Origin of the sequence: Actinomadura barringtoniae (assembly GCF_017573505.1) — a bacterium.
GTDB lineage: Bacteria > Actinomycetota > Actinomycetes > Streptosporangiales > Streptosporangiaceae > Spirillospora > Spirillospora barringtoniae.
In genome coordinates, this window is record NZ_JAGEOJ010000013.1 from 1 (window position 1) to 360,626 (window position 360,626).

Annotated in this window: 349 protein-coding genes, 6 tRNA genes and 1 riboswitch; of the genes, 116 read left to right on the top strand and 239 right to left on the bottom strand. The window is 69.8% G+C overall.

The genetic code is table 11. From position 1 onward, the window contains the following. The 22 genes from J4573_RS29805 to J4573_RS29910 form a co-directional block, all read right to left on the bottom strand. Positions 1–192, bottom strand: a 192-nt coding sequence (locus J4573_RS29805) for a hypothetical protein (RefSeq protein ID WP_208259238.1), incomplete at its 3' end; no start/stop codon positions are given. A gap of 426 nt (positions 193–618) precedes the next feature. Next, positions 619–1,644: an Rv1363c family protein gene (locus J4573_RS29810; protein WP_504740199.1), complete on the bottom strand. Its 1,026-nt coding sequence runs from the start codon at positions 1,642–1,644 to the stop codon at positions 619–621. Positions 1,645–1,646: 2 nt separating this feature from the next. Next, positions 1,647–2,159, bottom strand: a complete 513-nt coding sequence (locus J4573_RS29815; RefSeq protein WP_307796999.1) for an Rv1363c family protein — start codon at positions 2,157–2,159, stop codon at positions 1,647–1,649. A 13-nt stretch (positions 2,160–2,172) separates the two neighbouring features. Next, a complete protein-coding gene (locus J4573_RS29820) occupies positions 2,173–3,660 on the bottom strand; it encodes an MCE family protein (protein WP_208259240.1) in 1,488 nt (495 codons plus the stop codon). Continuing rightward, the gene (locus J4573_RS29825) at positions 3,657–5,006 is read right to left on the bottom strand and encodes an MCE family protein (protein ID WP_307797000.1); all 1,350 of its coding nucleotides are present in this window, start codon (positions 5,004–5,006) and stop codon (positions 3,657–3,659) included. The genes J4573_RS29820 and J4573_RS29825 overlap by 4 nt, the downstream gene beginning before the upstream one ends. Beyond that, positions 5,003–6,265: an MCE family protein gene (locus J4573_RS29830; RefSeq protein WP_307797001.1), complete on the bottom strand. Its 1,263-nt coding sequence runs from the start codon at positions 6,263–6,265 to the stop codon at positions 5,003–5,005. The genes J4573_RS29825 and J4573_RS29830 overlap by 4 nt, the downstream gene beginning before the upstream one ends. Before the next feature lie 18 nt (positions 6,266–6,283). After that, entirely contained in the window at positions 6,284–7,360 is a 1,077-nt protein-coding gene (locus J4573_RS29835) for an MCE family protein (protein WP_208259241.1), read from the bottom strand. Next, positions 7,361–8,392, bottom strand: coding sequence for an MCE family protein (locus J4573_RS29840; protein WP_208259242.1), 1,032 nt, complete (start codon positions 8,390–8,392; stop codon positions 7,361–7,363). Further along, positions 8,389–9,753, bottom strand: coding sequence for an MCE family protein (locus J4573_RS29845; RefSeq protein ID WP_208259243.1), 1,365 nt, complete (start codon positions 9,751–9,753; stop codon positions 8,389–8,391). Before J4573_RS29845 ends, J4573_RS29840 begins: the two co-directional genes overlap by 4 nt. Positions 9,754–9,760: 7 nt before the next feature. Beyond that, on the bottom strand, positions 9,761–10,609 hold the full coding sequence (locus J4573_RS29850; RefSeq protein ID WP_208259244.1) for an MlaE family ABC transporter permease: 849 nt from the start codon (positions 10,607–10,609) through the stop codon (positions 9,761–9,763). After that, positions 10,609–11,463 carry an MlaE family ABC transporter permease gene (locus J4573_RS29855; RefSeq protein WP_243773810.1) on the bottom strand — a complete coding sequence of 285 codons (855 nt, stop codon included), beginning with the start codon at positions 11,461–11,463 and terminating at the stop codon, positions 10,609–10,611. The genes J4573_RS29850 and J4573_RS29855 overlap by 1 nt, the downstream gene beginning before the upstream one ends. Next, on the bottom strand, positions 11,463–12,575 hold the full coding sequence (locus J4573_RS29860; RefSeq protein WP_208259245.1) for an ABC transporter ATP-binding protein: 1,113 nt from the start codon (positions 12,573–12,575) through the stop codon (positions 11,463–11,465). The genes J4573_RS29855 and J4573_RS29860 overlap by 1 nt, the downstream gene beginning before the upstream one ends. Before the next feature lie 675 nt (positions 12,576–13,250). After that, positions 13,251–13,640, bottom strand: a complete 390-nt coding sequence (rplL, locus tag J4573_RS29865) for a 50S ribosomal protein L7/L12 (RefSeq protein WP_208259246.1) — start codon at positions 13,638–13,640, stop codon at positions 13,251–13,253. Positions 13,641–13,713: 73 nt separating this feature from the next. Continuing rightward, the gene (gene rplJ, locus J4573_RS29870) at positions 13,714–14,337 is read right to left on the bottom strand and encodes a 50S ribosomal protein L10 (protein WP_208259247.1); all 624 of its coding nucleotides are present in this window, start codon (positions 14,335–14,337) and stop codon (positions 13,714–13,716) included. Between the two features lie 349 nt (positions 14,338–14,686). After that, the gene (locus J4573_RS29875) at positions 14,687–15,610 is read right to left on the bottom strand and encodes an SCO4651 family lipoprotein (RefSeq protein WP_208259248.1); all 924 of its coding nucleotides are present in this window, start codon (positions 15,608–15,610) and stop codon (positions 14,687–14,689) included. Between the two features lie 306 nt (positions 15,611–15,916). Continuing rightward, a complete protein-coding gene (locus J4573_RS29880; protein ID WP_208259249.1) occupies positions 15,917–16,786 on the bottom strand; it encodes an SCO4651 family lipoprotein in 870 nt (289 codons plus the stop codon). 197 nt (positions 16,787–16,983) lie between these two features. After that, positions 16,984–17,835 carry a hypothetical protein gene (locus J4573_RS29885; RefSeq protein ID WP_208259250.1) on the bottom strand — a complete coding sequence of 284 codons (852 nt, stop codon included), beginning with the start codon at positions 17,833–17,835 and terminating at the stop codon, positions 16,984–16,986. A 238-nt stretch (positions 17,836–18,073) separates the two neighbouring features. After that, entirely contained in the window at positions 18,074–18,790 is a 717-nt protein-coding gene (gene rplA, locus J4573_RS29890; RefSeq protein WP_208259251.1) for a 50S ribosomal protein L1, read from the bottom strand. Between the two features lie 92 nt (positions 18,791–18,882). Then, the gene (rplK, locus tag J4573_RS29895) at positions 18,883–19,314 is read right to left on the bottom strand and encodes a 50S ribosomal protein L11 (RefSeq protein WP_208259252.1); all 432 of its coding nucleotides are present in this window, start codon (positions 19,312–19,314) and stop codon (positions 18,883–18,885) included. Positions 19,315–19,514: 200 nt separating this feature from the next. Then, positions 19,515–20,375: a transcription termination/antitermination protein NusG gene (gene nusG / locus J4573_RS29900; protein ID WP_208259253.1), complete on the bottom strand. Its 861-nt coding sequence runs from the start codon at positions 20,373–20,375 to the stop codon at positions 19,515–19,517. Positions 20,376–20,476: 101 nt separating this feature from the next. Further along, positions 20,477–20,728, bottom strand: a complete 252-nt coding sequence (secE, locus tag J4573_RS29905; protein ID WP_208259254.1) for a preprotein translocase subunit SecE — start codon at positions 20,726–20,728, stop codon at positions 20,477–20,479. Positions 20,729–20,853: 125 nt separating this feature from the next. Next, a tRNA-Trp gene (locus tag J4573_RS29910) sits at positions 20,854–20,926 on the bottom strand. A 241-nt stretch (positions 20,927–21,167) separates the two neighbouring features. Here J4573_RS29910 and J4573_RS29915 point away from each other — a divergent pair. After that, on the top strand, positions 21,168–22,379 hold the full coding sequence (locus tag J4573_RS29915) for a pyridoxal phosphate-dependent aminotransferase (protein WP_208259255.1): 1,212 nt from the start codon (positions 21,168–21,170) through the stop codon (positions 22,377–22,379). Between the two features lie 145 nt (positions 22,380–22,524). Here the strand turns inward: J4573_RS29915 and J4573_RS29920 are convergent, their stop codons facing one another. The 3 genes from J4573_RS29920 to J4573_RS29930 all read right to left on the bottom strand — a co-directional run bounded on the left by J4573_RS29920 (position 22,525) and on the right by J4573_RS29930 (position 24,839). Then, positions 22,525–23,265 carry a hypothetical protein gene (locus J4573_RS29920; RefSeq protein WP_208259256.1) on the bottom strand — a complete coding sequence of 247 codons (741 nt, stop codon included), beginning with the start codon at positions 23,263–23,265 and terminating at the stop codon, positions 22,525–22,527. Between the two features lie 3 nt (positions 23,266–23,268). Then, on the bottom strand, positions 23,269–23,778 hold the full coding sequence (locus tag J4573_RS29925; RefSeq protein WP_208259257.1) for a SigE family RNA polymerase sigma factor: 510 nt from the start codon (positions 23,776–23,778) through the stop codon (positions 23,269–23,271). A gap of 83 nt (positions 23,779–23,861) precedes the next feature. Continuing rightward, the gene (locus J4573_RS29930) at positions 23,862–24,839 is read right to left on the bottom strand and encodes a hypothetical protein (protein ID WP_208259258.1); all 978 of its coding nucleotides are present in this window, start codon (positions 24,837–24,839) and stop codon (positions 23,862–23,864) included. A gap of 213 nt (positions 24,840–25,052) precedes the next feature. Here J4573_RS29930 and J4573_RS29935 point away from each other — a divergent pair, with 213 nt between their 5' ends. Next, entirely contained in the window at positions 25,053–26,090 is a 1,038-nt protein-coding gene (locus tag J4573_RS29935; protein WP_208259259.1) for an adenosine deaminase, read from the top strand. A gap of 82 nt (positions 26,091–26,172) precedes the next feature. Here J4573_RS29935 and J4573_RS29940 read toward each other — a convergent pair whose 3' ends face one another. The 10 genes from J4573_RS29940 to J4573_RS29985 all read right to left on the bottom strand — a co-directional run bounded on the left by J4573_RS29940 (position 26,173) and on the right by J4573_RS29985 (position 33,215). After that, entirely contained in the window at positions 26,173–27,606 is a 1,434-nt protein-coding gene (locus tag J4573_RS29940; RefSeq protein WP_208259260.1) for a DHA2 family efflux MFS transporter permease subunit, read from the bottom strand. A 70-nt stretch (positions 27,607–27,676) separates the two neighbouring features. Then, a complete protein-coding gene (locus J4573_RS29945; protein WP_208259261.1) occupies positions 27,677–28,222 on the bottom strand; it encodes a TetR/AcrR family transcriptional regulator in 546 nt (181 codons plus the stop codon). A gap of 32 nt (positions 28,223–28,254) precedes the next feature. Beyond that, on the bottom strand, positions 28,255–28,926 hold the full coding sequence (locus J4573_RS29950) for a GntR family transcriptional regulator (RefSeq protein WP_208259262.1): 672 nt from the start codon (positions 28,924–28,926) through the stop codon (positions 28,255–28,257). A gap of 251 nt (positions 28,927–29,177) precedes the next feature. Next, on the bottom strand, positions 29,178–29,759 hold the full coding sequence (locus J4573_RS29955) for a TMEM165/GDT1 family protein (RefSeq protein ID WP_208259542.1): 582 nt from the start codon (positions 29,757–29,759) through the stop codon (positions 29,178–29,180). A 238-nt stretch (positions 29,760–29,997) separates the two neighbouring features. Then, positions 29,998–31,065 carry a UDP-N-acetylmuramate dehydrogenase gene (locus J4573_RS29960; RefSeq protein WP_208259263.1) on the bottom strand — a complete coding sequence of 356 codons (1,068 nt, stop codon included), beginning with the start codon at positions 31,063–31,065 and terminating at the stop codon, positions 29,998–30,000. 196 nt (positions 31,066–31,261) lie between these two features. After that, positions 31,262–31,687, bottom strand: coding sequence for a MaoC family dehydratase (locus J4573_RS29965; RefSeq protein ID WP_208259264.1), 426 nt, complete (start codon positions 31,685–31,687; stop codon positions 31,262–31,264). After that, on the bottom strand, positions 31,687–32,127 hold the full coding sequence (locus J4573_RS29970) for a MaoC family dehydratase N-terminal domain-containing protein (RefSeq protein ID WP_208259265.1): 441 nt from the start codon (positions 32,125–32,127) through the stop codon (positions 31,687–31,689). Before J4573_RS29970 ends, J4573_RS29965 begins: the two co-directional genes overlap by 1 nt. A gap of 546 nt (positions 32,128–32,673) precedes the next feature. Next, positions 32,674–32,838: a 50S ribosomal protein L33 gene (gene rpmG, locus J4573_RS29975; protein ID WP_026404241.1), complete on the bottom strand. Its 165-nt coding sequence runs from the start codon at positions 32,836–32,838 to the stop codon at positions 32,674–32,676. A 122-nt stretch (positions 32,839–32,960) separates the two neighbouring features. Next, positions 32,961–33,034: transfer RNA gene (locus tag J4573_RS29980), tRNA-Met, on the bottom strand. A gap of 108 nt (positions 33,035–33,142) precedes the next feature. Then, a tRNA-Thr gene (locus J4573_RS29985) sits at positions 33,143–33,215 on the bottom strand. Positions 33,216–33,372: 157 nt separating this feature from the next. Between J4573_RS29985 and J4573_RS29990 the strand changes: the two genes are divergently transcribed. Next, positions 33,373–34,416 (top strand): hypothetical protein, encoded by a 1,044-nt coding sequence (locus J4573_RS29990; protein ID WP_208259266.1) that lies wholly within the window; start codon positions 33,373–33,375, stop codon positions 34,414–34,416. 77 nt (positions 34,417–34,493) lie between these two features. Here the strand turns inward: J4573_RS29990 and J4573_RS29995 are convergent, their stop codons facing one another. The 4 genes from J4573_RS29995 to J4573_RS30010 all read right to left on the bottom strand — a co-directional run bounded on the left by J4573_RS29995 (position 34,494) and on the right by J4573_RS30010 (position 37,134). Further along, a complete protein-coding gene (locus J4573_RS29995) occupies positions 34,494–35,243 on the bottom strand; it encodes a protein phosphatase 2C domain-containing protein (protein ID WP_208259267.1) in 750 nt (249 codons plus the stop codon). Between the two features lie 174 nt (positions 35,244–35,417). Next, entirely contained in the window at positions 35,418–36,230 is an 813-nt protein-coding gene (locus tag J4573_RS30000; protein ID WP_208259268.1) for an alpha/beta fold hydrolase, read from the bottom strand. Positions 36,231–36,347: 117 nt separating this feature from the next. Continuing rightward, a complete protein-coding gene (locus J4573_RS30005) occupies positions 36,348–36,695 on the bottom strand; it encodes a DUF1330 domain-containing protein (protein ID WP_208259269.1) in 348 nt (115 codons plus the stop codon). 70 nt (positions 36,696–36,765) lie between these two features. Beyond that, on the bottom strand, positions 36,766–37,134 hold the full coding sequence (locus J4573_RS30010) for a nuclear transport factor 2 family protein (protein WP_208259270.1): 369 nt from the start codon (positions 37,132–37,134) through the stop codon (positions 36,766–36,768). A gap of 127 nt (positions 37,135–37,261) precedes the next feature. On the opposite strand from J4573_RS30010, the gene J4573_RS30015 reads away from it, so the two are divergent. Next, positions 37,262–38,083, top strand: coding sequence for a TIGR02452 family protein (locus J4573_RS30015; RefSeq protein WP_307797003.1), 822 nt, complete (start codon positions 37,262–37,264; stop codon positions 38,081–38,083). A gap of 45 nt (positions 38,084–38,128) precedes the next feature. Here J4573_RS30015 and J4573_RS30020 read toward each other — a convergent pair whose 3' ends face one another. Together J4573_RS30020 and J4573_RS30025 are read right to left on the bottom strand one after the other, a co-directional pair. Next, the gene (locus tag J4573_RS30020) at positions 38,129–38,584 is read right to left on the bottom strand and encodes a nitroreductase/quinone reductase family protein (RefSeq protein ID WP_208259271.1); all 456 of its coding nucleotides are present in this window, start codon (positions 38,582–38,584) and stop codon (positions 38,129–38,131) included. Positions 38,585–38,780: 196 nt separating this feature from the next. Continuing rightward, positions 38,781–39,752: a hypothetical protein gene (locus J4573_RS30025; protein ID WP_208259272.1), complete on the bottom strand. Its 972-nt coding sequence runs from the start codon at positions 39,750–39,752 to the stop codon at positions 38,781–38,783. Positions 39,753–39,930: 178 nt separating this feature from the next. On the opposite strand from J4573_RS30025, the gene J4573_RS30030 reads away from it, so the two are divergent. Beyond that, positions 39,931–40,263, top strand: coding sequence for a hypothetical protein (locus tag J4573_RS30030; RefSeq protein ID WP_208259579.1), 333 nt, complete (start codon positions 39,931–39,933; stop codon positions 40,261–40,263). Beyond that, positions 40,263–40,724, top strand: coding sequence for a DnaJ family domain-containing protein (locus tag J4573_RS30035; protein ID WP_208259273.1), 462 nt, complete (start codon positions 40,263–40,265; stop codon positions 40,722–40,724). Before J4573_RS30030 ends, J4573_RS30035 begins: the two co-directional genes overlap by 1 nt. Here J4573_RS30035 and J4573_RS30040 read toward each other — a convergent pair. Beyond that, positions 40,721–41,482: an SGNH/GDSL hydrolase family protein gene (locus J4573_RS30040; protein WP_208259274.1), complete on the bottom strand. Its 762-nt coding sequence runs from the start codon at positions 41,480–41,482 to the stop codon at positions 40,721–40,723. The genes J4573_RS30035 and J4573_RS30040 overlap by 4 nt on opposite strands. A gap of 40 nt (positions 41,483–41,522) precedes the next feature. On the opposite strand from J4573_RS30040, the gene J4573_RS30045 reads away from it, so the two are divergent. Then, positions 41,523–42,089, top strand: a complete 567-nt coding sequence (locus J4573_RS30045) for a GNAT family N-acetyltransferase (RefSeq protein WP_208259275.1) — start codon at positions 41,523–41,525, stop codon at positions 42,087–42,089. Positions 42,090–42,445: 356 nt separating this feature from the next. Here J4573_RS30045 and J4573_RS30050 read toward each other — a convergent pair. Next, positions 42,446–42,527: transfer RNA gene (locus J4573_RS30050), tRNA-Tyr, on the bottom strand. Between the two features lie 118 nt (positions 42,528–42,645). Between J4573_RS30050 and J4573_RS30055 the strand changes: the two genes are divergently transcribed. After that, entirely contained in the window at positions 42,646–43,134 is a 489-nt protein-coding gene (locus J4573_RS30055; protein WP_208259276.1) for a YajQ family cyclic di-GMP-binding protein, read from the top strand. A gap of 212 nt (positions 43,135–43,346) precedes the next feature. On the opposite strand, the gene htpX is transcribed toward J4573_RS30055, so the two are convergent. From htpX to J4573_RS30090, 7 genes are all read right to left on the bottom strand, one after another. After that, on the bottom strand, positions 43,347–44,201 hold the full coding sequence (gene htpX / locus J4573_RS30060) for a zinc metalloprotease HtpX (RefSeq protein WP_208259277.1): 855 nt from the start codon (positions 44,199–44,201) through the stop codon (positions 43,347–43,349). A 68-nt stretch (positions 44,202–44,269) separates the two neighbouring features. After that, positions 44,270–45,859, bottom strand: coding sequence for an NADH-quinone oxidoreductase subunit N (locus tag J4573_RS30065; protein WP_243773813.1), 1,590 nt, complete (start codon positions 45,857–45,859; stop codon positions 44,270–44,272). A gap of 4 nt (positions 45,860–45,863) precedes the next feature. Next, entirely contained in the window at positions 45,864–47,402 is a 1,539-nt protein-coding gene (locus tag J4573_RS30070) for a complex I subunit 4 family protein (protein WP_208259278.1), read from the bottom strand. Then, positions 47,399–49,414, bottom strand: coding sequence for an NADH-quinone oxidoreductase subunit 5 family protein (locus tag J4573_RS30075; protein ID WP_208259279.1), 2,016 nt, complete (start codon positions 49,412–49,414; stop codon positions 47,399–47,401). Before J4573_RS30075 ends, J4573_RS30070 begins: the two co-directional genes overlap by 4 nt. Further along, on the bottom strand, positions 49,411–49,818 hold the full coding sequence (nuoK, locus tag J4573_RS30080) for an NADH-quinone oxidoreductase subunit NuoK (protein WP_208259280.1): 408 nt from the start codon (positions 49,816–49,818) through the stop codon (positions 49,411–49,413). Before nuoK (J4573_RS30080) ends, J4573_RS30075 begins: the two co-directional genes overlap by 4 nt. Continuing rightward, a complete protein-coding gene (locus J4573_RS30085) occupies positions 49,818–50,402 on the bottom strand; it encodes an NADH-quinone oxidoreductase subunit J family protein (protein WP_208259281.1) in 585 nt (194 codons plus the stop codon). Before J4573_RS30085 ends, nuoK (J4573_RS30080) begins: the two co-directional genes overlap by 1 nt. Beyond that, positions 50,399–51,097 carry a 4Fe-4S binding protein gene (locus J4573_RS30090; RefSeq protein WP_307797004.1) on the bottom strand — a complete coding sequence of 233 codons (699 nt, stop codon included), beginning with the start codon at positions 51,095–51,097 and terminating at the stop codon, positions 50,399–50,401. Before J4573_RS30090 ends, J4573_RS30085 begins: the two co-directional genes overlap by 4 nt. A 269-nt stretch (positions 51,098–51,366) precedes the next feature. On the opposite strand from J4573_RS30090, the gene J4573_RS56265 reads away from it, so the two are divergent. Further along, positions 51,367–51,999: a helix-hairpin-helix domain-containing protein gene (locus J4573_RS56265; RefSeq protein ID WP_307797006.1), complete on the top strand. Its 633-nt coding sequence runs from the start codon at positions 51,367–51,369 to the stop codon at positions 51,997–51,999. Between the two features lie 23 nt (positions 52,000–52,022). Here J4573_RS56265 and nuoH (J4573_RS30100) read toward each other — a convergent pair whose 3' ends face one another. The 5 genes from nuoH (J4573_RS30100) to J4573_RS30120 all read right to left on the bottom strand — a co-directional run bounded on the left by nuoH (J4573_RS30100) (position 52,023) and on the right by J4573_RS30120 (position 55,567). Further along, positions 52,023–52,979, bottom strand: coding sequence for an NADH-quinone oxidoreductase subunit NuoH (nuoH, locus tag J4573_RS30100; protein ID WP_208259282.1), 957 nt, complete (start codon positions 52,977–52,979; stop codon positions 52,023–52,025). Beyond that, positions 52,972–53,526 (bottom strand): NADH-quinone oxidoreductase subunit C, encoded by a 555-nt coding sequence (locus tag J4573_RS30105; RefSeq protein WP_307797007.1) that lies wholly within the window; start codon positions 53,524–53,526, stop codon positions 52,972–52,974. Before J4573_RS30105 ends, nuoH (J4573_RS30100) begins: the two co-directional genes overlap by 8 nt. Beyond that, entirely contained in the window at positions 53,523–54,638 is a 1,116-nt protein-coding gene (locus J4573_RS56915) for an NADH-quinone oxidoreductase subunit B (protein ID WP_208259283.1), read from the bottom strand. Before J4573_RS56915 ends, J4573_RS30105 begins: the two co-directional genes overlap by 4 nt. A 10-nt stretch (positions 54,639–54,648) precedes the next feature. Continuing rightward, the gene (locus J4573_RS30115; RefSeq protein ID WP_208259284.1) at positions 54,649–55,140 is read right to left on the bottom strand and encodes a hypothetical protein; all 492 of its coding nucleotides are present in this window, start codon (positions 55,138–55,140) and stop codon (positions 54,649–54,651) included. Between the two features lie 67 nt (positions 55,141–55,207). After that, on the bottom strand, positions 55,208–55,567 hold the full coding sequence (locus tag J4573_RS30120) for an NADH-quinone oxidoreductase subunit A (RefSeq protein WP_208259285.1): 360 nt from the start codon (positions 55,565–55,567) through the stop codon (positions 55,208–55,210). A gap of 672 nt (positions 55,568–56,239) precedes the next feature. Between J4573_RS30120 and J4573_RS30125 the strand changes: the two genes are divergently transcribed. The 6 genes from J4573_RS30125 (at position 56,240) to J4573_RS30145 (ending at position 63,525) form a co-directional block, all read left to right on the top strand. Next, positions 56,240–57,286 (top strand): hypothetical protein, encoded by a 1,047-nt coding sequence (locus J4573_RS30125; RefSeq protein WP_208259286.1) that lies wholly within the window; start codon positions 56,240–56,242, stop codon positions 57,284–57,286. 128 nt (positions 57,287–57,414) lie between these two features. After that, complete coding sequence (locus tag J4573_RS30130; RefSeq protein ID WP_208259287.1) at positions 57,415–58,770, top strand: hypothetical protein; 1,356 nt, start codon at positions 57,415–57,417, stop codon at positions 58,768–58,770. Positions 58,771–58,963: 193 nt separating this feature from the next. Next, positions 58,964–59,068 (top strand): putative leader peptide, encoded by a 105-nt coding sequence (locus J4573_RS56750; RefSeq protein ID WP_372442917.1) that lies wholly within the window; start codon positions 58,964–58,966, stop codon positions 59,066–59,068. A gap of 362 nt (positions 59,069–59,430) precedes the next feature. Next, positions 59,431–61,272, top strand: a complete 1,842-nt coding sequence (locus J4573_RS30135) for a 2-oxoacid:acceptor oxidoreductase subunit alpha (protein ID WP_208259288.1) — start codon at positions 59,431–59,433, stop codon at positions 61,270–61,272. Beyond that, on the top strand, positions 61,265–62,389 hold the full coding sequence (locus J4573_RS30140; protein WP_307797009.1) for a 2-oxoacid:ferredoxin oxidoreductase subunit beta: 1,125 nt from the start codon (positions 61,265–61,267) through the stop codon (positions 62,387–62,389). Before J4573_RS30135 ends, J4573_RS30140 begins: the two co-directional genes overlap by 8 nt. A 179-nt stretch (positions 62,390–62,568) precedes the next feature. After that, positions 62,569–63,525, top strand: a complete 957-nt coding sequence (locus tag J4573_RS30145; RefSeq protein WP_208259289.1) for a SecDF P1 head subdomain-containing protein — start codon at positions 62,569–62,571, stop codon at positions 63,523–63,525. Here the strand turns inward: J4573_RS30145 and J4573_RS30150 are convergent. Then, positions 63,512–64,441 (bottom strand): zinc-binding dehydrogenase, encoded by a 930-nt coding sequence (locus J4573_RS30150; RefSeq protein ID WP_208259290.1) that lies wholly within the window; start codon positions 64,439–64,441, stop codon positions 63,512–63,514. The genes J4573_RS30145 and J4573_RS30150 overlap by 14 nt on opposite strands. A 112-nt stretch (positions 64,442–64,553) precedes the next feature. On the opposite strand from J4573_RS30150, the gene J4573_RS30155 reads away from it, so the two are divergent. Further along, positions 64,554–65,525: a LysR family transcriptional regulator gene (locus J4573_RS30155; RefSeq protein ID WP_208259291.1), complete on the top strand. Its 972-nt coding sequence runs from the start codon at positions 64,554–64,556 to the stop codon at positions 65,523–65,525. A gap of 13 nt (positions 65,526–65,538) precedes the next feature. Here the strand turns inward: J4573_RS30155 and J4573_RS30160 are convergent, their stop codons facing one another. The 3 genes from J4573_RS30160 to J4573_RS56275 all read right to left on the bottom strand — a co-directional run bounded on the left by J4573_RS30160 (position 65,539) and on the right by J4573_RS56275 (position 69,717). After that, positions 65,539–66,057: a DUF937 domain-containing protein gene (locus J4573_RS30160; RefSeq protein ID WP_208259292.1), complete on the bottom strand. Its 519-nt coding sequence runs from the start codon at positions 66,055–66,057 to the stop codon at positions 65,539–65,541. A 96-nt stretch (positions 66,058–66,153) separates the two neighbouring features. Next, a complete protein-coding gene (locus J4573_RS30165) occupies positions 66,154–66,981 on the bottom strand; it encodes a YceI family protein (RefSeq protein WP_208259293.1) in 828 nt (275 codons plus the stop codon). Between the two features lie 153 nt (positions 66,982–67,134). Further along, positions 67,135–69,717 (bottom strand): MFS transporter, encoded by a 2,583-nt coding sequence (locus J4573_RS56275; RefSeq protein WP_307797011.1) that lies wholly within the window; start codon positions 69,715–69,717, stop codon positions 67,135–67,137. Positions 69,718–69,826: 109 nt separating this feature from the next. On the opposite strand from J4573_RS56275, the gene J4573_RS30175 reads away from it, so the two are divergent. The 3 genes from J4573_RS30175 (at position 69,827) to J4573_RS30185 (ending at position 74,007) form a co-directional block, all read left to right on the top strand. Then, a complete protein-coding gene (locus J4573_RS30175) occupies positions 69,827–70,429 on the top strand; it encodes a TetR/AcrR family transcriptional regulator (protein ID WP_307797012.1) in 603 nt (200 codons plus the stop codon). Positions 70,430–70,540: 111 nt separating this feature from the next. Then, positions 70,541–73,108, top strand: a complete 2,568-nt coding sequence (locus tag J4573_RS30180; protein ID WP_208259296.1) for an alpha/beta fold hydrolase — start codon at positions 70,541–70,543, stop codon at positions 73,106–73,108. Next, on the top strand, positions 73,105–74,007 hold the full coding sequence (locus J4573_RS30185) for an ABC transporter permease (RefSeq protein ID WP_307797013.1): 903 nt from the start codon (positions 73,105–73,107) through the stop codon (positions 74,005–74,007). The genes J4573_RS30180 and J4573_RS30185 overlap by 4 nt, the downstream gene beginning before the upstream one ends. Before the next feature lie 12 nt (positions 74,008–74,019). Here the strand turns inward: J4573_RS30185 and J4573_RS30190 are convergent, their stop codons facing one another. Then, positions 74,020–74,556, bottom strand: a complete 537-nt coding sequence (locus J4573_RS30190; RefSeq protein ID WP_208259297.1) for an isochorismatase family protein — start codon at positions 74,554–74,556, stop codon at positions 74,020–74,022. Between the two features lie 437 nt (positions 74,557–74,993). Here J4573_RS30190 and J4573_RS30195 point away from each other — a divergent pair, with 437 nt between their 5' ends. From J4573_RS30195 to J4573_RS30210, 4 genes are all read left to right on the top strand, one after another. Beyond that, positions 74,994–75,896: a LysR family transcriptional regulator gene (locus J4573_RS30195; RefSeq protein WP_208259298.1), complete on the top strand. Its 903-nt coding sequence runs from the start codon at positions 74,994–74,996 to the stop codon at positions 75,894–75,896. 44 nt (positions 75,897–75,940) lie between these two features. Beyond that, complete coding sequence (locus J4573_RS30200) at positions 75,941–76,657, top strand: SDR family oxidoreductase (RefSeq protein WP_208259299.1); 717 nt, start codon at positions 75,941–75,943, stop codon at positions 76,655–76,657. Positions 76,658–76,784: 127 nt separating this feature from the next. Continuing rightward, positions 76,785–78,104 (top strand): MFS transporter, encoded by a 1,320-nt coding sequence (locus J4573_RS30205; protein WP_208259300.1) that lies wholly within the window; start codon positions 76,785–76,787, stop codon positions 78,102–78,104. A gap of 67 nt (positions 78,105–78,171) precedes the next feature. Further along, complete coding sequence (locus J4573_RS30210) at positions 78,172–78,678, top strand: GNAT family N-acetyltransferase (protein WP_208259301.1); 507 nt, start codon at positions 78,172–78,174, stop codon at positions 78,676–78,678. Between the two features lie 42 nt (positions 78,679–78,720). Here the strand turns inward: J4573_RS30210 and J4573_RS30215 are convergent, their stop codons facing one another. Together J4573_RS30215 and J4573_RS30220 are read right to left on the bottom strand one after the other, a co-directional pair. Next, positions 78,721–79,110, bottom strand: coding sequence for a thioesterase family protein (locus J4573_RS30215; protein WP_243773814.1), 390 nt, complete (start codon positions 79,108–79,110; stop codon positions 78,721–78,723). Next, complete coding sequence (locus J4573_RS30220; RefSeq protein ID WP_208259302.1) at positions 79,110–79,502, bottom strand: NUDIX hydrolase; 393 nt, start codon at positions 79,500–79,502, stop codon at positions 79,110–79,112. Before J4573_RS30220 ends, J4573_RS30215 begins: the two co-directional genes overlap by 1 nt. A 107-nt stretch (positions 79,503–79,609) precedes the next feature. Here J4573_RS30220 and J4573_RS30225 point away from each other — a divergent pair, with 107 nt between their 5' ends. Genes J4573_RS30225 through J4573_RS30235 form a run of 3 tightly spaced genes read left to right on the top strand, consistent with a single transcriptional unit; the run spans position 79,610 to position 80,963 of the window. Beyond that, entirely contained in the window at positions 79,610–80,083 is a 474-nt protein-coding gene (locus tag J4573_RS30225; RefSeq protein ID WP_208259303.1) for a protein-tyrosine phosphatase family protein, read from the top strand. A 53-nt stretch (positions 80,084–80,136) separates the two neighbouring features. Further along, positions 80,137–80,382, top strand: a complete 246-nt coding sequence (locus J4573_RS30230) for a hypothetical protein (protein WP_208259304.1) — start codon at positions 80,137–80,139, stop codon at positions 80,380–80,382. Continuing rightward, the gene (locus J4573_RS30235; RefSeq protein ID WP_208259305.1) at positions 80,379–80,963 is read left to right on the top strand and encodes a hypothetical protein; all 585 of its coding nucleotides are present in this window, start codon (positions 80,379–80,381) and stop codon (positions 80,961–80,963) included. The genes J4573_RS30230 and J4573_RS30235 overlap by 4 nt, the downstream gene beginning before the upstream one ends. Positions 80,964–80,981: 18 nt before the next feature. Here J4573_RS30235 and J4573_RS30240 read toward each other — a convergent pair whose 3' ends face one another. Beyond that, the gene (locus tag J4573_RS30240) at positions 80,982–82,118 is read right to left on the bottom strand and encodes a serine hydrolase domain-containing protein (RefSeq protein WP_208259306.1); all 1,137 of its coding nucleotides are present in this window, start codon (positions 82,116–82,118) and stop codon (positions 80,982–80,984) included. Between the two features lie 98 nt (positions 82,119–82,216). Beyond that, complete coding sequence (locus J4573_RS30245; RefSeq protein ID WP_208259307.1) at positions 82,217–82,936, bottom strand: hypothetical protein; 720 nt, start codon at positions 82,934–82,936, stop codon at positions 82,217–82,219. Positions 82,937–83,010: 74 nt separating this feature from the next. Here J4573_RS30245 and J4573_RS30250 point away from each other — a divergent pair, with 74 nt between their 5' ends. The 4 genes from J4573_RS30250 (at position 83,011) to J4573_RS30265 (ending at position 86,104) form a co-directional block, all read left to right on the top strand. Then, on the top strand, positions 83,011–83,796 hold the full coding sequence (locus J4573_RS30250) for a TetR/AcrR family transcriptional regulator (RefSeq protein WP_208259308.1): 786 nt from the start codon (positions 83,011–83,013) through the stop codon (positions 83,794–83,796). A 34-nt stretch (positions 83,797–83,830) separates the two neighbouring features. Further along, complete coding sequence (locus J4573_RS30255; protein ID WP_208259309.1) at positions 83,831–84,676, top strand: SDR family oxidoreductase; 846 nt, start codon at positions 83,831–83,833, stop codon at positions 84,674–84,676. Continuing rightward, complete coding sequence (locus J4573_RS30260; RefSeq protein ID WP_208259310.1) at positions 84,669–85,220, top strand: carboxymuconolactone decarboxylase family protein; 552 nt, start codon at positions 84,669–84,671, stop codon at positions 85,218–85,220. Before J4573_RS30255 ends, J4573_RS30260 begins: the two co-directional genes overlap by 8 nt. Positions 85,221–85,285: 65 nt before the next feature. Next, complete coding sequence (locus tag J4573_RS30265) at positions 85,286–86,104, top strand: alpha/beta fold hydrolase (protein ID WP_208259311.1); 819 nt, start codon at positions 85,286–85,288, stop codon at positions 86,102–86,104. Here the strand turns inward: J4573_RS30265 and J4573_RS30270 are convergent. The 7 genes from J4573_RS30270 to J4573_RS30300 form a co-directional block, all read right to left on the bottom strand. Continuing rightward, positions 86,079–86,507 (bottom strand): flavoprotein, encoded by a 429-nt coding sequence (locus tag J4573_RS30270; RefSeq protein ID WP_243773815.1) that lies wholly within the window; start codon positions 86,505–86,507, stop codon positions 86,079–86,081. The genes J4573_RS30265 and J4573_RS30270 overlap by 26 nt on opposite strands. 67 nt (positions 86,508–86,574) lie before the next feature. Then, positions 86,575–86,862: a hypothetical protein gene (locus J4573_RS30275; RefSeq protein ID WP_208259313.1), complete on the bottom strand. Its 288-nt coding sequence runs from the start codon at positions 86,860–86,862 to the stop codon at positions 86,575–86,577. Positions 86,863–86,982: 120 nt separating this feature from the next. Beyond that, positions 86,983–88,002, bottom strand: a complete 1,020-nt coding sequence (locus tag J4573_RS30280) for a sigma-70 family RNA polymerase sigma factor (RefSeq protein WP_208259314.1) — start codon at positions 88,000–88,002, stop codon at positions 86,983–86,985. Between the two features lie 13 nt (positions 88,003–88,015). Next, complete coding sequence (locus J4573_RS30285) at positions 88,016–88,597, bottom strand: TIGR03086 family metal-binding protein (protein ID WP_208259315.1); 582 nt, start codon at positions 88,595–88,597, stop codon at positions 88,016–88,018. Between the two features lie 117 nt (positions 88,598–88,714). Beyond that, positions 88,715–89,032 (bottom strand): DUF6980 family protein, encoded by a 318-nt coding sequence (locus tag J4573_RS30290; protein ID WP_372442918.1) that lies wholly within the window; start codon positions 89,030–89,032, stop codon positions 88,715–88,717. A gap of 50 nt (positions 89,033–89,082) precedes the next feature. Further along, a complete protein-coding gene (locus J4573_RS30295; protein WP_208259316.1) occupies positions 89,083–89,433 on the bottom strand; it encodes a hypothetical protein in 351 nt (116 codons plus the stop codon). A gap of 78 nt (positions 89,434–89,511) precedes the next feature. Then, the gene (locus tag J4573_RS30300) at positions 89,512–90,216 is read right to left on the bottom strand and encodes a hypothetical protein (RefSeq protein ID WP_208259317.1); all 705 of its coding nucleotides are present in this window, start codon (positions 90,214–90,216) and stop codon (positions 89,512–89,514) included. Between the two features lie 516 nt (positions 90,217–90,732). Here J4573_RS30300 and J4573_RS30305 point away from each other — a divergent pair. Then, the gene (locus J4573_RS30305) at positions 90,733–91,614 is read left to right on the top strand and encodes a helix-turn-helix domain-containing protein (RefSeq protein WP_208259318.1); all 882 of its coding nucleotides are present in this window, start codon (positions 90,733–90,735) and stop codon (positions 91,612–91,614) included. Positions 91,615–91,707: 93 nt separating this feature from the next. Here the strand turns inward: J4573_RS30305 and J4573_RS30310 are convergent, their stop codons facing one another. Then, positions 91,708–91,977, bottom strand: coding sequence for a DUF397 domain-containing protein (locus J4573_RS30310; RefSeq protein ID WP_208259319.1), 270 nt, complete (start codon positions 91,975–91,977; stop codon positions 91,708–91,710). A gap of 425 nt (positions 91,978–92,402) precedes the next feature. Between J4573_RS30310 and J4573_RS30315 the strand changes: the two genes are divergently transcribed. Continuing rightward, positions 92,403–92,945: a transcriptional regulator gene (locus J4573_RS30315; RefSeq protein ID WP_208259320.1), complete on the top strand. Its 543-nt coding sequence runs from the start codon at positions 92,403–92,405 to the stop codon at positions 92,943–92,945. A gap of 465 nt (positions 92,946–93,410) precedes the next feature. Here the strand turns inward: J4573_RS30315 and J4573_RS30320 are convergent, their stop codons facing one another. From J4573_RS30320 to J4573_RS30330, 3 genes are all read right to left on the bottom strand, one after another. Next, positions 93,411–93,746, bottom strand: a complete 336-nt coding sequence (locus J4573_RS30320) for a hypothetical protein (RefSeq protein ID WP_208259321.1) — start codon at positions 93,744–93,746, stop codon at positions 93,411–93,413. 115 nt (positions 93,747–93,861) lie between these two features. Further along, positions 93,862–94,221, bottom strand: coding sequence for a hypothetical protein (locus J4573_RS30325; RefSeq protein WP_208259322.1), 360 nt, complete (start codon positions 94,219–94,221; stop codon positions 93,862–93,864). Further along, on the bottom strand, positions 94,218–94,367 hold the full coding sequence (locus tag J4573_RS30330; protein ID WP_208259323.1) for a hypothetical protein: 150 nt from the start codon (positions 94,365–94,367) through the stop codon (positions 94,218–94,220). Before J4573_RS30330 ends, J4573_RS30325 begins: the two co-directional genes overlap by 4 nt. A 107-nt stretch (positions 94,368–94,474) precedes the next feature. On the opposite strand from J4573_RS30330, the gene J4573_RS30335 reads away from it, so the two are divergent. Both J4573_RS30335 and J4573_RS30340 read left to right on the top strand, forming a co-directional pair. Further along, positions 94,475–95,281 carry a helix-turn-helix domain-containing protein gene (locus tag J4573_RS30335; protein WP_208259324.1) on the top strand — a complete coding sequence of 269 codons (807 nt, stop codon included), beginning with the start codon at positions 94,475–94,477 and terminating at the stop codon, positions 95,279–95,281. Then, entirely contained in the window at positions 95,278–95,466 is a 189-nt protein-coding gene (locus tag J4573_RS30340) for a DUF397 domain-containing protein (RefSeq protein ID WP_208259325.1), read from the top strand. Before J4573_RS30335 ends, J4573_RS30340 begins: the two co-directional genes overlap by 4 nt. 58 nt (positions 95,467–95,524) lie before the next feature. On the opposite strand, the gene msrA is transcribed toward J4573_RS30340, so the two are convergent. Both msrA and J4573_RS30350 read right to left on the bottom strand, forming a co-directional pair. After that, a complete protein-coding gene (gene msrA / locus J4573_RS30345) occupies positions 95,525–96,184 on the bottom strand; it encodes a peptide-methionine (S)-S-oxide reductase MsrA (RefSeq protein ID WP_208259326.1) in 660 nt (219 codons plus the stop codon). 13 nt (positions 96,185–96,197) lie between these two features. Continuing rightward, the gene (locus J4573_RS30350) at positions 96,198–96,809 is read right to left on the bottom strand and encodes a class I SAM-dependent DNA methyltransferase (RefSeq protein WP_208259327.1); all 612 of its coding nucleotides are present in this window, start codon (positions 96,807–96,809) and stop codon (positions 96,198–96,200) included. A 78-nt stretch (positions 96,810–96,887) separates the two neighbouring features. Here J4573_RS30350 and rarD point away from each other — a divergent pair, with 78 nt between their 5' ends. Further along, positions 96,888–97,769: an EamA family transporter RarD gene (gene rarD, locus J4573_RS30355; protein WP_208259328.1), complete on the top strand. Its 882-nt coding sequence runs from the start codon at positions 96,888–96,890 to the stop codon at positions 97,767–97,769. Between the two features lie 114 nt (positions 97,770–97,883). Then, on the top strand, positions 97,884–98,294 hold the full coding sequence (locus tag J4573_RS30360; RefSeq protein ID WP_208259329.1) for a hypothetical protein: 411 nt from the start codon (positions 97,884–97,886) through the stop codon (positions 98,292–98,294). Positions 98,295–98,382: 88 nt separating this feature from the next. Here the strand turns inward: J4573_RS30360 and J4573_RS30365 are convergent, their stop codons facing one another. Next, positions 98,383–99,570: a cytochrome P450 gene (locus J4573_RS30365; RefSeq protein ID WP_208259330.1), complete on the bottom strand. Its 1,188-nt coding sequence runs from the start codon at positions 99,568–99,570 to the stop codon at positions 98,383–98,385. A gap of 366 nt (positions 99,571–99,936) precedes the next feature. Here J4573_RS30365 and J4573_RS30370 point away from each other — a divergent pair, with 366 nt between their 5' ends. The 7 genes from J4573_RS30370 (at position 99,937) to J4573_RS30400 (ending at position 108,006) form a co-directional block, all read left to right on the top strand. Continuing rightward, a complete protein-coding gene (locus J4573_RS30370) occupies positions 99,937–101,307 on the top strand; it encodes a cytochrome P450 (protein WP_208259331.1) in 1,371 nt (456 codons plus the stop codon). Beyond that, complete coding sequence (locus tag J4573_RS30375) at positions 101,304–102,281, top strand: terpene synthase family protein (RefSeq protein WP_208259332.1); 978 nt, start codon at positions 101,304–101,306, stop codon at positions 102,279–102,281. Before J4573_RS30370 ends, J4573_RS30375 begins: the two co-directional genes overlap by 4 nt. Beyond that, complete coding sequence (locus J4573_RS30380; RefSeq protein ID WP_307797017.1) at positions 102,278–103,948, top strand: prenyltransferase/squalene oxidase repeat-containing protein; 1,671 nt, start codon at positions 102,278–102,280, stop codon at positions 103,946–103,948. Before J4573_RS30375 ends, J4573_RS30380 begins: the two co-directional genes overlap by 4 nt. Positions 103,949–104,161: 213 nt before the next feature. Then, positions 104,162–106,627 carry a sensor histidine kinase gene (locus J4573_RS30385; RefSeq protein WP_208259333.1) on the top strand — a complete coding sequence of 822 codons (2,466 nt, stop codon included), beginning with the start codon at positions 104,162–104,164 and terminating at the stop codon, positions 106,625–106,627. After that, entirely contained in the window at positions 106,624–107,031 is a 408-nt protein-coding gene (locus J4573_RS30390) for a roadblock/LC7 domain-containing protein (RefSeq protein WP_208259334.1), read from the top strand. The genes J4573_RS30385 and J4573_RS30390 overlap by 4 nt, the downstream gene beginning before the upstream one ends. After that, complete coding sequence (locus J4573_RS30395; protein WP_208259335.1) at positions 107,028–107,414, top strand: DUF742 domain-containing protein; 387 nt, start codon at positions 107,028–107,030, stop codon at positions 107,412–107,414. Before J4573_RS30390 ends, J4573_RS30395 begins: the two co-directional genes overlap by 4 nt. After that, positions 107,395–108,006 carry a GTP-binding protein gene (locus J4573_RS30400; RefSeq protein ID WP_208259336.1) on the top strand — a complete coding sequence of 204 codons (612 nt, stop codon included), beginning with the start codon at positions 107,395–107,397 and terminating at the stop codon, positions 108,004–108,006. Before J4573_RS30395 ends, J4573_RS30400 begins: the two co-directional genes overlap by 20 nt. Before the next feature lie 106 nt (positions 108,007–108,112). Here the strand turns inward: J4573_RS30400 and J4573_RS30405 are convergent, their stop codons facing one another. From J4573_RS30405 to J4573_RS30485, 17 genes are all read right to left on the bottom strand, one after another. Next, positions 108,113–109,090 carry a polyprenyl synthetase family protein gene (locus tag J4573_RS30405; protein ID WP_208259553.1) on the bottom strand — a complete coding sequence of 326 codons (978 nt, stop codon included), beginning with the start codon at positions 109,088–109,090 and terminating at the stop codon, positions 108,113–108,115. Positions 109,091–109,137: 47 nt separating this feature from the next. After that, a complete protein-coding gene (gene nuoN / locus J4573_RS30410) occupies positions 109,138–110,706 on the bottom strand; it encodes an NADH-quinone oxidoreductase subunit NuoN (RefSeq protein ID WP_208259337.1) in 1,569 nt (522 codons plus the stop codon). Continuing rightward, positions 110,703–112,283: an NADH-quinone oxidoreductase subunit M gene (locus J4573_RS30415; protein WP_208259338.1), complete on the bottom strand. Its 1,581-nt coding sequence runs from the start codon at positions 112,281–112,283 to the stop codon at positions 110,703–110,705. The genes nuoN and J4573_RS30415 overlap by 4 nt, the downstream gene beginning before the upstream one ends. Further along, positions 112,283–114,190, bottom strand: a complete 1,908-nt coding sequence (nuoL, locus tag J4573_RS30420; RefSeq protein WP_208259339.1) for an NADH-quinone oxidoreductase subunit L — start codon at positions 114,188–114,190, stop codon at positions 112,283–112,285. Before nuoL ends, J4573_RS30415 begins: the two co-directional genes overlap by 1 nt. A 9-nt stretch (positions 114,191–114,199) precedes the next feature. Beyond that, positions 114,200–114,499 (bottom strand): NADH-quinone oxidoreductase subunit NuoK, encoded by a 300-nt coding sequence (nuoK, locus tag J4573_RS30425; protein WP_208259340.1) that lies wholly within the window; start codon positions 114,497–114,499, stop codon positions 114,200–114,202. After that, on the bottom strand, positions 114,496–115,404 hold the full coding sequence (locus J4573_RS30430) for an NADH-quinone oxidoreductase subunit J (RefSeq protein WP_372442914.1): 909 nt from the start codon (positions 115,402–115,404) through the stop codon (positions 114,496–114,498). Before J4573_RS30430 ends, nuoK (J4573_RS30425) begins: the two co-directional genes overlap by 4 nt. Then, positions 115,401–115,931, bottom strand: coding sequence for an NADH-quinone oxidoreductase subunit NuoI (gene nuoI, locus J4573_RS30435; RefSeq protein ID WP_208259341.1), 531 nt, complete (start codon positions 115,929–115,931; stop codon positions 115,401–115,403). The genes J4573_RS30430 and nuoI overlap by 4 nt, the downstream gene beginning before the upstream one ends. Beyond that, complete coding sequence (gene nuoH, locus J4573_RS30440; protein WP_208259555.1) at positions 115,918–117,255, bottom strand: NADH-quinone oxidoreductase subunit NuoH; 1,338 nt, start codon at positions 117,253–117,255, stop codon at positions 115,918–115,920. The genes nuoI and nuoH (J4573_RS30440) overlap by 14 nt, the downstream gene beginning before the upstream one ends. Beyond that, positions 117,255–119,711 (bottom strand): NADH-quinone oxidoreductase subunit G, encoded by a 2,457-nt coding sequence (locus J4573_RS30445; protein ID WP_208259342.1) that lies wholly within the window; start codon positions 119,709–119,711, stop codon positions 117,255–117,257. The genes nuoH (J4573_RS30440) and J4573_RS30445 overlap by 1 nt, the downstream gene beginning before the upstream one ends. After that, the gene (gene nuoF / locus J4573_RS30450; protein WP_208259343.1) at positions 119,708–121,009 is read right to left on the bottom strand and encodes an NADH-quinone oxidoreductase subunit NuoF; all 1,302 of its coding nucleotides are present in this window, start codon (positions 121,007–121,009) and stop codon (positions 119,708–119,710) included. The genes J4573_RS30445 and nuoF overlap by 4 nt, the downstream gene beginning before the upstream one ends. Beyond that, entirely contained in the window at positions 121,006–121,788 is a 783-nt protein-coding gene (gene nuoE, locus J4573_RS30455; RefSeq protein ID WP_208259344.1) for an NADH-quinone oxidoreductase subunit NuoE, read from the bottom strand. The genes nuoF and nuoE overlap by 4 nt, the downstream gene beginning before the upstream one ends. Positions 121,789–121,790: 2 nt before the next feature. Next, positions 121,791–123,137 carry an NADH-quinone oxidoreductase subunit D gene (locus tag J4573_RS30460; RefSeq protein WP_208259345.1) on the bottom strand — a complete coding sequence of 449 codons (1,347 nt, stop codon included), beginning with the start codon at positions 123,135–123,137 and terminating at the stop codon, positions 121,791–121,793. A 97-nt stretch (positions 123,138–123,234) separates the two neighbouring features. Then, positions 123,235–123,981 (bottom strand): NADH-quinone oxidoreductase subunit C, encoded by a 747-nt coding sequence (locus J4573_RS30465; RefSeq protein WP_208259346.1) that lies wholly within the window; start codon positions 123,979–123,981, stop codon positions 123,235–123,237. Between the two features lie 4 nt (positions 123,982–123,985). Further along, a complete protein-coding gene (locus J4573_RS30470) occupies positions 123,986–124,531 on the bottom strand; it encodes a NuoB/complex I 20 kDa subunit family protein (RefSeq protein ID WP_208259347.1) in 546 nt (181 codons plus the stop codon). Further along, entirely contained in the window at positions 124,532–124,891 is a 360-nt protein-coding gene (locus J4573_RS30475; RefSeq protein WP_208259348.1) for an NADH-quinone oxidoreductase subunit A, read from the bottom strand. Positions 124,892–125,068: 177 nt separating this feature from the next. Next, entirely contained in the window at positions 125,069–126,325 is a 1,257-nt protein-coding gene (locus J4573_RS30480; RefSeq protein ID WP_208259349.1) for a geranylgeranyl reductase family protein, read from the bottom strand. Between the two features lie 148 nt (positions 126,326–126,473). Then, a complete protein-coding gene (locus J4573_RS30485) occupies positions 126,474–127,175 on the bottom strand; it encodes a demethylmenaquinone methyltransferase (RefSeq protein ID WP_208259350.1) in 702 nt (233 codons plus the stop codon). Positions 127,176–127,310: 135 nt separating this feature from the next. Between J4573_RS30485 and J4573_RS30490 the strand changes: the two genes are divergently transcribed. Continuing rightward, positions 127,311–128,165: a helix-turn-helix domain-containing protein gene (locus J4573_RS30490; protein WP_208259351.1), complete on the top strand. Its 855-nt coding sequence runs from the start codon at positions 127,311–127,313 to the stop codon at positions 128,163–128,165. Then, a complete protein-coding gene (locus tag J4573_RS30495) occupies positions 128,162–128,419 on the top strand; it encodes a DUF397 domain-containing protein (RefSeq protein WP_208259352.1) in 258 nt (85 codons plus the stop codon). The genes J4573_RS30490 and J4573_RS30495 overlap by 4 nt, the downstream gene beginning before the upstream one ends. 26 nt (positions 128,420–128,445) lie before the next feature. On the opposite strand, the gene J4573_RS30500 is transcribed toward J4573_RS30495, so the two are convergent. Together J4573_RS30500 and J4573_RS30505 are read right to left on the bottom strand one after the other, a co-directional pair. Next, positions 128,446–129,672 carry a COG1361 family protein gene (locus J4573_RS30500; protein WP_208259353.1) on the bottom strand — a complete coding sequence of 409 codons (1,227 nt, stop codon included), beginning with the start codon at positions 129,670–129,672 and terminating at the stop codon, positions 128,446–128,448. Between the two features lie 152 nt (positions 129,673–129,824). Further along, positions 129,825–130,064 (bottom strand): DUF4229 domain-containing protein, encoded by a 240-nt coding sequence (locus J4573_RS30505; protein ID WP_208259354.1) that lies wholly within the window; start codon positions 130,062–130,064, stop codon positions 129,825–129,827. A 117-nt stretch (positions 130,065–130,181) separates the two neighbouring features. On the opposite strand from J4573_RS30505, the gene J4573_RS30510 reads away from it, so the two are divergent. Continuing rightward, on the top strand, positions 130,182–131,540 hold the full coding sequence (locus J4573_RS30510; RefSeq protein WP_208259355.1) for a serine/threonine protein kinase: 1,359 nt from the start codon (positions 130,182–130,184) through the stop codon (positions 131,538–131,540). On the opposite strand, the gene J4573_RS30515 is transcribed toward J4573_RS30510, so the two are convergent. Continuing rightward, positions 131,537–132,496 (bottom strand): threonine ammonia-lyase, encoded by a 960-nt coding sequence (locus J4573_RS30515; RefSeq protein WP_208259356.1) that lies wholly within the window; start codon positions 132,494–132,496, stop codon positions 131,537–131,539. The two genes, J4573_RS30510 and J4573_RS30515, sit on opposite strands and share 4 nt — an antisense overlap. Positions 132,497–132,738: 242 nt before the next feature. On the opposite strand from J4573_RS30515, the gene J4573_RS30520 reads away from it, so the two are divergent. Next, the gene (locus J4573_RS30520) at positions 132,739–132,939 is read left to right on the top strand and encodes a BldC family transcriptional regulator (RefSeq protein ID WP_151559136.1); all 201 of its coding nucleotides are present in this window, start codon (positions 132,739–132,741) and stop codon (positions 132,937–132,939) included. 125 nt (positions 132,940–133,064) lie between these two features. Here the strand turns inward: J4573_RS30520 and J4573_RS30525 are convergent, their stop codons facing one another. The 10 genes from J4573_RS30525 to J4573_RS30570 form a co-directional block, all read right to left on the bottom strand. Next, complete coding sequence (locus J4573_RS30525; RefSeq protein WP_208259357.1) at positions 133,065–133,325, bottom strand: hypothetical protein; 261 nt, start codon at positions 133,323–133,325, stop codon at positions 133,065–133,067. A 20-nt stretch (positions 133,326–133,345) separates the two neighbouring features. Then, complete coding sequence (locus tag J4573_RS30530; RefSeq protein ID WP_208259358.1) at positions 133,346–134,293, bottom strand: hypothetical protein; 948 nt, start codon at positions 134,291–134,293, stop codon at positions 133,346–133,348. A 132-nt stretch (positions 134,294–134,425) separates the two neighbouring features. Then, positions 134,426–135,457, bottom strand: a complete 1,032-nt coding sequence (gene ccsB / locus J4573_RS30535) for a c-type cytochrome biogenesis protein CcsB (protein WP_307797020.1) — start codon at positions 135,455–135,457, stop codon at positions 134,426–134,428. Positions 135,458–135,462: 5 nt separating this feature from the next. Then, on the bottom strand, positions 135,463–137,205 hold the full coding sequence (resB, locus tag J4573_RS30540) for a cytochrome c biogenesis protein ResB (protein ID WP_208259359.1): 1,743 nt from the start codon (positions 137,203–137,205) through the stop codon (positions 135,463–135,465). A 1-nt stretch (position 137,206) separates the two neighbouring features. Then, on the bottom strand, positions 137,207–137,908 hold the full coding sequence (locus J4573_RS30545) for a cytochrome c biogenesis CcdA family protein (protein WP_208259557.1): 702 nt from the start codon (positions 137,906–137,908) through the stop codon (positions 137,207–137,209). 61 nt (positions 137,909–137,969) lie between these two features. Continuing rightward, positions 137,970–138,569 carry a TlpA family protein disulfide reductase gene (locus tag J4573_RS30550; RefSeq protein ID WP_243773818.1) on the bottom strand — a complete coding sequence of 200 codons (600 nt, stop codon included), beginning with the start codon at positions 138,567–138,569 and terminating at the stop codon, positions 137,970–137,972. Positions 138,570–138,617: 48 nt separating this feature from the next. Next, on the bottom strand, positions 138,618–139,259 hold the full coding sequence (locus tag J4573_RS30555; RefSeq protein ID WP_208259360.1) for a histidine phosphatase family protein: 642 nt from the start codon (positions 139,257–139,259) through the stop codon (positions 138,618–138,620). Positions 139,260–139,337: 78 nt separating this feature from the next. Further along, positions 139,338–139,928: a hypothetical protein gene (locus J4573_RS30560; protein ID WP_208259361.1), complete on the bottom strand. Its 591-nt coding sequence runs from the start codon at positions 139,926–139,928 to the stop codon at positions 139,338–139,340. 63 nt (positions 139,929–139,991) lie between these two features. After that, positions 139,992–141,704, bottom strand: coding sequence for a serine/threonine-protein kinase (locus tag J4573_RS30565; protein WP_208259362.1), 1,713 nt, complete (start codon positions 141,702–141,704; stop codon positions 139,992–139,994). Between the two features lie 119 nt (positions 141,705–141,823). Beyond that, the gene (locus J4573_RS30570) at positions 141,824–142,807 is read right to left on the bottom strand and encodes a LysR family transcriptional regulator (RefSeq protein WP_208259363.1); all 984 of its coding nucleotides are present in this window, start codon (positions 142,805–142,807) and stop codon (positions 141,824–141,826) included. Between the two features lie 72 nt (positions 142,808–142,879). On the opposite strand from J4573_RS30570, the gene J4573_RS30575 reads away from it, so the two are divergent. Further along, entirely contained in the window at positions 142,880–143,803 is a 924-nt protein-coding gene (locus tag J4573_RS30575; protein WP_208259364.1) for an EamA family transporter, read from the top strand. A gap of 14 nt (positions 143,804–143,817) precedes the next feature. Further along, positions 143,818–144,681 (top strand): 4-hydroxy-tetrahydrodipicolinate synthase, encoded by an 864-nt coding sequence (gene dapA, locus J4573_RS30580; protein ID WP_208259365.1) that lies wholly within the window; start codon positions 143,818–143,820, stop codon positions 144,679–144,681. On the opposite strand, the gene hemL is transcribed toward dapA, so the two are convergent. Next, the gene (hemL, locus tag J4573_RS30585) at positions 144,678–145,970 is read right to left on the bottom strand and encodes a glutamate-1-semialdehyde 2,1-aminomutase (RefSeq protein ID WP_208259366.1); all 1,293 of its coding nucleotides are present in this window, start codon (positions 145,968–145,970) and stop codon (positions 144,678–144,680) included. The genes dapA and hemL overlap by 4 nt on opposite strands. Before the next feature lie 146 nt (positions 145,971–146,116). Here hemL and J4573_RS30590 point away from each other — a divergent pair, with 146 nt between their 5' ends. Continuing rightward, on the top strand, positions 146,117–147,796 hold the full coding sequence (locus J4573_RS30590) for a serine/threonine-protein kinase (protein ID WP_208259367.1): 1,680 nt from the start codon (positions 146,117–146,119) through the stop codon (positions 147,794–147,796). Between the two features lie 298 nt (positions 147,797–148,094). Here J4573_RS30590 and J4573_RS30595 read toward each other — a convergent pair whose 3' ends face one another. The 12 genes from J4573_RS30595 to J4573_RS30650 form a co-directional block, all read right to left on the bottom strand. Then, the gene (locus J4573_RS30595; RefSeq protein WP_208259559.1) at positions 148,095–148,751 is read right to left on the bottom strand and encodes a bifunctional DNA primase/polymerase; all 657 of its coding nucleotides are present in this window, start codon (positions 148,749–148,751) and stop codon (positions 148,095–148,097) included. A gap of 132 nt (positions 148,752–148,883) precedes the next feature. After that, complete coding sequence (locus tag J4573_RS30600) at positions 148,884–149,909, bottom strand: TAXI family TRAP transporter solute-binding subunit (protein ID WP_208259368.1); 1,026 nt, start codon at positions 149,907–149,909, stop codon at positions 148,884–148,886. 23 nt (positions 149,910–149,932) lie between these two features. Further along, entirely contained in the window at positions 149,933–151,855 is a 1,923-nt protein-coding gene (locus J4573_RS30605) for a sensor histidine kinase (protein ID WP_208259369.1), read from the bottom strand. Continuing rightward, a complete protein-coding gene (locus J4573_RS30610; protein ID WP_208259560.1) occupies positions 151,855–152,826 on the bottom strand; it encodes a response regulator transcription factor in 972 nt (323 codons plus the stop codon). Before J4573_RS30610 ends, J4573_RS30605 begins: the two co-directional genes overlap by 1 nt. 195 nt (positions 152,827–153,021) lie before the next feature. Next, the gene (locus J4573_RS30615; RefSeq protein WP_208259370.1) at positions 153,022–153,513 is read right to left on the bottom strand and encodes a hypothetical protein; all 492 of its coding nucleotides are present in this window, start codon (positions 153,511–153,513) and stop codon (positions 153,022–153,024) included. Between the two features lie 242 nt (positions 153,514–153,755). Next, positions 153,756–154,742, bottom strand: a complete 987-nt coding sequence (hemB, locus tag J4573_RS30620; RefSeq protein WP_208259371.1) for a porphobilinogen synthase — start codon at positions 154,740–154,742, stop codon at positions 153,756–153,758. Between the two features lie 157 nt (positions 154,743–154,899). Further along, on the bottom strand, positions 154,900–156,582 hold the full coding sequence (locus J4573_RS30625; protein ID WP_208259372.1) for a bifunctional uroporphyrinogen-III C-methyltransferase/uroporphyrinogen-III synthase: 1,683 nt from the start codon (positions 156,580–156,582) through the stop codon (positions 154,900–154,902). Beyond that, positions 156,579–157,448, bottom strand: coding sequence for a hydroxymethylbilane synthase (gene hemC, locus J4573_RS30630; protein ID WP_243773862.1), 870 nt, complete (start codon positions 157,446–157,448; stop codon positions 156,579–156,581). Before hemC ends, J4573_RS30625 begins: the two co-directional genes overlap by 4 nt. A gap of 32 nt (positions 157,449–157,480) precedes the next feature. Beyond that, a complete protein-coding gene (locus J4573_RS30635) occupies positions 157,481–158,797 on the bottom strand; it encodes a glutamyl-tRNA reductase (RefSeq protein WP_208259374.1) in 1,317 nt (438 codons plus the stop codon). Beyond that, on the bottom strand, positions 158,794–159,537 hold the full coding sequence (locus J4573_RS30640; RefSeq protein WP_208259375.1) for a redox-sensing transcriptional repressor Rex: 744 nt from the start codon (positions 159,535–159,537) through the stop codon (positions 158,794–158,796). Before J4573_RS30640 ends, J4573_RS30635 begins: the two co-directional genes overlap by 4 nt. A 391-nt stretch (positions 159,538–159,928) precedes the next feature. After that, a complete protein-coding gene (locus J4573_RS30645; RefSeq protein ID WP_208259376.1) occupies positions 159,929–160,186 on the bottom strand; it encodes a glutaredoxin family protein in 258 nt (85 codons plus the stop codon). 7 nt (positions 160,187–160,193) lie between these two features. Next, entirely contained in the window at positions 160,194–161,612 is a 1,419-nt protein-coding gene (locus J4573_RS30650) for an antibiotic biosynthesis monooxygenase (protein WP_208259377.1), read from the bottom strand. 170 nt (positions 161,613–161,782) lie between these two features. Here J4573_RS30650 and J4573_RS30655 point away from each other — a divergent pair, with 170 nt between their 5' ends. Together J4573_RS30655 and J4573_RS30660 are read left to right on the top strand one after the other, a co-directional pair. Beyond that, positions 161,783–162,448: a sigma-70 family RNA polymerase sigma factor gene (locus tag J4573_RS30655; protein WP_208259378.1), complete on the top strand. Its 666-nt coding sequence runs from the start codon at positions 161,783–161,785 to the stop codon at positions 162,446–162,448. Positions 162,449–162,749: 301 nt separating this feature from the next. After that, complete coding sequence (locus J4573_RS30660) at positions 162,750–163,622, top strand: HAD family hydrolase (protein ID WP_208259379.1); 873 nt, start codon at positions 162,750–162,752, stop codon at positions 163,620–163,622. Positions 163,623–163,789: 167 nt separating this feature from the next. Here J4573_RS30660 and J4573_RS30665 read toward each other — a convergent pair whose 3' ends face one another. The 6 genes from J4573_RS30665 to J4573_RS30690 form a co-directional block, all read right to left on the bottom strand. Next, positions 163,790–164,728 carry a lysophospholipid acyltransferase family protein gene (locus J4573_RS30665; RefSeq protein ID WP_208259380.1) on the bottom strand — a complete coding sequence of 313 codons (939 nt, stop codon included), beginning with the start codon at positions 164,726–164,728 and terminating at the stop codon, positions 163,790–163,792. 24 nt (positions 164,729–164,752) lie between these two features. Next, the gene (locus J4573_RS30670) at positions 164,753–165,769 is read right to left on the bottom strand and encodes an NAD-dependent epimerase/dehydratase family protein (RefSeq protein ID WP_208259381.1); all 1,017 of its coding nucleotides are present in this window, start codon (positions 165,767–165,769) and stop codon (positions 164,753–164,755) included. 47 nt (positions 165,770–165,816) lie between these two features. Continuing rightward, positions 165,817–165,915 (bottom strand): 30S ribosomal protein bS22, encoded by a 99-nt coding sequence (locus J4573_RS30675; protein ID WP_018654693.1) that lies wholly within the window; start codon positions 165,913–165,915, stop codon positions 165,817–165,819. A gap of 431 nt (positions 165,916–166,346) precedes the next feature. Then, on the bottom strand, positions 166,347–166,550 hold the full coding sequence (locus J4573_RS30680) for a helix-turn-helix domain-containing protein (RefSeq protein ID WP_208259382.1): 204 nt from the start codon (positions 166,548–166,550) through the stop codon (positions 166,347–166,349). Positions 166,551–166,890: 340 nt separating this feature from the next. Further along, entirely contained in the window at positions 166,891–167,691 is an 801-nt protein-coding gene (locus tag J4573_RS30685) for a phosphatase (protein ID WP_208259383.1), read from the bottom strand. A 162-nt stretch (positions 167,692–167,853) separates the two neighbouring features. Further along, entirely contained in the window at positions 167,854–169,071 is a 1,218-nt protein-coding gene (locus J4573_RS30690) for an acetoin utilization protein AcuC (protein WP_208259384.1), read from the bottom strand. A 195-nt stretch (positions 169,072–169,266) separates the two neighbouring features. Here J4573_RS30690 and J4573_RS30695 point away from each other — a divergent pair, with 195 nt between their 5' ends. Beyond that, a complete protein-coding gene (locus tag J4573_RS30695; RefSeq protein ID WP_208259385.1) occupies positions 169,267–170,391 on the top strand; it encodes an alpha/beta hydrolase in 1,125 nt (374 codons plus the stop codon). Positions 170,392–170,760: 369 nt separating this feature from the next. Here J4573_RS30695 and J4573_RS30700 read toward each other — a convergent pair whose 3' ends face one another. From J4573_RS30700 to J4573_RS30750, 11 genes are all read right to left on the bottom strand, one after another. Next, positions 170,761–171,948, bottom strand: a complete 1,188-nt coding sequence (locus J4573_RS30700; RefSeq protein ID WP_208259386.1) for an ABC transporter permease — start codon at positions 171,946–171,948, stop codon at positions 170,761–170,763. Further along, entirely contained in the window at positions 171,945–172,610 is a 666-nt protein-coding gene (locus J4573_RS30705; RefSeq protein ID WP_208259561.1) for an ABC transporter ATP-binding protein, read from the bottom strand. The genes J4573_RS30700 and J4573_RS30705 overlap by 4 nt, the downstream gene beginning before the upstream one ends. 86 nt (positions 172,611–172,696) lie before the next feature. Further along, positions 172,697–174,070 carry an efflux RND transporter periplasmic adaptor subunit gene (locus J4573_RS30710; protein WP_208259387.1) on the bottom strand — a complete coding sequence of 458 codons (1,374 nt, stop codon included), beginning with the start codon at positions 174,068–174,070 and terminating at the stop codon, positions 172,697–172,699. A gap of 143 nt (positions 174,071–174,213) precedes the next feature. Next, complete coding sequence (locus tag J4573_RS30715; RefSeq protein ID WP_208259388.1) at positions 174,214–174,633, bottom strand: hypothetical protein; 420 nt, start codon at positions 174,631–174,633, stop codon at positions 174,214–174,216. A gap of 120 nt (positions 174,634–174,753) precedes the next feature. Further along, positions 174,754–175,548 (bottom strand): pyrroline-5-carboxylate reductase, encoded by a 795-nt coding sequence (gene proC / locus J4573_RS30720; protein ID WP_208259389.1) that lies wholly within the window; start codon positions 175,546–175,548, stop codon positions 174,754–174,756. 54 nt (positions 175,549–175,602) lie between these two features. Next, entirely contained in the window at positions 175,603–176,523 is a 921-nt protein-coding gene (locus tag J4573_RS30725) for a proline dehydrogenase family protein (RefSeq protein ID WP_208259390.1), read from the bottom strand. Positions 176,524–176,640: 117 nt separating this feature from the next. After that, on the bottom strand, positions 176,641–177,927 hold the full coding sequence (locus J4573_RS30730) for an LCP family protein (protein ID WP_208259391.1): 1,287 nt from the start codon (positions 177,925–177,927) through the stop codon (positions 176,641–176,643). 94 nt (positions 177,928–178,021) lie between these two features. After that, positions 178,022–178,756 carry an ABC transporter permease gene (locus J4573_RS30735; RefSeq protein ID WP_208259392.1) on the bottom strand — a complete coding sequence of 245 codons (735 nt, stop codon included), beginning with the start codon at positions 178,754–178,756 and terminating at the stop codon, positions 178,022–178,024. Then, a complete protein-coding gene (locus J4573_RS30740) occupies positions 178,753–179,457 on the bottom strand; it encodes an ABC transporter ATP-binding protein (protein WP_307797027.1) in 705 nt (234 codons plus the stop codon). Before J4573_RS30740 ends, J4573_RS30735 begins: the two co-directional genes overlap by 4 nt. A gap of 78 nt (positions 179,458–179,535) precedes the next feature. Further along, complete coding sequence (locus J4573_RS55505) at positions 179,536–180,324, bottom strand: TetR/AcrR family transcriptional regulator (protein ID WP_307797028.1); 789 nt, start codon at positions 180,322–180,324, stop codon at positions 179,536–179,538. Beyond that, entirely contained in the window at positions 180,321–181,205 is an 885-nt protein-coding gene (locus J4573_RS30750) for a sugar phosphate isomerase/epimerase family protein (RefSeq protein WP_208259394.1), read from the bottom strand. The genes J4573_RS55505 and J4573_RS30750 overlap by 4 nt, the downstream gene beginning before the upstream one ends. 141 nt (positions 181,206–181,346) lie before the next feature. Here J4573_RS30750 and J4573_RS30755 point away from each other — a divergent pair, with 141 nt between their 5' ends. From J4573_RS30755 to disA, 4 genes are all read left to right on the top strand, one after another. Further along, positions 181,347–182,045 (top strand): class I SAM-dependent methyltransferase, encoded by a 699-nt coding sequence (locus tag J4573_RS30755; protein WP_208259395.1) that lies wholly within the window; start codon positions 181,347–181,349, stop codon positions 182,043–182,045. A gap of 92 nt (positions 182,046–182,137) precedes the next feature. Continuing rightward, positions 182,138–183,199, top strand: a complete 1,062-nt coding sequence (locus J4573_RS30760; protein WP_208259396.1) for an alpha/beta fold hydrolase — start codon at positions 182,138–182,140, stop codon at positions 183,197–183,199. A 316-nt stretch (positions 183,200–183,515) separates the two neighbouring features. Beyond that, entirely contained in the window at positions 183,516–185,033 is a 1,518-nt protein-coding gene (gene radA, locus J4573_RS30765; RefSeq protein WP_208259397.1) for a DNA repair protein RadA, read from the top strand. Between the two features lie 114 nt (positions 185,034–185,147). Continuing rightward, a complete protein-coding gene (gene disA / locus J4573_RS30770) occupies positions 185,148–186,230 on the top strand; it encodes a DNA integrity scanning diadenylate cyclase DisA (RefSeq protein WP_208259398.1) in 1,083 nt (360 codons plus the stop codon). Positions 186,231–186,528: 298 nt separating this feature from the next. Here disA and J4573_RS30775 read toward each other — a convergent pair whose 3' ends face one another. Then, entirely contained in the window at positions 186,529–187,200 is a 672-nt protein-coding gene (locus J4573_RS30775; RefSeq protein ID WP_208259399.1) for a hypothetical protein, read from the bottom strand. A 67-nt stretch (positions 187,201–187,267) separates the two neighbouring features. Here J4573_RS30775 and J4573_RS30780 point away from each other — a divergent pair, with 67 nt between their 5' ends. Next, on the top strand, positions 187,268–188,140 hold the full coding sequence (locus J4573_RS30780; protein ID WP_208259400.1) for an HhH-GPD family protein: 873 nt from the start codon (positions 187,268–187,270) through the stop codon (positions 188,138–188,140). A 71-nt stretch (positions 188,141–188,211) separates the two neighbouring features. Here the strand turns inward: J4573_RS30780 and J4573_RS30785 are convergent, their stop codons facing one another. After that, a complete protein-coding gene (locus J4573_RS30785; protein WP_208259401.1) occupies positions 188,212–188,622 on the bottom strand; it encodes an ATP-binding protein in 411 nt (136 codons plus the stop codon). 107 nt (positions 188,623–188,729) lie between these two features. Between J4573_RS30785 and J4573_RS30790 the strand changes: the two genes are divergently transcribed. Genes J4573_RS30790 through add form a run of 3 tightly spaced genes read left to right on the top strand, consistent with a single transcriptional unit; the run spans position 188,730 to position 190,760 of the window. Beyond that, positions 188,730–189,563, top strand: coding sequence for a helix-turn-helix domain-containing protein (locus J4573_RS30790; RefSeq protein ID WP_208259402.1), 834 nt, complete (start codon positions 188,730–188,732; stop codon positions 189,561–189,563). Beyond that, on the top strand, positions 189,542–189,736 hold the full coding sequence (locus tag J4573_RS30795) for a DUF397 domain-containing protein (RefSeq protein ID WP_208259403.1): 195 nt from the start codon (positions 189,542–189,544) through the stop codon (positions 189,734–189,736). The genes J4573_RS30790 and J4573_RS30795 overlap by 22 nt, the downstream gene beginning before the upstream one ends. Positions 189,737–189,776: 40 nt before the next feature. Further along, positions 189,777–190,760, top strand: a complete 984-nt coding sequence (add, locus tag J4573_RS30800; protein ID WP_208259404.1) for an adenosine deaminase — start codon at positions 189,777–189,779, stop codon at positions 190,758–190,760. A gap of 45 nt (positions 190,761–190,805) precedes the next feature. On the opposite strand, the gene J4573_RS30805 is transcribed toward add, so the two are convergent. From J4573_RS30805 to J4573_RS30840, 8 genes are all read right to left on the bottom strand, one after another. Next, positions 190,806–191,201, bottom strand: coding sequence for a DUF3224 domain-containing protein (locus tag J4573_RS30805; RefSeq protein ID WP_208259405.1), 396 nt, complete (start codon positions 191,199–191,201; stop codon positions 190,806–190,808). A gap of 99 nt (positions 191,202–191,300) precedes the next feature. Next, positions 191,301–191,966 carry a hypothetical protein gene (locus J4573_RS30810; protein WP_208259406.1) on the bottom strand — a complete coding sequence of 222 codons (666 nt, stop codon included), beginning with the start codon at positions 191,964–191,966 and terminating at the stop codon, positions 191,301–191,303. A gap of 50 nt (positions 191,967–192,016) precedes the next feature. Continuing rightward, entirely contained in the window at positions 192,017–192,808 is a 792-nt protein-coding gene (locus J4573_RS30815; RefSeq protein WP_208259407.1) for an N-acetylmuramoyl-L-alanine amidase, read from the bottom strand. Positions 192,809–193,022: 214 nt separating this feature from the next. Beyond that, positions 193,023–195,536 (bottom strand): ATP-dependent Clp protease ATP-binding subunit, encoded by a 2,514-nt coding sequence (locus J4573_RS30820; protein ID WP_208259408.1) that lies wholly within the window; start codon positions 195,534–195,536, stop codon positions 193,023–193,025. 358 nt (positions 195,537–195,894) lie between these two features. Next, complete coding sequence (locus tag J4573_RS30825) at positions 195,895–196,215, bottom strand: histone-like nucleoid-structuring protein Lsr2 (protein ID WP_208259409.1); 321 nt, start codon at positions 196,213–196,215, stop codon at positions 195,895–195,897. A 662-nt stretch (positions 196,216–196,877) separates the two neighbouring features. Continuing rightward, a complete protein-coding gene (locus tag J4573_RS30830; protein ID WP_208259410.1) occupies positions 196,878–197,468 on the bottom strand; it encodes an RDD family protein in 591 nt (196 codons plus the stop codon). A gap of 7 nt (positions 197,469–197,475) precedes the next feature. Then, complete coding sequence (locus J4573_RS30835) at positions 197,476–198,339, bottom strand: RDD family protein (protein WP_208259411.1); 864 nt, start codon at positions 198,337–198,339, stop codon at positions 197,476–197,478. 3 nt (positions 198,340–198,342) lie between these two features. Continuing rightward, positions 198,343–198,912: an amino-acid N-acetyltransferase gene (locus J4573_RS30840; RefSeq protein ID WP_208259412.1), complete on the bottom strand. Its 570-nt coding sequence runs from the start codon at positions 198,910–198,912 to the stop codon at positions 198,343–198,345. Between the two features lie 246 nt (positions 198,913–199,158). Continuing rightward, positions 199,159–199,347: riboswitch (cyclic di-AMP (ydaO/yuaA leader) on the top strand. 87 nt (positions 199,348–199,434) lie between these two features. Here J4573_RS30840 and J4573_RS30845 point away from each other — a divergent pair. After that, on the top strand, positions 199,435–200,364 hold the full coding sequence (locus tag J4573_RS30845; RefSeq protein ID WP_307797029.1) for a C40 family peptidase: 930 nt from the start codon (positions 199,435–199,437) through the stop codon (positions 200,362–200,364). Between the two features lie 565 nt (positions 200,365–200,929). On the opposite strand, the gene J4573_RS30850 is transcribed toward J4573_RS30845, so the two are convergent. Further along, a complete protein-coding gene (locus J4573_RS30850; RefSeq protein ID WP_208259413.1) occupies positions 200,930–201,160 on the bottom strand; it encodes a LuxR family transcriptional regulator in 231 nt (76 codons plus the stop codon). Between the two features lie 568 nt (positions 201,161–201,728). Here J4573_RS30850 and J4573_RS30855 point away from each other — a divergent pair. After that, positions 201,729–202,751, top strand: a complete 1,023-nt coding sequence (locus tag J4573_RS30855; RefSeq protein ID WP_208259414.1) for a LacI family DNA-binding transcriptional regulator — start codon at positions 201,729–201,731, stop codon at positions 202,749–202,751. Here J4573_RS30855 and J4573_RS30860 read toward each other — a convergent pair. Further along, positions 202,748–202,972, bottom strand: coding sequence for a hypothetical protein (locus J4573_RS30860; protein WP_208259415.1), 225 nt, complete (start codon positions 202,970–202,972; stop codon positions 202,748–202,750). The two genes, J4573_RS30855 and J4573_RS30860, sit on opposite strands and share 4 nt — an antisense overlap. On the opposite strand from J4573_RS30860, the gene J4573_RS30865 reads away from it, so the two are divergent. Further along, on the top strand, positions 202,964–204,244 hold the full coding sequence (locus J4573_RS30865; protein ID WP_208259416.1) for a cytochrome P450: 1,281 nt from the start codon (positions 202,964–202,966) through the stop codon (positions 204,242–204,244). The two genes, J4573_RS30860 and J4573_RS30865, sit on opposite strands and share 9 nt — an antisense overlap. Here J4573_RS30865 and lysX read toward each other — a convergent pair. Then, entirely contained in the window at positions 204,231–205,685 is a 1,455-nt protein-coding gene (gene lysX / locus J4573_RS30870) for a bifunctional lysylphosphatidylglycerol synthetase/lysine--tRNA ligase LysX (protein WP_243773870.1), read from the bottom strand. The genes J4573_RS30865 and lysX overlap by 14 nt on opposite strands. A 198-nt stretch (positions 205,686–205,883) precedes the next feature. Next, positions 205,884–206,804: a LysR family transcriptional regulator gene (locus tag J4573_RS30875; RefSeq protein ID WP_208259418.1), complete on the bottom strand. Its 921-nt coding sequence runs from the start codon at positions 206,802–206,804 to the stop codon at positions 205,884–205,886. A 100-nt stretch (positions 206,805–206,904) separates the two neighbouring features. Between J4573_RS30875 and J4573_RS30880 the strand changes: the two genes are divergently transcribed. Then, positions 206,905–208,083, top strand: coding sequence for an MFS transporter (locus J4573_RS30880; RefSeq protein WP_208259419.1), 1,179 nt, complete (start codon positions 206,905–206,907; stop codon positions 208,081–208,083). Positions 208,084–208,156: 73 nt separating this feature from the next. Continuing rightward, complete coding sequence (locus tag J4573_RS30885; protein ID WP_208259420.1) at positions 208,157–208,894, top strand: hypothetical protein; 738 nt, start codon at positions 208,157–208,159, stop codon at positions 208,892–208,894. Positions 208,895–209,006: 112 nt separating this feature from the next. On the opposite strand, the gene J4573_RS30890 is transcribed toward J4573_RS30885, so the two are convergent. The 6 genes from J4573_RS30890 to J4573_RS30915 form a co-directional block, all read right to left on the bottom strand. Next, positions 209,007–209,789 carry a type III pantothenate kinase gene (locus J4573_RS30890; RefSeq protein WP_208259421.1) on the bottom strand — a complete coding sequence of 261 codons (783 nt, stop codon included), beginning with the start codon at positions 209,787–209,789 and terminating at the stop codon, positions 209,007–209,009. 14 nt (positions 209,790–209,803) lie between these two features. After that, positions 209,804–210,661, bottom strand: a complete 858-nt coding sequence (gene nadC / locus J4573_RS56755; protein ID WP_208259422.1) for a carboxylating nicotinate-nucleotide diphosphorylase — start codon at positions 210,659–210,661, stop codon at positions 209,804–209,806. Next, entirely contained in the window at positions 210,658–212,283 is a 1,626-nt protein-coding gene (locus J4573_RS30900; protein WP_208259423.1) for an L-aspartate oxidase, read from the bottom strand. Before J4573_RS30900 ends, nadC begins: the two co-directional genes overlap by 4 nt. A gap of 144 nt (positions 212,284–212,427) precedes the next feature. Next, on the bottom strand, positions 212,428–212,850 hold the full coding sequence (panD, locus tag J4573_RS30905; protein WP_208259424.1) for an aspartate 1-decarboxylase: 423 nt from the start codon (positions 212,848–212,850) through the stop codon (positions 212,428–212,430). Further along, positions 212,850–213,719, bottom strand: a complete 870-nt coding sequence (panC, locus tag J4573_RS30910; RefSeq protein WP_208259425.1) for a pantoate--beta-alanine ligase — start codon at positions 213,717–213,719, stop codon at positions 212,850–212,852. The genes panD and panC overlap by 1 nt, the downstream gene beginning before the upstream one ends. 11 nt (positions 213,720–213,730) lie before the next feature. Beyond that, positions 213,731–214,639, bottom strand: a complete 909-nt coding sequence (locus J4573_RS30915) for a Rossmann-like and DUF2520 domain-containing protein (protein WP_208259426.1) — start codon at positions 214,637–214,639, stop codon at positions 213,731–213,733. A 273-nt stretch (positions 214,640–214,912) separates the two neighbouring features. Here J4573_RS30915 and J4573_RS30920 point away from each other — a divergent pair, with 273 nt between their 5' ends. Continuing rightward, on the top strand, positions 214,913–215,173 hold the full coding sequence (locus J4573_RS30920; protein ID WP_208259427.1) for a hypothetical protein: 261 nt from the start codon (positions 214,913–214,915) through the stop codon (positions 215,171–215,173). A gap of 260 nt (positions 215,174–215,433) precedes the next feature. On the opposite strand, the gene J4573_RS30925 is transcribed toward J4573_RS30920, so the two are convergent. The 5 genes from J4573_RS30925 to J4573_RS30945 all read right to left on the bottom strand — a co-directional run bounded on the left by J4573_RS30925 (position 215,434) and on the right by J4573_RS30945 (position 221,473). Then, positions 215,434–217,926 (bottom strand): ABC transporter permease, encoded by a 2,493-nt coding sequence (locus J4573_RS30925; protein WP_208259428.1) that lies wholly within the window; start codon positions 217,924–217,926, stop codon positions 215,434–215,436. 1 nt (position 217,927) lies between these two features. Then, positions 217,928–218,695, bottom strand: coding sequence for an ABC transporter ATP-binding protein (locus tag J4573_RS30930; RefSeq protein ID WP_208259429.1), 768 nt, complete (start codon positions 218,693–218,695; stop codon positions 217,928–217,930). Between the two features lie 418 nt (positions 218,696–219,113). Beyond that, complete coding sequence (locus J4573_RS30935) at positions 219,114–219,359, bottom strand: chaplin family protein (protein WP_208259430.1); 246 nt, start codon at positions 219,357–219,359, stop codon at positions 219,114–219,116. A gap of 181 nt (positions 219,360–219,540) precedes the next feature. Further along, entirely contained in the window at positions 219,541–220,194 is a 654-nt protein-coding gene (locus J4573_RS30940; RefSeq protein WP_208259564.1) for a response regulator transcription factor, read from the bottom strand. 100 nt (positions 220,195–220,294) lie between these two features. Next, a complete protein-coding gene (locus J4573_RS30945; protein ID WP_208259431.1) occupies positions 220,295–221,473 on the bottom strand; it encodes a sensor histidine kinase in 1,179 nt (392 codons plus the stop codon). 99 nt (positions 221,474–221,572) lie between these two features. On the opposite strand from J4573_RS30945, the gene J4573_RS30950 reads away from it, so the two are divergent. Then, positions 221,573–222,571, top strand: coding sequence for an SAM-dependent methyltransferase (locus J4573_RS30950; protein ID WP_307797030.1), 999 nt, complete (start codon positions 221,573–221,575; stop codon positions 222,569–222,571). Positions 222,572–222,578: 7 nt separating this feature from the next. Here J4573_RS30950 and J4573_RS30955 read toward each other — a convergent pair whose 3' ends face one another. From J4573_RS30955 to J4573_RS30965, 3 genes are all read right to left on the bottom strand, one after another. After that, on the bottom strand, positions 222,579–223,778 hold the full coding sequence (locus tag J4573_RS30955; RefSeq protein ID WP_307797032.1) for a cytochrome P450: 1,200 nt from the start codon (positions 223,776–223,778) through the stop codon (positions 222,579–222,581). Between the two features lie 165 nt (positions 223,779–223,943). Further along, positions 223,944–225,242 (bottom strand): PH domain-containing protein, encoded by a 1,299-nt coding sequence (locus J4573_RS30960; protein WP_243773821.1) that lies wholly within the window; start codon positions 225,240–225,242, stop codon positions 223,944–223,946. A gap of 365 nt (positions 225,243–225,607) precedes the next feature. After that, positions 225,608–226,264 (bottom strand): PH domain-containing protein, encoded by a 657-nt coding sequence (locus J4573_RS30965; protein WP_243773822.1) that lies wholly within the window; start codon positions 226,262–226,264, stop codon positions 225,608–225,610. 54 nt (positions 226,265–226,318) lie between these two features. Here J4573_RS30965 and J4573_RS30970 point away from each other — a divergent pair, with 54 nt between their 5' ends. Continuing rightward, positions 226,319–227,476 (top strand): NADH-quinone oxidoreductase subunit D, encoded by a 1,158-nt coding sequence (locus tag J4573_RS30970; RefSeq protein WP_208259433.1) that lies wholly within the window; start codon positions 226,319–226,321, stop codon positions 227,474–227,476. A 225-nt stretch (positions 227,477–227,701) separates the two neighbouring features. Continuing rightward, positions 227,702–228,766: a hypothetical protein gene (locus J4573_RS30975; protein WP_208259434.1), complete on the top strand. Its 1,065-nt coding sequence runs from the start codon at positions 227,702–227,704 to the stop codon at positions 228,764–228,766. A gap of 107 nt (positions 228,767–228,873) precedes the next feature. Here the strand turns inward: J4573_RS30975 and J4573_RS30980 are convergent, their stop codons facing one another. The 11 genes from J4573_RS30980 to dacB all read right to left on the bottom strand — a co-directional run bounded on the left by J4573_RS30980 (position 228,874) and on the right by dacB (position 239,084). Then, positions 228,874–229,350 (bottom strand): DUF3180 domain-containing protein, encoded by a 477-nt coding sequence (locus J4573_RS30980; protein WP_208259435.1) that lies wholly within the window; start codon positions 229,348–229,350, stop codon positions 228,874–228,876. Next, positions 229,347–229,940 (bottom strand): 2-amino-4-hydroxy-6-hydroxymethyldihydropteridine diphosphokinase, encoded by a 594-nt coding sequence (gene folK / locus J4573_RS30985; RefSeq protein WP_208259436.1) that lies wholly within the window; start codon positions 229,938–229,940, stop codon positions 229,347–229,349. The genes J4573_RS30980 and folK overlap by 4 nt, the downstream gene beginning before the upstream one ends. Next, the gene (folB, locus tag J4573_RS30990; protein ID WP_208259437.1) at positions 229,937–230,311 is read right to left on the bottom strand and encodes a dihydroneopterin aldolase; all 375 of its coding nucleotides are present in this window, start codon (positions 230,309–230,311) and stop codon (positions 229,937–229,939) included. The genes folK and folB overlap by 4 nt, the downstream gene beginning before the upstream one ends. Next, positions 230,308–230,736 (bottom strand): nuclear transport factor 2 family protein, encoded by a 429-nt coding sequence (locus tag J4573_RS30995; protein ID WP_307797033.1) that lies wholly within the window; start codon positions 230,734–230,736, stop codon positions 230,308–230,310. Before J4573_RS30995 ends, folB begins: the two co-directional genes overlap by 4 nt. Continuing rightward, complete coding sequence (folP, locus tag J4573_RS31000) at positions 230,733–231,689, bottom strand: dihydropteroate synthase (RefSeq protein WP_243773823.1); 957 nt, start codon at positions 231,687–231,689, stop codon at positions 230,733–230,735. The genes J4573_RS30995 and folP overlap by 4 nt, the downstream gene beginning before the upstream one ends. A gap of 149 nt (positions 231,690–231,838) precedes the next feature. Next, positions 231,839–232,450 carry a GTP cyclohydrolase I FolE gene (folE, locus tag J4573_RS31005; protein ID WP_208259438.1) on the bottom strand — a complete coding sequence of 204 codons (612 nt, stop codon included), beginning with the start codon at positions 232,448–232,450 and terminating at the stop codon, positions 231,839–231,841. A 6-nt stretch (positions 232,451–232,456) separates the two neighbouring features. Then, the gene (gene ftsH / locus J4573_RS31010; protein WP_208259439.1) at positions 232,457–234,466 is read right to left on the bottom strand and encodes an ATP-dependent zinc metalloprotease FtsH; all 2,010 of its coding nucleotides are present in this window, start codon (positions 234,464–234,466) and stop codon (positions 232,457–232,459) included. Between the two features lie 274 nt (positions 234,467–234,740). Beyond that, the gene (gene hpt, locus J4573_RS31015) at positions 234,741–235,304 is read right to left on the bottom strand and encodes a hypoxanthine phosphoribosyltransferase (protein ID WP_307797034.1); all 564 of its coding nucleotides are present in this window, start codon (positions 235,302–235,304) and stop codon (positions 234,741–234,743) included. Positions 235,305–235,339: 35 nt separating this feature from the next. Further along, positions 235,340–236,449, bottom strand: coding sequence for a tRNA lysidine(34) synthetase TilS (gene tilS, locus J4573_RS31020; RefSeq protein WP_208259440.1), 1,110 nt, complete (start codon positions 236,447–236,449; stop codon positions 235,340–235,342). 29 nt (positions 236,450–236,478) lie between these two features. Continuing rightward, a complete protein-coding gene (locus J4573_RS31025) occupies positions 236,479–237,588 on the bottom strand; it encodes an Rv3626c family coenzyme F420 biosynthesis-associated protein (RefSeq protein ID WP_208259571.1) in 1,110 nt (369 codons plus the stop codon). 173 nt (positions 237,589–237,761) lie between these two features. Then, positions 237,762–239,084, bottom strand: coding sequence for a D-alanyl-D-alanine carboxypeptidase/D-alanyl-D-alanine endopeptidase (dacB, locus tag J4573_RS31030; protein ID WP_208259441.1), 1,323 nt, complete (start codon positions 239,082–239,084; stop codon positions 237,762–237,764). Between the two features lie 219 nt (positions 239,085–239,303). Here dacB and J4573_RS31035 point away from each other — a divergent pair, with 219 nt between their 5' ends. Then, entirely contained in the window at positions 239,304–239,807 is a 504-nt protein-coding gene (locus tag J4573_RS31035) for an inorganic diphosphatase (protein ID WP_208259442.1), read from the top strand. Positions 239,808–239,947: 140 nt separating this feature from the next. Here J4573_RS31035 and J4573_RS31040 read toward each other — a convergent pair whose 3' ends face one another. The 4 genes from J4573_RS31040 to J4573_RS31055 form a co-directional block, all read right to left on the bottom strand. After that, a complete protein-coding gene (locus J4573_RS31040) occupies positions 239,948–241,219 on the bottom strand; it encodes an NlpC/P60 family protein (RefSeq protein ID WP_307797035.1) in 1,272 nt (423 codons plus the stop codon). A gap of 102 nt (positions 241,220–241,321) precedes the next feature. After that, positions 241,322–242,008: a hypothetical protein gene (locus J4573_RS31045; RefSeq protein ID WP_208259443.1), complete on the bottom strand. Its 687-nt coding sequence runs from the start codon at positions 242,006–242,008 to the stop codon at positions 241,322–241,324. 15 nt (positions 242,009–242,023) lie between these two features. Beyond that, the gene (locus J4573_RS31050; RefSeq protein ID WP_208259444.1) at positions 242,024–244,111 is read right to left on the bottom strand and encodes an RNA polymerase sigma factor; all 2,088 of its coding nucleotides are present in this window, start codon (positions 244,109–244,111) and stop codon (positions 242,024–242,026) included. A gap of 246 nt (positions 244,112–244,357) precedes the next feature. Next, positions 244,358–245,107, bottom strand: coding sequence for a nuclease-related domain-containing protein (locus tag J4573_RS31055; RefSeq protein WP_208259445.1), 750 nt, complete (start codon positions 245,105–245,107; stop codon positions 244,358–244,360). Positions 245,108–245,262: 155 nt separating this feature from the next. On the opposite strand from J4573_RS31055, the gene J4573_RS54385 reads away from it, so the two are divergent. After that, positions 245,263–246,075 carry a MerR family transcriptional regulator gene (locus J4573_RS54385; RefSeq protein WP_243773825.1) on the top strand — a complete coding sequence of 271 codons (813 nt, stop codon included), beginning with the start codon at positions 245,263–245,265 and terminating at the stop codon, positions 246,073–246,075. After that, a complete protein-coding gene (locus J4573_RS31065) occupies positions 246,072–248,729 on the top strand; it encodes a VIT domain-containing protein (protein ID WP_208259446.1) in 2,658 nt (885 codons plus the stop codon). The genes J4573_RS54385 and J4573_RS31065 overlap by 4 nt, the downstream gene beginning before the upstream one ends. A 69-nt stretch (positions 248,730–248,798) precedes the next feature. Here the strand turns inward: J4573_RS31065 and J4573_RS31070 are convergent, their stop codons facing one another. Then, complete coding sequence (locus tag J4573_RS31070; protein ID WP_208259447.1) at positions 248,799–250,100, bottom strand: MFS transporter; 1,302 nt, start codon at positions 250,098–250,100, stop codon at positions 248,799–248,801. Positions 250,101–250,180: 80 nt separating this feature from the next. Here J4573_RS31070 and J4573_RS31075 point away from each other — a divergent pair, with 80 nt between their 5' ends. Next, positions 250,181–251,065, top strand: a complete 885-nt coding sequence (locus tag J4573_RS31075; RefSeq protein WP_208259448.1) for a LysR family transcriptional regulator — start codon at positions 250,181–250,183, stop codon at positions 251,063–251,065. A gap of 69 nt (positions 251,066–251,134) precedes the next feature. Here J4573_RS31075 and J4573_RS31080 read toward each other — a convergent pair whose 3' ends face one another. Then, the gene (locus J4573_RS31080; protein ID WP_307797037.1) at positions 251,135–252,592 is read right to left on the bottom strand and encodes an MFS transporter; all 1,458 of its coding nucleotides are present in this window, start codon (positions 252,590–252,592) and stop codon (positions 251,135–251,137) included. Positions 252,593–252,693: 101 nt separating this feature from the next. Here J4573_RS31080 and J4573_RS31085 point away from each other — a divergent pair, with 101 nt between their 5' ends. The 5 genes from J4573_RS31085 to J4573_RS31105 all read left to right on the top strand — a co-directional run bounded on the left by J4573_RS31085 (position 252,694) and on the right by J4573_RS31105 (position 256,044). Then, positions 252,694–253,098 carry a MarR family winged helix-turn-helix transcriptional regulator gene (locus J4573_RS31085; protein ID WP_208259449.1) on the top strand — a complete coding sequence of 135 codons (405 nt, stop codon included), beginning with the start codon at positions 252,694–252,696 and terminating at the stop codon, positions 253,096–253,098. Between the two features lie 293 nt (positions 253,099–253,391). Further along, positions 253,392–253,802 (top strand): nuclear transport factor 2 family protein, encoded by a 411-nt coding sequence (locus tag J4573_RS31090; RefSeq protein WP_208259450.1) that lies wholly within the window; start codon positions 253,392–253,394, stop codon positions 253,800–253,802. Positions 253,803–253,998: 196 nt separating this feature from the next. Next, a complete protein-coding gene (locus J4573_RS31095; protein ID WP_208259451.1) occupies positions 253,999–254,382 on the top strand; it encodes a VOC family protein in 384 nt (127 codons plus the stop codon). A gap of 67 nt (positions 254,383–254,449) precedes the next feature. Then, on the top strand, positions 254,450–254,845 hold the full coding sequence (locus J4573_RS31100; RefSeq protein ID WP_208259452.1) for a YciI family protein: 396 nt from the start codon (positions 254,450–254,452) through the stop codon (positions 254,843–254,845). Beyond that, positions 254,842–256,044, top strand: coding sequence for an RNA polymerase sigma factor (locus tag J4573_RS31105; protein ID WP_208259453.1), 1,203 nt, complete (start codon positions 254,842–254,844; stop codon positions 256,042–256,044). Before J4573_RS31100 ends, J4573_RS31105 begins: the two co-directional genes overlap by 4 nt. Here J4573_RS31105 and J4573_RS31110 read toward each other — a convergent pair. Next, entirely contained in the window at positions 256,039–257,226 is a 1,188-nt protein-coding gene (locus J4573_RS31110; RefSeq protein WP_208259454.1) for a hypothetical protein, read from the bottom strand. The genes J4573_RS31105 and J4573_RS31110 overlap by 6 nt on opposite strands. Beyond that, positions 257,223–257,399, bottom strand: a complete 177-nt coding sequence (locus tag J4573_RS31115; protein WP_208259455.1) for a DUF1737 domain-containing protein — start codon at positions 257,397–257,399, stop codon at positions 257,223–257,225. The genes J4573_RS31110 and J4573_RS31115 overlap by 4 nt, the downstream gene beginning before the upstream one ends. Before the next feature lie 38 nt (positions 257,400–257,437). On the opposite strand from J4573_RS31115, the gene J4573_RS31120 reads away from it, so the two are divergent. Then, positions 257,438–258,346, top strand: a complete 909-nt coding sequence (locus J4573_RS31120; RefSeq protein WP_208259456.1) for an endonuclease/exonuclease/phosphatase family protein — start codon at positions 257,438–257,440, stop codon at positions 258,344–258,346. On the opposite strand, the gene J4573_RS31125 is transcribed toward J4573_RS31120, so the two are convergent. The 8 genes from J4573_RS31125 to J4573_RS31160 form a co-directional block, all read right to left on the bottom strand. Next, complete coding sequence (locus tag J4573_RS31125; RefSeq protein WP_208259457.1) at positions 258,343–258,630, bottom strand: VOC family protein; 288 nt, start codon at positions 258,628–258,630, stop codon at positions 258,343–258,345. The two genes, J4573_RS31120 and J4573_RS31125, sit on opposite strands and share 4 nt — an antisense overlap. Beyond that, positions 258,630–259,220: a dihydrofolate reductase family protein gene (locus J4573_RS31130; RefSeq protein WP_243773880.1), complete on the bottom strand. Its 591-nt coding sequence runs from the start codon at positions 259,218–259,220 to the stop codon at positions 258,630–258,632. Before J4573_RS31130 ends, J4573_RS31125 begins: the two co-directional genes overlap by 1 nt. Positions 259,221–259,456: 236 nt before the next feature. Beyond that, complete coding sequence (locus J4573_RS31135; protein ID WP_208259459.1) at positions 259,457–260,200, bottom strand: zf-HC2 domain-containing protein; 744 nt, start codon at positions 260,198–260,200, stop codon at positions 259,457–259,459. Beyond that, positions 260,193–260,768 (bottom strand): RNA polymerase sigma factor, encoded by a 576-nt coding sequence (locus J4573_RS31140; protein WP_208259460.1) that lies wholly within the window; start codon positions 260,766–260,768, stop codon positions 260,193–260,195. The genes J4573_RS31135 and J4573_RS31140 overlap by 8 nt, the downstream gene beginning before the upstream one ends. Further along, the gene (locus J4573_RS31145; RefSeq protein ID WP_208259461.1) at positions 260,765–262,240 is read right to left on the bottom strand and encodes a beta-propeller fold lactonase family protein; all 1,476 of its coding nucleotides are present in this window, start codon (positions 262,238–262,240) and stop codon (positions 260,765–260,767) included. Before J4573_RS31145 ends, J4573_RS31140 begins: the two co-directional genes overlap by 4 nt. A 139-nt stretch (positions 262,241–262,379) precedes the next feature. After that, positions 262,380–262,455, bottom strand: a tRNA-Thr gene (locus tag J4573_RS31150). 57 nt (positions 262,456–262,512) lie between these two features. Further along, complete coding sequence (locus J4573_RS31155) at positions 262,513–264,021, bottom strand: alpha/beta hydrolase (protein WP_208259462.1); 1,509 nt, start codon at positions 264,019–264,021, stop codon at positions 262,513–262,515. Positions 264,022–264,032: 11 nt separating this feature from the next. Continuing rightward, entirely contained in the window at positions 264,033–264,704 is a 672-nt protein-coding gene (locus J4573_RS31160; RefSeq protein WP_208259463.1) for a TetR/AcrR family transcriptional regulator, read from the bottom strand. Positions 264,705–264,816: 112 nt separating this feature from the next. Between J4573_RS31160 and J4573_RS31165 the strand changes: the two genes are divergently transcribed. Both J4573_RS31165 and J4573_RS31170 read left to right on the top strand, forming a co-directional pair. After that, positions 264,817–266,298 carry a DHA2 family efflux MFS transporter permease subunit gene (locus J4573_RS31165; RefSeq protein WP_208259464.1) on the top strand — a complete coding sequence of 494 codons (1,482 nt, stop codon included), beginning with the start codon at positions 264,817–264,819 and terminating at the stop codon, positions 266,296–266,298. Positions 266,299–266,409: 111 nt separating this feature from the next. Next, the gene (locus tag J4573_RS31170; RefSeq protein ID WP_208259465.1) at positions 266,410–267,441 is read left to right on the top strand and encodes a glycoside hydrolase family 6 protein; all 1,032 of its coding nucleotides are present in this window, start codon (positions 266,410–266,412) and stop codon (positions 267,439–267,441) included. Between the two features lie 135 nt (positions 267,442–267,576). Here the strand turns inward: J4573_RS31170 and J4573_RS31175 are convergent, their stop codons facing one another. The 5 genes from J4573_RS31175 to J4573_RS31195 are packed head-to-tail and all read right to left on the bottom strand — an operon-like array spanning position 267,577 to position 272,334. Beyond that, positions 267,577–268,029 carry a hypothetical protein gene (locus J4573_RS31175; protein WP_208259466.1) on the bottom strand — a complete coding sequence of 151 codons (453 nt, stop codon included), beginning with the start codon at positions 268,027–268,029 and terminating at the stop codon, positions 267,577–267,579. Beyond that, entirely contained in the window at positions 268,026–268,928 is a 903-nt protein-coding gene (locus J4573_RS31180; protein WP_208259467.1) for a hypothetical protein, read from the bottom strand. The genes J4573_RS31175 and J4573_RS31180 overlap by 4 nt, the downstream gene beginning before the upstream one ends. Positions 268,929–268,973: 45 nt before the next feature. Next, positions 268,974–270,299 carry an ABC transporter permease gene (locus J4573_RS31185; protein WP_208259468.1) on the bottom strand — a complete coding sequence of 442 codons (1,326 nt, stop codon included), beginning with the start codon at positions 270,297–270,299 and terminating at the stop codon, positions 268,974–268,976. Beyond that, positions 270,296–271,084, bottom strand: coding sequence for an ABC transporter ATP-binding protein (locus J4573_RS31190; protein WP_208259469.1), 789 nt, complete (start codon positions 271,082–271,084; stop codon positions 270,296–270,298). Before J4573_RS31190 ends, J4573_RS31185 begins: the two co-directional genes overlap by 4 nt. Next, complete coding sequence (locus tag J4573_RS31195) at positions 271,081–272,334, bottom strand: permuted SH3 domain-containing protein (protein ID WP_208259470.1); 1,254 nt, start codon at positions 272,332–272,334, stop codon at positions 271,081–271,083. The genes J4573_RS31190 and J4573_RS31195 overlap by 4 nt, the downstream gene beginning before the upstream one ends. A gap of 136 nt (positions 272,335–272,470) precedes the next feature. Between J4573_RS31195 and J4573_RS31200 the strand changes: the two genes are divergently transcribed. The 3 genes from J4573_RS31200 (at position 272,471) to J4573_RS31210 (ending at position 275,798) form a co-directional block, all read left to right on the top strand. Beyond that, positions 272,471–273,238 (top strand): DUF427 domain-containing protein, encoded by a 768-nt coding sequence (locus J4573_RS31200; protein WP_208259471.1) that lies wholly within the window; start codon positions 272,471–272,473, stop codon positions 273,236–273,238. 203 nt (positions 273,239–273,441) lie between these two features. Then, complete coding sequence (locus tag J4573_RS31205) at positions 273,442–274,581, top strand: ferredoxin reductase (protein ID WP_208259472.1); 1,140 nt, start codon at positions 273,442–273,444, stop codon at positions 274,579–274,581. A gap of 89 nt (positions 274,582–274,670) precedes the next feature. Beyond that, positions 274,671–275,798 carry a fatty acid desaturase family protein gene (locus J4573_RS31210; protein ID WP_208259473.1) on the top strand — a complete coding sequence of 376 codons (1,128 nt, stop codon included), beginning with the start codon at positions 274,671–274,673 and terminating at the stop codon, positions 275,796–275,798. Positions 275,799–275,845: 47 nt separating this feature from the next. Here J4573_RS31210 and J4573_RS31215 read toward each other — a convergent pair whose 3' ends face one another. Together J4573_RS31215 and J4573_RS31220 are read right to left on the bottom strand one after the other, a co-directional pair. Continuing rightward, a complete protein-coding gene (locus J4573_RS31215) occupies positions 275,846–277,657 on the bottom strand; it encodes an AMP-dependent synthetase/ligase (protein WP_208259474.1) in 1,812 nt (603 codons plus the stop codon). 41 nt (positions 277,658–277,698) lie between these two features. After that, positions 277,699–279,003 (bottom strand): PucR family transcriptional regulator, encoded by a 1,305-nt coding sequence (locus J4573_RS31220; RefSeq protein ID WP_208259475.1) that lies wholly within the window; start codon positions 279,001–279,003, stop codon positions 277,699–277,701. Positions 279,004–279,129: 126 nt separating this feature from the next. Here J4573_RS31220 and J4573_RS31225 point away from each other — a divergent pair, with 126 nt between their 5' ends. The 3 genes from J4573_RS31225 to J4573_RS31235 all read left to right on the top strand — a co-directional run bounded on the left by J4573_RS31225 (position 279,130) and on the right by J4573_RS31235 (position 282,187). Continuing rightward, a complete protein-coding gene (locus tag J4573_RS31225) occupies positions 279,130–280,041 on the top strand; it encodes an alpha/beta fold hydrolase (protein WP_208259476.1) in 912 nt (303 codons plus the stop codon). 49 nt (positions 280,042–280,090) lie between these two features. Then, entirely contained in the window at positions 280,091–281,119 is a 1,029-nt protein-coding gene (locus J4573_RS31230) for a hypothetical protein (protein ID WP_208259477.1), read from the top strand. A gap of 225 nt (positions 281,120–281,344) precedes the next feature. Continuing rightward, complete coding sequence (locus tag J4573_RS31235) at positions 281,345–282,187, top strand: AfsR/SARP family transcriptional regulator (protein ID WP_208259478.1); 843 nt, start codon at positions 281,345–281,347, stop codon at positions 282,185–282,187. A gap of 45 nt (positions 282,188–282,232) precedes the next feature. Here the strand turns inward: J4573_RS31235 and J4573_RS31240 are convergent, their stop codons facing one another. Beyond that, the gene (locus J4573_RS31240; protein WP_208259479.1) at positions 282,233–283,153 is read right to left on the bottom strand and encodes a M23 family metallopeptidase; all 921 of its coding nucleotides are present in this window, start codon (positions 283,151–283,153) and stop codon (positions 282,233–282,235) included. A 135-nt stretch (positions 283,154–283,288) separates the two neighbouring features. On the opposite strand from J4573_RS31240, the gene J4573_RS31245 reads away from it, so the two are divergent. Continuing rightward, entirely contained in the window at positions 283,289–284,221 is a 933-nt protein-coding gene (locus tag J4573_RS31245; RefSeq protein ID WP_208259480.1) for a hypothetical protein, read from the top strand. Positions 284,222–284,405: 184 nt separating this feature from the next. After that, on the top strand, positions 284,406–285,284 hold the full coding sequence (locus tag J4573_RS31250) for an AfsR/SARP family transcriptional regulator (RefSeq protein WP_208259481.1): 879 nt from the start codon (positions 284,406–284,408) through the stop codon (positions 285,282–285,284). Here the strand turns inward: J4573_RS31250 and J4573_RS31255 are convergent. The 10 genes from J4573_RS31255 to topA form a co-directional block, all read right to left on the bottom strand. After that, positions 285,281–286,150 carry a PSP1 domain-containing protein gene (locus J4573_RS31255; protein WP_208259574.1) on the bottom strand — a complete coding sequence of 290 codons (870 nt, stop codon included), beginning with the start codon at positions 286,148–286,150 and terminating at the stop codon, positions 285,281–285,283. The genes J4573_RS31250 and J4573_RS31255 overlap by 4 nt on opposite strands. A 76-nt stretch (positions 286,151–286,226) precedes the next feature. After that, a complete protein-coding gene (locus tag J4573_RS31260) occupies positions 286,227–287,324 on the bottom strand; it encodes a TolB-like translocation protein (protein WP_208259482.1) in 1,098 nt (365 codons plus the stop codon). A 144-nt stretch (positions 287,325–287,468) separates the two neighbouring features. After that, positions 287,469–288,365, bottom strand: coding sequence for a fructosamine kinase family protein (locus J4573_RS31265; RefSeq protein WP_208259483.1), 897 nt, complete (start codon positions 288,363–288,365; stop codon positions 287,469–287,471). Between the two features lie 4 nt (positions 288,366–288,369). Continuing rightward, complete coding sequence (locus tag J4573_RS31270) at positions 288,370–288,849, bottom strand: low molecular weight protein-tyrosine-phosphatase (protein ID WP_208259484.1); 480 nt, start codon at positions 288,847–288,849, stop codon at positions 288,370–288,372. Between the two features lie 35 nt (positions 288,850–288,884). Then, positions 288,885–289,466 (bottom strand): permease-like cell division protein FtsX, encoded by a 582-nt coding sequence (locus tag J4573_RS56280; RefSeq protein WP_208259485.1) that lies wholly within the window; start codon positions 289,464–289,466, stop codon positions 288,885–288,887. Then, the gene (locus tag J4573_RS31280; protein ID WP_243773826.1) at positions 289,463–289,969 is read right to left on the bottom strand and encodes a SigE family RNA polymerase sigma factor; all 507 of its coding nucleotides are present in this window, start codon (positions 289,967–289,969) and stop codon (positions 289,463–289,465) included. The genes J4573_RS56280 and J4573_RS31280 overlap by 4 nt, the downstream gene beginning before the upstream one ends. Positions 289,970–290,034: 65 nt before the next feature. Beyond that, the gene (locus J4573_RS31285) at positions 290,035–291,777 is read right to left on the bottom strand and encodes a S8 family peptidase (RefSeq protein WP_243773827.1); all 1,743 of its coding nucleotides are present in this window, start codon (positions 291,775–291,777) and stop codon (positions 290,035–290,037) included. Between the two features lie 40 nt (positions 291,778–291,817). Further along, complete coding sequence (locus J4573_RS31290) at positions 291,818–292,978, bottom strand: DNA polymerase III subunit delta' (protein ID WP_208259487.1); 1,161 nt, start codon at positions 292,976–292,978, stop codon at positions 291,818–291,820. Between the two features lie 28 nt (positions 292,979–293,006). Beyond that, positions 293,007–295,142 carry a dTMP kinase gene (gene tmk / locus J4573_RS31295; protein ID WP_208259488.1) on the bottom strand — a complete coding sequence of 712 codons (2,136 nt, stop codon included), beginning with the start codon at positions 295,140–295,142 and terminating at the stop codon, positions 293,007–293,009. Between the two features lie 274 nt (positions 295,143–295,416). Further along, positions 295,417–298,116, bottom strand: a complete 2,700-nt coding sequence (gene topA / locus J4573_RS31300; protein WP_307797040.1) for a type I DNA topoisomerase — start codon at positions 298,114–298,116, stop codon at positions 295,417–295,419. Positions 298,117–298,317: 201 nt separating this feature from the next. On the opposite strand from topA, the gene J4573_RS31305 reads away from it, so the two are divergent. After that, a complete protein-coding gene (locus tag J4573_RS31305) occupies positions 298,318–298,503 on the top strand; it encodes a DUF5703 family protein (protein ID WP_026341458.1) in 186 nt (61 codons plus the stop codon). Positions 298,504–298,892: 389 nt separating this feature from the next. Here J4573_RS31305 and J4573_RS31310 read toward each other — a convergent pair whose 3' ends face one another. The 3 genes from J4573_RS31310 to J4573_RS31320 form a co-directional block, all read right to left on the bottom strand. Then, complete coding sequence (locus J4573_RS31310) at positions 298,893–301,028, bottom strand: chaplin family protein (protein ID WP_208259490.1); 2,136 nt, start codon at positions 301,026–301,028, stop codon at positions 298,893–298,895. Positions 301,029–301,307: 279 nt separating this feature from the next. Then, entirely contained in the window at positions 301,308–302,048 is a 741-nt protein-coding gene (locus J4573_RS31315; RefSeq protein WP_208259491.1) for a hypothetical protein, read from the bottom strand. A gap of 108 nt (positions 302,049–302,156) precedes the next feature. Then, the gene (locus J4573_RS31320) at positions 302,157–303,458 is read right to left on the bottom strand and encodes a M20/M25/M40 family metallo-hydrolase (protein WP_208259492.1); all 1,302 of its coding nucleotides are present in this window, start codon (positions 303,456–303,458) and stop codon (positions 302,157–302,159) included. Between the two features lie 126 nt (positions 303,459–303,584). Between J4573_RS31320 and J4573_RS31325 the strand changes: the two genes are divergently transcribed. Next, positions 303,585–303,670: transfer RNA gene (locus tag J4573_RS31325), tRNA-Leu, on the top strand. Here J4573_RS31325 and J4573_RS31330 read toward each other — a convergent pair. From J4573_RS31330 to J4573_RS31345, 4 genes are all read right to left on the bottom strand, one after another. Further along, positions 303,652–305,364 carry a recombinase family protein gene (locus J4573_RS31330; protein ID WP_208259493.1) on the bottom strand — a complete coding sequence of 571 codons (1,713 nt, stop codon included), beginning with the start codon at positions 305,362–305,364 and terminating at the stop codon, positions 303,652–303,654. The two genes, J4573_RS31325 and J4573_RS31330, sit on opposite strands and share 19 nt — an antisense overlap. Then, positions 305,361–306,032, bottom strand: a complete 672-nt coding sequence (locus tag J4573_RS31335) for a recombinase family protein (protein WP_208259494.1) — start codon at positions 306,030–306,032, stop codon at positions 305,361–305,363. The genes J4573_RS31330 and J4573_RS31335 overlap by 4 nt, the downstream gene beginning before the upstream one ends. Positions 306,033–306,631: 599 nt before the next feature. Continuing rightward, a complete protein-coding gene (locus tag J4573_RS31340) occupies positions 306,632–307,516 on the bottom strand; it encodes a TRM11 family SAM-dependent methyltransferase (RefSeq protein WP_208259495.1) in 885 nt (294 codons plus the stop codon). After that, entirely contained in the window at positions 307,513–308,469 is a 957-nt protein-coding gene (locus J4573_RS31345) for a DNA methyltransferase (RefSeq protein WP_208259496.1), read from the bottom strand. The genes J4573_RS31340 and J4573_RS31345 overlap by 4 nt, the downstream gene beginning before the upstream one ends. A 592-nt stretch (positions 308,470–309,061) precedes the next feature. Here J4573_RS31345 and J4573_RS31350 point away from each other — a divergent pair. The 8 genes from J4573_RS31350 (at position 309,062) to J4573_RS31385 (ending at position 319,744) form a co-directional block, all read left to right on the top strand. After that, entirely contained in the window at positions 309,062–309,868 is an 807-nt protein-coding gene (locus J4573_RS31350) for a hypothetical protein (RefSeq protein ID WP_208259497.1), read from the top strand. 195 nt (positions 309,869–310,063) lie between these two features. Continuing rightward, positions 310,064–310,471, top strand: a complete 408-nt coding sequence (locus J4573_RS31355) for a pilin (protein ID WP_208259498.1) — start codon at positions 310,064–310,066, stop codon at positions 310,469–310,471. Next, complete coding sequence (locus tag J4573_RS31360; RefSeq protein ID WP_208259499.1) at positions 310,468–312,474, top strand: TrbL/VirB6 family protein; 2,007 nt, start codon at positions 310,468–310,470, stop codon at positions 312,472–312,474. Before J4573_RS31355 ends, J4573_RS31360 begins: the two co-directional genes overlap by 4 nt. Continuing rightward, a complete protein-coding gene (locus J4573_RS31365) occupies positions 312,471–313,466 on the top strand; it encodes a PrgI family mobile element protein (protein ID WP_208259500.1) in 996 nt (331 codons plus the stop codon). The genes J4573_RS31360 and J4573_RS31365 overlap by 4 nt, the downstream gene beginning before the upstream one ends. Continuing rightward, the gene (locus J4573_RS31370) at positions 313,463–315,298 is read left to right on the top strand and encodes a VirB4 family type IV secretion system protein (protein WP_208259501.1); all 1,836 of its coding nucleotides are present in this window, start codon (positions 313,463–313,465) and stop codon (positions 315,296–315,298) included. Before J4573_RS31365 ends, J4573_RS31370 begins: the two co-directional genes overlap by 4 nt. Further along, on the top strand, positions 315,295–317,805 hold the full coding sequence (locus J4573_RS56285; RefSeq protein WP_208259502.1) for a type IV secretory system conjugative DNA transfer family protein: 2,511 nt from the start codon (positions 315,295–315,297) through the stop codon (positions 317,803–317,805). The genes J4573_RS31370 and J4573_RS56285 overlap by 4 nt, the downstream gene beginning before the upstream one ends. Before the next feature lie 59 nt (positions 317,806–317,864). Next, complete coding sequence (locus J4573_RS31380; protein ID WP_208259503.1) at positions 317,865–318,749, top strand: replication-relaxation family protein; 885 nt, start codon at positions 317,865–317,867, stop codon at positions 318,747–318,749. After that, complete coding sequence (locus J4573_RS31385) at positions 318,749–319,744, top strand: NlpC/P60 family protein (protein WP_208259504.1); 996 nt, start codon at positions 318,749–318,751, stop codon at positions 319,742–319,744. Before J4573_RS31380 ends, J4573_RS31385 begins: the two co-directional genes overlap by 1 nt. Positions 319,745–319,836: 92 nt before the next feature. Here J4573_RS31385 and J4573_RS31390 read toward each other — a convergent pair whose 3' ends face one another. Next, entirely contained in the window at positions 319,837–320,658 is an 822-nt protein-coding gene (locus J4573_RS31390; protein WP_208259505.1) for a hypothetical protein, read from the bottom strand. A 416-nt stretch (positions 320,659–321,074) separates the two neighbouring features. Here J4573_RS31390 and J4573_RS31395 point away from each other — a divergent pair, with 416 nt between their 5' ends. After that, a complete protein-coding gene (locus J4573_RS31395) occupies positions 321,075–321,617 on the top strand; it encodes a hypothetical protein (RefSeq protein WP_208259506.1) in 543 nt (180 codons plus the stop codon). A gap of 304 nt (positions 321,618–321,921) precedes the next feature. Here J4573_RS31395 and J4573_RS31400 read toward each other — a convergent pair whose 3' ends face one another. Beyond that, positions 321,922–322,635, bottom strand: coding sequence for a TRADD-N-associated membrane domain-containing protein (locus tag J4573_RS31400; protein ID WP_208259507.1), 714 nt, complete (start codon positions 322,633–322,635; stop codon positions 321,922–321,924). A gap of 230 nt (positions 322,636–322,865) precedes the next feature. Here J4573_RS31400 and J4573_RS31405 point away from each other — a divergent pair, with 230 nt between their 5' ends. The 4 genes from J4573_RS31405 to J4573_RS31420 all read left to right on the top strand — a co-directional run bounded on the left by J4573_RS31405 (position 322,866) and on the right by J4573_RS31420 (position 326,470). Continuing rightward, positions 322,866–323,234, top strand: coding sequence for a hypothetical protein (locus J4573_RS31405; RefSeq protein ID WP_208259508.1), 369 nt, complete (start codon positions 322,866–322,868; stop codon positions 323,232–323,234). 584 nt (positions 323,235–323,818) lie between these two features. Further along, positions 323,819–324,559: a hypothetical protein gene (locus J4573_RS31410; RefSeq protein ID WP_208259509.1), complete on the top strand. Its 741-nt coding sequence runs from the start codon at positions 323,819–323,821 to the stop codon at positions 324,557–324,559. A 102-nt stretch (positions 324,560–324,661) separates the two neighbouring features. After that, complete coding sequence (locus J4573_RS55510) at positions 324,662–325,150, top strand: L,D-transpeptidase (RefSeq protein WP_208259510.1); 489 nt, start codon at positions 324,662–324,664, stop codon at positions 325,148–325,150. 246 nt (positions 325,151–325,396) lie between these two features. Beyond that, entirely contained in the window at positions 325,397–326,470 is a 1,074-nt protein-coding gene (locus tag J4573_RS31420; RefSeq protein WP_208259511.1) for a collagen-like domain-containing protein, read from the top strand. A 127-nt stretch (positions 326,471–326,597) separates the two neighbouring features. Here J4573_RS31420 and J4573_RS31425 read toward each other — a convergent pair whose 3' ends face one another. After that, positions 326,598–328,286 carry a M43 family zinc metalloprotease gene (locus tag J4573_RS31425; protein ID WP_208259512.1) on the bottom strand — a complete coding sequence of 563 codons (1,689 nt, stop codon included), beginning with the start codon at positions 328,284–328,286 and terminating at the stop codon, positions 326,598–326,600. An 807-nt stretch (positions 328,287–329,093) separates the two neighbouring features. On the opposite strand from J4573_RS31425, the gene J4573_RS31430 reads away from it, so the two are divergent. Continuing rightward, positions 329,094–330,158 (top strand): PLAT/LH2 domain-containing protein, encoded by a 1,065-nt coding sequence (locus J4573_RS31430; protein ID WP_208259513.1) that lies wholly within the window; start codon positions 329,094–329,096, stop codon positions 330,156–330,158. 73 nt (positions 330,159–330,231) lie between these two features. Here J4573_RS31430 and J4573_RS31435 read toward each other — a convergent pair whose 3' ends face one another. From J4573_RS31435 to J4573_RS31490, 12 genes are all read right to left on the bottom strand, one after another. Further along, positions 330,232–330,918, bottom strand: coding sequence for a hypothetical protein (locus tag J4573_RS31435; protein ID WP_208259514.1), 687 nt, complete (start codon positions 330,916–330,918; stop codon positions 330,232–330,234). 282 nt (positions 330,919–331,200) lie between these two features. Further along, positions 331,201–331,560, bottom strand: coding sequence for a hypothetical protein (locus tag J4573_RS31440; protein ID WP_208259515.1), 360 nt, complete (start codon positions 331,558–331,560; stop codon positions 331,201–331,203). Beyond that, the gene (locus J4573_RS31445) at positions 331,557–332,060 is read right to left on the bottom strand and encodes a hypothetical protein (protein ID WP_208259516.1); all 504 of its coding nucleotides are present in this window, start codon (positions 332,058–332,060) and stop codon (positions 331,557–331,559) included. The genes J4573_RS31440 and J4573_RS31445 overlap by 4 nt, the downstream gene beginning before the upstream one ends. 120 nt (positions 332,061–332,180) lie before the next feature. After that, entirely contained in the window at positions 332,181–333,410 is a 1,230-nt protein-coding gene (locus J4573_RS31450) for a hypothetical protein (protein ID WP_208259517.1), read from the bottom strand. Between the two features lie 325 nt (positions 333,411–333,735). Beyond that, the gene (locus tag J4573_RS31455) at positions 333,736–334,182 is read right to left on the bottom strand and encodes a hypothetical protein (protein WP_208259518.1); all 447 of its coding nucleotides are present in this window, start codon (positions 334,180–334,182) and stop codon (positions 333,736–333,738) included. A gap of 682 nt (positions 334,183–334,864) precedes the next feature. Beyond that, complete coding sequence (locus J4573_RS31460; RefSeq protein WP_208259519.1) at positions 334,865–335,365, bottom strand: ATP-binding protein; 501 nt, start codon at positions 335,363–335,365, stop codon at positions 334,865–334,867. Between the two features lie 466 nt (positions 335,366–335,831). Beyond that, on the bottom strand, positions 335,832–336,284 hold the full coding sequence (locus J4573_RS31465) for a hypothetical protein (protein ID WP_208259520.1): 453 nt from the start codon (positions 336,282–336,284) through the stop codon (positions 335,832–335,834). After that, positions 336,281–337,096 carry a phosphotransferase gene (locus tag J4573_RS31470; RefSeq protein ID WP_208259521.1) on the bottom strand — a complete coding sequence of 272 codons (816 nt, stop codon included), beginning with the start codon at positions 337,094–337,096 and terminating at the stop codon, positions 336,281–336,283. Before J4573_RS31470 ends, J4573_RS31465 begins: the two co-directional genes overlap by 4 nt. A gap of 13 nt (positions 337,097–337,109) precedes the next feature. Continuing rightward, positions 337,110–337,607: a glycine-rich domain-containing protein gene (locus tag J4573_RS31475; protein ID WP_208259522.1), complete on the bottom strand. Its 498-nt coding sequence runs from the start codon at positions 337,605–337,607 to the stop codon at positions 337,110–337,112. Positions 337,608–337,638: 31 nt separating this feature from the next. Further along, positions 337,639–338,061, bottom strand: coding sequence for a hypothetical protein (locus J4573_RS31480; RefSeq protein WP_208259523.1), 423 nt, complete (start codon positions 338,059–338,061; stop codon positions 337,639–337,641). A 204-nt stretch (positions 338,062–338,265) separates the two neighbouring features. After that, positions 338,266–338,529, bottom strand: a complete 264-nt coding sequence (locus tag J4573_RS31485; protein ID WP_208259524.1) for a hypothetical protein — start codon at positions 338,527–338,529, stop codon at positions 338,266–338,268. A 338-nt stretch (positions 338,530–338,867) separates the two neighbouring features. Next, the gene (locus tag J4573_RS31490) at positions 338,868–339,035 is read right to left on the bottom strand and encodes a hypothetical protein (RefSeq protein WP_208259525.1); all 168 of its coding nucleotides are present in this window, start codon (positions 339,033–339,035) and stop codon (positions 338,868–338,870) included. Between the two features lie 152 nt (positions 339,036–339,187). Between J4573_RS31490 and J4573_RS31495 the strand changes: the two genes are divergently transcribed. Together J4573_RS31495 and J4573_RS31500 are read left to right on the top strand one after the other, a co-directional pair. Continuing rightward, positions 339,188–340,669 (top strand): helix-turn-helix domain-containing protein, encoded by a 1,482-nt coding sequence (locus J4573_RS31495; RefSeq protein ID WP_208259526.1) that lies wholly within the window; start codon positions 339,188–339,190, stop codon positions 340,667–340,669. Continuing rightward, positions 340,666–341,220, top strand: a complete 555-nt coding sequence (locus J4573_RS31500) for a GNAT family N-acetyltransferase (protein ID WP_208259527.1) — start codon at positions 340,666–340,668, stop codon at positions 341,218–341,220. Before J4573_RS31495 ends, J4573_RS31500 begins: the two co-directional genes overlap by 4 nt. A 99-nt stretch (positions 341,221–341,319) precedes the next feature. Here the strand turns inward: J4573_RS31500 and J4573_RS31505 are convergent, their stop codons facing one another. From J4573_RS31505 to J4573_RS31525, 6 genes are all read right to left on the bottom strand, one after another. Beyond that, positions 341,320–342,738 carry an AfsR/SARP family transcriptional regulator gene (locus J4573_RS31505; protein WP_208259528.1) on the bottom strand — a complete coding sequence of 473 codons (1,419 nt, stop codon included), beginning with the start codon at positions 342,736–342,738 and terminating at the stop codon, positions 341,320–341,322. 1,012 nt (positions 342,739–343,750) lie between these two features. Beyond that, positions 343,751–345,469, bottom strand: a complete 1,719-nt coding sequence (locus J4573_RS31510) for a recombinase family protein (RefSeq protein WP_208259529.1) — start codon at positions 345,467–345,469, stop codon at positions 343,751–343,753. Then, positions 345,466–346,134: a recombinase family protein gene (locus J4573_RS31515; RefSeq protein ID WP_208259530.1), complete on the bottom strand. Its 669-nt coding sequence runs from the start codon at positions 346,132–346,134 to the stop codon at positions 345,466–345,468. The genes J4573_RS31510 and J4573_RS31515 overlap by 4 nt, the downstream gene beginning before the upstream one ends. Further along, entirely contained in the window at positions 346,131–346,262 is a 132-nt protein-coding gene (locus tag J4573_RS55515; protein ID WP_279575624.1) for a hypothetical protein, read from the bottom strand. Before J4573_RS55515 ends, J4573_RS31515 begins: the two co-directional genes overlap by 4 nt. 463 nt (positions 346,263–346,725) lie before the next feature. Further along, entirely contained in the window at positions 346,726–347,610 is an 885-nt protein-coding gene (locus tag J4573_RS31520; RefSeq protein WP_208259531.1) for a TRM11 family SAM-dependent methyltransferase, read from the bottom strand. After that, the gene (locus J4573_RS31525; RefSeq protein ID WP_208259532.1) at positions 347,607–348,572 is read right to left on the bottom strand and encodes a class I SAM-dependent methyltransferase; all 966 of its coding nucleotides are present in this window, start codon (positions 348,570–348,572) and stop codon (positions 347,607–347,609) included. The genes J4573_RS31520 and J4573_RS31525 overlap by 4 nt, the downstream gene beginning before the upstream one ends. A gap of 607 nt (positions 348,573–349,179) precedes the next feature. Between J4573_RS31525 and J4573_RS31530 the strand changes: the two genes are divergently transcribed. From J4573_RS31530 to J4573_RS31565, 8 genes are all read left to right on the top strand, one after another. Next, positions 349,180–350,034 carry a hypothetical protein gene (locus J4573_RS31530; RefSeq protein WP_208259533.1) on the top strand — a complete coding sequence of 285 codons (855 nt, stop codon included), beginning with the start codon at positions 349,180–349,182 and terminating at the stop codon, positions 350,032–350,034. A gap of 183 nt (positions 350,035–350,217) precedes the next feature. Further along, entirely contained in the window at positions 350,218–350,625 is a 408-nt protein-coding gene (locus J4573_RS31535) for a pilin (protein WP_243773829.1), read from the top strand. A gap of 56 nt (positions 350,626–350,681) precedes the next feature. Continuing rightward, positions 350,682–352,619 (top strand): TrbL/VirB6 family protein, encoded by a 1,938-nt coding sequence (locus J4573_RS31540; protein ID WP_208259534.1) that lies wholly within the window; start codon positions 350,682–350,684, stop codon positions 352,617–352,619. After that, positions 352,616–353,608, top strand: coding sequence for a PrgI family protein (locus J4573_RS31545; RefSeq protein ID WP_208259535.1), 993 nt, complete (start codon positions 352,616–352,618; stop codon positions 353,606–353,608). Before J4573_RS31540 ends, J4573_RS31545 begins: the two co-directional genes overlap by 4 nt. A 224-nt stretch (positions 353,609–353,832) precedes the next feature. After that, entirely contained in the window at positions 353,833–355,434 is a 1,602-nt protein-coding gene (locus tag J4573_RS31550) for a VirB4 family type IV secretion system protein (RefSeq protein WP_307797042.1), read from the top strand. Further along, positions 355,431–357,944: a DUF8128 domain-containing protein gene (locus tag J4573_RS31555; protein ID WP_307797043.1), complete on the top strand. Its 2,514-nt coding sequence runs from the start codon at positions 355,431–355,433 to the stop codon at positions 357,942–357,944. Before J4573_RS31550 ends, J4573_RS31555 begins: the two co-directional genes overlap by 4 nt. Next, entirely contained in the window at positions 357,941–358,876 is a 936-nt protein-coding gene (locus tag J4573_RS31560) for a replication-relaxation family protein (protein ID WP_208259536.1), read from the top strand. The genes J4573_RS31555 and J4573_RS31560 overlap by 4 nt, the downstream gene beginning before the upstream one ends. Further along, positions 358,876–359,868: an NlpC/P60 family protein gene (locus tag J4573_RS31565; RefSeq protein WP_208259537.1), complete on the top strand. Its 993-nt coding sequence runs from the start codon at positions 358,876–358,878 to the stop codon at positions 359,866–359,868. The genes J4573_RS31560 and J4573_RS31565 overlap by 1 nt, the downstream gene beginning before the upstream one ends. The last annotated feature ends 758 nt before the right edge of the window (positions 359,869–360,626 follow it).

Below are 360,626 nucleotides of genomic sequence, written 5' to 3' on the forward strand. Positions count from 1 at the left end.
GGTCGGGGCCTTGTCTCCGGCCTTCTGGGCCGCCTCGACCCGGGCCTTCCACCTCTCGTTGCCGAGCAGCCAGTCAAAGGAGTTGGTCTGCAGAGCAAGGAGGTCCGGGACTTCGAGCGGCTCCTTGATGCGCGCGAAGGAGACGCGGTTCGGACCGGTTGCGGTATTCGAGGCGTTGCGCGAGGCTGCCAAGAGTGGTCCTTCCGAGGGCTCGCGGCGTAACTGACGACACGCACGCCAGACGATCCACGTCCAAGACCGGCCGAAATCCCCTGAAAAAGGGGTCAGGCAGGAGTGCTCTCACACGTGGATAGTCAGAGGGCAGCGCAAAGGGGCAGTGTAGCCGACTGCCACACCGCTCGCAACTCTAGCGCCGCAGTATGCATCACAGTTGCCTTGGAGCATCGCCCCTAGAGGGCCCAGAGTCAAGAGCGGACTTGGACTTTTCGGGCTCTGACCTGCAGTGAGGAAGGCCATAGTTTAAGGTCAGGGCCCCTACTGGCCGGTAAGCCTCGCAAACCGGTCGAGCGATCACCCCGGGAAGGGTGATCGCTCGACGTGGGAACGAAGCGGGAACGATGTGCAGGAAGATCGCCTGCTCGAGGGTCGTGGCCAGGCCTAGGCGGAGATCACCTGGAGGTCGGAGGCGAGCCACTTGCCGTCGACCTTCACCATGGTCATCCGCATCCGGAGCGGCTCGGGGAGAGCCTTCTCCTTGTCGGTGTTCTTGGCGGTCGAACGGTTGGCGTAGACGAACACCACGACCTTCTTCGGCGAGGCGCTGACCGCGCCCACCTTGATCACCGTGGTGGTCGCGACGGCCTGCTGGGTCGTGGCCGTCGAACGCACCTGCGCGGCGAGCTTGTCGTAGTCGTTGCGGAGCTTGCCCGTCGTCTGGCCCGATGCGGTCTTGAAGTCGTCGTCCAGCGTCCGGTAGTCGAACGAGGACAGGTCCTGAGCCGCCCGCGAGGCCGCGAAGACCGCCTGCGAGGTGGCCTTTTCGGTCGCCTTCTGATCCCTCACCTTGAGTGCCAGGGTCACTACGCCGGCACCCAGCGCGATCACCAGGACCAGCAGCCCGGCCGTGAGGGGCGTGAGCACCCGCCGGACCCCGCCCAGCCGCCGCTTCGGGGCGTCCTGGACCGTGGCGGCGCCGAGTTCGGCCTCGTCGTCGGCCTGCTCCTCGTCCTCGTCGTCATCGGCCTTGGTGAGCGAGATCTTGCCGTCGCCGGTGCCGTCGGCGTCCGCGGAATCTTTTTCCTCGATCCCGGACTCGGGCGCGTCCGCCTCAAGATCGTCGATTTCGGCCTTTTCGGCCGTGCCGTCGGCGTCCTCGACCTCGACGGTCTCGTCCGTCGTGTCGGCCTCGCCGGCCTCCTCGGCTTCGGCGAGCTTGGCGTCCGCGTCCGCCTGGGCCTGAGCGGCCTCGGCCTCCGCTTCGGCGGCCTCGGCGTCCGCGGCGGCCGTCGCGGCCGCCTGAGCGAGCCGTGCGGCCTCTCGTGCGCGCTCTGCCGCCTCCTCGGCCAGCTTGGCGGCCCTCTCGGCCTCCAGGGCCTTCTCAGCCTGTGTCGCGGCCTTCGAGCCGTTGCCGTTGGCCGGCTTGCCCCCCTTGGCGGGGGTGTCGGCCTTCTCGGCGCCCTTCATCGTCACGACGGAACCATCTCCAACTTCGACACCAGCCAGCGGTCACCGCTCCGGGTGAGGTCCATGAGGTACCGGTACGGTCTCTTCACCCCTCCGGGCACCTTCGGATTGCTCACCATGCCGTTCAGCGACACCATCACCTCGGCCGAGTCGCCGTCGATCGAGACGACGGCCGCGTCCACCTGGTCGACGGTGGACTTGGTCTGGGCCTTGGTCACCGAGTCGACGAAGATCTTGGCCTGGGTGCCGAGCTGGTTCTTCAGATCGCCGGTCGCCCCGGAGAGGATCCGGTCGAGATCCTTCTGCGCGGAGTTGTAGTCGACCGTCATCAGGTTGACGCCCATCTGCTTGGCGGCCTGCATGGCCTTGGCCCGCTGATCGGCGTCGTCCTTCTTCTGGTAGAACACCACGCCGAGCCAGACGACGGCCACCGCGAGCCCGATCACCAGGACGCCGAGAACCAGCGCCGTGACCGTGGCCGCGCCAGTGCGGGGCTCCTCGTCCGAAACCTTCACAGAGTCGTCATCCTCACTGGGCAAGAGGCCCGAGAAGCAGCCATTTCCACGAGGATTCTTCTCCCAACTGGCGGTTTCCCGCTGTCGTGGGCAGGGCGTAACGCTTGCCGTCCGGGCCGTAGACCTGGCCGGTCGCTGGATCGTACCCGGCGAGTTCAACTGCCTTTGACGGAAGCGGGATGTACACCTTGCTCGCCATTTGCGTGGCGTTCGAGGCCGAGTCCTGCCCGTCGGACCCGGCGCCGGAGGCGGTCGTCTTGTCCTTGCCGCCCTTTCCCTTGTCCTTGCTCTTGCCGCCGGTCGCCTCGCCGGAGGCGGTGGAGCCGCCCTCGGGGAAGCCGGCGCCGTCGGTAGCGCCCGGCGGCAGCTTGGGAGCGGGCAGGAGCTCGTCGGTGGGGAAGTTGCGGGAGCCGCGGACGTCGGTCTGGGAGTTGTGCGGCAGCTTGCAGCCGCCGTCCAGGCGCGGCGTCTTGTGGCTGGTGTCCTGCGGCCAGCGGCGCTTGGTCTTCTCGTAGCCGCGGGTGCACGGGGGCGGGGCGTTGATGTTGAGCGCCAGGCCGAGGTGCTGGGTGCCGTCGCCGGGCGTCACGGTGAACGAGCCGGCGACCGCGACCGGATAGAGGATCATCAGCGAGCGCAGCCCCGCGTGGTGCGTGGTCATGATCTGGCCCGTGGTGGTCAGGTTGGCCAGCAGCACCGGCAGCGTCGGCGACAGGTCGTCGATGGTCTTGTCGATCTGGCCGACCGCGCCCGGGGTCGCGTCGATGTCGTTGCGCAGGGCCGGATCGTCGTCGCGCAGCGAGGTGGTCAGCTCGTTCAGGTTCCGCGCGAAGCCCTTGATGTTGGCGCCCTGCGACCGCTGCGTGTCCAGGACGATCTTGCTGTTGTCCAGCAGCTGCTTGGTGTCGGGGTAGGCCTGGTCGGCGGTCTTCAGGAGCCGGTCGGTGTCGTCGAGGATCTTCTGCAGGTCGGTGCCCGAGCCGGCGAACGCCTTGTCGAGCTCGTCCACGATCGTGCCGAGGTCCTGCGGGTTCACCGACGACACGAGCTTGTCCACGTTGCGCAGCAGCTCGGCGGTCGAGACCGGGAGCTTGGTCAGCGCGCGCGGGATCGTGTACGGCTTGCCCTCGTCCAGGTACGGGCCGGTGTTCCTGCTCGGCTGCAGGTCGATGTACTGCTCGCCGACCGCCGAACGGTTGGCCACGATGGCCGCGGTGCCCTCGCGCGGGATCCGCTTGCCCTTCTCCAGCTGGAGCTTGACCTTGATGCCGTCGCTCGTGAGCTGGATCGGCCCGACGCGGCCGACCGGCACGCCCCGGTAGGTCACCTCGGCGTTGGTGAACACGCCGCCGGAGTCGGTGAGGTCGACGTAGGCGGTGTACTGCCGCCCGAGCGGCCCGGCGCCGACCTTGAGGTACTTGACCAGCACGATCGCGATGCCCAGCACCGTGATGATGCCGAACACGATCAGCTGGAAGATGACGCCTCGCTTGAGGATCACGAGAGGCCCCCCGTCATGAGCTCCGGAAGGTCGGTCTGGCCGACCGCCCGTGGCTTGCCGTTGCCCGACCCGCCGGTGTCGCCTCCGCCGGTGTTGCCGTTCGACCCGCCACCGTTACCGCCGCCGTTCAGGCCCGGAAGCCCGCCGCCGGAGCCGGAGCCAGAGCCCGGCATCTGCGGCAGCACGCCGAGCGGCGACTGCTGGATCGTCATGTTCGGGACCTTCAGCATGCTGCGCATGCCCTTGCCGTCGCCCAGCAGGCCCTCGAGGTCGGTGCCGCCGAGCAGGTTGTGCAGGAGGCTCTGCATGTCCAGGTCGAGGGTGATGTTCACGTTGCCGTAGTCGCCGCGGATCACGTTGTCGAACGTGGCGGGGAACGGGTAGGTGACCAGGGCCTCGAGGTTCTTCGGCAGCGCGTCCCCGGCCTTGTTGAGGTTCTGAACGATCTTGTCGAGATCCTTCAGGTTGGCCAGCAGGTCGTCGCGCGACTGGTTGATCACGCCGGTCGTCGTCCGGCTCAGCTTGTCCAGCGCGACCAGCATCTTGGTGAGGTCGGCGCGGTTGCGGTTCAGCACGCCGATCGCCGGGCCGGTCTTGTCGATCGTGTCGGTGATCGTCTTACGTTCGGCCGACAGCTTGCCGGTCAGCCGGTCGATGCTGTCCAGCGCCCGGGTGATCGAGCCCCGGTTGCGGTCCAGCGTGCCGGCGAACGTGTCGACCTGGTGCAGCACCGACTTGATCGTCGACTCGCGGCCGCCCATCGCGGCCTCCAGCTCGTGCGTGATCGTGGAGACCTGCTCCAGGCCGCCGCCGTTCAGCAGCAGGGAGAACGCCGACAGCACCTCTTCGATCTCGGTGCTGCGGGTGGTCCGCGCCAGCGGGATGAGGTCGCCGGAGGACAGCGTGCCCTGGGGCGCCTCGTTCGCCGGCGGGGACAGCTCCACGAACTTCTCGCCGAGGAGGCTGGTCTGGCCGATCGTCGCGATCGCGTTGTCGGGCAGCTTGGTGTCGCGGCGCACCTTCATGGTGACCACGGCGTGCCAGCCGCTCTGCCCGCCGGCCAGATCGATCTTGTCGACCTTGCCGACCGACACGTCGTTGACCTTGACCACCGACTGCGGCACCAGGTCCAGCACGTTGGCGAACTCGACCTTGACCGTCAGCGGGTTGCTGCCGACGTCCGGCCCGCCCGGCAGCGGGACCGAGTCCACGCCGCGGAACGAGCAGCCCGACAGGGCCGCCACCCCGGCGAGCGCGGCCACCCCGAAGCGGGCCGCCGACCGCCGCATCGAACGCGGGGCGAGAGAGCGCTGGGCGAGCGAACGCCTCAGATACCGCCGGCTCACTGGCCACCTCCAGGCAGGAGCGCCTCGACGCCGCGGACGGGCTTACGGGCGTTGTTCTGGGTCTGCGCCTTGTTGCCCTTGGCCGTCTTGCCGTTCGGCGGGGTCTCCCCCGGCCCGTAGGCGTCCGGCGGGATCGGCACGACGTCGTAGTGCGTGGTCAGCGCGGTGATCCACGACAGGTCCAGGCTCAGCCCCGACAGCACCTTGCCGATGCCGTTGTAGGGCTTGACGAAGTCCAGGCACTGCTTGGCGGGCGTGCCCACCGAGTAGGCCAGCGAGCAGATCCAGTCCGCCAGGTCGTTGAACTGGCGCAGGTCCGCGCGGTTGTGGATGGTGCCGCTGATCGGGTCGTAGGCGCGGCCCAGGTTGTTGATGGCCAGCGGACCGGCCTCCAGCACCTGCTTGAACGACGCCTGCTCCTTCACCAGCACGCCGGTGATCTGCGCGAGCTGGCGGACGTTCTTGGACAGCGCGCCGCGGTTGTCCTTGATGAAGCGCTGGACGTTGCGCAGTGTCGGCCCGAGGGTCTCCAGGGCGGCGGAGAGCTCTTCCTTCTCCCCCGCCAGCTGGCCCGACACCCCGTTCAGGTGGCCGGTGAACTGCTTGATCTGCGCGTCGTTGTCCTTCATCGCCCCGGTGATGATCCGGAGGTTCTCGATGGTCTTGGCGACGTCCTCGCGGTCGGCGCTGAGCGTGCTGAGCGCCTGGGAGCTGTCGTGGATGGTCTGCCGGATGTCGGTGCCCTGGCCCTGGAGAACGTTCGCGCCGACGTCCAGCAGCTTGGACAGCGAGCCGTCCTTGTTGGCGCCCTCGGGCCCGAGGGCCTTGTTGAGGTCGTTCAGGCTGGAGCCGATCTCGTCGACCTCGACCGGCACCGCGGTGCGGTTCACCGGCAGCGTCGCGTCGTCCTTCAGGACCGGCTGGCCCTTCTTGTAGACCGGCGTCAGCTGCACGTAGCGGTCGGCGACCAGCGTCTGGTTGACGATCATGGCCTGGACGTTGTCGGGCACCTTGTACTTGGCGTCCCACCTCAGCTCGACCTTCACCGAGTCGCCGACCGGCTGGACGCTGGTCACGTTCCCGACCTTGATGCCGAGGATGCGCACCTCGGCGCCCTTGTAGAGGCCGACGGTCTTGGTGAAGTACGCCGTCATGTGCTGCTGCTTGGGCTCCCGCAGGGCGAGCACGAGCGCGGCGGCCAGGACCGCGACGGCGAGGATCGCGCCGCCGAGCCTGAGGATGGTTCCTGAGTTACGCACGGATACCTGCCTGCTCGCTTACGGGAGGAAGGGCAACGGGTTGCCCTTGTTGTTGCCGTTGCCGGACTGGCCGTTCTGACCGCCGTTCTGGTTCGGTCCGCGGGTGCCGTTGCCGCCGCCCTGGCTGGGCGGGTTCTTGATCGACGCCGGGATCGGGATGAGGTTCTGGATCCAGCTGTCGAACCAGCGGCCGGTGCCCGCCACGTCGTTGAACTGCGACACGAACGGGCCGAAGAGCTTCAGGGTCCGGTCGAGGTTGTCCTGGTTCTTCAGCAGGATCGAGCTCACCCCGCTGAGGCTGTCCAGCATCGGCTTCAGCTGCGCCTCGTTGTCCTTGATCAGCCCGTTCACCTGCTGGGAGAGCGTGACCGTGTTGACCAGCAGCTGGTGGATCACCGCGCGGCGGGCCTGCACGGCCTGCAGGACCTTGTCGCCGTCCTGGATCAGCTTGGCGAAGTCCTGGTTGCGGTCGGCCAGCAGCTGCGACACGTCCTTGGCCTTGCCGGCCAGCTCGTGCAGCTGGTCGTCGCGCGAGGCGATCGTGCCCGACAGCCGGCGCAGGCCCTGCAGCGAGGCCCGGATCTCCTCGGGCGAGTTCTTGAAGGTGTCCGACAGGGTGTCGAACGACTTGGCCACCTGCTGGTAGTCGATCTTCTCGATCCGCTGGCTCAGCTCGCTGATCGCCGGGACCACCTCGAACGGGGTGGCGGTCCGGTCGACCGGGATCTGGCCGTGCAGCTTGCCGCTGCCGTGCGGGTCGAGCGACAGGTAGTGCGAACCCAGCACCGTCTTGATCTTGATCTCGGCGCGGGTCATGTCGCCCAGCTTCACGCCGTCGTTCACCTGGAAGGTGACCTTGACGTGGTCGTCGTCGAGGCCCAGCGCGGTCACCTTGCCGACCTTGACGCCGGCGATCCGCACCTCCTCGCCCGACTTCAGCCCGGCGGCCTCCTTGAAGGCCGCGGTGTGCTTGGTCTGGCCGTTGATGAACGGGATGCCGCCGAGGTTCATCGCCACGACCAGCACCACGATGATGATCGCGAAGCCGACGAGGGCGATGGGGACGGGATTGCGCTCCCGGAAGGGGATCCTCATCTACTTGCACCTCGCGTTCTCGTTCACGATCGCGGGCGTCTGGTAGACGGGGCCACCGGGGAGCCGCACCTTGGCGTCCAGGCCGCAGATGTACATGTTGAACCAGCCGCCGTAGGAGGAGATGTTGATCAGCCCCTCCATCCGCTTCGGGGTCCGCTTCAGGCCCTTGTCGATCACGTCGCCGTTGCGGTTCAGCGTGTCGGACAGGGCCTTCAGGCCGGCCACGTCGTCCTTGATGCTCGGCCGGGCGTCATGCAGCAGGTCGGCGGTGGTGCCGGTCAGCCCGTTGATCGCGTCGACCGAGTCGAAGATCGCCTTGCGGTCGTCGGCGACCCCGCTGACGAAGCCGCGCAGGTCGGTGACCAGCCGGTCGACCTCCTGGTGGCGCTCGTCGATGGTGCCGAGAACGCTGTTCAGGTTGTCGATGACCTCGCCGATGACCTTGTCACGGTCGGCGAGCGTGTTGGTCAGCGAGGCGACGTGCGAGAGCAGGCTGTTGATCGTGCCGCCCTCGCCCTGGAGGGTCTGCACGATCTGGAACGCCAGCTTGTTGACGTCGTCGGGCTCCAGCGCCTTGAACAGCGGGCGGAACCCGTTGAACAGCACGGTGAGGTCGAGCGCGGGCTTGGTCTGCGCGACCGGGATGGTCCCGTTCGGCCGCAGGTAGTCGTTCGCCGCGCCCGGCCCCTCGGTCAGCGCCAGGTAGCGCTGGCCCATCAGGTTGCGGTAGCGGACCGAGACGTTGGTCGAGGCGGGCAGTCCGGCCTCGAAGACCCCGGACTTCTGGACGCTGAAGGTCACCTCGGCCTGGTTGCCGTTGTGGAGCTTGATGCTCTCCACCTGGCCGACCTGGACGCCGGCGACGCGCACGTCGTCCTTGTCCAGCAGCCCGGCGACGTCGGTGAAGATCGCCTTGTACTTGCGGGTCTCGCCGAACCGCAGGTTGGAGATCGTCATCGCCAGCACGCCGGTCGCCAGCGAGGTGAGCACGACGAAGATCAGCAGCTTGACCGCGGCGCTGGTCGTCTTCACTTGACCGTCACCACCGATCCCTGCAGGAGCGGACCGAACAGCAGCTGCCCGAGGTCGGGGACCTCATCGGCCGGGGTACGGGTCATCGGGCCGATCACGCTGTTGATGTTGTCCTTCTGGCTCATCGAACCCGGGTCCAGGAACACGCCCGAGGCGGCGCGGCCACGGTTCTGGCCGTTGGCGGGCGTCTTGCCGTTGGCGTTCGCGGGCGCGTTCGCCGGGTCGGGGTTCTTCCACCACAGGTCGTCCTCCAGGCCGTCGCGCGCGAGCGGCTCGGGGAAGGGGACCTTCGGGTTCGGCAGGCCCCAGCACCGCGGACCGCGCTGGTCCTTGGCCTCGGGCAGGTCCAGCGGGTACTTGTACGCCGGCCGCGGCTTGACGATCTCGATCGTCAGGTTGAACGTCGGGCCCTTGCCGCCGCCCGCCGCCTCGGCCGCGGCACGCCCCTTCTCCATGCCCTTGAACAGGCACGGGAACGAGGGCGCGTAGCGGGCGAACAGGTCCAGGCCGTCGCGGTTGGCGATGTTCACGCCGACGATCTTCGGACCGTTCTCCAGCATGAACCGCTCGCCCTTCTGGGCGGTGCCGGTGACCTGCGGGATGATGTCCTCGATCGTGGCCTGCTTGTCGGTGATCGTCTTGCTGGTGACGTTCAGGTTGCGCAGCGTCTGCAGCAGGTCGGGCGCCGCGTCGCTGTAGATGTCGGAGGTGTCCGACAGCGCGTTCAGGTCGTACACCAGCGTGCCGAGCTGCGGGTTGATCTTCTTCAGCAGCGCGTCGGCCTGCTCGATGTCGGACCCGATCTGGTCGCCGCGGCCCTGCAGTGCCGTCGCCAGCGCGTTCAGCGTGGCGTTCAGCTTCTCCGGCTTCACCGCCTGCAGCAGCGGCAGCAGGTTGTTCAGCACCTTGTCGATCTCGACCGCGGGCTGCGACTTGTCCTGCTGGATCACCTGGCCCTTGTGCAGCCCGACCGGGCCAGGCTGGGTCGGGATCTCCAGGTCGACGTACTTCTCACCGAAGAGCGTCTTCGGGATCAGCCGCGCCTGCACGTTGTTCGGGATCAGCTTGGCCTTGTCCGGGTCCAGCGCCAGGTTGATCGTGGCGCCGCTCTCGGTGGCCTTGGTGCTGCGGACCTCGCCCACGATCAGGCCGCGGACCTTCACGTCCGACCGCGGCAGCAGCTGCAGGCCGGCGCGCTCGGTCTGCACCTGAACCTTGGTGACCGGTGTGAGCGCCTTGTTGAACAGGGCGACCGTCAGCGCGAGCAGCAACGCGATCACGACCAGCATGGACAGGCCGAGCAGCCGGTAGCGCACGCGCTGCGACAGGCCGCTGGAGCCAGGGACGGCGGTTTGGGTCATCGCGCGGTCACCCTGCGATCCGGACGGTCGTGGTGGCTCCCCAGATCGCCATGCCGAGCATGAGGTCGGCGACGTTGATCACCACGATGCTGGTGCGGACCGCGCGGCCGACCGCGACGCCGACGCCCGCCGGGCCCCCGCTCGCGTGGTAGCCGTAATAGCAGTGGATCAGCATCACGAGCATCGCGAACACGATGACCTTGAGGAACGACCAGAGGATGTCTTCTGGCGGTAGGAACAGGTTGAAGTAGTGGTCGTAGGTGCCGGTCGACTGCCCGTAGAAGAGCGTCACGACCAGCCGCGTCGCGCCGTAAGAGGCCAGCAGGCCGACGATGTACAGCGGGATCACCGCGATCATTCCGGCGATCAGGCGGGTCGTCACCAGGAACGGCATCGACGGGACCGCCATGACCTCCAGCGCGTCGATCTCGTCGGAGATCCGCATCGCGCCGAGCTGGGCGGTGAACCCGCAGCCGACCGTCGCCGACAGCGCCAGCGCCGACACCAGTGGAGCGATCTCACGGGTGTTGAAGTAGGACGCCACGAAGCCGGTGAACGCCGCGGTGCCGATCTGGTTCAGGGAGTTGTAGCCCTGCAGGCCGACCTGGCTGCCGGTGAAGAACGTCATGAAGCCGACGATGACCACCGAGCCGCCGATCACCGCGAGGCCGCCGGTGCCGAGGCTGACCTCGGCGAGCAGCCGCAGCACCTCGGTGCGGTAGCGGCGCAGCACCCGGAAGAACCAGGCGAACGTGCGCGCGTAGAAGGACAGCTGGTGCCCGAAGTCGTCGAGCCGGTCCAGCGGTGCGTTGATCGCCTTGCGGGCGGCCTGGCCCGTCTTACCTGGGGCCGCCATCACATGCCCTTCGAAGGAACGAACTGGAAGTACAGGGTGGAGATGATGAAGTTCTCCAGGAAGAGCAGCATGAAGGTGATGACCACGGTCTGGTTGACCGCGTCGCCCACGCCCTTCGGGCCGCCCTTGGCGTTCAGGCCCTTGTAGGCCGCGACCAGGCCGGCGGTGATGCCGAACACGAACGCCTTGAACTCGGCTTGCAGCAGGTCGGGCAGCTGCGCGATCGCGTTGAACGAGGCCAGGTAGGCGCCCGGCGTACCGTCCTGCAGCACCACGTTGAAGAAGTAGCCGCCGAGCAGGCCGACCACCGAGACCAGGCCGTTCAGGAACAGCGCGACGAACGCGCACGCGAGCATGCGCGGCACGACCAGGCGGTGCAGGGGATTGATCCCCAGCACCTCCATCGCGTCGATCTCCTCGCGGATCTTGCGGGAGCCGATGTCGGCGCACATCGCCGAGCCCGCGGCGCCCGCGACCAGCAGCGAGGTGACCAGCGGGCTGGCCTCGCGGACGATCGCGACCACCGCGGTCGCGCCGGTGTAGGACTGCGCGCCGAGCTGCCGGATGAGCCCGCCGACCTGCAGCGACAGCACGCCGCCGAACGGGATGGCGACCAGCATGGTCGGGACGACGGTCACGCTGACGATGAACCAGGCCTGCTGGATGAACTCGCGCCATTGGAACGGCCAGACGAACATCGCCCGGAACGTGTCCAGGCAGAGCGCGAAGAAGCGACCAGGCTCCTTCACGAAGACGTTCGTCGCACCGTCCCCGACCTTGCGGAACGAGGCTCCGGACGAGCCGCCGTTCCTCCTGCCCCCTCGCTGGTCCGCGCCGATACCAGGAGTTGACATCAGTACCTTGCTCCCGGGGGTTGCGGCCGGCCGCCCTGCGGGCCGCCCATCGGCGGACCCGCCTGGGGACCTGGGCCCTGCGGGCCCGGGCCGGGAGGCGGACCGGCGTGCTGACCGGCGACCGCGCTCATGGACGCCACGTACCGCGGCCACTCCTCGACCCAGTTGCGGCCGAGCTCGTCGATGAACGAGCCGGGCGGCGGGGTCACGCCGTGCGCGGCGCACCAGGCGCCGGGGGCGTGCTGGGTCGGGCGGATCAGGCCGTTGCTCGGCATCTGCTGCGGCGGGATCGGCGGCAGCTTGCCCGCCTCGAGGCCCATGTTGGCCTCGGCCTCCAGCTCGGAGATGTCCTTCTCCTCGGACATGCCGATCGGGCCGATCTTGCTGGCGTTCAGGAACTGCCGGACGACCGGCTCCTCGCTGGACAGCAGCATCTCGCGCGGGCCGAACATCACCAGCTCGCGGCGGAACAGCAGGCCGATGTTGTCCGGCAGGGTCCGCGCGGTGTTGATGTCGTGGGTGACGATGAGGAACGTCGCGTTGATCTGCGCGTTCAGGTCGACGAAGACCTGGTTCAGGAACGAGGTGCGGACCGGGTCCAGGCCCGAGTCGGGCTCGTCGATCAGCAGGATCTCGGGGTCGAGCACGAGGGCGCGGGCGAGGCCGGCGCGCTTCTTCATGCCGCCGGAGATCTCACCGGGGAGCTTGCCCTCGGCGCCCACCAGGCCGACCAGGTCCATCTTCTCCATGACGATGCGCTTGATCTCGGACTCGGACTTCTTCGTGTGCTCGCGCAGTGGGAACGCGATGTTGTCGAAGAGGTTCATCGAGCCGAACAGCGCGCCATCCTGGAAGAGGACGCCGAACAGCTTGCGGGTCTCGTACAGCTGCCCTTCGGACAGGTACGGCAGGTCCCGGTCGCCGATCCAGATGTGACCCCGGTTGGGCTTCAGCAAGCCGACGAGGGACTTCAGGAACACCGACTTGCCCGTGCCGGACGGACCCAGGAGAACGGAGATCTCTCCTGAGGGGATCGTTAGGGATACGTCCTGCCAAATGGTCTGGCTGCCGAAGGCTTTGGTGAGTCCCTCGACTCGAATCTCGACGCCCACTCGTCACCTTTCGTCCAGGCCGGGGAATCCGGAACCAATGAGCGAGTAGCACGCAGGCTTGCTTGGGGGGCTTGCTCTGATCGTGCTTGCTCTGGCTGGGGGCTAGCTCAGGCTTGAAGTTGTCGTCACACCTCGTGTCCGTCCCGTTGCTACCGCTCGGTAGCCGTGACGGGTGCCACTACCGTAGCGGCCCGTTCTGGAAATGGAAGACGTTCGGGCCCAGATCAGCGGCGAAATGCGACGTCGTAAGACAATCGTTACTTACTCGGCTGTGAGACTACTCGTCCAAGAAGATGCACCTCAAGCCGGGGGTGGGGGTTACGGCCGAGACCGGCCGAGGCCTCAGTGCTTCAGGGGGTGCGAGTGACGCTACGCGCCGCGTCGGTGCGGGCACAACTAGCTCTCCAAAGTAGGTTCACGCCCGACTTTGTCACTCTCGGACAAATCACCCCACCCGCCTCCACCCCCTCATCACCCCCGCCCGCGCACCACGCCGATCTTGCTCTCAGCGCCCTCCCGAGGGCCGGATAGGGGCGCTGAGAGCAAGATCGGCGTATTGGTGGGTTGGTGGGTTGGTGGTGGGGACGCGAAGAGGCGGCCACCCCGATGGGGTGACCGCCTCTTGGAGAGCGGTGGGGCGTTCGCGGCCCCGGAGCTCAGGAGTGCTGGAGCGCCTTACTTGACGGTGACCGTCGCGCCGGCCTTCTCCAGGGCCTCCTTGGCCTTGTCGGCCGCTTCCTTGTTGACCTTCTCGAGCAGCGGCTTCGGAGCGCCGTCGACCAGGTCCTTGGCCTCCTTGAGGCCCAGGCTCGTGAGGCCGCGGACCTCCTTGATGACCTGGATCTTCTTGTCGCCGGCGGCCTCGAGGATGACGTCGAACTCGTCCTGCGCGGCGGCCTCTTCGGCCGGAGCGGCACCGGCGCCCGGGGCGGCGGCGACGGCGGCGACCGGAGCGGCGGCCTTGACGTCGAAGACTTCCTCGAACTGCTTCACGAACTCCGACAGCTCAAGGAGGGTCATCTCCTTGAAGGCGTCGAGCAGGTCGTCCTGGCTGAGCTTCGCCATGATGTGTTCCTCCGCAAATGCTTAGAGCTTGGGGTCTTACGTGGACCGCGGGGTCCTGGTCCTGACGGACCGATTACTCGGCGGGCGCCTCGTCCGCGGCGGCCTCGGCGGCAGGAGCCGCGTCGACAGCCGGGGCGTCGTCGGCGGGGGCCGCGGCCGGAGCCTCGGCGGTCTCGCCGGCGGCCTCGCGCTTGGCGCGAAGCGCCTCGGCGAGCTGAGCCGTCTGCGTGGGCAGCGCGGCGAAGACGGCAGCGGCCTTGGCCATGTTGCCCTTCATCGCACCCGCGAGCTTGGCGAGGAGCACCTCGCGCGACTCGAGGTCTGCCAGCTTGGCGATCTCGGCCGAGTCCATCGACTTGCCGTCGATGAAGCCACCCTTGATCACCAGGTGCTCGTTGGCCTTGGCGAAGTCACGCAGGCCCTTGGCGGCCTCGACCACGTCACCGTTCACGAACGCGATCGCCGAGGGACCCTCGAGCAGCGACTTGAACTGCTCGTCGACCCCGGCGCCGTCCGCGGCGATCTTGGTCAGCGTGTTCTTCACCACGGCGAACTTCGCGTTCTCGCCGAGGTTGGTGCGCAGCTCCTTGAGCTGCGCCACCGTGAGCCCGCGGTACTCGGTCAGCACGGCGCCGTTGGAGCTCTCGAACGCGGTCTTGAGCTCGGCGATCGCCGCAGCCTTTTCGGCCTTTGCCATGGGCCTCCTTCCGATTACCTGGGTGGAAGCCGCCGGGGCGAAAAGCACCAGAAAAACAGTGAACGCCCCGGCGCAGGTGCACGGGGCGTCAAGCACGACGCGGAGTCATGCGGAAGCTCTCGTCTCACCTACGCGGGCCGCCCGATGTCGAATCGGGTCCTTCGGCCACCCGTGAGGGTGGCGACCGGCGGTCTTCGGCAGACAACAGAGTACGTGGTCGTCGCGCGGGACGCCAAATCGGTTTCGGAAGCTTCCTTGGGAACGGCCGCGGGACCAGAGGCGGCGTGCGCCTCTGGTCCCGCTGATCACGTTCCTACGGCTCGTTCCTACGGCTCGTGGGCCCGTTCGGTCAGGCGCCCGGGATGCCGGAACCGGCGCCCGCGCCCGCACCGGGCATGTTCTTCAGAAGCTCGGACATGTCCGTGACCTGGTCGGCCGGCGGCGCGGTGATGTCCACCGGCTTGCCGTAGTCCTTGTAGGTCATGGTCATGTTCATCTTCTCGGTGGCCGTCATGGCCATGCTCATGGTCATCTTCTTGGGGAGCTGCTGCCCGTCGACCCAGAGGTCGAACGGCATCGCCTGGGAGCCCGCGCCGCCGGCCTTGGCCATCAGCTTCTCGTAGGCCTGGCGCTGCTCGGGAGAGAGCTTGGAGATCGCGTCGGCCATCCGGTAGGTGCCCCGGTAGTGCGTGGTCGAGACGCCGTCGATCGTCTCCTTGCCGACCTCCTTCACGTCCTTGGACGAGGTCAGCAGCTTGGTGTTCTGCGCCGGGTCGGCCTGCCGCGCCTGCTCCATGAGCTGGTCGAAGTTGAGGCCGGCCTTCTGGCCGAGCTGGGCGAGGGAGATCTTCAGCCACGGCTTCATCTGGGCCTTGTTGCCGCCCATCTGCGAGAGCTGCTGCAGCATCGGCATCTTCATGTACATGGTCTTGTCGACCAGGATCTCCTGCATCCCGCCCATGCTCTTGCCGCCCATGGACATGGTGCTGAAGTTCATGCTCATGGCCAGGTCGGGCTTGGTGCGGTACTGCATGGTGCCGGACATGTTCATGGAGCCCTGAGCGGTGGTCCCCTGCATGGACATGTCGGCCTTGACCGAGTCGGTCGAGCTGGTCTTCTGCGCGGCCTTGTCGAGGACCTGGGCGGCGGTCAGCTGGATGGCGTCGCCGCCACCGCCGCCGCCGGCCTTGTCGCCACCCGAGCCAAGGCAGCCCGTGAGCGACATGGCGAGGCCGGTGGCCACCGCCGTGCCCGCTGCGAAACGACGAATCATCTGATCTCCTCTTTGGCGCTGGGATGCGTCCGGGCTGCGCTGTCCGGACAGTTATTCAGACGCACAGGAGGTTAGACGGGTTCATACCTGTTTACGCACCCGACGCCGGAAAGGGCGCCGGGTGCGACAGGTCGGCGCAGGTCAGCGAGCACGCCGGTCACGACGCACCGGTCGGCCGGGGGCCCGACGGTTCAGGCGCCGGTCGGTCGTGCCGGTCGGTCGTGCCGGTCGGCCGCGCCGGTCGGTCCTCCCGGTCGGCCGCGCCGGTCGGTCCTCCCGGTCGGCCGCGCCGGTCGGTCGTGCCGGTCAGTTGTGCTGGCCGCCGTTCAGGAGGCCGTTCAGCGACAGCTCGCCGGTCTGGTCGGACGGCGGCGGGTTCACGCTGAAGCTCTTGCCGTAGTCGCTGTAGAGCACGGTCACCGAGCCGGTCTTGCCGCCCTGCCCGCCCTTGGACTCCAGCTTGCGCGGCAGCCCGGCCTTGTCGGTCCAGAGATCGAAGTTGATCTTCTGGCTCGCGGCGTCGTTCTGCGGGAACCAGGCCTGCACCCGCTGGCGCACCGACGGGTCGAGCCGGTTCAGCGCGTCCTGAACGGTGACCGTTCCGGCGTAGTGCGTGGTCGAGGTGCCGTCCACGCTCTCCTGGCCGACCCGGTGGACGTCCTTGGAGCCGGTGAACATCTTGGTCTGCTCGGCGGGGTTCACCTTCTGGACCTGGTCGATGAGGCCCTTGACGTCGAAGCCCGTGGTCTGGCTCATCTTGTTGACGTCGATCTTCACCCAGGGCTTGCCGTTCGCCACGAACCTGGCCAGCTGCGGGACCTTGGCGTACAGCACGTCACCGGTGAAGATGGCCTGCCCCTTGGCGCCCGGCACCGACTGGCCGCCGGTGGCGAAGTCGTCGAGCTGCGCGCTGAAGGTGAGGGTCGGACGGAGCCGGAACTGCCCGGTCGCGTGGACCTTGCCGCCGCCGTTCCCCGTGCCGCTCACGGTCAGGTCGGCCTTGAACGAGTCGGCCTCTCCGGTCTTCTGCGACGTCTGAGTCAGCGCCTGCGCGGCGGTGAGCTTCATGTTGTCTGTCGTGGCGCCCTTGTCGTCCCCGGAGCCCGTGCATCCGGAGACGAGCAGCGCGGCACCCACGGCGGTGCCGCCGGCCACCACGGCGTATCGGCGCTTCATGAGGTATGTGCCTCCTTCGTTGCCCTGCCCGATGGACTTCAGTCTCGTCGGGCGTTCACCGGGCCACATCCCCCGTGGGTACCAATGGACCCTGAGTCGCTACGACCCGGGGCGTACCCCATGAGGTCGCTCTGGAACGTACGCCATAGGGCCTGTGGACCGGTTCGGGCGGATCCGCGGGGAGCGGCGGAGGAGGGTCAGCGGTAGGAACGGAAGGTCATCGAGCCGCCGAACTGCGTGCCCGGGGCCTGCGCGTTCAGCCCGATCCAGCTCGGCCGGTCGATCTTGTCCGACCACAGCTCGATGCCCACGCCGGTGCTGTCGGGCAGCACCTTGCGGCCCTCGGCGGCGATGTTCTCGGGCAGCATCCCGTAGACGTCACCGAGGACAAGCTTCGCCGTGAAATGCGTCGAACCGAACTTGTCCGGGCCGGTCTTGCCGATGCCCGGCACGGTGCGGATCAACCAGGTGAACTGGCGCGGGTCGGAGTCGGTGCGCAGCTTGGACAGCTGGCTGGACGTCAGCTTGGAGCTGGTCCAGCGCTTGCCGTCGTACGACCGCATCGTGCGGCCGCTGATGATCACCTTCTGGGTGAGCGTGGTGAGCTTGCCCTCGACCATGTTCTGCCGGACGCCGGTGGCGCTCAGCGCGAAGTTCGGGATGAGCGTCAGGTGCGCCGTCTCGGTGAGGTGCTGGTAGTCGCCGTTCGGGTTGCCCGACAGCTTCACGTCGGTGACGCGGACGAACGACTTGAGCTTCGGTGCGCCGGGCGGCGGCTTGCGCGGGCCGCGCTTGCCGGGTGGCGGCGTCGGGTGGCCCGGGCCGCCGTTCGGCTTGGTGCCCGCGCCCGAGGCGGTCGGGGTCGGTGTCGGCGACTTGCCCACCGGCTTCAGCGCGTCGCCCTGCGCCGCCGCTGCGGCCGAGGGGACCTCACCGGCGGGCTTCGGGGACGCCGCCCCCGTCTTCACCGCTACCAGGATCGCGGTGGGCACGACGACCACGGCGGTGATGGCGGAAATCGCGATGGCCCGGTCCGTTCGACGGTCCACGGTCCTCCGTCCTGATGCGGGGAGAGTCAGAGGGCGACAAAGTCACTCGATAGACGTCGATCTAACACCAAATTCCCCACCGGTAACAAAGCCAACAGAGTCACGATCTGACCTCTTTTGGACGCCGCCGGGCCAGGAGGAACGGAGAGGAACACGAAAGGGACGCCCCGTCGCCGGAGCGTCCCTTTCCGTGTCGATCAAGCCCGGCCGGCAGGCGACCGGACCCTCAGGCCGTGGGTCAGGCCTCGTCGAGCTCGGCGGTCAGGTTGCGGACCGCGTTGGGGTCGACCGGGATGCTCGGCCCCATGGAGGTCGCGATGACGGCCTTCTTCACGTACCGGCCCTTGGCGGCCGACGGCTTCAGACGCTGGATCTCGTCCACCGCGGCGGCGTAGTTCTCCACCAGCTGACGCTGGCTGAAGGAGGCCTTGCCGATGATGAAGTGCAGGTTCGCGTGCCGGTCGACACGGAACTCGATCTTGCCGCCCTTGATGTCGGACACGGCCTTGGCCACGTCCATGGTGACCGTGCCGGTCTTCGGGTTCGGCATGAGGCCGCGCGGGCCGAGCACGCGGCCCAGGCGGCCGACCTTGCCCATCTGGTCGGGGGTCGCGACGACCGCGTCGAAGTCCAGGAAGCCGCCCTGGATCTTCTCGATCATGTCGTCGGAGCCGACCAGGTCGGCGCCGGCCTCGCGGGCCTCGTCGGCCTTGGCACCACCGGCGAAGACCAGCACGCGGGCGGTCTTACCGGTGCCGTGCGGCAGGTTGACGGTGCCGCGGACCATCTGGTCGGCCTTGCGCGGGTCGACGCCCAGCCGCAGGGCGACCTCGACGGTCGCGTCGAACTTGGTGACCGTGGTCTCCTTGGCCAGCTGAACGGCCTCTGCCGGGGTGTAGAGCCGGTCCCGGTCGATCTTCTCGGCCGAGCTGCGGTAGCCCTTGCTGCGCTGCATCTCTGCTCCTTGATTGTGCGGAGTTCGTGGTGTGGGCCGCGCAGGCCCTCCCACATGGGGTGGTGCTTGAGGTCGCAGGTGACCTCGGGGTGCTACTTGACCTCGATGCCCATCGACCGCGCGGTGCCGGCGACGATCTTCTCGGCGGCGTCGAGGTCGTTGGCGTTCAGGTCGGGCATCTTGGTGGTGGCGATCTCGCGAACCTGGTCGCGGGTGACCGAGCCGACCTTGGTCTTGTGCGGCTCGCCGCTGCCCTTCTCCACGCCCGCGGCCTTCAGGATGAGCTGCGCGGCCGGCGGGGTCTTGGTGATGAAGGTGAACGAGCGGTCCTCGTAGATGGTGATCTCTACGGGGATGACGTTGCCGCGCTGGGACTCGGTGGCAGCGTTGTACTGCTTGCAGAAGTCCATGATGTTGACGCCGTGCGGACCGAGCGCGGTACCGACGGGCGGCGCGGGCGTGGCCTGGCCAGCCTGCAGCTGCACCTTGACGAGCGCGGCGATCTTCTTCTTCTTGGGAGGCATGCCTCACCCCTAGCGTTCCGTTTCATGGTGATCCCGACTCCCGCATGAACGGGCAACACCCACGGCCGGAACGTGAGCCCGGGTGTTGGGATCCTTGGTGCCCCCGCGCGAGGCGGGGAAGAAGGTGGGCCGTGACACCGCGGTCACGGCTGTCGGCCGCCCGAAGGACGGCCGACAGACAAGAATACCCGAAGGTGAGACTAGATCTTGGAGACCTGGTTGAAGCTCAGCTCGACCGGGGTCTCGCGGCCGAAGATCGACACCAGCACCTTGAGCTTCTGCTGCTCGGCGTTGATCTCGTTGACCGTGGCTGGCAGGGTCGCGAACGGGCCGTCCATGACGGTGACCGACTCGCCGACCTCGAAGTCGACGGTGGCGGCGACCTTGGCCTGCTCCTTGGCCTTGGCCGGGCTGCCCTCCTCCGGCTCGGGCGCCAGCAGGTTGGCGACCTCGTCCAGGCTGAGCGGCGACGGCTTGTTGGACAGGCCCACGAAGCCCGTCACGCCCGGGGTGTTGCGGACCGCGGCCCAGGACTCGTCGGTCAGCTCCATGCGGACCAGGATGTAGCCCGGCAGGACCTTCTCGTTGACCTTCTGCCGCTTGCCGCCCTTGATCTCGGTGACCTCGTGCTGAGGCACCTCGATCTGGAAGATGAAGTCCTCCATGTTCAGGGTCTGGGTCCGGGTCTCGATGTTGGTCTTGACCCGGTTCTCGTACCCCGCGTAGGAGTGCACGACGTACCAGTCGCCCGGCTGCAGCCGCAGCTGCATCTTGAAGTCGGCGTACGGGTCGGACGGCGGCTCGGCCGGCGCGTCCTCGTCGTCCGCGGCCTCGTCCCCGGCGACCTCGGCGGCCTCGGCGGCCTCGGCGTCGTCCGCCACCTCCGCGTCGTCCACGTCGGCGGACCCGGCGGGCGCGGCGTCGGCGTCGGCGGCCTCATCGGCGGACGCGGCGAGCGTGTCCACCGGGCCGGCGAGCTCGTCCGCCGGATCGGCCGCAGCAGCCGCAGCAGACTGGGCCTCTTCGATGGCCTCGTCGTGGGGCTGTGAGGACTCGGACACGGTGACTCTTTCTCTCGAACGGTTTTCCGGTGATGGACTTGCTGGTGATGCGCTGATGCTGGTGAGAACGGAACTACTGAGAGTGGGCTACCCGGAAGGGATCAGCCGAACACCCAGAAGACGCCCTTGTGCAGGGCCCAGTCCAGGCCCGCGACCAGGGCGACCATGACCAGCACGAACACCAGCGAGACACTGGTGTAGGTGATCAGCTCGCGCCGCGTGGGCCAGATGACCTTGCGCAGCTCGGCGATCACCTGGCGCACGAAGAGAGCGGGAGAGGTCCGCTTGCGCGTGCCCTTTCCCTTGCCTTCGTCCTTGGCAGCGGCCTCGCCGCCGCGCGTCTCAGTCGCCATTTGCCGCCGTTCACCTCATAGGTCGTTTTCAACCACCATGTGGTTGTGGCGCCTGCCCGCCTCCTGCTCACGCCATGACGGCGTGCCATGGCGTGGCCGGGCACGGGTGCGCGCACCGCACCTCGCAGGGCAGGAGGGACTCGAACCCCCAACCGCCGGTTTTGGAGACCGGAGCTCTACCAATTGAGCCACTGCCCTATTCCCCCCGAAGGGGAAAACACTGCTCCCCGGGTGATCCCGGTTAGCACCGCATAGCTTACGGCCTCGTGGAGACATGCGCGTATGCCATTAGCGCGACGCTAGGTAGGTGAGTCTACGGTGCGGACGGCCCGCTCGTCGAACCAGACGACGAGATGATCGCCTCGGGGCCGGTCAGACGATCTGGCCACGAGGGGGAATAGGGACGTGAGCACGGCCGGTCCTCTGTAACGATAGGGACATGAGCACTGAGCGTCCTCGCATCTCCAAGCGCATCGCCGCGATCTCCGAATCCGCCACGCTGGCCGTCGACGCCAAGGCCAAGGCGCTGAAGGCGGCGGGCCGCCCGGTCATCGGGTTCGGCGCGGGCGAGCCCGACTTCCCGACGCCCGACTACATCGTCGAGGCGGCGGTCACCGCGGCCCGGGTGCCGCGCTTCCACAAGTACACGCCGGCCGGCGGGCTGCCGGAGCTGAAGACGGCCATCGCGGAGAAGACCGAGCGCGACTCGGGCTTCAGGGTCGAGCCGTCGCAGGTCCTGGTGACCAACGGCGGCAAGCAGGCGGTGTACGAGGCGTTCGCGGCGCTGCTGGACCCGGGCGACGAGGTGCTCGTGCCGACGCCGTACTGGACCACCTACCCCGAGTCGATCAAGCTCGCGGGCGGCGTGGCGGTCGACGTGGTCGCCGACGAGACCACCGGCTACCGGGTGAGCGTCGAGCAGCTGGAGGCGGCCCGCACGGGCCGCACCAAGGTGCTGCTGTTCGTCTCCCCCTCGAACCCGACCGGCGCGATCTACTCGCGGGACGAGATCGAGGCGATCGGCCGCTGGGCCGACGAGCACGGCCTCTGGGTCATCACCGACGAGATCTACGAGCACCTGGTCTACGGCGACGCCGAGTTCCACTCGATGCCGGTCGTCGTGCCCGAGCTGGCCGACCGGACCCTGGTGCTGAACGGCGTCGCCAAGACGTACGCGATGACCGGCTGGCGGGTGGGCTGGCTGATCGGCCCGCAGGACGTGGTGAAGGCCGCGACCAACATGCAGTCGCACGCCACCTCCAACGTCGCCAACGTGTCGCAGGCGGCCGCGCTCGCCGCGGTGACCGGCGACCTGTCGGCCGTGGCCGAGATGCGCAAGGCCTTCGACCGGCGGCGCCAGACCATGCTGCGGATGCTGAACGACATCCCCGGCGTGTTCTGCCCCGAGCCGCAGGGCGCCTTCTACTGCTACCCCACGGTCAAGGACCTGCTCGGCAAGGAGCTGCGCGGCAAGCGCCCGCAGACCTCGGTCGAGCTGGCCTCGCTGATCCTGGAGGAGGCCGAGGTCGCGCTGGTCCCGGGCGAGGCGTTCGGTACCCCCGGCTACTTCCGTCTCTCGTACGCGCTGGGCGACGACGACCTCATCGAGGGCGTCTCCCGCGTGGCCAAGCTGCTCTCCGAGGCGAGCTGAGCTTTAGGCCTGAAAGGCAAGCCTGAGTCCTGGAAAACAAAGGGGCGTCCCGGCGGATCCGCGCGAACCGCCGGGACGCCCCTTTTCCATGGGTGCCACCCCGGGCTTTTCATGGCCCGGTCGGGGCCCGTCCCAGTCCCCCTCTCTATGGGCGTACGCCCTCGGCTATGCGCAGCAGGTCGTCGCGTACGGAACCGGCGGCCGTGACGATGACGCCCACGCCCGGCCGGTCGATCCAGGCGATCTGCCTGGCCGCGCCGGGCCGGTCCGAGACGAACGCCTTGTGCCCCCGCACTGATGCGGGCTTCGGCATCGCGGGCAGCACGCCCAGTCCCTCGGGCGCGGTCAGCCCGGCGTTCCGTACGACCCGGATCTCCACCGTTCCCGCCGCTCCGGTCCACCGGCAGGTGGTCGTGGTGCCCTGGTCCGCGCACGGCTGGGCGGCGCCCAGGCCCGACGGCAGGTAGGTCACCCAGCCCGGCAGCGGGTTCGACCCCGTTCCGGGTGCGGCCGAGCCGTGCCCGCCGCCGGGGCCGAGCCGCGGCGACGGGTGCTGGGAGGCTCCCGCCCCGGGGTTCTCCGAGGTGCGGGGCGACCGAGATTCGCCCGGGGCGGGAGGCTGCGCCGGTCCGTTCGAACCGGGAGCCGGGGGCGCGGCGGCGGTGGGCGTCTTGCTCGCGCTCACCGGGTCGGCGCGGAACGAGTGGTACGTCGTCGGCACCAGGGCCGTCAGCACGGCCAGGGCGGTGGCCGCCCCGACGGTCGTGCGGATGCGGGTCACGCGGCGGCGGTACCGGTGCCGCACGTCCTCGGCGAGCGAGGACGGAGCGGACGCGTCGGCGGTGTGCTCCGCCATCGCCCGTCTCAGTTCACTCTCCAGGTCCATCGCTCATCTCTCCATCGGTGCCAGATTGGTGCCGAGCCGCTCCCGGAGCCTGGCGAGGCCCCGGGACGCCTGGCTCTTGACCGTGCCGACCGAGCAGCCGAGCGCCTGGGCGGTCTCGGCCTCCGACAGGTCCTCCCAGAAGCGCAGCACGAGGACCGCGCGCTGGCGGGAACCGAGCCGGCGAAGCTCGTCCATCAGCGTTCCGCGCAGCTCGACGGCGTGGTGCCCGGAGTCGGCGGCCACCTCGGGCGGGCTCGCCATGTGGATCTCCCGCAGCACCTTCCACCGCCGGGACCGGCTGATCGCCAGGTTGACCAGGATCCGGCGGACGTACGGCTCGGGGTCGGACTCGGGATCGAGCCTCCCCCAGTGCCGGTACGCCTTCTCCAGCGCGGCCTGGAGGAGATCCTCCGCGTCCTGGCGGGCACCGCACAGCAGCGCGGCGGTCCGGGTCAGGGCGGTGCCACGCGCCGCAACGAACTCGGTGAACGACTCGTCGTCTCGACGACCCATGCTCTCCGTCCGGAGGGGGGTGTGAATTTGTGACCGGTGACAGGTGGCCTCTCACGCGCCAAGAGGCCACCCGTCCCGGGTTCTTACCTGGCCTGCTGGACGGCGGAGGCCAGTTCCGGCAGATCGCTCGTCAAAAGAGAGCTGGCGTTCGTTAGCAGCGAAGACCCGTTCGGGTCGAACATCAGGACGCCGCCGCCGGGCAGCGGTCCGGTGGCGGGCAGCGCGAGCGCCTGCCGGAGCTGACGTTCGGTGGTCCCGGCGGGGGCCATCAGGCGTTCGATCGTGATGTAGCGGCCCGCGGCGCCGACCCACTTCTGCGTGATCGCGCAGATCTTACGGACCTTGACGTCCTTGGTCGCGCCCGGGAGAACGGACGGGCCCTGGACGCCGGTGAAGTTCAGGCCCTTGGTGAGGATGAGCGCCTTCTCGACCGTTCCGCCGACCTGGACGGGCGCGGGGAGCTTGGAGCAGTCGACGTTCTTCGGGAGCTTCGGCGCGCCGGGAACGCCGGGGACACCGGGCTTGGGCAGCTTGTCGGCGGGGTTGCCGGGGAGCTTGTCGGCGGGGGGCTTGGGCAGCCGCGAGGCGTCCGGCAGGCAGGTGGGCTGCGGCATGGGAGCCGGAGCGCCGGGGGCGGGAATGCCGGGGGCGGGGGTGCCGGGCGTGCCGGGGTTACCGGGCTGCGTGGGGTTCGGGAGCTTGTCGGTGGGGAGCTTCGGCAGCTTGTCGGCCGGCGGCTTGGGGAGCTTGTCGGCCGGGACCTTCGGGAGTTTGTCCGTCGGCACCTTCGGCAGCTTGTCGGTGGGGACCTTCGGGAGCCGGTCCTTCGGCAGCTTGTCAGTCGGGACCTTCGGGAGCTTGTCGGTCGGGAGGCAGGTCGGGAGCGTGGCGGGGGCCGGCGGTACGGCGTCCTTGACCTGCTGCACGGCGGCCGGCGCCTTGTCGTGCGCACCGGTCAGCCCGGCGACCGGCGACCCGGTGGCCGCCCAGGTGACGCCGCTGATGGCACCGACCGCGCCAATCGCCGCCGCCGCGATCGTGGCCGCCTTCATCGTGATCATCTGTGTCCCTCTCCTGGCTTCCTTGCCTCAACTCTCTTGCGCCCCTCGTATACGCACGACCACGCAGCGAGGTTGCACGGCTTCCCAAAGTTTTTTCCGGGCCATGTCCCGGCTGGTCGTTCCGTGCCATGAGCACTGACCGTCACGGGTGGTCTACGGGCTCCAACAGGGCGTATGCGCGCATCACCGGGAAAGATCGGGCAGCATTGGTTCATGGAGGCCCGTTCCACGTCAGCGCCCCGAGATCTCGCCGCGCTCCCCAAGGCACATCTGCACCTGCACTTCACCGGCTCGATGCGGCATTCCACGCTCGTGGAGCTCGCCGCCGAGCACGGCGTGCACCTGCCGGACGCCCTGGTCGAAGACTGGCCCCCGCGATTGCAGGCCACCGACGAACGCGGCTGGTTCCGCTTCCAGCGCCTGTACGACATCGCCAGGTCCGTTCTGAAGACGCCCGACGACATGCGGCGCCTGATCCGGGAGACCGCAGAGGACGAGGCGGCCGAGGGGTCGGGCTGGCTGGAGATCCAGGTCGACCCGAGCGGGTACGCGGCGCGCTTCGGCGGGCTGACCCCGACCGTCGAGCTGGTCCTGGACGCCGTGCGGCAGGCCGAGGACGCGACGGGCGTCGGGATCGGCGTCGTGATCGCGGCCAACCGGACCCGGCATCCGCTCGACGCCAAGACGCTGGCCCGGCTGGCGCTGCGCTACACCGACCGCGGCGTGGTCGGGTTCGGGCTGTCCAACGACGAGCGGCGCGGGCGCGCGTACGACTTCGAGGGCGCGTTCCGCATCGCGCGGCGGGGCGGGCTGCTGTCGGCCCCGCACGGCGGCGAGCTGCTCGGCCCGCAGAGCATCCGCGAGTGCCTGGAGACGCTCGGCGCGGACCGGATCGGGCACGGGGTGCGCGCCGTGGAGGACCCGCGGCTGCTGGAGAAGATCGTGGAACGCGAGGTGACGCTGGAGGTCTGCCCGGCGTCCAACGTCGGGCTCGGCGTGGCCCGTTCGGCCGCCGACGTGCCCGTACGGCAGCTGTTCGAGGCGGGGGCGCGGATGGCGCTCGGCGCCGACGACCCGCTGCTGTTCGGGTCGCGGCTGGTGCGGCAGTACGAGCTGGCGCGCTCCGACCACGGGTTCACCGACGGCGAGCTCGCCGAGCTGGCCCGGCAGTCGATCCACGGCTCGGCCGCCCCCGAGACGGTCCGCAAGCGCCTGCTGGGCGACATCGACAACTGGCTCAAGCGCCACTGAACGGCGCTGAACGGCGCTGACCGCCACTGAACGCGCTTGAGCGGTGGCGGTCCTGCCGCCACCGCTCAAGAAGGTCGTTCCGTCAGGCCGCTTCGACGGGGACCGGGGTGGTCTCGTCGGTGGGCTCACCGGCCTCGACCGGGGCGGTCGCGGGGGCCGGCAGGCGGGACGGGATCACCAGGGCGATGACGACCGCCACGCCCAGGACCACGGCGCCCGTCCAGACCGAGGCGGTGAGGCCGTCGGTGAAGCGCTGCGGGCTGGTGAAGTCGCCGTTCGCCGAGAACACCGCGCCCAGGACCGCGATGCCGAGGACCGTGCCGAGCTGGCGCAGCGCGTTGCTCACGCCGGACGCCAGGCCGGTGAACTCGTGCGGCGCGAACGCCAGCACCAGGCGGGCCTGCGGCGAGAAGAACAGGCCCATGCCGATCCCGGCGAGAACGAAGGCGGGCAGCAGCGTTCCGTAGGAGACGTCGGCCGCGGTCACGGCGCCGAGCCAGGCGATGCCGGCGGTCTGGAAGACCAGGGCGAGCGCCAGCACGTTGCGCGGGCCGACGCGGGCCATCAGCGGCGCGGTCAGCGGGGCGACGACCACCGGCATCGCGGTCCACGGCAGGGTGCGGACGCCGGCCTCCAGCGGGGACATGCCCTGGACGCCCTGCAGGAACTGCGCGAGCAGGAAGACCGCGCCGAACATCCCGAACGACATGACCAGCGCGACGGCGTTCACGGCGCTGAAGCCGCGGCTCTTGAAGATCGCCATGGGCAGCATCGGGTTTACGGCGCGCAGCTCGTACGCCAGGAAGCCGGTCAGCACGGCCGCGCCGGCGATCAGAGCGGTCAGGACGAGCGGGCTGGTCCAGCCGCGGCCGTTGCCCTCGACCAGGCCGAGCACGATGCCGAGCAGACCGGCGCTGACCAGGAACGTGCCGACCAGGTCCAGCGGCTTGCGCGGGCCGTGGCTCTCGGTCAGGAAGGCGCGGGCGAGGCCCAGCAGGACGATGCCGATCGGGACGTTGATCCAGAAGATCCACTGCCAGGTGGCGTACTCGGTGAGCGCGCCGCCGACCACCGGGCCGAGCGCGACGCCGAGCCCGCTCATCGCACCCCAGGCGGCCAGCGCCTGGCCGCGCCGGTTGGCGGGGGTCGCGGCGGCGAGCATGGTCAGCGTGAGCGGCGTGACGATCGCGGCGCCGGCGCCCTGGACGGCGCGGGCGGCGATGAGGGCGCCGATCCCGGGGGCCAGCGCCGCGGCGGCGGAGGACGCGGTGAAGAGGGTCAGGCCGATGAGGAAGAGCCTGCGGCGGCCGAACCGGTCGGCGACGGCGGCGCCGGTCAGCAGCAGGACGGCGAACGTGAGCGTGTAGGCGTTGACCGTCCACTCGAGCGCTTCGAGGCCGGTGCCGAGGTCCTTGCGGATCGAGGGCAGGGCGTTGGTGACGATGAGGTTGTCCAGGGAGACCATGAACAACGCGATTCCGGTGACGATGAAGGTTTTGAGTGCGTGGTGCCTCATGGCCCGCTCCTCGGGATCTCGTTCAGGGGGATTAGTTATCAGTCACTAACTTTGATGTCGAAAAAAAAGATCATGCGTCGGCGGACCAGTCGCGCAGCGACTGGGCGAGCTTCTCTCCGGGGGTGTAGGGGATGCCGAACGCGACCAGGACGTTCAGCAGCATGCCGGTCGAGACGAACCGCAGGACCTCCTGGGGCGGCTCACCGGAGAGCTCGGCCACGGTGCGCCAGAGCCGCGCCCACCGGGCGTTGCCCATGATCTGGATCTCCTCGTCGTCGACCGCGGCCGCGAAGATCTGGAGCTGGAACTGCAGGACGGTCGAGTTGGCCAGCAGTTCCCGGTAGCGGGCGCCCATCGCGGAGATCGCCTCGCTGCCGTACAGGCCGCCGGCGGCGTCGCGCATGGCGTCCTCGATCGTGTCGAAGCAGCGCTCGACGGCGGCGAGGAACAGGGCCCGCTTGGACGGGAACAGGCGGAACAGATAGGGCTGCGAGACCCCGACCTGCTGGGCGATCTGGGCGGTCGAGGTGCCCTCGTAACCACCCTTGGCGAACGCGCAGACCGCGGCGCGGAGGGTCTCCTCGCGCCTGTCCTCGGCGCTCATCCGTGGGCTCATGGGAGAAAGTTAGTACTCAATCACTAACTTCGTCAAGGGGTGGGCGCGGCCGGGGCGGCAGGAGCCGTCGGGCCCCACATCTCCTGCCGCTCAAGGTGCGCGATCAGCAGCTCGCCCGCTCGCATGATGTGCAGCCGCATCGCGCCGCTCGCCGCGTGCGGGTCACCGCTCCGCAGGGCCTCGAGGATGCGCAGATGGTCGCGTTCGACGGCGGCGGGCCAGTCCGGCAGCCGCCCGTACAGCCCGCGCGGCACGTACCGCGACACCGAGCCGAGCGACCAGGCGAGCTTCTCCGAATCCGCCGCCAGGTTGATCGCCCGGTGGAACGCGTGGTTGTGGTCCTCCACCAGATCGGCCCGGCCGGCGGCGACCGCCTGCTCCAGCGACCGCTGGATGCCGGTGAGGTCGCGCATCGTCTCCGGCTCCATGCGCCGGGCCGCCCGTACGGTCAGCTCGGCCGCGATGGTCGCCTGCACCCAGAACAGGTCGTTCACGTCCTGCTTGGACAGCGGCGCCACCACGAACCCGCGGCGCGGTTCGAGCTGTACGAAGCCCTCACTGCGCAATGACTGCAGCGCCTCTCGTACGGGAGTCACGCTGATGCCGAAATCCAGCGCCAGCCGCTCCAGCCGGAGGAACTCGCCGGGTCTCACCTGCCCGTCCATGATGAGCTCACGGATGCGCGCGGCGACCTCGTCGCACAATTGAGGCCGCGGTCCTAGACCCCGCCGGGGTCGCGGAATGGCCACGTCGTACTCCGCCCCACTGAAGGCCCTCCCACGGGAACCCGCGGGGGTGAAGGGCCTTGCCTCAATGATGCTCGCCGGGCGGCACATGTGAACGCACCCGACCCCGGAAAACAATTCCTGACGTAATAGCGGAAATGCAGATAAAAACATTCGCCGCCATTCGGTACGGCCGGGTGGGCGGCCGGCATGCGGGGCCAGGCGCGGGGTCAGGCGAAGGCGGCTTCGAGGAGCAGGATGACGCCGAAGATCGCGAAGCCGGCCGCGGCGCCGTAGCGGATCACCTTCTCGGGGAGGCGGCGGCCGAGGATCCGGCCGACGACGATGGCGAGCGCGTCGGCGGCGACCATGCCGACCGTGCTGCCCAGCCAGATCCCGGCCAGGCCCCAGAAGCCACCGTGGTCGGCGGCCAGGGTGACGGTCGCGAGCATGGTCTTGTCGCCCAGCTCGGCCAGGAAGAACGCGCCGCCGACCGCCAGGATGGCCGAGCCGGTGGCCTTGTCGGCCTTGGCCTGTTCGTCGTCGGTGAGCTCGTCGCCGCGCAGCGTCCAGGCGGCGAAGCCGAGGAACGCCAGCCCGGCGAGGATCGAGATGGGCCTGGTGGGGATCGCCGCCCCGAGCGCCGCGCCCAGCACCACGCTCGCCAGGTGGACCAGGGCGGTCGCGGCGGTGATGCCGATGAGGACGGGGAGCGCGCGGAACCGCGTCGCGAAGGTCATGGCCATCAGCTGGCTCTTGTCGCCCAGCTCGGCGACGAAGATGACGACCAGGCTGATGATGAATGCGGAGATCAAACCGCTGTGCCTCTCGCTCGGTGCCGAGCTGAGGGCGGGGGATTTCGCGCACGACCTCGGCCCGGCATGACTGCCAGGCCGAAGGTCTCGTCCGCCTGCGGGCCGACCGGCCCGAGGCCCGCGCGACCGGGCGCTCTCGGGAACGCCAGTGTGTCGATCACGCGATTGGGACTACTCCCCCTCGACGAAGATCAGGCTATCAGGACCGGGCGAACAGCCTTGGCGCCGGACCGCGTCAGAGAGTCACGCCGATGAAGACGGGCTCGTTGACCAGCACGACCCCGAACGCCTCCCGTACACCGTCGCGCACGTGGCGGGCGAGGGCCAGCAGGTCCTCGGTGCTGCCGCCGCCGGGGTTGGTGAGGGCGAGCGTGTGCTTGCCGGAGATGCGGACCGGGCCGAGCGCCTCCCCCTTGGCGAAACCGGCCCTGTCGATCAGCCAGGCCGCCGAGGTCTTCGTTCGGCCGCCGCTCTCGGGGTAGCGCGGGAACGTCGCGTCCGGGCCGAGGCGTTCGGCCACCCGGCGCTCAAGATCCGCGAGCTGCGCGGCGTCCAGGATCGGATTGGTGAAGAACGACCCGGCGCTGCGGGTGTCGGGGTCGTCCGGGTCCAGGACCATGCCCTTGCCGCGGCGCAGCTCCAGGACGGCGTCGCGCGCCTCCTTGAGGGGCACGCGCGCGCCGGGCTCCACGCCGAGCCTGCGGGCCAGTTCGGCGTACGCGATCGGCTGCGACTCCTCCGACTGGCCCAGCTCGTAGGTCACGTCCAGGATCACGAAGCGGTCCGAGCCCTTGAAGACGCTGTGCCGGTAGGTGAAGCGGCAGTCCTCGCGGCCGAGCGTGACGCACTTGCGCTCCTGCCGGTCGTACGCCTGGACCTCGACGATCGTCTCGCTGACGTCCTGGCCGTACGCGCCGACGTTCTGGATCGGGGTGGCGCCGACCCGGCCGGGGATGCCCGCCAGGCACTCGACGCCCGCCAGCCCGTCCGCCACGCAGCGCGCCACGAACGGGTCCCACTCCTCGCCGGCCTGGACGCGCACCCGCACGCGGCCCTGCTCGTCGGTGGCGCTCTCGGTGCCGCGCGTACCGATGTGGATCACCGTTCCGGGGAAGCCCGCGTCGGCGACCACCAGGTTGCTGCCGCCGCCGAGGATCAGCACCGGCTCGCCGGCCTCGTCCGCCCGGCGCACGGCCGCGACCAGCTCGTCCTCGGTCGTCGCCTCCACGAAGCGGCGAGCCGGGCCGCCGAGGCGGAGCGTGGTGTAGCCGGCCAGCCTCACGTCCTCAGCGAACACTGCCACGCGGTCTTCCTCTCCCGTACGTTCCCCGGTCGTGCGGGCCGCAGCGCGCTCGGCGTTCCGGCCCGCACACCAGGATGGCGCACCCGTGCACGGCGCGTGCACGCAGGCACGCGCCAGGGCACGTTCACACGCGAGGCGCACGCATGAGGCCCGCGCACGAGGCGCGCGGGCACGCACGGCGCGTGCGTGCGCGGTCTCAGGCGAGCCGGACGACGGCCTTGGCGCGCGTGAGGACCTTCTGCTCGTTGGACCGGGCGGTGAGCGCGACGACGACCTTGTTGTCGTCCAGCTTCTCCTCCACCTTGCCGCTGATCTCCAGGGTCGCGCCGCCCTCGTCGGGCACCACGACCGGCGCGGAGAAGCGCACGCCGTAGTCGACCACGGCGCCCGGGTCGCCGGCCCAGTCGGTCACGTACCGGCCGCCCTGGGCCATCGTGAACATGCCGTGCGCGATCACGTCCGGCAGGCCGACCTTCTTGGTGAACGACTCGCGCCAGTGGATCGGGTTGAAGTCGCCGGACGCGCCCGCGTACATCACCAGGTTGAGGCGGTCCACCGGGTAGGACTGCGCGGGGATCTCGGTGCCGACCTCGACCTCGTCGTACTTCACCTGTGCGGCCATCAGGCACCCCGCTCCACGATCGTGTTGAAGGCCTTGCAGAGCAGTTCGCCCTCGGTGGTCTTGATCTCGGTCTCCAGGACCAGCTTCTCGTTGTTGCCGATCGACTTGATCTCGGTGACCGTCGACTCGCAGACCACGGTGTCGCCGGCCCGCAGCGGGCGGGTGTACTCGAAGCGCTGCTCGCCGTGCACGACCATCGCGAAGTTCAGGCCGAGCTCGGGGTCGGCCAGCGAGCCGCCACCGCCCATCGAGACCACGATGGGGAAGGTCGGCGGGGCGATCACGTCGGCGTGCCCGGCGGCCTTGGCCGCCTCCTGGTCGCGGTAGATCGGGTTCTTGTCGCCGATCGCGTCCGCGAACTCCCGGATCTTCAGCCGGGTGACCTCGTAAGGCGCGCTGGGCGGGAACGCCCGCCCGATGAAATCACGGTTGAGTGCCATGCAATCGTCCCTCCAAGGTCGTACGGGGGCAGGCGGTCGCCACCGGCCCCGCGTGCCCGCGCCCGGCACGTGTCTGCGCTCTCGGACGGACCGTAACAGAACGACGTTCAGCCCGCCCTCGCGGGTGTCCGCGGGGACGGGCTGCACACGTCAGAGCAAGCCAGGCAAGCCTGCCGCCGAGCGAAACCGCTGGTCGAGCCGCCGCCGCGCCGGGGCGCGGTGAATGCGGAATGGTGCGCCGTTCGCGGACGCCGAGGCATCGGACGCCGAGGCATCGGGCGCCGAGGCATCGAACGCCGAGGTGTCGAGCGTCGAAGCGCCGGCTGGAGCGCACGCCGCGCGTCCGATCGGAGCGCGGCCGGCCCGTGGGCCGCCGAACGATCCGGGACCGGGAACGGCCCGAGGCCGACGAACGGCCCGAGCCCGTGAACGGCTCGAGCCCGTGAACGGCTCGTGGGCCGGAACGGTCCGGGGGACGCCGACCGGCTCGTGGGCCGGGAACGGTCCGGGACCAGAACGGTCCGGGGCCGGTCGGCCCGGGGAGTCCTAGCGGGTCTCGCGGTGCGGACGGTGGGTCCGGCAGTTGGGGCAGTACTTCTTGATCTCCAGGCGGTCCGGGTCGTTGCGCCGGTTCTTCCTGGTGATGTAGTTGCGGTGCTTGCACTCCTGGCAGGCCAGCGTGATCTTCGGCCTAACGTCGGTGGCAGCCACGATGGAGTGCCTTTCTGACTAGGGACTTAGGACATGCGACGCAGTCATCGGCCGCCCCGGGAGGGCGGCCGGTGATACGAGCACCCGCCTCCGGTCCCAGAGGGGAACGGGAGGACGGGTAGTAGCGAGGGCCGGACTTGAACCGGCGACACAGCGATTATGAGCCGCTTGCTCTGCCTGACTGAGCTACCCCGCCGTGATGGTCGGTGTGGACCGATAGGTCAGAATACCCGACGACCTCAACACCTCGGAAACCGAAGAACCCCGGCCCGCTCCGAGCGAACCGGGGGTGCGGACTTCCTTGAGCCCCTTTACGGAATCGAACCGTAGACCTTCTCCTTACCATGGAGACGCTCTGCCGACTGAGCTAAAGGGGCCTTGTCGCCTGCGCGACGGGTGTAACCATACACGCCCCGAGCACCGGATACGAAATCAAATCCGGGCGGCGACCACCGGCACCCGAGGCGCCGGTCACGGAGGTCTCACAGGGCTCCCATCGGCCCTGATTTCACCCCGTATGCCAGGGTGATCTTCATGAGTCAGGCCCTCCAGCACGTCTGCGACGAGATCGTCCGGGCGGCGGTCGCCGAGGACCAGGTCTTCGGCGAGCTCCTCCCCCGGCTGATGCAGGAATCGCAGAACGAGCCCCCCGCAGAACTGAACGCCGCGCTCCCGCGCCTCGCCGAGGGCATCGCCGAGGCGCCGCCCAACCTGGGCGGATGGCTCGCCGTCGTCGCGGGCTCCTGGGTCGAGAACGGCGCCGACGCCGGCCGGGCAGGGACGGCCGTGGTGGAGCGGCTCGTCGAGGTGACCGCGGCCGCCCTGGCGTTCGGCGACGCCTGGGAGAAGGCCGGCGCGGGCGACCCGCCCGACATGGAGCAGGACCAGCCCTCCCAGCAGGCGCTGGACGTCGTGCTGCCCGAGCTCGGTGAGGGCGGCGTCACCGCGATGATGTCGTGGTTCTCGCTGCACCAGTTCGCGATGGCCGCCTGCACGATGCTGTCCCGGTCGCCGATGGTGCGGGCGTCGGTGGAGGAACGCGAGTTCCGCGTGTTCGCCGCCGGCCAGGCCGCCAAGTACCTCGGGCAGATGGCGTACGTGCGCGACCTGCTGCAGGTCCTGGACGGCGAGCGCCTGCTCGTCCTGGACCGGGCGAGCCGCCAGGGCTGGACCGTCACGATCAGCGGGATCGGCGACAACTTCCAGCTGCACACCCTCCTCGCCGGGGCCCTGCAGGGCCGTCCCGGCGGGATGCCCGGGGAGCCGCCCGCGCCCGAGATCGTGGCGAGCTTCCTGGACACCGACCTGCCGAGTAAGCAGATTGTCACCAGCCCGTGGAACCTGGTCGACGCCAAGGGCGAGTGGATCTACAACGAGGGCGTGCCCGCCGACATCCCGGCCCTGAACGGCACCCGCGTCGTCGTCCTGGACCCGCCCTCGTACTCGCGTTCCTTCCCCGCCGGGCGGCGCTTCCCGCTGATGCCCGCGACCCTCACGATCGAGGGCATGCACCTGGCGGAGGACCTGACCGAGTGGTGGCCGCACATCGCCCCTGCCAACAACCCCAACACCGGCTGAGGGCCGCTGGCGCGCGGGCCAGGGCTAGCTGGACGCGCGGGCCAGGGCTAGCTGGACGCCCGGGCCAGGGCCGCGGGCTAGGCGGGGTGGACGAGGACGGCGGTCGCGTCGTCGTACTGCTTGCCCCGCCGTGCGGCCGCCTCCGGTTCGGCCTCCGCCTCGCGCGTACGCCTGATGACCTCCCTCGGCCCGGCCTGGTCGAGCAGCTCGAGGAGTTCGGCCCAGTCGATCCGCCCGAACCGTTCGACCAGCCGGGCCGCACCGTCGCTGAACAGTGCGGCGCGGCGGACGCTCGCCACCGGGGCCTCGCCGGTCAGCGCCTCGTAGGCCGCCTCGGGCCGGGTGCTGGCGACCCAGAACCCGCCCGGGCTGTTGCGCGCGGCCCGTACCGCCTCCCGGGTGTAGCTCGGCAGCCGGTCCACGCGGTCGTCCCGTACGACGCGCACCTCGCCGTCCACGTCGAGCAGCACCGGCGAGTCGGCCAGCACCAGCCAGTCCAGCACCTCGTCCCGCCGCCGCATGATCGCGACCGTCGCCGAGGGGCTGTCGGGGTTGCCCAGGTCACAGGTGTCGCAGTGGGCCTCACCCACGTCCTTGATCGCGCCCGCGAGCACGTCGGGCAGCGGCGTCCCGTCCTCCACCGCGAGCCGCGCCGCCAGGCCCCCCGCCAGCTGCCGCACCAGCCAGCCCGGATCGTGAACGCAGCCGCTCCGTACCCCCGGAGGCTCGGTCGCACCGTCGAGCAGCGCCACCCATCCCGGCCCCGCCACGACGTAGTCCTCGTTCTCCAGCCCCGGCGTCGCCTGAGTCTCATACGAAATGTGCACGTCAGGGAGTCTCCCCGACCCGGCACCGGAACCGCGATCGAAAGGTCCCGACTGGCATCACCGCCGGCCAGAAGTTGGCGGACCCCGGGTAAGTCCGCGGCCCCTCGCCCAGGGATACCTGGTGAGGGGCTTGGCGGTGGTTTTGGGGCTGAGTCGGGCCTTGATGAGGCCGGGTCAGGCCTTGATGAACTCGAGGAGGTCGGCGTTGAACTCGGCCGCGTGGCTTGTGTAGATGCCGTGCCCGCCGGTCGGGTACTCCTTGTAGGCGGCCCCCGGCAGCAGTTCGGCCGTGCGCCGGCCGGTGATGTCGACCGGGGCGGAGAAGTCCAGGGCACCGTGCACGACCAGCGCCGGAACGGCGATCCGTCGCACCGCGTCGCGGTTGTCGGCGTGGTAGACCGACTGCTGGATCTTGAGCGTCGCCCACGGCGCGGTCGACATGCACTGGCGGTATGTGGTGTCGACCTGCTCGGGCGAGACGTCGTTCAGATGGGTGTTGAAGTAGACCTGCGCCTGCCGGCTCATCCACTTGCCGCGGTCGGTACGGATCTGGCGGAACAGCTCCTCCGCCATCGCCTCGGGAATCCCCACCGGGTTGTCGTCGGTCTGCTTGAGGAACGGAAGGATCGCCGCCACGAGCGCCACCTTCGCCACGCGGTCATCGCCGTGGCGAAGCAGGTAACGGGCTATCTCCGCCCCACCGGTGGAGTGGCCGACCAGGATGGCGCCCCGCAAATCCAGGTGCTCGATCAGGGCGGCCAGGTCGTCGGCTGTGGTGTCGATGTCGTAGCCGCTCGCGGGGCGGTCGGAACGCCCGTGCCCCCGCCGGTCTATGAGAACGCAGCGGTAGCCCTGCTCGACGAAGTAAGGGACCTGGTGCTCCCACATGTCCGTGGGAAGCATGGCGCCCGCGATGAAGACGATCGGCCGGCCCGTTCCGTAGTCCTCGTAGGCGAGGCGGGTTCCGTCGTGGCTGTCGAAGAACATGGTCGCTCCTTGGCGTTGAAGGCCTGTCTGTCGTTCGTTAGGCGTGCGGGATCAGTCGGCGGCGCGGCGGCGCGCGGCGCGGCGGAGGCCGGAGGCGGATCAGCCGGCGGAGGCGGATCAGCAGGCAGTGGCGCGGCGGAGGCCTGCGGCCATCTCGGCCGAGTCGTGATCGGGCTCGACGCCCTCGACGATGACCAGCTCACCCATGAGGTGGTTGGCGCGCAGCGGCTGGATCTCCTGGTACGCGGCCGAGTTGTAGAAGTTCCGCGCGTGGTCCATGGACGGGAACTCCAGCATCACGATGTCGCCCGGCCACTCCCCTTCGAAGACCTCGATGGGGCCACCGTGCACGAGGAACCGGCCGCCGAAGGGATCCATCGTGGACTGAATCCTTTCCAAGTACTCCAGTACCTCGGGGTGGAGCTCTTCGGCCTTGCGGAGGTGGGCGAGCATGTAGGCAGGCATGACTTTTCCTTCCGGGAGGGCGATGGGGGCGGGGCCGGGGGCTTGGGGGGCGGGGGCCGGGCGGGAGCGGTCAGGCTCCGGAGGGGACCTCGTCGAGGAAGCCGAGAACCTGGCTGATCCGGCCGTCGTCACCGATCACGGCTACGTCGAAGCCGACCGCCACCGGCTTGGCTCCTGGGCGGCCCAGGTGCCAGGTGAAGCGGGCCAGGCTGTGGTGGGCGTCGATCGGACCCGCCAGGCTGAACTGCAGGCCCTCGAACTGCCCCTGAACGGCGGCCATCGCGGCGTCCAGCCCGTCCCGGCCCTCCACTGAGACCAGCGGGTCGGTGTACTCGACGTCCTCGGTCATGACCTCGGCGATCCGGGCCTGCCGTACGGCGGGGTCGGTCTCGTTCCAGGCTGCGAGGTAGGTCGTGACCAGTTCGGTGATGTCGCTCATCGCTTTCTCCTTCTTGATCGCTCCGTTGACGACAACGCTATGGAGCAGGCGAAAGCGAGGAATCCGTCGTGCTTAGGTACTTTTTTCGTTGGCCCGGCGAACCGGTCGCGTTCTACTATCCGGGCTCGTGAGCAGACTCCGGGGGATCGCGGCCGACAACGCGCGGATCATCGCCGACGGCGAGTACACGACCGACGATGGGGGCAAGGCGGTCGTGGGCCCTGCCCTGCGGGCGGCGATCTCCGGCACGGTGAGCCACCCGCCGGAGGGTCCTGCCTTCACGCCGAACGCGGCGGCAGCGGACCGGCGGACGTCGTACGAGGTGACCGCCGAAGGCAGCCTCGACGCCGCGCGGAGGCTGCACCTTGCGGGGGCCGAACGGATCGCCGTTCTGAACTTCGCCTCGGCCCGCAACCCGGGAGGCGGTTACCTGGGCGGCGCCAAGGCCCAGGAAGAGGACCTGTGCCGCCAGGCCCTGCTCTACCCGTGTCTGCTTGAGGCCCCTGACTACTACGAGGCTCACCGGGTCTCGCCCGACCTGCTCTACAGCGACCGGGTGATCTGGTCCCCCGACGTTCCCGTGCATCGCGGCCAAGACGGCCGGTTGCTCGCCGAGCCGTATCTCATCTCGTTCCTCACCTCCCCGGCGCCCAACGCCGGGGAGGTACTGCGGCGGGACCCGGAAGCGCGCCCTCGGATCAGGCAGGCGCTCCAGCAGAGGTCGGAACGCGTCCTGACCGTGGCGGCCCACCACGGCGCACGCAATCTGGTCCTGGGCGCGTGGGGCTGCGGGGTCTTCCGCAACGACCCGCGTGAGGTCGCCGAGGCGTTCCACACCCACCTCACCGGCGCCTTCGCGGGAGAGTTCGAAAGGGTGGTCTTCGCCGTCTGGGACCGTTCGGCCAACTCTGCCAACCGGGCCGCGTTCGCAGACCGCTTCCCCGCGTAGGTGGCCGACCGCTTCCCCGCGTAGGTGAGGGCTACCGGCTAGCCGCTACCGGGGGGTGAGGCGGACCACCGGGTACTTGCGGTCGGACTTGCTCTGATACTTGGCGATGCGGGGCTGGGCGGTGGCGATGAGGTGCCAGCCCTCCTCACGTTCATCCCCCTGAAGCGCGACCGGCTTCACCGGCTGGGTCTCCCCGTTGGGGAGTTCGATGGACGCCTCGTCGGGATGCGCCATCAGGTTCATGTACCAGTCCGGGTTCTGGGTGCCGCCCCCCGAGGCGACGATGAGCCGGGAGTCCTCACCATCGGCGAACCACGCGAGGGGCGTCTCCCGCTGCTGCCCGCTCTGGCGCCCCTTCGTGCTGAGGATGAGCACGTCCATGCCCATGAACTCGCCGCGGCCCTTACGGACCTTGCGGGCCATGCGCGCGTTCATCCTGTGCTGCATCCACCGCGAGAACGCGCCGGGCGTACCGGGCTTGCGCTTGGTGTCCTTAGTCATCGCTACCTCCAGGTCCGTTGGCCCGCACTGTGCGGAAGAGCCAGGTGAACGGCTATGTCGGCAACGCTAGGCGCGGCCCATGGGCCGGCGCTTCTCCATTCCTGATCGGTCGCCTTCAGGCCCCGGGCAACGCCCGTACAGGTGCTGAAAAGTGGGCCGACCGGAGGCCGACCGGCTGTGGCTGACCCGCCCGGGACTAGTCGACCGGAGGCGGGTCGTTCGACGGCTGATCAACCGGCGGCTCATCGGTCGACGGCTGATCGACCGGCAACTGGTCGGCCGAGGGATGATCAACCGAGGCCTGGCCGACGTGCGGCTGAGGCCGTCCCGTCTGAGGTTGCTCGCCGTCCTCGCTCTGGACCGCCGCGAGGTCCTCTTCGGCGGCCTGCGCCCGGGTCCGGCTCAGCAGCTGCTCGGATTCGAGGATGACCTGATGGGAACGCGCGATCGTCTCGCGGGTCTGGGTGCGCACCGTCTGCCCGTGCGAGATCACCTGGTTGACGCGGGCGAGGGCCTCGTCCCGGTCGATCCGTGCGGCCTCCCGGTCGGACCTCGCGTACGCCCGGTCGGCCTGCGCCGCCGCCCGGTCCTCGCGGGCGACGCGCCGGTCCTCACGGAAGGCGAGCCGCTCGTGCCGCGCCCTCGCCCGATCCCGCGTCAGCACGATCATGAACTCCCGCAGCACCCTGCGGTCGGCGGCGTTGTGAACGCGGTCCTCCGCCGCCAGCTGTTCCAGCCATCCCTCGGCGTGCGAGTCGCGGTGATCGGAACGTTCGGCCGCCGCCTGGTCGCGCTCCTCGGCGGCCTTCAGCAAACCCTCGATCTGGTCGGCGATCCGCGCGGCGGCCACGGCCGCCTCCGTCGCCACCACGGACCGCTGGGCCCCGAGGTCGTCGCGTTCGGCGGCGTCATCGTCGCGTTGCCCGGCCTCGTCGTCGCGGACCTCGGCCTGCTCGTCGCGGTCATCACCGAGATCACGCCGCGAGACCGCGGCGGCGGCGGCGGCGGCGAAAGCATCGTGCTCGTCCTGCCGGCTCGGGGCCTCCAGGCGTTCGCGCAACGCCTCCGCCAGCGGCACCGCGGCCGTGCGCAAAGGCTCGCTGGGTTGCTGCGCGATGAGCACGTCCAGCAGTGTCACCACCGCGTTGAGCTCGTCTCGATCCAGCATCGCCCATCCAGCCGCCGGAGGCCTATGACAACGGTAAACCCACTCGCGCGGGCCCGACTAGTCAACGACGAGTTCGGTTGGAGAGGACGCCGCCGGCCGATCGTTCCCACCGAAGCAGGCGTACCCGCCGACTGCGAACATTGCAGCTTCACAGCAGAACTGAACGACAAGGAACGGAATGAGCGTCTCCATCTACTACACGGCCATCCGCGCGCAGTCCCTCACCGAGGCAGAGCAAGCGACCATCGCGGCCCTGATCGCCAACCACGATCCCGACCGCTTCGCGGATTCAGGCGAATCGTTCTGCGTCTACGACAACCCCCAGCCCGGCGAGGTCTTCGCAGGCTCCACCGCACTCCCCCTCAGCGAAGAAGCCGCCGAAGCCCTCTTCCACTGGACCGACCTCCTCAGCGCGATCCGCCGTGCTCTCCCCGACGCCGAGTGGAACGTTCACGTAGAAGACCAGGACCTCCCTTGGGACGAAGGCCAACAGGCCTACACAATGGAGTGATGACTGAGCGAAAGCCCCCAGGGCTCAGCTTCGAGTCCTGGATCGACGGCCAGATCCGCGAGGCGGAAGGCCGAGGCGAGTTCGCCGACCTCCCCGGCGCCGGCAAGCCCCTGCCCGACGCGGGCAAGCCGCTGGAAGAGAACTGGTGGATCAAGCAGAAGCTGGCCAGCGAAGGCCTTGCCGCGATCCCCCACCCCACCCTCGCCCTCCGCAAGGAGATCGAGGACGCCCTGGCCGCCGCGCCCGACGCCCCCACCGAACACCACGTACGCCGCCTGCTGGAGCCCATCAACGAGAAGATCGCCGTCTACCAGCGCATGCCCCCGCCAGGCCCGCTGCTCGGCCGCCGCCAGATAGACATCGACCAGGTCCTAGAAGACTGGCGCCAGTCCCACCGGCAGCCCCCGCCCAAGCCCGAGCCCCGCCCCAAACGAAGGTTCCGCCTCTTCCGCCGCCGCTAACCACCCAGGTGAAGGGTCTTGTCGATCACGTCGACGGTCGCGGCGGAGATCTGCTCGTGCCCGGCGGCGTTGGGATGATCGCCGTCATCGGACAGATAGCGCGTCTCGTCGTAGGCGTAGTCCGGCCCCTTGAAGGCCGCGCGCAGATCCACGTACGCCGAACCGGTGTCGTTCGCGGTCTTCTTGATGATCCCGTTCACCTGATCGGTCATCTCGTCCGCCGCACCGACGTACGCCGCCCCCTGCTCCTTGGCGTACTGACCGCCCAGCCACACGCTCCAGTAATCCAGCAGAACCACCAAAACCTGGTGCCCCGCCGTCAGCTCATGCACCCGCCGAACGATCTCGGCGAGGTTCTGCTCCAGCTTGGGGATCTGCCCCTCATAACAAGCAGTCGAATTGCCGCACGACTTGTCGTACGACACATCGTTGGCGCCCACCTCGACATCCACGGCATCGGCCCCCGCCACGTTCGCGGCCACCTTGGACTTGGAGCGCAACTGCGCGAGCACGTCAGCGCTGGTATATCCCCCAACGGCATCATTGGTCGCCGTCACCTGCCGGGTCCCAGGCACGCTCAGGGCCGTGGCGCTCAACTGCGGATAGGGCTCGCAGTTGCAGTTGGCCCCCTCCGGCACCGAATCCCCCAGGGCCACAACAGTTCGAGCCGCCTCGTGGCCGGTCCCACCGGACCCGGTCGAGCAGCCGGCAACCAAGATCGCGCACGCGACCACCCAGGCACGCGCACTAGCGCCCATGCCCGAATTCTAAGCACAACGCCAGAACTACCATCAGCCGATGCCCGCACCCACCTTGTCCACCGAACGCCTAACACTCCGCCGCTGGCAACCAAGCGACCGCACCCCGTTCGCCGCCCTCAACGCCGACCCCGAGGTCACACAGCATTTCCCGAACGTACTGACCCGCACAGAAAGCGACGCGTTGATCGACCGCGTCGATGCGGCCATCGAAGACCGCGGTTTCGGTTTCTGGGCGCTAGAGGTCACCGCGACCGGCGAGTTCATCGGCTTCACCGGCCTGAACGTCCCGACCTTCCAAGCCCACTTCACCCCCTGCGTCGAGATCGGCTGGCGCCTCGCCCGCTCCACCTGGGGCCACGGCTACGCCACCGAAGCCGCCCACCGCGCCCTCGACTTCGGCTTCCACGACCTGGACCTCCCCGAGATCGTGGCGTTCACCACCACGACCAACCTCCGCTCCCAGGCCGTCATGAACCGCATAGGCATGACCCACAACCCAGCCGACGACTTCGACAACCCCGCACTAGAGGAAGGCCACCCCCTCAAACCCCACGTCCTCTACCGCCGCAAACACCCCGAGATCAGTCGGGTGTACGAGACGTGATCAAGGCCGCTGCCGATGACCGGCGCGTCATGATCCCTCCGAACGTCCCGCGAACCGGCACGTTCTCCGACGCGGTGTGCGAGCAGGACGGCCTGCACTGAAGCGCCGACACCAGATCGAGTCCCCGTTCCCCGGCCCTGGTGCGGATACCGCTAAGCCACAGGTGGATAGATGACGCGCTGGGCGACTGGCGTGATGAGGGCTCCGGTTTTGGCCGGGGCCTTCGCCTTTTGCTGGGGCGACCTGCGGAATGCTCTCAGTCTCATCCCGCGAATATCCGCGACCCGTGGGGACGATCTTCCGAACGAGGACGGCCCCTGACCGTTTGCACAGGTCAGGGGCCGTTCTGCGTGGTGTGGCGGGTGCAGGGTTCGAACCTGCGTAGGCTAAGCCGACGGATTTACAGTCCGCTCCCATTGGCCACTCGGGCAACCCGCCGTGGCGTCGCTCTCGCGACGGCACTGGAAAGAATAGCGGACGGCGGTAGTGGTTGTGACATCGGCTTGGGGGCGTCTGGTCGCTACGCTGATCCGACACCGTGGCAAGAAGGACTGTGATGGCTGACTCATCGTTCGACATCGTGAGCAAGCTCGACCGGCAGGAGGTCGACAACGCGCTCAACCAGGCGACCAAGGAGGTCGCCAACCGGTTCGACTTCCGGAACGTGGACGCGGGGATCAAGTGGTCCGGGGAGACCATCGAGATCCAGGCGAACACCGAGGAGCGGGCCAACGCCGTTCTGGACGTACTGAGGGACAAGCTCGTCAAGCGGAGCATCTCGCTGAAGGCCATCGACGCCGGAGAGCCCAGGCTGTCGGGGAAGGTCTACAAGATCGGCGTCTCGCTGAAGGAGGGCATCTCCCAGGAGGACGCCAAGAAGATCGGGAAGATGATCCGGGACGAGGGGCCGAAGGGGATCAAGGCCCAGATCCAGGGTGACGAGCTGCGGGTGAGCTCGAAGAAGAAGGACGACCTTCAGGACGTCATCGCGCTGCTCAAGGGCAAGGACCTGGACGTCGCGCTGCAGTTCGTGAACTACCGGTGACGAGTAGGCCGGCGCGCCAGGGGGGTTTGGCGCGCCGGCCCGGTCTCAGCAAAGGGCGCGCCGGCCATCTTCCCCCGCAGAAGGCGCCCGGCGCGCCCGCACTTTGTATGACGGGGCAAGTGCCCAAGAGGTTCGGAAAGTTTTCAGTCGGCTCGGCGAGCGTGTTCGGCGCCCTATCTCGCCCCTGGTGCCCGGGGCGTGGGCTTGCCTGCTCAGCGGTGGCCGGCCATGCGCTCGAGGCGGGCGATGCGCTCGGCGGTGGGCGGGTGGGTGGAGAAGAGCTTGCCCATGCCGGCGCCGCGGAACGGGTTGGCGATCATGAGGGAGCTCGTCGTGGCGAGCTCGGGGTCCTGGGGCAGGGGCATGGCCTGGGTGCCGGCCTCGATCTTGCGGAGGGCGCTGGCGAGGGCGAGCGGGTCGCCGGTCAGCTGGGCGCCGGACGCGTCGGCCTGGAACTCGCGGGTGCGGCTGATGGCCATCTGGACGACCGCGGCGGCGATGGGGCCGAGGACCAGCATGAGGAGCGCGCCGATGATGCCGGGGCCGTCGTCGTCCTCGGAACGGCCGATCGGCAGGAAGATCGCCAGGTGGGACAGGTAGGTGATCACCGTCGCGATCGCGGCCGCGACGGAGGAGATGAGGATGTCGCGGTTATAGACGTGCGACAGCTCGTGGCCGAGGACGGCGCGCAGCTCGCGTTCGTCCAGCATGCGCAGGATGCCGCGCGTGCAGCAGACCGCGGCGTTGCGCGGGTTGCGGCCGGTGGCGAACGCGTTGGGCTGCATCGTCTCGGAGATGTAGAGCCGCGGCATCGGCTGGCGTGAGGAGGTCGCGAGCTCGCGGACCAGCCGGTAGAGCACGGGGGCCTCGACCTCGCCGACCGGGTGGGCGCGCATCGACCGCAGTGCGATCTTGTCGCTGAAGAAGTAGGCGACACCGTTGGTGCCGAGCGCGATGACCAGGGCGATGAACAGCCCGGCGCTACCGCCGAGCACCCAGCCCACCGCGAGCATCAATGCCGACAGCGCCGCTATCAGAGCCGCCGTCTTGACGCCGTTGAACTGCACTTGCGCCTGCCTCCCGTCGCCCCTATTGACACACTGCACAACGGGTTGACCTGGCGATATGTTCCCTCTTAGGTGACCGACGAGACGGCCTGCAGTACGAGCTGGGGCGCGACCGACAGCACCACCGCACCGGCGGCCGTGGCGGCGATGGCCGAACGTACCGCGAGACCTGGCGGGAGTTCGGCCGCCCTTCCGGCGGACCGCAGACCGGTTGCTCCGGCGGGAGCGGTGAAGAGGCGGGCGGCCCAGGCCAGGTAGTAGTAGAGGCCGATGACGGTGTTGACGGCCATGATGACGGCCAGCCAGGTGACGTCGCCGGCGACGGTCGCGCGGAACACCACGACCTTGGCGAACAGGCCCATCACGCCGGGCGGCAGCCCGGCGAGGCAGATGAGGAAGAACGCGAGGGCGGCGGCGGTGAGCGGGCTCGTACGGGCGAGGCCGCGAAAGTCGTCGAGGGTGTCCCAGCGCCGCCCCGACTCGTACTCCGCGAAGCCGCGCGCCATCCGCTGGCTGACGGCGATGACCACGGCGAACGCGCCCAGGTTCATCACCGCGTACAGCGCGACGTACGCCGTGGTGGCGGCGACCGCCTCGGGGAGGCGCTTCTCGCCGACCGCCAGCGGCGCGAGCATGTAGCCCGACTGCGCGATCGACGACCAGGCCAGCAGCCTGATCGCGGTGCGCTGGCGGAGTGCCATCAGGTTGCCGAGCGTCATCGTGACGGCGGCGAGGATACCGATCAGCGGGCCCCAGACGTCGCCGTACGCGGGGAACCCGAGCGCCAGGACGATCGCCAGGCCCGCGAACCCGGCCGCCTTCGACACGACCGACAGGAACGCGGCGACCGGCAGCGGCGCGCCCTGGTAGACGTCCGGCGCCCAGAAGTGGAACGGCACCGCGGCCACCTTGAACCCGAACCCGACCAGGACGAGGACGATCCCGGCGGCGGCGACCGGCTTCAGGTCCGACGGCAGCCGCCCGTCCTGAAGCGCGAGCGCGATCCTGTCCAGGTGCATCGCGCCGGTCGCGCCGTACACCAGGCTGATCCCGAACAGCATGATGGCGGCCGACACGACCGAGACCAGGAAGAGCTTCAGCGACGCCTCGGACGCGACCCCGTCGTACCGCCGCAGCGCGACCAGCGCGAAGACCGGCAGCGACAGCGTCTCCAGCGCCACGACCAGCAGGATCAGGTCGCGCGCGGCCACGAGCGTCAGCGCGCCGATGATCGCCGACAGCAGGAGGAAGTGGTACTCCCCGACCGGCATCGAGGAGTCGGCGATCTCCTTGACCGACAGCAGCACGACGACCACGGCCGCCGCGAGCACGATCCCCTGGAAGAGCAGCGTGAAGTCGTCGGCGACGTAGGAGCAGGAGCGCGGGCCGTTGCCGCGCAGCTGTCCGGGCAGGCAGAACGTGGCGCGCCGGTCGCCGGTCGCGAGCAGCACGACGCTGAGCAGCGCGATCGCGAGCGAGCCGCCGCTGAGCAGGCCGATGATCCGGCGCGGGACGTCGAACGCGTCGGCCAGCAGCACGCCGAGCGCGGCCACGGCCAGGATCAGCGGCGGCGCGATCGCCGCGTAGTCGATGCCTTGGATCATCGCGGTCGTCGCAGCGGTGGCGGTCGCGGTCATCATGGTCGCGGCGGTCATCATGGCGTCAGCCACCTCCCAGGAGCGCTCGCACGGGGGCGGTGGTCACTTCGAGGAGGGTCTTGGGCCATAGGCCGACCAGCAGCGTCAGCGCGATGAGCGGCACCCACGCCATGTACTCGTACACCGAGATCCCCGCCACCCGGCCGGGGGCGCTCAGCTCGACGCCGCTCACCGGCCCGTGCGTGAGCTTGGCCAGCATGCGCAGGAAGTACGCCGCCGTGAGCACCGCGCCGAGGCCGCCTACGACCATGAACGTGACGAACGTCTCGCGGGGCAGGTCGGCATGCGGCTTGTACGCGCCGAGGAGGGCGAGCATCTCGCCCCAGAAACCGGCGAGCCCGGGAAGGCCGAGGCTGGCGATGGCGGCGAACGTGAGGATGGAGGCAAGGTGCGGCGCCTTGGTGAGCATGCCGCCGCCCAGCTTCTCCATGTCTCCCGTTCCGTAGCGTTCCTTGACCCCGCCCGCGAGGAAGAAGAGAAGCCCTGTAATTAGGCCGTGGGCGATGTTGCCGAAGAGCGCGGCGTTGATGCCTACCGGGGTGAGGGTCGCTATGCCGAGCAGGACGAAGCCCATGTGGCCCACGGACGAGTACGCGATCATCCGCTTGAGGTCGGTCTGGGCAAGGCAAGCCAGCGCCCCGTAGACGATTCCCACGACCGCGAGGAACCCGAGGTACGGCGCCCAGAACTGCGCGCCCTCAGGGGCGGCGGGGACCGCGACGCGCACGAAACCGTACGTGCCCATCTTCAGCAGTACGCCGGCCAGCAGGACAGACCCGACCGTAGGCGCCTCGGTGTGGGCGTCCGGCAGCCAGGTGTGCAACGGCCACATCGGAGCCTTGACCGCGAAGCCGAGGCCCATCAGAACGAACGCCGTGATCTGGAGATTGCGGCCGATGCCTTCGCCGTGCCGGCGGGCGAGCAGGGTCATGTCGAGCGTGTCGGCGTTCACCGCTATCAGCAGCATGCCGACCAGGAGCAGGCCTGAGCCGAGCAGGGTGTAGAGGATGAACTTGTAGGCGGCCGCGCGCCGTCCGGGGCCTCCCCAGAGCGCGATGACCACGTACATCGGGATGAGGACGACCTCGAAGAAGACGAAGAACAGGATGAGGTCGAGGGAGACGAACGTTCCGAGGAGCCCTACCTCCAGGACCAGCAGCAACCCGGTGAGCAGGCGTGCGGAGCCTCCTGTCGGCGCGGAGCCTCCTGCCGGAGCGGTCGGCGGGTGCTTGATCGTGTAGAGGAAGCACAGGAATGTCAGCAGCGCCGTCAGCACAACCAGCGGCAGCGAGATGCCGTCCAGCCCGAGGTGGAAGCGCAGGCCGATCGAGGACGCCCACGGCTTGTTGAGGCCGAGCTGCATCCGCGACGGCTCGTCGAAGTCGAAGCGGGCGAGCGCGAAGAGGGCGACGGCGAACGTCAGCCCCGAGACCACCGCCCCGTACGCGCGCACCGCCGCGTCGCCCGGCATCAGGCGTTCGGCGGGAACGAGCAGCAGCAACGCGCCCAGCAGCGGCAGTCCGACCAGCACCAGCAGCGTCACAGGAAGATCACCACCCCGGCGACGATGACGACCACGCCCGCGATGAGCCCGGTGAGATAGCCCTGCGCGTTGCCGTTCTGCGGAACGCGCAGCACCCCGCCGAGCCGCCGCGCGGCGCGGGCCGTGCCGACGACCGCCGCGTCGATGCCCTTGTCGTCGAACGCGACGACGTAGCGGGCGAGCGCCTGAACGGGCCGCACGATCCCCGCCGCGTAGACCTCGTCCACGTAGAAGGCGCGGAGGAAGAGCGGACGGGCGGGGCCGAGCGCGCGTGCCGGGTCGAGCGCGGGATCGCGGTTCCAGACGAGGAACGCGGCGCCGCCGCCGACGACCAGGAAGATCACGCCGATGACGGCGGAGGTGAAGTGCGGGCGAAGCTCCTCGGCTCCCCCGCCGAAGAACCCGAGCAGCGCGGACGGTACGGCCAGCACCGCCACCGTTCCGGTCATCAGCCAAGGCGCGTCGTGGGTGTCGTACGATCCGCGCGGCTCACCGAAGAACGTCATCAGCCACAGCCGCATCGCATAGGCGGCCGTAAGAGCGACGGTGACCAGCAGGCCGATGTAGATCAGCCAGGCCACACCCGTGGGGATGTGCGCGATACCGCTGCCTGGGCTGCCGATTGTGTTGAACGTGAGGTTCTGGCCCTCTTGCAGAGGCGCATACGAGAACCATCCGTGCTCACCGGCTGCCTGTGCGGAGATCTCGCCGCTGTGGGTGGCGCTGTGCTGGGCGGCCTCGATGATGGAGTCCTTGCTGAACCAGCCGCTTACGGGAGGCACGCCTGCCAGGGCGGCCAGGCCGATCGTCATCGACCAGAAGGCGATCGGCATGCCCTGCCGGAGTCCGCCGTAGTTGCGCAGGAGGTTCGAGCCGCTGACGACGATGACGCATCCCGCGCCAAGGAACAGCAGCGCCTTGAAGGCGCCGTGCGTCAGCAGGTGGAAGATGGCCGCGCTCTTCCCGCCCACCGCCAGCCCGGCCGCCATGACCGCGAGCTGGCTGATGGTGGAGTACGCGAGGACGCGTTTGATGTCGTCCTGTGCGAGGGCGGCGAGTGCCGAGCCCAGCATGGAGATGACCGCCAGGATCCCCAGCACGGTGAGCGAGGCGGGAGCGGAGACGAACACGCCGTAGACGCGCGCCACCACGTAGATCCCGGCCGCGACCATCGTCGCGGCGTGGATGAGGGCGCTGATCGGCGTCGGGCCCGCCATCGCGTCCGGCAGCCAGGTGTGCAGCGGGAACTGCGCGCTCTTGCCCGCGACCCCGGCGAGCAGCAGCAGCGCCGCCGCCGTGACGGTCGAGTGCGGCATCGCCGGCACCGCACGCAGGACGCCCTCGATGGCGAACGTCTTGGCGCCCGTACCGAGGACGAGGATGCCGAGCAGGAAGCCGACGTCGCCCAGCCTGGTCACCAGGAAGGCCTTCACGGCGGCGCGCGAGTTGCCGCGGTCCTCCCAGTGGTGGCCGATCAGGAAGTAGGAGCAGACGCCCATGACTTCCCAGCCCACGTACAGGACCATCAGGTCGCCCGCGTAGACGACCAGCAGCATCGCGGCGGTGAAGAGCGAGATGAAGGCGGCGTAGGACGAGTAGCGCGGGTCCTTGGCCATGTAGGTGACCGAGTAGATCTGCACCGCCAGCGCCACGCAGCAGACCATCAGGCCGACCACGGCGGCCAGGCCGTCCACCTGGAGCGCGACCAGGATCTCCACGCCGCCGGTCGGGATGCGGGTGAACACCCTGATGCGTTCGCCGGGGTCGCGCCAGACCTGGAACGCGACGATCGCCGCGAGCACCAGCGAGGCGGCCATGGGCACGCACGCGATGAGCGCCGGGCCGTTCCGCAGCAGCGGGAGCGGAGCCCCTTCGCCGCCTTCGCCGCCCTCGCCTCGCCCACCGCGACCGCCGCGACCGCCGAGCAGCTTGGTGAGGCGCGGGCCGAGCAGCATGCCCGCGAACGCCGCGACGAACGGCAGCAGGACGATGGCGGCGGCGAGTCCGGTCACGAGGCGCCTCCCTCAACGCGCTCGGGGGTCTCGGTCTCGCGTTCTTCTGTACGGGCTTCGGTACGGGTGACCTCGCCGTTCGGGCCGGGAGATGTGCCCTCCTCGGCGAGCGCGCGGAGCCGGTCGACGTCGACGTTCTGCCGGTTGCGGTAGACCAGCAGCACGATCGCCAGGCCGAGCCCGACCTCGGCGGCGGCGATGACGATGGTGAACAGCGTCAGGACCTGGCCGCCGTGCAGGCGGTCGCGCCACCAGACGTCGAACGTGACGAGGTTGAGGTTGACCGCGTTCAGCATCAGCTCGACCGACATCAGCACGAGGATGGCGTTGCGCCGGGCCAGCACCCCATAGACGCCCACCGAGAACAGCAGTGCGGCCACCACCAGCGGATAGGCGAGGTGCATCAGCCGTCACCCTCCTCGGAACCAGCGCCAGGACCGGGGCCGGGAGCGGGGCGTGAGCCGTTGCCGGAACGGGCCGGGCGGCGTTCGCCGATGTCGGAACGGGACAGCACGATCGCGCCGACCAGCGAGGCGAGCAGCAGCACCGACAGCACCTCGAACGGCAGCACCCACGTGCGGAAGACGCTGGCGCCCAGCTCGTCCGCCGAGCCGCCGCCCGCCTTGAGCGGCGTGTGCGCGTCCCGGAAGCCCATCAGCAGCACGGTGATCAGCAGCGCGGCGGTGGCGACCGCGACCGCCGCCGCGATCCAGCGGTTGCCCGAGTCCAGGTCGGCGGACTCGCCGATCGGCGCCCGCGTCAGCATGATCCCGAACAGCAGCAGCACGACGACCGCGCCGACGTAGATGAGCACCTGCACCCACGCGACGAACTCCGCGGTGAGCACCAGGTAGCCGCCCGCCAGCGCGCCGAACGACACGACCAGCCACAGCGCGGCGTGCACGAGCTGCCGCGTCGTCACGACCATCAGCGCCGACCCGACCGCGACGATCCCGAGCAGGGTGAAGAGGACCTCTTGGCCGCTCATGAGCTCGGCCCTCCCTGCTCCGGAGGCGTCTCGCGGGCCGTCCGTGGGGTGGGCCCGTCCGCACGGGCGGCAGGCCCGGCCGCGTCGGCGTCGGACGTGGCCGTACGGGCGGCAGGCCCGGCCGTGCGGGCGGCAGGCCCTGTCGCACGAGCGGCGGATCCGGCGCGGGCGGCGGATCCGGCGGCGCGGGCGGCGGCCTTCTCGGCGGTGGCGACTTCCTTGGGCGGCTCGGCCAGCGCGTCGTTGGCCTGGGGCGGCGGGACCGTCCACATCCACTCGCGCAGCCGGTCCTTCTCGTGGGTCAGCTCGTTGATGTCGTACTCGGCGTACTCGAACTCCGGTGTCCAGAAGAGCGCGTCGAACGGGCAGACCTCGATGCAGATGCCGCAGTACATGCACAGCGCGAAGTCGATGGCGAAGCGGTCGAGGACGTTGCGCGTACGGGCCCTGCCGCCGGTGGTCTCCGCGGCAAGGGTCTCCTTGTGGGAGTCGATGTAGATGCACCAGTCGGGGCACTCGCGGGCGCACAGCATGCAGACCGTGCAGTTCTCTTCCAGGAGCGCGATGACCCCCCGGCTGCGCGGGGGCAGGTCCGGCTGCACCTCGGGGTATTGGCGCGTGATGGTGCGCCGCGTCATCGTCCTCAACGTGACGGCCAGCCCCTTGGCCAGCCCGCCTCCCGGTAGCCGTCCCACAGGCCACCATGATTCCTTACTCAGAGCCGCTGGGGAACGCAACGCGGGCCGCGTTCGTCGAACCAGACGTGAGAGACGGCGTCGACGACCCGTTCGAGCCCGGCGAGAACGACCCGCGGGGACCGCGTCCACGGCCCTACGGCGGGCGTCCGCACGGGGGCCGTCCGCACGCGGGAAGGCCATATCCTCCGCCTCCGCCGGGTTGGTACCCGCATCAACCGCCCCCGCTGCCCGTTCCGCCGATCCAGCCCGTTCCGCCGCCTCCGGGCGTGCCGCCCGAGCCGCAGGGCATCCTCTGGGCTTTTGTTCCGTTCCTCACGTTCGGTTTCGGAACGCCCTTTTCCTTCCTCTACGCGGCGCTGCGGCGCGGTTCGTGGAACTACGGAGCGACCGCGGCCGGTTACGCGATCGCCTCGACGGCCGTGCTGGCGCTGATGAACGCCGGCGAGGCGGCGGTCGGCGCGCTCGCCGGGCTGATGATGGTGATGCTGTGGGTCGCCGGTACGGTCCACGCGTTCGCGGTACGGAGCGCCGTGTTCCCGCGCACCGGCCCGCGCAGCCAGTACAACCAGCACGCCGTCCAGGTCGCCAAGTACCGCCGCATGCTCCGCGAGGACGCGCGCGGGCTCATCGCGGAGGACCCGGCGCTCGCTCATGAGCTGCGCATCGGCCGCCCCGACCTGCCCCGCGCGTACGACGACGGCGGCCTGGTGGACGTCAACCACGCGTCCCCCGCGGCCCTGGCCGCCTTGCCCGGCCTTACGCCCGAGCTCATCGACCGCATCGTCCGCCGCCGCGACGACCAGGGCGGCTTCATCTCTCCCGAGGAGATGGCCGTGGACACCGACCTGCCGCCGGGCATCCTGCCCAAGCTCTCCGAATACGCGATCTTCCTGCCCTAGGGCGACTCAGCCAGAACGCGGGCCTAGGAGAACGCGACCTTCAGTACGCCGGTCAGCGCCAGCTGGCCCAGCGACAGCGGCACCAGGTAGGCCCAGGCGAGCTTCTGCAGCTGGTCCTCGCGCATCCGCGGGTAGCTGACGCGCAGCCAGATCACCAGGAACGCCAGCACGGACACCTTGATCATGGTCCACAGCCAGCCGAGCTGCTCGTTCAGGAACGGACCCTTCCAGCCGCCCAGGAACAGCACCGTCGTCAGCGCGCACAGCACGACGATCCCCGCGTACTCGGCGAGAATGAACAGCGCGAACCGCAGCCCGCCGTACTCGGTGTACGGGCCGAAGATGATCTCCGAGTCGGCGACCGGCATGTCGAACGGCGGCCGCCGCAGCTCCGCCAGCCCCGCCACGAAGAAGACCACGGCGCCGATCGCCTGCCAGGGCAGCCAGAACCAGCGCCACTCCTCGACGATCCCGGTCAGCGACAGCGTGCCCGCCGCCATCGCGACCGACGAGGCCGCGAACACCATCGGCAGCTCGTACGACATCAGCTGCGCCGCGACCCGCATGCCGCCCAGCAGCGAGTACTTGTTGGCGCTGGCCCAGCCCGCCATGATCGCGCCGATGACGCCGACGCCCATCACGGCCAGGGCGAAGAAGAGCCCCAGGTCCAGGTCCAGCGCGACCTGGTCGCCCGGCCCCACCGGGATGACGATCAGCACCAGCAGGTACGGCACCAGCGCGACGCCCGGCGCGAGCTTGAACACCCAGCGGTCCGCGTCGCGCGGGACGACGTCCTCCTTCTGGGCGAACTTCACGCCGTCGGCGACCAGCTGAGCCCAGCCGTGGAAGCCGCCCGCGTACATCGGGCCCAGCCGGCCCTGCATGTGCGCCATCACCTTGTGCTCGGCCTGCCCGACCAGCAGCGGCAGCACGGCGAAGGCCGCCGCGACCAGTACGAGCTTGACGATGACCTCAAGCATTGGGCCCCCAGCCGTCCGGCACACCCGGCGGCCTGACCCGCCGCCGGCTGGGCGCCCCATGTCCCGACTCGCCGGGTTCCTTGGCTCCCGGCCAAGGCTTGGCGACCCGCGCGGCGAGCACGAATTCCTTCCTCAACGGGTGGCCTTCGAACCCGTCGGGCAGCAGCAGCGGGATCAGGTTCGGATGCCCTTCGAAGACCACGCCGAACATCTCGTGCGTCTCACGCTCGTGCCAATTGGCCCCGCGAAAGACCCCGACGGCGCTCGGCAGGACCGGCGCCTCCCTGGGCACCCGCGTCCGGATCAGCAGGTGATGGCGGCGTTCCAGCGAGTAGACGTGTGCCACGATCGCGAAGCCCTCGTCGACCTCGTCCACGCCGGTCAGCCAGTCGAAGAAGTCGCAGCCGAGCTCGTCCCGGGCGAACTCCAGCGCCTCGACCCACATCTCGACCGGCACCCCGACCGAGATGCCGCCGAAGCTCTCCTCGGTGGTGACCTCCTCGCCGAAGCGCCCCGTCCAGGCCTCGGCCAGATCCGCTGCGTTCACTCCTCGTCCTCATCCGTCAGCCCCGGAATGATCGACGGGTCGTGCTCCGCCGGCTTCCGCCGCCGCAACCGCCCGACCGCGTCCCCGGAGTGCTCACCGTGCTCACCGCCGCGCGCCTCGTCTGATTCCAACGGCCGCGTCGCGTCGGGCGTGTCGTCGGGAAGCGCCTCGACGGGCCGGGTGACGTCCTCGGCACCCGCGCTCGGAGAATCCGGCGGCGGCGCTGGTTCAGGGGCGGGCGTTTCCTCAGGGATCGCAGAAACCGGCAAGGTCACGTCCTGCGGACCGCCCTTCGGCTCGGCGGGCTCGGCGGCGGGGGCAGGCGCCGCTTCTTCGGGGAGCGCGGTGACCGGCATGGTGACGTCCTGCGGTCCGCCCGTCGGCTCCGCGACCTCCGCGACCTCCGGGGCCTCGGGGGCGGGCTCGGCCGGTGGAGCAGCGGGCTCGGCCTCGTCCGCGGCGACGTTCTCCTCGGGCAGGGCCTCAACGGGACGGGTCTCGTCCTCGGGTCCTGCGGGCGGTACGTCGGGCGGCGGCTGGATGGGGCGCCGGAGAACGGTGGCCGAAAGCGGCCTCGGGGGCGGAGGCGGCGCCACGGGCTCGCCGCCGTTGCCGTAGCGGTCCCCCAGCGACTCGGCGGCGATCTTCTCCTGGAGGCGGATGATGCCGTGCAGGAGGGCCTCGGGCCGGGGCGGGCAGCCGGGGACGTAGACGTCGACGGGAATGATCTGGTCGACGCCCTTGGTGACGCAGTAGGAGTCCCAGTACGGGCCGCCGCAGTTGGAGCAGGCGCCGAACGAGATGACGTACTTGGGCTCGGGCATCTGCTCGTACAGCCGCTTGACGGCGGGGGCCATCTTGTCGCTGACCGTGCCCGAGACGACCATGAGGTCGGCCTGGCGCGGGCCGGGGGCGAACGGGATGACGCCCAGCCGGATGAAGTCGTGCCGGCTCATCGAGGTCGCGATGAACTCGATCGCGCAGCAGGCCAGGCCGAAGTTGAAGACCCAGAGGGAGTAGCGGCGGCCCCAGTTGAGCACGAACTTGACCGGCTTGGGCGCCAGCCGCGACAGCGGGCCGATGGCGGGCGGAGGCAGATCGACTGTGCTCACAGAAGCATTCTTACGCCTCTGGGGCCTGTCGATCGAGATCCGGCGGGATGAGCCGCTTGCCTTCTATCTTGAATCCCTGGCCCAGCAGGTGCGGGCGGGCCTGCTCGAAGATGCCCTCGACCAGGAACGCGATGCGCAGGCAGAAGAGCGCGGCGGGGATCTCGGCGAACGCGGCGAGGCAGATCGCGACGATCCGTTCGGTGCCCGATGCGGCGGTCATCACGTCGAACCACGCGTCCACGATCAGCAGCGTGCCGGTGACGGTCGAGACGATGATCAGCTTGGGCGAGCGCATCAGGATGCGGATGGCGGTGCCGACGGCCGTCCAGGCGAGCAGGAGGTCGAAGCCGACCCACGCCCAGCGCCAGTGTGCGGCGGTGGTCTCGTCCGGCAGGCTGCGCATCAGGTAGTACGTCCACGGCAGCAGGCAGAGTGCCGCTCCGATGAAGACGATGGCCAGTTTCGGCGATACGGGGGGCTTGATGACCGTGCCCTCGGGCATTCGAGGGATGCGGCCGAAGCCGGGGATGCTTCGCGGCGGGTTGTTCAATCTGGGTCTCCTGGAGGGGTTATACCCAGGAAAGCACGCCCTTCTTACCTGCATAGGCGAGACCCACGGCCAGGAATCCCAGGAAGACGAACATCTCGCCCAGCGTCGTCATCCCGTAGCCCGGGGCGGAGAAGACGGTCGCCCAGGGAAACAGGAAGACCGCGTCCACGGCGAAGACGACGTAGAGGAACGCGAAGACGTAGTAGCGGACGTACGACTGGGCCCAGCCGTCGCCGACCGGATCGACGCCGCACTCGTAGGTGGTGAGTTTCTCCTGCGTGGGGCGGTTCGGACGCAGCAACCGGTTGGCGGCCAGGCCGCCGCCGACGATGCCGCCGCCGACCAGGATCAGTGCCACCACGAGCAGATAGTCACGCACCGCAGACCTCCTTCTACGCGCTCCGTCAAGTATCCCCGACCGAGGTCTTTTGCACAGAACCGGCCTGGCGTAAATCGCGCGCTCGAAATGTCCTAGATTTCATACACACTGGAGGTGACGTTGGGGTCGCCTGACCTGGAGGGACGTGACCGGATGAGCAATCCCCCTTCGGAGCCGAACTGGTCTCCACCGGGCGGTTCGGACTGGCCGCCGCCGTCCGACGACGGCGGACCGGGTTCGGGCGGCTCCGATGGACCGCCTCCGGGGCCGCCCGGAGGTTATGGGCCTCCTCCGGGACAGGGCGGCGGACCAGGCGTTCCGCCGCCACCGCCGCCTGGGGCCGGCCCGCCGCTGCCGCCGCCCGGCGGCGCACCTGGCGGGCCCGGCGGACCTGGCGGGCCCGGCGGACCTGGCGGGCCCGGCGCACCTGGCGGATCGCCGGGGCCTGGTTCCGGCGGCTACCCGATCTATCAGCCCGGGCAGCAGGGCCCGCCCGGCGGACCTCCCGGAGGTCCGCCCGGAGGGTACGGCGGGCCGGGGACTCCGCCGCCGTTCTATCCGCCGCCCGGCGGGTTCCAGCAGGGACCGCCGCCGCCCGGCGGCTTCCCGCAGGGGCCGCCGCCACCCGGCGGGTTTCCGCCGCCGCAGCAGAAGCGCTCCGGCAAGGGACTGATGATCGCGCTCATCGCGGGCGGCGGTCTGGTCGTGCTGGTCGTGGTCGCGGTCGTGCTGGCGACGACGGTCTTCAAGCCCGACAAGGTGACGCCGTCCGAACGGCTCGCGGCCACCGCCACCTCGGTCTCGGGCGCCCGCACGCTCGCGCTCAAGGGAACGTTCACCAGCGGCTCGGACGTCCTGCAGGGCGAGCTGAAGGTGACCAGGGGCGGGCGCGCCGGCGGCCAGGTGACCTGGGGCAGCGACAACGTGACCATCCTGTCGGCGGACGAGAAGCTCTACGTCAAGGCGCCCAAGTCGTACTGGACCGACAAGATCACCTCGGCCAACGCGCTGGTGAAGGACGGGGACCAGTGGGGGAAGGTCGACCCGACCGACCTCAGCCTGGACTTCCAGAAGGACCTGTCGCCGAGCGCCCTGGCCGGCGCGCTGCGGCAGGCCGCCACGTACAAGAACGCGCTCCGCGAGACCAAGACGACCGCCCAGGGGCGCAAGGCGCTGCGGATCAGCACGCCCTCGGCCGTGTTCTACGTCACCGACGCCAAGAGCCCTGAGCTGCTGCGCTACGAGAGCAACATCCTGCGCACCCAGGTGGACGTCACCGCGCAGAACGCGAGCGGCGGCGCGGCCGCCATCAGCCAGCTGCGCGGCTACGCGGGCGAGCTGAAGGACTCCTTCGACGCCGTCGGCAGGGTCGATCTCGTCGAGTTCGACAAGAAGCAGCTCTGCTACGAGAACAGCGGCAGCTGCCGGGTGCGGGCCAAGTTCCAGCCGCCGACCGGCACGAACAGCCCCACCAAGATCGAGATCAAGTTCTGGCTCACGGCGGGCTCGGCCACCGGGTCCAACCTCGGCGACTGCTCCACCTCGTTCACCGCCAAGTCGACGTCGGCGACCTGGGTCGAGTGCTCGGTGAAGAGCAGCGCCTGGTCGAAGTTCTCGCACGGCAGCCAGAGCCGCTACTCCCAGCACCACCAGTACTGGGTCTCGGGCGCCGCGGACTCCGACGTCCAGGCGTTGCAGAGCGGCTTCGACAAGGAGTGACGCCGGGGCTCCACCCGCCCTGCCGAACGGTGCGGAGTGCCGGACGATGCACGGTCCTGCTGCGCGGGCCCGGAACGTCCGGCACTCTATGACTCGGATCGGCAGTCGTGAGCGGAGTGGTCGCCCAAGTGAACGTTGAGCAGGAGGGGTCGTCGGTGACGGACCCCGCCACCCCCTCCAAGGACGGTGGCGTCGAACGCCATGCCCCCGAAGAGGCCACCGAACGGCCCGGAGATGCCGCCCGGCCGGGTGGGGACGACGTCCCACCGCCCCGCGATGGCGAGCCCGCCGACGGCGGGCCCACCAACGGCGGGCCCACCAACGGCGGGCCCACCAACGGCAGCGAGCCGCCCAGCGGTGGCGGGCCGCGGCCTGAGGTGGAGCCGTTGCCGCGGCCGCGGCGGCGGGTGCCGCGGAGTGTGATCGCTGCCGGTGCGGCGGTGGCGCTGGTGGCGGCCGGAGCGGCGGCGTACGCGGCGTTCGGCGGCGATGACGGCGGCGACGGGGCGAGCGCCAAGAAGGGTTCGTCCGCCTGGGTCGACCAGGCCGCGCAGCGGCTGCGGGCGACGCCGGGCTTCCAGTTCAGCGGGACGCTGTCGCAGGACGGGCAGCCGGTCAAGGTCGCGCTCAAGGTCGGCCGTACGGGCCTGGCCTCCGGGTCCATGACCGTCTCCGGCCGGCGGGTCGACGTGATCGCGATCGACGACGGCACGTTCATCAAGGCCGGGACGGCGTTCTGGCGCGCGTCCGGTGGCGAGAGCGCGCATCCGGAGAACTACGCGGGCCGCTGGACCAAGGCGCCCGCCTCCATGCCACTGCTGGACATCGACGACGTGCTCGCGCCGCAGGCCATCGCCAAGCAGCTGGTCAAGGCGCGGGCCAAGGCGGCGCAGGCCAAGCCCGACACCTACGGCGGCGCGCCCGCCTACCGGGTGCGGACCCCGCAGGCGGACTACTACCTGTCCACGGCCGCGCCCTACAAGCTGCTGAGCGTGCACGCGGCCGGGCAGGGCGATCCGGAGTTCGCCGCGGCGGAGCTGACCGACCCGGCCCCGCTGTTCGCCGAGCTCAGGCCGCGGGTGGCGCGGCTGGCCGGGGCGCCCGATCCGCGGCTGCGCTTCCAGCCGGGCAAGCTGACGTTCATCAACTGCGACGAGAACACCAACGGCTGCACGGTCAGCGTCCCGGCGACGCTCACCTCGCCCGACGGCGCCGTCCCGTCCGGCGCGCGGGCCGCGCTGCGGGCGACGGTCACCTCGGGGAACCGGTCGCTCGGGACCTGCAAGGGCTCGGGGCCGGTGCCCGACAACCGCTCGCTGGTGCTGCGCTGCACGGTCACCGGGCGTGCCTGGCGTACGTGGATGAAGGCGGCGCTGGACAACCCCGGCTCGCATCCGTACGGGGCGACGGCGCGGATCGTGGGTGAGGCCGTCGCGGCCGACGAGGTGTCCGGCCTGCTCGCGGAGATCGACCGCCAGCGCTGACCAGCGGGCGGGCCGACCGCGACGCTGACGCGGACCGGCGCGAGCGGACCTCGAGCGGGCCTCGGGCGGGCCTCGAGCGGGCCGGTGTGACGCTGACCAGCGATCTTGCTTGCCGGAGGGCCGGGGCCGCGTGGGCGGGGGCCGGTGATACCGAACAAAATTCGGCCTGTCTATAGTGCGGGGCGTGAAACCCGTGCCCGCGGGGAGCAGCCTCCGCTCCCCGTCGACCCCTCCGCGGCTCTTTCGGCGCCTGCACGTCGACCTGTGCCGCCTGTCAAGCTGCCTGTGTCGACGATGAACCCCTAGCCGCCCTGGGTCGTACCACCTGATAGGACCTGCCCGAATCTCGCGGAGTCAAGTGAACTCCTGGCCGAAGTGATACGTCTTGTGTTACGGGGCTAGGACTCCCTGGAAGAGGGATGTCACATGACGGGCGGAACAGCACTTCGGCTCGACCTGGCCATCAGCGTCGCTTTATAGGGACCTGAGTGGCCGATGTCACAGTGGCGGCCACAAACGGCCCGATTCGTTCTCCCCGGTCTCACGACCCTCGAAACAAGCAGTTCACCTCGGACATACCATGAAGGTAAGCCTAAGTAGCATCACGGTCCCGGGAGCCTCCCCCGGGCCCAGTGCTGCGCGTCGAGGAGGTCTTCCTCTGTGACCAAACAGGTCCAGCAACTCGACCGCGTCATCATCCGCTTCGCCGGGGACTCCGGTGACGGCATGCAGTTGACCGGCGATCGCTTCACCCAGGAGACGGCGGCGTTCGGCAACGACTTGTCGACGCTGCCGAACTTTCCCGCCGAAATCCGCGCCCCGGCAGGGACCCTCCCCGGCGTGTCCAGCTTCCAGCTGCACTTCGCCGACCACGACATCCTGACCCCGGGCGACGCCCCGAACGTCCTGGTCGCGATGAACCCTGCGGCCCTCAAGGCCAACATCGGCGACCTGCCCAGGGGCGCCGACCTCATCGTCAACACCGACGAGTTCACCAAGCGCGCCCTGGCCAAGGTCGGCTACGCCGCCGACCCGGTGCAGGACGGCTCGCTCGACGAGTACCACGTGCACGCGCTGCCGCTCACCTCGATGACGGTGACCGCGCTGGCCGACTTCGACCTGTCGAAGAAGGACGCCGAGCGCGCCAAGAACATGTTCGCCCTCGGCCTGCTGTCGTGGCTCTACCACCGGCCCACCGAGGGAACGATCTCGTTCCTGGAGAAGAAGTTCGGCAAGAAGCCCGACATCATGAAGGCCAACATCGCGGCCTTCCAGGCGGGCTGGAGCTTCGGCGAGACCACCGAGGCGTTCTCGGTCTCCTACGAGATCAAGCCGGCCGAGCAGCAGCCCGGGCTCTACCGCAACATCACCGGCAACGTCGCGCTGTCGTACGGGCTGGTCGCGGCGGGCGTGCAGAGCGGGCTGCCGATCTACCTCGGCTCCTACCCGATCACGCCGGCGTCCGACATCCTGCACGAGCTGTCCAAGCACAAGCGGTTCGGCGTGCGGACGTTCCAGGCCGAGGACGAGATCGCCGCGGTCGGCGCCGCGCTGGGCGCCTCGTTCGGCGGTTCGCTGGGCGTCACCACCACCTCCGGGCCCGGCCTGGCGCTGAAGAGCGAGACGATCGGTCTCGGCGTGGCGACCGAGCTGCCGCTGCTGGTGATCGACGTGCAGCGGGCGGGCCCGTCCACCGGGCTGCCGACCAAGACCGAGCAGGCCGACCTGCTGCAGGCGATGCACGGCCGCAACGGCGAGGCGCCGGTGCCGGTGATCGCGCCGCAGTCCCCCTCGGACTGCTTCGACGCCGCGCTGGAGGCCGCCCGCATCGCGGTCACCTACCGCACCCCGGTGATCCTGCTCTCGGACGGCTACCTGGCCAACGGCTCCGAGCCGTGGCAGCTCCCCGACGTGGACGCGCTCCCGAAGATCGACCCGAACTTCGCGGCCGCCGACGACGAGGACTTCCAGCCGTTCAGGCGCGACCCGGAGACCCTGGCGCGGCCGTGGGCCGTCCCCGGCACCCCCGGGCTCGAGCACCGCATCGGCGGCCTGGAGAAGGCCGACGGGTCGGGCAACATCTCCTACGATCCGGCCAACCACGACAAGATGGTCCGGCTCCGCCAGGCCAAGATCGACGGCATCGCGAACGACATCGCGCCGCTGGCGGTCGACGACCCGTCCGGCGAGGCGAAGGTCCTCATCCTGGGCTGGGGCGGCACGTACGGCGCGATCTCCGCGGCCGTACGGCGCGTCCGCAAGGCCGGGCACACCGTGGCGCAGGCCCACCTGCGGCACCTGAACCCGTTCCCGGCCAACATCGCCGAGGTGCTGCGCTCGTACGACAAGGTGATCGTGCCCGAGATCAACCTGGGTCAGCTGGCGCTGCTGCTGCGCGGCCGCTACCTCGTCGACGTGATCAGCTACAACCAGGTCCGCGGCCTGCCCTTCAAGGCCGAGGAGCTCGCGGGCGTCATCCAGGATGTGATCGACAGTGAGTGAGAACGGCCTGAACGGCACCAACGGCAACGGTCATGGCAACGGCAACGGCAACGGCAACGGTCTGGTGAACGGCGTCGGCCGTACGGCGCTGTCGCTGGTGCCCAAGACCGACCAGAAGCAGACCATGAAGGACTTCAAGACCGACCAGGAGGTGCGCTGGTGCCCGGGCTGCGGGGACTACGCGATCCTGGCGGCCGTCCAGTCCTTCCTGCCCGAGCTCGGCCTGCGCCGCGAGAACATCACGTTCGTCTCCGGCATCGGCTGCTCGTCGCGGTTCCCGTACTACATGAACACCTACGGGTTCCACTCGATCCACGGCCGCGCGCCGGCGATCGCGACGGGCCTGGCCACCTCGCGCCCCGACCTGTCGGTCTGGGTCGTGACCGGTGACGGCGACGCCCTGTCGATCGGCGGCAACCACCTGATCCACGCGCTGCGCCGCAACGTCAACCTGAAGATCCTCCTTTTCAATAACCGGATCTACGGGCTGACCAAGGGGCAGTACTCGCCCACCTCGGAGATCGGGAAGATCACCAAGTCGACGCCGATGGGGTCGCTGGACAGCCCGTTCAACCCGATCTCGCTGGCGATCGGCGCGGAGGGCACGTTCGTCGCCCGGACGATCGACTCCGACCGCAAGCACCTGCAGTCGGTGCTGCGCGCGGCGGCCGAGCACGAGGGCACGGCGCTGGTGGAGATCTACCAGAACTGCAACATCTTCAACGACAACGCGTTCGAGCCGCTGAAGGACGCCGACGTCCGCGACGACATCACCGTCCGGCTTGAGCACGGCGAGCCGATCATCTTCGGCGCCGACCGGCAGAAGGCGCTGCGCCGCGCGGCGAACGGCTCGTTCGAGGTCGTGAACGTGGCCGACGTCGACCCGTCGGAGATCGTGGTGCACGACGCGGCCAACCCGGACCCGTCGCAGGCGTTCGCGCTCTCGCGGCTGGACTCGCCGGCGTTCGAGCACACGCCGATCGGCATCTTCCGCAACGTCGACCGGCCGTCCTACGACCGGGAGATGCGCGAGCAGGTCGCCGAGGCCGTCGATAAGCAGGGCAAGGGCGATCTCGCCGCCCTTCTGGGCAGCGGGGACACCTGGCGCATCGACTGATCGTTCTTACGCCGGAGTACTCACGAGTTGACAATCCGGCGGACTGAACGCGCTGGACAGCCGCATGATCACATATGGTCGTGCGGTTGTTCGCGTTCCGGGCTGGTGGCACGGCCGGGAGCGGGCTAAGTTGCGGTGAGTTAGCACCATCGCGGATCACGCAGACGGGGAGATGAAGGATGCGGGTCGTTCCGCGCCGGGACAAGGAACGCCGGCGCCCGCGGGCGGCCGAGGCCGCAGCGGAGCCACCGGCCACCGACGGCCGCACTCTCGTCGACCCGGGCGACGCCCCGCCGCAACCGGATCCCGAACCCGAAGAGGCCTCTGAGCCCGAGGTCGAGGCCGCATCCGAGCCTGAGCCGGAGCCCGTTCCCCCCGCGCCCGAGCCACCGAAGCGCAAGCCGACGCGTGCCGAACGTAAGGCCGCCAAGAAGGCCGACAAGGCGGCGAAGAAGGCTGCCAAGAAGGGCGGGCCGCCTCCGGAGAGCGCGGCGGCCCCCGTCGAGCCCGCGCCTCCTGTGGACCCCGACACCAAGCGGCGCGCCCGGGTGTCGGAACGGCAGCGCCGCGCGGCCGAGGTCAAGCGCGCCCGCGCCTCGCAGAACCGCGTCCAGGAGACCGCCTTCCGCGAGCACCGCTCGGCGCTGGTGGCGATGATCCTGACGCTCGGCCTCCTCATCGCGGCGGTCGCGGTCACCGGCGGACTGATCGCCGGCTCCATGCGCACCCGCCCCGTGACGCTCGCGGCGCCGCTGAACGTCTACCCGATCTCGTCCACGCTCCCCGGCCAGTGCCAGGCGGGCACGCAGGGCATCTCCAGCTCGTCCTCGACGGGCCCGACGTGCTACCAGCTGACCCCCGGGATCGCGATCCGCAAGGTCGCCGAGCTGAAGATCCAGAAGGCCCGTACGAAGGGCGCCTACGACGTCGCCGTCACGCTGCGCAAGAACGACCGCAAGGCGTTCGCCGACCTGACCCGCGCGATGCAGGGCCGCGACCTGGCGCTGGTGGTCAAGAACAACCTGGTGACCGTGTCCCGGGTCGAGATGGCCATCACCGACGGCAAGATCGCCATCACCGGGCCGCCCAACCGCGCCGAGGCCGACAAACTCCTGCACGAGCTCAGGGGGAAGTGAGCGTCAGCACGGCGTTGCCGGTGATGCGGCGCTCGCGCAGGTCGTTGAGGACGGTCGCGGTGTCGGCCCAGTCGGTGATGCGGCCGATCTCGGGGTGCAGGCGGCCGTCGCCGGTGAGCTGGACGAGGGTGGCCAGGTCCGGGCCGAACGGGCGGGCCTCGAACGCATCGTCGTAGTGGAAGTGCCGCAGCGTGGCGCCCTCCGGACCGGCGAAGAAGTCGAAGAAGTCGAGCGTGACCGGCTCGCGGCTGGCCTGCCCGAACCACAGGAGCGTCCCGTGCGGCGCGAGCTTGGCCAGCGCGGCGGGCAGCGAACGCCCGCCGACCGACTCCAGCACGACGTCGAACGGTCCCGAGGCCGCGCCCGGGTCGGACACCACGGCCTCGGCGCCGAGCTCCATCAGGCGGTGGCCGCGTTCCGGCGTGGCGGAGACCGCGGTGATCTCGGCGCCCGCGGCGGCCGCGAGCTCGACGAAGTAGTGGCCGACGCCGCCCGAGGCGCCGGTGATCAGCACCCGGCGGCCCGCGATGGATCCGGCCGCCCGCAGCAGCCTCAGCGCGGTGATCCCGGCCAGCGGAAGCGCGGCGGCCGTGACGGCGTCGACGTGAGCGGGGAGGGCGGCGATCGAGCCGGTGCCGGCGACCGCGTACTCGGCCCAGCCGGCGGCCGGCACGTGCGCGACGACGCGCTGCCCCTCGCGCGGCCCGGAACCGTCGGCGGCGGCCCGGACGACCGTTCCGGCGATGTCCTTGCCCGGCAGCCAGCCCGTGCCGCCCGCCAGCTTGAAGATCTCGCCCCGGTTGATCGAGAACGCCTCGACCTTGATCAGCGCTTGGCCGCCCGCCGGCTCGGGCACCTCCGCCGTGCCGAACGCGACCAGCTCGCCCGCCTGTCCCGTGGGAATGAGCGCCTTCATGACCCCTCCTCGCTTCGTCGTCTGAGAACAAGGAAAGCCGCAGGTCAGAGGGCACGTCCAACAGCCTTTCGCCGGGTTTGACAACCGCCGGTTGTCGGGCAAGGTGGAGGGCGTGGATCTGGACCTGGCGCAGGTGAGGGCGTTCGTCGTCACCGCCGAGCACCTGCACTTCGGGCAGGCCGCGGGCGAGCTGTTCCTCACCCAGCAGGCGCTGTCCAAGCGGATCGCGCGGCTCGAGGAGACGATCGGCGTGCGGCTGTTCGACCGCACGGGCCACTCGGTGCGGCTCACCCCCGCCGGGGAGCGGTTCCTGGAGCCCGCGCGGCGCACGCTCACGGCCGCCGAGACGGCCGTGGCGGCGGCACGGCACGACGACCGGCCGCTGCGGCTGGACGTCTGGGGCCACATGTTCGCGCCGATGCAGACGATCCGCGAAGTCGTCGACCGCAGGCCCGACCTCGACATCGAGCTGAGCCTGCGCCGCGGGCTGGCCGCCGCGACCTCCGCGCTGCTGCGCGAGGAGACCGATGTCGGCTTCGGCCGCGTTCACGCGCAGGGCGAGGGCCTGCCGGAGGCGTTGACGCACCGGCTCGTGCGGCTGCAGCCGATGGCCGCCGTGCTGAACGCCCAGCACCCGCTGGCGGGCGAGGCGGAGCTGCGCCCGGCCGACCTGCGCGAGGTCACGGTGTGGTTCCCGGTCCAGCTCGAGAAGCTGGACTTCCTGCAGCGGCTCTGCGACGACTTCGGTCTCACCGGCGAGTTCGGCGGGGTCAACCTGGGCCTGGACTACTTCCTCGACCACCTGCGTTCGACGCCCGAGCACGTGTCGCTTCTGCCGCTCGGCCTGCCGCTGCCCGAGGACGCGGGCGTACGGGCGATCCCGCTGGTCGACCCGGTGCCGCTCTACTCGTGGTCGCTGATCTGGCGGGCGAACGACCAGCACCCGCTGCTCCAGCCGCTCCTCGGCGAGTTCGCCAGGGCGGGCCGGGAGCAGGGCTGGACGCGGTACGACCCCGAACGGCACTGGCTCCCCGCCTCCGAAGTCGGACAGGCAGGAAAGGCAGTGCCGCCGGGGTCGTCCTGAACAGACCGGCCGGTCAGCCTCCGAGGACCTTGCCGAGCAGGTCACCGAAACCGCCGAGGCCGCCCTGCTTCTCGTTCTGCAACTCCTGGGCCACTCCGCCCGCGTCGGCCTTCTGGCCGCCGCCGCTGATGAACCGCTTGGCGAGATAGGCCATCACGATCGGCGCGACGATCGCGAGGACCTTCTTGACCTGGTCGGCGGGCAACCCGGTCTTCTCGCTGACGGCCCCCGACACCGAGTCCATCTTTCCGCCGAGCACATGGCCGAGGATCGCCCCGCCCATGCCGCCGCTGGACAGCGCGGCGATGTCGGTGGCCGGGCTCTCCTGCGTGTGGTCGCCGAGCGCCTTCGCCAGGTCGTCGGCGCCCTGCGGATCTTCGGTGTTCTTCGCCATCCCGCCGACGATGCTCGCCAGGGCCCCGTCCACGGCCTGCCTGGCGGTCGTGGTGTCGGTGCCGAGCTGGTTCGCGATCTCCTGAACGCCGGAGTCGCCCAGCTCGTTCAGCACGCCTTGCTGCAAGGTTTCAGTCATGCGTTTACCCCCCGTTCGAGCCATATCTGCCCGTAATCGGGGAACGCCACACCGTAACGGTCGATAAACGCCCAGGTCAGCTCGGGTCGGCTCGGGTCAGATCTGGGGAAGGGCGTCGCCCTGGACGGCCTGGATCTCCAGCTCGACCCGCAGGGTCTCGCCCACGGCGACGATCCCGGCCTCCAGGATCTGGTTGAACTTGATCGCGAAGTCGGAGCGGCGCAGCTCGGTGGTCGCGCGGAAGGCGGCCCGGCTGCCGCCCCACGGGTCGGGGCCGGTGCCCAGGTAGGACATGTCCAGGTCGACCGGCTGGGTCTGCCCGTTCAGGGTCAGCTTGCCGTGCACGGTCCAGCGGTCGGGCCCGGCGGCGGTGAGGCCGGTGCTCTGGAACTCGATCACCGGGTGCTGGTCGGCGCTCAGGAAGTCGGCGGAACGCAGGTGGTCGTCGCGCATCCGGTTGCCGGTGTCGATCGAGGCCGCCTCGATGCGGGCGGTCACGCTCGACTCCTCGACCCGTTCGGCCACGTCGATCCGGCCCTCGAACGCGGCGAAGCGGCCGCGCACGCTGGACAGCCCGAGGTGCCGGGCGACCGCGCCGACCGTCGAGTGCGCCGGGTCGATCGTCCAGGGGCCGGGCGGCGGCAGTTCGGTGCCGCCAGCGCGGGCCAGCACGACCGTGCCGAGGGCCGCCGTGCCGGACGCGGGAACGATCATCGTCGAGGCGGCGGGCGCGTAGCCGACGGCCGTCACGATCAGCGTGTAGGTCCCGGCGGGCAGCGGGCCGGCCGCCAGCACGCCGTCCTCGTCCGCCTGGACGCGGGCGACCTGGGCGCCCGTCAGGTCGGTCACCGTGGCGATCGCGTGCCGGACCGCCCAGCCGTCCTTGGTCCGCACCGAGCCGCGCAGGCCCTGGCTCTCATCCATGAAGCGCCGACACTCCAGACATCATCGTTCAGGTGTTCAGTCGCGGCCGTTCAGCCGTCCAGCCGTTCATCGGTCACAGGTCATCGTTCACAGGTCTGAACCCGAGGGCGGGGCCCGCCGAACACCACCACGAGAAGGCGGGCCCCGGGTCTCTCATTCCTCGGGGAATCCGAGCTGCAGGTCGTGGCCGTCCAGGCCACCGCCGCCCAGGGAAAGGGCCGTGGCCACCGGCGGGTAGCCGGAGGCGATCACGGTGTACTGGCCGCCGGTCAGGTCGGCGAAGGCGTACTCGCCGTCCGGCGCGGTGATCACCATCGCGACCACGTTGCCCGCGCCGTCGACCAGCGTGACGCGCGCGTCTCCGAGCGGCTCGCCGGCCGCGTTGCGGACCGTGCCGCGCACGCTGGCGCCGGGCAGCAGCTCGACGTCGTGCCGGGTCTGGCCGGTGCCCGCGATCTGCACGGGCGCGGCCGCCGGCCGGTGCCCGGCGGCGCTCACCGCGATGGTGTAAGCGCCGGAGACCACGTCCTTGAGGGAGTAGCTCCCGTCGGCGCCGGTACGGACCGTGCCCACGACCTCGCCGCGCACGTCGGTGACGACGACCATCGCGCCCTCGATCGGGGCGCCCTCCTTGCCGCGGACCCGGCCAGCCAGCCCGCCGTTCCCGGCGAGCAGCAGGTCGAACTCCAGCGGCTTGTCGCCGACGACGAGCGTGGCGGCCTGCGGCTCGTGGTCACCGGCGGCGGCGATCAGCACGTACGTGCCGGAGCCGGGCGCGGGCATCGCGTACGAGCCGTCGTCGCCGGTGAACGCGCGGCCGAGCTGGTGCCCGGTCACGTCGATCAGGGTGAGCGCGGCCGCCTGGACCGGCGACCCGTCGCCGCCGCGCACGAAGCCGCGGATCCGGCCGCCGCCGGGGGCGGGTTCCGGCGGCGGCTGGTCGAAGAGCTGCGTGTGGATCGGCGCGGCCAGGCCGTTCGGGGCGGGAGCCGTCGTCGCCACCCTGATCGGCACCGCCTGGTCGGCCGTCGGCAGCGGCTCCATGTGGTTGGCCGCGGCGACACCGACGAGCTCCTGCTCGACGGGGTGCCCGTTCGTGCGGGCCGCGTGCCGTCCCGCCACGGGCGCGTCGGGGACCGTCGCCGTCTCCGCCGCGGCAGCCGGGGTGGGCGTAGCGGGCTCGTCGGCGTCCTTCTTGGTCTTGCCGGAACCGCGCAGCGGCAGCTCCTTGAGGGCCAGAACGGCGATGAAGCCGAGCACGGCCACGGGGATGCCGACCAGGAAGACCGACTCCAGCGCCTTGGTGAACGACTCCAGCACGAGGTGCTTGAACGGCTCGGGCAGGTGATGGACCTGCTCGGGCGAGCCGAGGCTCGCCCCTCCGGCCGGCGGCCGTACGTGCGCCGAGGCCAGGGAGTCCTTCAGCTCCGCGGTGAGGCGGTTGCTGAGGATCGCCCCGAACGCGGCGACGCCCATCGCGCCGCCGAGGTTACGGAAGAACGAGACGCCGGCGGTGGTCGCGGCGAGGTCTTCGATCCGGGCGGCGTTCTGCGCGGCCAGGATGAGGATCTGGAGCGTCAGGCCGAGCCCGACGCCGAGCACGGCGCCGTCCGCGCCGATGATCACCTTGCTGGTGTCGCTGTGCATCTGCGACAGCAGGAACATCGCCGCGGCGACGAACACCAGGCCGAGCACCGGGAAGATCTTGTAGCGGCCGGTCCGGGTGACGAACTGGCCCGACCCGGTCGAGGTGACGAACATCCCGATGACCAGCGGCAGCGTCATCAGCCCCGAGGCCGTCGGGCTCATCCCCTTGACGATCTGCAGGTACTGCGGCAGGTAGATCATCGCGCCGAACATCGCGACGCCGACGCAGAGCGAGGCGATCGCGGCCAGCACGAAGGTCCGGTTGCGGAACAGCCGCGGCGGCAGGATCGGGTCGCGCGCGACCCGTTCGGCGACGATCGACAGCAGGACCAGGAGGACGCTGACCCCGGCGAGCGCGTAGGTCCAGGGCGAGTTCCAGTCGAACTCCTTGCCGCCGAGCGACAGCAGCAGCATCAGCGCGGTCGCCGAGCCGGTGATGGTGAACGCGCCGAACACGTCGATCCTGGTGTCGCGCTTCACCTTGGGGAGCTTCAGCACCCGCTGGATGACCAGGAAGGCGATCACGGCGAGCGGGATGCAGACGTAGAAGCACCAGCGCCAGCCGAGGCCGTCGGTGTCCACGATGAACCCGCCGAGCAGCGGGCCCGCGACGGTCGCGACGCCGAACACCGCGCCCATGAAGCCGGCGTACCGGCCGCGCTGGCGGGGGTCGACCACGTCGCCCAGGATCACCTGGGCGAGCGCGGACAGGCCGCCGACGCCGAGGCCCTGGAACGCGCGGGCCGCGATCAGCTGGCCGATGCTCTGCGAGAGGCCCGCGCCGACCGACGCGAGCACGAAGAGCGTGAGCGCGCCCTGGAACATGAGCTTGCGCCCGAAGATGTCCGACAGCTTGCCCCAGAGCGGGGTCGAGGCGGTCATGGTCAGCAGCGACGCACTGGCCACCCAGGAGAGCTGGTCCTGGCCGCCGAGATCCCCCACGATCGTCGGCAGGGCCGTGCTGACGACCGACGTCGAGATCATCGCCGTCAGCATCGCCATCATCAGCCCGGCCATGATCTCCAGGATCTGGCGGTGCGTGTAATGCGGACGGGATTGGTCGAGGGCGACCGGACTCTGGGTCGTCACAGCGGCTTGAGCCACTCCCTGCCCTCCCAACAAGACGAGTCTGTTACCTGTGTTTTGCATATATCTTATGTATGCACTTGTTTACATGCAACCGGGAGATACTGGGGAGGTGCTGGAGCAAGTGGAGAGCCCCGAGAGTCACGAGAGCGGCGAACGGCGCAAGCGGAACCGCGAGGCGACCCGGCAGCGCCTGCTGGAGGCCGCCCGCGCACTGTTCGGCGAACACGGATACGACCACGTCAGCGTGCGGATGATCGCCGCGACGGCGGACGCCAACGTCGCGCTCGTCAACCGTTACTTCGGCTCCAAGGCCGAGCTCTTCGGCGAGGTCCTCGCGGGCGAGTCGTCACTTGAGACGGTCATCACAGGCGAGCCCGAGGGCCTCGCCCGGCGCCTGGCCGAGCACTACGTCCGCCAGGTGCACCGCGGCCCGTCCAGCCCGATCTTCCGCATGCTCGACCGTTCCGTGGGCAACCCCGAGATCCGGCCGATCCTCACCCAGCACCTGGAGAGCGTGGTCGTGAAGGCCCTGGTCGACCGGCTGGAGGGCCCCAACCCACGCGCCCGCGCCCTGCTCGCCGCCACCGTGATCATGGGCACCAACCCCGTCCGGCGCCTGCTCGGCCTCCAGGACCTCAAGGAGATCGACTCGGACGCGCTCACCGAGCGGCTGACCACGATCTTCGAGACCGCCCTCGCCCCGATCGACTGAATCCCCTGCCCTACGCGTAATCCCCCGGCCCACGTGTACTCCAGCGGGCGCAGACGGGATCCTCACAGGGGCGGAGAAGGTCGTTCATCAGCGCCGCATAGGCTTCTGCACATGAGGCTGGGGGGAGCGCGCGGGCTCCGCGAGCGCTGGAGTGCGGCCCGCAGGCGAACGCGCTGGGCGGCGGCGACGGGGGCGGTGGTCCTGGTCGCGGCGGGCGGCGCGGCATGGGGCGTGGCCGCGGACAGCGAGCCCGCCGTACGGACGCAGGCGCAGCGCGTCCCGGTCGTCGACGGGCCCGCCAACGACCAGCATGTGACGTTGGACACCACCTTCTACGAGCCCGTCGGGCGGTCGAAGGCGCCGGTGGTCATGATCGGTCACGGCTTCGGCGGGTCCAAGGACGAGGTCAAGGATGACGCCGAGAAGCTGGCGCGCGCCGGCTACGGCGTCATGGCGTGGTCGGCTCGGGGCTTCGGGAAGTCCACCGGGCAGATCGCGCTCAACTCCCCCGACTACGAGGTCAAGGACGTTCGGCAGCTGATCGACTGGCTGGCCGAGCGGCCCGACGTGCAGCTGGACGGGCCCGGCGACCCGCGGCTCGGCATGACCGGCGAGTCGTACGGCGGCGCCATCGCCCTGATGACCGCCGCGTACGACAAGCGCGTGGACGCGATCGCCCCGCGCATCACCTGGAACGACCTGGCCGTCTCGCTCTTCCCCAACGGCACCGAGGGCGGGACCGCGAACGCCGGGGTCTTCAAGAAGCTCTGGGCCGGGCTCTTCTTCACCAGCGGCTCGGACGGCTCGTCGTGCGGGCGCTTCATGCCGTCGGTCTGCTCGATGTACCAGAAGGTCGCCGAGACGGGCGCGCCGACGAAGGAGGCCGTGGACACCCTCCACCGGTCCAGCCCGGCGTCGGTCGCCGACCAGATCAAGGTGCCGTCGCTGCTGATCCAGGGGCAGACCGACTCGCTCTTCCCGCTCGACCAGGCCGATGCCAACGCCAAGGCGATCGAAAAGAACGGCGCCCCGGTGTCGGTCGTCTGGTTCCAGGGCGGCCACGACGGCGGCGACCCCGAGACCGGGCGGCTACAGGGCCTGGTGGGCGGCTGGTTCGACCGCTACCTGAAGAAGAAGAGCGGTGCGGGCGATTCGAGCGGCAAGGACGGCTTCACGGTCACGCGGGCGGGCGGCATCGACTCCTCCACCCAGCGCGTGGTCGTCGAGGCGGCGAGCGCCCGTTCGTACCCCGGGCTGAACGCCGGGACCCACCAGCTCGCCCTCACCGGCCGCGAGCAGACGATCAACAACCCGGCGGGCGGCTCCCCCGCCTCGATCTCCGCGCTCCCGGGCCTCGGCGCGCTCGGCAGCCTCGGTGATCTCGGCGGCGCGGGCGCGCTGACCGGCCGGCTGCCGGTCGACATGCCCGGTCAATCCGCCACGTTCGACACCGCGCCGCTCGACTCCGCGCTGCGCCTCACCGGCGCCGCGAGCGTGCGGATCAAGGTGACGGGCAAGGGCGACGTTCCATTGTTCGCCAAGCTGTACGACGTCGCGCCCGGCAAGGGCGGCGATGGCGCCAACGCCTCACCGGCTCGGCGGCTGGCCGCTCCCCTGCGCGTGGAGAAGGCCGACGACGGGCGCGAGGCCACGGTGACACTGCCCGCCATGGACTACCGCTTCGACCGAGGCCACCGGCTGCGGGTCGTCATCGCCACGACCGACATGGGCTTCGCCACGCCGCCGCAGCCCGCCACCTACAAGGTCGCGATCGCGTCCGGGCTGACCGTGCCGACCGTTCCCGCGCTGACCGCACCCGCCGCGCCGCTGCCCGCCTGGGTCTGGGTGCTGCCCGCGGTCGCGCTGGCGATCGCCGCCGGGATCCTGGTCACCGGGCGCAAGGGCCGGCGCGAACGCGGCGCCGAGGCCTACGACGCCTCGCTCGCGGACGTTCCACTGCAGATCAAGGGCCTGACCAAGGCGTACAAGAACGGCCACCTCGCCGTCGACGACCTGACGTTCACCGTCGAGAAGGGCCAGGTGCTCGGCCTGCTCGGCCCGAACGGCGCCGGCAAGACCACGACGCTGCGCATGCTGATGGGGCTGATCCACCCCGACTCCGGCGAGATCCGGATCTTCGGGCGGCACGTCACGCCGGGCGCGCCCGTGCTGTCGCGGCTCGGCTCGTTCGTCGAGGGCCCGGGGTTCCTGCCGCACCTGTCCGGGCGCGACAACCTCGACCTCTACTGGCGCGCGACCGGGCGGCCCGCCGCCGACGCGCACCTGGAGGAGGCGCTGGAGATCGCCGACCTCGGCTCGGCGCTGGACCGCGCGGTCCGCACGTACTCCCAGGGCATGCGGCAGCGGCTCGCGATCGCCCAGGCCATGCTCGGCCTGCCCGATCTGCTCGTCCTCGACGAGCCCACCAACGGCCTGGACCCGCCGCAGATCCGCGAGATGCGCGACGTGCTGATCCGGTACGCGGAGGCGGGACGGACCGTGATCGTGTCCAGCCACCTGCTGTCGGAGGTCGAGATGACCTGCACGCACGCGGTGGTCATGGCGCAGGGCCGCCGGGTCGCCGCGGGCCCGGTCGCCGAGATCGTCGGTTCCGGGCGGCGGCTCGAGGACGCCTTCCTAGAGATCATCGGCACGGGGAACGGGGAGGCTTCACCGTGAGCGCGACCGCATCGCTGAACGGGCGGACCGACGGCGGCGGCGACGGGGACGCCGCCGGGACCGAGACGAGCCACGGCTACGACGTGCGGCACACCCTGCCGCTGCGGGTCGAGGTCGTACGGCAGTTCCGGCGGCGCCGGACGCTGTTCGCGTTCGGGATCCTGCTGGTCCTGCCGTGGATCCTGGTCGCCGCGTTCAAGATCGGCGGCGATCCCGGGCAGGACGGCGTGCCGGGCCTGGTGGACGTCGCGACCTCCAGCGCCCTCAACTTCGCGCTCTTCGCCTTGTTCGTATCGGTCGGGTTCCTGCTGGTGGTCGCGGTGGCGCTGTTCTGCGGCGACACCGTGGCGAGCGAGGCCGGCTGGTCGTCGCTGCGCTACCTGCTCGCGGCGCCCGTGCCACGCGCCCGGCTGCTGCGGCAGAAGCTGATCGTCGCACTCGGGTACGCGGCGGTCGCCGTCGTGAGCCTGCCCGCGATGGCGCTGGTCGCGGGCACGGTCGGGTTCGGCTGGGGCTCGGTCGAGCTGCCGACCGGCGGCCAGGTCCCGGTCGGCACCGCGCTCGGCCGGATGGGCATCATCGTCGCGTACGCGCTGATCGGGCAGCTGGTGGTGGCGGCCCTGGCGTTCCTGCTCTCGGTCACCACCGACTCGCCGCTCGGCGCCGTCGGCGGCGCGGTCGGGCTGGTGATCGTGAGCAACATCCTGGACGCGGTGACGGCTCTCGGCAGCTGGCGCGACTTCCTGCCCACGCACTGGATGTACTCGTGGATGGACGCCCTCCAGCCGCAGATCCAATGGACCGGCATGGCCAAGGGCGCCTCGATCTCCATCGCGTACGCCGCCGTGCTGTTCGCCCTCGCGTTCCGCCGCTTCCGGACCCGCGACGTCGTTTCCTGAGCTCGGCCCGGCTCAGTCACCGGCGCGCGTCGCGGCGATCACCTCGTCGGTGGTGCAGACCGTGCCGAGCAGCGGGAAGATCTTCGCGACCGCGAACTCGTGCATCTCGGTGGTGAACGAGGACATCGCGTCGTGCGGCAGCAGCAGCTCATAGCCGTGGTCGCTCGCGACGCGCGCGGTCGACTCGACGCCGGCGCTGGTCGCGATGCCGGTCAGCACCATCGCGCCGATGCCCTGGCCGCGCAGCTTGTCGTGCAGGCCGGTCTCGTGGAAGGCGTTCCACGCCTGCTTGGTGATCAGCAGGTCGCCGGGGCGCGGCGCCATCTCCTCGACGAGCTCGCTGCCGGGCGGCTGCTCGGGCACGCCGGGCCGTTCCGCCTGAACGATCACGACGAGCCCGCCGGTCTCCCGGAAGGCGTCCGCGAGCCGCATCGACCGGCGGACGACGTCGGCGCCGGTGTGCGGCCCGATCTCCATGCCGACGATGCGTACCTGCAGGTCGATGATGACGAGCGCCGTACGGGGCGCGTCGAGGGTGAGTGCGGTCATGAGGCCGCATTCTAGAGAGCGTTCCGCCCGACTCCACCCCATCCAGGAGACACGGTGCGTACCCGTAACGACACGCATTGCGATATCGGCTTCCCCAAAATCGGTCGAAGAGGTCGAGGTTGTCGCATAAGCTCAGCGAACCTCACCGATCTCGGGTCCGTCCAAGTGAAGTGAGAGCGACATCGGCTCGATCTGCGGATTAACCACAGCCGCAACGGGGGAGATGATCACCATGGCACGGCAGCAGCTCATCAAGCGCCCGAGACCTCCACGTCAACCGAGCCCGTTCGATCTCCGGACGCCGTCCGGCCGACTCCTGCCGTACTGACACAAGCTTCCTCCGCCTCCCGCGGAGTCGATACAAGGACGCGGGGCCTCCACGTGACGCAGATCACGTGGAGGCCCCGCGGCGTTTCCGGTGCTCATACCCTGGGCGAATGGAACTCCGGCAGCTTCGCTACTTCGTGGCGGTCGCCGAGGCCCTGCACTTCGGGCGCGCGGCCGAGCGGCTGCACATCTCCACGCCCACGCTCAGCCAGCAGATCAAGGCGGTCGAACGCGAGATCGGCGCGCCGCTGCTGATCAGGCACAGCCGCGGCGTGCGGCTGACCCCCGCGGGCGAGGTTCTGCTCCGTACCGCCAAGGAGGCACTGCGGGCCGCCGACGACGCGCTGCGCGAGACGCGGCGGGCGGCCGGGGTCGCGGACCCGGTGCTGCGCTTCGGGCTGCTGAACGGGGTGCCGCCGTGGCTGCCGGGGCGCGTCGAGGACCTGCTGGCCGAGCACGTGCCCGGCTGCCGGATGACCATGCTCGGTGGCTCGACCGCGCAGCAGCTGGCGATGCTGGAGAGCGGCGAGGTCGATCTCGCGCTGCTGCGCATGCCGTCGGCGACGCCCGCCGGCCTGCGGCAGGTGCGGCTGGCCGACGAGGAGTTCGGTGTGCTGATGGCGGCGGCCCACCCGCTGGCCGCACGGGAGATCGTCGAACCGGCCGAGCTGTCGGGCCGCGAGCTGATCCTTTTCGCGCGGGAGTTCGCGCCGGACGTGCACGACTCGATGGTGGAACGGCTGCGCGCGCTCGGCGCCGACGTCGTGCTGAGCGAGAGCGCGATGCCGCACGCGCAGCTGCGCGCCGTACTGCCGCTGCGGCCGGACGCGTTCAGCCTGAGCTCCGCACGCGCCGCCGCGCCGCCCGACCTGGTCTGGCGGCCGTTCCGGGACGCACCGCTGTCGATCTCGTACGCGGCGGCCTGGCGGACCGACGCGCGCAACCCCGCGCTCCAGGCCATCGTCCCCGCGCTGACCAGGAACGTTAGCCCGCGCCGAACGAGCCTTCGCTAACGCGACGTGGACGCGCGATCACGCTCGATGATCTCGTGGTCGGCATGACCACAGAACATGTAGTGATCGTTGGCGGCAGCTCGGGCATGGGCCTGGCCTTGGCCGGAGCCGTGCTCGCCGAGGGCGCCGACGTCACCGTCGCGTCCCGTTCCGCCGAACGCCTGGAGGAGGCCGCGCGCTCGCTCGGCTCCTCGCCTCGGCTTCGGACCGTACAGGCCGACATCACACGGGAGGACGACGTCGCGCGGCTCTTCAAGGAGCCCGTCGATCACGTCGTGACGACCGCCGTCGACGCCACCGGCGCGTACGGTCCCGTCGCCGAGCTCGACCTTTCGACAGCGCGGGGCGTGGTCGAGGCGAAGCTGATCGGCGCGCTCGCGGTGGCCAAGTACGCCGCTCCTGTCATCCGTGCCGGGGGGTCGATCACGTTCACCTCGGGCGTGGCCTCGGAACGGCCCGCTCGGGGCGGCACCGTCATCGCGGCGGCGAACGGTGGACTCGACGCTTTGGTGCGCGGCCTCGCCATGGACCTGGCGCCGATCCGGGTGAACGCGATCTCGCCGGGTTGGGTGGACACCCCCATGTGGGAGGCGATCGCCGGTGACGGCAAGGCCGCCGCGCTCGCCGCCAAGGCTGAGGCGCTCCCGGTGGGACGGGTCGGCCGGGTCGAGGACATCGCGCAGGCCACGCTGGCGTTGATGCGCAACGGCTACGTCACCGGGACCGTCCTGCACGCCGACGGCGGCCACCGATTGGTGTGACGGCATGTGTGTTTCCGGGGTCCCGATCTGACGGTATCCGTCAGGTGGGACGCTGTGGCTGGTGGCGAGTTGTCGGGTGGGGCGACCTTCTGGGGGTCAGATCCTTCTCACGACAAGGACCACCCTCATGCGCAAGTGGTTGCCGCTGGCGGCGGCCTGCCTCGGCTCGTTCATGTTCCTGGTGGACACGACCGTGGTGACGGTCGCGCTGCCCGGCATGGCGCGCGACCTGCCCGCCTCGCTCGAGAGCCTCCAGTGGGTCGCCAACGTCTACACGCTCGTGCTGGCCGTGCTGATGCTCACGGCGGGCTCGATCGCCGACATCTACGGGCACCGCGACACCTATGTCGGCGGGCTGATCGCCTTCGGCGCCGCGTCGCTGCTGTGCGGGCTCGCCCCGGACGCCGCGACGCTGATCGCCGCCCGCGCGCTGCAGGGCATCGGCGGCGCGGCGCTCGCGGTGACGACGTTCGCGCTCGTGGCGGGCTCGTACGACGGCAAGGACCGGGGCACCGCGATGGGCGTCTTCTTCGCGGTCACCGGCCTGGCCGCCGCCGTCGGGCCGATGCTCGGCGGCGTCCTCACGGCGGGCTTCGGCTGGCGTGCGATCTTCTTCGTGAACCTGCCGATCGTCGCGTTCACCGTCGTGCTCGCCCTCCGCTCGCTCACCAACGTCCGGCGGGGGCAGAGCGGGGCGCGGCTGGGGAAGGACGGGGCGCGGCTCGATCCGTTCGGCATGATCACGTTCGCGGTGGCGGCGGGGGCGCTGACGTACGCGCTGACGGCCGGCGAACGCGGCTGGTACTTCGTCGCGGCGGCCGGGCTCGTGGCGTTCGTCGCGGTCGAACGGCGTCGCGGCGGCGGGGGCGGTCCGTTGCTGGATCTGCGGCTGTTCGCGCGGCCGGCGTTCTCGACCGTGATGCTGTGCGCGATGGCGGGATCGGTGTCGTTCGCGTGCCTCGTCTACACCTCGATCCACCTGCAGTCGGGCGAGGGTTTGGGGCCCGTACGCGCCGGCCTCGCGATGACGCCGCTCGCCCTCGCCTCGTTCCTCACCTCGACGGTCGCCGGGCGCTTTCTGCACGGCGCCTCACCGCGGTTCACGGTCGGCATCGGCCTGCTGGCGGGCGGGCTCGGCTGCGCGCTGCAGGCGTGGTCGCTCACGCCCGGCCTGGTGGTGACCGGCATCGGCGTCGGGATCGCCGGGCCTTCGATGGGCGCGGCGGTGATGGCGTCCGCGCCGAAGGAACGCGGCGGGATGGCGGCGGGCGCGATGACCACGTTCCGGCAACTCGGCCAGACCCTCGGCGTGGCCGTGCTCGGCGTCGTCTACCAGTCGGAGTCCGGGCTGGACGGCGTCTACCTGACCGCCGGGGCCATCGGCCTGGTCACGGGCGGGCTCGCCGTCGCGGTGATCCGCCGGGCACCCGCGCCCGGCGTCGCCTGACGCAACCCCGGATCGCGGCGCCGGCACGCCTGGATCGCGCCGCCGCCATGATCACATACTGGGGATCATGACCACCCTCGAGACGGAACGACTGATCCTGCGGCCCCTCACCGGTGACGACTTCGAGGACTACGCCGCGATGATGTCCGACCCCGAGGTGGCGAACGGCCTCGCCGAGCCGTCCGTCACCTCGCGCGAGGACGCCTGGCGCAGCCTCGCCAAGTTCATCGGGCACCGCGAGATCCGCGGCTTCTCGCACTGGGCCCTGGTGGAGAAGGACACCGGCCGCTTCGCCGGCCGCGCCGGGCCGTGGCAGCCGTACGGCTTCCCGGGCCTCGGCGTCGGCTGGTGCCTGGCCCGGCCGATGTGGGGCAAGGGCTACGCCACCGAGGCCGCCCGCGCCGCCCTCGCGTACTGCTTCGACGAGCTGGACGCCGAGGAGGTCGTCTCGCTGATCCTGCCGGGCAACGAGCGTTCGGTCTCGGTCGCCGAACGCATCGGCCACCGCTACCTGCGGGACGTGGAGTACCTGGGGCGCACCGCCCGGATGTACGGCCAGCAACGCCCACGCTAGGGGTGGTGGTCGGCTTCGGGTCGGCTTCGGGCCGGCTTCAGGTCAGCTCGGGAGGCGGGAGAGGAAGCGCTCGCGGTCGACCACCACGCGTTCGACGCGCCCCTCGCCCACGACCGTTCCGCGCGCGTCGGTCGCCGAGACCGCGAACGCCAGGCGCCGGCCGTCCACCTCGACGAGCTCGGCCACGATCGTGACCCGCATGCCCACGGGACTGGCCGCGCGATGGTCGAGCTCGACCCTGGTGCCCACCGAGGTCTCGGTGTCCGCCAGCGCGGCCACGATCGCCTGAACGGTCGCGGCCTCGGCGAGCTCGACCAGCCGGGGCGTGCCGAGCACGGGCACGTCCCCGCTCTCCATCCGTTCGGCGGTGTCGTCGGCCTCGACGACGATGACCCTCTCCGCCCGCAGGCCCGGCTTCATCGCGATCGCCATCAGCGCAACAGTCCCTTGGTCGTGAGGTCGTCGAAGATGATCTGGTCGACCGGCGAGACCCTGTCGCGGTCGGCGTACGAGAGCCAGACGACCTCCTCGATCTCGCTGCTGGGCGCGAGCGTTCCCTCGTAGTCGGCGGTGTAGCAGGTCATGCGCACGACGACCCCGGCTCCGTGCCCGTGCGCCTGCGCCTCGTACACCCCGAGCGGCTCGACCGTCGCGGGCAGGACCGCCACGGTCAGCTCCTCGCGGATCTCCCTGACCAGCGTCTCCTGATCGCTCTCCCCCGCCTCGCGCTTCCCGCCGGGCAGGTAGTAGGTGTCCTTGCCCTTCGACCGGGTGCTGAGGATCTTGCCGTCCTCCACCCGGACCCAGGCCACCTTGTCGATCACTTGGACACCTCCCTGAACTCCACCGTTCCAGCCACCGTAACGGCCGCGATCAACGGAAATGTCACCGAGCCGCTACCGTTGGTCCTTCCCAGCGGCCGGAGCATGCCATGCAGCAGACCCGAGGCCAGGGCGCCCCAGGCGCCGACTCCCCCTGGAACGAGATCGTGCCCAACTTGTGGATGGGCGGGCACTTCTACCAGGACGCCGCCGGTCGCCTCCCCGCCATCGTCGACGGCGAGTTCGACGTCGTCGTCAGCCTCCACCACCAGGACGGGTACGGCCCGGCGCCGCACGTGGAGCACCACTACGCCCGGATCCCGGACGGCCCGCTGGCCCCGGACGAGATCGCCGAGGTCAGCCGCCTGGCGGCCGTGACCGCCGCCGCGGTGACCGCCGAACGCCGCGTCCTGGTCCGCTGCCATTTCGGCTACAACCGTTCAGGCCTGGTCGTCGCGCAGGCCCTGATCACGATGGGGCACGACACGGACGACGCGATCTCGCTGATCCGGCGCCGGCGGTCCGAGTGGGCCCTGCACAACCATCTCTTCGTCGCCTACCTCGGGAACGGCCTCACCAGGTGACGATGTCAACGATTCCTTGACATCTGGGCGAACGTCAAGGAATCGTTGACACCATGAGCCGCCGCGCCCCCGGTCTGCTGATCATCTCCGTACTGCTGCCGCTGATGGGCATGCTCCTGGTACTCCAGGCCGCGTATGACAGCCTGATCTTGTGGATCCTCTTCATCGTCGTCGCGCTCGCCGTGTTCGTCGTCGGAGTGACGTCGGCCGCCACGGCCTCCCGCCGGCCCTCTCCTTCCGATGAGGCCCGGCTCGACGAACTCGAACCGCTCCGCCCCGAAGAGGGGAACGAGCGTTGAAGCTCACCGAGGACCAGGCGAACGCCATCCGCGAAGCCGTCGCCGAAGCCGTACTGACCGTGTCAGCCGAGCAGAGCCCGGCCGACCAGGGCCCTGGCGACGACGCGGACTCCCAGCTGCTCGTGGTCGCCGCGTCGGCCGTGGCCGCCGAAGAGTCCAGCAGGCTGCTGCGCCAGTCCATCACCGGCGCCCGCGCGGCCGGCAACAGCTGGGAGGCGCTCGGACGCCTGCTGGGCATCAGCCGCCAGGCCGCACAGCAGCGCTTCGGCACACCCAGCCCGTCTGCTTCTGTTCCCGCGGAGTCCCCGACCCGGCGCGTCCTGAAGCCTCTCCACGCGTTCAACGAAATGGACGCGCTGGCAAAGGAAGGCCTTCGCGGGTGGCACGCGGTCGACTACGGCTACCTCTTCCACCTGGTCGAGTCCTCGTCCCAGCAGTGGGAGCACCGTCGCCTCTGGTGGCCGTCGCGCCGCCGTCGCCGTGCGATGGAGGAGCAGGGCTGGCAGCTCATCGAGCCGTCCGACTTCGACTCTCCGTGGGCCTACTACAAGCGCCCCCTGGACAGCCCTGCCGCTCCATAGACATCGGCCATTCAGCGCTCAGGCGGCGCAGATGGCCTTCTGAGTCGCGTCGTACAGGTGCTTCTGCGCGTTAGTCGGGCCGTAGCCGCTGTAGACGTTGACGGCGTAGGAGACCTGCTTCTCGCCGTTCTCCCGGTTGAGGACCCCGGTGATGAAGCCGTTGATGTCGCCGCCCTTGGCCCAGATGCGCCCGCAGGGCAGGTCGAACCATTCGAGGCCCGCGCTGAAGCCGTTGGTCGCGCCACTGGCCGGGACCGGGGTCGTGACCTCGCGCTGCTGCGCCGGCTGCAGCAGCTTCCCGCCCAGCAGCGCGCGCTGGAACTTCGCGAGGTCCTGCAGGGTGGACACCATGCCGCCCGCCGCCCCGTACGACTGAACGTTCAGCGTGGTGACGTCGTTGTACGGCGGCGTACCGATCCAGATCGACGGGATCGAGTAGCCGTGCAGGAAGTTCCCGTGCATCTGCGGGTCGGACGTCGGGTAGGTGGTGCCCTTGAGGTCGAGCGGCCCGATGATCCGCGTCTGCACCTCGTCCCCCGGCTCCTTGCCCGTGACCGCCTTGATGATCATCCCGGCGAGGATGTAGTTGGTGTTGCAGTACGTGGGCCCGCTGCCCGGCGCGCCGGTCGGCTTCTTCGTCATCGCCCGCTTCACCAGCTGCTCGGGTGTCCACTGCGTGTTCGGGTGCACCGGGGCGTCGTCGAACATCGCCTTGTCGAGATAGTCCGGCAGGCCCGAGGTGTGGTTCAGCAGCTGCCGGATGGAGATCTTCGTTCCGTCGTTCCCATTGCCCGTGACCAGGCCGGGCAGCCAGTGGTCCACGGTGTCGTCGAGCGACAGCTTGCCCTCGCCCGCCAGCTGCAGGATCACGGTCGCGATGAACGGCTTGGTGTTGCTCCCGGTCCGGACCTGCGCGTCCGCGGTCGCGGGCACCTTGGTCGCCCGGTCGGCGACGCCGCCCGCCAGGTCCGTCACCCCACTGGCGTCCCTGACCTCCGCGAGGACCGCCGGGTAGCCGTCGGTCACCCCCTGCTCGAGCTCGGCCCGCATGATGTCGGCCGCCGTCTCCGCATGCGCCGGAACGGCCGACGCCGTCAGGGCAACCACCACGGCCGCCGCCGCTCCGGCGACCGACCTCGCACGCATGAAGTCCATGGCTTCTCCTCAGGACACTGTTGATCAGGCGGCGATCATACAAACATCAATGTATGTATGAACGCCACTCCGTCCCCGGAGAGGCCCACCCATAAGCGCTATAAGGCCCCGACCGCATACGCGAGCAGATCCGCGAACCGCACCCAGGGATACACCGGCACGTTCACAGGGCGATGGCCGTTGCGCACAAGCTCGCGAAGGTCACCCCTGACCGCCCCGACCCGTTCAGCCAGCGAGTCCGAGGCGCCGACCCGCGCGAGGTACTCCACCGCAAGCGCATCCAGCACCCCGCGCAACGTCACACACCGCTCAAGCCACTCACCAGGCACCACCCCTGCGTCGGGCAGTGGCAGCCCTGCTGCGAGCGGAGGCATGTGCAACGCCGGCGGCGACGAGGCCGCATCAGACCGTCCCGGTCCCGCCAACCCCGCGTTGGGCGGGGGCAGGGTTCGGAAGTAGCGATGGCGGTCAGCTACGGCCGCCACCAGTCCCAGCCTCGAGGGGGCATCGCGGCCGGGCCACCTGGGAACGGCGAAGAAGTCCAGGTCCGCCGCACGTGGAGAACGGCGACCCGCCGCCTTCTCCGTTCGCCGTATGGCCGCGAAGACGTCCACCTCGTCCAGCCAGACCGAACGGCTCTCCTCCAGCACGTTCAGCGCCCGGGCCATGGCGGGGGCATCCCGCCGAAGGTCGTGCAGCGGGCGCGCAAGCGTCGTCGCGTACGCCCAGGTCGCGTGGAAGCCGAGCGGGCAGTAGCGCTCGACCGCACAACGCAGCGCCCCGTACCGCAGCCTGTCGTTCAGGTCCTCATCCCGCACACGCCGTGCGTACGTACCGAAACTCAACCCTCAACACCCACCTCAGCCGTCACTTCGACTTTAGGATCGGTGCGGTGAACGAGCGATCCCCCGCCGAACCTCCCTCCGAGCCCCCCGCCGAGCTTCCTGCCGAGCTTCCTGCCGAGCCTCCTGCCGAGCCTCCTGCCGAGCCTCCTGCCCAGCGGCTCTCCCCAGGACGCCACGGACTGTCGCGCGAGGAGGTGCTGGCCTCGCAGCGGGGCCGGATGCTGGCGGCGATGATCGATGTAACCGCCGAGAAGGGGTACGGGGCGACCTCGGTCGCCGACGTCCTCAAGCGGGCGGGCGTCTCCCGGCTGACCTTCTACCAGAACTTCTCGTGCAAGGAGGAGTGCTTCGCCGCCGCCTACGACCTGGTGGCCGAGGCGGTCCTGAGCAAGTTGCTCCCCGGCATAGCCGCCTCCGGAACGGCCGCCTCCGGAACGGCCGCCTCCGGAACGGCCGGCGCCGGAACAGACAGCCCCGGACCAGCCGGCTCTGGAACGTCCCAGACTGCCATGGACTCGGTCGTGGCGGCCGTGGGCGCCTATCTCGAAGCGCTGGCCGACGAGCCCGCCGTGGCCAAGGTCTTCCTGGTCGAGGCGTACGCCGCCGGTCCCCAACTCCTGGCGCGCCGCAGCGCCGTACAGAAGTCCGTGGTCCAGGTGGTCGCCGACCTCCTGTCCGCCAAGACCCCCGCCCAGCAACTGGCCTGCGAGGCGATGGTCGGCGCGATCGTCTCCCTGGCCACCAACCGGGTCGCCGACGGCGACTTCGACGCGCTCCGCTCCCTGCACGCCCCGCTGTCCGAGCTGATCCGTGGCCTGGCCGTTCATATATAGCCATCGATGTCTATAAGTGATACCGTCCCGGCACATGACGAGGCTGGGAAATAAGACGTGCCTGATAACGGGCGCCGCCAGCGGGCTGGGCCGCAGCCTGGCCCTGGCGGCGGCGGCCCGTGGCTCAGCGCTCGTGCTCACCGATATCGCCGCCGAGGGGCTCGAACGCACGGCGCAGGAGATCCGCGAGCTCGGCGGCGAGGTCCGCCTCGCCCAGCCCGTGGACGTGACCGACTACGAGGCCGTTCAGGCCCTGGCGGGCGCCGTCCACACCGAGCTGGGCAGCGTCGACCTCCTGATGAACGTCGCCGGAGTGTCCGCCTGGGGCCCGGTGGACCGCCTCACCCACGAGCACTGGCGGCGCATGGTCGACGTCAACCTCATGGGCCCGATCCACATGATCGAGGCGTTCGTTCCCCCCATGATCAAGGCGGGCCGCGGCGGCCACCTGGTCAACGTGTCCTCGGCCGCCGGCCTCTTCGGCCTCCCCTGGCACGCCGCGTACAGCGCGAGCAAGTTCGGCCTCCGCGGCGTCTCCGAAGTCCTGCGCTTCGACCTGCGACAGCACCGCATCGGCGTCAGCCTCGTCTGCCCGGGCGCGATCGACACGCCCCTGGTCGGTACGGTCGACATCGTGGGCATCGATCGTTCAAGCCCCCGCGCGCAACGGGTCGTCGAGGCGTTCACCCGCCATGCGGTCTCCCCCGACCGCGCCGCGCGACTGATCCTCCACGGCGTCGAACGGAACCGCTACATGATCTACACGTCCCGCGACATCCAGGTCGGCCACTGGGTCCAACGCGTCTTCCCGCCCCCGTACGACTTCACCATGCGCGCCCTCAACTGGACCTGGACGCGTTTCGCGGACCGTCATGCCTGAGCCGCGCATCCGCCCCGGAAGCCTCCGCGAGGTAGGCCTGCTCACCTGGAGCATCAGCCAGGTCTCGGGCCGCGCCACCGGCACGACGCCGCCCAACCTCTTCCTCACCCTGGGCCTGAACCGCGGTCTTTTCCGCGGCTGGCTGCGCTTCGCGTCCAAGCTCATGCCCCGCGGAACGCTTCCCCGCCGCGAGACCGAACTCGTCATCCTCCGCGTGGCCCACCTGTGCGACTGCGCCTACGAGTTCGAGCACCACGTTCGCCTGGGCCGCCGCGCAGGCGTCTCCGCCACCGACGTGGACCGAGTCACCGCCGGCCCCTCCGCCGAAGGCTGGAACACCCGCGAGCACGCCATCCTCCTGGCCGTGGACCAGCTCCACACCACCCGCGACCTGGACGACACCACCTGGTCCCGCCTGCGCAGCCAGCTGACCGAGCCCGAGTGCATCGAGCTCATGCTCCTGGCCGGCCACTACGAGATGCTCGCGACCACCATCATCGCCCTCCGCATCCAGCCCGACAGAAAGCGAGAGCACCGCTCTTGACAAAGACCACCGTTCTCTAGACACTGCTCTCAAGAGAGAGCAGTGCTCACCATTGGAGGACGGTCATGAAGCTTCACGTTCCCGGCGGCCACATCGCCTACGACCTCACCGGTCCCGAGGACGGCCCGCTCGTCGTGTGCGTGCACGGCATGGGCGACAACCGTTCCACCTACCGCCTGCTGGCCCCCGAACTGGCCGCGGCCGGCTACCGCGTCGCGACCATGGACACCCGTGGCTACGGCGAGTCGAGCACCGGCTGGCCCACCCACTCCCACGAAGCCGTGGCAGGCGACCTGCTGGCCCTGATCAACGCCCTGGGTCGCCCCGCCACAGTCATCGGTCACTCGATCGGCTGCGCCGCCGCGGTCTCGGCCGCCGCGACGGACCCCGACTCGATCTCGGCACTGGTCCTCATCGGCACGTTCGCCGGCGGCAACAAGCCCAAGGCCTGGATGCGGGCGGCGTCCTGGCTGGTGACCCGCACCCCCGCCCTCTGGACCACGTTCTACAAGACGCTCTTCCCGGCGGCCAAGCCCGCGGACTTCCCCGAAGCGGCCGCCGCCCTGAAGTCCAACCTCGCCGAGCCGGGCCGCATGTCCGCGCTGCGCGCCCAGACCGCCGCCATCCTCGCGGGCCTCGACCTCCGCTACAGCGAGGTCCGCTGCCCCACCCTCCTCATCACCGGCACGAAGGACCCCGACATGGCCGACCCGGCCGCCGAGGCCACCCGAGCCGCCGAGCAGCTCTCAGCCACCGACGCCACCATCGCCATGATCGAGGAGTCCGGCCACTACCCCCACCTCGACCAGCCGCAGCGAACCCGGCAGGCGATCCTCAAAGCCCTCCCCGCCATGGCCCTCACCGCAGAGACCCCAGCTCCTTGAGGACGTCCTCCCACCGCGGCATCGGCGCACCGACCTCGAACATCACGCGCACCCCCATGGACCGCAGCACCTCAAGGTTCGGCTGGAACGCCGCATGCCGGGCCAATTCCTCTTTGACCTGCGGAACCGCAACGGTCGGGACCCCCATCCCGACGTGCTCGCACAGCATCCCCACGGCCACGGTGTCGGTGATCCCCAGCGCCCACTTGTTGACCGAGTTGAACGTCACCGGCACCGCCACGACCGCATCCGCGGGCGGCAGCCCGTTCGAGGTCTCATGCGGCTCCCGAAACGAAGTCCGCACAGGCGCCCCCGTCAACGTCTCCAACCGTTCAACATCCAGGAACTTGGCCCCCATAGGCGTAGCGATCACCCGAACAACCCACCCCGCCCCCTGAGCCATCTCCACAAACGTCCCCAGTTCACCAGCCGTCGGAGCCCCACAAGCAACCACATACACAACCCTCAACTCACCCACCCTCCCCCTGCCGCTCAGCACCCGTATCAAAGAAGCGGCTCAAATAGGCGTCCGCCCCAAGCTCGCTGTCACGCACCAACGAGAAGACCTCCGCGCCCTCGCCGAGCGCTTCCTCGCCACCAATCCAATACGCCTGAGCGAACGCCAGATACTCGACCCCCACAGCCGCCGCATACTCGGCCGCTTCCCCTTCCGCGCGGGCTATGGCCTCATCAAGGGAACCCGCACGCCACACGGTGACGCGCTCCTCATAGGACTGCTCACCGACCCCACGAAACAAGCAGCGAACCCCGTACCACCCAGCCCGCGAAGGCTGTTGAGCCGAGGTGTTCGGCCCACAGATGGGCCGCGTGGAGAGTGGAAATGGGTCGCGGGCTCGGGTAGGCGAAAGTAATGGTCGTCAACGGGCGCCGATCGGAGGGACGGCTGTCGGCGGGAAGCCGAAGACGACGACCAGGCCGGGCTGGTGGAACGAGAAGATCTGACTGATGCCTCCACTGGTGACGCTGAGGACCACTATCCCGTACGCCTCGTAGGCGCCGTGTCGATCCTTGGTGTAGGCCACCGCGGCGGGCTGCCCGTTGGCCCTCGTCGGCAGCATGAGCCAATCGCCGGGCGATCCCAGCACGCGGGTACGGAGATAAGCCACGCAGGTCTCGTAGCCGGTGAACCAGGTCGTGAAGGGGGTCGCCTCCAGGGTGGCATCCCGGCACAGCAGCCGTTCCAGGGCCGACGCGTCGGCGTTCTGGAAAGCCGCGATGTACTGCTCGAGGAACTCATGAGCTTCCGGCTCCGTGGGCTGAATGATCTCGTCAGCCGCAGGGGCCAGCTCCCGGAGCCTGGCGCGGGCACGTTGCAGCGTGCTCTTGACCGCCGTTGTGGTGGTGCCGAGCATGACGGCGACTTCGGTGGCCGGGAAGGACAACACCTCCCGCAATATGAGCACGGCCCGTTGTACGCCGGACAGGTACTGCAGGCTGGCGACAAGCGCCACCCGCAGGTCCTCGCGCGCAAGGATGATGGAGGCGGGATCGGCCGCGCCCTCGGCGAAGAGCACGTCAGGCGCCGGCTGAAGCCAACGTACAGCCGGTTCTGCCGCCACCGGGACGGCCTCCGGGTCTGGTTCCGGACCGCCGAGGCCCGAGGGCAGCACACGCCGGCTGTGATGCGCCAGCGCGGTCAGGCAGGCGTTGGTGGCGATCTGGTAGAGCCAGGTGCGCACCGATGACCGGCCCTCGAACGTGCCGTAGGAACGCCAGGCACGCAGATAGGTCTCCTGCACCACATCCGTGGCGTCGTCCACCGAACCGAGCATGCGATAGCAGTGCGCCAGCAGCTCCCGCCGGAACGGCTCGGTGTCCCTGACGAACGCCTCGCTGTCGGGAACGACGGTCTCCTCGTCAGATCCGCCCAAGGTCAAAACTGCTCTCCGGTCATAGGGAGCGGCCGAGGAAGGCGGCCAGCCGATCGGCCAGGCAAGCGCTGTCAGGAGCCTCGACGATGGGCCCGAAGATGGCCTCTCCTTCAGGTCCACGGTAGGCGTCGAGGATCTCGACCCGGGCTTGGGCGAGGAGCTCTTCGGCGAGTTCGGGATCCAGGTCGGTGTGGTGCCCGATGGCGCGGGCGAGGTCCCACCCATGGGTGAACTGGTCTCTGGCGAGCATGCCCATCAGGTCCGCACCGGAGAACTCACCGAACGCCAGCTCGATCGTCTTCTCCAGAACGCCGGCAGCCCCGAAGGCCTCCATCGCGACCTTGATGCTGTCGTCGTAACTGGCGAGGAAGTCGCCAGACCCATGGTCCTCGCCGGTGTCCGCATAACCCGCGCCCATGACGGCTGAGGCCCCCCACCGGGCCGAGCCGACGAAATGGTTGATCAGGGCCCGCACGTCCCACGACGCGCACGGCGTCGCAGCGTCCAACTGGCCGGGTTCGACCTTCGCCAGCACGACCCGGGTACTGGCGAAGGCCCGGCTCAGCTGCCGGATGCCCATGGAGTCTTGCTTGCTCTCCATCGTTGACGATCCTCTCGTAGCCGATGCGGCCTCACCCCCGCAGTCGCGGCGGGTCCTCGGCCCACAACAGGTAGACCTTCCGGCATCAGAAAAGGAATCGCGGCATCGGCCGCCGGGCTAACCCCCGGCTGAGAGGCGCCAAGCACTGGTCGTGAACTCGGGCGGGACTTCACCGTCCCAGGGATCTATCCCGCGACGTTCCATCTCATCGAACCAGGCGTCCCGCTGCGAGGGCGGCAGTCGCGTTCCGCACCAAGGGCAGAACTCGATGCAAAGCGTCGAACTCCCGCCGTCGTGAATGATGAGCCCGTACTCGTCGAACTTGGCGCTGTAGAAGACCACCGCGTCGCCGCAGTCGAACGGGTCCTCATGGAGATCGCAGTCGTACTCGAGGTTGCGAGTCATCGTCTCGCAACAGTGCCGCACATCGGCCATCCGCAGGACGGTGCGCCGATCGGGCGGCTGAGCATCGCGCCCGATCTGGCTCATTCGATGACCTGGTGAGCCTCGACGATGAACTCGCCATACCCCTCGTCATTGACCGAGCGATGATCGATGGCGACGCGGATACGGTCTCCGGGGAGATCACGCTCAAGGACCACCGCGTACAGGTACAGCGGGACCGGGAACTCGGCATCCGCCTCCGGCACGTCCTCGTCATCCCAGAACAGAGGCGTCTTGTCGATGATCGAGTGTCGTACACCTCCCGCATCAGTGAAGACGACCTCGGCGACCCATGGGTAGTGATCGCGATCGACCCACCGAGTGGCCTCGGCGACCAGCTGGGCAGTAGGCCAGGAATCGTCTTCGGCGGCATCTGCCGAGTGTGAGTCCATCGGTGTCGTCTCCTACGCGCGTCCTTCTTCGGATCAAGAATGAGACGAGCATGGCATCCAGCACCGGGTCAACGGTGGTCACATGCCGGTGTTCACGGCTCGGTTCGCCTCGCGCCCTTTGTCCTCGGCCCGGCGGCAGTGTGCGGCTGAGGACAACCACACCCACGCCATCGCCTCGGTCTCTTTGGCCGTGACCTCGACCGGAGTGAAGCGGGCGGGATCCATGATCGCGCGATAGGAGGCGACGTCGTCGAACATCCGGTGAGAGACGATCACTCCGAGCTCGGTTCCCGACTCCGCCACCGCGTTCCTCAGGCAGGCCGAATCCAGCAGCCGGTACAGATGGGTGACCGCCCTGCCGACGACCCCGTACTCGTCGTACTGCACGTGTCCGGCGTGCACGGCCATCCGCAGCCGCATCCGCGCCGCGCTGCCGTACAGCCTGTTTCCTCGCCTCAGCACGGCGTCCACGTGGTAGAGCAGCGGCTCCACGACGAGGTAGTCGGGGGTGTCCGGAGGCAGAACGATCAGAACGCCGTCCCCTCGGTCCTCCGCATGGCAGACCTCCCAGGGCAGGCAGGTCATGGCGAACGCTTCACACAGGTAGGCGTACAGCCGGCGGCGCAGCTCCCGCTGGACGACCTCGTCCCGGCCCGGCGCGTTGAAGGAGACGATGTCGAGCCCGACGAGCGACGTATATCTCCGCGGTTGGATGGCTCGGTGAATGCGCGCGGAAAATCCATTCAGCGTCGTCTGGGGCAGGAGCTCTGCCGGTTCTCTCACTGTCACCCGCTGAACCGGCCGTCTTACTCTCATGACACCTACGGGCCTTTCTACGCATCGGGCCCGGGCTTCCTGGCCCCGGCGCCGCGGGAGCGGCACCTCGGGCTTCATGCAGGTGACCTGCATCTCTCACCCGTTCCCGCCATTATTAACCATCCGGCGAGAGGCTCCTGATTTTAGCTAACTGCATGCTGTAGGTATGCCGCGAGCAGATGCATGCCTGCCTTACAAGAACCTTCCTACCGGAAACCTCGCGCCTCGAAGGAATCCTTCTCGCCATCCGGCGCTCCGTGACGTTGCAATGCGCAATCACGCAGGTATTACGGATCAGCAGCCTCTGCCACCACACCATGCACAGCCGTCGATCTCACGATCTAGCAGCACCTGCATACTGCACTTGGTAAACCGCCACCTCGCTGATTTAATCTGTGCATCCCGACGGACCGCCAACAGCAATGTGGCGGTCCGACCGTGGACGCCACAACTCGATCTTTGCTCCCCCAGTAAGGACTCGGTATGGGCATGCCGTCCGGTCCCGGCCCTGTCGTCCAGCGGGCCATCCTGAGCAGTGAGCTGCAGCGCCTCCGCCGCGAGGGAGGGCAGACACAAGATCAGGTCGCCGCCGTCCTGGATTGGTCGGTGTCCAAACTGATCCGCATCGAGGGCGGCACCGTCGGAGTCACGACCACCGACCTCCAGGCCCTGCTACGCCTCTACGGCATGGATGACGGCGATCCCCACGTGAACAGGCTGACCGGCATCGCCCGGGACACGCGGCAGCGGGGCTGGTGGGCGCTGTATCGAAAGGATGTCAACCCCGACTATCTCGAATACATCGGGTACGAGGCGGGGGCGACGACAATTCGCAATTGCGCACCGCTACAGATTCCAGGCCTCCTCCAAACTGAGGATTACGCGAACGCCCTCACCGTGGAGTTCGTCACGGAGCCTGGCCAGCGGGATGTCGTAGTGGAAGTTCGCATGCAGCGCCAAGAGACGATCCTGGAGAAGTCCAACCCACCCGAGATCTACATCATCCTGGACGAGGGAGCGCTGCGGCGCCGGGTCGGAGGGCAGCGCGATCCAGACATCATGCCGGAACAACTTCGGCACATCCTGGACATGGCCGCTCGACCCAACATCACCATCGAGGTCATTCCCTTCTCACAGGGCGCCCACTTCGGCGTTATGGGCGAGTTCACATTGCTCGAGTTCAAGGATTCCAGACTCGAGGATGTGCTGTTCCTGGAGAACGCACGCGCATCAGACCTGACGATCACCGACCGCGACTCCCGCATCACCGACTACAAGGTCGCTTTCGAGAATCTCCGCCAGCTGGTCCTGCCGCCAGAGGAAACCGACGCCCTTATAGAAGGCATCATCAGATCGATGCTCTAGCGCGGTCGAGTGCATCCACGGCTGGAAAAGCCGCTCATCAACCCCCGTGACGAACGGCTCTTCTCAGCTCAAGAGTGATCCGCGTCGCGCTGATCACTCTCCTTCACGTACTACCGGCAAGTCCAGCCGTCCAGTCCGCACCAGGTCGACCAAGCAGGACCAGGCCGTCGTCGGCAGCGCGATGACCGCGCCACCGTCGGCAACCTTCGAGTCTTGGACGAATATGGCGGAGCCGGCCGAGGCCACTTCGACACAGCCACCGGACCCGCTGGCCGAAGCTTTGTGCCAGACAACCTGGTGAGACGTCCCTTCGATGCTCAGCGTGCCTGCACGGCTGATCGCGCGACGTTGCGACTGGCTCATCGACCCATATCCTTCCAGGCAGGCTGATATGCCCGCACGAGCGCTGATGCTGTCTGGACCGCAACCTCCGCATGCGCGGATGATCACAGAGCGCAATCTACCTCTCTGCAGCGGGAGCACCATCTTGGCCCTGCCAGAGGCCGCGCGGGCCGCGTTTTCCCCATAGGTGTAGACCACCCGCGACTACTGACCGCTGCAGCACCGCGGCTAGTGCCACCGCCCACCCAGGGCAGCGAATCACCATCAGAAGACCATGGCTGCGGTCAGGGTGGTTCAGGCAGAGGGATGTGCCACCACCGACGTGGGATACGACCGGACGACGGCCTACAAGGCCGCCCGAGCATTGCGCGAGGACATGGCTTACCTGTGGCCATCCCTGGAGCAGGGCCCGACGCAAGCGGGGACTTCACCCAGAGCTGATCGCATTGCATGACACCCGTTCAGACGCCCCGTTCGAGCTCCGGCGGACGCTCTTCACCCAGGCGCGCGAGCGGATCGAGATCCTGGTGTACGCAGCCGTCTTCCTGCACGAGCAGTGGCCCGACTTCAACGACCTCTTGGAAGCGAAGGCCGCCGCTGGTTGCCGCGTGCGCATCCTCCTGGGCGACGCCGACGCGGCAGCCGTCAGCCAGCGAGGCGAAGAGGAGAGGTACGGCCACGGGATCGAGAGCCGGTGCCGGGTTGCGCTCCTGCACTACGCGCCGCTGATCGAGACGCCCGGCATCGAGGTGCATGTTCACGCGACGACGCTCTACAACTCGATCTATCGCGGCGACGATCAGATGCTCGTCAACGCCCACGTGTTCGGGATGAACGCCTACGGCGCCCCACTTTGGCACCTCAGGCGAGAGACCGAGGGCGGTGTGTTCGATGGCTACGCCGAGAGCTTCGAGGGTGGCCCGCCGAGCGGGACCAATGACCCTAGTAGCGCTATGACATACCGGCGAGGTTGGCAGCATGGCGTCTGAACCGATAGCGGCTGGTCGCGGCAGCGCCACGCGTTGGGTGGGCAAGGATGTTGAACGTGTGCGGACGCGCGTGATGCAGGCCAAGCGGGATGCAGTGGCAGCGCAGCTGCGCCAAGCACGGATAGCGGCCGATGCGAAGGAGTGCCAGCGACGGCTAGCTGAGTTGACAGACATGGTTGCGTGGCGAACGGCCCCCCGCCAGGGACGGCGTTCCGCTGAAAGGACCGGGCAGCGGCTTCTAGCTGGGATGACGCTTGAGACGGAATTGCCGACACGGCGCCGGCCGGACTCGCCTTAACGGCTGCCCCTACGGGGTGGCCTACGGCCATACCGGCAGGCCCCGACCCTGTCAGCGCGAAGGGAAGCCGCGGCCCTCAGGTTGAGTACCGCCCCGCTCATAGAAGCAGCCCCTACCCGAAGCCGGGGAGGGGCTGTCCTGCTATCTACGGACCGTTCTGGGCAGCGCTAGGGGATCTGTTCCGACACAGCGCAGAGCACGTCATGGATCTGATCGGCTACCCGATCCACATCGTCCAGCGGCCCGAGCGGGAGCCCTGCCTTGGGGCACGTCGAGCTATTGGGGTCCCAGCCGAACGTGGCCGCGTCCGCGTCCCACACCACTCGCCATGGACCCGCCTTGCAGCACGAAACCCGGACGTACCGATCCGGTTCGTCTTCATTCACCCGTAGCCACTCGGTAGTGCGGACGACGGCCGAGTCCACCCCCGGATGCCGACTCTCCAGCATCGCGAGCAGGGCATACAGCGGACTCGGGGCGGACCGTTCGGCGGTATCGGGCATGACGAACTCCTCTCTTCCATCACCGGACATGGAGCGGGCCCCGGGGAGGCACGATGGCGATCTCCCGGAGCCCGCGCACCCGCGTGTCAGGGACCGGACCGACACGCGAGCGGGTCTACTGCTTAGGTGGCTTGCCCGCGATGCGGTTCACGTTCGCTTCCGCGTCGGCAAGCACGTCCGCGATCGATCCCGGCAGGAACCCGTGCGCGGTCAGCAGCCGCTCATAGATCAAGCGCAGCCTCGCCCACGCAGTGCAGAGCGCCTCAGGGGCCGCCCGATCGCCCAGGTCCTTCAGGAACGTCCTCGCTTCCTCGGCCGCGAACTTGTTCAACACCTTGAGCAGAGTCGGGGAGTGGTTCCTCGCGGTCCACGCCTCCCCGAACGCGCCGACCCCGAGGGGCACGAGTTCGGCCGGAGGCGCGAACAGTTGTTCCGCTCGTGCCGCTTCGTCGTAGATCTTCGGCCAGTCACTCACGCCGCCATCGCCTCCCGCAGGACGCGGGCCGCGCGTGCAGGGTCCGACACATGCGCGAGCATCGCGCCCGACTGCGACACGATCCAGCAGTTCCCCTGTGCGTATGCCAGCCCCAGGACCGCCTTGCGCTGCTTGTCTCGCCGCACCACAGCGAGCCACGAGACCCCGTTCGCCCGGATGAACTCGGTCCCCCCGCAGAGCTACGTTCGGAAGATTCCGGCAGCAATGGCAACAAGCCCGGAGGGCGATCACCGTGAGCAACTCCCTTGACCCGGATCGTTCGCTCTGGCACGTCATCGCTATTGAGGTGCGGAGACAACGCGAACTGCATGGGCTCTCCGAGACGGCCCTTGCGAGGGCACTCGACTGCAACCGCTCCACTGTTTCCAGGATCGAAAACGGGCTCCGGAGGCTGTCGGCCAAGTACGCGGCAACGCTGGACGAGCTGTGGCAGACGCGGCTCCTGTTCACGCGACTGGTCGCGTTCGCGAACGCGACAGATGACGGCGACTGGTTCACCGGGCTCAAGGACTATGAGGCGCGGGCAACACGCATCAAGATGTGGGAACTCTCCGTCGTGCCCGGACTCCTCCAGACGCCCGACTATGCACGGGCAGTTCTGTCCGCAGGACTCGTCAGCGACGTTGACCGCGAGCTTGAGAAACGGCTCTCGCGCCAGGCCGCCGTGTTCGAGAAGCCCAAGCCCCCGCACATCTCGGTGATCCTCAACTGGGTGGTCCTGGAGCAGCCGTTCGGCGGTCCTGACGTCATGCGCGGCCAACTCGCCAGGTTGCTCGAAGTAGCCGATCTATCCAACGTGAGCGTCCGTGTGCTGGAGAAAGGCGCAGGCGATCACATGGGAGTCGAGGGACCTTTCAAGCTGTTGACGGTGGATGATAGGGATATCGCCTACACCGATGCCCCCACCCGAGGCCGCCTGATCCTGGAACCTCCGGACGTCCAGTACCTCTCTGTGGGGTTCGATCGCATAGGCGACATCGCCGCCACAGTGCGCCCCTCACGGGCGCTGATCGAAGGAACGATGGAGACCTATCAATGACGGAGTGGCGCAAGTCCAGCCGCAGCACAAGCGCTGAGAACTCGGACTGTGTGGAGGTTGCCAACCTCGCCGGAACCATCGGCGTGCGTGACTCCAAGGACCCGGACGGCCCCAAGCTCACTCTCTCCCCCAGCGCGTGGCGCTCCCTCGTGCACCGCGTCAAGGCGGACGACGAGACCGCCTGACCAAACGCCAAAGCCCCGACCGAAGCGTGCGGTCGGGGCTTCGTGCTGAACGACTAGGTCACCCGTCAGCAGGGGCTACGCCGATCGGACAACTGAGTCCTGTGCCGCCTAGGCCGCAGTAGCCTCCGGGGTTTTTATTGTCCGAGAGGTACTGCTGGTGGTAGTCCTCGGCGAAGTAGAACTCGGGGGCCTGGGTGATCTCGGTGGTGATCTTGCCGTAGCCGGCCTTTTCGAGGACCTTTTGGTAGGCGTCTCGGGAGGCTTCGGCCTGGGCCTTCTGGGCTTCGGTGCGGTAGAAGATCGCGGAACGGTACTGGCTGCCCACGTCGTTGCCCTGGCGCATGCCCTGAGTGGGGTCGTGGGCCTCCCAGAAGACGCGGAGGAGGTCTTCGTAGGTGACCTTGGCGGGGTCGTAGACGACGCGGACCGCTTCGGTGTGGCCGGTACGGCCGCTGCAGACCTCTTCGTAGGTGGGGTTGGGCGTGTAGCCGCCCTGGTAGCCGACGGAGGTGGAGACGACGCCCGGGGTCTGCCAGAACTTGCGTTCGGCACCCCAGAAGCAGCCGAGGGCGAACTCGGCGATCTCGGTGCCCTCTGGATAGGGCGGTGCGAGGGGAGCGTCCAGCACCTCGTGGCGCGGTGGGACGGGCAGGGGCTCCTCACGGCCGGGGAGCGCCTTGTCCGGCGTGATCATCTCGGTCTTCGCGAATCCGAACACACTTAGAGGCTACTCAACGATGGGCCATGAGATAGGCACGGGTGGTCTCGGCCTCGTGGGCGTAAGGCTTTCGTTCGATGTATGCGTCGACGGTGAAGCCGGCGTCGGTGAGAGCGGTCTCGATCTCGGGGCGCAGATAGAACTGGAAGTCGAGCGAGACCTGGTGGCCCCACCACTCGTCCATGTGGCGGACCTCGTCGCCCAGGTGGAACGCGAGCAGCAGGACGCCGGAGGGCTTGAGGACGCGGTAGAACTCGGCGAACGCCCGGGGCAGGTCCGCCGGCGGGATGTGGATGATCGAGTAGAGCGCGACGATGCCGCTCCAGGCCTGGTCCGGTACGTGCAGCTCACGCATGTCGCCGGTGTGGAAGCCGATGCCGGGGTGGCTCGCCGAGGCGATCTCGATCATCCGGGGTGACAGGTCGATGCCGAGCACGGGCGTACCGAGGCCGTGCAGGTGGGCGGCCACGTGGCCGGGACCGCAGCCGATGTCGGCGATCGGGCCGCTGACCGAGTCGGCGAGCAGCTTGAGCAGCGCGCGGTCGAGCGGCTTGGCGGCGAGCTCGTCCTGGAGCCGCTCGGCGTACTCGCCGGCCACCTCGTCATAACTGTCGCGCGTGCTCATCCGTCTCCCGTCATCACTGTGACCCTTTTGGCTCATTACCGACTGATATTGTGCACGTTTGTGGTGAACCGTCGCGGAATGGTATTCGGGGTTGCGGCCTACGTGCTCTGGGGCCTGTTCCCCCTGTACTGGCCCCTGCTGAAGCCCGCGGGCGCGCTGGAGATCCTCGCCCACCGGATCATGTGGTCGCTCGTGGCGGTCGGAGTGATCCTCGGCGCGACCCGCAACTGGGCCTGGATCAGGACGCTCGGCCTCCGCAAGCTCGGCCTGCTGGCCCTCGCCGCGGTGGTCATCACGATCAACTGGGGCACGTACATCTACGCGGTCAACTCCGGCCACACGATCGAGGCGGCGCTCGGCTACTTCATCAACCCCCTCATCAGCGTGATCTTCGGCGTGCTGATCTTCCGTGAACGGCTGCGGATCTGGCAGTGGCTCGCGGTCGCGCTCGGCACGTCGGCCGTCGTCCTGCTGACCGCCGACTACGGGCGACTGCCCTGGATCGCGCTCACGCTCGCCTTCTCGTTCGGTACGTACGGGCTGCTCAAGAAGTTCGCCGACATGCCCTCGGCCGAGAGCCTCGCCGTCGAGACCGCCGTGCTCTTCCTGCCCGCTCTGGGCTTCGCGACGGCCCTGGAGTTTCAGGGGAACGCCGCGTTCGCCCACCACGGCACCGGCCACGCGGTGCTCCTCGCAGGCGCCGGAATCGTGACCGCCCTCCCCCTCATGCTCTTCAACGCGGCGGCGGTCCGGCTCCCGATGAGCGCGATCGGCATGCTCCAGTACCTCGCGCCCGTACTGCAGTTCCTCATCGGCCTCCTCGTGCAGCACGAGGACATGCCGCCGAGCCGCTGGGCCGGGTTCCTGCTGGTCTGGGCCGCGCTGATCGTTCTGACGACCGACGGCCTGAGGTCCGGCCGCCGCCTCCGTCTCCAGGCCCGCGCGGCCGAAACCGCCTGACGACCCCAAAAGCCCAACTTTTCCGGCTTTCTAGGCGTCTCTTGAGTCAACGCGCCTGAAAGGCACTAGAGTGCCGGACGTCACACGCACGGCACATTGACCCGAGGAGTACGGTTGCGCCTGCTCAGCATCAGCGCTCTCGGAGCGGCGCTCGTCGCGGGCGCCCTGGTCGCGCCTGCCACCGGCGAGGCCACCTCCTCCGGCTCGAACGGCATCAAGGTCTCCCCCAAGACCGCCCACCCCGGGCAGCACGTCGAGATCACCGTGCGCGCGTGCTCGGTCGGCCCCGACCGCCACTGGGCCCAGTCCACCGCCTTCGCCAAGGACGTGACGCTGGCGGGCAAGGGCTACAACGGTCAGGGCAAGGCGACCATCAAGGGAAACATCGGCTCCGGCACCTACGACATCGTCGCCCACTGCGGCACCAAGCAGGTCACCGGCCGAGTCAAGATCTCCTCCCGCCGCTCGCTGCCGTTCCCGCTCCCGAACGCCCTGAACCCCCAAGCCGCCCGCTTCACCAAGTAGCTCCCAGCCCAACGGCCGGCCCCGAAGCGAGGCCCGGCTGTGTCACCGAGCCTCGCCACGGAGCTTCAGAGCCGGAACGCCAGGCCGCTCAGCCGCGTTCACCGGGCCGGGGGAAGACGACGGGCACGCTCGCGATACCGATCACACCGGTCGGCCACACCACCTGAGGACGCGCGCCGGGCGCCAGTTCGTACTCCGGGATGCGCCGGTGCCACTCCTCCAGCACGACCCTCAGCTCCGTCCGCGCGAGATGGACGCCCAGGCATCGATGAGGCCCGCCGCCCCAGGTGAGGTGGTTGTAGTCGCGCCCGGGATCGAAGGTGTCGGGATCGTCGAGCTCGGCGAAGTCCCGGTTGGCGGCGCCGACCGCGACGCCCACGGCGGCTCCGGCCGGGATGTGCACGCCCGCGAGCTCAACGTCCTGAGTGGCGACCCGCGGGACCACCGCGTTGGCCGGATCGACCCTCAGCATCTCCTCGACCGCCGACGGGATCAGTGACGGATCGGCGGCGAGGGCGCGCCTGAGCTCCGGGCGGCTCGCCAGCTTGGCGAACATCAGGCTCAGCGCGTTGGTCACCGAGTCCACCCCGGCGAGCACGAACAGGAAGCACAGCCCGACGGCGTCCTGGTCGGTGAACGAGGGGTCGCCCTCGACCAGGTCCCGGAGAAGTCCCTCCGCGCGCCCCGCACGGCACTCGGCGACGTGTGCGCTCACATAGCCGAACAGCTCGGCCGCCGATGCCATCGCCTCGGCCGAGGGCTCGCCGCCACCGGAAAGGTCGGCCATTTGAATGATCACGTCTCGCCAGCTCAGCAGCCGTTCCAGGTCGGCCGAGGGCAGCCCGAACAGTGCGAGGAAAACCTGCGCAGGAACGGGTCGGGAAAGATCCGCCACGGCGTCACAGGAACCGCGCTCGATGATCACGTCGATGAGCGCCGAGGTGTTCTCGCGGACGGAACTCTCGAGCGCCGCGGCGGCCCTCGGTGTGAAGAACGGCTGCAGTAGCCGCCGGTAACGAGTGTGGTCAGGCGGGTCGAACGCGATGGGCACGAGCGGCACCGGACTGCCCAAAGTATCGAACGCGCGTTTGGACGAGAAGAGCTCCGGATTCTTGAAGACGTGATCGGCGAGCTCGCGGGTCGTCACGAGGTACCCCGCGTCAGAACGCACCACAGGCCCGGCCTCACGGAGGATCGCGTATCCCTCGCCGCGGTCGTCGGCCATGGGCAGTTCGGCCATCGAAAGGGTGGCCTGGCCTTGGGTTTCAGCCGTCATGACCATCCCCCTGAAGCGCCCGTTCCCCAAAGATCTCGACAATTGGTAAAGGCCGCGAGAAAGGATTCGTTCACCTGTTTAGAACCCATTACACCCCTTGTTGGCAAGAGCCTGCGAAGGGTGATCTCTCTCACCTTCGCGCGCCTAACGATCTGACCGACCTCACCTTGAAGGAAGAATGAGCAGCATGCAATACTCTGGGGTCAATTGACCCTACTTCTCCCCCGTTGGCCCAATCCGTCCCAAATACTGAAACGTTCGCGGAATGGCCCTCAGCGAACGTCGGACACCCGGCCGCACGGTGTGCGGCGCGGTGGCTGAAGCGCGCCAAAATTCCACATGGGGTACAGCAAGGGGCAGTGAGCGATGTCCATCGACGCCGAGACGACCGGCGCCCGCAAACCCAGAACCTTTCCGCTCTACAAAACCCTCCCCGGCTTCCTCCGCAATCCTCTGAAGGAGATCGAACGCATAGGCCGCGAGGCCGACGGCGAACTCCTTCGACTGGATCTGGGCGCCTCGAAGCCCCTGGTAGTGACACATCCGGACCATGTCCAGTCCGTGTTGCGCCATTCCGACACCTACGTTCGCGACGGCGTCTTCTGGCGCCCGCTGCACGGCCTGATGGGCGACGGGATCCTCGGCGAAGGAGACCTCTGGGCGTTCAGCCGCAAGATCCTGCAGCCCGTCTTCACGACCCGGAACGTCAACGCGCTCACCGGCCGGATGGCCGAGACCATCAACGAGGCCGTCGACGACCTGGCCGGGCGCGCCGGCGGCGGGCAGGCGCTCTCGGCCGGCGCCGAGATGGTCCAGATCGTCAACCGCACGGTCATCCGGATCTTCTTCGGCGAGAAGATCCTCCCGGCCGAGATCGACCGGCTGCTCCCGGCCTTCGAGGCGGTCGCCACCAAGCTCGTCTTCCGGTTCCTGCTGCCGTTCGTCCCCGAGGCGATCCCGATGCCCGGCGACCGCGCGTACCGCGAGGGCGTGCGGATCATGGACGAGGTGATGTACGGCCTGGTCGAGCGCTACCGCGACGATCCCGGCGAGGGCGACGACATCTTCACCGCCCTGTGCCGGGCCCGTACGGCGGACGGCGGCGAGCCCTCCGACACATGGGTGCGCGACAACCTCGTCGCGATGTTCGCGACCAGCACCGAGACGACCTCGACCGCGCTGACCTGGCTCTGGCCCACGATCTGCAACAACCCTGAGGTGGCGCTGCGGCTGTACGACGAGGTCGAACGGGTGGTGGGCGCCGACCCCGTCGGCCCGGAGCACCTCCCGGATCTGACCTATACCAAGCAGGTGGTGCAGGAGCTGCTGCGCCTCTACCCCGTCGGCTGGTTGTTCCCCCGCATGGCGACGCAGCCGGGCGAGATCGGCGGGACGCCCATCAAGCCAGGGCAGACGATTCTCATCAGCCCCTATCTGACCCATCGGCTCACCGCGTTCTGGGAGAGGCCGCTCGCCTTCGATCCAGACCGCTTCAGCCCGGAGCGGAGTGCGGACAGGCATCGGTACGCGTACTTCCCCTTCGGGGGCGGGCCGCACCAGTGCATCGGCATGCACGTCTTCAACGTCGAGGCACAGCTCATCATCGCGAGCATGCTCAGCCGCTTCCGGCCCGAACTACTGGAGACGAGCGCCGCCATCGAGCCCCGCATCGGCGCCACGATCAGGCCGGACCAGGACCTCCAGCTGATCCTGCACCCGTTGGACCGTTCCTCATGACGTCCTCGGCCCTCGAATCGGGGGCGACCTGTGCCGTCGCGGGCCAGGGCCAGCGCCAGATGCGCGAGTGGGCGGCGGCGTACCCCGGCCTGTACGGCGCGAAGGCGTTCGATCCGGCCCTCTTCAGCACGCTCGCGCTGGCGGCCGCCTTCAGCGGCCCCGGTCTCAGCGCCCGGCGGCTGCGCATGGCCAACCGGGTCTGCCTGTGGTGCTTCGGGCTCGACTGGCTGATCGACTACGCGGCGACGCGGGCGGACGAGGTCAGCGACCTCGTCCGCCGCTGCAAGGACGTCGCCGCCTCGCCGCGCCCGGCGGCCATGCCCGCCCCGCCGCGCCCGGCGGCCATGCCCGCCCCGCCGCGCCCGGCTGCCATCCCCGCCCCGCCGGGCCTGGACGGGTCGGCGTCGACCCCGGCGGTCGCGGATCTCATGGCGTTCCTCGCCGACATCACGACCGAACTGGCGGCGGCTCCCGCGTTCGCTCGCCTGGGTGAGGTCTGGTTCAGCGAGCTGTCCCTGATGCTGGACGCGATGGCGCGCGAGTGGACCTGGAAGGCCGACCGCAAGATCGGCACCACGGACGGCACCACGGACGCCCCTACCTTCGACGCCTATCTGGCCAACGCCGACAACCTCGGTTTCTCGTTCGTCCTCACCTCGCACTGGATCGCCGAGGGCGGGCACGGTGAGGCCGAGGCCGTACGGGCGGCGTCCCAGGCCGTACAGCGGGTCATCCGGCTGCTCAACGACCTCGGCACCTACGAGCGCGATCTGCAGTGGGGCGATCTCAACGCACTCCTCCTCGACCTCACCCGCGGCGAGGTCGAGGCGCGGATCGCCGATCTCACCGCCGAGGCGCGTACCGCGATCCACGACATGCGAGACGGACATCGGGGACTGGCCACGTACATGGAGCGGCAGATGGACTTCTGCGCCGGTTTCTACGGTGTCACCGACTTCTGGGGTGCGTTGTGAGCAGCCTCGACTGCAGGGATCCCTCGGACATCACCGTCGGCGTCGCCGACATCGAGGCCGCGGCCCGCGATCTGGTGGAAGGCCTCCAGCGGCGTCCGTGGGGCCAGACGTCCACCTCGGTCTACGAGACCGGCCGCCTGGTGACCCTGTCTCCATGGCTGACCGGCCATGCCGAACGTGTGACCTACCTCCTGACGGGCCAGCGCCCCGACGGAGGGTGGGGTGCACCGAACAACGGTTATGCGCTGGTGCCCACCCTCAGCGCGGCCGAGGCGCTCCTTTCGGAGCTCTCCCGCCCGGCACCCCGGGACCCGCAGACGACGGCGACGGCGGTGGACCGCGCCCTGTGTTTCCTGACCGAACGGCTCTTCCCCGCGCTGACCACGCTGGACGCGCTGCCCGACATGCCGGCGATCGAGTTGATCGCGCCGGCGCTCATCGAGCGGATCAACGAACACCTCGCCGCGCTCCCCAGCGCTCCGGCTCCGCCCGCCGCCCTCGCACGCTGGGCGGGCGTTCGGCTGACTCCGCCCGCGGGCATGGACGGCGCACGCCTCCCCCTCGTTCGAGAGCTGCTGAATTCGGGGGCGGAGCCGCCGCAGAAGCTCCTTCACGCGCTGGAGATCGCCGGGGACGCCGCCGTCGGGCTCCCGCAGATCCGGCACGAGCCGACCGGCACGATCGGCGCCTCTCCCGCGGCCACCGCGGCCTGGCTCGGCGACAGCCATCCGGCCGAGCCCAGCAATCCGGCCCGCTGGTACCTGGAGACCGTGACGTCCCTTCACGACGGCCCGGTCCCCTGCGGGTTCCCGCTCACCGTGTTCGAACGCGGCTGGGTGCTGGCGTGGCTGACCCGCGCGGGCGTCCCGCTGAGCGTCCCCCCTGCGCTGGTACTGAGCCTGACCGCACCGCTCGGGCCGAACGGGACGTCGGCCGCGGCGGGCCTGCCGGCGGACGCCGACACAACGGCCGGGGCACTGTACGCCCTGGCACTGCTCGACGTGCCCCACCCGCCCGACTCGTTGTGGGCGTACGAGACGGAATCGCATTTCTGCACCTGGCAAGGCGAGGACGGATACTCCACCACGACCAACGCCCATGTTTTGGAAGCCTTTGGGCAATTTCTGGTAAAGGTGCCCGCTCATCGCATCGAGGGAACTCTCGCGAAGCGCTATTCGGAAACCGTTGCCAAGATCACCAACTGGCTCCGTGACCGGCAGCGCACCGACGGCTGTTGGACCGACCGCTGGCACGCCTCCCCCTATTACGCGACCGCCTGCTGCTCCATCGCACTGGCGAGGTTCGGCGACGACGCGGCGGCCGCGCCGGTCGAGGCGGCGCGACGCTGGATCCTGGCGAACCAGCGTGCGGACGGCTCATGGGGCCGGTGGCAGGGAACGGCCGAGGAGACGGCCTACGCCGTCCAGACGCTCTTGCTGACCGAGTCCGAACCGTCGCATGCATCGCTACGAGCGGTCGCCCGCGCGGAAGCGAAACTCCTCGGCCACCTCGCCTCGCCGGTGAGCGGCTCCACGGGCCCGGACATCGAGGACGAGCCCGCCCTTTGGCACGACAAGGACCTCTATCACCCGGGAGCCATCGTTCGGGCCGCCGTACTGTCAGCTCTCCTGCTCATCCGCAAGTCCGCGAATGCACGGGAGAGGTGAAATGGAACACACCCGGCCATAGCGCAACCAGAACTTCATGCGGGTTGTTAGTGATTCACTTGAGACGGAATGTCGCTGTTGCTAGTGTTCTTCCGCGTACGGAGCGGTGACTCCCCCGTTTCTCACTACCACCGACCCGCATCGATGTTTCGCGCCGTTCATTGAGTTCACAGCGGTTTGCGGACGAATCTACAAATTGTTGAGGCGATATTAATGCGCTTCCGCAACTCACGTCTGCGGACCAAGGTCACGGCTCTCCTGCTCTCCCTCATCGCACTCTGGGGGTTCGCCGCCTGGGTGACGCTGCGCGAGGGGATCAACCTCCTCGGGGTGCAGACGCTCGACAGCAACGTGGCCCAGCCCTCCGACCCCCTCCTGGTGGAGCTGCAGCGAGAGCGCAGGCTCTCCATGGTCGAGATGGCGACGCCGGGCCAGCAGCAGCGCTCCGCGCTCCAGGCTCAGCGGGCCCGTACCGACCAGACCGCGAGCGAACTGGTCAGCAAGGCGCGCAGCGGCGCGGTGAAGCGCACCGCCGGCGACGACCTCGAGCACCGCATCAACCTGATGATCTCCCGGTTGCGCACGGTGAACGCCGCCCGTCACACCGTCGACTCCGGGGGCACCGACCGCGCCCAGGTCAGCGATGCCTACACGGGCATCATCGACGCGGTGTTCCGCACCTACGACGCCCTGGCGACCCTGGACGACAAGGACTTCGCCCGCGACACGCGTTCCCTGGTCGCGATCAACCGCACCTGGGAGCTCCTGTCCCAGGAGGACGCCCTGGCCGCCGGCGCCCTCGCGACCGGCCGCGTCTCGGCCACCGAGCAGGCGCAGTTCACCGAGCTGGTCGGCGCCCGCCGGATCACCCTCGCCCGCGCCCTGGCGGATGTGGAGAACTCCGACCCGACACTCCACGACAACCTGCAGTCGAGCCCCAAGCTCGCCCGCGTGCGCGCCTTCGAAGACCAGATCATCCAGGCGCGGCGCGCCGTGACGTCGCCGCAGAGCGCCAAGCAGCAGCGTCCCGTCGTGTCCGCCGAGCAGTGGAGCTCGGCGGCGGCGCCCGCGCTGGCGGACGTACGCGATCAGGTGCAGGGCGCCGGTGACCGCCTGGTCGACCGTGCCAAGCCCATCGCCATCGGTGTTGTTGTGCGGTTGTTGCTGGCCGGTGGTCTGGGGCTGCTGGCGGTCATCGCCTCGATCGTTGTGTCGATCACCACGGCGCGGGCGTTGGTGCGGCAGTTGGAACGGCTGCGGGGGGCGGCTTGGGAGCTGGCCGAGCAGCGGCTGCCCGGGGTGGTCGAACGGCTGGGGCACGGGGAGAGCGTGGACGTGGCCACCGAGGCTCCGCCGCTGGAGTTCGGGGCGGACGAGATCGGGCAGGTCGGTAAGGCGTTCAACGCCGTTCAGGAGACCGCGATCCGGACCGCCGTCGAGCAGGCGGAGCTGCGGCGCGGGATCCGGGACGTGCTGCTCAGCCTGGCGCGGCGCACGCAGACGCTCGTGCACCGGCAGCTGAGCATGCTGGACACGATGGAGCGGCGGCAGGACATCGATCCGAAGGAACTGCAGGACCTGTTCCGGATCGACCACCTGGCGACTCGTATGCGGCGGAACGCGGAGAACCTCATCGTGCTCTCCGGCGCCATCCCGGCTCGTGGGTGGCGGCGGTCGGTGCCGATGGTGGACGTCGTACGCGCGGCCGTCGGTGAGGTCGAGGACTACACGCGGGTCCAGGTCATGCCGATCGGGGCCGTGGAACTCACCGGGCGGGCCGTCGGTGACGTGACCCACCTGCTGGCCGAGCTGATCGAGAACGCGGTGTCGTTCTCCCCGCCGGACACGGTGGTGCAGATCGGCGGGCAGAAGGTGGCGAGCGGGTTCGCGATCGACATCGAGGACCGCGGGCTCGGGATGAGCGACGAGCGGCTGAACGAGATCAACGAGCGGATCGCCGACCCGCCCGAGTTCAACCTGCAGAGCTCGGTGCAGCTGGGCCTGTTCGTGGTCGGCCGCCTGGCCGAACGGTACGGGCTCCAGGTGTCCCTCAAGCGTTCGGCGTACGGGGGGACGACGGCGGTCGTGGTCATCCCGACCGAGCTGGTGACCGACGAGGGCGACCGGCCGCCGGGGCTCCCGGCCACCACGGAGAACGGGCTGGCCGTACGGCAGCCGGCGACGGCCGGGGCGCGGGCCCTGGCGGCGGTGCCGAGCACCTCGCGGGACTCCAGCGGCAGCGGCGGGCTCAAGACCGTTCCGCAGCCGCGGCCGGAGACCGAGGACGAGGAGCCCGAGGTTCTCGCCGGCACCGTCCTGCCCGCCGAGTCGACGCCAACGCTGACGCCGACGCCGGTCGAGTCGGCCCTGGCCGAGTCGGCGCCGGTCGAGTCGGCCCTGGCCGAGCCGGCCCCGGTCGAGCCGGTCGAACAGCCCGACACAACCGTGGAGGAGCCGGAAGTGAGCAGTACGCCCTCGGGCCTGCCGGTCCGGGTGCCGCAGGCCAGCCTCGCGCCGCCGTTGCGGACCGAGGAACCGGTCGTGGCGGAGGAGCCGGACGAGGAGGAGGCCGTGAGGTCTCCCGAGGAGATCCAGCGGATCATGGGCTCCTACCAGGCCGGAACGCGGCGCGGACGGGATGAGGCCCAGGCTCGGGCAGAAGGCGAGGACGAGCAGTGACGCAGAAGCCGGTGGACCTGAGCTGGCTGCTGGACGATCTGGTGGGGCGCCTGCCGCATGCCAGGCATGCGGTGGTGCTGTCGGCGGACGGGCTGCTCATGGCCTCCTCGAAGGCCATGAGCCTGGACGACGGCGAACACCTGTCGGCGGTGGCGGCCGGGATCCAGAGCCTGGCCAAGGGCGCGGGCACCCGGTTCGGCGGCGGCCCCGTCCGGCAGACGATCGTCGAGATGCAGTCGGCGTTCATGCTGGTGACCGTGGCGGGCAAGGGCGCCTGCCTGGCGGTGCTGAGCGACGAGGAGGCCGACGTCGGGCTCATCGCGTACGAGATGGCGATGCTGGCGACCAGCATGGCCGACCACCTCACCTCGCCGTCGCGGACCGAGGAGCAACCGGCCCAATGAACCCGCCCGAGGAAGAACCCGACGAGCGGTGGCTCGACGAGCATGCCGGGCCGATGGTCCGGCCGTACGTCATGACGAGCGGGCGGATCGAGCCCAGCCGGGGGAAGTTCGACCTCATCACGCTGGTGGTCGCGATCGGGCCGGAGCCCGAGAGCGAGATCGGGCTGGGGCCCGAGCACATGGCGATCATGCGGATCTGCCAGTCGGTGCTGTCGGTGGCCGAGCTCACCGCGCATCTGGACCTGCCCGTCGCGACCGTGCGGGTGCTGCTGGGCGACCTGCTCGACAAGGGCTTCATCACCCTCCAGGAACCCGAACCGGAGGCGGACATGCACGACATCAGGCTCTACAAGGCGGTGATCGATGGTCTCCGGGCTCTCTAGACGCGAGGTGAACGGCCGCCTGCTGCCCACCGCGGTCAAGATCGTGATCGCGGGCGGTTTCGGGGTCGGCAAGACCACCATGGTGGGCACGGTCTCCGAGACCCAGCCGCTGCGGACCGAGGAGATCCTCACCGACCAGGGCGTCGGCGTGGACGACGTCTCGGGCGTGGAGCGCAAGACCACCACGACCGTCGCCATGGACTTCGGCCGGATCACGATGGGCGAGGACTATGTCCTCTACCTGTTCGGGACGCCCGGCCAGGAGCGCTTCTGGTTCATGTGGGACGAGGTGGCGCTCGGCGCACTCGGTGCGGTGGTGCTGGCCGACACCCGGCGCCTGTCGGACTGCTTCCCGTCGGTGGACTACTTCGAGCGCCGCGGCACGCCGTTCCTGGTCGCGGTCAACTGCTTCGAGGGCTCCCGCCGGTACGACCTGGAAGAGATCCAGATGGCGCTCAACCTGGGCCCGAACGTCCCGGTCATGCTCTGCGACGCCCGCAAGCTCGACTCCTGCAAGAAGGTCCTCATCGACCTCGTCCTGCACGCCATGAAGGTCCGCGGCGTCGGCGACGAAGAGCCCGTCAACGCCTGATGCCGATCGGACGCACGTGCCCGACGGCCGGTCGGGGCTTGGAGCCTGCGGTCGTACGGGCTGGTCAGCCCGTACGGGAGACGACTCGGCCCGTGCGAGAGACGCCTCAGCCCGTGCGGGAGACCACGTAGTCGCAGAGGCCGGTGAAGGCGGCGCGGGCCGGGATGTCGGGGAGGGTCTCCAGCTCGGCGCGGGCGTCTTCGGCCCAACGGCGCAGGTCGGCGCGGGAGCGGTCCATGGCCGGGTGGGCGCGGAGCAGGGTGAGGGCCTCGGCGTGCAGGGCGTCGTCGGTGAGGTCCTGCTTGAGGAGCTCGCGCAGGCGGGCGTCGTCGGGGCCGGAGCCCGCGCCCGCCATGACCAGGTGCATGGGGAGGGTGAAGATGCCCTCGCGCAGGTCGGTGCCGGGGGTCTTGCCGGACTGCTCGGCCTCGGAGGAGATGTCCAGGATGTCGTCGGACAGCTGGAACGCGACGCCGATCTTCTCGCAGGCGGAGGTGATGGTGTCGACCACGTGCGAGGGGGCACCCGAGAGCAGGGCGCCGAACTGGCCGGAGACGGCGATCAGCGAGCCGGTCTTGTCGGCCACGACCTGCAGGTAGTGCTTCAGCGGGTCGGCGTCGGGGGCGACGCCGACGGTCTCCTGGATCTGGCCGCGGACCAGGCGGGCGAACGCGCGGGCCTGGATGCGGACGGCCTCGGGGCCGAGGTCGGCGAGGAGGTCGGAGGCGCGGGCGAACAGGTAGTCGCCGGTGAGGATGGCGACGGTGTTGGTCCAGCGGGCGTTCGCCGAAGGGGTACCGCGCCGAACGGTCGCCTCGTCCATCACGTCGTCGTGGTAGAGCGTCGCCAGGTGGGTCAGCTCGACCACCACCGCGGCCGGCACAACGCCGGCCGCGGCGGGGTCGCCGAAGTGTGCGGCGAGGAGCACCAGCATCGGGCGGAAGCGCTTGCCTCCGGCCTCGACCAGGTGCTTGGAGGCCTGGGCGAGCAGCGGATCCTCGCTGTGCACCGACTCGAGCAGCAGCGACTCGACCGCCGCGAGCCGCTCCTGGACGTCGGCGGCGAGCCCGTCGTCCACAGGCAGGCCAAATGGAACGGCGCTGCTACTCACCCAAACCCCCTACAGGAGCACTACCTGACGAACATCTGTGTCGCGGCGTGCCCGGCAAGATCCAGCATGGGCTGGGGGAGCACGCCGAGTACCACAGTAGCCGTCAGCCCGAGCGCCACCGCAGCCGCGGTGGCCGGTGCGGCCACCACGGTCGGGCCGTCGGCCTCCGGCTCGCTGAAGAACATCACCACGATGACCCGGACGTAGAAGAACGCGGCGATCGCCGAGGAGATCACGCCGACCACCACCAGGGGGGTCGCGCCGCCCTCGATGGCGGCCTTGAACACCGCGAACTTGCCGGTGAAGCCGCTGGTCAGCGGGATGCCGGCGAACGCCAGGAGGAAGAAGGCGAACACGCCGGCGACCACCGGGGAACGCTTGCCGAGGCCCGCCCAGCGCGACAGGTGCGCCGCCTCGCCCGCTCCGTCCTGCACCATCGTGATCACCGCGAACGCGCCGATCGTGGTGAAGCCGTAGGCCGCCAGGTAGAACAGCGTGCCCGACAGGCCGTCGCGCGAGGTGGCGACGACGCCGGTCAGCAGGAAGCCCGCGTGCGCGATGGAGGAGTAGGCCAGCATCCGCTTGATGTCGGTCTGCGTGATCGCCACGATCGCGCCGACGACCATTGTGAGAATGGCCACACCCCACATGAAGGGGCGCCAGTCCCACTTCATGGTCTCCAGGCCCACGTAGTAGACCCGCAGCACCGCGCCGAACGCGGCGACCAGCGTGCAGGAGGCCATCAGCGCGGTGATCGGGGTCGGGGCGCCCTGGTAGACGTCCGGCTTCCACATCTGGAACGGCACCGCGCCGACCTTGAACAGCAGGCCGACCGACAGCATCGCGACGCCGACCAGCAGCAGCGTCTCGTTGCCGGCGTCCCGGCTGAGCTGGTCGGCGATCACCGACAGCCGCACCGAGCCGGAGTAGCCGTACAGCAGCGCCGCCCCGTACAGGAAGAACGCCGAGGAGAACGCGCCCAGCAGGAAGTACTTGACCGCGGCCTCCTGCGAGAGCAGGCGGCGGCGCCGCGCCAGCCCGCACAGCAGGTAGAGCGGCAGCGACATGACCTCAAGGGCCACGAACATCGTCAGCAGGTCGTTCGACGCGGGGAACATCAGCATGCCGCCGACCGCGAACAGCATCAGCGGGAAGACCTCGGTCTGGGCGATGCCCGCCGCCGTGGTCTCCTGCTCGGCCTCGCTGCCCGGCAGCGCGGACGCCTGCGCGGCGAAGTGCTGCGGGGCGCGGCCGCCGCGCTCGGAGATCAGCAGCAGCGACACCAGTGCCAGCACCAGGATCGTGCCCTGCAGGAACAGCGTCGGTCCGTCCACGCCGAGCGCGCCTTCGGCGGCGACGTGGTGCGGCTTGTCCTTGGCCGCCAGGACGCAGGTCCAGACGAGGCCGATGATCAGGCCGACGGCCGTGACGGTGACCTGCGCCGGGTAGCGCTGCTTGCGTCCGAGGAACGCCTCGACCAGCACGCCCACGATGGCGGCGCCGAACACCACCAGCATGGGCGCGAGCTGCCCGTATTCGATGTGCGGCGCGGGGATGTCCCCCTGCGCCAGGACAGCGCCCGTGGTCATGGACGTGCTCCGTTCTCAGCGACGTTGCCGGAGATCTTCGGGGCCGGATCGTGCTTGTCGACCCTGACCAGCGTCTGCTTCACCGACGGGTTGATCACGTCGAGCACCGGCTGGGGGAAGAAGCCCATCACCAGGATGATCGCGATGATCGGCCCGACCGCCCACTTCTCTCGAAGCGACAGGTCCTTCATCCCGGTGACCTGCTCCTTGGGCTGCCCGCCCATCGTCCGCTGGTACATCCACAGGATGTAGATCGCGGCGAGGACGATGCCGGTGAGCGCGAACAGCGCGGGCACCTTGTAGCGGGTGAACGTGCCGGTGAGCACCAGGAACTCCGACACGAACGTGGACATCCCCGGCAGCGACAGCCCGGACAGGCCGGAGATGAGGAACAGCCCGGCCAGCATCGGCGCGACCTTCTGGACGCCGCCGAACGCGTCGATCCGCGCGGACTTGCGCCGGGCGATCATGAAGCCGACCAGCAGGAACAGCGCGCCGGTCGAGAAGCCGTGGTTCACCATGTAGAGCGCGGCGCCCGACTGGCCCTGCGAGGTCATCGCGAAGATGCCGAGCACGATGAACCCGAAGTGCGACACCGAGGTGTAGGCGACCAGGCGCTTCAGGTCGACCTGCCCGATCGCCAGCACCGCGCCATAGATGACGCTGATGACGGCGAGCGTGAGCACCACCGGCGTGGCCCACTTGGACGCGCCGGGGAACAGCTCCAGGCAGAAGCGCATCATCCCGTACGTGCCGACCTTGTCCAGCACGCCGACGATCAGCACCAGCGCGCCCGCCGGTGACTGCGCCGCCGCGTCCGGCAGCCAGGTGTGCACCGGCACCATCGGCGCCTTGATGGCGAACGCGATGAAGAAGCCGACGAACAGCCACTTGGCGGTGGTCGGGTCGACGTTCATCTTGTTCAGCTCTTGGAACATGAACGTGCCGTGGCCGAGGCCGCCGTCACTGACCGACTTGGCCGACAGCGGGTACAGCCAGATCACCGCGACGAGCATGACCAGCCCGCCGAACAGCGAGTACAGCAGGAACTTGACCGCCGCGTACGACCGCTGCGCGCCGCCGTAGGACCCGATGATGAAGTACACCGGGATCAGCATCGCCTCGAAGAAGACGTAGAAGAGGAAGACGTCGGTCGCCGCGAAGACGCCGATCATCATCGCTTCCAGGCCCAGGATCAGCGCGAAGTAGGTCTTCACAGAGCGCTTCGGCGGAGTGTCGACTCCGCCAGAGCGGCCCGACTCGTCCCAGGAGGCCAGGATGACCAGCGGGACCAGGATGACCGACAGCAGGATCAGCACCAGCGCGACGCCGTCGACGCCGACCGCCCAGTGCACTCCGAACGCCTTGATCCACCAGTACTTCTCGGTGAACTGGAACCGGTCGCCACTGGTGTCGAAACCCGTCGCCATCACCGCGGCCACGACGGCCACGACGAGCGAGACGCCGAACGCGACCTGCTTGACCAGCGCGTCGCGTCCGCGCGGCAGCAGGCCCACCACCAGCGCGCCCACGAGGGGCAGCGCGATGAGGACGCTCAGCCAGGGAAAGTCTTCCATCAGACGTTCACCACCAGCAGCGCCGCCACAACGAGTGCCGCGCCAAAGAACATTGATAGGGCATAAGAACGGACGAAGCCGGTCTGGATCCGGCGCAGCCGGCCGGACGTACCGCCGACGCCGGCCGCCAGGCCGTTCACCGCGCCGTCGACGCCGCGGTTGTCGAACCAGACCGCGAGCCGGGTCAGCCACTGGCCGGGCCGCATGAGCAGCGACTCGTTCAGCGCGTCGCCGTAGAGGTCCTTGCGGGCCGCGACGGTGACGAACGAACCCTTGGGAGCCTCACGCGGCACCTGCCGCGCCGCGTACTGCCGCCACGCGATCGCGACACCGACGACCATCAGGGCGAGGGTGGCGAGACCCGGAGTGGTGATCCACTTGAAGTGGTGCTTCTCCCCTCCCACGACGGGGTCGAGGAAGTCGGAGAATCCGCCGAGGATCAGGAAGCCTCCGGCGAAGACGGATCCGACCGCCAGCAGCATCAGCGGAACGACCATGACCATGGGCGACTCGTGCGGGTGGACGTCCTCGTCCCAGCGCTTCTCGCCGAAGAACGTCATGAACATCACGCGCGACATGTAGTACGCCGTGATGCCCGCGCCGACCAGGGCACACGTGCCGAGGATCGCGCCGGAGGTGCCGCCCTTGTCGAACGCCGCCTCGATGATGGCGTCCTTGGTGAACCACCCGGACAGGAACGGGAATCCGATGATCGCCAGGTAGCCGAGCCCGAACGTGACGAACGTGAAGACCATGACCGCCCGCAGCGCCCCGTAGAAGCGCATGTTGACGTTGTCCTTCATGCCGTGCATGACCGAACCGGCGCCGAGGAAGAGGCCCGCCTTGAAGAAGCCGTGCGCGATGAGGTGCGCGATGGCGAACACGTAGCCCGGCTTGCCGAGACCGGCGGCCAGGTGCATGTAGCCGATCTGCGACATGGTCGAGCCGGCCAGCGCCTTCTTGATGTCGTCCTTGCCGCAACCGATGATCGCACCGGCGAGCAGCGTGGCCGCGCCGACGATCGTGACGACCAGCTGCGCGGTGTCGGACATCTCGAAGATCGGCGCGGAGCGCACGATCAGGTAGACGCCCGCGGTCACCATCGTCGCCGCGTGGATCAGGGCCGAGACCGGGGTCGGGCCCTCCATCGCGTCCAGGAGCCAGGACTGCAGCGGGAGCTGTGCCGACTTTCCGCAGGCGCCGAGCAGGAGCAGCAGGCCGATCGCGGTCGCGGTGCCCGTGCCGAGCTTGGAGGCCAGGCCCACGTGCTCGGCGCCGGTGCCCAGGATCTGGGTGAAGCCGACGCTGCCGAACGTGCCGAACATCAGGAAGATCGCGGCGAGGAGCCCGAAGTCACCGACCCGGTTCACCACGAACGCCTTCTTGGCTGCCGTCGCCGCGGTCGGCTTGTACTGCCAGAAGCCGATCAGCAGGTACGAGGCGAGACCGACGCCCTCCCAGCCGAGGAACATCGTCACGTAGTTGTCGCCGAGGACCAGCAGGAGCATCGCCGCGACGAACAGGTTCAGGTAGGCGAAGAACCGGCGCCGCTCGGGGTCCTCGGCCATGTAGCCGATGGAGTAGATGTGGATCAGCGAGCCCACGCCGGTGATCAGGAGCACGAAGCTGATGGACAGCGGGTCCACCAGCAGCCCCATGTCGACCTTGAACGAGCCGACGCTGATGAAGTCCCACAGGTGCAGGGTCCGGCGCCGCTCCTCGGCGTCGTACCCGAGCATCTGGATGAACATGGCCGCGCCGACGACGAACGCGCCGAGCGACATGGTCACGCCGAGCAGATGACCGAACTTGTCGGTGCGCTTCCCGCCGAGCAGCAGGATCGCCGCACCCGCCAGTGGCAGGGCGATGAGTAGCCAGGCGACCGCCTGGATGCCTTCAGCCTTCACCAGCGCACCTCAGTACTTCAGCAGGTTCGCGTCGTCCACGGACGACGACCTGCGGGTTCGGAAGATCGTCATGATGATCGCGAGGCCCACGACGACCTCCGCGGCGGCGACCACCATCACGAAGAACGCGATGATCTGGCCGTCGAGGTTGCCGTGCATGCGGGAGAACGAGACGAACGCCAGGTTGGTCGCGTTCAGCATGAGCTCGACGCACATGAACACCACGATCGCGTTGCGGCGCACGAGCACGCCGACGGCGCCGATGGTGAACAGGATCGCCGAGAGCGCCAGGTAGTGCCCTGGACTCATTTGCCTGCCTCCTTGACCTCACGCCGCCCGGCGCTCGCGTCCTTGGCCTCTTCTGCCACGGCCTTCACGGCCTCGACATCCGCTTCGAGCGCCTCGGTCTCGGTGCCGCCGTACAGGTCGGCGTGCCGGGAGGCGGTGTCGGTACGGGCCGCGATGACCGGGTTGACCGACAGCTCGGAGGGGGTGCCGTCCGGCAGCAGCGCGGGCATGTCGACCGCGTTGTGCCGGGCATAGGTGCCGGGACCGGGGAGCGGGCCGGGGTGCACGCCCGCGGCGCCCGCGAGGAACCGCCGTGTGGACAGGTCCTTCTGGGTCGGCTTCGGGGTGGTGCGCTCGCGATGCGCCAGCACCATCGCGCCCAGCGCCGCGGTGATCAGCAGCGCGCTGGTCGCCTCGAACGCGAACACGTACTTGCTGAACAGCAGCCGGGCGAGGCCCATGACGTTGCCCTCGGAGTTGGCCTGCTTCAGGCCCGCCGAGTTGCCGATCGTGGCGTTGCCGAGCCCGACGGCCAGGAGCACCAGGAAGCCGATGCCGGCGATCGCGGCCCAGAACCGCTGCCCGCGGATCGTCTCCACCAGGGAGTCGGTCGAGCTCACGCCGACGAGCATCAGCACGAACAGGAAGAGCATCAGCACCGCGCCGGTGTAGACGATCACCTGGACGAACGCCAGGAACGGCGCGCCCTCGATCGCGTACAGCGCGGCGAGGCAGAGCATCACGACCGCCAGCAGCAGCGCCGAGTGCACCGCCTTGCGCATGAAGATCATGCCGAGCCCGGCGAACGTCGACACGATCGCCAGCAGCCAGAAGAAGAACGGCTCCCCCGACTGCTTGTCGGCGACCTGCGCGAGCACGTGCGCGTGGTCGGCGGTCAGGCCGGCGGCCATATGTGCGGCGGTCACTTCTTCTCACCCTCTTCGGGCTGCAGACCGAGGCGGTAGTAGTCCTCCTCGGTCTCGCCGAGCCGCATCGCGTGCGGTGGCTGCTCCATGCCCTCGCGGAGCGGGGCGAGCAGCATCTCCTTGGTGTAGATCAGGCTTTCCCGGCTGTCGTCGGCGAGCTCGTACTCGTTGGTCATCGTGAGCGCCCGGGTGGGGCACGCCTCGATGCAGAGCCCGCAGAGGATGCAGCGCAGGTAGTTGATCTGGTACGTCCGGCCGTAGCGCTCGCCCGGGGAGTACCGCTCGTCCTCGTGGTTGTCGGCGCCCTCGACGAAGATGGCGTCGGCGGGACAGGCCCAGGCGCACAGCTCGCAGCCGACGCACTTCTCCAGCCCGTCCGGCCACCGGTTGAGCTGGTGCCGGCCGTGGAAGCGTGGCGCGGTCGGCTTCTTCACCTCGGGGTACTGGACGGTCTCGCTCTTCATGACCATCTGATGGAACGAGACCCCGAACCCCTTGACCGGGTTGAGCCAGTCACTGAATCCCACTGCCGACCTCCTTTCGGGTGGTCGTCTGCCGACCGTGGTAGTGGGGCGCGTCCATCGGCGGCACCGGGAACCCGCCCGCCGCGGCGTCCGGCGCGGCCTCGCCCGCACCCAGGTCCGGAACGATCTGCTTCTCCTTGTCGCCGCCGCGCATCAGCTCCCAGACCAGCGTGATCGCGAACAGCACGGCGATCACGATGATGGAGTAGACGGTCAGCTGCGTGGTGTCGTAGCCCTCGTTCCGCATGGCGCGGATCGCGGCGACCAGGATGATCCAGCCGAGCGAGAAGGGCATGAGCACCTTCCAGCCGAGCTTCATGAGCTGGTCGTAGCGGACCCGCGGCAGCGTGCCGCGCAGCCAGATGAAGAAGAAGATGAACAGCACGAGCTTGATGACGAACCAGAGGATCGGCCACCAGCCCTCGTTCGCGCCCGCCCACACCGTGGAGATCGGTGCCGGTGCGCGCCAGCCGCCCAGGAAGAGCGTGGTGCACAGCGCCGACAGCGTCGCCAGGTTGATGTACTCGGCGAGGAAGAACATCGCGAACTTCAGCGAGGAGTACTCGGTGTGGAAGCCGCCGACCAGCTCGCCCTCGCCCTCGGGGAGGTCGAACGGGATGCGGTTGGACTCGCCCATCATCGTGATCACGTAGACCACGAACGACGGGAAGAGCAGCACCACGTACCAGATGTGGCTCTGCTGCTCCACGATCCGGCTGGTCGACATCGAGCCGGAGAACAGGAAGACCGCCACGAACGACAGGCCCATCGCGATCTCGTACGAGATGACCTGCGCCGAGGAGCGCAGCCCGCCGAGCAGCGAGTAGGGCGACATCGACGACCAGCCCGCCAGCACGATCCCGTAGACGCCCATCGAGGACATCGCCAGCACCAGCAGGACCGCGACCGGGAGGTCGGTGCCCTGCAGCGCCGTCTGGTGGCCGAAGATCGAGACCGTCGGGCCGAACGGGATGATGATGAACGAGATGAACGCCGGCACCGCCGACAGCACCGGCGCCAGGATGAAGACGAACTTGTCGACCTGGCGGGGGACGATGTCCTCCTTCAGCGCCAGCTTGACGCCGTCCGCCAGGCCCTGCAGCAGCCCGAACGGGCCGCAGCGGTTAGGGCCGACGCGCAGCTGCATCCGCCCGATGATCCGGCGCTCGAACCACATGGACATCAGCACGGTCACGACGAGGAAGACGAAGATCGCCAGCACCTTGCCGCCGATCAGCCACCACGGGTCGTCGCCGAAGCCCTTCATCGTGGGGTCGCTCGTCGCCGCGTCGGCGAGGACCGCCCCGGCGGGGACGCTCTGCAGCATCATCGGGAACCTCCAGTGGCTCCGGCTCCGGTTCCGCCGCGGGCCACGGTGCCGACCCCGGTGGAGATCTTGACGACGCCGCCGGCCCCGACGCCGAGGTCACGGTAGAGCGCGCAGCCGGCCGAGTTGGTCGGCAGCCACACGACCCGGTCCGGCAGGTCCGGGGTGATCTCGAGCGGCAGCGTCACCTCGCCGCGTCCCGCGGTCACCGTGACCACGCCGTCCGCGCCGATCTCGGTGGCGGTCGCCGGGGACAGCCGCGCCACCGCGGGCTTGGCCGTTCCGGCGAGGTAGGGCTCGCCGTCCTGCATGCGGCCCCGGTCCAGCAGCATCCGCCAGGTCGCCAGCAGCGCCTCGCCGTGCCCCGGCTCGGGCCGCACGCCCTGCGAGACGTTCGGCGCGTCGGGCCGCTCGCCCCGGTGGCCGCCGAGCTCGGTCAGCTCGCGGCGGGCCGCCTCCGGCCCCGGCAGTCCGAGGTGGACGTCCATCTCACCGGCGAGCATGTCCAGCACCCGCAGGTCCGACATACGGCCCGAGCTCTTCAGCACCACTTCGAAGGGACGGCCGCGGCCCTCCCAGTCGACGAACGTGCCGGCCTTCTCGGCGACCGCGGCGACCGGCAGCACCACGTCGGCGCGATCGGTGACCGCGCTGACCCGCTGCTCCAGGCTGACCACGAACCGGGTCGACTCGATGGCCTTCAGCGCGGCCTGCGGGTCGGGCAGGTCGTAGGGGTCGAAGCCGCCGATCAGCAGCGCGTCCCGTTCGCCCGCCGCGGCCGCGGCCAGGATCCCGTCGGTGTCGCGGCCCGGCGTCGAGGGCAGCTCGGCCACCGACCAGGTGCGGGCCACCTCGGCGCGCGCCTCGGGGTCGGTCACCGGGCGGCCGATCGGCAGCAGCCCGGGCAGCGCCCCGGCCTCGATCGCGCCGCGTTCACCGGCCCGGCGCGGCACCCAGGCGAGCCGGGCGCCGGTGATCTGGGCGAGCCGCACGACGCTGGACAGCGCGCCGGGGCTGGTCGCCAGCCGCTCGCCGACCAGGATGACCGACGCGGCCGGCAGCCGGGTGTCGCTCGCCAGGTCGCCGAGGACCTCGGCCTCCGAGCCCGGCAGCGCCGGGATCAGCTCGCCGCCGACCTTGGCCAGGCCGCGGGTGGCGAACGGCGCCACCGCGAAGACCTTGAGGCCCTTCTTGCGGAACGCCTTGCGGAGCCGCAGGAAGACGATCGGTGACTCCTCCTCCGGCTCGAAGCCGGCCAGCAGGACCGCCGGGGCGTTCTCCAGCTCGTCGTAGGTGACGTCGATGTGCCTGCCCGCGACCGCGGAGGCCAGGAAGTCGGCCTCCTCGGCGGTGTGCGGCCGGGCACGGAAGTCGACGTCGTTGGTGCCGAGCGCGACCCGTGCGAACTTGGCGTAGGCGTAGGCGTCCTCGAGCGTGACGCGCCCGCCGGTCAGCACGCCCGCCTTGCCGCGGGCGGCGGCCAGGCCGCGGGCCGCGACGGTGAGCGCCTCGGGCCAGGACGCCGGCTCCAGCACGCCGTCCTCGTTGCGGATCAGCGGGTGGGTGAGGCGGTCGGGCTGGGTGGCGTAGGTGAACGCCCACCGGCCCTTGTCGCAGTTCCACTCCTCGTTCACCTGCGGGTCGTCACCGGCGAGCCGCCGGGTGACCTTGCCGCGCCGGAAGTCGGTGCGCATCGCGCAGCCGGAGGCGCAGTGCTCGCAGGTGCTCGGCGCCGACACCAGGTCGAACGGCCGGGACCTGAACCGGTAGGCCGCGCCGGTGAGCGCGCCGACCGGGCAGATCTGCACCGTGTTGCCGGAGAAGTAGGACTGGAACGGCTTGCCGTCGGCGGCGCCGACCTGTTCCTTGGCGCCGCGCTCGAACAGGTCGATGAACGCGTCGCCCGCGATCTGGTCGGAGAAGCGCGTGCACCGGGCGCACTGGATGCAGCGCTCCCGGTCCAGCAGCACCTCGGTCGACAGCGGGATCGGCTTCGGGAAGGTCCGCTTGGCCTCGACGAACCGCGTCTCGCCACGCCCGTTCGACATCGCCTGGTTCTGCAGGGGGCACTCGCCGCCCTTGTCGCAGATCGGGCAGTCGAGCGGGTGGTTGATGAGCAGCATCTCCATCACGCCGTGCTGCGCCTTGTCGGCCACCGGCGAGGTGAGCTGGGTCTTGATGACCATGCCCGGCATCACGGTGGTGGTGCAGGACGCCTGCGGCTTCGGCATCCCGCGCCCGTTGCCCGCGTCGGGGATCTCCACCAGGCACTGGCGGCAGGCCCCGACCGGGTCGAGCAGCGGGTGGTCGCAGAAGCGCGGGATCTGGATGCCGAGCAGTTCGGCGGCCCGGATGATCAGGGTGCCCTTGGGCACCTCGATCTCGAAGCCGTCGATGGTGACGGCCACCATCTCCTCGGCCTTCTGGACCGCGGCGTCGCCCTTGGTCACGGTCACTTGCTCACACCTCCCCAGAGGGTGGACTTGGCCGGGTCGAACGGGCAGCCGCCCTGCTCGAAGTGCTTCAGGTACTCGTCGCGGAAGAGCTTGATGGAGGAGACCACCGGGCTCGTCGCGCCGTCGCCGAGCGCGCAGAACGAGCGGCCGAGGATGTTGTCGGAGAGGTCCAGGAGCGTCTCCAGGTCCTCTTCCTTGCCATCGCCGGCCTCGAGGCGCTTCAGCATCTGCTTGTACCAGTAGGTGCCTTCGCGGCAGGGGGTGCACTTGCCGCAGGACTCGTGCGCGTAGAACTCCGACCAGCGCAGCACGGCCCGCACGACGCAGGTCGTCTCGTCGAAGATCTGCAGCGCCCTGGTGCCGAGCATGGACCCGGCCGCCCCCACGGACTCGAAGTCCAACGGAACGTCCAGGTGCTGATCGGTGAAGATCGGGGTCGAGGACCCGCCGGGCGTCCAGAACTTCAGCTGATGACCCTCACGGACCCCGCCGGCCATGTCGAGGAGCTCGCGCAGCGTGATGCCGAGCGGCGCCTCGTACTGCCCCGGCCGGGTCACGTGGCCCGACAGCGAGAAGATCCCGAAGCCCTGCGACTTCTCGGTCCCCATCGAGGCGAACCAGTCCGCGCCGTTCTCCACGATCGAGGGAACGGACGCGATGGACTCGACGTTGTTGATGACAGTGGGGCCGCCGTAGAGTCCCGCGACCGCCGGGAAGGGGGGCTTCAGCCTGGGCTGACCGCGGAATCCCTCCAGGGAGTCGAGCAGGGCCGTCTCCTCGCCGCAGATGTACGCCCCGGCGCCGGTGTGCACCACCACGTCCAGGTCGTAGCCGGAGCCGAGGATGTCCTTGCCGATGTAGCCCTTCTCGTACGCCTCCGCGACCGCGGCCTGCAGGCGGCGGATGACGTGGAGCACTTCACCGCGCACGTAGATGAACGCCTGGCTGGAGCGGATCGCGTAGGAGCTGATGATCACGCCCTCCACGAGGACGTGCGGGTTGGCCATCATCAGCGGGATGTCCTTGCACGTGCCCGGCTCGGACTCGTCCGCGTTGACGACCAGGTAACGCGGGTTGGGGCTGGTCGGCGGCAGGAAGCCCCACTTCATGCCGGTGGGGAAGCCCGCGCCGCCGCGGCCGCGCAGACCCGAGTCCTTGACGGCCTGCACGATCGCGTCCGGCTCCATGCCGAACGCGGTGCGCAGTGCCTTGTACCCGCCTTCGCGCTCGTACCCCTCAAGGGTGAACGAGTCGGCCTGGTCCCAGTTCTTGGTGAGAACGGGAGTCAGCGTTGTCACTTGTTCTCACCCTCCTGGCTGCCTGGCTTCACCGTTCCGCCGATGGGCTTGCCCGGCTCGTTCGGCGGCGGATCGGAGATCTCGCTCGGCTTCACCGGCTCGTCCGGCTGGGGACGGTCCACGTCGGTGCGCGGCGCGGTCCAGCCGCGCTCCTTGGCCAGCGCCAGGCCGACCAGCGACTCGGCGCCGGCCTGCAGGCCCTCGCCCGCCTTGCCGTCGGGGAATCCGGCCAGCACGCGGGAGGCCTCCTTCCAGGTGCACAGGCTCTTCGGCCCGCGAGAAGGAAGCACTTCCTTACCCGTGCGCAGGTCGTCGACCAGGTCCTTGGCCTTCTCGGGAGTCATGTTGTCGAAGAACTCCCAGTTGACCGTCATCACCGGCGCGAAGTCGCAGGCGGCGTTGCACTCGATCCGTTCGATCGACACCCTGCCGTCCGGGGTGGCCTCGTCGTGGCCGACTCCCAGATGATCGCTGACCTCTGACCAGATCTGGTCGCCGCCCATCACCGCGCACAGCGTGTTGATGCAGACGCCCACGTGGTAGTCGCCGACCGGGTTCCGCTTGTACTGCGTGTAGAACGTGCTGACGCCCGTCACCTGGGCAGGAGTGATGTCGAGCTGCTCGGCGCAGAACTCGATGCCGTCCTGCGTGATGTGCCCGTCCACCGACTGCACCAGGTGGAGCAGGGGCAGCAGCGCGGAGCGGGTCTTCGGGTAGCGCGCGATGATCTCCTTCGCGTCCCGCTCCAGCTGCGCACGCGTTTCGGGTTCGTATGCCATGTCTAGCGGTCCACTCCCCCCATGACGGGGTCGATCGATGCGACGGCCGCGATGACGTCGGCGACCATTCCGCCCTCGGCCATCGCCGGCGCGGCCTGCAGGTTGGTGAACGACGGGTCGCGGAAGTGCACGCGGTAGGGGCGGGTGCCGCCGTCGCTCACCACGTGCGCGCCGAGCTCGCCGCGCGGCGACTCGATCGCCGCGTACGCCTGGCCCGCCGGAACGCGGAAGCCCTCGGTCACCAGCTTGAAGTGGTGGATGAGGGCCTCCATCGAGGTGCCCATGATGTGCGCGATGTGGCGGGGCGAGTTGCCCATCCCGTCGGCGCCGATGGCCAGCTGCGCCGGCCAGCCGATCTTCTTGTCCTCGACCATCACCGGGCCCTTGACCGTCTGCAGCCGCTCCACGCACTGCTCGACGATCTTCAGGGACTCCTCCATCTCGGCCATCCGGACGAGGTAACGGCCGTAGACGTCGCAGGTGTCCTGCGTGTGCACGTCGAAGTCGTAGGTCTCGTAACCGCAGTAGGGCTGCGACTTGCGCAGGTCCCACGGGATGCCGGTGGCGCGCAGGACCGGGCCGGTGATGCCCAGGGCCATGCAGCCGGTGAGGTCCAGGTGCGCGATCTCCTGCGTGCGCAGCTTGTAGACCTTGTTGTCGTCCATCAGCTTGCGGAGCGCCTGGAAGCGCTTCGGCATCCGGTCGAGGTAGTCGCGCAGCTTGCTCATCGCGCCGCTCGGCAGGTCCTGCGCGACGCCGCCCGGACGGACGTAGGCCATGTTCATCCGCAGGCCGGCGATCTCCTCGAACAGGTCGAGGGTGTACTCGCGCTCGATGAAGCCGTTCAGCATGACCGTGGTCGCGCCGAGCTCCAGGCCGAACGTGGCGATCGCCACCAGATGCGAGGAGATCCGGTTGAGCTCCATCATCATCACGCGGATGATCTCGGCCCGCTCGGGGATCTGGTCGGTGATGCCGAGCAGCTTCTCCACGCCGAGGCAGTACGCCGTCTCGTTGAAGATCGGCGCCAGGTAGTCCATCCGGGTGCAGAACGTGGTGCCCTGCGTCCAGGTGCGGAACTCCATGTTCTTCTCGATGCCGGTGTGCAGGTAGCCGATGCCGACCCGGCACTCGGTGACCGTCTCGCCGTCCAGCGTCAGGATGAGGCGGAGCACGCCGTGCGTGGACGGGTGCTGCGGCCCCATGTTGACGACCAGGCGCTCGTCGCCGTTGTCGCGCGCCTCGGCGACGACCCGGTCCCAGTCCTGCCCGCCGACGTCGAAGACCTTGCCCTCGGCCGCCTCTTCGGCGGCGTACGCGTCGTACTCGGTGTACTTGGCACTGCTCATTGGCTCGCTCCGCTCGCCGGCTCGCCGCCGTCTTCTCGCGACGGCTTCCCTCGTCGCAGGCTCCTCAGTCCAGCCGCCGCGCGGCGGCTCGCGGGGCTCACGTGTACGACCTCCGCTCGTCCGGCGGCGGAACCTCTGCGCCGCGGTACTCGACGGGGATGCCGCCGAGGGGGTAGTCCTTGCGCTGCGGATGGCCGACCCAGTCGTCGGGCATCTCGATCCGGGTGAGGGCCGGGTGGCCGTCGAACACGATCCCGAAGAAGTCGAAGGTCTCGCGCTCGTGCCAGTCGTTGGTCGGGTAGACCGAGACCACCGACGGGATGTGCGGGTCGGCGTCCGGCGCCGTCACCTCGAGCCGGACGCGCCGGTTGTGGGTGATCGACAGCAGGTGGTAGACGGCGTGCAGCTCGGCGCCCTCGTCCTGGAGGTAGTGCACGCCGGACACGCCGGTGCACATCTCGAAGCGCAGCGTCGGCTCGTCGCGCATCTTGGTGGCGACCTCGACCAGCCGCTCGCGCTTGACGTAGAACGTCAGCTCGCCGCGGTGCACGACCACGCGCTCGATGGCGTCGTCGAAGCCCGGCAGCGTGCGCTCGAGCTCGTCGGCGATCTCGTCGTAGGCGCCGGCCTCGGCCGCGCCGTCGGGACCGCCGTACGGGCGCGGCGCCGACACCTTGGGCGACTGCCGGACGATCAGCCCGCCGTAGCCGGAGGTGTCGCCGGTGGTCTTGGCGCCGAACATGCCCATGCGGGCGACCGGCTGCTCCTGGCGCTCCTCTTCCGAGTGCGCCGGCAGCTGATCCGCGGCCTGTTCGGCCTTCTGCTCAGGGTGCTGGGACGACATGCGTTCAGGCCCCCTGTCCGAGCAGCGGGAGCTGGCGGCGCTTGGCCTCTTCGAGCTCGGCGATCTGCTTCTTGCGCTGCGGGCCGAGCTTGGTGTTCTGGATCTTGTCGTGCAGCTTCAGGATCGCGTCCAGCAGCATCTCCGGCCGCGGCGGGCAGCCGGGCAGGTAGATGTCCACCGGAACGATGTGGTCCACGCCCTGCACGATCGCGTAGTTGTTGAACATGCCGCCCGACGAGGCGCACACGCCCATCGCGATGACCCACTTGGGCTCGGTCATCTGGTCGTAGATCTGGCGCAGCACCGGGGCCATCTTCTGGCTCACCCGGCCCGCGACGATCATCAGGTCGGCCTGGCGCGGCGTCGCCGAGGCACGCTCCATCCCCCACCGGGAGAAGTCGTGCCGCGGGTCGCCCGCGGCCATCATCTCGATGGCGCAGCACGCGAGGCCGAACGTCGCCGGCCACACCGAACTCTTACGCGCCCACCCCGCGACCTGCTCGACCGTCGTCAGCAGGAAGCCGCTGGGGAGTTTCTCTTCAAGTCCCATTTAGTCCCACTCCAGACCACCGCGACGCCAGATGTAGGCGTACGCAACGAGCACGGTCAGGATGAAGATGACCATCTCCACCAAACCGAAAATCCCCAGGTGGTCGAAGGCGACCGCCCAGGGGTACAGAAAGATGATCTCAATGTCGAAGACGATGAACAGCATCGCCGTCAGGTAGTACTTCACAGGGAAGCGGCCACCGCCCACGGGCTGCGGCGTCGGCTCGATGCCGCACTCGTAGGCGTCCAGCCGCGCACGGTTCCACCGCTTCGGGCCCGTCATCGAGGCCATCGCCACCGAGCCCGCCGCGAACGCGAAGGCGAGCACCCCTAGCACGATGATCGGAATATAGAGATCCATCGTCTCTAAAGCCTCTCCTCGGTTCGTACGACGTTGTACGGGGCGCGCCCCGGCCCCCGTCCGGGGGCCGTCACGGAACGCGCCTCGGTGGCTTGACCACTCTCGTGACGTCCATCACGAATACGGGTCGCCACCTTAGCCAAGGTGATCAATAGCACTCCCCTCGGGGGGTCGGATCTAAGCGGCGGGAGCCACCTTCTGCATGGCGTTGATAACGCGGTCCATCGCGTCACCGCCCTTGGGATCGGTGAGATTCGCCAAAAGCTTGAGCGTGAAACGCATCAACGTGGGGTGCGGCAGGCCGTGCGTGGTGAGGAACTTCATCACCCGTGGGTCGCCGATGGCCTGAACGAAGACGCGCGCGAGGGTGAAGTAGCCCCCGTGCTCGTCCTTCAGGATGCGCGGGTACTCGTACAGGGTCCGCTCGCGCTGGGCGGGGGTCCGCCGCGCGAGGGCCTGAACGATGATGTCGGCGGCCAGGTGGCCCGACTCGAGGGCGTAGTCGATGCCCTCGCCGTTGAACGGGTTGACCATGCCGCCGGCGTCGCCGACCAGGAGCATGCCGCGGGTGTAGTGGGGCTGCCGGTTGAAGCCCATGGGCAGCGCCGCGCCGCGGATCGGGCTGGTCGCGTGCTCCTCGTCGAACTGCCAGTCCTCGGGCATGTTGGCGCACCAGCGCTTCAGCATGCCGCGGTAGTCGACGTCCTTGAACGCCTTGCTGGTGTTGAGCAGCCCCAGCCCGACGTTGCAGGTGCCGTCGGCCACGGGGAAGACCCACCCGTAACCGGGCAGAAGCCGTTCGCCGTCCCACAGCTCCAGCCAGGCTTCCATGTAGTCGTCGGTGTAGCGCGGCGACTCGAAGTAGCGCCGGACGGCCACGCCCATCGGCCGGTCCTCGCGCCGCCGTACGTCCATCGCCGTGGAGAGCCGGGAGGAGACTCCGTCGCAGGCCACCGTCAGCGGCGCACGGAACTCCACCTCCTCGCCCTCGAACTTGGCGGTGACCCCAGTGATGCGATCCGTCCGCTCATCAAGGATCGGCCCCTGCACGTTGCAGCCCTGCAAAAGCTTGGCGCCCGCCTTCACGGCGTGCTCCGCAAGGAGCCCATCGAAGTCCATGCGCGTGCGCACGAGCCCGAAGTCGGGGAAGCTCGCCAGCTCGGGCCAGGGCAGCTCGATCTTCACGCCGCCGCCGTAGATGCGCAGGCCCTTGTTGCGGGCCCACCCCTCGCCGTCGATGTCGACGCCCATGCTGACCAGCGCCCGGACGGCCCGAGGCGTGAGTCCGTCGCCGCAGATCTTATCCCGCGGGAACGTCGCCTTCTCCAAAAGCAGCACGTCCAGGCCGGCCTGGGCCAGCCAGTAGGCGGTCGCCGACCCGGCAGGGCCGGCCCCGACGACGATCACGTCCGCGTGTCGGGTGGAGTCGGTCACAGCGTTCCTCGCTAGTTCGTTCGCTTGTGAAGTACTTCACAAGGATCCGGGTGGAGTCTATTCCTTCTGGGCGGCCTGTGGGTACCTCTCCGACACCCCTGATTTGGACCGGTCCCAATCGAACCGACCGGCAGGCCCGCTTCTTGATTTATCCGGGATTGACCGCATGGTGCATCGCGACCACCCCGAAGGTCAGGTTGCGCCAGCGCACCTTGCCCCAGCCGGCGCGCTGAATCCGCCCCGCCAATTCCTCCTGCCCAGGCCAAGCCAGCGTCGACTCGGCCAGGTAGCGATAAGAATCAGGGTTGGAACTGACCCGCGCCAGCATCGGCAGCCCGTACCGCAGATGGGCCTTGTGCCCCATCGCGAGCAGGCCGTTCGGCGGATGGCTGACCTCGCACACCAGAAGCCGCCCGCCCGGAGCCGTGACCCGCCGCAGCTCCCGCAGCGCCAGATCCGTATCCGCAACGTTACGAAGCCCGAACGAAATGGTCACCGCATCAAACGAACCGTCCCCAAACGGCAGCTTCAACGCATCCCCGGCAACGAACCGCAAGCCCGCCACACCGGCCTGCCGCTTCACCCCGACACGCAACATCCCCAAGGAGAAGTCGCACGCCACGGTCTCCGCGCCCGCCTCCGCGAACGGCACCGACGACGTCCCCGTACCCGCCGCCAGATCCAGCACCCGCTCACCCGGCTTGGCGTCCACGGCCTTCACGACCTCGTGCCGCCACCGCCGGTCCTGCGCGCCGGTCATCAGCGTGTTGAGCAGGTCATAACGCTCGGCGGTGCGGTCGAACATCGCAGCGACGTCCGCGGGCTGCTTGTCCAGTGAGGCGCGAGTCATGCCCCCAGCCTAAAAGCACCCGCCAAGGCCGCTAACCACCGCCCACACCAAAGGCGGACGGCGTTACAGCGACTGAACGTTCAGCCCGCAGGCGCAGCGCTCACAATTGCCTACGGACAGTGAGATCGTGGGCGGATGGGTTCAGCGATCCCCTCCGTCCGCTGGCGCCGGATCGGCTCGGCGCTTCGTTCCCTCCGAGAGGCCCGCGGGCTGACCATCAGCACGGTCGCCCGCCGGTACGGCCGGTCCACCGGCTGGTTCAGCACGTTGGAGAACGGCCTGCACACCATCGACACGTGGGAGCTCACCGACCTGCTCGATTTCTACGAAGTCCCCACCGACGACCCACTTCACGAAAGCCTGGTCTACCTCTCAGCCCGCGGCCGAGGTGGTCGATGGCAACGCCCCTGGGAAGGTCGCGTCTCAGCCGCCGCGCTCGACCTACTGAGCCTGGAGCAAGACACCAATCTCATTCGTGACTTCCACGCGAGCATCATCCCTGGCCTCCTTCAGGACGAGCCGTATGTCAAGGCGCTCATGGAAGGCGGATTGGACAGTCCAGGGCGCGACAATGATGCCCTGGTGAGCTTTCGCCTGGAGAGACAGAAGATCCTCGCCAAAGCTGAGGCGCCTCGATACGAGGCGGTCATTGGCGAATCCGCACTCCGTCAGCACATCGGAGGAGTCAGCGTGCTGCGCGCACAGCTCCGCAGCCTGTCTGACAAGATTCAGGCCCCTCACACAAGTATTCGCGTTCTCCCGCACACGGCCAGCATCGACTTGGGGCTGTCAGCCCCCTTCCACATGCTCCAACTTCGGCCGCCGGGACGACTGACGGTTGTTTTGGCTGACGCTTACACCCAGGGCACGTTCATAGAGAGCGAATCTGACGTAGCCAGGTTCAACAGAATCTTCGACCACCTCCGTCGTGCGACGCTGGATGAATCAGCCTCGCTGGAGTTCGTCGAAGGGATACTGTCGGGCGCATGAGCACACCCGACCTGACCGGTGCAAAGTGGCGCAAGAGCAGCCACAGCGGCTCCAATGAAGGCGACTGCGTAGAGGTCACATCCTGGCGTAAGAGCAGCCACAGCGGTCCCTACGAGGACGAGTGCGTCGAGGTGGCCAGCACGGATCAGCTGATCCTGTTCCGTGACTCCAAGGACCCCGACGGGCCCGTGCTGTCCGTGGGGTCGGACTCGTGGCGTCGGCTTCTTAACAGCATCAAGCGGGCCGACCGCTAGGGCCGACCCGCCTGAGGTGCTTGGTTCTACTTGGTGATGCTGCGCTTGATGCGCGCCACGTTGTTGCTGGTGACCGGGTCCTTGGTCGCCGACCGGGCGATCACGACGAAGGTCCGGGAGCCGCTCTTGGCGCCCTTCACCACGGTCACGTTCATCGTGATGGTGACCTTGCCGCCCGCCTTGAGGTTCGGGATCGTGCACTTGATCCCGTTCTTGAAGCGCTTGCAGCCACGGACCGACTTGAACGTCATGCCCTTGGGCAGCGCGCCCGTCACGACCACGTTCTTAGCGGCGTTCGGGCCCTTGTTGGTGACGACCAGCGCATAGGTGCCGGTCCGGCCCTTCCGCAGCGCACTCGCCTTCCCCGTGATCGCCACATTCGCCTTCGGCGGAGCGGGCGGCGGGGTGGGCTGGGCGACGGTCGCGCTCGAGACGACGGTGTTGTCGGCCGGAACCGCGTCGTAAAGGTCGGACTTGGCGTGAGCCTGGGCGTCCAAGCGCCGCCCGAACGGGACGTCGGCGTCGACCCTGGCGTCGACCTTGAACGACTTGGCGCCGTTGACGGCCAGGTCGCCGAGGTCGCATGTCACGTCGGAGCCCTGGACGGCGCAGCCGATCGGCGCGTCCTTGAAGCTCACACCGCCGGGCAACCTGAGCGCGACCTTGCCGTTCGTGGCGGCAAGACCACCGCGGTTGGCGGCCTTGACCTCGTAGCTGATCCAATTGTTCCGCTTCACGCTCTGCGGACCGCTCAACGTGACGCCGAGGTCCGCGGCCGACCCGACGGTGAACTGGGCCTGGGCGCTGTTGCCCGCCTGGTCCGGATCCGATGCCTGCCTGCCGGACACCTTGGTGGTCAGGCCGACCGTGCCCGGCAGGGCGTGCGGATCGACCCGGGCCTGGATCTTGATGACCTTGGTGGCTCCAGACGGGAGCGCATCGTTGGTGAGGCATGCCGTACGCCCGGGGAGCTGGGTGCAGAAACCACCGAAGCCGTTCATGTCCAGCATGGACAGCTTGGGTCCCGTGAACGCCGTGCTGATCTCGATGCTGGGAGCGGCATCAGGGCCGGCGTTGTGGACCGTCGCCTGGTAGGTCACGGTCTCGCCGGGCAGGGCCGTGGAGGTGGGCCCGGCGAGCGTGACGCCGAGGTCGGAGACCGGGTCGGCCTCGGTGTGGGCCAGCGCGTAGGCGGTGGGGGTCAAGACGGTGGCCGCGAGGACGGCGCTCGCAATGACGGCAGACCTCTTCACAAGGGTCCCTCTCAACAATGATCTAGGGCCCTGGAGTCAGGGCCGGCGAGTGATCATATTGAGCGGGACGTCCAGTAGGCACTGGTCAGGGTGAGTTTGTCCCCATGCGGACGATCAACATCGACATGACAACCTGACGATGATCTCGCGCGTCAGGCGTCTTCCTTGGTGCGCATCTGCTCGAACTTCTTGCGGCGGGACGTCCAGCCCTTGGTGACGGCGGAGGACATGGCGTCCCGCTGGCCGGAGAGGAGGACGAAGCTGATGATGCCGCTGATGAGCAGCGCGAGCAGGAGCAGCAGCACGCCGCGCGCACCGAAGAGCGCGAGGAGGGCGCCGGTGGCGATGAAGATGCCCACCCGCGCGGCGGTGTAGAAGAAAACGGATCGCATGACAGGACCGAGACTACCCCTGCCCTCGCGATGCGACAGGCCGCCCCCGTTTGGGAACGTGTGTGTTCATCTGAGGCCCTATGATCACGTGGATCCGCTTGAGATCGGAGGCCGTGCATGGAGGCCTTGCTGGCCACGGATCCGAGTGAGGTCGGGCCGTACCGGCTTGAGGGCAGGCTTGGCATCGGCGGGCAGGGGACGGTTTATCTGGGGCGTTCTGGGACCCAGAAGGTCGCCGTCAAAGTGCTGCATCCGCATCTGATCGCTCATGCGGAGGCGCGGGCCCGGTTCCTGGCCGAGGTCGAGGTCGCCAAGCAGGTTGTTCCGTTCTGTACGGCGCAGGTGCTCGACAGCGGGGTCGCGGATGAGCAGCCCTATCTGGTGAGCGAATTTGTGGACGGGCCTTCGTTGCACGCGTCGGTGAAGAAGTCTGGGCCGCGCGGGTCGGCTGCGTTGCAGCGGCTGGCCATTAATACGGCGGTGGCGCTGGCCGGGATTCACCAGGCCGGTGTCGTGCATCGGGACTTCAAGCCGGGCAACGTGCTGCTCGGTCCTGATGGTCCGGTGGTCATCGACTTCGGGATCGCAAAGGCCTTGGACGAGAGCAGGTCGTTCGGGACCAGCCAGCCGGTGGGGACGCCTGCATATATGGCGCCTGAGCAGTTTTCTCGGGAGGACATCAGTCCGGCCGCTGATCTGTTCGCGTGGGCAGCGACGATGGTCTACGCCGCGACAGGGAAGCGGGCGTTCGGAGGTAAGTCGGAGTCGGCGATCATGCACGGGATCCTGCATGACGAGCCCGATCTGGACGCTCTGGAGGAGCCGCTTCGGTCGGTGGTGCGGGATTGCCTGGCCAAGAATCCGGCAGAACGTCCTGCCGCGGCGGAGGTCGTGGAGAGGCTGCGCGGGTCATCGGCCGAGCCGGCGGTCGTGGTGGCTGAGAAGACCACATCCCTGCGTCGCAGGGGTGGTCTGTTGGCGGCCGGGTTCCTCGCGCTGGTCGTGGGGATCGGCTACGCCATTGGCACGTCGGGCGATGAGGGAGGGCACTCGGCGAGTGCGCAGAGTCCGTCACCCTCGGGCACGACTAGTTCTGCGGTGCAAACGACATCATCGCCCGGCCACCCTTCGGCTCCGAAGGGTGATCAGAACTCGTCGAGTCCCGCGAGTGGGGCGAATCCGGTTGAATCGCCGAGCGGCGGATCTGAGCCGAAGCACAAACCCTCCCCGAAGGCATCGGGCGGTGGGAGCAAGCCCGCGTCGCGCACAAAGACGCTTGGAACGTTCACATTCTTCGACGTGAACAACTACTGCAGGGCGAACGGCTATCAGCAGGTCATGGAAGAGAGTGACCACTATTCCTGCATCAACGCCGACCAGCGCACCACCCGCGTCGACAACTCCTCGGTCTGCCGCTGGAAGTACCCGGGGCACAGCGGCACCTATGCGGACGGGGAGACCTGCAAGTCGCGTTAGCGGAGCGCGTCGAGGAAGAGCGCCGGGTCGACGTTCCCGCCAGAAAGGACCGAGACGTAGGTGCGACCCTCGGGGAGCTCGTTCCGGCGGTAAAGGTAGGCGGCCGTGGCGGCGGCCCCGCTCGGCTCGGCGATGAGGCGGGTCTCGCGGGCCAGGCGGCGCATGGACAGGAGGATCTCGTCCTCGCTGACGGTGACGATGTCGTCCACGTACTCCTGGATGTGGGCGAACGGCAGGTCGCCGACGCGCTGGACGCGCAGGCCGTCGGCGATCGTCCGGCCGGTCCGTTCGGCCGACCAGGCGACCGGCTCGCCGGCGCGCAGCGACTCGCGGGCGTCGGCGGCGAGCTCGGGCTCCACGCCGATGACCTTGGCCTCCGGGCGCAGGGCCTTGACCGCGGTCGCGACGCCGGAGATCAGGCCGCCGCCGCTGATCGGGACCAGGACCACGTCCACGTCGGGGCGGTCCTGGACGATCTCGAGACCGACCGTGCCCTGCCCGGCGATGATCGCGGGGTCGTCGAACGGCGGGACGATGGTGAAGCCGTGCGCCGCCGCGAGTTTCTCCGCGGTCTCGACGCGCGCCTCCATCGTGGGCTCCACGTACACGATCTCGGCGCCGAGCGCGATGCACGCGTCGACCTTCACTCCGGGGGTCGTATGCGGGATGACGAGCACCACGGGAATGCCGAGCGCGCGTGCCGTATAGGCGACCGCCTGTGCGTGATTACCGCTCGAATGCGCGACGACACCGCGCTTACGCCGTTCCTCGGGCAAGGCCGAGATGGCGGCGTACGCGCCGCGCACTTTGAACGCCCCGATGGGCTGCAGCGACTCGGCCTTCACCAGCAGCGGCGGATCGCTCAACGGAAAGGGCACCAAGGGGGTCCGCACGGCGACTCCGGTCAGTCGCTCGGCGGCTCGCTCGATGTCACCGAGTGGCACAAGATCCGTCATCCTCCCAACCTATGGCTTGTCCACTCGGGCTGATAACGGGCGGTACCGACCGGTACGCAGTGCGACCTCAGAGATCCACGTGACGCAAGTGTCCAATGCCACGTTTACTTCCCGTTATTTCGCCAGTTCGCTTGATTACTTAGCGTGATGTTTTGCGAAAACAAGGGAGAAATCGGTCTTGACCCGCCACACTAGGAAACAGTCCACCCGCAACCAGAGCGGGACAAAGGGGGAGAGAAAACGTGGAGAGCACGAGCGAGCGCCTGCTGACCCCCGGAGAGGTCGCCGCCCTCTTCCGGGTCGATCCGAAGACCGTGACGCGCTGGGCCGCGGCCGGACGGATCAGCAGCATCCGCACTCCCGGAGGCCACCGGCGCTTCCGCGAGTCCGAAGTGCACGCACTGCTGCGCGGGGAAGAGCCTGTCGCCGAGCACGTTCGCTGACCGGCACCAAGCTTCCCCGCCGGCAGGCGGTTTCCTCCACCGCCTCACCGGCCTGAACCTGGACTGAGCCCCGGCTGAACGCCCAGGGCCCACATCGCAAGACCCGCGGGTCGCCTGCACACGGATCATTCTTCGGTCCTGCCGGCCTTCCATTCCTCGAACTGCCTGAGCAGGTCCTCGTCTCCGTCACGCCAGCCCTGGCGCTTCTCCTCGAGCTCCTCCTCGGTCAGCGACTGCTCGTAGAGCCGGTCGTAGTCGGGATCGCCGGGCCGGACCTCCACGTACGCCTGGGCGATGATCCGTCCCTCGTCCGTGCCCTCGTCGGGGTCGAGCAGGACGCTCTGGGGCACCCGGAGCGTTCCGTCCGGTAGCCGGATCACGTACATCGTCGATCACCTTCGGTGCGTCAGATTCCGTACCTGCGGTTGAAGAAGAGCATGACATCGAGTGCGGCGCGAATGTTGCCGGCGAGCATATCGACCAAAGCGGGGCGTTGCCGGGCGGAAATGGCCGCGAACGCGTCCGCGAAGAACTCCCGGCGGCCCAGATCGTGCGGCTGCCGGTGGAAGTCGCTGGCCAGATAGGGCAGGCACTGCTCGTACAGCGCCCGGAACGCCGGGCTGTCGGACTGCCAGCCGTTGCCCTCGCCGTCGATGTCGTCGAGCGCGTGCCCGACCTCGTGCATCATCACGTCGGGCGTCGGCGACGGCCGGTCGCCCACCACGATCTTGCGGTCGCCGTACGCGCCCGCGCAGATGTCCCAGGTGGCGCGGCCGGACGGCAGCGGCCGGTCGCGCAGGTGGCCCATGTCGTCGAGCTGCGGTACGCCGCCGGGCCCGACGTAGATGCCGTCGAGGCCGGTCGCCAGCTTCTCCTTGAGCCGCGGGGGCAGGGCGGCCAGGCTGTCGACGGCGCGGACGACCTCGGCGCTCGGCGGGCCGAGGCGCGCGTCCCACTGCCGGTGAAGGATGTTCTCCAGCAACCCGCAGTGCCGCCGCCCGTCGATCGAGCGGACGTCGGGCGGATGCGGCTCGGCGCGCAGCGGCGGCTCCTCCTCGAGCTCGAAGTCGCGCCAGGAGTAGCCGGCAGGCCTGGTGTCGGTCCGGCGCCCACCGGGACGCCTCGGGGCCGGAGCCGCGTCCACGGCCTGCCCGGCGCCCGCGTCCGCCCGTACCGCGAAGTCGTCGTCCCGGCCGGCCTTGCGGAACCTGCCGAACCGGTCGCGCGGTTGGTTGCTGCGGGGACGCACGTGCCGGGTCTCCGGCCGCTGCTGCCCGGACTCGGGCGGAGAGGACGCGTAGGAGGACGCGTCCCTCAGCTCCCGGGGCTTGCGATGGATGCCTTTGAAGCGCATCAGGCTCCTCTGTCAGCGGGCCCCCCGAGTGCATCAAGCGACAGGGCCCCCGAGGCAGAGTAAGCCGCGACACGACTTCCCGTCATCCCCGTGCGTCACGGTCCGGCCTCAGGCGCGACAGTTCTCCCTGGCCTAGGCGTAAGAGTGCAGCCCCGAGAACATGTAGTTCACGCCGAAGAAGTTGAAGAGGAGCGCGGCGAAGGCGAGCAGCGACAGGATCGCGGCCTTGCGGCCCTTCCAGCCGGCCGTGGCCCGCGCGTGCAGGTAGGCGGCGTAGATGATCCAGGTGACGAACGACCAGATCTCCTTGGGGTCCCAGCCCCAGTAGCGGCCCCAGGCCTCGTCGGCCCAGATGGCGCCCATGATGATGGCGGCCGTCCAGATCGGGAACGCGAACATCGTGACGCGCAGCGCCAGCTTGTCGAGGTCCTCGGAGGAGGGGATGCGGGACAGGACGCCGGTGCCGGTCTCGTTGGCGGCCTCGTAGCGGGCCTTGAGGAAGTAGAGGATCGTGGCCGAGCCCGCGACGGTGAACGCGCCGGTCGCGATGATGGCGGCGGTCACGTGGATGGCGATCCAGTACGAGTTGAGCGCGGCGGTCACCGGGCCGCCGGCCGCCTCGTACAGCCAGATGTTGGCCACGCCGAGCGCGATCACCGCGGCGATCATCACGAAGGCGCCGAGGAAGCGGGCCTTGTAGCGGAACATCACGATCAGGAAGGCGGTCACCGCGGCGAACGAGATCGCGTTGAGGAACTCGTACATGTTCCCCCACGGCCAGCGGTGGGCGGAGAGCCCGCGGGTCAGCAGCACACCGAGCTGCGCGCCCCAGCCGAGCACGTTCAGCACGATCGCCAGCCGCGCCCAGTCGATCTCGCGGCGACCGGAGTACGCGAAGTCGGACTCCTCGGAGTCGTCCGCGACGGCCGCTGCGGCCGCGGCCTCGTCCTTGACGACGCCGGCGTCCGACCCGTCCGAGGCCACCAGGACCTTGGCCTCGGCCTCAACGGACTCCGTGGCCGTGGCCCCGGCTTCGGCCGTGGCCGCGCGGCGGCGCTGCCCGAAGCCCAGGTCCGCCGCGTACGCGACCATGGCGACGATGTAGAGCACGACGGTGCTCAGCATGAGCTTGTCGCTCAGTTCGGCGAGGTCGGCAGTGCTCACCCTCGTCACTCCTCAGCTTTGGCAGGTTCGGCCGGGCTTTCGGGCCCGTCGTGCTCCGGGTCGTCGGACCCGTTCTCATCGGGCTTCTCGTCGGACGGGCTTGCGGGCCCGTCCGCGTCCGGGCCGCGCAGGTCGGCCACGATGTCGTCGAACTCTGAGGTCGCGTTGCCCAGGGTCAGCCCGCCGACCTCCACCACGGTACGCCCGCCCTTTCCGGCGCTCGCACGGACCCACACCCTACGGCGGCGGATCATGAACGAGGTGGCCACGCCCAGCACCGCCAGGATGGCCGCGAACAGGGCGGGGAAGCGTCCGGGGTCGTGGTTGACCGACAGGCTCGTCCACTGCTTGAGCCCGTCGAAGGTGATGGAGCCCTCGCCGTCGGGGAGCTTCAGCGTCTCGCCCTGCATGAGGACCTTCTGGCCCTTCTTGCCGAGCGGCTGGACGGTCTTGCCGATGCCCTCGATCTTGTAGACCGACTGCGGCTGACCCGAGTCCAGGCCGAGGTCGCCCTTGAACGAGGCGATGGTGATGGCGGGCCGGAGCGCCCCCGGGAACGCCGAGGCGAGCCTGCCGTCCTGGGTGGTCACCGCCGTCGGGAAGAGGATCCCGTAGAAGGCCAGCTGGTCCGGCTCGGCGTCGGGGACCTTGATGACGCCCTCGGAGGTGAGGTTGCGCGGCTCCATCGTCAGGAACGGCACCGAGCCCTTGAAGGCGATGTCGCCCTTGCCGTCGCGGACGGTGAACTGCGGCGAGTAGCCGTGCCCCAGCAGGTAGACCTTGGCGCCGCCGACCTTGAGCGGGTGGTTGACCTTGAGGTCGGCCGTCTTCTCCGGCCCGGACGGGGAGTCGCGGTAGTGCACTCGGGCGCCGAAGTCGGTGGCCAGGCCGCGCTTCTCGCCGCCGGTCTCGTACTTCACGGTGAACTTGTCGATCTTGACCGAGAACGGCGCGAGGTCGCCGGAGTTGAAGGACCGGCCCGGGTTGAACTGGTCGTAGCGCGAGAGCGAGTTCACGAACGTGTCGCCCTCGGTGACCAGCACGTTCCCCCGGTAACCGAACAGGGAGCCGGAGCCGAGCGCGAACAGCAGCGCCAGCAGGGCCAGGTGGAAGAGCAGGTTGCCGGTCTCCCCCAGGTAGCCCTTCTCCGCGGCGACCGCCGTACCGCCGGTGTCGACGCGGAAGCGGCGTCCCTTGAGGAGCTTGCGGGCCTCCTCCAGCACCGTGTCAGGGGCCTCGTCGGTCTCGTACGACGCGGACTGCGGCAGGCGGCCCAGGTTGCGCGGCGCGGCCGGGGGCCGGGCCCGCATCGCCTGGTAGTGCTTGCCCGCGCGCGGGATGACGCACCCCGCCAGCGACACGAACAGCAGGATGTAGATGGCCGCGAACCAGGGCGCGCCGAACACGTCGAACAGCGAGAACTTGTCCAGCCAGGGCGCCGCCGTCTTGTGGTCGACGTAGTACTGGGCGACCTTCTCCGGCGCCTGCCCGCGCTGCGGCAGGATCGACCCCGGTACGGCACCGAGCGCCGTCAGGAACAGCAGGATCAGCGCCGTGCGCATGGTCGTGAGCTGCCGCCAGCCCCAGCGCAGCCAGCCGATGGGGCCGATGCCCTTGGGCCGGGGCGCGTCCAGGAGTGCCTGCCGTTCGGGCGGCGCGGCGGTGCCCGGCTCGACTTCGGGCTCCACACCCTCGCCGTCGGCCTCGGCGGACGTGCCGGGTTCGACGCCCGTGTCGGTGTCGCTCATCTCAAATCACCGTCTCGAAGCCGCCGATCCACGACTTCAGCTCGATCGTCAGGTCGCCCCAGAGGCCGGTCACCAGCAGCACGCCGATCGCGACGAGCATGCCCCCGCCGATCCGCATGACCAGCGCGTAGTGGCGCTTGACCGCGCCGAAGGCCCCCAGCGCCCGCCGGTAGGCCAGCGCCGTCACCACGAACGGCAGCCCGAGGCCGAGGCAGTACACAAGGGACAATAGTGCGCCCCGGCCGGCGCTCGCCTCGCTCACCGACATCGCCTGGACGGCACCGAGCGTCGGGCCGATGCAGGGCGTCCAGCCGAGCCCGAACAGCACGCCGAGCAGCGGCGCCCCGGCGAGGCCGGCGGCGGGCAGCCGCCCGGACTTCATGGTGCGCTGCAGGCCCGGGATGAAGCCCATGAACGCGAGCCCGAACACGATGGTGATCGCGCCCAGCGTCCGCGTGATGGGGTCCTGGTACTCCAGCAGCCACCGGCCGAGCCCGCCGAAGACGACACCCATGCTGACGAAGACCACGGTGAAGCCCGCGATGAACAGCACCGCGCCGAGCAGCAGCCGTCCCCGCCGTTCCTCGGCCAGGTCGGCGCCGCTCATGCCGGTCACGTACGACAGGTAGCCGGGCACCAGCGGCAGCACGCACGGTGAGACGAACGACACCAGCCCCGCCAGGGCGGCCAGCGGCGCCGCCATCAGCAGGGATCCGCTGGTGACGGTCTGGTCGACACTGGCCAGGACGATCACGACTGCGCCGCTACGCCTTCTCGGCCGCGATCTTGGCGACCAGCGGGCTGAGCTTGGAGTAGGTCGTGGAGCCCACGATGCGCGCCGCGACCCGGCCCTGCCGGTCGAGGATCAGCGTGCTCGGGATGGCGTTCGGCGGAACGTCGCGGAAGGCCAGCGTGATCTGGCCGTCGTCGTCGAACAGGCTCGGGTAGGTGATCTTGAACTTGCGCTCGAACGCCCTGAGCCCGTCCTTGTTGTCCTTGAACCCGACGCCGACGAGCTCCACGCCCTTGGCCTTGTTCTCGGTGTAGACCTGCTCCAGGGACGGGGCCTCGCCGCGGCAGGGCGCGCACCACGACGCCCAGAAGTTCACGATGGTGACCTTGCCCTTGAGGTCGGAGAGCTTCAGCTGCTTGCCGTCCAGGGTCTCGCCGCCGGCCTGCGGGGCGGCCTTGCGCTCCCCGGCCTTGACCTCCTGGATGTTCCCGTCGCCCGCGATGAACCGGTTGTCGCTGCCCGCCGGACCGCCCGCCGAGGACGTTCCCGCGCAGCCTGCGGCCAGCCCGGCGACCACGAAGGCGCCCACGGCGATCGCGCCGGTTTTCCCTGGGGAGACACGGGGGCTCAACGGACCCTCCTACAACTACAGCTTGTAGTACTCAATCTAGTGGCAGGGTCAGGCACCGGCGACACTGGGCCCCTTGGCGATGCCCTCGGCGGGCTCGTTGTAGGAGACCTCGACCAGCCTGCTGCCCTCGAACGTGAGGCTGGTGACGCTGGCCAGCCCGCACTCGCGCTTCACCGGATGGTGCCACAGCCTGCGGTGTTCGGCCCGCAGCCGGAGGATCCAGATCGGCAGCTGGTGGCTCACGCAGACCGCCTCGTGCCCGGTGGCCGCGTCGCGGGCCCGGATCACCGCGGACCGCATCCGGTCGGCGATCTGCTTGTAGGGCTCACCCCAGGAGGGCCGGAACGGGTTGACCAGGTAACGCCAGTGCTCGGGTCGCTTGAGCGAACCCTTCCCGACCCCGAAGGTCATGCCCTCGAAGTGGTTGTCGGCCTCGATCAGCCGATCGTCCACCGTCACGGGCAGGTCGAACTGGTCGGCCAAGGGGGCCGCCGTCTCCAGGGCCCGCTGCATCGGCGAGGAGAACAGCGCGGTCACATCCCGTTCGGCGAACCATCTGGCCGCCGCCTTGGCCATGAGGACCCCGTCCTCACTCAGCCGGTAGCCGGGCAGCCGCCCGTACAGAACGCCCTCGGGATTGTGCACCTCACCGTGCCGCAGCAGGTGAACGATCGTTTTGTCAGCAGTCATGGCGTCGTCAGGTTACCCGCGTCCCTTAACCGTTCCGGCCGCGCCCCTCCCGGCTCTGTCGGCCATGCCGGGTCCGGCTCAGGTCCAGGCGAAGCGGTCGAGGAACGCCCGGGAGCCGGTGGCGTACTCCTCGAAGGCCTGCTGGACCTCGGGTAGCGCGGAGACGTCCGTTCTGGAGAGCGTGCCCGCGACGCTGTCCTTGTACTCCAGCTCGTATCCCCCGGCCTCGGGCGATACCTGGATGAAGTGCTGCCCGAAGACCACCAGCGCGGCGAACGGGTTCTGAGGCGAGATCCGTTCCAGGGCGTCCCGTACGAGCCCAAGGTCGGGATCAACGACCTGCATCCCGTCCCCCGTATGCAGCTGCATCTCCCTGGAGGCCCCCAGCGGCCCCAGGTTGAGAACCAGCTCCCGGTCCACGTCGTAGCAGGTCAGCTCGTACGCCCGCGCCAGCCCATAAACCAGCGCCGAGACCTCATCGGCCTGCTCGTCCGCCATCCGCACCACAGCACGCCCATTGACGCTCACGTCCAAGCCCGGGGCCCGTTCAGCCAGATCCTTGGCGAACGCAGCCACACCCGCATGCGGAGCAGCCTTCTCGGACGCCGCGAGGGCCTCCTCCCGCGTCACCGGGACGGCCTCATGCCAGACGACCAGCTCGTACGTCATGCCCCCATGAAATCAGTGCCGCGCCGAAATCAACGCCCCCGCGAGATCAGTGCCCCCGCGAGATCAGTGCCGCGCCGCGGCCACGCCAGCGGCGATCCGCTGCGCGGCCACGTCCAACGCGGCCTTGGTGATGTGGGTGTCGCTCATCGCCTCGACGTACCAGTAGGTGAGCGCGGCCGTGCACGTCGACGCCCGGGCCCACGGCATCACGCACGAGATCGAGGAGGGCACGCCCTTGGCGTCCATGGTCGCCACGGTGACCGCCACATAGGGGGAAGGCGGCATCGGCGTCGGCTTGTCAGCCGCCTCCCCAGCGACCATCGCCCGTACTCCGGGTACACCGCTCGGGAAGCTCTGCCTCCTCGGCAGCGCGTCGGCCTTCACACACTCCCGGGTCTGAGGGGCCTCCGGAAAGTAGTAGCAGGTCCCGGTGGCGATGCTCCCCAGCGTGAACGGGAACGACCTGCGGACATAGCGTCCGGAGCCGCCGATCTCCGAGCCTCCGCCGCCGTTGCCGCTCGACTGCGAACACCGCTGGCCGGCCGGCCCGATCAGGTGCTCGCCCTTCCCGAACTGGTAGACCGCGGCCCCCTGCGGCAGCTTCACCTGGGACGGCAGCCGGACGGGGACCGGCGTCCCCTTCGGCGTCTGGTTCTCCCCGGTGGGCCCGGTCACGGGGCACTGGCTCACGGCCGCCGCCAAGACCACCGACCGGGTGGGTGTCGGCCGCGGTTTCGGCTCGGCCTTCACCGTCTGCTGAACGGCCACGGCGCCGCCCGTCACCACGACCACCGCCGCACCGCCCACGACGATCTTCCCGGCCGTGGTGGCCAGCAACGCCTTGGCCCCGCCGGCCGCCGCGGTCTCCCCCGCCGCGCCCGCCGCACCCGCGACCCCGGCCGCACCCGGTACGGCGAGCCCGGCCAGCGGGAAGAGCGCCGCCAGGGCGACCGCCGCACCGGCCAGCCGGCGGATCCCGCGCGTCTCCCAGTCCGGCCCATAGGTCTCCCGGGCGACCTGTTCCAGCCCCTGGACGAAGGCCGCCGCCCCTGCGGGACGCTCGGCGGGATCCTTGGCCAAGCCGGCGGCCACCAGCTCCCGCAGGGGCTCGGGAACGCCGTCCGTCGGCACGGGCGCGTTCAGATGCGCGTTCATCAAGGCGGCCTGGCCGTCACCCTGGAACGGCCGCCTGCCCGTGACGCACTCGACGAAGACGCATGTGGCCGCGTAGACGTCCGTGGCCGGAGTCGCGGGCTGCCGAGACCACTGTTCGGGGGCCATGTAGACCGGCGTCCCGGCCCCGCCGGCCTCCCCGGTCGGCGTCGCGATCCCGAAGTCGATGAGCTTGCTGCACCCGTTCGCGGGCACGACCACGTTCGCGGGCTTGTAGTCGCGATGAACGACCCCGAGCGCGTGCGCGGCGGCCAGCCCGAGCAGGGACCCCTTCAGAACGGCCAGCGAGGCCTCGGGCCCCAACGCTCCGTACCGTTCCAGGATCTCCTTGAGCGAGACCCCGTCGACCGCCTCCATGACGATCGCGGCACCCTCGGGCACCTCCACGAGCCGGAACAGCCGTGCGATGTGCGGGCTGTCGGCCTGCCCCAGCATGCGGGCCTCATGCCGCAGCCGCTCACGGTCGCGTTCGTCGGCCCCGAGCAGGTACTTGATCGCGACCGGCGTCCCGGATTCCCGGTGGCGTGCAAGCACCACTCGCCCCTGTGCGCCCGAGCCCAGGGAGCGAACCTCCTGGAATTCAGGGATCCGCCATTCCGCCACAAGACCCCCTATATCCGATGATCTGGACGAAGGTAGCCGATCTCCGTCTCCGAGGGCCGATCACTCCGCAGGGCGCACTTCAGGCAGGAGAGACGTACATCAGGCAGGAGAGGCGTACATCAGGCGGAGGCTGCCTCTGCAGCGGCGGGCGCGGCCTTTGCGGGAGCGGGGGCGCCCCCGGGAGCAGCGCCCCCTGCGGGGGCGGCTTCGGCGGGGGCGGCGTTGCGGAAGGCTTCCAGGGCGGCGCGGATGGCTGGGCGGCGGGCGGCTTCTTCGCGCCAGACGGCGTAGACCCTGCGGGCCAGGGGGGTCTTCAGGCTGACGACGCGGACGCCTTCGGGGACGTCGCAGCGGCCCAGGCGGGGAAGGATCGTGTTGCCGAGGCCGGCGGCCACCAGGGCCAGCTGGGTGGCGAACTCGTAGGCCATGTGGTCGATGCGGGGTTCGGCATCGATGGAACGCAGGGTGTGGGTCAGCCAGTCACAGCAGATGCTGCCCGGAGTGGAGCTGATCCAGGGGTCCCCGGCGAGTTCCTTGAGTTCTACCTCGCTGGATGCGGCGAGGGGATGGGCGGCGGGAAGGGCCACGTCCGCTACGTCGAAGCCGATGGTGCCCTTGAGGAGGCCGTCGGGGATGGGCAGGGGCTCGTTGTTCCAGTCCTGCACGATGGCCATGTCCAGGTCGCCCCGCAGCACGCGGGGGATGCTCTGCAGGGGGTCCTCTTCCTGTGTGAGGACCCGGAGCTCGGGATGGAGCTCGCGGAGTTGGCTGAGGGAGGCGGGCAGGAGGCCTCGGATGGCGGTGGGGAACGCGGCGACGGTGAGTTCGCCCACTACCGCGCCCTTGTGGGCCTCCAGGTCGGCCTGCGCGCGTTCGACCAGCGACAGGATGCGGTCGGCGTGGGTGACCAGGAGTTCGGCGGCGTCGGTGAGGCGGACGCCGCGGCCGTTGCGCTCGAGGAGCTTCTGGCCGGTCTCGCGTTCCAGCTTGGCCAGCTGCTGGGAGACCGCCGAGGTGGTCACGTGGAGGACGTCGGCGGCCGCGCTGACCGAGCCGTACGTGGAGACCGCGTGCAGGGCCCGCAGGCGTTCCAAATCGAGCATGAAGCAACTCTAAAGCGAGCTGTCAACTAATTCTAGATTGTCCTTAATCGAGCGGGCGGTGACCATGGTCCCATGTCACCGCGCCACGTGCTCCTGGCCGTTCTCATCGCCGCCATCTGGGGATTCAACTTCGTTCCGATCAAGGTGGGGCTGGAGGCCTTCCCGCCGCTGCTGTTCGCCTCCCTGCGGTTCGTGGTCTCGGCGCTGCCCGCGGTGTTCTTCATCCGCCGTCCGCCGGTCGCCTGGAAATGGATCCTGATGATCGGGCTGGCGATCGGCGTCGGCCAGTTCGGGCTGCTGTTCATCGGGATGCGGCAGGGCATGCCCGCCGGCCTGTCCTCGGTGGTCCTGCAGACCTCGGCGCTGTTCACCGTCCTGATCGCCGCCGGGCTGCTGCGCGAACGGCCGCGACCGGCGCAGCTGGCCGGGATGGCCGTCGCGTTCACCGGCGTGACCCTGATCGGCGTGGACTTCGGGCACGGCAGCCCGATCCTGGCGTTCCTGCTGTGCATCGGCGCCGCCGCCTCGTGGGGGCTCGGCAACGTGCTCATGCGCAAGATGAACCAGTCGACCGACGAGCCCGTGGACGCGTTCGGCTTCATGGTCTGGATGTCGCTGGTGCCGCCGATCCCGATGCTGGCACTGTCGCTGATCTTCGAGGGCCCCTCGCAGGACTGGCACGCGGTCACCCACATCCCGCTGTCCGGCGCCACGTCGCTCCTCTACATCGCCTACCTGTCCACGCTGGTCGGCTTCGGCACCTGGGGCTGGCTCATGCGGCGCTACGAGGCGGGCACGGTCGCCATGTACTCGCTGCTCGTCCCGCCGTTCGGGATCGTGGCGGCGGTCGTGGTGCTGAACGAGCACGTCAGCGCGCTGCGGCTCTTCGCGGCCGCGCTCATCGTCGGCGGGGTCGCCCTCGGCAGCCTGCGCCGCCGCGCCGTCACGGCGCCCGACCCCCTGGTGCCCGCTCCGGCACCGGCACCGGCCAAGTGATCAAGGTGAGAAGCATGCACGGCATCCACGCGTCCCTGGTGACACCGTTCGACCGTTCGGGCGAACTCGACGCCAAGTCCCTCGAACGCCTCGCCCGGCACTGCCTGGCGCACGGCGCGGCCGGGCTGGTCGCGCTCGGCACCACCGGCGAGGCCGCCCTGCTCAGCGCGGCCGAGCAGCGAACGGTCCTGGAGGTCGCCCGCGGCGTCTCGATCGAGCACGGCACGCCGCTCATCGTCGGCGCCGGAACGATCGGCACCGACGCCTCGATCGCCGAGGCCCGCGAACGCCAGTGCCTGGCCGACGCGCTCCTGGTCGTCGTTCCCTACTACCTGCGACCTTCGGACCAGGGCGTCATCGACCACTTCGCAGCCCTCGGGGCGGCCGTGGACGTTCCCCTGCTCCCGTACAACATCCCCTACCGGACCGGGAAGCACCTCTCCGCGGACACACTTCTGCGAATCCTGGACCTTGACTCGGTCGCGGGCATGAAGCACTGCCCAGGCGCGCTTGACCAGGACACCCTCACCCTCCTTGCCTCGACCGGCAAGGACGTCCTCTGCGGCGACGACGCCTACGTCTACCCCATGCTCCAGCTAGGCGCGGCAGGCGGAATCACCGCGTCGGCGTGCCTGGCCCCTGCCGCGTACGCCGCCATGGCCGAGGCCACCCGCAACGGCAACGCGGCCCGTGCCCGCGCGCTCCACAACGCCCTGCTGCCCATGGTGAACGCGCTCTTCGCAGAGCCCTCCCCGGCCGTCCTCAAGGCGGCCCTTGCCGAGGAGGGCATCATCGATCACCCCGATGTCCGTGCACCTCTGCACGCACCAAGCCCGGAGCCCGTGATGGCAGCCCTGAAGGCCCTGCGGAACCTCTAACGCGCTTCAGCAGCCGCCCGCGCCGCATAGGGCAACGCATCCGCGATCCGTTCCAAGGCCGCGTCATCATGCGCGGCCGACAGGAACCACACCTCGTACGACGACGGCGGCAGGTACACACCCCTGTCCAGCGCCGCGTGGAAGAACGCCGCGTAGGCCTTGGTGTCCTGCCGCTGCGCGCCCTCGAAGTCCTCGACCGCCCCATCGGCGAAGAAGATCGAGAACAGGTTGCCCGCCGTCTGCAGCCGGTGCGGCACGCCCTCCTTGGCCAGCGCCTCGGTAGCGGTCTGGGCGACCAGAGCGGCGGCCCGATCGATGGCCGCGTACACCTCGGGCGTGGCGTTCCGCAGCGTGGCCAGCCCCGCCGCCGTCGCCAGCGGGTTACCCGACAGCGTCCCGGCCTGGTAGACGGGCCCGGACGGCGCCAGGTGATCCATGATGTCCGCGCGCCCGCCGAAGGCCGCCGCCGGCAGCCCACCGCCCATCACCTTGCCGAACGTCGTCAGGTCGCCGGGAACGCCCTCGATCCCGTACCACCCCGACCGCGAGGCGCGAAAGCCCGTCAGCACCTCGTCCATGATCAGGAGAGCACCGTTCGAGTGGCACAGCGCCCGCAGCAGCGCGTTGAAGTCCCGGGTCGGCGGAACGACGCCCATGTTGCACGGCACCGCCTCGGTGATCACACAGGCGATGTCCTCGCCATGCCTGGTGAACGTCTCCTCCAGCGCCACCACGTCGTTGTACGGGAGCACGATCGTGTCGGCCGTCGTGGCCCCGGTCACCCCGGGCGTGTCCGGCAACGCGAGCGTCGCCACACCCGACCCCGCCGCCGCCAGCAGCGAGTCCACATGCCCGTGATAGCACCCGGCGAACTTGACGATCTTCGACCGCCCGGTGAACCCCCGGGCCAGCCGGATCGCCGACATCGTCGCCTCGGTGCCCGAGTTCACCAGCCGGACCTTCTCCGCCGGCGTACGCCCCACGAGTTCCTCGGCCAGGTCGACCTCACCCCGCGTCGGGGCCCCATAGGAGGTCCCGTGCGCCGCCGCCTCCTGAACCGCCTCCACCACCGCCGGATGGGCGTGCCCGAGGATCATCGGTCCCCACGAGCAGATCAGATCGACGTACTCGTTCCCGTCCGCGTCGGTGAGATAAGGCCCCTTCGCGGAGGCAATGAACCGGGGCGTCCCTCCCACCGCGCGGAAGGCCCGCACCGGGGAGTTCACGCCTCCCGGAACCACTCGGTTCGCTCGCTCGAAAAGCCGCTGAGAGTCTTGAAAGTCACTCACCCGCCCAGTCTCTCAGTTGCAATATGGCGACGCCCCTTGACCTCGGCAGTAACCGGCCGATATTCCACCAAGTACACCGGCGTCACGAGTGGTGCCAGATGCCCCAAGCGCTCCCACGTCGGCCAATCGGAGGGATGAGCCGCCACGTGACCGAGAAAGTCAACGGCTGGACGGTCCCGGGCTTCACTCATGTCCGGGAGCTGGGGAACGGCGCTGCGGGACGTGTCGTCCTCGCGGTCGACGACCTCACCCAGACCAAGGTCGCGATCAGATATCTGGACAGGCGGCTACGGGCGGACGAGAACTTCCTGGCGGGATTCAGGGACACGGCCCGGAAGCTGTCGCAGCTCGAGGATCCGAACGTCGTGGACTTCTACGACTTCGTGGAGTCCTCTGAGGGCGCCGCGGTCGTGATGGAGCGGATCGACGGCGTCGCGTTGCGGAGGATGCTCGCCGCGCAGGGGCCTACGGGGCCTCTGGCTGCTCTCGCGCTCCTGGGCGGGCTTCTGGCGGGTCTTGCGGCCGCGCATGAGCGTGGAGTGGTTCACGGGGCTGTACGGCCTTCTAACGTCCTTGTGGACGGTGAGGGCAATGGGCGCCTGGCGGACTTCGGGCTTACTCCGGCAGAGGGTTCGGCTCAGGCGGCGCCCGTTTATGCGGCGCCGGAGCTGTGGGACGGGGCGTCCCCCGGGGTCGCCTCTGACCTTTATGCGGCGACGGTCATTTTCTTTGAGTGCCTAACGGGACGGCCTCCGTTCAGCGCCCGTGGCCAGTCCGGCTTCGCCAAGGCGCACCGAGAGGCGCCCATCCCGGTCGAGGAGGTCCCTGGACCGCTCCGCGACCTCATTGCCGCGGGCATGGCCAAGGAGCCTGAGAAGCGGCCTCAGTCGGCTGCGGATCTGCTGGTGACGGTCGAGGAAGCCGCGATCGCCGCGTACGGGCTGTCCTGGGAGGCGCAGGGGCGCGGGCGGCTGACCGAGCTGGCTGCGCAGGCCGCGACCCTGCCCGAGCCCAAGCCCTCGCGGGCCACCACGCCCAAGGGCAACCCGATCACGCCGCGGTCCGGCGCCTCGCGGGGACGCCTGGTGGTGGCGATCGTCGCGATGCTGGTGATCGTGGGCGGTGTCGTGGGCGCCGCGTCGCTGTACGAGAAGAAGGACGACGCACCCGAGCCGACCCCGGCGAACAGCGGCCAGCCGAGCCCGGCGGGCCCCTCGGGACAGAACTCCGCCCTGGCGGCGACGCTGGCCGACAAGGTCGGCAAGGCCGTGGCACGGACGCCGAACGGGTCCTTCACGTTCCAGCGGACGGGCGGCGGTGCCGCCAAGGCGCGCGGCACCTTCCGGCTCGCGCAGGGGACCGTTCCGTCGTACTCGATGACCGTGTCGGGCGGGACCAAGCCGCTGCGCAAGTCGGTGCGGGCCGTGCTGGTCGGCAACTCGGCGTACGTGCAGGCGGGCAAGAAGTGGCAGAGCTCGTCGGCGAGCGGGGGGCGCGGTTACGCGGCGCTGGCGCAGCAGGTGCGCGGGGGCTCGGCGGCCGACAACGTGACGGCCCTGCTGAAGGCGAGCACGGCGTTCAACCAGGCAGGGCAGATCTACCGCGGGTTCGCCGAGGCGGCGACGCTGGAGCAGTACGGCGTGCCGATGGTCGCGCAGATGGCCTCGGCGGCGCACGTCAAGCGGGTGGCGTTCTCGCTGCAGCTGGACGGCGCGGGCCTGCCGGTGCAGCTGCGGATCAGGATCGGCAACGGGCCCCGGGCACCGATGCTCCACACGACCTATGCGGGCTGGGGCCGCGCCGGCGCCATCACCGCCCCGCGCTAGGCGCCTGAACGCGTCGCTCCACGTTAGGCAGCTGAACGTGCTGGCCCGCGTTAAACGGCTGAACGCCTCGCCCCGCGTTAGGCCGCTGAACGTGCTGGTCCGTGTTAGGCCGCTGGGACGCCTCGCCTCGTGTTAGGCGGCTGAACGGGCCCGCTCCGCGTTGGCGGCTGAACGGGCCGCTCCGCGTTGGCGGCTGGACGTGCTGGCGCGTCAGGCGGCTGAACGAGTCGCCCCCGCGTCAGGCGGGCTGAACGGGCTGGCCTGCGTCAGGCGGCTGAACGCCTGGCCAGAGCCAGCGCTACTCGGCGGCTTCGCAGCTGTCGGCTAGGACTTCGAGGAGCCGGAGCGGGTCGGGGAGCGGGCCGGTCTCGGGAGGCCTGAGCCAGGTGACGGCGCGGCCGTACGGGAGGACGGACGGCGGCGCGGCCACGTAGCTCTCGCGGCAGTGCCAGCGCATGCCCGGGGTCTCGGTGACGTTCTCGGGCGAGCAGTCCAGGTGGCAGGACCACCATTCGTCCTCGTCGGCGGGGGCGCCTCGGGTGGCGACGAAGAACAGGTGGCGGTCGGCGCCGACCGCGGCGACCGGACCGACCGGGAGGCCGTCGCGGGCGATGCGATCCAGGGCCATGTTCCCGGCGCTCGCCGGGATGTCGAAGACGTCGAAGACGCGGCCTGTGGGAAGGATCACGTTGGCTTCGGGCCGTTTGGCCCACCAGCCGGTCAGAATCTCGGGGTCGGTGGTGGCCTGGATCGCCCAGGCCGCGGATACCGGATGGGCGCCGGGGTCCGGACAGCCGATGCGGTCACAGGAGCACGCGCGGTCGCCGCCGACGGGTGAGTGAGTGCCCGGAAAGCACGGCCAGCCAAGGGCCGCATAGGCCAGTGCGGCGTCCAGCCCGGCCGGGCTGAGCCGCTCCCCGGCCTTCTGCCGCCTGCTCCCCGAGACCGCCAGCATCATCCCGCCCCCCAAGGTCGAACGTTGCTCCTTGCTATCGATGATGCAGGCAGCGCGGAATGCCGGACACGCCAACCCCCAAGAAACGGCCCTAATTGACTAGCTGACGGTGATCATCAGCACAAAATCACATCACCACAGAGTGACAGCACCATCACCTTGTGGAACCTCATCGCCCTGTGAGACCTCCTTACCTTGCGAGACCTCATCACCCTGCGGGACGGAGAGCACCTTGGATCTTCGGTAGTAGCGCACGGCACCCGGATGCAGCGGCACCGGGAACGTGACCAGCGCCGTGCGCTGGTCGATGCGGCGAGCCTCGGTGTGCGCCCCGATCAGCGTCCGCTTCTCGTCGAACAGCAGCTCGGTGAGCGCCTCGGCCTCCGCCGGGTCCATGTCGGCCCGGACCGCGAGCACGTTCACGATGCCGATCGTGGTGACCTCCTCGCCGAGCGCGTAGGTGTTCCCCGGGATCGTCCGGGCGAGGTAGACGTCGCCGTAGCGGCGTTGCAGCTCACCGACGAGACGGCCCAGCGACAGGATGCGGATCTTGTGGGTGGCGGCCAGTTCGGCGATGGCGGGGGTGGGCAGTCCGCCGGTGAAGAAGAACGCGTCGATCTCGCCGTCCGCGAGCCCCGCCGAGGACCGGGCGGCGGCCCAGCGGCGCCGCTGGACGCCCTTGTCGATGTCAATCCCCGCGGCGCCGAGCACCCGTTCCGCGACGATCTCCGTTCCGGAGCCGGGCGCGCCGGTCGACACACGGCGGCCGCGCAGATCGCCGACGCTCCGCAACGGGCCGTCGGCCGGCACGACGATCTGCAGGTAGTCGTCGTAGAGCCCGGCCAGCGCGGCGACGGGCACCTTGCCGGTGAACGGGGGGTCGCCGCGCAGCGCGAGGGCCGCCGTGTCCACCGTGGCGAAGCCGACGTCCGCGCGCCGATCGGCCAGCATGCGCAGGTTCTCGGCGGAGGCGGCGGTGGTCAGTACCCGGACGTCCGCCCGCCACCGGCGCGTGGCGGTCACGCCGAACGCGGTGCCAAGGGCGTGATAAACGCCACCCTCGCCCCCGGACGCGACGATCAGCCGCCGCACGGGCGGCTCGGAGTCGCACCCGACGAGGACCGCCGCCACGGTGACCGCCAGCGCGAGCACGGCCACGGATCGACGCGCCCACCCCCTCATCACACCGCGCCCAAGTCGCGTTCAGCCACGACGTCCGCAGCGTCCGTGGCGACCACGGCGTCCGTGGCATCGGTGGCGACCACGGCGTCTGCGGCGTCTGCGGCGACCACAGCGTCGGTGGCGACCGCGGCAGCCGCGGCGTCGGCGACCGTGACGCAGGTGGCGACCGTGGCGTCGGTGATGGCGCCGTTCGGGGCGTTGGTGGCGTTGGTCGCGTCGCCGGCGTCGGCGGCGTCGCCGTCCGTGGCGACCGCGCCGACCGCAGCGTCGGTGGCGACCGCGGCGTCGGTGATGGCGCCGTTCGGGGCGTTGGTCGCGTCGCCGGCGTCGGCGTCCGTGGCGACCGCGCCGACCGTGACGTAGGTGGCGACCGCGGCGTCGGTGATGGCGCCGTTCGGGGCGTTGGTCGCGTCGCCGGCCGCGGCGTCGGCGGCGTCGGCGGCGGCGTCGCCGTCCGTGGCGACCGCGCCGACCGCAGCGTGGGTGGCGACCGTGGCGTCGGCGGCGACCGTGGCGTCGGCGGCCATGGCGGCCGCGGCGTCGGCGGCGGCTGGGGCGGCCGCGAGGCGGATCATGGCGTCCACGCCGCCGGAGGCGGCGCGCAGCAGGTCGAGGGTCCCGCCGGACGCGTTCACCAGGGCCTTGGCGATGCTGACGCCGAGCCCCGACCCGTCGACGTTCTGGTCGCGCGGATGCCGCCAGAACGGCTCGGCGGCGCGGGCGAGGTCCTCGGGCTCCATGCCGGGGCCGTCGTCGACGACGTGGACCTCCACCCAGCCCGGTTCCGGCTCCGCCACGGCCACGGTGACCGAGCCGCCGGCGCCGCTGAACTTGATCGCGTTGTCGATCAGTGCGTCGAGGACCTGGTCGACGGTGTCGGCGGCGGCGATCGCCAGGCAGTGCGACGGGCCCTCACCGGCGAGGGTGACGCCGTTGCTCTCGGCCGCGGCGGTCCAGGTGCCGACCCGCGAGGCGGCGATCCGCGCCACGTCCACCGGGCCGGTCTCCATCGAGGCAGCGTCGGCGTGCGCGTAGGCGAGCAGCGCGTCGTAGAACCGCGACATGCGCTCGATCTCCTCGACCACCAGCTGATGGTCCTCGTGCGCCTCGGGCGGTGTGTGCATGGCCATGTTGTCCATCGCGAGCCGGAGCCTGGCCAGGGGAGTGCGCAGCTGGTGACCGGCGTACGAGACGAACCCCCGCTGCCGTTCGATGAGGGCGGAGATCTGCTCGGCCATGCCGTTGAACGATCCGGCCAGCCGCCGGAGCTCGGGCGGACCGGAGGGCATGACGACCCGTTCACCGAAGCGCCCGTCGGTCAGCGCGTGCGCGGTCGCGTCGAGCTGATGAACGGGCCGCAGGAGCCAGCGCGTGAGCCAGGCAGCCGCGAGGGCGCCGACCAGCAGGACCAGCAGCCCCTGGAAGAGGAGCACCGCCCAGTTGCGCACGGTCGCGTCCCGCAGGGCGGCGGTCGGCGACACGGTGAGCGCGGCGCCGATCACCTCACCGCCGCGGCCGATCGGCTCGGCCACGATCAAAGGGACCGACTGCCAGGGCCAGACGACCCCGGCGGTCGCCGAACGGTTCCCCGACAGCGCCGTGTCTATCTTGGCCCGGACGCGCGGCGCGGCGGTGTCGACGGCGCCGCCGGACACGATCACCGGCTCCCCGGCGCGGCCGACGACGAACGCGGCGATCCCGTAGAGGGTCTCGTAGCGGTGCAACTCGGCGGCGAGCGCCGAGGTGTGCCCGGTGCGCAGCGCGGTGTCGGCGAGCGAGGCGAACCGCACGGTGTCGTTCACCCGGTCCAGGAACATCGTCTGGGTGTTGCGCGAGGCCGCCGAGGCCGCGGCCGGACCCGACAGCACGCCCAGCACGACCACCAGCAGCGTGAGATAGGTCCCGAGCAGCCGCCGGCGCACTAGAGGGCCTGCACCGCCGCGACGCCCGGCGCCGCCTTGAGCCTCGTTGCCTCGACCCGCGCCACCTCGACCGCCGCATCGGCCCGCGCCGCCTCAGCCCGTACCGCCCCGGCCTGCGCCACCTCAGCCTGCGCTGCCCCGGCTCGCACCACCTCAGTCCGTGCCGCCTCGACCGCCGCCTCGACCGCCGCCTCAGCCCGTACCGCCTCAGCCCGTACCGCCTCAGCCCGTACCGCCCCGGCCTGCGCCACCTCAGCCCGCACCGACCCGGCCCGCGCTGCTCCGGGCTGCGGTGCCTCGGGTTGTGGCGGCGCTCCGGCCTCGGATGGTACGAGGCGGTAGCCGACGGCGTGGACGACCTCGACACGCGCCCCGTCACGGATCTTGGTGCGGAGGGTCGAGACGTGCACGTCTAGGGTGCGGGAGGTGCCGTGCCAGGCGGTCCCCCAGACCTCCCGCTGCAGGCGTTCTCGCATGATGACCGAGCCCTGCTCGCGGGCGAGGGCCGCTAGCAGGGTGAACTCCTTGGGGGTCAGCCTGACGGCGACGCCGTTCACCGAAGCGGTCCGGCAGTCGAGGTTCACGTCCAGGCCGCCGACGGTGAGCACGCCGCCCGTACGCGGCCGGACTCGCCGCAGGACGGCCTCCATCCGGGCCTGGAGCTCGGCGACGCTGAACGGCTTGACCAGGTAGTCGTCCGCGCCGCCGCGCAGGCCCGCGACGCGGTCCCGTTCGGTGCCGCGAGCGGACAGGATGATGATCGCGACCTCGCTGTCGCGGCGGAGCCGCCGGCACACCTCCAGGCCGTCGCCGTCGGCCAGGCCGAGGTCCAGCAGGACCAGGTCGCTCTCGGGGGCGGCCAGCGCGTCGGCGCCGTTCACCACGTGCTCGATCTCGTATCCGCACGGGCCCAGCGATCTGATCAACGCGGCCGCGAAGCGCCGGTCGTCCTCAACGAGCAGAACCCTCATCGTCGCCACCAGATCCCTCATCCGTACCGCGTTCAACAGCGTGAACGAGCGGTAGCGAGCGGGTTTGCCTGCGATTGCGGACTCTAGAACGGCGCACGGCCGCGGCCTAGACCCAGCAAGATCACAAAATGATCCCGACGGTGAACGGGGCCGGGACCGCTCGCCGTCGAGCGGCCCCGGCGGGGGGTACGGGACTCAGCTCACCTTGGGCGATCCGGTCAGGGAGGCGGACTTATCGCCCAGCCCGTCGAGGTTGTAGTTGTAGACGTAGTAACCGTCGCCGGTCCAGCCGCCGGTGGTGCCCGAGATGTACCAGTCGGTGTAGCACTTCTGGTTCAGCGTCTTGTAGTTGTTCATGTCGCTGGTCCAGTCGCAGGACCCGTACTCCTTGTCGGCGTCGTTGCGCTCCAGACGCACGTGGACAACGAACTTGTCCCAGTCCTTGCCGCCGTAGGTGCGTGCGTACTGCAGCTGGATGTAGGCCCTGCGCTGGTTGCCGTCCTTCTGGATGCAGGCCCTCAACAGGGCGTGCCCGCCGACGGGAGCCGTCTGCTCCTTGTTGGGACCACACTCGGTCTGGGCGAGGGCGGGCGCCGCGGTCACGGCGAGGATGGCACCGGCGGCCACCACCGGGACGGTGCCCACGGTGACGATCCTGCGGAGGGTGCGGGGCGAGAGTCGGGTCATGGCGATGGTTCCTCTCGGAGCGATGGAGCCAGATCCAGAGCCGTGCCGCCTCCCCCGGTGATCGGCACGGCACCACTGAAACCCGCGTCCATACGGCCGTTCCAGAACCTGCCGCCTCTTTTGAAACTTCCCTAACAAATGACCACGCACTGATCCACTACTGCTACGGATCGTTCACCCGCCGGGAAGCCGAACGCCCGCCACCAGCAGAGGGTGACGGGCGTTCAGAGAGGGTCGGAGCGCTAGCGGTTGTTCAGGCGCTGGGCGACCTCGGTGGCCCAGTAGGTGAGGATGATGTCGGCGCCGGCCCGGCGGATCGCGATCAGCGACTCGTTGATGACCCGGTCGCGGTCGACCCAGCCCTTCTCGGCGGCGGCCTCGATCATCGCGTACTCGCCGCTGACCTGGTACGCGGCGACCGGGACGTCCACGGCGTCGCGGACGCGCCGGATGACGTCCAGGTAGGCGCCGGCGGGCTTGACCATGACCATGTCGGCGCCCTCCTCCAGGTCCATGAAGACCTCGCGGAGCGACTCGTCGGCGTTGGCCGGGTCCTGCTGGTGGGTGGAACGGTCACCGAACTGCGGGGCGCCTTCGGCGGCCTCGCGGAACGGCCCGTAGAAGGCCGAGGCGTACTTGGCGGAGTAGCCGAGCACGGTCGTCTCGCTGTAGCCAGCCTGGTCCAGCGCGGCGCGGATGACGCCCACCTGGCCGTCCATCATGCCGCTGGGGGCGACGACGGCGGCCCCGGCGGCGGCCTGGGCGCCGGCGATGGAGGCGTAGCGCTCCAGCGTCGCGTCGTTGTCGACCTCGCCGGCCGGGGTGACGATGCCGCAGTGGCCATGGTCGGTGTACTCGCACATGCACAGGTCGGCCATGAGCACGATCGCGTCGCCCACGTCGGAGTGCAGGTCGCGCAGGGCCACCTGGACGATGCCGTTCGGGTCGTCGGCGCCCGCGCCGGTGCCGTCCTTGACCTCGGGGATGCCGAACAGGATGATGCCGCCGACCCCGGCCTCGGCGGCCTCGTGGACGGCCTTGCGCAGGCTGTCGCGGGTGTGCTGGTAGACGCCCGGCATGGAGCTCACCGGGTTGGCCTCGGCGATGCCCTCCTTGACGAACATCGGCAGGACCAGTTCGGCCGGGCTGATCCGGGTCTCGGCGACCATGCGGCGCAGCGCGGGCGTGCGCCGCAGCCGCCGCGGCCTGGCGACGGGAAACGAAGACATGACCCCTACTCCCCCGCGATCATGGACCTCGTCGTCGATCACGGTGATCTGGTTGCTTGCGGCGGCGCATCACCTGCGGCGCGTCACCCTCCACGCGTCCCGGCGTCACTCTCGGCGCGTCCCGGCGCGTCGTTCACGGCGCGTCAGCTGTGGCGCGTCATTTGCGGCGACGGGCTCCGCGGCGCATCTGGCTCGGCTTGCGCAGCGGATCTCCGGCCTCGATCTGAGCCGCCCTCCGATTGGCACCGTACTCCGCCAGCGCCTCGGCGAGGGCCGAGACGGAAGGCTTCTCAGCCATAACGTCGACGCGCAGACCGTATTCCTCCGCGGTCTTGGCCGTCTGCGGACCGATCACGGCGATCACCGTGACGTTGTGCGGCTTGCCCGCGATGCCGATGAGGTTCTTCACCGTCGAGGACGAGGTGAACAGCACCGCGTCGAAGCCGCCACCCTTGATCGCCTCGCGGATCGGCGCGGGCGGCGGCGCGGCCCGTACGGTCCGGTAGGCGGTGACGTCCTCGCACTCCCAGCCGAGCTCGGTCAGCTTGGCGATGAGGGTGTCGGTGGCGATGTCGGCGCGCGGCAGCAGCACCCGGTTGATCGGGTCCAGGTCCTCGTCGTAGGGCGGCCAGACCTCGGCCAGGCCCTCGCTGGACTGCTGGCCGGTCGGGACCAGGTCCGGGTGGATGCCGAACTCGACCAGCGCCGCGGCGGTCTGCTCGCCGACCGCGGCGACCTTGAGCCCGGCGAACGCGCGAGCGTCCAGGCCGTAGTCGACGAACTTCTCCCGTACGGCGCGGACGGCGTTGGTCGAGGTGAACACGACCCACTCGTACCGGCCGGTGACCAGGCCCTTGACGGCGCGTTCCATCTGCTGCGGCGTGCGCGGCGGCTCGACCGAGATGGTCGGCACCTCGTCGGGCACGGCGCCGTACGAGCGGAGCTGGTCCGACAGCGAGGCGGCCTGCTCCTTGGTCCGCGGCACGAGCACGCGCCAGCCGAACAGCGGCTTGGTCTCGAACCAGGCCAGCTTGTCGTGGTGGTTCACCACGTCCCCGACGATGATCATCGCCGGGGCCTCCATGCCCTTGGTGTCGGCGGCCAGCCGCTGGAGCGTGGAGACCACGGTCTCCTGCTCGGTCGTGGTGCCCAGGCTGATCATGGCGGCGGGCGTGCCGTCGGCCCGGCCGACCGCGATGAGGCCCTTGGCGACCTCGCCGACCGTCGACTCGGCGCCGTAGATCACCAGCGTGGCGTCGGCGTCGGCGAACCGCTCCCAGTCGACCCCGCCCTCGGCGGCGTCGATGAATCGCAGCTCGCGGTGCTTGTGGTCGGTCAGCGGGATCCCGGCGTACGCGGGCACGCCGGTCAGCGCGGACACGCCCGGCACGACCTCGAAGGGGACGCCGGCCTTGGTCAGCGAGCCCGCCTCACCGGACAGGTCGCAGCCGAGCGCCGGGTCGCCCTGGAAGAGCCGGACGACGCGCTTGCCCGCCTTGGCGGCCTTGGCCGCCAGCTTGGGCGGGTCGCCCTCGGCGGAGTCGAGGATCTCGGCGTCGGTACGGCAGTGCGACAGGAACTCCGGGTGCACCGCGTCCCGGCGAACGATCACCACGTCGGCGCGTTCCAGCACGGCGGCGGCGCGCAGCGTCAGCAGGCCCGGGTCGCCGGGCCCGAGCCCGACGAACGTGACCGTCTCGGCGGCCGCCCTGACGGCGGCGGCCTTGGCCGCGGCGGCATTGCCAGCGGCCGAGGCGGCGGGCGCCTTCGCCGCGGACGCCTTGGCGGCGGGCGTCTTCGCGGCGGACTTGCGCTCGGGGCTCTTGCTAGCGGGGCTCAAGGGCGCTCCCCCATCAACTGGTCGGCCCCCTGGTCGAGCAGCCGGCTCGCGAGTTCGCGACCGAGCTCCTCGGCCCTGTTCGGGTGGCCGCTTACGGACAGCCGCAACTGCCGCGAGCCGTCGTGGGCGACGACGGCCGCGGTGAGACGCAGCTTTTGTTCTACTTCGGCAGCGTACGCCCCCACCGGTGCCGAACATCCCGCCTCGAGCACGGCCAGAACCGTGCGCTCGGCGGTGACGGCAGCCCTGGTGGCGGGATCATCGACCGTTCCAAGCACCTCGATCAGGTCCGGCTTGTCGGCTCGGCATTCGAGCGCGAGCGAACCCTGCCCGGGTGAGGGCAGCATGTGCTCGGGCTCGAAGACCTCGGCCACCTCGCCGGTCCGGCCGATCCGGTTGAGACCGGCGTACGCCAGCACGACCGCGTCCAGCTCGCCGTCGGTCACCTTGCGCAGGCGCGTGTCGGCGTTGCCGCGGATCGGCACGACGTCCAGGTCCGGACGGAGTGCGAGCAGCTGCGCGACGCGGCGCGGCGAGCCGGTGCCGACGCGTGCGCCGCCCGGCAGGTCGGCCAGCTTGGCCGGACCGCACAGGGCGTCGCGCGGGTCGTCGCGGCGGGGGGTCGCGGCGAGCGCGATCCCCTCGGCCGGGCCGGTCGGCAGATCCTTCAGTGAGTGCACCGCGAAGTCCACCTCACCGGAGAGCAGCCGGTCCCGCAGAGCGTTGACGAACACCCCGGTCCCGCCGATCTGTGCGAGCAGTGCTTTGGAGACATCACCCTCGGTCGTTACCCCGACCAGCTCCACCGCATGCCCCGTAGCCTGCGACAATGCGTCCGCCACCAGCTGCGACTGGGTCGTCGCCATGAGGCTCTTGCGGGTCCCGAGCTTGAGGGTGGTCACGTGTCGGATCCTTCGATGTCAGCTATGTCGGCCCGCTGAACGGCCTCGGGGGCCTTCGGGTCGAGGTCGAAGAGCTCGCGCAGGGCGTCGGCGTAGGTGTCCCCGCCGGGCGCCGCGGCCAGCTCCTTCACCCGTACGGTCGGCGCGTGGAGCAGCTTGTCCACGACGCGGCGCACGGTCTGGGAGATCTCCTTGCGGGCCTTGTCGTCGAGCTCGGGCAGCCGGCCGGTCAGGCGGGCCAGCTCGGCGTCGACGACCTCGGCCGCCTTGCTGCGCAGCGCGACCACGGTCGGCGCCACCGCGGCGGCGCGGGCGGCGCCCAGGTAGGTGGCCACCTCGTCGCACACGATCGTCCGTACGGCCTCGACGGCCTCGGGACCGATCGCGTGCGCGGCCTCCTCGGCGGTCCGCAGCTCGTCCAGGCCGGCCAGCGCCACGCCGGGCAGCCCGGCCACGGCGCGGTCGATGTCGTGCGGCAGCGCCAGGTCGAGGAAGAACCGCCTGCGGTCGCCGGTCCCCTCCAGCTGCTCGGCCCGTACGACCAGGCCGGTCGCCCCGGTGCAGGAGACGACCAGGTCGGCCGTGGGCAGCTCGGCCTCAAGGTCGGCCAGCTCGATCGCCCGCGCGGGGACGGTGGACTCGGCCGCCAGCCGCTCCGCCTTGCCCGCCGTACGGTTGGCGATCACGATCTCTCGCGCGCCCGCGCGCGAGAGAGTCGCCACGGCCAGGCCGCTCATCGCCCCGGCGCCGACGACCAGCGCCCGGACCTCGTTCAGCGGCCCGAGGTGCTCGGTCGCGATCTGGAGCCCGACGCTGACCAGCGACGCGCCCGCCTGGTCGATGCCGGTCTCGTGATGGGCGCGCTTGCCGACCCGCAGCGCCCGCTGCAGGACGTCGTGCAGGGTGCGCCCGATGGTCTGCTCGTCCTGGGCCAGCCGGAACGCCTGCCGGATCTGGCCGAGGATCTGCCCCTCGCCGACGACCATCGACTCCAGGCCGCACGCCACCGAGAACGCGTGCTGGATGGCCCGGTCCTCGTAGTGGACGTACAGGTGCCGGGACAGGTCGTCGAGCGGGATGCCCGAATGCAGCGACAGCGCCTCGGAGACCGTCGAGACGCCGCCGTGGAACTTCTCCACCACCGCGTAGACCTCGACCCGGTTGCAGGTCGAGACGATCGCGGTCTCGGCCACGTACGCCGAGTCGTTGATCGCGTGCAGCAGCTTGGTCAGGTCGTCCCCGGTCACCGACGCCCGCTCGAGCATCGACACCGGGGCACTGCGATGGCTTAGCCCCACCACCAGGACACTCATGCCTCTAGAGCCTCCACGTACTGCTGCGCGGCACCGGGAGGAGGCGCGCCGTTCTTGGACGCCAGCGCGTCGAGATCACCTGGGCCGCCCGCCTTCCGCTGCTCGTGGAAGGCGAGGATCTGCAGCTCGATAGACAGGTCGACCTTACGCACATCCACCCCCTCAGGCACGGAAAGCACCACAGGAGCGAAGTTAAGGACGGAGGTCACGCCGGAGGCGACCACCCGGTCGGCCACGCCCTGCGCGGCGGCCGCGGGCGTGGCGATCACGGCGATGGACACCGAGCGCTCGGTGATGACGTCCTCCAGCCGGTCGATGTGCTCCACGGTCATCCCGGAGATCTCCTGGCCGACGATGTCCTCGTCGGCGTCCAGGAGCCCCGCGACCCGGAAGCCACGGGAGGCGAACCCGCCGTAACCGGCCAGCGCCCGGCCCAGGTTACCGACCCCGATGATTGCCACGACCCAATCCTGGGTCAGGCCTAGTTCACGAGAGATCTGGTAAACGAGGTACTCGACCTCGTAGCCGACGCCGCGGGTGCCGTACGAGCCCAGGTGCGACAGGTCCTTGCGGAGCTTGGCGGAGTTCACGCCGGCCGCGGTGGCCAGCTCCTCCGACGACACGGTTGCCACCCCGCGATCCTGCAGGCTGTGCAACGCGCGAAGGTACACGGGCAGTCGAGCCACGGTGGCTTCGGGAATGCCGCGGTCGGCACGAGTGCGGTTCTGACGAGGTGTCACGGCCTGCTCTTCGGGGGCTCGACGCTAGGGCGGGGCCCGAGAACCCCTGGCCCAGGTCAATCCGCGACCGGTCCTCGGCTACCCAGGGCCGGCCGCCCAGGGCTCCATCCAGGTTAAGCCTTTGTGAATACGCGCACAAAGTCACCCCCCTCTTGGCGAAGCCGGAGGGTTCGCCCGCCATCCACCGATTCCGCCTGGCCCATAGGGGTTGAGCAGGCCCGCGACTACCCCCGGGAGCCGCCCGATCACCCACCCGGGTGTGACTGAAGAGACACGCCTCCACACCGAAATTAAGCCCGCAGGGCCCACCCCACGACAACTCCGCAAATGCCGCAAACCGGCCACCGGTCTCAGACAAAGGCAGCAGGAACGGGTCGAACCGGGCAGGCGATCAGGCCCTGGCGGCGCCGGCGTCCTTGAGTGCCTTGCGGAGGCGGGTCTCGTCCACTCGCCAGAAGTCGTGCTGGACGCCGTTGATCAGCGTGACGGGGATGTGCTCCCAGTACTCGCGGGTGTCGGCCTCGGACCGGGTGATGTCGCGTTCCTCCCAGCGGACGCCGAGGTCGGCGGCGACCCGGGCGATCACCTCCCGGGCGTCGTCGCACAGGTGGCAGCCCGGCTTGCCGAGCAGGGTGATCACTGGGTCCATGGCCGTCTCACAGGCTGGGGAAGTCGCTGGCGGAGGCGTTGAACGAGTTGCTCCGCGGCGCCTGGCCGTGGCCGGGGCCCGCCTGGACCGGTCCGGGCTTGGCGGGGGCCGCCTGAGGCAGGTTGGCCGTGCCGAGCTTCAACTCGATCACGTTGGTCGCCAGCACGTGGCTGCGCGACTCGCTCGTGAAGCGCTGCAGGTGGGGCTGCTGCCGGTGGGAGGCGAACGCGTTCTCGTCCTTGAACAGCTGGTAGAAGATCCGCTGCGTCGGAGCGTTCACCACCTCGTGGCACGCGAAGATCAGCGTGTCCGGCTCGGCCGTACGGGCCGCGCGGACCAGGTCCTCGGCCAGCCGGTCGAACTGCTCCTCGCGCCCGTCCAGCAGCGTGTAGACGGTGATCTGCCCGCAGGCGCGGGACAGGTCGAACCCGGTCGGAACGGCGGGCACGGCGGGCACGGGAGCGGCGGCGGGCAGCGGAGACCCGCCGGTCGCGGGCCGCATGCCGTCGATCGAGGTCGGCGGCGCGGGCGCGGGGAAGTTCAGCTCCTCGGCCGAAGGCTCGGGGAAGCGCAATTCGCCCCGCTTGGTGGCGGGCTTGGGCGGCGGCGGGGCCGGCTGCGACATCTGCGCCTGGGGACCGGCCACCGGCGTCGCCGGGGCCTGCGGGGCGGGCGCAGGGGCGGGCTGCTGGGCCGCGTACGCCGCATCGGCGTAGCCGCCCGAGTCGTCGCCGTACTCGTCGCCCGCGTAGCCGTCGTCGTCGGCGTACACCGGCAGCGTGCGCATCGCGCCGTACCAGGTCAGGCCAGCCGCGCCGCCGAGGGCGATCACGGCGAGGGCGCCGGGCAGGAAGCCGCGCGAGCCCGCGACGACCAGGACCCCGGCGAGCGCCACCAGCGCGATCGGGATCAGCAGCTCGTAGGCCTCGCGGTCCTGGCGGCTGGCGAGGACGGCGGTGACCGCCGCGCACACGACCAGCGCGATGACCGCGACGACGTGCGCGCCGTTGATCAGCAGCGGCGGCAGCGCGTCGTAGATGTCGTTCGGCTTCGGCAGCTTCTTGCTGAACGAGCCGCGCAGCGGGTCGAGCAGCAGGATGACCGTCGCCACGACCGTGTAGGAGATCGCGAACAGCCAGGCGGCGAAGCGCACCTGCACGACCCTGGCGATGAGCTCGACCATGCCGAGCGCCAGCCAGATCGGCGCGAGCAGCGCGCCGCCCAGCTCCATGACCCGGAAGAGCGGCTCGTTGAATCCGAGCAGGAAACCCAAGGTCATCGCGATGAGCGCGACCGAGACTCCCACCAGCGTGATCGACCATGCGATCAGGTAGAGGAGCCGGTCCTTGTAGGCGCGCGAGATCAGCAACCCGGTGGCGACTAAAGCGCCAAGGGTCGCTACGAGCGCGAGAAGAGCTTCGACCATCGCGCCCCATGGTGCCCGATTCGGAGCGATGACGGGTAACCGCGGTGGCAGGTGGTGCCCTCACGGCCATGCGAATGATGTTGCGCGGGACACACCATTGCCCCGCGTACCCCTCGGTATCTACAGTGGCAATTCACGCCGAAGGTCGCGTACGCCCCGAGGAGATCTGCATGTGCAGCCTGACCCTCGATGCCCGAGTGACGTTGTTTCGCCATCTCTCCGTCCAGCCGGGCGGCGCCGCCACCACCGAGGCGCCCGAGCGCGCCGTGGAGGCCGAATCCGGCCGCGGCGAGATGATCAAAAACCTCGTGCTGAGGGCCAGGGACGGCGACGCCGAGGCGTTCGGGAGCCTCTACGACCACTACGTCGAGCTCGTCTACAAGTACGTCTTCTACAGGGTCGGCACGCATTCGCTCGCCGAGGACCTGACCAGCGAGACGTTCCTGCGGGCGCTGCGCCGGATGAGGGACTTCAACTGGCAGGGCAAGGATTTCGGCGCCTGGCTGGTGACGATCGCCCGCAACCTGGTCGCCGACCACTTCAAGTCCAGCCGCTACCGGCTGGAGGTCTGCACGGCCGAGCTCCTGGAGCCCGACCGGCCTCAGGAGGGTCCAGAACGGGCCGTACTGGACTCCATGACCAACCGGACGCTGCTGATCGCCGTTCGCCGGCTCGGCTCCGAGCAGCAGGAGTGCGTGGTCCTGCGGTTCCTGCACGGGCTCACGGTCGCCGAGACCGCCCTGGTCATGGGGAAGAAGAGCGGCGCGATCAAGGCCCTGCAGTACCGGGCGGTCCGTTCGCTCGCCCGCATGCTGCCCGCGGACCTGCGTTCCTGACTCCCGGCCGCACTCCCGGCCGCCCGCCCGTAACCCGCCGCGCCTCCCGATCGTTTTGCGGTACGGGGGGATGATGCGAACCAGGAGAGTCAGGACAGAGAACAACCCGCTGTCGGATCTGCGCGTCCGGCCCGAGGGGCCGGATCCGGACTTCCGGGCCGTTCTGCGGGAACGGCTCGTCGCCGCGGCCGAGGGTGACCGTGTGCCCGAAAGTGACCGTACGGCCGGGAATGATCGTGAGGACGGTCGCAATTCCGGGCGAACCGAGGGGCGGGCCGACCCCGTTGACTAGGCTGCGGGCATGCGGCGATTCTGGCAGCGCGACAAGGACGAGGACCACGTGAGCGCGGGCGAGGCGGCGGCCGCCGCGGCCACGAACGGCCCGCTGCCCGAGCCCGACCCGACGGCCGCGGCCTTCTTCGACGTCGACAACACGATGATGCGCGGCGCGTCGATCTACTACTTCGCCCGCGGCCTGGCCTCGCGCAAGCTGTTCACCATGCGCGACCTGGCCATGTTCGCCTGGGGGCAGGCCGCGTTCCGGCTACGCGGCACCGAGAACGCCGAGCACATCCACAGCGCCCGCGAGATGGCGCTCTCGTTCGTGGCCGGGCAGAAGGTCAGCGACCTGGTCCGGATGAGCGAGGAGATCTACGACGAGGTCATGGCCGACCGGATCTGGCACGGCACCCGGACGCTGGCCCTCCAGCACCTGGACGCCGGCCAGCAGGTGTGGCTGGTCACGGCCACGCCCGTCGAGGTCGCCCGGACGATCGCGCACCGCCTGGGCCTCACCGGCGCGCTCGGCACGGTCGCCGAGACGTCCGGCGGGCTCTACACCGGCCGCCTGGTCGGCAACCTGCTGCACGGCCCCGCCAAGGCCGAGGCCGTCCGCGCCCTCGCCCAGCGCGAGGGCCTGGACCTGTCGCGCTGCTCGGCCTACAGCGACTCGATCAACGACCTGCCGATGCTGACGGTCGTGGGCAACCCCCACGCGGTGAACCCCGACGCGGCGCTGCGCGATCACGCGCGCGAGCACGGCTGGCCGATCCACGACTTCCGTACGGGCCGCAAGGTCACCATGGTCGCCCTGCCCGCCGCCGCGGGCGTCGGAGCCCTGGCGGGCGGCGTCGTCGCCGGAGTGGCCCTCCGCAAGCACTACGCGCGTTCTTAATTGCTTTTGCGGCCTCGGACCCCTCGCCTAGCGGCCCGGGGCCCGAACCGCCAAAGCGGCGAGTGCGACATCGCTTCGCGATCTGCCGCCGGGGGGCTCGCCTTCGGCTTCGTCCCCCGGCGGCAGGTAGCGCACTCGCGTGCAGGCCGGGGTCCGTTCGCGAGTGGTCAGAAGAACGCCGGGCCGCGGCGCAGGAGCGTGTCGTAGAGCATCTGCTGGACGCTCTCGCGCACGTGGTCGGTGAGGTTGAAGACCGTCATCGGGTCGTCGGCGGCCGTCGCGTCGTAGTCGTCCATCGGAATCGGCTCACCGAACTGGATCATCCACTTGGACGGCAGCGGCAGCAGGCCGCCGAGGCCGAGCAGCGGGAACGTCGGGGTGACCGGGAAGTACGGGAGGCCGAGCAGCCGGGCCAGCGGCTTCAGGTCTGCGAGCTTCGGATAGATCTCCTCGGCGCCGACGATCGCGCACGGGATGATCGGCACGTTCGCGCGCAGTGCCGTCTCCACGAAGCCGCCGCGGCCGAACCGCTGCAGCTTGTAGCGGTCGGCGAACGGCTTGCCGACGCCCTTGAAGCCCTCCGGGAACACCCCGACGAGCTCGTCCTTGGCCAGCAGCCGCGCCGCGTCGGCCTGGCAGGCCAGCGTGTGGCCGGCCTTGCGCGACAGGTGGCCGAGCACCGGCACCTGGTAGACCAGGTCGGCGCCGAGCAGCCGCAGGTCTCGCTGGAGGTGGTCGTGCACGGCGACCGACAGCATGATCCCGTCGATCGGCAGCGTGCCCGAGTGGTTGGCGACGATCAGCGCCCCGCCCTGCTCGGGCACGTTCTCCAGCCCGAACAGCTCCACCCGGAACCAGCGCTCGTAGAACGCGCGGGCGAACGGCAGCAGCAGCGTCCGGTTGAACTCGGGGTCGAAGCCGAACTCGTCGACGTCGTACTCGCCCGCCAGCCGGCGCCGCAGGAACGCAAGCCCGGACGCCACGCGCCGCTCGATCGGGTTGCGCCGCGACTCGCCCGCCTCGTCGTCGTGGCGGGGAGCGTGCAGGGGGATCACCTGTGCGCCCTCACCGGAGTCCAACGGCCCGTCCTCGTGGTGCGCGTTCATCGACTACCTCCGTCGGATCGGGCGTCAGCCGCGGCCGAAGGCCGAGGCCAGGCGGTCGAACAGCTCCAGCGGCACGCTGCGCCCCATCCCGTGCGCCGAGACGAAGTCGGCGAACGCGGCCTCCGAGCTGTACTTGGGCCGCCAGGACAGCTCGTTCACCAGCCGGGACGTGTCGATCACCCGCCCGTACATCAGCCAGCGCAGCAGCTCTGGCGAGAAGCCCGACAGGCCGCCGAAGCGCTTGCCGAGGTCGCCGAGCGCCGACACCGACTGGGACGGCATCGGCACGTACGAGCGCCCGGCGCGGCGCAGCGCCTGCGAGAGCAGCAGCACCCCGTCGCCGGCGACGTTGAACGTGCCCGGGTGGTCCTCGACCGTCATCCGGCGCAGCACCTCGACGCCGTCGTCCTCGTGGACGAACTGCAGCCGCGGGTCGAAGCCCAGCACGGTCGGGGCCACGGGCATGCTGAGGTACCGGGTCAGCGGAGAGTCCACGCCCGGGCCCAGGAAGTTGGCGAACCGCAGCACCGAGACCGTGAGGTCCGAGCGCCGCCGCCGCAACCCCCGCACATATCCCTCGACCTCGACGGCGTCCTTGGCGTAGCCCGAGTGCGGAGCCTCCACGGGCTCATCGCGCTCGGCGAACACCGCCGGGTCCATCGGCGAGGAGCCGTAGACCGCGGCCGAGGAACGCACGACGAGCTTTCGCATGTCCGGCGAGCGCTGGCACGCGGCCAGCAGCTGCATGGTGCCGATGACGTTGAATTCCTTCATCTTCGAGCGCGGGCCGACGGGGGCGGTCACCAGGTTCAGGTGGACCACCGTGTCGACCTCGGCCGTCGAGATGACCTTGGCGATGCTCGGCGTGCGTATGTCGACGCGCACGAACTCTGTTCGTCCGAGCGACGTCGAAGGGGGGACCGTGTCCACGCCGATGACCCGCTCGATGCCGGGGTCGGCCTGGAGGGTGTTCGCGACCCGCGCCCCCAGGAAACGGGAGACGCCCGTGACGAGGACGACACGGGCCGCGGCGGAGGGCATAGAGGACACTGTGCGCCCCACCCCTTACGGCTGAGTAGCCTGCCTGTTTACTTCTTGTTACGGCGCTGAATACGCGTCTTCTTCAGCAGCTTGCGGTGCTTCTTCTTCGCCATACGCTTACGGCGCTTCTTGATGACAGAGCCCACGAGACCTCGCTCGGCAAATCAGGTGTTGTGCAGGAGATGGTCCGTGCCGGCGCGAGCTTCGCTCGGCGATCGCGGCACGGTCCGCTGCCCAAGGGTACCGCTGTGCCGACGGCGTTCAGGCCGCCGGTGGTCCGGCGGCGTCCCGGGGTGTCTCCTGCGGGCACCCGGCGGGGACTCGCGGTCGCCCCCACCTCTTCCCTGGCCGAGGTTCCTAAACCTCCCCGATCGGGGAGGTGCCTTCCCCTGGCAAACAGAAACCGGTGCCCGGTCTCATCGCAGGCATCGTCCGACGCCCCCGACTCCTCCAGGCACCGGCCCCAACTCGGTTCGGTGTCCCTCTCCCTCTACTGCCCCCGCTCAATAGCCCCCTGCACGAGCCGGACGTCGGGTGCGTCGCGAGGGCGTGGGTGGCGCCCCCGGCCGCATCCGGATCATCCGGCTTCGATGAACGCGTCGCGCAGATAGTCGTGAACGGCCTGCTCGGGCACACGGAACGAACGGCCCACACGGATGGCGGGCAGCTCGCCTGAATGCACCAGGCGGTAGACGGTCATCTTGGACACCCGCATCACCGATGCCACTTCGGCAACGGTCAGGAACCTGACCTCACTCAGAGGTCGCTCGCCTGAGCTCATCGGACGCCCTCTTCCACACGTGCCGCGCACCGGCCCTTTGGGTGACTTTGATCACGCACGTGTACTTCCTCCAGCGTAAATCGTGTATCGGCAGTCGCAAGAGGGGAGTTCCACCCTTTTCCGTATCCCGGCCTGACCGGGTGGCCACACTCTGCTATCGCACGGAGCGTGGAGATGACGGCACCGCGCGTAGCCCGGCGAGCGGATGTGAGCCGAGACCAGGCGATGACCTGCGACTCAGGCGTTCACGAGGGCGTGTCGCCTGCTCATCAGCCACGGCACGATCGTCACGTCACACCCAGTGACACCTCGCGGCGCGGAACGTGACGGCGGGCGGACCCTAGGCGAGCCCCGCGCGGTCGAGGAGGTAGGCCGTCATAGGGGCGTAATGCTGGGCCGATACGCCGTCGTCCAGGGGAACCGCGACGTCGATCTTGCCCTCCTCGGCCCCGACGAACAGTGCTGGATCGTTACAGTCAGCGAATCCGACGGTGTCGATCCCCGCCTGACCGGCGGCGCCCGCCCAGCCATGATCGGCGATGGCCAGATCCGGCCAAGATTCCGAATCCCTTGCGAGTTCGGCCAGCATCGCCTCCATCGGGGCGGCGTCGTGGGTGTGGTGCGTCCTCCCCTGACCCTCCAGCATCGCCACCCCCTCCGGTGCGTAGACGATCTCCCGATCCTCGTAGCCGTAGCCGGTCTCGGTCTCGTACGACCAGCCCGCCGCGGGCGTCAGGACCGTGCAGCCGCGCGCGGTGAGGGCCCGCGAGATCGCCTGGTAGACCGGTGTCAGCGTGGCCGGGTGCCCGGTCGCCAGCACGACCCGCTCCCGCCGCCGCGCCGCCAGCCCGATCCGCTCGCCCATCGCCTCGATCGCGTCGATCGTGAGGTCGGGGTCGATCGTGTCATCGCCGTACAGGTGCATCGGGTCCGGGTTCACCCCGACCCGCTCGACCATCACGCGCAGGATCTCCCGCTCGTTCCAGGTCGGCTTCAGGTCCATGCCGAGCAGGTAGTACGGGTTGCGCATCGCCATCCGCCGGTAGTGCAGCAGGTTGTTCTGCCGCGGCGTGGCGATCTCGCCGGAGATCATCGTGCGGACCAGGTGGGCGCGCAGCTCGGCGCGGGTCGGCACGGTCATCAGTCTTCCCCCAAGCTCGCGCCGCCGCCCGGCGACGCGGGTGTGATCAAAGCGTACGGAATCCGGGCACAGGAAGGCGTCAAGGCGTCCGGCGGCGTAGCGGCATGCAGGAGCGTCAAGGCGTGCGGCGGGGGCGAGGGGGCGCGGGGATCGGTCACGCGGTCACTCGTCGGTCAGGGGGTCGAGGCCGTGCTCGGGGAACACGGCGCGCCGGGTCGCCAGGACGGCCTGGTCGATGGGGTTGGCCGGGTCGAAGCCGCCGCCCCACCGGTGCACCTCCACGACCTCGGTGCCGTCGGTCATCCGGCGCGGCGCGATCTCCTGCGTCCGCCGCCGGACGAAGTCGCGCCAGGGCTCGGGCGTCGCGGCGCCGGGGTCGATCGGGCGGCCCGCGGCCTCGGCGAGCAGGTGCGTCCACGCCCGCGGTACGACCTGGACCAGCTCGTAGCCCCCGCCGCCGGTGGCGAGCCAGCGGCCGCCCGCGGTCTCGTGCGCCAGCCGGTGCAGCTGCTCGTACGCGGTGCGCTGGCCGTCCACGCTGAGGGACAGATGGGCCAGCGGGTCGAGCGAATGCGCGTCGGCGCCGTGCTGGGTCACCAGGATCTGCGGCCGGAACTCGCGCAGCAGCGGCGGCACGATCGCGTCGAAGGCCCGTAGCCACAGGGCGTCGCCGGTGCCGGGCGGCAGCGCGACGTTGACGGCGGTGCCCTCGGCACCGGGCGCGCCGGTCTCGTTCGGGAAGCCGGTGCCGGGGAAGAGCGTGCGCGGCGTCTCGTGGAGGCTGATCGTCATGACCCGCGGGTCGTCGTAGAAGGCCGCCTGCACGCCGTCGCCGTGGTGGACGTCCACGTCGACGTAGGCGATCCGCTCGGCGCCGTTCCGCAGGAGCCAGGCGATCGCGATCGCCGGGTCGTTGTAGACACAGAAGCCGCTGGCGGCGCCGGCGAGGGCGTGGTGGAGCCCGCCGGAGATGTTGGCGGCGTGCTCGCTCTGCCCCGTCCAGACCGCCTCCGCGCCGGCGACCGAGGCGCCCACGACGAGCGAGGTCGCCTCGTGCATGCCGAGGAAGACCGGATTGTCGGGCGTGCCGAGGCCGTACTTGATCTCGGGGAGGCCGGTCTCGCCCGCGCTCTTCACCGCCGCGATGTAGGCCTCTTCGTGAACGAGGCGGAGCAGCTCTTCGGGGGCGGGGGCGAACTCTTCGACGTCGACATTGCCGCTGTCGAGAAGGGCGAATTCGCGCGCGAGCTCCATGGTCAACTCGACGCGAACGGGATTCATGGGGTGAGTGGGGCCGAAGTCGTACGAGATGAGCCTGTCGTCCCAGAAGACCTTGAGCCCGCAGTTCCGGGGATTCTGGGGCGAGTCGGCGCTGCTCATGCACTCACGGTATCGCCTTGCCGACTCGCCGCTGGCCGTGGCCCATGTCACGACTCAGGGCGACCGAATGGATACACCGGGGTGGCCGTCAAGCCCCCAAACCCCTATCGATGACACAAAGTTGTGACGTGAACTACCGGGAAATAGCGGGCATCTATGAAACACAGATGAAACAGAGCGAGCGGGGTTCCGGAGATGGATTCGATCACTCCCTCCGAACTGCCGGCAGAGGTGACCCCTCTGCCGGGTGTCAGCGCGAGCGCCGCCACGGCGGGCGCCGCGACCACGTCCTCCGCTTCTCCCCGCAAGCGACGGCGTCCCTATGAACGCAAGCCGACCGTGCGCAGCCGAGCCATCTCCCAGGCCCTGCGCATCGGCGTCCGGCCGTTCGTGCACTACGCCCCCAACCTTTCGGTGGGGATCCGTACCGCCCGTTCAACGGTGGACGCCGCGTCCCTGCTGATGCGGCCCACCCAGCGCGTCCGGATCGAGCCGCTGATCGACCCGCAGGTCGAGAAGGGCAGGGGCGCCGCGGCCGAACGGCGCCCGATCGTCGGCGAGTGGGTCACCTCCCGCGGCGACGGCTCCGACGGGGTGAACGGCGCGATCCTCTACCTGCACGGCGGCGCCTACATCGTCTGCTCCCCCCGCACGCACCGGCCGATCACCTCCCGCCTGGCGGTCGACACGGGCCTGCCGGTACTGGTCCCCCGGTACCGGCTGGCCCCCGAGCACCCGTTCCCCGCGCCGCTCGAGGACGCCCTGGCCGCGTACAAGTGGCTGATGGCCCGCGGCGTCCCCGGCTCCCGCATCGTGATCGCGGGCGACTCGGCCGGCGGTCACCTCGCGGCGTGCCTGACCGGGGAGATCTGCCGTACGGGCCTGCCGGGGCCGGCCGGGACGGTCCTGTTCTCGCCGTGGGTGGATCTCACCTGCGAACTGTCCACCGCGGAGCACCGGAACGTCCGGGATCCGTACATCAGCGCCTTCGCGGCCCGCCGGGTCGCGCGGCTCGTAGTGGGGCCAGCCGGATTCGACGACCCGCGGCTGGCCCTGCTTACGCGCGCCTGGACGAACACGCCGCCGTTCCTCATCCAGGTGGGCGGCTCCGAGGTCCTGCGGCCCGAGGCCGAGGCGTTCGCGAACGCCCTGGTCAGGGCGGGCGGCCAGTGCGAGCTTCAGGTGTGGAACGGGCAGATGCACGTCTTCCAGATCCTCAACCGCGTCCTGCCCGAGGCGAGTTCGGCGATGCGGGAGACGGCCAGGTTCATTCGCGACGCTCTGGCGGCGGCTCCGGCGCAGGCCGAGGCGGTCGCCTGACGTCAGGCCCCCCGCCAGGCCCCTCACCCGCGGGCCCCTCAGTTCCGGGCCGCCTGGCGTCCGAGCCGACCAGAAGCACCTCCGCCCGGCCGCCGGGTACGCGAACCGCGGCCGCGCGGAGGTGCTTCGCCAAACGTGGCCCCGAACGGGACTGTGCCCGCAGTGCGGCGAGCAGCGCCGCCGAATAGGACGCCATGAACGCCGGAACCCGAAGCCGCGCCAGCGTGCTTTCGAGCCGATCGGCCGCATCGTCATCGAACTGTGAGGTCATGGTGGCCTCCCCCGGTTTTTGATCATGGTATTCGGAGCCGGGGGGAGTTGTAACGATCTTGATGAAAAAGCATGAATCGGGTTTGGGCGACGCCCGATTCATTCGGTGCGAAGTGCTATCACCGGGTCCAGGCGCCCGGCCCTGCGCGCCGGCACGACGCCGAAGAAGATCCCCACCCCGGCCGACACCACGAACGCCACGGCCGGGGACCACCACGCGATGGCGGCGGGCACCGGGGAGTACGCGCCGATGAGCAGCGAGACCCCGGCCCCGATCGCGATGCCCACGATCCCGCCGATCGAGGTCAGCAGCACCGCCTCGACCAGGAACTGGGCAAGGATGTCCCGCTGACGCGCGCCGAGCGCCTTGCGCAGGCCGATCTCGCGGGTCCGTTCGCGCACGCTGACCAGCATGATGTTGGAGACGCCGACCCCGCCGACCAGCAGCGAGATGGCGGCGATCGCGGCCAGCACCCCGGTCAGCGCCCCGAGGACCTTGCCGATCGTTCCGAGCAGCTGAGTCTGCGTGATCGCCGAGAACTGCTGCCCCTGGTACTTGCGCTGCAGCGCGTCCACGACCTGCTTCTGCAGGCGCGGAATGTCGCCGCTGCTCGGCGCGCGGATGGCGATGAAGTCGACCCGGGTGACCCCGAACATCCGCTGCGCGGTCGTGACCGGCACGTGGATCTCCGAGTCCCTGGTCTGCCCGAACGTCTGGCCGACCTCCTCGAACACCCCGATCACCCGGAAGCGCGTCCCGCCCGCGATCGCGACCTGCCGTCCGACCGGATCGACGTCGCCGAACAGCTTGCGCGCGATGTCCGAGCCGAGGACGACGACGCGGCGCCGCGTCTCCACGTCCGTACGGCTGAGGTAGCGGCCGCGGCGCAGCGGCCGGTTGAAGACGTTCTGCAGGTTCTCGTTGGAGCCGACGATGCTGGAGAACGTCTGGTTGCGCCCGGCCCGGACGACCTCCCCGGAGTTCAGGGCGACCGCGATGTCCTTCTCGTCCCCGGTGATCCGTCCCAGGTAGGCGACGTCGTCCAGCTGCATCCGGCTGATCGAGGGCGCCGAGCCGAGGCTCAGCTGGCCGGGCGCGACGAAGATGATGTTGGAGCCGAGCCCCTCGATCTCGTTCTGCACCAGGTCGCGCGCGCCGGTGCCGATCGCCACCAGCACCACGACGGCCGCGACCCCGATCACCACACCGAACATGGTCAGCGCGCTGCGCAGCCGGTTGACCCGCAGCGCCTCCAGCGCGACCCGGAACGACTCCCCGACCCTCATGGTCGTCTTCGGGTGCCGGGCCCGCCGCCGGTGTCGCGTTCGATGAGGCCGTCGCGGATGTGGATCTGGCGGCGGGCGCGTTCGGCCACGTCGGGCTCGTGGGTGACCAGGACGACCGCGACGCCCTGCTCGGCGTTGAGGCGTTCCAGCAGGTCCATCACCTCGTGGCCGGTACGGGTGTCGAGGTTGCCCGTGGGCTCGTCCGCCAGCACCACGCCGGGGTCGCCCACCAGGGCGCGGGCGATCGCGACGCGCTGCTGCTCGCCTCCCGACAGCTGGGAGGGCCGGTGGCCGAGGCGGTGGTCCAGCCCGACCTTGGCGAGGGCTGCGGTGGCGCGGCGGCGCCGCTCCGCACGCCCGATCCCCCTGTAGACCAGCGGCAGCGCGACGTTCTCGCGGGCGCTCGTACGGGGCAGGAGGTGGAACGACTGGAACACGAAGCCGATCTGGGAGTTGCGCAGCTCGGCCAGCGCGTTCGGGGAGAGCTTGGCGACGTCCTGCCCGCCGATCCGCAGGACCCCGCTGGTCGGGCGGTCAAGGCAGCCGAGCAGATGCATGAGCGTGGACTTGCCAGAGCCGGAAGGCCCGAGGATGGCCGCGAAATCGCCTTCGTTGATGCGGAGGCTTACGCCGCGCAGGGCATCTACCTGGACGCCCTCCATTTTGTAGGTGCGGGTGACGTCCACTACTTCCAGCGCGGGCGCAGGCGCTGCCTCTAGCGCTTCCGGCGCGGGAGGGGCCGGCTCGTTCACGTGCTGAGCTCCTGGCCCTGCTTGACCGAGTCGGCGCCGCGCACGACGACCTGCTCGCCCTCGTCCAGGCCCCGCGTCACCTCGACCGTGGTGTCGCCCTGGGCACCGAGCTTGACCACGCGCCGCTCGGCCTTCCCGCCCACGACCGCCCAGACGACCGAGTCACGGCCGCTGCTGACGATCGCGGCGGACGGCACCGACAGCACGTCACGCGACTCGCGTACGCGCAGGTCGACCACGGCGCTCATGCCGGGCTTCGGCCAGGGCGCACGGCCGCCGCCGGACATGGTGCCGTTCTTGAGCGCGAGGGTGACCTTGTAGGTGACGCCGCCGCCCGTGGACTCCTTCGGCGTGACGCCGATCCCGGTGACCTCCGCCTCGTACGACCCGCCCGGCACCGCGTCGAACTCCACGTCCGCCGCCACGCCGTCCTTGATCTGGAGAACGTCGGTCTCGTCCACGTCGGCGGCCAGCGAGAGCCGGGAGGCGTCGGTGACCGTCACTACGGCGTCGCCGCCGGAGACGGGCGCGCCCGTGGCGATCGACGAGGCGTCCTTGGCCGCGCCGCCGGTGTAGCCGCCCAGGCCCGCGAGGGCAGAGGCGGAGCCGGAGCCGCCGGCCTGCGACTGGAGCTGCTGCGGCAGCTTCGAGGCGAGGTCACCGAGGTTGCCGCCGCCCGCCGGGCCGCCGAGGCCGGCCACGCCGTCGAACGGTGCCTTGATCGTGAGGCCCTGAACGGTGCGTTCGGCCGCCCGTACCGCCGCCCTGGTCTGCACGCGCTGGGCGTTGGTGATCGAGGAGAACGCCGAGCCGACGCTGCCCAGGCCCGCGTTCAGCCGTACGACCGCCTCACGCGCGGCCAGCGCGGCCGACCGGTACTCGCCCTCGGCCTTGGTGATCCCCGCCAGGACGACCGCGCGCTGCTTCAGATCGGGGATCTTCATCGCGTACTTGCGGGCGTCCGCGAAACCGCGCTGCGCGCTGCGGTCGGTACGGCGCTGGAACGCGGACATGTTGAGGGCGGACGGGATGGACGCGCCGCCCCCGGCCAGCGACTGGTCCGCCTCGCGCGCCTGGTCGAGCTGTTCCTTGGCCGTCGGCGAGTCGATCTTGGCGAGCACGTCGCCCTCGCGGACGCGGTCGCCGTCCCCGACGTACAGGCGCTTGATCGTGCCCTCGGCCGCGGCGCGCACGGTCGCGGTGGCGCGCGCGGAGACCGTGGCCGGGGCCTCCACGACCTCGGCCACATCGGACCTGGCGACCCGGCCGAGCCGGACCCGGTCCCCCTTCGTACCGCCACTGCACGCGCTGACCTGGCCGGCCAGCACCACGGCGACCAGAACCGGGGGCAACCACCGCCGCGCGGACATGCGCGACATCGTAAAGCCGCGCCCACGCCCCGTCAGCGCTTCCCGAACGATCTTCGGTCCGCTGTCCTATCCCGGCCGGACACCTGAGACGTCCGTCACACCCGCCGCCACATCGGCCGCCACATCGGCCGTCACGGGGTCGTTCAGACGCGGGCGGAATGGATCGGGGTGCGCTGCCGCGATGGCTTGACCGTGGCGAAGCCGATCAGGGCCGCCAGGGCAGCGACGCCCTCACCGACCGCGCTGATCGTCTTCTGCGAGTACCAGACCGGTTCGTGCATGTTGGGCAGCGGGCCGAGGGCACCGACGTCGACGTAGTAGTAGAGGATCACGGCGCCGAGGGCGCTGGCCGCGACAAGGAAGGCGATGGCGTACGTCCAGCGGTTCGCCAGGACCAGCACCAGGACGCCGACCACCGCCGCCAGGATCGCCTGAGCGTAGAAGAGGACGTCGCCGTGGATGCTGCCGCCCTCGACGTACTTCATGTCGGGCGCGTACTGCCAGTGCACCACCGCGTCGACCGCCAGTCCGGCGGCCACAAGAAGCCGGAGAACAATTCCCATGTCTTCTACACGTCCCCAGGGCGGTACTTGGATCAATAGCCGAGCGTGATTGCCTGAAAACAGTCTAAGTCGGGTGATCGCCACGTCACCGGGCCGCCCTGGCCGCGCCCCCGACCGGGATCAGCCGCCGGCCAGCTCGCGGCCCCGGTTGCGGGCGGCCTCGATGGCCTCCAGGACGGCTGCGCGGACGCCGTGCTTCTCCAGCTCGCGGATGGCGGCGATCGTCGTTCCGCCGGGCGAGGTCACCGCCTCGCGCAGCAGCACGGGGTGCTCGCCCGAGTCGCGCAGCATGACGGCGGCCCCGACAGCCGACTGGATCACCATCTCCAGGGCGGCGGCGCGCGGCATCCCGAGCAGGATCCCGGCGTCCACCATCGCCTCGACCAGGTAGTAAAAGTAGGCGGGACCGCTGCCCGACAGCGCGGTCGCGCCGTCCTGGAGCGACTCGGGGATGCGCAGCACCTTGCCGACCGGGCTCAGCAGCTCCTCGGCCTGCTTGAGGTGCTCCTCACCCGCGTGCGAACCGGCCGAGATCACGCTCATCGCCTCGTCCACGTGGACGGGGGTGTTGGACATGACCCGGACCACCGGGACGCCCTCGCCGAGCCGGTCCTCGATGAAGCCGGTCGGGATGCCCGCCGCCATCGAGATCACCAGGCGGCCGGCGGGCACGTGCGCGGCCAGCTCGTCCAGCAGGGCGCCCATGTCCTGCGGCTTCACGGCCAGCACGAGCGTGTCGGCGGTGCGCGCGGCCTCGGCGTTGGTGACGATCTCGATCCCGTACCGCTCGCGCAGCAGCGCGCCGCGCTCCTCGCGGCGGGCGGTGGCCATCAGCTCGGACGGGCGGCGGCCGGCCCGGAGAACCCCGGACAGCAGGGCCTCGCCCATCTTCCCGGCACCCAGAATCGCGATCATTTCCACACCTCAGACGGGGGATCAGGGACCGCCCCAGCCTATAGCGGTGCGGCGCTACGACTTGCTGACCAGGGACCGCATGAAGAAGCCGAGGTTGGCCGGGCGCTCGGCGAGGCGGCGCATGAAGTAGCCGTACCACTCCTGGCCGTACGCGACGTAGACGCGCATCTGCGCGCCCTGGGCCGCCAGCCGCCGCTGCTCGGCGGGGCGGATGCCGTAGAGCATCTGGTACTCGAAGGTGTCGGCCTCGCGCTCGTTGAGCACGGCGAGCGCGCCCGCGATGTCGATGAGGCGGGGGTCGTGGGTGGCCAGCATGGGGTAGCCCTTGCCTGCCATGAGGACCTTCATACAGCGCACATAGGACTTGTCGACCTCGTCCTTGTCGGTGAAGGAGACCTCCTCGGGGGCCGCGTAGGCGCCCTTGCACAGCCGTACGCGCGATCCCTCGTAGGCCAGCTCCGCGCAGTGCTCCTCGGCGCGGCGCAGGTAGGCCTGGATCACCGCGCCGGTGCCGGGGAAGTCGCGGCGCAGCTCGTGCAGGATCTTGAGCGTGGAGTCGACCGTGGTGTGGTCCTCCATGTCCAGCGTCACCGTGGTGCCGGCCTGCTTGGCGGCGGTGCAGATCCGCCGGGCGTTCTCCAGGGCGAGGTCCTCGTCGAACGACTGGCCGAGCGCGGTCAGCTTCACCGAGACCTCGGCCCGCCTGCCGAGCTCGGCGCCGTTCAGCCGGTTCAGCAGCTCCACGTACGCCTTGACGGTCGACTCGGCCTGCCCGGCCTCCAGGGTGTCCTCGCCCAGCACGTCGAGCGTGACCAGCAGCCCCTCGGCGGTGAGCGCCTCGATGGCTCGCATCGCGTCGTCGACGCCCTCGCCCGCGACGAACCGCTTGACGACGTCACGGGTGAAGGGGGCGGTCTCCACGAGTTTGCGCACGCCGCCACTGCGCGACGCGATCAGCAGGGCCTGACGTAGCACTTCGATCCCCTTGTCCTGGAGGACGACTCTGTCCTTCCTTCTCCAGGTTATGCCCGGAAGGGAACCGACGATCACCCGCTGTCGAGGACCAGGTCAGAAGCCTGTTCAGGAGACCGTTCAGGAGACCGTGCCGAGCTTGTTGCCCCCGTGCTGCTTCACGTAGTCGGCCATCTGCGCGGTCCGCACGGCCTCGAACAGGCTCTTTGCCTTGGTTTGGTCCAGCAGGACGACGCTCTGCTTGCCGCGCTGGGCGCTGCCCTTGTTGGGAGCCGTCATGAACGTGATGTCCGAGGCGCGGATGCCCCGCATGCTGAGCGCGAGCGAGCGCAGCTTCCCGCCGGAGACCGAGTCGTCCACGCTGATCGACTTGGTGAACGCGGACAGGAACCGGTCCAGCTTGAACGGGTTGGAGATCGTTCCGCCGTCCGCGGCCTTCTTGGCCAGCGCGCCGAGGAAGGCCTGCTGCCGCTTGATCCGGTCGAAGTCGCCGTTCGGCAGGTTGTAGCGCTGCCGGACGAACAGCAGCGCCTTCTCGCCGTCCAGCTTCTGCCGCCCGGCCTCCCAGCTGACCTTGCGCGCCGGGTCGTACACGCTCTGGGCGATGTCGACCTCGACGCCGCCGAGCGCGTCGGTCATGGACTTGAACCCGGCGAAGTCGATCGCGCCGAAGTGGTCGATCCTGATGCCGGTGAGCTTCTCCACGGTCTCGATCAGCAGCGGCGGGCCGCCGTAGGAGAACGCCGCGTTGATCTTCTGGTTGCCGTAGCCGGGGATGGCGACCCACGAGTCGCGCGGGAAGGAGATGACGTAGGCCTTCTTACGGTCCGACGGCAGGTGCAGCAGCATGATCGTGTCGGACCGCTGCTGACCGGGCTTCCAGACCTTGCCGCCCTCGCCGGTGGTGCCGATGTCGGCCCGGGTGTCGGAGCCGACCAGCAGCCAGTTGTCGGTGCCGACGGCGCCCGCGCCCGGCCGCTCGCCCTTCGGCATGACCCCGTGGATGCGGTCGATGTTGCCGTTGTAGGACGACTCGCGCTGCCAGATCAGCCCGCCGAGCCCGACCACGACCAGCAGCAGGAAGACCCCGACGGCCGCCACGACGCGCGGCCAGCGCCGCTTGCGCTTGCGGAGCCCGTCACCGCCGTCGCCGCCGTCCTCGCCGTCCTCGCCGTCGCCGAAACCGCCTGCGCCATTGCCCGGGTTATCTTGGCCGCCTTGGTCCGCGGTGTCGCCGCCCGCGCCGCCCGCGCCGCCCGCGCCGCCCGCGCCGCCCGCGCCGACAGCGCCGACAGCACCGCTGCCAGGGGTTCTCGCGGCGTTCGGCTCGAAGAGATCGGCCACGTGCGAGCGTGACGGCTGGGCGGACTGAGGCTCCTGCGGCTCCGGCGGGTCAAGGGGGCTCATGGCGCCGGAGATTATCAGCCGTTTACCGCCTCTTAGGCCGTTTTCACGGCAGAAGTTCCGAGGTCAGAGCGTACGGCGAACGTTTCGACGGCGATCATGCGGTCCGGCGGCGCAGCGTGGCGGCGCCGAGGACCAGCGCCAGCAGCGCGAACCCGCCGATGACCAGGACGTCCCGCAGCAGGTCGGAGGTGAAGTCGGGCTGCGACGTCACCTCCTTCATGGCGTCCACCGCGTACGACAGCGGCAGTACGTTGGAGATCGCCTCCAGCCACGACGCCATCTGGTTGCGCGGGATGAACAGTCCGCAGAGCAGCAACTGCGGCAGCACGAACGCGGGCATCAGCTGGACGGCCTGGAACTCGGTCCGGGCGAACGCGCTGGAGAACAGCCCGAGCGCCACGCCCAGCAGCGAGTCCAGGATCGCGACCAGGACCAGCGACCCGATCGAGCCGGACAGGTCGAGGCCGAGCCAGGTGAGCGAGATCGTCAGGACGACCCCGACCTGGACCAAGGCGACCAGCCCGAAGGCCAGCGCGTAGCCGAGGAGCAGGTCCAGCTTGCCGGTCGGCATGGTCATCAGGCGTTCCAGCGTGCCGCCGGTCCGCTCGCGCAGCGTGGCCACGCTGGTGACGACGAACATGATGACGAACGGGAAGATCCCGAGCAGCATCGGCCCGAGCCGGTCGAACAGGATCGGCTGGTCGAAGACGTAGCGGAGAAGGATCATCAGCAGGGTCGGGACCCCGATGATCAAGCCGATCGTGCGGTGGTCGTGCCGCAGCTGGGCGAGGATCCGCCGCATCGTGGCCAGCGTGATGGCGACGCTCATGTCGTGGCCCCTTCCCGTTCGCTGATCAGCTGGAGGAACGCCTTCTCCAGGTCCTGGGTGCCGGTGCGGGCGCGGAGACCGTCCGGGGTGTCGTCGGCGAGGACGTCGCCCTCGCGCATCAGCAGGAGGCGGTCGGTGCGGCCCGCCTCGTCCATGACGTGGCTGGAGACCAGCAGCGTGGTCCCGCGTTCGGCCAAGGCGTGGAAGAGCCGCCAGAGCTCCTCGCGCAGCACCGGGTCGAGGCCGACCGTCGGCTCGTCCAGCACCAGCACCTCGGGACTGCCCAGCAGGGCGACGGCGAGGTTGGCCCGGCTGTGCTGGCCGCCGGAGAGAGTGGCGACGACCTGGTCGCGCTGCTTGGCGAGGCCGACCTCGTCCACGACGCGGTCGACGTCCTTGTGGGGGGCTCCGATGACCGCGGCGAAGTAGCGGAGGTTCTCGGCGATGGTGAGGTCGGCGTAGACGGCGGGCTGCTGGGTGGCATACCCGACGCGCCTGCGCAGCCCCGGGCTCCCGGCCGGCTCCCCGAGGACCTCGACCGTGCCGCCCTTGACGATCTGAACGCCGACGACGGCGCGCATGAGCGTCGTCTTGCCGCAGCCGCTCGGGCCGAGCAGCCCCAGGACCGATCCGCGCGGCACGTCGAAGGCCAGCCCGTGGAGCACCTCGCGCCCGCCGCGCACCACATGCAGATCGTTCACACTCACTGCGGGAGATGAACTCATCATGTGTTGAATTTATGCTCACGCGGCGGCCTGGTCAAGCCTCAGAGGGGTTGATCAGCCCAGGTGACCCTGGACGGCGGGCGCGATGAGCCCGACCAGCTCCTCGGTGGTGGCCGAGGAGATCGGCTCGACCTTGAGCACGTGCCGGAGGATCATGACGCCGATCAGCTGCCCGGCCGCCGCCTGGACCCTGATCAGCGGAATGTCGCGGAGACCGGCGGCGCGGGCGAGAAGCGCGGAGGTCACGAACTCGCGCATCATCACGGCCGCCCGTTCGTTGGTCATCGCCGAGCGCAGCATGGCCAGGATCGGCGCGCGCCGTTCGGGGTCGTCCCAGACGAACAGGAACGTGCGCACCATCGCCTCCCCGAGCTCCGCCTTGGGTGTCTCGAGGATCATCGGCAGCAGCTCGCTCGGCTCGACCGGGAACCGCATCGCCGCGACGAAGACCCCCTCTTTGTTGCCGAAGTAGTGGTGCACCAGGGCAGGGTCCACGTCCGCGGCGCGAGCGATCGCCCGCAGCGAGGCGCCGTCATAGCCCTTCTCGGCGAACAGCTCGCGCGCCGCCGTCAGGATCTCCTCGCGCGTCTCGGTCGGCCCGGGCCGCCGCCCGGGCGGTCGCCCCTGCGCCCGTCCCTGCGTTCGGCGGACCGGCTCGTTCACAGGCTCGTTCACCGGCTCGACCTCCGGCGCGTTCACCGACTCCGCCGGATCGCCCACTTGCTCGGCCGGATCGCTCGCAGGCCCGCCCACTTGCTCGGCCGGATCGCTCGCACGCCCGTCCACTTGCTCGGCCGCTTGCTCGGCCGCTTGCTCGGCCGCTTGCTCGGCCGGATCGCTCACTGAGGGCCTCGGCGGGAGACTTCGCCGCCCGAGGTGACCTCCCAGGTGCGGTCGGCCGCGGCGAGGTGGAGGCGGGCGAACGCCAGCGCCTCGGCCAGGTCCTCCATCCGCTCGGCGCGCCCGGTGGCGCGGCGGGTGTTGACCTCCAGCACGATGTGACCCCGGTAGCCGGTGTCGGCGAGGCTCTCCAGCATCGCGCCGCACGGCTGGTTGCCGCGACCGGGGACCAGGTGCTCGTCCTTGTTGGTGATGCCGATGCCGTCGGCCAGGTGCACGTGGCTCAGCCGGTCACCCAGGTCGTCGGCCATCTCCAGGGCGTCCGAACCGGAGCAGGCGGTGTGCGACAGGTCGAGGGTGACGAACGGGTAGTCCTGGTCGATCGGGTTCCAGTCCGGCAGGTACATGCCCGCCTCGGCCCCGCGCGCCTTGAGCGGGAACATGTTCTCGACCGCGAAGAGGACGTCGGTCTCCTCCTGCATGCGGGCGAGGCCCTCGACGAACTCCCGGGCGTACTCCCGCTGCCAGCGGAACGGCGGGTGGACCACGACCACCTCGGCGCCGAGCTCCTCGGCGACCTCCTTGGAGCGAACGAGCTTGCCCCACGGCTCGCGGCCCCAGACCCGCTGGGTGAGCAGCAGGCAGGGCGCGTGGATCGACTTGATCGGCACCTGGTGGTAGTCGGAGAGGCGCCGCAGCACGTTCAGGTCCTGGGACGAGGCGTCGGTCGACACCATGACCTCGATCCCGTCGTACCCCAGCAGCGCGGCGATCTCGAAGGCGCTCGGCACCTTCTCGGGATACACCGACGCCGTCGAGAGCGTGATCGGCGCGTCCGGCACGCGGATGGCCGGAGTGAATGCGCCGTTGTGCTGCGGGGTCAAGGCTCCCTCGCCAGATGGTCGCTCGGCAGTGGCTCCGATGAGCCACGCAACGGAAAGCCTATGCGCTTAAAGCCATGGCGAAACCCTCGGCCCTACGTGACGCTCATTTCCTGACGGCGCAAGTCACTACCCTCTGTTGGCGTGGTCGAGATCGCTCCTGGCGCAGTCCCCAGCCCGAATATCTGGAACTCCCCTCGGGTCTATGAGATCGAGAACCGGGCCGTGGACCCGGACGGCGTTCTGGCGCCCACGATGCGCGCCATCAGGCCCTGGGCGGGGGCGACGTTGCTCGACCTCGGCTGCGGTACGGGATTCCACCTTCCGTTCTTCGCCGAGGAGGCCGCGAAGGTCGTCGGTATCGAGCCGCACGCAGGTCTTGCGGCGGCCGCCCGGCGGCGCGTGGCCGATATACCAAATGTGACCGTCCGTGTCGGGGCGGCGCAGGCGCTGCCCCTTCCGGACGCCTCTATAGACGTCGTCCATGTTCGCTGGGCTTATTTCTTCGGCCCTGGGTGCGAACCGGGGCTGGCGGAACTCGAGCGCGTGGTGAGGCGCGGCGGGGCGGCCTTCATCATCGACAACGACGCGACCCGGTCGACGTTCGGCGGGTGGTTCCGGCGCGGGCTGCCGTCGTACGACCCGGACGCGGTCGAACGCTTCTGGACCAGGCGGGGCTTCTCGCGCGAGCCGCTCATGATCCGCTGGTCGTTCGACAGCCGCGAGGATCTGGCGGCCGTGCTGCGCATCGAGTTCCCCGAAGACCTCGCCGCGACGTTCCTCCGCGAGCACCAGGGGCTCGATGTGGACTACGCCGTCAATCTATGGTGGCGTTGTTACTGACGAGTCGGTCACATCCCCTGGCAGCTACTGACTCGTTGTACAACAATGGCGCCGTTACCCCCCGGCGATCGCCACCCCCCAGGAGGTCGGACATGGGCCGAGCCGTCAGGACCAGCCGCAACGTTCTCGCCGCGACCGCGCTCGGCGCGGGCGCCGCCGGGGCCGGGTTCACCGCCCAGCGCCGCGCCGTGCGGCGCCTGCAGCTGCGCCCCGACCCGTACGCCGGCGAGCCGTTCGGTTCGCTACGCGGGCGCCCGGTCCCGGTCCGGGCCGAGGACGGGACCCGGCTGTACGCCGAGATCGACGGCGACGACCGCACCGACCTCGCGATCGTCTTCTCGCACGGCTGGACGCTCACCCAGGACTCCTGGCACTTCCAGCGCAAGGCCCTGCGCGGCCTCGGCCGTCTGGTCTTCTGGGACCAACGCGGGCACGGCCGTTCCGACGGCGGCGACCGCCTGCAGAACGACATCTCCCAGCTCAGCGGCGACCTCGCCGCCGTCATCGAGCAGACCGTCCCCGAGGGCACCCCGGTCGTCCTGGTCGGCCACTCCATGGGCGGCATGACCATCCAGCGCTACGCCGACGCCTACCCCGAGACCCTCGGCGACCGGGTCGTCGCGGCCGCGCTTCTCAACACCTCGTCGGGCTCGCTGGCCGAGGTCACCCTCGGCCTGCCCGCCATCCTGGCCCGTTCGACCCAGCGCTTCCTGCCGCGCATCCTGCGCGCCGCCGGCGCGGGCTCGCCGCTGATCGAGAAGGTCCGCCACCTCAGCCGGGACGGCTCGCTGCTCTTCCTCGACCAGTACGTCTTCGGCCCCGAAGCCAGCCCCGCCGAGATCGCCTTCACCGAGGAGATGCTCGCCGACACCCGCATGGACGCGCTGTTCGACTTCTTCCACTCGATGCTCTCCTACGACGTGATCAGCGAGTGCGCCGAGCTGGCCCGGATCGACACCCTGGTCATCGGCGCCGAGAACGACAAGCTCACCCCCGTCGAGCACAGCCTCAAGATCGCCTCCGTCGTCCCCAGCGCCCGCCTCGAGGTCGTCCCCACCTCCGGCCACATGGCCATGCTCGAACGCCCCAGCCTCGTCAGCGACCACCTGGGCGACCTCATCGAACGCACCCGAACCGCCGTGGCCGCCGCCTGACCCCAGCCCCGGCCGCCCACCCAGCGCACCGGCTGCCAACCGGACGGGCACCCGACCAGCACGGCGGCACCTTGGCGAGCGGGCACCCAACCACGCAACGCCACCGACCAGCGCAGCAACAGGTCGGCGGCCACCCGGCCAGCGCGACAACAGGTCGGCGGGCACCCGACCAGCACGGCGGCACCTTGGCGAGCGGGCACCTGACCAGCGCGACAACGGGTCGGCGGGGGCCTGACCCAGCACGACAACAGGTCCGCGGGGGCCTGACCAGCGCGGCGCCACGTTCTGTCACTCCTGACCTCTACTGTGTCGGGCCATGGCGAAGGCGAAGACGGCTAAGGCGGCGTACCGCTGCTCGGAGTGCGGCTGGCAGACCTCCAAGTGGGTCGGGCGCTGCGGCGAATGCCAGGCGTGGGGCACCGTCACCGAGGCGGGTACGGCCACCCCGGCGCGCGTGGTGGCGGCCGGGCCGGTCAGCAACCCGGCGCGTCCGATCGGGCAGGTGGACGTCCGTTCGGCGCAGACCAAGGCCACCGGCCTGGACGAGCTCGACCGGGTGCTGGGCGGGGGCCTGGTGCCGGGCGCGGTCGTCCTGTTGGCGGGCGAGCCGGGCATCGGCAAGTCCACGCTGCTGCTGGAGGTCGCGGCCCTGGCCTCCGAGCCCCCGGTTCCACAGCAGCGTTCCGGCAGCTCAGGCAACGGGACTGACAGCGCGGGCAACGGCACGGGCGGCTCAGGCAACGGCGGTGGCGCGGGCGGCGGTGGCGCGGCGGGCAAGCCGGTGCTGTACATCACGGGTGAGGAGTCGGCCGAGCAGGTGCGGCTGCGGGCGGACCGGGTCGGGGCGGTCACCGACGGGCTTTACCTGGCCGCCGAGACCGAGCTGTCGGCCGTGCTGGGCCACATCGACACGGTGGAGCCCGCGCTGGTGGTGGTCGACTCCATCCAGACCATCGGGACGTCGGAGGTCGAGGGCGCGCCGGGCGGCGTCACGCAGATCCGCGAGGTCGCCGCCAACCTGATCCGTGTGGCCAAGGAACGCGGCATCACCGTCGTTCTGGTCGGGCACGTGACCAAGGAGGGCGCGATCGCGGGCCCGCGGTTGCTGGAGCATCTGGTCGATGTCGTGCTGTATTTCGAGGGCGACCGGCACAGCCGCCTCCGCATGATCCGCGCGGTGAAGAACCGCTACGGCCCGACCGACGAGCTGGGCTGCTTCGATCTGTCCGAGATGGGGATCGTCGGGCTGCCCGACCCGAGCGGCCTGTTCCTGACCCGCCGTGAGGAGCCCGTGCCGGGCACCTGCGTCACCGTCACTTTGGAGGGCCGCCGTCCCCTGGTCGCCGAGGTCCAGTCCCTGGTGGCCAAGTCCCAGCTGCCCTCGCCGCGCCGCGCGACGTCCGGCCTGGACACCTCGCGGGTCGCGATGGTCCTGGCCGTTCTGGCCCAGCGCTGCAAGATCTCCATGCACGAGCAGGACGTCTACGTCTCGACCGTCGGGGGCGTACGGCTGTCCGAGACCTCCGTCGACCTGGCGCTGGCCCTGGCCGTCGCGGGTTCCACGGCCGAGCAGGCCCTGTCCAGCACGCTGATCGCGGTCGGCGAGGTCGGCCTGGCGGGTGAGGTACGGGTGGTCCCCGGCGTTCAGCGGCGCCTCGCGGAGGCGGCCAGGCTCGGGTTCAAGCACGCGGTGATCCCACGCGGGTCCCTGGAGCTGGCCGACGGCACCCCGCTCAAGAAGGCGGATCCCCAGCTCACGAGCTATGAGGGTATGAAGGTGATGGAGGTGGACAGCCTCCAGCAGGCGCTTCGGGTGGCTTTTACGGCACCATGACAGGGGTCCCGCCACAGTATTACGGCTCATGTTTAGCGCTTGCTACCAGGGGATGAACCGGTCAACGGGCCTCCCCGATAAACTGACGCCGTCCAAGCGACCTCCGGGGGCCAGGTGCCAACTTACGACAAGGCTCATGACGACAGACGCCGGGGCACACTCGCCGCGGTGGCCCCGGGCACCCAGATCCGCGATGGGCTCGAGCGCATCCTGCGGGGGCGCACGGGTGCGCTGATCGTGCTCGGCTACGACGACCTGGTCGCCGAGCTGTGCAGCGGCGGGTTCGAGCTCGACGTCGAGTTCTCGGCCACCCGCCTGCGCGAGCTGGCCAAGATGGACGGCGCGATCGTGCTCGACAGCACCCACAACAAGATCGTGCGGGCGGCCGTCCACCTGGTCCCCGACTCCACGATCCCGACCGAGGAGTCGGGCACCCGGCACCGTACGGCCGAACGGGTCGCGCGGCAGACCGGCCTCCCGGTCGTCTCGGTGAGCCAGTCGATGCACATCATCGCCCTCTACCTGGACGGGATCCGCTACGTCCTGGAGGACTCGGCGGCGATCCTGTCCAAGGCCAACCAGGCCCTGGCGACCCTTGAGCGCTACAAGCTCCGCCTGGACGAGGTGTCCGGCACCCTGTCCGCCCTGGAGATCGAGGACCTGGTCACCGTCCGCGACGTGAGCGCGGTCGTCCAGCGCCTGGAGATGGTCCGCCGCATCGCCGACGAGATCGAGGGCTACGTCGTCGAGCTCGGCACCGACGGCCGCCTCCTGTCCCTCCAGCTCGACGAGCTGGTGTCGGGCGTGGACGTCGACCGCGAGCTGATCGTCCGCGACTACCCCACGGGCGACGCCCGCGGCCGCAGCGTAGGCGACGTCCTCGCCGCCCTCGACCTACTCTCCGCCAACGAACTCCTGGACCTGTCCACGGTCGCCGAGGTCATGGGCTTCGCCGGCCCCGACGCCCTGGACCTCCCGGTCAGCCCCAAGGGCTACCGTCTGCTGGCCAAGGTCCCGCGCCTGCCCGGCCTGGTGGTGGAACGCCTGGTCGAGCACTTCGGCGGCCTCCAGAAACTCCTGGCCGCCAGCATCGACGACCTTCAGGCCGTGGGCGGCGTGGGCGAGTCCCGCGCCCGCAGCGTCCGCGAAGGCCTCTCCCGCCTGGCCGAGTCCTCAATCCTGGAACGCTACGTCTAGAGAAGTTACCCGCCAGTAAACTTAGGGCTCTGACTCCCAGCCAGTGAGATATCCGCCATGCGCATCACCATCTCCTGGCGGTCGTAGACCTCGGGACCGTCGGCTTCTGGCTGGCCGGTTCGCCCCTGGCCCTCCCGTACGGCCCGCCTAAGAACCACAGGCAGCCAACAACACCGCCACACCCGGCACCCGCCACCCGGCGCGACAACACATGCGGCGCGACTGACACCGAGGCACCGCCGCCAGGGCGCCAACATCACTGCTGCCAACCGACTCGGCGGCGTGCGGCGAGCAGGGGTCAGCGGAGGCGGAAGACCTGCTTTTTCACCTTGACGTGGTCGGCCTTCACCTGGGCGACGTAGGTTCCCGGGCGGACCGTGTCGCGTTTGCCGCGGCACTGGCCGTTCGCGCGCCTGCGGTCCCAGGTCACGGTTCCGGCGAACGGGATGCCGCGCTTCAGCATCTGGATCGAGGAACCGGTGCCGGTGTCGCACTGCGAGCGGGACCAGACGCGATCCGAGCCCGAGGTGATGCGCAGGTCCAGGGACTTGGCGCCCACGTCGAACGTGCAGGCGCGACCGCCCGTGTTCACGGCCGTGAGCTGGAACTGCGGCATCTGGCCCTTGGTGTAGGTCTCCGCCGAGGAAGTCATGTTGACCACGACGGCGCCCGGCTCGCAGGCGTCTCCGTCCTTCTTGGCGGCGGTGGCGGGCTGCGTCACCTTGGCCGTCGCGGTCACCGTCACGGTCGGCGTCGCCGCGGGAACGCTCGGCACCCCAGGACTGGAGCTGCCGACCGCCGCGGCGTTCTTCAGCGGCTGCTGCTGTTTCTTGTCCTCGCCACCACCCGCGGTGCACGCCCAGGCGACCAGGCCGACGGTGCCGATCACCCCGCCGAGCGCGACGACCCTGCGCCGCCAGTACTGGTCCAGCCCAAAGCTCTCGGGATCACGTCCAGTATCCGAACCCATACCGAGAGTATGCATTCTTTGATCTTCGTTGAGGTGGCGACCCGCCGTGCCAGAATGGTCGCTCATCATGAGCACCGCTTATACGGACCCGATCCTCGCCTGGTACGAGTCGAACGCCCGGGATCTCCCCTGGCGCTCACCGTCGGCCACCCCGTGGGGAGTCCTGGTCAGCGAGATCATGCTTCAGCAGACGCCGGTCAACCGCGTCATGCCCGTCTGGCACGAGTGGATGAAGCGCTGGCCCACCCCGCCCGACCTGGCCGCCGAGCCCTCCGGCGAGGCCGTACGCGCCTGGGGCCGCCTCGGCTACCCCCGCCGCGCGCTCCGCCTGCACGCCACCGCCAAGGCGATCACCGAACGCCACGACGGCGAGGTCCCGTCCTCCCACGCCGAGCTCCTGGACCTCCCCGGCATCGGCTCGTACACCGCCGCCGCCGTCGCCAGCTTCGCCTATCGCCAGCGCCACGCCGTCCTGGACACCAACGTCCGCCGCGTCCTGTCCCGCCTGATCTCCGGCGACGAGTACCCGCCCAAGTCCCAGACCAAGGCCGAGGTCGCCACCGCCGAGGCGCTCCTCCCCCTCGATCCCCCGACCGCCGCTCTCTGGTCCGTCGCGGTCATGGAGCTGGGCGCCCTGGTCTGTACGGCCCGTACGCCCCGCTGCGTCGATTGCCCCGTCCTCGACAAGTGCACCTGGCAACTGGAAGGCCGCCCCGCGTACGACGGCCCACCCCGCCGAGGCCAGACCTACGCCGGCACCGACCGCCAATGCCGAGGCCGCCTCATGGCCGTCCTCCGCGACGCCGAAGGCCCCGTAGAGAAGCCCGCCCTCGACATCGTCTGGTCCGACCCCATCCAGCGCGAACGAGCCCTCGACACCCTCATAGCCGACGGCCTGGTAGACCCCCTAGACGACGGCCGCTACGCCCTGCCCTCCTAACGGCCACAAAGCGCATCGACGGGGCCGGAAGCAAGGTCTTCCACACCCTCTGACGCGGCTCGCCGCCAGAGTCACCGTTTCTGCCCAGGCCATGCGATCACCTCGAACCAGACGGTCTTGCCTGCCCTGGTGCGGTACGCGCCATGGCCGTCGGACTGGTGCGCCACGATGAACAGCCCGCGGCCGGTCTCCTGACACAGATCGGGATCGGACGAGACCGGCATCGACGCGCTGGAATCGTTCACCTCCACGCGAAGCCGTTCGGCCGTACGCGTGAAACACATCGTCAGCAGGGAGCAGTCCGCGTGCTGGATCACGTTCGTGACGATCTCGCTCGTGCACAGCTCCAGCCGATCGACAACGTCGGCCGCGAGCCCGAGCGCTCTAGCCGTCAGCAGAAGCTCGTGCCGCGCCTGCGCTGCCGACTCGGGCCGGTTGCCGAGCCACACCTTCTTCAGCGGAGCCGGAAGCGCACTGGACATGCCGGGTTCCTTTCGCGGGCCGATCACTGGATTTCCCAATTCCCGATCAGCGTGTCATCGCCCGATTACGCTGAGGGACCGAACGGCCCGTACAACGGAGTTGTCCAATGCCAGCACCACGCGAGCTCGACCCCCACGCCTCCCTGGCCTCCTACTTCGGCGCCGAGATCCGCCGCCTCCGCGAGCGCCTCGGCTGGACGCAGGAACGGCTCGCCGAAGAACTCGGCTGGTCCCTGTCCACAGTCGCCAGCGTGGAGACCGCCCGGCGCAGCCCGCCCGCAGGCTTCCCGGAAAAGGCCGACCTGGTCTACGGCCTACCAGAGGTCCTCGCTCACCTTGCAGAGCTCGTTCGCTCTCAACCTCGATGGTTCGAGCGCTACCTGGATCTGGAGCGCCAGGCACGTCGAATCAACATGTGGTCGATGCACCTGGTCCCGGGCCTGTTTCAGATCGAGGAGTACGCACGCGCCATCCTGAAGGCGGGGCGGCCCATGGATCCTCCGGAAGTAATCGAAGAACGTCTCGCCGAACGGATGAAGCGGCAACAAATCCTGGAGCGTGCGGAGCCACCCCAGCTTTCGGTCATATTGCACGAGGCCGCCGTGAAACAGCCCGTCAAGAGCGTCGATGTCACCCGTGCTCAACTCCAGCGACTGCGCGACCTTGGGCGCCGACCCAACATCCGTATTCAGGTACTCCCGTTCGCTGCTGGAGAGCATGCCGGAATCGACGGAGCGTTCACGATCTTCGAGTTCAGTGACGAGCCACCCGTCGGATACGCGCTCTGCCGCGACAGCGGCCGACTGATCGATCAAGCTGATGAGTTCGAATGGGCCACGCTCAACTACGATCAGCTCAAGGCCGAAGCTCTCTCCCCCGAGGCCTCGATCGGCATGATCACAGGAGCAATGAGCCACATATGGATCGACCGGAACCCCTGACGCTCCAATGGCGTAAGGCAAGTCGGAGCGGCTCCACAGGAGAGTGCATCGAGACCGCGCGCAGCTCTGACATCGTTCTCGTCCGGGACAGCAAGGATCCGGACGGGCCCAGGCTGGGCTTTGACCGGGCCGCTTGGAGAGCGTTCACTCAGCGGATCAAGGGCACCGAATAACCGGGTGACCTTGATGTATGCGGCCTCTTAGGGTGGTCGCATGCGTGATCTTGTGGCGCTGCCGAAGGCGCATCTGCATGTCCATCTGGAGAGCGCCGTTCGGTGGTCGACGCTCCGGGAGATCGCAGCGGCGAACGGTGTGGAGGTTCCCGCGCATCTGGGCGACGGCACCTACGCGTTCGGTGGATTCGCTGACTTCTTCCTGCAGAACGAGCTGGTGCGCAGTTGCCTGCGCACGGCGGCCGACTTCCAGAGGGTGGCGTACGAGTTCTGCCAGGACGAGGCGGCGCAGGGCACCCGCTATGCCGAGGTGTCGTTCACCGCTGCCGCGCATGGCGAGCGCCTAGGCGACCTGGAAATGCCGCTGATCGCCGTACTGGAAGGCTTCCGCAAGGGTCAGGCCGAGTTCGGGATCGAGGTCCGGCTCCTCCTCGATCACTCCCGCCGCCGCTCGGTCGAACGGGCCTGGAACACCCTGGAGCTCGCCCGAGGTCACGAGGAGGTCGTGGCCATCGGCCTGGCCGGCGATGAGGCGCACCCTGGCGATCCGTTCGTGGATGTCTTCTCGGCGGCACGTGAGGCCGGGCTCCACGTCGTCCACCACGCGGGCGAGGCGGAGGGTCCTGCGAGCATCAGGCAAGCGCTCGGCCCTGGCCGTACCGAACGCCTGGGACACGGCATACGCGTTCTCGACGACCCTGACCTGGTCGCGGAGGTCCGTGACCGGCGAATCCCGCTGGAGGTCTGCCCCACCTCCAACGTCGCTCTCGGCTTCGCACCATCGTTCGAGGAGCACCCGTTCCCACGCTTGGTGGAAGCCGGCCTGGTCGTCACCATCAACACCGACATCCCCGCGATGACCGGCACTCCCCTCGCCGCCGAGTACGGCCACGTCCGCGATGCCCTCGGCTACGACGACGCGGCCCTGGCCGCCTTCGCCCGCAACGGCATCCAAGCCTCGTTCGCCCCTGAGCCCACCAAGGCCCGCCTCCAAAAAGAGGTAACCGCCTGGCTCGTCCGCTGACCAGGCCCGGACGGCGTGAGCCGTCGCGGCAGGGGCACGCTGAGCTCACCCGGTGTAGACCAGCGTGAGTACCTGGAACTCGCGCTCCATCGCGCGACCGGCGATCCCGGCGAGTTCTCCCGTTCCGGAGTTCGGGACGATGCTTCCGTCGCTGCTCTGGTCGGTCCCGTCGGCCAGCCCCCAGTGCTGGATGACGAAGGTGCCCTGGCGACCGTCGAGCGTGCCCTCAATGCGTTCGGAGGCGACGTAACCGCCTCCTGCGCCGCCCTGGGCCGTGAGCACCTCGGCGACACCCGTTCCCTCGATCACGCCCTGGTAGCGCTTTCGGATCGTGACCCGGGTCAGCTTGGGGCCCTCGGCGCCCTCGTCGTACTGGCTCTCGTTGACATCAACGATCTCGAACTTGGCTTCAACAGTGCGCTCTACCTGCGGATCACTCATGACCGCCGAGGCTAGCCTCTCCCCCGGACCTCCCTGACCCGCAGGGGTGCGTGATTTGGGGGCCGGGCGGGGTGGGAGGGACCCCGCCCGGCCTGCTGGTCAAGCGCGTGTTAGGTGACCAGCACGGATCTCGCGGAGGAACGGGTCGTCGTCCTCGCGCCACTCGGCGGGGGTGCGGACGACGGGGTGGACGGGGAGGCCCAGGCGGGCGGCGGCCTCTTGGGCGGCATCGAAGGCGCGGTCGGGGCGGAGAGTGCCGATGACCAGGACCTCGACGTCGCCGGGTGGTTCGTCGCCGAGGCCGTCGTAGTGGGCGGCCCAGGCTCCGAAGAGGTAGATCTCCTGGACGCCGGGGATCAGGAACTCCTCGGCGACGACGGCCTTCGGGCCGAAGGTGAGCATGACCAGCCGGGCGAGCGACTCGTACAGCGGGCTGGAGGTGTCGCGGGCGACCGTACGGCCGGCGAGGGTGCGGCGGCGGGTCACCAGGCCGGCGCGGGCCAGGCGCTCGACCTCGCGGATGACCGAGCCCAGGTCGGTACGGAGCATGACGGCGAGGTCGAGCATGGTCGTCTCGCGGTCGGGGCCGAGCAGGAGGCGGGCCAGCAGCTCACCCTGCAGGTTCGATCGGAAGATCGGTAGCTGGGAAGGTGCGGCGGCCCTCATGTCCCGCATGAAGAGTTGCGCCACGTGGGCGTCGAGGGCCGGGCCGCGCCTCCGGGGGTGCCGGAAGTCGGCCGCCGAACCGAGCAGATTCGAACGCATATTCGAATGCTAGGTCGTGGGTCTGACATTTCCGGGCGAGGCGTTTCGGGTCAGCGGAGGTAGGCGGCCATTCCGGCGGCTAGGGAGTTCGCGGCCTTCTGGCGCCAGGCGGCGCTCTTCATGTGCGCGGCGTCGGTGCGGTTGCGCATGTTGCCGCATTCGATGAAGACCTTGGGGACCTTCGAGAGGTTCAGGCCGCCGAGGTCGGTGCGGGTGTCGAGTCCGTCGCCGCCGACGTAGTTCGCGTACGGCTGGAGCCTGTGGAACGCGGCGCGGATGTCGAGGCCGAGGCGCTTGGACGGCTTGACGATCGGCCCCGTGTAGCCCTTCACGTAGCCCGGCAGGATCACGTGGAACCCGCGGCGGGAGGAGGGGGCGCCGTCGGCGTGGATGGAGATCGCGGCGTCCGCGTGCATCTTGTTGCCGATCGCGGCGCGGTCGTTGACGCAGGGGCCGACGCCACGGTCGTTCGGGCGCGTGAGGCGTACGGTCGCGCCCTGGGCCCGCAGGATCTTGGCGAGGCGGGTGGCGACGTCGAAGGTGTAGGCGTGCTCGGCGTAACCGGACGTGGTGGCGGTTCCGGTGGTGTCGCAGGGCTTCTTGAATCCGCCGGCGGGCACCTTGCGGTTGATCACCTTGGGGTGGAGGTGGTTGTGACCGTTGTGGCCCGGGTCGATGACGATCACCTTGCCGGACAGCGGCTTGGCGGCGAGCGGGCGCGCCTGCGCGACCGTGGCCGTACGGGCGGCATGCGACCCGTCGGCGAGCGCCACCCCCGTCACCGCGACACCGGCGGCGGACGCCGCGACCATACCGACCCAGAGACCACGACGAGGCTTCATGGTCGCGAACGCTACCGGTAATCGCGATCTCAGCCCATACCGATCCATGAATGCGCATCGGCCGTTCGTCCGACGCGCCCCGGGAACGCGAAAGGGCCCGCACCGGTGTGGTGCGGGCCCTCTCGTTCAGCCTTGGCGGCCGGCCGCTGCGATCAGCCTCAGCGGCTCATGCGTCCGGCCTTGGCGGCTCACACGGTCGGCCTTGGCGGCTTGGTCAGTCCTTGTTGAAGTTGACCGCGCCCTCGATCGGCGGCGGGCTGTCCGGCACGCCGTTCGGCTTCGGCACGCCCTTGAACGTGAACTTGGCTTCCTCGCCGGTGCCCTCGGTGCCGACGATCACGATCTGGCCGGCCTTGAGCTCGTTGTAGAGGATCTTCTCGGACAGGTTGTCCTCGATCTCCCGCTGGATCGTCCGGCGCAGCGGCCGGGCGCCGAGGACGGGGTCGTAGCCCCGCTCGGCCAGCAGGTCCTTGGCGTCCTGCTTGAGCTCCAGACCCATGTCGCGGTCCTTCAGCCGGTCGTCCACCTTGGCGATCATGAGATCCACGATCTCGATGATCTCCTTCGGAGTGAGCTGGTGGAAGACGACCGTGTCGTCGACGCGGTTCAGGAACTCGGGGCGGAAGTGCTGCTTCAGCTCCTCGCCCACCTTGGCCTTCATCCGCTCGTACGAGCCCTGCTCGTCGTTGGAGCGGGCGAAGCCCATCGAGACGCCCTTGGAGATGTCCTTGGACCCCAGGTTGGTCGTCATGATGATGACCGTGTTCTTGAAGTCCACGACGCGGCCCTGGGCGTCGGTCAGGCGACCGTCCTCCAGGATCTGCAGGAGCGAGTTGAAGATGTCCTGGTGCGCCTTCTCGATCTCGTCGAAGAGCACGACCGAGAACGGCTTGCGGCGCACCTTCTCGGTGAGCTGGCCGCCCTCTTCGTAACCGACATATCCGGGCGGAGAACCGAACAGCCGGGAGACGGTGTGCTTCTCCATGAACTCGGACATGTCGAGCTGGATCAGCGCGTCCTCGTCACCGAAGAGGAACTCGGCGAGCGTCTTGGACAGCTCGGTCTTTCCGACGCCGGACGGGCCGGCGAAGATGAACGAGCCGCCGGGACGCTTCGGGTCCTTCAGGCCGGCGCGGGTACGGCGAATGGACTGCGAGAGCGCCTTGATGGCGTCCTCCTGCCCGATGACCCGCTTGTGCAGCTCGTCCTCCATGCGCAGGAGGCGGGTCTGCTCTTCCTCGGTCAGCTTGAAGACCGGAATGCCGGTGGCGGTGGCGAGGACTTCGGCGATCAGTTCGTCGGTGACCTCGGCCACGACGTCCATGTCGCCGGCCTTCCATTCCTTCTCGCGCTGCGCCTTCTGGGTGAGCAGCTGCTTTTCCGAGTCGCGCAGCGCGGCGGCCTTCTCGAAGTCCTGCGCGTCGATCGCGGACTCCTTCTCGCGCCGCACGTCCGCGATCTTCTCGTCGTACTCGCGCAGGTCCGGCGGCGCGGTCATCCGGCGGATGCGCATCCGCGAACCGGCCTCGTCGATGAGGTCGATCGCCTTGTCCGGCAGGAACCGGTCGCTGATGTAGCGGTCGGCCAGCTGCGCGGCGGCGACCAGCGCGCTGTCGGTGATCGACACGCGGTGGTGCGCCTCGTAGCGGTCGCGCAGACCCTTGAGGATCTCGATCGTGTGCGACAGGGACGGCTCGGCGACCTGGATCGGCTGGAAGCGGCGCTCGAGCGCGGCGTCCTTCTCCAGGTACTTGCGGTACTCGTCCAGCGTCGTCGCGCCGATGGTCTGCAGCTCGCCGCGCGCCAGCATCGGCTTCAGGATGCTCGCGGCGTCTATGGCACCCTCGGCCGCGCCCGCTCCGACGAGCGTGTGGAGCTCGTCGATGAACAGGATGATGTCGCCGCGGGTGCGGATCTCCTTCAGCACCTTCTTCAGGCGCTCCTCGAAGTCACCGCGGTAGCGGGAGCCGGCGACCAGCGCGCCGAGGTCGAGGGTGTAGAGCTGCTTGTCCTTGAGCGTCTCGGGCACCTCGCCCTTGACGATCTTCTGCGCCAGGCCCTCGACGACGGCGGTCTTGCCGACGCCGGGCTCGCCGATCAGCACCGGGTTGTTCTTGGTGCGGCGGGACAGCACCTGCATGACCCGCTCGATCTCCTTGTCCCGGCCGATGACCGGGTCGAGCTTCCCCTCACGGGCGGCCTGTGTGAGGTTGCGGCCGAACTGGTCGAGCACGAGTGACGTCGACGGCGCGGCCTCGGAGGGCCCGCCGGAGGCGGCCGGCTCCTTGCCCTGGTAGCCGTGGAGCAACTGGATGACCTGCTGCCGGACGCGGTTCAAGTCCGCGCCGAGCTTCACAAGGACCTGGGCTGCGACGCCCTCGCCCTCACGGATCAATCCCAGCAGAATGTGCTCGGTGCCGATGTAGTTGTGGCCGAGCTGCAGCGCCTCGCGCAGCGAAAGCTCGAGCACCTTCTTGGCACGCGGAGTGAACGGGATGTGCCCCGACGGCGCCTGCTGACCCTGGCCGATGATCTCCTCGACCTGCTGGCGCACCGCCTCAAGGCTGATCCCCAGGCTCTCCAATGCCTTGGCAGCCACACCCTCACCCTCGTGGATCAGACCCAGGAGGATGTGCTCGGTGCCGATGTAGTTGTGGTTGAGCATCCTGGCCTCTTCTTGAGCCAGGACGACAACCCGCCGCGCGCGGTCGGTGAACCTTTCGAACATCTCGTCGCTCCTCACAGAGCGGTTGGGCAGAGTCCGGAACGTCCGAACCTGTCCTTCCGCATGCTAGCCCGCCCCGAGGAGGCCGCCCGGTGCACTCCCACCAGGAGACGTTCCCCAGCTATGCGCTGTTCATCCTCATCCAACTACCGCGTCGGTGCGTCATGTTCCCGCTACGCCCCAAGCGAACGAGAGCTTTCCGCAGGTCGTTCAACAGGGGGAGCGGAGACCTGTGCACAGCTCGGATTGGCTGTTTGTTGCCTGTCTACCTCACGTGCGGCGGAACAACCCACAGAACGCTACGCCACAAGCGAACGGCCCGCCCCAGCATTGGTGGGGCGGGCCGCCGAAGCGAGGTGCGTCAGTGGGCCGCTTCGTACTGCTCGACCACCTGCTGCGGGATACGGCCGCGCTCGTTGACCTTGATGCCGCGCTGCTTGGCCCAGGCCCTGATGTCGGCGCTCCGCTCGCGACTGGAGGCGCCACGCGGACGGCGACGACGGACGGTACCGGCCTTACGCGACTTCTCCACGAACGGCTGCAGAGAATCCCGCAGCTTCTTTGCGTTGGCGCTACTGAGATCGATCTCGTAGGAGGCGCCGTCGAGCGAGAACGCCACGGTCTCGTCCGCCTCGCCACCGTCGAGGTCGTCGACGAGAAGCACCTGAACCTTCTGTGCCATGGGGACAGACCTTTCGCTGGAGCAAACTGCATTCGGTTGACAAAGATATACTGGGATGTGCGGCGATGACAATTCAACACTCGCGATGAAGTTTCCTTCCCCGGCGGTAACTCCACGTAATCAAGGTCAACGAATCAGCCATCCCGGCGATACGTACTGGCCGAGAGCGAGGGGCCGGTGCGCATGAATTGTCCGGCACCGCAACCGGGCGCCCGGATTTCGACGTGACGGGCGTCACCGAAGACGCTCCTGACCAGGCATCCTGATCTTGCATTGGATCGGGTATCGAAGACGCGGGGCTTTCCCCGGCGGGTACCAGGCGGGAGAGAAAAGGGCCCGGCCGCACCTTAACGGGCAGGGCATCACCCATCCCGGGACCATCGTTTAACCCTGACGTAACGGTACTAACCACGCCACGGACGGCAAGGAAAGAGTCGCCCCGGGCGTTGTGGACCGGTCCGCCGGTGATGTCGATAGATTTCGGCAGTGGCTGCCATGGCGAAAGCCGTTGACGATGAGAGATGGATGAGGGTTGGCCGCAGCTCATCATGGTGGCCGCACCTCATCATCGGCGGCCTATATCAGCGCAAAATCCCGCATTCTCGTCACGCCCGTGATGCCGTTACGTGGCTCGTACGTGGCTCGCCGCACACCAGTGGTGGTCAAGAACCGGACCGGCCGGGCCGTTTGACGACGACCGTGCCCGCGAGCCGATCGTGTCCCGCCTGGCGCCTGTCGCCTTCGTACAAGGCGCCGGCGTTCGCCACCCACAAAAGGCCGCCGATGATCCCGAGGATCGGAACGGGCCGTACCGCGATCGGGGCCGCGTACACACCGGCGCGCAGCAACGCCCGAAATACCCCGACACGCCCCTCAGAACGTTCAGAACGATCGCCGGACCCGCCGGGCGACTCGTCAGGCGCGGGCGGGGCCGCCGCACCCTCTCGCACGACCTGAACGCCCGCGAAGCGCTTCCCCAGCGTCCGCCCCCACAGCGCGAGCTGAGGCCACTCATAGAGAAATAGGGCACCGGCCACGATGGGCGTGGCGATCACTTCGGCGTGATGTCCGTGAACGACCTCGCGGATCACCATCACGACCGGCAATCCGACGATGAGCGTGTCGACGATCCGGGCGAGCAGACGCTGCCCCGGATCGGCGAGCACTTCCTGCGGCGGCCTAGGCCCGGCTACTTCCGCAGGGCTTTGGTCGTCCTCTTCTATGGGCCCGCGTTCCGTAGGCGTCTCGGCCATCGGGCGGCTAGCCCTCGTATTCGCTGTACTGGGACTCGTCGTACTCCGAGTACCCCTCCTCGTCGTACACGCCGCGCTCGTCGATCACCACGGTGCCGGCGAAACGGTCGTGCAGGGCCTGATGCAGGGGCTGGTCCCAGACGGCCCAGAAATAGGCCATGAGTGCGCCCGCCCAGCCGAGGAGCATGCCGTACGCGAAGTACTCCCACGCGCTGACGGCCAGGATCAGGAAGAAGAAGACGACGACCTGGTAGGCCAGGTTGTTGATGGCCGCGCGCCAGACGGCCTGGGTGGTCGTGATGGCCTCCCCTGCCGGGCGCATCTGAACGACGCCGAGCCCGAGGACGCGCTTGCCGAGCGTTCGGCCCCACAGGGAGAGCTGGACCGCCTCGTACACGAAAGGCAGCACTGCCAGTACGGAGAACATCGTGAAGAAGATGGGCCAGTTCCAGATGGCGCCATCGTCGGTTCCCTTTTTCCCCGGCGTATCGAGCCCGATCAGTCCGAGAGTGATCGGCAGGATCAGCGCGAAACCGAAGACCGAGACCAGCAGGTAGTCCATGAGCCTGGCCCCGGCGCGGCGAGAGATCGGCGCCAGCGGCAGCTGCGCGGCCTCGGCGACCTCGTCGAAACTCTGCCGCTGCCACTGCTGCTCAGGCTGTCCCTGCCACTGGCCTTGGCCGCCGCCTTGGCCGCCGCCCTGGGGCTGCTGCCACTGCTGCTGGGGCGGGGGCTGCTGCCATTGCTGCTGCTGAGGCGGCGGCTGGCCGCCCTGCCACTGCGACGGGGCCTGCCCGCCCTGCCAGTGCTGTCCGGGGCCGGGCTGCTGCTGGGGGTACGGCGGCCGTCCACGGTGGGGGGAGTCGCTCATCGGTCAGTCCTCCAGGCGAAGCAACATCCGGGTATTTCCCAACGTATTCGGCTTGACCCGGTCCAGGTCCAGGAACTCCGCCACACCTTCGTCATATGAACGAAGAAGCTCTTCGTACACCTCGGGCGACACCGGCGTCCCCAAGATCGGCTGAAAGCCGTGACGGGCGAAGAAGTCCACCTCGAAGGTAAGACAGAACACTCGTTCAACGCCCAGTTCCCGCGCGGTCTCCAGCAACCGGCTCACGATGCGGTGGCCGATCCCGCGGCCGCCGTATCCCTTCTGCACGGCCACGGAACGGACCTCGGCCAGGTCGTCCCACATCACGTGCAGGGCACCGCAGCCGACAATGCGGCCACCGCCTGCCGTCCGGCCCTGCTCAGGCCCCTCAGGACTTCCTGGCTCCTCAGGGGATTCCTGGAGGTTCTCGGCGACCCAGAACTCCTGAAGGTCCTCATAGAGGTTGACGTTGGTCTTGTTGAGCAGCCGACGACCGGGACCCTGGTACAGATCGACCAAACCACGAATCCCCGGCACGTCGGCGGTGCGAGCCCGCCGGATCACGACTTCCACAAACAGGCGAGATTATCGAACGTGGCGCCTTTACCTGTGGTTGTTGGACCCTTACCGTTGGTAACGACGGCCGGGTGACTAGACAAAAAAGACTACGCCCCGCCGTGCGCTTGCCCCGGAAGGTGATGGAACGCACATCTCGTACGAGCGTCACCTGCCAATTCGCATGTTCTGGTTGGCATCCAACGCCGACTCCGTTAGTGTCCTGCGCTGACATCGGCCACGCCTCGCAGTGGCCGAACCGCCGAAGTCCACGGGCCGCAGCCAGCGTTCCGGGGAGCCGGGGACCCACTTTCGGAGAGGTCCGGACACACCGGAACCGACACCGACTGGGGTGAATCCGTAGCCACGTGACCCTGTTCACGCATGCGCGCGGACGGGCTTCTCCAGCCCGAACCCGTCAGCTAACTCGGTAGGCGGACGAGGAGAGGAGAATTAGTGGAGCCATTGCGCCCTGCATCCTTTTCGCACTCTGCCGGTGTTTCACGCCGCGGACGGGTCACTCGATTCCGTCTTCGTTCCGTGGCATTGGCCGGTGCGCTCGCCGCCGCTTCTTTGACCGTTCCCGCGACCGCCGCACACGCCGATCCGGACCCGTCCACCAAGGACCTGAAGTCCCAGGCCACCAAGCTCGCTGATCAACTCGAGCAGATGACCGAGCAGTTCAACGGTCTCAAGGTGAAGCTGCAGCAGTCCCAGCGCGCCGCACAGGTCGCCAAGGACAACGCGGAGCGCCAGGAGAAGTCCCTGGACGGCGTACGCGGCAAGGTCGGCAGCCTGGCCGCCACGAGCTACATGCAGGGCGGAGCGGACCCCACGGTCTCGTTCGTCGCCTCACAGGACCCCCAGGCGCTCCTCGACCAGGCCGCCACGCTGCACTACTTCGCGGCGCAGGACGGCACCAAGGTCCAGGGCCTGATGCAGGCCATGCAGGCCGCCCAGCGCGCCCGTAAGGCCGCCGAGGAGCGCGCCCAGCAGGTCGGCCAGCTCCAGAAGCAGCTGAAGTCGCAGCAGAAGAAGGTCACCGACCTTTACGAGAAGGTCCGCGGCAAGCTGGTCAAGAAGGACCCGACCCAGCTCGGCAAGCTCCCGGTCGTCGGCAACGGCAAGGGCGCCCAGGCGCTCCGCTACGCCATGTCCAAGATCGGCCGCCCGTACGTCTGGGGCGCCGCCGGCCCGACCACGTTCGACTGCTCCGGCCTCACCATGTGGGCCTACAAGCAGGTCGGCATCAGCCTGCCGCACTACACCGGCAGCCAGTGGAACGCCGGCACGCACGTCTCCCAGGGCGACCTGCAGCCGGGCGACCTGGTCTTCTTCTACTCCGACCTGCACCACATGGGCATGTACGTCGGCGACGGCAAGATGCTGCACGCCCCCCACACGGGCGACGTCGTCAAGATCGCCCCCATGGCCGGCCGCCCCTTCGCCGGCGCGGTCCGAGTCGCCTGACCCCAAACTGTCCCGGCACGCAGCTCCGCTCCGCAGTTCAGGCCCCCGGTTCCGACGCGTTCCGGCTAGAAGTTATCCACAGAACGCCGTTCCACTACCGCGTCCTGACCTGCGCGTTCGACAATGGAATTGGGGTCGCCCCCTGGGAGGGCGGGGCTCGTTCGCCAAGAAAGAATGTGCGCGGCAGAAAATGTGCGCGCCGCGCACGACTCCAGAGCGGCGAGGGCGCTCCCCTGGGAACGAGAGCGCTCCCCTGGGAACGAGAGCGCTCCCCTGGGAACGAGAGCGCTCCCCTGGGAACGAGGGCGCTCCTCTGGGAATGCGCGCGCCGCGCACCTGGCCTCGGGTGGCGGGCCTTGGGGCGCGGCGGGCGTGAGGGGATCGCGAGGGGCCGCGGGTGAGCGGGACCCGCGGCGGGTGTCCGCGCCCGGAGGCGCGAACGGTGAGGGGATGTTCCTGGGGGGCGGAACCGCGTCCGCGGCGACGCTGTCTGCAGGGACCTACCTGCCAGGACGAGGGCGTCGCCGCTGCGGGGGCGGACGGAGTTCGTCGCTCGGTTGCCGGGCTAGATCAGCTGCCTTCGGGCCGCCCACACCACGGCCTCGATAGGGGTGTTGACCTCGAGCCTGTCGCAGATGGTGCGCAGACGGCGCCGCAAAGTCCGCGCACTCAGCTCGAGCTTGCGTGCCGCCACATCGGCTGTGACACCGCTGGCGATCTGCGCGAGCAGCTTGATCTCCTCCTCGTTCAGCCGCAGATCGTCGGTGGTACGACGTGCGAGTGTGGCCTGTTCCACTCCGTCCTCCCTCGTCCGTGGTTGATGACCGCGGGGATGCAGCCGTTCGCTACACAGGCACGGATAGGCCTCGATCTGTTCGCGTTAGGTTGCCGGTGTCCGGAGTCTCCGGACCTAGATCATCGGTTTCCTTCTGTTCGTCGCGTGCTTGGCCGGAGGTGGCCGATGGGTCGATTGCGGGGCGCCGTACGGGAACTCCAGGTAACGATTCACTCGTTGGCCAACCGGACGACGACGCCTCTCCGTCTGCGCCGGACGCGCCCACGAAGTTGTGGACGGTCCCCCGCCGTCGAGGAGCGACGTCTTTGTCCGGGACGGGTCATGATCGCCAGCCACTCGTGCCCATCCCTTCTCGTCCGGTTCTCCGAACCACCGCGCGGGCGATGATCGTGAATCGTTTCAAGCTACGCTTCGGCTCGGAACGCTAGGCGGCCGGATCCGGCCCGTCAAGCGGTGATTCGGCACTTTGTGTGCTTCCATGTTCACCATCCGTGAGGGACGGAACGGGGGCTCGTGGGGGAAATCTCGATAACCTGCGAAAACAGATCCGGGGTCGACGAGGAGTGAGTTGCCACCCAGCAGTATTCGGGAAGTCGCGAGGCGTGCCGGCGTCTCAGTTGGGACCGTTTCGAATGTCCTAAACCGGCCAGACCTCGTGGCCGAAGCTACCCGTAACCGTGTTCAAGCGGCGATCGAGGAACTTGGATTCGTCCGGAACGAGTCCGCCCGCCGCCTTCGTCAGGGTCCCGAACAAGGTCCCGAACGACCCGATTCGGGCCGCGCCCGCGCGTACGGGATCGTGGTCGAGGACCTCACCAACCCGTACGCGACCGACGTCGCCCGCGGCGCCGAACGCGCGCTCAACGCGGCGGGCCATGACGCGCTGTGGCTCACCAGCGATCACTCGGCCGACAAGGAGCGCCGCATCCTCGACCTGCTCGAGGAGCAGCGCGCCACCGGCGTCCTGATCATTCCGGTCGGGCTCGGCCCGGCGGGCATCGACCGGCTGCGCGAGTCCGGCATGACGGTCGTGCTGCTCGACCACGCGGGCCCCGACGTGTGCTCGGCCCAGGTGGACCACGTGGCAGGCGGGGACATCGCCGCCGGTCACCTGCTCGGTCTCGGCCGCGAACGGCTGGCGTTCGTGACCGGCCTGCCCGAGCCGCTGCCGTGCGTCGAACGCCGCGACGGTGCCGCACGGACGCTCGCCAAGGCGGGCGGCGACGAGCTGATCCTGCTGACGCAGGAGGCGCTCTCCCCGACCGAGGGGCGCGCCGCCGCGCAGCGGCTGCTGGAGCTGAAGCCGGTGCCGACCGGGGTGTTCTGCGCGAACGATCTGCTCGCCATCGGGATGATCAACGAGCTGCTCCGGCTCGGCGTCCGGGTCCCCGAGGACATCGCGGTGATCGGCTACGACGACATCGAGCTCGCGACGAGCGCCGCCGTTCCGCTCACCACGATCCGGCAGCCGCGCATGGAGCTCGGCCGCGAGGCCGCCGAACTCGCCCTGGCCGAAACCGCCGAGGGCGAGCGCCACAAACACCGCCAGGTCGTCCTCACCCCCGAGCTGGTCATCCGCGAATCGGCTTAGCGGCCGCCGGCGATCAGACGACGAGCGATCAGCTCGGCGGGCTGAGGGCCGATCAGCCCGGCGGACTGAGGGGCGATCAGCGCGGCGAGGTGAGGGGCGATCAGCGCGGCGAGGTGAGGGGCGATCAGCGCGGCGAGGTGAGGGGCGATCAGCTCCTCGATCTGTGGCGTACGGCATTGACATGGCGTCCAGGATCGGAATGACTGGGCGTCATGGATCACACGACCGGGGCGGCGACGACGGCGACCGCTGCCGAGACGGCGACACCCGGCTCGGCGGCACCTGATGCGAGCGCCATCCTGGGGTTCGATCCGTTCGACCCCGCCTTCCGCGCCGATCCGTACACGCACTACCGGCGGCTGGCGGCGGGCGGGCCGCTGCAGCGCACCGAGGTCGGGCTGTGGGTCACGACGTCGTACGAGGTGTGCGAGAGCGTGCTGCGCGACCCGCGGTTCGGGCATCGGCCGGAGAACGGCGGGATCTGGCGCGAGTCACCGATGCGGCGCCGGTCGTTCCTGACGATGGACCCGCCGGACCACACGCGGCTGCGCAAGCTGGTGAGTAAGGCGTTCACCGCCCGGCTCATCGAACGGCTGCGGCCGCGCATCGAGGTGCTGGTCGACGAGCTGCTGAACGGGGTCGAGGGCGACGTCGACCTGCTGGCGACGCTCGCCTACCCGCTCCCGGTGATCCTGATCAGTGAGCTCCTGGGCGTTCCGCCCGAGGACAGGGACCGGTTCAAGGCGTGGTCGGACACGCTCGCCCGCGGCCTGGACCCCGACTTCATGCTCGCCGCGTCCGAGCTGGACAGGCGGGCGGAGGCGCGTGAGGAGTTCGCCGCCTACTTCCGCGAGCTGGCCGAACGTCGCCGGGCCGAGCCGCGCGAGGACCTGCTGAGCGCGCTGGTCGCCGTGTCCGACGAGGGCGACGTCCTGTCCGAGGAAGACCTCATCGCCACCTGCGTTCTGCTACTGGTCGCGGGGCACGAGACGACCGTCAACCTGATCGGCAACGGCGCGCTCGCGCTGCTGCGCCATCCGGATCAGCTGGAGTGGTTCCGGGCCCATCCGGAACGGGTGGGCATCGCGGTCGAGGAGCTCCTGCGCTACGACCCGCCGGTCCAGCTCACGCTGCGCGCGGCGCTGGAGGACGTCGAGCTGAACGGGACGCTCATCAAGCAGGGCCAGCCGCTCCTGCTGCTCACAGGGGCGGCCAACCGTGACCCGGCGGTGTTCGCCGACCCCGACCGGCTGGACCTGGCGCGGTACGGGCGTGACGACGCGTCACGGCACCTGGCGTTCGGGCTCGGCATCCATTTCTGCCTGGGCGCGCCACTCGCACGCCTGGAGGGGCAGATCGCGCTCGGCAAGCTCTTCCAACACGACGTCGGCGACCTACGCGAAGTCGCCCTGAAGACCGGGGAGCTCGCCTACCGCGACAACCTGGTGCTGCGCGGCCTGGACGAACTCCCCGTCCACATCACTCGGGCTTGACCAGCGGGAAGAGGATGGTCTCGCGGATGTTCTTACCGGTGAACGCCATGATCATCCGGTCGATGCCCGCGCCCATGCCGCCCGTCGGGGGCATCGCGTACTCCAGCGCCCGCAGGAAGTCCTCGTCGAGCTGCATCGCCTCGGGGTCGCCGCCCGCGGCCAGCAGCGACTGCTCGGTCAGCCGCCGGCGCTGCTCGATCGGGTCGACCAGCTCGGAGTAGGCGGTGCCGAGCTCGGTGCCGAACCCGATCAGGTCCCACTTCTCGGTGAGCAGCGGCTCCTCGCGGTGCTGGCGGGTGAGCGGCGAGGTCTCCAGCGGGTAGTCCATGACGAACGTCGGCTGGACGAGCGTGTGCTCGATCAGCTCCTCGAAGATCTCCTGAACGACCTTGCCCTGGCCCCACTTGGCGTCCCAGTGGATCTCGCGCGCGTCGGCGTACTTGCGCACGGTCTCCAGCGGCGTGTGCGGCGTGATCTCCTCGCCGACGGCCTCCGACACCGAGCCGTACAGCGTGATCCGCGGCCACCGCTCCAGCCCGAGGTCGATCTCCTGGCCCTCGTGCACGACGACGGAGGTGCCGAGCGCGGCGACGACCGCCTGCTGGTACATCCGCTGGGTGAGGTCGGCCATGTCGTTGTAGTCGAGGTAGGTGCCGTACGCCTCGAGCATCGTGAACTCGGGGTTGTGCGTGGAGTCCGCGCCCTCGTTCCGGAAGTTGCGGTTGATCTCGAAGACCTTCTCGATCCCGCCGACGACGAGCCGCTTCAGGTACAGCTCGATCGCGATCCGCAGGTAGAGGTCCATGTCGTAGGCGTTGATGTGGGTCTTGAACGGACGCGCCGCCGCCCCGCCGTGGATCGGCTGGAGCATCGGGGTCTCGACCTCGAGGTAGCCCTCGTCGTGCCAGAAGTCGCGGACCGCGCGCACGGTGGCGCTGCGGATGTGCGCCATCTTGCGCGCCTCGTCGTTCACGATCAGGTCGACGTAGCGCTGCCGCACCCGCGCCTCGGGGTCGGTCAGCCCGGCGTGCTTCTCCGGCAGCGGCCGCAGGCACTTGGAGGTGATCGCGAACGAGTCGGCCATGATCGACAGCTCGCCGCGCCGGGAGGTGATGACCTCGCCCTCGACGCCGATGTGGTCGCCGAGGTCGACCTCGCGCTTCCAGAACTCCAGCTGCTCCTCGCCGACCTTGGCCAGCGACAGCATGACCTGGAGGTCGCCGCTGCCGTCCCGGATGGTCGCGAAGCAGAGCTTGCCGGTGTTGCGGACCAGCATGACGCGCCCGGTGACGCCGACCTTGTCGCCGGTCTCGGTGCCCGGCTCCAGCTCGGGATATTTCGCCCGGACCTCGGCGATGGTGGTGGTGCGCGGGAAGCTCACCGGGTACGGGTCGATCCCGTTCTCACGCAGCCGGTCGAGCTTCTCCCGGCGCACGCGCATCTGCTCCGGAAGGTCGTCGTAGGTCTCGTCACTCACGACTCAAGGCTATCGACCCCGCCCGATGCCCCGCGAACGACTTCCGGTAACGCGGCGATCATGAATCGCCGAGGGGCGCGGCGACAAGGACGCCCAGGCGGCGAGGAGACGGGCCGCAGCGAGGGATCAGCGTCGGCGGATCAGGGGATCAGCGTCGGCGGATCAGGCGGCGGGGAGGACCGGGGGCGGGACCAGGACGGGGCCGAGGTCGCGGGCCAGGGAGCGGGCGACGTTGCGGAACGTCTGGATCGCGGGGCGCAGGTCGTCGCGGCGGCTGACCAGGACGCTGTCGTCCCAGGGCGCGTCGACGACCGGGAGGTACTTCACGCCCGGCCAGGGGTGGAAGCGCATGAACGAGTAGAGCGCCGAGCCGACACCGCGGCCCGCCGCCGCGCTGGTCAGGCATTCCTGCGGGTTGCGGGTGGTGTCCGGGCCGCGCCGCGGCCACTCGCCGCCCCGCGCGTCCATGAAGTACAGGTAGTTGGTGAACGCCTGGGGCGTGCAGACCGGGACGTTGAGGTACGGGAGGTCGAGCACGTCGGCCAGCGTGACGTGGTCGGCGGCGGCCAGCGGTGAACGGGCCGAGACGAGCACGATCCGGGGCTCGGTGGTCATGACGTCGGCCACGATCCGCTCGTCGCCGGGCTCGGGCCGTACGAACGCGACGTCGACCTTGCGCTCCAGCAGGGCGGACACGTGCTCGTCGTAGTTGAGGCCCTCGACCGAGACGCGGGTCTGCGGCCGGGCCCGGTAGAACGCCTGGAGGATGGCGGGGGTCAGCTCGGCCGAGCCATGGCCCATGATCCCGACCCGCAGGACCGAGTCGTCGCCGCCGAGGTCGGCCACCGCGTCGGTCGCCGCGTTCACCGCCTCGAGCGCGGCCCGCGCGTGCGGCACGAACCGTTCACCGGCGGCGGTCAGGCGCAGCGGCGAGCGCTCCAGGAGCTGGACGCCGAGCTCGCGTTCGAGCTGCCGCACGTGCCCGGTCACCGCGGGCGGCGACAGGAACAGCCGCGCGGCCGCGCGGGCGAACTGGCCCTCCTCCACGACGGCCAGGAACGAGGCCAGCTGACGTAGCTCCATGTCCTTCACGGTATCCGCCCGATATTCCGCCTTCACCCCGGGATTCACGATTCCTGAAGCGACCGCCGCGTCCGGACGTGCAGGGGCTAAACCGGTTGGCATGGTTACGGCCGTTCGCCCCGCAAGCACCCCCGCCCGCTCCCGCGTCGCCGACTGGCGCCCCGTCGCGCTGATCATGTTCGGCGTCGGCTGGGGCGCCAACCAGTTCGGTTCCCTGCTCGGGCTCTACACGCACCGCCTCCACCTGGGCGAAGGCAGCGTTCAGGCCATGTTCGGGATCTACGCGCTCGGGCTCGTCCCGGGCCTCGCGCTCGGCGGCCCGGCCTCGGACCGCTACGGCAGGCGGCGCCTCGCGCTCCCCTTCGCCGCCTGTTCGGCACTGGTCACGATGGTCCTGATGGCGGGCGCCGCCGAGCCCGCGCTGCTGTACGCAGGCCGGTTCCTGGCGGGCATCGTCACGGGCGCCGTCCTGGCCGCCGGAACGGCCTGGGTCAAGGAGCTCTCGCCCGCCGCCGGGACACGCCTCACGGCCCTGGCCGTGTCGGCCGGCTTCGGGGCGGGCCCGCTCACCGCCGCTCTGGTCGCCCAGTGGAGCCCCGATCCGCTGGTCACCGCGTACCTCCCCCACCTGGTGATCATGGCGATCGCGGTCCCGCTCGCCTTCCGCGTCATCGAGACCCGCCCCGCCGCGGCGAACGCGGGCGGCGGCCGGAGAGGGTTCCGGCTGGCCGGGGTGCGGCGGCCCGGGTTCCGGCGGTGGGTGCTGCCGGTGGCGACGTGGGTGTTCGCGGCGCCGGTCTGCGCGTTCACGCTGCTTCCGGCGCAGGTGCCGGTCCATCACCTGCCCACCGCGTACGCGGGCCTCATGACCGCGCTGACGCTGGCCGCCGGAATGGCGGCCCAGCCGGTGGCGCGGCGGCTGGAGACCCGGCACCCGCGGCTGCTCGCCCGCGTGGGGATGGCCGGCACCGGCGCCGGACTCCTCCTGGCCGCGCTGATGGTCCAGCTGGGACAGCCGGTCCTGAACGCGGCCGTGGCGATCCTGCTCGGCGCCTCGTACGGCCTCCTGCTCACCTACAGCCTCGGCGAGGTGGCGCGGATGGCCGAGCCGGGCGAGCTGGCGGGCCTCACCGCGATGGCGTACGCGCTGGTGTACGCCGGGATGTTCGCCCCGGTGATCATGACCGAGCTGGGCAGGCTCGTGAGCATCCCGATCCTGCTCACCGCCGCCGCCGGTCTGGCCCTGGCGTCGCTGGCGCTGGTCAGCAGGAGCGATTGAGGGACTTAGGGCCCGAAGCTCTCGGGACCTCCGCCCGAAGCCGCAGAGCTTCCCCTGGGACACGCTGGGTGACATGGGACTCACGGGGAAGGACGCCACCGCCACGCTGGTCACGGCGGTGAGCGCGGGCCTGTACGCGGCGTACGCGCGGGGAACGGACCTGCCGCTGATCGATGGGGCGCGCGGCACGGCCGCCGTGCTTCTCATCGTCGGCGTGTTCGGGGGCTGCGCGATGGGGCGGACGGCCGGGCAGGACGAACGGATGCCCGGCTACACCGCCGTCATGTGCCTGCTCGGCGTCACCTCTTTGGTGGCCGCCGTGGCGGGGCTGTTCACCGGGAACGGGACGGCCGTCGGCGCCCTGTTCGCCACGATCGCCGTGATGTGGCTGCTCGCCACGGTCCGGCACGCCTTCCTGCCCCGCCCAGCACTGGTCGTCGGCAACGCACCCGTCCACCGCGACGTGCCGCCGGACCTCCTGGTCGCCGGACGCGGCACAGGCATGGACACGGACGGCGACACCGGCGCGGACACCCTCCCCGGCATCGGCCGCCCCATCCCCGACCTCGGCACGGCAGAGCTCAGCATCGCCGGCCTCGGCACGGCAGGCTTCAGCGCGGCGACCGCGACCAACTCGGCGAACGCGGGCGGCGCAGCGGAACTCGACGCCGCCGGCCTCGACGCGACGGCGTTCAAGCACCGGGTGGAGGTGTCGGACCTGCGCGGCTACGGAACGAGCAAGCGCCGCGTTCCCGCCACCCGCACTCGACGGAACGACCAGAACGGCCGGAACGGGCTCCCGCCCTGGTGACCGGCGCGCCGCGCGGTCGAGACGGCAATCCCCCCCGCCGTCCTGGCGCCCTCCGGCCTCCGCGCGGCGCCGCCTCACCGGCGGCACAGGCCGTTCAGGCGCAGCTCCCTGGTCAGGGGGTGTTGCGCTCGTAGATGAGGCGGAGGCCGACGAGGGTGAGCCAGGGCTCGAACTCGTCGATCGAACGGGCCTCGTCCAGGACCAGCGGGGCGAGGCCGCCGGTGGCGATCACGGTGACCTCTTCGGGGTCCTCGGTCAGTTCCTCGGTCATGCGCTCGACGATGCCGTCGACCTGGCCCGCGAAGCCGAAGATGATGCCGGACTGAAGGGCCTCGACGGTGTTCTTGGCGATCACGTTCCGGGGCCGCTGCAGCTCGATCTTGTGGAGCTGGGCGCCGCGTGAGGAGAGCGCGTCGATGGAGATCTCGATGCCGGGGGCGATCGCGCCGCCGACGTACTCACCCTTGCTCGACACCGCGTCGAACGTGGTGGCGGTGCCGAAGTCGACCACGATCGCGGGGCCGCCGTGCAGGTGCACGGCGGCCAGCGCGTTGACGATGCGGTCGGCCCCGACCTCCTTGGGGTTGTCCATCCGGACGGGCACCCCGGTCTTCACCCCGGGCTCGACGATCACCGCGGGAACGTCGCCGTAGTAGCGGCGGCACATCTCGCGCATCTCGTGCAGAACGGACGGGACGGTCGAGCACAGTGCGATGCCGCTGATGTCGGTGTCGGCCAGCAACGGGCTCTGCTGGACGAGCCCCTGCAGGACCACCGCGATCTCGTCGGCGGTACGCCGCGGATCGGTGTTGATCCTCCAGTGCTCGATCACCTCCTCGCCCTCGAACAGGCCGAGGACGGTGTTGGTGTTACCGACGTCGATCGTGAGCAGCATTCGGTCCCCGCTGGTCAGGAGAAGTCAAGGCCGATGTCCAAAACGCGCGCCGAGTGCGTCAGCGCACCTACTGAAAGGTAGTCGACGCCGGTCACGGCGACGTCTCGGGCCCTGGCCAAAGCGAGACCGCCGCTGGCCTCAAGCTCGGCGCGGCCCGCGACAAGCCTTACGGCATCGGCCATCTCGGCGTCCGACATGTTGTCCAGCAAGATCGACTCGGCGCCGACCGCGAGCGCCTCCTCGACCTGGGCCAGGGTGTCGCACTCCACCTGAACGTGCAGCGCCGGATACACCCGCCGGATCGCCTCGTAGGCTTTGGTGACCGACCCGGCAGCGGCCACGTGGTTGTCCTTAATCAGGGCCGAGTCATGAAGGCCCATGCGGTGGTTGACCCCGCCGCCGGACCGTACGGCGTACTTCTGCAGGGCCCGCAGGCCGGGCAGCGTCTTGCGGCTGTCGCGGACCTTGGCGTTGGTGCCCTCCATGGCGTCCATCCACTGGCGGGTCGCGGTCGCGATGCCCGACAGGTGGGTCATGAAGTTGAGCGCGATCCGCTCGGCGCGCAGCACGGCCCGCGTCGGCCCGTTCACCGTGATCAGCACCTGGCCGGCCGTGACCCGGTCGCCGTCGGCGGCCTTGGCGGCGTAAGCGATGCCGAGCTCCTCGAAGACGACCTCGGCCACCGGGATGCCCGCGACCACGCCGTCCTCACGCGCGGTGAAGTCCCCGCTCGCCACGTCGTCCGGTGCGAAGATCGGCGTGCTGGTCACGTCGACCTCGCCGTCCTCGGCCAGTGCGACCCGGACCAGGTTTTCCACAGCCTGTGGATCGAGTCCGGCGGCGGTCAGCCGCTCCTGCAGTTCCGGCGTCATGCCAGCTCCTCGTAGGTGGTGGTGTACGTACCGTCGGCCATGCGGCCGACCAGGTGACCGCGCCAGCGGGCGTCGTCCCGTTCCGGGAAGTCCTCCCGCCAGTGGCTCCCCCGCGTCTCCTCGCGCCGCCGCGCCGCCGCCACGATCGCACTGGCGACCGTGTGGAGATTGGTGACCTCCCAAGCCTCCACCCCCGGCGCCACGCTCACACTGCCAAGGGCGCTCAGGGCCTGGTCGGCGGCGGCCAGACCCTCGGCCGAGCGCAGGACGCTGACCTGGCTGGTCATGATGTGCTGGATCTCCGTACGCAGGGCGGGGTCCAGGAGCCCGCCGACGGGCGTGGCCTGCGGCACGACGGCACTGGACGGCCCGGCCACGGCCAGATCGCCGGGGATGGCCTCGGCGATGCGACCGGCGAAGACCAGGCCCTCCAGCAGGGAGTTGGAGGCGAGCCGGTTGGCGCCGTGCACTCCCGTGCAGGCGACCTCGCCGCACGCGTACAGGCCGGGGACGCTCGTACGGCCGTACAGGTCGGTGCGGACGCCGCCGCTCGCGTAGTGGGCGGCCGGAACGATCGGGATCGGCTCGGTGACCGGGTCGATGCCGTGGTGGCGGCAGGCGGCCATGATGGTCGGGAAGCGGCGTTCCCACGTCCGTTCGCCCAAGTGGCGGCCGTCCAGGAACATGCAGGACTCGCCGGTCTCCAGCATCCGGTTCATGATGCCCTTGGCGACCACGTCGCGCGGGGCAAGCTCGGCCAGCTCGTGCCGGCCGACCATGAACCGCTCGCCGTCGTGGTCGATCACGTAGGCGCCCTCGCCGCGTACCGCCTCGGAGATCAGCGGCTGCTGCCCGCGCGCGCCGTCGCCCAGCCACAGCACGGTCGGGTGGAACTGGACGAACTCCAGGTCGGCGACCTCCGCACCGGCGCGCAGCGCGAGCGCTACGCCGTCGCCGGTCGAGACGCCGGGATTGGTGGTGGCCGAGAAGACCTGGCCGAGGCCGCCGGTGGCCAGGACGACCACGCGGGCCCGTACGGCGCCGACGCCGCCGGGCTGGCCCTCGCCCATGACGTGCAGCGTGACGCCCGCGGCGCGCCCGTTCTCGTCCTTCAGCAGGTCGATGACCAGGGCGTGCTCGATGACCTGGACGTCGGCGTCCTTGAGCGCGGCCAGCAGCGCCCGGCTGATCTCGGCCCCGGAGGCGTCGCCGCCGGCGTGCGCGATGCGGAGCCGGTGGTGGCCGCCCTCGCGGGTCAGGTCCAGCTCGCCATCGGCCGTACGGTCGAACTCGGTGCCCAGCGCGATCAGCCGCCGTACGGCGTCCGGCCCCTCGGTGACCAGCGTGCGGACCGCGTCCTCGGAGCAGATGCCGACCCCGGCGACGAGCGTGTCGGCCAGGTGCTCGTCCGGGGAGTCGTCGGGGGCGAGGGCCGCGGCGATGCCGCCCTGGGCCCAGCGGGTGGAGCCCTCGTCGAGAAGCGCCTTGGTGACGAGCAGCACCCGGCCGTGGTCGCGGCAGCGGAGCGCCGTCACGAGGCCCGCGATGCCGGATCCGATCACGACGATGTCGGTGTCACGGGTCCAGCCGGGCTCGGGGGCGGCCAGCAGTTGAGGGGTCATGTGCCCTCCTCCAGGGGTTTGTTCTCGTCATTGTGACACTAACCCCTGGATCCCTCTGCGACCGGGATCACCCCAAGACAAGAAACCGCAGGCCAACGGCCCGAAAACGGGACGAGAACCTGCGGTTTCCTGGCGCGATCAGGGTCAGTGCACGGGCACGGAGAAGGCGCTTCGGAGCTGGTCGCTGCCGGGGACGGGCTCGCCCGGGTCGCCGCCCAGCGAGATGATCTTGTTGTCGCGGTCCACGTGCACCACGCGGGGCTCGAACGCGCGGGCGTCGGCGTCGCTCATCTGCGCGTAGCTGATGATGATCACCAGGTCGCCGGGCGACACCAGCCGGGCCGCGGCGCCGTTGATGCCGATCACGCCGGAGCCGCGCTCGCCCGCGATCAGATAGGTCTCCAGGCGGGAGCCGTTGTCGATGTCGACGACGTGCACCTGCTCGCCCGGCAGCAGGTCGGCGGCGTCCATCAGGTCCTGGTCGATCGTCAGCGAGCCCACGTAGTGCAGGTCGGCCTGCGTCACCGTGGCGCGGTGGATCTTCGACTTGAACATCGTCCGGAACATCAGGACTCCTTGGGGGTGCCGGCGAAGTGCACTGGAACGTTGTCGATGAGGTGGGTGGTGCCGACCCGGCCCGCCACGGCCAGGACGGCGTCGCCGGTGTGTCCGGCCTCGACCTCGGTGAAGGTCGAGGGGTCGACCAGCACGAGGTAGTCGAGCTTCAGCGGCGGATCGGCGCCCACCGCCTTGTCGAGCACGGCCTTGGCCGCCGCGACCACCGCCGCGGGACCGCCGGGCGCCGCGTCCTCCCCCGCCTGCAGCGCCTGCGAGAGCGACAGCGCGGTCCGCCGTTCGGCCTCCGACAGGTAGCGGTTGCGGCTGGACAGGGCCAGCCCGCCGAGCTCCCGTACGGTCGGCCCGCCCACGATCCGCACCGGCACCTCGAGGTCGGCGACCATCCGGCGGATCATGGCCAGCTGCTGGGCGTCCTTCTCGCCGAAGATCGCGACGTCCGGGCGCACCACGTTCAACAACTTCATGACGACCGTGAGCATTCCGTCGAAGTGCCCGGGCCGGGTGATCCCCTCCACCACGCGCCCCATGGGCCCGGAGTCGATCGTCACCACGGGCGGCGTGGGATACATCACGTCCTGGGTGGGGGCGAAGACGATGTCCACGCCCTCGGCCGCGCACGCCTCGATGTCGGCGGCGAACGTACGGGGATAACGGTCCAGGTCCTCGCCCGGCCCGAACTGCAGCGGGTTGACGAAGATGCTGACCGCGACCACGTCGGCCACCTGATGTGCCTTGCGGATCAGCGACCGGTGCCCCTCGTGCAGCGCGCCCATCGTCGGTACGAGCGCCAGCGTGCCCGTCACCCCGGAACGTACCGAGGCCAGCTCCTCACGGGTCTTCGCGATGACCGGAGTCACGGTGCCCTCCCTCAGTCGGCCAGGACTTCGAGGAGCCGCTCGGCGTCCTCGGGCTTCAGCATTCCGGCGTCGAGCGCGCGGTCGGCGGTGAGGCGTGCCAGCGCCACGTACGCGCGCAGACCGGCGGGCGAGACGCGGCCGAGCTCGGCGACGTGGTCGGCGACCGTGCCCGAGTCGCCGCGGGCGACCGGGCCGGTGAGGCCGCCGATGCCGAGCCGCAGCGCGTTGTCGAGCGCGGCGCCGAGCAGCGGGCCGAGCATCCGGCCGGGCTCGGCGACGCCGGCCTCGCGGAGCAGGTCCATCGACTCCACGACCAGCGTGACCAGGTGGTTCGCACCGCCCGCCAGCGCCGCGTGGTAGAGCGGGCGGGCCTCCTCGGTGATCCAGGCGGGCTCGCCGCCCATCTCCAGGACCAGTGCCTCAGCGACCGGGCGGAGCGGGTCGGGGGCGGTGACGCCGAACGAGATGCCGCTGAGGCGGCTGACGTCGTCCTCGCGTCCGGTGAACGTCATGACCGGGTGCAGCGCCAGCGGCAGCGCGCCGGCCCGGGTGACCGGGTCGAGCACGGCGGTGCCGTAGCGGCCACTCGTGTGGGCGAACAGCTTGCCGGCCACCGCGACGTCGGTGGCGACCAGGCCCGCGGCCAGCTCGGGCAGCGCGTCGTCGGGAACGGTCAGCAGGATCAGGTCGGCCGCGGCGACGACCTCCTGCGGGGTGCCGATGGCCGCGCCGGGCAGCCGTTCACCGGCCCGCCGCCGGGACTCCTCCGACACCGCGGACGCCGCCACGAGCCGGTGACCGGCGCGTGCGAGCGCGGCCCCGAGCGCGGTGCCGACGCGGCCCGCGCCGACGACGCCGACCGAGAGCCGGGCCGGCCGATCCTCGGGCGTGCCGGAGGCGGGCGTGACCGATGAGTCCATGTTCTTCGTTCCAGTCCTCGGGTGGGTACCGGACGTGCGCGGTCCAGCGTACCTGCGGCCCCGGAGAGGCACAGCACCCACGCACGCCCTGCCGTCACGGTGACTGCTTGACTACTGAACGTGATACCAGAACCGACCGGGTGGTCACACTTGGACCGCGACAGAGGTCCAATCCTTGCTGACGATCTCGAATGCGAGGTAACTCTGAGTTGTGACGGCCGTCACGCAAGGTGAAGAAAGGGCGCTCCGCCCGACGACGAGATGGAGCACACCGTGATCAAGACAGCCCTCAAGACCGGTGCGGTCACCGCGACCATCGCCGGAGCCACCTTCATGGCCGGACCGGCGATGGCCTCCCCCCACAACCACAACCACGGCAACGCGATCGGCAACACCGTGAACGTCACGATCGTCGGCGGCTACGGCGTCACCTGCGGCTCGGTGTCGGTGGCCGGTCAGGCCGGCACCAACTGCAACCACAACGGCGTCAAGAACCACTCCAACGCGAGCGACGCCGGCGGCAACTCCGGCTGACCACCGCAAGGAACGAGGCCACCACCAGGAACCAGGCCCATCGTAAGGAACGACTCCGCCCCACCGCTCATCCTCACAGCGGTGGGGCGGAGTCGTACCGATGGAGCTGACCGGCCGACTCAGCCCGCACGCGAGCGCGTTACCTGAGCCCGGCGCGAGCGGAGCGAGCGCCGGGCGAAGACGGCGAAGCCGTGTCGCGCTCGCACTCTTTTGCGGTTCGGGCCCCGAGCCGCAAGGCGAGGGGCCCGAGGCCGCGAAAGCTAGGCAGACAGGGACTCCACGATCGAGGTCTTGGCGGCGCGGCGGGCGGGCAGCACGGCGGCGAGCATGCCCGCGGCCCCGGCCAGCACCATGAAGCCCACGATCTGCAGGTAGGGCAGCGCGAAGACCGAACTCTTGGACATCGAGTTGGTGACGGCCCAGCCGAACACCACCCCGAGCGCGCAGCCGGTGAACGCGCCGATCACGGCCATGACCAGTGCCTCGACCGAGAGCATCCGGCGCAACTGGCGCTTGGTGATGCCGAGCGCGCGCAGCAGCGCCGACTCCCGGGTCCGTTCCACCACCGACAGCGTCAGGGTGTTGGCGATGCCGAACAGCGCGATGATGATCGCCAGGCCGAGCAGCCCGCCGAAGATCATCAGCACCATGTCCAGCGCCTTGGTGTACTCGGCCTTGATGTCGGCCGACGAGGTCAGCTTGACGGCCGGGTACGGCTTGGCCGCGGCCTCGATCGCCTTGCGCGCCTGGTCGCTCTGGCCGTCCTTGGCGTTCAGGTAGACCGACTCGGGGTCCTTGGCGCCGAAGTACCGCGTGAAGTCGGCCTCGGTCATCAGGAACGTCGGCAGCGGCATGTCACCGCTCACGGTCGCGACGAGCTTCAACGGGACCGAGCCGTGCGGCGTGGCGACCCGGACCGTCTGGCCGACGCGCATGCCGCGGCTCTTGGCCACGTTCTCATCGGCCGCCATCGTTCCGGGGCGCAGGTCCGCGATGGTGCCGCCCTTGAACTCGGGCTTCACCACGGTGCCGAGCGAGGACTGGGTGACCGATCCGACGTGGCTGTCGGAGTCGCCGACCCTGACCTCCTGCTCCTGCATGGTGGTGACGGCCGACAGCTGCGGCAGCTTGCGCAGGGCGCCGACGAGCGCGCCCGGCACCGGCTTCTGCTCGTCGCCGAGGTGGGTCTCCAGCTGGAAGTCGACCGGGAACTGCTTCTCCAGCTGCGCGGTCGAGGTGGCCTTGCCGCTGGCCGCGACCACGGCGAACAGGCTCATCAGCCCGACGCCGATGGTGAGCGCGATGGTCGTGGTGGCGGTGCGCCGCGGCGAGCGCCGCGCGTTCTCCACCGCGAGGCGCCCGGGCACGCCGCCGAGCCGCGCCGGGATCGCCCCGGCGAGGCCGCCGAGCGGCCGGACGAGCGCGGGCATCAGCGCGATCACCGCGAGGAAGATCAGACCACCGGCGAACGCGACCAGGAACATCGCGGTCTCGCCCTTCTCCATGCCCAGCGAGCCGTACGCCGCCGCCAGCAGCCCGAGGCCGCCCAGCAGGACCGTCAGCGTCGTCCGCATCCAGCCGAGCCTGAACCGGCCGCTGCCGGGCTCCATGTCCGAGCGCAGGGCCGCGATGGGCGCGACCCGCGTCGCCGCGCGTGCGGGCAGCAGGGCCGACACCACGGTCACCAGGACGCCCACCACCATGCCGATCACGGCGGTACGGGGCGCGAACGACAGCCCCTCGTTCGGCATGTCGGCGCCGAGCCAGTTGATCACCGCGAGCGCGCCGCCGCCGAGCGCGGCTCCGGCCGCCAGCCCGAACAGCGAGCCGACGATGCCGACGACCACGGACTCGACCAGCACGCCGTTGAAGATCTGCCGGCGGGTGGCGCCGACGCAGCGCAGCAGCGCCATCTCGCGCATCCGCTGGGCGATCAGGATGGAGAAGGTGTTGTAGATGACCAGCGCCGACACCAGCAGCGACACCAGCCCGAACAGCAGCAGCCCGGTCCGGATGATCTTCATGTCGGCGCCGGCCGACTTGGCCAGCCGGTCGCCGAGCTGCTTGCCGTTGACCACGTCGAACGTGCCGCCGACCACCTTGGAGATGTCGCCGAGGCCCCCGCCCGCGACGTCGATCTCCTCGTAGGTCTTCTGGCCGGTCATCTGGAGCGCGGTCGCCGGGTCGAAGCCGACCGCGCCGCGGTAGCCCGCGTCCTGGTCGATGCCGAAGTCGGCGATGCCGGAGAGCTTGAACGTGTGCGGCCGCACCTTCTGGTCGAAGACCGTCACGGTGTCGCCGACGTGAAAGCCCTGGCGCTTGGCGGTCTTCTCGTCCACCACCGCCTCGCCGGGACCGGCGGGCGCCTTGCCGGTGGTGATGTCGTAGCGCAGCAGCTTCCCGGACGGGACCGACAGGCCCGCGGTCGGCACGTCGCCGATGACCTTGCCGTCCTTGCCGACCAGGGCCGCGTCGCCGCGCACCATGCCCTGCGCGTCCGTCACACCCGGCACCTTGCGGATCTTGGCGAGCAGGTCGGCCGGGATCTGGCCCTCGGCCGCGCCCTGCTTGTGCACCACGGCCGCGTCGACCCTGTCGGCCGAACGGGCGAACCTGGTGTCGACGCCGTTCTGCATGGTGTCGGTCAGCACGAACGTGCCGGCGATGAAGCCGACCCCGAGCGTGATCGCGATCCCGGTGAGCAGGAGGCGCAGCTTGTGGGCCGCCAGGCCCGCGAGCGTCGTCTTCAGCACGTCAGCCCCCGAGGCTCTTCAGGACGTCCAGCACGGTGCCGGGCGTGGGCTGGTAGGTCTCGGTGACGATCTGGCCGTCGCGCAGGAACACCACGCGGTCGGCATAGGAGGCGGCGACCGGGTCGTGTGTGACCATCACGATCGTCTGGCCCATCTCGCGGACCGACGAGCGCAGGAAGCTCAGCACCTCGGCGCTCGACCGCGAGTCCAGGTTGCCGGTCGGCTCGTCGGCGAAGATGACCTGCGGCCGGCAGACCAGCGCGCGGGCGCACGCCACCCGCTGCTGCTGGCCGCCCGACAGCTCGTTCGGCCGGTGCGAGAGCCGGTCGCGGAGCCCGACGACGTCCACGACCTGGTCGAACCACTGCCGGTCGGGCTTGCGGCCCGCCAGCTCCAGCGGCAGCAGGATGTTCTGCTCGGCGTTCAGCGTCGGCAGCAGGTTGAACGCCTGGAAGATGAACCCGACCCGGTCGCGGCGCAGCAGCGTGAGCTGCTTGTCGCCGAGCTGCGTGATCTCGGCGTCGCCGAGCTGGACCCGGCCGGCGCTCACGGTGTCCAGGCCCGCGAGGCAGTGCATGAGGGTGGACTTGCCCGACCCGGACGGGCCCATGATCGCGGTGAAGGCGCCGCGGGCGAACCCGACGCTCACCCCGCGCAGCGCGTGCACGGCGGCGTCGCCCGACCCGTACACCTTGGTCACCTCGGTGGCCACGACGGCCGGTACGGCTGTGGCGGTGCCCGCTGGGGGGCCTGCGTAGGTGCTGGTCACGGCGGTTCTCCTTCGTGGTGTGAACGTCGTGATCAACGCTAGGGATCGGCCCTCCCGCTGCCATCGACCATGCGGCCACGCTTGGCGTCAGCACATGAGCCGACCCGCCCGCCCCCGTACGACCTGAGACGTACGCTGTATTGCTTAGCTTTCGCGGCCTCGGGCCCCTCGCCTGGCGGCTCGGGGCCCGAACCGCAAAAGCGTGCGAGCGCGACATCGCTTCGCGATCTGGCGCCGGGCCCTCGCCTTCGGCGTTGGGCCCGGCGCCAGGTGACGCGCTCGCGGCGCGGGCTGAGCTGGTCCGGGAACGGCGAACGCCGGAGACCTGGCGTTGGTCTCCGGCGTTCTCGCGCTTGAGTGTTCCTGCTGTCTTACACCTCGTGCCGCCGCGCCTCAGGGGCGCGGCTCGGCGCGGGTCCTAGCTGTGGTGGCCGTGGCCGCCTACGGACGCGCCGCCCTTGCAGCCGGCGCCGGCGATGCCGAGCACGGCCACGGCGTTGCCGCAGACGCTGATCGGGATGGAGATCGGGGCGACGACCTGGTTGCCGCTGAGGACACCGCCGGCGCCGCTGGTGTGAATGTCGGCGTTCGCGGGGGCGGCGGCGAGCACCGAGCCGGTGACGGCGAAGGCGAGAACGCCGGTGGCGGCGAGCTTCTTGAGCACGTGGATCCTCCCGTACGTGGGGGCCGTTGGGGGCCCGACCTGACTTCCAGGTGCCGCGGTCTCGCCCTTGAGACCACGTCACGTACAGTAGTTATCCAGTTACCGATGGGAAAGGCAAACACCAACCCAAGGTCGAAGGCAAAAAGTCACCTCGGAGTAATCACTTCGTGACGGAGAGTTGTCAGCTTTGACCGCTCTTGACCAGACCTGTCTCGTAGGCGAACACGACCGCCTGGACCCGGTCCCGGAGCTCCAGTTTCATCAGGATCCGGCCCATGTGGGTCTTCACGGTCGCCTCGGAGACGAAGAGCCGCTCGGCGATCTCGCCGTTCGACATGCCCCTGGCCACCAGGTGCAGGACCTCGGTCTCGCGCTCGGTCAGTGACTTCAGCGCCGCACCGCTCGCCTGCTGCTCCTTGTCGGGCAGGTGCAGCGCGAACCGGTCCAGCAGCCGCTTGGTCGTGCTGGGCGCGACCACCGCGTCGCCCGAGTGCACGGCCCGGATCGCCTCGATCAGCTGGGCCGGCCCGGCGTCCTTGAGAAGGAAGCCGCCCGCGCCCGCCTTGATCGCGGCGAAGGCGTACTCGTCGAGGTCGAACGTGGTGAGGATGACGACCTTGGGCACCTCGCCGCCCGCGGTGATCCGCCGGGTCGCCTCGATCCCGTCCATCCGCGGCATGCGCACGTCCATGAGGACCACGTCGGCGGTGGTCGCGCGCAGCTGCTCGAGCGCCTGCGCGCCGTCGGCGGCCTCGCCGACCACGTCGATGTCCTGCTGGGCGTCCAGCACCATCTTGAAGCCCGCCCGCACCAGCTCCTGGTCGTCGACCAGCATCACCCTGATCGGGCCGGCGTCGTCCTCGTCCGGGACCACCTGGCTCACGTTCCGCCCGCCTCGCTCACACTGCCCGCCTCGCTCACGCTGCCCGCCTCGCTCACGTTCTGACCTCCTCGCGCACGGGGACCCGCGCGATCACCTCGAAGCCGCCGCCGGCCCGCGGCCCGGTCCGCACCGTGCCGCCGTACATCTCGGCGCGTTCGCGCATGCCAGCCAGGCCGTGCCCGCGGCCGTCGTCATGGGCGGCGGCGCCGCGGCCGTCGTCCACGACGCTGATCTCGACCGCATCGTCACCGTAGTCCAGCCGGACCTTCGCGGTGACTGTGGGACCGCCGTGCTTGAGGGTATTGGTGAGCGCCTCCTGGACGATGCGGAAGACCGTCAGCTGGCGGCCCTCGGGCATCTCGGGCGGCCGCCCGTGGCTCTCGAACTCCAGCTGCAGCCCCGATCCGCGGCAGGCCTCGATCAGGTCGGCGAGCTGGCCGACGCCGGGCTGCGGCGCGTACTCCTGCTCGGTCTCGTCCTCGCGCAGCACGCCGAGCAGCCGCCGCATCTCGGTCAGCGCCTGCCGGCCGGTCGCCGAGATCGCCTCCAGTGCCTGCTTGGCGCGGGCGGTGTCGGTCTCGATGGCGTACGAGGCGCCGTCGGCCTGGACGACGATCACGCTGACGTTGTGCGCGACGACGTCGTGCAGCTCTCGGGCGATCCGGGCGCGCTCGGCGGCCATGGCGATCTGCACGTCCTGCTCGCGCTCGAGTTCGAGCCGTTCGGCCCGCTCCTCCAGCGAGGTCATGTAGGCGCGGCGGGTGCGCATGTAGAGCCCGAGGATCCACACGCCGACGACGACGATGGTCAGCGCGATGAACGTGCCGCGCCGCGCCTCCCAGCCGCCGTGCGTGTAGGTGCCGCTGATCACGATCAGGACGACGCCGAACTCGGCGACCAGGGCCGCGGCGACCCCCCATCTGCGCGGCTGGTAGGCGGCCACGGCGTAGAGCGCCATGAGGACCGCGATGTCGGCCGCCATGATGTCGACCTGGTTGAGCCACTGGGCGAACGCCACCAGGGCGATGAACGCGAAGACCGTCCGGGGAAAGGTCCGCCGGAGCACCAGCGGCGCGATCAGCACCAGGCTCAGCAGCAAGTAGACAGGGGTGCGGATGCTGTCGCCGCTGTTGAAGAACTCCGGCACGGACAGCAGCACCAGCGGCGCCGCGAAAAAGGCGTCGATGAGGGGCGTTTTGGCACGCCACCAGTCCCAGAGTCTGCCGAGCATAGAGCCAGCGTACGTTCGCCGTGGTCAGCGCAGTATCAACCGCAAGGCGGACTCGGCTACGACTCAAGTCGGGCGCCGGGCCGCGATAACGTCGAGGGTGTGGCGGCCTGGGTGACGTGGCGCACTGCGATGGAGCAGGCCCTGTACGGCGAGAACGGCTTCTACCGCAGGGAGAGTCCTGCCGAGCACTTCCGCACGTCCGTGCACGCCTCGGAGCGCTTCGCCGGCGCCCTGGCGCGGGTGCTGAGCGAGGTGGACGCGGCGCTCGGCCATCCGCCGCGCCTGGACCTGGTCGACATCGGCGCGGGCACCGGCCGGCTCCTGATCAACATCGTGCGGGCCGCCGAGCCGGGACTGGCCGCGCGGCTGGCCCCGGCCGCCGTGGAGATCGCCGCCCGGCCGCCGGAGATCCCCGAGGAGATCGAGTGGCGGTCCGTGCTGCCCACCGAGATCACCGGCCTGGTGATCGCGAACGAGTGGCTGGACAACGTACCGCTGGACGTGGTCGAGCAGACCCCCGCCGGGCCGCGCCTGCTGGAGGTCTGGGCCGCGACCGGCGCCGAACGGCCCGGGCCCGAGCCGTCCGCCGAGGACCTGGACTGGCTGCGGCAGTGGTGGCCGCTGCACGAGCCCGGCGACCGCGCCGAACTCGGCCATCCGCGCTGCGGCGCCTGGGCGTCGGTGATCGAACGGCTGCGCGGCGGCCTGGCCGTCGCCGTCGACTACTCCCACACCCTGGCGGCCCGTCCGGTGTACGGGACGCTCGCCGGTTACCGCGACGGCGCCCTCGTGCCCGCCGTACCGGACGGCTCGTGCGACGTGACCGCGCATGTCGCGCTGGACGCCTGCATGACCGCGGGTGAACGGGCCGGGGCGACGGCCACGCTCCTCACCACCCAGCGGACCGCCCTGCGCGGCCTGGGCCTGACGGGCTCCCGACCGCCGATCACGATGGCCCACCAGGACCCGCGCGGCTACGTCGCCGCCCTGTGCGCGGCGGGCGAGGACGCCGAGCTGACCGACCCGGCCGGGCTGGGCGGCTTCGGCTGGCTCGCCCAGTCCGTCGGCATCCCGATCCCGAAGATCCTCGCGGTCTGAGCCGCGGTTAGACCTCGACCTGCAGGGATTCCAGGCCGCGCAGCACGAATCCCGGCTTCCACTCGGGCTCGACGGCGAGCTTCAGGGCGGGCGCGGCACGCAGGATCGCACCGTACGACTCGTTCAGCTCGATGCGGGCCAGCGGCGCGCCGAGGCAGTAGTGGATGCCCAGGCCGAACGTGATGTGGGGGTTCGGGTCGCGGGCCAGGTCGAGGCGGTCGGGGTCGGCGAAGACGGCCGGGTCGCGGTTGGCGGAGGCGAACTGCAGCGCCACCTCGGCGCCGCGCGGGATGTCGACCCCGCCGATCCGGATGTCCTCCAGCACCCACCGCTCGAACATCGGCGCCGACGTGTCGTACCGCATCAGTTCCTCGACCGCCGTCGGGATCAGCCCGTGGTCGGCGCGCAGCCGGGCGAGCTCGCCGGGGTTGCGGAACAGCGACCACCAGCCGTTGGCGGTGGTGTTGACGGTCGCCTCGTGCCCCGCGTTCAGCAGCAGGACGCAGGTGCCGATCAGCTCGTCCTCGCTGAGCCGGTCGCCCTCGTCGACGACCTGCGCGAGCGCGCTGATCAGGTCGTCGCGCGGCTCGGCCCGCCGGGACCGTGCCAGCTCGCGCAGGTAGCCGGAGAACTCCACGGCCGCGCGGACGGCGATCCGCTGGTTCTCCTCGGACGGGTTCAGCTCGTACATCCCGCAGATGTCGGCCGACCAGGGCCGCAGCAGGTCCCGGTCGGAGGCGGGGACGCCGAGCATCTCGGCGATCACGTTCACCGGCAGCGGCTCGGCGATCTCGGCCACCAGGTCGCCGCCGCCCTTGGCGGCCAAGCCCGCGGCGAGCTCCTCGGCGAGCGCGCGGACCATCGGCCGCAGGCCCTCGACCATGCGGGCGGTGAACGCCTTGGACACCAGGCGCCGCAGCCGCGTGTGGGTGGGCGGTTCGACGTCGAGCATGCCCGCGCGGATCAGATCCCAGAACGGCTTCAGGAACTCGGCCTCGGGCTGCTGCCCGAACTCCTCGTGGCCTCCGACGTGCAGGTACGACCGGCCGAGGCGACGGTCGCGCAGCAGCGCGTCCACGTCCTCGTAGCGGGTGATCACCCACTGCCCGGTCGGCTCGTGGAAGAACACCGGCCGCTCGTTCCGCAGCCGCTCGAACGCCGGGTAGGGGTCGGCCACGAAGCCCGGCGACCAGGGGTCATAAGCCACATCGCTGAGCTTATTGCTTTTGGGGCCTTGCCTCCTCGCCTGGCGGCTCGGAGGCAAACCCCAAAAGGGCGGGCGCGACATCGCTTCGCGATCTGAGCGTGGAACTTCGCCTCCGGCTCGTTCCACGCTCAGGTAGCGCGCCCGCGCGCGGGCTGAGGTAGTTGCTCAGCGGGTGGCCCAGCGGCCGGGGTCGCCGCCTGCGCGGCGGGCGGCCTGGGCGCGGCGAGCGGTCGACTCGACGATGGCGCGCGCCTCACCGAGGTCGCGATCACCGGCAGCCACCTGGACGGGTCCGGGCGGGGCGTCGACGTGGACCGTGGCGAGGCCCAGCATGCGCTGGATCGGCGACGAGGTCAGCCGGACGCTCTGGGCTCGTGCGTGCGCGATCACGTCGGTGCGGCGGCAGCCCCAGCCGTGCCGGGAGACGAACACCGCGTCGTCGGTGCCCGCGCCGTCGGCCTTGTCGAACGAGACGCCCTTGGACGAGGCCGGGACCAGCGGCACCGCGTCCACGTTCGTGCCGGGGAAGACCTGGGAGATCAGGTGCAGCGCGACCGCACGCGGCGCGACCGGCAGCAGGATCGAGGAGAGCGCCTGGCGCTCGCCCGCGTAACCCGCGACCGTGACCTCCAGGCGCGCCCAGCCGTTCCCCCGCCAGATCATCGGTTCGACCAGGCTGATCGCCTGCACCCGGCCCGGTGGAACGGTCTGCATCCGGGTCTCCAGCAGGCCGTACCGCAGCCGGACGCCGTCGGGTGACAGCGCGACCGTGAAGTTGGCGTACATCACCAGCGGCGCCACGACCGCGCGGATCAGGCCGAGCAGCGCCGCGCTCGCGACCACGAGCATGCCGAGCTCGGCGTAGACGATCATGAAGACCAGCGAGCCGAGGAACAGCAGCCCGGTCCCGACCACCGGCAGCCGGAAGATCAGCGAGCCGAAGAGGGAGCCGAACGGGACCCGCCACAGCGGCCGTTCCGGCGCCTCGGGCGTGTGGCCGGGCAGCCCGGCGGCGCGCGCGAGCAGCTCGGCGCGCAGCTGCTGGGCGGCGTTCTTGCCCAGGTAGCGCAGCACGATCTCGCTCTTGTCGCCGCCGGCGAGCTCCACCCGCACCTCGGCGAGCGCGAACACCCGCGTCACGAGCGGGCGGACCAGGTCGATGGCCTGGATGCGCGACAGCGGGATGCGGCGCTTGCGCTTGCGCAGCAGGCCGGTCTCCACGACCAGGTCGTCGCCGTCGATCGTGAAGCGCAGCGCCAGCCAGCCCCACAGGCCCGCGCCGACCGCGACCGCCGCCACCGGGACGGTGATGATCAGGAAGCGCGCCAGCACCTCGGGAGTGAGCTGGATGGCCGCGCCGCTGTCGGTCCTGGTGAACAGCAGCGGGAAGCCCAGCAGGACGAAGTAGATGATCAGGATCGTGAACGCGCGGAGCGGCGCGGTGGCCCAGTGGAGCCGGTGCATCCCCTCCGAGAACCGCACGGGAGGGGGCGCGGGAGGTCCGTAGTGGCCCGGAGGCATGCCGTAGCCGGGCGGGCCGCCGTATGGGGGCCTGCCGTACGGAGGCTGGGGAGGGCCATAGGGCGGCCCCTGCGGCTGAGGGGGCTGTCCAGGAGGTTGCCCTGGCTGTCCTTGAGGGCCGTACGGGCCATAGGGGCCTGAGGGGCCCTGCGGGCCGTACGGAGGCCGAGGGCCATACCCGCCAGGGGGTCCGCCTGGCGGGCCCTGCGGAGGGCCTCCCGGCGGACCTTGAGGGGGGCCTTGCGGCGGGCCTTGGGGAGGACCGCCGTAGGGCGGGCCTTGTGGGCCTTGCGGGCCGTAGGGGCCGCTCACAGTCCCATGCTCCGTTCCTCGCCCTTCTGGGCGAGACGGTCGCGCAACTGCTGGGCCTGGGCGGCCGGAAGCCCGGGGATCACGGCGTCGGTCGCGGCGGCCGCAGTGTGCATCCGGACGGTCGCGATGCCCATCCACTGCTCCAGCAGGCCCGCGGTGACGTCCACGAACTGCATCCGCCCGTACGGCACGACGATCAGCCGCTTGACGAACACGCCGTTCATCACGATCAGGTCGTCGGCGCGTTCGGCGTACCCGAGGGCCCGATAACCGAGCTCGGCCACGATCCAGGCGAGCCCGACCGACAGCAGCACGGCGACGAGCCAGAGCACAGCGCCGATCGTTCCGCCGCTCTGGGCGACCAGGAACGCGCCGATCGCCGCGACCGGAATCGCCCAGAGCACCGCCACGAGCCGCCGGTGCCAGGTGAAACGCTTCGAGATCCCCGCCCACGGCAGGCCGCCACCGGGCTGGAACGCCTGGTCGGCGGGGTACTGCGGAGGAGCCTGAACGGGCACGCCGCCGGTCTGCCCGGGCGGCCCTTGGGGCATGGGCGGCTGCAGCTGCGGCGGTCCCGCCGGGGGCCGGCCCTGCTGGGGTTGCTGCCCCTGCTGCGCCTGTCCCGGAGGCGGATCCTCATGGGTGGGATTCATCGGCACTAGTCAACCCGAAATGGCCTCGTTACCGCGAGCCCTGCCCGTGGCACGATGGCAACCGTGACCACCGAGCGGATCGTCGGGATCGGTGCGGGCGCCAAGGAGCTCGCCACCGAGGACATGACCCTCAACATCGGGCCGCAACATCCGTCCACGCACGGGGTGCTGCGGCTGCGCCTCACCTTGGACGGCGAGCGCATCGCCTCGGCCGAGCCGATCGTCGGCTACATGCACCGGGGCGCCGAGAAGCTGTTCGAGGTGCGCGACTTCCGGCAGATCGTGGTGCTGGCCAACCGCCACGACTGGCTGTCGGCGTTCTCCAACGAGCTCGGCGTGGTGCTGGCGGTCGAGCGCATGCTCGGCATGGAGGTGCCCGAACGGGCGGTCTGGGCGCGCACGCTGCTCGCCGAGCTCAACCGGGTCCTGAACCACCTGATGTTCCTCGGCTCGTACCCGCTCGAGGTCGGCGCGATCACCCCGATCTTCTACGCGTTCCGCGAGCGCGAGCAGCTCCAGCGCGTCATGGAGGAGATCTCCGGCGGCCGCATGCACTACATGTTCAACCGCGTCGGCGGCCTCAAGGAGGACCTGCCCGCCGGCTGGACGACCCGCGCCCGCGACGCGATCTCCGTCGTCCGCTCCCGGATGAGCGACATCGACGACCTGATCATGGGCAACGAGATCTTCCGCGCCCGCACCCGCGACGTCGGCGTGATCACCCGCGAGCAGATCCTGCAGTACGGCGTGTCGGGTCCCATCGCCCGTTCCGCCGGGGTGGACTTCGACCTGCGCCGCGACGAGCCGTACCTGGCCTACGGCGACCTGGACGTCCGCGTGGTCACCCGTTCCGAAGGCGACTGCCTGGCGCGCTTCGAGTGCCTCCTCGACCAGGTGCACGCCTCGCTCGACCTGGCCGACGCCTGCCTGGACCGCCTCGCCGGCCTCCCGCCCGGCCCGATCAACCAGCGGCTGCCCAAGGTGCTCAAGGTCCCCGAGGGACACACCTACGCCTGGACCGAGAACCCCCTCGGCATCAACGGCTACTACCTGGTCTCCCGAGGCGAGAAGACGCCGTGGCGCTTGAAGCTGCGCTCCGCCTCGTACAACAACATCCAGGTGCTGTCGGAGCTGCTGCCCGGCAACCTGGTCGCCGACATGATCGCCATCCTCGGTTCGATGTTCTTCGTCGTGGGCGACATCGACAAGTGAAATGAACCACCGGGGCGCCCGCCGCGTCCGAATGGTCATGAATCAGCAGATGGAGTGGACGACCTGGGGGCAGTCTCCACAGCGTCCAGGTGGCCGCGGTGTGAAGATCGCCGTGATCGCGACCGTGCTGGTGGCCTTCGCGTTCGTGGCGGCAGTCGTGCTCGCCCTGTTCGCCGGCGACGCGAGCGCCGCCGGCGGGTGCGGCGGCGGCTGACCCCTCCCGTCATGACCGTTCAGGCAGAGACCCAGGCGGGTGCGCCGCTGCAGACCTTCAGGCTGCTGCGGCGCACCTGGCTGGTGGGAACGATCGTGCTGTCACTGGGCGCGTTCGCGGCGGCCATAGCCCTCGCTCCTCCCACGGGCGCAGGCGCAAGCGCAGGCACGGGTGCGGACGCGGCGGGTGCGGGCGCGGGCGCGGGCCGAGCGCTCGGGGCCCTGCTCTTTCTGGGCTCGTCCGTTCACGTGGCCGCGACCGCGTGGTTCTACACGCTTCCCGAGATCCGCGCGCACGCGTTGACCCACCGCGGCCGCTACATCGTCGCGCCGACCGCCCTGATCGTCGGCACGGCCGTGACCGCGGTCTTCGTTCCGTACGACCGCCTTCAATGGGCGCTCCTGGCCTACTTCGCCTGGCAGTTCTTCCACTTCCAGAAGCAGAACCTCGGCATGGCCGCCCTCGCCGGCGTGTCCCAAGGCAGCGGCTCGCTCGCCCGGCTGGAACGCCAGGCCATCGTGATCTCGGGCGTCGGCGGAATCGCCGGTCTGATCTGCCACCCCGACCTGCTCCAGCTGGGCGTGGACCCGCACCTGCGGGCGTTCTTCCCGTTCACCCTCGCGGTCTTCGCCGCCGGCGTCGCGCTCGGGCTCTACGCCCTGGTGCGCAGGCAACGCCGCCCGGCCGGATTCATGGTCGTCTACCTGACGTCGCTGCTCTTCTTCACGCCGGTCTTCGTCTTCACATCCCCGTACGCCGCCGTGGCCGGCCTCACCGTCGCGCACGGCTACCAGTACCTGCTGATCGTCGGCCTGGTGTCCGGTGCCCCGCGTCCGGGCCGTACGCCCGCCATCGGCCTCGCCGTCATGGCGGCGATCGCGATCGCGGGCGGAGTGGCGCTCAACTACGCGTCCCACCTGCACGGCGCGTCGTCGGCGCTGGAACGGGCTCTCTACGGCGCCTACCTGGGCGCGGTCATGGCCCACTTCGTGATCGACGCCGGGCTGTGGCGGATGCGCGACGAGTTCCCGCGCCGCTTCCTCAACGCCAGCGTCCCGTACCTGCTCCGCCCCTAGACGCCCCACACGCGCGGAAGGCGTTCCTCACGCGCGGAAGGCGTTCCTCACGCGCGGGAGGCGTTCCTTACGCGCGGGAGGCGTTCCTCACGCGCGGGAGGCGTTCCTCACGCGCGAGAGGCGCCGCGGTCCTGCTGGTTCTCCTCATCCGGATCCTTGGGGACCCGGCAGGCGAACTCCAGGAAGAACGCGGCGCCGACCAGCACGAGCGCGGCCAGGAACGTACCGCCGCTCACGAAGAAGTCGTGGCGCGGCGTCGGCTTGTCCAGCGCGTCGGCGAGGCTGGCGGCGAAGCCGGCGAAGACCCCGGCCAGCACGGCCGAGGCCAGCGCCGTCGCCTTGCCGAGCGCGGCCAGGCGGGCGACGACCAGCGGCTCGACCGGCCTGGTGCCCTTCTTGCGGCGGATCCGGCGCAGCGTGCTGAAGCCGGTGAACGCCTCGCCGAGGGCGAGGAGGAGCAGCGTCGGCACCGCCGTCCACGGCAGCGGCGGCAGCGACACGTAGGCGGTCCGCAGCACCGCCCAGGTGATCAGTCCGATGACGACCACCAGGGCGGTGAGGAACGTGAGGCGGGTCGGTTTCATGCAGGCGGCTGCAGGGTCAGGTCTTCGCGGCGGCGGACGGCCGAGGGGCCTCCCTCCGCCTGCTTGGCGTTCGCGAGGTCACCGACGCGGCCGTGGCCGGGCAGCAGCACGTCCGGCTCGATGTCGGCCCAGGGGACGAGCACGAACGCGCGCTCGTGCGCGCGCGGGTGCGGGAGCGTCAGGTCCGGGTCGTCCATGCTCACGTTGCCGAACACGACGATGTCGATGTCCAGCGTGCGCGGCCCCCAGCGGACCTCACGGACGCGCTGCATCGCGTTCTCGATGTTGAGGACGCGTTCGAGCAGGTTCTCCGGGGGCAGCCGGGTGTCGGCGACCAGCACGATGTTGAGGAAGTCGCCCTGCTCGGGGATGTCCTGCCCGGGCGGCGCGAAGGGGGGCGTCTCGTACACCGGCGACAGCGCGACGAACGACAGGCCGGGAGCGTCGAACAGCGCGTCGACGGCCTCCTGGATGTTGTCCAGCCGATCGCCGAGGTTGCTGCCGAGTGAGAAGACGACGCGGTGGTGGACCAGCATGTGGCCGCCGGTCGCGGTGCGGTCGGGACGGTGGATCGGGTCGGACGCTGTCATGGGCGACTCCTCCTGATCTTCACGGCCACGTCCGTGAAGGGGTGCGGCACAGGGGCGCTCGGCTTGTGGACGGTGACCTCGACCTGCGCCACCGTCTCCTGTTCCAGGCAGACCGCGGCCAGCCTGTCGGCCAGCGTCTCGATGAGGTTCACGGGGTCCCCTTCGACGACGGCGACCAGGCGGCCGGCGAGCGATCCGTAGTCGACGGTACGCGACAGATCATCGCCCGCCGCGGCCGGGCGGGTGTCGAGCCCCAGCGCCACGTCGACCACGAACTCCTGTCCCAGCTCACGCTCGGCGGGCAGGCATCCGTGCCGTCCCCGGGCGCGCAGCCCGCGGAGTTCGATCGTGTCGAGAGTGTCGGCGCTCATTCTTCCTCTGCGGTGTTCAGGATGGGCGAACCGTGGTGGAGCAGCAGCCGCCACTCCCCCTCGGTGTGGACGAAGACGTTGGTCGCCACGACTTCGCCGCCCGCGAGGAAACCGGCCTCGGTGTCCTCGTCGGCGGTCAGGATGTTCTCCGAGCAGGTCACCACGGCGTGGTCGCCGTTGATGTCCGCCTCGACCCCCGTCAGGACGAACTGGATGTAGCTGGTGTTCGCCATGATCAACGCCCAGGAGCGCAGTACCTCTTCCCGGCCGCGCAACCTCGGCCAGCCCGGGTGCACGCACGTCACGCGCTCGGCGTACTTCCCCTCCGCCCAGATCGCCGACATCCGGTCCAGGTCCCCGGCCTCGAACGCGGCGTAGTACTCGGCGTTTGCTTCGTCGAGGGCGGCCAGATCGGCTGGACTCACTGGTCGATGCTCCCGGGGTCGTCGGAACGGTCTAGGTCGGTATGCGCGCGGTCTTCGATAGGCGAGCGGTCGTCGGTGTGCGCGCGATAGGCGCGGTCGTCGGAGTGAGCGCGGATCGCCGCCGCCACCCGCACGGCGTCCGCGTTCGGCCGTACCCGGTGCACCCGCACGCACCAGGCGCCCGCGGCGGCGACCAGGGACGTGATGGCCACCGTCGCGTCGTCGCAGTCGATGAACGAGCGGGGGATCCCGTCGGTCCCCGCCAGCAGCTTGCCAAGGAAACGCTTGCGGGAGGCGCCCACCAGGACCGCGTATCCGGTGTCCAGGAACGCATCCAGATGTGCGATGAGACTCCAGTTGTGACCGGCCTCGGGGCTCTTGGCGAAGCCCAGGCCCGGATCGAGCACGATCATCGACGGGTCGACGCCCGCGGCCAGGATCGCGTCCACCCGTACGAGCAGCTCGTCGCGCACCTCGCGGACCACGTCCCGGTAGACGGCGCGGGTGTACATGTCGTGACTGTGCCCGCGCCAGTGCATGACCACGTACGGCACCCGGGCGGCCGCGACCACCCGCGCCATGTCGGGGTCGGCCACCCCGCCGCTCACGTCGTTGACCAGCCGCGCGCCCGCCGCCACGGCGGCCTCGGCCACCTCGGCGCGCATCGTGTCGACCGAGACCGGCACGCCCTCGGCGGCCAGCGCCTCGATCACCGGCACGACCCGGCGCAGCTCCTCCTCCTGGGAGACCCGCTGGGCGCCGGGACGGGTGGACTCGCCGCCCACGTCGACCACGTCCGCGCCCTCGGCCACCAGGTCGATCCCGTGCCGGATCGCCTTGTCCGGATCGAACCACGCTCCCCCGTCGGAGAACGAGTCCGGAGTCACGTTGACCACGCCCATGACGAGGCAGCGCCCCGGCGAGGGCAGCCCTGGAACTCCGGCTGTGGTCATGCAATCAAGCCTATGCCTTGATCGACAGTGTTCACTGCCTCTGAGGCCCCGGGCCCTCCCCCGGCTGCGCGGACCCTGGAGTTGGTGGAAACGTTTCCAAACCCCCGGCGAATGTTCACCCGCGCGTCGGCGACCGGGACCGCCCCGGATCAGCCGAGGATGAGGCCCATGGCTTCGGCGCGGGTCTCGGGGTGCTCGCGGAAGTCTCCGCGCACGGCCGAGGTGACGGTCTTGGCGCCGGGCTTGCGAACGCCGCGCATCGTCATGCACAGGTGCTCGGCCTCGATCACCACGATGACGCCGCGCGGCTCCAGGATGCGCATGATCGCGTCGGCGACCTGGCTGGTCAGGCGTTCCTGCACCTGCGGTCGGCGCGCGTAGACGTCGACCAGGCGGGCGAGCTTGGACAGGCCCGTGATCTGGCCGCTCTTGTTGGGCGTGTAGCCCACGTGCGCGACGCCGTGGAACGGGACCAGGTGGTGTTCGCAGACGCTGTAGACCTCGATGTCCTTGACCAGGACCATCTCGTCGTGGTCGGCCTCGAAGACCTTGTTGAGCGCGTCCTCGGGCTCCTGGCGGAGACCGGCGAACTGCTCGGCGTAGGCGCGCGCCACCCGGGAGGGCGTGTCGCGGAGACCGTCGCGGTCGGGGTCCTCCCCGATCGCGAACAGGATCTCGCGGACGGCCTTTTCGATGCGGGCATGGTCGAACCCCGGGGGCTCGGCCCCCGGGGTCTGATCCTCGTCGTACGGAAGAGCCAAAGGAGATCAGCTCTCGCTCGGCGGCGTGTCGACCGGAGCGTCGACGGACTCGGTGGCGCCCTGGCCGTTGTTCTTGGTCAGGTCGGTGACGTCCTGCGGGCCCATCAGCGCCAGCTCCTTCGGAGTCAGCACGGGCGGGCGGTCGGACGGCAGCCGCTTGCCGTAGCCGGTGTAGGAGTTCTGGTGCGGGCGCTTGGTGATCGGCGCGAAGATCTGGAGCACCATGTCCTTGGACAGGGTCTCCTTCTCCATCAGGTTGACCACCAGGTCGTCCAGGACGTCCCGGTACTCGACCAGGATCTCCCACGCGGTGTCGTGCGCGCCCTCGATGTAGCGGCGGACCTCGTCGTCGATCGCCGAGGCGATGTCCTCGGAGTAGTCGCGCTCGTGGCCCATGTCGCGGCCGAGGAAGACCTCGCCCTGGCCGGTGCCGAACTTGCGGGCGCCGAGGCGCTCGCTCATCCCGTACTCGGTCACCATGTTGCGCGCGATCGAGGTGGCCTTCTCGATGTCGTTGGCCGCGCCGGTCGTCGGCTCGTGGAACACCAGCTCCTCGGCCGTACGGCCGCCCAGCAGCATCGCCAGCTGGTCGGTCATCTCCGAGCGGGTGGTGAGGAACTTGTCCTCCATCGGCAGGGTCATCGTGTAACCGAGGGCCCGGCCGCGGGGCAGGATCGTCACCTTGTGCACGGGGTCGGCGTTCGGCAGCGCGTGCGCCACCAGTGCGTGACCGCCCTCGTGGTAGGCGATGATCTTCTTTTCCTTCTCCGACATGACGCGGGTCTTGCGCTCGGGCCCGGCCATCACGCGGTCGATGGACTCCTCGAGGGTGTCCATGTCGATCAGCTTGCGGTCGAAGCGCGCGGTGAGCAGCGCCGCCTCGTTGATCACGTTCGCCAGGTCGGCGCCGGTGAAGCCGGGGGTACGCCGCGCGATGACGTCGAGGTCGACGTCCGGGGCGAACGGCTTGCCGCGGCCGTGCACCCGGAGGATGCCCTTGCGGCCCTCAAGGTCGGGCCGGTCGACGGTGACCTGGCGGTCGAAGCGGCCCGGGCGCAGCAGCGCCGGGTCGAGGATGTCGGGCCGGTTGGTGGCCGCGATCAGGATGACGCCGCCCTTGACGTCGAAGCCGTCCATCTCGACCAGCAGCTGGTTGAGGGTCTGCTCGCGCTCGTCGTGGCCGCCGCCGAGGCCCGCGCCGCGGTGCCGGCCGACGGCGTCGATCTCGTCGATGAAGATGATGGACGGCGCGTTCGCCTTGGCCTGCTCGAACAGGTCGCGGACGCGGGAGGCGCCGACGCCGACGAACATCTCGACGAAGTCCGAACCGGAGATCGAGTAGAACGGCACGCCCGCCTCGCCGGCCACCGCACGGGCCAGCAGCGTCTTGCCGGTGCCGGGCGGGCCGTACAGCAGCACACCCTTGGGGATCTTGGCGCCGATGGACTGGAACTTGGCCGGGTTCTGGAGGAAGTCCTTGATCTCCTCCAGCTCCTCCAGGGCCTCGTCCGCGCCCGCCACGTCGGCGAACGTGGTCTTCGGCGTGTCCTTGGTGATGAGCTTGGCCTTGGACTTGCCGAAGTTCATGACCCGAGAGCCGCCGCCCTGCATCTGGTTCATGATGAACAGGAAGATCAGCACTATCACCACGATGGGCAACAGGCTGAACAGCAGGTTCAGGAAGAAGCTCTGCTTCGGAACCTCGACGTTGTAGCCGCCGGGCAGCTTGCCCGCGTTGGCCTGCTGCTGCAGCTGGTTCTGCAGTTGGAGACCCTGACCGTCAACCCAGGAGGCCTGCTGCTGCTTGCCGTTTTGGAGCGTGACCTCGATCCGCTGATCCTTGTCGATGATCTTTGCGGACTTCACCTCGCCCTTGGCGATCTCCTGGACCACCGTCGAAGTGTCGGTCTTCTCGTAGGAACGGCCGGGGTTGACGCCCCACATGACGAGGGCGACCAAGAGGCCGAACAGCAGGATCCACAGCAGCGGCCCGCGAAAGTAGCGCTTCACGTCCATTTATCCGGTTACCCCTTCGGGGCCCGTCCCTCCTGACCAACGTCTGTGAACCGGCACCCTGCACGTCAGGCCCTGGAAAACCGGGACCCATCGTCCGCCGGGGCGGCCTCCATAATGCGGTACCCCGGCATAGACCCGGGATACCGACGGTACACCGGTAAGCACAGGGGACGCAGCCAGCGCCGATCCCCTGATCCATTCGGTATACCCGTCAACGACCCTTGCAACGATCCGCCGGGGCCTCTTGTTCCCCAGCGCATCGTGCGGTAGGCGTCTAGGCTCCGTCGCCACCGTACACATGCGGGGCGAGCGTGCCCACGAACGGCAGGTTGCGATATTTCTCGGCGTAGTCCAGGCCGTAGCCGACGACGAACTCGTTCGGGATGTCGAAGCCGAGGTATTTACAGTCGATCTCGGTCTTGACCGCCTCGGGCTTGCGCAGCAGCGCGCAGATCTCCAGGGAGGCGGGACCGCGCGAGCGCAGGTTGCTGACCAGCCAGGACAGCGTGAGGCCCGAGTCGATGATGTCCTCGACGATCAGCACGTGCCGGTCGAGGATGTCGGTGTCGAGGTCCTTGAGGATCCGCACCACGCCCGACGACTTGGTGCCCGAGCCGTACGACGAGACCGCCATCCAGTCCATCGAGGCGGGCGAGTGCAGCGCCCGCGCCAGATCGGCCATGATCATGACGGCGCCCTTGAGGACGCCGACCAGCAACAGGTCCTTGCCCGCGTAGTCGGCGTCGATCTGCGCCGCCAGCTCGCGAACCTTGGCCTGCAGCTGGTCCTCCGGGATGAGCACCTTCGACAGGTCAGCGCCCAGGTCCTTCTCGTCCACAACCCCACCCTCATCGCGACGGCACGCACGGCATTTCAGGCCGGTCCGAACAGCAGCCTCCCACACCGCCGGAACGCGCGTACGCCCCCGGGCAGATCGACGTGCCGCTGCCCTCGCCAGTCCGTGACCAGGCGATCCACTTCTTCGACATGAACGGCCGCGAGCGTACCCGGTGGGCTTCCCGCCGCCACCGCCGCCATCCGCAGCACCCGCGTCCGCACGGCCCGCGGCAGCCCCTCCAGCACCTCCACCCGCAACCCGCCGCCCTCACCGGTTCGCCCGTCCCCGCCATCGCCGCCGCCCGCTGCGCCCGCACCATCCGAGCCGTCCGCGCCGCCTTGGCCGTCGGTCCCGCCGCCAGCGCCGCCCTCGCCGTCCGCTTCGCCGTCCGCTTCGGCGTCCGCGAGCGCGCGCTGCGCGAGCCCGTCGAGTGCCTCCGCGTCGTCCCGCAGCATCCGCGCCGTACGGGCCAGCGCCTCGGCCACGCCCGGCCCCAGCGCCTTCTCCAGCGCGGGCAGCGCCTCACGCCTGACCCGCACCCGCGCGAACCCCGGATCGAGGTTGTGCGGGTCGTCCCAAGGCTCCAGCCCCATCGCCAGACACGCCTTCCGAGCCGTCCCCCGATCAACCCCCAGCAACGGCCGCAAGTAACGAACCTCACCCTCAGGACGGGTGAAGGCGGGGGGCATGCCGGCGAGGGAGCGGGCGCCGGAGCCTCGGGCGAGGCCTAGGAGGACGGTTTCGGCCTGGTCGTCGCGGGTGTGGCCGAGCATGACGGCGGCGGCGTTCCAGCGGGCGGCGGCCTGGTCGAGGGCGGCGTAGCGGGCCTCGCGGGCGGCGTTCTCGGGGCCGCCCTCGGTGCCGACGGTGACGGCGATGGAGCCGGCCGGGTCGAGGCCCAGGTCGGCGAGGAGGCGGACGAGCTGGGCCGCGCGGTCGGCCGAGCCCTCCTGGAGGCCGTGGTCGACCGTCACGGCGCCCGCGTGCAGGCCGGCGCGGGGGGCCTCGAACGCCAGGGCGCCGGCCAGCGCGAGGGAGTCGGCTCCGCCGCTGCAGGCGGCCAGGACCAGCGCGCCCGGAGGCAGGCCGGTGAGCGCGCGGCGCACCGCCACGCGCACGGCGGCCACCGCCGGATCAGGCCCCATGGTCAACGCCTACCACGGGGGTGTGACACTCAGCCCTCCAGCGCGTCCGGGGGCGAGTCGATCACGCGCGGGCCGATGACCCGGTTCATCCAGGTCGTGGGCTCCTTGATCTCGTCGTGGGTGGGCAGCGTCTCCGGGGACTGCCAGACCTTGTTGAAGCCGTCCATGCCCGCCTCGGTGACCACCTGGCGGACGAAGCGCGAGCCCTCGGCGTACTGCTTCATCTTGAGGTCGATGCCGAGCAGGCGGCGGATCGTCTTGTCCATGCGCGAACCGCCGTCGCGGCGGCCCTGGAAGCGGTCGCGGATCTGCTGAACGGACGGGACGACCTCGGGCCCGACGGCGTCCATCACGAAGTCGCCGTGGCCCTCGACCAGCGTCATCACCGCGGTGAGGCGGTCGAGGATCTCGCGCTGCTCGGGCGACTGGATCGCGTCGATGAGGCTGGACTCGCCGCCGCGTACGGCGTCGGCCACGGCCTCGGCGGCGTCGCGCATCCGGTCCAGCATCGCGCCCGGGTCCAGGTCGGACGCCAGCAGGAACTTGGTCATCTGGTCCTGCACGTACTCGCGCAGCCAGGGAACGCCGGTGAACTGCGTGCGGTGAGTCTCCTCGTGCAGGCAGACCCACAGGCGGAAGTCGCGCGTGTCGACGCCGAGTTCCTGCTCCACCTGCACGATGTTGGGCGCGACGAGCGTGAGGCGGCCGGTCGGGGCGCGGCCGGACGGGTCGGGCGGCAGGAACAGCTCGTACTGCCCCAGCACGCGGCCCGCCATGTACGCCAGGATCGCGCCGACCTGCATGCCGGTGACGCGGGAGCCGACGGCCTGCACCATCACGCCGGCGCCGCCGCCGAGCAGGCTCGGGCCCTTGCGTTCGTTCATCTGCTCCATGAGCGGCTCGAGCACCACCCGGAAGCCGTCCACGTTGGCCCGGATCCAGCCGGGACGGTCCACGATCGTGGCGGGCGCGGGGTCCTGTTCGGCCTGGATGCCCGTGAAGTCGCGAACGTGCCCCTGGGCGATCCTGGACAGCTCGCGGAGCTCGTTCACCACCTGCCTGGCCTCGTCCTGGCTGACCTGCGGGCCGGGGCGCACGAGCCGGGTCCCGGTCTGGACCGCCACGTTCCAGTCGATCATTGAGGCGCTCATACACTCCACCGTACGTTCCGAGACGGCGCCGGGGCGCCCCTGCACGATCGTTCAACGAACAACCGTTCTGGTTATCTCCCGTACGGGGTTTTCCACACCGGCCGGTAACTACGGGTTTCGGCGAGTTCCGGGGCGAGTTGAAAACCGGTTCGGCAGCCGGGTCAGCAGCCGCAGGAGGCCACGGCACCGGCCAGCTGGTCGAGCTTCGCGGGGTCGGCGGGGCCCTTGCCGTCACCGGCCATGAATGCGAAGGCCAGCAGCCGCCCGTCGGCGTCGATGGCCACCCCGGCGAGGGTGCTGACGCCCGCCAGCGTGCCGGTCTTGGCCCGGACGACCCCGGCCCCGGCCTGGCTGGCCGCCACGGCGTAGCGGGTCTTGAGCGTTCCAGAGAACCCGGCCACCGGCATGCCGGTGATCGCCGCCCGCAGTTCGGGGTGCTCGGGAGAGGCGGCCAGCGCGGCGATGCGGGCCAGGGCGAGCGGCGTGATCTGGTTGCGCGGCGACAGGCCGCTGCCGTCGCCCGTGGACACGCCCTCGGCGACACCGAGCGAGCCGAGGACCTCCCGTACGGCCTCGGCACCGCCGGTGAACGTCACGGGCTTGCCGCGCTTGATCGCGACCTGGCGGAGCATGGCCTCGGCCACGTCGTTGTCGCTGTGGGTCATGAGGTGCTCGATGAGCTCGGAGATCGGGGGCGACTGGACCGCGCCCAGGCGCGCCGCTCCGGAGGCCGCGGTGGTGCGACGGCCCGGCTTGGCGCGCACGCCGTACTTGCCGAGCAGGTGGGCGAACGAGCTGACGGCGGCGGCGGGCGGGTCGCTCACGCGGCCCTTCTCGGCCGGGTTGGACGGGGCGACGCGCCCTTCGTCGACCGTCAGGGCCGTGACCGGGGCGATCTCACCGTCCGGCAGGTAGTTGGACTTCCAGCCCGCGGCCGTACGAGGCCCCTGATAGGCGTTGACGTCGTAGTCGACCCGGACCTGCTTGACCCCGGACGCCTTGAGCGCCGTGGCGGTCTGCCGCGCCAGGTCGATCAGCGAGGCGAACGCGGGCTCGCCCTCGGCCGTGCCCGACTCCGTACCGGACGGCGTGGTCAGGGCCGTCAATGTGGGGTCACCGCCGCCCACGAGCACCACGCCCCCCGCGTTCCCCTGAACGACCTGGGTGGTCATGCGATGCTGGGGGCCGAGGGCGGCGAGCGCGGCCACCGAGGTGGTCAGCTTGGTCGTTGACGCCGGGGTGGCGGGCCGGTCGCCGCGCTGCTGATAGAGCGTTCGCCGGGTGGCGGCGTCGATCACCACCGCGTTGATCTTCGCCGCGGAGCCGCCGATCAGCCCGTTCAGCCGCGCCGCCAGCGTGCCCGGCTGCGGCACCCGGGCGGTGGCGCTCGCCGCCGAAGGCGCCGCCGACGTGCGGAAAGGGTCGCGGACGGCGACCTGCGGCGGCTGCGGCGACAGGTGCCGTTCGGGTGTGAGTTTCGCCACTGCGGCGCCCGCGCCGGCGGTGAAAACATTAAGGAGGGACAGCGTGATCAATGCGAGGGCCCGCGCCCTGCCGGGCACGAGACCGCCCCTCTCCCACTCAGCACTCACCAACGTGCGACATCCTTATATATGGGAACACCCACCCTGTGGGGGTCGGCTTCGCCCGCACAGACTCCCGAAAGACTAGACACTGCGACCACGCGGGGAGCGGAGGACATCTTGGATTTCGACGTCGTCATTGAGATCCCGAGGGGCAGCCGGAACAAGTACGAGGTGGACCACGAGACCGGCCGCATCCGGCTGGACCGGATGCTGTTCACCTCCACCCAGTATCCGGCCGACTACGGCTTCATCGAGGACACCCTGGGCGAGGACGGCGACCCGCTCGACGCCCTGGTGATCCTCCAGGAGCCGACGTTCCCCGGCTGTCTGATCAAGTGCCGCGCCGTCGGCATGTTCCGGATGACCGACGAGGCGGGGGGCGACGACAAGGTCCTGTGCGTCCCCTCGACCGACCCGCGCAGCGAGCACCTGCGCGACATCCACCACGTGCCGGAGTTCGACCGGCTGGAGATCCAGCACTTCTTCGAGGTCTACAAGGACCTCGAGCCCGGCAAGTCCGTCGAGGGCGCCAACTGGGTCGGCCGCGTCGAGGCCGAGGCCGAGATCGAGCGGTCGCGCAAGCGCGAGGCCGAGCGCATCGCGCAGCACGGCGGGCACTGACGCGGGCAGGCGGCGCCGGCACACCGCTCCCCGGCGCCGTCCGCGGGCGAGCACACGCGGAACGCTTCCGTACGAGGTCTTCGTACGGAAGCGTTCCGTCGTCCTGGGCCTGTGCGCTCTCGGCGCGCCGAGCCTGACCGTCACCCTGCGGGGCGGGTCGCGCCGATGAGACCGTTCCGGTAGATGCTGGAGATGCGGACGCTGGCCCCGGTGTAGGGCGCCTCGATCATCCGGCCCTGCCCGAGGTAGATGCCCACGTGGTGGATCGTGTCGGGGTCGCCGGTGTCGCTGGCGAAGAACACCAGATCGCCCGCGCGCAGCTGGCTGACCGGGACGTGCGGTCCGGACGTCCACTGCGTGCCGGTCCAGTGGTCGAGCCGTACGCCCGCCTTGTTCCAGGCGTAGAGCGCGAGCCCCGAGCAGTCGAAGCCGAGGATCCCGGCGCCCTGCGCGACGCCGTAGCTCGGGCCGCTCGCCGTGCCGCCGCCCCACGAGTAGGGCGTGCCGATGAACTTCAGCGCGGCGCGCACGACGAGCGAGCCGCGGGCCGAGCCGCGCGCCAGGTTGATGGCGGTACGTCCCGAACCGGAGAACGACTGCGTGGCCATGCGGTTCATCGCGGCCTCGCGCCGGCGCTGCAGCTCCTCGGTGTGCGCCTGGGCGGATCCGAGCCGTGCCTCCAGGCGCCGCTTGCTGGCGGCGAGGCGCCGTACGGCGGCCTGCTGGTCGGCCACGGCGGCCTCTGCCTGGCGTTTGGCCTCGGCGGAACGCTTCGTCGCGGCGGCCTGCTCGTCGAGCGCCTCCTGGGCCTGGCGCTTGAAGACGTCGGCGACGTTCCGCGCGGCCTCGACCTTCTGCACCATGCCGGTGCGCTGCCGGGCCATCACGTCGACCATCCCGGCGCGGTCCATGAAGCCCTGCGGCCCGCCGTGCCCGCCCAGCGCGGCCATCCACGGGTTGGCCCCGGTGTTGATCTGGTAGGCGTTCACCGCGAACTTGGCCAGGTCCTGCTGCGCCGCGGTCAGCTTCACGTTCGCCTGCGCGAGCCGCTGCTCGGCGACCTTGTGCTCGTCGCGGGCGCGCTGGAGCTTCACGATCTCGCCGTTGTAACGCTCCACTGCGGTGGCGGACGCGATCGCGAGCCGTTCCAGCTCGCCGTTGGCCTCCGCGAGCTGCGCCTTGGTACGGCCGACGTCGGCGGCCCGTGCGCGCTCCGCGCTCTTGCTGCGCGCGATGTCGCGCGCGCTCGGGGTGGGATCCGCCGCGGCGGGCCGGGTCATGGGCGCCGGTACGGTCAGCGCCGTCATGGCGATGGCCACGCCCGAGGACAGGGCGATCAGGCGGAGCGCCGCACCCCTGGCAGCAGGGGACGGCCGGCGCGGGAACGCTGCTGTGCTCGGTGACGGAAACACGGTCCTCCCCTACCGTTAGTCACACAGTGCAGGCAAGTCTTCACTGAGAGTAATTCACATGGGCAACATGGTGAACTCTCGTCACGCGATTCGCACGAGTAACTACCCTCGATGATCAGACCGCACACCCAGCAACCGTTCGATCCACGGACGAACGGTCGTGCGCGGCGGGACGGGGAGCCGCGGGTAGCTGAAGATCGGCACCGCCGCGCCGTAGGAGGCGTGCAGCTCGGCGGCCTTGCACCAGTCGGCGGGCGTACGCGTCGCGGCCCAGGCGGCGGCGAGCGCGGAACGGTATTCGGGCCGCCGCTCCCACAGCCGCAGCAGCGCGACGGTCGCGTGCGCGGCCGAATAACCGTCGTCGGGGTAGGCGCCCGCGGCGAGGAAGGACGCCGTCGCCTGGCCGCCGTGCGGGCTGGCCAGCGCCCACGTCCAGTTGGCGACGACGACGTCGCGTACCGGCTGCGGCAGCTCGCCCGCCGCCGCGTACATGCGGTCGCGGCGCACGCCCGCCAGCCGGTTGGTGGCCAGCAGCCATCCGAGGTCGTCGTCCTGCGGTGAGACGCCCGAACGCGACAGCCACGACAGCACGGTCAGGCCGCGCGCGGTCTGGAGGCGGCACAGCTCGGCCACCTCGCGCCGGGTGCGCGCGGCGGGCTCACTCCACAGCGGCCACCCGACGCGCCGTACGTCCGCGGCGAGGCGTACCAGCGCCGACTCGACGGGCAGCGGGCTGACCCGCGAGTCCGGCCGCTGCGCGTAACCGGGCTTAGTTCCTTGAGTTCCCAATCCTCGTTGCCGCCGTCATCCGGAGCTCTGCGGGCTGGGCCCGGACGCGGAGGGCGACTGCGGCTCCGACGACGACGAAGAGGGCGGCGGAGGCGGCGGCGGGGCGGACGAAGATGTCGGCGGATCCTCATGGGTCGGCGGCGGCGGGTCGGAGTGGGAAGGCGGCTCGGACGAGCTGGGCGGCGGGGGCTCCGACGAGGAGGCCGGAGGCTTGGACGGCTCGGAGGGCGACGTCGAGCCCGGCTGGGAGGGCGTCGGCGACGGCGTCGTCGGGCCCGGGCTCGTCGGAGTGGGCGTCGGGGTCGGCGTGGGCGTCGGGTCCGGGCCGGGGTCGGGCCGCCAGGTGACGTGCACCTGCTGGCCGCCGGGCTGGAACGTGATGCCGCCCTCGCCGTTCGAGGAGGCCCGCCGGAACACGTGCACGGCCAGGTTGACCGACTGTCCGTCCTCCAGGCGTCCCGCCGACTGGCTCGGCCGGACCGGACCCCAGGTCGTTGCGCGCCAGCTGATCGGACCGCCCGTGGCCTCAAGGGTCACGGTCCCGTCGGACGAGCCCGCGAGGTCGAGGTAGAGCGGCGAGATCAGCAGCACCCCGGAGCCGCCCGGCGGCGACGGCGGAACGTCATGCCCGTCGGGAGCCGTCTGGTAGTCGCGGCGCGGCGACGGTGACGGCAGCACCGCCGAGGGCGGCGCCGACGACGCCTGCGCGCCCAACGGGAACGTGGCCGACACGGGTGCGCCGGTGGCGCCCTGGGGCCCGTGCCCGTTCACCGGCTCCGGCGCGTCGTCCACCGGCGGAACGGACGGTACCCGCGGATGGGCCGCCCCACTCGCGGCATCACGACCCGAGCCGCGCCCACCGTCGATCAGGTAACCGGCCAGACCCGCGGCCGCGCCGAGCACGATCAACGCGATCGCGGTAGCCGCGACCGCCCGCACCAGCCCAGCCCCGAACCGCCCGTCCCGATCCGCAACTCGCCCCGCAGAGGCAGAGGCAGAGGCGGGAGCGGGAGCGGGAGCGGGGGTCGTCGCTCGACTTTCGGTCTCGGCGGCTTTGTCGTCGCCGCTGGAACTGCGGGCGGCGACCGCTGCCAGGCCCACGCCGCCCGCAGTGTCGGCTTCGCTCGCGCGGTCTCTTCGGTCTCTTCGGTCTTTGCGGTCTTTGCGGGATTTGCGGTCCTTGCGGGGGCGGTCGGTGTCGCCGGGACGGCGGGAGCCGCCCCGGCGCATGCCGTTGCGCCAGGGCAGCGCGCTGCCTCGCGACGAGCCGGCGCGGCGCGGGAGCACCGAACGGCGGGGCTGCACGGGGAAGCCGCCCGGGGTGAACTCGCTGACCCGGGTGGCGACGAAAAGCCGGTAGCCGACCAGCTCGGGGTCGAGGAAGCAGCTCATCACGCGCAGGCGCAGGGCGTCGGGCGGCTCGGCCTGCGGGAGCAGGCCGTAGACCTTGGCAGCCGACACCGTTCGCGGGCGGAACGTTCCGCAGGCCGTGCACTCGTCCGCATGGCTCAGCAGGCGGGCGCGCAGCCCGTGGTTCATCTCGCCGCGCCGCTCGCGGAGCAGCCGGCCACGCTCGGCGCAGCCGTACGGGCCCTGGTGGGCGAGGATCTCGGCGGTCAGCGCCACCTCGAGCTCGGCGTGCGCGCGGTCGAGGGCGGCCTGGGCCTCCTTGACCGGCAGGTCGAAGACCGCCGCGAGGTCGGGCACCGAGAGCTGGTGGCGGACCCGCAGCTCCAGGATCTCCCGGCTGAGCGGCGCGAGCCCGAGGACGGCCTGCCAGGCCATGATCCGCTGGTCGACGTCCTCCTGGTCGTGGCTGGCGACGGGCAGGTCCGGCGGCTGGCCGCCGTAGGGCATGCGGCGCCCGCACTCCAGGCGGGCGATCGCGTACAGCCACGGCCCGAAGCGGTCCGGATCGCGCAGCTTGTCGATGTGGGCCTCGGCGACGATGAACGTGTCGCGCAGGGCGACCTGCGCGGCGTCACGGCCGCGCAGCTGGAACCAGCAGTAGGCGTAGAGCCGGTCCGCGTAGGCCTCGTACACCGCCGCGGGTGCACCCGAGTCCCGCGAACGCAGCGCCTCGACCAGGAGGTGGTCGTTCATCCTTAAAAGGTAAAGGTTCTACAGACTCTTTACCGTCAATTTCAAAGGAACGAACTCCTTTAGCCACAATGTTCCGTCCCGCGCGACAGATCTATTACCCATTCCATCCGAGAGTGCCGCAATTGAAGGCTTTGAATGGCGATTGTCCGTCATGTCCGACTGATTCGATCTTAGGCCTTCACCTGGATCACCTTCCTCCACGCTTCCGAGCGAACACTCTGCGTGAAGGGCGTTAGGGAACCGTGATCAGTCCGGAAAAAGGGTCTCCAGCATGGGCGGGAGAACGCGTTCCGCCGCCGCGGCGACGGTCGCGACCTGCGCACTGGTAAAGATCACGGGACGCGTGGAAATGAGATGGGGCAATGGCCCCGCCGCACAGAAGAGCACGCCGCCGTGCCGCAGCCCGGCCCGGCCTACGCGCGCTCCGTGCACGGCCACGAGCGGGGCGACCGGGATGTCGTGGTCGAGTTCGGCGCCGAGGAGTTCGGAGACCGTGTGCGCGCCGCGCGCTGCCGCGCCGGCCACGTCGCCCGCGGGCCGACCGCCCGCCCACAGCCGCCGCCCCTCCGAGCGCAGCCGGGCGCCCCAGCGCCAGCGGCGGCTCGCGATCGCGTACACGCCGGTGATGCCGACGACCAGATGGTCGAGGTTGGTCGCGGGCAGGCCGGGGACGGCGCGGTCGTGCAGCACGTGGAAGCCCGCCGGGTCGAGCCTGGCCAGCCGCCGCCCGGTACGCCGTTCGGCCAGCGCGCCCCGGCGCCAGCTCGTCGCCGCGCCCGGGCGGTTCCGTTCATAGACCGCATGCATGGTGAACGCCGCCACGGCCACGATCGGCCCGGCCCACCAGAAGCTCAGACCGGAGACGACGACCCCGAGCCCGCCCGCGAGGACGGCCCGGAGCACGACCCGTTCCGGCCGGTGCTCGGCGGCCAGCAACCGATACCGCGACCAGGCGGAGGCCCCGGCATCCGTCGTGCCGAACCCGCTGCTCCGCACCGAACGCCCTTTCTCCTCGGCATTCAGCGCAAGCGTGGGGCCAGTCGCGCCGGGAGTTCAAGGACTTTGACCTTCTTGTGGCCGCCGACCGGGCATCTCGGTGATCATTAAGCGTTTTGTTGACAGTGTCATGATGACAGTGTCACTATCAAGCCATGGACGGCACCTGGACCATCACCGAGCTGGCGGACCGCGCCACGGCGGCGCTGGCCGCCGGCGACGCCGTGCGCGTGAACGGCCGGGTGCGCGATCTGCCGAACGAGCGCCTGATCCGCTGGTACACCACGATCGGCCTGGTCGACCCCCCGCTGGGACGTCGCGGCCGCACCGCCCTGTACGGCCCGCGGCACCTGCTCCAGCTCGTCGCCGTGAAGCGCCGGCAGGCCGCCGGCCGCACCATCGCCGAGATCCAGACCGAGCTCACCGGCGCCACCGACTCGACGCTCACCGAGATCGCCCGCATCCCCGCCCACTCGCCCGACGACACCGACACCCCCGAAGCCGCGGCCACCGACACGACCACCCCGGCCAGAGAACGCTTCTGGCTCACCCGCGCCACCGCTGCCGACGCGGCTTCCGACAACGCGGCCCCAGGCAGCGCAGCCCCAGGCAGCACGACCCCGGCCAACTCGGCCCCAGGCAGCGCGACCCCGGCCAACTCGGCCCCAGGCAACGCGGCCCCAGGCAGCGCGGCTGCTGGCAGCGCGGCCTCGGACGGCACCGGCTCGCACGATGTCGTCTGGGATCGCCCGGTTTCGGCAAGGCCTGCGACGGCCGGCGAACGGCGGGAGCCGCTCTCGGTCGTTCAAGGGGTCCGGCTGGCCGCGGGCCTGACCCTCATGCTCGACGTCCCCGCCCTCACCGGGGACGACCTCGCCGCGATCGAGATCGCGGCCCGGCCGCTGGTGGACGAGCTCGCGCGCCGCGGTCTCATCGGCTCCATCGACTCTCCCGGGAGGTCCTCGTGACCGTGCACATCACACCGTTGCCCGAGCCCATCGCGCCGGAGGCTCCCGGCGGGGGGCTGGGGGCGCTCAGCACCGACAAGGGCAACCTGCCGCTCGACTCCGTCGACGTGCACGCCTCGATCACCGGGCTCGCCGCGGGCATCGAGGTCGTCCAGGGGTTCCGCAACCCGTTCGACGTGCCGCTGGAGGCCACCTACGTCTTCCCGCTGCCGAACCGCGCGGCGGTCACGCGGCTGCGCATGGAGGCGGGCGACCGGGTCATCGAGGGCAGGCTCAAGGAGCGCGGCCAGGCCCGCGAGGACTACGACAACGCCATCGCCGCCGGTCAGCGCGCCGCGATCGCCGAGGAGGAACGCCCGGACGTCTTCACGATGCGCGTCGGCAACATCCTGCCCGGCGAGCGCGTGACGATCCGGCTCACGCTCAACCAGCCGCTGCCGTACGAGGACGGCGGCGCCACGTTCCGCTTCCCGCTGGTGGTCGCGCCCCGCTACATCCCGGGCGACCCGCTCGACGACGCGCAGGCGGGTGACGGCGTTCAGTCCGACACCGACGCGGTGCCGGACGCGTCGCGGATCAGCCCGCCGGTGCTGCTTCCCGGGTTCCCGAATCCGGTACGCCTGTCGATCGGCGTCGACATCGACCCGGCCGGGCTGCCGCTCAGCGAGATCAAGTCCGCGCTGCACGTGGTCGCGGAGGAGTCCGCCGAAGCGGGCGGGAAGACGACCGTACGGCTGCAGCCGGGCGAGCGCCTGAACCGCGACTTCATCCTGCGTCTCGCGTACGCGCCGCAGGAGACGGCGGCGCTCGCCCTCACGCCGGACGCGCAGGGCGAAGAGGAGGGCGAAGGCACGTTCACGCTGACCGTGCTGCCGGCGGGCGAGACCCGGCCGCAGCCGCGCGACGTCGTGCTGATCCTCGACCGTTCGGGCAGCATGCACGGCTGGAAGATGGTCGCCGCGCGCCGTGCCGCCGCCCGCATCATCGACACGCTCACCGCCGACGACCGGTTCGCGGTGCTCGCGTTCGACAACACCATCGAGCGGCCGCGCGACCTCGGCACGGGCCTGGTCGCCGGAACGGACCGCAACCGGTTCCGCGCGGTCGAGCACCTCGCCGCGATGGACGCGCGCGGCGGTACGGAGATGCTGTCGCCGCTCACCGAGGCCGCGGCGCTGCTGGCCGACTCGACCGCCGACCGTGTTCTCGTTCTCATCACCGATGGTCAGGTGGGCAACGAGGACCAGATCCTCGCGCACCTCGTTCCGCGGCTTCAGGGCGTGCGCGTCCACACGGTCGGGATCGACCGGGCGGTGAACGCGGGCTTCCTGCGGCGGCTGGCCGCCGACGGGCAGGGACGCTGCGAGCTGGTGGAGTCCGAGGACCGGCTGGACGAGGCCATGGACAACATCCACCACCGCATCGGTTCGCCCATCGCGACCAACCTGTCGCTGCACCCGGAGGGCCTGGAGATCGTTCCGGACACGGTCGCGCCGCGGCGGCTCGGGGCGCTGTTCCCGGGCGTGCCGCTGGTCATCTCGGGTCGCTTCCGTGGCGCGCCGTCCGCCGGTGCCGCGGCCGCGGCCGTGGTCGTACGGGGCGACGAGAGCTGGGAGCAGCGCGCCGCCGGCGTCGCGGCCGAGGACCGGGCGAACGCGGCGGTCTGGGCGCGCGCGCATCTGCGGGACCTGGAGGACCAGTACGCGGTGGACGGCGGCGAGGAGTTGGAGCGCCGCATCGTCGCCACCTCGCTGAAGTTCGGCGTGCTGTGCCGCTTCACCTCGTTCGTGGCCGTGGACACCCGGGTCGTGACCGAGGGCGGGACGTCGCACAAGGTCGTCCAGCCGGTCGAGATGCCGCAGGGCTGGGGCGACGCTCCCGTGGACGCCGCCAGGCCGATGATGGCGACCCAGCAGATGGGCTACGACACGTTCTCGGTCAAGTCGGTGCGCGGACGTTCGCGCGCGGCGATGCCGCCGCCGGGAGGCGGCTACGGGATGGCCCCTCGGCCCGCGCCCGCACCGCCGTCCGCACCGCCGCCGCCTGCCGCGCCCTCAGCGCCCTCCGCGCAGTCCGGCCCGCCGCCTGCCGCGCCGTCCGGTCCGCCGCCCTCGACGCCGACCGGTCCGCCGAGCCCGCCGCGGCCTGGGCCGAGGCCTGCTTCGCGTCCACCGCTGCAGCCGGACGCCGACGAGCTGGACGTGCCCGACTTCCTGCGCGGGGATTCGGCGTCGGCCGAGTCGGCCGAGTCGGCCGAGCCCGAGTCGTACAAGATCCTGCCCGCGCCGGGGATCGAGACGGCGGCCGAGACGCTGGCGCAGGTACGCCGTGAACTGGGGCAGGAGTTCCAGCGGCTGACCCAGTTCGCCGCAGGCGACACCTTGCAGGCGCGGGCGCAGAAGCTGCGCGATCTGCTCGACAAGCTGGAGCCGATGGTCATGCGGCTGGAGCGGGTCGGCGCGGACGCGGCGCTGGTGGCTCCGCTGCGCGGCCTGGTGACCGAGCTTCAGGCCGTACGTTCCGGAGAGGGAGGCGAGCCGCCCAACCTCGAACGGCTGTGGGGCCAGACCACGCAGGTCCTCGCCGACTTCGTGGGCGCGGGCGGTCAGTCACAGCGCGGAAGCAAGCGGGCCTTCTGGAAGCGCGGCTCCTAGAAAGCAGAGAAACGGTCGCCGGTGGGCTTCACCCACCGGCGACCGCTTTCTGTCTTGTCAACAGATGCCTCATGCGCGGGCCACGCGGGCGTGGGTCAGGCGCTCCAGGGCGAAGAGCACGACCGTTCCGGCGGCGAGGGTGGCGCCGAGGATGCTGACGGCGGTCCAGCCGCCGTGCACCCAGATCACCGAGGTCAGTGCGGAGCCGACCGCGCCGCCGACGAAGAACGTCGTCATGAACGCCGCGTTGACGCGGTTGCGAGCCTCGGGCCGCAGCGCGTACACCACGTTCTGGTTGCTGTTGAGGAGCGCCTGCTGCGCCATGTCCAGCGCGAGAACGCCGATGACCAGCAGCACGATGTGCCGTCCGCCGAGGCCGAGCGCGAGCCAGGACGCGAGGAGCAGCACGGTGGCCCCGCCGGTCACCAGCTGCACGCGCCCGCGATCGGCCAGCCTTCCGGCGACGTTCGCCGCCAGCGCGCCCGCGACCCCCAGCAGCCCGAACAAGCCGATCGACGCCTCGGACCAGCCGTACGGCGGCTCGGCGAGCAGGAAGGTCAGCGACGTCCACAGCACGGTGAAGGCGCCGAGTGACAGCGCGGCGATCGCGGACCGCCAGCGCAGCAGCGGCTCGGAGCGGAGCAACGTGAACGTGGACTTCAGCAGCGTGCCGTACGACATGCCCCCGCTCTCGGCGTCCAGGCGCGGCAGGAAGCGGCGCAGCAGGAACGCCATCGTGATCATCGCGGCGGCGTGGAACCAGTAGACCGTGCGCCAGCCGCCGAGCTCCGACAGCACGCCGGAGAACGTGCGCGCCATCAGCATGCCCATCAGCAGACCGGTCATCACCGTGCCGACGACCTTGCCGCGTTCCGCGGGGGCGGCGAGCGAGACGGCGATCGGCACGACCACCTGGGCGCCGACGGAAGTGACCGCGGCGAGCACGGCGCCGGTGAGCAGCATCGCACCGTTCACCGCCGTGGCCATCAGCAGGACGAACAGTGCGGTCGCGCCGTACAACATCATCGCCAGGCGGCGGCGCTCCATCCGGTCGCCGAGCGGCACCAGGAGGAAGAGGCCGAGGCCGTAGCCGACCTGGGCCGCGGTCACGATCAACGCCGAGGTGGTGGTGCCGAGGCGGAGGTCCCGGCCGATCACGTCGAGGAGGGGGTGGGCGTAGTAGTTGCCCGCGACCGAAAGGCCGGTCGCGACGGACATCAAGGTGAGCAGGCCCTTGCCGAGCCTGCGTTCTTCCACCGGCGCGGCCGGCTTGGCCGTCGCGGCGGAACGGGCCGCGGAAGGGGCCGCGGAAGGGGCCGCGGAAGGGGCCGCGGAAGGGGCCGCGGTCGAGGGGTTAAAGGTCGTCGTCATGGTCATAGCCTCGCGTGGCGACGATCAATGAGTCCAACACATTGTTGTCATCCGATCGATCGTGAATCACGATGGATCCCGTGGAGCTTCAGCAGATGCGGTACGTGGTCGCGGTGGCCGAGACGGCCAACTTCACGCGCGCGGCCGAGCGCTGTCACGTCGTCCAGTCCGCGCTGAGCCACCAGATCGCGCGGCTGGAGCGGGAGCTCGGGGCGCGGCTGTTCGACCGTACGAGCCGGAGGGTGCACCTCACCCCGGCCGGGGAGGCGTTCCTGCCCGCCGCGCGACAAGCGCTGGAGGCGGCGGAACGGGCGCGGGCGGAGGTCGCGGCGGCGGCCGGGGAGATTCGCGGGCGGCTCGCGATCGGCGCCATCCCGACCGTCTCGTCGGTCGATTTGCCACGGCTCCTCGTGAACTACCGGACGCGTTACCCGCGCGTGCACATCAGCCTGCGTTCGGCCATCAGCGAGGAGATGATCGAGCAGGTCAAGGAGGGCACGCTGGACGTCGCCGTCCTCGGCCTGCCACCGGCGGGGCGGGTGGTCGGCCTGCGCGGGCACGAGCTGGCGCGCGGCGGGCTGGTCGCGATCGTCGCGCCCGGACATCGGCTGGCGGACGCGGGCGAGGTCGCGCTGGCGGAGCTGGCGGACGAGGAGTTCGTGGACTTCCCGACGGGCACGGGCGCGCGCGTTCAGTCCGACGACGCGTTCGAGGCGGCGGGCGTGCGGCGCGAGGTGGCGTTCGAGGTGAACGCCATCGAGTTCATGACGCGGTTCGTACGGCACGGGCTGGGGGTCGGGATGGTGCCCACCGCGTTCGCCGACGAGCTGGCGGGCGTACGGGTGCTGCGGATCACGGACGCGACGGCCCGGGTGGAGGTCCTCGTGTGGAGCCGTTCGCGGCCCTCTCCCCCGGCCGCCGCGCTGCTGGAGCTGTTCGACATCGATCCCGAGTCGTACAGCTAGTCGTTAGAACGCGGCAGAGCGCCCTCCCGGGGAGGGAGGACGCTCTGCGCCATACGGCTGTTCGCTAGGTCAGGCGGTGACGTGCTTGGCCTTGTAGCGGTTGAACAGCGGGATCAGGTTGAACAGCAGGCCCGCGATCGCGACACCGGTGACCAGGTTGACCCCGGGGTGGAACTGCCCGAAGTCCGCCTTGCCGCCGGAGCCTCCGTCGCCGGCGACCAGGGCGGTCACCACGGCCAGCACCAGCGCGGCACCGACCTGCATGGCGGTCTGCACCAGGCCGGAGGCCAGCCCCTGCTCGTGGTCCTCGATGCCCTCGGTGGCCTGCGCCATGATCGAGCTGAAGCCGAACGCGAACCCGCCGCCCAGGAACAGCATGGTCGGGAAGATCGTGACGGCGTAGTGCGGGGTGTTGCCGGCCGTGGCCAGGAACCACACGTACCCGATCGTCAGCGAGCTCATCGCGGTCAGGATCAGCGGGGCCGTTCCGAAGCGGTCGATCAGCTTGCCCATGAACGGCGAGCCGAACGCCACGAGCAGACCGGCCGGCAGCAGCGCCATCGCCATCTTCAGCGGCGACCAGTGCAGAACGTCCTGCAGGTAGAGGGTCATCATGAACTGGAAGCTGAGGTAGGAGCCCATCAGCGCCATGACGCTCAGGTTGGCGCGGATGATGGACGGGACCTTCAGGATGCCGAGCCGCACCAGCGGGTGGGCGACCTTCTTCTCGGTGTAGACGAACGCGGCCAGCAGGACCGCCGCAGCGGCGAAGGCACCGAGAGTCTTAGGAGCGAGCCATCCCCACGCGGGGGCCGAGACAACGGTGTAAACGGCCAGCAACATGCCCGCGGTGAGAGTCACGGCGCCGACCAGGTCGTGGCCGCCCTCCTCGGCGGGCTTGTCCTTGGGGATGAGCGCAATGCCGGCGATGAGCGCCGCGATGGCGATCGGCACCGGGATCAGGAACGTCCAGCGCCAGCCGACGCTGGTCAGCAGGCCGCCGAGGATGAGGCCGGACGAGTAGCCGCTGGCCCCGAAGACCGAGAAGACCGAGAGCGCCCGGTTGCGCGCCGGTCCCTCGTGGAAGCTGGTGGTCAAGATGGACAGGGCGGTCGGCGCCGTGAACGCGGCGGCCAGGCCCTTCACGAAACGGGTGACGATCAGGGTCGTTCCATCGTCGACAAGGCCGCCCACGAGCGAGGCCAGGGCGAACACCCCGAGCGCGATGAGGAAGACCCGCCGCCGCCCGAGCAGGTCGGCGGTGCGGCCGCCCAGAAGCAGCAGGCCGCCGTATCCGAGGACGTAGCCGTTGACGATCCACTGCAGGGAGGTCGTCGACAGGCCGAGCTCGGTCCCGATGGACGGGAGCGCGACGCCGACCATGGAGACGTCGAGTCCGTCCAGGAACAACACGGCGCACAGCACCGCCAGAACACCCCACAGCCGAGGGGTCCAGCGCTGCTCCGCAGGAGCGGTGGTGGTCGCTGAGTCAGTCGTGATGACTGGGGATGTGTCGGTGAGAGTCACGAGGGAGAACATTACATGCACACGCATCAAATGTCCAAGCATAAATTTCTGCAGAATTTAATGCGTTTGCATGCGGTCGGGGTGCGGACTAAGATGCGGCCATGAACGCGGAGACGGGCTTGGTGGAGCGCTGGCGCAGTCTCGCGACCTGCTACAACGAGGTCGCCTGTCATCTCGACAGGGAGCTCCAGGCCAAGCACGGCCTGAGCATGAGCGAGTACGAGGCGCTCGACCGCCTGGTCGGCAGCGATGGCCCCGCCTGTGAGCAGCGTCGCATGCAGGACCTCGCCGCCGAGATGTACCTCAGCCAGAGCGCCCTCTCCCGCACGGTCGCCCGCCTGGAGAAGCACGGCCTGGTCACCCGGGGCCTCTGCGAGTCCGACCGCCGCGGCGTCTTCGTCAACGTCACCGAAGCCGGCCTCCAGCTCCACACCGAGGCCCGCGAGACCCACCTGGCCATACTCGCCGAGCACCTCACCCCGGCCCCCGCTCCGGCCACGGCCTGACCCGCCGCACCCCAGGCGCACCCCGGGCCCACACCGGACCCACACCGGGCGCACCTCGGTCGCAGCCCGGGCGCACACCGGGCGCACACCGGGCGCAGCCAAGGCTCGCTCAGCCCGGTTGCCTGGCCCACGCCGCCAACCCAGCCCGTGCTGCGGTTTAGCGCGCGGCGGGCGTTCTTGCTGCGGTTTCTGGGCGTACGTCCGCATGCGGTCAGGGCTCATCCGGGGCATGGCCCCCGCGCGAATCCACCGCGGTGGACGCGAGCGGCGTCCGTTCACAAGGGGGCAAGCGCATGTCGGACAACGTTTCCGTAGTGCAGGAGCTGTACGAGGCGTTCGGCAAGGGGGACGTCACCGGGGTGCTCGACCGGCTGTCGCCCGCCATCCGGTGGAACGACGCGCAGGGAAACATGGCGCAGCGCGCCGGGGTGCCGTGGATGCAGTCCCGGCACGGGATCGCCGAGGTCGCGGAGTTCTTCAAGGTGGTCGGCGAGCTGGAGTTCCACCGCTTCGACGTCGTGACCATGGTCGCGTCCGGCGATCACGTCGTGGCGCGGGTGCTGCTCGACTACACCGCACCGTCGGGGGCCCGAATCCAGGACGACTCGCTGCATTTCTGGACGTTCGACGAGCTCGGCGCCCCGATCGCCTTCCAGGAGTACCTCGACACCGCCAAGGCCATCACCGCGTACCGCCCGACCTGACCACCTGGGCGGACATCGGCTGACCTGCTCGGCCTCCCCTGCTCTTCGCGGCGGAACGTCCCTCTCAACGGCGAGGGGCGCGTTCCGCCGTGAAGATTTTTCTGCGCTTCACGGCGGGCGACGTCGATATCGCGTCCGCGACTCCGACCTCTGCCGTGAAGCGCCCACCCGGGGCGCACGGACGACAGGAGCGGACATGGGACAGCCGGTGGTGCACTTCGAGATCGTCGGCCGGGATCCGGCGGCGCTGCGCGAGTACTACGGCGACCTGTTCGGCTGGGAGTACGAGGTGGGCGACGCGACCTCCGACCAGGTCTCCGAGCAGGGGCAGTACGGGTTCATGCCGCCCGGGGAGGGCATCGCGGGCGGCGTCGCCGGAGGTGCTAGCTTCAAACCGCGCGTCCTCTTCTACGTGGCGGTTCCGGACGTCGGGGCCGCGCTCGCGGAGGCCGAACGGCTCGGCGGGACCCGCGTCATGGGCCCCGAGCCCAAGAACGGGGGCGACTTCGCGGTCGGTCACTTCACCGACCCTGAGGGCAACCTGATCGGCGTCGCAGGACCGTCGGCACCGGTCGAGTGACTCGTCGAGTGGCTCAAGGAAGCCGAGGCCGCCGAGGCCGCCGAAGGAGTCGAGGAGGAGTGCAGCCGTGAAGTACCTGATCCTGGTCTACGGCAATCCGGAGAACTGGGAGCACCCGATGTTCCTGCGCAACCCGGAGTTCCTGGCGCTGCCTGAGGAGGAACGCGCCGAGCTGACCCGCCAGGCCGAGGATCTCCACAAGGAGATCACCGAGTCGGGCGAACTGCTGGTGGGCGCCGCACTGGCCGATCCGGTCACGGCGACGACGTTCCGCGGCAGCGGCGGGCTCCCGGTGGCGACCGACGGGCCCTACCTGGAGGCCAAGGAGCAGCTGGCCGGCTACTTCGTGGTCGACTGCGAGTCGCCCGAACGCGCCGCCGAGATCGCGTCCCGCTTCCCCGACGCGCGCCTGGCCGCCGTGGAGGTACGCCCGATCATGGACATGTCCGGCCAGGAGATGTGAAGAGCGCCGCCGATGACGGCATCGAGGACCTGCTGCGCCGGCTGGCGCCGCAGGTCCTCGCCGCCGTCGTACGGCAGTACGGCAACTTCGAGACCGCCGAGGACGCCGTTCAGGAGGCCCTGCTCGCGGCCGCGACGCAGTGGCCCGAGGACGGCCTGCCCGACCGCCCGGACGCCTGGCTGATCAGGGTCGCGTCGCGGCGGCTGACCGATCTGCTGCGCAGCGAAGAGGCCGGTCGGCGGCGCGAGGAGAAGCTCGCCGCCCTGCGCGAGCCTGAGGCCGCAGCTTCCTCTCAGGACGACACCCTCACCCTGCTGATGCTGTGCTGTCACCCGAGCCTCACCCCCGGCACCCAGGTGGCGCTAACGCTCCGCGCGGTCGGCGGCCTGACCACCGCTGAGATCGCACGCGCGTTCCTCGTTCCCGAGACGACGATGGCGCAGCGAATCAGCCGTGCGAAGCAGCGCATCAAGTCGGCCGGCGCGACGTTCGGCATGCCGCCGGAGGCCGAACGCCCTGAACGCACGCGTTCGGTCCTTCAGGTCCTCTACCTCATCTTCAACGAGGGCTACACCGCCACGTCCGGCCCTGACCTGCATCGCACCGACCTCACCGCCGAGGCCATCCGGCTGGCGCGGCAACTCCCGGAGGATGGTGAGACCAGCGGCCTGCTGGCGCTCATGCTCCTCACGGACTCGCGCCGCCCGGCCCGTACAACCCCCTCTGACGGAGCGCTGGTCCCCCTGGCCGAGCAGGACCGCGCGTTGTGGAATCAAGAATCCATCAACGAGGGACTGACCCTCATCGCCCACGCTTTGGCGAACTATCGCGTGGGTCCGTACCAACTCCAGGCCGCAATCGCTGCCGTGCATGCGGAAGCCAAGACCGCGGCCGATACCGACTGGCCGCAGATCCTCGCGCTGTACGAGCTGCTCACGGACCTGGACCCCAACCCCATCGTCACGCTCAACAAGGCCGTCGCCCTAGCGATGGTCGAAGGCCCGCGCCCAGGCCTGAGCCTTCTAGAGTCGCTCGATTCAGAACTCGGCCAGCATCACCGCTTGCACGCCGTACGAGCGCACCTACTGGAGATGGCCGGTGAACGCGACGCCGCCCGCGATGCCTACCGAACGGCCGCCCGACTAACGACGAGCATCCCCGAGCAGCGTTATCTCCGCGCCCGCGCCGACAAGCTATGAGTTGATGGAAATCGGGGCCTTCCCCAGACGAACAGGCCCTCCGGGCCCACCAACAGGCGGTCCACCCGGCCAGAGGGCTGCAAGATCTGCCGGAGTGAGCGGATCCCGGTACGCGGCATGCAACACCTCACGAACCACCTCCGGCGGAGCCTCCGCGAGCGCAGCGAACCAGTCGATCCCCGCCGGGTAAGACCACATATAGGAACGGTGAGCCGGATCCGTTCCCCTGTCCTTGAGATACCCCGCGATCGCCCTATCGGTCCACCACGGAACACACGCCCGCAGGTAGTCCGCGCACTCGATGGCAGAAGTCCCCGCGTTCAGGGAACGGTGCACCTGCGCAAGGACAAGCTGCGTATAGTGCCCGAGCCGTACGCGCGCGATGAGCACCTTGTCGTCGGGAAGCACGAACAGCGGCCAGGCCTGCGCAAGCCCCTCGAGCATCACCTGGTGTTGAGCGTGGATGGAAAGCAGCCGTACCCAGGGAACGTCCTCACGCGCCGCACGATCCGCCATGCTCGCGCTCTGCAACCCGTGCCCGAGCACCTCGTGCAATGCGAACTGCCGAGCACCCGTCTGCGTGAACTCGACGTTAGGAAGATTCAGCCGCAGCCGCACGTTCTGAGCGGCGCCGTCCAGCCAGTAGGCCCAGTAAGCCTCAACCTCGGCGGTCTCAACGGTCAGCGTGTAAGGCGCGGCACTCCCGGTCATCTCCCGGATCACCGGCTCAAGCTCCCGAGTAGCCTCACGGATCGCCTCCGGCGCCTCCGCGACGTCCATCAGCCCCTCGGCCCGCCTGAGCTCGGCGTTGGCCTCGGCACCCCACCGAATCCCGAGCTCGCCAAGCGCGTCCCGAGCAACCCGAGCCCGCTCGGCCAGATACTCCTCCGGCCATCCCGCGGCCCCGCACCCCTGCGTAGCCCGCAGGTAGTCATCCAGCTCAGGCCGTTCACCCAGCAAGGCACCCAGATAAGCGAGATCCGCATCAAGCCGAATCGCGAGCACCCCATCCGCCCGCTCCCGCAACTGCCGCAGCGCGCGATAGACACTCAACCGATCGACAGCCTCAGCGCTGTCCCCCGGGTAGCAGTCAAAGTCAATGATCGGCGACCCGCGTTCGGCCTCGTAGGCGTCCCACGACCGCAGTACCGCCTCGATCTCATCCCGCGGCGAAGAACTCATAGCGGCCTGATGAGCGCCTGGGCCACGATCACGCGCTCGCCGTCGAACGTCACGGCAGGCGAACCGTGCAGCTCGTACCCCAGGTCGAGCGCCTGGCTGACCCGCCGGCAGAACTCCGCGTCGTCCGGCCCGGTGAGCACGCGGTAGCGAGGAAGATCTTCAGCTTCGACCATGCACGCAGACTAACCCGCGCTGGCTAGGCTCATGATCCATGGGGCGATGGGTCAGTTGGCTACTGGTCATACCGTTCGCCGTATTCGCCGCCCTGCGCCTCTCAAGCTGGACCCCCACCTGGCGTTGGGCCTCGATCGTCGCCTTCACCCCCTACGTGGCAGCGGCCTCCCTCATCCCACTCCTCGTAGCCCTCATCCTCCAGCGCTGGCCCGCAGCCCTGGCCGCCCTGGCCACCACGGCCGTCTTCGCCCTCATCGTCATGCCCCGCGCCATCCCCAACGGCAACCCACCTGCCCACGGCATGCGCCTGCGCGTTCTAGCGTCGAACGTCTCCGGCGGCCAGGCCGATGCCGTCTCCCTCGTAAAGCTCGTACGCGAACTCCACCCCGACGTCCTCACGATCCAAGAACTCACCCGCGAAGAAGCCCAACGCCTGGACCAAGCAGGCCTCCGCTCGTTCCTCCCCCACTCGGTAGACCGTTCCGCCCCCGCCCAGGGCTCGGGCATCTACTCGCGCCTCCCGCTCACCGAGCAGCCCATGATCGAGCTAGGCGGCTTCCGCCAGGCCCGTGCCACCATCAACGGCGTGGAAATCGTCTCCGTCCACCCCTGCTCCCCCAGCGACGTCCACGACACCCCCTGCTGGTCACAAGGCCTGCGAGCCCTCCCCCGAGCAGGAGGCCCCCTGCGCGTCCTAGCGGGCGACTTCAACTCGACCCTCGACCACCCACCCCTCCGGCACCTCCTGAGCAGCGGCTACCGCGACGCCGCCGACGTCAAAGGCCAGGGACTACGCCCCACCTGGCCCCAGCGCTTCTGGAACGTCCCCCCGTTCACCCTCGACCACGTCCTGGCCGACCACCGCATAGCCGTCGAAGACTTCAAGGTCCTGCCCCTGACCGGCACCGACCACCACCCCGTCTTCGCCGCCCTCCGCCTCCCCTAGGAGCGCGTCCGGGTGACCGCTTCAACGACCCGCCCGTCCGGATCCTCCAGAACACGCCGCCCGGGTCCGGGCCCTTCCACCGCGAACCCAAGCCGCAGCGCCCCGGTCTCACCCCGCCGTCCAGCCGGATAGAGCTCGAGCACCGTCCCGTCCTCAAGCTCCGCGGCATAGTGCTCCGGCCCCTGACCATGCCTTTCCAGCACCAGCGGCAAGCCAAGCCCCGCATAGAAGGCCCGGCATTCCTCAAGCCTCGCCGTGTAGATCACGACCAGCCCCACCCGCATCAATCAACCTCATAGGTCAGATGAGTGACCGTCGACGTGGCGACAACACTCCTCTGCACCAACGTCCGCCGCGTACCACCGGTGAACAACGGCGTCCCAGCCCCCAGCACCACCGGCGCAAGGTGCAGCGTCAGCACATCGACGAGCCCGGCCTCGAACGCCGAGCCGATCGTGGCACCCCCGCCCATGAGCACCACGTCACGATCCCCCGCACGTTCACGCGCAGCGGCGACCGCGTCGGCCACCCCGGTCGTCACGAACGTCCAGTCAAGCCCGGTGAGCCGCACCGACTCCGGCGGCGAACCGGTCACCACCACGAAGGCAGGCTTGCCGACCTCGCCCGCCCCGTAACCGACCGTGTCGTCCCAGCCGCCCGGCCCATCGACCACGTCGAAGAGCCGCCGCCCAAGCACGACCGCCCCCGACCCGGCGGTCGCCTCCCTCAGCACCCGCTGGTCGTCCGGGTCATCGGAGAACGCCCACGTATGCAACGCCTCGCCCCCGGTGCCCAGCCCGTTCTCCGGCCCGGCATCAGGCCCGGTCACAAAGCCATCCAGCGAAACAGAAATATCAGCGATGATCCGAGTCATACCCAAGCAGACCAGCCGGCCCCCCAAAAACTCATCGCTCAGGCCCCCATCGACGGTCCTCGGCCAGGAGGCGCCTTCGGCTCACTTGGCTTGGTGATCGCAAGGCCCCGGTCCTGGCTGTCGACGATCAGGGTGTACGCCTCCCGCTCATCGGCGTCCGGATGCGAGCCGCTGACACCTGGTCCGCAGGAAGATCACTGGCTCGCCATACCGGCCTCAGAGGTGAGCGCCGCGCCCTAGGGGAAGTTGGCGGTCATGGCGATCGTGCCGGAGGTACGGAACTCGATGGTGCGGATGTCACGGATGTGGACGGGAGCCTGGATTCGGCTGCCCCAGCCGTGGGTGTCGCCCTCTGAGTCGAAGGGGTTCAGGGCGTAGCGTCGGCCGTCTTTGACGATCATGGTGACGGTGTAATGGCCGGAGCGGGGTGGCTGGCGGAATATGGCGTACACCCAGGAGGGGACGCCCTCGTAGGCGAATATCGTCGCTATCTCGGATGAGCCGGTGGGGACCAGGGGCGCAGCGCGGAAGTCCTTGCCGTGTGCGACGTGCAGAGTGTGCCGGTAATTGGCGGCCAACTCCCGGTCGGGGGCCGTACGCCACCACACGGCGCCTGCTGCGGCAGCGGCGACCGCGGCGGCGGTGATCAGGGCGGCGGCCCAGCGGACCGTCCGGCTGACACGGCGCGGCCGTTGGTGGGCACGCCGCGAGAACGTCCTGGATCTGAAGGCGGACGACCTTCGCTTCTCCAGGGCGAGCCGTTCCAGCGTTCTGGATTCGAATCCGGGCGGAGTCTGCTTCTCAGGCGTGAGCAGCATCAGCCCATCGAAAAGGTCGGCGATCTCGGCCAGTTCGCGGCGGCAATCGGCGCACGCGGTCAGGTGCTCCAAGGCCCGCGCCCGCTCGTCGCCGGTCGCCGCCCCGGCGGCGATCTCCGGGATCAGCTCGCGCACCTGTGCGCAGGGCCACCGCTCATTCATCGGTCACCTCCAGAACCTTGCGCAGACGGGCCAGACCCCGGCGGATCCTCGTCTTGGCCGTGCCGAGCGGGATGCCCTGGTGCTGGGCGATCTCTTTGACCGTCATGCCGTGTAAGGCGAACAGCACGATCAGCCGGCCCTGCTCGATGGGCAGCGCGCGCAGAGCGTCCCGCAGCCGCTCTCGTTCCTCAAAGCCGGGTCCTGGTCGTTCTTCGCGGGCCGCCAGCGTTCGCAACAGGAGGTCCGGGTCGGTCGGGCTCTCGCCGCGCAGGCGCACAGCGTCGATGGCGAGGTTGCGGGTGATCGTGAGGATCCACGTCGCGGCACGGCCCTTGCGCGGATCGTACGCGGCGGCGTGCCGCCACACTCGCAGGAACGTCTCCTGGGCGACTTCCTCAGCGGTGGCGGGCGACCTCACGATCGTGACGGCCAGGCCGAACACCCGCGCCTGGTAGCGGCGTACGAGAGCGGCGGCCGCCTCGGCATCTCCTGCCGCCATCCCGGCGAGGAGCGACTCATCGGTGAGGGCCCACAGATCGGGCACGATGGGATAGCCCTCGTCGGTCACCGGATTCTCACAGGGTCCGGTGCCGGCACCGGCGACCTGACCACGACCGGCGCTGAGGCTCGCGCGCGACCGGAACCGTTGCAGAGCGCCGATGTACCGGTGAAGACCAGATCGGTCGAGCAGCCCTCGTCGTCGGTGACCGTGACCTTGACCGTGTAGGTGCCCGGCCCCGGAAAACGATGCGCCGGCCGTGGCCCTCCGTCGCTCACCCCCGTGCCGTCGCCGAAGTCCCAGTCGTACCGAACGACACGCCCGTCACGATCGGACGAACCCGACGCATCGAACCTCACCAGGACACGCTCGGGCAGCACGGTGAACGAGGCCACGGGCCCCTGATCGGGGAGCACCGAGACCGACTGGAACGAGGCGCTCTGGCCGCCGGTAGGGAACGGGGAGCCTGGAACGGTCCGCAGCACACCGGTCGGCCCGACGTCGAATCCCGAGACATCGCCGGAGTCGAAATTGCTCACGTACAGATGGCGGCCGTCCGGCGTGGCGGCGACGCCCACCGGTCCACTACCGGCCTGGAACGGAGAGCCCGCGACAGGCTGCGGCACCCCGTTCTGCCCGACCGTATAGGCCGACACCGCGCGGGCGTCGTCGGGCCTCTCCACCCCAGGGCTGCTGACGAACAGGAGCCTTCCATCGGGGCTCAGCGCGATCCCCTCAGGAAAATCGGTGGCCGCGAAAGGCGACCCGGACAACGACCCCAAACTGCCATCTCGGCCTATGGCGAAGCCGAACACTTGGTCCGACCCGGTCGAGACGACGTACAGGAAACGCCCATCGGGAGACACCGCGACACCGTTGCCACCGGAACCGACCCGGGCGGGCGTCCCGACGCGGGTCAGCGTACGGTCCGCATTGACGGCGAAGGTGACGACGACGTCGTCACGCCCCTCCTCGGGCACCCCGTGACTGACGAAGACCCACCGCCCATCCGGAGACACCCCGACGCCCCGCGGACTGTCGAACCCCGTGGTCACAGGTTCGCCGAGCCGCGCCACCCCGCCATCCGGCCTGATCGCGAACGCCGTCACGGTGCCGGAGTCGATGTTGGTGACGTACAGCGCCTTGCCCGCCGGGTCGATGGCGATTCCGAAGGAGGTGTCCCCGCCGGTCCCCACGGGACCTCCGAGCGGATCGAGACCACCCCCGGACACCCTGTACACGGAGACGGTTCCCTGGTCCGAGACGACGTCGTCGCCGTTCACCCCGTACGCGTAGCGAGCGTCAGGCGAGAAGACCAGCCCGCGAGGCTCGTCGCCGGTACGAGCCCGCCCAGCCTCGGCCAGCCGCCCGCCGGGCCCGATCTTGAAGACGGTGACATCATCGGTCGCCCGGTCGGTGACGTACACCGTGCGCCCCACCGGAGGTCCGGCGTAGGACGGCGCCGTCGTGACCGGCAACAGAGCCGCCGCGACTCCCACCGCCACCAGCGGCTTCATGACTCCGAGCGTGCGAGGGATCATCCCGATTACCACCTTCGCTGTCAAAGACAGGTCCAGCGGTAGTACGGCGAACCCCCGCACCCGGATTCACCCAAAGCCCTCCACATGGGGGCAAGCACGCAAAAGGGCCCTTGCAGATGATCGCAAGGGCCCTTCTAAGTGGAGCCGCCTATCGGAATCGAACCGATGACCTATTCATTACGAGTGAATCGCTCTGCCGACTGAGCTAAGGCGGCTTGCCGCACGGGTGCGGCCGGGGAGCAGTCTACCGGGTCCGGGGAGTGTTGCGCGCATCAGCGGCAGAGGGTGCCGTCCTTGGGGGGCTCGCCGGTGGTGAGGTAGCGGTCGGTGGCCTCGGTGATGCAGGAGTTGCCTTGGAGGTAGGCGGTGTGGCCATCGCCGTCCAGGGAGAGGAGGCGGCCGTTCTGCAGTTGGGAGGCGAGGCTTTGGGCCCACTTGTAGGGGGTGGCGGGGTCTCGGAGGGTGCCGATCACCAGGATGGGGGCGCTGCCCTTGGCGGTGACGGGGGCTGGTTGTGTGTGGGTTTGGACGGGCCAGTAGACGCAGGGGAGGCCGCCCCAGACTACGAAGGGGCCGAAGTGGGGGGACTGCTTGGCTGCCTCGTTGACTGACTTCTCGTAGGTCGCCAAGTTGGGGTTGGGCTTGTCCACGCAGTTGACGGCCATGTTGGCGTCGGTCTGGTTGGAGTAGGTGCCGTCGGCTTCGCGCTCGACCAGCTGGTCTGCGAGGAAGAGCAGTTGGGTGCCGTCGTGGTCGTTGATGGCCTTGGAGAGGGCCTGGCGGAGAGTCGGCCAGAGGGTCTTCACGTAGAGGGGTAGAGCGATGCCCATGGTTGCCCAGGACTCGGTGACCTTGCGGTTGTCGCGGGTGTTGGAGAGGGGGTGGGCGTCTACTTCCTTTTGGAAGGTGGAGACCTTGGCTAGGGCTTCGTCGGTTGACTTGCCTAGGGGGCAGTCGGGGCGTTGGACGCAGTCGGCGGCGAAGGACTTGAGGGCGGTCTCGAAGCCCTTGGCCTGTTCGACCAGGGTTTCGGTGGAGCTTTCCTTGGGGTCGACCGCGCCGTCCAGGACGAAGGCCCTGATGTTCTGGGGGAACTGCTCGGCATAGGAGGCGCCCAGGTAGGTGCCGTAGGAGGCGCCGTAGTAGGTGATCTTCTTGTCGCCCAGGGCGGCCCGGAGGACGTCCATGTCGTGAGCGGCGTTGGTGGTGCCTACGTAGGGCAGTGTTTTTGATTTGGCCTTGCAGGTGTCGGCGAAGTTCTTGCTCGCGGTGACGAGGGTGTTGACCTCTTGGGGGTCGTCGGGCGAGGCGTCGGTGGCGAAGAAGTTGTCCAGCTGGGCGGGGGTGTTGCAGCGGACGGGGTCGCTCTTGCCGACGCCTCGGGGGTCGAAGCCGACGATGTCGAAGCGGCTGCGGATGTCGTTGCCGAACGCGCGGGCGGAGCTGCGGACGAACTCCACGCCGGAGCCGCCGGGGCCTCCCGGGTTGGTGAGGAGGGAGCCGATGCGGTGGGCCTGGTCGGTGGCGGGCAGGCGGATCAGGGAGAGAGTGAACGTCCCCGCTGAGGGTTTTGTGTAGTCGACGGGGACCTTCGCCGTGGAGCACTGGAAGCCGCCGCCGCAGTCCGACCAGTTGAGCTTCTGGGCGTTGACGTCGGTCGGATTGGCGGACTGCGCGGGCTTGGCGGACTGCGCGGGCTTGTCGTCACCGCTGCTACAGGCGGACGCCAAGGCCAGCGTTACGACGACCGCACCTACGAGCCTTGCGTGCACGCTGTACATGCGTGCCTACGCTACTCGGGGTCGCCGCCGAACTCGCGTTCAATGCCGTCGAGCAACCACTTGAGGCCCTCTTCGAAGGATTCGCGGGGGGCGACGCCGGCGTCGATGGCGCGTTTGAGGGTCGGGAACTCGCCGCTGGCGAGGAGTTCCTGGACGTAGGGCTGGTCGAGGGCCCCCTCTTGGGCGGTCTGGGTCTGCTCGCGTACGACGTAGCCGGTCATGTAGTGGTCGACGGCGGTCACGATCTTCCCGGCGGTGGCGATGTCGACACCGAGGCCGGTGAGGGCGGCCAGGGACTGCTCGCCGTGGCGGAGGCCGTTCGGGCCGATCTTGGGTTGGCGGCGGCCGACCAGTTCGATCACCCAGGGGTGGTTGAGCAGGAACTCCCGTTCGCGGCGGGCCACGGAGGTGATCGCCTCGCGCCAGTCGGCGGCGAGCTCGCCCTCGACGAGGATCTCGCCGCTGAGCTCGTCGAACATCAGGTCGAAGAGGTCTTCCTTGCGTTCGACGTGGGTGTAGAGGCTCATGGGGCGCACGCCGAGCTCGCTCGCGATGCGGCGGATCGTGACGGCGTCCAGGCCCTCGGCGTCGGCGAGCCTGATCGCGGTCTCGACGATCGCCTCGCGGGAGAGCTTGGGGCGCCGGCCGGCCCGCGGGCGGTCCCACACGGAGTTCTCTGCCATGTCCCGATCCTATCCGTACACCGTACGCCGTACGGCTGAAACGATACGTTGTACGTTTCGGCGATACGTTGTACGGTATCGACGATACAGCGTACGGAAAGGAGGGCTTGAGATGACGACGCAGACCAAGAGTCCGGCTCAGGAGGCCGGGATCGATCGAGGGCTGATCCAGCTCGCGGTCGTGGTGGTGCTCGGGGCGATCATGACGATCCTCGACACCACGATCGTCAACGTCGCCCTGCCCACGCTCGGCAAGGACTTCGACGCCTCGCTCTCGTCCATCCAGTGGGTCGCGACCGGCTACCTGCTCGCGCTCTCCATGGCTATCCCGCTGACCGGCTGGGCGGTCCAGCGCTTCGGCTCGCGAACGATGTGGCTCATCTCGCTGGGCCTGTTCATCGGCGGCTCGCTGCTGTGCGGCATGGCCTGGGACGTCACGTCGCTGGTCGCGTTCCGGATCGTCCAGGGGCTCGGCGGCGGCATGATCATGCCGGTCGGGCAGACGATGCTGGCCCGGGCGGCCGGGCCGGACCGGATGGGCCGGGTGATGAGCATCGTCTCGATCCCCGCGATGCTCGGGCCGGTGCTCGGACCGCTGCTCGGCGGCGTGATCGTGGACAACCTCAGCTGGCGCTGGATGTTCTATGTGAACGTGCCGCTCTGTGCGGTGGCGCTGATCGCCGCCGTACGCCTGCTGCCGCGCGACACCGAGCGCAACGCCGAGGCCAGGCTGGACTTCGTGGGAATGGCGCTGCTCTGCCCCGGCCTCGCGGCGCTGGTGTACGGGCTGTCGGAGGCGGGCGAGGGCGGCGACCTGAGCAACCCGCGCTTCCTGGCGGGCTCGATCGCGGGCGCGGTGCTGGTCGCGGCGTTCGTGGTGCACGCGCTGCGCAGGCGGGAGAACGCGCTGATCGACATCCGCCTCGTGCGCAGTCGCGCCTGGACGACCTCGACCGCGGGCCTCTTCTTCTACAGCGGCGCGATGTTCGGCCTGATGATGCTGGTGCCGCTGTACGGATCGGTCGTACGAGGCGACAGCGCGCTCAGGGCCGGGATGCTGCTGTCCCCGCTGGGCGTGGGCGCGGCCATCGCGATGTCGCTGGCGGGCAAGCTGTCCGACCGGTACGGCGCGCGGCGGCTCGCTCCGATCGGACTGGTGGTGATCCTGGCGGGGATCCTCCTGCTCACCACGATCGACGCCGGCACCGGGCGGACACTCGTCATGGGCGCGATGTTCCTCATCGGGATCGGTCACGGCGTGATGGCGCCGTCCCTGATGGCGGCCTCCTACCAGGGCCTGCCGCGCGCCTCGATCCCGTCCGCGACGACCGGATCGAACGTCCTGCTCCGCGTCGGCGGCTCGTTCGGCGTCGCCGCGATCGCGGTCATTCTCCAGCTGGCCATCCAGGACCACGTGCCGGGCGCGAGCGGCAACCTCAAGGAGGCCGCGGCGCAGCAGACCGCGCAGACTCCCGCGCAGCTCACCGCCGCCGTCACCGACACCGTGTGGTGGGCGGCCGCGATCGCGGCGCTCGCGCTGATCCCGCTCCTGCTGTTGCCGAGCAAGATTCGTCCAAAGAACGAAGATCAATGAAATCCCGGGAAACGGTCGATTCCGGGGCCGACTCGTACCACACTGGCGTGCCGAAACGCTTGATCATCGCGCCTGCGATGGTCACTCCCCGTTCCTGAGGAGAGACGTCAAGTGCTGACAAGGAAAGCCCCCATAGCCGTCGCCGCCCTCGCGCTCGCCCTCACCGGGTGCACCTCGCAGGGGGCGGCGGGCCTGAAGTCCGCCAACGGCCCCGAGGCCCGGAGCGGCACCCAGGCGCAGAACGACGCGGCGATCGCGGCGGCCCAGGCGGCCAGCCCGTTCTACATCGACCCGACCTCCAATCCGGCGGTCTGGGCCAAGAAGAACCCGCGCGACTCCCGTGCCGCCGCCATCAAGAAGTCCATCGCGACCAAGCCGATGGCCAAGTGGTTCGGCAACTGGAACGCCAACATCGGCAAGGACGTGTCGTCCTACGTGGGCGCCGCGGCCAAGGCGAAGAAGACCCCGATCCTGGTCGCGTACAACATCACCGACCGCGACTGCAAGGGCGCTTCGCAGGGCGGTGCCGGCAGCGCCGCCGCGTACCGCACGTGGATCTCCAAGTTCGCCACCGCGATCGGCAAGCGCAGCGCCGTCGTGGTGATCGAGCCGGACGCCGTCGCGCAGCTCGACTGCCTGCCGAAGGCCGCGCAGAAGACCCGCACCGCGCTGCTGAAGTACGCGACGCAGCAGCTCAAGGCCAAGGCGCCGAAGGCCAAGGCCTACCTCGACGGCGGCAACGCCAAGTGGATCGCCCCGGCGACCATGGCGTCACGGCTGAACGCGGCGGGCCTGAAGAACGTCCGCGGCTTCGCCGTGAACGTGTCGAACTTCTACACGACGGCCCAGTCCGTCGCGTACGCCAAGAAGGTCAACAGCAGCCTCAAGGCCAAGAGCGGCTACGCGCGGCGCTACATCGTCGACACCTCGCGCAACGGCAAGGGCGCCATCGCGGGTCAGTGGTGCAACCCGGCAGGCCGCAAGCTCGGCACGACCTCCCGCACGGGCGGCACGTCCGGCGCCGAGTACCTGCTGTGGATCAAGGTGCCCGGCGACTCCGACGGCCCGTGCGGCGTCGGCGCCGGCATCCCCGCCGGAACGTTCAGCCCGGCGCTGGCCGGCCGCCTGATCAAGGGCAGCTGACCCTCCGTACAAGCTTCGGATAGGTTCCGGACGCGCCCGCTACTCCCTTTTCGCGTCCGGAACCCGCCCGTGTGCACGGCCCGGCCCGTTCGGGGGCTCAGCGGCCGGGCCGTGCCTCAGGGGTGGCGCTGCGGATCACCGCCCCTGGCCCTCCTGCCCCCGCTGGCCCCGCTGCGGGGCCAGCGACGAGCACGCCTTCATCGCCTTCTGCTGCTCGGCCGACATCGACCGCATGGGACCCGGCGCACCGCTCGGACGCCCGCTGGGACGCCCGCTCGGCCAGTTGCTCGGCCGCCCCGAGGGCATCCCGGACGGCCGGCCCGAGGGCGCACCCGAAGGAGCACCCGAGGGCGCACCCGAAGGAGCGCCGGACGGCGCGCCTGAGGGCTGCCCGCCACGACGGCCGCCCCGGTCGGGCATCTTCACGCCCTGCTTCTCCATGCAGCTGCGGAACGCGGCCATCGGATCGGCTCCGCCCGAAGGCCTGCCGGACGCCGGCGACGCCGCGTTGCCGTTCCCGCCGCACGCGGCTGTCGCGAGCAGCACGCCGCCCGCCGCGGCCACGAGTCCCATACGCCCTAGCTTCATCGTCGCTCCTGCTGGTTGACCGAGGTCGCGGTGACCGTGCCGTCCTTGCCCGCCGAGCCCCGTACGACGACGGTGGCGCCGGCCTTCAGGTCCTTGGCGGTGCCGGACGCGGAGATCTGGACGCGGGTGGATCCGCTGGTCGAGACCTTGACCGTCTTGCCGTCGGCCGTCTTCAGATAGATCGTTCCGCCGACGACCTTGCTGACGGTGCCCATGGTCACGTCGCCGCCGCCGAAGCCGCCGAACCCGCCCCCGAAGCCTCCGCTCGGGCGCTGACCCGAGCCCTGGCCCGTGCCCTGACCCGGGGCCTGACCCGGGGCCTGACCCGGGGCGCCGCCGCCGGGCCCGCCATAGCCACCGAAGCCGCCATAGCCACCGCCCGAACGACCTGCGCCCGGCGCGCCGCCGCCCGCCACGTTCGGCGAGTTGTTGTCGTCCTTCGACCAGGCCTTCTGCGCCTGGACGCCGCCCAGGAACCCGGCGACGATCAGGACGCCGGCGCCCAGGTAGACGGTCACGCCGGGCAGCGCGCGCGGCCGGGGCCGCGCCTCCGCCAGCTCGGTATCGAGGTCGTCCTTGAACGGCGACGTCGACAGCAGCTCGCTCTCACCGAACCCGCCGCTCTCACCTGACGCACCGTCGTCACCGGACGCACCGCCGCCGGACGCCCCGCCACTGCCGGACGCCCCGCCACCACCGGACGCTCGGCCATCGTCGGACGTCCTGCCCTCGCCGGACGCCCTGCCGTTGCCGGACCTCCCGGGCCATCCGGACGCCCCGGGCGGCTCAGGCACCCCGGAAGCCCCGGACATGCCGGACGCGCCGGGCGGTGGCCCGGGCTCGCCGCTTCTGCCGCCCTCGCCGTAGTCGCCGGCCTCGCCGATTCCGTGTGGGGACACGTTCGTTTCTCCTCGCGAACGACGCCTGGATTCACTCATGACGCCTCACTCATGACGCAGCGCCTCGATGGGACGCAGGTTGGCGGCGCGGCTCGCCGGCAGGCTGCCGAAGAACAGGCCGATGGCGACCGACACCCCGAGCGCCAGCACGATCGAGGACGGGACGATGACGGGTTGCACGCCGACGATGGTGAACAGGCTCCCGATCACCCCGGCGACGACGCCGAGGATGCCGCCGACCAGGCTGAGCAGCGTCGCCTCGGCCATGAACTGGCCGAGGATCGCGCCGCGCGGCGCGCCGATCGCCTTGCGGATGCCGATCTCCCTGGTCCGTTCGGTGACCGTGACCAGCATGATGTTGGTGATCCCGATGCCGCCGACCAGCAGGCTGATCGCGGCGACCGCGCCGAGCAGGACGGTGAACGTCTTGTTCGACTCGCTCACCGCCGACTGGATGCTCGCCTGGTTGGTCACCTGGAAGTCGGCGCTGGCGGTGCCGGTGATGTCGTGCCGCTGGTCCAGGATGTCGGTGACCTCGGCCTGCGCGGCGTCGACGACGCCCGAGTCCTTGGCCTCCACGACGATCTGGTCGACGCCGCCGTAGCCGGTGAGCGTCTCCCGTACGGTGCTGATCGGGGCGATCACGACGCTGTCGGCGTCCATGAAGCTGGACGAGGACGAGCCGCTCTCCTTCAGCACGCCGACCACGGTGAACTCGGCGCCGGACACCGTCATCTTCTTGCCGACGGCGCCGGTCTGCCCGAACAGGTCCTCGGCGACGGTGTTGCCGATCACCGCGACCTTGTTGCCCGCGGTCACGTCGGCGTCGGTGAACCCGCTGCCGAGCCGCACGGTCTTGTTGGCGGCCGAGAAGTAGGTCGGCGTCGTGCCGATGAACTGGTTCACGGTCGCGCTGCCGCTGAGGTACGTCGCGGTGACCTGCGAGGAGTTGACGACGGGCGACGCGCTCTTCACCGAGGGCGCGTTCACCTTGTCGACGAGCGCCGCCGCGTCCGCCATGGTCAGGTCGTGCGCCTGCGTACGCGGCCCGCTGCTCTGCGACGAGCCACCGGCACCGGCTCCCGCTCCCCCGGGACCGCCGCCACCGCCCGGACCGCCGCCACCGCCGAAGCCTCCGAACCCGCCACGCCCGCCGAAGCCACCACCCGTGGTGGACTTCGTGACCGTGAGCGAGTTCGCGCCCAGCCGCTGGATGCTCTTCTTGATGGCCTCGGACGAGCCGTTGCCGACAGCGACCAGCACGATCACGGCCGCGACGCCGATCAGGATGCCGAGCGTCGTCAGCCCGCTGCGCATCTTGTTCGCGTTCAGCCCGCGCACCGCGAACCGCAGGATCTCCGCCGCGTTCATCGCGCGCCCTCCCGCGTCCAGGCGAGGCGCGGCGGCGGGGCGGCCACCGCGGACTCGCGCCGGTCGTCGGCGATCCGCCCGTCCACCAGCCGGATGATCCGCTTGGCGTGCGCGGCCACCTCGGCCTCGTGTGTGATGACGACGAGCGTGCGTCCCGACAGGCTGAGCCGGTCGAAGATGGCGAGCACCTCGGCGGTGGAACGGCTGTCCAGCGCGCCCGTCGGCTCGTCGGCCAGCAGCAGCGTCGGCGCCGTGACCAGCGCCCGCGCGACCGCGACGCGCTGCTGCTGCCCGCCCGACAGCTCGTTCGGCTCGTGCCCGAGCCGGTCCGACAGACCGACCTCGGCGAGCGCCGCGAGGGCGCGCCTGCGCCGCTCGTCCTTCTTCACGCCGCCGTACGCGAGGGGCAGCTCGACGTTGGCCAGCGCGGTCATCCGCGGGATGAGGTTGAACGACTGGAAGATGAAGCCGAGCTTGCGGTTGCGCAGGATCGACAGCCGCCGTTCGTCCAGGCCGCCGACGTCCAGGCCGTCCAGCCGGTAGCGGCCGTCGCTCGGCACGTCCAGGCACCCGATGATGTTCATCAGCGTGGACTTGCCGGACCCGGAGGCGCCCATGATCGCCACGTAGTCGCCGCGTTCGACCGACAGCGTCAGGCCGCGCAGCGCGTGCACGGCCGTGTCGCCCTCGCCGTAGACCTTGGTGACGGCCTGCAGATCGAGAACGGGCGCGCCGGGCTCCAGGGACCCCGCGACCGGAACGCCCCGAGCGCCCAGGGCGGTCATCGGCGCGTCCCGCCGCCGCGAGCCCCGCCGCCGGCGCCGCCCGCGCCGCCGCCGAAGCCGCCGCCCGGAGCACCGCCGCCCGGGAAACGCAGGTTGGTCGTCCCTGTGCCGGTGGTCGTGCTGGTGATGACGATCTGGTCGCCCTCCTCCAGCCCGGACTTGATCTCGGTGCCCTGGTCGCCCTTGATCCCGGTCTCGACGGTCTTCACGACCTGCTTGCCGTTCACCATCACGGTCACGGTGCTCTGCCCGCCCGCGGTCTTGATCGCAGCGGTCGGCACGTAGAGGACGTCGCTGGCGCTGCCGGTGACGATCTCCACGGTGGACGTCTGGCCGACCCGCACGCCGGACGGAACCTCGGTCAGCTTGATCGTGACCGGGTAGGTGACCACGTTGTTGGTCGTGGTCGGCGAGACCGCGATCTCGCTGATCTTCCCGGTCGCGGTCTTGCCGGTGAGCGCGTCGAACGTGACGGTCGCCTTCTGCCCGACCTTCAGCTTGGTCGTGTCGGACTCGGTGAAGTTCCCCTGGATCTCCAGCGACTTGGTGTCGACGAGCTCGAAGAAGCCCGAGGACGACCCGCTCCCGGACGACGACGAGGACGAGGACGAACCCGAGCCACCCGATCCGGAGCCCGATCCCGTTCCAGAGCCCGAGCCCCCACTGCCCGAGGACGACGAGGAACTGGACGAGGAGGACGCCGACGACGACCCGCTGGAGGAGTCCCCGACGTCGCCGTTGACCGCCGTGATCGTTCCGCCGAACGGCGCCTTGAGCACGGTGTCCGACAGCGTCTGCTCCGCGGAACGGTAGGCGTTCTTGGCCTGCACGTAGCTCGAGTAGGCCTTCGCGTAGGCGTCGGCCTTGGAGCTGCTGGTGCCGCTGAGCGTGTCGGCGGCCGCGTCGTAGGTGAGCCGCGCCGCCTCCAGGCTGTCCTGGGCCGAGCTCTGGTCGAGGCTGCCGAGCACGTCTCCCTTGGAGACCTTGTCGCCGGCCTTGACGTAGATCTTCTTGACCGTGCCGGACGTGCCGAAGCTCAGCGAGCGGCTGCGGGCGCTGGCGACCGAGCCGGAGGCCGACACCGACGACTGGACCGTCCCGCGCGCGACCTGGGAGACGCGCTGGCGCCCCTGTTGCGCTTGCGCGCCGTCATCGGCGAGCGTGAAGTAGGCGGCGCCGACCCCGGCGACCAGCAGCACGCCGAGCGCGCCGTTGACCAGCAGAGTCCTGCGCTTGAGGGGCGATTTCATATGCCGCAGGCTCGTAGCGTGATCTTGTCGGATTCTGATCTGAACCTAAGAAATCCATGAAATCGCGTCGCGCCCCCTTGCCAAATCTTGCGAACCCCCGCGAAATAGACATCTCGCACGGGCTGTTGCCCAGGTCATGGGCACACAACAGGGCAGTCCCTCGGCCAAGACCCGCGTCCGTGTCGAACAGGGCGTCAAGCGGGTCCGTGCTTACCTCGGCGGCCGGGTGGTGGTCGATTCCCTCAGGTCGCACTTCGTCTGGGAGAACCCGAGCTACCCCACCTACTACTTCCCGCTGGAAGACGTACGGGCCGAGCTCGTACATGACGGTCCGGGCAAGCGTTCACCCAGCCGCGGCGACTCGACCGCCTACACGGTGAAGGTCGACGGCGCTGATGCGCCGGGCGCGGCACTGCGGTACGAGGACTCGCCGGTCGAGGAGTTGCGCGGCCTGGTGCGCCTGGACTGGAACGCGATGGATTCCTGGTTCGAGGAGGACGAGGAGGTCTTCGTCCACCCGCGCAGCCCGTACACCCGCGTCGACATCCTGCCGAGTTCGCGCCACATCCGCGTCGAGGTGGCGGGCGTGACGGTCGCCGAGTCCTCCAACGCCCGGTTGCTCTTCGAGACCGGGCTGCCGGTGCGCTACTACCTGCCCAAGCCCGATGTACGGATGGACCTGCTGGAGGCCACCGAGACCACCACCGGCTGCCCCTACAAGGGCTGGGCGCACTACTGGGCCATCCGCGCGGGCGGCGACGTCCACCCCGATCTCGCCTGGGGCTACAGTTCGCCGCTCCCTGAGGGTGAGCGCGTGGGCGGCATGGTCTGCTTCTACAACGAGAAGGTCGACATCTACGTCGACGGCGTGCGCGAGGAGCGTCCCAAGACGAAGTTCTCCTGATGACTTCCTGAGGTCAGCACAGGGTTTCTGCGCTAGGCGCGCACTCTGACCGAACAACTTATCAACGGGCATTACACCACTCGATGTCACATTTTGGGATGGTGTGATGCCCGTCCCATTTGTCATAGAAGCCTTGCCCATAAACCTTCGCCTACGTAACCGTAGGTTACGCAAGCGTAAGTTAGCGCCCCGGGGGAGGCCCCATGACGACCGCTCCGCACGCGACACCGCCCCGCACACCACTACGACGCCGGCTGGGCGACGCCGCCCGCTGGCTCACCACGCCACTGCTGCCCGAGGACTACCTCGCACTGGTCAACCCGCTCTGGTCGACCGCCGAGCTGCGCGGCCGGATCGAGGCCGTGCGGCACGAGGCGCCGGGCGCGGCCACGCTGGTCATCCGGCCCGGCCGCGTCTGGCCGGGACACCGCCCCGGCCAGTGGCTGAAGATCGGCGTCGACATCGACGGCGTCCGGCACTGGCGGACGTTCTCGCTGTCGTCCCCGCCGCGTTCCGACGGCCGCCTCACCATCACGGTCAAGGCCGCGGCCGACGGCGTCGTGTCCAAGCACCTGGTGCACGCCGTACGCCCCGGAACGATCATCCGGCTCGCCGAGGCCGAGGGCGAGTTCACGCTCCCCTCGCCCGCGCCCGGCCGGATCCTCTTCGTCACGGCGGGCAGCGGCGTCACCCCGGTCATGGCGATGCTCCGCCAGCTGGCCGAGCACCAGGCCGGGGACACCGCGCAGACTCCCGACGCCGCGTCTCGGGGGCGCGGCGCCGGGCCCGACATCGTGCTGATCCACTCGGCCCGTACCCCCGACGACGTCATCTTCGGGGCGGAGCTGCGGGCGCTCGCCCGGCGGCTGCCGTGGCTGACGCTGCACGAGCGGCACACCGCCACCGACGGGCGGCTGAAGCTCGCCGACCTGGGCGACGCGTGCCCCGACTGGGCCGAGCGCGAGACCTGGGCCTGCGGCCCCGGCGACCTCCTCGACGAGATCGCCCGGCACTGGGCGGACGCGGGCGCCGCCGAACGACTGCACATCGAACGATTTCGGCCCGTGCTGGCGGTCACCGACGGCGAGGGCGGGCGCGTGACGTTCGCCAAGAGCGGCATCGAGACCGACGCCGACGGCGCCACCCCGCTTCTGGACGCGGGCGAGCAAGCCGGGGCCATGCTGCCCAGCGGCTGCCGGATGGGGATCTGTTACAGCTGCGTCGGCCGCCTCTGCTCCGGACAGGTCCGCGACCTGCGCACCGGCGAGGTCCACGGCGAAGAGGGCCACCTCATCCAGACCTGCGTCTCCGCGGCCGCCGGCCCGGTCGAAATCGACCTCTGAACACGTCTCCGAACGCGTCCTGAGCGCGTCCCTGAGCGCGTCTACGAACGCGTTTCTGAACGAGCCTCCGAACCGAGGAGTACGACGACATGACTGCCGAGCACCTGACCGAGGCCGACTACGAGACGATCGCGCGGGAGCTGGACTCCCTGCGCGACGAGATCACCGCCGACCTCGGCGACCGCGACTCCGCGTACATCCACAACGTCATCCGCCTGCAGCGCGCCCTGGAGATCGGCGGCCGGGCGATGCTGTTCGCCTCCGCGCTGCCGCCCGCCTGGATCGCCGGGACCGCGACGCTCACCGTCGCCAAGATCCTGGAGAACATGGAGATCGGGCACAACGTCATGCACGGCCAGTGGGACTGGATGCGCGACCCCAAGATCCACTCGACCACGTGGGAGTGGGACAACGTCTCCCCCGCCGAGCAGTGGAAGCACTCGCACAACTTCGTGCACCACACCTTCACCAACGTGATCGGCAAGGACAACGACGTCGGGTACGGCATCCTGCGCGTCACGCCCGAGCAGCCGTGGCACTGGGCGAACGTGCCGCAGCCGATCTACAACGCGCTGCTGGCGATGTTCTTCGAGTACGGCGTCGCCCTGCACGACCTGGACATCGACAGCATCCGGGCCGGGGAGAACGACCCCGAGGAGACCAAGGAGAAGCTGCGCGCCATCGGCCGCAAGATCGCGCGCCAGTGGGCCAAGGACTACGTGGCGTTCCCGCTGCTCACCGGCCCGCAGTTCCTCTCCACGCTCGCCGCGAACTTCACCGCGAACGTCGCCCGCAACGTCTGGGCGCACACGATCATCTTCTGCGGGCACTTCCCCGGCGACGTCGAGGTCTTCGAGGAGGAGCAGCTCGAGGGCGAGACCAGGGGCGAGTGGTACGTCCGCCAGCTCCTCGGCTCGGCCAACATCACCGGCAGCAGGCTCTTCCACCTGATGACCGGCAACCTCAGCCACCAGATCGAGCACCATCTGTTCCCCGACCTGCCGAGCAACCGCTACGCCGAGATCGCGCCGCGCGTGAGGGCCCTCTGCGACAAGTACGACCTGCCGTACCACACGGGCTCGCTGCGCAAGCAGATCGGCAGCACGTGGGGCAAGATCTTCCGCTACGCGTTCCCGGGCGGCTCCCGCCCCACGGCCTCCGACCCGGGACCGGCCCCCGAGGCGCTCCCCGCTCCCGAGCCCGTCCCGGTCGCCTAGCCGTCCCGGTCACCTAGCCGTCCCGGTCACCTAGCCGTCCCGGTCGCCTAGCCGCCGTAGAGCGAGTCGAGCAGGCCCGCGTGGTTCGCGTTGACGACCGCGCGACGGATCTTGAGTGACGGGGTGAGCTCGCCACTCTCCGGCGTGAAGTCGCGCGGCAGAACGGCGAAGCGCCTGATCTGCTCGGGCCGCGAATAACGGACGTTGACCTCGTCGACCGCCCCTTGGAGGAGTGCGATCACCTCCGGGTGGTCGGCGAGGTCGCTCACGTTCTCGGGCAGGCCGCGTTCCACCGCCCAGGGCCGGATCTCCTCGGCGTCCAGCGTGAGCAGCGCGACCAGGTACGGGCGGCGGTCGCCGTGCACGACCGCCCCGGCGATCCAGCGGGAGCGCTGCAGGTCGTTCTCGAGGTTGGACGGGCTGATGTTCTTGCCGCTCGCCGGGATGATCAGGTCCTTCTTGCGGCCGGTGATGCGCAGGTAGCCGTCCTCGTCCAGCTCGCCCAGGTCACCGGTGTGCAGCCAGCCGCCCTCCAGCACCTCGGCGGTCGCGGCCTCGTCGCCGTGATACCCGGCGAAGACGTTCCCGCCGGACGCGAGGACCTCGCCGTCGTCGGCGATCCGTACCCGCACGCCCGGGATCGGCCGACCCACGGTCCCGAAGCGGCGCCGCCCGCGCGCGTTGAGGCTGATCACGGCGGTGGACTCGGTCATGCCGTAGCCCTCGTTCAGCGGAACGCCGCACGCGTGGAAGAACTCCAGGATCTCGACGGCGATCGGCGCGGCCCCGGTCAGCGCCTCCCGCACCCGGCCGCCGAACACGCCCCGCACCATCGACAGCCAGCGTTCGTCGGCCTCCTCGAAGGCCGCGCGGACGTCGCCCGCCACCGGCTCGCCGCGTTCGTCCGCGTCGCGCACCTGGCGCCCGAGGTCCAGCGCCCGCCCGAACGCCGCGCGGTCCTCCTCCGGCGCCGCGTCCAGCAACGCGGTCACCCGCGCGTACACCTTCTCGAACATGCGCGGCACGGACGGCAGGAAGTCCGGCCGCACCTCCGCGAGCTCGTCAACCACCTTGGTGATGTCGCCGCCGAAGTAGTGCAGCACGCCGCCGAGCGCGAAGACCTGCAGCTGAACGGCCTGCGCGAGCATGTGCGCGAGCGGCAGGTAGAGGTAGACGACCTCGCCGACGCCGACCGGGATGAGCCCCGCGAGCCCGTCGGCCGTCGCGTTCCACCCGGCGTGCGTGAGCGGGCAGCCCTTCGGGTTGCCGGTGGTGCCGGAGGTGTAGACGATCGTGTACGCGGAGTCCTCCGGGACCGCCGCCGCCCGCCGGTCGAGCTCCGCCGGATCGACCTTGCGGCCCCACGCCAGCAGGTCGTCCAGCGACGCCGGCCGCCCCTGGTCCGGCTCGATCGACACCACGTCCCGGAGCCGCGGCAGCCCGGCGCGCAGCGGCCCGACCTTCGCGGCCTGCGCGGCGTCCTCGCAGATCAGAACGGACGCGCCGGAGTCGGCGAGCACCCACTCGCACTCCTCCGGCGAGTTGGTCGGGTAGACCGGCACGCACACCGCGCCCGCCGCCGCGATCGCCAGCGAGCACACCGTCCACTCGGGCCTGGTCTCGGCCAGCACCGCGACCCGTTCACCAGGCGTGACGCCAAGCGCCACCAGGCCGCGGGCGAGCTCGTCGGTCAGCTCGGCGAGCCGCGCGTAGCTCAGCTCCGGCCAGCGGCACGGCCGGCTCGACCGGATCGCGACGGCCTCGCCGAAGCGGTCCGCCGCCGCGCGGGCGAACGTGGCCAGGGTCGGTGTGCGCACGGGATCGCGTCGGAGATCGGGCGGCTCGGGCAGCTCGGGCATGCATGGAAACGTAGAGATCCGCCTGGCCTGCCGAGATGGCCTTAACGCTCAATCTGAGTGGCATTTTCGACCACGTCGTGGGTGATCAGGGCGGCGGCCAGCACGCGCGAGCCCACCGGATCGGCCGGATCGATGCCGGTCAGCGTCTCGACCCGCCGCAGCCGGTAGTTGAGCGTGTTGCGGTGAACGTGGATGTGCGCGGCGGCCTGGTGCCGGTTGTAGCCGCACTCCACGTACGCCCGTACGGCCTCCAGCAGGTGCGGATGCCCGGCGAGCGGCGCCAGCAGCCCGGCCAGCCGTTCGCGCGCCGGGCCGGGCAGCGACAGCTGGTGCTCCAGCAGAACGTCGTCGAGCCGGTACGGGCCGGACGGGCGGCCGAGGCGTTCGGCCAGCTCCGCGACCTCCGCCGCCTCGCGCGCCGCCGCCGGAACTGACTGGAGCCCGTCCCCGACCGCGTTGCCCGCGATGACCTTCGCGCCGGTCGCGGCGGCGATCCGTTCGACCAGCTCGGGCAGCGCGGCGAGCTCGGCCTCGACCGTGCCCGGGGACGCCGCCAGCAGCACGGTCCCGCCGCTGCCGTCGAGCGCCGACAGCACGTGCCCCGGCACCGGCAGCGCCCGCCGGAACCCCACCCTTTGATCTCCAGCCCGCCGATCCCCGGCCCGCTGGTCGAGGCCGCGCTGGTCGAGTTCGCGCTGGATCAGCCGTACGGTCCGGCGCGCCCAGACCCCGCGCCCCGCCGGCTCCCCCGCAGACTCCCCCGCCGGGTCCTTCACCGGCGCGACGCGCAGCACGAGCACGACGTAGCAGGCGGCCAGGTCGAGGTCGACGCGTTCGGCCAGCGGCTCGGCGGGCTCACCGGCCAGCAGCGCCTCCACCAGGGCGCGCCGCGCCTCGCGGTCCTCACCGTGGATCGCCTGCTGTTCCTGCAGGTAGGCGTCCGCGACCACCGGGATCATGGCCTGCAGATAGCGGACGGCCCGCGGCGCCGCGGCCACCAGGTCGTCGGTGTCCTCGGGCCCGGCCAGCTCGCCGAGCATCTCCAGCCCGACCCGGGCGCCGATGTGGCAGACGGCGAGCAGCGCGTCCAGCGGGAACCGCTCCTGCGCCCGCCGCGCCGCCGACTCGGCCTGCTCGGCGAGCTCCTGCGGCGTCGGCACGCGGTCCTCGCGCAGGCTGCGATGGAAGATCCGCAGGTTGCTCATCGCGATGTCGGCGACCTCGCCGTCCAGCAGTTCCCGGGGCAGCGCCGCGTAAAACGGCACCTCGACGACGAACGCGTCGATCATGCGGCGGGCCATCCGCGGCACCTGCGCGGCCGCCCGGCGGTACAGCGGGGAGTCCATCGGGCGATTGTCGGTCTGCACAACCCCCGAGCGCAAAGATTGCCCGGATTGCGAGCAGACACCGCACTATTGGACGGCCAGTATGTGCAGTCGGAACAACTTGCCCCCGCAGAGCCTGGAGCACGGATGACCGAGGTGCGGCAGTCCACCCCTCACTGGCCGGGCGAACTGGTCGGCATCGACGACCGGCGGCGGCTGTTCGTCCGTACCGCCGCACCGCGCGACGGATCGGCCGAGCCCGGGCTCTTCCTGCACGGCTTCGCCAGCACGTCCGTCGACTTCACCGACTTCCTGCACGAGGTGCGCGACGTCGTGGCGGGCGACGCGGTGGACCTGCCCGGTTACGGCTTCTCGCCCCCGCCGCCCGACGGCGACTACTCGATCGGCGCGCACGCCCGGTCGGTCGCCGGCCTCATCGAGGAGTGCGGGCGCGGCCCGGTGCACCTGGGCGGCAACTCGCTCGGCGGGATGATCGCGATCCGGGTGGCCGCGAACCGGCCCGAACTCGTGCGTTCGCTGACGCTCTTCGCCCCCGCCCTGCCCGACCTGCGCGCGTACGTGCGGGCCGGGCTGCTCGCGCTGCCGAGCGTGCCGTTCGCCGGGGAACGCCTGCTCGGGCCGCTGCTGCGGCGCGTACCCGCCGAGCGGCGCGTCAAGATCCGGTACGAGCACGACTTCCACGACCTGTCCTCGCTCACCCGGGACCGGTGGGCCGAGGCCGTCGCCGAGCAGGAACGCCACGACGCCCTCCCGCACGCCGACGAGCAGTTCTTCCGGACCATGCGCGGCGCCGTCGCGGACTGGGTCCGCCAGGGCAGAGGGTCGCTGTGGCGTGACGCCGAGCGCCTCACGGTCCCGACGCTGGTGGTGTGGGGGCTTGGAGACAAGGTGCTGGACCCGAGGCTCGCCGTCACCGCCGCCCGCCGCATCCCGGGCGCGCGGCTCGCCCTGATCCCCGATTGCGGGCACATGCCGCAGGTCGAGAAGCCCGCCGAGAGTGCCCGCGAGTTCCGCGCGCTGCTGACGCCCCCGGTATAGTCCAGAAAACCCCGCGAATCGGAGCCTCACCCATTACCGGGAGATTCGCGTGACCCGTCCCCCCGAGTCACCATTGACACCACCTTCTCCGCCACCGCCCTCGCCACCTCCGGGACCGGAGGGCGCATCGTCGTGGCCGGAGTTCACCGCGCGCCTGCGTGAGCTGTACGAGTGGGCCGGGACGCCGAAGTACCGCGCGCTGTGCAGCCGGGTCACGGGCCTGTCACCGGCGGCCGTCTCGACGTTGATCGGCAAGAACCCGCTGTCCCAGCCGCCCGAGACCGGGACGCGGCGGTTCGTGTTCGGCTGCCTCACGTACGGCGGCCACCCCGATCCCGAGTCCGAACTCCCGCGCTGGACCGACCACTGGCGGCACCTCGCCGACGCGCAGCAGGCCCCCGAACCCGAGATCACGCCGCCCGCGCCCGTCGCCGCGCCACCCACGCCCGTCGCCGCGCCACCCGCACCCGTCGCCGCGCCACCCGCACCCGCTGCGGCCGCGGCACCGGAGGCCGTACTCACACCGCCACCGCCCCTTGAAGCGGTTCCCGAAGCGATCGCGGCCCAGAACGGGTCGCCCGTACGGCATGATCCCTTGGACCGATCCACCCAGCCCGTCCGGCGCAGGCGGAGGTCATGGCGACCAGGGCGGACGGAGGTCGGCCTCGCCTCGTCGGTCCTCACCGCCACCGTGATGGCGATCGTCGGGTTCACCATCCAGGAGTCCTCACCCGACCCGACCAAGAACTGCGTCTACGTTCGCGGGACCATCCCCGACTCCAACCTCAACATTTCCTGGAGCGGGTTCTACCAGTGCCCGAACCGGGTGAGCGCCGCCGTCTACCAGGAGCGCAGCCTCAACGTCGTCGTCGGCTACGCCGAGACCGACCCGGGCCGTTTCATGTGCTGGGCGCGCGGCCGGCAGCATTGGGGCGGCAACGACATCTGGTACTACACCAAGGCCGACAAGGGTCATAAGCCGTCCGACAAGGGCGGCTGGGGCTTCATGCCCGCCTCGGACGTCCAGACCGAGGAGCACCCCGACCCGACCGTCGCCCGGCAGTGCCACTTCATCTGAACCGCCCCTGATCTGCCGCCGACCTGCTGCCGACCTGCTGCCGACCTGCTGCCGACCTGCTGCTGACCTGCGAAAACGGACGGTTCTGAACTGATCTGAACCGGCGACCCCATCAAGATCCTTACCTTCGCATGCCGTCGGCTGCCTTACTTGAACGGCGGGGGTTCGGTACGGCGGCCGGTTCCGCGGGGGATCCGGCCGCCGGCCGAGAAGGAGTGCGGACGGGTGGAGTTTCGAATATTGGGGCCGCTGCAGGGGACCGTCGGGGGACGGCCGCTGCGGCTGAGCGGGCGGCAGTCGCGGCTGGTGCTGGCGTCGCTGCTGCTGGCGCCCGGACGGGTCGTGCCGGTCGAGCGGCTGATCGAGGCGGTGTGGGGCGTCGCGTCACCGGTCTCGGCGCGCACGCAGATAGCGATCGCGGTGTCGAACGTGCGCCGCGCCATCGGAGACACGGCGGGCAGCGTGATCGAGACGGTCGCGCCCGGCTACCGGCTGCGCGGGGACGCGTCGTGGATCGACACCCGTACGGTCGAGGAGCGGGTGGCCGAGGGGCGCGCGGCAGCGGCGGTGGGACGCCTGGACGAGGCGGTCCTGTTCTACCGGGGCGCGCTGCTGCAATGGCGGGGCCCGGTCCTGCACGGCTTGGATCGCTCCAACCTCGCCCCGGCCGTTCTCCCCTGGGAAGAGCTGAGGCTGTCCCTGCACGAGGAGGCCGCCGAGATCGACCTGGCCCGCGGCCGTCACCGGACACTGGCCGGGGCGCTCATGCCGGTCGTCGCCGAGGAGCCCTACCGCGAGCGGCTGCGCTACCTGCTGATGATGGCGCTCGTACGGTCCGGGCGGCTGAACGAGGCGCTGGCGGTCTACCGCGAGGGAAGGCGGCTCCTCGCCGGCGAGCTCGGGCTGGAGCCGGGCCCGGGCCTGCGCGGCCTGAACGAGTCGATCCTGCGGAACGCCCGAGACGCACGAGACGCGCAAGACGCCGGAGACGCACGGAGCACACGGAGCACACGGAACGCGCGCATGGCGCGCGGACCAGCCCGATCCGCGCGCCATGCGTGCTGCTGAGACCTGCCGTCGGGAGGGAGTCAGGTCACTCGCAGCGGAGAGAGGTCACTTGCAGACGGGAATCGTCTTGCCGTTCAGGTCCTTGGGCTGCGCGCCGCCCTTACCGAGGTAGGCGGCGGACACGTACTTGTTGACCTGGCCGGTGTCGAGGTCGGTCTTCAGCCACCAGCTCGACTTGTTCTTCGACCACGTGACCGAACGGCCCTTGGCGGAGCAGAACACGTAGTTCTTCTGCGCGTTCAGCCAGCCGACGCGGGTCTTGCCGGTCGGGCTGTTGTAACCGCCCGCCTTGGCCTTGGTCTTCACGTAGTACTTCTTCGGCGGCTTCGGGGCGCACTTGTTCTTGCTCTTGATCTTGTGCCAGGTCTTGCCCGCGCCGGTGTAGGTCTTGCCGTCGAACGAGGCCTTGATGCGCTCGCGGGTGACGTAGCCCCACTCGACCTTGCCGTCGTGGTTGTAGTCGTAGCCCTGCTCGAAGTGCAGGTGCGGAACGCCGTTGGAGGTCGGCCCGGTGTGCCCGACGTAGCCGATCCTGGTGCCGAGGCTCACCTTCTGCCCGACCTTCACCGTCCGCGACTTCAGGTGCAGGTAGGTGGTGAAGTAGCCGCCGCCGTGGTTGATCTGGATGACGTTGCCGGCGTTCTGGTGCCAGAACGACATGTTCACCTTGCCCGCGGCGGGCGCGAGGACCGTGGAGCCCTCGGTGGCGGGCTTGTTGGGCTCGCGCGTCATGTCGAGCGCCGGGTTGTGGTCGCTCGCCCAGGTGTCGAGCCGCCAGCTCTGCCCGCACGAGAACGGCAGCTGGTACCTGGGCGCCGCCTGAACGGAGGCGTTCGCGCCGACCGTCGAGGCGCTGCGACCGTTCGAGCCGTGCGCGGTGGCGGCGATGGCGATGCCGGAACCGGCGACCGCTGCGGTCGCGACTCCGGCGATGAGAAGTCGATTCACATGGGGGGTCGTCTTCATGGCGATCACCGTAGAGAGAGGCGTTATGCATTCGCTTGTGTTCGGCTATGCACGGCATGAACCGGGGCGAACCACCAGGATGATCAATCCGTCACAATAACCGGAAACCAGCCCACGTTCCCCTGGAGCGTCCCTTTGTCCACCCCCAGCACACCGCCCCCACCGTCGCCGGGCAGACCCGGGACCTGGGCGGAGTTCACCGATGCCCTGCGCGCGCTCTACGAGTGGTGCGGAGCGCCGAAGTACCGGACCCTGACCGGCCGCGTCACCGGCCTCTCCCCCGCCGCGATCTCCAACCTCATCGGCCGCAACCCCCTCAGCCGGCCGCCCGAGACCGCCGCGCTGCGCTTCGTCGAGGCGTGCCTGATCTACCGCCTGTGGCCGCAGATCGAGACCGAGCTCAGCGCCTGGAAGGTGCAGTGGGACCGGCTCGCGTCCCAGCCACAGCCGTTCGCCGACGCGCCCCAAGCCTTCCGCCAGCCGCCCGTGGCCACCGCCCCTCAGGCCTCACGACCTCCGCTCCCTCCCGCGCCTCACGGCGGGTCCAGGCTGCCGTCGAACGGGCGTGACCGCGCGCTGCTGATCGGCGTGGGCGCGCTGGTCGTCGCGGCGGCGGTCGCGGTGGTCGTGGTCGTCACCTCACGCCACGGCGACGGCACGAACTCGCCGGGCGACGCGAAGGGCTCCAAGAACCCGTCCGCGGCCCCCGTCAACAACCCCGGCTCCCAGGACGCCTGCCAGAAGCTCACCGGCCGCGGCCACACCGACGTCCGGACCAAGACCACCTGGCCGTTCGTCTTCCAGTGCGCGAACCTGACCAACTCGACGGTCTACGAGCACGCGAACAGCGGTGTGCGGATCGGCTTCATGTACACCGAGGAGAGCTGGTTCGTGTGCTGGACGCACGGCCAGCAGCACGCGGGCGGCAACGACATCTGGTACTACACGCAGGCCGACAAGTCGGCGGGGAAGCCGGAGCTGGAGGGCTGGGGCTTCATGCCCGCCGACCGGCTCACCGGCAAGCAACACCCGAACCCCGGCGTCACCCGCCAGTGCACCTTCAGCTGACTCAGCCGGCTTCGACCGGCGATTTGTCCAGCGGCTCAACCGTTCCACCTGCGTGAACGCGATTCTGAATGGAGCTGAACGGCCTTGCCCACCGTTCGGCGGCGCCCAGGTGCGGAACATGTTTGTCTTCCTTCCGCCCCGCTACGGGGGTAGCGACGTTCCGATGGAGAGGAAGGCGGCTCCAGTGGAGTTCCGCATCTTGGGTCCGATGCAGGCGGCCGGCAGGGGCGGCCGGCCCGTTCATCTGAAGGGATACCGGCCGCGGCTGCTGCTGGCCACGCTCGTGCTGGAGGCCGGCCGGGTGGTGTCGACCGAACGGCTGGGCGAGGCGGTCTGGGACGACCGGCCGCCCACCTCGATGCGCACGCAGGTCGCGATCGCCGTCTCGGGGCTGCGGCGCGCGTTCCGTACGGCGGGCGTCGAGGCCGATGTGATCGAGACCGTACGGCCCGGCTACCGCCTCAACATCGGGGCCGTGCGCATCGACGCGGAGGCCGCCGAGGAGGCCGTGGCGCTGGCACGCGATGCGGCGGGCGCGGGGCGTCCGGACGAGGCGGCGGAACGGTACCGGGCGGCGCTGGCGCACTGGCGCGGGCCGGTGCTCGCCGGGCTGGACAGCCCGATCGTGGCGGCGGGCGGGCTCCGCTGGACCGAGCTGCGGCTGACCGTCGCCGAGGAGCTGGCCGAGCTGGAGCTGGCGCGCGGGCACCACCACGAGGTCACCGGGGAGCTGATGGCGCTGGTCGCCGAGAACCCGTTGCGGGAACGGCTGCGTGCCCAGCTCATGACGGCCCTGGCGCGGGCGGGACGCCAGGCGGAGTCGCTGAACGCCTATCAGGAGGGCCGCCGCATCCTGGACGAGGAGCTGGGCCTTGAGCCCGGCCGTACGCTCCGGGATCTGCAGGAGGCGATCCTGCGCGAGGACCCGTCCGTTCAGCAGCAGCCTGTGGCCTGGAGGGGCAGGAGCGGATCGTGCACGCGCCTGAGGAACGGACCCCACGCGCGCCGGACCAGGCACCGCCGCGCCGCAGGCCTTCGCCGCGCGACCCGACTGTACGGCTAGGCCTCGGGGTTGCTCTCTTCGGGGGCCTCGGGGTCGGCGGTGGCGACCGCGTCGCCGTCTCCGTAGTAGGACTCGTGCTGCTGCCGGGGCGAGCACACCGAGGCGGACGGGCACGCACAACGCCGGGAGCCGACCTTCACCGTCACGGTGTCGCCCGGGACGTTGTAGCCGATGACCGCGCCCTCGCCCTCGGGCGTCTGGACCTTGGAGCCCAGGCGCGGGGCCTTCTCCTTGAACTCCATGTAGAGCGGGTGCTCGTACTTCAGGCAGCACATCAGGCGGCCGCAGGCGCCCGCGATGCGCAGCGGGTTGACCGGCAGGTCCTGTTCCTTGGCCATGCGGACCGAGACCGGCTCGAAGTCCTTGAGGAACGTGGCGCAGCACAGGTCGCGCCCGCAGGGGCCGATGCCGCCCTGGAGGCGCGCCTCGTCGCGCGGGCCGACCTGGCGGAGCTCCACGCGGGCCTTCACGTTGCGCGCCAGGTCGCGGACCAGTGCGCGGAAGTCGACCCGGTGGGGCGCGGAGAAGTAGACCTTGAAGACGTTGTCGGAGTCGAGGTAGTCGACGCCGATGACCTTCATCGGGAGCTCGTGCTTGCGGATCAGGCGCTTGGCGATGCTGCGCCCCTCCGCTCGGCGCCGCCGGTTGGTCTCGTCCCGGGACAGGTGCTCGTCGGTGGCGGGCCCGCCGCAGAGCGGGAGACCGTCGATGTCCTCCGACACCCACTGCGGCGCCCAGACGCACTCGGCGACCTCGGGTCCGGAGTCGGTCGGAACCAGTACCTTGTCGCCGACCTTGGGCAAGTGCGAGCCCGGGTCCAGGTAGTAGAGCCGGCCGTACCGGGTGAAGCTGACGGCCATCACCATGCCCACGGTTCGCTCCGTTCGCCCGGGTTCGTCTCCTTCGCCAACCCTACGTCGTCCCGGCCGGATGAGGCCAAGATCACCAGGCGGCGTCGCTGAGATCGGCGGCCGGAACAGCCCCGACGCTCTCGGAGAACAGCCGCCCGTCGCCGCCGGTGGCCAGGTAGTGGTCGCCCGTCGGGTCGGGGTCCAGGCGCGCCACCTCGGGACCCTCGTGGTGGGCGACCGTGGCCTCGGCCTTCTGCTCCCAGAGCACCTCGGCCGGCTTGCCGCTCGTCACGTAATAGGACTTGACCAGCACCTGCCGGCCGTCGGTGACGGTCGTCACGATCCTCATGCCGTCCGGGCTGAGCACGGCGGCCCGGCTGCCCTCGGGCAGCTTGAGTATCGGCCTGCTCACCTTCAGGTCGCCGGCGGCGCCCGAGGTGTCGAGCGTCCGCACCTGGTGGGCCTTCTCGACCTGCTTGCCCGCGACCGTGCGCAGCGGGTTCCACACGAACGAGAGGGTGTCACCGGCCCACGACAGGCTGCTGATGCGGGCGGGCGCCTTGGTGGTCCAGGTCTTGCGCGCGCCGGTCTCGACCGACACCACGCTCATGCGGCTGCGGGTGCCGCTGTACGTCACGTACGCGATCTTGTCGCCGTCGGAGCCGACGGCGAGGTCGGACCACTCGGTGGAGGCGCCGGGAACGCTGACGCGCGGAATGGCCTCAAGGTCCTTCGGATGGCCGTCCTCTTCAAGGGTGAGCCGCTGGAAGGTCACCTTGCTCGAACCCGACCCCGGGGTCGCGGCGGCCACCACGTACGAGCCGTCGCCCTCGGAGGCGACCCGCTGGAAGCGTCTGCCCTGCGGGGCGGCGACGGGAAGGCCCACGTCGTGGCCGGTACGCAGGTCACGGACGACCAGGGAGCCACCCGTCCGGCGCACTCCGACGACGTAACGGGGCTCGGCGCCCTTCGGCCCGGCGGTCTTGGTCCCCTTGCCCGCCTTGACCGGCTTGGAGGCCGACTGGGGCTCGGGATCGGGCCGCTGAACGTGGTGAACGAGGTCGACCCCGCCACCGACGCCGACCGCCACGACCACCGCGAGACCGAGCGGCACGACGGCCCGTACGGCGACGCCGAGCCGTGAGCCGCGCTCAGGACCCTTGTGCTTGCCTTCGCTCTTGCCGTCCATGGGGTTGCGCCGTCGCCCGCCTTCCGAGATCCCGCCCCGTACCCCCGCCGTTCCTACCAGGTCGTTTCTATCTCATCAATCTCACGGCAAACAGCCGTCTTCGCGGACTTTGACCCACTTGATGCGAATCCGGTTCCACTCCGCTCAGCCGCGCACCGCGGCCCTCGCCGCCGCCACGACCTGTGAACGGTACGAGGCGCCGTACAGCTCCAGGTGAACGAGCAGCGGATGGAGCTGGTGCAGGGGGATCCGGTCACGCCAGCCGTCCGCGAGCGGGGAGACCTCATCGTAGGCGGCCAGGACGCGTTCCAGGTGCGGAGCGCCGAAGAGGCCGAGCATGGCCAGATCGGTCTCGCGGTGCCCGCCGTGGGCCGCCGGGTCGATGAGCCATCCGCGTCCGCCCGACCACAGCACGTTACCGCCCCACAGGTCGCCGTGGATCCGTGCGGGCGGCTCGGGCGGGCCCGCGAGGCCGTCGATCTCCTCGATCACGCGCTCGACCAGCTGCTTCTCGGAGTCGGCGAGATGGTGCCCGGCTCGTTCCAGAAACGGGGCGAGGCGCCGGTCCGCGTACCAGCGCGACCACGGCTCATCACTGAGCGTGTTGTCCAGCGGAAGGTCGGCGATGAAGCCCGTCCAGGGCGCGCCGTAGGAGTCCGGGCCGCGCGCGTGCAGGGCGGCGAGCTCGCGTCCGAGGCGTTCGGCCGCAGCGGGCTCCGGGCTCTCGGCGGGCAGCCACGGCAGCACCAGATGGTGATCGTCGGCGGCGAGCACCTCGGCCACCGGCGCCCCGCCACCGTCGCCATCGCCATCGCTACCGTCGCCATCGCCATCGCCATCGCCATCGCCGAGCCAGCGCAGGCCCGCCGTCTCGGCTGCGAACACCCCCGCCTGGTCGGCTGCGGCCTTCACGAACGCTTCACGGCCGTCGGCGAGCGTCACCTGATGAAGCGTCCAGGAGTGGCTGGACCCGCGGTCCACGACCCGCTCGACGCGCACGCCCAGCAGATCGCCCACGCGACCGCGGTCCAGCCCCGCCATCGGCTCAGCGCTCCTTCAGCGCCGTACGGACCTCGTCGAGCAGGCCCGGCACCGCCGCCTCGATCAGCTCGCGAACGTGTTCGAAATCACTCTGGCCGCCGTAGTACGGGTCGGGCACGTCCAGGTCGTCCCCGGCGTCCGGGTCGAACTCCCGCAGCAGCCTGATCTTGTCGCGGGACTCGGCGTCCGGCGCCATCGACGCCAGCTCCCGCAGATGCCCCTCGTCCAGCGCGATGATCAGGTCGTAGCCGTCGAACCAGTCGCGTTCGAACCGCCTCGCCGTGTGCGCCGACCGGTAGCCGTTCCGCCGCAGCGTCTGGACCGTACGGTGATCGGCGTCGTCGCCCGCGTGCCAGCCGCCGGTGCCGGAGCTGTCGACCTCGACGTCCAGCCCCTCCTCCTCGACGTGGTGGCGGAAGATCCACTCGGCCATCGGGGAGCGGCAGATGTTGCCCGTGCAGACGAACGTGACGCGATACGGCATGCCTCCATCTTGCCCGAGCCCCCCTGGCGCCCCGATCAGCGGTCGATGACCACCCGGTCGACCCCGGGCCGCCCGAGGACCGCGTCCATGATCGTGCGCGCGTCCTCGGCCCGCCGCGGAACGACCCAGAACGAGTCCGGGATGTCACCCGGCTTGGTGCTCTGAGCGTGCTCCGGTGTCCCGACGAACCGATCCTTGAACCGGCCGAAGGCCTGCTGCCGCGACTCGTAGTCGACCTTCTTCACCTGAGGCATGTGCTCGAGGGACGCCTTCAGACTGCGCCTCTGCTCGGCCGAGGCGTCGCTTCTCAGGCACGAGGGATTGCTGGAGGTCTTCGTGCAGAGGTACACGACGACCTGGAGGCCCGGCATCTCCCCAGCCCGGCCCTGCCCGAGCGGCCGTACGTGCTTGGTGTCGTCCCCCTGCGCCAGGTAGGTCCCGCCGACGGCGGCCACGGCGGTCACCACGGCGGCTGCCGCGATGATCAGCGCCGGGCGCCCGAACGCGGAGCGGCGGCGAGGCGCGGCGGACAGGTTCAGCTCGGGAATGTCCTCGGGGCCGAGCGTGTCCCCGGTGGTCTTCAGCGCGTCGGCGAGACGCTCCTCGGTCGTGTTCACCGCTCCCCCTCCAGGATCTTGCCCAGCGCGGCCACGCCGCGCGACGTCGTCGACTTCACCGTGCCCTGACTGATCCGCATCGCCGCCGCGATCTCCGCCTCGCTGAGGTCGCAGAAGAAGCGCAGGATCAGGGCCTCGCGCTGGCGGAGCGGCAGCCGCCGCAGCGCCTCCATGACCGCCCGCTGTTCCTCTCCGACCATCGCCGCGGCCTCGGCCGACCAGACCGGCGGCTCGTGCACGGTGCGGAACGGGCGGCGCCGGCGGCGCAGCGCCGTGCGGCAGCCGTTCAGCACGGCCGACCGCGCGTACGTGAGCGCCTTGTCGCGGTCCTGGACGTGCGACCACCGCCGGTACAGGCCGAGGAACGCCTCCTGAACGACGTCCTCGGCCGTTCCGCGATCTCCGACCATCACCAGGGCCAGCCGCGTGAGGCCCAGCGCATGCCCTCGATAGAGCTCGCTCACGGCGGCCGTCGCGTCGTCGTGCGCTCGTCCTTCGAGCAACGCTTCAGCTTTCATGTACCAGAGACGCCAAGGTGCCCCTCCGGTTGCTCGCGTCGCCGAACGAATTACGGATGACCGCCTACTGCTCGCCGGGCGTCGACGATACCGGCGCCATAGAAGCCGTTGCGGGCCTTGGTCCCCTTGCAGATCTGGGTGGAGAGCGTTTCGGTCCACGTGCCCTTGACCTGCACCGACCAGGCGTACCTGACCGTGCGGTGGTCCGGGCACGGGGTCGGGGTGGCCGAGCCGATCAGCCTGCGTTCGACGAACGCGGGGTCCAGGGTCAGACCGCCGTGCACGGGATCGGGCGTTCCGTACCGGCTGACGATCAGCGCGGCGACGCCCGCGACGTGCGGCGCGGCCATCGAGGTGCCCTGCAGCGACTGGTAGTAGCCGCAGACGCCGCCCGCGCAGCTGCGGACGATGTTGGGCGTCTTCGGCGTGCCGTCGGCGTTCAGCTCGTGGCGGGCGCGGGCCAGCGACTCGGGGTAGGCGGCCCAGGTGCCGAGTCGTTCGTCGGGATGGCCGGTGGCGTTGTCGGCCTTGTCGCCGCCGGGCGCGGCCAGCGCGACGTAGCCGTTGCCGTAGCTGGAGTAGGACGCCTTGCGCTTGCTGATGCCGGTCGCGGAGACCGGGATGACATGGTCGCCCTCGGACGGCATCGACGTGCAGGACGCCGGGACGGTCCGGCGGCGGGGCTTCTCGCCGGGCTCGGTCGCCAGGTCGGGGCTGGTCTCGTCGGTGTTGGTCCCGGTGTAGTCGGCCCGTTCGTTGCCCGCCGAGGCGATCATCGTGACGCCGTGCGCGTGCGCGAAGTCCAGCGCGCGCTGGGCCGCGGCGACGACCGTGCGCTGCTCCAGCCGGTCCGCGGCCGAGTCGGCGGCGTTGTCGGGGCAGTTCCACAGCCACGGGTCGATGTAGAAGCTCATGTTGACGACGTCGATGCCGTTGCGCGCCGCGTACGTCAGCGCGTCGACGACCGGCCGCAGCAGGAACAGGCCCGAGTCCTGCCCGGCCCGCAGGTTGACCAGCGAGACGCCGGGCGCGACGCCCGACATGCCGATGCCGTTCAGCGGGGCGCCGATCGCGGACGCGGTGTGCGTGCCGTGCTCGTTCTCGTCCACGTCGGCGGGGTCGTCGCAGGAGCGGTCGGGCTCGGCGGCGCACGGCCCGTCGATCTCGGTGCCGTTCGCGTCGGCCGGAAGGTCGCGGGTGAAGTTGCGGCTGAGCGCCCGGTCGAAGTTCGGCGCGATGTCGGGGTGGCCCGCGTCCATGCCGGTGTCGATGACCCCGACCTTCACGCGGTGGTCGCCGCGGGTCACGGCGTACGAGCCCTTCGGCGTCGCGTGGATCTGCTTCATGTCCCACATGAGGTCGGACAGCGGCTCGTCCCCGGCGCGACCGGCGGGGTGCGGCCCGACCCGTACGGCCGCTCCGACATCCGCGCGGAGCTGAGGCTCGGGGGCTGGCTCGGGAGCCGGTTTGGAGGCTGGCTTGGGATCCGGCTTGGATGCGGTGCCTACGACGCGATCGCGGGCGACGCCCTCGATCGGCTGCTGCCGCATGATCGCAGCGGGGAAGCGCGCCTTGTCGCCGCGAACGGTCGCGAGGCCGACGTCGAGGTTCTCGCTGACGATGCTGCCGCCGGCCGCTCGTACGGCCTCGTGGGCGCTCTTCAGCGACGCGTCCTTCTTATAGAGGACGACGTAGTCCTCTCGTGCGCGCGGTCCCGGCCTCGCGGCGACGGGCGAGGCCATGGCGGTCGTGGCCACGGCTGAGACGGCGATGGACAGCGCGGCGCGCCGCAATGCGTACCCCCTGAGAAGACGGCCGCCTGAGCCGCCCGCGTCAGTTGGTGCGCAGGGCGAGAGCCATGGCCTCGACGGCCAGCAACGGATTGACGTTCAGCTCCAGCCGCTCCCGGCACTCCATGATCGCATCCAGGCGGCGGAGAGTGTCTTCGGCGCGCCCGGCCGCCGCGGCACTCCTGATCTCGGCGCTGAGATCGTCGTTGACCAGCGGCGTTCCAGCGCCGAGCTGGATCGTGAGCACGTCGCGGTAGTACGAGGCGAGGTCGAGGAGCGCGATGTCGAGGGAGTCGCGCTTGACCCGTGTCGCGCGGGACTTCTGCCGGTCCTCCAGCTCCTTGAGCGCCCCGGCCGTGCCGCGCGGCATGCGTCCCTTGGCGCTCTCGCCGAGCGCCTGGCGCAGCGCGCTGGTCTCGGACTCGTTCAGCTCCTCGGTGGTGACCTTGGCCTCGGCCTCGGCGGCCTTCACCAGCGCCTCGGCGGCCGTCACCGCGGGCCCGACGGAGGTGAGGCGCCGGGGCAGCGACAGCACGTCGCCGCGCCGCTTGCGCGCCTCCGGGTCGGTGGCCAGGCGCTTGGCCCGGCCGATGTGGCCCTGCGCGGCGCGCGCCGCCTGGTCGGCGATCACCTGGTCGATGCCGTCCCTGCGGACGAGCACGTCGGCCACGGCGGCGACCGGCGGCGTGCGCAGCGTCACCATCCGGCAGCGGGACCTGATCGTCACCAGCATGTCCTCGGGCGAGGGCGTGCACAGCAGCCAGACCGTGCGCGGCGGCGGCTCCTCGATGGCCTTCAGCAGCGCGTTGGAGGCGGCCTCGGTGGCGCGGTCGGCGTCCTCGAACAGCACGATCTGCCAGCGCCCGCCGCTCGGCGAGGACGAGGCGCGCAGCACCAGCTCGCGGGTCTCCTTCACGCTGTAGGACAGCCCGGACGGTCGTACGACCTCGACGTCGGCGTGCGTGCCCTGGAGCACCTGGTGGCAGGACGCGCAGTGCCCGCAGCCGCGCGGCTTCTCGGTGCACTGCAGCGCCGCGGCGAACGCGCGCGCCGCCGTGGAACGCCCCGAGCCGGGCGGCCCGGTGAACAGCCAGGCGTGCGCCATCTTGCCGTTCGCGCCGGCGTCCCCGGCCGAGGACGCGACGGCGGAGCTCAGCTGCTCGACGACCGGCTCCTGGCCCACCAGGTCATCCCACACGCTCATGCCGAAAGCCTATGGCCTGCCGGCGACCTCACGCGTCCGTGATGGCGGGGAACGTGCTGGTGATGTCCTCGGTGGAGGCCGGGATCGGGTCGGGCAGGATGGCCCGGATCCGGTCCTGGATCTCGCGGCTGATCTCCGCCTGCGGGCGGCTCGCGTCCAGGATCAGGTAGCGGTCCGGGTCGGCCTCGGCGAGGGCGCGGAAGCCGCGCAGCACCCGGTCGTGGAAGTCGTACGGCTCGGACTCGATCCGGTCGGCCTGCCCGGTGATCCGGCCCAGGCCGTCCTCGGGCGGCAGCTCCAGCAGCACGGTGAGGTCGGGAACGAGCCCGGCGGTGGCCCAGGAGTTCACCTGGGCGATCTCGCCGACCGGCTGCCGGCGCCCGTAGCCCTGGTAGGCCAGCGAGGAGTCGACGAAGCGGTCGCTGACGACGATGGCGCCGCGGTCCATCGCGGGCCTGATCACGTTCGCGACGTGGTCGGCGCGGTCGGCGGCGTACAGCAGCGTCTCGGCGCGGTCGGACAGGCCCGTCGTCTCCTTGTCGAGCAGGAGCGCGCGCAGCCGCATGCCGGTCTTGGTGGCGCCGGGCTCGCGGGTGGTGACGACCTCGAAGCCGTGGTCGCGCAGCCAGATCGCGGCGAGGCGCGACTGGGTGGTCTTGCCCGCGCCCTCGCCGCCCTCGAACGCGATGAAGACGCCCCGGCCCAGGACCGCTCGGGACGCGGTGGCGGTCTCGGCCTCGACCTGCTCGGGGAGGGTGTAGGTGTTGCCGTGCAGCGCAGCGGCCAGGTCGGGCAGCAGCGGGATGCCGCGGCGGTCGTCGAGGCGGCGGTAGGAGACCAGGCCGGCCACCAGGCCGAGCACGGCGATGATCAGCAGCGCCAGCCCGGCGCCGTCCAGGTCGTACGCCGAGTCGCCGCCGAGCTTGATGTGGTGGTCGCCGAGGACGCCCGCGAGCGGCGGCACGGCGGCGGCCGCCAGCAGGCCGGTGATCAGCGCGACGGCGCCCAGGTAGCGGTACGAGCGCTCGCGGTCGCCGGTCGCCTCGCTCGCCACCGCGTTGCCGGTCGACCAGGCGACCCCGGCGGCCAGGCCGAGCAGGCCGCTGACGAAGACGACCACGACGAGGTTCTGGATCAGGGAGATCGCGACCAGCGCGAGCGCCGCGACGAGCACGGACAGGCCGAGCAGCCGGCGGCGGCTGAACGGGCCGAAGATCCGCGGGCCGAGGAAGGCGCCGAACGCCAGCCCGATCGACAGCCCTGCCGCGATCGAGCCGTAGCCCGCGTCGCCGCCGCCGAGCACGTGCGCGTAGACCTTGGCGACGGCGACGACCGCGCCGCCCGCCAGCGAGACGCCGACCAGCGCCAGCGCGAGGCCGTGCAGGCCCGGGCGCGCGGCCTGTCCCTCGCGCTGTCCCTCACCCTGTCCCGCGGCCTGGCCCGCGCCCGTGCGTTCGGGCTGCAGGCCCTGGAAGACCAGCTTCACGGCCGACTGCGCGGAGAAGCCCGCCTCGTCGCGGGTGGGCAGTTCGCGGAGCGCCGCGACGGCGGCGGCCGCGCCCAGGAACACCACGGCGGTCACGTACAGCGGCAGGTCGGCGCGTTCGGCGGCCTTGAACGAGCCGCTGGCGATCAGCGCCAGGATCGAGAACAGCACGGCCGCCAGCGGCGCCGTACCGTACGCCGCCAGCCGGCCGGCGCGGCGCGCGTCGTCGCGCAGCTCCTCGGGGACCATGCCGGGGCCGCACGCCCCGACGACCGGGATCCACAGCAGCGTCACACACGCCACCAGGAACGCCGACGCCAGCGTCCACGGCACCGAGTCGACCAGCGGGACCGACACCAGCAGCGCGAACCGCAGCACGTCCGCGCCGATCATCGTCAGCCGGCGGTCGAGCCGCGCCGCCAGGGCCCCCGCGAGCGGCGCGAGCAGCACCGCCGGGAGCAGCATCGCCACCAGGACCGCGCCGATGACCTGCGCCTGCCCCTGGAAGTCGCGATCTCGAGTAAGGGCGCCTGCCATGGCGGTCAGCGCCAGGACGCTCAGCCAGTGGCCGAGACTGGACAGCGAGAGCGCGATCATCAGCCGCCGGAACGGCGTGATCGACGAGACGCCCGAAGGCGGGGCGGCGGCGTGCGGGTGGCTGGCGCCCGATCTGGTCATGTCGGTCAGGGTATCGGCGTCGATGTCCTCAGGAGCGAGACTTTGCGTCCTGAGGACCTCGACTTCAACCCGTCGCCGAATCGTCACCCGGCGGTAAGGCGCGCCGGGAGCGGCCGGTCAAGGTCCGGTCGCGCCCGGCGGTCAGGATCATGCTCCCTGATCAGAGCGGACGATCTCCCGTTTCGGGACGATTCGACCGCCCCGCCGGGAGATCGTCGATCTCCCGGTCAGGACGTGGCCGGGCTCCCGGTCCAGGACGTGATCGGGCTTCCGGTCAGGACTTGCTCGGGGCCTTGCGGCGGGGTGCCGCCTTCTTCTTCGGCCCGCCGCCGGCGGCCACCTTCTCACGCCGTTCGGCGAGCAGCTCGGCGGCGCGCTGGATCGTGATCGACTCCACCTCGTCGCCCTTGCGCAGGCTGGCGTTGGTCTCGCCGTCGGTGACGTACGGGCCGAACCGGCCCTCCTTCACCACGACCGGCTTCTCGCTCGCCGGGTCGTTGCCGAGCTCGCGCAGCGGCGGCGCGGCCGCGGCCCGGCCCCGCCCGCGCTGCTTCGGCTGGGCGAGGATCTCCTTGGCCTGCTCGAGGGTGACGGTGAAGAGCTCGTCCTCCGAGCCGAGCGAACGGCTGTCGGTGCCCTTCTTGATGTACGGGCCGAACCGGCCGTTCTGCGCGGTCACCGGCTCGCCGTCGATCTCGCCGAGCGTGCGCGGCAGCGACAGCAGCTTCAGCGCGTCGTCCAGCGTGATCGTGTCCAGCGACATCGACTTGAAGAGCGACCCCGTGCGCGGCTTGACCGCGTCGGCCTTCTTCGTGCGCTTCTTCTTCTCGCCCTCGGCGGGCGCCGGCGGCTCGGGCAGGATCTCGGTGACGTACGGCCCGAACCGGCCCGACTTGGCCACGATCGTGTGACCGGTCGCCGGGTCGGCGCCGAGCTCGCGGTCGCCGGACGGCTGCGCGAACAGCTCCTCGGCCTTCTCACCGGTGAGCTCGTCGGGCGCCAGGTCCTCGGGGATGTTGACCCGCTCGCCGTCGCGGTCCAGGTAGGGGCCGTAGCGGCCGACCCGGATCATGATGTCGGTCCCCTTGATGGGGAACGAGCTGATCTCCTTGGCGTCGATGTCACCGATGTCGCCGGTGAGCTCCTTCAGCCCGTCCTCGCCGTCGTCGCCGAAGTAGAACCGGGTCAGCCAGCCGATCCGCTCGGCCTCACCGCGGGCGATCTCGTCGAGACCGTCCTCCATGTGCGCGGTGAACTCGTAGTCGACCAGGTTGCCGAAGTGCTGCTCCAGCAGGTTGACCACGGCGAACGCCAGGAACGACGGGACCAGCGCGGTGCCCTTCTTGAACACGTAGCCGCGGTCCTGGATCGTCCCGACGATCGCCGGATACGTGGACGGGCGGCCGATCTCGCGCTCTTCCAGCTCCTTGACCAGGCTGGCCTCGGTGTAGCGGGCCGGCGGCCGGGTCGAGTGGCCCTCGGCCGCCATCGCCAGCGCGGTGAGCGGGTCGTTCTCGTCCAGGTTCGGCAGCCGCCGCTCCTGGTCGTCCCGGTCGGCCGACGGGTCGTCGGCGCTCTCCACGTAGGCCTTGAGGAAGCCGTAGAAGGTGATCGTCTTGCCGGACGCGCCGAACTCGGCGGTCTCGCCCTGAGTCGAGTCGCCGACCACGCGGACCGACACCGACTGACCGGCGGCGTCCTTCATCTGGCAGGCGACGGTGCGCTTCCAGATCAGCTCGTACAGCCGGAACTGGTCGCCCGACAGGCCCGTCTCGCCCGGCGTGCGGAAGGACTCACCGGCGGGCCGGATCGCCTCGTGCGCCTCCTGGGCGTTCTTGACCTTGCTGGTGTAGACGCGCGGCTTGTCCGGCACGTACTCGGCGCCGTACAGCGCCGCGGCCTGGCGGCGCGCGGCGGTGATCGCGGTCTCCGAGAGCTGGATGCTGTCGGTACGCATGTAGGTGATGAAGCCGTTCTCGTACAGCTTCTGGGCCACCTGCATCGTGTACTTCACCGAGAAGCCCAGCTTGCGGCTGGCCTCCTGCTGCAGCGTCGTCGTGCGGAACGGCGGGTACGGCTTGCGGGTGTAGGGCTTGCGCTCGACCGACTTCACCGCGTACGGACGGCCCGTCAGCCGGTCGGCCAGGCCGCGCGCGGCGGCCTCGTCCAGGTGCAGGGCGTCGCGGGTCTTCAGCGTGCCGTCGGAGGAGAAGTCACGGCCCTGCGCGACGCGCTTGCCGTCGACCGAGACCAGCCCGGCCTTGAACGCCTTGGGCTCGTCCTCCTTGCCGGTGTCGAACTCGGCCTGGATGTCCCAGTAGTGGGACGGGACGAACGCGATGCGCTCGCGCTCCCGCTCGACCACCAGGCGGGTCGCCACCGACTGGACGCGGCCCGCCGACAGCTTCGGCATGACCTTCTTCCACAGGACCGGGCTGACCTCGTAGCCGTAGAGGCGGTCGAGGATGCGCCGGGTCTCCTGGGCGTCCACCAGGCGCAGGTTCAGCTCGCGCGGGTTGGCCGCGGCGGCACGGATCGCGTCCGGGGTGATCTCGTTGAAGACCATCCGGTGCGTCGGCACCTTGGGCTTCAAGACCTCCTGGAGGTGCCAGGCGATCGCCTCGCCCTCCCGGTCCTCGTCCGTCGCGAGGAGAAGTTCGTCGGCCTCGGCCAGCGCCTTCTTCAGCTTGGCGACCTGCTGCCTCTTGTCGGCGTTCACCACATAGAGCGGCTCGAACTCCTCGTCGACGTTCACGCCGAGTTTCGCCCAGGCCTCGCCCTTGTACTTCGCCGGCACCTCGGAGGCGCTGCCGGGCAGGTCCCGGATGTGGCCGATACTGGACTCCACGATGTAGCCGCCGCCCAGGTATCCGGCGATCGTCTTCGCCTTGGCAGGCGACTCGACGATCACCAGGCGGGTGCCGGCGTCGCCGCCGCCCCGGCCGCTCTTCGCAGTGCCGTTCTTGGCTGGCACAGTCGCTCCAACCTCACTGTCTGGTCTCTTACACGGGCTTCCTACAACGTTCAACGACGAGAGGTTCATGCCCGCGAGTTCCCACCGCTGCAAACCTCCGACAGGATGACACGTCCCCGGCGGGGTTGCGGACCAAGCCCGCCACCAACGCGTTCCCCACCACGTTCCACTCCGTACACGAGCGGGTCATAATGGACCGCAATGGTGGAGTACACCTACCTCGTCCTGCGACTGCCGCGCGGCACCACCCGTGACACCGCCCGGCAGGTCATGACCGAGCACGCCGAACACGGCGGCTGGGAACTCGACAGATTGCGCCTCTACCCCGACGGTAGCCGCCGAATCCAACTCCGCCGGAAGATCATTCGTCAGGTCCGTACGTTTTGACCGCTCAGGACCACTCACGACCGCTCTCGTCCGGAGAGTAGCACTATGTGCGGCGGCTAAGACGTACGGTAATCATTATGCCCGACCCCGGACAGGGCTTTGCCCGCCCCGGACCGCGCCTCCGGGACGGGCAAAGCGTCCATGAAGCTTCACCTGGAAGGTGCCTTGCGGTCCGAGGACCGCGGCAGCACCGACACGGGCAAAGCGTCCTTGCGACTTCACCAGCGAGGCAGGCTTTCGGGAAACCTCGCAAGTAAAGCGTCTGTGTTCTTTTACGGATTGCCCGCCGAGCTTGATCAATTGGGGATGATCAAAAGATCTGATCAAGCCCGGCGGTCTCGCTTGGGTCGAGCTCTAGGCGAACTCGGGTCGAACTCGGTCGTACGCGATCAGCGGCGGCCGATGCGGACGCGGCGGGTCAGCGCCACGGCGGCGGACATGGCCGTCAGCATCGCGGCGGCGGCCAGCACCCAGATCGAACCGTCCTGGGTGTTGGACCCCAGCGGCTCGGAGGCGGCCATCGGCTTGACGTTGCCGAGGGCGCCGGTGGCCGTGCCGGCCTGGTCGGTCAGGCCGCCGACCTGCGGCAGCTTGATGTCACCGGAGACGGGCAGCTTGGGCAGCCCCGGCAGCTGGGGGGTGCCGGGCGTGGCGGGCACCGGGAGCGGCGCGGCGGTACGGGCGTTCGCCGGGGTCAGCGGGGTCGCCGGCAGCTGGACGGGCAGGGCCGCCAGCGGCGCGGTCGGGTTGACCGGGAGCGAGGACGCCGGGTTGACCGGCAGCGCCGAGGCCGGGTTCACCGGCAGGGCGGTGGTCGGGTCGACGGGCAGCAGCGTCGTCGGGTTGACCGGCAGGCTCCCGACCATCGGCAGCGCCGGAACGGTCCGGGCCTCACGGGCGCCGGAGACGTTCACCGGGAGCTGCTTGGTGACGGTCCCGGGCGAGACCGGCAGGGCGGGCAGCCCGGCCGGGGGCGTGACGGGCAGGCCGCCGGCCTGGCGGCCGGTGGGCAGCTGCGCCGGAGCAGCGGGCAGGGCGGGCATCGCGGGCATCGCCGAGGTCAGGCCCATCGGCAGGGCCTTGGTCACGCCGGCGAGCCCGGGCAGGCCCAGGGGCAGCCCGGGGGCGGCGGGCATCCGCTTGCCACCCCGCATGTAGGAGTTGTAGCCGCCCCAGCTGGGGCCGCCGTCGCACTGCGGCTGCGGGTGACCGGCCACCGCGACGTCGTTGCCGCAGACCTCCACCGGAGCCTTCACGGGAGCGTTGACCTGGTTGCCGGAACCGACCCCGGACTCCCCGGAGGTGGTGGCGCCCGAGCCGTTCGGCCCCACGACGGCCGCGGTGCCGTTGCACCCGGCGGCCGCGTCGCCCAGCACGGCCACGGCGTTGCCGCAGGCCTCGACCGGGATGTTGACCGGGGCGTTCACCTGGTTGCCGCCGGCCACACTGGACTTGCCGGAGGTGGTCTGCGCGCCGCCGGAGCTGCTGCGCACGTGCGCGCCGCCCTCGCAGAACGCGCCGGCCTCGCCGAGCACCGCCACCGCGTTGCCGCAGGCGCTGACCGGGATCGAGACGGGGGCGTTCACCTGGTTGCCGCCCGCGACGCTGGAGTCGCCGTTGGTGCTCTGGCCGCCGGAGCCGTGCCCGCCGTTGCGGACCGAGGCGCCGCCGTCGCAGTCGGCGACCGCGTTGCCGATCGCGTTGCCGCAGACGTCGACGGGGGCCGAGACCGGGGCGTTCACCTGGTTGCCGCCGATGACACTGGACTTGCCCGAGGTGCTCTGGCCGGCGCCGGTGTGGCCGCCGTTCTTGACCTTCGCGCCGCCCTCGCAGCCCGCGACGGCGTCGCCGAGGATCGCCGCGGAGTTGCCGCAGACGTTGACCGGTGCCGAGATGGGCGCGTTCACCTGGTTGCCCGCGACCACGCCGCTGGCGCCGCTGGTCTGCTGGCCGCCCGAGCTCTTGTTCAGTACGTCCGCGCCGCCCTCGCAGCCGGCCTCGGACGAGCCGAAGACCGCGACCGCGTTGCCGCAGGCGTTGACCGGTGCGGAGATGGGGGCGTTCACCTGGTTGCCGGACCCGACGCCGGACTGGCCCGAGGTCTTCTGGCCGCCGCCGCCCTGGTTGTTGACGGTCGCGCCGCCCTTACAACCGGCGTCCGCGGTGCCGAAGATCGCCACGGCGTTGCCGCAGGCGTTGACGGGCGCGGAGATGGGGGCGTTCACCTGGTTGCCCGACCCGACGCCGGACTTGCCGGAGGTGGTCTGGCCTGATCCGCCGCCGTTGGTGGCCGACGCGCCGCCCTTGGAGGCGGCCTTGGCGTGGCCCGCCGCCGCCACGGCGTTGCCGCTGGCGTCGATCGGCGCGGAGACCGGCAGGTTGATCTGATTACCGCCGAGCACGCTGGAGTCGCCGCTGGTGGTGTCGGCGAAGGCGCCGCTGGGGAAAGCGGTGCCCGCACCGAGAGCGACGAAGCTCGCAGTGAGCAGGGCGGCACGAGCAGTGCCCTTGGCCCACGATCGCATGATGCTCCGTTTCGGGGGAGATGATGATGAATGGAGATGGACAGATCGAGCTGGGTGGAGCTAGGTCGAGCTGATGTGAGATGTGCGGGCGCGGCCGTATGCGCGCTGTCACACCGCCGACCGGCGTCGCCTCGCGGGCGTCGTCGCGTCAGAGCGGGTTTGCGCTTCGCAGGTGGATTGCGCCGCCGTCATCTCGGGGGATGACGAGCCGCCAGGGGACGGCACGTCCCGGCCTGAAGACCCGAAGCCGCACGGGCCCAGTCCGGAGCCTGTGGGTTCCTAGTCGGGTGCGAAGGACGGCTCGTCCGCGGCGGAGCGGACGGCCGGGGGGACCGCGCCGAGCGCGGTCATGAGGATCGGCTGGGGCCGGGCGCCTGCCCAGGACCAGCGGGAGATCGGGCCACCGAAGCCGGTGAGCAGGACGACCCCGGAGGCCGGAGCCGAACTCACGGCCTGGGACGGGTCCTGGAACGGAGCGGCGGGCGCGGGAACCGGACGCGGCGAGCCCACCCGTGCGGGGGCCTGGCCGGCGTGCCGGTGCGCCTTGTGCGCCCGCTTGGCCGCCGTGGCGCCGTGCTGCTGGGCGCGTGCGCCCTGAGCCATCTTGGCGGTACGGGGCCGGACCCAGGAGACGCCGTTCGGCGTACGGGGGGCAGGGGTGTCGACCCCGGCCACGGCACCGTCCACCTTGTGCGCCAACGCGGGCAGCGGCGCCGGCAGGACCTTCTTGGCGGTCCCGGCCGTCGTGGTCGTCCCGACCTTGGCGGCGGCGCCGCGTACGGCCGAGGCGGTCGCGCGGAGCAGCGACCGCGGCCCGTTCGAGGCCTGGCCCTGCACCGGCGCAACGATGCCGGGGGCGCCGGTCGCCGGCACCTCATCGGCGTGGGCCTGCGCACCCCCGATCAGCCAGCCGGTGATAGCGATCCCGACGAGAACCAGCAGCCGCCGCACGATGCGGCTGTGCACGACGCGGCGCACACGGACGGATACCGTCCGCGTCTGCTCCGGGTCGTACGCCACTGGTCCTCCTCACACCAAGAGCGGGTCGATCGCTCCCTACGGATGGTGACCGTAGCACCACGGTTCGCACTCGCGGCGGTAATTCGGAGAACCTTTTTTGACCGTCCCTTAAGCGCGATCAAGGAATTGGTCGAGAACCCGCACGCCGAAGCGCAGGCCGTCCACCGGGACCCGTTCGTCGATGCCGTGGAACATTCCCGAAAAGTCCAGTTCCGGCGGCAGCCTGAGCGGCGCGAAACCGAAGCAGCGCATCCCCAACCTGGCGAACGCCTTGGCGTCCGTCCCCCCGCTCAGGCAGTAGGGAACGGGCAAAGCCCCCGGGTCCTCCGAGGTCAGAGCGGCCTCCATCGCCGCCACGAGGGCACCTTTATAGTCCGTCTCGACCGCCCAGTCGTAATGCACGAAATCCCGCCGTACGTCCGGACCGAGCAGTTCATCCACGGTCGCGAAGAACTCCTCTTCATGACCGGGAAGAAAGCGCCCGTCGACCTGAGCGGTCGCCTCCTGCGGAATGACATTCGTCTTATATCCGGCATCCAGCCGCGTCGGATTGAGCGTGTTCTTGAGCGTCGCCCCGATCATCCGCGCCAGCGGCCCGATCTCCTCCAGCGCCGCCTCCGGCCGCTCCGGGTCGAACTCCACCCCGTACGCCATGCAGGCCCGCTCGAGGAAGGCCCGCACCGTCTTGGTCAGCCGTACCGGGAACTCATGCGACCCCAGACGCCCCACGGCCTCCGCCAAAGCGGTCACCGCGTTGTCCGGATGCACCATCGACCCGTGCCCGGCGGTCCCCCTCGCCGTGAGCTCCATCCAGCCGATGCCCTTCTCGGCCGTCTCGATCAAATACATCCGCCGATCGCCCGGCACGGTCAGGCTGAACCCCCCGACCTCCCCCACGGCCTCGGTGCACCCCTCGAACAGCTCCGGATGCTCCTGCACAAGCCACTGCGCGCCCCACTTGCCCCCGGCCTCCTCATCGGCCAGGAAAGCGAGCACGACATCCCTGGGGGGCTTCCGCCCCTCCCTCAGCCGCTGCCGCATGACCGCCAAGATCATGGCGTCCATGTCCTTCATGTCCACGGCCCCGCGACCCCAGACGCACCCGTCGGCGATCTCGCCCCCGAACGGGTCCCGCGTCCAGTCCTCGGCCCGCGCCGGCACCACGTCCAGATGCCCATGCAGCAATAGGGCGTCCCGCTCGCGGTCCTCCCCCTCGACCCGCACCACCAGGCTGGCCCGCCCCGGATGCGACTCGTAGATCTCCGGCCGCAGCCCCACCTCTTCGAGCAGCCCCGCCACATACTCCGCGGCGACCCGCTCACCCGGCCCCGAGTGATCACCCGGGTTACTGGTGTCGATCCTGATCAGCTCCTGGCAGAGCCGAACGACCTCGTCCTCAGCGGCCGACATCCCCACAATGATCACCTTCGCGCCTAGGGTTCCCTCCCCGCCATGGTGCCCCGCGATCGACTTCGCCGCGAGTCGGGACCTTTGGTATGGTGAAGCCCGCCGCGCAGCGCTGCTGCGTGCACCCCGGTCCGGGTGGCGGAATAGGCAGACGCGCTAGCTTGAGGTGCTAGTGCCCTTTACGGGGCATGGGGGTTCAAGTCCCCCCTCGGACACGTACCGTTACCCCATGGTAGGGATCATCGGTGGATAGCCCGATGTGATCCGGGTCGAGGTTCGCCTCGACCCGGATTTCTTGTTTGTCGGGCTGATACGTGAGCCGTACGCCGAGCTGCTGATAGACGTTCTGCTGGTCCTGCGGCTTGGCATTCGTGAGGATGCACACCAGTCCGCCGAGTCGGATGATGAACTGCTCGATCTCTTCCTCGGTCATGGTCTGTTGCTGCCCAGACTCGGCCTCGCGTAGTTCGGCCTCGGCGGCCGTGCGTTCGCTGTTGGTCTCGGCGATCCACTTGGTGATCGTGACCGGATCGGCCCCAGCCTCAAGGGCGGCGCGATGACGGTTGAGCTTGTTGTCGCAGTCGGCGATCTTCGCTCGGGCGCGGATGGCCACGGTGTTGGCTGGTTGCTTCTGCGCTCCGTAGAGGTCGGCGATGGTCTGCTTGATGCGGTGTGGGGCCAGGACCTTGGCGAGCCAGGGGTCCAGGAGCTCGGTCACCTGCTTCTCGCGTACGAACACGTTGCGGGGATGCTGCACCTTGTTGGCCAGCGCGTACTCCTGCGGATAACGGCACCGGAAGTAGGTGTAATCGCTGTAGGCGTGCGCCTGCATCTTCCGGTGGCACAACCCGCAGTAGATCACCCCGCGCAAGGCGTACTGGCGTTTGGTCCGCTCGCGCGCCTTAGTACCACCCTTCTGCCGACGGCGGGCTGCGAGCTTGCCCTCGATTCGACTGAAGGTCCGTTTCGGGATGATGACGGGATGGACGACCTTCTTGGAGTAGACCCACTGGTCCCGGTCGTTCCACTTGAGCTTGGTGATGTGCCCGAGGGAGACGTCATCGACATCGATGAGGACCTCGTCCCTGTGCTGGCGGTTCCAGACCTGGTAGCCGGTGTAGCGCGGGTTGGTGAGAATGGCCCGCACTGCTCCCTTAGACCAGGCCAGTCCTTCCCTGTGCCGGTTGCGGGCCCGATCATGTGCGGATGGGCAAGGGATGCCGTCACGAGTCAGGCCCTCGGCGATGGCGAACAGGCCCTTCTCGATTGATCCCTTGAGCCCGAGGAACTCACGGAAGATTCGCTTGACCACCGGCTTGGCATCAGGGTCGATGGCGAGCTTGTACAGGCGTTTCCCGTCTGCGGCCTTGCCTGGGTGTGGGTGAGGTCCGGCATCCACCAGTTTGTAGCCGTAGGGCGGGCGCCCGCCGAGGTAGCGGCCTTCGGTGACGGCGATGGCGGCCATGCTGCTGCGGACTCGGGTCCTGATGCGGTTCCGTTCGCCTTTGGACAGGCCTCCGAACACCGACATGATCATGTCGTGGGCTTCGTTCTCGGGGTCGATCCGCCCGCCCACCTCGGGCACCCAGAGCGGTACGCCGTAGTGGTCGAAGATCGGGAACGTGAGGCCGTACTGTCCGCCGTAGAAGGCCCGATGTGGTTCACCGATCACGACGGCGTCGAAGCCCCGGTTGGGGTTCTTCAGTGCGTTCAGCAGCGCGCTGGCCTGCGGGCGTCGCACCCACGGGATCGACCGGGACTTGTCGACGTCAAAGTACTCAGTGACGATCTGGCCGCCGCATGCTTCGATGAGCGCCAGCGCGCGGCGTAGCTGCCACGCCTTGGACGCGGCCGGGTCCTGCTTGTCCTCGGTGGACACTCGGCCGTAGAAGGCGAACCGGATGGTCATCGGGTGCCTCCGTTGTATCGGGTGCCAAAGGAATCCAAGGGGCCTCGGCCGTCTCGTGCGGAGAATGGATCGGCGGCGATGCGCATGATCAGGTCGTGTTCCTCGTTGTGGGGGTCGGCGGGCCCGCCGATCTCGGGAATCCACATCGACACCCCGCACTGCTCCAGCAGAGCCGGAAGCAGCCAGTGCGGCACATGTGGCTCGCCATGGAAGACATGGCTTGTACGGCCGATCACTACGGCATCGAAGCACCCTGGCTTCTGGTGAGCATCGGCAACAAGTGCGCGAGCCTGCGGGCGGCGGTGCCACGGAGTCGACCGGGACGTGCCCAGGTCGAAGTACTCGATGACGATCTGTCCGCCGTGCGGCTCGATCAGGTGGCGGGCAGGGCGAAGCTGGCGGTCGCGCGTCGCCTCGGCTTCGCTGATGCTCGTGGCGCCTGACCGGCCGTAGAAGGCGAACCGCAACGGCTCACCCTCGCCGACCTCTTGCGCGCCGGTGACCTGGGAAGTTGTTGCGTGCCGGTCTCCTGGTCCGGACCGGTGGCTCTGACCGCCCAGGAGGCCAAGCAACGCGCAGTGTTGAGCTTCGCTGGGTTCACGGTCCTCGGCGCTTGAGTCATGTGAAAGGCGCACGTAGATCGTGGCTTTGATCTGTCGAGCTTTCACCGTCGGTCTCCCTGGTCGGTGTCGGTGAGGTGCTGTCGGAGTCGGCCTTGAGCAGGAGTTGCAGCAGGGCGCGGGCCGCGCCGGGGGTGAGCCGTGGGGGCTCGACCGGCGCGACCAGACGCAACGTCCTGTTGTGATCCGTGCTCCCAGTCCGGCCTGGGCCGGTCATCGCTCCCCCATAGGCGAGCCGCTGTCCGGACCAGTGCCGTGCCACCACCGTTCAACCGGCCGGGCCCCATGCCCGACCGCGTGGCGACGGCCCATGTATGAGCGCTCGCCTCCATCGCCAAGGGCAAGGCCGGTCTCTAATGCCGACGGACTTGTTGACGGTGATGCGCAGACGATGGCCGGAGAGCCGATGTACTGCGGATGGCCGGCGAGGGCGGACAGATGCCAGGACTGGCCGCACCTGTAGGCGCGCAGCCTGACCCCAGGAGCGGCGATCCGTGCGGCCCGGCGTGCTTCGCGGCGAGTCAGGTAGCTGGTCCGCCCGCACGCCCCGCAGGTGCCGAGTTGGAGCCAGCCCAGCAGTTCGGCGATTCGATCGCGCCCCTGGCGGACTGGAGTCCGCCGCCTCATGGGCTCGGTAATCGGCCCGGTCATCGGGAGCCCTCGTTCAGGTCGCGTGCCGCCTGGAAGACCAGGAGGTCTTCGTGGGCGGTGGCGCAGGCCGGGATGTTCTTGTTGCGGGCGCGGCGAGTTTCGAGCATCTGGAAGAAGGACGCCCGGTTCACCAGCTCCCCATCCCGCAGCCCGCAAAGCAGGGCGGCGAGACGGTTGGTCAGCGCCAGCCCGGACCGCTCGGCGACCTCGGTCACCCGGCCGGGCAGATCGATCAGCTCGCCCCTGACGCGGATCGGGCGGACAGTGACAGCGACCACCCCGTACGGAGTGAGCAGCTCCGCGCAGCCGTGCAGGATCTTGCCGAACCCTTCCAGGAGGTCGTCCATGCGCTGGTGGGCGAGGTTGCCGGGGTCGGTGGAGTAGCGGTGGTTGCTCTTTTCGACCTTCCCGTCGCCGGTCTTGGTGCCGGATTTGATGTGTCCGTGGGTGTAGGAGCCGTACGGCGGTGAGGTCAGTACCAGTGCCACCTCGCCGCGTAGTGAGGCGTAGGCGGTGGTGATGTTGCGGGAGTCGCCGCACACCACCCGCCCGGTTCCGGTCGCGCCTTGGCTTTGGGCGTGCCGGACGTTGCGGGCGGTCATCGCGGCGAAGTCGCTCTCGTACTCCATCCCCGCGGCGTCACGGCCGAGGTGGATCGCCTCCACCAGGGTCGTGCCCACCCCGCACATCGGATCGAGCACCAGCTCCCCCGGCCGGGTGAACGCCTCGACCACGCGCGAGGCGATCGCCGGGAGCATCTTGCCCGGGTGCCGCATCGACTCCTCGGTGTAGCGGCCCTTGCGCTGGATCCGGGACGGCTGCTGCCCGGTCGCCAGCACCGAAGCCAGCTCCGCGCCCTTCTTGTTGTCGGGTGTGTTCATCGGGCCTCGCCCCCCTTGGGCTGGGTGCGGCGGGGTTTGGTGAACAGGCACACGTCGGCATGCACCGACACCGCAGGCGGCAACGCCTGCGACTGCGTGTCCCGCAGTTCGGCGATCTCAGTCGGGCTGGCCTGCACCACCAGCGCGTCACCCTCGATCGGGACGCGCAGAGCGATGACGTGCTGGACGTAGCGGAACCCCAGCAGGCTGGCCTGCCGCACGATCCGTGGCGCGGGATCGACGAGCCGGTTGCCCTCGTGTCGCGCAGTGGTGATGACCGCGAGATGCCCTCCGGGCCGCAGAACTTGCCACGCCGAGACCAGGAACGCGCCGAGTTGCTGCTCGGTCAGCATCCGCAGATCCGCCCGGCACGCTGGGCACGTCCTACTCCCCGCGAGCTTGGGGACGCGGCCGCTGACCTCGTACGGCGGTGGCGCGGCCACGATCAGACCGACCCGGCCCGCCTGATCGGCCAGCCCCCGGTTCATCTGATCCGGGCGGCAGGGCCGCATCGCGACCGTGGCGAGCTGGTCCTTGGTGAGGGCGGCGCGTAGCCGGGTGCCGATGTGCTGGGCGAGCGGGAAGTGGGGCACCAAGGCCACCCCTCGCCGGCCCGCCGAAGCTGCGGCTACGAGGGTGGCGTCGCTGGAGGTGAACGCCTCGGCGACCACATCGCCCTCCCGTGTGCAGGAGGAGATGAGGTGACGGGCCAGCTCGCGTCCGACCGCTCCGCGGTGGTGCGCGCAGAGGTCGGCCTTGGTGGCGGCGCGGTTCTTGCTGTTGGTGTTCAGTTCAGTAGGTGCGCCGGTCTGGTCGGTGGCGGTGTCCTGGCGGTGCCCGGTTTCGGTGTCGGAGCACAGCCATACCGTCAGCGGCAAGAGCCGCCGGATCTTGTTGTCGGCGCCGGGCTGGCCCGCGCCGGAGGCTTCCGGGTTGGAAGGCGTGTTGTTCATTGATGGGTGACCCGTAGCGGTCTCCCGGTCCCCTTACAGAGGTGAAGCACCCCCAGACGCCCCTCAGTTCAGACAGCCGCCATCGTCAAGGATCACCAAAGGCGTTCTTTGCAGTCTTGGCCCGACTGGCACGTATCAGCAGGTCAGATGGCAGGTAAGAGACTTTAAGGGGGCGGCTGGATATGGCTCTGTGCCGGTTAGAGCCGCCCTGGGGCCCTGCCTGTGCGCCCTGGGCGAGCCCACGGTGGATGAGAGTGCGTCAGGGCCGGAACCGATGTGTCGTGGTCGGCGCGGGCTGACACGACACGGCCTCTGGCGCGTGTCGGCAGTGTTGACCGACTCCATACCGTCCCCTTTTCGCGGTGCTGCGCCAAGGCCGATTCCGTCGAGGGATTCAGCGGCTGAGCGGCGTTGACCACTTCTTGGGGCACCGTCCGGCCGCCCCGATGTTTCTGCAGGTGAACGACTCTTTAGAGCGCGGGTGAAGGTGCGGCGGCCCCTCGGTGAGCCCCTTGATGCCCCCTCTGTTCGCCCTCTGCCGGGGTGGACACCTGGTGGCGACCGATCCAGCGACACCTCAGCGGGGGACGCCATGACCACCAACTCGACGGGTGAGGCCACCGGGACACCGACGCGTTCCGGTTACACCGACAACGCACTCGATGTCGCCGAGACCACCTTCAACCTGCTGATCACTGGACCAGCACCGCTGGCTCTGGACGGAACCGGCATCGGGCACGGGCTCCCTGCGCGGATGATCGACCTGGGCGAACTCCGCGCTATCGTGCTCGGCCCCGACACCAACGACGCGCTCAAGGACGCGGTGTGGAGAGAGCTGGTCACATGCGCCCGCGCTGGTGAGCCGTCCTGGGTCATCGGGTGCGTCGGCATGGCCCTGCCAGGGTTGAAAAACGCCGCCGCCGGTGTGATCGCCACCTCGCCGCGTGGTCTGGCCGACGACATCGTCTCGGAGCTACTGACCGAGTTTCTGGCCCAGCTCCCCAAGATCGATATCGATCGGGGGCACATCGGGGCCCGGCTGGTGTGCTGGGCGCGCAAGGGTGCGTTTCGCGCCCGGGGCCACAACGCACGGCACACCCTGCTGGACGCCCGCCGCGTGCCGTGGCTCATGCAATCACCCGAGCGGATCGAACCGGAACTGGCCGCGCTCCTGGCCGAGGCAGTCCACCAAGAGGTCATCAGCGCATCGGCTGCCGACCTGATCAACGCGACCCGGCTCCAGGGGATGTCGGTCACCGACTACGCCCGCACCCACGGACTCCCGGCCGCGCGGCTCTTGAAGAGGCGCGCCCGCGCCGAAGCCCGCCTGGCGGCCGCCATCACCGAAGGTCAAGTTCAGGCAATCACCGCCGAGCTGGTGTCCGATCCCGGGTGCTGAAGCGGGTGCTTCACCTGTGAAAGCAGTTCCCGAAGCCGAGGGGCGGCCGGGGCCAGGTGGTCTTTCCGGTCCCCACCACATCCACCGCTCCACCGAGTGCCTTCAAAGGAGGACACCCAGTGGCCCGGCCGCCCCTCCACTTCGGAGCCGCACCCACGCGCTCCTGAACGTGCCAACACAACTCGGAGGCCCGCCATGAACACCCACCACGAATCTCAGCAGCCAGCGCGCTGCACCTGCGCCGGTCAGCGGCGCGGGGTGAGCTGGATCCGGCTCACCCTCGCCATCGTCATCTGGACGGCCGGATGTGTGACCGCCGCGCTCACCGTTCCGGGGATCGCGGACGCGACGACGCATCTGGCGGCGGCGACTCAGCTCAGCCAGGTCATCACCAACATTCGCAACGTCATCGTCGGTCTCCTGGTCGGTTTGGCCACGCTGTTCGCCACGATCGGCGGAGTCCGCTACATCCTGGGCGGCGGTGACCCGAGCGAGATCGAGTCGGCCAAGCGCACCTTGCGGTATGCGGCGATCGGTTACGGCGTCGCGGTGCTGGCCCCGGCTCTGGTGGAGATCCTCAAGGGCATCGTGGGGACCAAGTGACACCCCCGCTCAAGCGTCCACGCGGGCCCGCGCTCACACCCTGGCAACTCCTCACCGTCGTGGCCCTGGCAGCCGCGATCGCGGCTGGACTTGTCGTCGCCGACATCGCCCAGGCACACGCCAACCCCAGCACGGCGGGCGCGACCCAGCAACCGGTCTCGAGTCCGGCCGTGCATCCAGCCGAGCCGCCCCCGCCCCCGCCGTTGCCCTCACAACAGCCATGGATCGAGGCACCCGGCGGTCAGGACGGAGCGCCGGTGAATCCGGCGCCCTCCAAGCCGCCACCCGGGACGTTGTCGGGGCCGGGGAAGGTGTGCCAGGGCAAGACCAAGATGAAGACCCACGGCCTGAACCCCAACCCGGAAATGTGGTGCGAGGTCTCGCCCGGCAACTGGGAGAAGGTCGACCCCAACGACGTCGAGGCCACCCCGGGTCAGAAGGCGTGCGCGGGCAAGCAAAAGCAGCTCATCAACCCGGCCGCACCGCTCCCCGACACCCTCTGTGAGTCCTCGCCGGGCAAGTGGGAGCAGGATCCGACCTCGCCCTACAAGGCGCAGGGCGCGGCGAAGAAGGACCAGTCGTGCGGGTTCGGTGACGTCGCGTGTTACGCCAAGCAGGCGATCAATGGCTGGTTCACGGACCTGATCGCCTCGGCGAAGAAGCCGATCCTGGATTTCGTCGCCCGGTCGTTGATGGGCACCCCGGAGATCAGCTCGGCGAGCATGCAGCGCGTGCGGGAGATGTGGGGCGTGACCCGCACGATCGCCAACACCTGCTTTGTTCTCCTGGTCACCGTCGCCGGCGTTCTTCTCATGGCGGGACAGTCGCTGCCCGGGCAGATGTCAGCGAGGGATCTGCTGCCCCGGGTGGTGCTGGCGTTCCTGGCGGTCAACCTGTCGCTGATCTTCCTCAGCTACGCCATCGAGTTCGCCAACGGGCTAGCGGAGGCGTTTCTGCGCGACGGTCCGCAGAAGATCAACCCGAGCGTGCTGGCCGATGTGATCGGCGGCAGCATGACGGCCAACATCGCCTCCGGCGGAACCTTCTTCGCCATCATCGCCCTTGTCGTCCTGATCCTGGCGCTGTGCCTGGCGTTCATCTACATCATCCGCATCGCGCTCACGATGGTGCTGGTGTCGGCCGCGCCGCTGGCGTTGATGTTCCACGCGCTGCCGCAGACCGACGGGGTCGCCCGGTTCTGGTGGCGCAGCACCTTCGGCGTCGGCGTCATCCCCGTGCTGCAGGCCCTCACCGCCGCGACCGCCGCGCACCTGTTGTTCACCGAGACCAAGGACACCAGCAGTGACTTCGCCGGAGTCCCCACCGGCAACGACCACTGGGACCTGCTCCTGGCCGTGGCGCTGCTGTACGTGATGGTCCGCATCCCGTCCTGGACCGCCCGCACCATCTGGCGTGCCGCCACACCCCGCATGCTCGCCCAGCTCGCCAAGACCTTCATCCTCTACCGCGGAATCGGAGCCCTCATGAACCGCGCCGGACAAGCCACCCACACCCGCGCAGCCGGACGAGGCACCGGCGGCACGGGCCAAGCCACTCACGGCCAACCGCCACCGAACCGGCCCCAACCCGATCCCCGGCCTCAGCGCAGACCAGTTTTCCAGCCCAGGCGGCCCGGTCGTGGGCGAGAGGGTTACTGGGACAACCCGGCGCCGTTCACGCCCAGAATGCCTCCCCTGCCGCCCGAACCAGCTGACCCCGAGCCGCCCGGCAACGGGCAAGGCAGGCGGCCGGTGCAACTCCCACTGTTCCCCACCCCGACCCGGCCCGCAGGGGCTCCCGCCGGGCCGATGCAGCTGGCGCTCCCGATCCCGATCTCGCGCGTCCCGCGCCCGACACCACCACCAATCCAGCCTGCGCCTCGGCCGGTCCGGCCGCCTCAGGCCCGGCAGTTGATGTTGCCCGGCATGCCAAAACGCCCGGTCCCGCACCGGCAGATGGTGCTGTTCCGCGACCCGCCCAGGCGCACCCGGAGGAACCGATGACCCACAACCACCTCGACGAGACACCGCTGACGGCCAAGATCCCCGCCGACGTCGACCAGCCCGACAAACTCATGTATGGGCTCACCGGACGCCAACTGGCCGTGCTCGCCGCCACCGCCCTCGCCAGCTTCGGAGCCTTCACGGCGGTCCGCGCCTGGCTGCCGCTACCGATGGTGATCGCGGTGGTCTTCCCCGTGGTCGCGGCAGGGGTCGTGGTGGCGGTCGCACGGCGCGACGGGATGGGCCTGGACCGATTCGCCCTCGCCGCCCTCGCCCACGGACGCACTCCCAAGGAGCGAGTGACGGCCACCGATGGTGTCGCGCAGCCGCCTGGATGGTGCCGGATGCGCGGACAACTTCCGGCGCCAATGCGGCTACCGGTACGGGCGGTCCGCGAGGACGGCGTGCTGGAGCTGGCCGAGGGCGGCACGGCGGTCCTGGTGCGGGCGGGAACCGTGGCGTTCGCGCTGCGCACCGCCAGCGAGCAGGCCGCACTGGTGGCAATGTTCGGCCGCTGGCTCAACTCCCTCGACACACCCGTCCAAATCCTCGTGCGCGCCCGGCCCATGGACCTGTCCGGGCTGGCCTGGCACCTGACCGACACCGCAGCCGAACTGCCCGACCCCGCTTTGGAGCGGGCGGCGCTCGACCATGCCACGTTCCTGACTGACCTGCACCGCTCACGCGCCCTGCTGGTCCGCGAGGTCCTCATCGTGATCCGCGACCACACACCCACCCAACCCGCGCCATGGCTACCAGGCCGCAAGAGACAGGCGGCGCGCGAAGCCGGAGCCGCCGTGGTGCTGCGACGGGCCGCCGAGACCGAACGCGCCTTGGCAGCGCTTGGGATCACCGCCGAGGTCCTGGACGCCGACGCCTGCACCACCGCGCTCGCTGAAGCGCTGTCTCCAGGCGAGCCGCGCCTTTCCGCGCTCGTCGGCCCTGACGAGGTCATCACCGCCAGCACCCAGGACGAGGAGGCGAGCCGATGAAGCTCACGTTTCCACAGCTACGCAAGGTCGACCGGCCCGCGGACCTCACCGAAGACCCGGCTAGCGTGCCTAGCCCTTCCGCTCTGCAGGTGAACGCGCGGTCGGTGGAGTTGCCCGGAGGAGTGTGTACCTCCTTCGCGGTGGCCGGCTACCCGCGAGAAGTCACCGCAGGCTGGCTCGAACCTCTGCTCACCTACCCCGGCCGCCTGGACGTGTCCTTGCATGTGGAGCCGATCCCGCCCTTGGTTGCGGCGCAGCGGCTGCGGCGCCAGCTCGCCCGGCTGGAGTCCTCCTCACGCGCCAACACCGAGCACGGACGCCTCGCCGACTTCAGTGCCGAAGCCGCAGCCGACGACGCCGCCGAACTCGCCGCATCCCTAGCCCGGGGCCACGGTCGTCTGTTCCGCCTCGGCCTCTACCTGACCGTCCACGCCACCGACTCCACCGAGCTGCGCGCCGAGGTCGAACGCGTCCGGGCGCTGGCGGCCTCGCTGCTGCTGGACGCGCAGCCGACCACCTTCCGCGCCTTGCAGGGCTGGACGTCCACGCTCCCGCTGGGCACCGACACGATCAGGATGCGGCGAGCGTTCGACACCAGCGCGCTCGCGGCCGCATTCCCGTTCACCTCACCCGATCTGCACCCCCAGCTTGGGGAGACGCCGGTGGTGTACGGCCTCAACGCCTACTCCTCGGGAGTGGTGTTGTGGGACCGGTTCACCCAGGACAACTACAACTCGGTGACCATCGCCCGCTCGGGTGCGGGGAAGTCCTACTTCACCAAGCTCGAAGCAGCCCGGCTGATGTATCACGGCGTGCACGTCGCGGTGATCGACCCCGAAGACGAATACGCCCGCCTCGCCGACGCCGTCGGCGGAACCCGCATCGCCCTCGGCGCCCCCGAAGTCCGCTTCAACCCCTTCGACCTGCCACACGGGCAAGGCGAAGACACCCTCATCCGGCGAGCCCTGTTCATCCAAACCCTGATCGCCACCATGCTCGGCGAACTCATCGCGCCGCGAACGCGGGCAGTGCTGGACCGGGCGGTGATCGCCACCTACGCCCAGGCAGGGATCACCGCCGATCCCCGCACCTGGAAACGCGCCGCGCCCTTGCTGGACGACCTGGCCGCCCAGCTCGACTACACCGCACAGGCCGAGGACGGCACCGAGACCGAGCGGGCGGCGGCGGCCGAGCTGGCCGCACGGCTCGCCCCCTTCGTATCCGGGTCCTATCGCAGCCTGTTCTCCGGCGCGACCACCACCCGGCCCGAGGGGCACCTGATCGTGTTCTCCCTTCGGAACCTGGCCGACGAAGTACGCCCGGTCGGAATGCTGCTGGCCTTGGATGCCATCTGGCGGCAGGTCGTCAACCCATCGGATCGGCGCCGCCGCCTGGTCGTCGTCGACGAAGCCTGGACGCTCATGCAACAGAGCGAGGGCGCCAAATTCCTCTACCGCCTCGCCAAATCCGCCCGCAAACACTGGACCGGACTCGCCGTCGTCACCCAGGACGCCGCCGACCTTCTCTCCTCCGACCTAGGGCGGGCGGTCATCGCCAACGCCGCCACCCAACTCCTCCTCAGACAGGCACCCCAGGTCATCGACCAGATCACCGACACCTTCGGACTCACCGAAGGAGAGCGGGCATTCCTGCTGGCCGCCGACCGAGGCGAAGGGCTGCTGTGCGGCGGCGGCACCGCCGCAGAACGAGCCGCGTTCACTGGCCACGCCAGCCCCTTCGAACACCACCTGGCCACCACCGACCCCGCCGAACTCACCGCCACCACAACCGACAACGGCATTCAGGTCGACAAGGACGGAGACCCGCTGTGAACCACCTCGCGCACACGCCGCCCGGTCTCCTCCACGATGCCGGCGGCTGGCAAGACACTCTCGTGCACTGGATCAACCAGGCCATGAAGGACCCCGGCCACCTCACCGAACTCGCCACCAAATACGGGCTGGCGTTCGCGGCGACCACCTGTACCGGTGCCGCACTGCTGGCCGGGGCACGGGCGCTGGTGTGGCGGTGGCGCAACCAGCGCCTCCCCCAGGGGGCTCGGCTGATCGAGATCGCACTCCCGCCCAACGTCGAGGAGTCCAGTGCTGCCGCGTGGTGGCGGCACCTGATGGGCCTGACCGCGCCCGCTTGGAAGCGCGCCGTCTTCGGTCAGCCGCACCTGGCGTTCGAGCTGGTGGCCGGTGCACACGGCCTGCGGGTGCAGATCTGGGTTCCCGGCACCGTCCCGCCGATCCTGATCGAGAAAGCGATCCGGTCCGCCTGGCCCGGCGCCACCCTCACCACAAAGCCCGCCACCGCACCCATTCCACTGGAGGCGGCCTGCGCGGGCGGGCGCCTGGTACTGGCGCGTCCCGACCACTACCCACTGGCAACCGACCACAAGACCGATCCACTTCGGGCCTTGCTCGGTGTGTTCTCCGGCCTGCGCGACGGCGAGTACGCCGCCGTCCAGGTCCTGGCCCGGCCCATCGTCGGACGTCGCCTAACCCGCGCACACAGGGCAGCCGCCGCGCTGCGTGGTGGACGCTCCACCGCACCGCAAGCCGCGCTATTCGACCTGATCACCCCTGGCATGTCCGCCCAACCCAACCCAGACGACCTCACCCGGCTGTATCCAGAGCGCACCGAGGAAGTAAGGGCGATCCTCGACAAGGCGGCCCAACCGCGGTTCGAAGTCCAGGTCACCTACGCCGCGGCCGCCACCCGCCCCAACCTCACCAAGCGCCACGCCAAGAGCCAGGGCAGAGACACCTCCGTTCGGGGATGGCTCCGCGGCAACGCTCACCAGATCGCCTCCACCTACGCCCTGTACACACGCGGCCAACAATTCCTTCGCCGCAAACGCCTCGCCCACCCTGCCGTCCAGATGGCCAACCGCCGCCTGGGGCGCGGCTACCTGCTATCGGTCGACGAGCTGGCCGCGCTCGCGCACCTGCCCTACGACCTGGCCGCGCCCGGAGTGATTCGCGCCGGAGCCGCCCCAGTCGCACCCTCACCCGCCGTACCCGCCAGCCACCTCGACGGCGCCGGACCCGTCCGCATCCTCGGCGACGCCGAAGCCGGACCCGCACGCCCGGTCGCGATGCCAGTCACCGGAGGCAGAGAGCACACCCACCTGCTAGGGCAGACCGGCGTCGGCAAGTCCACCCTGCTGGCCAGCATGATTCTCGACGACGCGCACGCCGGACGCGGCGCACTGGTCATCGACCCCAAAGGCGACCTGATCGCCGACATCCTGGACCGGCTCCCCGAACGCGCGATCGGGAAGACCGTGGTGTTCGACCCGCTCGCCTCCGGACCGCCGCCGTGCATCAACGTGCTCGCCGGACCAGACCCGGCGTTCGCGGTGGAGTCGGTTGTCACCACCTTCCGCCGCTGCTTCTCCTCGGCCTGGGGTCCCCGGCTCGATGACCTGTTGCGTTCGGCGTGCCTGACCCTGACCCGCGCAGAAGGCGCCGATGCCACGCTCGACAAGATCCCCAAGCTGCTCACCAACGACGCCTACCGCATCAAAACTGTGAACCAGCTACGCGACGAGGACGCCCTACTGAAGGGGTTCTGGAAGACCTATGACGACCAAGGGCCCGGTGGTCGGGCCGCGTTGATCAGCCCGGTCATGAACAAGCTCCGCGCGGTGCTGCTGCGCCCGTTCGTTCGCAACGCGCTGTCTGGAGCAACTTCCAGCGTCGACCTTGGCCAGACCCTGGACAGCGGCGGGCTGATTCTGGCCCGGCTCCCCAAGGGCGTGCTGGGCGAGGATGCGACCCGGCTGTGCGGATCACTGCTGCTCGCGCACACCTGGCAGGCCATCACCCCACGCGCGAACCTCCCCGAAGCGCAGCGACGCGACGCCGCCGCCTACGTCGACGAGGCACATAACTTTCTCAATCTGCCCGGCTCGATCTCCGACATCCTCGCCGAGGCCCGCGGCTACCACTTCGGCCTCACCCTCGCCCACCAGCACCTCACCCAACTACCCACCGACCTACGCGAAGCACTGTCGGCCGACGCCCGCAACAAGCTGTACTTCGCCGTCTCACCCGAAGACGCCGACCGCCTCGCCAAACCCCTAGAACCACTGGTCACCGCGCACGACCTGTCCCACCTCGGCGGCTTTCAGGCGGTCGGCCGGATCATGAACGGCAGCACACCGACACCGGCGTTCACCTTCCGCACCCGGCCACTACCCGAGCCCATCCCCGGCCGCGCGCAAGCCGTCCGCGCAGCCTCCCACGATCGGTACGGCACCCGGCCCGGTCGCAACCTGCCGACCTACGCGCAGCGTGACCCCGCAAGCGACCTTGCCGAGGAGCTGTGATGACCTCACCCGGCAGAACAGCCAACCGCCTGCGCGCAGGCACAGTCCGACCGCCCAGGTTGACCCCGGAACTGATCGCCGAACTGGCCTACCGCCTCACCGAACGAGATCGGAACGTCATGAAGCTGGTGTGGGAGCACCGTGTTCTCACCACCGAGCAACTCAACGCCGTCTACTTCACCCATCCCCGCATCGCCCAACGACGGCTCCAGGCCCTGCATTGCCGCCTGGCCCTGCTCCGATTCCAGCCCTGGGTACCCGTCGGCCGAACGCCCTGGCACTGGGTTCTCGGCCCGGCGGGCGCTCACATCCTCGCCGCCGAGCAAGGCATCACCGGCAGAGAGTTCGGGTACCGGCACGACACCGCGATGGACATCGCGACCTCGCGGCACCTGGGCCATCACATCGGCCTGAACGACTTCTTCGTCCGCCTCCTCGCCCACGCCAGACAACACCCTGACCAGGCGAAGCTGATCGAATGGCAGTCCGAGCGCCAATGCGCCTCGCTGCACGGAGACCACGTTCGGCCCGACGCCTTCGCGCGGTGGAGCGAGACGCCTCCTGGCCGCCCGCCGGCACTGTTGAAGTTCTTCCTCGAGCACGACACCGGAACCGAAACCCTCGCCCGCGTCGCGGCCAAACTCAACGGCTACACCGCCCAAGCCGCAGCCGCAGGTCACCTGACCCCGGTCTTGTTCTGGCTTCCCAGCCCCACAAGAGAAGCCAATCTTCGTCGGCTCATCGGGACACCACCCGTACCGGTAGCCACCGCCGTTCACACCCCGGCCAGCATGCCCGAAGGCCCGGCCGGGGCCGTGTGGCTCCCGGCCGGAGTGCGCGGCCCCCGCCGTAGGCTAGCCGCGCTCGCCGACGCCTGGGAGTTCACCAGCCCACCCCAGCCCGACACCGAACCTGACGCCGAGCCTGACGCCGAGGCCGACTGATGCCGGTGATCGTCGCCGGAGTCGCCGTGCTCGTGCTGGCCATGGTGCTGTTCGCCGGTGCCCTGGGCGGCGTGCTCGGCGCCACCTTCAGCAACGGCCCTGGCGAAGGGCTGATGTGTCAGACCACGCCCGGCGAGGCCGCCGCGCAGATCCCGGCGAGCTACCTGGCGGCGTATGTGAGGGCGGGCGCCGCCTACGGGATCCCGTGGAATGTGCTGGCGGCGGTTGGGGCGGTGGAGTCCGATCACGGCCGGGGCAAGGGCTCGGGGATCAGGTCGGGCCGTAACTCGGCGGGGGCGGCCGGGCCGATGCAGTTCGTCTCGGGTACCTGGGACGGCTACGGCGTGGACGGCGATCACGACGGCAAGACGGATGTGTACGACCCGGCGGACGCGATCCCCGCCGCCGCGCGCCTGCTGAAGGCCAACGGTGCGCCCGCACACATGGAGCGGGCGCTGTTCGCCTACAACCACGCCGACTGGTACGTGAAGAAGGTCCTGGCCCAGGCCGCCGCCTACGGCAAGGACGCGGGCGCGGCCTCATGCCCGGTCGTGCCGGTGGCGGCGTCGGGGCGGGCGGCTGTCGCGGTGCGCGCTGCGCTGCAACGGATCGGCACCCCGTACTCGTGGGGCGGCGGCGGACCCAACGGCCCGACCTCGGGTATTGCGCAAGGCGCGGGGATCGTCGGGTTCGACTGCTCCAGCCTCACCCTCTACGCCTGGCACCAGGCCGGGATCTCCATCCCGCGGACCTCACAAGACCAGTGGTCGACCTTGCCGCACGTGCCGGCCGGACGCGAGGCTCCCGGCGATCTGGTGTTCTTCCAAGGCGCCCTCGGCTCGATGAGCAGACCCGGACACGTCGGCCTCGTCCTAGGCGGCGGAAAGATGATCGAAGCGCCGCACACCGGCGCCCGCGTCCGGATCAGCTCCATCCGGACCCGATCGGACCTGGTCGGCTATGCCCGCCCCGGAGCCGGGTCTGATACGGCTTGATCGCATCGTTTTGCCCACATGGCCTAGCGCTCTCCTGTCGAGAATCCCGAATGCACTGCCAGCCGGAGGTTGATGCCGTGCCGACTGGTCAGCTACTCGCCGTGCTGCGCCGCCTCGTGTGCGGCGGCCTCCAACTCGGCCAGCGCCACCGGGTCGGTGTCGACGTCGAGATCGATCAAGCCCAGATGCTCGGCCCGCTCGATGATCCGCATGAGGTTGATGATGTTCTGTCTGGTCCAGTGGAGCCGCTCAGCCAGTGCTTCGACATCGATGAGCGTCTGGTCGCGGTCGCCTTCCGCCGCCTTCCGGTCGGCATGTGCCGCTGTCCGGTCCCGGCGTGAGGCGAACCGGTTCTGTGCGTCGGCGTGCCGGGTGTGCCGCTCCGTCGCGCGGTCCACCTGCAGTGACAGCAGGAAGGCCCGCAGTGCTGCGCGGTCGACGCGGTTGGAGGCCCGGTCCTCCTCGTCCGCGCGCTGCTGCTGCTCTGGTGTGCGTTGGCCCAGGGGCTGACGGGCGGCGACGTCATCACGCAACTCGGCAAGGCGAAACAGCTCCGATATCCGCGCCGCGCCCGCTTCGGCCGTCCGCGCGGATTCGACGGCCCGTGCGGCCCGCGCCGCAGCCTGCTCGTCCCGGATCTCAGCGGCGTCGTCTCGGGCGTCGGCGTGAAGGTCACGCTTCTGGCCTGCCTCGCGGCGCTCCTCGGCCGCAGTAACCTGCGCCGTGCGAGGTCCAGGGCGTACCTCTGCATCGAGACCGGGGGCGGGTGGTGTGCCCGCCTCACCGGCCGTGATCCGCGCGTGCAAAGCCGCCGCGACTCGTACCGCCAGAACACTCAACGGCTCGTCTGGGTGTTGGGCCGCCATCCCTTCCAGCAGCACCACCACAGCGCCGACCTCGCCCCGGTCCAACATCGTCCCCACTCCTCAGCCGGAGAAGACCTCACTGCATAAGGCTAGCTCGCCGCTCTCGACCACCGAAGCCGTGTTCACCCGTGAACCTCACTTCGGAGCGTGACATTCATCCTCGGGTGCCTGCGCCCTCCGCACCACGCCCCTAGTAGCGCGCATCACGCGGTTCTTCCGGCCACAGGCCACAGGCATGGGATGGCTACCGGATGTTGATGAACGGGCCACTGAGCACGGCACCGAGCCCCAGCGTGGTCTGCCATGCACCCGGAGCTGAACCCGCTTGACCGCATCAACGGTCTGGTGAAACGCCAACTGTTTGCCATCCGCTAGCGGGCCATTCAGCGTTTTCTGCCGTGGGCAACCTGTGCGCGTGGGTCGATGGTGTGTCCTACCCGCTCCCATCACCGAAAGGTGTGCCCATGCGAACGACGATGGCCGCCCTGGCCACCGCCACGCTGCTCGCCCTCCCGCCAATCTCCCTCGCGCAGTCGGCCGCCGCGTCGACCACTCCGGCGCCCGCCGCAGCATCGTGCTCGCAGTCCTATTTGCCGTTGCCGGACCCGGCCTGCCAGCCAGGCGCGACCAACCCGGACGTGACGCAGGCGACGATCCACCAGACGATCTGCGTAGGCGGCTACAGCTCCAGCATCCGCCCGCCCAGCTCCTACACCACGGCGCTGAAGAAGCAGCAGATCGCCGAGTACGGCTACAGCGATACCGACCTGGCCGATTACGAAGAAGACCACATGATCAACCTGTCTCTCGGGGGCGCCCCGAGGGACCCTAAGAACCTGTGGCCTGAGCCTCGCTACGAGGCCGGCGGCTCGACTGCCGCCGACAAGGACGACGTCGAGTTCAAGCTCTACCGCGCAGTCTGCGACGACAAGGTCCAACTCGTGCCCGCGCAGCTGGCGATCGCCAAGAACTGGCGCACCGCACTGCACGACCTCGGTCTCGAATAGCCGAGCGTGATCCTCACCGCGGGTCCTCGCCCTGGGTGAGGCAGGTCTGCGGTGTGCGGCCGAGCCCCCCGGTCTTGGCCGCACACCGCACCCACAATGATCGGTCGGGTTCAACGACGTTGAGTGTGCCTTAAAGCCCCCCAGCTCAGGCGCCCCCTGAACGTCGGATCCAGCGACCGATGCGACGACATTAGAGGCCCGGTCCTGCACGCCTCCACCGCTCAAACTGGTGCTGCGATCAGCGGTCGAACCTACGCGGCCAACGGTGAGTCCCACGCCCATGCCGCCGTGGCGAACACGGTGATCAGGAGCTCGCGTCGTTGGCGCGAGGGGGCTCGTTGGAGGGCGTCGGGGTGGTGGGTGGGGCGATGATGCCGCGTAGCAGGTCGCTGGTGATGGTGGCGCGCTGCTCTGGTTCCAGCCGGTCGATGCCATTGAGGAGGCGTTCGGCGGCCAGGTAGCGAGAGAACTCCAGCGGCTGGTCGAAGTAGGAGCGCAGGTGCGTCGCGGCGGTCTCCTGGGAGCGGACGAAGGTACGGCCGATGTAGGCGGCGAATGCCGCAGCGGTCGCGCCGAGGGCGCCGGTGACCGCGCTGGCCGCCGTGGTCTTGGCGTTGAAGGCGAGCACGGCGAACACGACCAGGAGCACGAATCCGATGCCCATCGCGGCCTGGGCGTTGCGGAAGGACTGGCGGGCCTGGCTGGTGGCGATCTGGTGGTAGTAGTCCAGCCGTTTGTGGGTGACACCCCACAAGGTGGGCAGCGCCAGATCTTCCTGGGCGGTCAGCTCGCTCTCGGCCTCCTGCAGATCACGCTGCACCTCCCGCAATCGCTCATCCTCGACGCGGGTCCTGCGGCGCAGCACCACGGTAGCCATGAGGCCCGACAAGGCCAGACCCGCCGAGGCCAGAACATAACCGGTCTCGGCGTCGTCCCACCACAGGGCGGTTGCCGCAACGGCCGCCGCGAGACCGAACGCGATGATCGCGTCGATCTGCCCCGCGATCCAGCGTCTCAACGAGGGCGGAGAAGGCGAAGAGGGCTGAGGAGGAGCCACGGCTCCATGCTTGCACGCGCTCCCAACGGCCTCAGGGCGAACATCCCCGGAAACTGCGACACCTCATGCGACGACATGGTTTGGGTGTGGGACTTTGACCGTCACCTTCCAGCCAGCGGTGGCCCCACCCTTTTGGAGTCTGTCTTCGACAATCTGTGGATGCGGCGCGGCCGCGCGGGGATGCTGAGAGTGTGAACGCGGCACACCACAGCTACCGGATGTCCTCTCATCAAGACCGGGCAGTTCGAGGCCGCGCCGGTGAGGCGGCGACTCGTGTCATCGAGCTGAACCAGCCAGGCGTGGACGGTACTGCCGAACACCTGCGGCGCGCTCGCCGCAGGGTCGCTGATGCACGTCGCCAGCTCGAGGCGATCCAACAAGGTGCCGCTGAGGCTTTGATGGGTGTCGCCCGCGCGCACGAACGAACGGCAGAGGCGATGGAACGTCATGCCGCGCGCCGACCCGAGAAGGCCGATCTCTACACGGAGAGGGCGGCCTATCACCGCATCCAGGCCACCATCGCGCGGACTCTGGCTCTCCCAGAGCCGGGAGAGGGCTGAGGTCGCGTTCGCACGTGCCCGGTCTGGCGGATGCTCTCTTCATCTGTGGAGGGAAAGGGGCCAGATCACCTCGCACCCGGCTGGCCCGGCAGCGGGCGGGAGGCGCACCTGGCCCCTCCCCCTCACGACAGATTCAACGTGCGCCCGACTGCGAATGGGCGGGGACGAATGTCCTGTCTCGCGCCGACTCGGTGTTCGGCTGCCTGGGTCAGGTGTCCCCGGGCGCGTGGGCGTGGTCGAGGGGTACCGTGCCGAGCGCGGTGGCCGCCTCAAGGTCGGGATAGGCGTCGTGGATGGTCAAGTCGCGCCGCTCAGAGGTTGTCTCGGATCTCCGGCCGTCGTTGACGATCTTGTTTCTGGGGTCTGGTGATCTTCCGGGCCGTGGGAGCAGGCTGGAGTATGGCCTGGAGCAGGAGGCGCAGGGCTGGCAGCAGGGTGAAGTTTGTGCTGGCGGAGGCAAAGAGAAGGTCGCTCGCTGCTGAACTGGGCTAATGCGTGGTCGACGCTTCGTACGATCCGCTCGTCGGCGTGGATCTCCGGGGCGGATGAGGCCCCATCGTGCGCCGGGCGAGAGGGGTTGTGTGATGCGTACAGCTGCGGTGTTGGCCGCCGGGATCATCGTGTCCGGCGGGGCGGTTGTGGGGTCGGCGGGTCCGGCGTTGGCGGGCGATAGCAGTTTGAAGGTGCTGCTGCCGGTCGCGGTGGCGGGCAAGCGGGGGTTGTTCGAGGCCTACTGCGGTGATGGTTCTAAGACCGCGACGGTGTCGTCCAAGGCCTTTCCGACCCAGCATCTCGCGCATGCCGGCGAGCCTCTGGACATCTTCTATCCGCTCATCAACCTGGTGAACCCCGGCCGCTACACGGTCTTTCTCAGGTGCGAGAAGGGCACCACGGTCGCCACGCGTTTCAAGGTGATCCGCGCGACCGGGCTCCGCCCAGGCACTCCGCCGACCCTCATCATCGAGCCCAACCGCGTCAAGCCCGGCGGGAAGGTCTCGCTGACCGTCATCAACTCGCGCCTGTCCTCGGGCACGGTCACCTCGCCGGGCTTCACCGGGTCGGTCGCCTTGGCTTCGGCCGGTAAGTCGAAGCTGAGCGGAACCGCAACCGCGGCCTCCGCGCCCGGCACCTACACCGTGACGGCCAGGCTCGGTAGTAACGCCAGGATCGCGGCAACGGCTGCGTCACTGCTGGGCCCCACAATCACCGGGAAGATCACCGTGCTCAAGCCCGGTGGCGGCGGAGCCAAGCCCGGCGGCACCGGCGTCCACCATGCCAAGCGCCCAGGCGTCTGCCGCACGCGATCGGCCCCCAGCGCCTGCTGAACCCGGGCCGGGTCGCGGCATGGGGCTGTGGCTGCGCGGCCGGGTGGACGCGGGCATCCCGCGGACCCGCAATGTGCTGCACGAAGGGTGGTGAAGGGATCTTTGGACAGGCGATCCACGTCGGGCGGCATCGCGCGATCGGCGCTTGCGGGGGTGGCGCTTGCGGGGCCGGTGGCCGGGTTGGTCTTGCTGGTGGGGACCCAGCCGGTGCAGGCGCATGAACGGCGCAAGACGACAGTGGTGATCGATCTGAGTGCGCAGCGGCTCAGGGTGTTCCGGTCTGGGCAGGTCGTTCTCGCGACCCGGGTGTCGGCAGGTTCAGGCCGGCGCTACTGCGTCGGCGGCCGCTGCGCGACCGCGACGACGCCGGTGGGGCATTTTCGCGTGTGGCGCAAGGTGAAGGCTTGGCATGAGAGCCTCCTCGGCTTGATGTACAAGCCGATCTACTTCTACCGGGGCTATTCGATCCATGGTTCGCTGAGCGTCCCGCACCACCCGGACTCCCATGGCTGCGTTCGGGTCCCCATCGAGGTCGGGGAGAAGCTGAGTGCTCTCTTGCACGTCGGTGATCGTGTCATCGTGCGCCGCTAAGGCCATCGCAAAGAACTGATCTTGATATCGGCGCCGGGCGGTTGGGTGCTCGGATCGCTGGTCAAAACCCCCTTCGGTGTGTCATTAGCTGATGGGGAGCTTGACGTGGTGACTGTCGGCCGTCTGGCGATTTCGGTGACCGGTTGTGCGTTGCTTGGCGGCCTTGTCGGCGGCCTGGTTATCGGGGCCCCGGCTCAGGCTTCGGCGTCTGCCGGGCCGTGCCGGGGCAAGTTCTACACCGGCAAGGTGTACGTCAAAAAGCTCAAGGACAGCGGCACCGTGGTCATCATGCCCGGCTGCCGTGGCCCCAAGGGCCGGGACGGCAGGGACGGCAAGAGTGCCAGCAGCATCGCCGACCTGGAAAAACTCAAGGGATTCGCCAAGCTCAAGGCCGAGTTGAAGGGCGAGCCCGGCCCGCCTGGCCCCGCTGGCGCGCCTGGAGGCCCGCAAGGCGCCCCCGGCGTGGTCGGTCCTAAGGGCATCGCAGGTGACGAGGGTCCCAAGGGCGACACCGGTCCTGCGGGCCCCGCCGGGCCCGAAGGCCCAGCAGGCCCCAAGGGCGCCGCCGGTCCGCAAGGGCCCAAGGGCGACACCGGCGCCACCGGGGGCAAGGGCGCTACCGGCGCCACCGGACCACAGGGCGACCCGGGCCCGGCCGGGCCGAAGGGCGCCAAGGGCGACGCTGGACCAAAGGGCGACGCTGGGCTCAAGGGTGACACCGGCGCCAAGGGCGACACCGGCGCGACCGGACCCACCGGGCCTAAGGGCGCGGCCGGGCCCAAGGGCGAAACAGGAGATCAGGGAGACCCCGGCCCGGCCGGTCCAGCGGGCCCGGCAGGCGCTCAAGGTGCGACCGGGCCCAAGGGCGACCAGGGCGACGCAGGGCCTGCCGGACCCGCCGGACCTGCCGGTCCTCAAGGCAGCGCCGGACCCAAGGGCGACCCCGGCCCGGCCGGACCCGAAGGACCGGCAGGCCCGCCCGGAACCCCCGGAGGACCTCCCGGCCCCGCAGGCCCCGCGGGCCCAGCAGGGCCACTGCCCAAGGTGTCCTACGTCAGAGTCCGGGGCACCAACGTCACCGTCGACGCCGAGGGCAGGGCCAAACCCTCGGCCAAATGCCCCACCGGAACAACACTGACCGGAGGCGGGTTCGAGATGTACCAGTCGCCCCAAGCAGACAAGACCACCGTCGGCAAGGCAGTCGTCATCGACAGCTACCCCGGCGCCAGCGACAACACCTGGTACGTACTGTTCAGCTCATCGCAGACCACCGCCAACGGCGCCGCCTACGCAGTGTGCCTCAAGGTCGAAGCACCCTGACCCTCGACCACCAGCCGGGCAGGCAGCTGCGATGGTGTGTTGGCGGGCCGGGCAGGTAGGGCCTGCCAGCCGTGCGCTGTGGCTCAGCTGGGCCCCTTCCGATGCCGGAAGGGGCCCCCGGGGCCGGTTACTTGACCTTGCTGGTGTTGTTCGCGGTGTTGTTGCGGAGGTTGGGATCGGCGGTGGTAGAGGTTGCTGTCGCCCGTACCGTGATGGCGGTCTTGGCCTTGGTGGCGGGCTTAACGGTCGCCGTGCCGGTGACCTTCCGGTGAGCGCCGGCGGCCAGGGCCGGCCAGTTGCAGCGGACCTGGGCGCCGCGCACCAGGCAGCCGGCGACCCGTGAGGTGCCGGTCGTCTGCACGGGCAGGGTCAGGGTGAGCACCACCCCGGTGGCGTCGGAGGGGCCGGTGTTGGTGACCGTCGCGGTGTAGGTGACGCGTTTGCGGCGCACCGGTGCGGTCGAGGTCACGGTGGCGCGCAGATCGGTGCTGGCGGTCACGATGTTGACGATTCGGGTGCCGGTGGCGTTGCCGCTGGTATCGGCGACGGCGACGCTGGCCTGGATCCCGCCGGTCGCACGGGCGGCGATCTTGCCGGTCACGGTGACCTTTCGGCTATCACCGGCGGGCAGGTCGCCCAGCGGGCACATGATCTTGGCGTCGTTGATCGTGCATCCGGTCGCCCCGGACACGGTCAGACCACTCAGCTGGGCAGGCATGCCCGCCTGCAGGACGGTGCCAGTCGCGGTGGCTGTCGCGGTCGAGCCGTTGTCCACGGTGAAGGTGTAGGCCAGGTGTTTCCCAGCCGTCGCCTCCCCGCTCTTGCCGATGACGAACAGGTCGGTCTTGCCCTTATCGAGCTCGGGGCGCTGGCGGAAGGCGACCCACTGGTCGGCGGCACGCTGGGCCTGGCCAGGGGTGAACCGGTCCCGGCAGCCCGAGGCCGCGTCGTTCATGAAGTTGTGGATCGGGTCCTCGCCCGGGGCAGGGCAACTGTCCAGACCCTCGGGGCATTTCCCGCTGGTCGGGTCGGCCTGGTACGGGGTGTCGTCGACCTCGTCACCAGGGGCATCGCAGCCGCCCTGGAAGGTGTGGTAGAGCCCGAGCCAGTGGCCGACCTGGTGCGGCAGCGTGCCGGTGTTGGCCGGGGTGGAGAGCATGAAGTCGGTCTGCATGACGACGCCGTCGTTGGTATCCGAGGTCCGGTACCACTGCGGTAGCGTCGCGTACCCGGCGATGTTCCCGCTCTTGCCGTGCTCATCCAAGACGTTGGGCACGACATAGATGTTGAGGGTGGCTGCGTCGGAGTCCTCGGCCCGCAGCGCCGTCATCGTCGGGCGCTGCTGGGCATTGGCCTGCTCGCCGTCCGGCGCGGTGATCGACGCCAGTGCGGCGTCGTCGATGGTGCCGAAGCCCTTCAACGTGAAGGTGAAGGCGGTCGCCGCGCCGGCCTGGCTCCCGGCGTATGCCTTGTTCAGCCGGTCCATCGAGTCGGCGACGTCCTGCTTGGTCAGCTCACCCTTGGCACCATCGGTCACCACGTGGACATACACCGGCACGTTCACCGACCCAGCGGCGAGATCGGCATGGCCCCCCTTGGCGGCCAGGCCCGCCTCCGACTCGGCGTCGTAGACGGCCTGGTCCGACGGGGTGGGGCTATCGGGGTCATTGTCCCCGGGATCGTCGGCCCGGGCGGCGTGGCGCGCCACGCAGGACGGGCCCTGGGGCGCCATGGCATTCGCGACGGGCGCCGAGACCAGCACGCCGCCCAACAGTGCCCCGCAGGTCAGCAATACGGTCGAGACCTTCTCGTGCATGAAGCCTCCATGATCATGATCTTGGAGGCTTCAGCTTCGTTCCTGGCTGATCCGCCGTCAGCGCGCCGGGCAGCGGGCCCGGCCGAAAGCCGGTCGGGATTTTCCCAAGTCCAGGTGCGGGCCTGCAGCCACCTTGTCGGTGCCCAGTGGCCGGTCAATGGCCCTACGTCATGTCCCGGTTCCTTGGCGAGCGAGGCGGCGTGTCAGACGAGTCGACGATCCAGCCTTGAGGGAGTTCTCGAACAGCTTCTCAGGCTCCGCGGACCTCGCAAGACCAACCCAGCCTTGCCGCAGCGGCCGGCCGGGTGAGAGGCTCCCGGCGATCTGGCGTTCTTCAGCTGTCAACGGCCAGTAGCACCTCCCCACCTGTGTGGTCCGGGGACATGCTTGACGCAGTGTTCCTAGGACGTGCTTGACGGTGTCTCGCGTGATGCTTGTCGGTCCCAGGTGATGCTTGGCGGTTAGAAGGTGTCTTCAATTCCCGCGCAGAGTACGCGCGCGTACGGCGTGCCCCGAAACTCGCGAAAAGGCGCGGCGGTCCCATACTGTACGGCGCCGGATCGGCGGACCGTACGCCGCCGGGCTGGTTCGAACTGCGCATATGCTCCAGCCGATACTCTCGCGGAGACTGCTCGAAGATGAGCTATAAGCGACGCATGCCGCCACGCGAGCCACAGGAAATCCCTGCCGCCTCTTTGTTTACGTCCTTTTATGGCCGTTTAGTTGTCGACACGATCGCAGGGTGTTCCGATCTTGTCTGTACGGCATCGGTCGATGCCGTCCGGCAGCGACAGGCGGTGGCGATCCATGGCGAAGATCAAGAACAATGCGATCAAGTACCACAGGAGCGACCCGGCACACGAGAACGAATACGGTGTCGATTCCGAGTGCATGTGCCCTGCTCCGACCGACGACATGATCGCCGCCGGAACCGACGCGCCGATCTCCGGCCTGGCGATGGCCTGGGCGGACCACGGGACCGGCTCGCAGCCCTCAGTACACGATTCCAGTCAGACCGCCTACTGGTGGGCCACCGGGGACGGCGAAGCGCTGCGCTCATTCGTGCAGACGAGCTGGGGCATCAACAAGGGCGCCCACGCGGGCACCGTCGCCCATGTCATCGAGACCGACGTCCAATGGGACTACCAGGTACAGGTACAAATCGGTGACGTCAACGGCGCCGGAACCGACGCCGACGTCTACGTCTCCCTGACCGGCGAGAACGGAACCGTCAACAATTACCTGCTGGACCAGGCGCACACCAACGACTTCGAACAGGGCGGCACATACACCTATCCACTACGCCTGATCAACAGCGTCGGCAAGCTCAGCGGCCTCAGCATCCACCACGAGGGCGGCGCCGCCTCCAGCGAGATGTTCCTGGAATGGATCAAGGTCACCGACCACACCCTGAACGAGGAATTCGACTTCTATTACCACGGCTGGATCGACGACGACCAGACCGTCACCCTCACACCCGCCGGAGCGATCACCGACTACCAGATCGCCACCCACACTGGCACCGAGAACAAATCCGGCACCAACGCCAACGTCCACATCACCCTGCACGGCACCGCCGGCGACAGCGGTTCGCTGCTGCTCGACAGCGACGACAACAACTTTGAGTCCGGGCAGACCGACACCTTCAACGTCTCCATCCCCGGCGTCGGCAACCTCAACACCGTCACGATCAGCTCCGACAACTCCGGCTCAGCCGCAGGCTGGTACCTCGACTGGATCAAAGTCACCCAGCAATCGACAGGCGCCTGGTGGCAGTTCGACTGCTACCGCTGGCTCGACTCCGACGAGGGCAACTCTCTCAGCTACACCCTCTCCGTCACCGACTCATCCGCCTCCAGCGAACCCACGTAGAACAGAGGCTGAACCGACGAACGTGACCTGGGATCGCTCCCCGCGCGTTGCGACGATGACTGGCTCGTGGGCTTTAGCGAGAGTCGGCGATGTAGCGGGTGACGGGGCCGCCTTTGCGCGGGTGGGTAGAGATCTCGACGTCCCCGTCGAGGACGCGGAAGCAGGTCTCCTCGATGATCACAGTGACGGTCTTGCCTGCGTGGGCGATCCCTGGCCGGAGTTTCTGGCGGGCGATGGAGAAGGTTCCGTCGGCTCCGATGCGTCGGATGGCCTGCCGGGGTTGGGACGGGGGCGGAGGCAGCGGCGCGGTGGAGGTCCGTGCTCCGGTGAGTTTGGCGCGTTGTTCGTGCGGGATCGGGGCGGGCAGGGTCTTGACCAGGAGCCCGGCGTGGATGACATACATGATGCTGCCGTCCATGCGCAGGGTGACGTTCTTGCCGATCAGGTCTCTGCCCAGGGCGACGGGGGTGCGTCCGAGTGAGACGACGCCGTCCTTGGTGGCCTTGCGGTCGATCTCGACGACGGCCGTGGGCGCCAGCGGGCTGTCGGCGCTGATGCCGCCCTGCGGTTCGGCCCCGGCGGGGCGTCCGCCTCGCAGGAGCAGCGTGTGCAGGTCGGCGTCGGTGAAGGACATCGTCCGAGTCCGGATCAGCTGCCCGTCGAGCAGGACGTCGACAGTGCGGTGACTCAACCAGACGGTGACGGTGCGGCCGACCAGCTTCGGGCTGAACTTCAGGCTCTGGTTCTGCGGAAGCATCACATGCCGGCCCCTCCCGGGGGGCGCGGGACGAGTCCGCGCCTCCACCCCCTCGCCGGGACCTACGCGGTAGGCGTCCATGACACTACCGGTCACTAGGAGTCGGCGACCCCTGACCGACCGTGATTGGCGTTCTCCGGGGCCGCAGCCCACCGGCCTGGCCTCGGGTCCGGGTGCGGCGGTGGTCGGGCCGCAGAGCGCGTCACCGCGCCCCCTAGACGGGACGCGGTGACGATGAGCTGGGCCCGACGCCCGCCCGTTGGTAGCGCGGGCGGGGTCGAGCGGCTATGGGGTGTTCGTGACGGGGCCGGAGCGGCGGCAGGTGTCGCACCGGCCCTCTCCGTCACACACCGACGTGTCGTAGTTGCGGGGTTGTGCCTGCTGGATGGCTTCGCGGGCGAGGGCGTCGCGGACGGTGGCCGCCATGGTGCACGGGGAGGCGAACAACACCTGCGCGGCCGCGACCGCCGTGCGCGCCGCGTCGATCAGATGATCGGTCGCCTGGTCGAAGGCGATCGAGTCGGTATCGGGATCGATGGCATCCAGCTCGATCAGCGCCATGCGGACTCCCACCAGGCCGCCCACCACCGACACACCCTCGGTCCGCCATTGGCCCGCGTCGGTGGCGGGGGTGCGGGGGGTCATGAGTTGTCCAGTGAGGTAGCGCGGGACCGGGGCCCGGCGGGTCTGGTGGTGGCGTGAACGGCGTTACCCGTCTCGGTTGCCGGATTGCCGGTGGTGGGGTGGCCAGGGGTGGGGTTGCCGGTGGCGAGGTTGAGGACGGTGAGGGCGTCTACGTGCGCGGTGGCGCGGTAGAAGTCGCGGGCGGCCTCGATCCGGACCCGGGCGAACTCTTGCTCGATCGGGCACGCGTGGCGCGGTACCCGCTGGTCCATCAGGATCGTGCGGGCCGCGTCGCGGACCTTCACCAGCGCGTCGGCCGGGTCCACACACTCCCCATCGACCATGTCCACCACGTACTGCCACCGGCGCGCGGTCGCACGCATCGCCACGACCGCGACAAGGGCGGCCGGGTCGATCGAGTCGCCGTTCTCCAGATCGTGGATCATCTTGCCTTCGGCGGAACCGAGCTCGTCCAGGGCCTCGTCACGGCACGCGCGAATGTAATCGTCAAACACAGGCATGGACCTACCTCCTGAGGATCTGCGGGTGGTGTGATGCGGGCGCCTCGTCCGGCCGGGCCTTCCGGCCGGACGAGGCCGGTAGGGGCGGAACCGGGCTGACCGGTCCCGCCCCCGGGCCTGTCAGGCCGCCGCGTCGGTGGCGGGCGCCTCGCCGGTGGCCGCGTCGGTTACGGACGCGTCGCTGGCGTCCGTAGCGTCCGGGGCGTCCGGGATGGTGGCGGGGGTGGTGTCCGGGCCGGTGGCCTCGTCAGTGGCGGGCGCGGTGGCGGTGGCGCCGGTGGCGAGGGTGTAGCGGGCGGGCTTTTCGGTGGTCAGGGTCGCGTCGCCGAGTTCGACGAGCTTGTCGAGGGCGTTGGCGACCGCGCCGGACGATCGATCCAGGACCTTGCCGATCTCGCCGGGGGTGAAGTCCTTACCGGGGTGGGCCTGCAGGTGCGCGATCACCTCGGGGCGCAGCGGACGCGGCGCCGCGCGGCCCGTACGCGGCCCGCCACCGGTTCCGGCGGTGCGGGGCTTGCCGGGCCGTGCGGGCACGGCACCGATGGCCTGGGCTACGCCGTGGGTTGCGGCGAACACGCACTGCAACCCTGCGTCGGCTTCCAACTCGTCCTCGGCGACCACCGCCGCGTAGGCGGTGGTGACCGCCGCGAGGAGATCGGTCAGCGCGCGGCGGGTCGCCTCGGTGCGCTGCGCGGACGCCAGCTCGGCGTCGATCTTCGCGCGGCGGGCTTCTTCCTCGGCCAGCCGGGCCTTGATCTCCGCGTCGGCGACCGCGCGGCGTTCGGCCTCTTCGGTCATGACCCGCATGGCGTCCGCGAGGGTGTCCGCGTCCACCACCGGCGCCACCGGCACCTCGTCGTCGTCCTCGTCGTCCTCGTCATGGTCCGCGTCCGCGTCGGGGGCGTCAGCGGTGGTGTCGGCCGGGGCGCCGGTGGGCTCGGCTGCCGAGTCCGGCCCGTCGTCGGTCGCGGGCGCCTCGTCGGTCCCCGCGTCCGCCGCCGGGACGGCCTCAGGGTCGGTGGCGGGGGCGGGCGCGTCGGTGGGGGCGGGGGTCCACGTGTCAGGCTTGGTGCGCCCGCCCCGGCCCTTCTCACCCGGCGCTGATACCGCGTGCCCGGACTCGGCGAACGCGGCGAGTTCGGTGCGGGCGTCCGCCGCATTCAGGCCCGCCGCCTTGGCGATCACCGCGACGGTTGCGCCGGGGTTGGCGGTCAGCGCGTCCCACACCGCCCCGGACGGGGCGCTGGCGGTAGCGGTCGCGTCGGGTACGGCCGGGGCGGTAGCGGGGACGTCAGCCGGGTTGGCGGGGTTCGGGGTGTTGGTGGTGGCGGGGGTGGTGTTCGCGGCCATTTCATGACTCCTATTTCCGGGGCGCCGGGACCATTTCCCGTCCGCCGTATTTCGTTCGTTCCACCACCACCATTTCTCGATGGACACCCAACCTCAAGTCCACCCGGCCATTTCCTATGCCGCCAAAACGGCTGGAGAGGCTTACCTCACAAAAACCACCCCGCCATACCAATTAACGACACCCCGCCGAACCGCTTGACTTCCGGGAATCGACGAGCCTTCGCGGGCGGAAAAGAGAAACGCGCGCCGCATCAAATGCGGCGCGCGTTCCGGGCGCGGTTCATAGGGCGGGGGTGACCGTGTCAGCCCCCGCGATGGGGGCGGGTCACCATGGGTACATTCCGGCCTCGGCGGCGGCTTCGTCGGTCATCCACAGGAACCGGACTCGGGCGATCACCCCGGGGGTGTCGATGTCTTCGGCGACGTCGACGATGGCGTGCCATCCGTGGCCGGGGGTGTTGATGGTCCGGTCCATGACCTCAGTCAACGCGCTGAGCCGCTCCTCGGTGATCTCGTCGGCCCCGTGCACGTCCGGGGCCACCGGGTCGGGGTCGCCCTCGAACCGGATCACTTCGGCGGTCTTGTCGAAGTTGTACGCGGCGACCAGCCCGGCCTCCGCGTCGTCCGCGCTGATCTCGGCGCGGTGCGCGTCCCACCGGAACGCGTAGTCGGCGCCGACGAGTGCGCACCCGGCCGCGTCCAACACCGTCACGACCGGGTCGGCCGCGACGTTCATGACGGGGGCGGTGGTGGTGGCGTTGTTCGCGGCCATTTCGATCTCCCTATATCGCGACCCGGCGGATTCTTTTCCGCCCGTGTTTTTTCTTGCGTATTAATTGTCACTCGGTCACGGGGTGTAATCAAGCAATTGGCCGTGGACTTTACCAACCGTGAGGGCTGAACCGTCTTACCTTCACCACCGCCGTGCGGGAAAGGTCATGGAAAAGGCCCCGGGGCGGGCACCGGGACTTTCCGGAGAAAGATCCGGTGCGGACGACCGGGAGAACCACAGCGGGCGTGCGACAGATCGGGCCTCGCCGCCGGGGCCGGCGAGGCGGCCTTGAGAGAGGGAGAGAGGGCGAGAAGGGGGAGGGACAAGACTTGAGAAGAAGGCATCGGACAAGGACAACCACACTCGACGCACACATTGGACTCACCTGTATAGGTGAGTCGGGCCCGCCAAGCGACCACCCATCAGGGCCCTGACCTGGGATCACCTGATAGCGAGAGGGGTCGCTTGATAAGGCGACCCCCGAAACGAGCACCGAAGCGACCCCGGTAGCGACCCCCGAAACGACTCGCAGCACGCGACACAAGCCGCTAAGCAACGGAAGGCCCTGCCCGGTTCCCCAAGGGGAACATCAGCAGGGCCTTCCGGGAAGCGCCTCGGGGGCAGCCGTCCTCTACTCTGGCCTGCGAGGGGCCAGCCTGTTACGAGCAGGCTGGGCCCTCTTCTATGAGGCTGGTACCACCGTCAGGTCTGGTCTGGGGACGGTGGGATTGTCGCGGGCGCGTAGGTCGACGTCGGCCCAGACAGTGTGTCCTCCGTCGGGGTGGCCGTGTACGCCCATCGATGTGGCCAGGTTCTGGACGATGCGCAGGCCGCGTCCGTTCTCTTCGAGGGACTGTGGGGGCGGGGCGGGCTGGACGGTGGGTGTGCCGCCTCCGCCGAGGTCGGTGACGCCGATGTAGGACAGGTCGGCGTATTCGAGTTCGAGGCCGAACCAGCCGTTGGGCTGGCCGGATCGGGTATGGAGCAGCGCGTTGCTCACCAGCTCGGTGACGATCGACGCCACGTCATCCTCACGAGCTGTCCCTGCGAACAGGGCACGCGCGAAGTCTCTGGCGGCTGCGATTTGTTCCCGCTCGCCGATGTAGGCGCGGCGCCAAACCATCGGTTCCGGGCTGCTGAGCCATTCAAATGGGGAACCATAGGTCCATTGTTGTCTTTGCATTTTCTGGTCTTCCTCCTTGACGTTGCCGTTCGCGAACGGAGCGTCCCGCCCCGTGGAATGCGGGCGGGCCGACGGGTATCACCGCTCGCCTCGGTGGTGAAGGTCAAGGCCCGCCGGCCCCGCGGACCTCACGCCGCCGAAGACGGCGACGCCTCAGCTAGCAGAAGTGTGCGGAGTTACCGGAGGGTGCCGATACCAGTTGGCGGTGTGCAGGGAGAGCTCCCTACGGGCCACGGCTGGTTCCGTCAAAAGCGCGTGACCTAGCAGGACCGGTTCTGCGTTGGCCGCGCCTCACCGAGCGACGCCGAAGAGCTCGTGTGTGGCGCTACTCAGCGCGCTGAAGAGGAGCTGATGGCCTCGGAGGCACACCTCGCCTCCGAGGGGACCTCCGAGCGGCGTACTTTCGCGCACGTCTCCCACGGGGACCAGAGAGCAGGAGATGAGCGCCTTCCGCCGCCCGGAGGGGCTAGGCGCTCCCGTTCTCGGACTCCGGGTCGTTGCGACTTGCAGCTTCCACAAGCCCGACCAGCTCAGCGGTCTGCCAGGAGGGGTAACGAAGGTTGGCAAAGCCCACCAGTCGGCCCGACAGAATCGGAACCGTGGCCTCCCAACCGTTGCCAGCCACGATTGGCGCAGCGAGGTCCATCAGGCGTTCCATATGCCCCGTGAGCATCTTCAGCCAGGCGAATCCGTCCCAGTAGGCCGCGTAGCGTTCCCGGCGCTCAACTGGATACATGCAGCCGCCGCCAGCAATGCCTGCGCCCACGTCCTGACAGCACTGGAGCGTGGTGAAGCCCTTCCGCCATAGTGCGGTCACCAGGTCGACCATGCCCGTATCGACCTGGACGTGCTCACCAGCGGGTGTCACGAGTTCCGCGGTGGGATGGACCTGCACGGGCTCGGTGTACTCAGTGGTCATTCGAGCACTCCTCGGTAGTTCGCCCAGCGCTTCACCAGCTCCAGATAGGGCGGGATCCATTTCTGATCAGGGAAAAGGCCCTTGCGACGCTCCCAGACAGCGGTGTGAAGTCGGGCGTAGTGATCGATCGAGCCGGAGTCGGTTTGGGTCCACGCGGGGAACTGCCCCAGCCAGCTTTCAACGGACTCGGGAGTGTGGCCGGCGTCCAGCATCCAGGGGATCATCTGCGCCAGCTCCACCCATGGAGCGCCCCGGGAGACGAAGGCCCAGTCCACGATGTAGACGGACTCGTCTGGGGTGACGAGGATGTTGCTGGCGTTCAGGTCGGTGTGGAGGAGCGCCTCGCCTGCCATCGGCGACACGTCTTCTCCTGGCAGTGCCCAGCGGTTGGTCACAGGGCGCTGAACCACATCCGGTCGTGGCGTCTTCTGGAGCCGGTTGACCGTCGCCGCGACGAGTTCCAGATCCGGGGAGTCTGGCGAGTAGCTCGGATGGCGCCCTGTCACGTACTCGAAGGCCAGTACGAGCCACCCCCCGACCTCCTCAGTCCACAGGAGCCGGGGAGTGAACTCGCGGACGAAGGGATTCACCTCCGCTTCTGTACGAAGCGACACGACTTCCGGGCCGTCTTTCTCGGGCAGCTTGCGCGCAGCCTTGACGAACACCTTCCTGCGGTCGTCGCCAATGATCGCCGAGGCGATGTCCGCGTGATTGCCGACGGCCGCTGGCTTGATGCAGCAGATTGTCCCGGTGTGTTGGGTGATCGCGTCCCGCACGGTTGCGGGTAGCTCATCCCAGTCGCTTCGTGTCATGTGTCCTCGTGGTTCAGATGGTTGCGACTCGGCCCTGGCAGATGTCGGTGCAGCAGCTCACGCCGGTTGCCCAGAACCGTTCGTCGACCGGCCAGCCTGCGTTACGCATGGCCGCGACAGTGAGCGCGACCGATCGGCCGCTGACGATGTCGGAGTTAGAGACCGGGACGTGATCGATGAACCGGCCGCCGGTCAGCCCTTCGCAGGTTTCCCGATAGTCCTTGGTCAGGTCCAGGAAGGCGTGGTACGCATCGTCGATCTCCTCGGACGGGGTGAGATGCATAAACACCATGCCGTCCGGCGCGATGCCTGCGGGCGGGCTGCTCGGGTCATAGGACGCGGTCGTTGCCAGGAAGCAGAGCATCTGCTCGACCATCAGCTCGGCGTACCACCGGGCGACCTTCACGTACTCCTTACGGACCCGCTCCACCAGGGTGTTGAACAGGTCGGGACTGATCAGTTCACGGGGATTACGGACGGCGGTTTCGGCCGTCTCCGTGATGGTGGTCATGGCGACCTCCTTCGATTGGGAACCAGGGGATTCATGCGATCAACCGCGTCAGGTCGTCGAGCTGGGCTTCAGGGAACTGGACCTCAACCCAATCCATGACCGCGAACGTGCCGCCGTCGTTCGGGCGGACCGGGGAGTGGACATGCCAGGCCCCAGGATCCATCGCGCCCTTGAGCCTTGGAGCGAAGGCAGGTGAGGCGGATACGACCTGAAGGAATTCCAGGGCTGACGGGGTTGGCATCCTCAGCCAGACGTAGCCCAGGTGCAGCTCGCGCCAGCAGTCCCAATGCGGACCGGACTTTTCGAGCCCCTCGTAGGACTCACCGAGGTTCTGGCAAGACATGGTCGTCGACCATCCCCTGAACCACAGGGCACGGATCAAGGCCACCAGGCCCTCGTCCACTTCAACCTCCTCGCCTTGATGAATGAGGCTGACCGTTCGGTGGAACGGCATGAGCCCTCCTCTTCGCATCCCGCTCAACCAGGACCATCCGGCGTTCTAGCTCCATCGGTTCCCGAGCCACCACGAAGCTTCCGCCGCGGCCGGGCCACAGAGGAAACCCAAGAAACTGCCGACTCCAGGACCCATATGCCACGAGCCAGTCACCCTCATGAGCCTCTTGAAGGCGGCGGGCGATTTCGGCCGGGTTCTCGGGAGTCACAGCTGGTAGCCCTCCCACAGCCGGTCCTGCTCAGCCTTGAGTTCCTCCAACTCCTCCTTGGACGCGGCTGATATCCATGGCTTGACGCCGAATCGTTCTTGCCGCTTGGTGATTGTCTGGCGGCGCCTGCAGTGCCACAGATCGTGTTCGTCCTGGTAGTTCTCGTACCAGGGACTCGGATCGACGGTGCCAGCCGGAAGCGGATCAGTGTGCGAGACGTGCGGGACCTTCTCGCTCTTGCGAGACCGGTCGAACCTCATCGCGTCGCCTGGTCGCTCTTGACAGGCACGGGGAAGGGACTGGGCCCCAGGGAAGACATCCACCGTTGCAAGTCGTCCTGGTCGCGCATCTTGAATTCCAGCCATAGCCGGGCCGGCGCCTTAAGCACCTCCCTCAGCCCTCCAAGGGCCTCGGACGCCGTGACTGGGTTCCTGCGCTCCACGACCCACTCGCCGTTGGCCGGATAGGGCTCGCCCCAGTTGCCTGGGTCTTCCGGGGGCGTCGGGACAGGTACTGAGAATCCGCGCAGCTCAACGGGGGTAGCTGGCGTCGAGTTGTCCTGGCGGCCCCCTCGTCGGGGGGTATCGAAGGTCATCGGTCACGACACCTCGTCGGCCGCCTGCTCCTGGTTTCCCGAGACCTGGGCCGTGTCATGGTCGGGCAGATCGACCGCCTTCATCGGAACGGCCGGGGTCGCTGACGCGTGGTGGTTGCCAGGAGGGTCCTCGTCCTTGGGCCGGTGGGTCCCGTTCTGCTGGCTTGACATCGTCTTCTCCTTCTCGTCAGGAGGCTGGTGTCCTGTGACACAGACGATGCACCCGGTTACCCACCCGGTTCCACGACCGCGCTGTATGAGAAACGAGCTTCGGTCATACAGCGATGTATAAGGGGATGCCCACGACAGGGGAAAGCCGCATCATGGACACCAAGAGCACGACTTACTTCGATCCGCCATCTTGCTTGAGGTGTCATCAGCCGCTCAGCCGGTACACCACAGGCGACCTTTGCAACATCTGCGCAACCACCGCCCCGGCAGTGGCCCTTCCCTTGGAGTTCTGGTTTGACCCCGAAGTGTCGGCAGCGCTCGAGACCTGGAAGTGGTCAACCGTGCTGCGTGCAGTCTGGAAAGCCACCGGCGCCACACAAGACGCCATTGCCGATCAGACAAAGCTCACGCAAGCGACCATCTCGCGGCTCATGTCAGGCCGATCAGGTGGGCAGACCATCGAGACCGCGCTCAAGCTGGTCGATGGCCTCGGCGCTCCTCGGATCCTCGCCGGGCTCGCCCCGCAGGGCCTCAGACACTTGGCGCAGACTGCACATGGTGAGCCAGAGCCCGGAGGAGAGCCTGACACGGCGTTTGGCGGGGAGGAGCCCGCTGTGAAGCGTCGCGAGTTCGGGTCTACCGTGCTGCTCGTCGGGTTGTCGGCCGCGATTCCAGACACTGGCGATACGGGCAAGCCCCCGCAGGTGAATGACGTCCTGGCCCGTCTGAACCGCCCCAGCGAGATCGCCGCTGATCTGTACAAACTCGATGACACCTACGGCGGCGCCTCGCTCGTGGAGCTGGCAACGGCCCGGTTGGCCAGTCTGAAAGCACAGGTTCGGCGCGCCAGCCTCGCTCCGTCGCGTGAGCGCCTTGCGGTGTCGGTGGCCGGCGAGTTGGAGGTCTGCGCGGGCTGGTTCAGTTTCGAGGCGGGGAACCATAAGCAGGCTGCCCAGCACTACAGCCAGGCGCTATACGCCGCACACGAATCCGGCAATGACGCGGTTAGGCTCCACGTGCTGAACCTGATGGCGATGCTTGCGATCAATGGACGCAGCCCGGACAAGGCTCACCAAATAGCGGCGACGGCACTCGACACCGCCCCTCACGGGGACCCTCGGCTGCGATCGCTACTGACCATGCGCAAGGCACACGCGGCAGCCAAGGTGGCCAGGGCGGCGGGCCAGGGCCGCAGCCCGGACTTCGAACGGCACCTCGGCGCCGCGTGGGACGAGCTGGGTGGCAACGGCCCGATCGAGCAGGAGCCCTGGTTCGCGTTCTTCTCCGAGCGAGAGCTGCGCGGCCTGGAAGCCCTCGGCCGAGGATGGCTCGGACAGCATGAACGGTCCGCCGAGATACTCGCCGACGCGATCCCCGGCATGTTGCCACGCAACAGCGCGTACTACTCCCTGGATCATGCAAGTGCCCTGGTATCGCTTGGAGAGGTCGAACAGGGTGTAGCGAAGTTCCACGAGATCTTGCCGATGTTGATGGAGCTCTCCTCGGTCCGCGTGCGCAACGGAATCGGCGAATTCGCTCAGACACTCACCCCACATGCACGCCACGACGCGGACGCCGCAGAGACCCGAAGGATCGCGCTCCACCTCGCAGGCCAGGGAAGGACCCCGACATGACGTACAGCATCACCCGGCACACCTCTGACGAAGCCATCGCGATGGAAGGCGAGCTGACCGAGCTGTACGTCAAGACCTATGCCGAACCGCCCTACAACGGCGGTGGGGTGTACACGGAGGACGGCTTCCACACCCGCAACCAGCGCCAGTTCCGTTCGCCTGGTTTCTCGCTCATCACGGCCCGCTCCAGCGAAGGCGACCTTGTGGGCTTCGCGTTCGGGTTCACGATGGGCCCCGGACGATGGTGGGGCGGCGCCACCGAACCCGATGGGCCCGTGATGGGACAGGACAAGTTCGCTCTCATCGAGTTGGTCGTTGACGCTGCGCATCGGGGGCAAGGCCTCGGCCGCCGCATGCACGATGAGATCCTCGCCAACCGCCCCGAGAGGTATTCGACCTTGTGCGCGCACCCAGGAGCGCAACCCGCCCGCGATGCCTACGACCGGTGGGGATGGGTGAAAGCCGGAACGGTGGGGCTGGCTGATGACCAAGCTGACGTCATGGTGCTCGATCTAAAGAAGGACGGACGCCAGCCCGTGGAAATCGCCTAGCCCCTTCGAGCGACCCTGTCCCCGACAGCCTTCTCCGACGCACGGAGGGCAAGCGAAGGAAGAGAGGCGAGGCCCCGCCCTTGTTGGGGCAAGTGACCGTCAGCTCTTGTCGGTGAGTCTCGTGTACAGCTCTACCGTCTGAGGGTCTGGTCTCTGCTTGATCCCTCTCAAGCCTTCGTGTAGTTCCTCGTAGCAGTGGTGGATGCGGGTGGTCTGGCCGAGTTCGGCGTAGTAGCGCATCCGTTGCTGATAGAGGTGTTGGGCGGTGGGTTCGAGTTCGGTCGCGCGTTCCAGGTGGAGGGCGGCCCGAGCAGCCCCGGCCTCCAACGTGGCGAGTTCGGTCAGCGCCGCGACGACCTTGCGCCGTATAGTCCGATCGGTTTCCAGCGCCCATCGCTGCTCGCCATGCAGTTGAGGCAGGTAGGAGCCGGTGTAAAGGGTTACCGCCGCGGACAGCGTCGCTGCCTTCGCGTCGTCGGTCTCAGTGACGGCTCGGGCGATCAGGTCCTGGAAGAGGTGGAGGTCGCAGGCCAACAGCTCGCCGTTGATCTGATAGCCGAGCGCAGCCGAGTGCGTGATGACGACCTTGCCCTGGTTCGTCGGTCGCTCCAGTGCGGTGCACAGGAGAGCACGGGCATCGCGCAGTGCGGTGGAAAACCGTTCCGGGCTGCCATTCCACGCGCCCCATCCCAGTCTGTTTTCGAGGATCTCGCGGGTGAGCTTGCTACGGGAGCGATGTTCGGCGAGCTGCCCGATCAATGCCCACAGGTGATCGCTGCGGCTCTCTTCCCGCCGCGCTGGCCCTTCGACAACGCTGCCCCCGAACAAGCGGATCATCCCCGGCTGGCCCTGCGTGGCGCTCAGCTGTCGATTAGCCGATGGCGCGCCATGCAGCCCCAGCGGATCCTTGGCGGTGAGTCCAAGCGCGACCAGTCTCTCCTGGCATTGGGCCTCATCCAGCAACATGACCTGCGTTCCGGTGAGGTTCCCTGCGGCCTTGCCGGTGGCATCAGTGATCACGCCGCCGCTGTCAACCGCCAGGGTCGTGCCGTGCGGCCAGTCCCCAAGCAGGAGGCCACCTATTCCTAGGCATGCCCCTATCTGCAGCTCGTAGCCTGCTCGGGCCGTGTCCTCGGCTGGGTCTATCGCGCACACCAGCGGGACCACCGGTGCGGCCCCAACCGCGCGCCCAGCAGAATCAGGCTCGGCGTCTCGCAAGGCGGTCCGGCCGACGGTCTGGCCGCCGAGGTCGTTCAGAGCATCCGAAGCTGTCGCGGCCACCCTCACCCCCGACACGGCGGTCTCGGCCATCCGCCGAGCAGCTTCCTCGCCTAGCAACCTGCGCAAGTCAGGCCCGGTGGTCACCACCTGGCGGTCTCCGTGAACGGCGGCACCCAGCATCTGGACCAGCAGGGCTCGCTCGGCCTGGTCCGCGCCGGGCCCGATTAGGCGAAGGCCACCGGTGCGCGTCAGATCAATCTCAACCCGAGCCCCATCCCTGGTTCCCAGCACGGCCATGACTGGTCCCAGGCCTAGCTCCGCTGGCTCACTGGCGGGGAGGGGACGTGCGGACGGAGCCGCTGATGCTTCGCCCCGGCGCCGTCGCACGGCGCTTCCAAAGGCGCCGCCGACAGCCGCAAAGCTGGCGCGGCGCTGGAACAGAATCCAAGCACCGGCGATGCCCACCAGGGTGACCGCTGCAGCACCGCCCAGCCACGCCGAAGGCGATCCCAACGACCTCTCACCCGAGGAATCATCCGAGACGGCCTGCGTCCTCGGGAAGGGGGGCGCGGCGGCCGGCACGGGCGCCGAGAGGCGCGAGGTAGGCGCGGCCTTGGGCGCCAGGGAGGGTTTGTGGGTGGTCTTCTTCTGTCCACCAGGCTGCTGCCCGCGGCTCGGTTCTTGCCCAACTGCAGGTGTGTCGGCGGAGGATGACCGGGGGTGACGGGATGCTCCTGGCTGTCTGTGCTTGGCGGCCGTATTCGACTTGTGTGGCGCGCGCGTTCCGCTCCGGTCAGGCGAGCTCTGCGGCCTGCGCACCGAGTTCTTCAGGGCCGTGCCCATGTCCGGATTACGGGAACCGAGCTGCTGGCCGAGGTTCTGACACAGCTTGTTCTGGTCGAACATGTTGGCCGCTGCGCCCTTCAAGTCCACGCAGTCACCTCGCGTGGACGCCTCGGCTGGGGCGGTACTCAAAGCGGCAAGACCGGCGGCCGCGACGGGAAGGATCGCTCTGGCCACCCACGAAACACCACTGGCCCCCCTGAGCTGCGCTGGCGTGAACTCCGTCATCACGTCCCCCGTTGCCGTCATCACACCCGACCAGGCCCCGGGGGGAGGACCCAAGATCACCTTCCCAGCATCGGCGGGACCTGCCACCCAGATCACGATGACACGCTTCAGGGATGATCACGGCTGGGCAAATCTCGTGTGCACCGGAGTGAGCCGCGCCAAGGCGTTGCCAGTGCGCACTGCCGAACAGCACAACGGCATGCCCCGGCGACACAGACCATCGCACATGCCCCGAGCCCTAGGTAGCAGCCAGGAACGACAGCGTTCCGGACAACATGATCATGTTTGGGGTTACGGTCTCAGTCCCCCCTCGGACACAACCCGACCGCACATGTGGAGGCTCTGGGATTACCCGGGCCTCCACTAGTTGTTTCTGCGGATAGTAGGTCATCTTCAGCCCGAGCTGCTGGTAGAGATCGGCCTTTTCGAGCGGATCGGCCTTGATCACGGTCTGGGCGAGGTCCGCGCTCCGTTCGAGCAACTCGATGATCTCTTCCTTGGCGATGCGGTCTCCCCGTCGCCCCGAGCGAAGCTGACCCTCGATCCGGGCACGCTTCTCCTTGACTTCGTTGATCCACTGGGTGACCTCCATCGGGTCCGCTCCAGCGTCGAGAGCTCCGCGATACTGCTTGAGCTGGCGATCGCACGTTGCGAGCTGCTTGCGAATCTCGGCCGCCGCCGCTTCCGCAGGGTCGGTTTCCTGTTCGGCCAAGGCGTCGATGGTCGCCGCGATGCGGCTCGGCGCGAACGCGGTGGCGAGCCATCCATCGAGGTCATCAAGCACCTCAGCTTCGCGCAGGTAGACCACCTTGGGGTGATCGATCTCGTTGACCAGGGCGTACTCCTGGGGGAAGCGGCATCGGTAATACGCCTGCTTGTTGTTCCAGTTCCCTTGGAGCTTGCGGTCGCAGTACCCGCAGCGGATGCAGCCTCGGAACGCGTACGGGCGACGAGTCGGATTGCCCTTCTTGGAGTACTTTCCACGAGCACGGGAGGCGCGGATCTCTTGGGCGCGCTCGTAGTCGGCCAGACTGACCAGCTCATCGTGGGCTTGTTCCTCAGACCAGATCCATTCGTCACGGCTGTTCCAGCTCATCTTGGTGGTGTAACCGAGCGCGACGTCGTTGACGTCGATGAGGACCTCGTCCTTCCGCTGCCGATTCCACACCTGGTAGCCGGTGTAGCGCGGGTTCTCAAGGATGACCTTGACCGCGGACTTGGACCAGGCGATCTGGTTGCGGTGGCGATTGCGTCCAGGGTCGCTGGCGGACGGGGACGGTATGCCCTGCCGGGTGAGCTCCTCGGCGATGTCCTTCCGCCCCTTACCAGCCAGGTACTGGGCGAAGATCCACTTCACGACCCGTGAGAAGACGGGGTGCGCGACCAGCCGCTTGAGCCTCTTACCTTCAGCCGCCTTCGCAGGATTCGGGTGTGGACCGACGTCCTCGAGTTCATACCCGTACGGCGGCCGTCCACCAAGCCAACGCCCCTCCGTTGCGGTGATAGCCCTCATGGCGGCTCTGACCCGGATCTTGATCCGGTTGCGCTCGCCCTTGGACAACCCGCCGAAGACACCCATGATCATGTCGTGCGCCTCGTTGGCGCCGTCGATGGGCCCGCCAACCTCCGGCACCCAGAGGGCGATGCGGAAGTGTTCGAACAGCGGGAATGTCAGGCTGTACTGGTTGCCGTAGAAGGCCCGGTGGGGCTCCCCGATCACGACGGCATCGAACGCACGGGCTGAGTCCTTCAACTCCTCGATGAGGGCGGCGGCGTAGGGACGTCGTGGCCAAGGCATGGACCGGGACTTGTCCACGTCGAAGAACTGCATGACGATCTCGCCGCCATGTGGCTCGATCAGGGCGCGAGCTCGGCTGAGCTGCCATGCCCGGGACGCTTCGGGGTCCTGGTTGTCCTCAGTTGATACTCGGCCGTAGAAGGCGAATCGGGTGGTCACTGGACGCATCCATCCTGCTCGGAGCCAAAGGAGCGGTAGGGGCTCGGGCCCGGCCGATCTCCGAAGGGGTCGACGAAGGCGCGCATGATCAGGTCGTGTTCCTCGTTGTAGGGATCGATGGGCCCGCCGACCTCGGGAATCCACACTGCCGCCCCAAGTTCGGCGAGCACGGCCAGCAGCAGCCAGTACGGCACGTACGGCTCGGTGTCGAAGACCGGAGCTGGCCGACCGATGACCACGGCGTCGATCTGACCCGGATTGGTCTTCAATGCCTCCAGCAGCGCGCGCATCTGCGGCCGCCGATGCCAGGGAACCGTCCGGGTCGCGCCTAGGTCGAAGTACTCGGCGACGATCTGGCCGCCATGGGGTTCGATTAGCGCCAGGGCGCAGCGTCGCTGCCGTTCGTACGGAGTATGCGCGCTGGTGAGGCTGTAGGCCCGGCCTCCGCCGTAGAACGCGAACCGCAACGGTTGGGGCTCTGGCTCCCCTTCCAGCTGGCCTTGCACGTGCATTTCAGCGCAGGCTCGCATCCGCGTAAACGTTCGCTCGCGGACCTGGAACTCGTCGAGGGCGCGGCGACGGTGAGTGCCGTTGGCGGGCGGGGTCTCGGTCTTGGGGGCACGTGCAAGCCAGTTGTAGAGGGATGTTTTGGGTCGGTCCTTCACTGTCGGCCTCCTCGATTGCTGGTGTCGCGCTGGTCCGCGCGGGCGTCGGCCTTGAGCAGGATTCGCAGCAGGGCGCGGGCCGCGCCGGGGGTGAGCCGTGGAGGCTCGTCCGGCACGACCACACGCAACTTCCGCTCCTCGCTCCGGCCTTGGCCGGTCACCCCTCACCCCGTGACGAGGCGATGACCGGGCCGGTCACCCACCGCCGCCGGTCACACGGTCGGGCCCGGTGCCCGTCCGCACGGCGACGGCCCATGCATGAGCGCTCGACTTCACCGCCAAGGGCAAGGCCGGTCTTTGGTCCCGCCGGAGGCGTGGACGGTGATGCGCAGACCGTGACTGGTGAGCCGATGTACTGCTGGTGGCCGGCGAGCGTGGACAGGTGCCAGGACTGGCCGCACGGATAGGCACGCAACCTGATTCCGGGAGCGGCGATCCGTGCGGCTCGGCGTGCTTCGCGGCGGGTCAGGTAGCTGGCCCGCCCGCACGCCCCACAGGTACCGAGCTGGAGCCAACCCAGCAGCTCGGCGACCCGTTCGCGCCCCTGACGGGCCGGAGTCCGTTGCCTCATGGGTACGGTTTCCGGCCGGTTCATCGGCGTCCCCCGTTCAGGTCGCGTGCCGCCTGGAAGACCAGGAGATCTTCGTGGGCAGTGGCGCAGGCGGGGACGCCCTTCTCGCGGGCGCGGCGGGTTTCGAGCATCTGGAAGAACGAGGCCCGGTTCACCAGGTCCCCATCACGCACACCACACAGCAGGGCTGCGAGACGGTTGGTCAGCGCCAGCCCGGATCGTTCGGCAACTTCGGTCACGCGGCCGGGCAGATCGATCAGCTCACCCTTGACCCGGATCGGGCGGACGGTGACCGCGACCACCCCGTACGGAGTGAGTAGCTCCGCGCACCCGCGCAGGATCTGGCCGAACCCGTCCAGGAGTTCGTCCATGTGCTGGTGGGCGAGGTTGCCGGGGTCGGTGGAGTAGCGGTGGTTGCTCTTTTCGACCTTGCCGCCGCTGCTCTTGGCGCCGGATTTGATGTGGCCGTGGGTGTAGGAGCCGTACGGCGGTGAGGTCAGTACCAGCGCCACCTCGCCGCGTAGGGAGGCGTAGGCGGTGGTGATGTTGCGGGAGTCCCCGCACACCACCCGCGCGGTTCCGGTCGCTCCCTGGCTTTGGGCGTGCAGGACGTTGCGGGCGGTCATCGCGGCGAAGTCGCTCTCGTACTCCATGCCCGCGGCGTCACGGCCGAGGTGGATCGCCTCCACCAAGGTCGTGCCCACCCCGCACATCGGATCGAGCACCAGCTCACCCGGCCGGGTGAACGCCTCGATCACACGCGCGGCGATCGCGGGCAGCATCTTGCCCGGGTGCCGCATCGACTCCTCGGTGTAGCGGCCCTTGCGCTGGATCCGGGACGGCTTCTGCCCGGTCGCCAGCACCGACGCCATCGCCTCGCGGGTGTTGTTGTCGGGTGCGTTCATCGAGCCTCACCGTCCTTGCTCTGGGTGCGGCGGGGCTTGGTGAACAGGCACACATCGGCGTGCACCGACACCGCAGGCGGGAGCGCCCGCGACTGGATGTCGCGAAGTTCGGCGATCTCTCCCGGCGCTGCCTGGACCATCAAGGAGTCACCGTCGACCGGGACACGCAGCGCGATGACGTGCTGGATGTAGCGGAACCCGAGCAGGCTGGCCTGCCGGACTATGCGCGGCGCGGGATCGTGCAAGCGACCGCCCTCGTGCCGGGCGGTGGTGACGATGGCCAAGGTTCCGCCCGGACGCAGCACCTGCCACGCGGCGACCAGGAATGCCCCGAGCTGCTGCTCGGTGAGCATCCACAAGTCTGCCCGGCATGCCGGGCAGTCCCGGCTGCCCGGCAGCTTGGGCATGCGTCCCCCGACCTCGTACGGCGGGGGCGCGGCGACTACCAGGCCGACCCTGCCCGCGTGGTCGGCCAGGGCCCGGTTCATCTGGTCGGGGCGGCACGGCCGCATCGCAAGGAGGCCGAGTTGCTCGGTGGTGAGCGCAGCCGACTGGAGCCGGAGGCGGATGTGCTGGGCGAGTGGGAAGTGCGGCACCAAGGCCACACCGCGCCGGCCCGCCGAGACCGCCGCCACCAGAGTGGCCTCGCTGGTCGTGAACGCCTCCGCGACCAGGTCCCCCTCCCGTGTGCAGGAGGAGATCAAGTGGCGGGCCAGTTCCCGCCCGACCCTTCCACGGTGGGTGGCGCACAGCTCACCCTTGCCGGTGAGGCGGGTCTTGCTGGTTGTGCTCTGTCCGGCCGGTACGCCGGTGGAGCTAGGCGCGGTGTCCGCGCCTGTGGTGGGTGTGGTGTCGGAGCACAGCCACACGGTCAGCGGTAGCAGCCGCCGGACCTTGGTCCCGGCGCCCGGACCGGACTGGTCAGCGCCGGAGCTTTCCGAGTTGGAAGGCGTGTTGTTCATTCGCTGGGTGACCCGAGACGGTCACCCGATCGCCGATGCACCTATGAAGAACCGCGAATTGGCCCGGTCCTCTGCACGCCGATGAGTAAAGAGTCACTCAACCCCACAACCCCAACCCTGCCTCGACTCAACGTTTGCGCAGGTCAACACGCAAATAGAGGATCGATGGAGTGCCCTCATGGGTTTGGCGTGCCCATCGCTGCCGTCTCATCGACGCCCAGCTCGCAGCCCACACAAAGGCCCCGTTCCGTCAGGTAGCCGATCTTGCGGCTTCTACGGACAGTCCAGGGCGATTGGATTCGCCGAAGATTTCCGAGACGCGTGTCGTGCCGGTTGACCAGAACCTTGCCGATCCGTTTCGGCGAACGAGCGGCAAGCTGTCTGGCGCTGAGGGTTCCCAGCCCCTTTACCGATTTTGCTCACACGTACTCCCGGCCGCGCCTCGCAGATGCGTTCTCGCTGGTCGGTAGCTGGTTAGTGCATCTGGGTCCCGAATCGGGGTCTTCCACGAGGGCTCTACGGGCCCTCCATGAGTTCTCTCTGGGTTCTCCATCCGGTGGTGGCAGATGGCCTCAACCGATCCGGCCACCACCTTCCGGGGGACACCATGACCGCCCACCAACACCTCCCACGGCCCAGCCGCCACAACACCGCACCCGCCGCCGCACTCGACAGCTGCAGCCGTGGCCGCCGACGCAACCCAGGGCTTGCACTGACCATCGCGGAGAAGAGCTTCCAGCTCCTCGTCACCGGGCCGCGCCCGCTGGCCCTCGACGGTCAGGCGGTCGGCCACGGGTTGCCCGCCCGGTCTGTTGACCTGGGTGAACTTCGCACGCTGCTGCTCAGCCGGAACGCCTCCGACGAGCTCAAGGACGCCGCGTGGGCTGAGCTGCTTCGGCAGGCGCGCACTGGCGACCCGGCCTGGGTGGTCGGCTGCGTCGGGGTGGCCATGCCCGGGCTGAAGAGTGTCGCGGGCCGGGCGATCCGCACCAGCCCCGAGCGGTTCGCCGAGGACATCGTGTCGGAGATCCTCACCGAGTTCGTCGCGCAACTCCAGCGCATCGACATCACCCGTTCGCACATCGCCGCTCGGCTGCTGGTCTGGGCGGACCGTAAAGGCGCCGTTCGTGCCCGTGCCGGTGCCCTTCAGCAGGTCCCGACCGACCCGGTCGAGCTGAACACCACGGCGCCGCATCCGGTGAGTGAACCAGCCAGCCTGCTCGCCGACGCGGTACGCCAGCAGATCATCACTGCGGCCGAGGCCAAGCTGATCAACACCACGCGGCTGGAGAGCGTTCCTCTGGCCGAGTACGCACGGGTCTGCGGGGAGCCCGAAAAGAAGCTCTACAGCAGGCGGGAACGCGCCGAGGCCCGGCTCGTCACAGCGATCGGTGAAGGTCAAGTCTCGGCAATCTCTGCCAGCGACGTGCAGAGGAACGGCCCTTTTCCCGGTGCTTCATAGGTGCCAGACGAGAACAGCGGGCCCGGGGGCGGCTCGGGCGGACGGTTCACCCGGTCGCCGCCGCATCCACCTTCCATCTGAGTTCCTCGAAGGAGGACACCCAGAGCCCCGCCGCTCCCGGCCCGCATCATTCGTCCGGCATCCGAACTCATCCGAACCTCGCGTTCATTCGGAGGCCTTCCTATGAACACCAGGCACCACTCCTCGCAACCGCCCCGCTGCACCTGCGCCGGTCAGCGGCGCGGGGTGAGCTGGATCCGGCTCACCCTCGCCGTCGTCGTCTGGACGGCGGGGTGTGTGATCGCCGCGCTCACCGTTCCGGGGATCGCGGACGCGACGACGCATCTTGCGGCGGCGACTCAGCTCAGCCAGGTCATCACCAACATCCGCAACGTCATCGTCGGTCTGCTGGTCGGCTTGGCCACGTTGTTCGCCACGATCGGCGGGGTCCGTTACATCCTGGGCGGCGGTGACCCGAGTGAGATCGAGTCGGCCAAGCGCACGTTGCGGTATGCGGCGATCGGTTATGGCGTCGCGGTGCTGGCCCCGGCCCTGGTGGAGATCCTCAAGGGCATTGTGGGGACCAAGTGACACCCCCGCTCAAGTTTCCACGCGGGCCCGCTCTCACACCCTGGCGACTCCTCACCGTGGTGGCTCTGGCAGCCGCGATCGCGGCTGGGCTGGTCGTCGCCAACATCGCCCAGGCACACGCCGCCCCCAGTGAGGCGGGCGCGGCCCTGCTCTCGGTCTCGAGTCCGGCCGAGCCGACCCCGCCAGCGCCGTTGCCCTCGCAGCAGCCGTGGATCGAGGCGCCCGGCGGTCAGGACGGAGCGCCGGTGAATCCGGCGCCGTCCAAGCCGCCGCCCGGGACGATGTCGGGGCCGGGGAAGGTGTGCCAGGGCAAGACCAAGATGAAGACCCACGGGCTGAACCCCAACCCGGAAATGTGGTGCGAGGTCTCACCCGGCAACTGGGAGAAGGTCGACCCGAACGACGTCGAGGCCGTCCCGGGTCAGAAGGCGTGCGCGGGCAAGCAGAAGCAGCTCATGAACCCGGCTGCGCCGCTCCCCGACACCCTCTGTGAGACCGCGCCGGGCAAGTGGGAGCAGGATCCGACCTCGCCCTACAAGCCGCAAGGCACGGCCCACAAGGACCAGTCGTGCGGCTTCGGCGACGTCGCCTGTTACGCCAAACAGGCGATCAATGGCTGGTTCACCGACCTGATCGCCTCGGCGAAGAAGCCGATCCTGGACTTCGTCGCCCGGTCGCTGATGGGCACCCCGGAGATCAAGTCCACGAGCATGCAGCGCGTGCGGGAGATGTGGGGAGTCACCCGCACGATCGCCAACACCTGCTTCGTCCTTCTCGTCACCGTGGCCGGCGTCTTGCTCATGGCCGGACAGTCCCTGCCCGGGCAGATGTCGGCCAAGGACCTACTGCCCCGGGTAGTGCTGGCCTTCCTGGCAGTGAACCTGTCGCTGATCTTCCTCAGCTACGGCATCGAGTTCGCCAACGGGCTGGCCGAGGCGTTCCTGCGCGACGGCCCGCAGAAGATCAACCCGAGCGTGCTGGCCGATGTGATCGGCGGCAGCATGACGGCCAACATCGCCTCCGGCGGAACCTTCTTCGCCATCATCGCCCTGGTCGTCCTGATCCTCGCGCTGTGCCTGGCGTTCATCTACATCATCCGCATCGCCTTGACGATGGTGCTGGTCTCGGCCGCACCGCTGGCGTTGATGTTCCACGCATTGCCGCAGACCGACGGGGTCGCCCGGTTCTGGTGGCGCAGCACCTTCGGCGTCGGCGTCATCCCCGTGTTGCAGGCCCTCACCGCCGCCACGGCCGCGCATCTGTTGTTCACCGAGACCAAGGACAGCAGTAGTGACTTCGCCGGAGTCCCTACCGGCAACGACCACTGGGACCTGCTGCTGGCGGTGGCGCTGCTGTACGTGATGGTCCGCATCCCGTCCTGGACCGCCCGCACCATCTGGCGCGCCGCCACACCCCGCATGCTCACCCAGCTCGCCAAGACCTTCATCCTCTACCGCGGAATCGGAGCCCTCATGAACCGCGCCGGACAAGCCAACAGCACCCGCACAGCCGGACGAGCCACCGGCGGCACGGGCCGCGCTCCTCGCAACCAACCACTACCGGATCGGCGCCAGCCCGGCCCCCGCCCTCAGCGGGAACAGGCTTTCCGACCCAGGCGGCCCGGACGTGGGCGAGGGGGTTACTGGGACAACCCGGCGCCGTTCACGCCCAGAATGCCTCCCCTGCCGCCCGAACCGGGTGACCCCGAGCCGCCCAGCAACGGGCGAGGCGGGCGGCCGGTGCAGCTCCCGCTGTTCCCCAGCCCGGTCCGGCCCTCGGGGGCTCCTGCCGGGCCGGTGCAGCTGGCGCTGCCGATCCCGGTCTCGCGCGTCCCGCGCCCGACACCACCACTGGCCGCGCCGCCTGCGCCTCGGCCGGTCCGGCCGCCTCAGGCTCGGCAGTTGATGTTGCCCGGCATGCCCAAACGGCCCGTCCCGCACCGGCAGATGGTGCTGTTCCGCGACCCGCCCCGGCGCACCCGGAGGAACCGATGACCCGCCAACTGGACGAGGCACCGTTGACGGCCAAGATCCCCGCCGACGTCGACCAGCCCGACAAACTCATGTACGGGCTCACCGGACGGCAACTGGCCGTCCTGGCCGTCACCGCCCTCGCCAGCTTCGGGATCTTCACGGCGGTCCGCGCATGGCTGCCGCTGCCCATGGTGATCGCGGCGGTCTTCCCCGTGGTCGCGGCCGGGGTCGTGGTGGCGGTCGCGCGGCGCGACGGGATGGGCCTGGACCGGTTCGCCCTCGCCGCCCTCAACCACCTGCGCATGCCCAAGGAGAGGGTAACGGCCTCCGAGCCGATCGCACCGCCGCCCGCATGGTGCCGGATGCGCGGACAGCTTCCCTCGCCCTTGCAGCTACCAGTGCGTGCCGTGCGCGAGGACGGCGTCATGGAGTTGACGGAGGGCGGCACGGCGGTCTTGGTCCGGGCAGGCACGGTGGCGTTCGCGCTGCGCACCGCCAGCGAGCAGACCGCGCTGGTGGCAATGTTCGGCCGCTGGCTCAACTCCCTCGACACACCCGTCCAAATCCTCGTGCGCGCCCGGCCCATGGACCTGTCCGGGCTGGCCTGGCACCTGACCGACACCGCACCCGCGCTGCCCGACCCAGCCTTGGAGCGGGCGGCACTCGACTACGCCGCGTTCCTCACCGACCTGCACCACTCCCGCAACCTGCTGATCCGCGAAGTCCTCATCGTGATCGGTGACCACACACCCACCCAAGCCACGCCATGGCTACCAGGCCGCAAGCGCCAAGCAGCTCGGGAGGTGGGAGCCGCCGTGGTGCTGCGTCGCGCGGCTGAGACCGAGCGCGCCCTGGCCGCCCTCGGGGTCACCGCCGAAGTGCTGGACGCCGACGCCTGCACCGCCGCGCTCGCCGAAGCGCTGTCCCCGGGCGAGACGCACATTCTCAACGCTGCCGACCCCGACGAGGTCATCACCGCCAGCGCACACGATCAGGAGGCGAGTCGATGAAGCTCACGTTTCCACAGCTCCGATCGCAAACGCGCCGAGCCGACGACGCCGCGGACCTCACGCAAGACCCGGCGAGCATGCCCGGCCCTTCCGCGCTGCGGACAACGGCGCGGTCGGTGGAGTTGCCCGGAGGTGTGTGTGCCTCCTTCGCAGTGGCCGGCTACCCGCGAGAAGTCGCCGCGGGCTGGCTAGAACCTCTGCTCACCTATCCCGGCCGACTGGACGTGTCCTTGCATGTGGAGCCGATCCCGCCTCTGATCGCGGCGCAGCGGCTGCGGCGCCAGCTCGCCCGGCTGGAGTCCTCCTCACGCGCCAACACCGAACACGGACGCCTCGCCGACTTCGGCGCCGAAGCCGCAGCCGACGACGCCGCCGAACTCGCCGCATCCCTAGCCCGAGGCCACGGGCGGCTGTTTCGCCTCGGCCTCTACCTGACCGTGCACGCCACCGACTCCACCGAGCTGGGCGCCGAGCTCGAACGAGTGCGGGCGTTGGCCGCGTCCCTGCTCTTGGACGCGCAGCCGACCACCTTCCGCGCATTGCAAGGCTGGACCAGCACGCTGCCGCTCGGCACCGACACGATCAGGATGCGCCGGGCCTTCGACACCAGCGCACTCGCCGCCGCGTTCCCCTTCACCTCACCCGACCTACACCCCCACCTTGGCCAAACGCCGGTGATGTACGGCCTCAACGCCTACTCCTCCGGGGTGGTGTTGTGGGACCGGTTCGAGCAGGACAACTACAACTCGGTCACCATCGCCCGCTCCGGCGCCGGGAAGTCCTACTTCACCAAACTCGAAGCCGCCCGGCTGATGTACCACGGCGTACACGTCGCAGTGATCGACCCCGAAGACGAATACGCCCGCCTCGCCGACGCCGTCGGCGGAACCCGCATCGCCCTCGGCGCCCCCGAAGTCCGCTTCAACCCCTTCGACCTGCCGCACGGGCAAGGCGAAGACACCCTCATCCGGCGGGCGCTGTTCATCCAGACCCTGATCGCGACCATGCTCGGTGAACCGCTCGCCCCCACAGTGCGGGCCGTGCTGGACCGGGCGGTCATCGCTACTTACGCCAAGGCCGGAGTGACCGCCGACCCGCGCACCTGGAAACGCCCCGCCCCTCTGCTATCCGACCTGGCCGCCCAGCTCGACCACACCGCACAGGCCGAGGACGGCACCGAAGCCGACCGGGAAGCGGCGGCCGAGCTGGCCGCACGGCTTGCCCCGTACGTGTCCGGGTCCTATCGCGGCCTATTCTCCGGCGCGACCACGACCCGGCCCGAGGGGCATCTGATCGTGTTCTCGCTGCGGGACCTGGCCGACGAGGTCCGCCCGGTCGGGATGCTGCTGGCCTTGGACGCGATCTGGCGACAGGTCACCAACCCCGCCGATCGGCGCCGTCGCCTGGTCGTGGTCGACGAGGCATGGACGCTCATGCAACAGACCGAAGGCGCCAAGTTCCTCTACCGCCTCGCCAAATCCGCCCGCAAACACTGGACCGGACTCGCCGTCGTCACCCAGGACGCCGCAGACCTTCTCGCCTCCGACCTGGGCCGGGCGGTCATCGCCAACGCCACCACCCAGCTCCTCCTCAGACAGGCACCCCAGGTCATCGACCAGATCGCCGACGCCTTCGGGCTCACCGAGGGCGAGCGGGCGTTCCTGCTAGCCGCCGACCGAGGCGAAGGGCTGCTCTGCGGCGGCGGCACCGCCGCAGAACGAGCCGCATTCAGCGGCCACGCCAGCCCCTTCGAACACCACCTGGCCACCACCGACCCCGCCGAGATCGCCGCTGACCGTCACCACCAGGCAGGAGACCCGCTGTGAACAACCTCGCGCACACCCCAGTCGGCCTCCTCGCCGATGCCGGCGGCTGGCAAGCCTCTCTCGTTCACTGGATCAACCAGGCGATGAAGGATCCTGGCCACCTCACCAGCCTGGCCACCGAGTACGGGCTGGCGTTCGCGGCGACCGCCTGCACCGGTGCCGCACTGCTTGCCGGGGCACGGGCTGCGGTGTGGCGGTGGCGCAGTCAGCGCCTCACCGACGGGGCCCGGCTGATCGAGATCGCGCTCCCACCGGGCGTCGAGGAGACCAGTGCCGCCACCTGGTGGCGGCACCTGATGGGCCTGACCGCTCCCGCGTGGAAGCGGGCCGTCTTCGGTCAGCCGCACTTGGCGTTTGAGTTGGTGGCTGGTGCGCACGGGCTGCGGGTGCAGATCTGGGTTCCTGGCACCGTCCCACCGATCCTGATCGAGAAAGCGATCCGGTCCGCCTGGCCCGGCGCCACCCTCACCACAAAGCCCGCCACCGCACCCATTCCACTGGAGGCGGCCTGCGCGGGCGGGCGCCTGGTACTGGCGCGTCCCGACCACTACCCACTGGCCACCGACCACAAGACCGACCCATTGCGGGCCTTGCTCGGTGTGTTCTCCGGCCTGCGCGACGGCGAGTACGCCGCCGTCCAGGTCCTGGCCCGGCCCGTCGTCGGACGTCGCCTGACCCGCGCGCACAAGGCTGCCGCCGCGCTGCGTGGCGGCCGCTCCACCGCGCCCCAAGGCGCGCTGTTCGATCTGATCACGCCCGGCATGTCCGCCCACCGCAACCCGGGCGACCTCACCTGGCTGTATCCAGAGCGCACCGAGGAAGTGCGAGCTGTCCTCGGCAAGGCGGCCCAACCGCGGTTCGAAGTCCAAGTCACCTACGCCGCAGCCACCACCCGCCCCGACCTCACCAAGCGCCACACCGAGAGCCCGGGGCGAGACACCTCCGCTAAGGGATGGCTCCGCGGCAACGCGCACCAGATCGCCTCCACCTACGCCCTGTACACGCGCGGCCAGCAGTTCCTTCGCCGCAAACGTCTCGCCCATCCCGCTGTTCAGATGGCCAGCCGCCGCTTGGGGCGCGGCTACCTGTTGTCGGTGGACGAGCTGGCCGCGCTGGCGCACCTGCCCTACGACCTGGCCGCGCCCGGCGTGGTCCGCGCCGGTGCCGCCCCAGTAGCGCCCTCACCCGCCGTACCTTCCAGCCACCTGGACGGCGCCGGACCCGTCCGCATCCTCGGCGACGCCGAAGCCGGACCCACACGCCCGGTCGCAATGCCAGTCACCGGCGGCAGAGAGCACACCCACCTGCTAGGGCAGACCGGCGTCGGCAAGTCCACCCTCCTGGCCAGCATGATCCTGGCCGACGCGCACGCCGGACGCGGCGCCCTGGTCATCGACCCCAAGGGCGACCTGATCGCCGACATCCTGGACCGGCTCCCCGAACGAGCCGTCGGCAACACGGTGGTGTTCGATCCGCTCAGCTCCGACCCACCGCCCTGCATTAACGTGCTCGCCGGACCCGACCCGGCCTTCGCGGTCGAGTCGATCGTCACCACCTTCCGCCGCTGCTTCTCCTCGGCCTGGGGACCCCGGCTCGATGATCTGTTGCGGTCGGCGTGCCTGACCCTCACCCGTACGCAAGGCCCGACCGCCACCTTGGCCGAGGTTCCCCGGTTGCTGACCGATGCCGAGTTCCGCGCCCGGCTGGTCGGCAAGCTCGGCCCCGACAATGCGCTCCTGCGGGGGTTCTGGGACACCTACGAAGACCAGGGGCCGGGCGGGCGAGCGGCGATGATCAGTCCGGTCATGAACAAGCTCCGGGCGGTGCTGCTGCGGCCCTTCGTCCGCCAAGCCCTGTCCGGGTCGTCCTCGACCGTGGATCTGCGGCGGATGCTGGATGGCGGCGGGCTGGTGCTGGCCCGGCTGCCCAAGGGGGTCCTGGGCGAGGACGCGACCCGGCTGTGCGGGTCACTGTTGCTCGCGCACACCTGGCAGGCCATCACCCCACGCGCTCTCCTTCCCGAGGCGCAGCGCCGCGACGCCGCCGCCTACGTGGACGAGGCACACAACTTCCTCAACCTGCCCGGCTCGATCTCCGACATCCTCGCCGAGGCCCGCGGCTACCGCTTCGGCCTGACCCTCGCCCACCAGCACCTCACCCAACTACCCACCGACCTACGCGAGGCCTTGTCGGCCGACGCCCGCAACAAGCTGTACTTTGCTGTCTCGCCCGAAGACGCCGACCGCCTCGCCAAACCCCTGGAGCCGCTGGTCACCGCGCACGACCTGTCGCACCTGGGCGGCTTCCAGGCGGTCGGCCGGGTCATGAACGGGAGCACGCCGACACCGGCGTTCACCTTCCGCACCCGGCCACTGCCCGAACCCGTCCCAGGCCGCGCGCAAGCCGTGCGCGCCGCCTCCCAACAGCGCTACGGAGCCAAGACCGGTCCGGATGCGCGGCGCTTCCGCGCCCGTGACCCGTTCAGCCAGCCCGGTGAGGATGTGTCATGACGCCGCGCACCAGGCCCACCCGCCGCAGCCGTTCCGGGGGTGCGCGTGCGCCGAGGACGAGTCCGGAGCTCATCGCCGAGCTGGCGTTCCGACTCACCGACCGCGACCGGCAGATCCTCCGGCTGGTGTGGGAACACCGTGTCCTCACTACTCAGCAGCTCGCTGACTTGAGGTTCCCGAGCCTCGTCCGCGCGCAACAGCGGCTGCGGGTGTTGCATCTGTGGCAGGCATTGCTGCGCTTCCAGCCATGGGTTCCGGTCGGCACCGCCGCCCTTCACTGGGTGCTCGGACCCGCCGGTGCGCACGTCCTGGCCGTCGAAGACGGCACCAGCGTCCGCGAACTGGGCTACCGGCAAGACACCGCCCTGGATATCGCAGTGTCATCCAAGCTCAGCCATCAAGTCGGAGTGAATGAGTTCTTCACCCGCTTGCACGCCTACGCCCGCCACCGCGACGACGGCACCCAGCTCCAGCAGTGGACGCCCGAGCGGCGCTGCGCCTCGCTGGACGGCGGCCGGGTCAGACCCGATGCGTACGGCCGATGGAGCGAGACGGTCTCGCGACAGGGGCCGGCGAGCGTGGAGTTCTTCCTCGAGCACGACACCGGCACCGAAACCCTCACCCGCGTCGCAGCCAAACTCCACGGCTACGCCGCCCACGCCCGCACCACCGGCCACCTCACCCCGGTCTTGTTCTGGCTGCCCAGCACGGCTCGCGAAGCCAACCTCCGCCGGCTCCTGACCGATCCACCCGTACCAGTCGCCACCGCCGTCCACACACCAGACACGGCACGGGAGGGACCAGCCGGAGCGGTGTGGCTCCCGGCCGGGGTCACCGCGCCTCGTCGCCGGTTGGCCGACCTCGCCAACGCATGGGAGTTCACCGACCCAGAGCCTGCACCCGGCAGCGACCTGTTCACCAGGGGCCCCTAATGCCGGTGATCGTCGCCGGAGTCGCCGTCCTCGTGCTGGCTGTGGTCCTGTTCGCCGGTGCCCTGGGCGGCGTGCTCGGCGCTGCCCTCCCCGGCGGTGGAGATGCCGCTTGCCAGACGGGTCCGGGCCGGGCTGCGATTGCGCAGATCCCGGCCGCCTACCTGCAGGCGTACGTGAAGGCGGGGGCTGAGTACGGGATCCCGTGGAACGTGCTGGCTGCGGTCGGGGCGATGGAGTCCGACCACGGCCGGGGTAATGGCTCGGGAGTCAGGTCGGGCCGTAACTCGGCGGGTGCGGCCGGGCCGATGCAGTTCGTGTCCGGTACCTGGGACGGCTACGGCGTGGACGGTGATCACGACGGCAAGAAGGATGTGTACGACTCGGCGGACGCGATTCCCGCCGCCGCGCGTCTGCTGAAGGCCAACGGTGCGCCCGAGCACATGGAGCGGGCGCTGTTCGCCTACAACCACTCCGACATCTACGTGAAGAAGGTCCTGGCCCAGGCCGCCGCCTACGGCAAGGACGCGGGCGCGGCCTCATGCCCGGTGGTGCCGGTGGCGGCATCTGGGCGGGCGGCGGTCGCAGTGCGTGCCGCGCTGCGCTATCTGGGCACCCCGTACTCGTGGGGCGGCGGCGGGCCGAACGGTCCCAGCACTGGTATCGCGCAAGGTGCGGGGATCGTCGGGTTCGACTGCTCCGGCCTCACCCTCTATGCGTGGCATCAGGCGGGGATCTCCATCCCGCGGACCTCGCAAGACCAGTGGTCGACCTTGCCGCACGTGCCGGCGGGGCGCGAGGCTCCCGGCGATCTGGTGTTCTTCAAGGGCGCCCTCGGCTCGATGAGCCGCCCCGGACACGTCGGCCTGGTGCTGGGCGGCGGAAAGATGATTGAGGCGCCACACACCGGCGCCCGCGTACGGATCAGCTCCATCCGGACCCGATCGGACCTGGTCGGCTACGCCCGCCCCGGAACCGGGTCTGGCACGGCTTGATCGCATCATGCTGCCCATATGACCTAGCGCTCCCCTCTCCCTCCGCTCAACGCCCTGGTGAGCGCGCATCAGGCGGTGATTCCGGCGCAGGCCACAGGCTTAGACGACGCGGAGGTCAGGCTGTACCGCGCGGTGTGCGGTGGGAAAGGTCCAACTCGACTTTGCGGAGCAGACGATCGTCAAGGACTGGCGCACTGCACGACCTCGGCCTGGAATAGGCGAGCACGATCGTCCACGAAGCGATGCAGGCTGGCGGCGGCCGAGTCCCCCACGGTCTCGGCCGCACGCCGCACCCACAACAAATCGGCCGGGCTCAACGACGCCTAGCGTGCCCTAAACCCCCCAGCTCAGGCGCCCCCTGAACGTCGGATCCAGCGGCCGATGCGCACGAGATTAGGGGCGCGATCCCCCGCACCTCCACCGCTCATTCCACCGATGCGATGAGCGGCCGGTCCTGCGCGGCCAACGGCCACAAGCTGCCGGGGCAGGTACGGGCTCGGATGTGCGCTAATCGGGCCGCAACCACCGGCATGGGATCGGGCTCCGGACGCGCGCGACGCTCGGGCCGTAGAGCGTGTCACCGCGCCCCTGGCGGGACGCGGTGACCTCCCGGTGCCTGCGGCGGCGGGCGCGCGGGCGGACCGGTTTAGGGGGCGGTGGTGCCGCATCTGGGCGGGTCCAGGAAGCGGCATAGGCTGCACCCGCCCGCACCGTCGCAGCCATTCACCTCGGAAGCGGGCACGATGCCGTGGCTGAGG

Bases quoted from the DNA above. Each gene is read 5' to 3' on its own strand.
- J4573_RS30545 (WP_208259557.1), bottom strand. From the start codon at position 137,908: ATGGCGGCGCCGCTGGCCGCCCTGGCGGGGCTGGTGTCGTTCGTCTCA.
- J4573_RS30000 (WP_208259268.1), bottom strand. From the start codon at position 36,230: ATGTTCTTCGACAGCCACGACGGAACCCGCCTCGCCTACGAGGACTAC.
- J4573_RS30475 (WP_208259348.1), bottom strand. From the start codon at position 124,891: ATGGATCTCTATATTCCGATCATCGTGCTAGGGGTGCTCGCCTTCGCG.
- J4573_RS30700 (WP_208259386.1), bottom strand. From the start codon at position 171,948: ATGAGGGTCGGGGAGTCGTTCCGGGTCGCGCTGGAGGCGCTGCGGGTC.
- hemC (WP_243773862.1), bottom strand. From the start codon at position 157,448: ATGGCGACGACCCAGTCGCAGCTGGTGGCGGACGCATTGTCGCAGGCT.
- J4573_RS31500 (WP_208259527.1), top strand. From the start codon at position 340,666: ATGACGTACAGCATCACCCGGCACACCTCTGACGAAGCCATCGCGATG.
- J4573_RS30225 (WP_208259303.1), top strand. From the start codon at position 79,610: ATGCAGCAGACCCGAGGCCAGGGCGCCCCAGGCGCCGACTCCCCCTGG.
- J4573_RS31220 (WP_208259475.1), bottom strand. From the start codon at position 279,003: ATGGACTCCCCGCTGTACCGCCGGGCGGCCGCGCAGGTGCCGCGGATG.
- J4573_RS31530 (WP_208259533.1), top strand. From the start codon at position 349,180: ATGACCGCCCACCAACACCTCCCACGGCCCAGCCGCCACAACACCGCA.
- J4573_RS31485 (WP_208259524.1), bottom strand. From the start codon at position 338,529: ATGAGGTTCGACCGGTCTCGCAAGAGCGAGAAGGTCCCGCACGTCTCG.
- J4573_RS31425 (WP_208259512.1), bottom strand. From the start codon at position 328,286: ATGCACGAGAAGGTCTCGACCGTATTGCTGACCTGCGGGGCACTGTTG.
- J4573_RS30510 (WP_208259355.1), top strand. From the start codon at position 130,182: ATGGAGGCCTTGCTGGCCACGGATCCGAGTGAGGTCGGGCCGTACCGG.
- J4573_RS31490 (WP_208259525.1), bottom strand. From the start codon at position 339,035: ATGTCAAGCCAGCAGAACGGGACCCACCGGCCCAAGGACGAGGACCCT.
- J4573_RS29875 (WP_208259248.1), bottom strand. From the start codon at position 15,610: ATGATTCGTCGTTTCGCAGCGGGCACGGCGGTGGCCACCGGCCTCGCC.
- J4573_RS30965 (WP_243773822.1), bottom strand. From the start codon at position 226,264: ATGAATCCCACCCATGAGGATCCGCCTCCGGGACAGGCGCAGCAGGGG.
- J4573_RS30940 (WP_208259564.1), bottom strand. From the start codon at position 220,194: ATGCTGGTCGACGACCAGGAGCTGGTGCGGGCGGGCTTCAAGATGGTG.
- J4573_RS30875 (WP_208259418.1), bottom strand. From the start codon at position 206,804: ATGGAGCTACGTCAGCTGGCCTCGTTCCTGGCCGTCGTGGAGGAGGGC.
- J4573_RS30005 (WP_208259269.1), bottom strand. From the start codon at position 36,695: ATGCCTGCCTACATGCTCGCCCACCTCCGCAAGGCCGAAGAGCTCCAC.
- J4573_RS30150 (WP_208259290.1), bottom strand. From the start codon at position 64,441: ATGAAGGCGCTCATTCCCACGGGACAGGCGGGCGAGCTGGTCGCGTTC.
- J4573_RS31120 (WP_208259456.1), top strand. From the start codon at position 257,438: ATGGGGCGATGGGTCAGTTGGCTACTGGTCATACCGTTCGCCGTATTC.
- J4573_RS31520 (WP_208259531.1), bottom strand. From the start codon at position 347,610: ATGAACGCACCCGACAACAACACCCGCGAGGCGATGGCGTCGGTGCTG.
- J4573_RS31365 (WP_208259500.1), top strand. From the start codon at position 312,471: ATGACCCACAACCACCTCGACGAGACACCGCTGACGGCCAAGATCCCC.
- J4573_RS30020 (WP_208259271.1), bottom strand. From the start codon at position 38,584: ATGACTAAGGACACCAAGCGCAAGCCCGGTACGCCCGGCGCGTTCTCG.
- J4573_RS30370 (WP_208259331.1), top strand. From the start codon at position 99,937: ATGTCCATCGACGCCGAGACGACCGGCGCCCGCAAACCCAGAACCTTT.
- J4573_RS30230 (WP_208259304.1), top strand. From the start codon at position 80,137: ATGAGCCGCCGCGCCCCCGGTCTGCTGATCATCTCCGTACTGCTGCCG.
- J4573_RS30960 (WP_243773821.1), bottom strand. From the start codon at position 225,242: ATGCACCGGCTCCACTGGGCCACCGCGCCGCTCCGCGCGTTCACGATC.
- J4573_RS31395 (WP_208259506.1), top strand. From the start codon at position 321,075: ATGCGAACGACGATGGCCGCCCTGGCCACCGCCACGCTGCTCGCCCTC.
- rplL (WP_208259246.1), bottom strand. From the start codon at position 13,640: ATGGCGAAGCTCAGCCAGGACGACCTGCTCGACGCCTTCAAGGAGATG.
- panD (WP_208259424.1), bottom strand. From the start codon at position 212,850: ATGTTCCGGACGATGTTCAAGTCGAAGATCCACCGCGCCACGGTGACG.
- nuoK (WP_208259280.1), bottom strand. From the start codon at position 49,818: ATGCACCTCGCCTATCCGCTGGTGGTGGCCGCACTGCTGTTCTCGGTG.
- J4573_RS31240 (WP_208259479.1), bottom strand. From the start codon at position 283,153: ATGAAGACGACCCCCCATGTGAATCGACTTCTCATCGCCGGAGTCGCG.
- J4573_RS30915 (WP_208259426.1), bottom strand. From the start codon at position 214,639: ATGGACTCATCGGTCACGCCCGCCTCCGGCACGCCCGAGGATCGGCCG.
- J4573_RS30190 (WP_208259297.1), bottom strand. From the start codon at position 74,556: ATGACCGCACTCACCCTCGACGCGCCCCGTACGGCGCTCGTCATCATC.
- J4573_RS30125 (WP_208259286.1), top strand. From the start codon at position 56,240: ATGATCGCGCTCATCGCGGGCGGCGGTCTGGTCGTGCTGGTCGTGGTC.
- J4573_RS31190 (WP_208259469.1), bottom strand. From the start codon at position 271,084: ATGACCGCCCTGGGCGCTCGGGGCGTTCCGGTCGCGGGGTCCCTGGAG.
- J4573_RS29925 (WP_208259257.1), bottom strand. From the start codon at position 23,778: ATGGGTCGTCGAGACGACGAGTCGTTCACCGAGTTCGTTGCGGCGCGT.
- J4573_RS31450 (WP_208259517.1), bottom strand. From the start codon at position 333,410: ATGGCCGCGAACACCACCCCCGCCACCACCAACACCCCGAACCCCGCC.
- J4573_RS30820 (WP_208259408.1), bottom strand. From the start codon at position 195,536: ATGTTCGAAAGGTTCACCGACCGCGCGCGGCGGGTTGTCGTCCTGGCT.
- J4573_RS30035 (WP_208259273.1), top strand. From the start codon at position 40,263: ATGACTGAGCGAAAGCCCCCAGGGCTCAGCTTCGAGTCCTGGATCGAC.
- J4573_RS30240 (WP_208259306.1), bottom strand. From the start codon at position 82,118: ATGGACTTCATGCGTGCGAGGTCGGTCGCCGGAGCGGCGGCGGCCGTG.
- J4573_RS30555 (WP_208259360.1), bottom strand. From the start codon at position 139,259: ATGACTGCTGACAAAACGATCGTTCACCTGCTGCGGCACGGTGAGGTG.
- J4573_RS31130 (WP_243773880.1), bottom strand. From the start codon at position 259,220: ATGACTCGGATCATCGCTGATATTTCTGTTTCGCTGGATGGCTTTGTG.
- J4573_RS30395 (WP_208259335.1), top strand. From the start codon at position 107,028: ATGAACCCGCCCGAGGAAGAACCCGACGAGCGGTGGCTCGACGAGCAT.
- J4573_RS30685 (WP_208259383.1), bottom strand. From the start codon at position 167,691: ATGACCGTGCCGACCCGCGCCGAGCTGCGCGCCCACCTGGTCCGCACG.
- J4573_RS30200 (WP_208259299.1), top strand. From the start codon at position 75,941: ATGACCACAGAACATGTAGTGATCGTTGGCGGCAGCTCGGGCATGGGC.
- J4573_RS30570 (WP_208259363.1), bottom strand. From the start codon at position 142,807: ATGCTCGATTTGGAACGCCTGCGGGCCCTGCACGCGGTCTCCACGTAC.
- J4573_RS31195 (WP_208259470.1), bottom strand. From the start codon at position 272,334: ATGAAATCGCCCCTCAAGCGCAGGACTCTGCTGGTCAACGGCGCGCTC.
- J4573_RS30375 (WP_208259332.1), top strand. From the start codon at position 101,304: ATGACGTCCTCGGCCCTCGAATCGGGGGCGACCTGTGCCGTCGCGGGC.
- J4573_RS29835 (WP_208259241.1), bottom strand. From the start codon at position 7,360: ATGAGGATCCCCTTCCGGGAGCGCAATCCCGTCCCCATCGCCCTCGTC.
- J4573_RS30730 (WP_208259391.1), bottom strand. From the start codon at position 177,927: ATGAGCCCCCTTGACCCGCCGGAGCCGCAGGAGCCTCAGTCCGCCCAG.
- rarD (WP_208259328.1), top strand. From the start codon at position 96,888: ATGGTATTCGGGGTTGCGGCCTACGTGCTCTGGGGCCTGTTCCCCCTG.
- nadC (WP_208259422.1), bottom strand. From the start codon at position 210,661: ATGACGCCGGAACTGCAGGAGCGGCTGACCGCCGCCGGACTCGATCCA.
- J4573_RS31545 (WP_208259535.1), top strand. From the start codon at position 352,616: ATGACCCGCCAACTGGACGAGGCACCGTTGACGGCCAAGATCCCCGCC.
- J4573_RS30055 (WP_208259276.1), top strand. From the start codon at position 42,646: ATGGCTGACTCATCGTTCGACATCGTGAGCAAGCTCGACCGGCAGGAG.
- J4573_RS30160 (WP_208259292.1), bottom strand. From the start codon at position 66,057: ATGACTGAAACCTTGCAGCAAGGCGTGCTGAACGAGCTGGGCGACTCC.
- J4573_RS31260 (WP_208259482.1), bottom strand. From the start codon at position 287,324: ATGGACGGCAAGAGCGAAGGCAAGCACAAGGGTCCTGAGCGCGGCTCA.
- J4573_RS30470 (WP_208259347.1), bottom strand. From the start codon at position 124,531: ATGGGACTTGAAGAGAAACTCCCCAGCGGCTTCCTGCTGACGACGGTC.
- J4573_RS30525 (WP_208259357.1), bottom strand. From the start codon at position 133,325: ATGTACGTGATCCGGCTACCGGACGGAACGCTCCGGGTGCCCCAGAGC.
- J4573_RS30045 (WP_208259275.1), top strand. From the start codon at position 41,523: ATGCCCGCACCCACCTTGTCCACCGAACGCCTAACACTCCGCCGCTGG.
- J4573_RS31355 (WP_208259498.1), top strand. From the start codon at position 310,064: ATGAACACCCACCACGAATCTCAGCAGCCAGCGCGCTGCACCTGCGCC.
- J4573_RS30795 (WP_208259403.1), top strand. From the start codon at position 189,542: ATGGATCGACCGGAACCCCTGACGCTCCAATGGCGTAAGGCAAGTCGG.
- J4573_RS29930 (WP_208259258.1), bottom strand. From the start codon at position 24,839: ATGATCACGATGAAGGCGGCCACGATCGCGGCGGCGGCGATTGGCGCG.
- J4573_RS30945 (WP_208259431.1), bottom strand. From the start codon at position 221,473: ATGCTCGGCAGACTCTGGGACTGGTGGCGTGCCAAAACGCCCCTCATC.
- J4573_RS29850 (WP_208259244.1), bottom strand. From the start codon at position 10,609: ATGGCGGCCCCAGGTAAGACGGGCCAGGCCGCCCGCAAGGCGATCAAC.
- folB (WP_208259437.1), bottom strand. From the start codon at position 230,311: ATGAGCGCCGACACTCTCGACACGATCGAACTCCGCGGGCTGCGCGCC.
- J4573_RS30690 (WP_208259384.1), bottom strand. From the start codon at position 169,071: ATGAGCAGCGCCGACTCGCCCCAGAATCCCCGGAACTGCGGGCTCAAG.
- J4573_RS30265 (WP_208259311.1), top strand. From the start codon at position 85,286: ATGAAGCTTCACGTTCCCGGCGGCCACATCGCCTACGACCTCACCGGT.
- J4573_RS31445 (WP_208259516.1), bottom strand. From the start codon at position 332,060: ATGCCTGTGTTTGACGATTACATTCGCGCGTGCCGTGACGAGGCCCTG.
- J4573_RS30810 (WP_208259406.1), bottom strand. From the start codon at position 191,966: ATGCGTTCGAATCTGCTCGGTTCGGCGGCCGACTTCCGGCACCCCCGG.
- J4573_RS30165 (WP_208259293.1), bottom strand. From the start codon at position 66,981: ATGGATGAGAGCCAGGGCCTGCGCGGCTCGGTGCGGACCAAGGACGGC.
- J4573_RS30030 (WP_208259579.1), top strand. From the start codon at position 39,931: ATGAGCGTCTCCATCTACTACACGGCCATCCGCGCGCAGTCCCTCACC.
- J4573_RS31455 (WP_208259518.1), bottom strand. From the start codon at position 334,182: ATGGCCGCGAACAACGCCACCACCACCGCCCCCGTCATGAACGTCGCG.
- J4573_RS30900 (WP_208259423.1), bottom strand. From the start codon at position 212,283: ATGACCCCTCAACTGCTGGCCGCCCCCGAGCCCGGCTGGACCCGTGAC.
- J4573_RS30715 (WP_208259388.1), bottom strand. From the start codon at position 174,633: ATGGGAATTGTTCTCCGGCTTCTTGTGGCCGCCGGACTGGCGGTCGAC.
- J4573_RS30815 (WP_208259407.1), bottom strand. From the start codon at position 192,808: ATGAAGCCTCGTCGTGGTCTCTGGGTCGGTATGGTCGCGGCGTCCGCC.
- J4573_RS31110 (WP_208259454.1), bottom strand. From the start codon at position 257,226: ATGAGTTCTTCGCCGCGGGATGAGATCGAGGCGGTACTGCGGTCGTGG.
- J4573_RS30805 (WP_208259405.1), bottom strand. From the start codon at position 191,201: ATGAGTGATCCGCAGGTAGAGCGCACTGTTGAAGCCAAGTTCGAGATC.
- J4573_RS30385 (WP_208259333.1), top strand. From the start codon at position 104,162: ATGCGCTTCCGCAACTCACGTCTGCGGACCAAGGTCACGGCTCTCCTG.
- add (WP_208259404.1), top strand. From the start codon at position 189,777: ATGCGTGATCTTGTGGCGCTGCCGAAGGCGCATCTGCATGTCCATCTG.
- J4573_RS30635 (WP_208259374.1), bottom strand. From the start codon at position 158,797: ATGAGTGTCCTGGTGGTGGGGCTAAGCCATCGCAGTGCCCCGGTGTCG.
- J4573_RS30515 (WP_208259356.1), bottom strand. From the start codon at position 132,496: ATGACGGATCTTGTGCCACTCGGTGACATCGAGCGAGCCGCCGAGCGA.
- J4573_RS31475 (WP_208259522.1), bottom strand. From the start codon at position 337,607: ATGACCACCATCACGGAGACGGCCGAAACCGCCGTCCGTAATCCCCGT.
- J4573_RS31440 (WP_208259515.1), bottom strand. From the start codon at position 331,560: ATGACCCCCCGCACCCCCGCCACCGACGCGGGCCAATGGCGGACCGAG.
- J4573_RS31305 (WP_026341458.1), top strand. From the start codon at position 298,318: ATGGTGGAGTACACCTACCTCGTCCTGCGACTGCCGCGCGGCACCACC.
- J4573_RS31495 (WP_208259526.1), top strand. From the start codon at position 339,188: ATGGACACCAAGAGCACGACTTACTTCGATCCGCCATCTTGCTTGAGG.
- J4573_RS31085 (WP_208259449.1), top strand. From the start codon at position 252,694: ATGAACGCGGAGACGGGCTTGGTGGAGCGCTGGCGCAGTCTCGCGACC.
- J4573_RS30835 (WP_208259411.1), bottom strand. From the start codon at position 198,339: ATGAGCGACTCCCCCCACCGTGGACGGCCGCCGTACCCCCAGCAGCAG.
- J4573_RS31430 (WP_208259513.1), top strand. From the start codon at position 329,094: ATGGCGAAGATCAAGAACAATGCGATCAAGTACCACAGGAGCGACCCG.
- J4573_RS30415 (WP_208259338.1), bottom strand. From the start codon at position 112,283: ATGGAAGACTTTCCCTGGCTGAGCGTCCTCATCGCGCTGCCCCTCGTG.
- tmk (WP_208259488.1), bottom strand. From the start codon at position 295,142: ATGACCAGATCGGGCGCCAGCCACCCGCACGCCGCCGCCCCGCCTTCG.
- J4573_RS31145 (WP_208259461.1), bottom strand. From the start codon at position 262,240: ATGATCCCTCGCACGCTCGGAGTCATGAAGCCGCTGGTGGCGGTGGGA.
- J4573_RS31525 (WP_208259532.1), bottom strand. From the start codon at position 348,572: ATGAACAACACGCCTTCCAACTCGGAAAGCTCCGGCGCTGACCAGTCC.
- J4573_RS30885 (WP_208259420.1), top strand. From the start codon at position 208,157: ATGGGACTCACGGGGAAGGACGCCACCGCCACGCTGGTCACGGCGGTG.
- J4573_RS31370 (WP_208259501.1), top strand. From the start codon at position 313,463: ATGAAGCTCACGTTTCCACAGCTACGCAAGGTCGACCGGCCCGCGGAC.
- J4573_RS30975 (WP_208259434.1), top strand. From the start codon at position 227,702: ATGACCGTTCAGGCAGAGACCCAGGCGGGTGCGCCGCTGCAGACCTTC.
- J4573_RS29965 (WP_208259264.1), bottom strand. From the start codon at position 31,687: ATGGCCGCACAGGTGAAGTACGACGAGGTCGAGGTCGGCACCGAGATC.
- J4573_RS31470 (WP_208259521.1), bottom strand. From the start codon at position 337,096: ATGACACGAAGCGACTGGGATGAGCTACCCGCAACCGTGCGGGACGCG.
- J4573_RS31270 (WP_208259484.1), bottom strand. From the start codon at position 288,849: ATGCCGTATCGCGTCACGTTCGTCTGCACGGGCAACATCTGCCGCTCC.
- J4573_RS30970 (WP_208259433.1), top strand. From the start codon at position 226,319: ATGGCAACCGTGACCACCGAGCGGATCGTCGGGATCGGTGCGGGCGCC.
- J4573_RS30290 (WP_372442918.1), bottom strand. From the start codon at position 89,032: ATGGCCGATGTGCGGCACTGTTGCGAGACGATGACTCGCAACCTCGAG.
- J4573_RS30865 (WP_208259416.1), top strand. From the start codon at position 202,964: ATGGATCACACGACCGGGGCGGCGACGACGGCGACCGCTGCCGAGACG.
- J4573_RS30665 (WP_208259380.1), bottom strand. From the start codon at position 164,728: ATGAACGCGCACCACGAGGACGGGCCGTTGGACTCCGGTGAGGGCGCA.
- J4573_RS30195 (WP_208259298.1), top strand. From the start codon at position 74,994: ATGGAACTCCGGCAGCTTCGCTACTTCGTGGCGGTCGCCGAGGCCCTG.
- J4573_RS30705 (WP_208259561.1), bottom strand. From the start codon at position 172,610: ATGGAGGGCGTCCAGGTAGATGCCCTGCGCGGCGTAAGCCTCCGCATC.
- J4573_RS30495 (WP_208259352.1), top strand. From the start codon at position 128,162: ATGAGCACACCCGACCTGACCGGTGCAAAGTGGCGCAAGAGCAGCCAC.
- nuoN (WP_208259337.1), bottom strand. From the start codon at position 110,706: ATGACCACGGGCGCTGTCCTGGCGCAGGGGGACATCCCCGCGCCGCAC.
- J4573_RS31505 (WP_208259528.1), bottom strand. From the start codon at position 342,738: ATGGCCGTGCTGGGAACCAGGGATGGGGCTCGGGTTGAGATTGATCTG.
- J4573_RS30890 (WP_208259421.1), bottom strand. From the start codon at position 209,789: ATGCTGCTCACGATCGACGTCGGTAACACCAACACCGTCCTCGGCCTG.
- J4573_RS30295 (WP_208259316.1), bottom strand. From the start codon at position 89,433: ATGGACTCACACTCGGCAGATGCCGCCGAAGACGATTCCTGGCCTACT.
- J4573_RS30610 (WP_208259560.1), bottom strand. From the start codon at position 152,826: ATGAGGGTTCTGCTCGTTGAGGACGACCGGCGCTTCGCGGCCGCGTTG.
- resB (WP_208259359.1), bottom strand. From the start codon at position 137,205: ATGAGCGACACCGACACGGGCGTCGAACCCGGCACGTCCGCCGAGGCC.
- J4573_RS30490 (WP_208259351.1), top strand. From the start codon at position 127,311: ATGGGTTCAGCGATCCCCTCCGTCCGCTGGCGCCGGATCGGCTCGGCG.
- J4573_RS30320 (WP_208259321.1), bottom strand. From the start codon at position 93,746: ATGCCCGATACCGCCGAACGGTCCGCCCCGAGTCCGCTGTATGCCCTG.
- J4573_RS30285 (WP_208259315.1), bottom strand. From the start codon at position 88,597: ATGGAGAGCAAGCAAGACTCCATGGGCATCCGGCAGCTGAGCCGGGCC.
- J4573_RS31210 (WP_208259473.1), top strand. From the start codon at position 274,671: ATGACTGCCGAGCACCTGACCGAGGCCGACTACGAGACGATCGCGCGG.
- J4573_RS30680 (WP_208259382.1), bottom strand. From the start codon at position 166,550: ATGAGCTCAGGCGAGCGACCTCTGAGTGAGGTCAGGTTCCTGACCGTT.
- J4573_RS30575 (WP_208259364.1), top strand. From the start codon at position 142,880: ATGTCACCGCGCCACGTGCTCCTGGCCGTTCTCATCGCCGCCATCTGG.
- J4573_RS29935 (WP_208259259.1), top strand. From the start codon at position 25,053: ATGGAGGCCCGTTCCACGTCAGCGCCCCGAGATCTCGCCGCGCTCCCC.
- J4573_RS30775 (WP_208259399.1), bottom strand. From the start codon at position 187,200: ATGGGTTCGGATACTGGACGTGATCCCGAGAGCTTTGGGCTGGACCAG.
- nuoE (WP_208259344.1), bottom strand. From the start codon at position 121,788: ATGGCATACGAACCCGAAACGCGTGCGCAGCTGGAGCGGGACGCGAAG.
- J4573_RS30830 (WP_208259410.1), bottom strand. From the start codon at position 197,468: ATGGCCGAGACGCCTACGGAACGCGGGCCCATAGAAGAGGACGACCAA.
- ftsH (WP_208259439.1), bottom strand. From the start codon at position 234,466: ATGGACGTGAAGCGCTACTTTCGCGGGCCGCTGCTGTGGATCCTGCTG.
- J4573_RS30560 (WP_208259361.1), bottom strand. From the start codon at position 139,928: ATGACGTACGAGCTGGTCGTCTGGCATGAGGCCGTCCCGGTGACGCGG.
- J4573_RS30660 (WP_208259379.1), top strand. From the start codon at position 162,750: ATGCGGCGATTCTGGCAGCGCGACAAGGACGAGGACCACGTGAGCGCG.
- J4573_RS31185 (WP_208259468.1), bottom strand. From the start codon at position 270,299: ATGAACGCGGCGGAGATCCTGCGGTTCGCGGTGCGCGGGCTGAACGCG.
- folK (WP_208259436.1), bottom strand. From the start codon at position 229,940: ATGACAGCGTCCGACCCGATCCACCGTCCCGACCGCACCGCGACCGGC.
- J4573_RS30065 (WP_243773813.1), bottom strand. From the start codon at position 45,859: ATGATGACCGCCGCGACCATGATGACCGCGACCGCCACCGCTGCGACG.
- J4573_RS30645 (WP_208259376.1), bottom strand. From the start codon at position 160,186: ATGGACCCAGTGATCACCCTGCTCGGCAAGCCGGGCTGCCACCTGTGC.
- J4573_RS31320 (WP_208259492.1), bottom strand. From the start codon at position 303,458: ATGTCGGCCGCTGAGGACGAGGTCGTTCGGCTCTGCCAGGAGCTGATC.
- J4573_RS30310 (WP_208259319.1), bottom strand. From the start codon at position 91,977: ATGAGCCAGTCGCAACGTCGCGCGATCAGCCGTGCAGGCACGCTGAGC.
- J4573_RS31290 (WP_208259487.1), bottom strand. From the start codon at position 292,978: ATGAGCGTGTGGGATGACCTGGTGGGCCAGGAGCCGGTCGTCGAGCAG.
- J4573_RS30260 (WP_208259310.1), top strand. From the start codon at position 84,669: ATGCCTGAGCCGCGCATCCGCCCCGGAAGCCTCCGCGAGGTAGGCCTG.
- J4573_RS30650 (WP_208259377.1), bottom strand. From the start codon at position 161,612: ATGGTCGAAGCTCTTCTCGCGCTCGTAGCGACCCTTGGCGCTTTAGTC.
- rplA (WP_208259251.1), bottom strand. From the start codon at position 18,790: ATGCAGCGCAGCAAGGGCTACCGCAGCTCGGCCGAGAAGATCGACCGG.
- J4573_RS30340 (WP_208259325.1), top strand. From the start codon at position 95,278: ATGACGGAGTGGCGCAAGTCCAGCCGCAGCACAAGCGCTGAGAACTCG.
- J4573_RS31175 (WP_208259466.1), bottom strand. From the start codon at position 268,029: ATGAAGCTAGGGCGTATGGGACTCGTGGCCGCGGCGGGCGGCGTGCTG.
- J4573_RS31390 (WP_208259505.1), bottom strand. From the start codon at position 320,658: ATGTTGGACCGGGGCGAGGTCGGCGCTGTGGTGGTGCTGCTGGAAGGG.
- J4573_RS29970 (WP_208259265.1), bottom strand. From the start codon at position 32,127: ATGGCACTCAACCGTGATTTCATCGGGCGGGCGTTCCCGCCCAGCGCG.
- rplK (WP_208259252.1), bottom strand. From the start codon at position 19,314: ATGCCTCCCAAGAAGAAGAAGATCGCCGCGCTCGTCAAGGTGCAGCTG.
- J4573_RS30085 (WP_208259281.1), bottom strand. From the start codon at position 50,402: ATGAGCGGCCAAGAGGTCCTCTTCACCCTGCTCGGGATCGTCGCGGTC.
- J4573_RS30485 (WP_208259350.1), bottom strand. From the start codon at position 127,175: ATGACTCGCGCCTCACTGGACAAGCAGCCCGCGGACGTCGCTGCGATG.
- J4573_RS31345 (WP_208259496.1), bottom strand. From the start codon at position 308,469: ATGAACAACACGCCTTCCAACCCGGAAGCCTCCGGCGCGGGCCAGCCC.
- J4573_RS31205 (WP_208259472.1), top strand. From the start codon at position 273,442: ATGACGACCGCTCCGCACGCGACACCGCCCCGCACACCACTACGACGC.
- J4573_RS30465 (WP_208259346.1), bottom strand. From the start codon at position 123,981: ATGTCGTCCCAGCACCCTGAGCAGAAGGCCGAACAGGCCGCGGATCAG.
- J4573_RS30670 (WP_208259381.1), bottom strand. From the start codon at position 165,769: ATGCCCTCCGCCGCGGCCCGTGTCGTCCTCGTCACGGGCGTCTCCCGT.
- J4573_RS29940 (WP_208259260.1), bottom strand. From the start codon at position 27,606: ATGAGGCACCACGCACTCAAAACCTTCATCGTCACCGGAATCGCGTTG.
- nuoH (WP_208259555.1), bottom strand. From the start codon at position 117,255: ATGCTGCAGAGCGTCCCCGCCGGGGCGGTCCTCGCCGACGCGGCGACG.
- J4573_RS31095 (WP_208259451.1), top strand. From the start codon at position 253,999: ATGGGACAGCCGGTGGTGCACTTCGAGATCGTCGGCCGGGATCCGGCG.
- J4573_RS30615 (WP_208259370.1), bottom strand. From the start codon at position 153,513: ATGACCCGACTCTCGCCCCGCACCCTCCGCAGGATCGTCACCGTGGGC.
- J4573_RS30780 (WP_208259400.1), top strand. From the start codon at position 187,268: ATGAGCACCGCTTATACGGACCCGATCCTCGCCTGGTACGAGTCGAAC.
- J4573_RS30025 (WP_208259272.1), bottom strand. From the start codon at position 39,752: ATGCTGGATCGAGACGAGCTCAACGCGGTGGTGACACTGCTGGACGTG.
- J4573_RS31050 (WP_208259444.1), bottom strand. From the start codon at position 244,111: ATGAACGACCACCTCCTGGTCGAGGCGCTGCGTTCGCGGGACTCGGGT.
- tilS (WP_208259440.1), bottom strand. From the start codon at position 236,449: ATGGGGCCTGATCCGGCGGTGGCCGCCGTGCGCGTGGCGGTGCGCCGC.
- J4573_RS30825 (WP_208259409.1), bottom strand. From the start codon at position 196,215: ATGGCACAGAAGGTTCAGGTGCTTCTCGTCGACGACCTCGACGGTGGC.
- J4573_RS29915 (WP_208259255.1), top strand. From the start codon at position 21,168: ATGAGCACTGAGCGTCCTCGCATCTCCAAGCGCATCGCCGCGATCTCC.
- J4573_RS31125 (WP_208259457.1), bottom strand. From the start codon at position 258,630: ATGCGGGTGGGGCTGGTCGTGATCTACACGGCGAGGCTTGAGGAATGC.
- J4573_RS30255 (WP_208259309.1), top strand. From the start codon at position 83,831: ATGACGAGGCTGGGAAATAAGACGTGCCTGATAACGGGCGCCGCCAGC.
- radA (WP_208259397.1), top strand. From the start codon at position 183,516: ATGGCGAAGGCGAAGACGGCTAAGGCGGCGTACCGCTGCTCGGAGTGC.
- J4573_RS31070 (WP_208259447.1), bottom strand. From the start codon at position 250,100: ATGACGACGACCTTTAACCCCTCGACCGCGGCCCCTTCCGCGGCCCCT.
- J4573_RS31135 (WP_208259459.1), bottom strand. From the start codon at position 260,200: ATGAATGAGCGGTGGCCCTGCGCACAGGTGCGCGAGCTGATCCCGGAG.
- J4573_RS30655 (WP_208259378.1), top strand. From the start codon at position 161,783: ATGTGCAGCCTGACCCTCGATGCCCGAGTGACGTTGTTTCGCCATCTC.
- J4573_RS31560 (WP_208259536.1), top strand. From the start codon at position 357,941: ATGACGCCGCGCACCAGGCCCACCCGCCGCAGCCGTTCCGGGGGTGCG.
- J4573_RS29810 (WP_504740199.1), bottom strand. From the start codon at position 1,644: ATGAAGGGCGCCGAGAAGGCCGACACCCCCGCCAAGGGGGGCAAGCCG.
- J4573_RS30215 (WP_243773814.1), bottom strand. From the start codon at position 79,110: ATGGCGATCGCGATGAAGCCGGGCCTGCGGGCGGAGAGGGTCATCGTC.
- J4573_RS31225 (WP_208259476.1), top strand. From the start codon at position 279,130: ATGACCGAGGTGCGGCAGTCCACCCCTCACTGGCCGGGCGAACTGGTC.
- J4573_RS30530 (WP_208259358.1), bottom strand. From the start codon at position 134,293: ATGCGCTTCAAAGGCATCCATCGCAAGCCCCGGGAGCTGAGGGACGCG.
- J4573_RS29920 (WP_208259256.1), bottom strand. From the start codon at position 23,265: ATGGACCTGGAGAGTGAACTGAGACGGGCGATGGCGGAGCACACCGCC.
- J4573_RS31460 (WP_208259519.1), bottom strand. From the start codon at position 335,365: ATGCAAAGACAACAATGGACCTATGGTTCCCCATTTGAATGGCTCAGC.
- J4573_RS31025 (WP_208259571.1), bottom strand. From the start codon at position 237,588: ATGATCGACTGGAACGTGGCGGTCCAGACCGGGACCCGGCTCGTGCGC.
- J4573_RS31385 (WP_208259504.1), top strand. From the start codon at position 318,749: ATGCCGGTGATCGTCGCCGGAGTCGCCGTGCTCGTGCTGGCCATGGTG.
- J4573_RS31265 (WP_208259483.1), bottom strand. From the start codon at position 288,365: ATGGCGGGGCTGGACCGCGGTCGCGTGGGCGATCTGCTGGGCGTGCGC.
- J4573_RS30790 (WP_208259402.1), top strand. From the start codon at position 188,730: ATGCCAGCACCACGCGAGCTCGACCCCCACGCCTCCCTGGCCTCCTAC.
- hemB (WP_208259371.1), bottom strand. From the start codon at position 154,742: ATGTCTTCGTTTCCCGTCGCCAGGCCGCGGCGGCTGCGGCGCACGCCC.
- J4573_RS30205 (WP_208259300.1), top strand. From the start codon at position 76,785: ATGCGCAAGTGGTTGCCGCTGGCGGCGGCCTGCCTCGGCTCGTTCATG.
- J4573_RS30040 (WP_208259274.1), bottom strand. From the start codon at position 41,482: ATGGGCGCTAGTGCGCGTGCCTGGGTGGTCGCGTGCGCGATCTTGGTT.
- J4573_RS31350 (WP_208259497.1), top strand. From the start codon at position 309,062: ATGACCACCAACTCGACGGGTGAGGCCACCGGGACACCGACGCGTTCC.
- J4573_RS31090 (WP_208259450.1), top strand. From the start codon at position 253,392: ATGTCGGACAACGTTTCCGTAGTGCAGGAGCTGTACGAGGCGTTCGGC.
- J4573_RS31565 (WP_208259537.1), top strand. From the start codon at position 358,876: ATGCCGGTGATCGTCGCCGGAGTCGCCGTCCTCGTGCTGGCTGTGGTC.
- folP (WP_243773823.1), bottom strand. From the start codon at position 231,689: ATGACCACAGCCGGAGTTCCAGGGCTGCCCTCGCCGGGGCGCTGCCTC.
- J4573_RS30305 (WP_208259318.1), top strand. From the start codon at position 90,733: ATGGGCATGCCGTCCGGTCCCGGCCCTGTCGTCCAGCGGGCCATCCTG.
- secE (WP_208259254.1), bottom strand. From the start codon at position 20,728: ATGGCGACTGAGACGCGCGGCGGCGAGGCCGCTGCCAAGGACGAAGGC.
- J4573_RS30350 (WP_208259327.1), bottom strand. From the start codon at position 96,809: ATGAGCACGCGCGACAGTTATGACGAGGTGGCCGGCGAGTACGCCGAG.
- J4573_RS31465 (WP_208259520.1), bottom strand. From the start codon at position 336,284: ATGACCACTGAGTACACCGAGCCCGTGCAGGTCCATCCCACCGCGGAA.
- nuoH (WP_208259282.1), bottom strand. From the start codon at position 52,979: ATGCTTGAGGTCATCGTCAAGCTCGTACTGGTCGCGGCGGCCTTCGCC.
- J4573_RS30980 (WP_208259435.1), bottom strand. From the start codon at position 229,350: ATGAAACCGACCCGCCTCACGTTCCTCACCGCCCTGGTGGTCGTCATC.
- proC (WP_208259389.1), bottom strand. From the start codon at position 175,548: ATGATCGCGATTCTGGGTGCCGGGAAGATGGGCGAGGCCCTGCTGTCC.
- J4573_RS29990 (WP_208259266.1), top strand. From the start codon at position 33,373: ATGAGTCAGGCCCTCCAGCACGTCTGCGACGAGATCGTCCGGGCGGCG.
- J4573_RS31340 (WP_208259495.1), bottom strand. From the start codon at position 307,516: ATGAACACACCCGACAACAAGAAGGGCGCGGAGCTGGCTTCGGTGCTG.
- J4573_RS30115 (WP_208259284.1), bottom strand. From the start codon at position 55,140: ATGCCCGAGGGCACGGTCATCAAGCCCCCCGTATCGCCGAAACTGGCC.
- J4573_RS31310 (WP_208259490.1), bottom strand. From the start codon at position 301,028: ATGCGATCGTGGGCCAAGGGCACTGCTCGTGCCGCCCTGCTCACTGCG.
- J4573_RS30695 (WP_208259385.1), top strand. From the start codon at position 169,267: ATGGATTCGATCACTCCCTCCGAACTGCCGGCAGAGGTGACCCCTCTG.
- J4573_RS31480 (WP_208259523.1), bottom strand. From the start codon at position 338,061: ATGCCGTTCCACCGAACGGTCAGCCTCATTCATCAAGGCGAGGAGGTT.
- J4573_RS31410 (WP_208259509.1), top strand. From the start codon at position 323,819: ATGCGTACAGCTGCGGTGTTGGCCGCCGGGATCATCGTGTCCGGCGGG.
- lysX (WP_243773870.1), bottom strand. From the start codon at position 205,685: ATGCGCGTGCGCCGGGAGAAGCTCGACCGGCTGCGTGAGAACGGGATC.
- J4573_RS31200 (WP_208259471.1), top strand. From the start codon at position 272,471: ATGGGCACACAACAGGGCAGTCCCTCGGCCAAGACCCGCGTCCGTGTC.
- J4573_RS29855 (WP_243773810.1), bottom strand. From the start codon at position 11,463: ATGTCAACTCCTGGTATCGGCGCGGACCAGCGAGGGGGCAGGAGGAAC.
- rplJ (WP_208259247.1), bottom strand. From the start codon at position 14,337: ATGGCAAAGGCCGAAAAGGCTGCGGCGATCGCCGAGCTCAAGACCGCG.
- J4573_RS30735 (WP_208259392.1), bottom strand. From the start codon at position 178,756: ATGAGCGTCGCCATCACGCTGGCCACGATGCGGCGGATCCTCGCCCAG.
- J4573_RS30760 (WP_208259396.1), top strand. From the start codon at position 182,138: ATGGGCCGAGCCGTCAGGACCAGCCGCAACGTTCTCGCCGCGACCGCG.
- dapA (WP_208259365.1), top strand. From the start codon at position 143,818: ATGCACGGCATCCACGCGTCCCTGGTGACACCGTTCGACCGTTCGGGC.
- J4573_RS30145 (WP_208259289.1), top strand. From the start codon at position 62,569: ATGCGGGTCGTTCCGCGCCGGGACAAGGAACGCCGGCGCCCGCGGGCG.
- J4573_RS31330 (WP_208259493.1), bottom strand. From the start codon at position 305,364: ATGACCATCCGGTTCGCCTTCTACGGCCGAGTGTCCACCGAGGACAAG.
- J4573_RS31115 (WP_208259455.1), bottom strand. From the start codon at position 257,399: ATGGTCGAAGCTGAAGATCTTCCTCGCTACCGCGTGCTCACCGGGCCG.
- J4573_RS30010 (WP_208259270.1), bottom strand. From the start codon at position 37,134: ATGAGCGACATCACCGAACTGGTCACGACCTACCTCGCAGCCTGGAAC.
- J4573_RS30460 (WP_208259345.1), bottom strand. From the start codon at position 123,137: ATGAGCAGTGCCAAGTACACCGAGTACGACGCGTACGCCGCCGAAGAG.
- J4573_RS31155 (WP_208259462.1), bottom strand. From the start codon at position 264,021: ATGTACAGCGTGCACGCAAGGCTCGTAGGTGCGGTCGTCGTAACGCTG.
- J4573_RS30710 (WP_208259387.1), bottom strand. From the start codon at position 174,070: ATGTCCGCGCGGCGGTGGTTGCCCCCGGTTCTGGTCGCCGTGGTGCTG.
- J4573_RS29845 (WP_208259243.1), bottom strand. From the start codon at position 9,753: ATGACCCAAACCGCCGTCCCTGGCTCCAGCGGCCTGTCGCAGCGCGTG.
- J4573_RS31215 (WP_208259474.1), bottom strand. From the start codon at position 277,657: ATGCCCGAGCTGCCCGAGCCGCCCGATCTCCGACGCGATCCCGTGCGC.
- J4573_RS54385 (WP_243773825.1), top strand. From the start codon at position 245,263: ATGGACGGCACCTGGACCATCACCGAGCTGGCGGACCGCGCCACGGCG.
- J4573_RS30595 (WP_208259559.1), bottom strand. From the start codon at position 148,751: ATGCTGGCGGTCTCGGGGAGCAGGCGGCAGAAGGCCGGGGAGCGGCTC.
- J4573_RS31535 (WP_243773829.1), top strand. From the start codon at position 350,218: ATGAACACCAGGCACCACTCCTCGCAACCGCCCCGCTGCACCTGCGCC.
- J4573_RS29880 (WP_208259249.1), bottom strand. From the start codon at position 16,786: ATGAAGCGCCGATACGCCGTGGTGGCCGGCGGCACCGCCGTGGGTGCC.
- J4573_RS30180 (WP_208259296.1), top strand. From the start codon at position 70,541: ATGAGGCTGGGGGGAGCGCGCGGGCTCCGCGAGCGCTGGAGTGCGGCC.
- J4573_RS30365 (WP_208259330.1), bottom strand. From the start codon at position 99,570: ATGACGGCTGAAACCCAAGGCCAGGCCACCCTTTCGATGGCCGAACTG.
- J4573_RS31165 (WP_208259464.1), top strand. From the start codon at position 264,817: ATGACGACGCAGACCAAGAGTCCGGCTCAGGAGGCCGGGATCGATCGA.
- J4573_RS29945 (WP_208259261.1), bottom strand. From the start codon at position 28,222: ATGAGCCCACGGATGAGCGCCGAGGACAGGCGCGAGGAGACCCTCCGC.
- J4573_RS30270 (WP_243773815.1), bottom strand. From the start codon at position 86,507: ATGGCTCAGGGGGCGGGGTGGGTTGTTCGGGTGATCGCTACGCCTATG.
- J4573_RS30505 (WP_208259354.1), bottom strand. From the start codon at position 130,064: ATGCGATCCGTTTTCTTCTACACCGCCGCGCGGGTGGGCATCTTCATC.
- J4573_RS31160 (WP_208259463.1), bottom strand. From the start codon at position 264,704: ATGGCAGAGAACTCCGTGTGGGACCGCCCGCGGGCCGGCCGGCGCCCC.
- nuoK (WP_208259340.1), bottom strand. From the start codon at position 114,499: ATGAGTCCAGGGCACTACCTGGCGCTCTCGGCGATCCTGTTCACCATC.
- J4573_RS31255 (WP_208259574.1), bottom strand. From the start codon at position 286,150: ATGGTGATGGCCGTCAGCTTCACCCGGTACGGCCGGCTCTACTACCTG.
- J4573_RS30785 (WP_208259401.1), bottom strand. From the start codon at position 188,622: ATGTCCAGTGCGCTTCCGGCTCCGCTGAAGAAGGTGTGGCTCGGCAAC.
- J4573_RS30210 (WP_208259301.1), top strand. From the start codon at position 78,172: ATGACCACCCTCGAGACGGAACGACTGATCCTGCGGCCCCTCACCGGT.
- J4573_RS30880 (WP_208259419.1), top strand. From the start codon at position 206,905: ATGGTTACGGCCGTTCGCCCCGCAAGCACCCCCGCCCGCTCCCGCGTC.
- J4573_RS30400 (WP_208259336.1), top strand. From the start codon at position 107,395: ATGGTCTCCGGGCTCTCTAGACGCGAGGTGAACGGCCGCCTGCTGCCC.